Source organism: Streptomyces sp. ME19-01-6, assembly GCF_033793745.1.
In the GTDB taxonomy this organism is placed as follows: Bacteria; Actinomycetota; Actinomycetes; order Streptomycetales; family Streptomycetaceae; genus Streptomyces.
Genome location: NZ_JARAXF010000002.1, coordinates 400,387 through 724,238, shown reverse-complemented (window position 1 = coordinate 724,238; position 323,852 = coordinate 400,387). Strand labels below are relative to the sequence as shown.

211 protein-coding genes and 9 pseudogenes (1 of these 220 running past the window's edge) are annotated in these 323,852 nt (G+C 70.5%); 118 read left to right on the top strand and 102 right to left on the bottom strand.

Annotated elements, in window-relative coordinates:
• The 3 genes and pseudogenes from PV419_RS06615 to PV419_RS06605 all read right to left on the bottom strand — a co-directional run.
• A pseudogene (locus PV419_RS06615) lies at window positions 1-225 on the bottom strand (hypothetical protein); the annotation flags it as partial.
• Window positions 226-418: 193 nt separating this feature from the next.
• Window positions 419-952: a hypothetical protein gene (locus PV419_RS06610; protein ID WP_319686719.1), complete on the bottom strand. Its 534-nt coding sequence runs from the start codon at window positions 950-952 to the stop codon at window positions 419-421.
• Between the two features lie 108 nt (window positions 953-1,060).
• Window positions 1,061-1,348, bottom strand: a complete 288-nt coding sequence (locus PV419_RS06605; RefSeq protein ID WP_319686718.1) for a hypothetical protein — start codon at window positions 1,346-1,348, stop codon at window positions 1,061-1,063.
• 239 nt (window positions 1,349-1,587) lie between these two features.
• Here PV419_RS06605 and PV419_RS06600 point away from each other — a divergent pair, with 239 nt between their 5' ends.
• From PV419_RS06600 to PV419_RS06575, 5 genes and pseudogenes are all read left to right on the top strand, one after another.
• Window positions 1,588-4,509 carry an AfsR/SARP family transcriptional regulator gene (locus PV419_RS06600; protein ID WP_319686717.1) on the top strand — a complete coding sequence of 974 codons (2,922 nt, stop codon included), beginning with the start codon at window positions 1,588-1,590 and terminating at the stop codon, window positions 4,507-4,509.
• A 109-nt stretch (window positions 4,510-4,618) separates the two neighbouring features.
• Window positions 4,619-5,626 carry an isocyanide synthase family protein gene (locus PV419_RS06595; protein ID WP_319686716.1) on the top strand — a complete coding sequence of 336 codons (1,008 nt, stop codon included), beginning with the start codon at window positions 4,619-4,621 and terminating at the stop codon, window positions 5,624-5,626.
• On the top strand, window positions 5,616-6,479 hold the full coding sequence (locus tag PV419_RS06590) for a TauD/TfdA dioxygenase family protein (protein WP_319686715.1): 864 nt from the start codon (window positions 5,616-5,618) through the stop codon (window positions 6,477-6,479). The genes PV419_RS06595 and PV419_RS06590 overlap by 11 nt, the downstream gene beginning before the upstream one ends.
• Window positions 6,476-7,245, top strand: a pseudogene (locus tag PV419_RS06585) (4-hydroxyphenylacetate 3-hydroxylase N-terminal domain-containing protein); the annotation flags it as partial. The gene PV419_RS06590 and the pseudogene PV419_RS06585, both read left to right, overlap by 4 nt.
• 91 nt (window positions 7,246-7,336) lie before the next feature.
• Window positions 7,337-7,810: a 4-hydroxyphenylacetate 3-hydroxylase C-terminal domain-containing protein gene (locus PV419_RS06575; protein WP_319686713.1), complete on the top strand. Its 474-nt coding sequence runs from the start codon at window positions 7,337-7,339 to the stop codon at window positions 7,808-7,810.
• A 225-nt stretch (window positions 7,811-8,035) separates the two neighbouring features.
• Here PV419_RS06575 and PV419_RS06570 read toward each other — a convergent pair whose 3' ends face one another.
• The 9 genes from PV419_RS06570 to PV419_RS06535 all read right to left on the bottom strand — a co-directional run bounded on the left by PV419_RS06570 (window position 8,036) and on the right by PV419_RS06535 (window position 13,331).
• Window positions 8,036-8,356 carry a lipoyl protein ligase domain-containing protein gene (locus tag PV419_RS06570; RefSeq protein ID WP_415925245.1) on the bottom strand — a complete coding sequence of 107 codons (321 nt, stop codon included), beginning with the start codon at window positions 8,354-8,356 and terminating at the stop codon, window positions 8,036-8,038.
• A gap of 32 nt (window positions 8,357-8,388) precedes the next feature.
• Entirely contained in the window at window positions 8,389-8,490 is a 102-nt protein-coding gene (locus PV419_RS53190; RefSeq protein WP_415925244.1) for a lipoyl protein ligase domain-containing protein, read from the bottom strand.
• A gap of 117 nt (window positions 8,491-8,607) precedes the next feature.
• Complete coding sequence (locus tag PV419_RS06565; protein WP_319686753.1) at window positions 8,608-9,558, bottom strand: NAD(P)H-binding protein; 951 nt, start codon at window positions 9,556-9,558, stop codon at window positions 8,608-8,610.
• A gap of 146 nt (window positions 9,559-9,704) precedes the next feature.
• Complete coding sequence (locus tag PV419_RS06560) at window positions 9,705-10,592, bottom strand: alpha/beta hydrolase (RefSeq protein ID WP_319686711.1); 888 nt, start codon at window positions 10,590-10,592, stop codon at window positions 9,705-9,707.
• A complete protein-coding gene (locus PV419_RS06555; protein ID WP_319686710.1) occupies window positions 10,523-10,963 on the bottom strand; it encodes a CocE/NonD family hydrolase in 441 nt (146 codons plus the stop codon). Before PV419_RS06555 ends, PV419_RS06560 begins: the two co-directional genes overlap by 70 nt.
• Before the next feature lie 76 nt (window positions 10,964-11,039).
• The gene (locus PV419_RS06550; protein WP_319686709.1) at window positions 11,040-11,855 is read right to left on the bottom strand and encodes an oxidoreductase; all 816 of its coding nucleotides are present in this window, start codon (window positions 11,853-11,855) and stop codon (window positions 11,040-11,042) included.
• 355 nt (window positions 11,856-12,210) lie between these two features.
• Window positions 12,211-12,780, bottom strand: coding sequence for a TetR/AcrR family transcriptional regulator (locus tag PV419_RS06545; protein ID WP_319686708.1), 570 nt, complete (start codon window positions 12,778-12,780; stop codon window positions 12,211-12,213).
• Window positions 12,770-13,084 carry a hypothetical protein gene (locus tag PV419_RS06540; RefSeq protein WP_319686707.1) on the bottom strand — a complete coding sequence of 105 codons (315 nt, stop codon included), beginning with the start codon at window positions 13,082-13,084 and terminating at the stop codon, window positions 12,770-12,772. The genes PV419_RS06545 and PV419_RS06540 overlap by 11 nt, the downstream gene beginning before the upstream one ends.
• A 97-nt stretch (window positions 13,085-13,181) precedes the next feature.
• Window positions 13,182-13,331 carry a hypothetical protein gene (locus PV419_RS06535; RefSeq protein ID WP_319686706.1) on the bottom strand — a complete coding sequence of 50 codons (150 nt, stop codon included), beginning with the start codon at window positions 13,329-13,331 and terminating at the stop codon, window positions 13,182-13,184.
• Between the two features lie 14 nt (window positions 13,332-13,345).
• Between PV419_RS06535 and PV419_RS06530 the strand changes: the two genes are divergently transcribed.
• The 5 genes from PV419_RS06530 to PV419_RS06510 all read left to right on the top strand — a co-directional run bounded on the left by PV419_RS06530 (window position 13,346) and on the right by PV419_RS06510 (window position 17,507).
• Window positions 13,346-13,573, top strand: coding sequence for a hypothetical protein (locus PV419_RS06530; protein ID WP_319686705.1), 228 nt, complete (start codon window positions 13,346-13,348; stop codon window positions 13,571-13,573).
• A 283-nt stretch (window positions 13,574-13,856) separates the two neighbouring features.
• Window positions 13,857-14,006 carry an FAD-binding protein gene (locus PV419_RS53185; protein ID WP_415925235.1) on the top strand — a complete coding sequence of 50 codons (150 nt, stop codon included), beginning with the start codon at window positions 13,857-13,859 and terminating at the stop codon, window positions 14,004-14,006.
• Window positions 14,007-14,041: 35 nt separating this feature from the next.
• Entirely contained in the window at window positions 14,042-15,226 is a 1,185-nt protein-coding gene (locus PV419_RS06520) for a lycopene cyclase family protein (protein ID WP_415925234.1), read from the top strand.
• Window positions 15,223-15,954, top strand: a complete 732-nt coding sequence (locus PV419_RS06515; RefSeq protein ID WP_319686704.1) for a methyltransferase domain-containing protein — start codon at window positions 15,223-15,225, stop codon at window positions 15,952-15,954. Before PV419_RS06520 ends, PV419_RS06515 begins: the two co-directional genes overlap by 4 nt.
• Window positions 15,955-16,010: 56 nt before the next feature.
• Complete coding sequence (locus tag PV419_RS06510; RefSeq protein ID WP_319686751.1) at window positions 16,011-17,507, top strand: FAD-dependent oxidoreductase; 1,497 nt, start codon at window positions 16,011-16,013, stop codon at window positions 17,505-17,507.
• A gap of 55 nt (window positions 17,508-17,562) precedes the next feature.
• On the opposite strand, the gene PV419_RS06505 is transcribed toward PV419_RS06510, so the two are convergent.
• From PV419_RS06505 to crtI, 3 genes are read right to left on the bottom strand one after another with little or no spacing between them, the layout of a single operon-like run.
• Window positions 17,563-18,570: a DUF5914 domain-containing protein gene (locus PV419_RS06505; protein ID WP_319686703.1), complete on the bottom strand. Its 1,008-nt coding sequence runs from the start codon at window positions 18,568-18,570 to the stop codon at window positions 17,563-17,565.
• Window positions 18,567-19,562: a phytoene/squalene synthase family protein gene (locus tag PV419_RS06500; protein WP_319686702.1), complete on the bottom strand. Its 996-nt coding sequence runs from the start codon at window positions 19,560-19,562 to the stop codon at window positions 18,567-18,569. Before PV419_RS06500 ends, PV419_RS06505 begins: the two co-directional genes overlap by 4 nt.
• Window positions 19,549-21,120, bottom strand: coding sequence for a phytoene desaturase family protein (gene crtI, locus PV419_RS06495; protein WP_319686701.1), 1,572 nt, complete (start codon window positions 21,118-21,120; stop codon window positions 19,549-19,551). The genes PV419_RS06500 and crtI overlap by 14 nt, the downstream gene beginning before the upstream one ends.
• Before the next feature lie 356 nt (window positions 21,121-21,476).
• On the opposite strand from crtI, the gene PV419_RS06490 reads away from it, so the two are divergent.
• The 3 genes from PV419_RS06490 (at window position 21,477) to PV419_RS06480 (ending at window position 25,290) form a co-directional block, all read left to right on the top strand.
• Window positions 21,477-23,117, top strand: a complete 1,641-nt coding sequence (locus PV419_RS06490; protein WP_319686700.1) for an amino acid adenylation domain-containing protein — start codon at window positions 21,477-21,479, stop codon at window positions 23,115-23,117.
• Window positions 23,114-23,341, top strand: coding sequence for an acyl carrier protein (locus PV419_RS06485; protein WP_319686699.1), 228 nt, complete (start codon window positions 23,114-23,116; stop codon window positions 23,339-23,341). Before PV419_RS06490 ends, PV419_RS06485 begins: the two co-directional genes overlap by 4 nt.
• Window positions 23,342-23,403: 62 nt before the next feature.
• Entirely contained in the window at window positions 23,404-25,290 is a 1,887-nt protein-coding gene (locus PV419_RS06480) for a hypothetical protein (protein WP_319686698.1), read from the top strand.
• Here the strand turns inward: PV419_RS06480 and PV419_RS06475 are convergent.
• Window positions 25,245-25,751, bottom strand: a complete 507-nt coding sequence (locus tag PV419_RS06475; RefSeq protein ID WP_319686697.1) for a hypothetical protein — start codon at window positions 25,749-25,751, stop codon at window positions 25,245-25,247. The two genes, PV419_RS06480 and PV419_RS06475, sit on opposite strands and share 46 nt — an antisense overlap.
• Window positions 25,748-26,653 (bottom strand): transglutaminase domain-containing protein, encoded by a 906-nt coding sequence (locus PV419_RS06470; protein WP_319686696.1) that lies wholly within the window; start codon window positions 26,651-26,653, stop codon window positions 25,748-25,750. The genes PV419_RS06475 and PV419_RS06470 overlap by 4 nt, the downstream gene beginning before the upstream one ends.
• 706 nt (window positions 26,654-27,359) lie before the next feature.
• Here PV419_RS06470 and PV419_RS06465 point away from each other — a divergent pair.
• Window positions 27,360-27,569 carry a substrate-binding domain-containing protein gene (locus tag PV419_RS06465; protein WP_319686695.1) on the top strand — a complete coding sequence of 70 codons (210 nt, stop codon included), beginning with the start codon at window positions 27,360-27,362 and terminating at the stop codon, window positions 27,567-27,569.
• Between the two features lie 154 nt (window positions 27,570-27,723).
• Complete coding sequence (locus tag PV419_RS06460) at window positions 27,724-28,695, top strand: aldo/keto reductase (RefSeq protein ID WP_319686694.1); 972 nt, start codon at window positions 27,724-27,726, stop codon at window positions 28,693-28,695.
• A gap of 120 nt (window positions 28,696-28,815) precedes the next feature.
• Here the strand turns inward: PV419_RS06460 and PV419_RS06455 are convergent, their stop codons facing one another.
• From PV419_RS06455 to PV419_RS06445, 3 genes are all read right to left on the bottom strand, one after another.
• Window positions 28,816-29,994: an ABC transporter permease subunit gene (locus tag PV419_RS06455; protein WP_319686750.1), complete on the bottom strand. Its 1,179-nt coding sequence runs from the start codon at window positions 29,992-29,994 to the stop codon at window positions 28,816-28,818.
• Between the two features lie 68 nt (window positions 29,995-30,062).
• The gene (locus tag PV419_RS06450) at window positions 30,063-30,884 is read right to left on the bottom strand and encodes an ATP-binding cassette domain-containing protein (protein ID WP_319686693.1); all 822 of its coding nucleotides are present in this window, start codon (window positions 30,882-30,884) and stop codon (window positions 30,063-30,065) included.
• A 51-nt stretch (window positions 30,885-30,935) separates the two neighbouring features.
• Window positions 30,936-32,000 (bottom strand): sugar ABC transporter substrate-binding protein, encoded by a 1,065-nt coding sequence (locus tag PV419_RS06445; RefSeq protein WP_319686692.1) that lies wholly within the window; start codon window positions 31,998-32,000, stop codon window positions 30,936-30,938.
• 313 nt (window positions 32,001-32,313) lie between these two features.
• On the opposite strand from PV419_RS06445, the gene PV419_RS06440 reads away from it, so the two are divergent.
• Together PV419_RS06440 and PV419_RS06435 are read left to right on the top strand one after the other, a co-directional pair.
• Window positions 32,314-33,120, top strand: coding sequence for a DeoR/GlpR family DNA-binding transcription regulator (locus tag PV419_RS06440; RefSeq protein WP_319686691.1), 807 nt, complete (start codon window positions 32,314-32,316; stop codon window positions 33,118-33,120).
• 613 nt (window positions 33,121-33,733) lie between these two features.
• Window positions 33,734-34,414 (top strand): phosphatase PAP2 family protein, encoded by a 681-nt coding sequence (locus PV419_RS06435; protein WP_319686690.1) that lies wholly within the window; start codon window positions 33,734-33,736, stop codon window positions 34,412-34,414.
• Between the two features lie 42 nt (window positions 34,415-34,456).
• Here PV419_RS06435 and PV419_RS06430 read toward each other — a convergent pair whose 3' ends face one another.
• The 21 genes from PV419_RS06430 to PV419_RS06330 form a co-directional block, all read right to left on the bottom strand.
• On the bottom strand, window positions 34,457-35,791 hold the full coding sequence (locus tag PV419_RS06430; RefSeq protein WP_319686689.1) for a glutamate-1-semialdehyde 2,1-aminomutase: 1,335 nt from the start codon (window positions 35,789-35,791) through the stop codon (window positions 34,457-34,459).
• Between the two features lie 7 nt (window positions 35,792-35,798).
• Entirely contained in the window at window positions 35,799-36,350 is a 552-nt protein-coding gene (rfbC, locus tag PV419_RS06425) for a dTDP-4-dehydrorhamnose 3,5-epimerase (RefSeq protein ID WP_319686688.1), read from the bottom strand.
• On the bottom strand, window positions 36,347-37,624 hold the full coding sequence (locus tag PV419_RS06420) for a polysaccharide pyruvyl transferase family protein (protein WP_319686687.1): 1,278 nt from the start codon (window positions 37,622-37,624) through the stop codon (window positions 36,347-36,349). The genes rfbC and PV419_RS06420 overlap by 4 nt, the downstream gene beginning before the upstream one ends.
• The gene (locus PV419_RS06415) at window positions 37,621-38,568 is read right to left on the bottom strand and encodes a glycosyltransferase family 2 protein (protein ID WP_319686686.1); all 948 of its coding nucleotides are present in this window, start codon (window positions 38,566-38,568) and stop codon (window positions 37,621-37,623) included. The genes PV419_RS06420 and PV419_RS06415 overlap by 4 nt, the downstream gene beginning before the upstream one ends.
• Window positions 38,565-39,872 (bottom strand): hypothetical protein, encoded by a 1,308-nt coding sequence (locus tag PV419_RS06410; protein WP_319686685.1) that lies wholly within the window; start codon window positions 39,870-39,872, stop codon window positions 38,565-38,567. The genes PV419_RS06415 and PV419_RS06410 overlap by 4 nt, the downstream gene beginning before the upstream one ends.
• The gene (locus tag PV419_RS06405) at window positions 39,869-41,152 is read right to left on the bottom strand and encodes a DUF4910 domain-containing protein (RefSeq protein WP_319686684.1); all 1,284 of its coding nucleotides are present in this window, start codon (window positions 41,150-41,152) and stop codon (window positions 39,869-39,871) included. The genes PV419_RS06410 and PV419_RS06405 overlap by 4 nt, the downstream gene beginning before the upstream one ends.
• Window positions 41,140-42,165 carry an SDR family oxidoreductase gene (locus tag PV419_RS06400; protein ID WP_319686683.1) on the bottom strand — a complete coding sequence of 342 codons (1,026 nt, stop codon included), beginning with the start codon at window positions 42,163-42,165 and terminating at the stop codon, window positions 41,140-41,142. The genes PV419_RS06405 and PV419_RS06400 overlap by 13 nt, the downstream gene beginning before the upstream one ends.
• A 3-nt stretch (window positions 42,166-42,168) precedes the next feature.
• Window positions 42,169-42,816, bottom strand: coding sequence for a PIG-L deacetylase family protein (locus tag PV419_RS06395; RefSeq protein WP_319686682.1), 648 nt, complete (start codon window positions 42,814-42,816; stop codon window positions 42,169-42,171).
• Entirely contained in the window at window positions 42,813-43,607 is a 795-nt protein-coding gene (locus PV419_RS06390) for a glucose-1-phosphate cytidylyltransferase (protein ID WP_319686681.1), read from the bottom strand. The genes PV419_RS06395 and PV419_RS06390 overlap by 4 nt, the downstream gene beginning before the upstream one ends.
• A gap of 11 nt (window positions 43,608-43,618) precedes the next feature.
• A complete protein-coding gene (locus tag PV419_RS06385; RefSeq protein WP_319686680.1) occupies window positions 43,619-44,920 on the bottom strand; it encodes a class I SAM-dependent methyltransferase in 1,302 nt (433 codons plus the stop codon).
• The gene (locus PV419_RS06380; protein WP_319686679.1) at window positions 44,917-46,128 is read right to left on the bottom strand and encodes a glycosyltransferase; all 1,212 of its coding nucleotides are present in this window, start codon (window positions 46,126-46,128) and stop codon (window positions 44,917-44,919) included. Before PV419_RS06380 ends, PV419_RS06385 begins: the two co-directional genes overlap by 4 nt.
• A gap of 8 nt (window positions 46,129-46,136) precedes the next feature.
• Window positions 46,137-47,435 carry an O-antigen ligase domain-containing protein gene (locus PV419_RS06375; RefSeq protein WP_319686749.1) on the bottom strand — a complete coding sequence of 433 codons (1,299 nt, stop codon included), beginning with the start codon at window positions 47,433-47,435 and terminating at the stop codon, window positions 46,137-46,139.
• A 1-nt stretch (window position 47,436) separates the two neighbouring features.
• On the bottom strand, window positions 47,437-48,972 hold the full coding sequence (locus tag PV419_RS06370) for a right-handed parallel beta-helix repeat-containing protein (RefSeq protein ID WP_319686678.1): 1,536 nt from the start codon (window positions 48,970-48,972) through the stop codon (window positions 47,437-47,439).
• 8 nt (window positions 48,973-48,980) lie between these two features.
• The gene (locus PV419_RS06365; protein ID WP_319686677.1) at window positions 48,981-50,942 is read right to left on the bottom strand and encodes an alginate lyase family protein; all 1,962 of its coding nucleotides are present in this window, start codon (window positions 50,940-50,942) and stop codon (window positions 48,981-48,983) included.
• Window positions 50,939-53,158: a bi-domain-containing oxidoreductase gene (locus tag PV419_RS06360; RefSeq protein ID WP_319686676.1), complete on the bottom strand. Its 2,220-nt coding sequence runs from the start codon at window positions 53,156-53,158 to the stop codon at window positions 50,939-50,941. The genes PV419_RS06365 and PV419_RS06360 overlap by 4 nt, the downstream gene beginning before the upstream one ends.
• Before the next feature lie 17 nt (window positions 53,159-53,175).
• A complete protein-coding gene (asnB, locus tag PV419_RS06355) occupies window positions 53,176-55,110 on the bottom strand; it encodes an asparagine synthase (glutamine-hydrolyzing) (RefSeq protein ID WP_319686674.1) in 1,935 nt (644 codons plus the stop codon).
• A 3-nt stretch (window positions 55,111-55,113) separates the two neighbouring features.
• Window positions 55,114-56,634, bottom strand: coding sequence for a Wzz/FepE/Etk N-terminal domain-containing protein (locus PV419_RS06350; protein ID WP_319686673.1), 1,521 nt, complete (start codon window positions 56,632-56,634; stop codon window positions 55,114-55,116).
• Window positions 56,631-58,031 carry a Wzz/FepE/Etk N-terminal domain-containing protein gene (locus PV419_RS06345; protein ID WP_319686672.1) on the bottom strand — a complete coding sequence of 467 codons (1,401 nt, stop codon included), beginning with the start codon at window positions 58,029-58,031 and terminating at the stop codon, window positions 56,631-56,633. The genes PV419_RS06350 and PV419_RS06345 overlap by 4 nt, the downstream gene beginning before the upstream one ends.
• On the bottom strand, window positions 58,028-59,293 hold the full coding sequence (locus PV419_RS06340) for a glycosyltransferase family 4 protein (protein ID WP_319686671.1): 1,266 nt from the start codon (window positions 59,291-59,293) through the stop codon (window positions 58,028-58,030). Before PV419_RS06340 ends, PV419_RS06345 begins: the two co-directional genes overlap by 4 nt.
• Window positions 59,283-60,608, bottom strand: coding sequence for a nucleotide sugar dehydrogenase (locus PV419_RS06335; protein WP_319686670.1), 1,326 nt, complete (start codon window positions 60,606-60,608; stop codon window positions 59,283-59,285). Before PV419_RS06335 ends, PV419_RS06340 begins: the two co-directional genes overlap by 11 nt.
• A 71-nt stretch (window positions 60,609-60,679) precedes the next feature.
• On the bottom strand, window positions 60,680-62,134 hold the full coding sequence (locus PV419_RS06330; RefSeq protein ID WP_415925243.1) for a sugar transferase: 1,455 nt from the start codon (window positions 62,132-62,134) through the stop codon (window positions 60,680-60,682).
• A gap of 860 nt (window positions 62,135-62,994) precedes the next feature.
• On the opposite strand from PV419_RS06330, the gene PV419_RS06325 reads away from it, so the two are divergent.
• The 4 genes from PV419_RS06325 to PV419_RS06310 all read left to right on the top strand — a co-directional run bounded on the left by PV419_RS06325 (window position 62,995) and on the right by PV419_RS06310 (window position 66,670).
• Complete coding sequence (locus PV419_RS06325; RefSeq protein ID WP_319686668.1) at window positions 62,995-63,243, top strand: hypothetical protein; 249 nt, start codon at window positions 62,995-62,997, stop codon at window positions 63,241-63,243.
• Window positions 63,244-63,253: 10 nt separating this feature from the next.
• On the top strand, window positions 63,254-63,931 hold the full coding sequence (locus tag PV419_RS06320; protein ID WP_319686667.1) for a hypothetical protein: 678 nt from the start codon (window positions 63,254-63,256) through the stop codon (window positions 63,929-63,931).
• A gap of 140 nt (window positions 63,932-64,071) precedes the next feature.
• Window positions 64,072-66,201 carry an NACHT domain-containing protein gene (locus tag PV419_RS06315; RefSeq protein ID WP_319686666.1) on the top strand — a complete coding sequence of 710 codons (2,130 nt, stop codon included), beginning with the start codon at window positions 64,072-64,074 and terminating at the stop codon, window positions 66,199-66,201.
• Between the two features lie 178 nt (window positions 66,202-66,379).
• Entirely contained in the window at window positions 66,380-66,670 is a 291-nt protein-coding gene (locus PV419_RS06310) for a zinc-ribbon domain-containing protein (protein ID WP_319686665.1), read from the top strand.
• On the opposite strand, the pseudogene PV419_RS06305 reads toward PV419_RS06310, so the two are convergent.
• Window positions 66,628-66,998, bottom strand: a pseudogene (locus PV419_RS06305) (hypothetical protein); the annotation flags it as partial. The gene PV419_RS06310 and the pseudogene PV419_RS06305 overlap by 43 nt on opposite strands.
• A gap of 514 nt (window positions 66,999-67,512) precedes the next feature.
• Window positions 67,513-68,439, bottom strand: coding sequence for a LysR family transcriptional regulator (locus tag PV419_RS06300; RefSeq protein WP_319686664.1), 927 nt, complete (start codon window positions 68,437-68,439; stop codon window positions 67,513-67,515).
• A 125-nt stretch (window positions 68,440-68,564) separates the two neighbouring features.
• On the opposite strand from PV419_RS06300, the gene PV419_RS06295 reads away from it, so the two are divergent.
• Together PV419_RS06295 and PV419_RS06290 are read left to right on the top strand one after the other, a co-directional pair.
• Complete coding sequence (locus PV419_RS06295; RefSeq protein ID WP_319686663.1) at window positions 68,565-69,260, top strand: type 1 glutamine amidotransferase domain-containing protein; 696 nt, start codon at window positions 68,565-68,567, stop codon at window positions 69,258-69,260.
• A gap of 28 nt (window positions 69,261-69,288) precedes the next feature.
• Window positions 69,289-69,804: an SRPBCC domain-containing protein gene (locus PV419_RS06290; protein WP_319686662.1), complete on the top strand. Its 516-nt coding sequence runs from the start codon at window positions 69,289-69,291 to the stop codon at window positions 69,802-69,804.
• Between the two features lie 453 nt (window positions 69,805-70,257).
• Here the strand turns inward: PV419_RS06290 and PV419_RS06285 are convergent, their stop codons facing one another.
• Window positions 70,258-70,932 carry a class I SAM-dependent methyltransferase gene (locus tag PV419_RS06285; protein ID WP_319686661.1) on the bottom strand — a complete coding sequence of 225 codons (675 nt, stop codon included), beginning with the start codon at window positions 70,930-70,932 and terminating at the stop codon, window positions 70,258-70,260.
• 203 nt (window positions 70,933-71,135) lie between these two features.
• Window positions 71,136-71,711 (bottom strand): CGNR zinc finger domain-containing protein, encoded by a 576-nt coding sequence (locus tag PV419_RS06280; protein ID WP_319686660.1) that lies wholly within the window; start codon window positions 71,709-71,711, stop codon window positions 71,136-71,138.
• Window positions 71,712-71,793: 82 nt separating this feature from the next.
• Between PV419_RS06280 and PV419_RS06275 the strand changes: the two genes are divergently transcribed.
• A complete protein-coding gene (locus PV419_RS06275) occupies window positions 71,794-72,966 on the top strand; it encodes an epoxide hydrolase family protein (protein ID WP_319686659.1) in 1,173 nt (390 codons plus the stop codon).
• A gap of 164 nt (window positions 72,967-73,130) precedes the next feature.
• Here PV419_RS06275 and PV419_RS06270 read toward each other — a convergent pair whose 3' ends face one another.
• The 5 genes and pseudogenes from PV419_RS06270 to PV419_RS06255 all read right to left on the bottom strand — a co-directional run bounded on the left by PV419_RS06270 (window position 73,131) and on the right by PV419_RS06255 (window position 78,261).
• On the bottom strand, window positions 73,131-74,903 hold the full coding sequence (locus tag PV419_RS06270) for an acetyl/propionyl/methylcrotonyl-CoA carboxylase subunit alpha (RefSeq protein ID WP_319686748.1): 1,773 nt from the start codon (window positions 74,901-74,903) through the stop codon (window positions 73,131-73,133).
• A 220-nt stretch (window positions 74,904-75,123) separates the two neighbouring features.
• Window positions 75,124-75,333, bottom strand: coding sequence for an acyl-CoA carboxylase epsilon subunit (locus PV419_RS06265; RefSeq protein WP_319686658.1), 210 nt, complete (start codon window positions 75,331-75,333; stop codon window positions 75,124-75,126).
• A gap of 9 nt (window positions 75,334-75,342) precedes the next feature.
• Window positions 75,343-75,969 (bottom strand): carboxyl transferase domain-containing protein, encoded by a 627-nt coding sequence (locus PV419_RS53180; protein ID WP_415925242.1) that lies wholly within the window; start codon window positions 75,967-75,969, stop codon window positions 75,343-75,345.
• A 24-nt stretch (window positions 75,970-75,993) separates the two neighbouring features.
• Window positions 75,994-76,620, bottom strand: a pseudogene (locus PV419_RS53175) (carboxyl transferase domain-containing protein); the annotation flags it as partial.
• Between the two features lie 54 nt (window positions 76,621-76,674).
• Window positions 76,675-78,261: a methylmalonyl-CoA mutase gene (locus PV419_RS06255; protein ID WP_319686657.1), complete on the bottom strand. Its 1,587-nt coding sequence runs from the start codon at window positions 78,259-78,261 to the stop codon at window positions 76,675-76,677.
• A gap of 102 nt (window positions 78,262-78,363) precedes the next feature.
• Here PV419_RS06255 and PV419_RS06250 point away from each other — a divergent pair, with 102 nt between their 5' ends.
• Window positions 78,364-79,035 (top strand): TetR/AcrR family transcriptional regulator, encoded by a 672-nt coding sequence (locus PV419_RS06250; protein ID WP_319686656.1) that lies wholly within the window; start codon window positions 78,364-78,366, stop codon window positions 79,033-79,035.
• A 113-nt stretch (window positions 79,036-79,148) separates the two neighbouring features.
• Window positions 79,149-80,471, top strand: coding sequence for a cytochrome P450 (locus PV419_RS06245; protein ID WP_319686655.1), 1,323 nt, complete (start codon window positions 79,149-79,151; stop codon window positions 80,469-80,471).
• 36 nt (window positions 80,472-80,507) lie between these two features.
• On the opposite strand, the gene PV419_RS06240 is transcribed toward PV419_RS06245, so the two are convergent.
• From PV419_RS06240 to PV419_RS06225, 4 genes are all read right to left on the bottom strand, one after another.
• Window positions 80,508-81,164: an adenylate kinase gene (locus PV419_RS06240; protein WP_319686654.1), complete on the bottom strand. Its 657-nt coding sequence runs from the start codon at window positions 81,162-81,164 to the stop codon at window positions 80,508-80,510.
• A 323-nt stretch (window positions 81,165-81,487) separates the two neighbouring features.
• Window positions 81,488-82,450 carry an electron transfer flavoprotein subunit alpha/FixB family protein gene (locus PV419_RS06235; RefSeq protein ID WP_319686653.1) on the bottom strand — a complete coding sequence of 321 codons (963 nt, stop codon included), beginning with the start codon at window positions 82,448-82,450 and terminating at the stop codon, window positions 81,488-81,490.
• Between the two features lie 51 nt (window positions 82,451-82,501).
• Window positions 82,502-83,302 (bottom strand): electron transfer flavoprotein subunit beta/FixA family protein, encoded by an 801-nt coding sequence (locus tag PV419_RS06230; protein WP_319686652.1) that lies wholly within the window; start codon window positions 83,300-83,302, stop codon window positions 82,502-82,504.
• 398 nt (window positions 83,303-83,700) lie between these two features.
• Complete coding sequence (locus PV419_RS06225; protein WP_319686651.1) at window positions 83,701-87,363, bottom strand: LamG-like jellyroll fold domain-containing protein; 3,663 nt, start codon at window positions 87,361-87,363, stop codon at window positions 83,701-83,703.
• A 467-nt stretch (window positions 87,364-87,830) separates the two neighbouring features.
• Here PV419_RS06225 and PV419_RS06220 point away from each other — a divergent pair, with 467 nt between their 5' ends.
• The 5 genes from PV419_RS06220 (at window position 87,831) to PV419_RS06200 (ending at window position 93,948) form a co-directional block, all read left to right on the top strand.
• Window positions 87,831-88,877 carry a LacI family DNA-binding transcriptional regulator gene (locus tag PV419_RS06220; protein ID WP_319686650.1) on the top strand — a complete coding sequence of 349 codons (1,047 nt, stop codon included), beginning with the start codon at window positions 87,831-87,833 and terminating at the stop codon, window positions 88,875-88,877.
• 131 nt (window positions 88,878-89,008) lie between these two features.
• Window positions 89,009-90,250, top strand: coding sequence for a sugar ABC transporter substrate-binding protein (locus PV419_RS06215; protein ID WP_319686649.1), 1,242 nt, complete (start codon window positions 89,009-89,011; stop codon window positions 90,248-90,250).
• Between the two features lie 19 nt (window positions 90,251-90,269).
• Window positions 90,270-91,238 carry a sugar ABC transporter permease gene (locus tag PV419_RS06210; RefSeq protein WP_319686648.1) on the top strand — a complete coding sequence of 323 codons (969 nt, stop codon included), beginning with the start codon at window positions 90,270-90,272 and terminating at the stop codon, window positions 91,236-91,238.
• On the top strand, window positions 91,235-92,059 hold the full coding sequence (locus tag PV419_RS06205; RefSeq protein ID WP_319686646.1) for a carbohydrate ABC transporter permease: 825 nt from the start codon (window positions 91,235-91,237) through the stop codon (window positions 92,057-92,059). The genes PV419_RS06210 and PV419_RS06205 overlap by 4 nt, the downstream gene beginning before the upstream one ends.
• A gap of 131 nt (window positions 92,060-92,190) precedes the next feature.
• Window positions 92,191-93,948 carry an amylo-alpha-1,6-glucosidase gene (locus PV419_RS06200; protein WP_319686645.1) on the top strand — a complete coding sequence of 586 codons (1,758 nt, stop codon included), beginning with the start codon at window positions 92,191-92,193 and terminating at the stop codon, window positions 93,946-93,948.
• A 66-nt stretch (window positions 93,949-94,014) separates the two neighbouring features.
• Here PV419_RS06200 and PV419_RS06195 read toward each other — a convergent pair whose 3' ends face one another.
• The 3 genes from PV419_RS06195 to PV419_RS06185 all read right to left on the bottom strand — a co-directional run bounded on the left by PV419_RS06195 (window position 94,015) and on the right by PV419_RS06185 (window position 101,352).
• Window positions 94,015-97,428 carry a WD40 repeat domain-containing serine/threonine protein kinase gene (locus PV419_RS06195; protein WP_319686644.1) on the bottom strand — a complete coding sequence of 1,138 codons (3,414 nt, stop codon included), beginning with the start codon at window positions 97,426-97,428 and terminating at the stop codon, window positions 94,015-94,017.
• 64 nt (window positions 97,429-97,492) lie between these two features.
• Window positions 97,493-98,854: a protein kinase domain-containing protein gene (locus PV419_RS06190; protein WP_319686643.1), complete on the bottom strand. Its 1,362-nt coding sequence runs from the start codon at window positions 98,852-98,854 to the stop codon at window positions 97,493-97,495.
• Complete coding sequence (locus tag PV419_RS06185; RefSeq protein ID WP_319686747.1) at window positions 98,851-101,352, bottom strand: ATP-dependent Clp protease ATP-binding subunit; 2,502 nt, start codon at window positions 101,350-101,352, stop codon at window positions 98,851-98,853. Before PV419_RS06185 ends, PV419_RS06190 begins: the two co-directional genes overlap by 4 nt.
• Before the next feature lie 591 nt (window positions 101,353-101,943).
• Between PV419_RS06185 and PV419_RS06180 the strand changes: the two genes are divergently transcribed.
• The 10 genes from PV419_RS06180 to PV419_RS06135 all read left to right on the top strand — a co-directional run bounded on the left by PV419_RS06180 (window position 101,944) and on the right by PV419_RS06135 (window position 143,472).
• Window positions 101,944-102,207: a hypothetical protein gene (locus tag PV419_RS06180; RefSeq protein ID WP_319686642.1), complete on the top strand. Its 264-nt coding sequence runs from the start codon at window positions 101,944-101,946 to the stop codon at window positions 102,205-102,207.
• 310 nt (window positions 102,208-102,517) lie between these two features.
• A complete protein-coding gene (locus PV419_RS06175; RefSeq protein ID WP_319686641.1) occupies window positions 102,518-104,476 on the top strand; it encodes a BTAD domain-containing putative transcriptional regulator in 1,959 nt (652 codons plus the stop codon).
• A 598-nt stretch (window positions 104,477-105,074) separates the two neighbouring features.
• Window positions 105,075-105,284 (top strand): MbtH family protein, encoded by a 210-nt coding sequence (locus tag PV419_RS06170; protein ID WP_319686640.1) that lies wholly within the window; start codon window positions 105,075-105,077, stop codon window positions 105,282-105,284.
• Between the two features lie 20 nt (window positions 105,285-105,304).
• On the top strand, window positions 105,305-107,170 hold the full coding sequence (locus PV419_RS06165; protein WP_319686639.1) for a non-ribosomal peptide synthetase: 1,866 nt from the start codon (window positions 105,305-105,307) through the stop codon (window positions 107,168-107,170).
• Between the two features lie 4 nt (window positions 107,171-107,174).
• Complete coding sequence (locus PV419_RS06160; protein WP_319686637.1) at window positions 107,175-108,425, top strand: cytochrome P450; 1,251 nt, start codon at window positions 107,175-107,177, stop codon at window positions 108,423-108,425.
• A 40-nt stretch (window positions 108,426-108,465) separates the two neighbouring features.
• Window positions 108,466-122,619 carry a non-ribosomal peptide synthetase gene (locus tag PV419_RS06155; protein WP_319686636.1) on the top strand — a complete coding sequence of 4,718 codons (14,154 nt, stop codon included), beginning with the start codon at window positions 108,466-108,468 and terminating at the stop codon, window positions 122,617-122,619.
• Between the two features lie 214 nt (window positions 122,620-122,833).
• Window positions 122,834-123,589 carry a thioesterase II family protein gene (locus PV419_RS06150; RefSeq protein ID WP_319686635.1) on the top strand — a complete coding sequence of 252 codons (756 nt, stop codon included), beginning with the start codon at window positions 122,834-122,836 and terminating at the stop codon, window positions 123,587-123,589.
• Complete coding sequence (locus PV419_RS06145) at window positions 123,586-124,830, top strand: cytochrome P450 (protein WP_319686634.1); 1,245 nt, start codon at window positions 123,586-123,588, stop codon at window positions 124,828-124,830. Before PV419_RS06150 ends, PV419_RS06145 begins: the two co-directional genes overlap by 4 nt.
• Window positions 124,831-124,888: 58 nt before the next feature.
• Complete coding sequence (locus PV419_RS06140; RefSeq protein WP_319686633.1) at window positions 124,889-142,726, top strand: non-ribosomal peptide synthetase; 17,838 nt, start codon at window positions 124,889-124,891, stop codon at window positions 142,724-142,726.
• Complete coding sequence (locus PV419_RS06135; protein ID WP_319686632.1) at window positions 142,723-143,472, top strand: thioesterase II family protein; 750 nt, start codon at window positions 142,723-142,725, stop codon at window positions 143,470-143,472. The genes PV419_RS06140 and PV419_RS06135 overlap by 4 nt, the downstream gene beginning before the upstream one ends.
• A gap of 118 nt (window positions 143,473-143,590) precedes the next feature.
• Here the strand turns inward: PV419_RS06135 and PV419_RS06130 are convergent, their stop codons facing one another.
• Both PV419_RS06130 and PV419_RS06125 read right to left on the bottom strand, forming a co-directional pair.
• Window positions 143,591-143,749 (bottom strand): hypothetical protein, encoded by a 159-nt coding sequence (locus PV419_RS06130; RefSeq protein WP_319686631.1) that lies wholly within the window; start codon window positions 143,747-143,749, stop codon window positions 143,591-143,593.
• A gap of 53 nt (window positions 143,750-143,802) precedes the next feature.
• Window positions 143,803-144,484 (bottom strand): annotated as a pseudogene (locus tag PV419_RS06125) (LysR family transcriptional regulator).
• A gap of 104 nt (window positions 144,485-144,588) precedes the next feature.
• Here PV419_RS06125 and PV419_RS06120 point away from each other — a divergent pair.
• Complete coding sequence (locus PV419_RS06120) at window positions 144,589-145,278, top strand: SDR family NAD(P)-dependent oxidoreductase (protein ID WP_319686630.1); 690 nt, start codon at window positions 144,589-144,591, stop codon at window positions 145,276-145,278.
• A gap of 113 nt (window positions 145,279-145,391) precedes the next feature.
• Here PV419_RS06120 and PV419_RS06115 read toward each other — a convergent pair whose 3' ends face one another.
• The 3 genes from PV419_RS06115 to PV419_RS06105 all read right to left on the bottom strand — a co-directional run bounded on the left by PV419_RS06115 (window position 145,392) and on the right by PV419_RS06105 (window position 149,285).
• Window positions 145,392-147,035 (bottom strand): AMP-binding protein, encoded by a 1,644-nt coding sequence (locus PV419_RS06115; protein WP_319686629.1) that lies wholly within the window; start codon window positions 147,033-147,035, stop codon window positions 145,392-145,394.
• Between the two features lie 117 nt (window positions 147,036-147,152).
• Window positions 147,153-147,995, bottom strand: coding sequence for a helix-turn-helix transcriptional regulator (locus PV419_RS06110; protein WP_319686628.1), 843 nt, complete (start codon window positions 147,993-147,995; stop codon window positions 147,153-147,155).
• Between the two features lie 438 nt (window positions 147,996-148,433).
• Window positions 148,434-149,285 (bottom strand): winged helix-turn-helix domain-containing protein, encoded by an 852-nt coding sequence (locus PV419_RS06105; protein ID WP_319686627.1) that lies wholly within the window; start codon window positions 149,283-149,285, stop codon window positions 148,434-148,436.
• A 426-nt stretch (window positions 149,286-149,711) separates the two neighbouring features.
• Between PV419_RS06105 and PV419_RS06100 the strand changes: the two genes are divergently transcribed.
• From PV419_RS06100 to PV419_RS06080, 5 genes are all read left to right on the top strand, one after another.
• Complete coding sequence (locus PV419_RS06100) at window positions 149,712-150,452, top strand: MFS transporter (RefSeq protein ID WP_319686626.1); 741 nt, start codon at window positions 149,712-149,714, stop codon at window positions 150,450-150,452.
• A 382-nt stretch (window positions 150,453-150,834) separates the two neighbouring features.
• Window positions 150,835-151,791 carry a GlxA family transcriptional regulator gene (locus tag PV419_RS06095; protein ID WP_319686746.1) on the top strand — a complete coding sequence of 319 codons (957 nt, stop codon included), beginning with the start codon at window positions 150,835-150,837 and terminating at the stop codon, window positions 151,789-151,791.
• 105 nt (window positions 151,792-151,896) lie between these two features.
• Complete coding sequence (gene gap, locus PV419_RS06090) at window positions 151,897-152,898, top strand: type I glyceraldehyde-3-phosphate dehydrogenase (RefSeq protein WP_319686625.1); 1,002 nt, start codon at window positions 151,897-151,899, stop codon at window positions 152,896-152,898.
• A gap of 222 nt (window positions 152,899-153,120) precedes the next feature.
• On the top strand, window positions 153,121-153,759 hold the full coding sequence (locus tag PV419_RS06085; RefSeq protein WP_319686624.1) for an ATP-dependent Clp protease proteolytic subunit: 639 nt from the start codon (window positions 153,121-153,123) through the stop codon (window positions 153,757-153,759).
• A 1-nt stretch (window position 153,760) separates the two neighbouring features.
• Window positions 153,761-154,363, top strand: a complete 603-nt coding sequence (locus PV419_RS06080; protein ID WP_319686623.1) for an ATP-dependent Clp protease proteolytic subunit — start codon at window positions 153,761-153,763, stop codon at window positions 154,361-154,363.
• Window positions 154,364-154,442: 79 nt separating this feature from the next.
• Here the strand turns inward: PV419_RS06080 and PV419_RS06075 are convergent, their stop codons facing one another.
• From PV419_RS06075 to PV419_RS06055, 5 genes are all read right to left on the bottom strand, one after another.
• Window positions 154,443-154,874, bottom strand: coding sequence for a helix-turn-helix domain-containing protein (locus tag PV419_RS06075; protein ID WP_319686622.1), 432 nt, complete (start codon window positions 154,872-154,874; stop codon window positions 154,443-154,445).
• Between the two features lie 328 nt (window positions 154,875-155,202).
• Window positions 155,203-155,829: a hypothetical protein gene (locus PV419_RS06070; RefSeq protein WP_319686621.1), complete on the bottom strand. Its 627-nt coding sequence runs from the start codon at window positions 155,827-155,829 to the stop codon at window positions 155,203-155,205.
• Window positions 155,830-156,356: 527 nt separating this feature from the next.
• The gene (locus PV419_RS06065; RefSeq protein ID WP_319686620.1) at window positions 156,357-157,289 is read right to left on the bottom strand and encodes a methylenetetrahydrofolate reductase; all 933 of its coding nucleotides are present in this window, start codon (window positions 157,287-157,289) and stop codon (window positions 156,357-156,359) included.
• Between the two features lie 167 nt (window positions 157,290-157,456).
• A complete protein-coding gene (locus PV419_RS06060) occupies window positions 157,457-157,834 on the bottom strand; it encodes a hypothetical protein (RefSeq protein ID WP_319686619.1) in 378 nt (125 codons plus the stop codon).
• 13 nt (window positions 157,835-157,847) lie between these two features.
• On the bottom strand, window positions 157,848-158,132 hold the full coding sequence (locus PV419_RS06055) for a site-specific integrase (protein ID WP_319686745.1): 285 nt from the start codon (window positions 158,130-158,132) through the stop codon (window positions 157,848-157,850).
• 680 nt (window positions 158,133-158,812) lie between these two features.
• On the opposite strand from PV419_RS06055, the gene PV419_RS06050 reads away from it, so the two are divergent.
• Window positions 158,813-159,862, top strand: coding sequence for an alpha/beta hydrolase (locus PV419_RS06050; protein ID WP_319686618.1), 1,050 nt, complete (start codon window positions 158,813-158,815; stop codon window positions 159,860-159,862).
• On the opposite strand, the gene PV419_RS06045 is transcribed toward PV419_RS06050, so the two are convergent.
• Window positions 159,825-160,106 carry a hypothetical protein gene (locus PV419_RS06045; RefSeq protein WP_319686617.1) on the bottom strand — a complete coding sequence of 94 codons (282 nt, stop codon included), beginning with the start codon at window positions 160,104-160,106 and terminating at the stop codon, window positions 159,825-159,827. The genes PV419_RS06050 and PV419_RS06045 overlap by 38 nt on opposite strands.
• 101 nt (window positions 160,107-160,207) lie before the next feature.
• Window positions 160,208-163,147: a GH59 galactosidase gene (locus PV419_RS06040; RefSeq protein WP_319686616.1), complete on the bottom strand. Its 2,940-nt coding sequence runs from the start codon at window positions 163,145-163,147 to the stop codon at window positions 160,208-160,210.
• A 205-nt stretch (window positions 163,148-163,352) separates the two neighbouring features.
• Between PV419_RS06040 and PV419_RS06035 the strand changes: the two genes are divergently transcribed.
• Window positions 163,353-163,583, top strand: a complete 231-nt coding sequence (locus PV419_RS06035) for a hypothetical protein (protein WP_319686615.1) — start codon at window positions 163,353-163,355, stop codon at window positions 163,581-163,583.
• A 162-nt stretch (window positions 163,584-163,745) separates the two neighbouring features.
• Here the strand turns inward: PV419_RS06035 and PV419_RS06030 are convergent.
• Window positions 163,746-163,886: pseudogene (locus PV419_RS06030) on the bottom strand (DUF1772 domain-containing protein); the annotation flags it as partial.
• A gap of 14 nt (window positions 163,887-163,900) precedes the next feature.
• Between PV419_RS06030 and PV419_RS06025 the strand changes: the two are divergent.
• Window positions 163,901-164,183 (top strand): annotated as a pseudogene (locus PV419_RS06025) (helix-turn-helix domain-containing protein); the annotation flags it as partial.
• Window positions 164,184-164,675: 492 nt separating this feature from the next.
• Window positions 164,676-165,536 carry an alpha/beta hydrolase family protein gene (locus PV419_RS06020; protein WP_319686613.1) on the top strand — a complete coding sequence of 287 codons (861 nt, stop codon included), beginning with the start codon at window positions 164,676-164,678 and terminating at the stop codon, window positions 165,534-165,536.
• Window positions 165,537-165,704: 168 nt separating this feature from the next.
• Here the strand turns inward: PV419_RS06020 and PV419_RS06015 are convergent, their stop codons facing one another.
• From PV419_RS06015 to PV419_RS06000, 4 genes are all read right to left on the bottom strand, one after another.
• Window positions 165,705-166,091 (bottom strand): DUF6193 family natural product biosynthesis protein, encoded by a 387-nt coding sequence (locus PV419_RS06015; protein ID WP_319686612.1) that lies wholly within the window; start codon window positions 166,089-166,091, stop codon window positions 165,705-165,707.
• Between the two features lie 158 nt (window positions 166,092-166,249).
• Window positions 166,250-166,774 (bottom strand): hypothetical protein, encoded by a 525-nt coding sequence (locus tag PV419_RS06010; protein ID WP_319686611.1) that lies wholly within the window; start codon window positions 166,772-166,774, stop codon window positions 166,250-166,252.
• 613 nt (window positions 166,775-167,387) lie between these two features.
• A complete protein-coding gene (locus PV419_RS06005) occupies window positions 167,388-168,821 on the bottom strand; it encodes a HAMP domain-containing sensor histidine kinase (RefSeq protein ID WP_319686610.1) in 1,434 nt (477 codons plus the stop codon).
• The gene (locus tag PV419_RS06000) at window positions 168,818-169,507 is read right to left on the bottom strand and encodes a response regulator transcription factor (RefSeq protein ID WP_319686609.1); all 690 of its coding nucleotides are present in this window, start codon (window positions 169,505-169,507) and stop codon (window positions 168,818-168,820) included. Before PV419_RS06000 ends, PV419_RS06005 begins: the two co-directional genes overlap by 4 nt.
• 208 nt (window positions 169,508-169,715) lie before the next feature.
• Here PV419_RS06000 and PV419_RS05995 point away from each other — a divergent pair, with 208 nt between their 5' ends.
• The 6 genes from PV419_RS05995 to PV419_RS05970 all read left to right on the top strand — a co-directional run bounded on the left by PV419_RS05995 (window position 169,716) and on the right by PV419_RS05970 (window position 177,854).
• Window positions 169,716-170,999 carry a ferric reductase-like transmembrane domain-containing protein gene (locus PV419_RS05995; RefSeq protein WP_415925241.1) on the top strand — a complete coding sequence of 428 codons (1,284 nt, stop codon included), beginning with the start codon at window positions 169,716-169,718 and terminating at the stop codon, window positions 170,997-170,999.
• Window positions 171,000-171,018: 19 nt separating this feature from the next.
• Window positions 171,019-171,441: an FMN-binding protein gene (locus tag PV419_RS05990; protein WP_319686607.1), complete on the top strand. Its 423-nt coding sequence runs from the start codon at window positions 171,019-171,021 to the stop codon at window positions 171,439-171,441.
• Window position 171,442: 1 nt separating this feature from the next.
• On the top strand, window positions 171,443-172,177 hold the full coding sequence (locus PV419_RS05985; RefSeq protein WP_319686744.1) for an FAD:protein FMN transferase: 735 nt from the start codon (window positions 171,443-171,445) through the stop codon (window positions 172,175-172,177).
• A 310-nt stretch (window positions 172,178-172,487) separates the two neighbouring features.
• The gene (locus PV419_RS05980) at window positions 172,488-173,201 is read left to right on the top strand and encodes a GntR family transcriptional regulator (RefSeq protein WP_319686606.1); all 714 of its coding nucleotides are present in this window, start codon (window positions 172,488-172,490) and stop codon (window positions 173,199-173,201) included.
• Window positions 173,202-173,237: 36 nt separating this feature from the next.
• Window positions 173,238-174,404, top strand: coding sequence for an FAD-binding oxidoreductase (locus PV419_RS05975; RefSeq protein WP_319686605.1), 1,167 nt, complete (start codon window positions 173,238-173,240; stop codon window positions 174,402-174,404).
• 234 nt (window positions 174,405-174,638) lie between these two features.
• Window positions 174,639-177,854, top strand: a complete 3,216-nt coding sequence (locus PV419_RS05970) for an amino acid adenylation domain-containing protein (RefSeq protein ID WP_319686604.1) — start codon at window positions 174,639-174,641, stop codon at window positions 177,852-177,854.
• Window positions 177,855-178,328: 474 nt separating this feature from the next.
• On the opposite strand, the gene PV419_RS05965 is transcribed toward PV419_RS05970, so the two are convergent.
• Together PV419_RS05965 and PV419_RS05960 are read right to left on the bottom strand one after the other, a co-directional pair.
• Window positions 178,329-178,568 carry a hypothetical protein gene (locus PV419_RS05965; RefSeq protein WP_319686603.1) on the bottom strand — a complete coding sequence of 80 codons (240 nt, stop codon included), beginning with the start codon at window positions 178,566-178,568 and terminating at the stop codon, window positions 178,329-178,331.
• Between the two features lie 608 nt (window positions 178,569-179,176).
• Window positions 179,177-180,523, bottom strand: coding sequence for a helix-turn-helix domain-containing protein (locus PV419_RS05960; protein WP_415925233.1), 1,347 nt, complete (start codon window positions 180,521-180,523; stop codon window positions 179,177-179,179).
• Between the two features lie 158 nt (window positions 180,524-180,681).
• Here PV419_RS05960 and PV419_RS05955 point away from each other — a divergent pair, with 158 nt between their 5' ends.
• Together PV419_RS05955 and PV419_RS05950 are read left to right on the top strand one after the other, a co-directional pair.
• Window positions 180,682-181,392, top strand: a complete 711-nt coding sequence (locus PV419_RS05955; RefSeq protein ID WP_319686601.1) for a DUF4232 domain-containing protein — start codon at window positions 180,682-180,684, stop codon at window positions 181,390-181,392.
• 82 nt (window positions 181,393-181,474) lie between these two features.
• Window positions 181,475-182,152 carry a helix-turn-helix domain-containing protein gene (locus tag PV419_RS05950; RefSeq protein ID WP_319686600.1) on the top strand — a complete coding sequence of 226 codons (678 nt, stop codon included), beginning with the start codon at window positions 181,475-181,477 and terminating at the stop codon, window positions 182,150-182,152.
• Between the two features lie 33 nt (window positions 182,153-182,185).
• On the opposite strand, the gene PV419_RS05945 is transcribed toward PV419_RS05950, so the two are convergent.
• Window positions 182,186-185,506, bottom strand: a complete 3,321-nt coding sequence (locus tag PV419_RS05945) for a right-handed parallel beta-helix repeat-containing protein (protein ID WP_319686599.1) — start codon at window positions 185,504-185,506, stop codon at window positions 182,186-182,188.
• Between the two features lie 152 nt (window positions 185,507-185,658).
• On the opposite strand from PV419_RS05945, the gene PV419_RS05940 reads away from it, so the two are divergent.
• Window positions 185,659-186,921, top strand: coding sequence for a S8 family serine peptidase (locus PV419_RS05940; RefSeq protein WP_415925232.1), 1,263 nt, complete (start codon window positions 185,659-185,661; stop codon window positions 186,919-186,921).
• Window positions 186,922-187,053: 132 nt separating this feature from the next.
• Window positions 187,054-187,311 carry a hypothetical protein gene (locus tag PV419_RS05935; RefSeq protein ID WP_319686596.1) on the top strand — a complete coding sequence of 86 codons (258 nt, stop codon included), beginning with the start codon at window positions 187,054-187,056 and terminating at the stop codon, window positions 187,309-187,311.
• Window positions 187,312-187,649: 338 nt separating this feature from the next.
• On the opposite strand, the gene eccCa is transcribed toward PV419_RS05935, so the two are convergent.
• The gene (gene eccCa, locus PV419_RS05930; RefSeq protein ID WP_319686743.1) at window positions 187,650-191,621 is read right to left on the bottom strand and encodes a type VII secretion protein EccCa; all 3,972 of its coding nucleotides are present in this window, start codon (window positions 191,619-191,621) and stop codon (window positions 187,650-187,652) included.
• 380 nt (window positions 191,622-192,001) lie between these two features.
• Between eccCa and eccD the strand changes: the two genes are divergently transcribed.
• The 14 genes from eccD to PV419_RS05860 all read left to right on the top strand — a co-directional run bounded on the left by eccD (window position 192,002) and on the right by PV419_RS05860 (window position 246,985).
• Window positions 192,002-193,402 (top strand): type VII secretion integral membrane protein EccD, encoded by a 1,401-nt coding sequence (eccD, locus tag PV419_RS05925; RefSeq protein WP_319686595.1) that lies wholly within the window; start codon window positions 192,002-192,004, stop codon window positions 193,400-193,402.
• A 32-nt stretch (window positions 193,403-193,434) separates the two neighbouring features.
• Window positions 193,435-194,886 carry a type VII secretion protein EccB gene (eccB, locus tag PV419_RS05920; protein ID WP_319686594.1) on the top strand — a complete coding sequence of 484 codons (1,452 nt, stop codon included), beginning with the start codon at window positions 193,435-193,437 and terminating at the stop codon, window positions 194,884-194,886.
• A 53-nt stretch (window positions 194,887-194,939) separates the two neighbouring features.
• The gene (locus PV419_RS05915; RefSeq protein WP_319686593.1) at window positions 194,940-195,275 is read left to right on the top strand and encodes a hypothetical protein; all 336 of its coding nucleotides are present in this window, start codon (window positions 194,940-194,942) and stop codon (window positions 195,273-195,275) included.
• A gap of 87 nt (window positions 195,276-195,362) precedes the next feature.
• A complete protein-coding gene (locus PV419_RS05910) occupies window positions 195,363-195,680 on the top strand; it encodes a WXG100 family type VII secretion target (protein WP_319686592.1) in 318 nt (105 codons plus the stop codon).
• Between the two features lie 109 nt (window positions 195,681-195,789).
• Window positions 195,790-196,275 (top strand): type VII secretion system-associated protein, encoded by a 486-nt coding sequence (locus tag PV419_RS05905; protein ID WP_319686591.1) that lies wholly within the window; start codon window positions 195,790-195,792, stop codon window positions 196,273-196,275.
• 99 nt (window positions 196,276-196,374) lie between these two features.
• Window positions 196,375-200,112, top strand: a complete 3,738-nt coding sequence (locus PV419_RS05900; RefSeq protein ID WP_319686590.1) for an AAWKG family protein — start codon at window positions 196,375-196,377, stop codon at window positions 200,110-200,112.
• A gap of 91 nt (window positions 200,113-200,203) precedes the next feature.
• A complete protein-coding gene (locus PV419_RS05895; RefSeq protein WP_319686589.1) occupies window positions 200,204-200,683 on the top strand; it encodes a YbaB/EbfC family nucleoid-associated protein in 480 nt (159 codons plus the stop codon).
• Window positions 200,680-201,084 carry a hypothetical protein gene (locus PV419_RS05890; protein WP_319686588.1) on the top strand — a complete coding sequence of 135 codons (405 nt, stop codon included), beginning with the start codon at window positions 200,680-200,682 and terminating at the stop codon, window positions 201,082-201,084. The genes PV419_RS05895 and PV419_RS05890 overlap by 4 nt, the downstream gene beginning before the upstream one ends.
• Before the next feature lie 4 nt (window positions 201,085-201,088).
• Window positions 201,089-240,391 (top strand): lonely Cys domain-containing protein, encoded by a 39,303-nt coding sequence (locus PV419_RS05885; RefSeq protein WP_319686587.1) that lies wholly within the window; start codon window positions 201,089-201,091, stop codon window positions 240,389-240,391.
• A 397-nt stretch (window positions 240,392-240,788) separates the two neighbouring features.
• On the top strand, window positions 240,789-240,917 hold the full coding sequence (locus PV419_RS05880; RefSeq protein WP_319686586.1) for a hypothetical protein: 129 nt from the start codon (window positions 240,789-240,791) through the stop codon (window positions 240,915-240,917).
• 116 nt (window positions 240,918-241,033) lie between these two features.
• Entirely contained in the window at window positions 241,034-241,894 is an 861-nt protein-coding gene (locus PV419_RS05875; RefSeq protein WP_415925231.1) for a type VII secretion system-associated protein, read from the top strand.
• Window positions 241,891-242,433 (top strand): hypothetical protein, encoded by a 543-nt coding sequence (locus PV419_RS05870; protein WP_319686585.1) that lies wholly within the window; start codon window positions 241,891-241,893, stop codon window positions 242,431-242,433. Before PV419_RS05875 ends, PV419_RS05870 begins: the two co-directional genes overlap by 4 nt.
• Complete coding sequence (locus PV419_RS05865; protein WP_319686584.1) at window positions 242,430-245,612, top strand: hypothetical protein; 3,183 nt, start codon at window positions 242,430-242,432, stop codon at window positions 245,610-245,612. Before PV419_RS05870 ends, PV419_RS05865 begins: the two co-directional genes overlap by 4 nt.
• Before the next feature lie 47 nt (window positions 245,613-245,659).
• The gene (locus PV419_RS05860; RefSeq protein WP_319686583.1) at window positions 245,660-246,985 is read left to right on the top strand and encodes an RICIN domain-containing protein; all 1,326 of its coding nucleotides are present in this window, start codon (window positions 245,660-245,662) and stop codon (window positions 246,983-246,985) included.
• Window positions 246,986-247,290: 305 nt separating this feature from the next.
• Here PV419_RS05860 and PV419_RS05855 read toward each other — a convergent pair whose 3' ends face one another.
• The 9 genes from PV419_RS05855 to PV419_RS05815 all read right to left on the bottom strand — a co-directional run bounded on the left by PV419_RS05855 (window position 247,291) and on the right by PV419_RS05815 (window position 258,113).
• Entirely contained in the window at window positions 247,291-248,412 is a 1,122-nt protein-coding gene (locus tag PV419_RS05855) for a nucleotidyltransferase family protein (protein ID WP_319686582.1), read from the bottom strand.
• Window positions 248,403-249,140 carry a hypothetical protein gene (locus PV419_RS05850; protein ID WP_319686581.1) on the bottom strand — a complete coding sequence of 246 codons (738 nt, stop codon included), beginning with the start codon at window positions 249,138-249,140 and terminating at the stop codon, window positions 248,403-248,405. Before PV419_RS05850 ends, PV419_RS05855 begins: the two co-directional genes overlap by 10 nt.
• 328 nt (window positions 249,141-249,468) lie before the next feature.
• On the bottom strand, window positions 249,469-250,566 hold the full coding sequence (locus tag PV419_RS05845; protein ID WP_319686580.1) for a hypothetical protein: 1,098 nt from the start codon (window positions 250,564-250,566) through the stop codon (window positions 249,469-249,471).
• Window positions 250,566-251,066, bottom strand: a complete 501-nt coding sequence (locus PV419_RS05840; RefSeq protein ID WP_319686579.1) for an NUDIX hydrolase — start codon at window positions 251,064-251,066, stop codon at window positions 250,566-250,568. The genes PV419_RS05845 and PV419_RS05840 overlap by 1 nt, the downstream gene beginning before the upstream one ends.
• Window positions 251,066-251,671, bottom strand: a complete 606-nt coding sequence (locus tag PV419_RS05835) for a hypothetical protein (protein ID WP_319686578.1) — start codon at window positions 251,669-251,671, stop codon at window positions 251,066-251,068. Before PV419_RS05835 ends, PV419_RS05840 begins: the two co-directional genes overlap by 1 nt.
• Before the next feature lie 65 nt (window positions 251,672-251,736).
• Window positions 251,737-252,972: a radical SAM protein gene (locus tag PV419_RS05830; RefSeq protein ID WP_319686577.1), complete on the bottom strand. Its 1,236-nt coding sequence runs from the start codon at window positions 252,970-252,972 to the stop codon at window positions 251,737-251,739.
• A gap of 26 nt (window positions 252,973-252,998) precedes the next feature.
• Window positions 252,999-254,456, bottom strand: a complete 1,458-nt coding sequence (locus PV419_RS05825) for a condensation domain-containing protein (RefSeq protein WP_319686576.1) — start codon at window positions 254,454-254,456, stop codon at window positions 252,999-253,001.
• Between the two features lie 19 nt (window positions 254,457-254,475).
• Window positions 254,476-256,269 (bottom strand): ABC transporter ATP-binding protein, encoded by a 1,794-nt coding sequence (locus PV419_RS05820; protein ID WP_319686575.1) that lies wholly within the window; start codon window positions 256,267-256,269, stop codon window positions 254,476-254,478.
• Window positions 256,266-258,113 (bottom strand): ABC transporter ATP-binding protein, encoded by a 1,848-nt coding sequence (locus PV419_RS05815; RefSeq protein WP_319686574.1) that lies wholly within the window; start codon window positions 258,111-258,113, stop codon window positions 256,266-256,268. The genes PV419_RS05820 and PV419_RS05815 overlap by 4 nt, the downstream gene beginning before the upstream one ends.
• Before the next feature lie 478 nt (window positions 258,114-258,591).
• Between PV419_RS05815 and PV419_RS05810 the strand changes: the two genes are divergently transcribed.
• From PV419_RS05810 to PV419_RS05785, 6 genes are all read left to right on the top strand, one after another.
• Window positions 258,592-259,242, top strand: coding sequence for a class I SAM-dependent methyltransferase (locus tag PV419_RS05810; RefSeq protein ID WP_319686573.1), 651 nt, complete (start codon window positions 258,592-258,594; stop codon window positions 259,240-259,242).
• A 160-nt stretch (window positions 259,243-259,402) separates the two neighbouring features.
• Entirely contained in the window at window positions 259,403-260,914 is a 1,512-nt protein-coding gene (locus tag PV419_RS05805; RefSeq protein WP_319686741.1) for a class I adenylate-forming enzyme family protein, read from the top strand.
• Window positions 260,911-262,164 carry a type III PLP-dependent enzyme gene (locus PV419_RS05800; protein WP_319686572.1) on the top strand — a complete coding sequence of 418 codons (1,254 nt, stop codon included), beginning with the start codon at window positions 260,911-260,913 and terminating at the stop codon, window positions 262,162-262,164. The genes PV419_RS05805 and PV419_RS05800 overlap by 4 nt, the downstream gene beginning before the upstream one ends.
• Window positions 262,161-262,424 (top strand): phosphopantetheine-binding protein, encoded by a 264-nt coding sequence (locus tag PV419_RS05795; protein WP_319686571.1) that lies wholly within the window; start codon window positions 262,161-262,163, stop codon window positions 262,422-262,424. The genes PV419_RS05800 and PV419_RS05795 overlap by 4 nt, the downstream gene beginning before the upstream one ends.
• A 44-nt stretch (window positions 262,425-262,468) precedes the next feature.
• On the top strand, window positions 262,469-263,602 hold the full coding sequence (locus PV419_RS05790) for an acyl-CoA dehydrogenase family protein (protein WP_319686570.1): 1,134 nt from the start codon (window positions 262,469-262,471) through the stop codon (window positions 263,600-263,602).
• Between the two features lie 90 nt (window positions 263,603-263,692).
• Window positions 263,693-265,264: an amino acid adenylation domain-containing protein gene (locus tag PV419_RS05785; RefSeq protein WP_319686569.1), complete on the top strand. Its 1,572-nt coding sequence runs from the start codon at window positions 263,693-263,695 to the stop codon at window positions 265,262-265,264.
• Window positions 265,265-265,481: 217 nt separating this feature from the next.
• Here PV419_RS05785 and PV419_RS05780 read toward each other — a convergent pair whose 3' ends face one another.
• From PV419_RS05780 to PV419_RS05755, 6 genes are all read right to left on the bottom strand, one after another.
• Entirely contained in the window at window positions 265,482-266,486 is a 1,005-nt protein-coding gene (locus tag PV419_RS05780; protein ID WP_319686568.1) for a hypothetical protein, read from the bottom strand.
• Window positions 266,487-266,522: 36 nt separating this feature from the next.
• Window positions 266,523-267,809: a TRAP transporter large permease subunit gene (locus PV419_RS05775; protein WP_319686567.1), complete on the bottom strand. Its 1,287-nt coding sequence runs from the start codon at window positions 267,807-267,809 to the stop codon at window positions 266,523-266,525.
• Window positions 267,797-268,384, bottom strand: coding sequence for a hypothetical protein (locus PV419_RS05770; RefSeq protein ID WP_319686566.1), 588 nt, complete (start codon window positions 268,382-268,384; stop codon window positions 267,797-267,799). The genes PV419_RS05775 and PV419_RS05770 overlap by 13 nt, the downstream gene beginning before the upstream one ends.
• Window positions 268,381-270,513, bottom strand: coding sequence for a hydantoinase/oxoprolinase family protein (locus PV419_RS05765; protein ID WP_319686565.1), 2,133 nt, complete (start codon window positions 270,511-270,513; stop codon window positions 268,381-268,383). Before PV419_RS05765 ends, PV419_RS05770 begins: the two co-directional genes overlap by 4 nt.
• 70 nt (window positions 270,514-270,583) lie before the next feature.
• On the bottom strand, window positions 270,584-272,182 hold the full coding sequence (locus tag PV419_RS05760; RefSeq protein WP_319686564.1) for an FAD-dependent oxidoreductase: 1,599 nt from the start codon (window positions 272,180-272,182) through the stop codon (window positions 270,584-270,586).
• Between the two features lie 56 nt (window positions 272,183-272,238).
• Entirely contained in the window at window positions 272,239-273,345 is a 1,107-nt protein-coding gene (locus tag PV419_RS05755) for a LacI family DNA-binding transcriptional regulator (RefSeq protein ID WP_319686563.1), read from the bottom strand.
• A 674-nt stretch (window positions 273,346-274,019) separates the two neighbouring features.
• Between PV419_RS05755 and PV419_RS05750 the strand changes: the two genes are divergently transcribed.
• Window positions 274,020-275,228, top strand: coding sequence for a glycoside hydrolase family 30 beta sandwich domain-containing protein (locus tag PV419_RS05750; protein WP_319686562.1), 1,209 nt, complete (start codon window positions 274,020-274,022; stop codon window positions 275,226-275,228).
• A 1,014-nt stretch (window positions 275,229-276,242) separates the two neighbouring features.
• Here the strand turns inward: PV419_RS05750 and PV419_RS05745 are convergent.
• Together PV419_RS05745 and PV419_RS05740 are read right to left on the bottom strand one after the other, a co-directional pair.
• Window positions 276,243-276,917: a carbonic anhydrase gene (locus PV419_RS05745; protein ID WP_319686561.1), complete on the bottom strand. Its 675-nt coding sequence runs from the start codon at window positions 276,915-276,917 to the stop codon at window positions 276,243-276,245.
• A 96-nt stretch (window positions 276,918-277,013) separates the two neighbouring features.
• On the bottom strand, window positions 277,014-277,499 hold the full coding sequence (locus PV419_RS05740; RefSeq protein ID WP_319686560.1) for an Lrp/AsnC family transcriptional regulator: 486 nt from the start codon (window positions 277,497-277,499) through the stop codon (window positions 277,014-277,016).
• Between the two features lie 81 nt (window positions 277,500-277,580).
• Between PV419_RS05740 and PV419_RS05735 the strand changes: the two genes are divergently transcribed.
• The 5 genes from PV419_RS05735 to PV419_RS05715 all read left to right on the top strand — a co-directional run bounded on the left by PV419_RS05735 (window position 277,581) and on the right by PV419_RS05715 (window position 281,114).
• Window positions 277,581-277,997, top strand: coding sequence for a hypothetical protein (locus PV419_RS05735; RefSeq protein ID WP_319686559.1), 417 nt, complete (start codon window positions 277,581-277,583; stop codon window positions 277,995-277,997).
• Entirely contained in the window at window positions 277,961-278,827 is an 867-nt protein-coding gene (locus tag PV419_RS05730; RefSeq protein ID WP_319686558.1) for a MalY/PatB family protein, read from the top strand. The genes PV419_RS05735 and PV419_RS05730 overlap by 37 nt, the downstream gene beginning before the upstream one ends.
• A 27-nt stretch (window positions 278,828-278,854) precedes the next feature.
• The gene (locus PV419_RS05725; protein WP_319686557.1) at window positions 278,855-279,007 is read left to right on the top strand and encodes a hypothetical protein; all 153 of its coding nucleotides are present in this window, start codon (window positions 278,855-278,857) and stop codon (window positions 279,005-279,007) included.
• A 404-nt stretch (window positions 279,008-279,411) separates the two neighbouring features.
• Window positions 279,412-279,696: a hypothetical protein gene (locus tag PV419_RS05720; RefSeq protein WP_319686556.1), complete on the top strand. Its 285-nt coding sequence runs from the start codon at window positions 279,412-279,414 to the stop codon at window positions 279,694-279,696.
• Window positions 279,697-280,037: 341 nt separating this feature from the next.
• Window positions 280,038-281,114, top strand: coding sequence for a hypothetical protein (locus PV419_RS05715; protein ID WP_319686555.1), 1,077 nt, complete (start codon window positions 280,038-280,040; stop codon window positions 281,112-281,114).
• 629 nt (window positions 281,115-281,743) lie between these two features.
• Here the strand turns inward: PV419_RS05715 and PV419_RS05710 are convergent.
• Entirely contained in the window at window positions 281,744-282,007 is a 264-nt protein-coding gene (locus PV419_RS05710; RefSeq protein ID WP_319686554.1) for a hypothetical protein, read from the bottom strand.
• Window positions 282,008-282,128: 121 nt separating this feature from the next.
• Here PV419_RS05710 and hemB point away from each other — a divergent pair, with 121 nt between their 5' ends.
• Both hemB and PV419_RS05700 read left to right on the top strand, forming a co-directional pair.
• On the top strand, window positions 282,129-283,106 hold the full coding sequence (hemB, locus tag PV419_RS05705; RefSeq protein WP_319686553.1) for a porphobilinogen synthase: 978 nt from the start codon (window positions 282,129-282,131) through the stop codon (window positions 283,104-283,106).
• Window positions 283,107-283,155: 49 nt separating this feature from the next.
• Window positions 283,156-283,290, top strand: coding sequence for a hypothetical protein (locus PV419_RS05700; RefSeq protein ID WP_319686552.1), 135 nt, complete (start codon window positions 283,156-283,158; stop codon window positions 283,288-283,290).
• A 683-nt stretch (window positions 283,291-283,973) separates the two neighbouring features.
• Here the strand turns inward: PV419_RS05700 and PV419_RS05695 are convergent.
• Window positions 283,974-284,788: pseudogene (locus tag PV419_RS05695) on the bottom strand (amidohydrolase family protein).
• 352 nt (window positions 284,789-285,140) lie between these two features.
• Here PV419_RS05695 and PV419_RS05685 point away from each other — a divergent pair.
• The 6 genes and pseudogenes from PV419_RS05685 (at window position 285,141) to PV419_RS05660 (ending at window position 290,798) form a co-directional block, all read left to right on the top strand.
• A pseudogene (locus tag PV419_RS05685) lies at window positions 285,141-286,542 on the top strand (2-hydroxycarboxylate transporter family protein).
• Window positions 286,543-286,593: 51 nt separating this feature from the next.
• Window positions 286,594-287,673 (top strand): isocitrate/isopropylmalate dehydrogenase family protein, encoded by a 1,080-nt coding sequence (locus PV419_RS05680; RefSeq protein WP_319686549.1) that lies wholly within the window; start codon window positions 286,594-286,596, stop codon window positions 287,671-287,673.
• Complete coding sequence (locus PV419_RS05675; RefSeq protein WP_319686548.1) at window positions 287,670-288,989, top strand: aldehyde dehydrogenase family protein; 1,320 nt, start codon at window positions 287,670-287,672, stop codon at window positions 288,987-288,989. The genes PV419_RS05680 and PV419_RS05675 overlap by 4 nt, the downstream gene beginning before the upstream one ends.
• Window positions 288,990-289,007: 18 nt before the next feature.
• On the top strand, window positions 289,008-289,460 hold the full coding sequence (locus PV419_RS05670) for a cupin domain-containing protein (RefSeq protein ID WP_319686547.1): 453 nt from the start codon (window positions 289,008-289,010) through the stop codon (window positions 289,458-289,460).
• A gap of 37 nt (window positions 289,461-289,497) precedes the next feature.
• Window positions 289,498-289,794, top strand: a complete 297-nt coding sequence (locus tag PV419_RS05665) for an antibiotic biosynthesis monooxygenase family protein (RefSeq protein ID WP_319686546.1) — start codon at window positions 289,498-289,500, stop codon at window positions 289,792-289,794.
• A 62-nt stretch (window positions 289,795-289,856) separates the two neighbouring features.
• The gene (locus tag PV419_RS05660; protein WP_319686545.1) at window positions 289,857-290,798 is read left to right on the top strand and encodes a GntR family transcriptional regulator; all 942 of its coding nucleotides are present in this window, start codon (window positions 289,857-289,859) and stop codon (window positions 290,796-290,798) included.
• A gap of 2 nt (window positions 290,799-290,800) precedes the next feature.
• Here the strand turns inward: PV419_RS05660 and PV419_RS05655 are convergent, their stop codons facing one another.
• Window positions 290,801-291,736: an AfsR/SARP family transcriptional regulator gene (locus tag PV419_RS05655; protein WP_319686544.1), complete on the bottom strand. Its 936-nt coding sequence runs from the start codon at window positions 291,734-291,736 to the stop codon at window positions 290,801-290,803.
• A 153-nt stretch (window positions 291,737-291,889) separates the two neighbouring features.
• A complete protein-coding gene (locus PV419_RS05650; protein ID WP_319686543.1) occupies window positions 291,890-292,312 on the bottom strand; it encodes a hypothetical protein in 423 nt (140 codons plus the stop codon).
• Here PV419_RS05650 and PV419_RS05645 point away from each other — a divergent pair.
• The 21 genes from PV419_RS05645 (at window position 292,272) to PV419_RS05545 (ending at window position 316,869) form a co-directional block, all read left to right on the top strand.
• Window positions 292,272-292,850, top strand: a complete 579-nt coding sequence (locus tag PV419_RS05645; RefSeq protein ID WP_319686542.1) for a DUF4255 domain-containing protein — start codon at window positions 292,272-292,274, stop codon at window positions 292,848-292,850. The genes PV419_RS05650 and PV419_RS05645 overlap by 41 nt on opposite strands.
• Window positions 292,847-293,578: a carboxypeptidase-like regulatory domain-containing protein gene (locus tag PV419_RS05640; protein WP_319686541.1), complete on the top strand. Its 732-nt coding sequence runs from the start codon at window positions 292,847-292,849 to the stop codon at window positions 293,576-293,578. The genes PV419_RS05645 and PV419_RS05640 overlap by 4 nt, the downstream gene beginning before the upstream one ends.
• A 10-nt stretch (window positions 293,579-293,588) precedes the next feature.
• Entirely contained in the window at window positions 293,589-295,853 is a 2,265-nt protein-coding gene (locus PV419_RS05635) for a phage tail sheath C-terminal domain-containing protein (protein ID WP_319686540.1), read from the top strand.
• Window positions 295,854-295,873: 20 nt separating this feature from the next.
• Window positions 295,874-296,329, top strand: coding sequence for a phage tail protein (locus PV419_RS05630; protein ID WP_319686539.1), 456 nt, complete (start codon window positions 295,874-295,876; stop codon window positions 296,327-296,329).
• Between the two features lies 1 nt (window position 296,330).
• Window positions 296,331-297,824 carry a phage tail sheath family protein gene (locus PV419_RS05625; RefSeq protein ID WP_319686538.1) on the top strand — a complete coding sequence of 498 codons (1,494 nt, stop codon included), beginning with the start codon at window positions 296,331-296,333 and terminating at the stop codon, window positions 297,822-297,824.
• Window positions 297,821-298,339: a phage tail protein gene (locus PV419_RS05620; protein ID WP_319686537.1), complete on the top strand. Its 519-nt coding sequence runs from the start codon at window positions 297,821-297,823 to the stop codon at window positions 298,337-298,339. Before PV419_RS05625 ends, PV419_RS05620 begins: the two co-directional genes overlap by 4 nt.
• Window positions 298,340-298,344: 5 nt before the next feature.
• Window positions 298,345-298,527, top strand: a complete 183-nt coding sequence (locus PV419_RS05615) for a putative phage tail protein (protein ID WP_319686536.1) — start codon at window positions 298,345-298,347, stop codon at window positions 298,525-298,527.
• Window positions 298,528-298,639: 112 nt separating this feature from the next.
• Window positions 298,640-299,311: a CIS tube protein gene (locus PV419_RS05610; RefSeq protein ID WP_319686535.1), complete on the top strand. Its 672-nt coding sequence runs from the start codon at window positions 298,640-298,642 to the stop codon at window positions 299,309-299,311.
• 10 nt (window positions 299,312-299,321) lie between these two features.
• Window positions 299,322-300,503, top strand: a complete 1,182-nt coding sequence (locus PV419_RS05605) for a type IV secretion protein Rhs (RefSeq protein ID WP_319686534.1) — start codon at window positions 299,322-299,324, stop codon at window positions 300,501-300,503.
• A gap of 2 nt (window positions 300,504-300,505) precedes the next feature.
• Window positions 300,506-301,201 (top strand): phage baseplate assembly protein V, encoded by a 696-nt coding sequence (locus PV419_RS05600; RefSeq protein ID WP_319686533.1) that lies wholly within the window; start codon window positions 300,506-300,508, stop codon window positions 301,199-301,201.
• A complete protein-coding gene (locus PV419_RS05595) occupies window positions 301,198-301,611 on the top strand; it encodes a GPW/gp25 family protein (RefSeq protein WP_319686532.1) in 414 nt (137 codons plus the stop codon). The genes PV419_RS05600 and PV419_RS05595 overlap by 4 nt, the downstream gene beginning before the upstream one ends.
• Window positions 301,608-303,575, top strand: a complete 1,968-nt coding sequence (locus PV419_RS05590; protein WP_319686531.1) for a baseplate J/gp47 family protein — start codon at window positions 301,608-301,610, stop codon at window positions 303,573-303,575. Before PV419_RS05595 ends, PV419_RS05590 begins: the two co-directional genes overlap by 4 nt.
• Window positions 303,572-305,638 carry a putative baseplate assembly protein gene (locus tag PV419_RS05585; protein ID WP_319686530.1) on the top strand — a complete coding sequence of 689 codons (2,067 nt, stop codon included), beginning with the start codon at window positions 303,572-303,574 and terminating at the stop codon, window positions 305,636-305,638. Before PV419_RS05590 ends, PV419_RS05585 begins: the two co-directional genes overlap by 4 nt.
• Window positions 305,635-307,623 carry a phage tail protein gene (locus tag PV419_RS05580; protein WP_319686529.1) on the top strand — a complete coding sequence of 663 codons (1,989 nt, stop codon included), beginning with the start codon at window positions 305,635-305,637 and terminating at the stop codon, window positions 307,621-307,623. The genes PV419_RS05585 and PV419_RS05580 overlap by 4 nt, the downstream gene beginning before the upstream one ends.
• 12 nt (window positions 307,624-307,635) lie before the next feature.
• Window positions 307,636-308,898, top strand: a complete 1,263-nt coding sequence (locus tag PV419_RS05575; protein ID WP_319686528.1) for a hypothetical protein — start codon at window positions 307,636-307,638, stop codon at window positions 308,896-308,898.
• 2 nt (window positions 308,899-308,900) lie between these two features.
• Window positions 308,901-310,949, top strand: a complete 2,049-nt coding sequence (locus PV419_RS05570; protein ID WP_319686527.1) for a hypothetical protein — start codon at window positions 308,901-308,903, stop codon at window positions 310,947-310,949.
• Window positions 310,946-312,082, top strand: coding sequence for a hypothetical protein (locus PV419_RS05565; RefSeq protein WP_319686526.1), 1,137 nt, complete (start codon window positions 310,946-310,948; stop codon window positions 312,080-312,082). The genes PV419_RS05570 and PV419_RS05565 overlap by 4 nt, the downstream gene beginning before the upstream one ends.
• Before the next feature lie 2 nt (window positions 312,083-312,084).
• A complete protein-coding gene (locus PV419_RS05560; protein ID WP_319686525.1) occupies window positions 312,085-312,615 on the top strand; it encodes a hypothetical protein in 531 nt (176 codons plus the stop codon).
• On the top strand, window positions 312,612-314,456 hold the full coding sequence (locus PV419_RS05555) for a hypothetical protein (RefSeq protein ID WP_319686524.1): 1,845 nt from the start codon (window positions 312,612-312,614) through the stop codon (window positions 314,454-314,456). Before PV419_RS05560 ends, PV419_RS05555 begins: the two co-directional genes overlap by 4 nt.
• A 5-nt stretch (window positions 314,457-314,461) precedes the next feature.
• Window positions 314,462-316,564: an ATP-binding protein gene (locus tag PV419_RS05550; protein WP_319686523.1), complete on the top strand. Its 2,103-nt coding sequence runs from the start codon at window positions 314,462-314,464 to the stop codon at window positions 316,562-316,564.
• Window positions 316,565-316,569: 5 nt separating this feature from the next.
• Window positions 316,570-316,869 (top strand): hypothetical protein, encoded by a 300-nt coding sequence (locus tag PV419_RS05545; protein ID WP_319686522.1) that lies wholly within the window; start codon window positions 316,570-316,572, stop codon window positions 316,867-316,869.
• Window positions 316,870-316,898: 29 nt separating this feature from the next.
• Here the strand turns inward: PV419_RS05545 and PV419_RS05540 are convergent, their stop codons facing one another.
• From PV419_RS05540 to PV419_RS05530, 3 genes are all read right to left on the bottom strand, one after another.
• On the bottom strand, window positions 316,899-317,849 hold the full coding sequence (locus PV419_RS05540; protein ID WP_319686521.1) for a WD40 repeat domain-containing protein: 951 nt from the start codon (window positions 317,847-317,849) through the stop codon (window positions 316,899-316,901).
• Window positions 317,849-321,556: an HPC2 multi-domain protein gene (locus PV419_RS05535; protein ID WP_319686520.1), complete on the bottom strand. Its 3,708-nt coding sequence runs from the start codon at window positions 321,554-321,556 to the stop codon at window positions 317,849-317,851. Before PV419_RS05535 ends, PV419_RS05540 begins: the two co-directional genes overlap by 1 nt.
• Window positions 321,557-321,958: 402 nt before the next feature.
• On the bottom strand, window positions 321,959-322,462 hold the full coding sequence (locus tag PV419_RS05530) for a DUF5565 family protein (protein ID WP_319686519.1): 504 nt from the start codon (window positions 322,460-322,462) through the stop codon (window positions 321,959-321,961).
• Window positions 322,463-322,547: 85 nt separating this feature from the next.
• Between PV419_RS05530 and PV419_RS05525 the strand changes: the two genes are divergently transcribed.
• Both PV419_RS05525 and PV419_RS05520 read left to right on the top strand, forming a co-directional pair.
• Entirely contained in the window at window positions 322,548-323,510 is a 963-nt protein-coding gene (locus PV419_RS05525; RefSeq protein WP_319686518.1) for a cyclase family protein, read from the top strand.
• Between the two features lie 182 nt (window positions 323,511-323,692).
• On the top strand, window positions 323,693-323,852 hold the beginning of the coding sequence (locus PV419_RS05520) for a SpoIIE family protein phosphatase (protein WP_319686517.1). 2,576 nt of this gene lie beyond the right edge of the window; the window shows 160 of its 2,736 coding nt (coding positions 1-160); it begins with the start codon at window positions 323,693-323,695; its stop codon lies beyond the right edge, outside the window.

The window sequence follows — 323,852 nt, the reverse complement described above, 5'->3', positions numbered from 1 at the left end:
AACGGCGAGGTTCGCCATGACCCGCAGAAGGGCCTGCCGGTCCTGCGAGATCTCCTTCGCCAGATTCTCCAGGTCGTCGCCGCACGCCGAATCGCCGTGCTCTTTGACCAGGCGGCGGGCGAGCTCGGCACCGGCCGTCGCACCGGCCAGGTGATCATTGAGGTAGATGCCCAGTATTCTCTGCCGCGCCGGGCCATCGCGTGAGCCTCGTGCTGCCAGGTTCATGATCGCTCTCCGGGTTCTGGAACCTTTCGAGGCCACTGAGTGCCCCGGCTGTGTCAGTCAACTGCTGTTCCGCGGTCCGGTCCGGTTTCCCGCTGTCCGGATTACCGTGGTGGTGATCCTGTGGAGCTCAGAGTCAAGGGCGGCTGTCGACCGTGACGGAGCCGCCAGGTGTGACAGCGGGGTTCCCCAAGGCTCACCGGCCGTGGGCTTCCTTGCGCGGCAGGGGGCCGGCGTGGGGCCGGCGGCCGGGGCGGAGAGCGGCGTGGCGCTGTCCGGGGCCGGGGCCGTCCCGGGCCGCGAGGGCGTCGGCGACCGCTCCGGTGGCGAAGGCGTAGACGGCCTTGTGCAGGATGTCCACTACCAGCTCGGTGCGCGGCCACGTGTGGGGTGGGGCGCCGACCCCGGTGGCGTTCTCGAGGATCTGGTCGTTGGTGAGGCGGATTACGGCGAATTGCGCCGAGGCGGCCGGCCCCCGCAGTCCGGCGTGGGCCATGGCCGAGCGCACGATGCCGAGAAGGGCGGCCTGGCCGAAGTGCATGGCCCAGTTCACCGCCACCGGCTGCCTGCCGGGACGCTCGGGCATGGTGGTCAAACGCTGAAGGACACGCGCGGGAACGTGGGAGTCGGGCCGACCGGTGACGCTCTGCTCGATCTTCTCGCCGAGTGTCATCACGACGCCCCCGGCCGTACCGGCGGCCAGTCCCTGCCACAATGCGCGCGTGAACATGCCCTGACGAGTACCCGGCGCCGGCGCATCCACCCAGCCTGCCCCGCGGTGACAGCCAGATACGGCGCGTGATCAGCGCCCCTTTTCCACGGAGTGCTGGGGAACCGATCAGCTCGACGGCGCGATCCTGGACCGCGGCTTCGCCTCGCGGTACGCGTTCACCACGCCGGCCGCCCCCTTCCTTCCCTGGCGCAGCTGAAAACCGTCGAACCCTTTGCCCTGCGCGCGCCCGCGCGATGACGCCGCGGTGCCGCAGAGGGCTTCACGGGCGTCGGCCGGGTCGGGGCCGTGGCTACCCGCGAGCACGTCGAATGTGGCGGCGGTGCACGGCGACGAGCTCGAGGGCGGCCTCGGCAACGCGGACGCGCGGCGCGGCGACGTGTTCGCGGTGCTCAACGGCACAGGAGAGCAGTCGCGGCACGTCCGCGGCCCGGGTGTCGTCGAGCGGTCCCTGGCCCATGACTCTCACGTGCGCCGCAGCGCAGGGGTCTTTCCGTCGCCTTGGCTTCTCCCTCCTTGTTGTCATGATCACATCGTTCGTCGGGACTAGGCGGCCCGTTGCGGCGAAAGGCTGATCCCCGCGGGAAATGCTCCCCCGAAGAGACAGAGGGGTTGTCGCAGTGGAGTTACGCCGTGTGGAATTCAGGACACTGGGGCGCGTCGAAGCCATAGGCGTCAACGGCGAGCTTCCGCTCGGCGGGCCCAAGCCGCGCACCATCCTGGCAGCTCTCCTGTTGAGCGCGAACACCCCCGTCACCACGGACCGGCTCTGCGACATGCTGTGGGCCGGGAATCCACCGGCCTCCGCGCGCGCGAACGTGCGCAGTTACGCGGCTCGTCTGCGTTGCGCACTCAACGCGGCCTCGGAGGGTGACCGCCTCAGCCCTGGCCATCAGGGGTACCTCCTGCGGGTTCAGCAGGGCGAGCTGGATCTGTGGCTGTTCGACGAGCTGGTGGCGCGTGGCCGGGCGGCCATGGCCGACGGTGATCACGAGTCGGCGGCCGAAGAACTGCGCGCCGCACTGGACCTGTGGAGAGGTGCCGCCTTCGATGGCCTGGCGCATCACGACGCGCTGCACATAGAGGTGTCGAGGCTGGAGGAGTCCAGGTTCTCCGTCTTCGAGGACTACGCCGCAGCCCGCGTGGCCCTGGGCGAGTACGAGGAACTGGTCCCGGCGTTGCAGGCGCGGACAGCACTGCACCCGCTGCGCGAGCGGCTGTGGGTTCTGCTGATGACGGCTCAGCATTGCTGCGGACGGACGGGAGACGCACTGCGCTCCTACGCGCGGGCCCGTCGCGCGCTCCGGGACGAGCTCGGGCTCGACCCCGGAGCCGAACTACGGCAGTTGCACGAGGCCATCCTCGCGAGCGATCTCCCCCCGGACGTCCGATCGCCACCGGCTCCCGCTCGCCCGGGCGCGGGACCCCGCTTGGCGGGCGTGTGGCCGGTCTGTCAGTTGCCCACCGGAATACCGGACTTCGTCGGACGTGAGCAACTGCTCGCCCGCGCGGCCGCGCTGTTGGTCCCGTCGAACGCCAAAGGCTCGCCGACCGTGGTGCCGACGGTGATCCTGACCGGTCTGCCCGGCGTGGGCAAGACAGCTGCGGCCACCCACCTCGCCCACCGGCTCCGCGACACCTTTCCCGAGGGTCAGCTCTACGTTCAGCTGGACGGCCCTCGTGGAGCACACCGCACCTCCACCACCGTCCTCGCGGATCTGCTGCTCAGCATCGGGGTACCGGGATCGGCGATCCCCAGGGCCGAATCCCAGCGGGCCGCGCTGTTCCGGTCGAAGCTCGCGGGCCGCCGAGTGCTGGTCGTCCTGGACAACGTCCTGGACGCATCCCAGGTCCGACCCCTGCTGCCCGGGGGCGACGGCTGTGCGGTCCTGATCACCAGTCGGGCGCGGCTCACCGCCATTCCCGGCGCGCACCTGCTCGACGTGAAGCCGTTGGACGACACTGACGGGCGCACCTTGCTGGACCTCATCGTCGGCGCGCGGCGCTTCGCGACCGAACCCGAGGCGACCGAGCGCATCCTCGCCGACTGCGCGGGCCTCCCCCTGGCACTCAGGGTGGCCGGTGCCCGGCTCGTCGGGGCCCCGCACCGGCCAGTGCGCTGGCTGGCCGACCGGCTGGCCGACGAACAGCGCCGCCTGGGTGAGCTGCGCGCCGGAGACCTCGCGGTGCGCGCCTGTGTCACCACCGCGTATCACGGGCTGGCCCCGGACGCCGCCCGAATGTTCCGCGTACTCGGCCTTCTCCCCACAGGCGAGTTCCCGTCCTGGGCCCCTGCGGCCCTGATGTCCGGACAGACCGGGCACGAGGAGCCGGACGACCGCGTGGACGACATCCTCGACAGCCTTGTCCACGCCAATCTCGTATGGGCCGACCGCATCGACCCCGCGGGCCGACCGCGGTACCGCATGCACGATCTGCTGCGCGCCCACGCCGCGGAACGCGCCGCCGAAGAGGAGTCTTTGGCGCAGCAGCGGGAGATGGTCGCACACGTCCTGGACGGGTGGCTGCTCCGAGTCCGTGCTGCGGGGGAGAAGCTGGTCCGCGCGGGAGCGGACGCGCAGATCGCCTGGCTGGAGTACGAGCGCAGCGGCCTCGTGGCCACCGTGGAATGCGCCGCGCGTTCCGGGCACGGCGAGCGGGCGAGCGAACTCGCCGCAGCCTTGGACGACATATGCCACCTGCGCAACTGGTGGGACGACTGGGAGCGCATGGCGCAGGCGGTGCTTGCCCAGGCGTCGGCCGACGGCGATCGCAGACGCATCGCCATGGCCCAGGGCTCGCTGGCCCGCGCGGACGCCGGGCGCGGCCGGGCGGTGGAGGCGGTGCGCTGGTTCACGTCCGCCATCGAGCAGTCGGACGCGCTCGGGGAGCGACGTCAGGCCGCGTACCTCCGCGTCTACTACAGCTTCGCGATCGCTGACCGGGGCATGGCCGAGGAGGCCCGCACCGAGGCGTCCGCGGCCGTGTCCGCGCTGTGCGCACTGGACGACCTGCGCGGCGCGGTGCTGGCGCTGCGCAGTCTGGGTTCGGCGCTCATCTGCGGGCACCGCGAGGCCGAGGCGGAGCGGGTGCTGAAGAGAGCGCTCGAGGCGGCGGAGCGACTGGGACAGCCGTTGGCTCTCGCCGATGTCCTGCAGGCGTTGGCCGTCGCCGAGATCGCGCTCGGCCGGTACCGATCGGCAGCCCGCCACCTGGACCGGGCACTGCCCCATTACCGCGCGGTGGGGCACCGCCCTGGCGAGGCGTACGCCCTCATCACCATCGGGCGGTTGCGGCTCACCCAACGCCCGGGGGACCCGGGGCAGGCCGCCGAGGCGCTCGGCCCGCTGACGCAGGCCGCGAAAGTGTTCTCCGAGCTCGGCGAGGTCCGCGGCGAGGCGCTCACCGCCTACATGCGGGGCCGCGGGTACGCCACTCTCGGCGACCAGGGGCGCGCGCGAGGCTGCTTCGGTGCGGCGCTGACCGCGTTCAGCGCACTGCGCATGCCCGACTGGGAGAAGCGCACCCGGCACGAACTCGGCAACCTCGGCCGCTGACCCTGTCGGGACTGCCGAGGCCGGCCGTGCCGTACGGCACCACGTGGGCTTTGTGCGTTTCATGTGCGCCCGGTGTCCAGGGTGGAGGAAGTCCACGACAGGAGGCTCGGTGTACGAACTCGCCACGCTCGATACCGAACTGGCCGCCATCGAGGTGATCCGCGAAGTGCTGGTCCTCCAGCGCAGGCTCCGCGGAGGCGGTTGCACCGGCAGGGTCTGCCTGCGGTGCGTACGACACCACCGCGACGCGGTCGCAACGGCCATGGCACGCGGCCGGATGATCGACTTCCTGCTCCCGGCCTTTCCCACCAAGTCCCCCAACCGGGCCAAGGTCCTCGGGCCGCTGCCCGACCTGGCCGAGGAACTCGCGCTGAGGTTCCTCGAGTCGCTCTGCGAGCGCATCGCCGAGGTCTACCCGCCCGGTGCCCGCATCCGCATCTGCTCCGACGGACGGGTCTTCAACGACCTGATCGGGGTGAGCGACGACGACGTCACCCGCTATGCCCACGAGCTCCACCGCATGATCGACCGGATCGGCGCCGTCCACCTCGATCAATTCACCCTGGACGACGTCTATCCGGGCGCCGCCCACGCGCGGATGCGCGCCGAACTCACGGCCGGCCGCGGTCCGCACCCGGACGAACTGCGCGCCGAGGTGCGCCGGGGCGGCGACCTGGTGCACATGTACCGGGGCATCACCCGGTTCATGCTGGAGGACCTGTCCGTCCCCGGGTACACCGGCAGCCGCGCCGCCCTGCAGCGCCGCAGCCGTGGCCTGGCCTATGGCGTCATCGCCCGCAGCCGCGCCTGGGACGAGCTGCTGGCCGAGCTGTTCCCGGACGCCGTCCGCCTCTCGATCCATCCTCAGCCGTGCAGCACGCGGAAGATCGGACTCCTGCTCGCGGACACCCCCGACGTCTGGCTCACGCCCTGGCACAGCGCCGCCGTCGACACCGGCGACGGGCGCTTCACGCTGATGAAGCGTGCCGAGGCAGAGGCCGCGGGGGCCCGGCTTGTGACAGCCCACGGGCGTCCCAGCCACTTCGTGCTGCCCCGAACCCACGCCACCGCACCCGTACCCGCTTCCTCGACAGGAGCCCCCCGCCATGCCCGTTGACCAGGACCTGCTCGGCGACTCGCGTCTGACGATCAACGCCCTCGAACCCTTCGGGGTCGCCGTCCGCGCCCTCGACCGCGGCCGTCCGCTGACCGAGCTCCCCGTCGCGCCGCTGCGCGCCCTCGTCCGCGGGCACCGCCTGCTGCTGCTGCGCGACTTCGCGGCGTTCGCCGAGCCGGCCGAACTCTCCGCGTACGCCGAGCACTGGGGTGAGCCCGCCGTGTGGCCGTTCGGCACCGTGCTGGAACTGGTCCAACAGCACGACCCGGCCGACCACATCTTCGACCACCGCCACATGCCGATGCACTGGGACGGCATGTACCGGGACCACATCCCCGAGTTCCAGATATTCCAGTGTGTCCACGCGCCCGGCAAGGACAAGGGAGGCGAGACCACGTTCTCCGACACCGCAGCCGTGCTCGCCGACGCCGCACCGGCCACCCGCGCCCTGTGGTCCCGGGCCACCGGCACCTACCACCGGGAAATGGAGTACTACAACAGCACCACCGTCTCCCCGGTGGTGACGGCCCACCCGGTCAACGGCACGCCGGTCATCCGCTACAACGAGCCCACCGCCGAGGCCGGCGGCGGCTTCATCAACCACCCCGACCTGGAATTCTCCGGTCTCGCCGACGAGTCGGAGCTGGCCGAACTGCACCGCGGCCTGCGTGCCGCCCTCTACGACCCCGCCCACCTCTACGCACACAGCTGGCGGACCGGCGACCTGGTGGTGACCGACAACTACACCCTGCTGCACGGCCGTAACGCCTTCACCAGCGGCGCGCCCCGCCATCTGCGCCGCGTCCAGGTCCTCGGCGACCCGCCGCTGACCAACCCCGGGCTGGTCCGATGACGCGGCCGCGGACGACGACCAACGCCCTGATGACCGGGGACGAGTACCTGGAGAGCCTGCGCGACGGCCGCGCCGTCCATGTGGACGGCGAGCGGGTCAAGGACGTGACCAGGCACCCCGCGTTCCGCAACGCGGCCCGCTCGATCGCCCGGCTCTACGACGCCCTGCACGCCCCCGACACCGCCGGCGTGCTCACCGGCGTGGACCCGGACACCGGCATCCGCACCCACCGCTTCTTCAAGCCCAGCCGCTCCGCCTCCGACCTCGTCCAGGCCCGGGAGGCGATCGCCGCCTGGGCCCGGATGGGCTACGGCTTCCTCGGCCGCACCCCCGAGTACAAGGCGGCCTTCATGGCCGGACTCGGCGTCAGCGCGGACTACTACGGTCCGTTCGCCGCCAACGCCACCGCCTGGTACCAGAGGTTCCGAGCAAGGCGCTGCACCTCAACCACGTCATCATCAACCCACCGATCGACCGCAAGCGCGCCATCCACGACATGGGGGACGTCTTCGTGCACGCGGTGCGCGAGACGGACGCCGGGGTGGTGGTCAGCGGGGCGAAGATGCTTGCCACCGGCTCGGCGCTGACCAACGCCGGTTTCGTCGCGCCGGTCGGCTCGGCCCAGTTGGAGAAGGGCAAGGCGGAGCGCTTCGCTCTGGTCTTCTTCGTCCGGATGGACAACCCCGGTGTGCGGCTCATCTGCCGCACCCCGTACGAGCGGCGCGCCGCGAGCCCCTTCGACCACCCCCTCAGCAGCCGGTTCGACGAGAACGACAGCGTGCTGCTGCTGGACGAGGCACTGATTCCCTGGGAGGACGTGCTCGTCCATCGCGACATCGAGCGCGCCACCGGCTTCTATGCCGTCTCCGGCTTCCCCACCGGGCCCCGGCGGCACGGTCCTGCCGAGACTGGAACACGCATCGGCGATGCGGATGGCGGGCGCCCACATCTGGAACCGGGTGCACGAGCTCTTCGAGACCCTGCTCGGCGGCGCGCCCCTGGTCGTCCCTTCCAGCGTCCGCGACCTCGCCGACCCCGAACTGCGCCCGCTCATCGACCGCTACTACCGGGGCGCCGACTCGTCCGCGCTGGAGCGGATCAAGCTCTTCAAGCTGGTCTGGGACGCCATCGGAACCGAGTTCGGTGCCCGTCACGAGCTGTACGAGCGCAACTACTCCGGCAACGGCGAGCAGGTCCGGCTGGACGCGCTGCGCTGGGCCACCCGCCGCGGCAGCCTCGACCGTTACGAGGCCCTGGTCCAGGAGTGCCTGGACGACTACGACACCGACGGCTGGCGCCGGGGTCCCTGGCTCGGCCCCGAGCAGGACTGAGGAAGGAGCGGATCACAGGATCCGGTAGCGGAGCTTTGCGCGCGGTGGCGGACCTCCGGCAACTGCAGGGAGCCCTGTCCGTAGGGGGTGTCGGTGAGGAAGGGGCTCCGGAATGGATGCGCTCGCGGCGGACAATGCTGCAGGTGACTTCGGGCAGGCCGGGCAAATCGACAGGCCCGTGAGCTCGGCGACTCGGCGCCTTCGCGCAGTGAACCGTCCTGTTTCCTACCGTGGTGCCAGGTGCGTAGTGACCGCTCGTACGACCGCGTCGCGCACCTCGCTATGGGTTGGGGTCGGCAGGCCGCGTTCGGCGGCGAGTTCGGCCAGGGAGGTCATCCGGACGCCGGGCAGGGCACAGGCGGTGAAGGTGGTGTAGACGCCCAGGTCGGGGTCGATGTTGAGGGCGAAGCCGTGGCTGGAGACGCTTCCGCTGATGCGCATGCCGATCGAGCCGAGTTTGCGGTGATCGGGGGTCCACACGCCCACCAGGCTCTCCGACCCCGGCGGCGTCTCACGGCGGATCGCTGGGAAACCGAGGGTGCCCAGCGCGTCGATCAGCGCCCGCTCGACACGGCGGATCAGGCCACGGGGCCCAGCTCGCGCACGTTGAGCACGAGGTAGCCGATGAGCTGGCCGGGACCGTGGTAGGTGGCATGCCCGCCGCGGTCCGTCTGTACCAGGGCGATGGCTAGTCCACGTCGGGTAGTTGGTCGTTCGGCGTCCGGGCGGTGTACGTGATCACCGCAGGGTGCGTGAGCAGGAAGAGCCGGTTGGCCGCGAGGCCCTGTTTACGCTCCTCAACCCAGCGGACCATGTCCGCCTGCGCCGCCGCGTAGGGTATTTCGCCCAAGTCGACGCGTTCCAACCGCCAGTGTGAAGGTCTTTCCTCCGGCCGCCGGCTTGCGGATGCGCGGATGGTTCTCCAGCGCCCACCGCACGGTCTTTGGCGGGCGCCCGAGCAGCGTTTCCAGCTGGTCGGTGACGCCGCGGTACCCTCCGCCGCCGATCAGCCGGGTCAGGGTCTTCATGTGCTCCGCAGTGTGCGGATACTCAGCCAGAGCCGTGTCCACGTAGGTCTCGTTCCAGATTTCGACACCTTCGGGAATGTAGGTGACCGGGCGTCCCAGCACGGCCGCGAAGTCCTCCGCGAACCCGTGCATGTCCTTCATGTCCGGACCGTTGAGCTTGTAGGACTGCGAGATGTGCGGTGCCGGGTCGGCCAGGATCTTCGCGCACACCTCCGCCACGTCGTAACCCGCGACGGGCGCCAGCTGGTGGCGGCCGAAGGGCAGGCGCAGTTCGCCCTTGCTCAGCGGCTCCAGCGCCAGCCAGGTCATCAGGGGGTTCTCGACGAACATAGCCCCCCGGATGTTGACGGTCGGGAGGCCGGACCACTCCAGCACCCGCTCGGCGACCCAGTGGGCCCGCTGCTGCGGTGACCAGTTGGCGACGAGCCCGCCGAGCCAGGCACGCCGCTCTTCCTCCGGTGCGGTCATTTTGTCGAACGTCATGAATGACTGCTCGAACTCGGAGATGTTGACGAGGACCTCGATGTCGCGCTGGGCCCGCGCCGCCGCGGCCATCAGGCTGACGGCGTCGGTGTAGTACGGCGACAGGCTCATGCTGAAGTAGATGCGCCGGCAGCCCTTCAGCGCGGCTGTCACGTCGGCGATGTTGAGCAGGTCTCCGACGAAGACCTCGACCCCGGCCTGGCGCAGCGCGTCCGCTCGTTCGTCGTCCTGCCGCACGAACGCGCGCACCGGGTGCCCTGCTCAATCAGCATGTCGACCATCGTTCGGCTCACACCACCGATATGGCCGGCGGCTCCGGTGATCAGGATGGTGTTGCGCTCTTGCATGAAGGCGCCCTCTGTGTGATGGGGATGAGTCAGCCGTTACGGAAAGTTTGGGATGTGGTCGGCGACCGTCTTGGGCTGCTTCGGGCGCCTGGGGCGTCTATGCCATCGCTCGGCGCGGTGCCGGGCCAGGGCCTCGGTCGGACTCGTGGAGGTGTCCGTTCCCGCCCGGAGACGGTCGCTGAAGGCGAAGCCGTGCAGTTCGGTTGCCGCTTCCACGCGGGCCGGGGGCCCTGCTCCAGTCGGACGGTGCCGGCCAGGCGGATGCTGCGCAGTGTCATCGGGATGATGAGCTGTCGATGCGGGCGAGGAAGTCCCGAGCGCGGCGTTGACCTCCGCGGGGCGCTCCTGCTGCGTCCAGTGCCCGCACCCCGGCAGCACCACGGGACCGTGCAGCTGGGCGACGGCGCTCAGCGGGTTGCCCGGCCCGCCCTGACCGCGGAAGATCTCGCTCAGCGAGCTGCCCCCGTCCGGGCCGCGCAGCGAGGTGACCATGTCACGGTCTCCCACCACGTACAGCGCGGGGACGTCGATCCCGCGCCCCCGGAGAGCCGCGAGCAGTTCGTTGTTGCGTTCGATGTTCCGATACCAGTTGAAGGCTCCTGTGAGCGCCTGCTCGCCGTGCAGGGCGAAGTCCTCGGCGTACGCCTGGATGTCCTCCTCCGTAAGCCAGGCCGGGAGCGCGGGCGACTGCGGCATGGTGTCCAGGAGGCCCAGGCCGTCGGGTACGACCAGCGGGCGGGGCTCCCTGCCGAGCGGATTGTCGCCTGAGGCACCGGCCAGGAGGCGGCGGAAGGACTCCGGGATGTCGTTGGCGAACTCCGCGTCGGCGACTCCCGGCTGGTTGACATCACCGATCACGTTCCGCCAGTTGGTGCGCGTCCACGGGCCCATGGCCGGCGTGGCGGGCCGGTCGGCGCGGCGCATGGCGGTGAAGTTGTCAAGCGTGCCCTGGCAGCCCACTCGGCCTCCCGCCGGGACCGCTCATAGCCCAGCTCGGGAAGGTCGTGCCGGGCGGACGCGGGAAACCGCCCGGCCGGGAGCTTCCCGTAACCGCAGCCCGCCAGACCGTCAAAGTCCTGCACCAGCCCGGTGATGCCACCAACCCGTCCAGATCGGTAGCGGGTCGGTGCATCAGCGTATCTGTGCCCTGCGTGAGCGACCAGGGCACAGTAGCTGCCGCCGATCATGCTGACGGAGCCGTTCGAGCCGGGCAGGGCGGCGGCCCACCGTACGGTGTCGTAGCCGTCGCTCTCCTCGGCGCGGCACCGTGCCGTCACGCATCTTGGCCGGGACATCGGACTTGATCCGGGTCTGCGCCTGTCCCGCTCCCTGGGCGTGTGTTCTTGTGAGTGTGCTTGGGGCGGGCAGGCGTCAGCCGGCCAGCTGGTTGAGCTTGCGGATCTGCTTGTCGAAGACCCCGGCAGGAGCGATGCGGCGCAGGGTGCTGGCGCGTCCGGCCAGGGGGCCGGCGGTGTAGCGCAGCTTCGGCTTAGGGTCGGTCGCTGCCGCGACGATCACCTTGGCGACGGCGGCGGGGTCGTCGCCGTCCTTGATCGCTGCCTCCATCATGCGGTCGAAGGCGCGCCGCTGGTTCGCGTAGACCTGCAGGGGTGTGTCGGGTCGCGGGCTGTTGGCCTCGAATCCGGTGTTGGTGTAGGCGGGTTGGACGAGCAGCGCCCGGACACCGTGCTCGCGGACCTCGTGGTCCAGGGACTCCGTGTACCCCTCGATCGCATGCTTGGAGGCGGAGTAGACAGCCATGTAAGGCGAGGGGAGGAAGCCGACCACGGAGGAGAGGTTGATGATGCGTCCGCGTCCCTGGGCGCGCATGTGCGGCAGGACTTCCTTCACCATGCGCATCACGCCGAAGACGTTGACGTCGAAGACGACCTGGGCCTGCGCGAGGGAGTTCTCCTCGGCGGCACCCATCAAGCCCATACCGGCGTTGTTGACCAGGACGTCGATCCGCCCGAACCGGTCGACCACCTGCTGGACCACGGCGGTGACCGACGCGTCGCCGGCCACGTCGAGGTCGAGGAAGGTCGCACCGCCAAGCGGGGTGGCGCGAGAGGTGTCGCGGCTTGTTCCGACCACGTCGAACCCCGCTTCGACCAGCGCGAGCGCGGCTGCCTTTCCAATGCCGGATGACGCACCCGTCACGAGTGCAACCGGCCGTTGTGTGCTCATCATGGACTCCCGGACGCAACGGAGAAACCGATCGGTTTCCCTTACTGTAAACCGAGCGGTTTCCCGTGCGCAAGTTCGAGCATGCCCGGCGAACGACTTGGCCTATTCGGTGTCGCGGCGGCCGCAGATGAGCGTCGAGGAGGCGAGTGGCCACATCCGTCACTCGACACGGGGTGGCCGATCACTGGTTTCTGGGGAGGTCCAGGATGAGACGGTGCCCGGCAGGGAGTGCGGTCGTACCCAGCGCGGATCCCGCCGGTTGAGCGCGGCCGCGGAGCGGGAGGCCGTCAGCCAAGGGCACCTGGCGCGGGCCCGCTGGCGTCGATGACCGAGGCCTGGCTCCGTACGCGCCGCCTCAGCGCACGCCTGCCACATCGAGCAGGGTGACCACCGTGGGCGCGATGAGCCCTGGCAGCTTGTCGGCGCCGATCCCCGCGCGGGCGCTGGCGCCGTCGAAGACCAGGCTGAGCTGCCGGGCCAGCAGGTCGGGGTCGCTCGCGCCGCCCTGTTCGGCCTCGGCACGGAAGAAGCCCGTCAGGTTTCCCTTGACCCGGTGGGCCACCTGGCTTGCGGGGTGGCTCTGGTCCTTGAGCTCGATCTGCACGGCCAGGTACTGGCAGCCTCGGAACTCCGGCGCACCGGCCTGTCGTTCCACCTGCTCGAAGACGTGCAGGATCCGCTCGCGTGGTGGACGGCCATCGTCCGGCGCGGGCAGGAGTGTGGCCACGAAGGCGGAAGCGCGTTGCTCCAGGCTCGCTGCCAGCAGTTCGTCCTTGCTCTCGAACAGCTGGTACATGGACCGCTTCGACACCCCCGCCGCCTTGCACAGCGTCTCGATACCGATGCCGACGCCGTCTCGGTAGGTGAGCGTGGCCGCCGCCTCCAGCAGCCGTTCTCGGGGGCTTTGCTTCACTTCAGTGCTCATACCGTGAGGTTAACTCGATTCGGGCAAAATATAAACCGATCGGTTTCCCGAAAAGAGGCTCGGCGACGGCCTCGGGGGAAGGGCCGTCGAGCGCGTGGCGGGCCGGCAGCAGCGTCACGAACAGCGCGCACAGCGCGAACTCCAGACCCTTGATGGGTGCGGGCAGGGCGGCGCCGAGCGCGACGCCGAGGAGACCGCCACCGACCCAGTAGGTCTCGCAGGCGATCTGCATCGCCAGCAGGCGTCGCGCCGAGCGCTCCGCCTCGGGCAGCGAGGCGTTGACGGCGTACGCCTCATCGATCACCGCGTAGAGGCGTACGCCTTCGCCAGGGGGTTCTTGACCAGGTGAAGCGGAAACGAGAAGGCGTAGAAGGCATGGCGGAAGTTGACCACCAGTACCGTCACGCCACGGCTGCCAGCGGCGTGCTGGTGGCCATCATGCCCACCAGCAGCAGCTCCAGCGAGCCCGCGAACGCGGCCAGGGACAGCGCGGGGGCGATCCACCACAAAAGGCCAGCCTGGATGCGGCTGAGAATGTCGAGCTGGCCCACCGCGTCGGGCTGCCATGGCCGCCGTCGCGTCCCCGGTCGCCGTGGCCACCGCGATGGACGGCGGGCGCCCGCACGGCACCACGGTCAGCGGTGCCGGCCTCCCGCTCGGCAAGCCGACCCCGCAGGGACAGCAGGAGCTCTCCGAACTGCTGCGCGACCGGCTCGTCAGCCTGGGACGGCGCGTCCCAGGCCCCAGGAAGGCCCGGGTGAACGGCAGCGCCGACGAGCCCTCCGCCGGATAGACGCCCGTACGCGCGGGCGGCCGCGCGCACGGAACCCGAAGGCATCCACCCGGCCGTCCTGACGCTCGGCCCCGGCTGGTACGGGCAGACCGTGCCGGGCTGCGGCGGCCACCAGGGCCGGGAGGCCGTCGCGGTCGTGGAACCGATCGCGCCCGGGGGAGGTTATGTCGGTCGTCCGGCCGAGGCGGTTCCTGGCATTGGTGGATGGAACGTGATCAGCTGGACAGGCATGAGGACCCGCCCGACCTTTGATTGAACAGGTGATCGCATCGAAGGAGTGAGCATGACCGTTCCTCGCGGCGGGACAGGGGCACGGGACACTGTCGTGGTCGGTGCCGGTCCGGCCGGCCTGGCCTGCGCCCTGAACCCGAGCCGGGCCGGACGGCGGGTGGTTCTGCCGGAGACGCCCGTCGTCGAGCGGCGGGCCAGGTGAGCCGACGCGTCCCAGACCTCGTCGCCAGGTCGGAAGTGGTCATTGTGGGCGGCGGGGCGGCCGGGCTCAGCCTCGCGCACCGGCTGACGGAGACCGGCTCCACCACCGTGACCGTGGTGGAGCCCCCGGACGGCTCGTTGCGGCCGCCGGAGCGGACCTGGTGCTACTGGGACCGGGGCCCCGGCGACTTCGACGAAGTGGTCAGCGCGTCCTGGGCCCGGCTGCGCGTCCACGGCACCGACGGCAGCGAGGTCACCGTTGATCCGGCCCCGCTGCGCTACCGCATGCTGCGCTCCGCGCAGTTCGAGCGACTGATGTACTCCCGGCTGGCCCGTTCCACCGGTGGGCGTGTCCTGCGCGCGACGGCGGACGCGGTGCGGGACGTGGACGACGGGGCGGAAGTCGACTGCACGGCACCCGACGGCCGGGCGCTGGTGCTGCGCGCCCGCCATGTGTTCGACTCCCGTCCCCTGCGCGCCCTGCCGCCGGCCCGGACGCTGCTGCTGCAGCACTTCCGCGGCTGGTTCGTGCGCACGGCCGCGAGCCGGTTCGATCCCGCGGTCGCGGATCTGATGGACTTCCGGGTGCCGCAGCCGCGTCACGGGCTCGCCTTCGGCTACGTCCTCCCGCTGGCGCTGGACCGGGCTCTGGTCGAGTACACCGAGTTTTCCCGGACTCCGCTGACCACCGCGGCGTACGAGGCGGCGCTCGGCCACTACAGCCGCGCGATCCTGGCGCTCGGCGCGTTCACCGTGGAAGCGGCGGAACAGGGCGTCATCCCCATGACCGACGCGCGCTTCCCCCGGAAGGCCGGGGCGGCCGTGTTCCGCATCGGGGCCGCGGGCGGCGCCACACGCCCGGCGACCGGCTACACCTTCGCCGCCGTGCAGCGGCAGAGCAGAGTCATCGCCGCCGCTCTACGAGAGGGGCGCGGGATCGTGCCCCCGCCGCACGGGCGGCGGGCGCTGGCCATGGACGCGGTGGTGCTGCGGGCTCTGGACACCGGACGGATCGACGGCCCTGACTTCTTCACCGGCCTGTTCCGCCGTACGCCCCCGGAACGTCTGCTGCGCTTCCTCGACGGCGCCACCTCGCCCTGGGAGGAGTGGGGCATCGGACTGCGCACCCCCGTCGGCCCGATGCTCCGGACCGCCCTCGAACTCCCTTTTCTGCCCCGCCGCGCCCGCCCCGCCGCACCAATCGGAGAAAGCCGCTCATGACACTGTTGCGCGACCAGGATCTGGCACGCGCCTTCGACCACGCCTCGCACACCTACGACCGACTCACGGCCCTCAACCCCGGCTACCGCACCGATCTCCTCCGCTCGGCCCGCAGACTACGGCTGCCCGGAGACGGAGCAGGACTCCACGTGCTCGACCTGGGCTGCGGCACCGGCGCCTCGACTCGGGCCCTGCTGCGGGCCGCGCCCCGCGCTCGTATCACCGCCGTCGACGTTTCGCCCGGGATGCTGCGACGCGCGCTGGCCAAGCCGTGGCCCGCACATGTGCGCTTTCTGCGTCTGACGGCAGAAGAAGTGGCGACCGCCGGGGAGGGTCCCTTCGACGCGGTCTTCGGCGCCTACTTGTTCCGCAATGTCACCGACCTGGATCGGGTCCTCGCGGTCGTCCGGGCATTGCTGCGACCGGGCGGACGACTCGCCGTCCACGAGTACAGCCTCAGCGGCTCGGCCGTCCACCGCGCCCTGTGGACGGCCGTGTGCCACGGGGTGATCATTCCGGCGGGCACGCTCAGTGGTGACCGTGCCCTGTACCGCCACCTGTGGGCCAGCGTCCTCGCCTTCGACACCGCACCCGCGTTCACCGACCGCCTGACGCGTACGGGCTTCACGGAGGTGTGCGCCGCCCCCGTCGCCGGGTGGCAGACCGGCATCGCGCACACCTTCCTTGCCCGCAACGGGTCCGCCGCCGCAGGGGAGCACGCCCGGTGAGCGCCCGCCCGCACGGTAGCGCCCGGCGGGGCCGCGACCGCAAGGCCAAGGTCCTGATGCCCGAACCCGGCCGGGCCGGGTTCGACTCCAGGCACGCGCCGTCCGTCGCCGTGGCGGGCGGCGGCATCGCCGGTCTGGCGGCAGCCACCCTGCTGGCCGAACGCGGGGCCCGCGTGACCCTCTACGAACGGGAAGAATCACTCGGCGGCCGCCTCGCCGGCTGGCGCACTCGCCTGGCAGACGGATCCGAGACGACCATGAGCCGTGGTTTCCATGCCTTCTTCCGCCAGTACTACAACCTGCGCGGTCTGCTGCGGCGGACCGACCCCGCCCTCACGAGGCTCACTCCGCTCCCCGACTACCCCCTCCGGCACAGCGGCGGCCTGACGGACAGTTTTGCCCGTGTCCCGCGCACACCGCCGTTCAGCGCACTCGGTTTCGTCGCCCTGAGCCCCACCTTCGGCTGGCGGGACCTGGCCACCATGGACGCCCGGGCGGCGCTGCCGCTCCTTGATGTCCGAGTGCCCGAGGTCTACCAACGCTTCGACCAGGTCAGCGCGGTGCGTTTGCTGGAGCTCGTCCGCTTCCCCGAGGCCGCCCGCCACCTGGCGTTCGAGGTGTTCTCACGCAGCTTCTTCGCCGACCCGCGCGAACTGTCCGCAGCCGAACTGCTCCTGATGTTCCACATCTACTTCCTCGGCTCGGCCGAGGGCCTGCTCTTCGACGTACCGAACGAACCCTTTCCACAAGCCCTGTGGGAGCCGCTCGGCAACTACCTCCAGCGCCTCGGAGCGGTTGTCCGTACCGGCACTTTTGTGCACGAGGTCCACCCGTGCGACGGTGGGGGAGTCGTGCTGCGCACCGACACCGGCGCGGACCGGCACGAGGCGGCGGTGCTTGCCCTCGACACCGGGGGGCTGCGCCAGGTGGTCGCCGCGTCCCTGGGCCTGGGCACCGCCGCCTGGCGCGACGACATCGCCGCGCTGCGTACCGCCCCCCGGTTCCTCGTCTCCCGGCTCTGGACCGACCGGCCGGTCCGCGCCGATCGCCCCGGATTCCTCGGCACCAGCGGCTACGGCGGCCTGGACAACATCAGTGTCCTGGAACGCTACGAGGGCGAGGCCGCCCGCTGGGCCGCCCGGAACGGGGGCTCGGTGGTGGAACTGCACGCCTACGCCGTCGCCGCCGCCGCGGAACCGGAGAAGGTGCAGCGCATGCTCGTCGACCGGTTGCGCCAGGTGTATCCGGAGACACGAGAGGCGCGCATCGTCGACGCCCGGCACGAGTGGCACTCGGACTGCCCGCTCTTCCCGGTCGGCTCCCACCACCGGCGCCCCCCTGTGCGGACCCCCCACCCTTGGCTGACGCTGGCCGGTGATGCGATCCGCTGCGACCTCCCGGTGGCGCTGATGGAACGCGCCGCCACCACCGGATTCCTGGCGGCCGGCGCTCTGCTCGCCGCATGGGGCGTCCGGGGCCAGGTGCTGTGGACGGTCCCACGGACGGGCCGTTCGCCGGTGCTGCGGGCACTTGGCGCACTCGCGGGACGTTGATCCGAGCGCCCCGAGCCTCGGTGGACGGCCGGGCTCCGCGGCTCATCCTCGCTCGTCACCCCGGGAACCGTCCGGTGCTGCGCAGCGTCCAGCGTCGCTCGGCGTAGGCCAGGTCGTCGCGCCACAGGCGCCCGGCCGTGCGACGCATCAGCGGGCGCAGCACTGGGGCGGCGACCCGGGCCAGTTTGAAGCCGCGCCGGTTCGAGGTGGCGACGACCGCCTCGACCACGGTGGTCCGCGGCTGTTCGTCGGCCTCACCGGTGAGCGGTGTGGCATGGGTCTCCACCACGGACGTCGCTCCCTCGCCGTCGGTGATGCGCATGACGACCGTGCGCGGCTCCGGTGCGGTGAACTCCGCCCGGACCGGGACCACCAGACGCCCCGCCACGCGGAAGGAGACATCGACGACGAAGGCATCCTCCTCGTCACCCCGCGGCTCACGCGCCACCGTCAGGCCGATGAACGCGTACGGATGGAACCACGAGCCGTGCCACGGATCGAGACGGTTGGCGACCACGTCCTGCGGTTCGCACCGCCCCACCGCGGTGAAAACGGCGTCCACCCCGCTGCCCGTCGCGGGACGCACCGGCACCACGGGGCGTTCCGACGGTTCCTCGCCGCCGACCGTGTCCAGCCGCACCCACACCAGCACCCCGTCGTCGTGGACGGGATACGGCTCCCAGCCCCCGAAGGGCGTGCCGTCCAGGGCCAGTCCGTGCCAGTGGCACACCAGCGTGCCGCACACCACCCGGCTGTCGCGCAGGGGAGCACCGAGATGGGGGCAGGCGCCTGGACCCGCGTGCAGCTCACCGGTGTCCGAGCGCCACAGCACGACCTCGACACCGCCCACCGTCCTGCCGCACGGGTGCCCGCCGGCGGGCACCTCCCGGGAGGCAGCGACGACGAACCAGTTGCCGGAGGGCCGCGCCGAGGCCCGCTTGAGCGCGTCGGCAATCAGTGCCGGCCGTGCCTTTCGCCAGGTCGGTTCCTGCGCAGCCCAGTCCGGGCCGCGCCGCCGCCGCACCGGCGGTGACCAGCGGGCCCTGTCCGATCGATCGCTCACCGGCTGGGCCCTTTCCACTGGAGCGCCGCGCCGCCCTCCGCCGGGGCCGGACGCGCGACGCGGGCGCGCCACCGCGCGCCGATCACCCGCACGGCCCCGGCCGCGGCGGTGGCCGCACGCCGTCCGCGTGACACGGTGGCACGGTGATGCAGCACGCTGTAGCCGTGGTGCGCGATCGCGTCGAGAATGCTGCCGTACAGGGTGAACGCGGTGCGGATGCAGGGGCGCACCCGCGGGTCGAGCATGTCGATGCCCGGTTCCGCCGCACGGTATACGTCCCTGGTCATGGCTTCGGCGGAGACGAGCGCCGCGCGGATCCGCGGGTCGCGGTGCCCTGTGCGGCGGCTCCACTCCAGCAGCGGCCGGTCCACGTCATGGGCGGCGAGCAGGTCCGCCGGCAGGTAGACGCGGCCCCGGTCCAGGTCCTCACCCACGTCCCGCAGGAAGTTGGTGAGCTGGAACGCTACCCCGAGGGCCGCCGCATGCGGTGCCGCCTCCTCGCGGGCGACGACCGTGCCGAGCACCGGCAGTATCTGCAGACCGATCACCGCGGCCGAGCCGTGCATGTAGGAGCGCAGGTCGGCGTAGGTCGGATAGTCCGTGACGATCAGATCACTGCGCATCGAGGCCAGGAAGGCGGCGAACAGCGTGTGGTCGATGCCGTACCGCTCGGCGGTGTCGGCCACGGCCCTGACCACGGGCTCGTCCCCGCCGCCGGTGCGCAGCCCGTGCGCGAGGTCGCTCTCCAGGCGTCGCAGCAGCCGGTCGCGCTCGTCGGGTGTCCGGCGCCGGTCGAGGTCGTCCACGATGTCGTCCGCCCAGCGGGCGAAGCCGTACAGCGCGTGCACGGCCGAGCGGCGTTCCAGCGGCAGAAGACGGGTGGCCAGGAAGTATGTCTTGCCGTGGCGGGCGTTGAGCCGCCTGCACCGGGCGTAGTCGGCGCGCAGCGCGGGATCGGTGATCCCGGCGGCGTCCAGTTCACGACGGGTCATCGGCACCCGCCCACGTCGGGGCGTGGGAGGCATGAGCGCCGGCTGCGCTCGGCCGGGTGTGCGGGGCACGGTTCCCGATGCCGCCGGTGACTCGGGCGGCGGCGAGTTTGCCGCTGATGAGCACCGTTGGTACGCCGACGCCAGGGGTGGTCCCACAGCCGGCCAGCACGACGTTGTCCAGCCCGCGTACCAGGTTGCGCGGCCGGAACGGGCCGGTCTGGGCGAACGTGTGGGAGACCGAGAACGGGCTGCCCGCCGCGTGGCCCTGCGCCGTCCAGTCCAGTGGGGTCACCAGGAGCTCCTCCTGGACACTGTCCGCGAATCCGTCGAGGCCCCGGCGCTCCAGCTCGGCGACCAGGCTGTCGCGGTAGCGCGGGCCCAGGTGCCGCCAGGCGGGCGCGGAGGGGCCGACGACGGTGTTCGGGCAGGGGGCCAGGACGTAGTGGAGGTGGCCGCCTGGCGGCGCCAGGGCGGGGTCGTGCGTGGTCGGCCGGGTGATCAGCAGGGAAGGATCGCTCATCAGCGTTCCCGAGCGGGTCAGTTCGTCGAACGTGCGCTTCCATGCCGCGCCGAAGGAGAGCGTGTGATGGGCGAGGCCAGGCCAGGTGCGGTCGGTCCCGGCGTGCAGGATCACCGCGGACGGTGAGTGACGCAGCCGCACCGGGCGGCGGGGTGCTCGCCCCAGGAGCCGGTGTGCGGCGGACAGTTCACAGGTCAGCACCACCGCGTCGCACCGGATCCGCTCACCCGACGTCAGGCGTACGGCACGTACCCGGCCGGCCGAGCGCTCCAGCCCGCTCACCTCCGTGGACCACCGGAGGTCGGCACCGGCGCCGGCCGCCGCGTCGGCCATGGCACGGGGCAGCGCGTGCATCCCGCCCTTGGGAAACCAGACGCCGGCCACGGTGTCCATATAGGCGATCACGGCGTAGGCCGCGAGGGCCCGGGCGGGGGCTACTCCGGCGTACAGGGCCTGGAAGGAGAAGACCCGTCGCAGGCGGGTGTCGGAGAGGAAGCGGCCGATCTGGCGGTCCAGACGTCCGAAGCCGCCGAGCGCCGCCAGACATGCCAGATCCGGGTGCAGGAGCTGGAAGGGGGAGTCGAAGTTCGTGTCGATGAAGCGCCGCATCTGCGCCCGGTACAGCCGCTTCAGCCAGTTCCGCAGCCTGCGGTAGCCCACGGCCTCCGACGGTCCGGCGAATCGACGGACCTCCGCCTCCATCGCCTCGCTGTCGGTGTGGACGTCGAGCGAGGTCCCGTCCGCGAAGCATGCCCGGTAGGCCGGGTGCAGGGCCACCAGCTCGACGTGGCGGCCGAGGCTGTCACCGACGGCCGCGAACGCCTCGTCGGCCAGGTGCGGCATGGTCAGCACCGTGGGGCCGGTGTCCACCTGGTATCCGCCGACCTGTACGCGGCCGGCCCGGCCGCCCGGACCGGCGTCCCGTTCGACGACCGTGACCCGGCGGCCGGCGCCGACCAGGTGGAGGGCGCAGGCGAGGCCGGACAGCCCGGCGCCCACCACGACGACATGGTCGGTCGGCCCCGCCACCGTCCTCACGCGCCCTCCCCGGGGGGACCCGGGGCTACGCCTGACGCCCGTACGACCAGCGCGGCGAACGCCTGCCGCATGGCCGGCACTCCAAGCATCCGCAACCTCTTCTCACTCTCGGTCACTGCACACCGGTGCTCCAGCTGGCGGCCCGTGCGCGGATGTGTTGATCTCTGCCCGGCGTGGGGCCGGTCGGGGAACTTTTCACTCCACCGGCCCATCGGTTTGGATCTCATGGCGGTGCGTCACCGCGTGCGAGCTCTTGCCGGTCGAGGAGCGTCCAGTAGCCCGGAGTTGGGAACCGGGCCGACGCTGAACGGCCTGTACAGGCCGCGGCCGCGGTTCTATCGTTGAGGGTGTTCCCGGTGGGAACTGAGGAATGGGGGCTGGGAGCGGTGGACCGCCTGCACTCGGGTTTCCTGCGGTCCGCGGCCACGTACCCGGACCGTCCGGCGCTCGACCTCATGGGGCGCACCTGGACCTACGCCGAGCTGGACGGTCTCGCCCGCCACCGGGCGGCGGCGCTCGTGCGGGCGCTGGGGGGCCCACCGGGCCGGGTGGGAGTGTACGCGCCCCAGCACGGCCTTGCCGCCTACGCGGGGCTGTTGGCGGTCCTGTACGCGGGCGGCACGGTGGTTCCTCTCAACCCGGCCTTCCCGCTGAGCCGCACCCGTGCGATGGCCGAGGCCGCCGAGGTGGACGCGCTCGTCACCGACCGGCCGTCCCGTGTGGCGGACCTCGTCCCGGCACAGGGGCAGGACTGCCCGGTCATCGTCATCCGGGACGACGCACGGCCCGAGGCCGGGGCACCCGGCGACGGCAGCGGCCCGGAGAGCACGGACGGCCAGGACAGCGCGGTCATGGCGGGCACCTCGGACCAGCCGGCCTACCTGCTGTTCACGTCGGGGACCACGGGCGCGCCGAAGGGCGTCCCGATCAGCCACCGGAACATCGTCCACTTCCTGCGTCACAAGAGTGGCAGCTACGGCTTTTCCTCGGAGGACCGGTTCGCACAAGTCTTCAGCCTCACCTTCGACCTGGCCTTCTTCATGACGTTCACGGCCTGGCAGAGCGGCGGCTGCGTGGTGCCGCTGGAGACGATCCACCAGCTTTCGCCCGCGCGCGCCGTCCGGGACCGGAGGATCACCGTCTGGTGCTCCGTGCCATCCGTCCCGGCGCTGATGCTGCGCAAGCGCCTCCTGGTCCCCGGTAGCCTTCCCACGCTGCGCTGGAGCATCTTCTGCGGCGAACCACTTCCCCGCGAGAGCGCGGAGGCCTGGCAGCGCGCCGCTCCGCACTCGGTTGTGGAGAACATCTACGGGCCGTCGGAGACCACGGTCACCTGCCTGGCGCACCGCTGGGACTCCGCGCGGTCGCCGCAACGGTGCGTGCGCGGGTACGTGCCCATCGGCCGCCCGCACCCGGGGGTGCACATCATGCTGGCCGGCCCGGACGGCGAGCCGGCCGGGCCGGGCGAGGACGGCGAGTTGTGCGTGGCGGGCCCGCAGGTCTTCGCGGGCTACTGGCGCGACGAGAGGACCACCGCCGCCGCGCTCTTCGAGGCGCCGGACGCCTCGGGCGTCCGGCGCATCTGGTACCGGACGGGTGACCTGGCCCGCAGACTGGATGACGAGTACGCCTTCCTCGGTCGGCTGGACCATCAAGTGAAGATCAACGGTATGCGGGTCGAGCTCCAGGAGGTGGAGGCGCACCTGCGGGCGCTGGACGGCGTCGAGCAGAGCGCGGTGGTCGCCGTGCCCTGCGGCCCGCATGGCGACCTGCGACTGGTCGCGTTCGTCGTGGGCGACAGGCTGCCGCCGGACACCGTCCCCGGGCTCGCCGGAGCGCTGCGGGAACGGCTCCCGGCCTACATGGTTCCCCACCAGGTGCGCTCCCTGCCCGAGTTGCCGCTCAGCCCGCACGGCAAGGTCGACCGCATCACCCTGCGCGAGCGCGCCGCCACGGGCCAGACTCCCAAACCCACCGGCAGGAGGCCACCCGGATGACGCAGTCCCTGACCGCCCTCATCTCCGAGACGCTCGGCATCCCGCCGGAGAAGGTGACGGACGACCTCGGGTTCCAGCTGGCCCCGGAGTGGGACTCCGTCACCCACATCGAACTCATGCTGCGCTTGGAGGAGTTCCTGGGGGTGGAGATCGACGGCGAACGGGTGGTCGAACTGAGGACGGTCGGCGTGATCCGCGCGTTCGCCCGTGCGGTGGCACACTGACCGGCAGCGACGCCGCGGCGGCCCGGCCCCGCTCGTCGGCGGAGGACGGGGGCGCGGCCGCCGTGCGTTCGGGTCCCCTGACGGCTTCCCAGCAGGATCGGTGGCTCGCGCTCTACTGGCGGGAGAGCGCCGGAGGCCGCAAGGTGCGTACGTCCGTGCGGCCGGTGGACCCGCCGCTCCCGGTGACAGTGGTGACGGCCGCGCTGTCCCGGCTGGTGGACCGGCACGAGGTGCTGCGCACCACGTTCACGCTCGGTGAGGACGGCATGCCCGTGCAGGTGGTGCACCCGGCCGCGGGCTTTCCGGTCCCGTTCTCGGTGCGTGCCGCCCCGGCGTCGGACGCCCCGCCGCTCGGTGGCGCCCTCACCCGGGCACCGCTGTGGCACATGGAGCTGACGGCGCGCGACGGCCTCGTGAGCGCGCTGCGGGTGTGGTACAAGCACCTGGTCACGGACGGGGCCGGCCTGGACGAGTGGTACCGCCAGCTCTTCATGGTCTGCCGGGGCGAGGAACTGCCCGCGTCCGTCACCCAGCCGCTCGACCGGGCCGCGGGCAAGGCGTCCGGCACCCCCGCGGCGGCACGGGGAAACACCGACCCGGCCCTCGGCGTCCCCCAGTCGCTGGTCCCAGCAGGCCGCGGAGCCGGGCGGGAGCTGACCACGACCGTGGCGCTGCCCGGTGCCGAGGAGCAGGTCGACGAGGTGTGCCGGGCGGCGGGCGTTGCGCGTCCGGCTGTCCTGAAGTCCGTTCTGGGCTGGTTCTTCTGCCGGTACACCGGCCAGGATCGCGTGCTCTTCGCCGACGTGCTCGCGCCGCGCCGGGCCGGGGACCACGGCATCGACTGCGTGACGACGGTGGCGCCCGTGCTGTTCGTCCTTGACGAGGAGGCTGGGTTCGACGAGATGTGCCGGCGGGTGCAGGACGCGGCACTGCGTGTCCTGTGGGACCTCCGGGCGGGCGGCGCACCCGCGCGCGAGCTCCGCGCCCAAACCGTCGCGCGACGCCGTGTCGGCGGCTTCTCGCCCGTCTACTTCAACTTCCCACGGCGGTCGCCCCTCACCGGTCCCGGTGCCGGGCCGAAGGAGAGTACGCGATCGCGGGTGCGCGTACACACGGAGCGGACGAACATCCTCGACGACCCTCTGTCCCCGGTGTGCGAGGTGCACTTCGTCGGCCCGGAACTCATCCTGCGCGTCACTGCGGACACAAGCGTCCTGCCGGAGGACACGGCGGGCCGCGTCGGCGCTGCCGTCCTGCACCTCCTGGACACCATGACCGCCGCCCCGACAGCGCCCGTCCGCACGGCCGCCCTCCCGTTCCCGGCGCTGGTCTTCCCTTCTTCCGGCGTACGTCTGGCCGGCGCGAGCTGGGTGGACCAGCGCAGCCTCAGTGAGGCCGTGGCGTCGGCACCCGGCGCGGCCGCGTCGGAAGTCGAGCTGCGCGCAGGGACGGTGACGGCGAGGGTGCGGCTGCGGCCCGGGGCCACCGTCTTCGACGTGCACGAGCACGTCCTGGCACGGCTCCATGAGCGCCGCGACATCGTCGCCCCTGATTGCTGGTTCCCCCTCCCGGAGGGGCCGGACGACGACGGGCACGACCGTCCGGGCTGGGTGGCGAGGACGCCGCGGGACGGCTGGACCCCGGATGCCCACCGGCCGGTGCTGGCCCCGGTGACACCCGCGGAGATCGCCCTCGCTGAGGCTGTGCGGGTGACGCACGGGCACCCGGTGACGGACATGGCGCTGACTTACACCGAGGCAGGAGGCACCCAGTTGCGGGCCCCGGCCGTCGCCGAGGAGCTGCGGGCGCGCGGCTGGGTCGGACTGCGCCACGCACACGTCGCTTCACCGTGCACGTTGCGGACGGTGGCACGGGACCTGGCCGCCGCCACCGGGCGGCCGCCTCAGGCACCGTCCAGCCACCACAGCCGCAGGCCGGCCAGGATGTGATCACGACAGAGGGCACCGGTGCGGGGCCCGATGGTGGGCGGGAGGGTGTGCGCCCCGAACTCGGCCGTCCCGTGGTGCCTCCAGGCGAGCAGCGCAGTCGCCCCCCGCGGCGTGCCGTCCGTGCGGCCGACGACACTGAGCGCGACACGGGCGCCGGACTCCGGCCAGACGGTGGGCGAGCCGGGGTCCAGGAGGACCAGCCGGGGCGGGTACCGCGCCCCCGCGACCGCGCGGTAGGCAGGAACGGCGGCGTCACCGGTGGCGAGGACCGCTCCGGCGCTGCCGTCCGCGAGCGCGTCGACGGCTTCGGCCGGCAGCGCGGCGGCGCCGGGTCCTCCCGGTGTCCTCTCGGGAAGGACGAGCGTGAACTGCGGGGCGAGGTGCGGCCGCACGGCGTCCCACAGCTCGCGGCGACGGTCGTCCACGAGGACGAACACGCGCGGGCGGTCCGCCGGGCTCACGGCACCACCGCCGTCGCGAGTGACACTCCGCACTCCGCCCACGCGTGCGACACCAGCGGGCCTGAGGCGCCCAGGCGGTGGTACAGGCCGGCGGGAGACAGCGTGGGGGGCCAGCCCTCCTCGTCGCAGAGCCCGGTCCGGCGCAGGATCCGCGGCATCAGCGGGTCGACCTTGACCCAGCGGCCCGCCACACGGATCTCGGCCCAGGTGTGCGCCTGGGAGTACGGGGCTGCCACGACGAGCCCATAAGAGGTACGGGCTTCGAAGCCGCGCCCCCAGGCCGCCTCGACGAGGGCTGCGGCCAGCAGCGGGCAGGTACCGATCCGGGCCGTGCGCAGAAAGTCCACATCGTCGGCGAGGGTGAACGGCAAGGGGCAGAAGTCGACATCGGAGAAGTCCGCCACCAGCCCGCGCAGGGGCGACGGCACCGGGTAGGGCGCCTCGGCCGCCTCGGCGGCCAACCGCCCCACCTGGGCGGCGGTGCGCCGCTCCGCGGTGACGGTACGGCGTCCCCCGTCGGCCGCGAGCACCTCATAGCGGCACGGACCGCGGTGCGCGGGCGTGGGGCAGGTGGCCGACACCGTCACCTCGTAGCGGGTCGCGCCGTGGCGCAGCCGCGCCAGGGAATCCAGCCAGAATCCCATGGTGAAGCGGCGTACGGACTTCAGCCCGAGGTGGAGGGAGGCCGTCGCCAGGTCGTTCTCGTCGAACAGCGCGTCGGGATCCTCACCGAGGTGCGGCAGTCCCCTCGCGGCGAGCTCGCGGCACAGCTCCCTGTCGATGCCGTACGTACGCCGTGCGTTCTCGGCCGTCACGCTGAACCTGCGGTAGGCGTAAGGGATGCGCAGCAGCAGATCGACGACGAGCGCCGGGGTGGCCGGGGTGTCCATCAGCGCGGGCACGGGGGGCAATACCATTCCGAGCGCGTGAGGTTGTCATGGCGGAAAAGGCCGAATGAGAGTTCACGCTCGTCCAATGCACGTCTCCGCTCGCTCACCGTATCGGCGAAATGCAGGATTCGTTCATTTGCCGCGGCGCTCAAGAAATGCCTCACGGAATGAAGAAACCGTACGTCAGTCCAGTTTCGCGTATCAATGTAGGGGCGTTCTGGCAGCACTGTCAAGGCGTGTATTTCGCGCCGAACGCCCCTTTGCGCGGTGCCCTTCAGGAGATGCCGCATCTCTCTGGGAAACCCGGAAAACCGGCCTCCGTCACCAAGGCGGCCCCAACGATGGCCGCAGTTGCCGATTGCAGGGCCAGTCCACCCGGACGGAGCGCAATGCCGTCGAGGATTTCCGCCATCTCGTCGACCCGAAGATCACCGCAGCCCAACTCCCCGGAACGCCGGCGACCATGCGCCAAGGGCTGTGGCCTTCGGTGCCTATGTCCTGGAGCGGGGTGCGCTGTGCACACCGCCGCCCATGTCACGCGTGGTGATGTGGCGCATGCGCACTCTTGATTTCGCGGGTCACAAAGTGGGGAGGAGGTGTCGGCCGGCGCCACTGTCGGGGTCGACGGTGAAGATCAGGGCCTGCCCCAGCCGGACGACGGCCGGCATCTGCAGGCCGTCGCTCACCTGCGACCCCGGGCTGAGGGTATGGGGTGCCGGTGGCGGTGGTGATGTCCGGCAGCGTGCCCAACCGCGCCGGATACCTGGTCCCCGCCCTGACCACCGTCCGACAGGACTTCGCCCACCTCGGCAGGAGCGCCATCGAGCTGCTGCTGCGGATGCTGGGCGGGGAGCCGCCGCAGCGCCGGCGGCTCAGCCCACAGCTGGTCGTACGGCGCAGCACCGCCGTACCCCGTACGGACTCCTGAAGCACGTCACCGATTCGAAAGTTTCGCCCTCCTTCTTCGCTGTCGCCGTGGCCACCACCGTCTGTAGCGTCGGGCAGGCAAGTCGTGGTGCCGGCTGGCAGCACAGAAGAGCGGCCCCTCACCAGGGGCTTCATCCGGGGAGTACGAACAGCACATGCGTTATCGGGAACTCGGCCGCACCGGGCTGACCGTGTCGGAGATCGGCTACGGCGCCTGGGGGCTGGGCCAGGGGGCCTGGGTCGGCGCCGACGACGACTCCGGCGTACGCGCCCTGCATCGCGCTCTCGACCTGGGCGTCACCTTCATCGACACCGCACGGGCCTACGACCGCAGTGAGCGCGTCGTCGGCCGTGCGCTCAAGGAGCTTCCGGGCGGCGGGGACGGCGTGCACGTGGCGACGAAGGTCGGGCCGAAGGTGCCGGTCTCCCTGTCGCCCAGCGGACTCGACGTCATGGAGGCGTTCCCGGGCGCGCACCTGCGCGAGAGCCTGGAGACCAGCCTGCGCGAACTCGGCCGCGATCACGTCGACCTCCTTCAGCTGCACACCTGGGAGGACGAGTGGACCGGCCGCGGCGACTGGCTGGAGACGGTGGAGGTCCTCAAGCAGGAGGGCAAGATCAGGTCCTTCGGCATCTCCGTCAAGGACCACCAGCCCGAGAACGTGCTCACGGTGCTGCGCACCGGGGTTCTGGACACGGTCCAGGTCATCTACAACGTCTTCGAACAGGCCCCGTCCGATGGCCTGCTACCGGCCTGTGAGGAGTACGGCGTCGGCGTGATCGTCCGCGTCGCCCTCGACGAAGGTGCCCTCACCGGAGCGATCCGCAGGGGCGTCACCTTCCCCGAGGGCGACTGGCGCAACTGGTACTTCAGGGAGGACCGGCCCGCCCAGGTCGAGGAGCGCGTGGAGGCGATCCTCGCCGACCTGCGGATCGGTGCCGGCGCACTTCCGTCCGCCGCCCTGCGGTTCGCTCTCGCCGGGCAGGCGGTCTCCACCGTCATCGTCGGGATGCGGTCCCTGACGAACGTGGAGCGCAACGCGGCGATCGCCGACGCGCCACCACTGACCGCCCAGGAGCTCTCACAGCTGACCAGTCACCGCTGGCAGAAGAACTTCTACGGCTGATCCGGGGGCAGGTCGCGCGATGACCAGTCCGGACACCCAAGGGGGCGACGGCGATGCCGACGTTGAAGGCGGCGATGTCCATCGCGCCGCCCGGGTCGATGGACATCGCCGCCATCCGTTTCACCCCCGGCCGTGTGCCTGCCGCGACCGGCGGGCTACGGCATCCAGGCCTACGGCGATGAACAGGACCAAGCCGGTGATCACGAACCGGTAGGACGAGTCGAGGTTGAGCAGGGTGAGACCGCTGGAGATCGACTGGATGACGAGGATGCCGAGCAGGGCGGCGAAGGCCGAGCCGCGGCCGCCGAACAGGCTCGTGCCGCCGATCACCGCCGCGGCGATGGCGTTGAGGTTGACGTCTCCGCCGCCGGCGCTCTGGTTCGCCGCGGCGAGCCGCGATGCGGCCAGGACTCCGCCGAGCGCGGCCAGGCCAGAACAGATGACGAACACCGACGTGTACACGCGCCGCACGTTGATACCCGCCCTGCGGGCGGCCTCGGCATTGCCGCCGACCGCGTAGACGGCCCGCCCGTACTTGGTCCGGGTGAGCACATAGTTCAGCGCCAGCACCAGGGCGACGAAGAGGACGAACATCCAGGCGACGCCACGGGTGCGGCACAGGTAGGAGACCATGAACAGCAGTGCGGCCAGCAGCAGCAGCGACTTCGCGACGAGCCACTGCGGCGACTGCGCCGTAAGTCCCGCGCGGTGCCGCGTACGGGCGCGCACCCATCCGGCGGCGAAGAACCCGATCCCGGCCGCCACCGCCAGCGTGTAGGCCAGCCAGTCGGGGACGAACCACAGCTGGGCGAAGTTGACGAGGCTGGAGTCGAAGGGGAGGTTGATCGCGTTCTCGCCCTGCAACACCAGCAGTTGCACCCCGAGGAAGGCCAGCAGACCGGCCAGGGTGACCACGAAGCTGGGCACCCCGACGCGGTTGAACCCCTGGCCGTAGAGCCACCCGATCAGGCAGCCGGCGACCACGGCCGCGAGGACGGCCAACCAGGTCGGCTGCTCGAACCGGACCATCATGACAGCGGTGATCGCCCCCGACAGGCCGCTGACCGATCCCACGGAGAGGTCGATCTGGCCGACCAGCAGGACGCATACGATCCCCAGCGCCATGATGCCGATCGGAACCATGTCGAAGGACAGGTTCACCAGGTTGGTGCTGGACAGGAACGTGGGGTTCAGCACCTGGAAGATGGTCCAGATCACCACGATGCCCGCGATGACGGGCAGCGCGCCGAGGTCTCCGTCCCGGACCCGGCGCACTCCCGCCCGAACATGGTCGGCGATGTCCCGGGGGGTCGCGAGACGCTCGTCTCGCAGATCGGCGGGCGGCGCCACCCGATTGTCTGCAGTACTCACGGCTGTTCCTTCTCTTCCCGCTGGGCGAGCGTGTGACGGGCGGCCCGCCGTGACACCACGTTGTCGGCCGCGCCGGTGATCGCGGCGACGATCTCCTCGGACGAGACGTCCCTGGCGTCGAACACGCCGTTGTTGCGGCCCAGCCTGAGGACGGCGACACGGTCGGCTACCGCCCGGACGTCCTCCATGTTGTGGCTGATCATCACCACGCCGAGTCCGCTGGCCTTGAGCCGCTCGACCAGGTTCAGCACCTCGGCCGTCTGCGCGACGCCCAGGGCCGCCGTCGGTTCGTCGAGCAGGACGACCTTGGGGCTGCTGAGCAATGACCGCGCGATGGCGACCGTCTGCCGCTGGCCGCCCGAGAGGGCGGCCACCGGCACGTCGAGTGTCGGGATCTTCGCCGACAGCTCGCGCAGCAGTTCCCACGAGCGCTTCTCCATGGCGACCTCGTCCAGCATCCACGGCCGGAGTTCCTGGCCCAGGAACAGGTTCGCCTTGACGTCGAGGTTCTCGCACAGCGCCAGGTCCTGGAAGACCGTGGCTATCCCCATGGCGTGGGCCTCGGCGGGCGAGCCCAGAAAGACCTCGTCGCCGTGAAAGAAGATCTTCCCCGCGTCGGCCGCGTACACTCCGGAAAGGACTTTCACGAGCGTGGACTTGCCGGCCCCGTTGTCCCCGACGATGGCCACCACCTCGCCGGCCGCGACATCGAGGTCGATGTCGGTGAGCGCGGCGACCGCGCCGAAGTGCTTGCATATGCCCCGCAGCGACAACGCGGTGTCCGTGTTCTCGCGGGGAACCGCTGTGCCCGTACTCATGGCCCGCTCTCCTCCAAGGCGAAGACCGCTACTGGTCCAAGGCGAAGACCGCTACTGGATGCCCAGTCGGCGGCAGTCGGCGGCGTAGTGCCGGGTGCACACGTCCTTGGTCTTGAGCACTCCGTCGGGGCCGAAGATGACCTTCTTGAGGTTCTCCTGCGTCACGACGGTCGGCTGGAACAGCTGGGAAGGCGTGTCGAACAGCGTCGTGTCGGCCTTGGGCTTCTTCCCTTGCATGAGCTCGTAGGCGACGTTCGCGGCGGCCTCGGCGACGGTCTTGATCGGCTTGGAGATGGTGTTGTACTGGTCTCCTGCGATGATCCGCTGCACCGCCGCCAGCTCGGCGTCGTTGCCCGTGACCGGCGGGACCTGCACGTCCGCCGCCTTGAACGCGGCGATCGCGCCCCCACCGGTGCCGTCGTTGGCCGCCACCACGCCGGCGATCCGGCCCTTGTACTGTGCGATCTGGCCGCTCATCCACTGCTGTGCCTTCTCCGGCGACCACTTCGGCGCGTCGTACTCGGCAAGCAGATCGAACCCGCTGTCATCGACGGCCTTGTGGATGCCCTTCTTGATCAGCCCGGCGGCGGCGTCGGTGGGAGACCCGTTGACCTCGAGCAGGCCACCCTTGGACTTGGTCGCCTTCAGGTGATCGACCAGCGACTGCCCGATCGACGCGCCGATCGCCTCGTTGTCGAACGAGACGTAGAAGTCCGCCGGCTTCTTGACGATAGGTCGGTCGTAGGCGACCACCTTGACACCCTGGGACTGCGCCGTCCGCACGATCGTCGCCGCCGCGGTCGAGTCGACCGGGTCGAGGACTATCACCTTCGCGCCTTGGGTCACGGCGGAGTTCGCCTGCTGTTGCTGAAGCGAGGCGTCGCTGTTGGCATTCTGGTAGATCACCTCGCAGCCCGAACACAGCTCGGCCATACGCTTCTTGAACAGCGGAGCGTCGTACTGCTCGTAGCGGGTGGAGGCGAGGTCGGGCATCAGGAACGCGACCTTGCCCGTCGAGTTCTTCCCCTGGACGGCGTCGGTCGGTTCCTCAGCGCATGCGGTGAGGACACTCAGGGCGACGACGGCGATGAGAGCGCCCTTGGCCGGTCTCCTCATGTTCCACTCCTTGATCCGGGGCCGCGAACCGGTAGCTATGCCACAACGCACAAAGACGTAGCGCACAAGTAACGTGACGGTCATCGGAAGTGTCAACAGGCAGCCGGAAACGAACATGAGTTGCTGGTGATTCGATCACCTGAAGTGTTTGATTACCTTGAGTGGCTGAACAACGGCGTATCACACTTCCCAACGGGAATACAGGGCATGTCCGGCTGTCACTGCGTCTCTCCAGGTGGAAGTCCGGTAGCCGGTAGGTGGAGTCCGGAGCGCGCGAGGATGTTCTCTTCACATCGATCGAACAGGGGGCCTCATGGAGGCAAGCGAACACCCGGCCGCCGGCGATGGCGGACGGGGGCCGAGCGACAGGCGGGAGCGGATCAAGACACGCGTTGTCGACGAAGGCTTCGTCCGCATCGAGCAGCTCGCGGACGAGCTTGGCGTCACCCCGATGACCATCCGCCGCGACCTCGACTACCTACAGGGCAAGGGATGGCTCAGAAAGGTGCGTGGCGGGGCAACCGCACAGCCATCGACGGCATTTCACGGTGACGTCCGGCATCGCACCCAAGCCATGGTGGCGCAGAAGAGCGCGCTCGCGCGTGCCGCGCTGACCTTCGTCAAACCGGGTCAGTCCCTCGTCATCGACGACAGCACCTCCGCCCTTGCCCTCGTCGGTCTGCTCCCGCAGCGGGCACCGCTGACAGTCATCACCAACTTCGTGCCCGTCACCCAGCTTCTCGCCGGCAGCGCCGGAATCGATCTGATATCACTGGGCGGCTTGTACTACCCGGCCTACGACGCCTTTCTCGGTATTCGGACCGTCGACGCGGTCAGCACCCTGCACGCTGATGTTCTGTTCGCCTCCACGACCGCCATCACCCGCGGTCACTGCTACCACCAGTCCCAGGAGACAGTGGCGGTCAAGCGAGCCCTGATGGAGGCATGCGACCGTAGAGTCCTCCTGGTCGACCACACCAAGTTCCGACGACGTGGGCTGTACCAACTCGCGCCCGTCACCGCCTTCGACCTCGTCATCGTCGATGCCGACATCCCGGAGCCGGACCTCGACTCACTGCAGAGCAAAGGTGTGGAAGTCCTCGTTGCCCGACCGGACTGAAGTGCGTCGTGAGCGTTCGTTCGACAGGTGTGTCGGTGTTCCCGCTCAGCCATCCACGACGTATCACGATCGAGGTTTCGGCGACACTCCGTGGCTCCGGCACGGAAAAGCGGTGCAGAACCAAAATGCGCGGAGTGTTGCCACGCGGACTTTCCGACGGCGGTTTGCCGCGACCGCATGGTTGGTTAGGGTGGCAAGGAGAGACTGACACGACGGGGGGCTCGTTGGTGGGGAGTTGGCGCCAGCAGCAGTGGAAGGCCACGTCCTTGCTCGGTCCAGTCGTGCGCAGCCCGTACATCTGACGCTCCTGGCCATGTCGGCGGGCGGCAGCGGGCAGTTCTCGGGGGCGCGGCATCGCGGTGGCGGTGGGTGACATGGCGTCGGCCCGGACGGGAGGGGGAAGTGCATTGCATCTGCCGGACGGTCTGCGACGGTGTGCGGGCGTCCCACGGGGACCGGGACACAAAGCATTGCTGCGCATGGCAGACAATTCATGGCTGCCCACCGGTCGGATGAAGGGCCGCACCCTCACCCTGTCTCAAGGAGCCAAGATTCGGAACACCATCTACCGATCAGGGCAAACTACCGCAGGTCTACCGGGCGCGGTGGGCGTGTGACCGGCCGTCGGGCGCCCGCGGTGCTGCCCCCATCGCTGCGCGCGTGGCTCGGGCTGATCGCGGCCCTCGCCGCGCTGGTGGTCGTCGTGCTCGGGGCCCTGTACGCCGGCCACAGCCGGCCCGGCATGGTGGACGCGTGGATCCAGCGTGCGGTGGACGGTGTGCGGTCGCCGTGGCGGCACGTCGCTCTGGCCACGGACTTCTTGGGGGAGCCTGCCGGAGCGGCGACGCTGGTCGTGTCCGCCGTGACGGGCTGCCTGCTGCTTCGGCGTCCTCGCGCAGCGGTGCTCATCGTTGTCGGCGTCGGCATGGCCGTGGGGACGGCGACGCTGCTCAAGTCCCTGGTGGGCCGCACCATCCACGACGGGAACCTGTCCTACCCGAGCGGGCACACCGCCTTCCTCACCGCGCTCGCCCTTGTGATGGCGCTGCTCGCGACCGGCCGGCTCGGCCTCGGCAGGACGGCCGGCACGTCACTCGTGCTCGGCGCGGCGCTGGTTGCCGGCGCTGCCATGGGCTGGGCGCAGGTCGCCCTGGGCGCGCACTACCCGACCGACGTCCTCGGCGGCTGGTGCACCGCGCTGGCGGTGATCCCGGCGACCGCGTGGCTGATCGACCGGATGGCTGACCGGCTGGTCGATCGGATGGCCGACGCCGGTCGGCGGGAGCGTCGCTGACGTCACGTCACGTCACGTCACGTCACGTCACGTCATGTCACGTCACGCCAGGCGGCGGAATACGGGCTTCACCGGTCGTCCGGTCAGCCAGGGGGTGGGGTCAGCGGCGTCCAGTGCCTTCCGGTACACCGCACATGCCTGGGCCACCACGTCGACGGTGTGATCGATGTCGGCGTCGCTGAGCGCGCTGCTCACCACGAACGACGGGGCCAGCACCCCGCCCGCGAGGAGCCGGCGCAGGAAGAGGGTGCGGTACTGCTGCGACGGCTGCCGGTTCTCGTCGAGGGTGGCGAAGACCAGGTTGCTGGCCCGGCCACGGACGACGATGTGGTCGCCGACGCCCAGGCCGGCCGCGGCGTCGCGGACACCGGTGGCCAACCGCTCGCCGAGGGCGTGCAGCCGCGCGGTGACGCCCTCCTCGACATAGGTGGTCTGCACGGCCATCGCGGCTGCCAGGGAGTGCGTTTCCGCACCGTGCGTGGTGGACAGCAGGAACACCCGGTCGCCGGAGTGACGCAAGCCCCCCAGCTCCATCAGATCGCGGCGCCCGGCCAGCGCGGAGACGGCGAATCCGTTGCCCAGCGCCTTGCCGAACGTGGAGAGGTCGGGGACGACGCCGTACAGGCCCTGGGCGCCGGCCTCGGACCAGCGGAAGCCGGTGATCATCTCGTCGAAGATCAGTACGCAGCCGTGCCGGTCGGCCAGCTCGCGCAGGCCGGCGAGGTACCCGGGCGGAGGCTCGGTGTGGGTGGCGGGTTCGAGGATCAGGCAGGCGACCTCGTCCTGGTACCGGGTGAGCAGCTCCTCCGTGGCGGCCAGGTCCCCGTAAGGGAACGCCACGGTGAGCTCGCCGGTCGCCGCCGGAACACCGGCGGACATCGGCGTGGTGCCGATGAACCAGTCGTCGACGGAGAAGAACGGATGGTCGGCGCAGATGGCCACCCGCGGGCGCCCGGTGGCGGCGCGGGCGAGGCGCACCGCGGCGGTGGTGGCGTCGGAGCCGTTCTTCGCGAACTTCACCATCTCGGCGGTCGGCACCGTGGCCAGGAAGCGCTCCGCGGCCTCGACCTCCACGATGGAGGGCCGGACGAAGTTGCTGCCGCGGTCGAGTTCCCGCCGCACCGCCTCGATCACGCGGGGGTGGGCGTGGCCGAGGCTGACCGACCGCAAGCCGGAGCCGTACTCGATGTAGCGGTTGCCGTCGACGTCCCACACGTGGGCACCGCGGCCGTGGCTGATGACCGGGGCCAGGTTCTCGGGGTACTGGTCGTCGCCCTTGGCGTAGGTGTGCGCGCCCCCGGGGATCATGGCGTGCAACCGCTCGTTCGCCATCCGCGACCGGGGCAGGAGGAATTCTTCGGTGTCTTCGGTGTCCACGCTGACCTCAACTCTCTTTTTGCTGCAGGACCTCGGCGAGGCTCGGCGCCTTCCGGTCCCGCTGGGACATCGATGTGACCGGCAGTGGCCAGGGAATGGCGAGCTTTGGGTCGTCGAAGGCGATCGTCACGTCCTCGGCCGGATCGTGCGGGCGGTCGATCCGGTACGAGACGTCGGTGGTCTCCGTCAGCGCCTGGAAGCCGTGCGCGCACCCCGCCGGGATGTACAGGGTCATCTGCGTCTCGTCGGACAGCTCGAAGAAGGCCCGGTTGAGGTAGGTCGGCGAGTCCGTCCGCAGGTCCACGACGACGTCGAAGATCCTCCCGTACGAGCACCGCACCAGCTTGGCCTCGCCGGCGCCGGAGCGCAGGTGCAGGCCGCGCAGCACGCCCCGGACCGAGCGGGACAGGCTGTCCTGAACGAAGGCGTCGGGGTCCAGGCCCACCGAGCGGACCACGTCGGCGTCGAAGGTGCGGCAGAAGAAGCCGCGCTCGTCGGCGTACGGCGTCGGCTCGAACAGGTAGGCGCCGGCGATCGCCGGGACTTCGGTCGCCTTCATGGAGTCTCCCGCAGGGCGTGGGCGTGGGTGTGGTCGGTCGCCGGGAACAGGGCCGCGGTCAAGGCGGTGAACTGGTGCTCGAGACGCTGGGCGGCGACCAGGTTCCGCTCGGTGAGGGTCCGCCGCAGCTCCGCCGATCGCTGCTCCAGCGCCCGGAACTGTTCGAGCAGCCGGTCGGCGTCGACCTCGCGAGCCGGGTGGCAGTACGTGCCGAGGCCCATCCGGTCCATGAGCGCGTCGCTCTTCGCCGCATAGCCGACCGCGAGCGTCGGCGTGCCGACCTTCAGTGCGCAGATCAGGTTGTGGTATCGGGTCGCCACCACGGTGTCGGCAGCCGCCATCTCCTTCATCAGGTCGGTCAGTGAGGACGTCTCGGCAGCGGTGACCAGCGGCGAGTCCACCGCGTCGAGGATCGCGGCGACCACCGGCCGGTCGACCTGGTCGCCGGTGAGCAGCCGGACCGGCCTGCCGTCCTCGACCAGCGCGCGGACGAAGCGGATCGTCCCGTCGAGGTAGCGCCGGTGGATCTCCTCGGCCCGGGCGCGGTCGTCGTTGCCGCCGTGGAAGGCCATGACGCCGACGCAGACCGTGCCCGGCGGGCCCGAGGGCGCTTCCCCAAGCTCTCCGACAAGCTCCGAGTAGGGGATACCCCATTCCCGCGGCGTCGGCAGGGCGAACGCGAGATCCGGGTAGACCTCGTCGCGCGCGGTGTCCACGCCCATCGCCCGCATCGCGTCGCGGGACTGGGCGTCCCGGTACGACCGGTACGCGGCCAGCCGCGCCGACCAGCGCACCAGGGCCCGGGTCGGCCGGTTGCCGATCGCGGCGGCGCCGACGCTGACCAGCGCGACCCGGGTGCGAAACAGCCGGCCACTCGCGGAGAGCAGGAACAGCGAGTACGGGAAGCCCCACGGCCGCAGCGGCAGCGTGGCCTCCAGGACGCCCATGCCCGGCACGATCACCACGTCGTGCCGGCGCACCCAGGCGGCGGTGCGGAAGACGTCGACGAGTTTGCCCAGACCCTTCGCCGCGATCGCGCCCGCACGCGACGCGGTCCGGTACTCCCCGCGGTACCAGTGCAGCCGCGTCGCGGGGATCCCGAACCGGGTCGCCACGGCCTCGGGTCCGCCGCACAGCGCGTCCACGACCGCCTCAGGGTGCTCGGCGCGGAGGTACCCGAGCACGGCCTCGAGCGACCCGTCGTTCCCGAGGTTGCCGGAGCCGAGCAGGCCGAACACGCCGACGCGCACCGGCGTTTCGTTCGTGGGCTTCATGCCTGCCTCCCCTCGCGGCCGGCGACAAGGGCATCGACGGAGACGGTCAGCTTGGCCGGGTCGACCGGGGCGCGGTCCTCGACCCGCTCGCCGGCGCCCGGCCGGACCCGGCTGGCCATCCATGCGGCCAGGTGGCGGTAGCACGCGCGCCGGTCGGCCGGGGACAACGGCGCCCGCCGGATCGCCGCGACGAAGCCCCAGACGTACTCGGCGAGCAGCCGGGGCGTCGGGTGCAGCGGGCCTGCCCGGCGCGGGTCCAGGTTGACGCACCGGGAGCGCTTGCCGGGGTTCGCCCGCTCGGCGCGGGTGGGGTGGTCGCGGCGGAAGTACAGCAGCTCCGGCACCTGGTGGAAGGGCCCGTGCAGGCCGAGCTCGGCGACGAACGTGCGGTCCGCGTGGTGGTAGCTGTCCATCGGTTTCACCCGGCGCAGTACGTCGGCCCGGATCACCCCGTAGAAGTCGTCGCCGCCGGGCTCGAACAGCATGCTGCGGAAGCGCTCCGGCGGGTGCGGCGAGTCGGTGGCGAGCGTGTACTCGTACGGGACCTTCACCTGGCCGTCGCCGTCGATGACCGCCTGGTCGGCGTGCGCGAGGATCACGTCCGGCCGCTCGTCCAGCGCCTCCACGCAAGCCCGCAGCAGGTCCCGGCCGTAAAGGTCGTCGTGCGAGGCCCACTTGAACAGCTCGCCGCGGCACTCGGCGAACACACGGTTGTGGTTCGGTGTGGCGCCGATGTTCCTGGACAGCCGGATGTACCGGATCCGCGAGTCCTTCTCGGCGTACCGGCGGCAGATGTCCCGGGTCCCGTCGGTCGAGGAGTTGTCGGAGATGACCAGCTCGAAGTCCTCGTAGGTCTGGCCGAGCAGAGCGTCGAGCGACTCGGCCAGGTACTCCTCGCCGTTGTATACGGGCAGGCCGATGCTCAGCCTGGGTTGGGCGGTCATGAGGTCCTCACTTCGGGGATGGGGTGGTGGTGGTGCTCGCGCAGGGCGGACCGCAGTTGCAGCCACCACACGGCCGAGCCGCTGACGGTCGCGGCGGCGACGCCCCAGGCCGAGCCGACTGCGCCGGCCACGGCCGCCCCGCCGAGCCCGCCGCTGACATAGCAAGCGGAGGCGAACAGCTGGCAGCGCAGGCTGAGCCGGGCTGCGCCGAGCGCGCGCAGCCCGGCCGCCGCGCCGGTGCCGAGGCCGGCGCCTGCGACGCCGAGAGTGACCGGCATGATGAGCTGTGCGGCGGAGTGCCAGACGCCACCGAGCACGAGCTCGCCGAGCCGGTCCGGCATCAGCAGCAGCGCCCCGCCCCAGAGCAGCGCGCCGGCGGCCTGCCCGCCACCCAGCAGGAGGCAGAACGCGCGAAGGCGGTGCGGGGCCCGCCGCAGCACCCGTGCCGCCTCCGGGACGGTGACCAGGGAAAGGCCCATCAGCACGGCAAGGAACGGGCCGAGCAGGAGCTCGGCGCCCCGCACCGCACCCACCGAGCCGAGCCCGACGATCGCGCCCAGCCCGTACGCCCGCAGCTGGCTCGCGCCGCTGAGGCTGACGTTCTCGACCAGGTACCGGTAGCCGAGATCGCGCTGCTCGCGAAGCCACCCGCGCGCCCCGGTCACTCGGGGCCGGATGCCGGACTGGAGGTAGCCGTACCCCGCCGCCACCGTGGCGGACGCGCCCCAGGCGAGCAGATACGCGGCCACGCTGCCCACGCGGGCCGCCACGACCATGGCCGGGACGAGCGCGACGCCCCACACGACGTCGTTGACGAACGCCTTCCGCCCGGTGCCGGCGGCGAAGAACGAGAACCGCCAGGCGTCCTGCAGCAGCAGCCCCGGCAGCATGACGCCGAGGCAGGCGAACGCGGGCCCCACGCGGCCGCCGAGGGCCGGCCCGACCACCAGACACGCCGCGCCGATGGCTGCACCTACGCCGAGTGCGGTACCCGTCGACCGGGCCACCGCCCCGCGCCAGGACGCGTCCGACACGCCGCTGAAGCGCACCACGAGCGGATCGGTGGCCAGCCCGCGAGAGACGTTGAGCACCACCCCGTAGGTCACCCAGGCCAGGCTGAACACGCCGAACGCGGTCACCCCCAGCGAGCGGGCCACGTAGATGCCCAGCGCGAAGTTGGACATGCTGGAGGCCGCCTGGTCGGCCAGTCCCCAGGACAGCCGGCCGACGAGGGCCCGCTTGGCGGATCCGGCCGGTGGCGCCATTGTCTGCGGATTCTGCCCCTCGGTGGGCATCGGCGTCATGCCTTGATCAGCCCGGCGCCGTGCAGGGCGCCGGCCGCGGCGGCGACGGTGTCGAACGGCAGCCCGGACCGCTCGGCGACGTCCAGCAGACTGTGTTCGCCGTCGGAGAGGTTGAGCACCCAGAGCATGGCCATCTGGGCCTGCTTGGTGTCGCTGCGGCCGCCGAGCGCGTCGTACAACCCACGTCGGCCCAGCTGTGGTTCGCCGTAGGGGCTGAGGTTGACGTACCGCCGGTTGCGGTCGAGGACGGCGAATGCCTCTCGGCAGACGCCGAGCGTGTCCGCCATCGCCTGAGGGGAGACGAAGTCCAGATTGTCCGCCGAGGTGTGGTACTCGGGATAGCCCGCGTACGGGGTCCGGGTGAGCGAGCCCACGCCGAGATCGAACCCGGGCGAGCAGAACTGCCGTTCGTCATAGCCGTACGGAGTGAACTCGGTGACGCGGTGCGGGCGTTCGGAGGCGGCCAGCACGTGCCGCATCACCCGGTCGATCTCCGCGTCGCCGCGCCTGCTCCGCTTGTACGTCAGTTGACCCGAGTCGCCGGCGCAGGCCAGCACCAGCCCGTGCTTGACCCTGTCGATCCGCTCCGCGTTGCGGGCCAGCCAGGTGATCGCCCCGATGGTGCCGGGCGCGAATATGAACCGGTAGGTGTAGTACGGCGTCTGCTCGGCCAGCGCCCGGGCCAGGAAGGTCGCCACCGCGATGCCGGCCAGGTTGTCGTTGGCCAGCGACGGGTGGCAGACGTGGCAGGAGACGATCACCTCGTCCGCGACCTGCCCGGGAACCACGTGCTCGGCGTAAGTGAGGTGGCCATCGGCGAGCGTGGAGTCGACGCACACCTCGTACTCGCCGTCCGGCAGCGCGTCCAAGACCTCCTGGGCCAGGCAGAACCCCCATTCCGGCTTGTAGTAGCTGGTGCGGTACGGCACCCAACTCGGGTGTTCCGGCAGGGTGTGCAGGTGTCCGCGCAGCTCGGCCAGCGGCATGGTGGCCGACACCGGCACGCTGTAGCCGAGCACGTGCAGGCTGGACGCGGCGAAGTCGACGACCCGCTTGCCGGCGGCGTCGGCGATGTACGCGTCCCGGATGTTCCACTCCTGCGGCACCGTCCAGTCGAGTACCTGCGTCCCGGTCGGCACCTCGTGCACCTGCAGCGGAACGTACTCGCCGACGATCTCCAGGGTCGCGCGCACACCGTCGCCGGTGATGCTCCGGCACAGCGGGTACAACCGCTCCACCAGCGCGTACATCTCCTCGTCGGCCGCGGTCACCGGCGCCACCGCAGGGTGTCGTCGACCGCGCCTGCCTCGGACGCCGCGCGCAGCACGGCAAGGCGCGTGAAGCGCCGCTCGAAGTCCTCCTGGGTCAGCCCGTGTTTCCGGTAGGCGTCGGCGAGTTCGAGCGCGCCCTGTTTCACCGTCCACTCGCAGTCGAAGCCGGGCACCGCGGCGCGGAACCGGGAGAAGTCCACCCGGTACGACCGCGGATCGGCACCGTTCTCGCCGGTGATGACCACCCGCGCACCGGACACCGCCTCGGCGACCTGCTCGGCGATCTCGGCGACGGTGACGTTGTTGATCTCGCTGCCGATGTTGAACGCCCGGTCGTGCACCGCTTCCCGCGGCGCGGTCAGCGCGGCTGCGAAGGCCCGTGCGATGTCGGCGGCGTGCACCAGCGGGCGCCAGGGGGTGCCGTCGGAGAGCACAAGGACTTCGCCGGACAAAAGGGCGTGCCCCACCAGGTTGTTCAGCACGATGTCGGCGCGCAGCCGGGGCGAGTAGCCGAAGGCGGTGGCGTTGCGCATGTACACCGGGCTGAAGTCGCCGTCGGAGAGCGCGTGCAGGTCGTCCTCCACCCGCACCTTGGACTCCGCGTACGGCGTCACCGGGCGCAGCGGGGCGTCCTCGGCCACCAGGTCGTCCCCGCCGGCGGCGCCGTAGACCGAGCAGGTCGACGCGTACAGGAAGCGCCGCACTCCGGCGTCGCGGGCCAGCCGGGCGAGGCGTACGGACGCGTGGTGGTTGATGTCGTAGGTGAGCTCCGGCGCGAGCGATCCCAGCGGGTCGTTGGAGAGCGCGGCCAGGTGGATCACGGCGTCCACCCCGGCCAGGTGTTCGGCGGTGACGTCGCGCAGGTCGATGCGGTGCCCCCGCGGGTCAGCGGGCGTCGGGCCGAGGACGCAGTCGGCGAACAGGCCGGCGTCGAGGCCGACGACTTCGTGTCCGGCGGCCGTGAGGACCGGGGCCATGACGGTGCCCAGGTAGCCCTGGTGTCCGGTGAGCAGTACGCGCAAGGTTCAATCCCCCAGGTCGAGCGTGAGTTTGGTGACGGCGAACGCCTCGGCGTAGCGCGCGTGGCATTCGATGCCGCGGATCCGGGCGAGACCGAGGAAGGCCTCCCGGTCGTACCAGGGCCGGTGCCGCTGCGAGGGGTAGTGCTCCTGCAGCAGCCGCACCTTCTGTTCGGCGATCTCCGCGGACAGCGGCTGGTACGCCGCCGGACGGCCGAGATCGCCGTCCCACTTGGCGATCTCGTAGCCGAGGACCAGGTGGTCGCGGAATGCGGTGGGTATGAGCTGCGCCAGGCCGCGGTGGTCCTGGTGCGCGTCGTCGGTGCGCGGGGCCAGGATCAGATCCGGGTCGCTCTGCCCGCGCAGTTCCTCGACGGCGGCCTTGGCCTCGTCCCAGTGCACGGGCATCCGGCCGTCCGGCAGCTTGAGCACGGTCAGCCGCAGGTCGGCGCCCGGGCAGAAGGCGGCGAGCGCGGCCTTCTCCTCCTGCTCGCGTTCGCTGCCGCCGCCGGAGAGCACCAGGGCGTCGACCCGGAGACCCGGCCGCGCGAGGCACAGGGTCAGCAGCGTGCCGCCCGCGCCGATGGCGATGTCGTCGCAGTGCGCACCCACCGCGACGATCCGGTCCACGCGCCCGGCACCGAGGCGGATCACGCGCTCACCCCGGCGCTGTCCCGTTCCCACACGGCCCATGGGCGCTCGCCCCGCGCGTAGGCGGCGTCGAGCGCGGCCCGCTCCTTCACGGTGTCGGTCGGCTTCCAAAAGCCGCGGTGCTGGTGCGCCACCAGCCGTCCCCGCTTGGCCAGTTGGGCGCATCCGTCGGCGACCAGGTCCCCGTTCTCCGGTATGTGGTCGAAGACTTCCTGGCGGAGCACGAAGTAGCCGCCGTTCTCCCACAGCGGCAGTTCGCTCACCGCGGTGATGCCTCCCACCAGGCCGTCCTCGCCCAACTCCACACAGTGGAAAGAGGATTGCGGCGGCACCACCATCATCGACGCACCGGCGTCACGCTGTGCGAACCGGTCGATCATCTCCGGCAGCGGGGCGTCGGTGAGCACGTCGGCGTAGTTGGCGAGGAACATCTCGTCGCCGTCCAGGTGGTGCCGCACCCGGCGAAGGCGCTCCCCGATCGGCGACTCGATGCCGGTCTGCGCGAACGTGATCGTCCAGTCCGAGATGTCGGTGGAAAGAAGTTCGGTGTGCCCGCCCCGCAGCACGAAGTCGTTGGACGTCGTCTCCTCGTAGTTGAGGAAGAAGTCCTTGATGTGGTGCGCCCCGTATCCGAGGCACAGGATGAACTCCCGATGCCCGAAGTGCGCGTAGTAGCGCATGACATGCCAGATCAGCGGCCTGGGTCCCACCATCGCCATCGGCTTGGGCACATCGTCTGCGGCGCCGCTGCGCATCCGCATCCCGTAGCCGCCGCAGAACAGTACGACCTTCATGCTGTGCCCTTTCAAGACGCGACCTCGACAATGCTCAGTTCCGGGATGGGGAAGACCAGCCGGCCGCCCCAGTCGTGCACGAAGGACAGCTGCTCGACCAGCTCGGCCCGCAGGTTCCAGGGGAGGACGAGGACGTAGTCCGGTCTGTCGGCGGCTATCTGGTCGGGCGACAGGATCGGAATGCGGGTGCCCGGGGTGAACCTGCCGTGCTTGTAGGGGTTGCGGTCGACCGTGTACGCGAGCAGGTCGGGCCGGATGCCGCAGTGGTTGAGCAGGGTGTTGCCCTTGCCCGGGGCGCCGTAGCCGACGACCGTCTCGCCGCGCTCGGCCGCCTCGATGAGGAACTTCAGGAGGTCCCGGCGCACCTTGGCCACCCGGGCGGCGAACTCCGCGTACCCGGACAGCTCCTGCAGCCCGGCGGCCTTCTCCCGGGCCAGCACGTCGGCGACCCTTCCCCAAGCTCTCGGCTCCTCCCCCAGCCGTCGGCCGGGAGGTGCCTCCTGAGCAGGGGATACCCCATTCGTCGGCTCACCGGCCACCTCGGTCGGCCGGGCCCACAGCCGGATGGAGCCGCCGTGTGTGGGCAGCAGCTCGACGTCCACGAGCGCGAGTCCGCCGCTGGCCAGCGCCCGGGTCGCGGACGCGACCGTGTAGTACTGGAAGTGCTCGTGGTAGATCGTGTCGTACTGGTTCTCCTCGATCAGGGTCAGCAGGTGCTGCACCTCGATGGAGACCCAGCCGTCGTCGGCGACCAGGGCGCGCAGCCCCTGGGTGAACCCGACCACGTCGGGGATGTGCGCGTACACGTTGTTGGCCACGACCAGGTCCGCCGGGCCGTGCTCGGCGCGGACGTCCGAGCCGGTGGCCGGGTCCAGGAACGCCGTGAGCGTGGGCACGCCGGCGTCCCGCGCCGCGGCGCCGACGTTCACCGACGGCTCGATGCCGAGGCAGCGGATCCCGCGGTCCACCACGTGTTTCAGCAGGTACCCGTCGTTGCTCGCGACCTCGACCACGAAGGCGTCGGGGCCGAGACCCACCCGCTGTACGGCGTCGGCGACGAACGTGCGCGCGTGCTCGACCCAGGAGGTCGAGTAGGAGGAGAAGTACGCGTACTGCGTGAACGTCTCCTCCGGTGTGATCAGCGGAGGGATCTGCGCGAGCCAGCAGTCGGTGCAGACCCGCAGGTGCAGCGGGTACGCCGGTTCCGGCTTGTCCAATTGGTCCGCGGCGAGAAAACTCTCACACGGCGGGGTCGCCCCCAGATCGACGACGCTCGCCAGCGTCGCCGAGCCGCAGAGTCGGCATCGTGTCATCTACTGCCCCCCATTGATTCCGACCGACCCGCGATCGCGGTGCGGTACTCGTCCACCAGGCGCTCAAGGCCGACGGCCGGGCTGAAGCCCTGCTCGTAACGGCGCCGGGCCGCCTGGCCCATTTCCCGGTTGCGGTCCGGCTCCGCCGTGATCCGGCGCATGCAGGACGCCAGCGAGGCGGCCTCGCCCGGCCGGTGCAGCAGCCCGGTCACCCCTTCCTCGACGAGTTCGGCGAAGGCGCCGTGACCGGCGGCGACGGCCGGGACCCCCGCCGCCATCGCCTCCGCGACCACCAGGCCGAACGTCTCCAGGGACATCGAGGGAGCCACCACGGCGACCGACCGCGCGACGGCCTGCCGGCACTGAGCCGGGTCGTACAGGCCGACGTACCGCACGTCGTCCCGGCCCGCCGCCCAGGCGGTCACCTCGGGTCCCAGTGGCCCCGCGCCGGCGATCACGAGCGGCACACCCACACCGCCGTCCGCGGCGATCTCGTCCCACGCGGCCATGAGCAGCGGCACGCCCTTGGCCTCCGCGAGCCGGCCGAGAAAGAGCAGATGCTCGCCGGCGCCCGCTCGGCGGGCGCCCGGGTCGGGCACGAAGTTGTGCTTCACCGCCAGCCGCTCGGCCGGCATGCCGGACCGCACCAGGATGTCGCGCTGCGCCGCGGAGATGCAGAAGAACCGCTCCACGCCGGACCACCACCGCCGCCGGTTGACCGACAGACTGACCGCGAGCGGCACCGTCGCAAGGCGGGAGTTCCGGTAGCAGCCGTGCCGGACGGCGGGCAGCGACGCCGCCGACCCGACGCACTCGGTGCACGGCCGGCCGTCCCGATGCAGCGTGCCGGGCGGGCAGACCTGGGTGTAGTTGTGCAGCGTGGCGACGACGGGCACGCCGGCGTCGGCGCAGGCGGCAAGCACCGCGGGCGACAGGAGCGGGAAGACGTTGTGGACGTGCACCACGTCCGGCCGCTCGGTGCGGAGCCGGGCGGCGAGCTCCGCGCGGACCGCCGGGTTCCACGGCACGAGGAGCGGCACCGCGGCCTTGCCGAACAGGGACCGGGCGGCGATGTCGTCGCTGCGCCGCTCGAACACATCGACCCGGTGGCCGGCCGCGCGCAGCAGCCCCACCTCCTCATCGACGACCCTGTTCTCCCCGCTCGGCTGCGCCGAGGAGTAGCGGTTGTGCACCACGAGGACGTGCATGTTTGAGGTCACCTCCGATCCCGGGTCCAGCGCGGGAGATGTTGTCGGGGGAGTGCGGGCGTCGTCAGGGGCGTGGCCGCGGCAGGTGCCGCGAGCAGCGAGGCGGCCAGGGCCAGATGCAGCAGATACGGCGAGGCGTCGCCAAGCCCGGCCTCGGTGTACGACGAGATCGCGACGTAGCTGATCAGGAAGATCGCGCAGGCCCTCGGCAGCGATGGTGGGCGCAGCAACGCGACACCGCCCAGCACGACGATGATCGCCGCCACGAGGGCGACGCCGAGCAGACCCTGCTCGTTGTAAACGGCCAGCCAGCTGTTGTCGATCGGCAGCCCGCCGAACGACTTGTCGCCCAGGCCCGTGCCGAACACCTTCTCCCCGGTCGTCCGGGGCTCTGCCAGCAGGGCGTCCCAGACCTTGGCCCGACCGGTGAGATTGGAGAAGTTCTCCTTGCTCTGTCCGCGCATGAACCACGCCTGCAGCGCGGAGGCGAACGCCACCGCTGCCACCGTGGCGCACAGCACCGCCCAGGCGAAGAACCGGCGGGCGGCGGTGCTGGTCAGGATGAGCGAGCCGATCGCCAGCACCAGCCCGATGAGCAGGCCGAGCGTGGCCGTCCGGGTGTGGGTCATCGCGAGCAGGACGAGTGTCGGCACGATGACCAACGCCGCGCTGGCGCCGGTGGTCCTGCGGCCCAGCAGGAGCAGCACGGTGAGCCCGGTGATCACCGCGGCGTACTGTCCGATCTGCGGCGGGGTGAGCGGCCACAACGCGCCGACCAGCCGCCCGCCGTAGTACTCGGGCATGGCCGTGCCCGGTGAGATGGCCAGGCCGACGGCCACCGACCCGAGCGCCGCGAAGTACATCCGGATGTGGTGGCGGACGAACGTCAGGCTGCCGTCCCACCAGCGGCTGAGCAGCCACAGCGTGCCGACGAAGAGAGCCAGCCGGGTGCAGCGGAACAGCGCGCCGGGCCCGACTTCCAGGTGCACGCTGGAGATCACGCTCGGCACCAGCAGCAGGGTGAGCAGGAACACGAAGGCACCGGCCCGGATGCGCAGTTGGAGATTGAGCACGAGCGCCAGCGTGAACGCGGCGATCAGCGCGCCCATGGTGGCCATCTGGATGAGGGAGCGGGGCAGCGTGACGATGGTCTTCGCCCCGGCAGAGCCGAGCGTGTTGAGGCCCAGCAACGCCCAGACGATCCAGACGGCCTTCGGCGTGCCGGCAGGGTGTGGTTCGGCACCGGGCTGGGTGACCGCCGTATCCGGTCCGCCCGGCAGCCCACCGCGCATCGGGTCCCCGTCCATCTCAACCACCGGCCACTGGGTCGAAGGTGCTGCCCGCGTCCTGCTGGTACGGCATGACCTGCCACTGCCCGGAGTCGAGCTCCCGGCTCGGGTCCTCGGCGACGAAGCTCCACCGTCCGCGGTAGACGTTGTCGTGCCAGCGGTTGTGCTGCTTGTGGGTGATCGCCTCGGCCACCCGCTTGCCCTTGTACGGCGACCAGTCCGGATAGGTGCCGTAGTTGGCGAGCACCGCCATGCGGCCGCACTCCGCCGTGCACTTGACGACGGACGTGTCCAGCACGAAGCGGTTGCTGTGGATGTCCACCCGCTGGGTCTTCCACCGGCAGTCGGCGTAGAGCGGTGCGGTGGCGATCGCCGGCCGCGCGCAACGGGCGGTGTCCTTCACCAGCAACGTGCAGTAACCGGTCGAAGTGTTGGCCGAGCTGTTGCAGAACCGGTCGGCGTTTTCCCACAGGGTAATCCCGTTCCAGTTGTTCTCCAGCACGTTCCGGTAGATCTCGAGCTTGTCCGTGCGGGCCGGGATCCGTGGTTCGCCGCCGGCCTCGGACACGTAGACGGTCGCGTACGGGAAGTCGTCGCCGCGGGCGGCGTACTCGCGGCCCTCGACCCAGTTGTTCCGCCGGATCGTGTTGTTCCGGATGACCGCGTTGTAGCTGGTCTCGTACATCAGCGCGGCACCGTCGTTGGCCTCCAGCAGGTTGCCCTCGATGCGGAAGTCGTTGTTGTTGTTGTCCGCCCACAACCCGGCTCCGTGGTTGTCATGCACCCAGTTGCCGTGGATGTCGGCGCCGTTGACGGCCCAGAACTTGATGCCTCCGGTGCAGCCGCAGCCCGGCCGCTGCCGCTCCCAGTCGTCGGTGTTGTTGCCCACGATCTCGTTGTCCTCGACCACCAGGCCCCTGATGGAGTCGCCGGTCTTGTACGCGTTCATTCCGTACTGCCCGTTGTTGCGCAGACAGCTGGCGCGGACCTGCTGGCGGGCACCGGCCATCAGCCCCGCGCCGGAGTTGTACTGGATCTTCGCGTGCTCGATCACCCACGCGTCGGCCATGTCGTGGTTGACCACGCCCTCGTTGTTCGGCGCGACGAAACGCTGCACGGTCAGGTGGCTGATGGTGACGTCGCGGGCGGTACCGCCGAACGCGTACTGGTTGATCTTCCGGCCGTCGAGCACCGCGCCCGGCGCGCCGAGGTAGCGGTTCCCCTTCTTGGGCATGACCTGGGCGTAGCGGTCCGGCTCGAGCCTGTGCTTGCCCGGGCGAAGCCAGAACGTGGTGTTCGCAGGGCTGCTCTTGGTCTTCGCGGCCAGGTCACCGACCACCGCGGGGTCGACCGTCACCGCGCCCGCCGGCGCCTCCGCCGGCCCGGCCGCGGGCTTGGCGCACACCCGGGCCACGGATCGGGCCGTGGGCGTGGACGGCGCAGTGGTCGGCTCCGCTGCCGGGGCGTCCGGCGTGCTCTGACAGCCGGTCATTACCAGCAGGGCCAGCGTCAGCGGTGCCGCCGCCAACGCCCAGTGCCGCCTCTTGATCCCCACGCGCCCCCCTAGCCGCGGAACCTGAGGACGGTGGTGAAGCCCTCCGCGCCGTCGGCGACGCCGGTGCCGACCAGCGTGGTGGTGGGTTCCTTGCGCCCGAAGCCGGCGGAGTACCAGCCCAGCGGCGGGTCGGTCTCGCCGCGATGCGCCCGCCAGCTCAGCTGTCCGGGGAGGTCGAGCACCGCGGAGCGGTCCTCGCCGTCCCGGGTCCAGGTGAGCTGTGCCCGATGCCCCGACAGGTCCGTGGCGATCGCCGGGCCGAGGTGGAACGCCAGGCATACGCCCCGGCGCGGGCCGCGCACCTCGTCGACCACCCGCAGCTCCTGGCTCGCGGCCGTCAGCTCCACCCGACGGCGGTGCACGGAACGCTGGTAACCGTCGTGCTCGGCACACCAGCGGGCCACCCCCTTGGCGGAGGTGCCGGATGTGTCCGCGACCAGGACGCGGCTGTGGGCATGCCGGGTCCACAGGAACGGGCCGCCGGAGACGGACTGGTCACCGCCGTCCAGCTGCAGGGTGTTGTGGCCGAGGGTCGACCGGAAGTACTGCCGCCACTCGGGCTGCCCGTGGTAGCAGAACGTCCCCGGGTCGGCGAGCACGTCGACCCCGTCGTGCCGGACCTCCACGGACAGCGCGTCCGCGTGGGCATGCGCGGCGATGGACAGGAAGCCGTGCGGACCACCGTCGCAGCGGCACCAGATCTCCTCCGGGCCGCGCAGGATGGTAAGCCCTGCGTCGGCGAAGTGGGCCGGTCGGCTTGGAGGGCGGGTCACGGCCGGTTCAGTGGGCTTGATGAGCGCGGCCAGCAGCGGGGTGCGTACATCGGTACCGGTCACCGCCGGCCACCAGGCGAGCCGACCGAACACGGCGTCCCCGGTAGTCAGCAGCGAGGCCCAGCGGTCGGTGCCCGCGCCGTCCAGGACCAGACCGTGCCCGTCGTCGGCGTCCCCCTGGCGCGGCGGCCGCAGGTGGCTGTCCACGATGGCCGCGAGCGCGTCGGTCATCCGCAGCAGCACCAGCCGGATCGACGCGGGGACCGGCACGCCGGCGGCATCCGCCTCGGCCACCGCGGCCAGGCCGAGCTCCAGCACCAGTCCGTGATACTCGGTGGCCAGCTCATGGTTGAGGCCGGAGTCGAAGGTGTTGCTTCGCAGGTGCCGCTCCAGCGACCGCAGCGCGCCGGCTCGCCAACGCGCCGAGGAGGGGAACCACCCGAACGCGCAGGACGCTGCGAACTGCCCGGCGGCCTCGGCGATGACGTGGTTGTTCGCCGACGACCCCCGGCTGGGGAAGGCGGCCAGCCAGCGCTGGTGGTGCCAGATCTGGTTCAGCGCCACCGGGTTGTCCTCGAACAGCCCGGCCACCCCCGGCCAGCCGTCGAGCAGCCGGCGGATCCACACCCAGGACAGCAGCCGGATCCCCAGCTCGATGCCGCTGATCCAGTGCACCCCGCGCAGCGGCGCGTTGGCCGCCCACCACGACCGCAGGTGCTCGGCCACCCGCTCGGCGTACCGTTCGTTTCCCGTGATCGCGTAGGCGACGGCGAGCACGGTGAGGTACTGATGCCGGGACAGCTCCCAGATCTGCTTGATGTCCCCGACCGCGTCCTCGTTCCGGTACGGCACGTCGAAGGCGTAGCCCCACGGAGCCCGGCGCCCGGTCTTCGGGTCGCACCACCAGTCCGGGTCGACCAGGTCGTCACGCACCACCCCGAAGTATTCGGCGTGCCCGTACATCAGCCGGTCCGCCTCGGCGATGAGCCGTTTCGCGGCGTCCGGAGGTAGTGCGGCGATCGTCCCGGCGGGCAGGACCGCGGTGAACCGGGCGCCGGTCACGCTCGGGCAGTTCGGCCGCGCCGACCGCCACCGCCGCCTGCGCACCGCGTCGCCCACCCGGCCCGCGACCTCCTGCGGTCCCATCCGGGACAGCCGCCGCAGGTACCAGCCCGGACTCCCCGAGCTCACAGTCATCGCGCCCTCGCCAACGTCACCGGCGCACCGCCGGCCAGGCCGGCCTGCACGGCGAGAGTGGCCGCCGTGGTGGCGACCAGCGACTCCAGCGGCACCGGCATCGGCCCGCCGGTTCGCACGGCCTTGATGAACGCGGCCAGCTCGGCGGACTGGCCCTTGTCCCGGGCCTTGGGCAGCCGCGAACTGACCCACCGCTTGCGGCCGTACACACTGGCACGGACGAAGTCGTCGAGCCGCAGCGCGCGGCCTTCCGCAACCAGGTCCAGCGTCTCCTTGGGGAAGCCGGCCGGGCCGGTGGTGACGTAGCTGATGGTGGCGGTGGACCCGTCCGGGTAGCGCAGCACGACCTGAATGTCACCGCTGCCCTCGTTGCCGGACGTGGCGACCGCGTACACCGAGACCGGGTCGGCCTCGAGCAGCCAGCTCGCCGTGTCGATGAAGTGTCCGCCCTCGCCGGCGAACCGTGAGCCCTCGGTGCCCTGTCGGAGGTACCAGCTGCCGTGCTGGAGCCGGCCCGCGTTGACCAGATAGCGGAGGTTCGCCGGGCCGGTCCGGGCGCCGAACCGCTTCCTGGCCTCCTGCAGCAGCGGCGCGAACCGGCGGTTGAAGCCCACCTGTAGCCGGTCGTTGCCGGACTCCTCCACCGCCGCGAGCACGCCGGCCAGCTCGTCCTCGGTGAGCGCCAACGGCTTCTCCACGAACACGGTCTTGCCGGCCAGCAGTGCCCTTCGGGTCAGTTCGGCGTGCGAGCTGTGCCGGGTGACCACGAACACCGCGTCGATGGACGGGTCGCCGAGCACGGCGTCGAGATCGGTGGTCGCCTCGGCGAAGCCGAACTTCCGCTGCGCGTTGGCCGCGGACAGCGCCGTCGTGGTGACGACTGTCGACAACTCGACGCCGTCGCGCCGTGCCAGGTGCGGCAGCAGCATCGACGTCGCGTAGTTTCCCGCGCCGACGAACGCCAGCCGCACCGGCGCCTTGGCGGCCCGGGCCGGCGTGGGCACTGTGCCGCCGCGTCGCTTCACCGCGGGCACGGCCACCGCCGGGGCCCCCGCTCTCTCCGCTTCCGCGGCTTGGTCGGGATGGTCGGGGTGGACGGGGTACCGGAACAGCACGGCCACGGCCTTCAGGTCGCCGTCCTTCAGACGCTGGTACGTCTCGACGGCGTCATCGAAGTCGGCTATGTGGGAGACCAAAGGCTCCACGCCGACGCTGCCGCGGGCGAGGAGATCGAGGAAGCACGCCAGGTTGCGGCGTTCGGTCCAGCGCACGTAGCCGATCGGGTAGTCGCGCCCCTCGAGCTCGTACTCCGGGTCGTAGCGCCCGGGGCCGTAACTGCGGGAGAACCGGACGTCGAGTTCCTTCTCGTAGTAGGCGTTCCACGGCAGGTCCAGGCGGCACTTGCCGATGTCGACGACCCGGCCGCGGTCCCGGCAGAGCCGGGCGGCCAGCTCGACGGGCTGGTTGCTGCCGCCGCCGGCTGCCAGGTACACCTGGTCCACGCCGTGACCGCCGGTGAGCTCGGCGACGGAAGCCTCCACCGCCGCGGACTCGGGATCGCCGCACGCCGCGGCCCCCAGGCGCTCGGCGAGCTCGCAGCGCACCGGGTCGGGGTCGACCCCGACGACGCGGACTCCCGAGGCGGCAAGGAGCTGCACCACCAGCTGCCCGATCAGCCCGAGGCCGATGACCAGCGCCACTTCGCCAAGCCGTGACTCGCCTTGGCGGACGCCCTGCATCGCGATCGACCCGACGGTGCCGAACGCCGCGTGCCGTGGCGCGAGGCCGTCCGGCACCGGGGCGTAGAGGTTCTTCGGCACCCAGTTCAGCTCGGCGTGCAACGCGTGCTCGTTGCCGGCGCAGGCCACGAGGTCACCGACCTTCACGTCGTCGATGCCGGCGCCGACCTGCTCGACCACCCCGCACAGCGAGTAGCCCAGCGGCGTGTAGGAGTCGAGCTTGCCCATCACCTTGCGGTAGGTGGCGGGCACCCCGTTGGTGGCCACGCTCTGCATGACCTTGGCCACCTGGTCCGGCCGGGAGCGGGCCTTGCCCAGCATCGACATGCCGGCCTCGGACACCTTCATGAGCTCGGTCCCGGTGGAGATCAGCGAGTAGGCGCTGCGGACCAGCACACCGCCCGGCTTGCACCCCGGCACCGGCACGTCGAGCACCGCCAGCTCGCCGCTCTTGTAGTTCTGTACAACCTGTTTCACCCGAACTCCTCTGATTCCTAAGCCGTTAACCGAGTGCTCTGGCCGGACCCAGAGGTCGCGTCGCGATACCAGTACTCGAGGGTCAGCACATGCCACAGATGCTTGGAGAAGTCCCGCTGCCCGGCGGCGTCCTCGGCGACGAGCCGCGCCAGCGCGTCGCGGCGCAGGAACCCGGAGCGGACGAGCACGCCGTCGTTGACCACCTCGCGCACCAGCGGTGCCAGATCCCGGCTCATCCAGGCGCGCAGCGGGGCGCTGAACAGGCCCTTGGGCCGGTACACGATCTCCCGGGGCAGGATCGAGGTGGCCGCCTCCTTGAGGACGGCCTTGCCCTGCCGTCCGACGATCTTGCGATCGCCGGGCACGGCGAACGCAGCCTTGACCACCTCGACGTCCACGTACGGCACCCGCACCTCGGTCGACGCGGCCATGCTCGACCGGTCCGTGTAAGTGAGGTTCAGGCCCGGCAGGAACATCCGGGCGTCGCCCAGGCACATGCGGTTGACGAAGTCGTCGAGGTCGTTGTCCTGGTAGATGTCCGCGTGTTCGGTCAGCACGTCCTCGACGGTCCCGGCCAGGTCCGGATCGACCAGAGCGAGCAGCTCGTCCTGGTCGTACATGGTGTAGCTGCGCCGGAACGCGGTCTCCTCCGGCAGATCGGCGAAGGAGAGGAACCGCTTCGCGAAGCGCACCGACCGGTACCCCCGGCGGGACGTGGCGACCGGCAGCCGGTCCACGGCCCTGGACAGGCCGTGCCGCAGGGGCCGCGGGACGCGCTGGTAGCGCAGCGCAAGCAGGTTGGCCAGGTGCTTGCGGTACCCGGCGAACAGCTCGTCGGCGCCCATCCCCGAGAGCATCACCTTGACCCCGGCCTCCCGGGCGGCCGAGCAGATCAGGAACGTGTTGATCGCGGCGGGGTCGCCGATGGGCTCGTCCAGGTGGTACGTCATCTGCGGCAGCAGGTCGAGGACATTCGGAGCGATCTCGATCTCGTGCAGGTCGACGCCGAACCGCTCGGCCACCCGCCGGGCGTAGCGCAGGTCGTCCGGCATCGCCTCGAACTTGGCGTCCTCGGCGCGGAACCCGATCGTGTAAGCGGAGATCCCTGGTTGGTGGCGGGCCGCCAGCGCGGTCAGATAGCTGGAGTCGAGGCCGCCGGAGAGGAAGGTCGCCACGGGTACGTCGGAGAGCATGTGGCGCCGGGTCGACTCCTCGACGATGGCGGCCACGTCCGGCTGCTCGCCGCTTCGGGCTCGCTCCCGGCCCTCGGAGGCGACGTCCTTCAGGTGCCAGAACCGGCCGCGCTCCACCCGGCCGTCGGGCCGGCACCTCAGCCAGCTCCCCGGCGGCAACTTCTCCGCTTCGCGGAACGCGCACCGTGAGTCCGGCACCCAGTAGTACAGCAGCGAGGCCACCAGCGCCGCGTGGTCCACCTCCATCGACCCGCCGGTCGCGGCGGCGAGCGCCTTGAGTTCGGAGGCGAACACCAGGCCCGCACCGCGCCGGAGCAGGAACAGCGGCTTGATGCCGAGCTGGTCGCGGGCGAGCACCAGGTCACCGGTTCGCTCGTCGAAGATCCCGAACGCGAACATGCCGCGCAGCCGGGGCAGACAGTCCGTGCCCCAGCGCCGCCAGGCCTCAAGGAGCACCTCGGTGTCGGAGGTACCGCGGAAGCGCACCCCGGCGGCTGCCAGCTCGGCACGCAGCTCGGGCGCGTTGTACAGCTCGCCGTTGTACGTCAGGGCGAGGCCGCCCGAGACCATCGGCTGGGCGCCGGTCTCGGACAGGTCGATGATGGCCAGCCGACGGTGCCCGAGGTGCACTTCGCCGTCACCGACGGGGTGGCTGTACCGGCCCGCCCCGTCCGGACCGCGGTGGGCGAGGGTATCGGTGAGCCGGTCGGTCACGACCTTCCCGTCCGGCCATCGGTACGTGCCTGCGATGCCACACATGTCCTACCGCGCCTCCTGGTCGTTGTCCGGGACCCGTGCGGCCCACATGGGCAGCCGCTCCGTCTGCCGCCGGCCCTTCCCCTTCTGCCGGGCCGACCGCTCGCCATGGCCCCGCAGCGCGATGTGCAGCCCGTCCCACAACGTGCCGTCGGTCCGGTCACGCGGATCGGGGTCGATCAGCACCACACCGATCACCGGAATGTGCTGGTCCGCGAGCTGCCGCGCCACCGTGTGCAGCCATGCGGCGCTGCCGTATCCGGCACGCACGACGAGCGCGGTCTGGGTGCCGAGATACTGGAGGTCGGTCCACGCGGTGCCGGGCGCGACCGAGCCGACGCCGAGCCGGCGCCCCTGATCCGGCACGGCCGCGGCACGCTCGCCGCTGACCACGGTCGGGTCTCCTGGCTTCGGGCGGCGGCCTGCCAGCTGCGGGCCGGGCAGACCATCGACGACGACCACTGGCCCCTCCGCCGCCAGCGCCCTGGCGACGTCCAGGGCGATCTCGCTCGTGCTGCGCGCACAGCCCAGTTCCAGCAGCGACACCGGTTCCGCAAAGTCGCGCACGGTGCGGGCCAGGGTCCCGGTGAGCCTTGTCCGTGCCGCCCGGGTCCGTCGGCGCTGCCACAGCCTGCCCGACCGGCGGGGCAGCTCCGCGATGACCGAGGCGCCCAGGTTCGCCGCGATGTCCCGGCGCAACACGGGGCGGTCCGCCACCACCGTGCCGACCGCGGCCAGCGCGAGCCCGAGGACGAGCCCGAGGACGAGCCCGATCGCGGCGTTGGTGACCGCGGCCTTGGGCAGGGAGTTGCGCACCACGCGCGGGGCGTCCACGATCTGCGTGCCGGCGATGACCTTGGGCGTGCCGGTGCGCGCCTCCGCGGCGCGCTGGTCGAAATCGGCGATCCGCGAGTTGAGCTCGGCCCGGCGGGCGAAGAGCGACTCGATGCTCGCCGACGCTTTCGGGTCGCTCTCCGGCGATCGGCCACCGATCGCCTTGTTGACCTGGGCGAGCTCGTTTCGCATGCGGTCACGCTGGACGAGCAGGGCCTCGGCCTCGGCCTTCGCGGCTTCCCGCATTCGCCTCACATGGTCCGCGACGAACGCGTCGGCCAGCGCCTTGGCCCGGGCCACCGCTTCCGCGTCGCTGTCACCTGTCACAGTGATCTGCAGCAGGTTGTTGGTCAAGCCGGTACCCCGGTAGTCCCGCATGAAGTCTTCCGGTTTTTCCGGGGACTTGAGGGATCGCATGGCCTTGTCGGCGATCCGCGTGGTCCCCAGCAGCTCGACGTCGGTGCGGATCAGCGTTCCGGTGTCGTTCGGCTGGTCCTCCTGATGAGCGACCAGCACCTTGGTCACCGCGGTCGGCGGCGGTGGCATCAGGACCGCCACCGCCGCGCCGACCAGCAGTCCCAGCAGCGCCATGGCGCACCAGAGGCGGCGGCGCCTGCGCACCGCCACCACCAGCGCCTGCAGGTCAAGGAGCGGAGTGGCGGCCGACGGCTCCGCGGTCTCGCTCGTCGTCACACTGAACCTCCCGTCGCGGGGCCGCGCACCGCGAGAGCCAGAGTGGCCTCGTCCGGAGGACGGTCGGCAGGCCGTGTCGGACGGTCCCGGACCGTGCCGGCGACGACGATGCCGACGACCTCATGCCTGGCGTCCGCACACGCCTCGGCGATGCCGGCGAGCTCCTCCGCGGTCCAGCTGCCCGCGCTGAGGACGACCAGGGCACCGGACTCGGTGTCGCGGTCCGGCACGATCGGCCGGTCCACCGAAACCTCCACCACCCGCAGCATGGGGTATCCCCTGCTCGAAGAGGATGGGGAAGGATCGCTCTTGGCCTCGGCGACGAGCTGCCCGGCGGCCCGTCGGGCGATCTCGTCGCTGTCCGGTACGACAACCAGCAGCCGCCGGGGAGCCGGTAACTGGTCCCGGAGGCGAGCGCACACCCGCCGGTAGCGGAGCCGCCTGTCGGCCTCGTCGCCGGACCTCCGCGGGGTCGGTGTGTCCCACCGGGTGTCCACGCCAAAAAGTCGGCGGATCCGGGCCCTTGGGCCACCGTCTTCCGGCCGGTGCGCGCGCCCTTCATCAGGCACGTCGACGGTACCCAGCAGCGCCGAGCCCAGCGCCGCGGCGATCTCCGGTTCGGTCCGCGGTCGGCGATTCACCCGTGCCGCGGCGAGATGGCCGATGACCGCGAGCAGGAAGAACAGCAGCGCCCCCGCGACGATGAGCTGCATCCTCGTCGGCGGTGCCTCGCCGGTCGGCCGGGCCGCCGGCCCCATGACGACCATGCTGGCCTTGTTGGTCGCCGGGTCGGCCTCGTCCAGCTTCTTCATGGCCTCCTGCAGCGCCGTGCGCAGCTTCTCCAGCTCGGTGCGGGCCTGCACGCTCTCCACGGTCTTTCCCGGATCGGCCGCATTGGCCAGGTCGGTGATGCGGCGGTTGGTCTCCGCCACCTTCTGCCGCAGCGGCTCGGACCCCGTAGCCGCTTCGGGGTCGGTGCTGCCGCCTGCGATCCGCGCGGCGAATCTGACGAGTTCCTGGGCCACCTGGTCGGAGAGCTGCTGCGCGCGCTCCGGGGTGTCGGCTGTCCCCGAGATCTTGATGATGTTTCCGTCGGCTGCCTTGGCGCTCACGTGGTCCCGCAGCTCGGTGCCGCTGACGCCGGACCAGTGGAGAGCGGCGGCCGCGCGGTCGAGCACCGCGGAACTCGTCGCGATGTCCACCTGGGTGAGCAGCTCGCGCTCCTCCCACTGCCCCGGCAGCAGTATCGGTGCCGACGCGGTGTATCGCGGCGGGAACACCACCACCGAGGTGCCAAAGCCGACGAGTGCGCCCACGACGGCGAGGACGGTGAGAAGCCGCCACCGCCGACGGAGTATCCGCCCGATCGTGACGAGGCGGATCGTGTCATCGCTCAACGCCGCTGCCTCTTCCCTGTGCGGACTGGGCCGCCCGCCGACACCGGAGTGTGGTCACGGCACGCGGCGGCGTAGGCGGCGAGCAGCGACGCTTGCGAGTTCCGCCAGGAAAGCTGCCCGCTGATCCGCTCCTGGCCGATCTTGCCCATCCGGGCCCGTTTCTCCGGATCGTCCAGCAACCCCGCGATGAGCTCGGCGAATTTGGCCTCGTCGTTGGCGGGCGCGTAGACGGCGGCGTCACCGGCGGAGACGCGCGCCTCCTTCAGGTCGAACGAGACGATCGGCCGGCCCATCGCCATGTACTCCAGGACCTTGTTCATGGTCGACACGTCGTTGAGTGGATTGCGCGGGTCGGGGGAGAGGCACACGTCCGCGGTGGACAGGTAGCGCACCAGGTCGGCGTCCGGAATGCGCCCGGTGAACTGCACCTGCTCGGTGAGCCCGAGCCGCCGGGACAGCTCCACCATCGCGTCGAAGGCGTCGCCGGCGCCGACGAACACCGCGTGCCAGTCGGTCCGCCCGAGCTCGTCGCGCAGCTTCGCGAGGGCGCGCAAGGCGTAGTCGACGCCGTCCTGAGGGCCCATGACGCCGAGATAACACAGCAGATGTGGCTTGCCGCGCTTCAACTCCGGCTCCGCCGGGACCGGTTGGAACCGGTCGATCGCGGGAGCGCTGCGCACCACGAAGACGTCCTCCGACCGCCGACCGCCACGGCGCATCGCGACATCCCGGTAGCTCTCGTTCGTGGCGAGCACGACGTCCGCGGCCCGGTAGGTCAGCCGTTCCAGCGCGCACACGGCGCGGTGGAGCAGATCCTCGCCGCGGTCGAACCGGGAGAGGTACAGCTCGGGTACCAGGTCGTGCTGGTCGAAGACGAACCGCGCGCCGCGCCGCTTCAGCCACAGTGCCGGCAGGAACAGCAGGTCGGGCGGGTTGCAGGCGTGGACCACGTCGACCGGGCCGACCTTGCGGGCCAGCCGGGCCGTGTGCCACAACGCCGATCCGTACTCCCGCAGGTAGCCGGCCGGTCCTCCGGTGGCCGCGCGCAACGGGTAGCGGTGGATCCGCACCCCGTCGATCTCCGCCTCCGGCTCCGTATCCCGCTTTGTCCCCTGGGGACAGATGACGTGCACCGTCCAGCCCGCGTCGCGCAGCGTCGTGCACTCCTGCCACACCCGCCGGTCGAACGGCACCGACAGGTTCTCCACCAGGATCAGCGCGCGCCGGCCCGACCCGTCACCGCTGATTGCGTTACCAAGCAAGGCCCATGTACCCCGGTTCGGTCCGGCGCGCCTCGGCGTCGGGAAGGCGGATGAGGTCGACGATCACCGGGCCGTCCCCATGGGGCAGCGCCGACAGCACAGCCGGATCCCTGGTCCCGACCAGGCACACCTCGGCGTGCTCGAGCACCTCGTCGACGGAGTCCGCGAGCAGCTGCGCGAGATGCGGCAGCCGGCTCTCGATGTACTCGCGGTTCGCGCCGAGCAGCCGGGAGAGGCTCACGTTGGCGTCGTAGATCTTCAGGTCGTAACCCTTGCCGAAGAGCCTCTCCGCCAGCTCGACGAGCGGGCTCTCGCGGAGGTCGTCGGTGCCGGGTTTGAACGACAACCCGAACAGGCCCACCCGGCGCTTGCCGGTGCGCTCGACCAGCTCCACCGCGCGCTGCAGATGGTCGGAGTTGGAGGGCAGCACGTGGGCGAGGATGGGCACCGAGACGTCGGCCCGCTGCGCCGCGTGGACCAGGCTGCGCAGGTCCTTGGGCAGGCAGGAGCCACCGAAGGCGAAGCCGGGCCGCAGGTAGGCGGGGCTGATGTTCAGCTTGCGGTCGGCCAGGAACACGTCCATCACCTGGTGCGAGTCCACCCCGAGGGCCTGGCACACCGCGCCCAGCTCGTTCGCGAAGCCGATCTTGAGGCCGTGGAACGCGTTGTCCGCATACTTGATCGCCTCGGCCGTCGGGACCGGCACCCGGAACACCTCGCCGGGTAAGCCGTCATACAGCGCCATCACCGCGTCCCCGCTTGCCGGGTCGAGCTCGCCGATGACGGTCTTGGGCGGGTCGAAGAAGTCCCGCACGCTCGTGCCCTCGCGCAGGAACTCCGGGTTGACCGCGACCCCCAGGTCCACCCCGGCCGTGCCGCCGACGTACTTCTCCAGGATCGGTACCAGCAGGTTCAGGCAGGTGCCCGGGAGCATGGTGCTGCGGAACACGACGGTGTGCCGGCCCCCCTGCTTGGCCCCCTCGGTCAGCGCGGCACCGATCTGCTCGCTGACCCGCTCCAAGTACGTGGTGCACAGGCTGCCGTTGGGCTCCGACGGCGTGCCCACACAGACCAGCGACACCTCACTGCCCATGATCGCCTCGCGGACGTCGCCGGTAGCGCGTAACGCTCCGGTCCGCACGACCTCGGCGATGAGCTCGCCGATCCGCTCCTCGACCACCGGGGCCTTGCCGTCGTTGACCAGGTCGACCTTCACCTGGTTCACGTCCACCCCGATGACCTCGTGACCCATGCTGGCCAGGCACGCGGCCGACACGCAGCCCACGTAGCCGAGCCCGAAAACGCTGACTCTCATGACCCGTCTCTCCCCCCAGGCAGGCCGTTGTGGCCTGCGATCCGCGCGCCGGCCGGACGACCTCCGCGCAATCAGTAGGCCCCCTGCCCATGGAGCACCGCACGCAGCGTCTTCCACAAGATCACTGTGTCCAGGGCGAGCGACCAGTCCTCCACGTACCGCAGGTCAAGGCGGACCGCCTCCTCCCACGGCAGGTCGCTGCGTCCGCTGATCTGCCACAGGCCGGTGAGCCCGGGCTTGACCAGCAGCCGCCGCCGGATGTCCGGGCCGTACGCGGCGGACTCCTCCGGTAACGGAGGCCGCGGTCCGACGAGTGACATCGATCCGGTGAGCACGTTGAAAAGTTGCGGGAGCTCGTCGAGCGAGTACCGGCGCAGCACTGCTCCCACCCGGGTCACCCGCGGATCCCGGCGGAGCTTGAACAGCAGGCCGGCGCCCTCGTTTCGGTCGGCCAGCTCGGTACGTGCCCCGTGAGCCCCGGCGACCATGGTGCGGAACTTGAGAATGGTGAACTCGCGGCCGTCCTTGCCGACCCTGCGCTGGCGGTAGAACGCCCCACCCCGGCTGTCCACCAGCACGAGCAGCCCGACGAACACCATCAGCGGCGCGAACAGCATCAGCAGGATCGCTGCGCCCAACCGGTCGACGACCTCTTTGACCGCCCGGCGGCCCCCGGTGAAGGTCGGCATGCTCACCCGCAGCAGCGGGATCCCGAGCACCGCGTCGACGTGCAGCCGCGGGCCGGCCACCTCCATCAGCACGGGGGCCACGACCATCTCGGCGTCGCTGCCTTCGAGGTTCCAAGCCAGCCGCTGCAGCCGGTCCGGTGACCAGTGCGGGTCCGGTGTGACCGCGACGACACGGTAGCCGTCGCGGCGGACGTGGCCCGCGACGTCCGCCAGTCGGCCGACGACCGGCACGCCGTCCAGTTGGTCACCGTCGAGCCCGAGACCGTCCGTCGTGCACACCGCCTCCACCCGCCAGCCGAGGTGCGGGAACTTGCGGGTTCGGGTGATCAGGTCGTGCACGGTGGCCAGGCTCCCGGCAGCGAGCACCGGTCGCAGGCATCGTCCTTCCTGCCGCTGTCTGTGCAGCCAGAGGCGCAGCAGATACCGCGCGGTCATGGTGATGAGCGCGATCGCGGGGATCGCGACGAAGATCCAGAGCTTGATGTTGCGCGAGGTGAGGGCGATCCCGCCGAGCGCCAGTACGACGGTCGCCGCGAACAGTGAGCGTCCGAGCCGGCGGAATTCCTCGGCGCCCTGGCCGAGCACGGCCGGAGCCCACGACCGGCTCACCGCAAGCGCCGCCAGCACCAGCAGCTCGGTGCCGAATGCGAGAATTCCCCACTTCTCGTGCCAGTTGGCCGCGTCCCGGGCCCCGAAGAAGTTGCCGATCGCCGCCACCACGAAGGCGGTGGCCACGGTATCGCTGGTGATCACGGTACGGCGGTACCGCTGCTCCCAGTCGATCGTGGACTGGCTGATCGCCTCGTTCGCCAGACGCCCGCCCGCCGACGAATACAGGCTGAGTCTTCCCCCTTGCTGCACAGAACCCCCCCAGGTCCCAGTGGTTCGACGTGTTCGCCTAACACTGTTCCTCCCCCGCGGGAGGCCCCCGCCTCCCGCACTGTTCCTCCCCTCGGGAGGCCCCCGCCCCCCGGCGCATCACATCCCGGCTATGTCAGAGCTACGTGAACCAGACCCTCGAGGTGCGCGGGAACCCGTCGAAACCTTCGGTGCTCCCCGCACCCAAGGCCCCCTCTCGGGCTCCAAGGCTTGATCATCCCCACATCTGGCGCCGGGGACGTGCCTGCTGGCTTTCCGTAGCACCGGACCTATAGATCATTATTGGTCGCCTCGTGTCCGAACGGCTGAAGCACGGTCAATCTAGAGCATCGAGGCCACGTGTGTAGAGGGTGTGTGTGTTATTTGTGTTCAAAATTTGCGACTGGATCCACCGATCGGCGACCGTCTACGGGTGCCTTGACACCACCGCGCGCTCCAGCAGCTCTGCCCATCCCCCGGGCGCGGCTTCTACGCGGTAGTGATCCGCGAGCTGCGGCGGCCTTCTGCGGCGCCCGGTTCGGCAACAACTTCCCGCTGTTCGTGCACTACGGCGTGTCGCTGTGGGTGCCCGAGGCGGGCGGCGCGATCGACCCGGACAACCGGTCTCGAACGACGGCGGCGGTCCACTCGGCGATTTGTTCACTGGCGGGAGCTCGACAATGACGCCTGGCTCGCCGTGAACGAGACGACGGCTGGCCGGATGAGGACCTTCTCGTGCAGGCCGACTACGAGGTTCAGGTCACCGATCAACACTGGCTGGAGCATCTGCGGCCCGGCCTGAGCTGGGAGACCGGGTATGACCGGACCCGACCCGCCGGTTGCGCGCCGAGGATGCCCCGCACGTACCGGATCTCACGGAACCGGAGGCCGTCCTCACTCCGTTCGCCGACTCCGACTATTCCGACTACATCGTGGTGCCGGCCTTCTCCGACGACGGCCGCTTTCTCGCTGTCACCAGCGAGGACGGTGAACTGGCCGTTCTCGACGCCGACACTGAGGCCGACATGCCGGTGGAGCCGGGCCGCGTACGCTCGCGGCACCGGCCGCTTCCGGGTCGAGTACGGTGACGGCGGCCGGGTGGATTTCGTCTCTGGGAAGTCCTCGCCCGATCGCACGGTACGGCTCGGTGACGAATCCTCCGGCTGGGTCCAGGGCGTGGCATTCAGCGCGGACGAGACCCGGATGTTCGTAGCCCACGACTCGAAGGTGTACGTGATCGAGCCCGCCACCGGCAGGATCCTGGTCGCGATCACCGTGCCGGGCGACTGGCTGAACTCGCCGGCGGCGAGCCCGGACGGTGCGTACCTGGCCGTGGCGACGGAGGACTGGAACGATGAGCGGAAGTGCACACCCGACATCTACCGGGTCGCCGACCGTGAGCTCATCATGCGACGCCCGGCAAGGGATCGCTTGGGGGCCGGGATCCGTACCCAGGCCCTCGCCTGGTCCCCCGACGGCGCCCGGCTGGCGGCCATCGTCGAGAACGAGAAGGAGCACCGCTCGCTGGGGGGAACCTTTCCGGCTGTGACGGACGGCGCGAAGACCGCAGCCCGCCCGGCGTCGAGGTCCACCGCCGCCGCCCTGCAGGGCCCGGCCACGCTCCAGGTTTTCCGCGCCGCCTCCGGGGTGATCTCCCCAGGCACTGGCGCCGGATCCGTTGGTCGTCTCCGAGGGAGGCGGGTGACCAGTGACCAGAAAGAAACCCCCGCTTTGCCACGAACGGGGCCCAATCGCTTACGGAACGCGACATTATGACTACTGTGGAACGGGGAGAGCGCGGCCGAGGGCCGAAGCGCGTGGGCATGTGGTACCTGCTACTGCTTGTTCTGGGGGCAGTCGGGGCGGTGACACTGGCCCGGCACTTCGCGTTGGGCACAGCCGCAACAACGGCCGCCTTGCTGCCCACTCTGGGGCCCGCTTACCTGGCCTGGAAGGCATTTCAGCACGACCGGGCCGACGCAACCGCGCTGGATCTGGAGACGGCCGCCAACCAGCTGGCGCAAGCGGTGGCCAAGCAGTGGGACGACGAGGCCGCCGTCCGCCGGATGAACGACCCGTACCCGCTGCCGGTCGCTTGGCGCCCCGCTGACGCAGATCTGGTGGAGCCCTGGACCCTGCTGGCCGAGCTGGCCCGCGCCTGGCCCGGCGGCCCACCGGATGACCCGACCCACTGGCCCGCGGACGCTGCGGGTCTGGCGGGCGCTGATAGGCAGATCGGCGAGGTGTTCACTCAGCGGGTGCCCACCCGCCGCCTGGTGGTGCTTGGTGAGCCCGGCTCCGGCAAGACCATGCTGCTCATCCGCCTGCTCCAGGACCTGATCGAACAGCGAACAGACGGCGGGCCTGTGCCGGTGCTGTTCTCCCTCGCCTCCTGGAACCCCGTCCGCCAGCCCCTCCAGGACTGGCTGGCCGAGCAACTGCGGCGCAGCCACCCCGGTCTCCGCGCCCCCGCCCCTGCGACCGCGGCAGGGGCGGGGGCTGGGGGCGGCCAGGCCGATCTGGCCCGAGCACTGCTGGACGCCCGGCGAATCCTGCCGATCCTGGACGGCTTCGATGAACTCCCGTCCGCTGTGCATCAAATGGCCCTCGACGCTTTGAACCGGGCCTTGTTCGCGCGCCAGCCCGTGGTGGTGGCCAGCCGCGCCGCTCCCTACCGAGACGCCCTCACCCGGCCTGACAGCATGGTGCGGCTCAACGGCGCCGCCGGTATCCACCTGCTCCCACTCGCCCCGGAGCAGGTGGCCGCCTACCTGCGCCGTGATGCCGGCGGCCCACACACCCCCTCCGCCGCCCGATGGAACACCGTGACCACGCACCTGGGCACCGACACACCCGTCGGACAGGCCCTGAGCACACCCCTCGGCCTGTTCCTCGCCCGCACCATCTACAACCCCCGCCCTCACACCCGGCCAGGATCCGGCGCTGTCCCCCACCCGGACGAACTGTGCGACACCGCCGTCTTCCCCACCCGCGCCGCCCTCGACACCCACTTGTTCAACGCCTTTATCCCCGCCGCCTACACCCACCACCACCCCCATCCGCCCCGCTGGTCCGCACCCCAGGCCCACCGCGCCCTGGTACTCCTCGCCCGGCACCTGCATGCCCACCGCGGTGGCAACCCCGACCTGGCGTGGTGGGAACTCCACCATGCCCTCCCTCCTCACACTCCCCGCCGGACAGTCGGGCTCGCATTCGGGCTGGTGTCCGGGCTCGCGGTCGGGCTCGCCGTCAGGCCTGCGGTGGGACTCGCGGCCGGACTTGCGGTCGGTCTCGCAGCCCAGGGCATGTACCCGGGGGCGCCGAGCACCCAGCTGCGCTGGTCATCCAGCTCCCTCGCACGCAGGCTCGTTTCCGGGCTCGCCGTCGGGCTCGCGGCCGGATGCGCGGTCGGCCTCGCGGCCGGGCGCACGGCCGGACTCGTGTTCGGGATCGCAGGCGGACTCGTGCTCGGGCTTGAGGCCCGGAGCATGTACCCGGGGGCGCCGAGCACCCAGCTGCGCTGGTCATCCGACTTCCTCGCACGCAGGCTCGCGTTCGGGCTCACGGTCGGGCTCGTGGCCGGCCTCGTGGCCGGACCCGCAGTGGGGTTCGCGTTCGGACTCGCGGGCGCACTCGCGGGCGCACTCAAAGGAGAGAAGCCCGACCTGACCACCATGGTCGGTCCGACCACGCTGCTCACCCAGGATCGCCGAACCTTTCTCACCATCGGGCTCCTCTCCGGCCTCGTGGTCGCGCTCATGGTCGAGCTCGTGGTCAAGCTCGCGGTCGGTCTCGCAGGCGGACTGGCGTTCGGACTCGCGTTCGGGCTCGCGGCCGGGCTGGCGGAGACGGCAGCGTGGGTGTATTTCGCGGTGACCGCAGTCCATCTGGCAGTGCGACGCCGAGCCCCCTGGAATCTCATGGCGTTCCTTCGCGATGCGCACGAGCAGCGTGGTGTTCTGCGGCAGGTAGGGGCGGTGTACCAGTTCCGTCACCTCGACCTGCAACGCCACCTCGCCCAGCAGCCCTGGCCGCCCCCCACCTGACCGACCAGCATGGCTCCTGGAATGGCCTGGTCGCACTCATCGTCGGCAGGAAGGCCGTGATGGTGTGGGATTCTGCTGAGTGTGGGCACATCGACGTGCGCGAGACCGTGCTCCGTGACCGCACCTTGCCACTTGCCGGCACTGCGTCGGCAGCCACTGACCCGGGAGGACCAACAGCGTGATCATCTTTGGCACCAAGGGATACCTGTACCAGCTCGCGATACTGACGCTGGTCTGCGGCCATTGTGGAAATCCCTCCGCGCACACGCTCAGAAAGCGCGTCACGAAGTTCACCCTGTTCTTCGTGCCGCTGTTCCCGTTCTCTACGAAGTACGCCACGCAGTGCACCTTCTGCGGCGCGGAGCAGAAAGTGACCAAAGAGCAGGCGGAGCAGTTGCAGGCGCAGAGCGCGAGCGGCCACGACGGTCAGACGTACGGGCAACCGCAACAGCAGCCGTACCAGTCCTGAGGCCGCTGTCGTAGCTGGTGGACAAGGCCAGCGGGCGTAGCGTGTGACAAGTTTGCGGGCAGCCGTCCCCGGGAGGAGGTGGCGACGGCGAAGGTCAGTGCGACCCCGGCCGCGGAGTCGATGTACCGGGCGGTGTTGTCGGCGCCGGAGCCCGTCGCGGCCCGTTCCGGCGGCACGCTGTCCACGGCAAGGCGTGGCAGCGCGGCGTTGAGCAGGCCGGTCCGAGCCCGGCTACCACGAGGCCGGGCAGGAGACGCGGCCAGGAGCCCGCAGGCACCGCGCCGAGCATGGCGAGCGTGCCCGCTGCGGCCAGGACGAATCCCGGCGCCCGGTAGAGGGGGCTGCGTCCACTTCTGCTTCATGTCAGGGCGGCGAGCAGCGTAGGCTCCGGCCAGGCAGCCGGGCTTGGGACCGCCTTTGGCGGGCAGGTCGCCGGTCAGCAGTTCCTCGGCCAGCTCGTACCGCTTTTCCGCCGACCAGCTGCCCGCCGACGACGAGTTGAACAGCCCGGCCCCTCGCCGAGTCGGACGGCGGCCCGGGGCAGCAGAGCGGGCGCGGAGTCACACGGCCCTGACCTGCCAGTGGGCCGCTCCCGATCCAGGCCGGCTGATCGTCGCGCGCCACTTCGAATGCCAGTCCGCCTGGAACGCCCACTGCGAACAGGCGGTCGCCGAAGGCGTGCCGGCCGAGAGCCTGGCCCGCCTCGCGCGCGGCGAGATGGCGATGGGTCGTCCGCTCGGGCCGTACCGGAGAAAGCTGCCACCAGCCGACTTTGTTCCGGGTAGCGGAACAGAGTCGCGTGGTCGTGCCGTGAACCGCAGGCTTAGGTTTCGCCCGCTCGGCTACCAACTACGGGCAGCGCGCCTGAGGGTGTCGCGGACCCGGAGTACATGAGGGTTGGCCTCGGAGCCCGGACGCTGGACGAGGAACAAGGTGTTCAGCGGCGGTTCCTCCGGATCGTGGAGGAGAACGAGACGGCCGGAGTCGAGGTACTCCTGGCACAGCGAGCGGGGCAGCACGCTCACCCCGGCGCCCGAGTGCACAGCGGACAGGACCGCGTACAGGTTGGGCACGGTGACCGCGGCCCGGGTGGTGAGCTGTTTGCCCAAGACGGTCCGCCAATAGCGACGGACGATGGGCAGGTCCTCCGCGTAGGTGACCAGCGGCACCTCGCGCAGGTCGTCGGCCTGCGGTTGTGCGGTGACGCGCCCGGCCCACGTGGGGGAGGCGACCAGCAGATACTCCTCGTCGGCGAGCGGCACCGATTCCAGGGCGCGACCGCGGGGCCGCCGGGTGGCGATGACCAGGTCGTGGCGGCCCGCACGCATCTCTTCGAGGAGCGGTTCGGGCAGTCCCTGGGCGACGCGCAGTTGCACGCTGTCGGCGACGAGCGGGGCCAGGGCGGGCAGGACGCGCACGCACAGCAGCTCGGAGGGACCGGCCAGACGCACGGGGGCGGCCACCGTGTCGGCCTCCTCCAAGGCGGCCAGTGCGTCAAGCGGACCCGCGATCTGTCCGGCGAGTTCGTGCGCGTACGGGGTGGGATCCACGCCGCGTGGCAGTCGGGTGAACAGCTCGCGGCCGTTCTGCTGTTCGAGGGCGCGGATCTGGGCGGTCACCGTGGGCTGGGACAGCCCGAGCGCGGGTGCGGCGGCGGTGAAGGTTCCGGCACGGTAGACGGCGAGGAAGGTGCGCAGCAGATTCAGGTCGGCGTGCGCGGGAAGCTGCCTGCTGACGCCTGGCGCGGTGTCGGGCGCGCGGTTCTTCATGGCGTCCATTGTATCCACTTTTCGCATCGGAGTTCCGATAGCTGAAATCGGATCTCCTATTGGTAATCCGATGGCGACTGGGCCTAGTGTCGGAGAGGCACACCACGACCCCAGTAGGAGAGCACATGGCGAAGATCCTTTTCGTGATGACCGGCGCCGACCAGTGGACGCTGGCCGACGGCAGCGAGCACCGCACCGGCTTCTGGGCCGACGAGGCGGTCGTCCCCTACGAGGCGTTCAAGGCCGCGGGCCACGAGATCACCGTGGCCACCCCGGGCGGAGTGGTGCCGCCGGTGGACCCGGCCAGCCTCGACCCCGGCGCCAACGGTGGTGAGGAGAACGCCGCGGCGGTCCGGGCCGTGGTGGAGGGCGCCGCGGAGTTCCGCAACCCGGTGGCGCTGGCCGACGTACGGGTGGACGACTTCGACGCGGTCTACGTCCCCGGCGGCCACGGCCCGATGGAGGACCTGGCGGTCGACACCGACTCCGGCCGCGTCCTCGCCCGGGCCGTGGAGTCCGGTCTGCCGGTCGGCGTGGTGTGCCACGGCCCGGCCGCACTCCTCGCGGCGGTGAAGGAGGACGGCACCAACGCCTACGCCGGCTACCGCGTCACCGCCTTCACCAACGCCGAGGAGCAGTTGGCCGGCAGCGCGGAGAAGGCCGAGTGGCTGCTCCAGGACCGGCTGACCGAGGCGGGCCTGAAGGTCGAGGCGGGCGAGCCGTGGGCGCCCCACGTCGAGGTCGACCGCAACGTCGTCACCGGCCAGAACCCCGCCTCCTCCGGCCCGCTCGCGGCGGAACTGCTCAAGAAACTTTCTTGATGGCGTATTCGCAGATAGACCACCCCTCATGACCACGCGGAACGCGATCAACTGGCCCGAGAAGCACCTGCCCGGCACCGGAGACAACGTCGTCTCCAACGAGGTGATCGTCCAGGGCCTTGCGGCCGACCGGGTCCGGCACCACCTGACCGACACCTCCACGTGGGAGTCGTACGACGACAACGTCGCCGACATCTCCTTCCCGCAGGGCGGCGGTCCCGTACTGAAGGGCGACGTCCTCTTCAGCTTCGGCACCTTCGGCTTCCCGCCTCTCGATGCCCACGTCGTGGAGTTCCAGGCCCCCGCCGACGGCGTCCCCGGGCGCCTCTCCTGGACGGCGAAGCATGACGGCACACCGGAGGAGCAACTCGACTTCCTGCACGCCTGGTTGGTGGAGGACCTCCCCGGCGGCCGGGTCCGCATCCTCACCCAGGAGACGCAGATCGGCCCGGCCGCCGCGGAACTGGCCCAGCAGACCCCGAACCCGATGCTCAACGGCCACCAGGCCTGGCTCGACGGCCTGGTCCGCGCCGCCGCCAAGTAAGCCGTGTGGCAGCGGAACGGACACCGCACCCGGGCGAAGGCGGAGCCATTGGCCGGCGACGGGGCGCACATCGCCGTACGCCCGTTGGGGCGGTCGAGGGCGCGGATGTCGTGCTGACCATGTTTGTACGACGGTGCTGCCGCCCTTGATGCCATGCCGCAGCCGGCGTCGAGGCGATCGGTGACCTGGCCGCCTTTGCCCGCGAGCACGGGCTGGTCTTCTATGGACGCCCGCCTGATCGTCGAGGCCGGTGCGGCCAACGGCGTGCGCCTGGACGTGGCCGAGCGTACGGTGCGAGGCCGACCGGGTCGCTTGGGCGTGACAAGGCGGCATGACGGCGCTTGGCAAGGTCGAGATGCCGGCGCAGCCAGGAGCGCCCGATCGCTCGGAGCCAACCGTACTCGGGCACGGCCGCCAGTCCCGATACAGGCCTCCGACCAGGGCGGATGACATTTAGCGGGATCGCTTCAAGACAGCCGTCCCCTTTTCGTGATCAATGAATTCGGAGGACCAATCCGGATACTCGCGGCACCAGCGCTCGACTATGTGCAGCTCGTCTGGGCGACTCGCATCGTCCATAAATATCCGCACATCACTGTTTACCTTCGATTCAAGCATGGGGAGTGCTGGGTACCTTGAAAGTGGCTGCAAGAATCCTGGAGGCCCATCGACCACCACCATGTCGCACTTCTCAACATCTTCTATCTGCATCGGGTCGTACCAGTGCCATCGCTCTCCTTTGACTTCCACCTCAACCAGCGGGGCTATACGCACTTGTGCATATGTGCTCAGCTCTTGCTGCTTCAAGGTGGCAGCTGTCGCATCGCCGAAATTTTTATCATGATCAACCGAGACAATCTTCCCGGGGATTTCGAAATGGTGAAGCGCGTTTGCCATCCAGACTGTCGTGGCGCCGCTTCCTATGTCCAGAATGGAAAGCGGGCGTCGCTCCTGGATCTGTGAAACCAAGAATAGTAGGAAGTCGGGCGAGGCCGTCCATTTTGTGGGTTTGGGCATTGCGTACTTGACAGGAATGATTCCGTAGAGATTCGTCAGAGCCTCAACCTGCCTGAAACGGTTTTCCATAACCTGCCGAAGGTCAGTGATTTCCTTCAGGATGTCATCCATTGACGTCACTATTCATCCTTCATTCGTGGTAGTAATTGTGTGAGCGCCGCGGCGGGGTGGGGGGGCAAGGGGCGCAGGTTCACATCCTGTCGTCCCGACGGTGTGCGCTGAACCGCCGTCGGCGGTGAGTGCCGCGTGAGTGCATCCAATGCGACGGATGTGTCGCAGGCATGGGGCCCACTGGGATGTACCGAGGGTAACGATCACTCCGCTGATCTGGGGGTTTTGCGCTGGTTGGCAATGAAGCGCGCCTTCTTCTGGCGATTCCCGCACGTGTTCATGTCGCACCATTTGCGAGTGCGGCTTTGGCTGGTGTCGAAGAAGGCGGCTTGGCAGGTTGGTGATGCGCACAAGGCCAATTTTCCGTCTCGTTCGCCTGCGAGGATGCTGATCGCGTCGGCGGCGATCACGCTGAGGGCATCTTCCACGCAGGAAGCCGAGCTGAGCCGCCATTGCCGCTTGCCCTCGGCCGTCAGGATCGCCGCGGCCCGACCCTGAGTGCTGCAGTCATTGATGACTTGGACAGCAGACGCAGGGAGAGCGCCCTGGAACGCGGCCGCTGTCGCGGCGGCGTGAATCGACTCCCTCAGTTCCCGAGCGAGGTCGAGCTGGGCAGTGGTGCAGGAGTCCACAGCGAGACCGTTCACTGCCAGCCAGTCGATGAGTCGTTGCGGCGTGGGAATGCGCTCCACAGCGTTGCCGTGACGCTCCGACAGAGTCCCCGTGAAGCTGGTCGCTAGCACGGTGCCGAGGCGGAAGTCAGGGAACCCAGCACGCATGGAACCACCTTAGCAGGTTGCGGCGTGGCTCGGAGGCCTGCTAGAACCTTCTTAGCCGGTTCCACGATGGCCAGGAGGTCTCATGCCCCGTCCAGCCAGCGACGTGCAAACATTTGAAGCCCACGCAACTGACGCTGACCTCGACGATCTGCGCGCCCGACTAGCCGCGGCGCGACTACCGGAGGCCGAGACGGTCTATCGCGCCGCGCCCGACCCTCGCCGATGGGAACAGGGCGTTCCTCTCGCCGACCTCGTCGATGTCGTGAACTACTGGCGCACCGGGTACGACTGGCGGTCGTTCGAAGAGCGCCTCAACCGCATCGGCCAGTTCCGCACGACCATTGATGATCTGGGAATCCACTTCCTGCACCGCCGATCCGCACGCGCAGATGCCACTCCTCTGATCTTGACGCACGGCTGGCCAGGCAGCATTGCTGAGTTCATCGATGTAGTGGACGAGCTGGCAGATCCGAAAGACGCGGACGCGCCAGCGTTCCACGTCGTGGTCCCGTCGCTACCAGGCTTTGGTTTCAGCGACAAGCCGGCCACCACCGGGTGGGGAACCGAAAAGATCGCGGCCGCATGGGTGGAACTGATGGGAAGGCTCGGCTACAGCAAGTTCGCAGCCCACGGCGGCGACTGGGGAGGTGTTATCACCACAGTTCTCGGCGGCAGGTTCCCGGCGCACGTTCTCGGCATCCACACAACGTTCGCGGAGGCACCGCCCGGGTTGACAACGGACGGGCTGACGGTGGTCGAGCGCAAGTGGACCGAGGAAACCCGCGATTTCTGGCGCCACCGTGCGGCGTACGCGAAGCAACAGGCGACCCGCCCGCAGACCATCGGCTACTCGCTCGTCGACTCACCGGTCGGGCTTCTTGCCTGGATCCTCGACAAGTTCGCTGAGTGGTCAGACACCGAAGACAGCCCGTTCGAGACGATTTCCAGAGACAGGGTTCTTGACAACGTCACCCTGTATTGGCTGACGCGGACCGGCGCATCGTCGGCCCGCATTTACTACGAAAGCCACAACTCACTCGACCCGGAACTTCGGGTCGACGTCCCGTCGGCAATCAGCATGTATCCCCGCGACATCGAGAAGTGTCCGCGCCCCTGGGCACAGGAGCGGTACCGACAGATCGTCCGATGGAGGTCGCCCGGAACCGGGGGACATTTCCCGTCGCTGGAGGTTCCCGAGTATTTCGTCAAAGATCTGCAAGAAGGCCTCGCGGCAGTGCTGGCCGCTCATCGGTGAACGCGGCTCGACGACCCGGCACTCGATCACCGCCTGATCCGGCTCAAGGCGTTGCGGGGTTGTCTCGGAGCGCACTCACCGTCCGCGGCCACGGGGAGGACGAGAGGGCTCAGACCGGCGAGACGACGCCGGCCAGGTGCCGGCGGCGCATCACTCCTTGATCATCACTCCTTGATCTCGCAGATCGCGGCGCCGGACGTGATGGACGCGCCGACCTCGGCGGACAGGCCCTTGATGGTGCCGGGCTTGTGCGCGTTCAGTGGCTGTTCCATCTTCATCGCCTCGAGTACGACGACCAGGTCGCCCTCCTTGACCTCCTGGCCCTCCTCGACGGCGACCTTGACGATCGTGCCCTGCATCGGGGAGGCGAGGGTGTCACCCGAGGCGGCGGGGCCGGACTTCTTGGCCGCGCGGCGCTTGGGCCCCGCGCCCGCCGCGAGGCCGGTGCGGGCCGGCGACATGCCGAGGGAGGACGGGAGGGAGACCTCCAGGCGCTTGCCGCCGACCTCGACGACGACGGTCTCGCGACCCGGCTCCTCGTCGGTGTCCACGTCGGCGGGGGCCCCGAACGGCTTGATGTCGTTGACGAACTCGGTCTCGATCCAGCGGGTGTGGACCGTGAAGGGGGCCGCGCCGCCGGTCAACTCCGGTGCGAACGCCGGGTCCTTGACCACCGCGCGGTGGAAGGGGATCGCGGTCGCCATGCCCTCGACCTGGAACTCCTCCAGGGCGCGGGCAGCGCGCTGCAGGGCCTGCTCGCGGGTGGCGCCGGTGACGATCAGCTTGGCCAGCAGGGAGTCCCACGCCGGGCCGATGACCGAGCCGGACTCGACGCCCGCGTCCAGGCGGATGCCCGGGCCGGACGGGGGGTCGAAGCGGGTGACCGTGCCGGGGGCCGGGAGGAAGTTGCGGCCCGGGTCCTCGCCGTTGATGCGGAACTCGAACGAGTGGCCGCGCAGCGGCGGATCGTCGTAGCCGAGAGTCTCGCCGTCGGCGATGCGGAACATCTCGCGGACCAGGTCGATGCCGGCGACCTCCTCGGTGACCGGGTGCTCGACCTGGAGGCGGGTGTTGACCTCCAGGAAGGAGATCGTGCCATCGTTGCCGACGAGGAACTCCACCGTGCCGGCGCCGACGTAACCGGCCTCCTTCAGGATGGCCTTCGAGGAGGAGTACAGCTCGGCGACCTGCTCGTCGGACAGGAAGGGGGCCGGGGCCTCCTCGACCAGCTTCTGGTGGCGGCGCTGGAGGGAGCAGTCACGGGTGGAGACGACGATCACGTTGCCGTGCTGGTCGGCCAGGCACTGGGTCTCCACGTGCCGGGGCTTGTCGAGGTAGCGCTCGACGAAGCACTCGCCCCGGCCGAAGGCGGCGACGGCCTCACGGACGGCGGAGTCGTACAGCTCAGGGACCTCTTCCAGCGTCCGCGCCACCTTGAGACCACGCCCGCCACCACCGAACGCGGCCTTGATCGCGATCGGCAGCCCGTGCTCCTCGGCGAAGGCGATGACCTCGTCGGCGCCCGAGACCGGGTCGGGCGTACCGGCGACCAGCGGTGCGCCGGCGCGCTGGGCGATGTGGCGGGCGGCCACCTTGTCGCCCAGGTCGCGGATGGCCTGAGGGGGCGGGCCGATCCAGATCAGCCCGGCGTCCAGGACGGCTTGGGCGAAGTCGGCGTTCTCGGAGAGGAAGCCGTAGCCGGGGTGGACGGCGTCGGCGCCCGACTCCCGCGCCGCGTTCAGCACCTTCCCGATGTCGAGATAGCTGGTCCCAGGAGTGTCGCCGCCCAGGGCGAACGCCTCATCCGCGGTGCGGACATGCGACGCGTCGCGGTCCGGGTCGGCGTAGACGGCCACGCTCGCGATCCCGGCATCCCGGCACGCCCGGGCCACGCGGACTGCGATTTCGCCACGGTTGGCGATGAGCACCTTCGTCAGCATGCCGGCTCCATCATCTGGCTCGAAGTGGCCGTCAGCCGGTGCGCGGTTTCGGCCTTCGCTGCGCGATCGTGGCCGTCGAGTCCGGGCTTGGCGATCACCACACGGGCGCGCGGCGCCGGAGCGGCGCCGGAGCGCTCCGTGCGCTGTTGTGGGGCATTCATACTCTCTCCAGGAGTCAAGGGGTGTGCACGAGAGGTGAGCTGATGGGCCTGCTCGTTCAACGGGGCCAGTAAGAGCTGCGCCAGGTTGTCGGTCCCGGCGGTGTGAGGGTGCGGCGTGGGATGTCGCGCTTCTTGTCCGCCCATTCGCCCAGCTGCTCGGGTGCCGCGGGAGTCGGTGAAGCCGCTGCGGCGCGGGCTCGGATCACCGCCAGGGCGGCGGCCAGCTCCTCGGGGGTCGGGTTGCCCCGTACGACCTTGATCGTCACAGCGGCTCCTTACAGGGGGATGTTGCCGTGCTTCTTCGGAGGCAGGGACTCCCGCTTGGTGCGCAGCTGACGCAGGCCGCGGACGATGTGGCGTCGGGTGTCGGACGGCGTGATCACGGCGTCGATGTAGCCGCGCTCGGCCGCGACGTAGGGGTTGAGGAGGGTGTCCTCGTACTCCTGGATGAGCCGGGCCCGGGTGGCCTCGACGTCGTCGGCCTCCGCGAGGGTGCGGCGGTGCAGGATGTTGACCGCGCCCTGGGCGCCCATGACGGCGATCTGGGCGGTGGGCCAGGCGAGGTTGAGGTCGGCGCCGAGGTGCTTGGAGCCCATGACGTCGTAGGCGCCGCCGAAGGCCTTGCGGGTGATGACGGTGATCAGGGGGACGGTTGCCTCCGCGTACGCGTAGATCAGTTTCGCGCCGCGGCGGATGATGCCCTCGTGCTCCTGGCCGACGCCCGGGAGGAAGCCGGGAACATCGACGAAGGTCAGGACCGGGACGTTGAAGGCGTCGCAGGTGCGGACGGAGCGGGCCGCCTTTTCGGAGGCGTCGATGTCGAGGCAGCCGGCGAACTGCATGGGCTGGTTGGCGACGATGCCGACCGGGTGGCCCTCGACCCGTCCGAAGCCGGTGAGGATTGATGAACATGTGCGAGGTCTGGTCGACCATCACCGTGAAGTCGGTGATCGCGGGGGAGTAGACCGCGCCGCCCGCGCACGGGCCGACGACGAGTGAGATCTGGGGGATCACGCCCGAGGCGCGGGTGTTGCGGCGGAAGATCTCGCCGTACATGCCGAGGGCCATGACGCCCTCCTGGATACGGGCGCCGCCGGAGTCGTTGATGCCGACGACCGGACAGCCCGTCTTCAGCGCGAAGTCCATGACCTTGACGATCTTCTGCCCGTAGACCTCGCCCAGGGCGCCGCCGAAGACGGTGAAGTCCTGGGAGAACACCGCGACGGGCGGCCGTCGACCGTGCCGTGCCCGGTCACCACGCCGTCGCCGTACGGACGGTTCTTCTCGAGGCCGAAGTTGGTGGAGCGGTGGCGGGAGAACCCGTCGAACTCCATGAAGGAATCCTCGTCGAGGAGGAGCTCGATCCGCTCACGGGCCGTCAGCTTGCCCTTGGCGTGCTGCTTCTCCACCGCGCGATCGGAGCCGGCGTGCGTCGCCTCGTGGACGCGGTGCTGCAGATCCGCGAGCTTGCCCGCGGTCGTGCGGATGTCGATGTCGGACTGCTCTGTGGGCGCGGCGCTCACCCGCGGCAGGGGGGAGGAAGGAGGTGTCATGGAGTGCTCCAGAAGCGGTGGGCGACGGCTCCCGGACAGGGCCGCGCTCATGCGTCAGAAGGTGTCGTGGGGGACGTACGCGCCCCAGATGTCGCGCAGGGCGTGGGAGACCTCGCCGACCGTGGCGCGCAGCCCCAGGGCCTCGCGCATCGGGGGCAGGACATTGTCCTTGCCTTGCGCCGCGGCGCGCAGGGCGTCCAGGGCTCGTCCGACAGCGTCGTTGTCGCGTTCCCGGCGCAGTGCGGCGAGACGTTCGCACTGGTCGGTCTCGATCTGGGGGTCGACGCGCAGCGGCTCGTAGGCCTCCTCCTCGTCGAGGACGTACGTGTTGACCCCGACCACGGTCCGTTTCCGGCCGTCGATCTCCAGGGCGATCCGGTACGCGGACCTCTCGATCTCGGACTTCTGGAAGCCCTGCTCGATCGCCGCGACCGCGCCGCCGCGGTCTTCGACGGCCTGGATCAGCTCCATGGCCGCCGCTTCGAGGTCGTCGGTCATCGATTCCATGACGTACGACCCGGCGAAGGGGTCCACGGTCCGGGTCACGTCGGTCTCGTGGGCGATGACCTGTTGCGTGCGCAGGGCGAGCCGGGCCGCCTTCTGGGTGGGCAGGGCGATGGCTTCGTCGTAGGAGTTGGTGTGCAGGGACTGCGTTCCGCCGAGGACCGCGCCCAGGCCCTGGAGAGCGACGCGGACGAGGTTGACCTCCGGCTGCTGCGCCGTCAGCTGCACGCCGGCGGTCTGGGTGTGGAACCGCAGCATTTGCGACTTGGGGTTCCTGGCGCCGAATTCGTCGCGCATGATCCGGGCCCAGATGCGGCGGGCCGCGCGGAACTTCGCGATCTCCTCCAGCAGTGTGGTCCGGGCGACGAAGAAGAACGACAGGCGCGGCGCGAAGTCGTCCACGTCCAGGCCCGCGGCGATCGCGGTGCGCACGTACTCCTTGGCGTTGGCCAGGGTGAACGCGATCTCCTGCGCGGGTGTGGCTCCGGCCTCGGCCATGTGGTAGCCGGAGATGGAGATGGTGTTCCAGCGGGGCAGTTCTTTGTGGCAGTAGGCGAAGATGTCGCTGATCAGCCGCAGGGACTGCTTCGGCGGGAAGATGTAGGTGCCGCGGGCGATGTACTCCTTGAGCACGTCGTTCTGGATGGTGCCGGTCAGCTGGTCACCCGCGACGCCCTGTTCGGCCGCGACCAGTTGGTACAGCAGGAGCAGTGTCGACGCGGGAGCGTTGATCGTCATCGACGTCGACACCTTGTCCAGCGGTAGGCCCTGGAACAGTGTCCGCATGTCCTCGATCGAGTCGATCGCCACGCCGACCTTGCCCACCTCACCCTGGGCGATGGCCTCGTCCGAGTCGTAGCCCATCTGCGTCGGCAGGTCGAAGGCCACGCTCAGGCCACCGGTACCGGCGCCGACCAGTTCGTGGTAGCGCTCGTTGGACTCCTTCGCCGTGCCGAACCCGGCGTACTGCCGCATCGTCCACGGCCGGCCGGTGTACATCGACGGGTACACGCCCCGGGTGAACGGGAACCGGCCCGGCGCGCCCAGCTTGGCGTCCGCGTCGGAGTCCGACAGCGCCCGCCCGTCGTAAACCGGCTGGATCGGCAGACCGGACTCGCTCTGTGCAACGGAATCCACGCCGGGACCTCCCTTGGTACTCAATATCTATCAAACGGTACTCAGTCCCACCGCGTGAGGGCAAGTGGCCTCCGAGGGTGAGACGAGGAAGGATGTGCGCTCATGAGCAAGCCACCTGCGCGGATGCGACTCGCGGACGCCGCGTTCGCCCTCTTCGACGAGCGCGGATACGAGCAGACCACCGTCGATGACATCGCAGAACGGGCCGGACTGGGGCGTACGACGTTCTTCCGGCACTACCGGTCCAAGGAAGCGGTCATCTTCCCCGACCACGACCGGTTGCTGGAACTGATCAGGGACCGGCTGGCCACCTCCAGCCACAGCACCGCCCTGGTCGCCGTGTCCGACGCGGTCCGCCTGGTGCTGCTCCACTACATCGACGAAGGGGAACTCGCGCGGCGTCGGTACGCGCTCACCAGCAAGGTGGCTGCCCTGCGCGACCGGGAGATCGCCAGCGTGGCCCGGTACCAGCGACTGTTCCGTGAGTTCATCGCGGACTGGATGGGTGACCCCACGGAGTCGGCGTCACTGAGGGCCGAACTCATGGCGGCATCCGTGGTCGCGGCCCACAACCACGTGCTCCGCCGATGGCTACGAGGCGAGTCGTCCGACCCGGTCGCAGAGATCGACGAAGCGATGCGCGAGGTACTCGCGCTCTTTCCAGCCCCTGGTACCCCGCCGGAGACCGGCCACGGCACCACCGTCGTCGCGTTCCAGACCGGACAGGACATCGACGCCCTGCTCCCCGAGCTACGGCGTCTCGTCGAGGGCTAGCCGAGGCGATGGCCGCGGGGCCGTCAGGGTGGAGGATGGAATTCGACGCGTAACCGAGTGATGCGGCGCACATCCGGTCGGGGGCCACACCTGGTGCGTGTTAGCTTCCGGCGGTGACTTCCCCGGCGCTGGATGAATTCGCACCTGATACCGGAGCAGCCGGACGCGGTCCGGTGGTCGGCCCCGGATCTCCCGACAGCCGTGGTTCGCTGGACCTGCTCGACGTGTTCGGCGACCCTTTCGTCCACGACCCTTACCCCTGGCTGGATCGCCTGCGGTCCAAGTCTCCGGTGCATCACGACCCCGTCACCGGGTTGTGGTTGGTCAGTCGCCACCGGGAGGTGCGCCGGGTGTTGCTCGACCCTCACCTGTTCCTCCCGGACAACGCCCAAGTCGCCGTCACCCCGCTGCCCGTAGCTGTGCTGCGGGTCCTTGCCCGCGTCGGCTTCACCCTTCCGCCCGCGCTCGCCAACAACGGCACCGCGAGCCATTTCGGACTACGCCGAGTGGTCACCCGGTTCTTCAACGCACAGCGTGTCGCAGAGGCCGTACCGGTGATCGAGCGTATAGCCGATGAACTGCTCGATGAGGTGCGGTCGCAGGTCGACTCCGCCGGCGGCTGCGATCTCTTCATCTCATTCGCCCAGCTCCTCCCGTGCAGGGTGCTGATGGAACTCCTCGGCATCCGGGGCGTGGACCCAGCCACCCTGATCCGCTGGAGCGACGCCTCACTGGAGCTGTTCTGGGGCAGGCCCGCACTCGACCGGCAACTGGAGCTGGCGGAGCTCGTCGTGGCCTTCCACCAGTGGCTCACCACGACCGTGCGCAGCGGCGCGGCCCCGTCTGACTCCTTCATCGGGGCGCTGGCCCGCCACCGCCTACCCGACGGCGGGGTGCTGGACGTCGAGACAGCGGTTGCCGCGTGCTTCTTCGTCTTCATCGCCGGGCAGTCCACCACCGGGCAACTCATCGCCACCGTGCTGCGCAGAGCGTCGGCCGAGTCCGGCATGTGGCTGCGCGTGGCCGATGAAACGGGCCTCGCCGAGGCATGGGTGGAAGAGGTCCTGCGGCGCGAGCCGCCGGTGACCTCCTGGCGCCGAGTCACCGCGCAGGCCACTGAACTGGGCGGCGTACCGCTCCCCGCGGGCACGCAGTTGCTGCTGATGCTCATGGGCAGCGGTTCAGATCCGGAGGTCTTCCCCGACCCGGAACGGATGTGCCCCCACCGGCCGAACGTCCGCCACCACCTGGCATTCGGCGCCGGACGTCACCGCTGCCCAGGCGCGTCCTTGGCACGCACAGAGGCAGCCGTGGCCCTGCGGGCGGCAGCCCGCATCCTCCCGGACGTTCAACTGGCAGCAGAGGCCGGTGACCGACCGATGCTCCGGCTGTTGTCCTTCAGAGCACCTCTGAAGGTGGCGGTGGCACAACCATAGGCCGCACGGCGGCGCAGCCGAGGCCGTACGACGTGATCAATCGGCCGAGCCGCGCATGACGGCGGCGAGTGCCCTCTGGGTCACCTGCTCGACCTGGCCTGTGGCGTTCACCCGGGTCAGCAGTCCTTGGGTGGTGTACCAGTCGAGCAGGGGTACGGTCTGCTCGGTGTGGACGGTCAGGCGTTTGCGTACGGTCTCCTCCCGGTCGTCGTCGCGCCGTTGGAGGGTGCCACCGCAGCCGCCGCACGAGCTCGGCTTGCCACTGCCGACGTGGTCGGTGTGTTGTACGAGCCCGCACTCGCCGCAGACGCGTCGGGCGGTCAGGCGTCGTACGACGTCGTCGTCCGGCACGTCGAAAGCGAGCACGCGGTCCAGGTCAGCGCCCTGGGTCGCCAGGGTCTCGCGGAGCAGTTCGGCCTGGCGGACGGTGCGGGGGAAGCCGTCGAGGAGGAACCCGGAGTCGGTGTCGCTCTCGGCGAGGCGTTCGGCCGTCATTGTCGTCGTCACCTCGTCGGGTACGAGGGCGCCGGCGTCCATGTACTTCCGGGCTTCGCGGCCCAGGAGGGTCCCCTGGGCGACGTGGGTGCGGAACAGGTCGCCGGTGGAGATCGCCGGGATGGACAGGCGCTCGGCGAGCAGCCGGGCCTGGGTTCCCTTGCCTGCTCCGGGCGGGCCGATCAGGACGATGCGCATGGGTTCGTGCTCCCTGCTGGGGTGTGGACGGGACGGTGAAAGGGCGGACCGGGCCACGCGCTCGGGGATGGGGCACGCGACTCGGGGCAGCCGACACGGGGCCGGGGTGCTCCGGGGCCAGGCGGTACTCGACCGACACCACGACCGTGCTGCTGTCCGGCGCGCCCTCCGGCCCTGGGGCCTGGCGCTCCTCCGCCCTCGCCGTGCCGCCTGCGGTCAGGTCCTCCGGTTCCAGGCGCAGTCGGGCCACCGGACTTGTGCTCGGAGGCGATCGCCCAACGCCCCACTATGGCTCGTGGAGACTTGGCGAGGCGGCCAGGAGCTCAGCCCTTGCGGGTCTTGATCTCCTCGGTGAGCTGCGGGACGACGTTGAACAGGTCGCCGACGACGCCGAAGTCGACCAGGTCGAAGATCGGGGCCTCGGCGTCCTTGTTGACGGCCACGATCGTCTTCGAGGTCTGCATACCGGCACGGTGCTGGATGGCGCCGGAGATGCCGCTCGCGATGTACAGCTGCGGGGAGACGCTCTTGCCGGTCTGGCCGACCTGGTTGGTGTGCGGGTACCAGCCCGCGTCCACCGCGGCGCGGGAGGCACCGACGGCCGCGCCGAGGGAGTCGGCGAGGGCCTCGATGATCGCGAAGTTCTCCGTGCCGCCCACACCACGGCCACCGGAGACGACGATCGCGGCCTCGGTCAGCTCCGGGCGGCCGGTCGACTCACGGGCCGTGCGGCCGGTGACCTTCGTGCCGGTGGCCCCGGCGGAGAAGGTCACCGCGAGGGCCTCGACACTGCCTGCGGCCGGGGCGGCCTCGACTGCCGCGCTGTTGGCCTTGACGGTGATGACGGGGGTGCCCTTGGAGACGCGGGAGGCGGTGGTGAAGGACGCGGCGAACACCGACTGGGTGGCCACCGGGCCCTCGTCGCCGGCCTCGAGGTCGACGGCGTCGGTGATGATGCCGGAGCCGATGCGCAGCGCCAGACGGGCGGCGATCTCCTTGCCCTCGGCGGAGGACGGGATGAGCACGGCGGCCGGGGAGACGGCCGCGACGGCGGCCTGCAGGGCGTCCACCTTCGGTACGACGAGGTAGTCGGCGTACTCGGACGCGTCGTGGGTGAGGACCTTCACCGCGCCGTGCTCGGCGAGCGCGGCGGCGGTGTTCTCGGTACCCGAGCCGAGAGCGACGGCGACGGGCTCGCCGATGCGGCGGGCGAGGGCCAGCAGCTCGAGGGTGGGCTTGCGGACGGCACCGTCCACGTGGTCGACGTAGACGAGGACTTCAGCCATGGGACAGCAACTCCTAATGGTTCAGACGCACTTCTGGCCCGCGAGGCTGCATCAGATAAATTTGCGCTCCGCGAGAAAGGCGGCGAGCTGCTTGCCGCCGTCGCCCTCGTCCTTGACGATCGTGCCCGCCGTCCGGGCCGGACGCTCGGCCGCGGAGTCGACCTTGGTCCAGGCACCCTCCAGGCCGACCTCCTCGGCCTCGATGTCGAGGTCGGACAGGTCCCAGGAGGTCACCGGCTTCTTCTTGGCGGCCATGATCCCCTTGAAGGACGGATACCGCGCCTCACCCGACTGGTCGGTCACGGACACCACCGCCGGCAGCGAGGCCTCCAGCTGCTCGGAGGCGGCATCTCCGTCGCGGCGGCCCTTGACCGTGCCGTCCTCCACCGACACCTCGGACAGCAGGGTCACCTGCGGGACACCCAGCCGCTCGGCCAGCAGCGCCGGGACCACACCGGTGGTGCCGTCGGTGGAGGCCATGCCCGAGACCACCAGGTCGAAGCCGGCCTTCTCGATCGCCTTGGCCAACACCAGCGAGGTGCCGATCGCGTCCGTGCCGTGCAGGTCGTCGTCCTCGATGTGGATGGCCTTGTCGGCGCCCATGGACAACGCCTTGCGCAGCGCGTCCTTGGCGTCCTCCGGGCCCACCGTCAGCACGGTGATGTCCACGTCGTCGTCCCCGTCCTGCCGCCGGCTTTCGGAGATCTGAAGGGCCTGCTCGACCGCGTACTCGTCCAGCTCGGAGAGCAGACCGTCCACGTCGTCCCGGTCGACGGTCAGGTCATCGGCGAAATGCCGGTCGCCAGTGGCGTCGGGCACGTACTTCACAGTGACAACGATTCTCAAGCTCACCGCATGTCCCCTCGCAGTGGTCCAGTACTGCTCTCCGCTGGCGCCGGTCGGCCGGTCGGTACTCAGTGCACAAGTATGCATACTCAGTCCCGTTAATCCAGGTCCCGCCTCCTCAGGCATGGAACTGAGACCTTTACGACTGGGAGCGTAGCGACGGCGTCTCGTCTTCCGCCTCTGTGACGTTTCCGTGGCAGTCCAAGATTCACAGTCGTCGACCAGCCCGGCGCCCGGTTCGAACAGCACAGCGCCCGGGGCCGCCGACCATGGCGGACCCGGGCGCTGTGCCTTCGCGGCACCGACGGCTTGAGTGGACGCGCGCCTGCCGGACGGGGCGTGGAACGCGATGCGGCCGCTACCCGACCTCTGCGCGCGGCACATCGCCGCCGGTGATGATCACCTCATCGCACCTCCTGTGCGTACGGCGCGACGGTGATCCGGTCGATCAGCGGTGCGTAGCGGGAGCGGAGCAGCACCCCGGGGAAGGTGTCCGAGGCGTAGCTGGTGCCGTCGAAGTTCGGCAGTTCCTCGGAGCGGAAGGTGATGGTGTTCTGCCCCTTCTCGAGGTGGACCGGGACGGTCAGCTCCCAGAAGTTGTTCTGGTGGAAGCTGTGGGGGAAGGTCACGCGCCGCGACTCGCCGCCGCCCACGGTGATGTCGGCGTGGCGGGCGAGTGGGTCGGGGTTGTAGTGGGTGGCTGCGGACTGCTCGGGGTTGGAGTAGCGGATGCGCAGCGCGTTCAGGCCGGCCCGGTCGGCGTTCACGGTGAAGGTCGCGGTGTTGCCGTTGCCTGGGTCGCCGCCGATGCCGCTGATCGCCGTGCCGTCGGTTGCCAGGGAGAGCGGGGTGAGCGTGGCCGAGCCCGCGAGCTTGGCGTCCTGGGCCTCGTACGTGCGCGCCGTGAGCGTGCCCTCGGTGGGCGTGACCGTGAGGCGGTCGACGAGGGTGGCGGACGAGCCTCCGGTCAGTGTCACCTTGTTGATGCCGCCGGAGAGGGAGACCGCGACGCTGTGCCTGCCCTTGGACAGGCGCAGGACGTTGTGTCCGTTGACGGAGAGCCGGGCGTCCGCTCCGCCGAGGGTGTCGACCTTGAGGGTGGCCTCGCGGTCGGCGGGGGAGTAGACCCAGAAGGTGGCGGTCCCGTTCTTCGGGAGCTGGATCGCGCCTGAGCCGGTGGCGGGGGTTCCGGCCTGCTTGGGCAGGTCGTAGACGGGCCGTGCGCCGCCGCCCGGCCAGGCCAGTTCGCCTTCGTACACCTGGGTGGCGGCGGAAGGCCCGGGGAGGGAGAGGGTGAGGCGGTCGACGATGGCGTCGCCCTTGGTGGCGCGCTTGCCGTCGAGGCTCTTCGCGGCGAGCGTCAGGGTGTGCTTGCCCTTGGTGAGGCGGACCTTGGTGTCCGTGTGGTCCCACACCACCCACTTGTAGCCGAGCGGCAGGTACAGCTCCCGCTCGCCGTCCGCCTTGCCGTCCACGCGCAGGAAGACGTTGGTGGGTCCCTGCTCCTTCACCTTGTCGAAGGTGTTGAGGGAGTTGGCGAAGACGTCCAGGTCGTAGGTGCCGTCCTCGGGTACGTCCACGGTGAAGTCGAGCGTGACGTCCGAGCCGGTGCGCAGACCGCCCACGTCGTAGCCGCCGGAGGTGTAGAACTTCGACACGTCGCGCGGCGAGCCCTCCGGGCCGTTCTTCGAGTAGCCGGACCCGGTGTGGGCGGCGTCCTCCGCCTCGTACGAAGCCTGCCAGCGCACGGGCGTGGACTGCGTGTCCTTCGCCTTTCCGGCCGGACTGAGGACGATCTCGTACGCCGAGGACTCCTCCAGCTTCGGCAGCCCGCCCTCGCCGAAGTCGACGACGACCTTGCCGTCGTCACCGACCTTCAGGTTCGTCTCCGTGAGCAGCTTCGGGCCGGACGAGTCGCCCACCTGTCCGCTCCACTCGATCTCCCGCACCCAGGCGTGCACACGGTTCCCGAAGAGCTTCTTCGGGACATCGGCGAAGGTGATGTGGCCCTTGCCCGTGGACCCGCCGAAGAGCAGACGGGCCTGCCGCTTCTTCTCGTCCAGGGTGGCGACGCCCTGCATGGTGTAGTTCTCGCCGGGGAACGGCGGGGCCACTTTGACCGTGTGCCCGCTCATCGAGGCGTAGGTGTGCAGCAGCCACCACTGGCCGTTGGCGCGGTTCGACTGGACGGCGGAGTCGGAGAGGTTGCCGTCGATGTTCCAGTACGCGATGTCGGCGTCCACCTTGGACTCCTCGATCGCGGACACCCACTGGATCATCTGGCCGGGGACGGAGGTGTGGTAGTTGAAGGCGTACTCGTTGATGTTGATCGGAAGCTGGGTGCCCTCCTTGGCAGTGCCCTTGAACAGTTCCTTCTCCCACGTCCGGTACTTGGCGACGCTCTCGCGGACCGCCTCCGGGTGGCTCAGCTCGTGCCAGGTGATGACGTCCGGGAGGGTGCCGGCGGCCAGGGTGTGGGTGAGGAAGCCCTTCACCTGGTCGTACAGGACGCTGGTGTTGGGTCCGGCGATGCGGGCGCTGGGCATCTTGCCTTTGATGAGCTTGTAGACGTCGTCCCAGGCGGCGAAGTAGTCGTCCGGGTCGCTCAGCCAGCTGACCTTGTTGTAGCTCCACTCCCCGGTGCCGAACATGTTGCCCTCGGGCTCGTTGAACGGCACGAAGACGATGTTGTCCTGGTACTGCTTCGGCAGGTGCAGGACCTGGTCGACCTGCTTGGTGATCTTCTCCTTGTAGAGCTTGAGCTTCTCCTCGGGGGTGTCGCCCGGCCATTCGTACGGGAAGCCGCGGTGGATGTCGGTCATGTAGATGTACACGTCGCCGTCGGTGGAGTCGGCCAGCGGCTTGACCACCTCCAGAGCGTCGGCACCGGGGTGCTGTGGGCCGTCCTGCGCCTTCGTGGAGACCGTGCGCAGGCCCATGCCCTCGAGGAGGTTGTTGGTGGGGACGTCCGGTCCGTACACGCCGTAGAGGGTGCCGGAGGCGCCGCCGTGGAACGCGCCGGTGTCCGAGCCGAGGTCGACGGTGAGCTGCCCCTCGCGGACCACGGTGACGGTCGCCTCCACCGCGCGCCCGGCCGCCGTTCCGGCCACGGTGAATGTGCCCGGCCCAGCGTACTTGTCGGGCGCCACGGCGTCCCAGGTGATCGGCGTGTCGCGGTCGTATCCGTCGGAGAAGGAGGAGCGGACAGCGGCGGGGAGGGACGGGGCGGTCCCGGTCGCCGTACGGACCCCGAACGACGTCTTCGAGAGCGCCTGGAGGGTAGGCACCTTCCCGACCAGGTCCGCCACCTGCTCCGGGCTGAGCGCCGAGTGCCATACGGTGAAGTCGTCGATCGTGCCCTTGAGCAGCGGATCCGGGTAGAAGGACTTGCCGATGTAGCCGGCGGCCGTGGCCGAACCGTCCAACAGGTCGCTGGCCTTGATACCGGTCGCGGCAGAGGAGACCGCCACGCCGTCGAGGTAGGTGGTGAGCCGGCCGGCGGTGGTGTCGAGGGTGACGGTGATGGTCCGCCACTCGTCGGCGGGGAGCGGTGCGTAGCCGCGGACCTGAGTCTCCGCGCCCCCTCCGCCAGTGGTCACGGAGGTCTGCAGCAGCCCACTGTTGTTGGACGGGGTGGCGAAGAGGTACGTGGTGGTGTTGGTACCCAGATCGAAGATCCGCTGCCAGGACGACGTGTCGCCGCTCCACTTCACCCGGGCTGAGACCGTCAAGTTGCTGGCGTCACCGATCACTTCGCGGGGCAGGCGGACGTACGCGCCGGTGGAGGTGGGCGCCCCACCGGGCAGGGCGAGCGCCTTGCCCCCGCCCGTGCCGGTGACGGACTGGGCGGTGGAGCCGTTGACCAAACTCGCCGTCAGGCCGTTGCCGGAACTGTCGGTGATCTTGTCGGAGTCGAGGTCGTCCTGGTCGAAGGTGTAGCGGGCGGCGGGCTGGGGTGTCTCGGCCGCCTGTGCGGGGACGGCCGGTGCGGCCAGCAGGCCCGCGCCGAGAGCCAGCGCCACGGCGGCCGGTGCCCGGCGCCGGGCGGATCTGTCAGCGGATGGCATGGATTGCGTCCTCAATCCTTGAGTAGGCGGTTCCGGTCGGCCCACCTCGGTCGGCTGCTCGTCCACGAGGCGGCCCAGCGGGGCGAGTGCGAGGGTTGGGGTCAGTCGAATCGGTTCGATTTCCTGCGCCACAGGAACTTCTGCGATGACCGGGGTGGCAGCTCCTCTCCTCGGGGGTGCACGGAGCGTGCCCAGGGTTGCCGGAAGGATCGCTTCGTCGAACCGGTTCGCGAAGCTAGCACCGCGAAACCCGGCCAGCAATCCCCACGACGCATCCATGATTTCCAGCCTTTGGATGGATCGAGAAAGTGATGTCCAGGGTGTTGACAGGCGCTCGGGCGGTTCTTACCGTCGCTTCACGCGAACCGGTTCGACGGCCGGGGCGCCCCCTCCTCCCGTTCCACGCCCCCACAACCGGCGGGCGCTCCTCCTGGGAAGCGTCGAACCGGTTCGAGCAAGGAGTCGCCGTGAACATCGGTGAGATCGCCCGGCGGGCCGGTGTCTCGCGGAGCACCGTGTCCTACGCGCTGAGCGGTAAGCGCCCGGTGTCGGAGGACACGCGCCGGAAGATCCAGCAGGTCGTCGACGAGCTGGACTACCGGCCCAGCGCCAGCGCGCGCGCCCTGGCCAACGGGCGGACGAGCACCCTCGGCCTGGTCTTCCCGCCGGCCGGGAACCACTACACGGGGATGCAGCTGGACTTCATCGGGAGTGTGGTGGAGGCCGCCGCGGCCTACGACTACGACGTGCTGCTGTCGCCGAGCGGCGTGGACAGTGACCGGTCGTTCCAGCGGCTGCTGGGGGAGCGGCGGGTCGACGGGGCGATCCTGATGGAGATCAGACTGGAGGACGACCGGGTGGATCATCTGGCCGCTCTGGACTTCCCCTCCGTGACCATCGGCCGCACCGCCCGTCCTGAGGGTGTTTGGTGGGTCAGCCTGGACCACACCGCGCTGGTGGAGGCATGCGTCCACCACCTGGCGGATCTCGGTCACCGCCGGGTCGCCTTCGTCAACCGTCCCGAGCAGCTGCTGCGGTCCGGGTACGAGTCCGCGCACCGCGGCCTGGACGGTTTCACCAAGGCGGCGGCCGAGCGCGGACTGACCGTCCGGACGTACTGCTGCGGGGACGACGCCGCGGCGGGCCAGAGCTGCGTACAACGCATCCTGCACGACGATCCCGCCACCACGGCCCTGGTCACGCTGAACGAGGCCGCGCTGGGCGGCCTCTACCGGGGGCTCGCCCAGGCCGGCCGCCATGTACCGCGCGACTTCTCCGTCACCGGAGTGGTGGCCAGCCGCTGGGCGGAGACGGTGACCCCGCAGCTCACCGCGGCGGACGTGCCGGCGGCCGAGATGGGCCGGCTCGCCGTCGAGCTGCTGGCGGAGCGACTCGACCATCCCCACGCGCCGCCCCGGCACCATCTCCTCACACCGCCCATCTCCCTGCGGGCCAGCACCGGGCCCTCGGGAGCCACGCCCGCGGCGGACGCCGGGCCCGACACGACCCCCTGACCGCGCCCCACGATCACCTCCTCACGCCCACCGGACACGCGAACCGCTCAGCAGTGCCGTTCGTCGTGCCCGCACCCTCCTCGCCACCCCCAGCCCCCGGCACCCGCATCCCAAAAACAAAGGAACCGGCCATGAACAGCTCCTCCAGGCGGCGTCGCCTCACCGCCGCAGCCCTCACCGCCCTGGCCGTCGCGACCAGTGCCACCGCCTGCGGCTCGGGAGGCACCGGGACGAAAGCAGCTGACAGCGGCACCTACACCGTCTGGGACCCGTATCCCCAGTTCGACAAGGGCTCGACATGGGTGAAGCTGCTGGACGAGTGCGGTACCAAGGCCGGCGTGAAGATCAAGCGCACCGGCTTCGACACCAGCGACCTGGCGAACAAGTCGCTGCTGGCCGCGCAACAGGGCAACTCCCCGGACGTCCTCATCGTCGACAACCCGGTGGTGTCGACCCTGGCCGAGGCGGGCGTACTCACCACCACCGACGACAACAAGCTCGACACCTCGAAGGTGGATCCCAACCTGCTCGCGGCCGGCCAGTCGGGCGGCAAGACCTACGGCACCCCGATCGGCGCCAACACCCTCGCCCTCTACTACAACAAGAAGGTCCTGAAGAAGGCCGGGGTCGACATCGCCCAGGTCAAGGACTGGAAGTCGCTGACGGCGGCGCTTGAGAAGGTCAAGAAGGCGGGCAAGAAGGGCATCACGTTCTCGGCGATCGGCACCGAGGAAGGCAGCTTCCAGTTCCTGCCATGGTTCTGGGGCTCGGGTGCGAAGCTGACCGAGCTCGACTCCGCCCAAGCCGTTTCCGCCCTCTCCCTGTGGAAGGACTGGCTGAAGAACGGCTACGCCCCGAACTCGGTGCTCAACAACACCCAGACCACCAGCTGGCAGGAGTTCGCCACCGGCGACTACGCGTTCAGCGAGAACGGCACCTGGCAGCTCGCCAACGCCAAGAAGGCGGGCTTCGACTACGGTGTCCTGCCCATCCCCGGAGTCGACGGGGACAAAGCCGCGGCCCCGACAGGCGGCGAGTTCGTCACCATCCCGGTCCAGGACTCGACCGACCGCTACGCCACCACGCAGAAGCTCGCGACCTGCCTGACCAGCACCCAGAACCTGTACGACACCGACACCACCCTCTCCTACGTCGCCCCCACCTCCGAGGTCCAGGACAAGCAGGTGGCGGCCAACCCCGAGCTCAAGCCGTGGGTGGACGCGGTCAAGGCCGCCCGGGGCCGCACCAGCGACGACCTGGGCACCAAGTACCCGAGGATTTCGGAGCAGCTGTGGAAGGCCATGCAGTCCGCCCTGAGCGGCTTGAAGTCCCCGAAGGACGCGCTGAGCGCCGCTCAGTCCGCCGTCAAGTGACGCACACCAGGGCCTTTTGATGAGTCACACGACGCAAGTGCCGCATCGTCGGCCCGTGCCCGACCACAGGGCGGTCCCCACCACACCGCCCCGGACACGGCGCCGCCCCAGCTCCCAGCAGTGGGCCGCCTGGGCCTTCCTCACCCCGGTCACCCTCTACCTCGTCCTCTTCTACGCCTATCCGCTGTACCGCAACCTCGACCTCAGCCTGCGGAACTACACCGTCCGCTCCTTCGTCCAGGGCAACGCACCCTTCACCGGCCTGGCCAACTACCGCACCGTCTTCGACGACCCGACCTTCGCCCCCGCCCTGTTCCACACCGTGGTGTTCACCGCCGTGTGCCTGGTCTTCCAGTACGCCATCGGCCTGGCCCTCGCGGTCTTCTTCCACCAGCACTTCCGGCTCTCGGCCACCCTGCGCGCCCTGTTCCTGGTGCCCTGGCTGCTGCCGCTGATCGTGTCGGCCTCCACTTGGTCATGGATGCTCAACAGCGACTCCGGTGTCGTGAACGCCGCGCTGCACGCCGTCGGCATCGACCCGGTGAACTGGCTGACGTCACCGTCCTGGTCGCTCACCTCGGTGATCATCGCGAACATCTGGATCGGCGTCCCGTTCAACCTGGTCGTGCTCCACAGCGGCCTGCAGTCCATCCCGGCCGGCCTGTACGAGGCCGCCGCCCTCGACGGGGCGGGCGCCTGGCGCCGGTTCTGGAGCATCACCTTCCCGCTGCTGCGCCCGGTGTCCGCGATCACCCTGCTGCTGGGGCTGGTCTACACGCTCAAGGTCTTCGACATCATCTGGATCATGACCAAGGGAGGCCCAGCGGAATCATCCACGACCTTCGCCACCTGGTCCTACCAGCTCGGCTTCGGCAACCTGCTGCCCGCCTTCGGCCCGGGTGCGGCCGTCGGCAACCTGCTCGTGGTCGCCGCCCTGGTCTTCGGCCTGGTCTACGTCCGCGTCCAGAGAAAGCAGGCGCTGACATGATGCGAAGCTCCAAGCGCACGTGGGGAAAGACGACGATCGGCCTCCTGCTGACCGGGATCATGCTCTTCCCGGTCTACTGGATGCTGAACGTGTCCTTCACCCGCGACCAGGACATGCGCAAGAGTCCACCGGACCTGTTCCCCGTCCACGGCACGCTGGCCGGCTACCGCAGGGTCCTCGACGAGCAGTTGCCCTACCTCGGCACCAGCCTCGTCATCGGCCTGGGCACCGTCGTACTGACCGTGGCCCTGTCGGCGCCCGCCGGCTACGCGCTGGCCAAGCTGCGCCCGCGCGGCGGCGGCGTACTGAGCTTCCTTCTCCTGGCCGCCCAGATGATCCCCGGCATCATCATGGCGATGGGCTTCTACGCCATCTACCTCCAGCTCGGCCTCCTCCAGTCCGTGCCCGGTCTGATCGTCGCCGACTCCACCCTGGCCGTCCCCTTCGGGGTGCTCATCTTCACCGCGTTCATGTCCGGCATCCCCGGCGAACTGCTCCAGGCCGCGAAGACCGACGGCGCCGGACCGGCGCGCACCTTCTGGTCGATCGTCCTGCCGATGAGCCGCAACGCCGTCGTCACGGTGTCCCTGTTCGCCTTCCTGTGGTCCTGGTCCGACTTCGTCTTCGCCAGCACCCTCGCGGGAGGCGGCACACACAAGCCGATCACCCTCGGCATCTACCACTACATCGGCAACAACAACCAGGAGTGGAACGCCATCATGGCCACCGCCGTCGTGGCCTCGCTGCCCGCCGCGGTCATCCTCGTCCTCGCCCAGCGGTACGTCGCCGCCGGCGTGACCGCCGGCGCCGTCAAGGACTGACCTTCCCCGGCAATCTGTCCCCCGCCCGTCGGGAGGCTCCCGCCGGTACGCCGCACACCATCGACCGGTACGCCGCCACAGCCGTCCGGCATGCCGCCGACCCGCCACCGCTGAAGAAACGAGTAACGCTCATGACCGCCGCCCCCTCCGGCCCGGCCTTCTCCGTCCACGATATTCCGTTCAGTGTGCACGGATCCTGGTTCGGCATCTCGCCCGTAGTGGCGCAGAAGACCTATGCCGACGACCTCCACCTGGTTTCGCACCAGAACGGTATGCACCCCGTGCTGCGGTTCGTCCCCCTCGATGCCGGGACGGGCGCCCGCGCCGAGACCCGCGTCGAGGCGACACCGGGACTGCTCAGCTGGATCAGCGAGGGCGCGCGTATCGACCTCGCCTACGAGTCACCGGACACCATACGGCTGCGCGGTGAGGGGCTCGGCCTGCGTATCTGTGCCGCCGAGCAGACCCTGACCCCCTTCACCGGCGCCTACTTCTTCCGTGACCCGGTGGACGGGGCGTACGTCTTCACCTCGTACGAGACCGGCCGCCGCTACCGGATCACCACACTGTCCGCCGGCGCGGTCGGTGTGTTCGGCGCCCAGGACCTCGGCAGCGCGGATCGCGGTCTGGCCATCGCGGCGGAGAACGGCGGGGTCTGGGAGGCCGCTGTCGAGGAACTGGACAGCGCACGCCGCCCCTACACCGCGCGGACGTCCTTCGAGCAGGTCGTGGCCGCCGCACAGAACGCCTTCGCGGCCTTCACCGACACGATCGCCCCGTGGCGCTCGGCCGACACCCCGGCCGCCGAACTGGCGGCCTACGTCCTGTGGTCCGCGACGGTGAACCCCGCGGGCTTCGTCACCCGGCCTGCCGTGCTGATGTCCAAGCACTGGATGGACAAGGTCTGGAGCTGGGACCACTGCTTCAACGCTCTGGCAATGGCCTCCGGACTGCCCGCGGCGGCCTGGGACCAGTTCTGCCTGCCCTTCGACCACCAGGACGAGAGCGGAGCCCTGCCCGACTCCGTCTGCCACTCCGAGATCCTCTACAACTACGTCAAACCCCCCATCCACGGCTGGGCTCTGGGCCACCTGCGCCGACGCCTGCCCGAACCGCTCGACCCGGCGGAGCTGGCCCGGACGTACGACCGGCTGGCACGCTGGACCGAGTTCTGGCTCACCGCGCGACGAGCGCCCGGCAGCGCCCTTCCCCACTACCAGCACGGCAATGACAGCGGCTGGGACAACGCCACGACCTTCGACCCGGAACGAGTGGTCGCCACCGCCGACCTCGCCGGATTCCTGGTCCTCCAACTGCGCGAACTCGCCGGCCTGGCCGAAGAGCTGGGGCGGCCGGACGACGCCCGCCGGTGGACGCGGACCGCGGACGCGACTTTGGCCGCGATGCTCGGCCACCTGTGGAAGGGGGACCACTTCGTCGCCCGCGGAGCGCACAGCGGGGACACCTGGAGCAGCTCCAGCCTGCTGGACCTGATGCCGATCGCGCTGGGCGAGCACCTGCCGCAGCACGTCGCCGCCGCGCTGGCCGACCGCATCGAGGCGCACCTGACGCCGTACGGGCTCGCGACCGAACTGCCCAGCTCGCCGCACTACCTCTCCGACGGCTACTGGCGCGGCCCCGTCTGGGCCCCCGCCGTCGTCCTCATCGAGGACGGCCTGCGCCGCAGCGGTCACCAGAACCTCGCGGACGAGATCAGCGCCCGCTTCCGGACCCTGTGCGAGACCCACGGCTTCGCGGAGAACTTCGACGCCCTCACCGGAACCGGCCTGCGTGACCGCGCCTACACCTGGACCGCCAGCGGCTACCTGCTCCTCGCCGAAGCCCACGCACTCCGGCACGCCACGCCCGCCCCGCGGACGGGCGGATGAAGAACCCCTGTCCGTACCCCATCCAACGGTAAGCACACCGGGAGGATCCCGCGGCGACCGACCGCCTCACCCAGGCCGGTGCCCCGCGGCCGACGCCGGGCCTTGCGGATGATCACCGACGGACAGCTCCCAGTCGAGCTCCCACACCCGTACCGTCCCGTCGAAGTCCCCGGAGAGCACATGACGCCCGTCGGGCGTCGGCGTGACCGCCGCGATTCCCTGTCCCTTCACGTCGAGGCGCAGCGCGCCCTGCCCGGTGTGGGCGTCCCAGATCTCGACGCCGCCCGACTTGTCGCACACCACGAAGGGGCTGTGGGCGATGAGGCGGGCGCCGGACGACGTGTAGGTCGCGAAGGTCCCCAGGCAGGCGCCGGTCGTGGTGTCCCACAGGCGAACGGTGCGCTCCCGGTGGTCGCCGCCGGACAGGGCGTGCCGGCCGTCGGGGCTCAGCCACACCGACATCACCGCACGGGCGTGGCCGGTCATGGTGCGCAGGCAGCGGCCGCTGTCGAGGTCCCACAGGCGGACCGCCTTGTCGTCACCGCCCGAGACGGCGAGGCGGCCATCGGCGGACGTCCCCACCGCGTTGATGGACAGGTCGAAGCCCTCCAGGGCGCGCACCTGCCGGTCCGCCTCCAGGTCCCACAGCCGCAACTGGCGGCCACGGCCGCCGATCAGGGCGTGCCGGCCGTCCGGCAGGAGACGGATCGCGGAGCCGTACGCGTCCGGGTCGAGCTCGCGCAGGCAGGCGCCGTCGGTGACGTCCCACAGGCGGGCCCTGCGGTCGCGGCCCAGGGACAGCAGGCGTTGTCCGTCCGGGCTGAGGCTGATCTCCTCCACCAGGTGGGCGTGACCCTCCAATATGCCGGTGCAGGCCCCGCTTTCGAGGTCCCACAGCCGAATCGTGCGGTCGGCGCCGGCGGACGCGGCGAGCCTGCCGTCGGCGGACAGGTCGAGCCGGGTGACGTAGGCGGTGTGCCCGGTCAGTTCGCGGGCGAGCCAGCCCGAGCGCGGCCTCACCCGGGTGGCCCGCCGATGCAGGCGCCACCAGCCGGCGAGTACGTGGGGCGCGCGCTCGTAGCCCGGGGTCGAGCGGGCCCGTGTGAGCCGGTCCAGGGCGCGCGGCAAGTCGCCGGCGGCCAGGGCCTGGTCGGCCTCGCCGACCAGGGCGTCGACCTGCCCGCCGAGGGCGTTCAGCTCGGTGGGCGGGAGCGGGCGGCTGAGCTGGGGCGGCGCGGTGTAGCGGCCGGGCAGCTCCCAGGAGGTCACTGTGTTGTCCTGCGCGGCGGAGACGCCGTGGCATCCATCGGGGGAGAGCCATACCCGGCTGACCGTTCCGCGGTGCCCGCGGAAGGTGCGCACGCAGCGGCCCGTGGTCAGGTCCCAGTAGCGCACGGCGAAGTCCTGCGCGCCGGACAGCGCGTAGCGGCCGTCCGCGCTCATGGCCAGGGATTCGACACCGTGCAGCGGTGCCTTGAGCGTGCGCAGGCACGTGCCGGACTCCAGGTCCCACAGGTGGATCGAGCGGCTGTGCCCGCTCAGCGCCCGCCTGCCGTCGGCGCTGATCCACAGCGACCTCACGAATGAGCGGTCCCCGCCGCGCAGTTGGCGCGAGGTGCCGTCGGCGAGATCCACCAGATGCAGGGTGCCGCTGGTTCCGCCCGCCAGGGCGTGGCGGCCGTCCGGGCTGACTTCGACCGCGTACATGGGCTCGTCCGTCCGGCCCGACGGGTTGGAGGTCTTCAGCGTGCCCCCGGTCATGTCCAGCCCGACCACCGCTCCCTCGGGCGTGCCGCACACCACGGCCCGTCCGCCGGGTGTCAGGCGTACGTCCGTCAGCCCGGTCCCGCCCCGGGGGGTGGGGGCGATCCGGGTCTCGTAGCGGCAGGTGCCGTCGGCCAGGTTCCAGAACCGCAGGGCGTGGTCCGCGCCGAAGGACACCGCGGTCCGCCCGTCCCGGCTCAGGTCCACCGAGCGCACCGGCCCGTCGTGCGCGCGGATCGTGCGCACGCAGGCCCCGCTCGACAACTCCCACAGTCGTACGCTGCCGTCCCAGCTGCCGGTGAGCGCCGCCGCCCCGTCCTGGCCGAGGCGGATCCGGATCACCTTGCCGACCCGGTCCCGTTCGGTCATACGGGCGAAGGGGAAGGTCTGCCAGGGCACTTCGCGTGTGCTGAGGTCCCGCGCGTCGGTCACCCGGCCCGCCGTGATGGTGTGCAGGGCCCGGCCGACGTCCGGGTCGCCGGGCTGCTCGTCCTCGAGCTCTTCGAGCAGAGCGCGGGCCGCGGTCACGTCACCGCGCTCCAGCTGGACTTGGGCCAGAAGGTAGCGGGCGGTGGATGCGTCGGTGGGGGAGCTGCCGTCCGCGGTCTCGTGCGCCGCTTCCAGGGCGGCGACCAGCTGCTCGTCAGTGAGCTCGCCGCTCCGCCAGCGCAGCAGACCCGCGTTGTACGTGGCCGCCGGATGATGCGGATCGGCGGCCGCGGCCTGCGCGAACGCGGCCTCGGCCTCCGGGGCCCGGCCCAGGTCGAGCAGGGACAGGGCGCGGTTGTTGAGTTCGTCGGCGCGCAGTTCGGCGGCGACCGGCGCCGGGCGCGGATACGGTGCGCCGGTCAACTGCTCGTACAGGCCCGAGAGGCCGCCCGCCACCTCGGCCATCGAGCCGGGCCGGTCGGCGGGCTCCATGGCCAGGCAGCGGGCGAGCAGGTCGGCGACCGGGCCCGGCAGCGGGACCGCGCACTCGCCGTCCTCGCGCAGCCCGGCGAGAGACTCCCCGGCGATCGGCCCCGCGGCCCAGGTGATCTCGCCGACGAACATCTCGAGGACCGACACGGCGAGGCTGAAGATGTCGCTGCGCCGCCCGACCGGCCGCCCCATCGCCTGCTCCGGGGACGCATAGGCCGGGGTCAGGCCCCCGTTGGTGACCAGGAGGCTCGCCCCCGGCGCGACGCTCGGCGTGGCCCCCGGCAGGCCGGCCCCGGCGCGGGCCAGCCCGAAGTCGGTGACCTTGGCGATGCCGTCGCCGACCAGGATGTTGGCGGGCTTCACATCCTGGTGCACCAGGCCCTTGCCATGCGCGTGTTCCAGGCCGCGCGCGGCCTGCACGGCGAGGTCGAGAACGCGGGCCAGGACCGCGAGCGGTCCGCCTTCGTACAGGCGCCGGTCCACGATCCAGTCGCGCAGGCTGCCCCCGTCGACGTACTCCGCGAATACCCGCGGCACACCGTCCAGCGTGCGGACGTAGAAGCAGCCGCAGACATGCGGATGCAGCCCCAGCGACACCCACGCCTCGGCCTCGGCGACGAACCGCGCCCGGCCGGCCGCGCCCTGGAATACGTCGGCGCGTGGGCTCTTGACGGCCAGATCGGTGTCCCAGCGCAGGTGCCGTACCCGGTGGACCAGGCCCATCGCGCCCTGCTCGTGCACGCGGGTGACCTCGTACCGGCCGTCGATCACCTCACCGATCCGCCACTGTCTCACAGTCCCGCCCTCTCTCCGCTACGTCGTTCATGTACGCCGCTACGTCGCCCGCGGCACGGCCCGGTCAGCCGGCGTGCGGCAGCAGGGCGCGACGCAGCTCGTCCGCGCTCTGGAAGCCGATGGCGGGCCGCTCGGTCAGGGCCCGGTCGATGACCTCGGCCAGCCGCCGCTCGATGAGTGGGTCGCGTTGCCGGATCGGCACGGCCGGCGACTGCAGGACGGTCTGCCACGGGTCCTTGTCGCGCGGGAAGTCCCGCGGCGTGTGGCCGGTCAGCGCGTGGTAGAGACAGGCGGCGAGCGCCCACACGTCCACGGCCGGTGCGGCCTTCTTGAAGTTGATGACCTGCTGGCGGGGCATGAAGTGCGGTTTGCCCGCGGTTGCTCCGGTACGGGTCAGGCCGCTGAGACCGGCCCGGTCGAAGGCTTTGGCGATGCCGAAGTCGGCGACCTTGGCCGTCGTGGAGCCGTCGAGGTTCTCCTGCAGCAGGACGTTGGACGGGGTCAGATCGCGGTGCACCACGCTCTTGCCGTGGGCGTGGTCCAGGCCTTCGAGGACCTGTACGGCGATACGGACGGCCTGCGCCGCGGGCAGCCGGCCGTGCCGCTGCCGGAGCAGCTGGTCCAGGCTGCCGCCGGTGCAGAACTCGGTGGTGAAGTAGAAGGTGCCGTCGGCGAAGCCCGAGTCGTACAGGGCGGCGATGTTCGGGTGCCGCAGGGCCCCGGTGAGCTCCGCCTCGCGCAGAAAGCGCACCCGTGCGTCGGCGTCGGCCGCGACCTTCGGCAGCATGACCTTCAGCGCCACCTGCTCGCCGCTCGACCCGCGCCGGGCCAGATACACGGCGCCCATCCCGCCCCGGCCCAACTCCCGCAGCAACTCGTAACCGGCGATCGGGGCCAGGTCGGGGCGCCCGCTCCGGGCCAGGTCGAGCAGCAGCCGGGCCACAGCGGACGGCTCCGACCGGCAGCCGGAGCACAGGAATTCGCCGGACCGGCCGGACATCTCGGACCCCGCTTCACGCCCGCACTTCGCGCAGTGCGCGAGCCTCAGCGTGCGCGGTGCGCTGATCCCGACGCGGAACACCGTGTTTCCGAGCCGGATCTCGTCGCCGTCGCCCAGGTCGTGCTCGGGGTACTGGACGGCCGCGCCCTCCTCGGGCGTCTGGCCCTTCTCCCGCTGGCCGATCTTCCGGCCGTTGACGAAGGTGCCGTTCATGCTGCCGAAGTCGCGGATGCGGATGTCCGGTGGATTGATGTCCAGGAGACAGTGGTGCCGGGAGACCGTGCGGTGGTGCTCGTCGTTGGGCAGGCGCGGCGAACAGTCCGTGCTGCGGCCGAGCACACAGGTGGTGCGCTCGTCGAACACGTACCGCGCCGGATCGAGCCGGCCCTTGACGAGGGACAGGGTGACGGTGGCCGGGGGCGTCATCGTGCGGTGTCCTGCCTTTCCGGGCGGGGGTCGGTGCCGGAGCCGGGTCCGGATGGGCCGGCGGAACCAGGTTCGGTGCCGGTGAAGTGGAGGGCTCCATCGACGGTGTCGATCCGGACCGCCGCGCCGTCGCCGAACCGTCCGGCCAGCAGGGCGCGCCCCAACGGCTGGACGAGCAGCCGCTCGACTGCCTGCTCCAGCGCGCGGGCACCCGAGCGTGCCCCCGCGGCGCGGGCGAGCAGCAGGTCGTACGCGCCCTCGGTGGGCTCGATCGTGATGCTCCGGTCGGCGAGCCGGGCCCGGACCCGGTCGAGCACCTTGTCCAGGATCCGGCGCAGCGCCGCCTCGTCGAGCGGCTCGAAGACCACGACCTGCCCGATGCGGCCGAGGAGTTCGGGCCGCAGCTCCCGGGCGAGCGCGGCGTGGATCCGCTCGGCCGCCGACTGCCCGGCCGCGGCGGGGGAGTCGGGGCGCTCCGGCGGGGCGAAGCCGAGCAGCCGGCGGGGCCCCGAGGCCTCGGCGTCCTGCCGTGCGCCGAGGTTGGAGGTGAGGATGACGATCGACTCGGTGAAGGAGACCTGCCGCCCGCGTGCGTCGGTGAGCCGGCCCTCGTCGAAGATCTGCAGAAAGATGTCCAGGACCTCCGGGTGCGCCTTCTCCACCTCGTCGAAGAGGACCACGCTGTGCGGATGGTCCCGCAGCGGCCCGCTGAGCTGGCCCTCGCGGTCGTGCCCGAGGTAGCCGGGTGGCGCGCCGAGCAGCCGGGACACGGAGTGGCGCTCCTGGTACTCGGACATGTCGATACGGATCAGGCGCCGTTCGTCGTCGAAGAGGAACTCCGCGAGGGCCTTGGCCAGTTCGGTCTTGCCCGTGCCGGTCGGCCCGGCGAACAGGAACACCCCGACGGGCCGCCGTGGATCCCCGAGGCCGGACCGTGCGGTGCGCACCGCGTCGGCGACCACGCGCACGGCATGGTCCTGGCCGGTGACGCGGCGGCGCAGCCCCTCCTCCATGCCGAGCAGCCGCTCCGCCTCGCCCGCCGTGATCCGCTCGATCGGCAGCCGGGCACGCGCGGCCACGGCGGCGGCGATGTCGCCGGGCCGCACCCGGACGGGGCCGCGCGGTACCGGGCCGGGACTGAGGGTGGCGATGCGGGCGGCCGCGCACGCCTGGTCGAGCATGTCGATCGCCTTGTCGGGCAGCCGCAGTTCGGGCAGATGCCGCACGGTCAGGTCGACGGCCGCCTCCGGTACGTCCGCGTCGATCTCCACCCCGTGGTGCGTGGCCATCGACTCGCGCAGCTTCTCCAGGATCGCCACGGCCTCGTCCCGGCCGGGCTCGTCGACCCAGACCACCTCGAAGCGGCGCTGCAGCGCCGGATCCGACTCGATGGAGCGCCGGTACTCACCCGGGGTCGTCGCCCCGAGGCACCTCACGTCACCGCGTGCCAAGGCGGGTTTGAGGATGTTCGCCGCATCGCTGGCGCCCTTGCCGCCCGCGCCGAGCACGGTGTGCACCTCGTCGATGAAGAGAATCAGCTCCGGCGCCTGCCGGGCCTCCTTCAGTACCGCTTGGAGGCGCTCCTCGAACTCTCCCCGGTACGCGGCCCCGGCGAGCAGCGCCGCCATGGACAGCTCCACCACCCGGGCCCCGGCCAGCTCGGCGGGCGCCCCCGGCTCGGTCAGTCGGGCGGCCAGGCCCTCCACGATGTTGGTCTTGCCGACCCCCGCATGCCCGACCAGGACCGCGTTGGCCTTGCGCTGCCGGACGAGGACGCGGGCCAGAGTGCGCAACTCCGCGTGTCGGCCGATCAGTTGCGGCAACGTGCCCAAGCGGGCGAGTCCGGTCAGGTCGCGGCCGTACTTGTCGAGGACGGGCGTCGGATGCGGAGCGCGGCGGAGGGCCTCGGCGGGCGGCTTGGGGGCGGGGTCCGGCCGGGGCGCTTCGGCCGGCCGGTCGGGCTCGGGGTCGGGCCGGGGCGCTTCGTGGTCACGTACGACCGCGGCGGCCCGCCCCTGATCGCTGGGGAAGAACGCGGCCCGCGCATCCTCGACCTCCAGCTCCCGCAACACCCGGGCCGCCGTCGGCAGCGGCAGCTCGAGCACCGCCCGCAGCAGATCGACCGCCCGGGCCGTCCCGCCCCCGGCCAGCTCCCCGGCCCTGGTGAACACCCACCGCGCCGTCCGGCTGCGCCGCGGCACGGCGGGCGGGGGCGACGGGGCGTCGACGGTGAGCGCGGCGCGCAGCCGACGCCGGAAGGTCTGGGGGTCCACCTTGGCGAGGGCGAACCGGTGCCGCAGGGCCCGGGCGCTCGCCTCGACCGCGTCGCGGCGTGCCAGGGTCAGGCTGCTGGCGCCGAGCACCTCCCGCAGGTCCTCGCGGCACAGCTTGGCCAGGCCCAACAGCAGGTGCTCCGGCTCCACGTGAGGTGCACGCCCGGCGCGGGCCTCGATCCGGGCCAGGCCCAGGGCGAGGGCCACGCTGTCGCTGTACGGCATGATCACGCGCTCTCCTCGACAGCCGGCTGCCGGCCTGTACTCATCAAGGGCCTTCTTTTCAAGGGCCTTCCTCAGCGGCCGGTTCGCAGCCCCGTCCTGATCACGCGCCTTCCCCGGCGGCCGGTTCCCGGCCCGTCCTGATCATGCGCCAACGCCCGCGGCCAGTTCCCAGTCCAGCTCCCACAGGCGCAGGGTGCCGTCCGCGCTCCCGGGCAGCAGATACCGGCCGTCCGGGCTGAGCGCGATGTCCTCGCAGGCGTCCGTCCCCGCTCAGACAGGCGGAACTCACCCAGCGTCCGTGCTCGATGAGCACGGACGACCCACCTCCGGACAGATCCCACACCCGTACGTCGCTTCGACCTCGTCGCCGGACACCGCCCGCTGACCGTCCGAGCTGAAGCACACCGACTCGGAGCCGCCGTTCGCCCCGAAGCCCGGCGGATCGCCCGGGCGACATGGTCGCCCCAGGTGTTCAGCGTGCTCAGGCGCGCCCCATCCGGCAGGGACCACGCCCCGAACCTGCCGATGCCGTGCGAGGCGACCCGCTGCCCGTGGGCGCTCAGGGCGACCCCGTCCACCAGACGCTCCTGGATGTCGGGCAGCCGGACGCCTTCGGCGAGGTCCCACAGCACGATCGGCCCGTCGCTGAAACCGGCCGCCGCGGTGGCGCCGTCCGCGGTCATCGCCACCGACGTGCGGGCGGCCGCTCATCGTCAGGTACACCTCGAGGGCCGCGCCGGCAGCGTGCCCGGGCATCCAGGTCACCCCGCCGCTGAACATCTCGAGACGTACCCCTGGATCGCCTTCCCCTGGCTTCCCGGCGACGCCGAACTGGACGACGCCCTGGCCGAGTGACGCCCCTCTGCGTGGTCCTCGAGAAGCGCGCGTTCCTGTGGCGGGCCGTCGACCAGGGCGGACCCTGGGCGTCCTGAAGAAGCGCCGGACAGTACCGGAGTCCCCGTATTTCCGGCCCTGCCGTCATTGCGTGACCGCACTCTGCTGCCGGGTTGAGTCCGGCAAGGTGACAACTCCGCCGATGGAGTTCGTCGGTCGTTGTGTTCGACTGCGTAATCTTCGTGCTGGAGCATGGAGTTCGGCTGAAGAGAAGAGAATTCTGGATTACAGCATATGGTGAGCGCGTGAGTGCCGTGCGAAGGAGCGCGCCGTGAAGTTCTACGTTCTGGGGTCCTTGAGAGTGTCGAGCGGGGAAGGGCCGCCGAAAACGCTGGCCGGAAGGAAAGACAGAGCGTTTCTGGCGGAACTGCTGGCTCATGCGGGACGAGTGGTGTCGATCGATCACATCGTCGAGGCGACGTCGTCTGGTCATGCGCCGGTCAATCGAGTCAATGCGGTGCATGTCAGGGTTTCGCGCCTCAGGTCGCTTTTCCGGTCCATGGCCGATCCGGAAGCGGCCAGGGCGGTGATATCGACTGAGCCGGGCGCCTACCGGCTGACACCCGGCGAAGTGGACGCCGATGAGTTCGAGAAGTTACTGGCGGCCAGTATGCGGGAGCGCGAGAAGGGCTTCCTGGAGGGGGCGGCGGTCATGCTCGACCGCGCGCTGTCGCTCTGGGAAGGGGAGGCGTTCACCGATGTGACCGCGGGCGACTGCGTCGCCGCGGAAGTCGACCGGCTGACCGAATTGCGACTTGTCGCCTTCGAGCAGCAGGCCGAGGTGATGCTGGCCATGGGGGCGCCTGCCCAGGCGGTGAGCGGACTCAAGCTGCTCGTCGAGCGGTACCCGCTACGCGAGACTCTGCACGGTCACCTCATGACGGCCCTCCACCTGTCGGGTCGCTCGGCCGAGGCCCTGGCGGTCTACGCCGCTCTGCGGTCGAACCTCGCCGAAGAGCTCGGTGCCGAGCCGACTCCCGAACTGCGGCGCCTGCACCAGACCCTGCTGGCGCGGAGCGCCACGGACGGCCCGCCGTCCGTGTGGCCCGCGCCCCCGGCGGCACCGGCCGCATGGGCGTACCCGGCCCAGCTTCCGCATGGGGTCGTCGATTTCGTGCCATACGAGGCCACGGACGTGCTGGCCCACGCGTTGACGGCGGGTGACCGGACCACCTCGGCCGTCACCGCGATCACCGGCCAGGGCGGAGCGGGGAAGACGACCGCCGCCGTTCACCTGGCGCATCGTCTTCGTTCCGCGTTTCCGGACGGTCAGCTCTACGTCGATCTCGGGGGCAGCACCGAACATCCCATGGATCCCGCAGCGGCACTCGCCCAGATGCTGCTGGCGATGGATTACCCGGCGTCGGCGCTGCCCGAGGGCCTCGGGGCGCGGGCAGCCTGCTTCCGTGACAGCCTCAAGGGGCGGCGTGTCCTGACGGTGCTCGATGACGCCGCCGACGAGGTACAGCTGCGGCACCTGCTGCCGGGCAATGTGGAAAGTGGCGTCATCGTCACCGCCAGGGCACGGCTGACCTGCATTCCCTTCACTTCCCAGGTCGAGCACAACGATATGAGCAGGCACCAGGCCATCCGGCTCTTCAGGCGCATCGTGGGCGCCGAGAGGGTGGACCGGGAGCCGGCGGCGGCCCGCGAAGTGGCCCGCCGTTGCTGCCATCTGCCGCTCGCGCTGCGCATCGCCGGGGCCAGGCTCGCGGCCAGGCCGCACTGGAGCGTCGGGGATCTGGCCCTCAGGTTGGCCGATGAGCACAGGGTGCTGGAGGAACTCACCTGCGACTCATTGAGCGTGCGGTCCTGTTTCGTCCCCGGCTACCACCGCCTGACCCAGGACGAGCGGCGCCTTTTCCGCATACTCGGACTGTCCGGTGTCAGGGTCTTTTCCACGTCCGGGGACAGGGCGCTGCTGAGCCTGCCCGTGCCGGATGTCGTGGAAGCGCTGGAACGACTGGTGGACCATCGGCTGCTCAGGGTCGTCCGCAAGGACGGCCACGGGGCTCCGCCGCTGTTCCGGCTGCCCGGCCTGGCGGCCGCCTACGCCAGGGAGCAGGCGGAGGCGGAGGCGTCGGACGCCGAATGGGCGGCAGCGCGGGACTTGCGCCGCCGTGAAGGCTGGGAAACCAGAAATTGGGGTGTGAGAGATCGGGAGGGCCGGGGACGAGGGCGCCTTGCCGTTAGCCTCGCGCTTTCATGTAACAGGCTGTCCGGCTGTTGATCGCGTAAGCAGAAAATGCCTCTGACCAGCGAGAAGGATTGCTGAGGGCCTTGTCCCCCGTACCAGTTGGAGGCACTTTCCAGGTGACCGTCTCCCGGCTGGCCGACCGGCTTGCCGACGGCAGCAGGCGTGCCCTCGCGGGCCTGCGCTCGGCCCGCGCTGAAGCCCGCGAGCACGTCTGGCGGTTGGCCGGAGACCGGGCGTCGGAGGCAAATCAGGCCTAACGAACACCTTTTGATGATGCCCGGGAGTGTGTATTCGCATCGACGCAGTAAGTAGTAAACGGAGCGAGGTTGGTGCTGAGTTCTGATGCAGCGGTCGAATGTGGCCATTTTGGCACCTTGCTCTGCACGTGCAACGAAACGGCTGATCCGCCCTCGTTGACCGGTCATAACGGCCAGATCTCGTCACGAAGGGCGCTCGCTGCTCCGGTGGCCGGCCTTGCGGACCGTGCGGCCGTGAAAGCGAAATGAAACCGGAACTGCAGCCGCGGCTGCCACGATGTCTGCCCAAAGCGGATCCGAGGTGGCGCCGGCCGTTCGCAACCGGGCGGGGTCGCCTCGTTCGGTAATGCGGAAGATCGACAGGTGACGAGGCGATGAGTAATCCTTTTGAAGACGAAAACGGCACATTCTTCGTGCTCGTCAACGACGAGGGGCAGCACTCGCTGTGGCCGTCCTTCGCCGAGATCCCGGACGGGTGGCGGACCGTTCACGGTGCGGAGTCGCGTCAGTCCTGCATCAACTATGTCGAGGAACACTGGACCGATATGCGCCCGAAGAGCCTCATCGAGGCTCAGGGAGCGTAAATCAGGACAACTGGAGTGAGATGAGTCCGCAGGGGACGCAGACGGGGGACGGATTCGCGGCGGATGGGGCGGCGGGCACCATCCACGGCAGGTTCACCGCACAAGCGGCGCTGACGCCTACGCGTATCGCGGTCAGTGCGGAGGACGGGGAACTCACCTACGGCGAGCTGGAACGCAGGTCCGATCGCCTGGCGACACGTCTACGGGCCATGGGCGTCCGCCGGCAGGGCAGGGTCGGACTGAGCGTACGACGCTCGACGGACCTGGCGGTGAGCCTGCTGGCCGTCCTGAAGGCGGGGGCGGCGTATGTCGCTCTCGACCCGCGGCAACCCCCTGGGCGCCGGGAGCTGACCCTGCGGAACGCCGGCGTCCAAGTGCTGCTCGCCGACTCCCGATCGCCCGACGCCGAAGCGCCGGGCGTTACGACACTCCGTGTGGACACCGGATCGGACACGGACCGCGACCAGTTGGACGCCGGGCCGGTGAGCGGTGCGGAGGCTGACGACCTCGCGTACATCGTCTACACGTCGGGCTCCACGGGCGCACCGAAGGGCGTGGCGGTGACGCACCGCGGCGTGCTGCGCCTCGTGGCGGACCCCGTGTGTGCCTCCGCGCTGCCCGACGACCGTTTTCTGCAATTCGCCCCCGTCGCGTTCGACGCCTCCACACTGGAGATCTGGGCGCCGCTGTTGAACGGTGCGCGACTCGTCTTCTTCCCCGGCACCGATCCCTCGCTCGCCCAGCTCGCCGATTTCGTGCGGGACGAGGGAATCACCTGCCTGTGGCTGACCGCCGGGCTGTTCCACCAGATCGCCGACACACAGCTGGAGAAGCTGAAGGGAGTGCGCCGCCTTGTGGTGGGTGGCGACGTGGTGCTGCCGAAGTACGTCAACCGAGTCCTGGCCGAACTGCCCCAGGTGCGGGTGGTGAACGGGTACGGACCGACGGAGAACACCACGTTCACCTGCTGTCATCAGGTGACGGCACCGATAGGCGAAGGGGCCGTACCGATCGGACGCCCGGTCACGGGCACGCGGATCCGGGTACTCGACGCCGGACTGCGACCGGTGGGGGTGGGGGAGCCCGGTGAGCTCTACGCGGTCGGTGCGGGGCTGGCCCGGGGATACGCGGATCGACCGGGCGTGACCGCCGCGCACTTCGTGGCCGACCCCTGGAGCGAGGAGCCGGGCGGGCGCATGTACCGAACGGGAGATCTTGTGCGGGTCGGCGCGGACGGAGTCCTCGAGTTCCTCGGGCGAACCGACCATGAGGTCAAGGTCAGCGGGTTCCGCGTCGACCTCGCCCAGGTGGAGGCCGCGGTTCTGGAACAGGACGGAGTGAAGGACGCGGCCGTGGTGGCGCCGCGCGGCTCCGACGGGACGCGGCGGGTGGTCTGCTACGTGGTACCCGAGCAGGGGCGACCGCCGTCCACGCTGGGATTGCGAAGGCGACTCGAAGAGATCCTGCCCGCTTATGCCGCGCCGAGCGGCTACCGCATGGTCAACGAGCTGCCGCTCACCGTGAACGGCAAGGTCGACCGGGGCGATCTGGAGAGCAGGGACGTGCGCCGACGCCCCGACGTGTTTGCGGACTACGCCGCCCCGGAAACGTGGCTCGAACGTGCGATCGCGGCGATGTGGGCGGACCTGCTGGGCCTTTCCGATGTCGGCGTCGATGACGACTTCATCCAACTCGGCGGATATTCGCTCCTCAGCATGAAGATCTCCGCCGACCTCGAGAGCGAGTACGGCGTCACCGTCACTCCTCGCGACTTCTACACGTATCCCACGGTCAGAGGAGTCGCGCGGCTGATCGAGGAACGGAGAGGGACCCCCGGCGAGCCGGTGGCGACTCGGTCGGTCGGCCTGAACGACGGAAAGGGATAGCGCCATGGCAGGAGAGCAGCAGGGCGGCGATGGACCACAGCTTGCCGAGATCCTCTCGTCCCCGCGGCGTGACGAGGCCTATGGACGGCTCCTCGAGGGGCCACCGGTCGTCGAGGGCCGGCACATGGCCGACATCCCGGTCTGGCTGGTGACCGGTTATGACGAGATCGTGGCGGTCCTGACCGACCCGCGCTTCAGCAACGACCTGAGTGACAGTGGGCTCACCGGCGCCTTCATGAGCCTTCCGGAGGACCTGCGCCCGTACTTCACCGCCACCCTGGCGGCCTATGACCCGCCGGACCACACCCGGCTGCGCAAAGTCGTCTCCCGGGAGTTCACCACGCGCCGGGTGCTCCGGTTCCGCCCGCGGATCGAGGCGATCACCGGCGAACTACTCGATGACCTCGCCCGGCTCGCCGACATCGATGGGCTTGTGGACCTCGTCGAACACTTCGCCCACCAGCTCCCCATACGCGTGATCGGCGAGCTGCTCGGAGTGCCCGCGGGCGACCAGCACCGCTGGCGGAGCCTGGCCGAGGGCCTGACCGCCGGGGACCCCGGGCGTGGTGTGACCAGCGCCCGGGGCCTGGTCGACTACATGTCCCAACTGGTCACGACGAGGAGGAAAGCAGAGGACGGCGACGACCTGCTGTCCCGGCTCATCCACGTTCAGGAGGAGGACGGCGACCGGCTCAGCGACGAGGAACTGGTCGCGCTGTCCTTGAGCATCCTGCTCGCCGGGCACCGCACCACCGCCGCGTTGATCAGGACGGGAGCCCTTCTGCTGCTGTCCGCGCCGGAACGCTTCGAGGCCCTGCGCAACGCCCCCGAGCGCATCGCGGCCGCGGTCGAGGAGATCCTGCGCCGCTACGGCCCGGCGGAGATAGGGACCCTGCGCGTCTGCCGCGAGCCGGTACGCCTCGGGGGTGTGCTCATCCCTCGCGGGGCCCTGGTCCAGGTGGTTTTCGCCAGCGCCAACCGCGACCCACGTCGCTTCTCCGGCGCCGAAGAGCTCGACCTCACCCGCGCGGACAACGCGCACCTCGGGTTCGGCCACGGCATCCACTACTGCCTGGGCGCGGCGTTGGCCCGCGCGGTGGGCGAGATCGCGTTCGGCCGCCTCGTCGGCATGACTCCCAGGCTGTGCCTGGCGACGCCGGCGGAGGAACTCAGCCTCACTCCGGGCCTGTCGCCGGGTGAGAAGGCGCTGCCCGTGAGGTTCGTACAGCGGGCGGACGACCCCGCCCCTCGCTGACCGGAACCCGAACTCGCTCTGTTGTTGACCACGCACCACCTTGGGGACAGCGTTGCCTGACGAGCTGAAGCAAACACCGGACGACCGCTGGGCGTTGTCCCCAACACAGACAGGCATGTGGCGTGCCTGGGAGATCGACCCCGACCGCTCCGTCTTCCGCGGTGGGGAGTACCTCGAGATCCACGGTCCGGTGGATCCGGATCTCTTCGAAGCCGCGCTCCAGCAGGCCGTCCGGGAGGCGGACACCCTGCACGTCCGCTTCGGCGTGGACGACGGGGAACCGTGGCAGGCCATCGGCGCGGCGCCCACGTGGTCGATGGAGTTCGTGGACGTCAGCGGTGAATCCGAGCCGCGGGCGGCCGCGGAGAAGCTGATGCGACGCGAACTGTCGGTGGCCCTCGACCTGTTCAGGGACCCCCTCTTCGGCCATGTGCTCGTCCGAGTCGCCGACGACCGGTACTTCTGGTTCCACCACGCACACCACCTGGTGATGGACGGGGCGGCCGCGATCCTGATCGTCCACCGTGTGGCCGAGCTCTACACCGCACTCGTGGCGGGCCGGCCGTTCAGCGAGAGCCCGTTCGGCTCGGTGCGGGCCCTGTTCGACGAGGACGTCACCTACCGCGGGTCGACGCAGTACACCGAGGACGCGCGGTACTGGCGTGCGCGGTTCGCCGACAATCCCCGGCCCGCTGGGCTGTCCACCCGTACGGCCGCGGGACCTGCCCGGCCGCTGCGCCACATCGGGCATCTGTCGCCCCGTGCCGGCCGGGCGGTCCGCGCGGCGCTCGACAAAACCGGCGCGCGCTTGTCCCGCCTGGCCATCGCGGCGATGGCGGCGTATGTCCACCGGCTGACGGGCGCTCCGGACGTGATCCTGTCCATGGCGGTCACCGGCCGCACCACTCCCGCCGCCCGGGCGACACCGGCCATGCGGACCAACGTCCTTCCGCTGCGCCTGACCGTACGGCCTGGCATGAGGGCCGGTGAACTCCTCGCGCACACGGCGGACTCCGTCCGAGAACTGCTGGCACACCAGCGGTACTGGGGGGAGGAGGTCGGCCGGGAACTGGGCAGGCCGGTGGGGTTCGGACCCTCGGTCAACGTATGGCCGTTCAACTCCGGCCCGACTTTCGGCGGATTCCGGACGACCAGGCACAACATGTCCATCCGGCACGTCGAGGACCTGCTGCTGTCGGTGTACGACGGGTCCGACGGCAACCCTCTGCGTATCGACCTCGACGGCAACGCCGCCCAGTACGACCCCGAAGAGCTGCGCGGCCACCACAGCCACTTCCTCGTCTTCCTGGAAAACCTGGCGATATCGCTGGCCGGCGGCGACTCTCCCGTCGGGGGCATCGACCTCCTCGGGCCCGCCCGCCGCCACCAGGTCCTCGACCGGTGGAACGATTCCGCTCGGGACGTGCCCGCCGACCACCTCGCCGCCCTCTTCGAGGCCAGGGCACGGAAGACCCCGGACGCGATCGCCGTGCGCCACAGCACGTCCACGCTGACGTACGGTGAGCTGAACGAGCGCGCCAACCGCCTGGCACACCGCCTGATCGCCAGGGGCATCGGACCCGAGCAGGTGGTGGCGCTGGCACTGCACCGCTCCCCGGAACTGATCGTGGCGATGCTGGCCACCCTGAAGGCCGGGGCGGCCTATCTGCCGGTCGACCCGCAGTACCCGGCCCAGCGCGTCGCGTTCATCCTCGACGACGCACGGCCTGCCTGCCTGCTGACCACCGAGGAGATCCGGCCGGAACTCCCCGGCCACCGGATCCCCGAACTCCTCCTCGGCGCCACCGACGTCCCGGCCGACGGGGCCCATCACCCGACGACCGACCCCACCGACGCGGACCGGGCCCGCCCGCTCTCCCCCCAAAACCTCGCCTACGTCATCTACACCTCCGGGTCGACCGGCACGCCGAAGGCCGTCATGGTGACCCACGTGGGCGTGCCCAGCCTGGCGTCCCTGCGGCAGCAGCTCAGCATGGACAGCACATCCCAGGTGTTGCAGTTCCTCTCCCCGAGCTTCGACGGGATGTTCTGGGAGGTCTTCATCACGCTACTGGCCGGAGCCACCGTCTCGATGGCGCCGCCCGGTCGCGAACTGGCCGGCTCCCGGCTCGGGGAGCTGGTGCGTGAGCGGGGCATCACCCATGTCGCGCTGCCGCCCTCCATGCTCGCCGAACTGCCCGCGGGCTCGCTGCCCCCGGCCACCACACTCGTGGTGGCCGGTGAGGCATGCCCCCCTGAGCTCGTCCAGCGGTGGTCGTCGGACCGCCTGATGCTCAACTCGTACGGGCCCAGCGAGATGACCGTCTGCGCCACGCTCAGCGACCCCCTGCACGGCCGGATCACCCCGCCGATCGGCAAGCCCATCGCCAACGCCCGGGTGTACGTGCTCGACGCCGCCCTGCAGCCGGTGCCGCCGGGCGCCAGCGGAGAGCTGTACCTGGCAGGGCCCGGCACGGCGCGCGGCTACCTCGGCCGGCCCGGCATGACCGCCGACCGGTTCCTCGCCGACCCCTTCGGAGACCCCGGTGCGCGGATGTACCGCACGGGCGACCTGGCCCGGTGGCGACAGGACGGGCATCTCGAATTCGCCGGGCGCGCCGACCGACAGGTCAAACTGCGCGGGTTCCGGATCGAACTCGACGAGATCGAGACCGCGATCGCCCGGCTGGACACCATCGCGCAGGCAGCCGTCGCGGTGCGCACGGCCCCCTCCGGCCTGGAGCGGTTGGTGGCGTACGCGGTGCCCGCCCCCGGCGCGGTGGCCGAACCGGACGCGGTACGCCGCGCCGTCGCCGACGCCCTGCCGGCGTACATGGTGCCGTCCGAGGTCATGACGCTGGACGCCCTGCCGCGGACGCCCAATGGCAAGCTCGACCGCGACGCACTGCCCGCCCCGGAGCCGAAGCGCGCCCCCGCTTCCAGGACGCCCCGCAACCGCCGGGAGGAAGTGCTCTGCGGGCTGTTCGCCGACGTTCTCGGCGTGCCCGAAGCCGGCGTCGACGACGACTTCTTCGCCCTCGGCGGCCACTCGCTGCTCGCCGCCCGGCTGGTCACCGCCATCCGCGCCGAGCTGGGGGAGGAGGTGCGGGTCGCGACGGTGTTCGACATGCCGACCCCCGCCGCCCTGGCCGCGTGCCTGAGCGCCGACGGGCCGGCCCCGGCCCGGCTCGGTGCCCTGCCGCACGACGGACCGGTCCCGCTCTCCGCCGGGCAGCAACAGCTGTGGCTCCAGCACCGGCTGGAGGGGCCGAGCGCCACCTACAACACCCCCCTGGCCCTGAGGCTGTCGGGCGAGCTCGACACCGAAGCCCTCCGCGCCGCCCTGGCCGACGTGACGGGCCGCCACCAGACGCTGCGCACCGTCATCCGCGAGACCGACGGCACCCCTTACCAGCTCGTCCTGGACCCGGCCGCCGGACGCCCCGAACTGACCGTCGTGCACGCCGCGGGCCCGCAGGTGCCGACGCAGCTGGGCCAAGCCGTCCGATACCCCTTCGACCTGGCGGTCGAAGCCCCCCTACGTGCCACCCTGTTCGTGCTCGGCCCGACCGAGCACATCTTCCTGCTGCTGCCGCACCACATCGCCTGCGACGCGCTCTCGCTGCGCCCCCTGGCCAGGGACCTGGCCACGGCGTACGAGGCACGGCGCGGGGGCCGCGCCCCGGCGTGGCGGCCGCTGTCGGCCTCGTACACCGACTACACGCTCTGGCAACGAAACCGGCTGGGGAGCGGCCACGAACCCGACAGCCTTCTGGCCCGGAATCTCGCGTACTGGACCACCGTGCTCGCCGGCCTCCCCGACAGCATCGACCTGCCCATCGACCATCAACGGCCCGTGGTGGCCACCCATCGCGGCGCCACCGTGCCCGTACGGATCGACCCGTCGACCCACCAAGCGCTGTCGCGGCTGGCCAACGAGGCCAGGGTCAGCGTCTTCATGGTGGTGCAGGCCGCCCTCGCCGCTCTGCTCACCGCCATGGGCGCGGGCACCGACATTCCCATCGGAAGCCCCGTCGCGGGCCGCGACGAGCAGGCGCTCGACGATCTCGTCGGATACTTCGTCAACACAGTGGTGCTGCGGACCGACACCTCTGGGGACCCGACGTTCCGCGAACTGCTGGACCGGGTGCGCGCCACCGACCTCGCCGCGTACGACCACCAGGACGTGCCCTTCGAACGGGTGGTGGAAGCACTCGCGCCCAACCGCTCCCTGGCCCGGCAGTCCCTGTTCCAGGTCATGCTGGCCTTCCAGAGCGGAGTGGAGCGCGACTTCGCCCTGCCGGGTCTGGCCACCGCCGAAGAACCCGTGGACCTCAAGGCCGCCAAATTCGACCTGTCGCTGAATCTGAGCGAGTCGCGCACCGCCGACGGGGAGCCGCAGGGCATCGGCGGCGTGCTGAACTACAGCACGGACCTGTTCACCCCGCACACCGCCGAGTCGCTGGTGGTGCGTCTGGAGCGGGTCCTGGCCGCCGCGGCGGCCGACGCCGGACGGCGGCTGAGCGCGCTGGACGTGCTCCTTCCCGAGGAGCACGCCGCACTCTCGCGATGGGCCCCGGCCACCCCGGAGCCCACGGCGACGCTCGACGAGCTGTTCACCGAGCGGGTGCGTCGCGCCCCCGGCGCCACGGCGCTCCGCGCGGGCGAGGTGACGGTGACGTACGCGGAGCTGAACGCGCGGGCCAATCGGCTGGCCCGCTGGCTGATCGAGCGTGGCGCCGGCCCGGAGCGGTCCGTCGCGGTCAGCCTGCCGCGCTCGGCGGACCTCGTGGTCGCCGTCCTGGCCGTGGTCAAGACCGGCGCCGCGTACCTGCCGATCGACCCGGAGAACCCCGCCGAACGCACCGCGTACACGATCGCCGACGCCAAGCCGTGCTGGGTGCTCGACCGACTGCCCGACGACCTCGCGTCCCGGCCGGATCACGACGTGACCGACGCGGACCGCGTCGCGCCACTACTGCCCGCCCACCCCGCGTACATCATCTACACCTCCGGCTCCACCGGTCAGCCCAAGGGCGTGACGGTGCCGCACCGCAACGTCCTTCACCTCTTCGACGCCACCGCCGGGCGATTCGGGTTCGGGCCAGGCGACGTGTGGACGCTGTTCCACTCGTGTGCGTTCGACTTCTCGGTCTGGGAGCTGTGGGGAGCCCTGTTGCACGGCGGCCGACTGGTGGTCGTCCCGTTCGAGACCTCGCGGTCGCCCGAGGACTTCCTCGCGCTGGTGGCGGCCGAAGGGGTGACCGTGCTCAATCAGACCCCCTCGGCCTTCTACCAGTTCATCACGGCAGACACCGGGCACCCACAGCTCAGCGCCGCGCTGCGGCTGCGCCATGTGATCTTCGGTGGCGAGGCGCTCGACGTCGCCCGGCTGCGCCCGTGGTACGAGCGCCACGCGGACGACGCTCCGACGCTGGTCAACATGTACGGCATCACCGAGACCACCGTGCACGTCACCCACCTCGCCCTCGACCGGCGCGCGGCCGCCGCGGGCCAAGGCAGCCCCCTCGGTACGCCCCTTCCCCACCTGCGCGGCCACGTTCTCGACACACGGCTGCGTCCGGTCCCCTCCGGCGTGACCGGCGAGCTCTACGTGGCGGGCGCCGGCCTGGCACGCGGATACACCGGCCGGCCGGGCCTCACCGCCGGCCGGTTCGTGGCGGATCCCTTCGGCGCGCCGGGAGCGCGCATGTACCGCACGGGAGATCTGGTGCGCAGGCGCCCCGGCGGCGCTCTGGAATTCGTCGGCCGGGCCGACGACCAGGTGAAGGTGCGCGGCTTCAGGATCGAGCTGGGCGAGGTCGAGTCCGCGTTGGCCGGCCATCCCCGGGTCGCCCAGGCGGCCGTGACCGTACGGGAGGACCGGCCCGGGGGCCGGCGGTTGGTCGCCTACGCCGTGCCCGTGGCCGGGGACGCGGTGTCCCCCGACGAGTTGCGCGCCTTTCTCGGCCGGTGGCTCCCGGCCCACATGGTGCCCGCCGCGATCGTCGGCCTGGACGCGCTGCCGCTGACGGTGAACGGCAAGCTCGACCGACGGGCGCTGCCCGCACCCGAACCGCGGACCGCGGGGCACGGCCGAGCGCCGCGCACACCCCACGAGGCGCTGCTGTGCGGGCTCTTCGCGGAGGTCCTCGGCGTGCCCGAGGTCGGCGTCGAGGACGATTTCTTCCACCTGGGCGGACACTCGCTGCTGGCCACCCGGCTGGTCGGCCGGGTGCGCGCGGAGGTGGGCCGGGACCTGCCCCTGCACGCCCTCTTCGAGGCACCGACCGTCGTCCGGCTGGCCCGGTGGCTCGACGGGGCGCGGTCCGTGCGGCCCGCTCTCCTTCTCCGGGAGCTGCCCGCGCGGGTGCCGCTGTCGTACGCCCAGCGCGGACTGTGGTTCCTCAGCCGGCTGGACGGGCCGTCGGCGGCCTACACCGTGCCGCTCGTCCTGCGGCTGTCCGGAACCCTGGATGTGGCCGCGCTCGGTGCCGCCCTGCGCGATGTAGTACAGCGTCACGAGATCCTGCGCACCGTCTTCCGCGACGAGGACGGCGAGCCGTACCAGGAGACCTGCCCCGTCACCGCGATCGGACTGCCCGTCGTCGACGTCGCGGACGGCGAGCTCGCGGCCTCGCTCGACGCACATCTCCGGCAGAGCTTCGACCTCGCCACCGAACCACCGCTGCGCGCCCGGCTGTTCGCCCTTCCGGGCGGCGACCACGTGCTGGCGCTGGCGCTGCACCACATCGCCGCCGATGGCTGGTCGGTCGCGGTCCTCGGACGGGACCTGGCCACCGCGTACGCCGCGCGCGCCGGCGGCCGCGCGCCGTCCTGGCCGCCGCCGCCCGTCCGGTACGCCGACTACACCCTGTGGCAACAGGAACTGCTCGGCGACCCCGGCGACGCGGACAGCGAGATCGCCCGGCAGACCGCCTACTGGGACGAGGCCCTGGCCGGGGCCCCGGGGGTGCTGCGGCTGCCGACGGACCGGCCACGCCCGGCCGTGGCGAGCCATCGCGGGGCGTCGTTCACCTTCGACATCGACGCCGACGCGCACCGCGCGTTGACCGAGCTGGCGCGGGCCCGCCGGGTCACCCCCTTCATGGTCGTCCAGGCAGCGCTCGCCGCGCTGCTCACCCGGCTCGGCGCCGGAGGGGACATCCCGATCGGCAGCCCCGTCGCGGGACGCTCCGACGAGGCGTTGGACGATGTGGTGGGGTGCTTCGTCAACACGCTCGTGCTCCGTACGGACACCACGGGCGATCCGAGCTTCGCCGAGTTGCTGGACCGGGTGCGGGCGACCAGCCTCGCCGCCTACGCCCACCAGGACGTGCCGTTCGAGCACCTCGTCGAACGGCTCAACCCGACCCGGTCCCTCGCGGCCCACCCGCTGTTCCAGGTCATGCTGGCCTTCCAGAGCACTCCGCCCGGGCGCTTCGACCTCGCGGGGCTGACCACGCGGCAGCAGTACCTCGACACCGGCGTGGCCAAGTTCGACCTCTCCTTCGCGTTCCGCGAGCGCCACGAGGAGGGCCCCCAGGGCATCCGTGGCGCAGTGGAGTACGCGACCGACCTGTTCGACCGGGGGACCGTCGAGCGGCTCGTGGACCGGCTGTTGCGTTTCCTCAAGGCCGTGACCGCCGACCCGGCGAGGCCCATCGGCAGCGTCGAGGTGATGAGCGCGGCCGAGGCGCGGACGGTCCTGGAGGAGTGGAACGACACCGCGCGCGCGACGCCCGCACTCACCCTGCCCGAGCTGTTCTCCCGGCAGGCGGCGCGCACCCCCGACAGGACCGCGGTCGCCCACGGCGACCTGGCACTGTCCTACGCCCGGCTGGACGCCCGGGTGAATCGCCTGGCGCGCTTCCTGGCAGAGCGCGGTGCGGGGCCCGAGCGTTTCGTCGCGGTGCTGCTGCCCAGGTCGGCCGACCTGGTCATGGCCCTGCTGGCCGTCGCCCGCGCCGGTGCGGCCTTCGTGCCGATGGACCCCGACCAGCCCGCCGAGCGCATCGCGTTCACCGCCCGGGACGCCGGCGCCGTCTTCGGCATCACCACCACCCGGCTCGTCCGGGAAGGCGGCCTGCCCGGGGACATCCCCTGGATCGAGCTGGACGACGAGGACACCGTCGAGGCCGTTGCCGCGCACCCGGACACCGCGCCGCTCGCGGTGCCCGAGCCCCGCACATCCGCCTACGCCATCTACACATCAGGATCGACCGGCCGCCCCAAGGGCGTGGTCGTCGAACACCGCTCCCTCGCCGACTACCTCGCCTGGGCGGGCCACGCGTACCCCGGTGCCGGCGGCTCCGGTCTGCTGCACTCGCCGGTCTCCTTCGACCTCACCCTCACGGCGCTGTTCCTGCCGCTGACCGTCGGCGGCAGCGTCTGCGTGGCGGATCTGGACGATGCGGCCCCCCTCGGGCACCGGGTCACCTTCTGCAAGGTCACCCCCAGCCACCTTCCGCTGCTCGCCGCGCTGCCCGACGCCTACGCGCCCACGACGGACCTGGTCATCGGTGGCGAACAACTGCTGGGCGAGGCCCTGGAGGAGGTGCGGCGCCGCCATCCGGGCCTGACGGTGGTCAACGAGTACGGGCCCACCGAAGCCACCGTCGGCGCCGTGGCCCACACCGCCGGCCCGCGCGAGGAGCTCCCCGGCGGCCCCGTGCCCGTCGGCCGGCCCGCCTGGAACACCGAGGCCTACGTACTCGACGAGCGGCTGCGCCCGGTTCCGCCCGGCGTCGTCGGCGAGCTCTACCTCGCGGGCCTCGGCCTGGCGCGCGGCTACCGCGGCAGGCCAGGCGCGACCGCGGAACGGTTCGTCGCGAACCCCTTCGCCTCCCCGGCGAAGTCCACCGGCAGCGCGCGCATGTACCGCACCGGAGACCTGGCCCGTTGGCGGCCCGACGGCGAACTGGAGTACATCGGCCGTTCCGACCAGCAGATCAAGATCCGCGGCCACCGGGTGGAACTCGGCGAGATCGAAGCCCGGATCACCGCCCACCCCCAGGTCGACTCGGCCACGGTCACCACGCACGATCTCTCGCCGGGGGACCGGCGTCTGGTCGCGTACGTCGTGCCCGCCGCACCGGACGCCCTCGACCCGGCCGACCTGCGCGAAGCCCTCGGCCGAGATCTGCCCGCGTACATGCTGCCGACGGCCTTCGTCACCCTGGACGCGCTGCCGATCACCCCGAACGGCAAGGTGGACCGCCGGGCGCTGCCCGACCCGCGGTTCGCCCCGGCCGCTCCGTCGCGGGCGCCGCGCGACGCCCGCGACGGCACCTTGTGCGCGCTGTTCGCCGAGGTGCTGAGTGTCCCAGAGGTCGGCATCGACGACGACTTCTTCCAACTGGGCGGCCACTCGCTGCTGGCCACCCGGATGGTCAGCCGGATCCGTTCGGCCCTGGGCGTGGACCTGCCCATCCGCGCCCTCTTCGAGGCACCCACCGTGGCGCGGCTCACCCACCTGCTCGACGCCGGACACGGCAGGCCCGACGCCCATCCCGCCCTGGAACCGGCCGAGCGGCCGGAGGAGATACCGCTGTCCTACGCGCAGCGCCGACTGTGGTTCCTCAACCGCCTCGAAGACGGCGCCGCCACCTACAACATTCCGCTCGCCCTGCGGGTGACAGGCCCACTGGACCGCCACGCGCTGACCGCCGCGCTGTACGACGTGATCGACCGGCACGAATCCCTGCGCACCGTCTTCCCCGAACGCCTCGGGGTCCCGCGGCAGATGATCCTGGACGTGGAGTCGGCCTGGCAGGGGCTGGCGGAGGTCGTGTGCGGTGAGAGCGAACTGCCTCGTGCGCTGGCCGACGCCGCGCGCCACGCCTTCGATCTCACCGCCGAACCTCCGCTGCGCGCCAGTCTGTTCGTCCTCGGACCCGAGGACCACGTGTTGATGGTGCTGCTGCATCACATCGCGGGCGACGGCTGGTCGATGGCTCCCCTCACCAGGGACCTCGCCCACGCCTACGCGGCCCGCAGGTCCGGTGCCGCCCCCGAGTGGCAACCGCTCCCCGTGCAGTACGCGGACTACAGCCTCTGGCAGCGCCGGTTCCTCGGCGACGAGCAGGACCCCGCGAGCGCGCTCAGCAGCCAGCTCGACTTCTGGCTGCGCGCGCTCGACGGCCTTCCGGACCAGCTGCAGCTGCCCGCCGACCGGCCGCGCCCGGCGACCGCCGGCCTGCACGGCGGCACTGTTCCGCTGGAGCTGCCCGCCCGGCAGCACAGGGCGCTGCTGCGGGTGGCCCACGAACACCGGGCCAGCCTCTTCATGGTCGTCCAGGCCGCCCTGGCCGCGCTGCTGAGCAGGCTCGGCGCGGGCAGCGACATTCCCATCGGCAGCCCGATCGCGGGCCGCACCGACGTGGCGCTCGACGACGTCGTCGGTTATTTCAGCAACACCCTGGTGTTGCGCGCGGACACCAGCGGTGATCCGCGCATGAGCGATCTGATCGGGCGGGTACGCGAGGTGAACCTGGCCGCGCACGCCCACCAGGACCTCCCGTTCGAGCACCTCGTCGACGCCGTCAAACCCGCCCGCTCACTGGCCCGGCACCCGCTGTTCCAGGTGATGCTGATCTTCCAGAACACGCCGCCCGCCGACCCCGCGCTGGCGGGGCTGACCACCACGCGACAGCACGTGGACACCGGCGTCGCCAAGTTCGACCTGTCGTTCGGCATGGCCGAGCGGTACACCGCCGACGGCGCCCCCGACGGGCTGACGGGCGTGCTGGAGTACGCGGCGGACCTGTTCGACGAGGCGACCGCCAAGACCCTCGCGGCCCGGCTCGCGCGTGTCCTGGCCGCTGTGGCCGAAGACCCCGGGCAGACCGTCGGGCAACTGGAGCTGCTGGCCGCCGAGGAACGGGACACGCTTGTGCGGCGGTGGAACGACACCGCGGCCGAACCCCTCGAAGCCACGCTGCCCGCGCTCTTCGAGGCCCAGGTGGCCCGCACCCCGCACACGATCGCTGTCCGTGGCGACGACCTCGAACTCGACTTCGCCGAGCTCAACTCCCGTGCCAACCGGCTGGCGCGGCACCTGGTCGGCATGGGCGTCGGCACCGAGGACCTGGTCGCCCTCGCGCTGCCCCGCACGCCCGACCTCCTCGTCGCCGTCTGGGCCGTGCTGAAGGCGGGCGCCGGCTACGTGCCACTCGACCCCGCATACCCGGCTCAGCGCCTCGACATGATGGTGCGCGATGCGGCCCCGGTCTGCGCCATCACGGTCGCCGCCGCGTCCGCGCTGCCCGACGGACCGCAGCTGCTCGTCCTCGACGACGAGGCGACCGTACGGGCCCTCGGCGACCTGGCGGACGGCGATCTCACCGACGCTGACCGGGTGCGTCCCCTCGCCCCCGCCCACGCCGCCTACGCCATCTTCACGTCGGGTTCCACCGGCCGTCCCAAGGCCGTCGTGGTGCCCCAGCGCAACGTCGTGGACCTGGTGGCATGGGCCCACCGCGACATCGGCACCGCCACCCTGCGCACCACCGCCGCCACCACCTCGCTCAACTTCGACGTGTCCGTCTTCGAGGTCTTCGCGCCCCTGTTGTGCGGCGGCTGCGTGGAACTGGCCCGCGACGCACCCGCGCTGGCCGAGCGCGGCGGCTGGAGGGGGGGAACACTCAGCACCGTCCCCTCCGCCATGGCCGCCCTGCTGGCGGATCCGGACGTCCCCGCCGGCGGCGTACGCCCGCGCGCCCTGCTGTACGCCGGGGAAGCCCTGCCCGCCGCCCTCGTCCAGGACACCCGCGCCGCGCTCCCCGACTGCCGGATCCTCAACGTCTACGGGCCGACCGAGGCCACCGTCTACGCCCTGTTCGCCGATGCCGACCCGGGGGAGCGCACCGCCCCGCCCATCGGCCGGCCGCTGCGCAACACCCGGGCGTACGTGCTGGACGACGGCCTGCGCCCGATGCCCCCCGGGACCGTCGGCGAGCTCTACCTCGCGGGCGAGCCCCGGCTCGCCCGCGGTTACCACCGCCGGCCCGCGCTGACCGCCGAACGCTTCGTCGCGGACCCGTTCGGGCATCTGTTCGGTGCGCCCGGGTCGCGCATGTACCGTACCGGCGACCTCGCCCGCTGGCGTGCGGACGGGCGGATGGAGTTCGTGGGCCGCGCCGACGACCAGGCGAAGATCCGGGGCTTCAGGGTCGAACCCGGCGAGGCCGAAGCGGTCCTCGCCGACCACCCGGATATCGCGCGGGCCGTGGTCCTGGTGCGTGACGACGGCCCGACGGACCGGCAGCTCGTCGCGTATCTCGTGCCGATGCCCGGCCGTCAGGTGGACTGGCCGGAGATACGCCGGTTCGCCGCCCGGCGGCTGCCCGACTACCTGCTGCCCGCACGGGCCGTGGCGCTGGAGGCCCTGCCGCTGTCCGCGAACGGCAAGGTCGACCGGCGGGCCCTGCCCGCGCCGGACCCCGTGACCTCGGGCAGCCGCGGTGCCCGGACCGAGCACGAGAAGGTCCTGTGCGGCATCATCGCCGAGCTGCTGCGGCTGCCCGACGTGGCAGCCGACGCGAACTTCTTCGACATCGGCGGGGACAGCATCGTCTCCATCCAGCTGGTGAGCCGGGCCCGTGCGCAGGGCCTGCTGCTCACCCCGCGCGATGTCTTCGAGCGGCAGACCGTCGCCGAGCTCGCCCTCGTGGCGCGCACCGCGCCCTCGCACGCCGCGGAGCAACCCGCCGGAGGCGGTGTGGGAGCGGTGCCCCTGACACCGATCATGCACTGGCTGAGGGAACTCGGCGGCCCGGCGGACGGCTTCAACCAGTCGGTGCTGGTACAGGTGCCACTCACGGCATCCGACCGGCGGCCGGCCATGGCGCTCCAGGCGGTCCTCGACCACCACGACGCGCTGCGGATGCGGATGAGCCACACCACCGGTGCTCCCTGGCAGCTGGAGGTCCGGCCACCGGGCTCGGTACGGGCGGCGGAACAACTGCGCCAGGTCGATGTCACCGGCCTCGACGAACCCGGACTCGCCCGGCGGATCACGGCAGAGGGCGAGCTGGCACGGCTCCGGCTGTCGCCGTCGAAGGGCGTGATGACCCAGGCGGTCCTCTTCCACGCCGGACCCGACCGGCCGGCCCGACTGCTTCTCGTCGCGCACCATCTCGTCGTCGACGGCGTCTCCTGGCGCATTCTGCTGTCCGACCTGGCCACCGCCTGGGAACACCTGGCGAGTGGACGTACTCCCGAACTGCCGCCCGTCGGAACGCCGTTCAGGCGCTGGGCACACTCCCTGACCGAGTTCGCCGCCGAGCCCGCGCGGCTCGGCGAGCTCGCCCACTGGGAAGGGGTGCTGAGCCGGCCGGACGTACCGCTGGGCACCCGGCCGCTGGACGCTCGCCGGGACACCGCGGGCACCGCCCGCCGGCTGCGCGTGACGCTGCCGGTCCACCGGACCGAGCCGCTGCTCACCCGGGTGCCGGCGGTGGTGTACGGGAAGGTCAACGATGTGCTGCTCACCGGCCTCGCCCTGGCGGTGAGCACATGGCTGCGCCGACGCGGCCACCACGGCGCCGACACGGTCGTGGACCTGGAGAGCCATGGCAGACAGGAGATGGCCGGAAGCGATCTCGCACGCACGGTCGGCTGGTTCACCAGCATGTATCCGGTCCGCCTCGATCCGGGCGCCGTGGACCCCGCCGAGCTGCGCGACGGCGGCCCCGCCGTCGGCCGGGCGCTGAAGCGGATCAAGGAACAGCTGAGGCTGGTGCCGGACGACGGCATCGGCTACGGACTGCTGCGCCATCTGCACCCGGAGGGCCGCGCCCGGCTCGGCGCGCTGCCCCGGCCGCAGATGGGCTTCAACTATCTGGGACGCGTCGTGGCCGCCGCCGACGAGGACTGGTCGTTCGTCTCCACCGGTGGGCCGGTCGTGGCCGCGGCGGACCCCGAGCAGCCGCTGCCGCACCTGGTGGAACTCGCGGCGACCTGCCTGGACGGCTCGGACGGTCCCGAGCTCGCGGCCACCTGGACCTGGGCGCCCGGATGCCTGTCCGAACAGGACGTACGCGAGCTCGCCGACCTCTGGTTCGCCTCCCTCGACGCCCTGGTGGCGTATGCCGAGGGGCAGGTGACGGGCAGCCGTTCACCGTCCGATCTGCCACTGGTGTCGCTGAGCCAGAGCGAGATCGACGACCTCGAGGCGGAGTGGGGGCTGTGATGCCCCCACCCTCCGGGAGGCACCTGGCCGACGCCGGTCAGGCCCGTGGTGGACGCGTTCACCAGGACGGCCAGGTGCCGGGAAGGCAGATGACAGCGAAACGAAACCGAAAGCGAAGACGTGATTGTCACCATGCCTGCCAGGCAGATGTGAGGTGCCGTGGGGCGGGGTCGCCGACCCTGCCCGAAGGTTTCGAAAGCCCTGACGGGGGACCATGTCATCGTTCATCACCGGCCGTGTGCAGGGGCAGTGGCTGCTTCGCCGTCCCAACGCCGTCGCGGCGTGCCGAATCTTTTGTTTCCCCTACTCCGGGGTGGGAGCGTCCATGTACGCGCGCTGGCCGGAGTGGGCCGGACCCGCGGAAGTGTGTCCGGTACAGCCGCCGGGCCGGGAGAACCGGCTCACCGAACCTCATTACGGCACGTTCGAGACACTCGCCGAGCAGTTGATCCCCGAGCTCGAGCCCTATCTGGACCGGCCGTTCGCGTTCTTCGGGCACTGCAGTTCCGCGCTCGCCGGTTTCGCCGTGGCCACCCGCCTGGCCGAGGCCGGCCTGCCGACGCCGAGCCGGCTCTTCGTTTCCTCGCAGGTGGCGCCGCACGAGCCGCCCTACGGCCGGTTCCTCGCCATGAACGATGACGAGCTCACCGCCGAACTCGCCGGCCTGACCCGGTCCATGGGCGGGGATCCGGTTCCCGGACTGCTCGACCTTTGGCTCTCGGTCATGAAAGCCGACATCGCCGCCCACAAGGCCTACCAGATCCCCGAGCCGTCGCGGCTGGCCGCCGGTGTTTCCGTGATCGGTTGGGACCAGGACCAGGAGGTGCCACCGGAACTGATGGCGGGCTGGCGTGGGTACTCCGACGACGTCCGGTTCATCACCCTCCGGGGCTCACATCACACGTTCCTGGACGCACCACTTGCGTTGACCGCGGAGCTGGCTCACGACATGCGACAGGTCGCGCAATGAGGTTGTCACCAGGCGATCTGGGCGAGACGGTGGACCTGGACCGCGTCGACCTGTGGGACCCGCGGCTGTACAGCGACGGCGACCCGCATGCGGTCTGGCGTGCGCTGCGGGCAAAGGACCCCGTGCACATGCAGGAACTGGCGGACGGCAGACGTTTTTGGTCGGTCGTGCGCTACGCGGACGTGTGCCGGGTGCTACGGGATCACGCATTCTTCACCTCCGAGCGGGGAACGCTGCTCAGCGCGCTGGACGTCGGTGACCCGGCGGGCGGAAAGATGATGGCGGCCACCGATCCGCCACGCCACACCGCGCTGCGGGAATCGCTCAACCGGGTGCTGTCGGCCCGGGCCGTCGAGGCCCGGCGCGATGTTCTGCTGCAGCCGGTCGACCGGCTGCTGGAACCCCTGCTGGCCGGGCGGAGCACCGACCTCGCCACGGCCGCCATGGACTTCCCGATGGACTTCATCGGCACCTTCATGGGCTTGCCCGCGGACGACTGGCCGCGGCTGGCGAAGCTGACCACGATGGCGATCGCACCGCACGACCAGGACTTCCAGGAGGGGAGCAGCCAACTCACGTTGGTCACCGCGCATCACGAGCTGTTCGAGTACTTCTCGCGCCAGCTCTCCGCCCGTGGCGGGACCCCGACGGACGATCTCATCGGCCACCTGATGAGGACGCGGATCGACGGGCGACCGCTGGACCACGAGACCATCGTCTACAACTGCTACAGCCTCATCCTCGGTGCGAACGTGACCACGCCCCACACCATCACCGGCCTGGTACAGGCGCTGATGGACAACCCGGCCGCCCATCGGAAGGCCGCCGCGGACCCCTCCCTGGTGGCCGGGTGCATCGAAGAGGGACTGCGCTGGTCGTCACCCGCCAGCCACTTCATGCGCTACGCCACCCAGGACGTCGAGCTGAGCGGGCACCGGATCGAGGCAGGCTCCGCGCTGGCCGCGTGGCTGGGTTCGGCCAACCGGGACGAAGATGTCTTCGCCGATCCCTACGTGTTCGACATCGAACGCAGGCCCAACCGGCACGTCGCGTTCGGCTTCGGGCCGCACTACTGCGTCGGGGGCGCGCTGGCCCGCATCTCCCTGCGGATGCTGTTCGAACGGATCTTCGCGCGGATCGAGCGGTTCGAGCCTGCCGGCGAGGTCCGGCACCTGGCGTCCAACTTCGTGGCGGGGGTCAAGTCGATGCCAGTGCGAGCCGTGCTCCGGCCCCGGCCGTAGCGCTCGCGATCCACCGGGACGCAACCGGATCACCTGCTCGAAGAAAATGGAGTTTCCGATGAAACGTGCCGGGGTCGCCGACGTCATGCCGCTGTCGCCCTTGCAGGAAGGCATGCTGTTCCACGCTCAGCTCGACACCGGGCAGGCCGACCCCTACGTGGTGCAGCTCGTCCTGGGGCTCGACGGTCCGGTCCGGGCCGACGGGCTGCGCCACGCGGCGGAGCGGATCCTCACCCGGCACCAGAACCTGCGGGCCGGGTTCTTCAGCCAGCGCGAGGGCACACCCATCCAGGTCGTGCCGCGCCGGGTGGACGTGGCGTGGCAGGAGCACGACCTGAGCGGACTGCCGCTCCCGGAGCGGGAGGCCGAGTTGGCCCGGCTGCTGCGGGCCGACCGGGACACCGGATTCGACCTGACCCGGCCGCCGCTGATCCGATTCGCCCTGGTGCGCCTCGCGCCCGCCGTACACCGCTTCGTGGTGACCAACCACCACATCCTCCTCGACGGCTGGTCCGGGCCGCTGATGGTGCGCGAGCTGTTCTCCGTGTACGCCGCCGGTGGCGAGGACGGCCACCTGCCCGCGGTCACGCCCTACCGCGAGTATCTGCGGTGGCTGTCCGAACGGGACCGCGACGCGGCCCTCCGGGTGTGGGGCCAGGTGCTGGCCGAGGTGGACGAAGGGACCCTCGTCGCCGCGAACCCGGGCCCGGCCGACGCCGAGCCGCCGCGCCATGAGCACATCACCGTGGAGTTGCCCGAGCTGCTCACCGAGTCGCTGCGGGAGAGAGCGAAGGCGCTGCGTATCACCGTCAGTACGGCGGTGCACACGGCGTGGGCCCTGCTGCTCGCCCGGCTGACCGGCCGGGACGACCTCGTCTTCGGCAGTGTCGTCTCCGGGCGGCCCCCGACGTTGCCCGGGGTCGAGACCATGGTCGGCCTGCTGATCAACACCGTGCCGGTGCGCGTCCGGCTGGACCCGGCCGAGTCGCTGGGGGAGCTGGCCGCGCGGGTCCAGCGCGAACAGTCGGCGCTCGCCGACCACCAGTATCTGGACCTGGCCGAGCTGAACCGGCTGGCAGGCGTCACCGAACTGTTCGACACGGCGGTGGTGTTCGAGAACTACCCGGTCGACCGGGGCGGGGTCCAGGCCGCGCTGGACGGCGTGCGGGTCTCGGTCGAGCACGCGGAAGACGCCATGCACTACCCACTGGGCCTGGGCGCCGCCCTGCGCGGGACCACGCTGCAGCTGAGGGTGATGCACCGCACCGACGTTGTCGACGCCGAGCGGGCCGGGCGGATCGCCGACTGGCTGGTCGCGCTGCTGGGCGAGCTGGCCACCCGGCCGGAGCGCGGTGTCGCCCGCACCGACATGCTGGGCGAGGCCGAGGCGGCCGAGGCGCAGGCCCACACCCGCGGCCCCGACGAGGACCTCCCGGCCACCGATCTGCCGAGCCTGATCGAGGCACAGGCCGCCCGCACCCCGAACGCCGTCGCGGTGGTGTCCGAGGACACCACCCTGACCTATGCCGAACTCGACGCCTGGGCAAACCGGTTCGCCGGGCACCTCGTCGAACGCGGCGCCGGGCCGGAGCGCACGGTGGCCGTGGCCCTGCCCCGCTCGGCCGAACTGGTGGTGGCGCTGTACGCGGTGCACAAGGCCGGAGCCGCCTATCTGCCGGTCGACCCCGGATACCCGGCGGAACGCGTCGAGTTCATGCTGGCCGACGCGAGGCCCGTGGTCGTCCTCGACGACCCCTCCCAGGTCCATGTGGCGCAGGGACCAAACACCGCCCCGCCCAGGACCCTGGGGCCGGACAGCCCGGCCTACGTCATCCACACCTCGGGCTCCACCGGCAGGCCCAAGGGCGTGGTGATCGGCCATACCGCGATCGTCAACCGGCTGCTGTGGATGCAGGACACCTACCGGCTCGGCGCGGACGACCGGGTGCTGCAGAAGACACCGTCGAGCTTCGACGTGTCGGTGTGGGAGTTCTTCTGGCCGCTGATCACCGGTGCCGCGCTGGTGCTCGCGCGTCCGGAGGGCCACAAGGACCCCCGTTACCTCGCCGAGCTGATCCAGCGGCACCGGATCACCACGGCTCACTTCGTCCCCTCGATGCTGCAGATGTTCCTGGAGGAACCGGCCGCGGCAGGGTGCGCCTCGCTGCGGCTGGTCGTGTGCAGCGGTGAGGCACTGCCCACGGAACTGGCCGGGTCCTTCCGGCGGCTCCTGGGCGCCGAGCTGGCCAACTTCTACGGCCCCACCGAAACGGCCGTGGACGTGACCTCCTGGCCGGTGCGGGACGACGCGGTGCCGATCGGCCGGCCCGGATGGAACACCCAGGCGCATGTGCTCGACCCGTATCTGCGGCCCGCGCTGCCCGGCGTAGCAGGCGAGCTCTACCTGGCGGGCGCGCAACTCGCCCGCGGCTACCTCGGGCGGCCCGGACTCACCGCGGAGCGGTTCGTCGCCAACCCCTGGGCGCCGGGCGAGCGGATGTACCGCACCGGCGACCTCGTCCGCAGGACGGCGGACGGGGTGCTGGAATTCCTCGGCCGGACCGATGACCAGGTCAAGGTCAGGGGCTTCCGGGTGGAACTTGGCGAAATCGAGGCGGTCCTGACGCGGGCCCCCGGCGTGCGCCGGGCCGTGGTGGTGGCGCACGGCCCAGAACTCGCCGCCTATCTGCTCGCCGGGTCCGACCTGGACACCTCGGCGGTCCGTGAACTCGCCGCCTCGGCGCTGCCCGAGTACATGGTGCCCTCGTCCTTCACGACGCTGGAGGAGATCCCCGTCGGGCCGAGCGGCAAGGCCGACCGCCGGGCGCTGCCCGCGCCGCGCCGCCCCCACGGCACCGGACGGCGGGCCCGCAACCCGCGCGAGTCGATCCTCAGCGACCTGTTCGCGGAGGTGCTGGGGCTGGCCGAGACCGGGATCGACGACGACTTCTTCGCCATCGGCGGACACTCGCTGCTCGCCACCCGGCTGGTCAACCGGATCCGCGCCACGTTCGGTGTCGAGGTCGCCCTCCGGCAGGTCTTCGAGACGCCGACCGTGGCGGGCCTGGCGGCCGCCCTGGACGCCGACGCTGCCGCGAGGCCGGCCCTGCGCCCCCTGCCGCGGCCCGAGCGCATCCCCCTGTCGTTCGCCCAGCGCCGGCTGTGGTTCATCAACCAGCTCGAGGGGCAGAGCCCGACGTACAACATCCCCATCGTGCTGAGCCTCACCGGCCGGCCGGACGCCGACGCGCTGCGGGCCGCCCTGGCCGATGTGGTGCGGCGGCACGAGAGCCTGCGCACGGTCTTCCCGGCCGAGGACGGCGTACCGCACCAGGTGGTGCTGGACCCCGACGCCGTCGGACCACGGCTCACCGTGGCCGACGTCGATCCCGGCGAGCTCGACGACGCGGTGCGCGCGGCCGTGGGCCACGGATTCGACCTGACCACGGAACCGCCGCTGCGCGCCTGGCTGTTCAGCTCGCGCGCAAGTACCAAGGACCACGTGCTGGTCCTGCTGGTCCACCACATCGCCGGTGACGGATCTTCGTGGCACCCGCTGCTGAGCGACCTCGGCGCGGCCTACGGCGCCCGGCGCGGCGGCGGGCGGCCCGACTGGGCGCCCCTGCCCGTGCAGTACGCCGACTACGCGCTGTGGCAGCACCGGATGCTCGGCGACGACCAGGACACCGACAGCCTCATCGCCCGGCAGCTGCGGTTCTGGACCAGCGCGCTCGACGGTGTCCCGGCCGAACTCGATCTGCCGGCCGACCGGCCACGGCCCGCGGTGGCCAGCTATCGCGGCGGCACGGTCGACTTCACGCTGGACGCGGAGCTGCACGCCGAACTCGCCGACCTGTCCCGGACCGGCCGGGCCACACTGTTCATGGTGGTGCAGGCAGCCTTCGCAGCCCTGCTGACCCGGCTGGGCGCGGGCACCGACATCCCGCTGGGCACACCCATCGCCGGCCGGACGGACAACGCGCTCGACCGGCTTGTCGGGTTCTTCGTCAACACGCTGGTGCTGCGTACCGACACCTCGGGCAACCCCACCTTCCGTGAGCTCCTCGCCCGGGTCCGTGCCACGGACCTCGACGCCTACGCGCACCAGGACGTGGCCTTCGAACACCTGGTGGAGATGGTCAACCCGGCGCGTTCCCTGTCGGGCAACGCCCTGTTCCAGGTGATGTTCGCCCTGCAGAACGTCGACAGCGTGACGGTCGATCTGCCCGGGCTGACCGTCACTCCCTATCCGGTGCAGGCCCGCAACGCCAAGTTCGACCTGTTCGTCAGCATGGCCGAGCGGCGCACCGCCTCGGGCGCGCCCGACGGGCTGTACGGCACGTTCGAGTACGCCACCGATCTGTTCGACCGGGGCACCGCGGAACGGCTGGTCGACTGGTACCGCGACTTCCTGCGGGCCGTCGTGCGCGATCCGGCGACACCGATCGAACAGGTCGACTTCCTCGCCCCGGCCGAGCGGCGGGAACTGCTGGTGACCCGCAACGAGACCGGTCGGCCGCTGCCCTCCCACTGGCTGCACGAACGCTTTCAGCGACAGGCCGCGGCCACCCCGGACGCCCTCGCGGTGCGGTGCGGCCGTGACGAGACGACCTACGGCCGGCTCAATGCCCGCGCCAACCGCCTCGCCCGCGAGCTGATCTCCCGCGGGGTCGGGCCGGAACAGGTGGTCGCCCTGGCCGTGCCGCGCTCGGTCGACATGGTCGTCGCGCTGCTCGCCGTGCAGAAGGCCGGCGCGGTGTACCTCCCCATGGACCCCACGCATCCCGCGGAGCGGCTGGGGTTCCTGATCCGCGACGCCCGACCGGTCCTCCTGATCACGACCGCGGGCATCGCCCCGAAGCTGTCCGCGGCCGGTACGCCGACGCTGGCGCTCGGCGAGGAAGCGACCGAACGCGCCCTGTCCGGACATGACGCCACCGGCCCGGACGACGGGGACCGCACGGCGCCGATCCTGCCCGACAACGCCGCGTACATCCTCTACACCTCCGGCTCCACCGGACACCCCAAGGGCGTGCTGATCTCCTACCGGAGCATCGTCAACAACCTGACCGGGTTCGCCGCGCGGTTCCCGATGGGGCCTCGGGACCGCACCCTGGCGATCGCGACTGTCGCGTTCGACATCGTCGCGGTCGATGTCTATCTGCCCCTGCTGCACGGCGGAAGCGTGGTCATCGCCGAGCCGGAGATCATCCGCAACCCGGTCGCGCTCGCCGAACTCGCCGTGCGCAGCGGCGCCACCGTCCTCCAGGCCACGCCCTCGCTCTACCGCACGCTGCTGGCCAACGCGCCGGAAGGGCTGCGCGGGATGCGGCTGCTGGTCGGCGGCGAGGCGTTGTCCGCCGATCTCGCCGAGCGGATGCGGTCGGTGGCCGGCGAGGTCGTCAACCTCTACGGCCCCACCGAGACCACCGTGTGGAGCACCCTCGCCGAGGTCGATCCGTCCAGGACGGCCGCCGACGGCCCGCCCCCGGTGGGCAGCCAGACCCAGAACGTGCGCATGTACGTGCTGGACGCCAACCTGCGGCCGGTGCCGGTAGGGGTGACCGGCGAGCTCTACATCGCCGGCACAGGCCTGGGCCGGGGTTACCTCGAGCGCCGGGCGCTGACCGCGGAACGGTTCGTGGCCAACCCCTTCGAGGAGCCCGGCAGCCGGATGTACCGCACCGGTGACCTGGTGCGGTGGCGCCGGGCGGGCGGGCTCCACTTCGTCGGCCGGGCCGACGACCAGGTCAAGGTGCGCGGTTTCCGCATCGAACTCGGCGAGGTCGAGGCCGCGCTGTCCCGCCAGGACGACGTCGTGGAGGCCACCGTCCTGGTGGACGAGGGGAGCGACGGCGAGCGCCGGCTCGTCGGCTATGTCGTACCGGGCGCCGCGTGGTCCGCGGGCCGGGACGAGCGGGAGGAGGACGAACAGGTCGGCTCCTGGCGCGAACTCTACGACTCGCTCTATGCCGACCAGGTCGCCGACGGTGGCTTCTGGGAGGACTTCACCGTCTGGCAGAGCAGCTACGACGGCCGGCACCTCCCCCTGGACGAGATGACCCAGTGGCGCTCGGCAGCCGTCGACCAGGTGCTGCGGCTCGGCCCCCGGCGCGTGCTGGAGATCGGCGTCGGCAACGGCCTGCTGCTGTCCCGACTGGCGCCGCACTGCGAGGCGTACTGGGGGACCGACTTCTCCCCGTCGGTGATCACGGCCCTGGGGGAGCGGCTGCGCACGCGCGGAGAGCACCGGCCGGGCATCGAGCTCAGGGTCCAGGCCGCCGACGACATCGGCGGCCTGCCCCGCGACTTTTTCGACACCATCGTGCTCAACTCGGTGGTCCAGTACTTCCCGCACGCCGGCTACCTCACCGATGTGCTGCGCAAGTGCCTGGATCTGCTGGTCCCCGGTGGGTCCGTGGTCCTCGGCGACATCCGCAACCTGCGCCTGCTGCGCTGCCTGCAGACGGCGGTCGCCGCCCAGCGGCTCACCGACGACTCGGACACCGGCTCGCTCCGCGCACTGGTGGAACAGAAGGCGGCCGCCGAGGAGGAACTGCTGCTGGCGCCCGACTTCTTCGTGGCGCTGGCCCGCTCCTGGGACGACATCGCCGGGGTGGACATCAGGCTCAAGCGGGGCCGGTTCGACAACGAGCTGTCGCGCTACCGCTACGAGGTGGTGCTCACGAAGGCCCCCTTCGCCCCCGCACCGGTCGATCACCTTCCCGAACTGGTCTGGGCGGACCTGGCCCCCACCGCCGAACCGGCCGAGGCGCTGGCCGAGGCGCTGCGCGGCGCACCGGGCGGCCTCAGGGTGAGCGGCATACCCAACGCCAGGCTGCTCGCCGAGTACGAGGCCATGCGTGAGCTGCGGCGCGGAAGCGGCGCCGCCCGGGTCCTGGCCGCACTTCGCGCCGAGGGTACCGGCGTGGGCCCCGAAGACCTCCACGACCTGGGCGCCCGCCACGGTTTCCAGGTGGTCACCACCTGGTCCGGGCCGGGCCGGGACGACTGCTTCGACGCGGTCTTCCTGTCGGCGGACACCGACGCCGCCACCGTGTGGGCCTACACGGCCGACACCAGCGGGGACACCTTGCAGGAACACGCCAACAGCCCGGCGCGCACCCGCCGCCTGCGGGCGTTCAACGACGGACTGCGGGCTGGGTTGCGCCGGTGGCTGCCCGACTACATGATCCCGGCAGCCTTCGTCGTGCTCGACGAACTCCCCCTGAACACCAACGGAAAGCTGGACCGGCGGGCCCTTCCGAAGCCCGACTTCGCGGTGCTGTCGTCCGGACGCCCGCCGCGTACGCCCCGGGAGCATGTGCTGTGCGAGCTGTTCGCCGAGGTGCTCGGGGTACCCAAGGTGACCATCGACGACAACTTCTTCGCGCTCGGTGGCCACTCCCTGCTGGCCACCAGGCTGGTCAGCAGGATCAGAACGGTCGCCGGCATCGAGATCCCGATCCGCCGGGTCTTCGAGGGCGCCACCGTCGCGGCCCTGTCCGAGCGGCTGGACACCGGGACATCGGCCCGCCCGCCGCTGGTGCCGGCGAAGCGGCCACCACGGATTCCGCTGTCGTTCGCCCAGCTGCGCCTGTGGTTCCTCAACCGTTTCGAGACCTCCTCGCCGAGCTACAACCTGCCGATGGTGCTGCGGCTGCGCGGAGATCTGGACCGCGCGGCCCTGCACGCCGCGCTCGGCGACCTGGTGGACCGGCACGAGACGCTGCGCACGGTGTTCTCCGAGCAGGACGGCGAGCCGTCCCAGGTCGTCCTGGCGGCTGAGCGAGCGCTGCCCGCGCTCCCGGTGGTCACCACCGTCCCGGACGCGCTGCCCGCTGCCCTGGTCGAAGCCGGCCGGGTGCCCTTCGACCTCACGGCCGACCTGCCCTTGCGCGCCACACTGTTCGACCTGGGCGGCGACGAGCACGTGCTGCTGCTGGTCCTGCACCACATCGCCGGGGACGGCTGGTCGGTCGGACCGCTCGCCCGCGACCTGGCCGCGGCCTACCGGGCCCGGCTACGGGACGAGGCGCCCGACTGGCCCGACCTGCCCGTGCAGTACGCCGACTACGCCCTGTGGCAGCGCGAGGTGCTGGGCAGCCCCGAGGACCCGGACAGCCCGGTCTCCCGGCAGCTCGCATACTGGCGCCGCGCGCTCGCCGCCGCTCCGGCCGAGACCCCGCTGCCCGTCGACCGGCCGAGGTCGCAGAGCGCCACACCGGCGGGTGAGCGCCTGTCCTTCGAATGGGAGGCCGAGCTGCACGCCCGGCTGCTGGACGTCGCGGGCGCCCGCCGGGCCAGCCTGTTCATGGTGGTGCAGAGCGCCGTCGCCGCCCTGCTCACCCGGCTCGGCGGCGGCACCGACATCCTGCTGGGCAGCGCGATCGCCGGGCGGACCGACACCGCGGTGGAGGACCTGATCGGGTTCTTCGTCAACACCCAGGTGCTGCGCGTGGACACCTCCGGCGACCCGGAGTTCGGCGAGCTGCTCGACCGGACCCGGCAGGCCGGCCTGGCCGCCTACGACAACCAGGACCTGCCGTTCGAACACCTCGTCGAGGAGCTCAACCCGCAGCGCTCCCTCACCCGCCACCCGCTGTTCCAGGTCATGCTGGTGCTCCAGAACGCCCCCCGGGCCGAGATCTCCCTGCCGGGCGTGCGGATCACCGGCGAACCGCTGGACGTGGGCGCGGTCAACTTCGACCTAGGATTCAACCTCGCCGAACGCGACCCGGTCGCAGGCCGCCCCGCGGGCGTGGCAGGCACGGTGGAGTACCGCTCGGACCTGTTCGACCGGGTCACCGTGGAAAGGATCGTCGACCGGCTGCGGCGGCTGCTGGAGGCGGTCGCGGCCGACCCGACGGCGCGGATCGCAACCGTCGACCTGACCACCGGAGACGCGCTCGACCGCCACCTCACCGGGGTGCCGGCCGACCGGGAGGTCAACCTGGCCCGGATCGAAGAGGTCCTGGCCGAGCACGACGGCGTCCAGCAGGTCGCCGCCGTGCTGCGGCACGGCGCGAGCCCCCAGGAGCGGTCCGTTGCGGTGCACGTCCTCGCCGAGGGGGACACCACGCCGGACATCGGCCGGCTGCGCGCATTCGCCGACCAGTGGCTGCCGGAACATCTCGTCCCGGCCGAGTACACCGTCGTGGCCTCTCCGGCCGTACGGCCGTCCGCCCCGCCCGCCGCGGACCCGACGCCGCCGGCCACGCCGCGCCAGGAAGTCCTGTGCGGTCTGTTCTCCGAGGTGCTCGAGCGGCCGTCCGTGGGCGCGGACGAGGACTTCTTCGTGCTCGGCGGCCATTCCCTGCTGGCCGTCCGGCTGATCAGCCGGGTGCGCGAGACGCTCGGTGTGGAGCTGCCGATCCGACGGCTCTTCGAGGCCCCGACAGTGCGCGGCCTCGACGCGTCGTTCGACCAGGAGGCGTCCGCGCGCTCCCGCGTCACGCCGATGGCCCGGCCGGAGCGCATTCCCCTGTCGTTCGCCCAGCAGCGGCTGTGGGTGCTCGACCAGATGGAAGGCCCGTCCGCCACCTACAACATTCCGTTCGCGCTGCGACTGAGCGGCCCGCTGGACGAGCCGGCCCTGCAGGCCGCACTCCGCGACATACTGGACCGGCACGAAGTGCTGCGCACCGCCTTCGGCAGCGACGACGGCGTGCCCTACCAGCGCATCCGACCGGCCGACGACATCTGGCCGGGCATGGCCGTCCACGACGTGGCGTCCGGTGAGCTCGCCACCGAGCTCGCCATGGCCTCCGCGCACCCCTTCGACCTTGCCCAGGAACCCCCGCTGCGCGCCCGGCTGTTCCGGCTCGCACCCGACGACCACGTACTCTCCCTCGTCCTGCACCACATCGCAGGCGACGGCGCGTCCCTCGGACCGCTCGCCGCGGACCTGTCCACCGCCTACACCGCCCGGCTGGGGTCCGCCGCACCCGAGTGGCAGCCACTGCCCGTGCAGTACGCGGACTACACGCTGTGGCAGCGGCGCGAACTCGGGGACGAGCACGACCCCGGCAGCCTGATCGCCCAGCAGATCCGGTACTGGACCGAGACGCTGGCCGGACTGCCCGACGAACTCCCGCTGCCCGCCGACCGTCCGCGCCCGGCGCTCGCCGGCCACCAGGGTGAACTGGTCGAGTACACCGTCTCCGCGGACACCCACCGGTCGCTCGCCGAGCTCGCCGAACGCCACGGCGCGACGCTGTTCATGGTGGTGCACGCGGCACTCGCCGCGGTGCTCACCCGGCACGGCGCCGGAACGGACGTCCCGATCGGCACGCCGGTGGCCGGGCGTACCGACAGCGCGCTGGAGCCGCTGATCGGCTTCTTCGCCAACACTCTGGTGCTGCGCACCGACACCAGCGGCGATCCGGACTTCGCCACCCTGCTGGACCGGGTCCGGCGGGCCGACCTGGCCGCGTACTCCCACCAGGACGTGCCCTTCGAGCGACTCGTCGACACCCTCGGTGTCGAACGCTCGCTGGCACGCAATCCGCTGGTGCAGGTCATGCTGGCGTTCGGTCAGCACCGCGACACCGCACTGCGCCTCGACGGGGTGCGCGTGAGCACCCATCCCACCGGTCACACCGCGGCCAAGTACGACCTCGCCGTCAACGTCGCCGAGCGCCGTGGCCCGGACGGAGAGCGCCTGGGCCTCGCCGGAGCGCTGGAGATCGCCACCGATCTGTTCGACCGCCGTACCGGGGAGGAACTGGCCGCGCGGCTGGTGCGCTTCCTGGACCAGGTGGCCGCCGATCCCCGTCAGCGGGTGGGCGCGGTGCGACTCGAGCCGGCCACCGACCGGTTCCCCTGGAACGACACGGAGCGTCCGGTACCCCTCGAGCACGCGCTGGCCGCCTTCGAGCGGCAGGTCCCGCACCGACCGGACCATGACGCGGTCGTGTGCGGAAAGGACCGGATCACCTACCGGGAGCTCAACGAGCGCGCCAACCGGCTGGCCCACCGGCTCATCGCGCGGGGCATCGGCGCCGAGCAGATCGTCGCACTGCAGCTACCGCAGTCCATCGACCTGATCGTCGCCCTGCTGGCGGTGCTGAAGTCCGGTGCCGCCTACATGCCGGTGGACCCCGACTATCCGGCCGAGCGGGTACGGCTGCTGTACGACCGGGCCGCTCCCGCACTCGTCCTGGCGGGCGGCTCCGCGGCTCCGGCGGCGGCACCGGTCCTGGACCCCACGGAGAGCCTGCCGGACCTCCCGTCGCACGACCCCACCGACACCGACCGGCTGCACCCGTGGTCGCCCGACCACCCCGCCTACCTGATCCACACCTCGGGTTCGACCGGCACGCCACGCGGTGTCCTGGTGACCCACCGCGGCCTGCCGAGTCTCGCGCTCGGTCTCGCCGAGGCGTATCAGGTCCGGCCCGAAAGCCGGGTCCTGGAGTTCGCCTCGCCGGGCTTCGACGTGGCCACCGGAGACATCCTCTTCACCCTGTCCTCCGGCGCCACCGTGGTGCTGCCGGGCACCGACCGGATCACCGCGGCGGCCAACCTGGCCGACCTGGTGGCGCAGCACGGTGTCACCCACGCGACGCTCACTCCGACCGTCACGGCCCGCATCCGCCCGGGCGCGCTGCCGGCCGGCTTCGTCCTCGCCCTGGGCAGCGAGACGGTGCCGGGCTCCCTCGTCCACCGGTGGGCCTCCTCCTGCCGGGTCCTGAACGTCTACGGCCCGACCGAGTGCACCGTTGCCGCGACCATCACCGGGGCGCTGACCGGTGACGGTCCGCCGCCCCTGGGCGGACCGCTCGTGGGCACCAAGGCGTATGTGCTCGACCCCGCGCTGCACCCGGTACTGCCCGGCATGGCCGGTGAGCTCTACCTGTCCGGCCGCGGACTGGCCCGGGGCTATCGCGGTGAACCGTCCGTGACCGCCGGCCGGTTCGTCGCCGACCCCTTCGGCGAACCAGGCGCCCGGATGTACCGCACGGGTGACCTGGTCCGCCGGCGCAGGGACGGCGGGCTCGAGTTCATCGGGCGGGCCGACGGCCAGGTGAAGATCAGAGGCCACCGGGTGGAACTGGGCGAGCTCGAACAGGTCCTCACCGGCCATCCCGCGGTGCGCGCCGCCGCGGCGGCGACCTACTTCACCCCGGCCGGGGCCCGGCTGGCCGCGTACGTGGTGGCCGAGCCCGACGGTGTGGACGTCCCGGCGCTCCGAGCCTGGCTCGCCGAGCGGGTCCCGGACCACTTGGTGCCGTCCGCCTTCGTGCCGCTGCCGAGCCTGCCCTTCACCGCCCACGGCAAGGTGGACCGGGCGAGCCTGCCGGCCCCCGCCGCCACGGCGGCCTCGGGGTCGGGGCGCGCCCCGGTCACCGAATCCGAACGCATCCTGTGCGATCTGCTGGCCGACCTGCTGGGCTCGCCCGCTGTCCCGGCCGACGGCCACTTCTTCGAACTGGGCGGCGACAGCATCCTGGCCATCCAACTGGTCTCCCGGGCCGGCCGGGCCGGGCTCTCGCTGAAACCGGGCGATGTGTTCGAGCACCCGGTGATCGCGGAACTCGCCGCGGTGGGGACCGCGAGCCGGCCCGCCGCACAGCGGGTGACCGATCGCGGGGTGGGTCCGGTGCCGCTGACGCCGATCATGCACTGGCTGCGCGAGCTCGGCGAGGACATCGCGGGTTTCCACCAGTCCGTGGTCGTTCCGGTGCCGCCCGAGCTCGACCAGGGACAGGTCACGGCCGCGCTGCAGACCATCCTCGATCACCACGACGCGTTGCGGATGCGCCTGTCCCGTGACCCCGAAGTGGGACTGTGGGCGCTGGACATCCGGGAACCGGGTGCCGTGGACGCACGGGACGTGATCGTCAGGGTCGACGCGGCCGGTCTGTCCGGCGACGAACTGCGCGAACTGGCGGCCGGCTCGGTGGCCGGCGCCCGGGACCGCCTGGACCCCGACGCCGGTGTCATGCTGCGTGCGGTGTGGCTGGCGGGCGAAGCCGGCGCACCGGGCCTGCTGGCGCTCACCGCGCACCACCTGGTCGTGGACGCGGTGTCCTGGCAGATCCTGAGCGGCGACCTGGAGCAGGCCTTCGCCGGTCTGGTGGCGGGCCGGCCGGTCGAGCCGGCCCCGGTCGGCACGTCCTTCAGGCGCTGGGCGGAATGGCTCGTCGCCGCTGCCGCGGACCGTACGCGGCTCGCCCAGGTCCGGTACTGGACGGACGTACTGCGGACCCCCGACCCGCTGCTGGGCGACCGGGCGCCCGATCCCGATGAGGACACCGTCGCCACCACCCGGGCGATCCAGCGGACGGCGCCGGGTGAGACGACGGTTCCGCTGCTCACCGAGACCCCCGCGGCGTTCCACGGCCGGGTGCACGACGTGTTGCTCACCGCGGTGGCCCTGGCCGTCGACGAGTGGCGGACGCGTCGGGGCATCCCGGCGACGAGCGCGGTCCTGCTCGATGTGGAGGGGCATGGCCGGGCGGAGCAGGACGGCCTCGATCTCACCCGGACCGTCGGTTGGTTCACCACGCTGCACCCGGTGGCTCTCGACCCGGGGGCGCAGGACTGGGCGGACGTCCGTCGCGGTGCCTCCGGGGTGGGCACGGCCGTGAAACGGGTCAAGGAGCAGTTGCGGTCCGTTCCCGACGCCGGGCTCGGCTTCGGCCTTCTGCGCCACCTCAATCCCCAGAGCATGCCGCTGCTGGCGCGGGCGGGCGCACCGCAGATCTGTGTCAACTACCTCGGCAGGATCGCCGGCACGGCCGGATCCGCCCCCGCGGCGACGCCGGCCCGCGAAGCGGCGACGCGGGCCGCGGCACACACCATCGCGCTCGACATCCTGGTCGCGGACACACCGCAGGGGCCACGGTTGCTCGCGAACTGGACGTGGCCGACGGGCTTGCTGGCCGAGCGGGACGTCGCGGAGTTGGCCGACCTGTGGTTCGAAGCCCTTGCAGGCATCGTCCGGCATGCGCGCGGCGCGACCGCCACCCGGACCCCCTCGGACTTCCCCCTCGTCGAACTCGACCAGCGGCAGCTGGACTGGATCGAGGAGAGGTGGCCGGCGCCGGCAGACGTCCTGCCGGTCGCGCCCCTGCAGGAGGGCCTGCTCTTCCACGCGCTGCTGGACGGGCCCGACCGCGAACCCGACGATCCGTATGTGGTGCAGACCGTCCTCACCGTGCCCGGCGACCTTGATCCGGAGGCGCTGCGCCGGGCGGTGGAGACGGTCGTCGACCGCCATGACGCCCTGCGTGCGGCGTTCGTCCAGCCACCGGACGGCCCTCCGGTTCAGGTGATCCCCAGTGAGGTCCCCGTCCCCTGGCGCCAGTGCGCGGTGGCCGATCAGGCGGCACTGGCCGCGCTGGCCGAAGCGGAACGACGCGCGGGCTTCGACCCGGCAGAACCACCCCTGATCCGGTTCCTGCTGGTGCGGCTCGCCGACGGGGACCACCGCCTGATCGTGACCAACCACCACATCCTGCTGGACGGCTGGTCGCTGCCGCTGCTCCTGCGCGAGGTCTTCACCGGCTACCGGGCCGACCCGAAGGACGGCCCGCCGCCCGCCGTGACGCCCTTGCGGGAATTCGCGTCGTGGCTGGCCGGGCAGGACCGCGAGGCGGCGGAGCGCAGCTGGCGGGCCGCCCTGTCAGAGGTGGACAGCTGCCGAGTGGCCCCGGGCGAGGGCCGGACCGAGGGCCCGCGGCAGGAGCTGCGGCGGCAGTTGCCCGAACGGGTCGCGACCCTGGTACGGGAACGGGCCCGGAGCCTGGGCGTGACGACGAGCACCCTGGTGCATGTGGCGTGGGGACTGGTGCTCGGCCGGCTCACCGGGCGGCGGGACGTCGTGTTCGGCAGCGTGGTGTCGGGGAGGCAACCGGCCGTCCCGGGCATGGAAACGATGATCGGCTGCTTCATCAACACCGTCCCGGTCCGGCTGTGCCCGCGCCCGGCCGAGAGCGTGGCGCAGCTGCTGCGCCGGGTCCAGGCCGAGCAGGCGGCCCTCGGCGAAGCACACCACCTCGGGCTCGCCGCCGTGCACCGGCTGGTGGGCGTCGCCGAACTGTTCGACACCGCGGTGGCGTTCGAGAACTACCCGGTCGGCGAGGACGCGGTCCGGGTGGGAGCGGCCGAGGCTCCGGTCCGGCTGGAGCAGGCCAGGGATGGGCTGCACTATCCGCTCGGCCTGGTCGCTGCCGCCACCCACGACAGGATGGGGCTACGGCTGGTTCACCGCGCGGACCTGATCCCCCCGGCTCGAGCGGAACAGATCATGACCTGGGTCTGCGACGCGCTGGAGTCGATGGCGGCCGATCCCGACCAGTCTGTTGAACGGGTCGCCGGCTACCAGGACCACAGTCACGACCTGATCCCCGCTCCAGCCGTGATCGCACCGGATCGCGACCCGATCGCCGTGTTCACCGAGCATGTGTCCAAGAACCCGGACGCCCCTGCTGTGGTCGGCCACGGGCGGACCGTCTCCTACGCGCAGCTCGACGCGTGGTCCGACCGGCTGGCACAGGCACTCGTCGCGGCGGGGGTCGGCGTCGAATCCGCCGTGGCCCTGCTGCTCGACCGCTCGCCCGGGATGATTGCCGCCCTGCTCGGTGTGCTGAAGGCGGGCGCCGCGTATGTGCCGCTCGACCGGCGGTTCCCAGCGGCGCGGATACGGACCGTCATCGCCGAGTCCGGAGCCGCTCTGCTGCTGTCCGACGGTGAAAGGGCGGCAGAGTTCGGGATTCCGATCCTCGACCCGGGCGCGGTCCCCCCGCCCGGCGGCATCGACATCCCGCCCGTGCCATCGCCGCGGACCCTGGCCTACATCATGTACACGTCCGGCTCCACCGGGCGCCCCAAGGGTGTGGCCGTGTCTCGGCGGGAGATCGCCTGGCTTGCCGGCGAGGACAGCTTTCGCACACCGCGACGAGTGCTCGTGCACAGCCCCCTGGCCTTCGACGCGTCCACCTTGGAGATCTGGACCACCCTGCTGGGCGGCGGCACTCTGGTGCTCGCACCACCCGGTGACCTGGACATGGCCACCATCACGCGCGTCATTCACGACGAGCGGGTGACCTGGGCCTGGTTGACCGCCGGGCTGTTCCGCATGCTCGCCGAGGACGAGCCCTCGTGCTTCGCCGGAATGCGCGAGGTGTGGACCGGGGGCGATGTCGTTCCGCCCGCGACCGCGCGGGATGTCCTGCGTCGACATCCCCATCTGTCCCTGGTGAACGGATACGGCCTGACCGAGACCACGGTGTTCGCCACAGCCCACCGGATGCGCGCCGCCGACGCCGTCGGCGAGGCCGTCCCCATCGGACTGCCGTTGCCCGGCGCCCGAATCCACCTGCTGGACGACGCCTTGCGACCGGTACCCGAGGGAACCGTCGGGGAGGTATACGTCGCGGGCGAGGGAGTCGGCCGGGGTTATGCGGCACAGCCGGCTCTCACCGCGACGCGGTACATCGCCGATCCGGGCGGCTCCGGCGGGCGCGCGTACCGCACCGGCGACCTGGCGCGGCTCGGCTCGGACGGTGCGCTCGAGTTCGTCGGCCGAGCCGACGCACAGGTCAAGATCCGAGGGTTCCGGGTCGAGCCGGGCGAAGTCGAGTCGGCTCTGGGCACACATCCCGCAGTGGCACACTGCGTCGTGGTGGTCTCGGGTTCGGACGCGGCAGGCCCGCGTTTGGCTGCCCATGTCGTCCCGTCCGCCGGCCACCACCCCAACGCCGCCGAATTGATCCGATTCGCCGAGACTCTGCTCCCGGCGTATCTCGTCCCGGCAGTCGTCATGGTCCGTGACTCCCTGCCGGTGACAGCCAACGGCAAGGTCGACCGAGCCGCCCTCCACACCGTGACCCCTGCCCACCCCTCCCACGTCGCGCCGGCCAACCGCGTCGAAGAGGTCCTGTGCGAGCTGTACCGCGAGGTGCTGGGGGTGCCCGAGATCGGCACCCGCGACGACTTCTTCGACCTGGGCGGCGACTCACTGCTCGCGATGCGGCTGATCGGCCGGATCCGGCGCCGGCTCGGCGGGCAGCCGACCATCAGGGACCTGTTCCTCACCCCCACGGTCGCTGGATTCGCCGCCCGGCACGTCCTGGGCGGCCAGGTCACGCAGGACGCGGCGTTCGATGTGGTGCTGCCACTGCGCGCCACCGGAGGGGCGGCACCCGTGTTCTGCTTCCCCCCGGCGAGCGGGCTCGGCTGGCGGTACGCGGGCTTGATCCGGGAGCTGCCGCCCACCGTTCCGGTCCACGCGTTGCAGGCCACCGGCTACAGCGACGAGGGCCCGCTGCCGCAATCCGTGACCGAGATCGCCGCGGACTACCTGGCCAGGATCCAGAAGGTCGCGCCGGGCCCGTACCGGCTTGTCGGCTGGTCCTTCGGCGGGCTCGTCGCGCATGCCGTCGCCACGATGCTGCGTGAATCGGGTGAGGAAGTGGAGCTGTTGGCCGTGCTGGACACGGCACCTGCGGCTGGGCTGGTGGCCCAATTGCCCGATCAGGCGACGATCATGCGTTCGCTGGTGGAGACCGTCGGCGGCCTGCCCGACGAGTTGCCGGACGGACTGACGGCGGAGCAGGCGGAAGCGCTGCTGCGTGAGCACGACAACCCGATGGTCGCCCTGCTGGGGGAGCGGTCCCGGAGGCTGGTGCAGGTCGCCCGGAACTTCGCCGAACTGTTCACATCGCATACTCCGGGCATCTTCGACGGCGACATGCTGCTCCTTCCCGCCGTTCGCGGCCACGCCGAGGGGACCCCGATCGCGGACCGCTGGCGGCCCCACGTCACGGGCACGATCAGCACACATCCGATCGACTGCGAACACCATCAGATGCTTGACCGGGCACCACTGCACCGGATCGGCCGAGTCCTGCGGGCGGTTCTCGACAGCGACGGAGCCCCCGAATGACCGCGCGCCCGACGCCCCCGCACCTGGTGCTGGGCGCGGCCGACGCTCCGCGCCGCGCAGTGCTTCTGCACTACGCGGGCGGGTCGGCCACCTCGATGCTGCCGCTGGCCCGCGCCCTGCCGGACACCTGTGCCGTGGTCCTCCTCGAACTCCACGACCGTACAAATCCGGCCAACACCTTCGCCGAAGCGGTGGCCCGGCTCAGGCCGGGGTTCGAGGAACTGCTCGACCGGCCGACCGTCGTCTTCGGCCACAGTATGGGGGCGCTGATGGCCCACGCGCTCGTCGAGACCCTGCCGAACGACCGCCGGCGGCGGGTGACCGCGCTCGTGCTGTCCGGATCCCGCTCGCCCGCGACGACGAGAGAACTCGCGACGTTTCCGCCGGCGGCGTTCACCACCCGCTCGCGGGCGGAGCTGACCCACGACATGGACCGGTACGGCGGCTGCCCGCCCGAGGTGTTCACCCAACCCCGGCTGCTGGACCTCGCGGTGACCGCCCTCGGCCACGACATGCAGCTGATCGACACCTACCCCGGACAGGCCGGCCACGGCGGCCGACACACCGATGCGGCGTACCACGTCTGGTACGGCGCGGATGACGACGAGGCGTCCGCACACGAAGCCCGGTTGTGGGCACAGGACTTACCGCGATCGCCAAATCTGCGGGCCTTCCCCGGAGGCCACTTCTACCTGCTGGAGCACGCGGAAGCCGGTCATGCGCTGCGCCGCCTCGTCGACGCATGACCGGCCCGGCGCCGGGCGGGAGGTCCCGTACCGCGCCGGTGCCCTCACGCTGACAAGTCGGGCCGCCGACATGCCGCATGACCTGGGTGGATGGAGTGTGCGACAGACACGGACCTGATCACAGGAAGATGGAGTTGTTGCCGCAGGTGAGGTAACGGCCGTACCCGAACAGTTCCTCAAGATCGTCATTCGGGTCGATATCGCCATCGGCCGCGAGCCCGGAACACCAGGTCCAGGAACGCGCGGATCGGCCCGGCGACGTCGACGCGTTGGCCAACAGCGGCGGGCTTGCCCTGGCGTGTCTCGGGCTCGATAGCGGGCCACGAGCTTTCAGAGACGTGTCGCGGTATGGACGAGGCCAGCAACGGCTCGTGACCGGCTATGCGGTGGCCATGCGATGACCGTCGTGACCGTGGGCGCGTCCAGAACCGGCACGGCGGCGAGATCTTCGCGCAGATGGGCTCGGCACGACTCCGGCGCGATCCAGCAAGCGCGGTCGAGCGCGATCAGCTGGAGCAACTGCGCATGGTCCCGAACCTGCGGGCCGGGGCCATCCGGGTACGTACCGTCTCGGCGGGGCCAGCGTGGCATCGGCAGGCCGGGCAGCTCGGTGACTTCGGCCGTCTGCACGTGTGTCCGGCTGGTGAGGGGATGTCCGGCCGGCAGAATCACGACCTGTCTCCGTGCAGAGCTCTTCGCTGGACGCGCCGGCTTTCGCGGCCAGGACGACGCCGGCGCGGCCGGTCGCGGCGAGGGCAGCGCGGCGGGTGCGACGCTCGGCGGCCTCTACCGCGTCCAGCGCCGCCCGGGCCTCTCGCAGGAGCACCCGCCCGGCATCGGTCAGGGTGACCGCACGGCTGGTGCGTTCCAGCAGCGCCGCCCCAAGGCGCCGTTCGAGCTGGCGGACCGCCCGCGACAGCGGGGGTTGCGCGATCCCGAGCCGCTGCGCGGCCCTTCCGAAATGCAGCTCCTCGGCGACGGCGACGAAGTACCGCAACTCCCGCGCCTCCATGCCGTCATGGTATTCGACCCCCCGGGGATCGATACCCGTGCGGTATCGCTGCCCACCCCAATCGGTGTTGGCCGGCTCCCGCCGGCCCCGACAGGATTGGCCGTATGAGTGAACAGACGATTGCGCTGGTGACCGGCGCGAACAAGGGCATCGGGTACGAGATCGCGGCCGGCCTGGGCGCCCTCGGCTTAAGGGTCGGGGTCGGCGCCCGGAACGAGGAGCGGCGCGAGGCCGCTGTGGCGAAGCTGCGGGCGGCCGGCATCGACGCGTTCGGCGTACCGCTCGACGTGACCGACGACGCGAGCGTGGCCGCCGCCGCCGGGCTGATGGAGGAGCGCGCCGGACGCCTCGACGTGCTCGTCAACAACGCCGGGATCACCGGCAGCGCGCCACAGATGCCCACCACGGTCGACCCCGCGACAGTGCAGGCGGCCGTGGAGACCAACGTGATCGGCGTCATCCGCGTCACCAACGTGATGCTGCCGTTGCTGCGGCGCTCGGCGTCGCCGCGGATCGTGAACATGTCCAGCAGCGTCGGCTCACTCACCCTGCAGACCACCCCCGACGCCGAAACTGGCCCGATCGCCGTCGCTTACGCGCCGTCGAAGACGTTCCTCAACGCCGTCACCGTGCAGTACGCCAGGGAGCTGCGCGACACGAACATCCTGATCAACGCCGCCTGCCCCGGCTACTGCGCGACCGACCTCAACGGTTTCCGCGGCGTCCGCCCCCCGAAACAGGACTTCGTAACCGGCGCGTCCGGCCGGATCGGCTCCGCCGACGGTGCACGGTGACGGCGACCACGGCTTCGTCGCGAGCCTGGTCGCAGGGGTTCGTGTGGGCGATGACCGTGGCCGGTATGGGCGGGCCCCCACCAGCACACCTCAACAAGATCGTGTCACGAGCTCTAAGCATGTTTGGCGGCGGCCGCGTTTTCCAGTCCCAACAAGGGAATCGCCCGCTGTCGCATTTCGACCTTGCGGATTTTGCCGGTGACGGTCATCGGGAATTCGTCGACGATGTGGACGTAGCGGGGGATTTTGTAGTGGGCGAGTTTGCCGGTGCAGAACTCGCGCAGGGATTCGGTGGTCAGCGCGGTGGCGCCCTCCCGCATCCGGACCCACGCCATCAGCTCCTCGCCGTAGCGCTCGTCGGGAACGCCGATGACCTGGGCATCGAGGATGTCGGGATGGGTGTAGAGGAATTCCTCGATCTCACGCGGATAGATGTTCTCCCCGCCGCGGATCACCATGTCCTTGATCCGCCCAGTGATGTTGAGATACCCCTCGCTATCCATCACCGCCAAATCCCCGGTGTGCATCCACCGCGCCCGGTCGATCGCCTCCGCCGTTTTATCGGGCTGTTCCCAGTACCCGAGCATCACCGAATAGCCGCGCGTGCACAGCTCCCCCGGCACACCGCGCGGCACGGTCAGCCCGGTCTCCGGGTCGACCACCTTGACTTCCAGGTGCGGTCCAACCCGTCCGACCGTGGACACCCGCCGCTCGATGCTGTCGTCCGCGCGGGTCTGGGTGGACACCGGCGAGGTCTCGGTCATCCCGTAGCAAATCGACACCTCCGCCATCCCCATCCGCTCGATGACCAGCTTCATCACCTCCACCGGACACGGCGAACCGGCCATGATCCCCGTTCGCAGACTCGACAAGTCAAAGCTCTCGAAATCCGGGTGCGCCAGCTCCGCGATGAACATCGTCGGCACCCCGTACAACGAGGTGCACCCCTCGTTCGCCACCGCCTCGAGCGTGGCCTTGGGCTCGAACGACGGCGCCGGGATCACCATGCACGCCCCATGCGAGGTGGCCGCCAGATTCCCCATCACCATCCCGAAACAGTGATAGAACGGCACCGGGATACACACCCGGTCCGCCTCCGTGTAATGGCACAATTCGCCGACGAAAAACCCGTTGTTCAAAATGTTGTGGTGCGACAGGGTCGCACCCTTCGGAAACCCCGTCGTCCCCGACGTGTACTGAATATTGATCGGATCATCCGCGGACAGCTGGATCTCCGACAGCGGCGCCGGATCGGCGTTGCGGCCGGTCTCCATCAGCCTGTTCCACCCGTCGCTGCCGAGAAGCACGACCTCTCGCAGCGCCCGGCAACGCGGCCGGACCTCCTCGATCATTCCCGAGTAGTCCGACGTCTTGACATGCGCCGCGGCGATGAGAACGCTGATCCCCGCCTGATTCAGCACAAACTCCAACTCGTGCGAGCGGTACGCCGGATTGACGTTCACCAGAATCGCGCCGATCTTCGCCGTCGCGTACTGCGTGAACGTCCACTCCGCACAGTTCGGGGCCCAGATCCCGACCCGATCACCCTTGCGCACCCCCATCCCGCGCAGCCCGAGCGCGAGCGCGGTCACCTCCGCGGCCAACTCGGTGTAGGTCCAGCGGCGGCCGGTGAACCGGTCCACCAGCGCGTCGCGCTCCCCGAACGCCTGCACGGTTCGATCGAAATTGGCCCCGATCGTGTCACCCAACAGCGGCACCTCGGAGACACCCGAAGAGTAACTCGGCACAGCAACCATGCGTTCATCCTCCCCACGCCTGTGACCAGCGAATACCTCCATAAGGAGGTAGCCGCTGGGAGCGTGCCCTGTTAACGGGCAATCGGCAGGTGATCGTGACGGTGAGGTCGGTCGTTTCTAGGGCAGGATGCCGAGCTTGCGCGCCTGGCCCACGGTGGCGACGCGGTTCGCGGTGCCCAGCTTGCGCATCGCCGACTGAAGGTAGGCCTTGACAGTGGTGGGCAGCAGATGCAGCCGGTCGGCCACCTCGCGATTGGTGTAGCCTGCGGCGACCTGCACGAGCACGTCGATCTCACGCGGCGACAGCGGGGACTTCGCCTGCTGGGCCAGGGGTGCGCATAGTCCACGGCTGAGCGTTTCGAGCCGCGCGCGGACAGCCGGATCAGCCACCTGCTGGGCGATCACGTCGATCTCGGCCTGTGCCTCGCGCAGACGCTGCTCAAGTTTGTGCACCGCCACAGGGCGGGTCGCGGGCTGCTCGCGTTCGCGTTGCTGTTCCGCCAGCCTCCGCTCGACCTCCTCAGCGACCTCCGCGTCGCGCGCGACTGCGGTGACCGTCCGGACGGCGCTGTCGAGGACGCGCCCGCCGACGACACCAGGCCGGCGCAGCCCGCCGTAGACGACGGCACGGGTGGTGCGCCCGACCACGACCGGAATCGCGAACACCGCACACAACCGCTCAGCCTCCACCGCCCGGTCGTACTGATGAGTGATGCCACCGGCCTTGTGGTAGTCCCGCACCGCCACCGGACGGCGCAGGCTCATCGCCTTGCCGCCCAACCCCAGTCCCTCACGAATGAGCAGATTGTTCAGCGCAGGAGTCTCGGTTCCGCTGGTCTGGTTGATCGCGAACGCGTGCACCCCCGTGCCAACCGCGCCACCGAAGGCGAGATCGACCCCAGTCGCGTCACGCAGCCGCGACACCAGCTTGTCGACCGGCAGTAGCGGCATCGGCGTCATCGCAGACACCTCCTCGTGTCTGGAGTGTTTGTTTCCGGCTCACAGCACCTTGCCGGAAGCGCAGCACGTCGGAGCCGTGGAGCTCGAGCTCCCGGACAGCATGTATCTTCGTCGCAGATACGTGATAATCGGTTTTCCGTTGGTGCGGTAGTGCCTGACACCGTCCACTTCGAACCACGGACTCCGCGGCTGGTGGCGGCGGCGACCTGATGACCAAGTCGGCGCAGTTCGCCTTGGGCCAGGCCGGCAGCGTCCCCGGGGTGACCAGTCGATGCTGCCAACTCGGCGAGTTTGGATTCTCCGCGCTCTTCGGCGCAATCCCCGTTGCCGAGGACGCCGGCAACCACCGCAACGGACAGGACAGTGCCATTCGCGATACCTGGCTCCACCGCTCGGGGCCGGTCCGGGGAATCGAACCGTAGGGGAGCGACGGGGTTCTCAGCCGCGTTCGAGAAGGGCGACCCCGAGGTCGCTGGCCGCGTAGTTGACCTCGCGCCGGTAGCGGTGGCTGGTCACCAGGCCGGCCTCCCGCAGGACCGTGAGGTGCTGGGAGACCGCGCCCAAGCTCAGGCCGGTGCGGGCGGCCAGCTGGGTCGTGGTGGCCGGCGAGCTGGTGTAGGTCAGCAGCTGGGCCCGGCTGCGGCCCAGGAGCCGGGCCAGGCTGTCGCCGGTCGGGTCCCGGCGCTCCCACAGGGTGCCGACGGCGCGGGTGGGGTAGACCAGGGCGGGCTGGGCCGGGCCGTCCTCGGTGAGGAAGTGGCAGCGGACCGCGAACGCCGTGGGTGCCAGGGTGATCCCGGCGCCGCCCAGACCGGGGGCGGACTCGGGCAGGTCCGGCGAGAGCAGGGTGTCCCCGGACCAGGTCAGTTGCGGGTTCAGGCCGGCGAAGACCTGCCGGATGCCGTCCTCCGCCAACTGCCTGGTCCGGTAGGCGATGTCCGCCTCCAGCACCGCACGGATCCGCGGCCAGTACGGCTGGACCGCGGCCCCCCACCAAGCCCGTACCGCGTCCGCGAGCCCGGGAGCCGGGGACAGGAAGGCCAGTTCCTCCTCGATCTCGGCGAGCGGGCAGCGCGGCGGTGGCGTGCGGGCCAGCGACTTCAGGGGCGCGGTCCGCTCGGCCAGATCCGCGTCCCGCAGCAGGGTCAACGCCGAGCGGATCCACGGCAGATGGACCACGTGCAGGCCCGGGTCAAGGGCCGCCTGGTAGCTGGCGACCGTCTCCCACAGCGGTGACATCGCGAACCTGACGTTGGCGATGTCGTCCACGCCGAACCGCACCGCACCCATGCCGCGTCTCCCCCGCCGGTCGCCGATGTTTTCGCCCAGACTAAAACAATGGCGGCCGCGGCACCACGCTGGTGATCCTTCCCATCATGGCGCCTTCCCGGTTGCCCGGCTTCAAGCCGTCCCGCTCCAGCCTCTTCTTCCACCCCGACTTCCGCAGATTCTGGACCGCGGACTCGGTCAGCCAGGCCGGTGCCGCCGTGACGCTCGTCGCCCTTCCGCTGGTGGCCATCGGTCCGCTGGACGCCACGCCGTTCGAGACGGGTCTGCTGGTCGTCTTCGACTACCTGGCCTTCCTGGGTCATCGGCCTGCCCGTCGGCGCCTGGGGGGACCGCGTCCGCCGCCGTCCGGTGATGATCGCCTGCGTCCTGGCCCGGGCCGTCCTGCTGGGCTCGATCCCGGTCGCGTACTGACTGGACGCCCTGACGATGGGCCAGCTGTACGTCGCCGCCTTCGGCATTTCGGTGTGCACCGTCTTTTTCGATGTGGCCTACCAGAGCTATCTGCCGCATCTCGTCGAGGACGACCAGCTGCTGGAGGCCAACGTCAAGCTGGAGGCCACCCGCAACATCGCCCAGGTCGGCGGGCCGGGCCTGGGCGGTGTGCTGGTCGGGGCGCTGACGGCGCCGGTTGCGATCGTCGTCGACGCGGTCGGCTTCGTGGCCTCGGCGCTCTTCCTGTCGCGGATCCGCAGCAGCGAGACCAAACCCGAGGTCCACCCCGAGGCGAGCCTGCGGTCCGAGATCGCCGAGGGCCTGCGGTTCGTCTTCAACAACCCGCTGCTGCGGGCGATCACCCTGACCGCCGCGATCTCCAACCTGGCCGCCGTGATCGGCGCGTCGATGCTGCTGGTGCTGCTCAACGGCGAGTTGGGGCTGTCGCCGTTCCTGTGTGGTCTGGTCTTCACCGCGGAGGCGGTGGGCGGCCTGCTCGGCAGCCTGCTCACCACAAGGATCGCCGCCCGGCTCGGGCAGGGCCCCGCGATGTTCCTGTCGGTGACCGTGAGCGGCCTGTTGTGGATGCTGGCGCTGCCGATGTTCCAGTCCGACTGGCGGTTCGCGGTCGGTGTCGCGCTCCAAGGCCTCGGCTCTCGCCGCTGCGCACGATGCGCGAACTGCCCGGCAGGCCCACGGATGTGGACGCCGAGGCTCCGGCTGTCGCCTCCGTGACAGGTTGCTGACCGCTGTGGGGGCACAGCACCGGGTTCTCTGTACTCCACCAGCCCCACGTCGTGTGCGGAGGGAGAAATCGGCAATGCCCCGTCGGAGCCCAGCCTGACCTGCTGCGTCCGGCGCTGGAGCGGCCGGAGTCATCTCGCCGGAGGACTGCATCGATGAGCTGCTTGGCGAGGACGAGGAGCTGTTGCCTGTCGAAGAGAAGCGCCGGGTGTCGAAAGTCGCCGGCGAGCGTGCTCAGAAATCCGACAGGCGCCCCAAGGGCCGCGGCATCGGTCACGTCCACGGACGTGACCCAGACGACGGACGACACGGGGCCAGCGGCATGGAACGGCGAAGACGACGCCGTACCGGACGACCTCGTACCCTGATTCCCGTGTCGTCTTCCCGCCTGCGTCGAGTCGCCGTCCTTGTGCTCGAGGGTGCGAAGCCGCTCGATGTGGGCATTCCCGCACAGGTGTTCACGACCCGCGCCAGCATGCCGTACGAGGTGCGGGTGTGCGGTGCGGCACCCGGGCTCGTGACCGGCGGTGACGGTCTGGCGTACCACGTCGCCCATGGCCTCGACGCGCTCGCGTGGGCCGACATCATCTTCGTCCCCGGCTACCGCTTCCCGGACCGCGACGACCCGCCACACGCCGTCGTCGATGCGCTGATCGCCGCACACGACCGGGGTGCACGGCTCGCTGCCATCTCGACGGGCGCCTTCGCGCTCGCCGCCACGGGCCTGCTCGACGGCAAGCGCGCCACGACGCACTGGCACTACACGCGGGCGCTCACGGCGAAGCATCCGCTCGTCCGGGTCGACGAAAACGTTCTGTTCGTCGACGAGGGCAGCGTACTGACGTCGGCCGGCGCCGCCTCGGGCATCGACCTGTGCCTGCACATCCTGCGAGGTGACCTCGGCGTGGCCGCGTCGAACCATACTGCCCGGCGCCTGGTCGCGGCCCCCTACCGCAGCGGCGGCCAGGCGCAGTACGTGCCGCGCAGCGTGCCCGAGCCGCTCGGTGAACGGTTCGCCGCCACCCGCGAATGGGCCCTGCACCGGCTCGACGAACCCCTCAGCCTCGAAGCCCTCGCCCGGCACGCGGCGGTCTCGCCGCGCACGTTCTCACGGCGCTTCGTCGAGGACACCGGGTACACGCCGATGCAATGGGTCATGCGCGCCCGTATCGACCTGGCCCGTGAGCTGCTCGAGCGTTCGGAGCGCAGTGTCGAGCAGATCGCGAACGACGTCGGTCTCGGTACCGGCGCGAATCTGCGCATGCACTTCCAGCACATCCTCGGTACCACGCCGAGCGAGTACCGGCGGACCTTCACCCGGGGCGAGTAACCGCCGCCCGGTCTGGCGCGATCCTTGCGAACCATGGCGCTCACGCCACAGTCACGGCCGGATCCCGCACGCGAGGCTGGTGGCGAACCGAAGGGACACCCACTCATGACTCGCATCGCCGTCAACGGTTTCGGCCGCATCGGACGAAACGTGCTGCGCGCTTTGCTCGAACGCGACAGCGACCTCGAGATCGTCGCTGTCAACGACCTCACCGAGCCGGCCACACTCGCCCGGCTGCTCGCCTACGACACGACGGCCGGACGGCTCGGCCGTCCGGTGACCGCCGACGGCGACACCCTCGTCGTCGACGGCCGCCGCATCACGGTGCTCGCCGAGCGCGAACCGGCGCAACTGCCGTGGGCCGAGCTCGGCGTCGACATCGTGCTGGAGGCGACCGGCCGCTTCACGTCCGCCAAGGCCGCCCGGGCCCACCTCGACGCGGGTGCGAAGAAGGTGCTCGTCAGCGCGCCCTCGGACGGCGCCGACGTCACGCTTGCATACGGGGTCAACACCGACGCGTACGACCCGGCCGTGCACACGATCGTCTCGAACGCCTCGTGCACGACTAACGCGCTCGCGCCGCTTGCCGCGGTCCTCGACGAACTCGCCGGCATCGAGCACGGCTTCATGACCACCGTGCACGCCTACACACAGGAGCAGAACCTGCAGGACGGCCCGCACCGCGACGCCCGCCGCGCCCGCGCCGCCGCCGTCAACATCGTGCCGACCACGACGGGCGCCGCCAAGGCCATTGGCCTCGTGCTGCCCAATCTCGACGGCAAACTGTCGGGCGACTCGATCCGCGTACCGGTGCCGGTCGGCTCGATCGTCGAACTCAACACCACCGTTGCCCGCGACGTGACCCGCGACGACGTGCTGGCCGCATACCGTGCCGCCGCGGCGGAGGGGCCGCTCGTCGGCATCCTCGAGTACTCCGACGACCCGCTCGTGTCGTCCGACATCACCGGCAATCCCGCCTCGTCGATCTTCGACTCGGCCCTCACCCGCGTCGATGGCCGCCACGTCAAGGTGGTCGCCTGGTACGACAACGAGTGGGGCTTCTCCAACCGCGTGATCGACACGCTGGAACTCCTCGCCACACGCTGACCGTCTCCGGGGCCGGTCCCAGCGCGGGTCGAGGGTCGGCCCTGCGCCCCTCGTGACGCTGCGCCGGCTGACCGGCGGGCGTTCTTCCGGCAGCTGCGCGAGAAGGGCTGAGCCGTCATCTCTGCCCGTGGCGAATCTGCGGTGGGCAGAGAAACCGCGTCCGGGGACCTCCCGAGGTCAAGAGTGGAGTCGACGGGATTCCTGCCTCGACAAGGAGACCAGATGACTCCACTCACCACTCTCCCGCCCCGCGCGGAGGAGGGCGACACACCGCCCAGCCGCTTCGACGACCATCTCGCGGCACAACTGCTCGCCCAGCGGATCGTCCTCCTCGGCACACAGGTCGACGACGTGTCGGCCAACCGGGTGTGCGCGCAGTTGTTGCTGCTGTCGGCGGAGGACCCGCGCACCGACATCAGCCTGTACATCAACAGCCCCGGCGGGTCGGTCACCGCGGGTCTCGCCATCTACGACACCCTGCGGCTCATCCCGAACGACGTCTCGACGCTGGCGATGGGGTTCGCCGCCAGTATGGGCCAGTTCCTGCTCACCGTGGGGGCGCCCGGCAAGCGGTTCGCGCTGCCGAACGCGCGGATCATGATGCACCAGCCCTCAGCGGGCATCGGCGGCACCGCCGCGGACATCGAGATCCAGGCGGAGAACCTCCAGTTCACCAAGAAGGCCGTCGAGCGGATCACCGCCGAGCACACCGGGCAGAGCGAGGAGACGATCGCGCGGGACGGCGACCGGGACCGCTGGTTCACGGCCGAGCAGGCCAGGGAGTACGGGATCGTGGACCGGGTGGTGGAGTCGCTCGCCGACATCCGCCCGGCCGCGTCGCGCCGACGGATGGGGTTGTGACATGGGGTCGTACACGGTTCCCTACGTCATCGAGCGGACCGCACAGGGTGAGCGGTCCTACGACGTCTTCAGCCGGCTGCTGAACGAGCGGATCATCTTCCTCGGCACCGAGATCGACGACGGGGTCGCCAATGTGGTCATCGCGCAACTCCTGCATCTGGAGTCGGCGAACCCGGAGCTCGAGATCTCGATCTATCTCAACTCGCCCGGTGGATCGTTCACTTCGCTGATGGCGATCTACGACACGATGACGTTCGTGCAGGCGCCGATCTCCACGTTCTGCGTCGGTCAGGCGGCGTCGACGGCGGCGGTGCTGCTGGCCGGCGGGGATCCCGGGCGACGGTTCGTGCTCCAGCACGCGCGGGTGCTGCTCGGCCAGCCGGCCAGCGACGGCCGGCAGGGGACGGTCTCCGACCTCAGCCTCGCGGCCAAGGAGATGGCCCGCATCCGCTCGCAGGTGGAGGAGGTCCTGTCCCGGCACACACACCACGACGTGGCGACGCTGCGCGCGGACATGGACCGGGACAAGGTGCTCACCGCCGAGGAGGCCGTCGCCTACGGGCTCGCCGACGAGGTGCTGTGCCGACGGCTCGCGTTCGTCTGACCCCGCGCGGCCGTGGCCGAAGGCCGACGAGCCGGCCGGTACGGCGGTGGTGCGCCCCGCCGTACCGGCCGTCGTTCGGTCAGGCGGCGAGGCAGAGGCCGTCGTACTGCGCCGTGGGCGACGTGCGGCCCCGGCCCACCCGGCTCCGGGCGTACCGGACCAGCTCGTCCTGGGCGAGCGAGAGCAGGTCGGAAAGGCCGAGCCCGAGGGCCTGGGCGGCGGCCGCGAGCACCTCGGAGGAGGCCTCCTTGCGGCCGCGCTCGAGCTCCGACAGGTACGGCATCGAGATCCGGGCCGCCTCCGCGACGTCCTTCAGCGTGCGCTCCTGGGCGAGCCGCTCGCGCCGCAGCACATCGCCGACGACGTCGCGCCACAGGGGTTCCCTCGGCGCGGGTGTCTGTGGGGCTCCCGCCGGTCGCTGCGGGGCGCGGGTCGTCCCACCGGAACCGGGGGGCGAGGTCTGCGGGCGCAGGGGGATGACGCGGGCTTCGTTCGGCGCATGAGTGCTCACCCCTTCAGCCTAGGGATCCGGGTCGCGGGGGGAAGGGAGCGGCGTTCTGCCCTGGGTGAAGCCGCGCGGGCGGACTGGGGGATGGCTGGACGGGGCGCGCCGGGGGAGCCGGGGCAGACGCGGGTCTCGTCCTGGTCCTCAGCACACCGGCTCGGCTCAACGAACCGGCCGGCAGCATCAACGACCGCGACACCGCCGTTAAGCCGTTCACCAGGTGGGTCGAGGGGTTGAGCGTTCCAAGTCCGGGAACCGAGCACGGCGCAAACGGCGCCGGACGCGCAGCGGAAGACCGGTGTCCGGCTCCAGGGGGCACTCCTGCCTCCGGCCCTCAGCCGCTGGTCCCCTCGGTCATACCGGCCGGGTCCTGGGGCGCGCCGTCGCCGGTCTTCGGCAGATCGCCGCGCTCGGTGCCGACCTGCCCGCCGCTGTCGCCCGCGCCCTCCGGCAGGACATCGGCCAGCTCCCCGTCGTCGGCCTGATGGACGCCTTCCGCGGCCTTGCGGAGGGTGTCGCGGGTGACGCTCTCCCGGTCGGCGCGCAGCCGGATGACTCGTCCGCCGTCCTCGCGCACATACTCATGGACGGACTTCGAGGCGAGGTACCAGCTCTCGCCGTCCCGCTCGCACGTCTGCTTCTCGCCCCCGGCCTGGTCGAGGCCGGACTTCGCGCAGTCGCCGGGGTCGTTCCTGCGCTCGTCCACCCGTAGTTCGATCGTCCCGCCGCCGGGCTTGGTGTAGGCGCCTCCCAACCCGTGGTCGCCGATCACGCTCACGGACTGCGACGCGAGGGTGTAGCCGGGTACGTCGGTCACGTACACCATCTCCGGCTCGGTGCCCAGCGCCCGGGCCCGGGACTCCAGTTCGGAGCGGTCCACCGTCTCCTCCCCGCACGCCGACAGCGTCACCGCCAGCGGCAGTAGAAGCAGCGGCAGGGCTCTTCGTAGATACGTCGTCATGTGCCCATCATCCCGTCCCGCGCGGACGAATACGGCTTCGTGCAGCACGGAAAGGGCGGGACATGACATCCGGACGACGCGACTTTGGAACGACGCTGATCAGAACGAACCTGGCGCTGTCGCATCGGTGGCGGGAGAGACGAGAGCGGACACCGGTGTCCGGGCGCAAGGTGGCGGTGCGGGGCGTGCCGAACCGCCCGTTGGCGCGGCGGATCCGACTACACGCGCTGCGCGACGGCCGGGACCCGGTCGGTGTCGGCGCGGCGATCGGTGACCTGGTCGCCGCCCATGCCTGGGACATCCCGACAGCCGGCGGCACGGTGCTCCAGCTTCTCTGCACCTTACGACGGCCCGTCCCACCCACCAACATCGGAGGACCCGCTGACAGACGATCAAGGCTAGTGATCACGGCCGTCTGCCAGCCGAATCACACCTCCTCGCTCTCAAACGAGCCCTCTCACCCGCGACTTCAGGATGGAAAGTTCTCACTGATGCAGGCGACGACCGCTTGCCGACCTGACGATGATTCAGCCCAGCAGGTCGCGAATTTCCCGGACGAGGTCGATGGAGGCGTCGATCTCCAGTTTGCGGTTGGTGAGGCTCTCGACGTTGATCCCGAAAGGCAGGCCGAGGCGGCGGCAGTACGCGATCAGGGCCCGGGCGTTGAGGAGGCACTGCTCGTACGACGCGGCGAGGGGGTCGCCGCGGGTGATCTCGGCCTGCAGCCATCGCGGGACCTCGATGCCGAGCCAGGTCATGAACTCCAGGGTCTTCACCGACCCGCACGGGGCCAGGGTCAGCACCACCGGCTTCGGGTCCAGGCCCTGGTCGCGGCAGATGTGGGTGTAGTCGGAGAGCAGGTTGCGGGTGTGGTCCAGGTCGTAGCAGACCTGGGAGACGAAGAACTCGCAGCCGGCGTCCTGCTTGTGCAGCATGCGTGCGTGCTCCGTCCCCGAGGCGGCGTGCCGTTCGGCGATGACCACGCCGCCCATCCGCGGCGGGAGGGAGAGCCCGGCATGCCGGCGGTAGGCCTCGGGAAGGCTCGTCCGGACCACCTGGCGCCGGGAGGCCGCGCCGACCAGGACGGTCAGCACCCTTTCGCGGTCGGCCTGCGACCACCAGCGGTCCAGCTGGTCGCCGGTGTACTTGCCCACGGCGCGGTAGACGATCACCGGGCCGGCCCAGTCGGCGAGGTGGCCGTCGAGGAAGTGGGCCGGGTCCATCATCGGCATGAACGGGAACGGTCGCGGGGCCTCGGTCCGGTCTGTCTCGGCGTCCACGTCGTAGAGGATGAGCCCGTCGACCTGCACCGACCGGAGCCGGGTCAGGGTCGCGGCGGCGACGGCGTCGGCCTGCTCGGGGGTGGTGGTCTGGCGTGGCGGGGTCAGGCCGAAGAGCAGGACGCCGTCACGGGTGCGGTCCATGAGCTCGGCGGCCGTCACGGTCTCGGGGGAAGCCATTCGTGCATGATGTCATCCTACTCACGGCGGGAACCGCACCCGGCCTTCGGGCGCGGAGGACCCGGTTCGCCGGGCGGCGCCGGCAGGCGCGGGGCAGGCTCAACCGTCCGCCGCCGGAGTGACAAGCCGATCCGGCTCTCTGCACCAACGTCGACGACAACTCAGCCTTACTTCCTGGGCCAGGACTTCTGCTGTGGCATCAGCGGGAGCCCGAGGTCGGTCGGACCGGTGCGTTCGAAGCGGCGGGTTTGTTCGCGCTTGCCGCGTAGGAAGGTGAGAGTCAAATCGATTCCTTCGATCTCGCCCTGCCGGTTGATGCTGAGCATCGGGCAGCGAATGCACGCGTGCTCGTGGGTGCACGGGGTGCCGTAAGGACGTCCGCAAGATCCGAGTTCCACCCTGCGTTTGTCGAAGTGCTCCTGAATTTCCTGCCACTCCTGAGGGGTGGGTTCGCGGTATTCACTCGCCGGACGGTCGGCCCTACGACGAGCAAGGAACTGCTGGTACTGGGTGATGACATCTTCTGCAAAGACCGCGACACGCATGCTGTGGCCCACCTTATTGCCCGCCACCGAACACCACCTCAGTATCGCCAGCCGAGTAGTTCTGCGTCCACGTCGTCGGTTCAGGTGGCCGGTTGTAATACTCGGCGAGTTTGTCGACCAGGTCATCCAGTCCCACCACGGTGTAGAGGGCCGTGGTGCTGATATGGGCATGCCGCAGAATCGACTGAACTTCCACCAGCGTGAGCTTCGGGTCTCGGGCCATCCTGGTCGCCGCGGTATGCCGTGCGTCGTGAAGGGTCCAGTTCATGCCGAGGTGGTCGGTCGCTCGCTGGAGGATACGACGGGCCGCCCAATACGTCAGGGGCCGCTCCTCGCCCCGCCGCGTGCGCCAGACCGCCCCGCCGTCCTTGGGCAGCCCTGCCTCGTCAAGGTAGGCGGCCGCGGCTGCCGAGGCGGGACCCTTTGCCGCAGGCGGCCGCGCCGGTGCCGAACAGGTTGTTCGTCCGGGGAACGGTGAGCCAGAACGGAGCGGCGTGCCGGGTTCTCCGGCACGGGATTGATCACCGGTCCACGCCCATGATGCAGGTGAAAAGCATAGAAATCGTGAAGTACCGACAGGTTATGAGCGATCGTCGCAGGCGCGTAGCCGGCACGCAGCGTTGGCTTCCCCGTCGTCGGGTTCACCGTTTTAGGCCGGTGTGCATCCTTCCGGCGCATGCGCTGAGGATTGCGGGCCGATCGCAGCCATCCCACCAGGACGGCCGCCTCCGCTTCAGTGGCTTGCTCCCATCCGACGTCCACAGCCCACCGGACCCGGTACCACCGCAGCAGGTCGTACGCGTAACTCCGGCAGGTCAACGGGCTCACATCACCGAGCATCCGGTCCAGCAAATAGGCGCTGACCGGTGCGATTTCCTGAGCGGCGCCGTCTACGACAATCCACGGGAGCGACGGGCTGTCCGTCGTGTTCACCGCTCCAATCTGAGGCAGCCTCACACGGCCGTCCATCACGTCCCGGTGCATCCGAGAAGCCTCGTACATGAGCATGGAGCGATCTTCGACGTCGCCCTCGCCCAAGTCGACTCGATCCGCCAGATAGTGCAGTCAACAGACCAGTGGCCGGCCATCGCGCCGGGCCTGGCTGTGCACGTCGTCGCGGTCGCTTTTGACGCGGGCAGCGGGCGGCTGGAAACCCGGTCGCCTGCCGCGCTGATTTCGCTGACAGCCCAACCGATTCCTGGCACGCGCCCGCAAAACTACCGTGGACGCATGCACTCACCGATCACAGGAACGGCCGCCGGCGTGCCGTTCACCGCATTGCCACCGGCCGGCGACGGTGCCGCGCCGTTGATCGTCACCTGGCACATGCTGGACGCGCCGAGGTCGAACGCCGCGTTCGCTGCCGCGTTGCCGATGAACGACCTGCCCGCGTGGCGGGTGCATCTCGGTATGCCGATGTGTGGGGAGCGCATGGTCAACGGCAGCACGGAAGCCATCGGGGAGCGGTTCCGCAAGGACCCACTGATGTCCGTTCTGTTCCCGTTCGTCCGACAGGCGACCGAGGAGTTCCCGGCCGCGCTGGCGTCGATCCGTGCGCAGCTGCCGGTCGATGACGGCCCGATCGGCGTGCTCGGCGGCTCGCTGGGCGGAGCCGTCGCGCTGCGGATCATCGCGGACACCGAGATACCGGTCTTCGCCGGCGCCGTCGTGAACGGCGCCATCCGGATGCGGTCCGTCGTGGACCTGTTCCCCGGCGACTACCCGTATGACGCCGAGTCCGAGAAAGCCGTCGACAGCCTGGACTTCGTCGCCAAGTCGGGCGTCCTCGCCGGCCGCTCGCCGCTGTTGGTTGTCAGCGGCGAGCTGGATCACCCGGCGCTGCGTGCCGACGCGTTCCAGCTCGTCGACGCAGTGGGGGAACGGTCCGAACTGCTGTCGATCCCTGGGCTGGCGCATCCGCTCGCCGACGAGCCCGGCATCGAGCCCGCGCCGCAGCTGCCACCGGCCCGCGAGGTGGACGCCGGTCTGATCACGTGGTTCCGACGCCACCTCGCGGATGCGGGCTGATGATGTGTTTGTGCAGATGGGCGGGGCGGATGCGGGGCGAATACATGCGCCAGAACGGACCGGGCAGCGGCTGCTGCGTCTCGGTCACTCCGTCGGCACCGTTGTTCGGCAGGCACACGAGCGACGAGATGCCCAGCGAACCCGCCCTGATCACCGCTTCGTTGTGCGTGTCCGTGCGCGCCGGACCGATGCGGTTCACGACGTCGGCAGCGGCCTGCGTCGCCCCGTGGCGACGTGCCGGCACTCGGCGCTCGCCGCGGGGGCGGAGCACGGCGCCCCCGGCCAGGGCGCAAGGCCTGGGCGCTCTCCCGTGGTCGGGAGAGCGCCCGTGACGCCGAGGGCCTGCTACTGCGCGGTGGCGTCCGTGCGCACCAGCCGGTCGTAGGCCTTGCCGAGCCTGTTCGTGATCTGCTCGACGCCGGTGATGTCGAGGCCCTTCTGCCCGGCCACGGCGGCCTTCGCAGCCGAGTAGGCGGACTCGAACAGAGCCCACGAGTCGGGCGTGTAGTCGGCCTGTGCCGGACTGCCGATCCCACCCAGGCGGCTTTGGAGCGGTGTCGTGTCCACAGTGCCGTCCACGTCACCGGAGATGGCGTTGAACGCGTCGAGAACGATCTTTCCGGAGGTGAGGACGAACTTCGCGGTGTGCGCGCCGTCGGGCAGGCCGCGGAGCGTGTACGTCGCGAGGCGTTTGTCGGTGGCGGCGGTCTTCGCGTCCCTTGCGATCAGCTTGCCGTCGATGTAGACGTCGAGTACGGCGCTGCCGTCGTTGCCGCCGATGACGTCGATGCCCGTGCCGGTGAACGGGACGGTGAACGACGCGCCGGCAGCCGTGCTCGTCGACGTCGATCGGTACCAGTCCATAGCGTCGCCGAATGAGGCCTTCCTGTTCCAGGCGCCGTCGTACGTGACCGAACTGTCCATGTTGTCGATCTGGGTGTCGGCGTAGGGCGTGTACCCGTCGATCTTCTCGACCTTCAGGTTGTCGAACGCCGTCTTGTAGAAGTCGGTGCCGAGCTTGACGCGGCCTTCGGTCTCCGGGGTCGGATCCTGGTACGTGGAGACGGCTTTCCCGTCGATGGAGGCTGTGATCGTCGCGCCCTTCGCCTCGATGGCGAGGCGGTAGGTGTCGGATGCCGTGACCGTGCCCGTCTTGATCGCCGTGCCGTATTCGTAGAACGTCCAGGTGCCGTTCGGGCGGATACGCACGTTGTAGGCGGCATCGCTGATCGCCATGCCCTTTTGCTGGCGGACGCCCAGCGCGGCGAGTCCGCCGGCCGGGTCCGGGAACGAGACGTCGACCGTGGCCCTGTAGTTCTCCCAGCGGAAGTCGCCGACCGTCGTGTTCGGCGTGTTCCGGTTCCAGGAGTGGGTGTCCTTCATGGACTGGTCCATGTACTGGTACAGCACGTTGTTGCCGCTCGCGTCCTTGCCGACCTCCCAGGCGCCGGTCTGGTCGACCATGTAGCGCGGCTGGTTGCCACGCGACGTCAGGTAGGGCTGGGACGTCTTGCGCGCTCCGTTGCCCGTCCCGACCTGTACCTTGCCTTCCTCCTCGTACCCGAAGTCGTCGGCGTACAGGACGTTGTCGCGGGTGTTGTGCTTCTTGCCGGTCGCGTCGGTGTCGAGCACCGTACGGTCCCAGGACTTGGGCAGCCGTTGCTTCGTCGCCTGGTCGCGGCTCTTGTCGAGCGTCGTCAGGGTCACGATCGACCTCGGCTTGACCGTGTAGGTGTAGTAGCCGTCGCCACCGGGCCGGATCTCGTCGACGAGGTGCTTGAAGTTCGCGTCGTAGGCCTGCCCCGCGTCCGCTCCGCGTGTCTCCCAGATCTCCATGGTCGGATCGCCGAGTCGCATGTTCTCGGCTTTGATTCGGTAGGTCTTGGACTGGTCGCTGTCGTTGACGACGATCGTCGAGAAGTCCTTTTTGCGGGGATCGGCGAGCGTCATGTAGCTCGGGGCCCCGTTCGAGCCGTCGACGTTTTCGGTGCCGGCGGCCCCGCTGTAACTGGCTTCCGGCACGGTGCGCCAGATGCCCGCGGTGTTCGTGTCGTTCTCCCAGCCGGTCTTCGCGAACTGGGTGAACTGCTGCATCACATAGAGGGCCGCGTCGTAGTGGAGATAGCCCGACCACGGGTCGCGCGCGCTGACGAGTTCCTTGTGGCTGTACTGCGCACCTTCGTAGAAGGACCCGATCGCCGGCTGGAAGATGTAGTGCGTCCTCTTCGAGTTCGCGTAGCTCTTGACGATGCGGTTCGCGAGGTCAAGGGTGCTTTGGACGCCGCCGATACCGGTGCTCGCCCCGCTCGGACCTTCGGTGTTGTTGACGCGGTAGTCGGTATAGCCGAACGAGGCGGTTCCCTCGCTGTACCAGACCTCCTTGTCCTCGTTGTACTTGTTCTCGCCGGTCGCCAGCTTGGTGTACGGCAGGTACGTGTCGCTGTCCGCGGCCCCCTCGCGCCGGTCGTCGGTGGTGTAGTGGTAGCCCACCGCGTCGACGATGCCGAAGAGTTCCTTATCGCTGAGCAGTGACGGTCCGATGTTGAGCGTGTTGTTCTCGTCGGAGGCGATGATCTTGATGTGGTGATAGGCCTTCTCGGTCTTCTCCTGCTTTTCCGCCGGGATGTCGTAGCGCGGATTTGAGAAGTCCGTGTCGGTCACCATCGCGTTCTTGTACCACTTGATGAAGGCCTCGTCCGGATCCCGCGTCTCGTTCTTGTCCGGGTCGATGTAGTCGACCATGTATCCGTACTTCTCATAGGCGTCGAGGATCGTCTCCTTGTACCACTTGTACATGTCGTCGGTGCCCGTGCCCTTGTCCCATTCGTTCTGGACCCATTCGGGCATCTCCCAGCGGAGAATCGAGACCTTGAGGTTCGAGTTGACCGTCTTGGCGTCGGCGGCCAGCTGAAAGCCCGGGGTGCGGGACGCGTCAGCGAGTTCGTCCGGTGTGCGCATGGTCGCCGGATCGGAGCCGGTCGACGTGTTCGTGTCCGATCCCATCTCGATCTTGACATGGTTGATCAAGGGGTTCTTCCCGCCGAACAGAACCCTGATGAGCTGCCAGTACCGGTTGGGATGCTCCGCCTTGTAGTCCATCAGCAGGTTGCTCGTGCTGTTGCAGCTGAGCAGGCCGAGGCCCTTGTAGGTCATGCCGTTCACGTTGTCGCCGCGAACGTCGTCCCCGTTGACCACGACCTCCACGGGATTATCCGCGGTGTAGGCGGAAGGTGCACTGATTACTCCCGCCGCCAGGGCCATGGTGGTCGCCGCGGCAAGCGACATCCATCCGAGTCTTCGCTGCGTACCCATCCCGCTTCGACTCCTTCTTGGGACCAAGGGGTTCGATATACCGAATGATGTTCCTGATTCCGGGGGGACCGTAGGTGGCAAGCGCTTTCTACGTCAATCCCCCTGCAGCTTCTCTTCTTCTCACGGGGCGGGGACGGGGGCTCCTGAATCACGTGATGTTCCGCCGCACAGGGGCTCGGTGTTCCTCGTATTTCGTTACTACGGCCGGGAGTCGACCCGGCTTCGTCGGCTGATGGTCCCCGCGATGCTGCTGTCGGCGCTGGGCAACATCGGCATCAACTACATCGCGCCGCTGGTCGTCGCGAAGGTCGTCGCCGACATCGCCGACGACTCCCGTGTCACCGTCGGCTCGACGCTGTCGTACGTCCTGATCGGAGGCGCGCACACTAGGGCGCGTATCGGGTCGTGATCAATGAGCGGGTTCTCCCCTCGCGCTGATCTTCGATCCGGTAGATCGTCTTGCATGACACGTGCGCAACTGGCTGACGTGGAGCGGTAGTTCATTGAGCCGTACCTGCCGATCGGCGAGTATGGCCCGTACCGGTGCGGCTGCGGCAGCAGTTCGAGGGGGTGCTGTGACGACGAGGCCGATGCCGTGGTGGTGCCATCTGGTGATGGCCCAGACCGCGACGAGGACGAGCGAGCCGATGTACCGGACCGGCATCACGGCGCCGAGCATCCTGCCCCCGTGGGCGCGGCCGAGTTGGCCACTGCTAGGAGCGAATCATCTCGGTACAGGAACGCAAGGAGCGTGAACGGGCGGTCCGCGAACGGTTCATCGTGGCGACGGCCCGTGAACTCGCCGAGCAGCAGGGCTGGGACGCGGTCACCACCCGTCGGCTCGCCGAGTGCATCGAGTACAGCCAGCCCGTCCTCTCCAGCCACTTCAGCGGCAAACGCGAGATCATCGGCGCCGTCGCCCTCGATGGCGCCGCCGAGATGGCCGCGGCCGTGCGGGGCGCGGCCTCCGCCGCGGACGGCCCGGCGCGGCCGGGTCACCGCCCTCGCGGCCGGCGATCGAGGGCCCGATCACTGCATACGAGAAGCCATCCGCAATCCCTGATTGCATCCGGCCCCACAGCTCAACGCCGAAACCAGCAGCGCACCACGCCCACGTGGTGATGGACCTTCTGGTCACCGACACCTAGCACCACTCCGCCCCGAGTGCCGTGCCCGCCCAGGCGGGGTACGGCACTCAGCGGCCCGCACCTGCGTCGCGGGCCGCCACGCCCAACTTTTCTTCCGGGAGACCTTGTGTCGTACGACGTGTTCATCGACTCCTTCGGCGCTCGCTGGCAAGACCCGCCACCCCCGCGCTACTGCGTCGCCGTCCTCGCCGTCTTCTCTGCACCGAGGCGACTGCCGGGGGTGCCCGGTGTGAGGGGTCCTGGGGCTCGGTCCTGTTGAGGGGCAGGCGGGCTGTAGGTGAGGTGCGGTGTATGCGCAGCTTCAGTCTCCCTACGATGTCGCTGTGACAATTTCTCGGGGGGTAGAACTGCAAATGGAGCAGCCGTACATACGTGTCCTGTACGACACTTCCCGCCGGGATCTCCGCGAGCCGGACCGTCCGCGTCCCGTCCGGCTCTACCTGTGGGAGCCGCGGCGTCCGGTGGCCGTCCCCGCTCCGCTGGTTGTCGTCTCGCACGGCACCGGGGGCTCCGGGGGCGACATGGAGTGGCTGGTCGGCCCGCTGACCGAGGCAGGGTTCCGGGTGGCCGCTGTCGACCACCACGGCAACAACTTCGTCGACGGGTATGAGGCAGAAGGCTTTTGCTTCATCTGGGAGCGGCCCCGGGACATTTCGTTCGCCCTTGACGCCCTGGCGGGTGAGCAGCCGTTGGGATCGGTTGGCGCCGCCGGCTTCTCGCTCGGCGGCTACACCGCGGCGGCGCTGGCCGGAGCGCGGCTGGACCCGCAGGTGCTGCAGGCCGTCGTGGCGGGGCATGTGCCCTTGCCGACGGTTCCGGAGTTCCCCGGACTGCAGGAGGAACTGCGGAAGATGGTGTCGGAGGCGTCGCAGGACGAACTGCATGCTGTGATGAGCGTGGCTGGGGCGGACATGTCCGACCCGCGGGTGCGTGCGGTCTTCCAAGTGGCCCCGAGCGACGGAATGTCTGTGACGCCGGAGAGTCTGCGAGCCGTGCGCGTGCCGGTGGAGATCCGGTGGGGCGGGGCCGACACGATCATGCCGTTCGACGCCCACGCGAAGCCGTACCTGAAGCACATCCCCACCGCGGGCGGCTGCTCGGTCGGCCCCGACGTCCGTCACGAGGGCTTCATCGGGCCGGACCCGGCTGACCCGACCGCTCGCGTCCGGGTCGGAGAAGAGGCGGTCGCCTTCTTCCTGCGGCACCTCGGCTGACGCCCGCGCTGACGAAGGCAGTGCATCAGGCCGCCCTTGTGGTGTCCGCGTTGCTGATCACTCAGTTGTGAGTCGGCTGTGAGGAACAGAGGGCATGCCCAGGTTCACCGGAGGCAGCTGCTGCGACCGGTGGACCCTGGGATCGTTTGGAGCGCAGGAACGTCAGGGTCAGCTCGATGCCTTCGACCTCGCCCTTCCAGCCCTGGGCGGTCCGACGACGGTCAGGCGCGGGCGGGTGGTGGTCGAAAAGCGCAGCGCCCAGTAGCTCGCGAACGAGTAAAGGGCGCGCAGCGTCGGCTCGGCCTGTGCCGCCTCGATCAAGGCTTGGTACGTCTCCTGCCAGACGTACTCCAGTTCACCCGCCTCCTGGCGCATGCTCTGCCACTCGGATTCCGTCAGGCGCGCGGGATCGAGGTCGGGCACCTCGAATCGTCCGGTCAGGTGCACGAACGGTGCCGCCCGGCGGATGTCGTTCAGGGCCGCCCCGTCGTGCCACGCCCGGGCGGCCCGGGCGACCTCCGCCAGGTCGTCCGTCCTGCCATCGATGAGGGGCATGCTCTGGAACGGTTTTGTGCCGCGGATCGACCACTGCCGTTCGTGCAACTTGCTGGTGTGCGGTGGTGGGTCACTCCGGGACAGTGGGGTGATGCACCCCAGATGATCGAAATCCTTTTCGCCCGCCGGCTCGCGCGGCGCGCCGCCCGGCGGAACGGTCAGGCGGCGCGGCAGAGCACCGCGAGGTTGGCCGGGGCCGAGGTGCGGGCCATGGTCGCGTGCACGGGACGGGCGGTACGGACGGTGGCCGCGGCCTGCGAGCGGTTCTGTGCGAAGACGACGAGGCGCAGCGCCGCGTACCGCGCGACACCGGCGAGTGCGGAGGCGGACAGGTAGACGACCTGCTCGAGCATCCGACCGGGCGCGGCCACCAGCTGCTGCAGGACAAGCATCGCTACGCAGGTCACCGCGTACGCGGCCGCCGCAGACCCGGCCGATTGCGCATGCTGGCGCCAGGTCGCGCGCCCGCCTGCGCCGAAGGTGAAGCGGGCGTGCAGCTCGGTGGCGAGGAGCGTGGAGACCCCGGTGATCAGGGCGTTGGCCAGGACCCAGGGAATCCAGGAGGCGAGGGCTGCCACGGCGAAGCTGGAGGCGAGCCCCACTCCGCCGCCGCAGAGCACGAAGCGGGCGAAGGCGGTGAAGGCGCCGGGGGCCGTCTGCTGCTGGCTCTGCACTGTCTCCATGATCCGACCCCTTTGATCGCTCACTCTGCGAAACGCGCGCCCCTCGGCTTATGACGCCAAGGGTGCATTGCGATGGCATCATCATGGCACATGAATGGCGCCACTAGGGGCCAGTTATGGCGCTACCTCTGTCGCGTATGACGCCACGGCGCGCAAGAAGCGGCGAATGTGCAGTCAGTGACTCAGCGCAACGTGAGTGCGCGCCGGGAGCGCGGCAGATGCCGTGGCTTCTTCGTGACTCGACGGACGGCGGAGGCCCTGGCCCGGGTGGGGACGGTGGTCGCCATAAGGCTCATCGCTCTCGCGGTTGCCGGGGCTGACGAGAACCAGGCCGACTGGCTGCAGACCGGGGTATGTGACGCGCTCGTGGGACCGGATGGTGTGCTGGGCGTCGCGGCGGCCTGCGGGAAGCTCGCCGGGGATCCGGAAGAAGCTGTCCGTCGGGGCGCCGCAGATATTTCGGCGTGGACAGACGACACAAGGTGTTGATATGAGTGGAGGATGCCGCCGAGGCGATCGCGGTTCTCCTTCGCCAGACGCAGCACCAGCACCCGGACGCACCAAGGCCAGCCCGCGCAGCACCTCACGTGGCAGCCTGTGCAGGTATCGGGCGTCAGCCCGTCCAGGCCGAGGGGATGCTGAAGGTGAAGACCGTCGAGCCCGGTTCACTGGTCAGGTCGAGGGTGCCGCCGTGTGCCCGCACCAGCGACCGCGCGACGGCCAGGCCCAGGCCGCTGCCGCCGCGGCTGCGGGCCTTGTCGACCCGGTAGAAGCGGTCGAAGACCCGCTCCTTGTCGGCGGCCGGAATGCCGGGGCCGGAGTCGGTGACCCGTACCACCGCCGCGCCGGACCGCGACTCCACCTCCACGCACACCTTCGTACCCGCCGGGGTGTGCACGGCGGCGTTGCTGAGCAGATTGTCCAGCACCTGGCGGATGCGCAGGGGGTCCAGCCGTATCCGCAGCGGGGCAGGGCCGGCCGTCACGGTCAGCGGGTGGTCGGGGCGGCCCGCGCGAAACGCGTCCGCTGCCTGGAACACCAGCTCCACCAGGTCCGCGTCCTCCAGCCGCAACGGAGTCTCCACCTCGGCGGCATCCAGGCGGGCGAGCAGCAGCAGGTCATCCAGCAGCACGCTCATCCGGGCGGCCTCCGTGCGCAGCCGCGCCAGGTGCTTGTCCCGTTCCTCCGGCGTGTTCGCCGCCGCGTACTGGAACAGATCCGCGTAGCCGCGTACAGACATCAAGGGTGTGCGCAGCTCGTGCGAGGCGTCCGCGATGAACCGGCGCAACCGCTGCTCGGCCTCCGTACGGACGGCGAGCGAGTCGTCGATGTGTTCCAGCATGGTGTTGAACGCCGTGCGCAGTTCCTCAACTTCCGGACCCCCGTTCCTGCCGTCGGCGCGCACCGGCAGCCGCGCGGCCGAGTCGGTCAGGTCGTGCGAGGTGATGTCATGGGCCGTGTGCGCCATGTCGCTGAGCGGCTTCAGACCGCGCCGCAGCATCGCCCGGCCGATCGCCACGAGCGACAGCAGCGCGAGAGCGAAGGCCACGACCTGGACCGTGATCAGCTGTCGTACGGTGTCCCGGATCTCCGCCATGGGCGCCGCGGTGACCAGAACCACTCCGGGTTCGACCTCGCAGGCGCGCAGCCGGTACGTGCCCTCCCCTTCGAGGTGCGCGGTGCGCAGGACGTCCCTGGCCCCCGAGTCCGCTTGCGCCTCGGCCACGGCGGCGAGCTCTGTCGCGTCCGCCGGCACATCGCTGGGCTCGCGGAGTACGGCCGTCCCGCCCGAGACCTCGTACACCGCGGTGTACCAGCGATAGTACGGCTTGCCCTCTACCGTGCCGTGTGCCGCCGCGTCCTTGGTCTGGGTGACCTGGACGAGCTTCATCTGGTCGCTCAGCTGGCGTTCCAGGTAATCCCGCATGTACGTCGTCAGCGCCGTGCCGACGACGGCGAACACGACCAGCGACAGCACGCCCAGGCCCAGGGCCAGCCGGGTGCCCAGACGCAGCCTGCGGTACGTCTGCCTGAGGCGTCTGATCACTCGGCGGCCTGCCGTATCACGTACCCGACGCCCCGTACGGTGTGGATCAGCGGCGGGCCGGTGTCCTCGAGCTTGCGGCGCAGCCGGCTCACGACCAACTCCACGACGTTGGAGCGGCCTCCGAAGCCGTACTCCCAGACGTGGTCGAGGATCTGGGCCTTGGTCAGCACGGTCGGCGACTTGCGCAACAGATAGCGCAGCACCTCGTATTCGGTCGGGGTCAGCGTGAGCAGCCGGTCGCCGCGCCGCACCTCATGGGTGTCCTCGTCCATGGTCAGGTCCGCCACCCGGAGCACGGATCGCTGGAAGCCGGGCCCGGCGCTGCGCCGCAGCACCGTCCGCAGCCGTGCCATGAGCTCTTCCACCGCGAACGGCTTGACCAGGTAGTCGTCTCCGCCCCGGGTGAGGCCCGCCACCCGGTCGGCGACACCGTCCCGCGCGGTGAGGAACACGACCGGCACCATCGTGCCCGACCGGCGCAGCCCGTCCAGCACACCGAACCCGTCCAGGCCGGGGAGCATCAGGTCCAGCACCACGATGTCCGGGTGGAGCTCGGCCGCCCGGCTCAGCGCCTCCTCACCGGAGTACGCGGTGACCGCCTCCCAGCCCTCATAGCGGGCGACCGTCGCGACCAGGTCGGCGATGGAGGGATCGTCGTCCACCACGAGGAGTCGTACTTTTTCCACGCGCTCATACTGCTTCACCCGACCGCCGATGCGACACCGGCCGGCCCTCCGGAGCCGTATCGATAAGGACTTGAAAGCAGAAGGACAGGAAAACGACAGCTCCCGCCAGCGAAGCTCGGTGTCCCAGGACCCGATCGAGGAGTTTCCGGCCGTGACGACTGTCCGGACAACCGTCCCCCCGCCTCCCGCGGCGATTCGCCCCAAGGTGGTGGCCCGCACCGGCCTGTACGCCCTGCTGGCCCTGAACGCGGCCGTGGTGACCGTGTTCTACTTCCAAGCCGGGTTCGGCTCGAACGCCCTCATCCTGCTGGGGCGGCTGGCCGGACTGTACGGCGCGCTCCTGATGGCGTTCCAGCTGCTGCTCGTGGCCCGGTTGCCGTGGCTCGACCGTCGGATCGGCATGGACCGTCTGACCTCCTGGCACCGCTGGGTCGGCTTCTCCGTCCTGTGGCTGCTGGTGGCGCACGCCACCTTCATCACCTTCGGCTACGCCGAGTACTCGTCGCTGGACCCGGTGAGCCAGCTGGTGGACCTCGCCGAGACCGTCGAGGGCGTGCTGCGCGCGACCGTCGCGCTGGCGCTGATCATCGTGGTGGGCGTGGTCTCGGCCCGCTTCGCCCGGCGTCGGCTGGCCTACGAGACGTGGCACTTCATCCACCTGTACACCTACCTCGCGGTGGTGCTGGCATTCACGCACCAGGTGGCGGTGGGTACGACGTTCACCATGTCGTCCACGGCGAAGACGTACTGGTACGCCGTCTGGGGCGTGGCCCTCACCTCGGTGTTCGTGGGTCGGCTGGTACTTCCGCTGTGGCGCAACCTGCGGCATCGGCTGCGCGTCTCGGCGGTCGTCCCCGAGTCCGACAACGTCGTCTCGGTCTACATCACGGGCCGCGACCTGGACCGGCTGCCCGCGCGGGCCGGCCAGTTCTTCCTGTGGCGCTTCCTGACCCGGGACCGCTGGTGGCAGGCCAACCCGTTCTCGCTGTCGGCGGCACCCGACGGCACGCGGCTCCGGCTGACCGCGAAGACCGCCGGAGACGGCACCGCCGCCCTGCGCCACCTCAAGGTGGGCACGCGCGTGTTCGCCGAGGGCCCGTACGGCGCCTTCACCACCTTGCACCGCACCCGGCCGGACGCCCTGCTCATCGCCGGCGGTGTCGGCATCACCCCGGTCCGGGCCCTGCTGGAGGAACTGCACGGCCACGCGGTGCTTATCTACCGGGTCGCGGCCGACCGGGACGCGGTCCTCTACGACGAGCTGCGGGAGCTCGCCCACGCCAGGGGCGCCGAGCTGCACCTGATCACCGGGCCCGCCACCCCGGACCGGCTGGCCTCGCGCGAACTCGCGTCGCTCGTACCGGACGTGGCCGACCGCGACGTCTATGTCTGCGGACCGCCCGGTATGACCACCGCCGTCCTGCGCACCCTGGGCGACCTGGGGGTACCCAAGCCGCAGATCCACTTCGAACGCTTCAGCCTGGCTGGATGAGGGAAACGAGGAAGACACAGTGAAGCGAGCACTGCCTGTCCTGGCCCTGACCGTCCTCGGCCTGATCCCGCTGTGGCGCTACGAGCCGTCGAGCGGCACGACGGCCGAGGCCGCCGAGCCCGCCCCGTCGCCCTCGTCGTCCTCCTCGTCCTCGGTCTCGCCGTCCGCTTCGGCCGCCGGCCCACAGGTCGTTCAGGGCTCCACCGTCAACACCGAGAAGGGCGCCGTGCAGGTGGAGGTGGTCTTCGAGAGCGACAAGATCACGGCCGTACGGATGCTGCAGGCGCCGGACCACCCGCAGACCAAGTCCTCGGTGCCGAAGCTGATCGAAGAGACGCTCGAGGCGCAGAGCGCCGACATCGACACGGTGTCCGGCGCCACGATCACCAGCGACGGTTACATCCAGTCGCTGCAGGCCGCCATCGATGCGAAGGGACCCTGAGGTGCGCCGCCTCGAGCACATCATGGGGTTCCCGATCTCGGTACGGATCGACGACGAGAACGCCGTCACCGAGGACACCGACCCGGCGTTCGCGTGGCTGCGGGAGGTCGACGCGCGGTTCAGCCCCTTCCGCCAGAACAGCGAGGTGTCGCGCCTGGGCCGGGGCGAGCTCGCACCCCACGAGCTCAGCGCGGACCTGGCCGAGATCCTCGACCTGTGCGAGGAGTACCGGGTCGCGACGGACGGGGCGTTCGAGGTGCGGCTGCCCGGCCGTGGCCTCGACCCGTGCGCGGTGGTGAAGGGCTGGGCGGTACAGCGGGCCGCGGACCTGCTGACAGCGGCGGGCGCGGCGAGGTTCTGCCTCAACGCCGGCGGTGACGTGGTCGCGGCCGACGGTCCGTGGCGGGTGGGCGTACGCCATCCCGAGCGGGCCGACCGGCTGTGCACGGTGCTGGAGATCACCGACGGCGCGGTGGCGACCTCCGCGCGCTACGAACGGGGCGACCACATCCTCGACGGGCGCACCGGTCGTCCGGCGACCGCGCTGCTCAGCGTGACCGTCGTGGCACCGTCCCTGACCGAGGCGGACGCGACCGCGACGGCGGCGTTCGCGATGGGCGCGGAAGGGATCGAGTGGGCCGCCGATCGGGAAGGCTGCGAGGTGTTCGCGGTGGACGCCGACCGCAGGGTCTTCCGCACCCCGGGGCTCCCCGTCACCGCTGCTCCTCGGAGCTGAAGCCACTATTGACCGGACAATTGACTGATTGTACGGTCTAGTTGGGCGAGGGTTGCTCACCGCGCAGATCAGGCGGGAGACCGATATGACGCATCAGGCAGGGGCCGGCCCGCTGGTACTCGAACTCCCGGCTGAAACAGATCCCTCGCGTCCGCGCGGCCGTCAGCTCGGCTCCGGGTCACCCGCGGCCCGGCCCGGAAACCGCGCAGGGCGGGTCGGGAACAGGGCGCCGCCCCCAAGGCATGGACGCGGAGGAACTGGCTGGTCAGCCCGTTTCACCCGGTCAATTGACTGAATGTACGGTCTCATCATGGCCGTGCCACTGTACGTACAGATCAGGCGAGAGATCGAAGCGAAGATCCGGGCCGGGGACCTGCCCCCTGGTGCGCGACTGCCGACGGAGATGGACCTCTCCACCCAGTACGGCGTCAGTCGGGCCACGGCTCAACGGGTCCTCAACGACCTGGCCGAGGCGGGACTGGCGATCCGTCGGCGGCGCCACGGAACGTTTGTCGCGGATGTGATGCGGCAGATCAATCTGCTCAGCTTCGTCACCCCCGTGGCAGCCGCGAAGGGCACACCGGGCAGGCATGAAGTCGTTTCCGCGCGGATCGTCAGGGCCGCCGACGCCATCCTGACGCTCCCTGGTGTCTCAGCCGATACGGCCGTGGTGGAACTGGTTCGCCGCAAGCTGGACGTACGTGAGGAGCCACAGTCTGTCGAGCGGCACGTCGTTCTCTTCGCAGCTGCTCCCGATCTGCTGAACGAGAACCTCGAAGACCTCGTCACCCTGCCGTATTTGCAGCGCAGAGGAGTACCGATCGACGCGATCCGGCTCTACCTCGACCCGGTGACCCTCGACGAGCACGACGCCACATTGCTGCGCAGCGAGATCGGAACGCCTGCGCTGATGAGGCGCAGGGAGTTGCGTGCCGACGACGGAAGCACCGTCGAGGTGGTCACGACCCTCGTTCGTCCGGGAACCGCCGAGTTCTTCCTGGAGCTTCCCGTTCCCGCCATGTGAGCAGCGTGCCGCTGCCGGAAAGGAAGTGCACGAACAATGAAGGTCATCATTATCGGGGCCGGCGTGTTAGGGGTAAGCGTCGCGAGGCAGCTTGCCATGGCCGGCGAGGACGTTCTCCTGCTGGATCAGGGGGGAGCGGGCACCGGTACGACCGCAACCACTTTCGCCTGGATCAACTCGTACCGAAGGCTTGATCCCGACTACCACCGGCTGGGCCTCGCGGGGATGGAGGAGCACGCCAGGCTCACTGAGCAGCTGCGTGGCGCGCCGTCGTATTTTCCCAGCGGGGCGCTGCAGTGGGCGGACTCCTCAAGCGAGCAATGGCTCGCCGGCAACGTGGAACGACTGCGGTCCCTCGGCTACCCCGCACACTTCGTAACGCCTGACGCGGCAACGCGGATCGCAGGCGACCTCCGGATCCCGGCGACCATCACGTCCCTCGCACATTTCCCCAGTGAGGGATACGTGCTGCCGGACCTCTTCGTGGGGAACTTGCTGGCGGACGCCGAGCGGCACGGAGCCACGTGCGCGACCGGACACGTCGTGGCCATCGAGGACACGCTTCATCGAGTGTCCGTCACCCTGGCCGGAGGCGAAGTCCTCACCCCTGATCGAGTCGTCCTGGCAGCAGGCCGTTGGACACAACGGCTGGCTGCCCAGGCCGGGATCGACGTTCCCATGGTGACCGACATCGGTCGCGGATCGCGGACCGTCGGTCTGCTCGGCTACGCCAGGTCCCCTGAACTCGACCTGCGCTGTGTGATCCACACCCCTGGCCTCAACCTCCGACCCTCGGCGGGAGGGCAAGCCGTCCTGCAGGCTCTCGATCTGAACGCGCACGTCGATCCGGCAGACCCTCCGTCGGCGGACGGGGCCATCGCGCGCACCCTCGCGCGGCGGTTCTCCGCACTGCTGCCCGCCCCGAGCCAACAACCGCAGATCGACCTGCGCATCGGTTTCCGATCACTGCCCGTGGACGGGCACACCATCGCCGGCTACACGTCCGGGCAGTCCCGTGTCTACTGCCTCGTCTCGCACAGCGGGATCACCTTGGCGCCGATTCTGGGACGCCTGGTCGCGACCGAGATCGCCACCGATCAGGAGCAGGACCTCCTCCGGGCTTTCCGGCCCACACGATTCATCGGCGTACGGCGCTCGGACATCGAGGCGGTACAACACGCCACCACTCTCGGCGAGCAGTAGCCGGCAGCCCTCGGGTGGTGCCCCCGGCTCACACCGCCCGCGGCTCCCGCGCACCTTGCGGGGCCGCCACTGCCGTAAAGAGCCCCGACGCCTCCGCGCCGCAAAGGGAGGAGGACACTGACCGTGCAAGCGGACCGCCGCCCGGTGGCCCACCGGCTCACCAACAGGAGAGCGTGACATGACCGTCACCTGGCCACGCTCACCCTGACCCTGACGCGCCGCTTCACCGCTCCCATGCCGGTGTGGCGCATCCCGTTGCTCGACGGCGGTGCCTACCTGCTGGTTCTGCTGCTGTGGGGCGGCCTCTCCGCATGGCGGGACGGAGCCGCCGTGCCGGTCGACGACGCGTTCGTCACGGCGAACTTCGCCCTGCTCGGCCCCGACGCGACGCACAATGTCCCCATGGTCACCCGGATCCAGGGGCCGGTGGACCGGGAGGCGCTGACAGCGGCGCTGGCCGACCTCACGGCACGGCACGAGGCCCTGCGCACGCTCTACGCCGAACGCGACGGTGTGCCCGTTCAGATCGTCATCCCCGCCGATCAGGCCCGGCCGCGGCCGCGGTTCACCGACAGCACAGCCGATCAGGCCGAGCACGCCATCGCCCGAGCCTGTGCCCATGCCATCGACCTGTCCACCGACCTTCCCCTGCACGCCGAACTCATCACCACCGGCCCACAGGACTCCACCCTCGTCCTGACCGTCCACCACATCGCCATCGACGCCTGGTCCATGAGCCCGCTGACCGCCGATCTGGCCCGTGCTTACGCCGCCCGCACGCGGGGTGAGGCTCCCGACTGGGAGCCACTGCCGGTCCAGTACGCGGACTACGCGCTCTGGTACGAGGACACGCTTGGGGACACCGCTGATCCGGCCGGTGTGCAGAGCCGCCAGCTCGACTACTGGCGGGCGGCCCTGGCCGGCCTGCCCGAGGAGCTGACGCTGCCGGCCGACCGGCCCCGCCCGGCCCGCGCCTCCCGCCGAGGCGGCCAGGTCGAACTGCCGATCGACCAGGCACTGGACCAGCGGCTGCGACAACTGGCCCGGACCCACCGGGTCACCCCCTTCATGGTGGCCCAGGCCGCCCTGGCCGCCCTCTTCACCCAACTGGGCGCCGGCACCGACATCCCGCTGGGCACCGTCGTCGCGGCACGCCCCGACCACACCCTGCACGACCTCGTCGGCTATTTCCTCAACACCCTGGTCCTGCGCACCGACACCAGCGGCGACCCCGCCTTCTCCGATCTGCTCGCCCGGGTCCGCGCGACCGATCTGGCCGCCTTCGAACACCAGCAGCTTCCCTTCGACCGCCTCGTGGAAGAACTCCAGCCGACTCGCTCCTCGTCACGCAATCCCCTCTTCCAGACGGCACTCGTCTGGACCGACGCCACCAGCGCCACCCTCGAGCTGCCCGGCCTTCGCTGCGAGCCCGGCCCGGCGCCCCTGGACGTCGCCAAGTTCGACCTCGAATTCGAGTTCAGCGAGCACCCCGGCTCCGGGCTCAGGCTCGGCGTCGGATACGCGGAGGACCTCTACGCCCCCGCGACCGCGCTCAGCCTGGGCCGGCGGCTGATCCAGCTGCTGGAGCAGGCAACGGCCGCCCCCGACGCCCGGCTCAGCGCCTTCCAGGTGCTCCTCCCCGACGAGCGGGCGCGGATCCTCGCCGAGTGGGGCCGTGGCACCGAGGTCGAGCAGGCGACCATCCCCGACCTGTTCCAGGAGCAGGTGCGGCAGCGACCGGGCGCCATCGCCGTCGAGAACGGCGACAAGGAGCTCACCTACGCCGAGCTGAGCGCGAGCGTCAACCGGCTGGCACGCCATCTGATCGAGCGCGGAGTAGGTCCCGAGGTCCCCGTCGCCGTGTCGGCGGAGCGCGGCCCCGACCTCCTGGTCGCCATGCTGGCAGTGCTCACCGCGGGCGGGGTGTACCTGCCGATCGACCCGGCGTATCCGTCGGCGCGCGTGGCCTTCATGCTGGCGGACACCACGGCCACGATGGCGCTGGTGGACGACCCCGGGCGCCTCGGCGGTGCGGACGTCGAAACCACCGTGCTGGGCGGCCTCGACCTGGCGGGCTTCCCCGCCACCGAGGTGAGCGACGACGACCGTCTCGGTCCGCTGCATATCGCCTGCACGGCGTACGTGATCTACACCTCCGGTTCCACGGGGGTGCCCAAGGGCGTCGCGGTCCCGCACACCGGGATCACCCGGCTGCTCAGCACCCACACATCTGCCTTGGGAGTCAGCCCTCAGAGCGTGGTGCTGCAACTGGCCTCGATCGGCTTCGACGCGTCCGTGTGGGAGATCGTCATGGCCCTGCTCACCGGTGCCAGGCTCCGGTTCAGCCGGCCCGAGGCACTCGCCGAGGCCGGGCACGGCAGTACGCCCGCTCACGGCGCGACGCACGTGCTGATCCCGCCGGCGCTGCTGTCCGCGCTGCCCTCGGCCGCCGTGCCGGCCGGAACGACGATCGTCACCGGGGCCGAGACGGTACCGCAGACGTTGGCCGACCTCTGGTCCGCCGACCACCCGTTGTTCAATCTCTACGGGCCGACCGAGGTCACCGTGGGATCCACCGGCACGTTCCTGGCCCCGGGCCACTCCGTCACCATCGGCGGCCCCTTCGCCGGCACCCAGGCATACGTCCTGGACGGTGTCCTGCGGCCGGTGCCGCCCGGAGTGGTCGGCGAGCTGTATCTCGCGGGCCCGGGCGTGACCCGGGGATACGTCGGCCGCGCGGGACTCACGGCCACCCGCTTCGTCGCGTGCCCGTTCGGCAGAGCGGGGGAGCGGATGTACCGGACCGGTGACCTGGTCCGCTGGACGGCCGACGGCAACCTGCTCTTCCTGGGCCGGACCGACGACCAGGTCAAGCTCCGCGGCTTCCGGATCGAGCCGGGGGAGATCGAAGCCACCCTGACGGCCCTGCCCGGAGTACGGCATGCCGTGGTGACACTGCGCGAGGACCGGCCCGGCGACAAACGACTCGTCGCCTACGTGACTTCGGACACCGGCGCCGCACTGGACACGGCCGCGCTCGTCGACCGGCTCGCCGAGCGCCTGCCCAAGTACATGGTGCCCTCGGCCTTCGTACAGCTCGCGGCACTGCCTCTGACCATCAACGCCAAGCTGGACCGTGCCGCGCTGCCCGCCCCCGCCCATACGGCCGCCTCGACGTCGCAACTCCCCCGAAGCGCCCGGGAAGAAGCCCTGTGCAAGCTCTTCGCCGACGTCCTGGGGGTACCCGGCGTCAGCCGGAACGACAGTTTCTTCGAGTTGGGCGGACACTCACTGCTCGCCATGCGCCTGGTCAACCGCGTCCGTGCGGAGTTTGGGACCGGCCTTGACCTGCAGACCCTCTTCGAGGCCCCCACAGTCGCCGAACTGACCCCTCACCTGGACAACGTACGACGCGCTCGCCCGGCACTCCGCCCCAGGGACAGATCCTGACCTTCCCCTGCGCGGGCGGCCGACGCGGTCCGCACGATGGTCGATCGGTGGCGGCCGCCGAGGACGGTCAGGCGCCGATCGGCGAGGACCCGTACGACCTGGTGCTGGAAGAACCGGTGTTCCGCGGCCCGCAGGGCGGCGCCTTGACGCGCCACAACTGCAGGAGGGTCTGGATGCCGGCCATTCAGGCCGCGGATATCGCTAGGAAGGGTCAAGACGTGGCTGAAACGCCAGAGCGCGCTCTCTTTCACACAGGAGGACTTCGATGGCTGCGGGCCGACGGTAGAGCGCGTGGGTGAAGGCAGAAGAGACCAGAACGCGCGAAGGGGCGGTGCACGAACCGATACGGTTGTGCACCGCCCCTTCGCACGCCGTGCTCATGAGGCCGCGATATTCCGCACAATGAGTTCCTCAACGCGCTCCAAACCGGCCTCCTTCGCATCGACCCGCTTCAGGTCTGATGGGTACCGCCGCTCAGGTCGTGTAGTAGAAGGCGTAGCCGTCCTTGGTCAGCTCACAGTTGAACGTGGTGATCGCGCCCTTCTGGGCCAGAGTGTTCCCCACGGTCAGGCACTTGCCCAGGCTGCTGTACACGGTCCCCTGGTACGGCAGGAGCGGGCTGGCCGAGGCCGTCCCGGCGCCGAACATGGACAGGCCCACGGCCGCTGCTATGGTGCCGACGACAAGCGTGGCCTTACGGGAAACGGGGTTCACTTTCTCTCCACTCTTTTCGGTGTCTGAGGTGAGGTATTCCGGAATTCTCGCGAGATCGCCCGTCGGGTGGAAACCCAAAGGCCGAAATTGCCCGACGAAGCCGTCACCATTTGAACGGATCACAGTCGAACACTCGGGGGAGTTGGAGATTAGCAGGACTGACTTGTCATTAGGTGACATAATCCATGCAACTCTGTTTGCCTGCCCGCCGAAGGGAAATGACAGTACGGCGGCGGCTGGGCCGGCCGCTCGGTTCGACCCGAGCCGCCCACGTCGCGGCGCTGTACGATCGGGTCGTTCGCATTGACCCGGAATTTGCCGTTCGCCCGGAAGTGCTCGGAGGCGCACCTGTGGCAACGGCGGAGAACGATTGGCAGGCAGGTGAGCACGACCGCCCAGTTTTTGGACACAGAATCACACCGGTACCAGTGAGAAGACCGCAGCGGAAAGGAGCACGGCGCACATGTGCGACGCGCGACGGATCAGCGCTTGGGGAGTCTCACTTGGTGTACACCGGTGCGCCCTTGACAGGGTGACTGTGGGCGATAGCACGGTAACGGCGCACGGGAGTGCGGTTCCACTGATCTTCGGGCGGGTGGACGGACTGCCTAGCCTCCCCGCTTGACCCACTCGCTGCTGCCCGGCTGGTAGTTGTATCCGGGGCGGCGGGCGCTGGTGCGGAACGAGGTGCCGTTGTTGTCGATGTGCACCGTGCCGTGGCGGTCGCCGCTGGACCAGTCCAGGGCGAGTTCCCAGCGGACATCGTGCGCGTTGGTTCGGGCGGTGACGTAGAAGACCTCCGGATCGGACTCGCTGACCTTGTAAGGGAAGTCGCGCTGGCCGTCCTTGAGGGTGACGTGGGGGTTGCCGTTGTCGAGGTCGATGTCGAACGACTCGTTCTTGACGGCGGCGCCGCCGCCGGGGCAGAGGACGCCCATCGAGTAGTCGTTCCAGGCGAGCGGGGCGCCCTTCGTGACGATGCGTACATGCAGCGCCTCCAGGACGACCGTGTCCTTCCCGGTGCCCTGTACGGAGAGGGCGACGCGCTGGTCCCCCGAGGGGACCGCGCCGTACGCGCGCGCCCAGCCGGGCGCGTCCTGCTCGACGGCGGGCGGGCCGACCTGTTCGGGCTCGCTGTCGACGAGAAAGTGCTGGTTGCACGGGTTTTTGTAGACGTAGGGCCGGGTGGTGACCTTGACGGGTACGGCCTCGGCGCGCTCGGTGGTGACCCCGCCGGTGTGCTCGGCGGACTTCGACGCCGAGGGTTTGCCGTTCTTCGCGGGCTGGGAGGGGGCAGAGGATCTTGAGGCGGGCGGGCTTGTGGCGTCCGCCGGGAGGGTGACGGAGGACACGGTGGTGTCCCCGGCGGGGGTCAGGTTGTCGTCCTCTCCGAAGAGCGGCAGATTCGCGATGAGCGCGGTTCCCACTGCGGAGACCGTGGCGACGGAGGCGATGAGCGCGATGCGGCGCCGACGTGCGGGGGCGGGCGGCACGGCGCCGCTGACGTTTGGTTCGTCACTCTTGCCTGGCTCGCGGGGTTCGCTGCCGGTGGATGCCGAGGCCATTCTCTCCGGTCCCGCCCCGCCCGGCCCCGTTCCCGCCGGCTCTGTTCCCTCCGGACCAGACCTCCTGCGTGCCCGCGCCGCATCCGCCAGAATCCACCTCCGGTGCAGCTCGACCTGCTCCTCGCGAGTCGCCCGGCACACCCGGGCGAGCCGCTCGATCGGCGCGTAGTCGGTCGGCACCGCACTGCCGATGCAGTAACGGTGCAGCGTCGACGTGCTCATGCCCAGCCGCTTGGCAAGTGCCCCGTAGCTCAGCCCCGAGCGTTCCTTGAGCCCCCGCAGCAGCTCCGCGAACGCTTCCGCGTCCTCGGTGGGCCGGGTCGCTCCCGTGGCCCCTATCGACCCTGGCACTGTTCCTCCCCATGTCCCCGGTGGTCTGCCGCGTCCCATTCCCGCATCCCAGGCTCCTTGAATCTCTCCTGGTCAAGGCCCGTTTTACCGTCCCAGCGTATCCAATTGTCTGTCCTTCGTAGCGGCTGGGATGGATCACCTCACACACTCCGGTCATCCAAGCACCCCCCACTGCACCACAGAAGGGCACCACCCACATGTCCAGAGTCCGGGACACCCGCACCCGCCTGCTGACCGCCACCGCGGCCGTCGCGGTCGCCGCTCTCTCCCTGACCGCGTGCAACGCCGGATCGGGCGAGTCCGACGAGGGCTCGCCGGCAGGTGGTTCCTCGACCGCATCGTCCTCCGGCTCGTCCTCCGCCAAGGGGGCGAAGTCCGGCGGCGTCGGTTCGGGGCAGGACGGGGCCGCGCCAGCGGGAAAGGGTTCGGCGGTGGGAGGGAACGGCAGGACCGGCACCGGCGACTCCGGCGCGAGTGGCAACAAGGCCATCGCCTGCGAAGGTTCCAACACCAAGACGGTCGCGGCTCCCGTGAACAAGCCCGTGAACCACATGCTGCTCACGGTCATCAACACCGGCAACGTCCCTTGCCACCTCTACGGTTACCCGGCCGCCCGGTTCGGCGAGGCCCAGTCGGTGCCGCCGGTCAACTGGGACTCCAAGCCGCAGGCCGTTGTCACGCTTGCCCCGGGCGAGCCCGGCTACGCCGCCGTGAACCTGTCGGCCACCGACGGCAGCGGCAAGAAAGGCCACACCGTGAAATCCCTCACCGTCGCCTTCCAGGACCGCACCGGAGAGGACACCTCCTCGGTCGCCCACCCGTCTCTGCCCGTCGAGGGCATCTACGTCGACGATTCCCTCTGCGTCACGTACTGGCAGCAGTCGATGGGCGACGCCCTCAGCTGGTAACACCACCGCCGGCCGCGCACCGCCGCGCATCGGCTCATGTGGTCACGTCATGCCGCTTACGGACAGAGAAGGAGAAGGGCTGATGAATACCATGGCGACGGAGAATCGCCCTGCGGGAGGGATGAGCGAGCGGCGGCGTACGCGGCTGCGGCTGGAGATCTCCCGGGAGGCGGCGCGCCTGTTCTGGAAGCAGGGCGTGGCCGCGACCAGCGGCGACCAGATCGCCGATGCGGTGGGGTTGTCCACACGCACCATCTGGCGGCACTTCCGCAGTAAGGAAGCGTGCGCGGAGCCGATCGTCATGCAGGGCGTCGTCACCTTGATGAGCGTGCTGCGCAACTGGCCGAAGGACAGTTCCCTCGAAGACCACCTTGCGGGGGAACTGGTCCGGCTCCAGTACGAGACGCGGCCGGTCGATCCGGCCGACGAGATGCTGGCGATGAAGATGATCCGGCTCGCCGACACCGAACCGGCGCTGCGCACCGCCTGGCTGATGGCCTGTGACGAGACCGAACAGCAGATGCGCGTGATCATCGGCGACCGGCTGGGGCGCCCGGCCGGTGATCTGGAGGTGCGGCTGCACGCCGCGGCCACCGCCGCGGTGGTGCGGGTGCTGGACGAGCAGATCGGCGTCGCCTTCCTTGCCGGCGCCGGCGGCGCCGGCGCCACGGAACTGATCGACGTGAAGGCCGCCGCCTGGCGGTTCGCCCACGCGATCCGCGCGGCCACCGGCGGGGCCGTCGGCGACCCCATCGCCTGACCACACGGTCGCCCAGGGGCGCGGCCAGTTGCTTCAGCCCGCCGGTTGCCGCGTGTCCGCCGGGAGGTCCTCCGGCAGCAGCAGCCGCAGGTCGTCCAGGCCCGGTGCGGCCATCGGGCCGATCCGCCGGGCCTGCCGCGTCATCATCGCCTCCAGGATCTGGCGGGCCGTACGGGCGTTGCCGAACGAGCGGTCGCGCGGCAGCCCGGCCACGTACTGGAGCAGCGCCTCGACCGTCTCGGGCGCGCAGTCGTAGCCGGAGGCCGTGGCGTGGCGGCTCATGATCTCGACCAGTTCGTCCGTGGAGTAGTGCTCGAAGTCCACGGTGCGGGAGAAGCGCGAGGCCAGGCCCGGGTTGGAGGCGAGGAAGCGGGCCATCTCCTCGGTGTAGCCCGCGGCGATGACGACGACCTCGTCGCGGTGGTCCTCCATGAGCTTCAGCAGCGTGTCGACGGCCTCGCGGCCGAAGTCGGAGCCGGCGCCCTCGGGGGTGAGGGTGTACGCCTCGTCGATGAACAGCACGCCGCCCAGGGCGCGTTCGAAGACCTCCTTGGTGAGCTGCGCGGTGTGGCCCACGTAGCGGCCGACCAGGTCGGCGCGGGCCACCTCCACCAGCTGGCCGGTGGTCAGCACGCCCAGGGAGAGCAGCAGGTCGGCGTAGAGCCGGGCCACGGTGGTCTTGCCGGTGCCGGGCGGGCCCGAGAAGACCAGGTGGTGGCTGATTTTCGGGGTGGGCAGGCCGGCGGCCTGCCGCTGCCTGGTGGCCGACAGCAGGTTGACCAGGTCGGTGACCTCGTGCTTGACGGCCTGCAGGCCGATCATGGCGTCGAGGTCGGCGAGCAGTTCCTCGGAGCTGCGGCCGCCGTCCGCGCCCGCCGCGGCCGCCGACGCGTCCGCGATGTCCTCGGGCAGCAGCAGGGAGAGGTCGGCCTCGGCGGGGTTGGCCATGGAGCCGAGCCGGAACGCCTGCCGGTCGATCATCTCCTCGAAGACCTGGCGGGCCGCGCGGCCGTTGCCGAACGTGGCGTCGCGCGGCATCCGCTCGTAGTGCCGGGCGAGAGCGTCCAGGGTGCTCGGGGCCAGCTCGTAGCGGTGCGCCGCGCACATGCTCTCGGTGATGGTCACCAGCTCCTCCACCGAGTAGTTGGCGAAGTCGATGGTGCGGGTGAAGCGGGAGGCCATGCCCGGGTTGGAGGCGAGGAACGAGCCCATCTCGTCGGTGTATCCGGCGGCGATGACGACGACCTCGTCGCGGTGGTCCTCCATCAGCTTCAGCAGCGTGTCGATGGCCTCCTTGCCGAAGTCGGCACCGGAGCCCTTGCCGTCGGACAGCAGCGTGTACGCCTCGTCGATGAACAGCACGCCGTCGAGCGCCTCGTTGAACGCCTCGGTGGTCTTGATGGCCGTACCGCCGATGACCTGGGCGACCAGATCGGCGCGGGAGACCTCCACCAGATGCCCGGAGCGCAGCACGCCGAGTTCGGCGAGGATGCCGCCGTAGAGCCGGGCCACGGTGGTCTTGCCGGTTCCGGGCGGGCCGGAGAAGACCAGATGGCGGCTCATCGGCGGGACGGGCATGCCGAGGCTGGCCCGGCGCTGCGCGAGCTGGTTGAGGTTGACCAGAGTGCGCACCTGATGCTTGACGTCGGCGAGGCCGATCAGCGACTCCAGCTCCGCCAGCGGGCCTTCGGGTTTCTTCTCGCCGGGGCGGGCGGCGGCCTTGCCCTCCTGGGCCAGGTCCCCGGCGGTTTCGCCCCAGGCGTCGGGGGTGACGTTCCCGCTGCTGTTCAGGCCCTGGACGGTGAGGCGCTCGGTCGCGCGGGTCTGCTTCAGGCCCGCGCCGCGGTTGTCGCGTACGGCGCAGTCGGTGAGGGTGACCTGCTCGGAGCTGTCGACGCGGATGCCGTCGCCGACGCAGCCGCTGATCTGGCAGGCGTCGAGCGTGGCCCGGCCGCCGTTGGCGACGAGCACGCCGTGCGCCCCGGACTCGGTCACCTGGGTGCGGGTGGCGGAGAGTTCGGCGCCGCTCTCCACGTGGAGCCCCGCGGCGGTGCCCGCGTGGATCTGGCAGTCCCGCACGGTGGAGCGGCCGCCTATGCCGATCCAGACGGCGGCCTGGACCGTCGAGCGCAGCACGGTGCCAGTGATCTCGGGGGCGCCGCCGTTGACCGCGCGGATGCCCGCCCCTTGGGGGCGCTCGACCGTACAGTCCTCCAGGCGCCCGCGGCCGTCCTCGATGACCTCCACGCCGTGGCCGCCGGGCGTGAGGAGGCGGGCGTTGCGCAGCAGGGGGTTGGCCCCGGTGCGTATGGAGACCGCGACGCCGGCCGCGTCCACCACCTCCAGGCGGTCGAACTCGGCCGAGGCGTCCTCGGACAGCAGGACGGCCGCAGTCGCGTCGGCACAGTCGCGCACCATGGTGTCGGAGAGCAGCGGGGCGCTGGAGCCGACGACGCGAATCGCGGAGGAGGCCGCGGCGTCGAACGCGCAGTCCTGGAACGTGCCCCGGGAACGCTCGGTGACCGCGAGGCCGTTGCCCTTGGTACGCGCGGTACCGCAGCGCAGCAGCTCCGGGTCGGCGCCCTGGGCGAGCACGATGCCGGGTCCTGTGGTGTCGCTGACGATGACCTCTTCCAGCACCGGCCGGGCGGCGCTGGTGATGTAGACGCCGACGGAGGTGTCGTGCACGTGGGTGCGCGCCACGTGCGTGGCGCACCGGCCCTCCAGGGCGATGGCGGGTTTCTCGGTGCCGGAGATGTCGCAGCCCTCGACCCGACCCTGTGCCTCGCCGCCTGCGAGCAGGCCGTTTCCCTTGGCGTCGCGCATCCGGCAGCCGCGCACGGTGGTGCGGGCCTGCTCGCTGAGGACGACGGCGGAGGTGCCCAGGTGCTCGATCAGGCAGTCGTCGATGACGCTGCCGGTGGGGGCGGTGTCCACGACGCCCGCGCCCTTGGGGTTGGAGACCCGGCAGCCGCGCATGGCCAGTGAGCCGTTCTCGCGGGCGAGGAGCGCCGTCCAGCCGGAGCCGACGACGGTGCAGCCGTCCATGGCGACCTGGCCGCGCGGCGCGTCCACCACCGGCAGGTCCTCGCTGCCGCCGCGCAGCGTCAGGTCGGTGAGCATCACGGCGTCCGCGACGAGCACCACGGCGGTGCCGCGCGGCGGGCAGATCTCCACGCTGCCGCGGTCGCCGTCGGCGACGATGGTGAGCCGGGTCCTGACGGTGAGGTTCTCGCGGTAGCGGCCGGGCTTGACGCGGATGACCGCTCCCGTACGCGCCTTCGCCAGGGCCTCGCCGATCGTCCGGAAGTTCTCCGTCTGGTCCGGGCCGACCGTGAGCAACTGCCGTGACACGCAGGGACCTCCTTGTTGTGGTGCCTGGGCCGACTTCCCGGCCAGACAGAACGAGCTATCCAGGTAAACCGAACTATCAAGTTGAACAACTTTATATGGGTAAATCGACCACCTTGCGGTAAGTCGTCCCCGGGCCACGTAGCATGCGAGCCATGCGACGTGCTCTTTCTCACCGTCATCCGGTGGCGCGGGCGGTCGCCGCCGCCGCGCTGGCCACCACTCCACTCGCCACCGCGGTCACCCCCGCAGCCGCGGACCCGGGCTCGGGCTCGGTGGAACTGCCCGCCGTCGCCTCCGCGCTGGCGTCCGACGACCCGTGCGCGAAGGCGTCCGGCAAGAAGGCCGAGGACGCCACCTGGTCCCGGTCCACGCTCGGCCTCGGCCGGGCCTGGGAGCTGTCCCAGGGCGCCGGGGTGACCGTCGCCGTGGTCGACTCCGGCGTCGGTACCGACATCCCGGCGCTGTCCGGCCGGGTCACCGCAGTCGGCGACGCGGGCGAGGACTGCGTGGGCCACGGCAGTTTCGCCGCGGGCCTGATCGCGGCGGCGCCCGGCAAGGGTGTGGGTGTGGCCGGAGTTGCGCCCAAGGCGCGGATCCTGGCGGTGCGCGGGACGCAGACGCGCGGCGAGACCACCGCCGCGACCCTCGCGGCGGGCATCCGCGCCGCGGCCGCCGAGGGCGCCGACGTCATCTACGTCGGGCGGGTGCTGGCGACGGGGAAGGCCGAGCTGACCAAGGCCGTGGCGTACGCGGCCGAGCACGACGCGCTGGTGGTCGCGCCGGTCGGCCCGGACTTCCTCCCCAGGGACCGGAACACGGGCCAGACGGTCGAGCCCGCGCCCTGGTACTGGCCCGCGGCCGCGCCCGGCGTGCTCTCGGTCATCGACTACGGCCCGGACGGCAAGCGCCCCGACAGCGCGCCTGCGCTGGACGGCGCGGACCTGGCGGCGCCGGGTGACGCGGTGGTCAGCGTCGGGCCCAAGGGCTCGGGCCACTACATCGGTTCGGGCTCCTCGCTCGCCGCGGCGCATGTCGCGGGCGCGGCGGCGCTGGTGCGGGCCCGGTACCCGGAGATGTCCGCGGCCGAGGTCGCACGGCAGCTCACAGTGGCCGCGTATCCGTCGGACACGCCACGGGTGGACCCGTACGCGGCGGTGAGCTCGCTGCTCACCGACAAGCAGGGCGCCACCCCGAAGCCGGCGGCCGCGCATGTCCCTGCGGCCGCCTCCCCCCAGCCGCGCCATCGCGCCCTGATCATCGCGGGCGCGGGCGGCGGTCTGCTGCTGCTGGTGGCGGCGGGGGCCGTGGTGATCCCCCGAGGCCGGGCCCGGCGCTGGCGCCCGGGAGGCGCGCGGGACCAGGAGGCCATGGTGCCCGCAGTGCCCACGGAGCCCGCGGAGACCGGGGGTTCCTGAGGACCGCTCCGCGACGGCCGGTTCCGGTTGGGGGGTTGCGCGGGAACCGGACGTCCGTATGCTTCCCCACAACATCGCCCGTAGGCGGTGATGTTGTGACATTTGGTGACACCAATGGGAAGCAGGCGAAACATGCTGAAGAAGAAGTGGCGCTCTCGTGCCGTCGCCGGTCTCGCGCTCGGTGCCGCTGTGGTAGCCATCCCGCTGACCGCGGGCTCCGCTTCCGCCGACAGCGCCAGCCCCAGGTGGCGCTACTACGCCAGCTACACCTCGGAGGTGAGGTGCCAGACGGCCGGGAACACACTGGCCCAGCAGGGCAAGATCACCGCTTTCCAGTGCAACGCGAGGATTGTCAACGGTGCACGGCATGCCCAGCTGTTCGTGCGCTAGCTGACCCCGCTCAGCGGAGGTCCGCTCCTTCACGAAGCGCCGGTGTCCCCCGGACCCCCGTCCGGGGGACACCGGCGCTTCTTCGCCCGTGTGCCCGCGCCGGGCGTCCTGCGGCGCCAGGTGACGTGGTGTCATCTGGTGACCGCCGGGTCCGTGCGGCCCCTGTGCCCGTTCCTCCGGAATTCCAGACCGTTTCGGGCGGGCCCTCGCTCGCATTCGGTCAGCCTCCGCGGTAATCCCGGCAGCCGCCCCGCCCGTATATTCCGGGCGGGTGGCCGCGACCTTGCGGAAAGGTGAACAACCCCGGGGGGAGCGGGCCGTTTTCCCGCATCCGCGCGTCATGTGGCCGGCCCGTCGTCCACGAGCGCCGTCTGCATCTGCGTCGTTTTGTGACGGGCGATGCGCGTGGCCCGCCCCGCCGCCAGCACCCGGCCCTTGATGTTGCCGAAGAGGTAGCCCTCCGCCGGCGGGCAGGACAGCAGCAGACCGGGCGTGTTGACCTCCAGCATCCGCCGCAGTAGGCGGTCGTTCAGGCCGCGCGAGGCGCCCGCCGCGGCGCGGGCCACGACCAGGTGCAGCCCGACCTCGTAGCCGAGCGCGAGGTGTGGCAGCAGCGGCTCGAACGGCGCGTTCATCGAGTCGCCGCCCACCATGTCGTAGTCGTCGACCAGGATGAACAGCCGCGGGCCCGTCCACCAGTCGCACAGCTTCATCCGGCCCGGCGCGATGTCCGGGCCCGGCACCCGCTCCTTGACCGCCGGGGCCGCCCCGCCGATCATGTCGCGCAGCGCGTCGACGGAGACCGCGTGGCCGAGGCGGTACTCGTCGGGGATGGCCTCCACCAGGGTGCGGCGGTAGTCCACGACCATGATCCGCGCCTCGGCGGGCGTATACCGTTCCATGATCGCCTTGGCCGTCAGCCGCAGCATGTTGGTCTTGCCGCTCTCGGTGTCGCCGACGACGACCATGTGCGGGGTCTCGCTGAAGTCGTGCCACACCGTGGACAGTTCGCTCTCCTCCAGGCCGATCGGCATCCGCAGGTCGCCCTCGGGCGGCGGGAGCTGGGAGACCGGCAGCTTGGTCGGCAACATCCGCACCTGCGGGGCCCGCGGTCCCGGCCAGCTCTCCTTGACCGCCGCGACCAGGCCGGCGACCCCGTCCGCGAGGTCCTCCGCGCTCTCCACGCCGTCGATGCGGGGCAGCGCGGAGAGGTAGTGCAGCATGCCGTCCCGGGTCAGACCGCGGCCGGGCAGCCGCGGCACGGTGGCCGCGCGGCGGCTGTTGATCTCGGAGTCCATCGAGTCGCCCATTCGCAGCTCCAGATGGGTGCCGGCCTGGTCGCGCACGCCCGCGGACAACTCCACCCAACGGGCGGTGGTGACGATCAGGTGGATGCCGTAGTTGAGGCCGCGGGCGGCCATCGAGTTGAACGTCTGGATGTGCTGGTCGAAGTCCTGCCGCACCGTCGACCAGCCGTCGATGACCAGGAACACGTCCCCGTAGGGCTGGTCCGCGAACTCCCCGGCGGCCCGGCGGCGCCGGAAGGTGGCCATGGAGTCGATGCCGTGGTCGAGGAAGTACCGCTCGCGCGCGGCCAGCAGCGAGTTGACCTCCGCGATCGTCCGGCCCACCCGCTCCGTGTCCAGCCGCGCCGCCACCCCGGCCGTGTGCGGCAGCTGCGCCAGGCCCGCCAGCGCGCCGCCGCCGAAGTCCAGGCAGAAGAACGACACCTCGCGCGGGGAGTGGGTGAGCGCGAGCGCGGTGAGGATGGTGCGTACCAGGGTGGACTTGCCGCTCTGCGGACCGCCCGCGATGGCCACGTGCCCGCCGACGCCCGACAGGTCGATCGTCAGCAGGTCCCGCAGCTGCTCGAAGGGCTTGTCCACGATGCCGATCGGGACGGTCAGCCGCCCCCGCCCCGGCCAGCCGACGGTGGTCAGCCCCAGGTCGGGGTCGGGGGTGAGCGGCGGCAGCACCTGGTCGAGGGTCGCGGGCAGGTCCAGCGGCGGCAGCCACACCTGGTGGGCGGGCGGCCCGGCGGTGAGCAGCCGCTCCACCGCGACGGACAGCAGCGTGTCCCCCGTCTCCTCCAACTCCTCCTCGGGCTCCGGCTCGGGCAGGTCGGGCACCTGGCGCGGCACCACATAACCGGAGGTCCACGGCATGGTCTGGCTGGCCACCCGGGCCTGGTTCGCGCCGGCCCGCCGCTCCTGGTACGGGCCGGAGACGTACGCCGCGCGGAACCGGGTCAGCGCCTCCACACCGGACTTCAGATAGCCGCTGCCGGGCCGCGGCGGCAGCTGGTAGGCGTCGGGCACGCCGAGCACGCCGCGGCTCTCCATGGCGGAGAACGTGCGCAGCCCGACGCGGTACGACAGGTGGCTCTCCAGCTGGTGCATCCGGCCCTCGTCGAGCCGCTGCGAGGCGAGCAGCAGATGTACGCCCAGGCTCCGCCCGAGACGCCCGATCATCACGAACAGGTCCATGAACTCGCGGTGCGCGGCGAGCAGTTCGCTGAACTCGTCAACGACGATGAACAGGCTGGGCAGCGGCGTCAGCGGGGTGCCGGACGCCCGTGCCTTCTCGTAGTCCAGCGCGGAGGTGTAGTTGCCCGCCGCCCGCAGCAGCTCCTGCCGCCGCATCAGCTCGCCGTGCAGCGCGTCCTGCATCCGGGAGACCAGCGCCGCCTCGCCCGCCAGGTTGGTGATCACCGCCGAGGTGTGCGGCAGCTCGTCCAGGCCGAGGAAGGTCGCGCCGCCCTTGAAGTCGACCAGGACGAAGTTGAGCGTTTCGGAGGAGTTGGTCAGCGCGAGCGCCAGCACCAGGGTGCGCAGCAGCTCGCTCTTGCCGGAGCCGGTGGCGCCGATCAGCATGCCGTGCGGCCCCGTACCGCCCTGGGCGGACTCCTTGATGTCCAGCTCCAGCGGGGTGCCGTCGGCGCACACCGCGATCGGCACCCGCAGCCGGGCGGAGCCGGTGTTGCGCTGCCACAGGGTGGCCGGGTCGTGCCGGCGCAGGTCGCTGATCCCCAGCAGGGTGGTCAACTCCACGTTCGACGCCAGCGGTTCGGCGACCTCGCTGCCCATACCCATCCGGTACGGGGCGATCCGCTTGGCCAGCGCGGTGGCGCCCCTCGGTCCGAACCGGTCGGGGCGGCCGAGCCGGGTGGGCTGCTCCTTGCGCTCCCGGTCGGTACGGACCAGCGTGAAGTCCTGCCCGGACACCTCGAAGCGGAGTGTGACCCGGCCGGGCCGCCAGGTCAGCGCGCCGCTCAGGTCCAGCACGACGGCGTTGCGGAAGCCCGGCCCGTCCAGCCGGTGCCCGCCGGGGACGCTGCCGCCGTCCACCACGATCACGGTGAACGGCTCCTCGCGCCCGGCCGTCGCGTCCGGGTCGAAGCCCGGCCGCTCCATGAACTCGGCGCCGAGCAGGTCCTCCAGCTCGTTGAAGGCCGAGACACACATGCGGGCCGGGCCCGCGCCGTCGCTCTCCTGGGGGTGGAGACTGTGCGGCAGCCACTTCGTCCATTCCCAGTCCGCCCGCCGCTCGTCGGACACGCACAGCGCCACCCACACGTCGTCGGGGGCGTGGAAGGTCACCAACTGGGCGATCACGGCGCGGGCGACGGAACGTATCCGCTCCTCGTCGCCGCGGAACAGCACCCGCGCCCAGGACCGCAGGTAGATGGCGATGGGCTGGTCGGGCACGGTGGAGTACGCCCGGATGAAGCTGCGCAGGGCGTGCGCGGCCAGCGGCTCCAGGTCCTCCACCGGCGTGGTGGCCTTCGGCGTCAGCCGCAGGCCGAGCTTCTGCTCGCCGACGGCCACCCGGACCTCGCCGAAGTCCTCGTCCTGCGGGCGGCGTTCCCACAGCCGGGTGGTGCCCGCCAGCGCCCACAGGGCCGCGGGCTCCGGGTGTCGCCAGGCCAGCGCCTTCTTCTGGTCGGCGACCGCGGTGCGCACCTTGCGCCGGATCTGTGTGAGATAGCGCAGGTAGTCGCGGCGCTCGCCCTTGAGACGCTGCTTGCGCTCACTGATCTTGCGCATCATCTGGCCGAGCATCATGGCGGCGGAGGCCAGCACCATCATGCCGACGGCCAGGTACATGAAGTGGCTTCCGGACGCCCGGCTCATGCCCGGCCGCATGAACATCAGCATCATCGACACCGACATCAGCGCCATGGGCAGATACGTCCACACGGCGGAGCTGTCGGGCACCTCCTCGGGCAGCGTGGGCGGCTCCTGGAGGTTCAGCTCGCCCTCGGGCATGTCCGGGCCGCGGCGGCGGGCCGGCCTGCGGAACAGGACCACACTCAACGAACGGTCTCCTTACGGGCGGTGCGCGGACGAAACCATGGCCTATTGAAATGCAGGTCCAGCCTTTTTCGCCACCACGAGAGCTTACGCCCGGAGTTTCAGTGTCATTTCTTCAATGAACTCCAGTGTCATTCTGTCATTTAGTGACACGCTGTCCTTCGGTCTCTTTACTTGTGTACCCCATGGAAGGTGTGTACTTTGCCGAAAGGTAAGTGCATTGCCCAGGTGTGCGGACGGAATCATGGCCTATTGAAATGCAGGTCCAGCCCGTTTTGCCGCCGAGAGAGCTTCCGGCCGGAGTTTCAGTGTCATTCTGTCATTTCGCGACACGATGTCCTTCGGTGGAATACCCCGGAGGAGCGTGAGCCAGCCAGATGACTGACACCCAGGTTGCCGGCCTGTGCCGCCTGACCGTCCGCGCGCCCGCCAAGAGCGTCGATCTGGCGGTGCCCTCCGACGTCCCCGTGGCCGATTTGCTGCCCGCCGTCCTCGGCTACGGCGGCGAGGACCTCGGCGAGACCGGCATCGACCACGGCGGCTGGGTGCTGCAGCGCCTCGGCGCCGGGCCGATGGACGAGGAGCGCACCCTCGACTCCTACGATCTGTCCGACGGCGAGACGCTCTACCTCCGGCCGCGCACCGAGGCGCTGCCCGAGGCCCACCTCGACGACCTCGTGGCCGGCATCTCCGACACCATGCGGTCCCGCCCCTACGGTTGGACCCCCGAGGCGAGCCGACGGCTGCTGCTCGGCCTCGCGGTGACCGTGCTCACCGCCGGGCTGGTGGTGCTCGCCCTGCCCGGCGGCTCCGTAGGGGTGCGCGCCCTGTGCGCCGCGGTGACCGGACTGCTGCTGGTCGCGGGCGCGGGGTCGGCGAGCCGCGCGGTCGGCGACGCCGGAGCGGGCGCCACGCTCGGTTTCATGGCCGCGCCCTACCTGGCGTTCGCCGGATGGCTGCTGCCCGGCGGCGACCTCACCGGGGCGCACGCCAACGAGGTGGTGGGCTCACGGCTGTTGGCGTCCTGCGTGGCGGGCGCGGGCGGCGCGATCGTCGTCCTCGCCGCGGTGGCCGCGTACGCCGCGCTCTTCCTCGGCACCGGTGTGGTCGCGGCGTTCGGCGCGATCACCGGGACCCTCATGATCACCGCGGACCTGGCGCCGCACCATGTCGCCGGGATCATCGCCCTGGCGGCGGTGGTGCTCGGCGCGTTCGTCCCCTCGCTGTCCTTCCGGATGTCGGGGCTGAAGGTGCCACCGCTGCCGACCAACGCCCAGCAGCTCCAGGAGGGCATCGAACCGCACCCGACCGCGGCGGTCGCCGGCCGCACGGCGCTCGCGGACGGCTGGATGAGTTCGCTGTACGGGGCGGTCGGCGCCACCTGCGCCGCCTGCCTCGGGGCGCTCGCCTGGTACGCCAACCTCCCCTCGGTGCTCACGGTGGTGGCGCTGTCGCTGCTGCTGATGCTGCACGCGCGGGGGCTGGGCAACACCTGGCAGCGGCTCTCGCTGACCCTCCCCGGCGTGGGCGGGCTGCTGCTGCTGATCCTCGTCGGCGCGGAGTCGTACGCACCGGACCGCCGGCCGCTGGTGGTCGCCGGACTGCTCGGTCTCACGGCGGTCATCGCCATCGTCTCCTGGACGGTACCGGGGCGGCGCCTCGTCCCGTACTGGGGACGGGCGGCCGAGATCCTGCACTACCTGATGGCGCTCAGCCTGCTGCCCCTGGTCCTGTGGGCGCTCGGCGTCTACAGCGCCCTGCGCGGGCTGATGGCGTGAGCGAGACGGACCGAGACGGAAGGGAGTGACCGGTGCAGACGAAGCGGGATCAGGTCCAGGCGCACATGTTCGTCATGGGGCGGCTGACGTCCGCCATGCTGCGCGCGGATCCCGACGCCCCGGAGAGCCCGCAGGGCAGGACCAACCGGGCCGTGACCATCAGCGTCCTCATCGGGATCCTGCTCTGCGCCGGATCGTTCGTCTTCGGCCTGCTCAAGCCCGGCACGAAGAGTTCCTGGCGGGACCCGGGCACGCTGGTCATCAACAAGGAGACCGGTACCCGCTACCTGTACCTGGGCGGACGGCTGCGCCCGGTACGCAACCACACCTCGGCGCGGCTGCTCGCGGGTGACCAGATGAAGGTCATGACCATCGGGAGCAAGTCGCTGCGCGGCACCCCGCACGGCGCGCCGGTCGGCATCAGCGGCGCCCCCGACGAGCCGCCGGGCAACGACAACCTGACCGGCGACCCGTGGCAGGTGTGCTCCGGCAACACCAGCGGAGCGACCGGCACCACGGTGGCCGTGGGCGCCAAGGCCGACGGCGCGGGGCTGAAGTCCGGGCAGGGGCTGCTGGTGAGCGGGCCCGACAAGGACGACTACCTGGTGTGGCAGGGCCGCAGGCTGCGGCTCGACCAGAAGGCCAACGCTGCCGAGGCGCTCGGCTACGGCTCCACCAAGCCGGTGCCGGTTTCGGCCGCGTTCCTCAACTCCCTGCCCGCCGGCCCGGATCTGGCCCCGCCGGCCGTGCCGGGCCGCGGCGGGCAGGGGCCGGAACTGGGCGGGCTCCGGACCCGGGTCGGCCAGGTCTTCAAGGTCGCCGCGCCGGGTGGCACCGCTCGCTACTACCTGCTGCGCAAGGAGGGTCTTGCCCCGCTGACCGCCACCGGCGCGGCGTTGGTCCTCGGTGATCCGGACACCCGGCAGAAGGCGTACGCGGGCGGGGCGGTATCGCCCGCGAGCCTGGGCGCCGACGCGCTGAGCGGCCATCTGGCCCCGGACACGCCGGAGGTGGAGACGGGGAAGCGGCAGCCGGCGACCCCGCCGGAGCCGGTGGACCTCGGTGCCGGACAGACACCGTGTGTCGGGTTGGAGTCCGGGAGCGACGGCACCCGGGTGAGCGTGGCCCTGATCCGCGACGTGGATCTCGGCCCGACCACGCAGGCTCCGCCGGAGGGGCTGGTCCCGGCGTGTGTGACGGTCAACCGGATCACGGTGCGGCCGGGCGGAGGCGCACTGGTGCATGTGCTGGGCGCGGGCGGCGGCGAGGTCGGCAACACGCTTTATCTGGTGACGGACACCGGAATGAAATACCGGCTGCCCACCGCCGATTCCCTGAAGGCGCTGGGATACAGCGAGGGCGAGGCACAAGCACTTCCGTCCTCACTGCTGGCCATGCTGCCAACCGGCCCGGATTTGACTCCACAGGCGGCGAGCATGGGGCGGAGTAAATCCACGGCGCCGCAGTGTGAGACGGAGAACTGACCGGCCGCCAGTGCACCGTGCCTGGTGGCGAACAACAGCCGAAGGGATATCTCATGCCAGGACTGACGAGGTCAGAAGAGGGCGCAACCCGCAACGGAATCTCTGCCACGGAAGAGGCGTTCGGCAACATCCAGGTCTGCCGCCAGGACGTCGAGAACACGAAGCTCAACGTGGGCGGTGCCTACGGAGGCAGCGACGGTAAGCAGTACCAGGACCTGTTGCAGCAGTGGGACGACCAGGCCGAGGTCATCTCGAAGAACCTCATGGACGTCATCGACACGCTGAACGAGACGCTCCGGTCGAACAACCTGACGCAGGGTTCGCAGAAGGACGCCGTCGACCAGGAGTACACCCAGGCGAAGTCGATTTTCGACGCGCTGCACGGCTGAGCTGAACCCCGGTAACGGACACCCGGTTCCGTTCCGTCCCGCATCCCCTGTATCCCCTCGCACTGAAAAGAGGTACGTGCTGTGCCAATGGACTTCTCCGACGGGCACATCTACGTCGACTTCAAGGGCACCGACAACGCAGCTGAGGACATGCGTCTGCAGACTCAGAACATCGAGAAGATTCTCAACCAGCTCGAAACGGAGCTGCAGAAGTTCATCAGCAGCTGGGAAGGTGAAGACCAGGAGGTCTACGTCCGTAAGCAGGCGGCGTGGCACCGGGCCGTCGAGAAAATGAAGGAGCTCCTCAGGAGCCACGCTGGACTGCTCGACGACATCGGCGACAACTACCGGACCAACCAGCGCAACCTCACGTCCAGTTGGGAAAACGTGAAGATCGGCCGCTGAGGCCGGGTGCGGTACGGGCGACTGCCTGCGCGTTGCCACACGTGGGCGGTCGCCCGTTTCGGCACAGGACATCCGCGGAGAGCAACGGCGGACGAGAAGGGGTAGTGAGATGGCCGAACCGATCCAGCTGGACAAGGCGTGGATGGAGCACTTCATCAACGTCGATGTGCATGACTTCCAGGCGGAGCTGAAGAAGATCCTCAAGGACAAGGGGGATATTCCCGCGCTGGGCAGCCTCAAGTCGGAGAATCCGCATGACTGGAAGGGCGCGGACATCCCCTCGGGGACGAAGCTTCCCCTCACGATCGGCGCCATGACCGAAGAGGAGGAGCTGACCAACGGGTCGCACATACACAAGACCCTGAAGCAACTCATCGACCAGATCCTAGGGATGATCGAGGATCAGCAGAAGCTCTTCGACGACATCGAAGACAATCTGCGGGAAACCATGGATACGCTGCTGAAGACGCAGGGTGACAACCTGGGCAAGATCGACGGCGAGAAGATCCTCGACCCCCTTGAAGACGTGGACGACGACCTGGCCTCCGAAGGGTCCGGCTCCGGCGGGGGCGATGGAAAGGACGACAAGAAATGACGGTGAAGAACCATGGCGCCGAGTGAGCCGTAGTCGTCCCGGCTGAGCACCGCAGTACCCCACACCCCCTCGTTTCTCCCGCCCGATGGAGGCGCCGCCGTGCCGTTTTCCAACGCCAGTGATTATTGGCAGAAGGCGATCTATTTCTTCACCGGTTACGATGCGCCACACATCGACAAGTTGTTCTCCGAGTGGGTGGGCAACGATGACATCCCGCTGATGAAGGTGGAAATCACCAAGCAGAAGCACGTCACCTACGTCGATGCGGATGACCTTCAGTGGAGGGTCGATAACGCGGGTCGCAACGTGACCAACACGGACTTCGTGATCCCCTTCTACAAGACGGGGAACGAGGAGGAGTCCGGCGAAGAGGCCTCGGGAGACACGATCACCTATTACAAGGCCCGATTCACGCTCTTGGGTAACCACAACGGCAAGGACAGGCCCTCCGGCGGTGTGTACGAGGGGGGTGAGCACAAGGCCAGGTACGACAACGACTTCAAGAAGTCGGACGAAGGGACCACGTGGGACACCGGCCCGCATACGCAGTACTCCTATGGAACGGGCCGGGCCCTTGAGGCCGTGCTCGACAACGAGGGTGGTACGCGTGGGTTCGAGTGGAACGGAATCGACGTGCCCGCAGAACGTGTCGTCGATCTCGCGTCATTCGGCAGGGCGGCGGACGCCTTCGACCGCGTCGCCCAGTTCTACGTCGACCGCCAGGCGGAACTGGCGGAATGGCACAAGCGGGTCGGGATGCAGGAGAACAAGGCGTGGAAGGGCACGGCGGCCGGCGTCTTCTGGGATCTCATCCACAAGCTGAACAAGCGGTACGAGGACTACGCCGAGGACCTGCGCAACGGTGCGATGTTTTCCGTACCGGGCGATGCCATCCGGATCGCAGGTGACGAGTTCCGGAAAGCGGCCCGGAAACTCCAGCAGGAGTGGGCCGCCTGGGAAGCAAGGGACGGTAACCCGCTGAGCTTCCTCTCCGACCTGCTGTCGGAGATCGTGGACCACGTATGGGACACCAACATCTCGAACATCACGTACAAAGTGCATACCGTTGCCAGGGGCGGAACGAGAACCACCTATCACGCCACCGAACATTTCCGCCAGGATGCCATCGACAAAAAGGGTCACAACTATGGACCGCTGAGCAGTTTGGAGACCTGGAAGGCGGTCGGCGCGGCGGCGATCGAGCGGTGGAAGGACTCCGTCAAGGAAAACCTGATCGACAACGCCGACATCGCGCTCAAGACGGTGCACGACGCGTGGAGCCCCTCGGTCTTCGACGTCGGCACCGTCAAGACGTCGAGCGGCGACAGCCTGTCCCAGGATTACGAGAAGGACAAGGCCGACAAGGAGAAGGAGGAAGCGGAGGAGAAGGAGGAGAAGTATCGGAAGGAGCAGGAGGAGAAGGAGGAGAAGTACCGGAAGGAGCAGGAAGAGAAGGAGAAGAAGGCCAAGGCGGAGGCGGACGCGTATCGGAAGGAGCAGGAGGAGAAGGAGGAGAAGTACCGGAAGGAGCAGGAAGACAAGGAGAAGAAGGCTGAGGCCGAGGCTGACCGGAAGGAGAAGGACCAGGAGAAGAAGCAGGCCGAGGCCGAGGCCAAGCAGGAGAAGTACCTGAAGGAACAGGAGGCCAAGCAGGCCGCGGCGAAGGAGGAGCAGGGACAGAAGGAGAAGGAGGCGGAGCAGGAGCAGGCGGCGAAGGAGAAGGAGCAGGAGCAGAAGCAGGCCCAGGCGGAGAAGGAACAGGAACAGAAGCAGAAGGAGCAGGAAGCCAAGCAGGAACAGAAGGAGCAGGAGGCCAAGCAGGAGCAGGAGCAGGCGAAGAAGGAGGCCGAGGCCAAGCAGGCGGAGCAGGAGAAGAAGCAGGAACAGGCGGAGAAGGAGCAGGAGCAGAAGCAGGCCGAGGCTGAGAAGGAGCAGGAGCAGGCGAAGAAGGAGGCCGAGGCCAAGCAGGCGGAGCAGGAGAAGAAGCAGGAGGAGTACCAGCGACAGCAACAGCAGTTCCAACTTGGCCAAGTGGCTCAGCAGAAGGCCGAGCAGGATCGGGCGAAGAAGAAGCAGGAGCAGGAGCAGCAGGAGCAGGAGCAGAAGCAGGCCCAGGCGGAGAAGGAACAGGAACAGAAGCAGGAACAGGCGGAGAAGGAGCAGGAGCAGAAGCAGGCCGAGGCTGAGAAGGAGCAGGAGCAGGCGAAGAAGGAGGCCGAGGCCAAGCAGGCGGAGCAGGAGAAGAAGCAGGAACAGGAGCAGAGGGAGGCCAAGCAGGAGCAGAAGGAGAAGGAGGCCGAGGCCAAGCAAGCGGAACAGGAGCAGAAGCAGGAGCAGTACCAGAAGGAGCAGGAGCAGAAGCAGGCCCAGGCTGAGAAGGAGCAGGAGCAGAAGGAGAAGGAGGCGGAGCAGGAGCAGGAGCAGGCGAAGAAGGAGGCCGAGGCCAAGCAGGCAGAGCAGGAGAAGAAGCAGGAACAGGAGCAGAGGGAGGCCGAGAAAGAGCAGGAGCAGGCGAAGAAGGAGGCCGAGTCCGACCAGAGGGAGCAGCGGAAGAAGCAGGAGGAGTACCAGCAGCGGCAACAGCAGTACCAGGAGGAGCAGCAGCAGCGGCAGGAGCAGCAACAGGAGGAGCAGCAGAAGAAGCAGGAGGAGTACCAGCAGCGGCAGCAGGAATACCAGGACAAGCAGTACCAGCAGCAGGAACAACAGCAGCAACGGCAGTACCAGCAGGAGCAGCAGCGGTACCAGCAGGAACAGCAGCAGTATCAGCAGCAGCAGGAGCACAACCAGCAGCAGCAAGAGCAGTACCAGAAGCAGCAGGATCAGGCGCTCAACCGCATTGGCGGCGCGCTGAACGGCGATAACTTGCCGCCGTTGTCGCACGACCCGATCACGGGGCCGGTGAACGGCGATGACTCACTGCACAACCCCGGTGGGAGCGAGTCGCACATCGACTCCCACGGCCGGGTGGTCACGCAGTACCCGGACGGCCACACCACCACGATCGATCCCGACACCCAGACTTCCAGCATCACCACGCCGGACGGCCACACGCGCTCCGGCCCGCTCAATGTCGATAACGTCCTCAACAACCCCGACGGCAGCAGTTCGCACATCGATCCGCAGGGGCAGATCGTCACGGAGTACCCGGACGGCAGCACGTCCACGATCGATCCGCACACCGGCGCCACCTCGATCACCGACCCGGACGGCAAGTCGATCACGGGGCACCTGAACGGAAGCGGCAACTCACTCCCGGACTTCCAGCACCAGACCCCCGGATTCAACTTCGGCAATATCGGAGGCAACGGCGGGGGCGGCAACTCCCATTCGCTGTACGACCCGTCCTCGTACGAGGAGGAGTTGTGGGACAAGGACCCGTACCAGTCGCCCGGTGAACAGAACGGCAACGGCAACGGCAACAACCAGGCGGCGGCCAACCTCGGCAACCAGAACCAGCCCGGGGCGCCGGGGGGCGGCGGCATGCCCCTCAACCCCGGAACGATGCCCGGACGCGGTGGTGGTGGCGCCGGCGGTGGCGAGGGCGGCCCCACCGAGCGGGTCCGCAACGTGATCGACAGCGACGACGTGGTCAGCAACCGCCGGGCGGCGCCCAGGCCCGGCCGGCCCGGCGGCGGACTCCTCGACGAGCGAGAGAACGTGATCACCAGTGGCGGCACCCCGTTCATGCCGCCGATGGGCGGCGCGGGCGGAGCCGGGGCGCCCGGCCAGGTGGCGACCCAGACCGACGACCGCGAGCGCGAGTCGTGGGTGCCGGAGGACGAGGACGTGTGGGGCAGCGACGAGGGCGGCTCGCCGGCCGTGATCGGCCGATGAGCCCCCGCCGCGCCGTCGTTCCGGAAAACCGCGCAGCCAAACCGATCAGCCTGACCAGTCCGACCAGTCCGACCAGTCCGAGGAGCACACGTTGAGCGAGTTGAACGATTCGTACGCGGAGCGCGTCCATCAGGCCAGGGCGCACCTCGAAGCCACGAAGGCCGCCATCGCCCGTGCCGAGCAGGAGCTCGCGGCCAACAAGGTGAAGGCCCGTTCGCGGGACCGTGCGGTCGAGGTCACCATCGGCCCGCAGGGAGAGCTGGCCGGGCTGACGTTCGTGGACAACAAGTACCTGAACATGACCGGACCGCAACTGGCCGCCTCGGTTCTTGAGGCGGCCGAGCGGGGGCGTCAGCAGGTCACCCAGCGGGTGATGGACACCTTCCGCCCGCTGTTGGCGGCGAACCCCGATGTCCCGGGGTCCCGGGACATCGGCATCGACTGGGACCGGCTCTTCGACTTCGGGTCGGCGTTCGAGGGCGGTGGGCGAGCGGGTGGCGGCAGGCCGTCCAGCGACGGGTTGCGCGACGAGATCCACGAGGACCCGGATGTCCCCGGAGGAAAGCCATGAGCGACGACACCTATGACATGGATCTGGGCAGGATACGGGGAGCGCTCGACGGCCTGGGCGGTGTGGAGAACCAGTTCATGGCGCTCAAGGGGGAGTACCTGGGCGACCATGAGAGGTACAGGGGCTGGAACGGCGACAAAGACGCACCGGACGACTACTACACGAAGACCGAGCCCGACGACGAGAAGACGGTGCGGACGCTCACCGAAGCGATCGAGGGTCTCGGGTTGGCGGTATCGGCGCTGAGAGCCGGACTGTTGGAGAGTCTCGGCAGCGTCAAGGCCGTTCAGGCCGACGTGAGCGAGTTGATCGAGCAGCAGAAACGTATCGCTGACCCCGACAGCGGCGACGACTCCAGCTACGAGTCCGGCGAGGACGAGCAGTCCGGCGGAAAGCACTGACTCCATGCGGGAGATCAACTTCAGCCCCAAGGAACGGTACTGGATCCTGGTCCTCATCGGTGAAAAGCCGATCGGCGCCAGGGAGAACCTGGCGTGGGACAGCCAGGACCAGTATCCCGATCTCGCCGACAAGCTGACTGCGGCCCTGGACAACCTCCGGGACTCCTTGGGGGATGTCGCCCGCGCGTTTCCGAAGCAGGTCGGGGACGCGATCAACAAGGCCATGGGGCCACTGCTCGACTCCAGCGGATCGGACGGCATCGGGGACCTGCTCAACCGACTCCGGATGGACCTGCCCAATGAGCGGGCCAACCAGTCGATCAAGATCCAGCAGGCGAAGTGGGAGATCATCGCCGAGATCACGATGATGCTCATCGAGCTGGCCGCGCTTTCGGCGATGTCCTTCTTCACCGGCGGTCTTTCGCTGTCCACGGCCGCACTGGTGAGGGCGCGGGCGGCGCTCGGCATTCTGATGGCGATGCAGCGCTTGCTCAACTTCTTCCCCATCGCGGGGGCCCTGCTGGAGGCGGTCCAGGAGATGATCCAGGCCCTCGCGGTCAACCTGGCGCAGCTCGTCATCAATCCCCCGGCACGCAGGCCGAAGGGCATCGACGGGAGCAACCTCCGGGACAGCTTCTTCGGCGGCTTCATGACCGGTCTCTTCATCGACGTCTTCCGGGGCGCGGCGAACTACTTCAAGAAGGGCATTTCGGACTTCTTCAAGAAGAATTTCGACAAGGACATCTTCGACAAGTTCGACGGAGACTTCGGGAACACGTTCAAGGACATCGACTTCAACTCACCGCATCTTGATCGCATCTTCAAGAACCCCGGCGGGTTCAATCCCTACACGATCAAGAACATGGCCTACGACTTCCCGGCGACGTTTGTCACCCACGGTCTGGGCGAGGGCTTCGGCGAGGTGGTCTCCCAGGGGATACTCCACGGCAACTGGGCGTTCAAGTGGGAGACGTTCGTCTTCTCCGGCACCAGCGGCATGGCGGACATGGGCGCGGGGTACGCGCTGGAGTCCGGCGCCGGCTGGCTGCACGGCAAGGCATTCCCCAACGGGAACATCTTCACCGACTTCATCAACAAGAGCTATGCGATAGCTGATCTCCGGGACGGGGCGGGGAGCGATTCCCCAGGCGATTCCGATTCCGGCTCCGACGCGCCCCCGGACATCCCGAAGTCCGCCCTCCCCATCACGTCGTCCTCGGATATCCCCGACTACGGGGACAGCTGCTCGATGTACGAGGGCATCAGCTCGTTGTACGAGGACAACGGCTCGCTGCCCGGCGACAACAGCTCGTTCACGCCCGGCGGCCGCGACTCCGACACCTACTCCGTGGACTCGTACGGCTCCTCCGACTCCTCCAACTCCTCGGACACCTCCGTCTTCGACGACGCCGCGTCCATCAACTCCGCCGGTTCCTTCGACTCCATCAACTCCATTGGTTCGGACCGCGCCACGGCCCCCGCCCCCTCGCCCTCCCCTCTCCCCTTCCCGGGGTACAACTCTTCGTCGTCGAATGTGCCCCACGCAAACTTCACGGCTGACAAGGGTTTCCAGGCCACCCCGCAGTACCCGCCGCTGAACCAGCCCGGCTCCGTTGGGAGAAACCTGCCGCCGACGGGCTCCTACTCCACGGGGTCCGGTCTCTCGACGCCCGGGGACGTCGAGGACTTCAAGGGGAACAAGGAGTTCCAGACGGTCCCCGATGGTCCGCCGAACACCTCGGGTTCCCCGGCCACCTCTAACTTCCCGGCCACCTCTGACTTCCCGGCCACCTCTGACTTCCCGGCCACCTCTGACTTCCCGGGAACCTCTGGCTTCCCGAACACCTCTGACTTCCCGAACACCTCGGGCCTGCGGAACTCGTCGAGTCTGCCGGGCACCTCGGGTCTCCCGGACTCGTCGAGCGTCCCGGCGCCGCCGGCGACGCGTACCCCCACGGTCTCCAACCCGGACACGGCGTTCGACGGGGCTCCCGGCGAGAACAGCGAGAGCACCCCCGCAGACCAGAACACCCCCGCAAACCGGAGCGCGGGCACGGCCCTGCCCCCCGTCACTCACAGTGGCGGGCAGACCCCGGCCACCACTCCGCACTCGCCCTCGTCCGGGCAGCACTCCGGCTCCGGCACCCCCCAGTCGGGACAGGGACCCCGCACCGAGGGGGAGCAGCAACCGCGTCCGGACACCGAGACGTCCGGCGGCCCGTCGGACGACTTCGCCATCGACGCGGACACCGACACGGCCGTCACCCCCGACACCGACGCCGACACCCGGCCCGACACGGACCCCGCCGACCGGGGCAAGGCACCGGCCACCCCGGCGCTCCCGGACCAGGAGGAGGTCGTCCGCGCCCGGAGGGACTACGAGGACGCGCTGGACTCCTTCACCTCGGCCGCGACCGAGGTGGACACCATCGGCGAGCGGCTGGACACGGGGGTCGGCACCAGCGCCGACACCGCGGCGCACCAGGACGCCGGGCACCGGGCCGAGCAGGCGCGGGGGCGGATGCTCGACGCGGCGGCGCGGCTGCGGGGCCTCGGCGTCGACCCGCACGGCGACCCGTACACCCCGGGCCAGGAGGGCACCGAGGGCGACGAGAGGTCGCGGCAGGTGCCCGTCGTCCACCGCGACGACGCGCAGCGCCAGTGGATCGCCCAGCAGGTCATCCCGGACGACCTGCCGGAGAACCCGCCTCTGCTCGACCCGGACGACGAGGTGGACATCGCCGAGCTGAACGCCGCGGGCGTCACACCAGGACCCAGGCAGCAGACCGCCGCGGTCCTCGGCGTGGACCGGTTCCCGGTGCACGACAGCGATCTGGCCCCGGTGGACCACGTCAAGGTCCAGATGGTGCGGTCCGGTCCCTGGCCTGCCCCGCTCGACGAAACCGCGGCCAACGCCACCCGGCGCATCTGGCAGTCGGCGTACGCGGACTTCGCGGGCGCGATACCGGACGACGGACCGGAGCGGCTGGCCGTCGGCCGCGCCTGGGACAAGGCCGTCTCCCTGGTGCTGCCGCCGGCGTCGACCCCTCTCCTGGCGGACTCCCGCCACGCCGAGGCCACGTACCGCGACGCGGTACGGCAGATCGCCGACCACCTGCTGAGGCACGGGCTGGACGCGCCGTCGGGCCTCGCGCTCGCCGATACGCTCCGGAAGAACCTCGGCCAGATCCCCCTCGTCCGCAGCGGCGCCACGACGCCCACCGAGTCGCAGGCCCAGGTCACCGCCATTGACCCGCTCCCGCCGACGCCGACCGCCACCACGTCCACCGACCTCCCGGCCGACCCGGCGCCTACCCCGGCCCGGCCCACCGCCACCTCGACGGCCGGACGGGGCGGGAACGCCGGGTCGGCCGCCGCACCCGGAGGCGCGAGCCCGCAGGCGCCGCGGACGACCGTCGAGTTCGTTGCGCCCCTCGCACCGGCGACGCCCGGCGAACCCGTGCGCACCGCGGCCGGGGTGTGGGCCGCGCCGCACGGCGACACCTTGGTCACCAACGCGGGGAAGAAAAAGAAGGCCGCGGGGTCGAAGGGCAAGCAGGCCGCGGCCCCGGCCGGGGAAGCCGCCTCCGCCTCCGCCACCGCCGGGATGGCTTCCCTCACGCTGTCGGAGCGGGAAGGCACGGAGCACACTTGGGGCCCTGCCGAGTCGGTGCTGCCGGTGTCGGCCCGGATCAATTTCGCGGAGGGCGCGGAGAAGCCCAGCAACAACCAGCGGGCCCGCATCCGGGAGCTCGTCGGGCGCGCCATCGAGGCGGGGGAGCGGAACGCCCTCGCGGGTCTCCCGGGGCCGCGCCTGGTGGTGACCGGCTACGACGACAGCGGCCAGGCGTCCGGGGCCGGGGCCGCCGGGCGGCGGGCCGCGGCGGTCGCGGAGGCGTACCGCGCCGGGCTGGAGCGGCCGGGCGCGGCGGGCACGTTCACCGTCGCGGCGTCCGGCCGGAAGCCGGGGGAGGTTTCCGGGGAGGGCGACGCCCGGCAGGTGGTGGTCGAGTTCGAGCTGCCGTCCGGGACGGCCGCGGTGCGGCGGCTGGACGAGCTGCGCCGTACGGACCCGGAGCTGGAGGACGGCCCGTTCGACCTGGTTCCGCTGGCGCGGAAGATCCTGCACCTGGACCCGGCCGCGCCCGTGGACGCGGCGGTGCGCGACGAGCTGTACGCGCTGGTGGACGAGGCGATGGCCGAGGGGCGGGACAAGAGCCTCGCGGCTCTCGGCGCGTTCCACCTCGTCCGGCGGGGCGATGTGCTGTCCGGGCGGACCCTGCTGTTCTCCCCCGACGACGGTTCGGTGGTGGGCCGCACCTTCAGGGACCGGCAGACACCGCCGCCCGCCACGCCCGGCCCCGACCAGTCCGGCAGCAACCGTCCGTACCTCGTGGACGCGGACGGCGGGCCGGACCACATCGTGGTGTCGTGGCCGGACGGTTCGACCCGTCGGGTGCCGGGCGACGAGGTCACCGAACTGCTCGCCATGGACGAAGAGCTGGCCAAGCGGGGCCCCCAGGCCGTGGTGACGCTGGTGGTGCCGCACGCGGGTGACGGCGGCCTGGAGATGCCCCGGGGCATCTCCGCCGGCATCGGCCGGGGGCTGCTGGTGCACAGCGGCACACCCCTGCTGATCTACAACCCGAACACCAAGCGGTACAACGTCCCCTCGGCGGACCAGCGGGCGCAGGGGATACCGCGGGGCAGATGGATCTCCATCAGCCCCGACGACCTGGGTCCGGACGGCGCGTGGGCCAAGGCGGGGAACGGGTTCATCGTTCTGGCCGACGGTTCGAGGCTGATGGACCGGGACGTCAAGAGCGTCACCCTCACCACGCCGGGGACCAATCGGCCAGGTGGCCGGGCCGTCTTGACCGACGCCGATGTGGTCGAGCGAGAGGTGAACTTCGGCAACCTCCAGAACCTGCAGTTCGCCCACTACGACCCGGTCACCAAGCAGGCGCTCGGCCCTGCGGAGAAGACGCCGTGGTACGGGCGGAACGCCTATCACTTCATCCTGCACGGTCTCCCGGGCTTCTTCTTCGCGGTGGACGCGACGGCCGACGATGGGCACGGCGAGGGGAAGGCCGCCGCCGGTGACCAGGTCGGCGGCTACTTGAAGCGCCGCCCGAGTGTGCGGGCGCTCCCCAAGGGCACTCCGATCGTGGCCCATTCGTGCTGGGCCAACGCGGCCTACGACGGCAGCCTTCCCGTCGCCGTACACGATGGCGTCGAGACGCCTTTCGTGCCCAACCCGTTGACGACCATCTCCCAGGCGCAGAAGGCGGCCAACGAGCTCGGAGAAGACCACCCGCTGATCGTCCCCAACCGGGTGCACGGCTTCTCGGTGACACAGGGCTTCGCCGGCATCTTTGCCTCGGTCCGGGGCGAGCAGGGGGCGTGGTCGGAGCTGCGGGCGGAGCCCGAGCCGGAGGTGCTGGACCGGCTCGCGCGGGTGGCCTTCGGCATACCGGACTCCGCCCCGGTGCCGGAGGCCGACCGGGACAACACCCTGCTGCTGGTACGGGCCCTGCGCGAGGTATTCGGCCACGAGGTCGAGAACGGCAGGGACGACCCGTCGGGGGAGTACCAGAAGCTCCTGCGCGGGATCGGGGCGCTGGAGGTCATGCGCCGCGACGATCCGGGGCTGGCGGAGGCGGGTCCGTTCAGCCTGGACCTGCTGGACTTCGTGGTGCGGGCCCACCTCGAACAGCGGGGGACACCGAAGCCGAGGCCGGCCGCCTTCGCCGACTCCACCGAACTGCGCAGCGCCGTCCGGCAGGTACTGGGCGAGGCGCGTGGCCGTCTCCAGGGCGCGCCAGGCCCGGTCGCCCTGCGCGACTTCGTCCCGCTCACCGTCCTCGACCAGACCGCGGCCATGATGGGGCTGCTCCCCCCGCAGAGCCTCGGCGCCATGGGGCTGAAGGCCCTCCCCGCTCCGGGACAGCCCTCCCGGTCGCTGGTGTTCTGGGCGCTCGCCAAGGCGGGGCCGGCGCTCATGAACCACCCGGACCCGGATGCCCTGGCGGCCAGGATCCTGCACGTGGAGGGCGCGCCGTCCAACCCGGACGCGATGCGGCAGATGGCCCTGTGGCTGATGGCGGGGGCCGCGCTGATCGGCGTCGACGTGTACGACCCGGTCGCCCTGGCCGCGCACCACCTCAGGCGGAGCGGGCTGTTGTCCCCGGCCACGGCCGTCATCTCGCCCGCCGGACAGACGACGGGCCTCAACCTGACGGGCAAGCCCCTCAGCGGCCCGCTGAACACGGACGTCTACCGGGTGTCGCCCGACGGTACGACCGGAAGCGGCGAGAGCCGCACCACCCAGGGCCCCAAGTTCGTGCTGATGGTCGACGGCGACCAGGACCACGCCGAGATCCCCTGGCGCGGCGGCACCACCCGCAAGGTGCCGTACGAGGAGATCGTCGCGCTGGTCGCGCAGGCCCTGCGCACCACCCCGCTCACCGTGCCCATCGCCCTGGTCGGACCGGGCACGGGCCCCGGGGGCACCAGGATGGCGGAGGCCCTGGCCGCCCGGGAGGGGACCGCCAGGACGGTGCTGACGCCCGCCCACCCCGCCACGGTGGTGGCCGACAGCGCGGCGAAGCAGCACGTGATCGTGGTGACGGCGGACCCGGCGCAGTCGAGTGCCGCGGACGACTGGGGACGTACCGAGCCTCCGGCGCTGACCACGGGGCATGCCCCCATGTCGGTCATCACGCAGAGCCCGCCCCCCTCCACCGAGGCGACCGAACCCGCGGGGATTCCGTCGGACACCGATGCGTACCCCATCGGGCTGTCCCAGCCCGGGCCGCAGCGGCACCCGGTCCTCACGCCGAAGCCCTTGTCGCACATCGCGGAGGCGCCGACGGCCAAGGGCTTCACCGGCAAGCATCCGGCCGGGGCGGCGGGGCCCCCAGCGGCCGGTGGCGAGGCCGCCCTTCCGCGGCCGGACACCACGCAGCCCGTACTCGACGCCGACTTCGTTTTCGACACGGACACCGACACCGACACGGACACCGACACCGACTCCCTCTTCGCCTCGGCCTTCGGGCTCGACGAGGTGCCGTCGGCCGAGCCGGAGCCGCAGCCGAGACCGCAGGCCCCCATCCGGCCGGGGGCGCGGGCATCGTCCGGACAGGCGATGCCCGGAGTGGGTCAGGTCACCCTGCCGGTGCACACCGCGCCGGTGGGGAGCCCGGCCAACAAGTTCTGGTCCCACGCCCCCCGGCTGACGGAGGTGTCCTTCGAGCCGGCGGACACCGACCTGTCAGAGGCCGCCCAGGAGTCACTGGAGGAACTGGCCGAACGGGTGGCCCGGGACGGGCTGCGCAGCCGCAAACACGACCTCCCGCTGCCCTTCGTGATCCTGACCGGGTACGGCGAGGGAACGGACGCGGAGGCGCAGGCCGAAGGAGAAGCCCGCGCCACCAACGCGTACGTGGAGTTCCTGGCGAGTCTGGACATCGAGCTGAGCCGCCGCCAAAAAAGCCTTCCCGCCGATGAGCAGCTCACGGCCAATGACTTCACCATCGACTACCGCGGTTCCGACGGGGACGTCGGGCAGCCCGCGGGCGGCGACGCGGAAGCACTGCGCCGCCGGGTGACGGTCGAGGTCGTCTCGCCCATGACGCTGCTGAACGACCTGCGCAAGGCCGATCCCGACCTGCGGAACGCGCCGCCGGACATGGACGGTCTGGTCCGCCGCATCCTGCACCGCCCCGACGGCGCCCCCGTGGGCCTGGGCGAACGCGAACGGTTCGCCGGGCTGGTCCACGACGCGTACCAGGACGGATGGGCGGACAGCCTGGGGGCGCTGGGCGCGTACCACGCCTTCGTGAAGGGATTGATCTCCAGGCAGCGGGCCCGTCACTTCACGGTGAACGGCCAGCGCGTCGCGGGTCTCAACTGGAGCCCGTCGGCAGAGGTCGTCGGACTGGACGTCAGCGGGGTCGACATCCTGCGGGAACGTCCCGGTGGCGGGTTCGACAAGGTCGGCGGGGGGCCGGCCCCGTGGGGACCGGGCTGGTTCCCGTACACCGTGGTGGCCGAGGGCGGCCACGACCGCGTGACGGCGAGGTGGCCGGACGGTACGGCACGCGACCTGACCCCCGACGAGTTCGTCGAACTGGTCGCGGCCGACCTGGACGGAGCACCTCCGGGCATCCCGATCGTGCTGGTCATCCCCCAGGGCGGGGACCGGGGGCTGGACCTGCCGCGGAAGCTGGCGGACCGGACGGGCAAGACGGTGTGGGCGCACAGCGGACATCCCACGCTCTACGAGACCGGGCCGCAGACGTACGGCATCGGCGTGATCCACCGGGACGGCCGCATCCAGGGCGACTGGATCCCCAGCCGGCCCGGCACGGCGCCCGACGCGAGGGCGGACGATCCGAGCTGGTGGCGCAAGGTGGTCAACAGGACCCTCGTGGGGCTCACGGGCCTGAGCTTCGGGCGCACCGCGCTCCGTCCGGAGGAGGTCGCCGAGAAGGGGATGGAGGGGGAACAGCGTCATCTCGCCGCGATGAAGCACTACGCCCACTACAACTCCGCTGTGGGGAGGTTCGTCAGCGGTCTGCTCCCGCTGCCGCGCCCGGGCAAGCCGGGTACCAGGCGGTACTACTTCGACGCGCACGGCGGGCCCGGCTACATCAGCCTCCCCCTGGAGGACGGCGGGGTGGTCCGCGCCTGGAACGAAGAGGGTGCGCGGTACATCGCGCGCCGCAGGAGCGTGCAGGAGCTCGACAAGGACGACTGGATCGAGCTGGTGGTCTGCTACGCCGGTTCGCCCCGGGACAGGGGCGTGGACGGCTCCCGTGTCAACCTCGGCGAAAGCTTCCCCGGCTCCTTCGTGCCCGACCCGCTCGCGGACGTCGCCATGGGGCAGCACGTCGCGAACGAGACCCGGAAGAAGGTCAATTGCAGCACCCTCACCGATGCCACGGAGACCTACCTGGGTCAATACATCCGGGCCTTGGACAGCGACGCCCGGGGGCGGCGCGGTTCGTACCAGCAGTACTTCCCCGAGCCCGACGCCGAGGAGCTGGACCGCCGGGCGCGGGAGATCGGGTACCACACGGGCCCGGGACCGGCCCCCGCCGTGGCCAGGGTGGCGACGCTGCGGCTGGTGCGGGCGCTGCGGCTGACGCTGGGCAAGGAGATCGACGACGACCTGCGGATCGACCGGGACCCGGAGTACGCGGAGCTGCTGCGCGGTGCCGCCGCGCTGGACCGGATGTGGCGCCTCGACGCGCGGTTCGGGGACGCCGGCCCGTTCACGCTGGACTTCTTCGAGCGGGTCGTCGCGGCGACGCTTCCCGCGGGCACACCCCCGCGTCAGGACGACTACCGGAACGTGCTCAAGCGGGCGGCCGCCGCCCCTGCCGGGACGACGGCGGCCACGTTCGTGACGCTGCCCTCGTCGCTGGACGACGCGGCACACTGGCTCGACACCGCGAACGTCGTCGACGCGGCCGTCCGGGCCCTGCGCCTGGGCGGCCCCGGCGACGTGGGCAGGCGTGAGTGGTCCCGGATGTTCTGGGCGCGGGTCAAGATGGAGGAGGCGTGGGGCGGCTCCGACCTCGAAAGGATCACGGCCCGACTGTACGACCTCCCCCCGTCCGCCCAGGTGACCGACCGGCAGCGCGAGTTCACCCAGGACCTCGTCACGAGGGCGTTCGCCGGCGGGCTCGACGGAGCCGACGCGGACGTGATGGTCGCCTACCTCCTCGACAGGAACGGCGCGGTGTCGAAGACCACCGCCCTGTCCCCGCCCGGCGATCCGGACGAGGTGATCGGACGGGACTTCCTGGGGTCCCTGAACGGGACGGCCCCGGACCTGTCGAAGATCCAGACCCCGTCGGGGCCGGTGGACGCCCCGTGGGCCGGGAAGTACCGGACGGGCCAGGACAAGCCCGTGCCGTACACGGTGCACGCCAAGACCGACCCGAACGCCCCGGGCCGGGTGCTCGTCACCTTCGAGTCCGTCACCGGCCGCCCCCTCACCAGGAGCCTGTCGCCCCAGGAGTTCGCCGAGCTGCTGGCCCGTGACGAAGACCTGTTGGCGGAGGACCTGAGGACTCCGGTCCTGCTGGACATCCAGGGACTCGTCGCCCACGCCCCCGGCCTGACCGGGGTCCTGGCCCAGCGCCTCGGCCGGCGGATCTGGGTGATCGGGGAGCCGCGCCCCACGGATCCCGTCGAGCCGCAGAACCCGGAGTCCGCCCCCTCCCCGGTGCGCCGCCCGGCTCCCCGCGCCGACAAGGCGCGGGTACCGGTGAGCGATCACACCACGGGGGAGGTGTCCGCGGCTCCCGTGCCGGACGCCGCGAGCCCGCGGCCGCGGACCTTGCGGTCGTCCGGGCCGGCGGTGCCGGGGCCGCCCGGAGGGTCCTCGTTCTCGCTGCCCGTGCACACCGCGCCGGTGGCCGGTCCGGGCGCCACCGCCCCCCTCGCGCCGCCGAAGGCCGTGCGGCTGCCGTTCGCGGCGGGCTCCACCGAGCTGTCCGTTCAGGCCGGGTCCGCCATCGCGTCCGCGGCCGACGCCCTGGCCAGGTCCGCGTGGCACAACTGGCGCCGGGGCCGGCCGATCCCCGCGGTGACCATCAGCGGGTACGGCGAGGGGGCGGGCCCGGACGCGGCTGATGAGGCGCTGGAGGAGGGCGAGCAGCGCACGGGCGCCGTGCACAACGAGTTCCTGGCCGCCCTGGACAGCGCGCTCACCCGCCTCCAGACCGGCGTCGCCCAGGGCACCCGTCGTCTTCGGGCGGACGACTTCGACATCGTCGGGCGCTCCCGCGGTCAGGACCTCGAACCGTCCGTCACGCCCCCCGCCCCGGACGCGCGTCGGCAGGTGACGCTGGAATTCGTCGACCCGCTGACGGCGCTGGACGCCGTGCGGAGGACCGACGCCGACCTCCGGCACGCCCCGCTGGACGTCGATGTCATGGCCCGTCGCCTCCTGCACCTGCCCGCGAGCGCCGCGGTGGACGATGCCGTACGCCAGGAGCTGTACGACCTGGTCATCGACGCGAGCCGGGACGGCTGGGGGACCGGCCTGGGGGCCCTGGGCGCGTACCACCTGGACCAGCAGGGTGTGCTCGACGGGAACCGGGACCGCTACCTCAAGGTGGGTGGCATACGGGTGCCGGGCGTCAACTGGGGCAAGGACAAGGTCCTCGACCTGGACGACACGGACACGATCGAGATCCTGCGGAGTGACGGCAACGGCGCCCTCCAGGTGATCGGCACGAAGGACGCCCCGTGGAAGGGCGGCCCGACGCCGTTCGTCGTGGTGGCCTCGGGCCGGCACGACATGGTGCGGGTGACGCTGCCGGACGACACCACCCAGGACCTGACCGTCGACGAGTTCGTGGAACTGATCGCGAACGATCCGGAGCTGTCCGGGCTGCCCCTCGACGCGCCGATCGTGCTGGCCGTTCCGCACGCCGGTGACCGGGGACTCGATCTGCCACGGCTGCTGGCCGACCGGACGGGCCGGATGGTGTGGTCGCACAGCGGTCTCGCCACGGCGGACGCCCCCCACATCGGGGTCCTCCACAAGGCCGACGCGATCCAGGGCGACTGGATCCCCAGCCCACCCGGAATGGCACCGGACCGGGACCCGAACGCCCCGGCCTGGTGGCGCAAGGTGATCACCCGGACCCTCATGAGCCGCATCACGGGGCAGCGGACGGGCCGTGAGGCGCTGCGCCCCGACGAGGTCGTCCGTGACCGTCGGGAAAGGCTCCACGACGCACTCGACTCGATCAAGGCGGTCGCTCACTGGAATCCGGCCACCGGCCGCTACTCGAAGCCGCTTCGCCTGGTACGGCCGGGCAAGCCGGGCGCGAAGCGGCAGCACTGGGTGATGCACGGTGGCTCGGGTTTCCTGGTGTTCCCGCTGGAGGACGGCACCGTCTACCGTGCTTACGGCGCCGAGGGGGCCCGGTACCTCGCGCACCGCAAGAGCAGCCAGGCGCTCGACGAGGACGACTGGAACGAGCTGCTGATCTGCTGGGCCGGTTCGCCCGCGGACCGCGCCGTGCCGTCCGGCTTCGGAGCCTTGGGCCGCTCCTACCCCGGCCCCTTCGTCCCCGATCCGCTCGCGGACGTCCCCATGGGACAGCACGTCGCGAACGAGACCCGGCACAAGACGAACGCCCTCATCCGCCTGGACGGGGTGGGGCTGTACCAGAACATGCCCTTCCGGATCCTGGCCACCGATCGCCAGGGGCGGCGGCAATGGTTCCAGCAGTTCTACCCCGAGCCCGACGCCGCCGAGCTGGACCGCCGGGTGCGCGAGGCCGGGTACTACACCGGCCCCCAGCCCCCGCCCTGGGCGCGGGAGCACACGCTGCGCCTCGTGCGGGCGCTGAAGCTGACGCTGGGGAACGACGTCGACGACGGCGTGCGGGTGGGGCAGGACCCGGAGTACGCGGAGCTGCTGCGCGGTGCCGCCGCGCTGGACCGGATGCGGATGAAGGAGCCGCAGCTCCGCGGCACGGGTCCGTTCACGCTGGACCTCTTCCGGCGGATCGTCGAGGCGCGGCTTCCCGCGGGGTGGACACAGGCGCGTCAGGCCGACTACCGGGACGTGCTGAAGGCGGCGGCCGCCGCCCCCGACGGTACGAAGCTGAGCGACTTCGTGACACTGCCGTCGTCGGTGGTCCGGGCGGCCGAGTGGAAAGCCACGGTGGACCTGTCCGAGGTGGCCACCAAGGCCCTGCGCATGGACGGCTCCACCACGCCCTACGAGGCCGAGTGGTCCCGGATGTTCTGGGCGCGGGTCAAGACGTACGAGGCGCTGGACACGTCCGTGAACCTCGACGAGCTGACCGCCCAGCTGTACGACCTGCCCTCCGCCGGCCAGGTGGACGACGCGGGGCGCGACTTCACCCGGGAGCTGATGACCACGGCGTACGCGATCGGGCTCGACGGGTCCGATCCCGCCGTGCTGTACGCGTACCACCTCGACACCCTCGGCGCTGTGGCCGATCCGACGGCCCTGCACGCGCCCGGCACCCCGAACGAGGTGTCCGGACGCGACTACCGGCCCGGACCGAAGGACGCCTTCCCGGATCTGTCGAAGATCCGGACGCCGTCCGGGGTGCGGGCCGCGCCGTGGGCGGGGAAGGACACGAGGACGAACACGGCCAGGCCGGAGCCCTATGTGGTGCGGGCCACGGTGGATCCGAAGACCCCGGGCCGCCTGCTCGTGTCCTTCGGAACCGTCACCAGGAGTCTGACCCCCCGGCAGTTCACCGAGCTGCTGGACCGCGACCGCTCCCTGCTCGGCAGGGACCTGGCGGTTCCGCTCCTGCTGGACATCGCCGAGTTCGACCGCCACTTCCCCGGGCTGGCGCGGGACATGGCCCAGCAGTTCGGCCGGGAGATCTGGACCACTTCGGCCGTCCCGAGCCAGACGGTGCCCCAGGGCGCGCAGCGCCCGGTGCTGACCCTGAACCCGCCGGCCCAGGCCGGTGGGTCCTCGGCGGCCGTGGAATGGACCTCCACGAAGCCGGTCGACCCGCAGAACCCGACCAACACGTCCCGCCCCGTGCCGGCCCCGCCTCCCCTGGCGGCGTCGGAGGCGGTGCCGGCTCCGGCGGGGCGTGCGTTCACGGTGCGGTTCGATTCGGGGTCGACCATGGTGTCCGAGGACGATGTGGCGGACATCGAGGATCTGGCGCGTGAGGTGGCGTCTTCGGCACTGGCGGACTGGCGGGCGGGGCGGCCGTTGCCGTCGGGTGTGGTCACCGGCTTCGGCGAGGGTCCGGCGGTGCGGGCGCGGGAGATGGGGCAGGAGCGGGCCGAGACGGTTCTCGCGTGGTTCGAGGACTCCTTGGACGAGGTGCTGGCCGGGCTTCAGCGGGGGGTGCCGGAGGCCAACCGGCTCACCGCGGCGCACTTCCGGTTCACCGCCCGCAGCCGTGGCGAGGGCGTGGCGTCCGGTGACGCGGACCCGGAGGTGCTGCGGCAGACGACGATCGAACTGACCGAGCCGACGGGGCCGTTCACGACCTCCGAGCCGGACACCGTGCCGGGCCTCTTCGATTCCGAGTTCGACACCGGGTTCGACACCGACGCCGATTCCGACACCGGGTTCGACGCCGAGTTCGACACCGACGCCGATTCCGACACCGATTCCGACACCGGGTTCGACGCCGAGTTCGACACCGACACCGAGCCCGACTCCGACACCGAGTCGTCCGTCGCCCCCGACGGCGTACCGGTCGCCAAGCCCCGGCCGCAGCCCGCTTCGGTGGTCCGGGCGGCGCCCGGGGCGCCGATGCCCGGGCTGCGGCCGGCGACCCCGCCGCCGGTGCACGTCGCCCCGGTCACACCCCCGGCCGCCGCGCCCGGCCCCGTGCCCCTCACGCGGGTGCACTTCGCCCCGGGGTCGGCCACGCTGTCCGAGGACGCCGGGACGGCGCTGAGGGACCTGGCCGACCAGGTGGCCCGGATCGGTCTCGACCACCACGGCCGGGGCGTCGCCAAGCCCGGCGCGATCATCCTCGGCTACGGCGAGGGCACGGCGCAGGACGCGGACGCCGAGGCACTGCGGCGCGCGGCCGCCGTGTACGAGCGGTTCACGGACGACCTGAACCGCGCGCTGGAACGCTTCCAGGCGAACGTCCCCGTGGACAGCCGGATCACGGCGGACGACTTCCACATCGTCTGGCGCGGGCGCGGTTCGGACGTGGGGGAGACCGGCACCACTCCGGACGCGGACGTGGCGGCGGCGCGCCGTCAGGTGACGATCGAGTCGGCCGACCCGGCCGCGACGCTGAACGAACTCCGCCTCGCCGACCCGGACCTGGTGAACGACCCGCTGGACGGCGACGTCATCGCCCGCCGTATCCTCCATCTCCCCCCGGACGCTCCGGTGGACGCGAACGTGCGCGAGCGGCTGCACGCGCTGATCACCGACGCCGCCGCGGACGGCTGGGCGACCAGCCTGGCGGCGCTGGGCGCGTACCACGTCTTCCAGCAAGGCGTGATCGCCCCGAACCGGGACCGCTACCTGACGGTGGGCGGCACCCGTGTCCCGGGCCTCAACTGGGCCGACGAGAAGGTCGCCGAGGTGATGACCGACTCGTTCGACATCATCGAGCAGCGGCCGGACGGCAGCTCCGAGGTGGCCGACACCCCCGACGCCGAGTGGCTCGGCGGGCCGAGGCCCTATGTCGTGGCGGCCGAGGGCACCCACGAGAAGGTCGTCGTGCCGTGGCCGGACGGCACGACCCGCGACCTGACCGCCGGGGAGTTCATCGAGCTGGTCGCGCGCGACCTGGAGCGGGAGGGCCTGCCGAAGGACCACCCCATCGTGCTGGCCGTCCCCTTCGCCGGCGACCAGGGGCTTGATCTGCCGAGGCTGCTGGCCGAGCGGACCGGCAGAACGGTGTGGGCACACTCCGGCCATGTGCTCGCCAGCAGCGAGCAGGGCCTGATGTCCCTCGGCGTGTTCCACGAGAGCGGCCGTCACCAGGGCGACTGGATCCCCAGCCCGCCCGGTATGGCGCCCGACCGCGGCCCCGGCCTCCCGGAGTGGTACCGCAAGGTGCTGACGCGGACCATCATGGACGTGCGGTCGAAGCGGCAGGCCGGCCGCTCCGGCCTGCCGGACGATGAGGTCGTGCGGCTGGGTACGGAGGACGATCAGCGTCACTTCGGCACGATGACGCACTACGTCCACCTCAACGGCGTCACGGGCGAGGTCGTGTCCGGGAAGATCCCGCTGCCGTATCTGGGTGGGAGGTACACCTGGGACGGACACGGCGAGTTGGGCTGGATGGCGTTCCAGCTCGCGGACGGCACGACCCACTACGCCTACGGCGCCGAGGGGCCCCGGTACCTCGCGCACCGCAAGAGCGTGCAGAACCTCGACGAGGACGACTGGATCCACATGGAGTCGTGCTGGAGCGGCTCTCCCGTGGACCGTGCCGTTCCGGGCATCGGGAACCCGGACACCGTCTTCCCCGGGGCGCTGCACGCACTGTCCACCGCCTTCGTCCCCGATCCGCTCGCCGACATCTCCGTCGCACAGCACACGGCGAACGAGACCCGGCACAAGGTCAGCGCCACCTTCGGGCCGGTCGGCGTCCTGTTCCACGACGGCGAATACGTCATCACGGTCTACACCGACCCGCAGGGGCGGCTCGGCGCGATCGTCACGTTCTACCCCGAGCCCGACACAGCCGAGCTGGACCGCCGCGCCCGCGTGGCCGGATACCACACGGGCCCGGGGGAGGTGCCCGAGGAGGCCGGGCAGCAGACGCTGCGTCTGGTGCGGGCGCTGAAGCTGACGCTGGGGAACGACATCGACGACCGCGTCCAGGTGGAGCAGGACGCGGAGTACGCGGAACTGCTGCGCGGGGCCGCCGCGCTGGACCGGATGTGGCGGGACGACCCGCGGTCCGACGACGCGGGCCCCTTCACGCTGGACCTCCTCCAGCGGATCGTCGCCGCCCGTCTCCCCGCGGGGCAAACCGAGGCCCGCCACGACGACTACCGCGCGGTGCTCACCGCCGCGGCGGCCGCGCCCGACGGTACGCCCCTGACCGCCTTCGCCCCGAGGCTGACCGGGGCGCTGGACGAGGCGGCCGCCTGGTGGAGCAGTGTGGACCCGGCCGTGGCCACCGCCGCCGCCCTGGCCCTGGACGACCCGCAGCAGGTGGGAACCGCCGAGCTGTCCCGGGTGTTCTGGGCCCGGGTCAAGATGTACGAGGCCCTGGCCGCTCCCGGCATGGACATCGACCGGATCACCGCCCAGGTCTTCGGCGTGACGCCCGACGACGACCTGCGCGATGCCACCCGGTGGCTGATGGCCGCGCTGTACGCGATCGGGCGCGACGGGGGCGACCTCGTCACGGTGAGGGCGGGCTACCTGGAGAGCCTGGGCGCTCTGTCGGACGCCACCGCCGTGTCCACCCCCGGCAAGCCGGGGGACCCGCCGCAACTGGCGTCCGGACGCCACTTCGTGGACGCGCCGAAGACCGCGGACCTGGACCTGTCGAAGGTCTGGACGCCCGGCGGTCTCGTGGACGCGCCGTGGGCGGGGCCCGGCCGGCCGGCCCCGTACGTGGTGCGGGCCTCGGTGGACTGGAACAACCCGGGTCGCCTCGCGCTGTTCCTCAACGGCTCGGATGTGAGCGTGTCGGAGGCCGAGTTCGTCGAGCTGCTGGCACGCGACCGTCACCTGCTCGTCACGCCACAGAACACCGCCGTCCTCCTGGAGATCTCGCAGCTCGACCGGCACTTCCCCGGCCTGGCGCAACGGCTCGCCCAGCGGATCGGCCATCCGGTCCACTCGACCTCCCTGCCCGTGGACCGGATCACGCCTCCCGCGGCCCAGGGCTCCCAGACGCCTGTGATCGCCCTGATCCCGTCTCCGAGCGGCCCGGCCCCCACGGCCGCGGACTTCCGCGAGACCGAACCCATCACCCCGAACCCGCCGGTCGACACCCCGCGCCCGGTGCCGGCCCCGCTGCCCCGCAGCGCCGGCCGGATCATGCCGTCGCCCTGGGCGCCGATGCCGGCGCTGCCCCCGGCGCTCCGGTCCGCCCTGGCGCGGGCGTCGGCCGCCCGGCCGCCGGCGCCGGGCCCGCGCCTGTCCGCGGGCCGGATCGCGGAGCTGGCCGCCCGGATCGACTCGGACCAGGTGCACACCATGCCCGTCGGCGATCCGCCCGCCGCACCGGCCCCGGCGACGCCGACCGGCAGGTTTGCTCCCGTAGCCCCGCCCGCCGCCTCTTCCCCCGGGCCGTCCGTGCTGCCGCGGTCCACCCCGGTGGCGTTCGACGGGCAGTCCGCCGAGGTGTCCGCCGACCAGGAGGCGGAGATCGAGCGGCTGGCGGCCCGGGTGGCCGAGACCGGCCTGCGGAACAAGCGGGCGAAGCTGGCCGAGACCCCGATCCGCATCACCGGACACGGCAGCGGAGCGGACCAGCGGCTCGCCCGCTCGCGGGCCGACGCGGTGGCCGCGGTGTTCCGGCGCCACCTCGACCGGGCGCTGACCGCGCTCGGCGCGGCCGGAGCGAACCTGTCCGCAGGCGGCTTCACCCTCCACGTGACGACCGACGGCACCACGTCACCGGATCCGGCGCCCGCCTCGGTGACGATCGGCATCACCGCCGACCGGCACTCGGCGACGGCACTGCGCCTGGACGAGCTGCGGCAGGCCGAACCCGGTCTACGGGACGGCCCGTTCCGGCCGGCCGCCCTGGCCAGGCGCGTCCTGGGCCTGGCCGACGCCACCCCGGTCACCGACGCACTTCGCGCGGACCTGTACGCGGTGACCGACGCGGCGATGCGGGACGGCCGGGCGGGCAGCCTGGCGGAGGTGGCGGCGTACCGCGCCGAGAAGGACGCGGAACGCTACGCGGACCACCGCTTCACCACGGGCGGCACCCGGGTCCCGGGCCTGAACTGGACGGGCCTGCCCGACGGCGAGCTGTACGCGGACACCATCGGCCTCCTGGAGGAGCGGCCGGGCGACACCCCCCGGATCCTCGACTCGAAGGTCCCCAGGTGGCTGGGCGGCCCCACGCCGTACCTGCTGGCGGCCACCATGGTCGGCGACCGGGTGACGATCCCGGCGCTGGGCAGCACGACGCGGACCGTGAGCGCCGAGCGGTTCGTGGCGGAGGTCCTGAAGGACCAGGAACTGGCGGGCCTCCCCGCGGACGCGCCCATCGTGCTGGCCATGCCGTTCGCCGGCGACGGCGAACAGTACCTGGCGCGGCTGCTGGCGGAGCGGACGGGCCGCACCGTATGGGCGCACAGCGGCGACGCGCGGCTGATGACCACGCCGGACGGCCGGCTGGCCGTCGCGGTCTTCACCGCTTCCGGGCGCCCGGTGGGCTCCTGGTTCCCCGTCCCGCCCGGCATGCTGCCCGACGCGGACGACACGGACGACGCGGACGACGGGAGCGACGAGGACTGGCACGAGGACGTGCTGTCCTCCCCGCTGGCGAGCGCGGCGACGGGCCTGCAGATCGGCCGCGCCTCCTACTCGCCCGACCATCTGGCTATACGGGAGGAGGACTTCCGCCACCTCGACCAGGTGACGAAGTACGTGCACGCCAACTTCGCCACCGGCACCATCTCCGAGACGTTCCCCCTGGAACCGGCCGCCCGGGGGAAGCTGAAGGCGTTCTTCGCCGCTCACGGCAGGGCGGGCTACACGTCCTTCGCCCTGGACGACGGGGAAAAGCACACGGCGTGGGGCGACGCGGGCGCCAAGTGGCTCAAGAAGCGCAGGAGTTTCACCGGCCTCCTGAAGGACAAGAAGGAGGACTGGCTCGCCCTGGTGATGTGCCAGGCGGGTTCCCCGAAGGACAGCGCTGTCCCGTCCCGTCGCGGCTACGGCAACGCCGGCGCGTTCGTGCCCAACCCGCTCAGGGACGTCGCCCAGGGCCAGCACTACGCGAACGAGATGCGGAACAAGACGAGCGCCACGACCGTCAGCTCAGGCGTCTTTTTCCACAACGGCGAGTACGTCCATGGCCTGGTGACCGACCCGCAGGGGCGCTGGGGGTCGTACGCGGAGTTCTTCCCGGAGCCGGAGACCGACGAGTTGGACCGCCGGGCGCGCGCCATCGGGCTGCACAGCGGCCCCGGGCCGGTGTCCGAGGAGGCGCGGCAGCGGACGCTGGAGCTGGTGCGGGCCCTGAAGCTGACGCTCGGGAACGAGGTCGACGACGACGTCCGGATCGAGCAGGACCCCGGCTACGCGGAACTGCTGCGGGGGGCGGCTGCGCTGGAGCGGATGTGGCGGGAGGATCCGCGTTTCCGGCAGGCGGGCCCGTTCACCCTGGAGTTCTTCCAGCGGGTCGCCGCCGCGAAGCTCTCCCTGGGGCAGGCCGGGCCGAGCCGAGCGGACTACCGCGCGGTGCTCGCCCAGGCCCTCGGCAGCGGCCCCGGCACGTCACTGGGCGACTTCGTGACGCTGCCGCCGGCCGTGGACCGGGCCGTCGCCTGGCTGGGCGGCCCGGACGTGACGCGGGAGATCGCGGACGTCCTCCAGCTCTCCGGCCCGGACGAGGTGGGCGAGGACGAACGCTCGCGGATGTTCTGGGCGCGGGTCAAGGCGCACGAGGCGCTGGGCGCGCTCGACGCCGCCGGCCTGGACGCGTACACCGCGGGGGTGCTGCACCTGGACCCGTCCGAGGTGGACGACGCGCGGCGGGACCAGGCGCGGGACCTGACGGCCGCGGCGTACGGGGTCGGCCGCGACGGGGCCGACCCGGCCCAGGTGGGCGCCTACCACCTGGAGACCGAACAGGCCCTGTCCGCCGCCACGGCCATGCCCCCGGTCACGGCCGGCGGCCCGGCGGCCGGGCGCCATCTGCTGGCCACGCCGCGGGGGGACACCGCCGTGGACCTGTCGAAGGTCCACACCCCCGGCGGCCCGGTGGACGCGCCATGGCACGGGAAGACCGCGGACGGGAGCGACCGGCCGCACCCGTACGTGGTCCGCGCCGAGCTGGACCGCAACGACCCGAGCCACCTCTTCGTGTCGTACGCCGGGGTGACCCGGCGGGTGCCGGCCGCGGAGTTCCTCGAACTGGTGGCGGGCGACCCGGAGCTGCTGACCCTCGACCAGGCCGTCCCCGTCTTCCTGGCCGTCTCCGAACTGGACCGGCTCGCCCCCGGCCTGGCGCAGGACCTGGCCCAGCGCATCGGCCGGGAGACCTACTCCACCGAGTTCCCCGTCGGGAAGCACACGGCCGCCGGGGCGGCGCACCCGGTGTTCTCCCTGCACCCCTCACCCGCCACCGGGGCCACCCCCACCGCCGGGGACATCCGGGTGTCCGCTCCCCGCGCGCTGGACCCGGTGAGCATGCCGGGGCCGGTGCCGCCCCCGCCGCTCGACGCCGACGCCCCCGGCTCCTCGCGCGGCGACCGCCGCGCACCCGCCCCGACCCTGGAACTGGACGCCCCGGTGCCCGGGTTGGACGACCCGCTGCCCGACCTCGGCGGCCGGGTGCCGGGCCTCGACGATCCGCTGCCCGACCTCACCACCGCCCTCACCGAGGTCCGGCCGCCCTCACCGCCCCCGCCCCCGCCGTCGCCGCCCTCGACGCTCGGGCCCACCCCGCCGCCCGGCCAGAACCCCCGGCCGTGGCCGGCCGGGCGGCAGATCGACGAGGAGCTGGAGGTGCGCCGCCGGCCGCGCATCGACAGGGACATGCTGCCGCCGCCGCAGGTGCACCGGCCCAGCAAGTTCACCGACGACAGCCGGATGCCGGGCTATGTCGACGGCTTCCTGGCGTTCCCCGGCGACGAGTCCGACGACACCGCCATGCCCATCGCCTTCGGACAGAGCGACGTCTACCTCCGCGGCTGGGAGCGGATCGTGGAGCACATCGACGCCGAGCTGGAGGCGGAGGGCGCGGAGACGGCCTCGGGCGAGGAGCCGTCGCGGCGCCACCGGGTGCGTGGCGGCGGTATCGACGAGTCCGTCTTCGACCGGGTGCAGCGCGCGATGCGCGAGCGCCCGCAGACCTTCGTCGGGGAGGGCCGCGAGTTCGTGTACCGCGCGGAGTCCGGGCGGCTGCGCAGGATGCACATCAGGGTCCGCAACTACGGGGAGTGGACCAAGTTCACCGACGGCACCTCCCCCGTCAAGGTCGACAACGCGTCCCGCGCGCAGGCCAGCATCGGCGGTTCGAAGACGGTCGGCCAGACCCGCCAGCTCGCCCCGACCGTGCCGCTGGGGCCGCAGTCGACGGTCTTCTCCGCGTTCGGCCGGATTCGCCTCTGGCTGCGCCGCATCCGCGAGGTCAACTACTCCATGCAGGACCAGGTCCTGAACGTGGGGGAGACCCGCGGGTGGGACACCTCGCACTCGTACCTGGACGACGCGTACGTCGAGGTGCGCATCACCGACGCCGAAACGCCGCGCCCGGCCAAGCGGGGAGTCCTGGGCACCCGCTGGCGGGCGAAGCCGGCCACCGCGGCGGCCCCGGACGTGGAGTTCGCGTTCGGTGTGCGCCACGGGCTGGGGGCGCGGCTGCCGGAGGCCGTGACCAAGGACCCCAAGCTCCGCCGGACCCCGAGGACGCTGGAGCTGGGGCCCGAGTCCGACTACCGGCTCGTCATCACCGAGGACTTCGGGCCCGTCGCGCGGATCCGCGACTGGGCGGTGGACCGGATCGGCGCCGAACCGGACTCCTCGGCCTACCGGGAGCTGGACCGGTTCATCTCCTCCCGGAACTTCCACCAGCTCGCCGGGCGAATGGCCCGGGGCTCGGTTACGGGCAAGCCACTGTTCGCCGACGACAAGAAGCGCACCCCGCTGGGCGCTTTCGTCATCGAGCGAGTGGTCCCGGGGCGGGCCGTGCTGGCCTCGGAGACGGACAAGGCGGAGCTGCGGGATTCGGCCTTCCTGACGGTGCAGAACATCCGGAAGCAGACCAAGGCGATCGCCAAGGACTTCTCCCTCGTCCTCGGACCCACCTTCAATCTGCCGACGTTCGGCCTCCAGAACGTCATCTCCGACTGGATGAACCGGGTCAAGCCCCGGATCCAGGTCGGCCCCAGCGCGCACATCGGGCACACCCGGGGCCGCTCGGCGATGACCGGCGGCTCGGGCGCCGTCCGCTCGGTCGGCCGGGCCAAGAACGTCACCACCGACCTGTACCGGGTCGAGAAGACCGTCTGGATCCGCAAGACCGGAGACGCGCACGCGACGCCGTTCACCACCTGGAGCCTGGACCGGATGACGCGCACCGAGGCGCGCCGCCTGGCCGGCATGGAGGACGAGAACACCTTCGGCGCCACCGAGCCGTACGCCCCCGCCTACCTCACCGAGAACCACCCGCCGACCCTCGGCATGGCCCGGCCGGTGCAGTTCCTCTACGCCAACGGCCGCTACAGCCGCAAGTTCGCGGCGGCCACCGAGGGCGAGGACACCTCCTCCGGGACCACGCCCCCGCCCGTCTCCGAAACCGACAGCGGGACCGGGACCGGCACCGTGCCCGCGATCGAGCCCGGCCCGGCCACCGAGGCGGGCCCGGAGGTCACCTTCGCCGAGCGCAACCGGCTCGACTCGTTCACCCGGCAGGTGCTGACCGCCGTCTCCCGCAAGTACCCGACGATGGTCGCCACGCTCGAGGAGCTCGGCGACCCGGGCGACAAGAGGTGGCGCAACCACGCGCACTACCAGATGGTGCTGCACAACACGCTGACCGTCATCAACGCGCTCTCGCACCACAGCATGGCCGGCAACCTGGAGGCGATGAGCCGGACCGGCATCCGGATCGGCCTGGTGAGCCCCGGCCGGTTCACCCGCGGTTACTACCACATCTGGATCGACGCGGAGCTGACCAACCGCACCTATGTGTCCCCCACGGACACCATCCTGCGCCACAGCGCGCCCGGCGCCACGGTCCTGGGCGAGAGCCAGTACGGGGTGCAGGGAGCCGAGTTCGGCTTCGAGGCGCTGGCGTCGATGCGGGACACCGCCGTCGACGAGATCGGGTTCCCCAGCCACGCCATGACCGGGCAGCTCGGCTACCAGGCGGCCGGGCAGACGCGCGACGAGTCCAACTACGGCGCGACCGCCACGTTCGACCAGATGTCGATCAGCACCAAGCCGGGCAACCTGTACTCCTACGACCTGACCCTCACCATGAGCACCGGCGGCTACTGGCGGTTCCGGAGCCTGCTGCGCGGCCTGGTCAGCTTCGGCATTCTCGGCACCTCCCTCTTCGTCCGCGGCCCCAAGGGCCGGGGGGACATCATCGGCGGCGACGCCGAGGTCCCGGCCGTCCGGGGCAAGGTGCTGCTGAGCATCCCGTCCGAGCACTCCCCGAAGACCGACCCGCACGCGCCGGGCGCCGACAACCCGTACCTGGACCCGAACCCGGTCACCCGCGCCCCGATGACCCGCGACGAGGCCAGGAAGCTGCTCGACGCCTCCACCGAGGACGGCCGGCAACCCGGGCCGCTCGAAGGGGTGCCCCACCAGACCCTCTCGGTGGTGGCCGACAAGACCTCCCCGGGAATCGTCGACCGGGTGCTGGCCAAGGCGTCCCACAACAAGTGGCAGCTGACCCGGGTCGGCGCCCCCGCGCACGACGCCGCCGTACGCCCGGAGCAGCCGCAGTTCCTGACGGCCAACGTCGACCAGAACGCGAGCGCGACCGGATCGCGCACCACGGGCCTGTTCGGCAAGGGGCCCTACATCGACTGGCTGGCCACCGTCGTGCACCGGATGCGGGTCACCAACCTGCGCGCGCTGACCCGGCCGCAGCCGATGGAGACCGAGATGACGGTCGGCGGCAGCAACAGGATGTCGGGGGCGCAGAGCAAGTCCTTCACCCAGTCGGCCGGTCTGACCGCCGTCTACGGCCACTCCCACCAGCAGGGTTCGCCCGTCACCGGCAACTACGGCATGGTCTGGAAGCCGTGGTGGCGCACCCGGGGCTCCAGCGGAACCATCACCCGCACGGTCACCTCGGACATCAACCGGGTCGACCAGGGCCACCAGGTGCTCACCACCGGCGACGCCGAGCACGAGGTGGCCGCCGAGATGCGCTCCTCCGGCGTGCTCTCGCCGCTGGGCGCGGTGGTGCGCAGGCTGCGTGACTGGGCCGGGGAGCGGCAGGTCATCAAGGGCGGCTGGCTGGGCCACCTGCCCGAGCGTGCCGCCCACCGGCTCGGCCTCATCCGGGGCGACGACCTCGGCGGTGGCCCGACGTACACCCGCCGGGACTGGCTCCAGCCGCGGTGGTTCCGCAAGGCGCCGTTCGCCACGTACCCGGTCGACTCCGTGGACACCTCCAAGGTGGTGGAGGGGTTCGAGCGGCAACTGGACGACCTGGCCATCGACGACGAGAGCCGGGAGGCCATCCACCGGCTGACCTCGGCCCGGGTCACCCGCGCGCTGCGCCGGGAGATGATGGGCACGGGCTCGGCGGTGACCGCGAGGATCGGCGGTCCCGGCTGGAAGCAGATCCGGATCGGCGGGCGGAACGTACGCATCCGGGCGCAGCTCGAACCCGTGGGGGAGCCGCGTTTCGTCCAGTTGTGGCCGCGCACCGAGCTGGAGGACCACCGGTGGGCGGTGGAGACCTACAGCGACGGCTTCTCCAGCGGCCGGGGCAGCGACGCCGGAACACAGGTCAACGAGGGCGTCCACACCGGCGATACCGATGTGCCGACGGCGGGCCCGTCGATGGCCGAGACCGGCTCCAACCGGCAGAACGTCTCCGCGACCGACACCCGCGTCCGGGGCCGGGTGTGGTCCTCGTACACCAGCGAACCGCACGCCGAGTACGCCACCCGCTACCGGCTGCGCATCACCATGGAGATGGGCCGGAAGCGGGGGGACGAGCCCAGGCACCCGGAGACCCGGCGGATCGAGCACAGCGGTGACGTCGGCATCCAGCGCGAGATCGTCCCGCTCAGCCTGATGCGGCCGGACGCCCGGGGCTCCGCCCCGGCGAAGGGACCGGACCCGCTGGCCCCGCCGGAGATCGGCGACGAGCCGACCGCGGTGAACGTGCTCACCGGGGAGGACTCCCCGCTGGAGAAGATCAACGACGTGACCGGTATCCTCGACTCCTGGCGCGCCATCACCCTGCCCGACGGGACGCAGGGCCCGTTCGTCCCGCCCGGGAACGGCTTCCACGTCCGCAACGTCATCGGTGCCGAGAACATCCTCGCGGCCAGCACCATCGCGCTGGCCAAGGCCTACGACAACCGGCTCGCCACCACCTCGGGCCGGCTCACCGGGGAGGAGCTGGAGCGGGTCCTGCGCACCGCGCGGATCACCCCGCTGACCGCCGAGGGGACCGGCTCCGCGCAGGTGCTGGAGGACTCCCTCGGCTCCGGGGCGCTGTCCGCGTTCTTCGAACACGCCTCAGGCCACAGGGGTTACGCGACCGCCGGCCTGGTCGAGAACGCCCTCGCCGACCGCTCCGAGGGAACGCTGCGGGTGTTCTCCCGGCCCGACTTCGCCGGTGCGCGGTTGATGGCGGTGGCCGACGGCGCCCGGATGGAGTCCGCCACCCGGATCACCCAGAGCGACAACGTGGCCGCCTCCCAGGGCGGCGACCACAACACCGTCCTCGGCGCCGCGCCCGCCCTGAAGTCGGACACCACCGGCTCGGCGAACCCGGGCGCCTCCGGCACCGGCGCCGACACCTCCGACAGCGACGGCCGGGTGATCGCGGGCGATCAGGCCCGCCAGGTGACCATCAAGCCCAACACGGGCCGGGTGTTCGCGTTCGCCATCCCCACCGCCTGGCTGAGCGTGGCCGACGTCCGCCGGCAGTTCAAGGAACTCCCGGCCAGCCGCTGGATCCGCGAGCACCTGCTGGGCTCGCTCGGCGGCGTCAGGCCGGGCCGGCAGACCGTCGAGTCGCAGACCCACGTGCTGGCCTGGGTGCGCGAGGACGTCGCCCGCCAGCTCGGGCTGATCACCGACGACAACTTCCCCGAGACCGTCGCCAAGGCATGGGACAAGGTCAAGGACGCGGCCAAGACATGGGCCGACGAGGACGCCAAGTACTGGGAGCTGCGCCGCGACCTCCCCGATCTGCGGGAGGCCGTCGAGGCCGCCCGGGTGGCCCGCTCGGTGGCCCGCCGGCAGCGCCGGGAGGACCAGGCCGCGGCGAGGGCGGAGTTCGCGGCGGCGCGGCAGGACCTCGTGGCAGCGGCGGCCGCCGCCGACGCCGCGCTCATCCAGGACCCCGGGGACTTCCCGGCCCCGGTGGGCGACGAGCTGCGGTCGGCGACGGAACTGGCCGAGGGGGCGCGGCAGACCCTCCAGGACGCCCTGCTGACCGACCTGACGGACGACACCACGCCCGCGCGGCGCGCCGCCGCCGAGGCCCGGCTGGACAGCGCCCGGCAGGCGCTGTCCGAGGCGGAGGACCTGGTCGGCTCCATCCGGCGCAGGGAGCGGGACCGGATGGCGGCGGAGGCGCAGCGGTCCTTCGAGCGCCGGACGGCCGCGGCCGACGAGCGCGTGGCAGGCGCGCGGGACGCGGCCCACGCGGCGGCCCAGGCGTTCCGGGCGGCCGAGCGCGCCGTGGAGACGCGTATCGCGGCGGTGCGGAGCCAGGAGCGCAAGGCCGAGAACGCGGCGGACGCCCTGCACCACCTGCGCGCCCAGACCGACCGGCTCACCCGCTGGCACCGGCTGCCCGAGGACCCGCCCAGCGGCGAGGAGGGCGCCGTCCCGACCCGCGCCGGGCTGCCCGAGCCCAAGGTGACGGACTGGGAGCCGGGGAAGACCGAGCGGACCGAGAACCCGGCCAGGCACTCCGACAAGCCGAAGCTGGTGCGGGCGCCGAAGCTGGACTCCATCACGGAGGAGCCGTCGGCGGAGCCGAAGCCGAAGCCGGCGCCGAAGCCGCCGTCGGGGCTGGACCTCATCGCCGAGGAGACGCCCGAGGACCTGACCGAGGAACTGTCCGAGGACCTGCCCGAGGGCAAGGCCCCGGCGCCGGACACCTCCGACCCGGGGAGCACCCGGGACGACACCGGCACCGACAGGTCCGACGGGTCCGACACGGGGACGGACCGGCGGCATGACACCCCGGACACGATGTTCCGGGAGGAGCCCGAGACCTCCGGCACGCCGCCGCGGTACACCGAGGTGACCGCGCTCCGCGACGGCACGCCCGCGCTGAAGTCCCCGGAGGGGACCACCCACCGGCTGCTGGACGTCCCCCAGGACAACTCCTTCTACCGCGCCTTCCAGCGCGCGCTGCCCGCTGCCCGCACCGGTGCCGACGGCGCCCCGCTCGACGCCGCCGGGCTGCGGAACGTACTCGCGGACGCGGTGGAGGGGCTGCCGGACGACTCGCCGCTGCTGGCGTACTTCTCCCCGGACGAGACGGACACCTTCACCTCCGCCGAACTGGACGCCGCGGCCCTGGACCTGGGCACCGACACCCCGCAGCGCCGGGAGTTCGACGTCCTCGGAGTGATCCCGCACTCGGCCGGCGACCGCCCCGGCCCCGAGCGGCGCTACCAGCCGCTGAGCCCCGCCCAGCGCCGCGGCCTCGCCGCCGGTCAGCTGCGGCGCGCCGCGAACGCCGCGAACGACACCGGCTGGGACCACAGCGCCGCCGACCTGCTCCCCGCGCTCGCCGCCCGGACGTACGGGGTGGGCGTGCGCGTCGTCCGCGAGGACGGCACCTACCAGGACTTCTCGCCCCACCCCGACCGCCCGCTGCCTCCCGGGGCCGAGCGCGTCGTGCTGTACGTGGCCGACCGGCACTTCCGCGCCGTGGAAGCGGCCGCCGTGGCCGAGGGCCCGCCCCCGCCGCCGAAGCCCCAGCCCCCGGTGGACGACTCCCTGCTGACCGCCCACGCCACCCGCCCGTGGACGTGGGAGGGCCTGGAAGACGAGACCTACGCGGAGCAGCCCAAGTTCGACGCGGCCACCGACGTCCATACCCTGACCGACCCCGACGGCTACACCTACGACCTGGTCACGCCCCTGGCCGGGGACGGGAACCTGTTCTACTCCGCGATCGCCGTCGCCCTGGGGGCGGCCCCCACGGGCGGCCGCGGGTTCGAGGTGATCGACGACCTGACCGAGCTGATGGACACGGTGCCGCTGCCGCGGACGGCCCGCCTCGACCCCCGGGCCACGTTCACCGAGGACGAGCTGTACGAGGCCGGGTTCCGCCCGATGGACCCCGTGCGGCGCCGGGAGTTCCGGCGCGGCGGCGGCCGGCTGCCCGAGTCGTGGCCGACGCCGCCCGACTGGGTGCGGGACGGCCTGATCCGCGCCCACCTGCGGAGCTCCCGCCGCTGGAGCCGGGGGACGGCCCTGCTCGCCGCCGAGTTGGTGGCGAAGCACATGAACCTGCACGTGACCTACGTGCACGAGAACGGCACGATCGACACCTTCGGCACGGCGTCCGCCGACGTGGACAACGCCATCGTCCTGTACGAGCGCGGCGGCGACTTCCTCGCGGCGTTGCCCCGCGGCGCCCGTAACCCGCGCGGCCCCTGGAACTTCAGCACCACCAAGCCGGCCCCGCCCCCGCCCCCGCCCGCCCGGCTGGCCCCGCCGCCGCCCTCCCGGCCCGCGCCGCCCCCGCCGGTGGTCGACCTGCCCCCGGTCGGACCGCCCGGCGGCAAGGGCGTGCCGAAGCCCCCGCCGACCCGCCCGGGACGGCGGCGGCCCGTCAACGACATCCTGCATTTCGGCCTGGGCACGCCCCCACCCGGCACCGGGAGGCCCGACACCGAAGGCCGGTCGCTGGTCCGTCCCGGCGACCTGCGGGAGGCCCTGGACCGGCTGGACACGCTGCGGGCGGACGTCCCCGAACTCGGCGACGGCCCGCTGGACATGGACGCGCTCGCCCGCCACGTACTGCTGCTGGACCCCGACACGCCCGTGACCGAGGCGCACCGGGGCGAGTTGCTGCGCATCACGCTGGCCCCCGAGATGGCCGACGCGCGCAGCCTCGCGGTGCTGGCCGGGTTCGGCCTGGCGGAGCGCGGGGCGACCGTCGTCCGGGACTTCGGATACGACGTGGACGCCCTCGCCGCCCGCGTCCTGCACCTGGACGCCCCCGACCCGGCCCGGCGCCGGGAGCTGGTGCGGCTGCTGGAACGGGCCACCGACGTCGGGATCGACGCGAGCCGGAGCGCGCGACTGGCCACGTTCCACCTGGCGACCGGGGGCCTGTTCACGCCGGAGCGGGTCATCCGCCGCTTCGACGGCGCGGCGATGGGCCGCGACGGCGACCAGCCCCTCCCCGCCCTGGACCTGGACCTGAGCCAGGTCACCCTGGTCGGGGCCGGGCCCGACGGCAGGCTCACCTTCGACACCACCGAAACGGCGCCCTGGGACCGGCCGGAGGGCCCGGCCCCCTGGGTGGTCCGGCTCAACGGCCCGCTGGGCGAGGGGCTGCTGTCCGGGCGGGTCCCCGTGGAGGACATCGCCCACCTGCTCCACATCGACCCCGAACGCCGCGCGGGCGGCGAGATCGTCCTGCTGCTCCCGCGCACCGACCCCGCCACGGCGGGGCCCGCCGTCGAAAAGCTGCTGGACGCGGTCACGCGGAGCACGGGCGTGAAGGTGCACACCGCCTACGGCATGGCGGACTTCTACACCGACGAGGACGGCCGGACCACCATCGCCCTGGGCCCCGACCGGCACAGGCGGCAGCGCACCGCCGCCGACTTCGTCTCCGCCGGCCCGAGCGCCGGCGTCACGACCACCACCGGCGTCACCCCCCGCCCGGCGACCGGCCGCAAGCGGCCCCGTCCGCGGGCCGGGGCCAAGCGGCACGCCCGTCCGCTCGGAGCGGCGCCGCCCTCCGCCAAGCGGCCGCGCAGGGTGCCGCCGGCCACGATGCCCGAGGCCCCGCCGCAGTTGCTGAAGGGGCCGGCACCGGAGGAGACCCCGCCGGACGGGACGCTGCTGAGGGAGACCCCGCCGGACGGGACGACGCCCAAGGGCCCGACGCTGCCCGAGGGGACACCGCCGGAGGGGACACGGCCCAAGGCGCCGCCACCGCCGCCCATCATGACGTCGCCGGTGGGCGGCACCCCGGGCTGGGCCCGGGGGCGGCCGCTGCCGGTGCCCGGGGACGGCTTCTGCCTGCTGCACGCGTTCCTGGCGAGCGGCCCGCTGCTCGTCCGCGACGCCCTGCCCGGCCTGGCCGCGGACGGCCGGTCCACCGCCGACCGGGACGCGTACGCCTGGCTGTCGGACCCCGCCCGGGTCCGGGCCGACCTGTCGCGCGCCGCCGCGCCCGGCCCCTCGGACCGCCATGTCCTCGACACCATGCGACGGTTCGTCGCGGACCGCCTGACCGCGAGCCGGGGACGGCTGCCGGTCGAGATCGTCCACCAGTACCGCAACTCGGTGCCCGGCGGACTGGCCGCGGCCGTGGACCGGATGGACGAGGTCGCGCTGGTGACCCGGCTGACCGAGCTGGGCGTCCCCGTACCGGACCAGAGCCGGTTCCCGAGCAGGGGGCAACTGCGCGGGGAGATGGGCGACCTGGTCCTCCGGCACACCCCGCTGGACGACAAGGAGCTGTCCGGCCTGCGCGCGGCGGTCCTGGACTGGGACAACAGCTGGAACTCCGACATCGGCGACATATTCCCCCACCTGCTGGCCCACGCCTTCGACGTACGGATCGACATCGCCTCGTCCCACAGCCGGGCCGACGGGCGGCCGGGCCTGCGCGGCATGCGGCGCGGCATCGGTCCCGCGAGCGCCGCATGGGAGATCGAGCTCTTCCACAGCAGAGTGGTCGACGCGAGCGGGCGCCCCATGGGAGGGGACCACTACGAGGGCAGCACCGCGGCCCCCCGGTTCGCCTCCACCACGGCCCCCGCCGGCCGCACCACCGCCGGACCGCCCACCGGCCCCGGCACCTCCACCGGCGATCCGGCCACCGGACCCGGCCCCACCTACAGCGGGCGCCCCGCGGCCGGCGGGACCGCACCCGGCGGCCCCGCACCCCGACAGGCGCACAGGCCCGGACCGGGCAGGGTGGACCGGTACCGGCCCGGGACCCACCGGACCGGGCCGTGGGCGGGCTCCCGGGGACGGGCCCGAGGCCGGTGGCAGCGGCCCGACCGCGCCGTCGGCAGCCCCTCCTCGCCGGGCCGCACGGTCTGGCTCACGCCCGGTGAACCGGCCGCCCGGACCCGGCTCAACCAGCTCCGGTCGGCCGACCCCGAGCTGCGCCACGGCCCGCTGGACATGGACCGGCTCGCCCGCCGCGTACTGCTGCTCACCCCCGACGAGCGGGTGACCGGCGACCGGCGCGCCGAGCTGATCCGGCTGGCGTCCTCGCCCGAGGCCCGGAACGTGACGAGCCTGGCGGGCCTGAGCGCGCTGTACCTCGTGGACCGGGGCGTGTTCGACGACCGCTTCCGCGTCACCGACACCCGGGGCCGTCCGCGGGGGATCAACTGGACCGGGAGCCCTATCCCCGCCGGCCTGGATCCGAGCACCACCGCGGTGATGGTCCGCCGGGACGGGGGGAGCACCGTCGGCGACGTCCGGCCGGCGCTGTGGGCCTCCGGGCCGGGCCGTCCCGACCCCTATTTCCTCGCCACCTCGGGCGAGGACCGGATTCTGGTACGGGGCCGCGCGGGATTCGCGCGCCATGTGCCGTTCGAGGTGTTCAACGAGCTGATGGCGCTCGACCCGGTCCTGGCCGCCCTCCCGTGGGACGTCACGGTGGCCCTGATGATCCCCGGCCTCGGCCGGATCGTCGCCCGGCCCCGGGCGTTCGCCACCCGGCACAACCGCAACGTGGTGTCCACCAGCGGCTTCCTGACCGTCATGGACCTTCCGGGCCGGGCGGATCACCGGGTGCTGGGCCTGCTGGACGAGGAGGGGCGGCCCCGGGGCGACTTCTTCATGTCCCATCCCGGGCCGGTGGCCCCGGGCCCGGGGACGGACGACTGGGTGCGGGACGCGGACACCTTCCCCCTCCCCGACGCCGACGGCTGGGTGACGGGCTTCGTCTCGGTCGACCTCGGAGCCGACGACGACGGGGGCCGGACTCGGCTGCTGGGCGCCGCGCGGGTGCCGACGGCGACCTCGTTGGTGAGCTACAACGCCCAGCTCCATGCGTATGGCGCGAAGCGGGACGTGCCCTGGCCGCTCGGCACGACCGTCTACGAGGCCCTGCACGGCCTCCCGGGCGTCGTTTCCTGGATCACGCGGGACGGGCGCCGTGACATGAGCGGCCGTGACCACGCCCGTGCCGTGGTCCGCTGGTTCTCCCTGGCCCAGGTGTCGCCGCGCCGCTCGCAGGCGCTGCTGATCTGCTTCTCCGCCGCGCGGCCGGGCGTCGGCGGCGTCGTCGGACACGGAATGTACGACGGCCCGCTGCCGTTCGTCCCCGACCCGCTCGCGGTGGTGGCCGTCGGACAGGACGTGGCCAACGAGACCGGGGCGACGGCGTACGGCTCCCTGTACCGCGTTGCCACGCCGACGCTGGCGGACGGCACCCTGGCCGTAGCCCTGTTCACCAACGCCCGCGGGGAGGGCGACCGTCTGGTGAAGTTCCCGCCGGAGCCGGAGGACACCGCGCTCGACGAGCGGGCCCGGACGGCCGGGCTGCACCACGGCCCCGGCCCCGCGTCCGAGGCGACGCGCGACCGGGCGCTGCGGCTGGTGCGCGCGCTGCGCGAGGCATTCGACGACCCGGACGTGGACCTCCGGCCGGACTATCCGGACCTGCTCAGGGGTCTCGGCGCGCTGGACCGCATGCGCGAGCGCGATCCGGACCTCGACCGCGACGGCATCCGCGAGTTCACCCTGGACCTGCTGCACCGGGTGGTGCGCCGGTTCCCGCCGGGCCGGCCCGGCACGCGGCCCGGTGGCGCCGAGCACATCCAGGAGGTGCTGGCCTGGGCCGACGCCGCGTGGCAGGCCAGGCCCGGGCGCCCGCTCGGCGGCTTCGCCGCGCTGCCGCACGTGACCACCGCGCTGAACCGGCTGCCCGCGGCGGGCACCCCGGCCGCCGAGGCCATGGCCCGGGAGGTACTGGGCCTCGGGGCCGGGCAGCCGGTGGGCGAGGCGGAGCTGTCCTGGCTGCTGTGGACCGAGGTCAGGCTGCTGGAGCTGCTGGACAACATCGTCGACGGCGGGGAGTTCGCCGCCGGCGTGCTGCACCTCGACCGCCCCGACCCGGCGCGGTTCGACGAGGCGGTCGCGCTGGCGCGCAAGGCGCTGGCCGTGGGCCGTTTCTCGTTGCCCGAGCTGGCCGCCTACCACCTGGAGAGCGGGGGCGCCCTGTCCGACCGTACGCTCGGGAGGAGCACCGCGGGCGCGATCAACGGCCGCGACCTGAGCCACGGCTCGGCCGGGCTGGACGGCGACTTCGACGCCAGTGTCATCATCCTCATGGACTACGCGCCCGACGGCTCGCTCGTCGAGGTCGGCACGGCCCCGGCCCCCTGGTACGCACCGGGCAGCCCGGCCCCGTTCCAGTACGTCTTCGACGGCGGCTTCCTGGGCGCGCCGGTGCCGCGGCAGGAGTTCGGCGAACTGGTCTTCCGCGACGCCATGCTGCACGGCGCGCCCAGGAAGGCCGACATCCTCATGGTGGCGGACGGCGCCCGGCCCCCGGCCGGGGCACCCCTCGCCGGGACGCTCGCCGGGGAGGGCGCGCGGAACTCGGGCCGCGGAGTCTGGGCCACCTCTGGCCGGACCGGGATTTACCGCCGGCCGGGATCCCGGACATACACCGTGTACATGGCGCCGGACGCGTCGGGGCGCCGGCCCCAGCCGTCCGACTGGGACCTCATCAGGCCGGGCGATCTCACGCCGCCGACCTCGGGGCCCGCCTGGGCGCTGCCGCCCGCGGGCGGCCCCGTGGCCACCTACGGGATCGGCCGCGCGGCGCCGCACGCCGTGGAGCCCGCCGACACTCCGGCCGCGCCGCCCGGGGACGCCGACGGCGCCACCGCCACGCCGCCCCCGGACGACGGCCGCCAGGACGCCGACACCCTCGCGCTCGCCTGGGACGAGCACACCCGGGCGCTGGAAGCCCTCGCCGAGGCAGCGGACGCCGCCACGGAGGCCGCCACGGCCGCTGGTACGGACACCACCACGGACACCGCCGGGCGGCTGGAGGACGCCCTGGCGCGGCTCGAGGACGCCGTGGCCCGGCTGTACGGCCTCGGCGTCCCGCCGGCCGAGCTGGCCGCCGCCACCACGCCCCGGGACACCGCCGCGGTCCCGACTCCGGCCCTGGGCGAGGACCTGCGGGGGTGGCTCGCCGGCCAGGTGACGGCCGAGGACCTGAGCCAGGGCGCGCCGCGCCTGGACCCGGACGAGTCCGTGACCCTCGCCGAACTGCGGGCCGCAGGCACTGAGCTGACGCCCGCTCTGGAGATCCAAGCCACACTGGGCGGCGACCGCCTCCAGGCAAGGCGCCTGACCCCGCAGGACCAGGCGCGGCTGCTGCTGCACCGGCCCGGCCCGGGGCCGGACGGGCTCGACACGGTCGCGGCCGAGGTGTCGCGGCGACTGTGGCGATCGGCGTACGCGGAGTTCGCGAAGGCCGCCGCGGCGCGCGAGGGCGCGGCCCCGGCGGAGAGCGCGGCCCCGCACGACGACGCGCGACTGCAGGACGGCACCGGGGCGCAGGACGGGCCCGAGGCGCAAGACGGCGCGGCGCTGGATGCCGCTCGGGCCTGGGAGCTCGCCGCCTTCCTGGTGCTGCCCCTTCCGCCGTACGCGGCGCAGGCCGACGTCCGCTACGCCAGGGACGCGTTCCGCGAGGCGGTACGGAACGTCGCCGAGCACCTGCTCGCCCACGGGCCGAACGCCCGGTCGGCCGGGGAACTGGCCGACACGCTGCGGCGGGAGCTGGGTCTGCGGCCCCGGTGGACCGAGGCCGCCGCGCCCGCCCCGCCTCCCCGGCCGGTGGTGTCGGCGGCCTCGGCGTCGTTGGACGGGGAGGCGTGGGACGCCGACCTGCTGGACTTCGAGACATCGGCGGAGTCGGACTCCGACGACGACATGCCGGACGCCTTGGACGACTCGGCGTCCGAGTCCTCCGACTCGGAGGACAGCCTGTTCTCGGACGACGCCCGCTCGTCCGGAACCGAGGACAGCGACTCCGATTCCGATTCCGACTCCGACTCCGATGCGGATTCCGACCGCTCCGCGTCGGCCTCGAATCCCGTTTCCCGTACCGCGCTGCCGCCGACGGCCGGGGTGGGGTTCGTGCGGGGATCGACCGCGCTGCCCGACGCGGACAGGGCGAACGTGCGCAAGCTGGCCCGTCGCCTCGCCCTGGCCGGGTTGCGGAACCACCGGGCCGGGGCACCCCTGCCGGAAGTCCTCATCGTCGGCTTCGGCAACGACGTACGGTCCAACGCCGAGCTGCCGGCCCGGCAGGAGATGGCCCGGGAGCGCGGTGCGCGGCGCGCCCAGGCCGTGTACGCGCACCTGACGCAGGAGCTGGCCGTCGCGCTGGCCACCCTCCAGCGGGACCTGCCGGCGGATCAGTCGCGCCTGGGCCCGCACGACTTCGAGCTGCGGAAGTACGGCCTCCCCGAAGTCCCCCCCAACAAGAGGGTCGCCCAGTTCCCCCGGCCCACGCTGATCCGGATCACCACCGAACCCCGCGCGGACGCGGCGGAGACCCTGGACCGGCTGCGCCGCCGGGAAAAGGGCATGCGCCACGGACCGATGGACGTGTCCGCACTCGCCAGGCACATCCTCCACCTGCCCCCGGGCACGGTCGTCGACCAGGGCGTCCGGGACGAGCTGTTCGACCTGGTGCTGGAGGCGGACAAGGCGGGCCGGGCGACCGGCCTGGCGGCGCTGGGCGCGTTCCACGCCCAGCGGCGCGGCGTACTGGACGACCGCCACCGGTTCACCGACGCTGACAGACCGGGGGAACCCGCGGGCGTGAACTGGACGGGCTCGGGCGCCGCGGAGCTGGACACCTCCGCCGTCGATCTGGTCGAGAAGGACAAACAGGGCACGGCCACCGCCGAGTGGGTGGACGACCAGCCGTGGGACTGGGACGAACCCGCCTATGTCGTGGCCGCGGCGGGGGACCCGCGCAAGATCGTGGTGCCGTGGCCGGACCGCACCACTCGGGACCTGGGGATCGACGAGTTCGCCGAGCTGATGGCGCACGACCCGGGGCTGTCGAAGCTGCCGAAGGACGTGCCGATCGTGCTGGCCGTCCCGTATGCGGGTCGCGGCCTGCTGTTCCTGGCGCGCCGGCTCGCGTTCCGCACCGGCCGCCTGGTGTACGCGCACAGCGGCGATGTGGGGCTCGTTGTCGAGCAGGGGAAGCCGGCGAAGCTCCAGGTGGTCCATCACAAGGGGAATCCCGAGGGCGACTGGGTGCCCAATCCTCCCGACCTGGACCCCGGTTCCCCCGACGACGTGCCCGCCTGGCACCATGACGTGCAGACCTGGCCCATGGTCAGCAACCGGACCAGGAAGCAGTTCGGACGCGTCATGTTCACCCCCGCCGAACTGGCCGGCTTCCGTGAGGCATTCTTCCGCCGCATCGACGAGGTGACGTCGTTCGTCCACTTCAACCCCGCCACGGGCGACTACTCCACAAGCTTCACGCCGGCGGACCCGGACGAGGCCGCCCCGGCGGTCTACCAGGGCGGCCACGGATATGCGGGGGGCATCGCGGTCCCGATGTGGGACGGCAGCACGCGGATGCTGAACAGTCCCGAGACGCAGCGATGGGCCCGCGCGCGGCGGAACAGCCTGTCCGTCATCCCCGCGGATTACTGGGCCGACCTGGAGATCTGCTGGGCGGGTTCGCCCAGGAACACCCGGATACCCCTCGGCGACAACGCCGGTACGGGTTTCCCCGGGCCGTTCGTCGCCGACCCGCTGGAGAACGTGCCCGTCGGTCAGCTCTACGCCAACGGGCTGCGGCGCAAGGTGCGCTGCACCGTCCGGATAGCGGGGCTCACGAAGCTCGGGCCGCGGAACCGCCGCGTCTACTTGCGCACGATGCTCACCGATCCCCAGGGGCGGCGGTCCGAGCGTGCGAAGTTCTTCCCCGAGCCGCGGGCCGCCGAGCTGAAGCGCCGGGCGCGGGCGATCGGTTTCGGCGGCCCGGACGGAAGGGTGTCCGGACCGCAGCGGCACCGGACGCTGCGGCTGGTGCGAGCGCTGAAGCTGGCGCTGGGCAACGAGGTGGACGACGCCGTGCGCGTCAAGAAGGATCCCGAGTACGCCAGGCTGCTGCGCGGGGCCGCCGCGCTGGACCGGATGTGGCACGCCGACGGGCGGTTCGACGCCTCGGGCCCGTTCACGATGGAGCTGTTCCACCGGATCGTCGCGGCGAAGCTCCCCGCCGGTCAGACGGAGCCGCGCCGGGCGGACTACCGCGCGGTGCTCCTGGAAGCGGCGAACGCGGCCGACGGCACGCGCCTGAGCGACTTCGTGACGCTGTCGCCGGCCGTGGACGCGGCCAGTTCCTGGAAGGGCGCCCTGTCGGCAGCGGCCTGGGACGGCGTCGTCGGGCCGATGCTGGGGGTCGGCGCCGCCGACGTGGAGGACGGCCATCGCTCCCGGGCGTTCTGGGCCCAGGTCAAGGCCCATGAACTGCTCTATCGCCCCGGTCTCGACGTCGACGGGCTCGCCCGGAAGGCCCTCCACCTGGAGGCGACCGACCCGGTGGACGCCGCGCGCCGGGAGGAGCTGTGGCGGCTGGTCGCCAAGGCGTACGCGCGTGGCCGCGACGCCGCCGATTTCCATGTGCTGGCCGCGTTCCACCTGGAGGCGGCCGAGCCCTTCTCCCGGGCCTGCCGGCTGAAGGACCCGCTGCTGGACGGGCAGAACGCCGGGAACGACTGGTCCACCGGGACGAGGATCGCCCGACTGGACACCTCCAGGATCCAGACGCCCGACGGCCTCGAGGACGCCCCGTGGACCGGCCAGGACGACGCCGGCGACGAGCGGGCCGTGCCCTTCGTGGTGCGGGCGTCCTACGACCCGTCGGACCCGGACGCCCTGCGCCTGCGCTTCCGCGGCAACAAACCGGTCTTCCGGGTGCCGTTCGAGGAATTCGTGGAGCTGATGGCCTACCATCCCAAACTCGTGGACCGGCGCCTCAACGGCGTCCTGGTGCTGGACATCCCCGGCCTCTACGACACCCGCCTCGCGGACATGCTGACCGAGCGGCTGGGCCGCCCCACCACGGTCACGAGCGGCACCACGGGGATCGCCCACCCCGGCGGGGCGCAGTACCCGGTCCTGTCCCTGTCCCCCTCGCCGCTGGATGCGAAGCCGACGGCGGCGAGCTGGGTCGTCAGGGAACCGGTCGAACCCGCCACCCCCACGAACGCCCCGCTCCCGGTGCCACCCGTGCTCAGCGGCGCGCTCGTGGGCCCCGGCAGCACCCCGGCCCGCCCGTCCCCGGAGGTCTACGACGCCCCGGCCGACCTCGCGGAACAGGGCATCGACGACTGGCGGGCGCTGCGCCCCGAGGAGTTCGGCGACCGGCTCGCCGAAGGGTTCGCCGAGCAGGACGCGCGGGCCCAGGTATGGCTGGACGCGGGCGAGGTCACGGCCGACACCCGGCGTACGCTGAACGCCGTACGCCAGGCGCTGCGGAACGGCGCCACTCCCGACGAGGCCCTGAACACCCAGGGGGGCACGCTCCCCGCCGACCTCCGGCTCGCTCTGGACGCGGCGGCCCGCGCCACCGACCGGGCGCGGCGCCCCGTCGAACTCGTCCTGCGCACCATCGGCGGCCCGGTCCACCTGCTCCTCACCCCCGGCCCGCCGCACGGCTCGGCCTCCGAGACGCCGGTGCCGTCGGCCGAGGTGACCGAGGGGGTGCCGTAGATCGTGGTGACGCCCCCGCAGAACAAGCCGACGCCGGACCGTACGGCCGGCACCAGCCTGGTCACCCTCGCCATGGCCTGCCCGGTGCTGACCCGTCGCCGGCTGGAAGGAGCGGCGAACCGTCTGACGGCGACCATTCCGGCGGGCTCGATGTCGGTACAGAGGTGCCTGATGCTGGTGGCCGCTCTCCGCGACGCGCTGTATCCGGGCGGGGTGTGCATCGCGGGCACGGTCGACGACTCGGCGACCCTCGCGGGGCCTGCGGCAGGCGGTCGGGGTGTACTTCGCCGTGTCCGGGCCCGAGCCGCCACAGGCCACCGATCCGTACGCGCCGGCCCCGTCCACCGCCCCGTAAACCCCTCAGCCGGTGGACGGGAGAGTGCCCGCGCATGTGATCATGCGGGTACCCGATCTCCTCGATGGCTTGTCCGAGGACCGGGAATTGGTGTTCCTCAGCTCCTCCGCCCAGGTGGCCCAGCTCGTACCGGTGAGCGAGTTGCGGGTGAGCCGGGTGGGACGGGCGTGACGCGCCTCGGGGGACGGAGCGGGCACACCGGGCAACCCCGCAGGGGTGCGCCCACATCATCGACCATGCCGAGCATTGCCAGCAGTGAGCCAGTCGGCCCAGTAAGCGAGGACAGCATGAGCGACAAGGGCGCTTCCGCCGCGATCACCCCATCCGAATCGGCCGAACCGTCGGCCGATTTCGCGGAGTTCGAGCCGGCAGCCGATTCCCCGGCACCTGGGACGTCCCCCGACGGCACGGTGCCCGGGGCGTCCGACGACACCGAAGTTCCGGAGCCGCCGGAGGAGTTCGTCAAGGCCGCCAAACTGGCGCCGAACCACTGGCTGTATCTGACCGACCCCGCGTGGCAGGGCGAAGGCCCGCCACCGGACTGGGCCGTGGTGGGCCAGTGGCGCTCCGACGACGACGGCGAGATCGTGGAGTGGCAGGACAACGAGAGCTACCAGCCCTCCCCGGAAGCGCTCGGCTGGCCCGAGCCCGAGGACGACGTGGACGCCGCCATCCAGCTTGCCACCACCGGCTACGGTCCGGCGGAGGATGTCACCGCCGCGCTGGCCAGGGCGGAGGTCGCGGTGCTGGTGACGGCGAACGGCGAACCGGTGAGCGCGTCGGCGCCGGACGGCACGGCGGTGGTCCCCCTCTACACCTCGCCCCGCTATCTGCACGCGGCCGGACGTCTGGGGTTCGAGCGGGTGCGGGTGCCCGCGTTCCTGGAGCGGCTTCCGGAGGGGCACAGCCTGTGCATCAACAGCTCCGCCCCGGTCAGCATGGTGATGACCACGGACGGTCTGGCGGACATCATGGCCGCCGCGGCCGAGGCGCCCGCGGAGGAGGCCGGGGCGGAGGAGTCCCAGGTCGAGTGGCCGACGACGGTGGCCCGCGAGGGCACCGCACCGGGGGGCGGTACTGCGGCGCCCCGCAGCAAGCGCGTCACCGACGTACAGCTGCCGGACTCCGGCGAGGGCGAGAGCCGTTGACCGAGGCGGACGACACCGCCAAGCGCCGCCGGAAGGCTTCGCCGGCCAGTCCTGTGGTGCGCCGGTCGGTCACCCTGGCCGAGTCGGTGGGCGAGTTGTCAGGGCCGCTCGCCCAGCAAGAGAACAGTGCGACAGCAAGCGAGGACACGATGAGTGAGTACAACGGCGAGGCCACCACCCCGGCCACCACTGCCGCCACGGTTGACCCCGCGCCGCCCGAGTTCGCGGTGGTCGGCCAGTGGCGCTCCGACGACGACGGCGAGGTCGTCGAATGGCAGGCCAACGAGGACTGCGTGCCATCGCCGGGCGCGCGGGAGAGGCCCGGGCCCACCGACGATGTGGACCGCGTCATCCAGCTCGCCGTCACCGGCTACGGCCCGGCGGTGGTCCCGATCTACACCTCGCCGCGCTACCTCCACCGGACCGGCACGCTGGCGTTCGAGCAGACGGATGGGGTCGAACGGGCGGAAGCGGTTCAGGCCGAAGCCACATCGGCCGGTGCCCGCGAAGAACGAGGAGAACGAGGAGGACAGGCGTGAGCCGTTCCGGGGGCGCCAGAGCGCGCTGGTTCAGCGGGCGCGGCGCCCGAGCCCGTACCGGGCCCGCCACCGACGCCGCGCCGTCCGCGCCCGTCACCACGCTGGACACGCTGGAGCGTTCCGAGGGCGGCGGCCACGGGCGTGGCGGGGCGCTGCTCGTCGAGGAGTACGACGGCGTCATGCTGCTCCGCTCTCCCGCGGACGACACACTGTCCGCCTCCGACGTCGCTGACTTGGTCCGGGCCCTGTCCGCCGACCCGGGGCACACCGTGACGGTGGTCGCCGGGGCCGACGCGTCGTCGGCCCGTGAGCTGTGGCCGCGGCTCGGCGGGGTGCTCGACTCGCTCCGCTCGGACGGCGTCGGAGTGGTCCGGCTCGTCCTGTCGGCCGCGGGCGACGACCGGCCGGACGAGCCCGCCGTGGCCCGCCGGATCGCCGACGCCTGGGAGATCGAGGTGATCGCCCCCGATGGCGTCGCCCTCGTGGTGCCCGGCGGCGGTCTGTTCGTACCGGAGCGGCGCCCGGGCCGGGTCGGCGAGCGCGGTGTTGGCGAGCGCGGCGGATGGTGGCGCTTCGCGCCGGGGGCGGAACCGGTGCGGATCGGCTCGCGCCAGCCGGCCCCCGCGTGGCAGCCCGCGGTCGAGCACCTGCCGGTCGGCACCTCCGGCGGATACGCCGTCGAGCAGATCCCGGCGGGCGTGCTGGTCCGGTCCCGGGACGCGATCCCGCCCCACCCCGACGACCTCTGCTACGCCGTACCGGCCGACCTGCGCGGCCCCACCGTGCTGCTGGGCGCGCCACACGACGAGGACGTCCCGGCGGGCGACCTCACCGAACTCCTCACCGCCCTCCCCGAGGCCGTCAGGCCCCGCGTCCGGCTCGCCCCCGGCGGCCCCCGGGACATCCTGCGCACCAGCCAGTCGGTCGCCGACTCGCTCGGCGTCGAACTCGTCGTCCGCACCGGCATGCCGCTGATGTCCTACGGCATTCCGGCCGAGCCCGGCACGGTGCGGTCCGTGCTCGTCGGCGCCGATGGCGCGCCTCGCTGGCAGCCGTTCGTGGACACCGTGGTGTGCGCCCCGGCGCGCGAGGGCGAGGCCGCCCCGAGCCCCCGCCTGTCGCGCTGGAGCCCGCCCGTTCCGGGCCGCGGCAGCGCGGAACACGGCGCCATACGCCTCTCCGCACAGTGGCGGGTCACGGTCACCCGGGCGGGCCTGTGGATCACCGACGCCGAGAGCGAGCCGCCACCGGCCACCGCCCGCGCGGTGGACCCCGAAGGACCGGCGATCGAACTGGGCCATCCCGGGCAGCCGATCGACGCGACGCTGTACCCCGTGCTGGCCAAACTGCTCGGCGGACTCGGCGCCGACGTGTGCGGCCGGGCCAAACTGTTCGTGCTCGGTACGTGCGCGGACGGCGGCCGCGAACTGCGCCGCACAGCCGCGGAACACGGCCTGCGGACGCTCCGCTTCGGGGCCGGCCTCGCGCCCGCCAGGCCCGAGGCGCGGCGCCCGGCCCCGGCCGAGTCCGCCCCGGCCGCGGAGGCGGACCCTGCCGCGGTGAAGACGGATGTCGCGGCGGTGGAAGCGGACCAGCCGATCACGGAGCTGGAGCACGCGGCCGCAGGCGCTGAGGCGGAGGCGGAGCCCGAGCCGGACCACGAGCGCGATCCGATGTCCCTGGCAATGCGCCCGGAAGCCACGCTGCAGGAAGCCACCGAGGATCCGCGCCCCGTGCTCCCACCGACGCGACCGTCGATGGTCAGCACGGCTCCGGCCCCGGCCGCGCGCGACACCTCCGCCGCGCCCGGCGAGCCTGCCGCGTCCGCCACATCCGGGGCAGGGGCACGGCCCGGGCCGGAGTCCTCCAGGCCGCGAACGGGCGGCCCGGGCCCGAGCAGGCCGCCGGGCGCCGGCCGCGCACGGGACCCCGAGCGGCCCGAACCCCCGGCACCAAGACGCCCCTTGCGGACGGGGAGCGGCACGCCCCCACCCCCGATGGAGCCGGACCAGCGGAGCCAGCCGCTGCCCCCGATGGGACTGGACGCGATGCTGGACCTGCTCCGGTCGCAGAGCCCGTCCGACGGTGCCGGAGACGGGGGCAGTGCTCCGTCGGCATCTCCCCTGACCCGTCGGCCCACCCAACCGGGTACCCCGCTGTCGCGCCCCTCCCAGGGCCAGGCCCCCCAGGCGACGCAGAACACCCCCGCGACCCCGGCCACGCGGACCCCGCAGGCGAGCCCGGAGTCCTCGGAGCCACCGGCGCTTGCCGAGCCCCCGGCCCCCGGGCCCCCGGCCGCTCGTACGCCGTCCGTGCCCCTCCGGCCGTTGCCGCCGGTTCCGTTCCTGCCGGGGCATGTCAGTACGGAGGCCGAGCGGACCGCCTTCCGGGCGCTCGCAGACGCGGTGTGGGAGCGGCACAGCGCCGCGGTCACCCGCGCCCTCACCCGGATGCCCGCGCTGCGCGGGGCGGAACAGGAGACGGCGCGCGTCGACTTGATCGCGCTCCACATGTACCTGGACACCTCGTACGACCCCGATGCCCCTGATGCCCCGGACACCCCGGCGGCGCGGCTGAGCCATGCCGCGCTCGCGCGCGGCATGCGTACGGGCGACGAACGGCTGCTGCCGTACGCCGCCTGTGTGGCTTCCGCGCTGCGGCGCCTGCCGTCGTACCGGGGCCTGGCGTGCCGCCGTAGCCACGAGGCGCACGGCGGGCTGGTCCCCGGGACCCTGCTGCGCGACCCGGGGCCGGTGGGTGCGCTGCCGCTGGGGGCCGGGGCGCCGCGCCCTGCCGGCGCGCAGTACGCCATCTGGTCGGTCACCGGGCGCCGCACGCGTCAGCTGACCGGCCGCCCGGGCTCCGCTTCCGGCGGGGACGAGGTCCTCTTCGCTCCCGGGACGCTGCTACGGGTGCTCGATGTCCGCGAGACCGACGGCGCACCACTGGTGCTGCTGCGAGAAGTACCCGCCACCGCGTCCTCCCCGTCCGCCGCCGGGGCCGTACCGCAGGACGCGCGGCTCGATGACCACGACCGCGCCGCCCTCGGCCGGCTGGACGAGGCGCTGCGCCACCATCCCGTCGCATCGGGGCCCCTCCCATGGCCGGAGAGGTGCGAAGGACCGCTGGGGGAGGGCGGGGATCGCGCCGCCCGACCTCGGCCCGGCGTCGGCCGATGACCGGTCGCCCGCCACGCATGGATAACACGAACAGATAAAGGAGCATGATGCCGAGTCAGGAACCCACGCCCCCCAAGGGGCCCGTGGTGCGCCGCGCCGTCACCTTGCCGGGCACCGCCGGTACGCCGGATCCCTCCGCGCTGACACCGCTGGGTACGGAGAGCACGGAGACCGGCGCGACCGATCCGGTCGGCAAGGCGAGCGCCGCAGGCGCCGTGGCCGAAGCGGCCACCGCCGAGCAGCCGAAGGTCTCGCCGAACGAGTCCACGTCGGCTGGTGAGTCCGCTGAGTCCGTGACGCCGGGCGCGGCCGAGGCCACCGCGGCGTCCGCCGGGGCCACGGCGGCGTCCGAGGTCGGCGCGCCGGACATTCCGGCGGCCCCGGACGTACCGCCCGCCGAGGCGGACGGCCACGCGGACGGCCACGGATCCGCCGATGCCATGACGTCGACCGTGGGTGATTACCCCCCGGGCGCCGACACCGGGGTCAACGAGGAGGACGAGCCCCCCTCGGGTCGTCCCACCAAGGCACTGCTCGCCGCCGCCGCCATCGCGGGCGCGCTGCTGATATCCCTGCCGTTCCTGGCCTTCGGAGCCGATGACGACGATCACAAGACCGAGGCGGCGCCCGAACCCACCTCGGGCATGACGGTCCCGAAGAGCGAGGAGAAGGGCCCCGGTAGGTACGCCGCCCAGTCGCCCGCCCCGTCCCCCACCAAGAAGAGCGAGTCCCCTTCACCGGAGACCAAGCCCCGGCCCGAGCCGAGCAGCGAGCAGCCGAAGTCCCGGCCTGAGCCTGAGCCCGAGCCGAGCAGCGAGCAGCCGAAGTCCCGGGCAAAGAAGGTGGTGCCGGCCAGCAAGCCCTATTTGCTCGCCCCGGAGCAGCGTACGAACTTCCAGCTCAAGAACGTCACGACCGGCCGGTGCGCGGACCTGCCCGGCATGGGCAAGGGCAAGCTCGACGGCGCGGTCCTGCAGCACGACTGCCTGAACGACTGGGACGCGGACAATCAGGTCTGGGACTTCGTCCTGGCACAGAAGGGCAAGGGACCCCAGGGCCGCAATCTCGTCGTGATCAAGAACAGGAAGAGCGGCCTGTGCCTGGACCTGCCCGGCCGCGGCAGCCAGCCGAGCAGGACCGGGCTCAACCAGACCTACTGCAACCGCACACTCCAGGACAACCAACTGTGGTGGGTCGAGAACCGGGGCGGCAACCGGACGTTCTGGATCCACAACTACGCCAGCGATCAGCGGTGCCTGGAGGTCTGGGGCGAGAAGCCCGACTTCAGCGGCAACGACGCGCGTCTGGGCATCTATACGTGCTCTCCCACGGACGACCACGAGTGGCGGCTGATGTCCAAGGGCCAGTCATGACGGCCACGCGTCGCCCCTGACGCCGACGCACCACGACGCATCAGGAGGGGCTCTGATCCACCGACGCCCCCGCGGGCACGCCACGCGCCCGCAGGGGCGTCATCAGCGAGTACAGACATGCGGCATGACGTGCAGCGGCGACTTCTCAAGCCCCACACCAGTAGACGCTCACGCACCTCGTGTTGCGGATTGGCTGTCAGCTGTACACGCAGGACCTTCGGCATGGCAGCCGCCTCCCTGCCCACCTCATCCCCGATCCGCAGCCGCCCCGGATGATCACCGCCGTCGTACGAACAGGATCAGATTCACGTGACGGGTATGCCGCCACCGCCCTCCACCACTGAGGACCGGTCAGGACCAAAGGCCCGTTCCACCATGCCGGATCGCCAACTGTGGACACTCCCTTCCATATGTCCATATTCGTCCAAGTAAGACAAGTCACCCTCGGGGCGAAGCTCCTCCACGAGCCACGCAGGTACGACGTCCGGGTAGAACTTTGCCGTGTGAGCGATGGCGTAGTAGACGTTGCGCACCATCTCGTAATGTCTGGCGCGCTCGACGAAAGTGGCAAGCGTGTCCTGATCAGCGAGCCTGACAGCGCTGGCGACATCGATGAACTTGGACAAAGCGATATCTCGCCCTGCCGCGATGTAGAAGCTTGAATCAGCCTCCTTGTAGAGGTGCTGACACAGGTCGAGGAGTTCATCGGCTGGGCTCAGAGCGAAGGCATCCACGCCACAGGAAACTGTGGGCACAGCGCGGGCAAGGAAGTCCTCTGACCCAGCGGCGCGGCGCTCGCGCTCGGGGAGAACGGAGAGGCAGAGATCGACGAGGAATGCCTCAACTCCGGGGACGGACGTAGCCTTGATGAAAGGAAGAGCGTTGTTGATGTGCAGTCCCCAGAAAGCCTGAGTGGAGCGCTGGTACGACCTTACCTCCCCATCCACAGCAAGCAGTCCTTGCTTGTAGCCCTGCTCGAGAAGCACCGTGGACACCTCCCGGGCCCCACTCGGGGTTACCAGCAGGTCAAAATCATTGGTTCGACGGGCGCCAGGGTCAGGGAAGAGACGCTCGCACAGCAATGGCCCTTTCCTGATGGCATAGGTAATGCCTGCCTCGTTCAACGCCGTTAAGATTCGCCCGAACTCTGCACCAAGCTCCTCATTGCGTCGGCGGTTACCCTCGAAGACACAGGTCAATACCCAATGGTTGGGTATGAGTTCAACATCACCAGAGACGGATCGGTAGAGTCGAAATTTCTTGACATTGAAGCCGATCAGCGGCAGTGTCCGGTGCCGAACGGCCTGGTTGGTGATCCAATCCCAGTCGATGTCACCTCGACGTTTCAGCAGCACCTTCCGCAACTGCTCGGCGCCGTCTCGGCACATCCACGGGTCACTCAGGGCGATAAGGAGATCTATGTCCATTCCACGCTCTTCTCAGTCGCGTTTTCCGGGCTGGAAACAGCACTGCCCAGTTCCAGGGGAGCGGAGACATCCGGCAAGTACTCGCGCATGATGTCAGCCCACAGTCTGTATCGAACTTGACGGGCCGTTGCCGTTCCGTCATATGGTGGATATACGACCTGCGGGGTCCAGCCTGTAGGAACCTCAGCAGGAAAGCGATGCAGCGACTGGTCGACCTCGAACGCGTTTGTTGGATCTACGCCGTTCACCATCAGCGCACGGAAAAGTGTGAATAGCTCCGGGTCGAAATTGAGACCATGCGATACCAGGGACCCGAAGTGTTTGAGACTTGAGACCACAATGACTGGAAGGTTGGCCAGAAGCGCTGGCATCCGATTAGCAAGATCGATTTCAGGTGCGTGTTGGCTCAAACTGCCGGCCCCCTCAACAACCACGTACGTGTTCCGGGATCGCAAAACCTCCAATCCCTCAAATATCGCCTGGCGGCAGGCGGAGAAAGCCTCGGAGCTCATCGCGCCGAAATCGACATGATCCTTGCCGAGCAGAGAGACAGATCCCCTCGGAAGCCCCTTGACGAAGAGTTCTCCAGTGGCGCCGCTCGGATTCGGGATGACTGCAACTGGGTTGTATACCCAATCCCATTCGACACCCGCTGCCGAACAGTGGTGATACACCCCATGTCTCCACGGTTCCGGGTGATCACAGCTTGGATCACCAGTGTCGGTCACGGTCACAGCTTTGAAGGGCTCCACCGTATGGCCCCAGTCACGCCACAGTTTGAGCACTCCGACCGAGTAACAAGATTTCCCGGCCCCAGCGCCACTACCGAGGAAGGTGAGCCCCCTCATCCGCCGGCCGCCGTGTCAGTACGTGGAGCAGGGGCGCTGACCATAAGGTTCCTGAGCCTTTCATAGGCGAGGGCCGACTCCCACCCCACCGGATCCAGAGCTTGAACGCCAGCGTTGTCCCGGTCGCATTCTTGTGAAGCTCCCTCGGCCCACAACATCTGGCGCCCCCCTCCCTGCCACTTTACGGTGTCGTCTTTCGCACCTGGCTTCAGCCGAAGCAAACCACGCCTACCTCCCCGTCGCTCACACATCTGATGCGCTTGCCCCAAATTTCTGCCACTTCACCTGCCCCGGCCACTGAAATATAGCGAAATACGTTTCTCAGAGTTCCGGCCGGAGGCAACAGCCGCTGGTCATGCGAGAGGTGAAAACCTGAATCCGTATCCACAATGACGGGGGCGTTCCTCCAGAATGACATGGGAAAATCACTCCAACCTCGGGCGCGATCGGAGTCCGTCCAGCTCACAATCTGTGACGAAGTCTGCGAGGTTGCGGGAAGTAATACCCCGGTAGTGTCGAAATCTCCCCACACAAATCTCGTCCGGTGCCAGGCGTGTTCCTGCAAAGACTTTACGATGAGGGTTGCATCAGGGTTCATCGGCAAGTCGTCTGGAACTGGCCTCAGCTGAATCACGACGAGCTGCGCGTCCAACCAGAACCCCTCGATGTCAAGATCGAATCCGACCGTTTCGTAAAGGGCAGAACCGATCACCAGCACAGATTCAATCGCGCTGTTCTCTCTGTCTCGCACTGAGAAGTCCACTGGGCCAGTCGACTCATCGTGATATGCGCCGTCGACTGTTTGGTTCACTAGGCGAGCGCCGCGGGGACGGCGCATCTCCACCGTTGTTCCCGAGCTGCGGGCGTAGCAATGCACCAACCCAATGAAGTCGGGTAGCACAATCATCTCCTGCAGTATCAGGGCGATAGTGCCCTGCGGTGCACTGGCCAGGAGATGAGCCGCTGAGGGGCGATCAAATTTCCCGGAGAGGACCTCCTCATATTGGTATCTCAGGCCCGTGCTGTTCACCCCTCTCCGGCTCTGCGCCGAAAAGGCTTCCTGTAACCCCGAGTAGCGCAGGGCTATACCGGACGCGAACCTCCTGGCCGTGGTTTGTACTTCTGCCACCAATTCTTCAGGAGACAGATCGAAGGGGATGAGTCGGTAGCGAGGTGTACGTATCGGTAGCTCAGTCGCGGCAGCTATTTCTGCGAGATGCAGTCCGAGCGCGACCCCACCTCGCTGAAAGAAGATGTCCTGAGCTACGTTGGAGAGCCGCCGCGCGGCGACGAGTTCGCCAGCCATCAACGAATGATTCCGCTCACGTCTTCTCCTGCTCTCTGTTGACGGCCATTACTCTGCACGTACGCATAGTAGGGACGCCCTGCGCCATTGAGATGGTCAGTGATCGGTTCCGACATGCTGGGCCACGGAAGTGCGGACAGATACTCCAGAGCCAGAGAAACCGGGAGGAACTTGCACGCGATTACTTCGCCGGCCGGGTCACAGCTCCATAGTGCATCGGTGTCAGCATGCCACTGCGCCACCTCGAATACTGTCGCAATGACGACCCATTCCAGATCTTGTGAGCGAATCTCTGTGACATGGGCGATCCGCCCGATGTCCGTAATACGCATACCTGTTTCTTCGGTCACCTCGCGCAGCAGCCCCTGAACCGCTGTCTCATGGGGTTCGACAACCCCTCCTGGGAGGCTCCAGTACTGTCGGCCATCGCTCTTCTGCTCAACGAGGAGGATGTCATCTCCTGAGCGAATGATCCCGGCTGCGACCCGTGTCACTTCCATCAGTCACGCGCCAAAGTCGGTGCCGGCGTGCCAGTAAAGTCTATGACTGACCGCGATGTCTTACGACTCCACAATATGGTGACCGCCTCCGTGCCCAGCATTCCGCAGAGTATCGTCGCTGCCGGCAGAATGTCGGCGCAGTAGACTGCCAGAGCCAGGGGGCCTGCGTAGTAGCGCAGGCGCAACCGCAAGAACTTCTGCAGTCTCACCCGTGCCGCATATTTTTCCTTCAGCCATGTATTGGCATAGCCACTTGCAGTGAGCCATGCGAACAGAGCGAGGAAACCGCCGAGATGAACATTTCCTCGGTCCGCTGCAAAAAGCCCCGTGGCGCACATCGTCACCCCTGCGACCGCATGGTTGAAGTGGTCGAGTTTTCGCCGGAGGAACCAGTAAAGAACAGTGGCCAGCCATACTGCTGCCACCGCAGGGTCGATGGCGATCAAGAGGGCCCCTGTCAGCGCCCAGAGCAGTCCGGACAGTTCGCTGGCTCTGGGAAACGATGTCAGTCCGTCGTCATTGAACAAGTCAGATGTCTTGCTGACGACCCCTGTGACGAGTGACAGGGCCGAGACCAGCACCAATTCAGTGGAGAGGAACATCATGCAGACTCCTTGACCGGCCGGCGCAGGAAGCGCTCCTGGATGGCGAATCCGAACCGCGGCGAGCATCATCCAGATTGTGGGCCGCTGCGTCCTGATTGTTCCGACGCGGCGAATGCGGCCGCGAACGCATCGTTGTAAACATGATTGGAAATCGTGGAGACGTTGAAGAGAACCCCCGTCCTGTTGGATGGGACCAGTCCCGACGCGGCAACCAGCCTTCCGTACTCTCGGTGAAAATCAATGGCAGCCGCCTCGTCGATCGAAATTCTTCCCATCGAGTTCTTCCCGGTCGTGTGATAGATCGTGAAGAGCGGAAGTATTCCGGCGTCAAGGAGAGCCTCAACCGCGTCGAGGCAAATTGCGTTCTCCTTCCCGAAATCGATGGGCTTCCCTGAGTGCTCCCAACTCTGCACACCGTAGACCAGGTTGGTATAAACATGGCCATTTCCAAACGTGTCACGAGCGTATTCGAGGGCTTCCATCAGGCGTTTGCGACCATATTTTGCTTTACCCGGGGCAAGTTTCGTGAACTGGTCTTCCCGGAAAAACTCCAGATTGTATGCCACTCCGTCCAGACCTTGACGGTGCATGTACTCCATACGTTCATGAGACTCAGGCGCCATGAGGCTGCCGAATCGGTACACCGGACGACTCGAATCGAATCCCACGCGGCCCAGAATGTCTCCGTAAACGGTGGCCGTTCGGTCGTTCTTCTTTAGATTTCCGGCCGTGATGACAAGGTGCTTGGCATCGTCGTCAGCAAGTGCCGCTCTGAGCCCTTCTGAGATCACGTCCACAGACTTGCGCATGCTGGGATACGAGCCCACTTCGCGATAGCTGGGCTCGATCTCGCAGAACCGGCATTCATCACGCTCTGCGAAGTAAGCGCAATAGTTGTTGGGGATAACCCCCAGCGCGTCGAGTCCCAGCATTTGTACAACCTGGGACACCACTACTCCGGTACCGAGTTTTCGTGAGTAAAAATTCGGCCTCGGAGCAAGTGCTACCGGTATTTCGCCAATAGACGGGCCCGTGAGGGTGGGTTGCCCCCCTCGGTCGATCAGCTTCCAGGGGGAGGCGCGTCGGTATCTGACGTTGACCACAGTTTTCTGACCGACTCCGGCTTCCGGAGAGAGGACGATTTCCTGCGGGTACGAGAAGACAGGGACTTCTCCGCTGTCATGCTGATATAGATGCTCTGTACGCTCTTTCCATGTGCCCGGAACGTTGATCTGTGCATTCACGCCGTTTATCAGCAGGCGTGTCTTGATCTCAAGAAGTTCGTCGAATGACATCTGCATTCCAGACTCCTCGCCTATTTACGCCTTCACCGGTCATTCACGGGGCGTTGGAACACGGCGTTGCGCACCGTTCCCTGCAATGCTCGGACAGCGACATCTCCGGGACTGGTCGCAGCCGCTATCAATATGTCCTCAAAGGCGTGGAGAAGACACAGTAGATCATCCTCGTCATAGGATTCCGAGTCCGTTCCGAGTGTGATGGAGGCTTCCGCGTCAATCCGCCAGACGTCAAACTTGAGAGTGCTGTCAGGCCAGCTCGGTTTTCCGTGCGCAGGACGATAACGGCTACGCGCCCGTAAGGCCGCCGCCTCCTGCGGGTACAACCATTCTGGTTGCTTCACTGCGCTTTCCTGCTGCGCCACTTTCGTGCTGTCGCGGTCGCTTCCGGTGCCGCCGATCTGAATGCTGACCCTGAAGGGCATGTGCAGCCGGGAGCCGCGTTCTTCTTCTATTTTCCTGCGAGATGCCTCAAGCCGATCCGGATCATAATGACCATGGCGGTACACGAGTGCAGAGGAGGCGGCCACCTGTCGGCAGAGAGAGCCGAACGAGTCAGCCGTCAGATCAATCGACAATGGTGTCGTCTGGAACAAGTTGACGACAGTGTCTCGGAATTCACCATACCGGTTCGAGACGGGCATACGAGCCGTGAACACCCGCCTGCCATGGTGCTGGCCGACTACGATCCCGTACGCACTCAGAATGACAGTGGCCATACTCACCCCGTGGCGGTGAGCGAGTACCCGAGCGGAATGCGCCGCCGCTGTGGAATCAAGTATCCACTGACGGTAAAGGGGACCACTGGTCGGTAATTTTTCCTCATCTGTACATACCGGAATCTGCCGCATGCATTCCCTGTGATAGACATCGGCCCGCAGTGCATTGCGCTGTTGTGTCGGGCTCATCTCCCATTCAGCGATCTGCCGAGGTTGCGTCGGGATCGGCAGGTGCTCGGACTCATCTGCGCAAAAGTGCCGGATTTCGGCACACACGATCGCCAGAGCTGCACCGTCTGCCGAGGCGTGATGAATGGCCATGGCAAAGCATCGGATGTGGCCGCCCACGGTCAGTGCGGCACATCTGAGTGGCAAATCGTCCTGAGCGAAGGGTTCAACGGCCAGTATGTGCGCGAGCTCACTGCAGGCCCAGTCGAGATCAGCATCTTCGGAGCTGTACTCGTCCACGAGCAGGGAGCCGTCACCTACGACTGACTGGCGCCAGCCTCGTTCGCCTCCTGGAAGATAGTGCGTACGCAGCGCATCGTGCCGGCCCACGACAACACTGACCGAACGGAGGAAGTCGGCGAGCGAGGGAAAACCCTTCGCCTCATCGAATTTGGACCAGGTCCGAGCGGCTCCACTGGCAAATTGGCCCTGCCCATTCGAATGCATCATTTTAAGAACTTGCTGCTGCGCCCAGGTGACATCATGGTGGCCTGCTGGATATCTGGAGAATGGCACCGCATGTGAGGCTACTTTCTGCATCGTGCACTCCCGCCTGATTTCAAGGAGACGCGTACGCATTGGCTTGCAGACTGTAAAGCGCTGCGTAGCGTCCGCCGCGTGCCATGAGATCGTCATGGCTTCCGGATTCAATGAGCTTTCCGTCATCTAATACGAGTATCAAGTCGGCGCCCGTGACTGTGGAAAAGCGGTGGGAGACGATCACTGTGACTGCTCCGGTTTTGGCTCCGATGGCTCGGGCATGAGCGATGTGGCGTTGGAATATCTCGTGTTCGCTGGGAGCGTCGAGTGAGGCAGTCGGTTCATCCAGGATGAGCAGCAGCGGATCCTGACGCATTGCTGCTCGGGCGAGTGCTGTCTTCTGCCACTGCCCCTCGGAGAGGTCTACTCCGCCAAGGTCCGTGCCCAGTTGGGTATCCATTCCCTGTGGGAGTCGGCTGACCAGGTCCTCAGCGTCGGCATCTCTCACTGCTCGGGTGATCCGGCCGAGGGCGTCCATGTGCCGCACGTCGCCGAGTCCCACCGTCTCGGAGAAGAGAGCTCGAAATCGCCCGAAGTCCTGGTACACGGCGCTGCAGCGGGAGCGCCATGCCTGCGTCTCAAGGCCGGCGAGATCGACGCCGTCAACCCTGATACTGCCGCTGTCCCAGCGATAGAACTTGCCGAGAAGTTTGGCCAAAGTACTCTTCCCTGAACCATGCGTGCCGACCACCGCGACGACCGAGCCTGCAGGCAGGTGAACGGTGATGCCGTCCAGAGCAGGTCGATCCGTTCCTGGGTAGGTGAACGCAACGTGCTCCAACGAGATGCCGTCGACCATCCGGTCCGGAACCTCCGAGGAACCGGAGTCCTGGACGCGGGCGTCGGCGGCGTAGTCACGCAGCCAGAGGAAGGGCTCTACAAGACGGCCCGTGGCCGCCGCCTCGGTGACGCGGCCGACGGCCTCTTGGACAGATCGCTGCAATGTGGTGGCTACCGTCACCGCCATGACGAGATCCCCTGGTGTGCCGTGCCCGGAGGTTACGTCCACAGCCACGGCCAACAGCCCACCGACGAAGCCGGCGGTGAACAGTGCCCATCCGCACAACTTCCAGCATGCCGCCGTCACCTGCGCATTCCATCGAACGCGTGCACATTCGTCCCAGACGGCTGCTTGACGGTCGGCCAACTCCCTGCCACAGTTGGCAGCTTTCACTTCTTTCCCGGTGTTGGCGCGTGTGACGATCTCGAACAGTTGGCGTTGCAGTCGGAACAGTTCCGCGGTGCGGAGTTCGGCGGCGGTGATCGCACGTCTCCCCTTGTGGTCGAACCACAAGGGAGCGGCGGCGAAGAGCACAAGGGTCAGCAACCCAGGTGCGACGGTCCCCAGCAGAGACAGCGAGACCGCGAGTTGAGCGACAGTGAACGCGGCGCCGATGCCCGTCCACATGCCGTGCATCAGCCCCCAGGCGGAGTCGCGGACCACCGTCAACCGGTCGAGATAGGCGGCGCGTTCCAGATGCTCGAGCCCTTCCAGAGCGCCGATCTCGCCATAGATGTGTGTCTGCAAATCTGTGAGCCCCACTCGCTCGACGCACAGGATCTGCAGAGTGCGGGTCGCACTGTTGAGAACTGCTGAAACTCCATAGGACACGGCAAGTCCGACTGCCGCGGTGGCGGCTGCGGCAGCGGTGCTGTGTGTGATGGCGTCCACCGTGGCACGCAGACACATCGCGACGGCTGCCAATGCCCCGATTGACAGCGTGTACAGAGCGAGAAGGCCGGCTGTCAGTCCGGGGACGCGGCGCCAGGACAGTCGCAGCAGTTCACCACCGAGCCTCAGGTAGCGGCTCATCGCAGCTCACCCTCTTCGACGCGATCCTCGTAGCCAAGGCGGTAGCGTTCAGCTTGGAGAGCGAACATTTCCGCGTAGGCGCCGCCCCGTTCCATCAGCTCCTCGTGTGTGCCCACTTCGGCAATTCGACCTTTGTCGAGGAGGAGGATCCGATCGGCCCGCCGGATCGTGGACAGACGGTGAGAGATCAGCACGACACTCACCGCGCCCCGTTGCTGCGCGAGGCCCTCGAAGACCTCCAGTTCGGTCTGCACGTCAAGATGCGCGGTGGGCTCGTCGAGGACGAGGAGTCGAGCCCCAGCTCGGGTGGAGTAGAGAGCACGGGCGCGAACCACCTGCTGCCACTGTCCGCCGGACAGGTCGACGCCCCGGCTGCGTGACCGGGCCAAAGGCGTATCCCACCCCAGTGGCAGTCGGTCGACGATGTCACCGATTCCGGCCTCGGCAGCCACCTCGTCCAGCGTGCGTTGGTCGCCAGTGCCCCTGTCGCTCCCGAGGGTGATGTTGTCACGGAGGGACAGCGGATAGCGGACGAAGTCCTGGAAGACCACGGCCACGGTTCGCCTCCATGCCACCGGCGCCATGGCCGAGATGTCGGTTCCGTCGGCAGTGATCCTTCCGCTGGTGGGAGCGTACAATCCCGCCAGGAGCTTGATCACGGTGGACTTTCCCGCACCGTTCAGACCTACCAGGGCGAGAAGCTCCCCTGGCCGTATCTCGAAGTCGACATTGTCCAGCACTCGCCGTTGAGTCCCGGGGTATATAAAGGAAAGCTTTTCGAACCGGACGAGTGGTGGACCCGCTCCATCATCGGCAGCAACCGTCACGTCGTCGCTGCCAGGGGCATCGGTGGTGGAGTCTCCGGAGTTGCCGGCCAGAGCCTCGCGAAGCTCGCTGAAGGCGTTCATCGCAGCCAGCGAGCCTTGCATGGTGCGCGGATCCAGGATGAGGGTCGCCTGGTAGACGGACCACGCGGCCGTGAGCGCCGAAACCGCAGTCGCAAGGGATGTTGTTCCAGTGGCCGCACTGTGGGCGACCAGGGGCAGGCCGACCGCCAAGGGCACTGTGACCAGTACGAATTGAATCCATTCACGGCGCAGCAGTTGCATCTGCGCCGACCAGATGGGGGAAAACATCCTGAGGATGTGGTCCTGGATTCTCTGGACCACCCACTCTCCGAGGCCGAACGTCCGTAGGTCCTTTCCCTCGCCAGGAGAGATCACGGCCTGCTGCCATACATCGGCGTACCTGCCATGGCGGGACTGGGCCCGCCACTGGTATGTGAAAGCCCGGGCCAGTCGACCTCTTATCACTGTATTCGCCAGCGCAGGTAAGAGGACCAGTGGTACCAGCCACCAGGAATACTGGGCCAGCACGGCGACGGAGGATGTGACCCCCAAAGCTGCGGCGATCAACCGGAGTTGCTCGAGTGCGCCCTGAGCCGGTGTGCGCTCCGTCCAGCTCCGAATATCGGCGCGTGCGGACTCGATCAGACTCTGGACATGGGGATCTTCCAGGGTATCGATGGTGGGAGTGTCGAGTATCAGACGTAATATCGCCGAACGGTGAGCACCGTCAATCCTGGCCCGTGCCAAGAAGCTGAGGAGCTGACTCACGACCGCTGCCGAGTAACCGGCCAACAAGAGCACTGCGAACATGGCGAGAGCGGGAGCCACGTCACTCATGCCGGAGGACGCATCCGCGGCCTCGGCAATCAGATGGGCCACGGTGAGTGCTGTGGCGGCAGGAACCAGCGCGTCGACCAAGAGCGCCAGGACCAGCGTAGTGATCAGCATCCCACCCGCGGCTCTCAGCGCGCCTAAGAGTTGGCGACGTTCATTCACAGCTCTCCTCGAGATTTTCGAAGCGCGGCCGGCTCTCCTGTCTGGGCGGGAGAACCGCACATATCGGGGCGCCAGGAGTCAGGATCTGAACCGCACGCCATGCAGGGCTCGATACCTCGGTCACGTCGCCGCTCCCCTGGTTGTGAAGAAGTAGAAGAGGCGCGGTTGGTGAGTCGTCGAAGCGCTTCAACGCTGCATTGTTGCGACATGGAAGCCCCGACGTCAACGCTTTCACGCAACCTCATCAATCAGTGACTGTTTATCCTGGAAATTCCCATTTCGCTCGGTGCTGTCAAGGGTGTTGACAGTAGATGAAAGCGCGTTCTACGGTGCTCGGAAATTCGCTTGCGGTGCATATTGACTGCCGAAGGCGGCACGGAGTGTTTTATTGGTCGATTCGTCCACTTTACCTTTGAGGCCTCGATGATCTATTGGTCCCGAGCCTGATCATCCATGTTTTTGACGATTTGGAGCAGACATGGAAGAAGTTCATTTGGTCCGCTGGTTCGATGCGATTCGTGATTTCACGAAGGAGTTGTGGGACTATGTGATGGACAGCGGCACGTCGATTTCTGAGCTGTCTGCAAGTGTTCCTGAAATGGCGCACCTCATGCATCTTGTCGAAACCTTTGACGTCCGCAACGTCATCGAGGTCGGGTTCAATATCGGCTTCTCCAGTCATGCTTTCCTCTCTGCCTCCGACGGGGTCCACGTGGTGTCATTTGACGTGCCGGAGAACAGGGCCGCACTGGCCGGCAAGGAGTTCATTGATCAACGCTTCCCCGGACGCCATCAATTGATCATGGAAGATTCTCGTACTGCCTTGCCCAAGTACATCGCGGAACATGGACATTCACTGTTCGACTTTGCCTTCGTCGACGGCGGCCACGACTATGATGTAGCTAAATCCGACATCGACCACTGCGGAGTGCTGTGTCGCTCGGGGAGCCTGATCGTCGTTGACGATCTCACTCCGTGGGTCCCTTGGGGCGTCGGCCCTACCCGCGCGTGGACCGAGGCGCTGGAGGCCGGAAGTATCAAACAGGAGGAGATCTACCGGGACGGCTTCCTGGCCGGCCGCATTGAAGGACCGGCCGATCGCGTCTGGGCTCAGGGACGCGTCAAGTAGGAGATGCGCGGCCGACGACTCCGATCTCAGGGTCTCCGACCTCGATCTTCGCCATTGCTTCGCCAAATTACCTGAGAGGGAAAGAGGCCCACGCGTGACTGCCCCCGCATCAGGAGAGTACGACTTCGCTGCCTCCTCAGCCCTGTTGGTACACGAGTTGATGGCTCGTGCGACTGGGGAACAGCCGGACTCTGTAGCGGTTCGTGACGAGGCCATTGTATGGACTTACGGCGATCTCGACCGGTTCAGCCGGTCAGTCTGTGCCTGGCTGCAGCTCCAGGGCGTTCGGCGAGGAGACCGTGTGATGGTGTGCCTGCCCAATTCGTGCCCCACGGTCGGTGTGTTGTACGGGGTCATCCGGTATGGAGCAGTGTTCGTTCCGGTGAGTCCTGAGGCGAAGCCCTACCAGCTCAAAGAGCTGGTAGCGGACTGCGAACCGGCCCTGATCATCCGTGAGATGCCGGAGACTCTCACTACGGACAGCCGCCAGATTGACGTCGAGCGGCTTCTCGCGGAGTTACCGGCCCCGCTGCCCCCCGCCGACGCGGATCGGGTGCAAGCCGCTGACGTGGCCCTACTCATGTATACGTCTGGGTCCACGTCCCGGCCCAAGGCTGTTGTCTGTCGGCATGAGCAGGTCGCCTTCGCCGTAGCGGCCATCGCCAGTCGGCTGGCGTACCGCCGAGACGATGTCGTTTACTGCCGCCTTCCGTTCTCCTTCGATTACGGTCTGTATCAGGTATTCCTCTGTGCTCGGGCAGGCGCTGCCTTGGCGGTAACCGGCCGCCAGCCGGAACCCGCTGTACTGAAGTTCGCCGCGGCCTATGGGGCGACTGTCCTTCCGGTGGTCCCAACACTCGCGATGCTGCTGCTCAAGCTCGCCGGCCGCCGAGGCGACAGACCTCCCGTGCGGTTGATAACCAACACCGGTGCTGAGCTGACCGAAGGTTCGGCTGACGAACTGAGGTCCGTGTTCCCCGGGGCAGCAGTCGTTTTCATGTACGGAATGACGGAGTGCAAACGCATCACCATCGCCGACCCTGACGAGGGTCCGCATGCCCGCGGGACTGTCGGCCGTGCATTGCCCGGCACTCGTATCGACATCGTGTCAGATGCCGGGGTCGTGCAGCCACCGGGACAGCCTGGCCAGATCGTGGTACGCGGTCCACACCTCATGGACGGTTACTGGCGTGCTCCGCAGGCCACCGCAGCACGCTATCGCGCGCATCCGCTCACGGGTGAACGGGCCTTGTTCACGGGGGATTTCGGGGTGGTGGACTCCGCCGGACGGTTGGCGTTTCTCGGCCGCAACGACGAGATCTTCAAGCGGCGGGGCATGCGGACCAGTACGACCGAGATCGAGGCGGCGGCCCTCGACGTTCCGGGGGTTACGCAAGCCGCTGCTGCGCCTCCTGGAGCGGACGGCGTGCTGCGCATCTGGGTCGTCTCCCGGGACAGTGGTGCCGATGTTCTGCAAGGCCTGTACGAGCGACTGGAGCCTGCCAAAGTTCCGGACCATTGCCGGGTGCTGGACCAACTGCCGCTGACGGTGCACGGGAAGGTGGACAAACAGCGGCTACGACAGATGGAGCGGAACCCGCTGAGGGCCCGGTCGGCGGCTGATGCTGCCGACACCACGGAGGCAGCAGGAACGACGGGAACTACAGCGTGATCGAGTATGCGGACCGTTACGGTACCCCGCTGTATGTGTATCAACTGGAGAAAGTGCGGGAGGCGGCGGAGACGCTTCGGCAGAGCCTCCCCGAGCCTTGTCAGCTCTATTATTCACTCAAGGCGAACCCGCACCCACAGATCGCTGATCAACTCGCGACTCTAGGAGTGCGGGCGGAGGTCAGTTCGTCGGGCGAGCTGCGAGCGGCCACGGCGAATGGGCAATCCGCGGCCGACATCCTCTACACGGGTCCTGGCAAGACACTCAGCGATATGCGTATGGCGATCCGGGCCGGGGTCCGCCGGTTCTCGGTGGAGTCCATGGCCGAGCGAAGCACGCTCGCCAATGCGGCGACGGACGAGGCCGAGGACGTAGATTACTTGGTACGAATCAATACTCCTGGCGTAGCCGCAGAGGGCGCCGGTCTGCGGATGACAGGCGTCCCGTCACAGTTCGGCATCGACCTCGACCAGGCGTGCGCCCTCCCGGAACTGTTTCGGCGCACGAATCGGCTGCGTCCCTTAGGGCTGCACTTCTTCCCTGCCACGAACGTCGCGGACCCTACGGTGCTGGCCCGTGAGTTCGAGCTCAGTGTGGAGACGGCGGCCGTCGTTCGGTCGAAGACCGGATTCGTACCTTCGTTGATCGATCTCGGAGGCGGTTTCGGCGCGCCCTTCGCTCGACCGGGAGACTTGCCGAACTACTCCGACCTACGAGGGAATCTGGAGGCGACTCTCGACAGGTGGTTTCCCGGTTGGCGAACCGGCAGTCCAGTTATTGCCTTCGAGTCAGGGCGTCATCTGGTGGGTGCCTGCGGCACTTTGCTGACGACAGTGCTGGACGTCAAGAGTAGCGGTGGCCGCACATACGCGGTCCTCGATGCGGGGACGCATGTTCTTGGCGGCATGTCCGGACTCGGAAGAATCATGGCACCCGCAGCACTTCCCTACTCCGCCTCCGGGGAGGACGTGGAAGAGGGCAAGGGCTCCGACGCAGCCGAGGACCCCACCACGCTTGTAGGCCCCCTTTGTACCCCCCTCGACGTACTCAATCGGTCGGCCTTGCTCGGACCGCTGAAGGCGGGAGACGTGCTGCGGATTCCCAACACGGGTGCTTACGGCCTGACCGCCAGCCTGCTGGCTTTTTTGAGTCGTCCTCCGACGACGGAGGTGGTGGTGGACGGTGCTGATGAGGTGCATGTCCGTCGACTGGAAGTAACTGCGACACAACTGAAGGGTGTGGAGAGATGACGGCCCCTTGGAATGAGTCTTTTGAAGCAATCCTGCGTTCCCTGCTGCGGGGGTTGTCAGATGACGCGCCCTTGCAGCCAGAGCAAAACCTGGCTGCGGTCGGGCTGGACTCCATGGCCAGCGTAGAGCTGCTACTGGAATTGGAAAAGACCTTTGCCATAGAGGTCCCCGACGAATTGCTCCAGCCGGCTACCTTTGCCACTGCCGGGGCCTTGTGGCAGGCGGTCTCCGGACTGCGCGCGGCGGAGCCGCAGGCATGACGCCCGCTTGCGAGCCCGCCCGCGCTGACGACATCCCGTCGTACGTGACGGAGACACTGCGAAAGCATGCGGCTCAAGCCGATGAGCATGCTGCCTTCCCGGTCCAGAGTATGGAAGCAGTACGCGCGTCGGGGCTGCTCGGCTTCCTGGTGCCGACCGAATACGGCGGTCTGGGAGGGGACTTGCGCGGGCTGGTGCGGACGGCCCAGCAACTGGCCGGGGCCTGCCTGAACACGGCGACCATATGGGCGATGCACTGCCAGCAGACGGACGCTATTGTGCGCTTCGGCAGGCGCGAACTCCAGGAAGACGTACTTCCCTCGATAGCACGCGGGGACACTTATCTTGCATCGGTCACCACTGAGGCGGTAAAGGGGTGGGAGTTTGTCACGGCCCAGTCACCCGTGGCCCTCGGCCCGGCCGGTCTCCATGTGGACCGCCGGGCACCCGTCGTCTCGGGCGGAGCTCATGCCGACGGCTTTCTGGTGACGCTGCGGGCGTCCGAGGACGCCCCTGTCCACGAAGTGTCCCTGGTGTACGTAGGGCGCAAACAGGCGCATATCGAGTCGACCGGAGAATGGAACACCCTGGGCATGCGAGGCATGGAGAATGTCTCGCTCAGATTGACGGGAACCGTACCAGAAAGCAATCTGATCGGCGGGCCGGGCGGCTTCCGCCGAGTAGCGGCCGACAGCGCAATCCCGCTTGCTCATCTGGGTCTGTCCGCGTGTTGGCTGGGTGCGGCCCGACATGCCTTCGCCGAACTTGTCCGCCATCTCCGTCGCCCTCGCCGTGACAGCGGCCCCGAACTCACCTCAGATCTGGTGAGGGAGCGCCTTGCCAGAATTCGCCTTGACCTTGAACTCGTCCACGGGTATCTCCAACGGGTGACCGAAGAGGTGGCCGACGTTCGTGACGGAAAACGTGACCTGCGTGGCGAGGTACTGCAGATCCACTTGAACTCGTTGAAACTTGCCGCCTCGGACCTCTCATTTCGTGCAGTGGACCGGATGGTCGAGTTGGCCGGGATGTCCACGGGATATTCGGCGAGTAGTCCGATTCCACTTGAACGGTGCCTGAGGGATCTGCGGTCGGCGAGTCTCAACTATTCCAACGACCGGTTGTGGACGGCAAACGGAGCGCTGACACTGTGGGACCGTTCGGTAAGTCTTGCCTGATCAAGTGGGTGATCTGCGTGCAGGGTCGAACGGGTCGGTGGGCGATTTGAGGCGGCGACCAGCGCCCGCCGAGTGCGGAATGGGGAGAGCGTGACCAAGGAGCAGTCTGGACTGTCTGATGCGGTCGTTGAGCCTCGCCTGGAGGACTTGGTACGGCAGAGTGCGCACCGCGCTCCGGATCGCGAGGCCTTGCGGATCGGTGCTCATCGTGTGTCTTACCGGGAGTTGATTTCTACGGCTGATCGCTGGGCCAGTGTCCTGCGGTCAGCTCATTCTGCGGGTGAGCCTCGACGCATCGCCGTCCTTGCTGACAGGACGTTCACCGGATATGTGGGGATTCTGGCGTGCATGTGCGCTGGTGCGGCGGTATATCCAATCGCGCCCGACCTCCCGGTGGCCCGACTCTCCGAGCTGTTGCGAGACCACCCGATGGACGCTCTGCTGACGGACACGGTGTGCGCCGCAAAGGTGAAGGAGCTGTCCGAGAACGACATCGACGCTCTCCCGACGGTCTTCGCACCTGAGGTAAGCGATTCTGTGTGGAGCGATTCGGACGTGACGCTCCTCGCCAAGGTCGACGCCACTGATCTCCCTGCACGTCAGAACGCCGGCGATGTCGCATACGTACTTTTCACGTCGGGCTCGACTGGGCGTCCCAAAGGCGTACCTATCAGGCATGCGAATGCCTGTCACTTCATTGCCGGCGTCATGTCACGCTATGAGTTCACGGAGAAAGACGTCTTCAGCCAGACCTTCGGCCTGACTTTCGACCTGGCCTTCTTTGACCTGTTCGCTGCATGGGCCAGCGGCGGCACCGTGGTACACACCCATCCGGCGGCGCTGGCTCGTTTGCCGCAATTCGTAGAACGCGAGGGGATCACCGTCTGGTTCTCCGTACCTGGAACGGTCTCTGCGCTCCGGCGCTCCGGCGGACTGCCGGAGGGATCCTTGCCTTCGCTGAGGTGGAGCCTGTTCTGTGGTGAAGCGCTGCTTCACCAGGATGCAGCCGCCTGGCAGATGGCCGCAGCGAACGCGACCCTGGAAAACCTTTACGGCCCCACAGAGCTCACCATTGCCTGCACCGCTTACCGTTGGGCACCGTCGAATCCCGTTGCCGCAGCGCATGGCGTCGTGCCCATCGGAGAATTATTTCCTGGCCATGATGCCGTGCTCCTCGACGAGACCGGCGAACTGGATCCCCACGAGGGGGAGCTGTGCGTCACTGGTCCGCAGATGTTCTCGGGCTACCTACAAGCAGAGGATGACGTGGGACGTTTCCTCCGCAGGGACGGCCGCTGCTGGTATCGCACCGGCGATCTCGTACGCCGAAGCGGCGGGGCAGGCTTCCTCTATCTGGGCAGAACAGACCACCAGATCAAGGTCCGGGGCTACCGCATCGAACCAGGTGAGATCGAACAGCGCCTTCGCGTCGTGCCAGGTGTCGAGGAGGCTGTGGTGCTTGCAGTGGGGGCGGCGGCCGACCGCCGTCTGGTTGCCTTCTGCGGTGGTAACGCATTGGACGCCCCTCAGATCGACAAACGGCTCCGTGAAGAACTACCGCCGTACCTGATCCCTAGCCAGTACATATTGCTCAGCCAACTACCCGTGACCGATCGGGGAAAGGTCGACCGTCGGGCGCTTGTGGCCATGGCCCTGGCGTAGCAAGAAAGAGCTTCAGAGAATGCGGGGCGTCACCTTGTCGCAACTGTTGAGGCGCGCTCGGACCGGGCGACCACCGACCAGGTCGGCGCACCGTGACGGGTGCTCCCCTTCACGAGTACGTGATCTCCCGACGGGACAGATGTGTTGGGGCACGTCGATGCTGTGCGCTGTCCGGCGGACCTGGCGGGACAGCGCACAGTCATGAGGTGGGTCCGGGCTATCCCCGTGCCACCGCGATCGAGCCCTTGAGCCGTTCCCCCGCCTCGAAGACCATGTAGGGCACTCCGCCGTCGGTGCCGAACGCCGGCGCCGCCGCCCTGCCGTTCTCGGGTGCCCCCGAGTGAGAGTTGTAGAAGACGCCCAGATGGCGGCGGAGCGAGAAGTCCGCGCCCACCTCGGTGATCATGATGTCGCCGCCGCTCTCCTTGTCCTTGTTGTAGACCACGTACGCGGAACCGTTGCGCGTGAGCAGGTGGGGTCCGCCGACGTTCACCGCGCCGACGTCCGAGTGGCGCACCAGCGGGGTCTGGTCGAAGGTCCAGTTCCGACCGTCGGCGGACCAACCCCAACAGATGTCACGGTGGTTGGTGGTGTTGTTGAGCATGAACAGCATCACGTACCGGGCTCCGCGCGACGGCAGGTCGTGCCGGAAGACCCTGGCGTACGACGTCTCCTTGGTGCCCGACGGCATCATCGACGTGGACAGGACGACCTTGTCGTACGTGAAGTGGACGCCGTCCCGGGAACGGGCGAGCCGTGTCGTGGTGTTCTCGCCATGGAAGTACAGCCAGAACTCCTTGACGTCCTCCTTCCACAGCACATGCGGCGAGGAGACGTGAGTGACCGAGTAGTGCGGGTCCCACTTGTTCGACACGATCGGATTCGCCGGGTACTCCGTGAACGGGCCCTCCAGCGAGTCCCCGTAGGCGAGGCAGATGCCGCCGGGCGCGTCGTGGGGCGCGTAGTAGAGGTAGTAACGGCCGAGCGGCGACGTCAACTTGTCGTAGACGCCGCGCACGGTCGGGAAGATGATCTCGCCTGTCGGGTTGTACTTCAGCTGCGACGGCTTCAGCAGGGTCCGTACGTAGGTGTAGTTCGGGAAGCCTCCGGGCGCGGCCGACGCGGACTGTGTCGACAGGCTGCCCAGGGTGAGCGCGGCACCGGTGGCGGCGGTCGCGCGCAGGAACATACGACGGTCCGGGCCGGACTGCGGCTCTTGCATGATCGGCTCCTGAAGTTGGTTGCTCTCGGAAGGACGTCACAGTTGGGTCGCGGCGGTGACGCACAGGCCCCCGAGCGCCACGGCCCACACGTACGGCAGCGTCCGCACCATCACCTGTTGCGGTGAGACGCCCGCGTACTGGGCGCTCCACACCGTCTGGGTGCTGGTCGGGTCGGCGACGCCGAAGACCTGGTTGTACGAGGTGGCCATACCGAGGACGGCGGTGGCCGGGTAGATACCGGTGGCGATGAGGACGCCCGCGATGCCGGCGCCGAGGCCGAACACGTTCAGCGGGCCGCGGTACAGGCACAGCGGCACCAGGAGCGTGAAGACCATTACGAACAGCACCGTGTTCTGCGGGCTGACCGCCTTGACCAGCGGTTCCAGTGCGTCGACGGCGCCGGGCAGCTTCACCGCGGCGAGCAGGATGCCGATCGCCACGAACAGCGTGAGCGGAGCCGCCGCCACCTCGAAGCCGCGGTACAGAGTGCGCAGCAGGCGGCGGTTCATCTCGCGCGGCCGCGTGGTCGTCACCAGCGCGTACAACACCCCCGCCAGCAGTGAGGGGATGATGGCCAGTTCGAAGCCGAGGGCCAGGACGAGTGGCACCACCGGCGTGAGGAGCGCGTACCACGGCGCGTCCCCGAGCTGCTGTCGGCGGCTGCGTGGCTTCGACTCTCCGCGCACCGAGGTGAGCGACCACGTGTGCTCCACGCCCCGCCGCCGCGACTCCACCAGGACGTACGCGACCGCCGCCACCAGCGCGAACGGGAACAGCTTCACCATGAAGCCGCGCACGGTGTCCACGGGCAGTTCCAGCGCCGTGGAGAAGAACTGCCAGATCGGCAGCTCGAACGGGATACCCACCGCGATGCCCATCAGGATCGTGCCGGCGGCCGTCACCTTCGGGATGCCCACCGCGATCATGGCCGGGATCCCGATGAGCCCGGCGAGCATCGCCGCGGGCGCGGACCCCGTCACCGTGCCCACGAGGGCCGACACCGCGAGGACACCGAGCGCCACGAACGTCGGCCGGTCGCCGCCGAATTCGACGATCTTGCGGACCAGGGTGCCCGCGATGCCGGTCTCTTCCAGGAGCTTGCCGAGCCACGAACCGATCAGGATCGCGATCATCGTGGCCGCCAGCGCGGTCGCGCCCTCCTGGAGCACCGTGTCGAACACGCTGTTCTTTCCGGTCAGCGGCGCGCCCGCGGCGAACGCGATCGCCACGGCGAGCAGCACCAATGCGAACGCGGTGGGCAGCTTGCGGGTGAGCATGGCGGCGACGCCCGCCGCCATGAGGAGCAGAATCACGACACCCATCGATCACTTCTCGCTTTCGGACACCTCTGGTCTTCGGAACATGCGGCGGCCAGCGCCTCGGTGAGCAGCAGGGGGCTGCGGCCCAGGCCGCAGGCGGCGCGGGCGTAGGCGTGTGCGGCGAGTTCGTCGGCGCCCGCGACGTGCGCGTACAGCCGGCGGCGCCCGAGCCGCAGCGCGGTGTGACCGAGCGCCCGCTTGAACTCGGCCCGGACGTGCGCGTGATGGAGCCAGGCATGCGCCTGCTCGTGGGCGAGGGCCGCGGCCAGCACCGACCCCGCGGGGAACCAGTGTCGCCAGCCGCGCTCGACGATGAGCCGTTCGGCGCGGTCGACCGTGTCGACGTACACCTCGACCACCGGCGGCCGCGACCGGTACCGGGCCAGCAGCCCGGCGGCGAGCCCGCCGTCCCGCTCGACCACTTCGACCGGCGCCGGTTCGGGGGCCATGCGGCGTCCGAACTCCTCGGCCGCCTCGGCCCATCGGCGCAGAACCAGGGGGTCGCGACCCTCGTGCGTGGGCGTCCCCGCGAGAAGCCGCACGGCCAGGTCCAGGTCGTGGTCGTGGTCGCCGCTCATGCGCGGGACTCCACGACCACGACCACCGGCTCGTCGGCCGCGCGCGCACGCAACTCGCTGCGGGCCAGCGCGAGCAGGGCCCCGGGTTCGAGCACACCGGACAGATCCGCGATCCGGCCGCCCACCAGCAGGCGCACAGCGGGCGCCCGCACCCCGCCGTCGCCGTACGAGGTGGCGTCCCGCACCAGCGAGGCGAGCGCCTCGCCGGCCGCGCCCACGGTCGTCGTGTGCACTCGCGCGTCGGACACCCCGAGCCGCACCACCCCGTCCGCATCCACGACCCGCACCGGCCGCCGCGATGCCCGCAGCCGGCGCCGCACCTCCGTGCCGTACACCGTGTACGCGTCCGTGCCGGCCAGGATCTCCACTTGCGTCTCCTGCGCCTTGAGGCTGACGGCGGCCGTGCGCAGCCGCTCGGCGTCATCGGCGCGGTGCGCCCGGTCCTGTGTGCGCAGTTCGGTCGCGCCGGTGGCGACGGCCCGTACGGTGCTGGTCTGCGGGTCGACCGTCACCTCGACCTCGACGCCGTCGGCCGCGGCGCCCTGCGCGACGACCGCGCGCTCGGCCTCGGCACGCACGGCGAGGATCTGCTCCTGGGTGGCGCCGGGGATGATCCGCTCGACTTGCTCGCGGACCAGCGCGAGCGCCACGCCGATCGGGCTGATGACCTCATTGTGGCGGGCGATGCGTCCTTCCAGACCGGCTGCCCGGGCCAGGTGCGGGGTCACGGCCGCCGCTCCGCCGCCCCCGCCCACCAGGACGGCGGTCTCCCGGTCGAGCCGGTAGTCGCGGATCATCGCGTCCACGACCGTCCTCACCGATGCGGTCCCCGTGTCCAGCACGGCCCGCGCCGCGCCCGCCACGTCCATGCCGAGCATGGCGGCCGGCTGGGCGAGCGCCGCCCGCGCCACCTCCGGGTCGCAGCGCGCGAAGTCGCCCTCGGGGACCCGGCCGAGCGCGTTCGCCGCGCACGTCATCGTCACGGCGAACCGGCCGCCCGCCGCGTCCAGGACCATATAGTCGTCGGGGTCGCCGTCCATCGGCCGCACCGTGGTGACCTTCGCGTCCCGCAACTCGTCGAGCGAGGCGAAACAGGCATAGGGAAGCCCGGCGATATGCGCGCTGCGTGGACCGACGCCCGTGACCTTCCCGCCAAAGACACGCACCATCGACCCGCCACCGACGCCGACGGTGCGCACATCCAGGGCGCTCAGGTACGACGCCTTGCCGAGGATCGTCGCGTGCCGCACCGCCACCTTGCCACGTCGCACCACGCTGATGTCCGTCGACGTGCCACCCGTCTCCAGGAACACTCCCTCGCTGATCCGCTCCTGCATCAGCGAGCCCGCCACACCCGCCGCCGGCCCTGACAGGACCGTCAGCAGCGGGCGGCGCCGCATCTCCTCCAGCGACATGACACCGCCGTCGCACCGCATCACCATCAGCGGTGCCGCGACCCCGGCCTTCGTGATGGAGGAGTCGACGAGATCGGCCGTGGCCAGCATGCGCGGCAGGATCGCCGCGTTCACCACGGCGGTACGGGTCCGCTTGTGCAGCCCGTACAGTGACGTGATCTCGTGTGCCGCCGCGACCGGCAGCCCCGTGGGCCGCGCCGCGTCGAGCACGGCCTGTTCCCCTTCGGGCCGGTCCACCCCGAACGGCTCGGTGGCGACGAGGACCTGAGCACCCTGCTCCTGTACGCGGGTCACGGCGGCCCGCACCGCATCGCTGTCGGACGGGTCCGCCACATGCTCGTACACCAGCGGAAGCCGCTTGCCCGGGGCGAGTTCGAGCTTCCCGAACGCGGCGAGGCGCCGGGTGAGCACGGCACCCGCCCCCGTGCCTATCCCGATGAGCCCGACCTTCGCCACATCGCCTTCCAGGAGCGCGTTCGTGGCCTGGGTCGTGCCGTGTGCCAGGAAGGTGACCTCGGCCGGAGTGCGCCCGACCTGTTCGAGGAGATGGTCGAGCGCCTGGACGATGCCGTGCGCGACACCGTCCTCATGGTGGTGGCTGGTGGGCACTTTCACCTGGCCCACCAGTTCGAGTGTTGCGGCATCGACGGCCACGGCATCCGTGAACGTGCCGCCCACGTCGATACCCACGCGGACGCGACGGTCAGGGGGCATGTCAGGCACCTCCTTGTGCGTTGACGTACGTATGGCCCTGAAGGCGGCCGGTGTTGCTGAACGGGGCCGGTCAGTAACCGCGGACGTCGGGCCAGCGCCTTTGCACGCCCGCCCGGTCCAGCACCCGCCCGAACTCCACGAACCGCTTGTCCTCCGCCTGCACCTGGTGCGGCTCCACGCCCTCGGCCAGGCAGTGCGCGGCAAGCGCGCCCGCGACCTCGCCGACGTTCCATTCCACGGGGTGCAGGCGGTAGCAGCCGTTGGTGATGTGCGTCGTGCCGATGTTCTTGCCGGCGGGCAGCAGGTTCCGCACCCGTCGCGGCACCAACGCGCCCAGAGGAATCTCGAACGGCACCGACCCGATGTCGATGTAGGTGTCGCCGCCGGTCGAGGGGTGCAGATCGATGCGGTAGCCCCCGACGCCGACCGAGTCCCGGTAATGCTTGGTGCCGTACGGTCCCACGACGTCGATGGCGACGTCCTGCTCGACGACGGTCGTCACCGCCTTGATGCGCCGCGACTCGCGTACGTAGGCCGCCTTGGCGAGTCCATCCGCCGTGCCCGTCACATCGGGGCGGATGCGCAGCCCGGGGAACCCGGTGCCGCCGTCCGCCCGCGGCGCCTCGCTCTGCAGCCAGTACAGGACGGACAGCGACAACTGCCTTGCCTCGCACAGTGCTTCGGCCTGCCGGCCGATGTAGGGCTTCAACCAGTAGTCGTTCAACGGCCAGTTGACCAGCGTGATGTCCGAGTCGAAGGCCCCGGGCCGATGCAGCTTGCGTGCCAGGATCCGGCGGAACCCCCACAGCTCCTTGTCCCCGGCGTCCGCGCTCTGGTCCGCGCTGACGGCCAGTGGGTCCAGTTCGGGGTTGGGCACGAACGAGCGAGGGACAGGCTCCAGGGTCCGCGGATCGGGAGCCTCGAACCCGAGCAGCGGCCCCGGCCAGAAGTCGGGGCGGTACGCGCGCCAGAAGTCATAAGTCCCGGGCCGGTCGATCGTGTGGTCCTCGCCCTCGTGGTGCGAGAGCGCGAAGCACACCGTGATGCCTTGTTGGTTGTCGGGCCGCGCTTGGGTGGGGGCGTGCGGCTCTTCGAACTCGGCATGCGCCTCGGCCCCGCTCGCGTGCTCCACACCGGACAGCTCGAGCAGCTCACCGGTCTCGGTGGCGTCGATGACGTAGGGTGCGGCGAAGGTGCGCAAGGTGCCGCTGCGCAGGTCCCGTACGGTGACGGCCGTGACGGCATCGTTGTCGTGCTCGGCGGAGACGGCCCGGTGCTCGGTCAGGACGGTCAGCGACCCGGAGGCCCGGTGCGGCGCGAGCATGGCCTCCAGGACCGCGAGCGCGACGCGCGGCTCGTGGCACAGTTTGCTGACGCGCCCGGCGCCCGGGTTGAGCTCTGTGAGCCCGAGCGCTTCGCCCCGCAGCGGATACCACTGCCGGTAGTAGGCCCGGATGCCTTCGCGCAAGGCCCGGTACGTCGCCGTCGTGCCGAACTGTTCCACCCACGGGTGCTCGTCCGGCGGCACGGCCTGCGCCGTCAACTGTCCGCCGATCCAGTCGGTCTCCTCGGTCATCACGACGCGTCGGCCCGCTCGGCAGGCGGCGAGTGCGGCGGCGACCCCGCCGAGGCCGCCACCGACGATCAGGATGTCTGGCTGGGGTACCACAGGGCTCCTTGTGATCGCGCCTGAACTTCGTTCTTCCGTTGCCCTGGAGCCGGTCGCTACCGTGGCTGGATGGGCGGGCCCGCTGTCTCTCCGGCGCGGAACTCGCAGGCCACCAACGGCTCCCGTGCCTCCTCGCCCGCCACGAGCGCGGCGAGCAGCCGGACGGCCGCGGCGCCGAGCCGGTGCCGGGGGATGTCGAACCCCATCGGCACGGGCCGGGCAGCGAGGTCGGCGGGCGGGCTCCCGAGCAGCCCCAGCGAGACATCGCCCGGACAGGTGAGTCCGGCCTCCCGGACGGCGCCGGTCAGCGCCCGCCACGCCGCCCCCGTGTCCGTCTCCTCGGCCACGAACGCGGTCACCCCGTCCGCGACCAGGGCCCGCACCCGCTGCGCCGTCAGCTCACGCGCCGGATCGGTGCAGCGCAGCACCGCGCCGGGCCCGCCTGCGATGCCCGCAGCCGCCAGGCCGTCCAGGAAACCCCGCTGACGGTCCGTGGACGGGGGCGCGTCGTCGTCCTCCCGTACGAGCGTGATCCGTCGGTGTCCCGACTCCGCCAGATGAACGACGACTTCACGGCTGGCGCTGACATAGTCGGCGCCGACCCAGGCCAGCCCTTCCAGTTCCTCGCGGCGGCCCAGATGCACCACCGGAAACCCGTCGGCGACGAGCCGCTTCAGTTCGGCGCGCGGCACGTGCCGGCCGAGGAAGAGGCACCCGTCGGCCAGCCGGACCCGGCTCAGCGCCTCCGGTTCGACGGCGCCCGCGCCACCGGTGCTCGACCCCGTGAACAGCACCAGGTCGTAGCCCTGGGCGGCCGCCTCCTGCTCCACACCCACCAGGAACGGGTAGTACGAGTGCTGTACGTCTGTCGGGAAAGTGGCGGTGAAGCTGAAGACGCCGAGCAGGTTGTTGCGGGCCGCCGCCAGCCGCCGGGCCGCCGGGTCCGGCACATAGCCGAGACTGCGGGCCGCGTCGAGGACGCGCTGACGGGTCTCCTCGGAGATCGCCGCCGCTTTGCCGTCGCCGCGCGCCGACAGGACCAATGACACCGTCGCCTGGGACACTCCGGCGAGCCCGGCCACCTCGGCCTGCCGCGGCCGTGACGTACGGCTCGCGGACGCCGGGTTCCGTCCCGGTTTCGCCCGCTTCTTCGGCTGATCCACCCCTGACGTCCCCTCGCTCACCGCTCCGTTAATGCGCATTACTAATGCGCATGAACGCACTCTGGCGTGACCCTCACTCCCCGTCAAGAGCCAGAAGCGGAGCCATTCCCGCGGGACGCGAGCCCCTGTGCCGCTCGACTCGGCAGTGGCGTGTTTGCCGTCGGCATGCGGGAGCAGTGGCCGCACCCTGCGGACGCAGTGGTGAGCCGTCAGGGCGGCAGAAGACCAGAAGCCCTCCAGTGGCGTGCCCTCCGGCTGGCCTTGGTCTGGGGTGGCCGAGGATTGCCGGTGGAACAGTCAGCAGCTTCCGGGGCACCTTGTAGATGGGGAAACCCATGACTGGCGGGTTGACGGTGGCGAGTTGCGCCGTTAACTTGCCCATGACCCGGCATATTGGACACTGGTCGATTTTCGAACCTCCTTTGTTGTGGGTGCACTCCCCAGGGCAGCTCTTCCGTCTGGTCCCGCCATGAAGGAAATTCGCGGAAATTGCGTAATGAGATCGCTCCCAAGTTCGGAACGGCATCGACACAAAAGAAGAAACAGCATCCATGGCAGGACATCCAGGAGGCGAGGAATGCATGATGTTACATCGGAATGACTCTGCGTCCAGGGGACCGGATTTCCCAAGTCGGAGGTCTGTTCTGGCGACGATCAGTGCCCTGCCGGTCCTCGTGGCCGCGACGCCGGCCGTGGGAGCATCCGCAGCGGCGGCTGCCAATGTGATCGTCAACCCGTCGGCGGAGCGGCAGACGATCCGGGGCTTCGGTGGCATGAACCACACGGTCTGGATCAACGATCTGACACCGGCCCAGAGGGACACGGCATTCGGCAACGGCGAGGGGCAGCTTGGGTTCTCCGTGCTGAGAATCCCCGTTCACGAGAACCGGGCGGACTGGAGCCGCGAGGTGGCCACGGCGAGGCGTGCGATCGAGCACGGGGCGGCCGTCATCGCGTCGCCGTGGAATCCCCCCGCTCAGATGGTCGAGACCTTCGTCCACGGCAGTCAGTCCAACGCGAAGCGGCTCCGGTACGACATGTATGGCGCTTATGCGCAGCACCTGAACGACTTCTGCAGGTTCATGAAGGACAACGGGGTGAACCTGTACGCTATTTCGGTACAGAACGAGCCCGATTACGCACATGACTGGACGTGGTGGACACCGAACGAGATGATTCGGTTCCTGCGGGAGAACGCCGGTTCGATCAGCACCAAGGTCATCGCGCCGGAGTCCTTCCAGTATGTGAAGAGCTTCTCGGACCCGATTCTCAACGACCCGGCAGCGCTCGCCAACCTGGACATTCTCGGGGCTCACCTCTACGGCACGCCGTACCAGAACTTTCCCTACCCCCTCTTCAAGCAAAAAGGCAGGGGTAAAGAACTCTGGATGACCGAGGTCTACTATCCCAACAGCAGCGATTCGGCGGACCTCTGGCCCCAAGCGCTCGACGTAGGGGAACACATCCACCGTGCCCTGGTGGATGCCGAGTTCCAGGCGTACGTGTGGTGGTACATCCGGCGTAGCTACGGCCCCATGAGGGAAGACGGGCAAATCAGCAAGCGCGGCGCCACCATGGCGCACTTCTCGAAGTTCGTCCGCCCAGGATATGTGCGGATCGATGCGACCTCGAATCCCCAGTCGAACCTTTACGTCTCGGCGTACAAGGGCGGTGACTCCAAGGTGGCCGTCATCGCCATCAACAAGGGGGCCTCGCCGGTGAGTCAGTCGTTCACCCTGGTAAACAACACCTCGTCCAGCGTGTCGTCCTGGTTGACCGACGCAACCAGGAACCTCGCGCCCCGGGGTGCGATTAACGTGTCAAACGGCTCCTTCACGGGCGAACTTCCCGCTCGAAGCGTGACGACCTTCGTGACCGGGTGAGGCAGACCACCGTCATCCGGTGGACCGGGCACTCCCAGGGTGTGAGCGCCGTATCCGGCTCTGTAGTGCCGGAGTGAGCCAGTTCGCGCCGGAGGGTCTTCCTGAGCGGGTGGGGGGGATTGCATGATCGCCGCATTGCGCTGGGCGAGCCGGTGGAGTTCGCTGGGTTGAGTGCAGATGAGGCAGTGGCCGTACTGGAACCCGATCAGGGCGTCGGCGACACCGGTGACCGAGCTGCGGCGGCGCTTGTCCGTGAGCTTCAGTGTCGCCCGGTCCACCGAGACTCCCTGGCATCCCTCCGGCGGCGGTTGCCCGCGCGGTGGCCTTCGCCATCGAGCAGCCCGGCGACGTCGACTCTATTCGACGGTTCGTCGTCGGTAGTGGCTGCGTCGGGGTTGCCGGGGCGGAGTCTGAGGTGCGTCGCATGCGAGGATGCCGACGTGATCGAAATACGCTCGCTGCGCCCCGCTGATCGCGCCGCCTGGGAAGTGTTGGCGCGCGGCTACAAGAATGGCGTGTCGCTCTTGTCTACGGCCACGATCGGGTACGCACCCACGTGGGCGCCGCCTGTACTGCGTTCAGGCCGACGCAGCCGGCACCCATGACGGCCACCGACTGTCCCGCATGGACCTTCGCACCGAAGGCGACGCCTCCGAACCCGGCCTACGGCGCAGCTGACCAACGCTGCCGCCTCGTCACTCACAAGCGACGCCGTGGTCGCCGGGCGCGCCCCGCGTGACCGACGAGCCGACCGACTCGACCACCCCCGCGCCTTCGTGGCCGAGGGCATCCGCGACTGCCGGCAACGCGGCACCGGGTGCCACGGCGCGTCGGGGCGAGTGGGGCGCGCGTCGGTGGTGAGCTGGAGCGCGGGTACCGGTGGCTTCCCGGGAACGGGGCCGAGGTAGTGCGGTGCGCCGTCGATCCGCTTGCGGAGGCGGAGCAGGAGGGTGGCGCAGAGCAGGCCGGTGCCGTCGCCGGTCAGGTCGGCTTCGGCGGGCTGGGGCGGATGATTCATCGGCTGTTCGCAGGCGGGGCGGTGTCGGGGTGGCGGGCCGGTTCCGAGGGCAGGTCCAGGCCGCGGGAGGTGACCGGCCGGGCGCTGCCGTCGGCCAGCCGATAGGACAGGCCCACGACCGCGGTGCGTCCGGAGGCGACCTGGTCGGCCAGTTCCCGGGAGCGGTCCATGATGAAGTCGACGGTGTGCCGGACGTGTGTGGCGATGAAGCCGTCGTCCTCGCTCACGCCGGCGGCGTGAGCGGCCAGCACACTGGGCGTCACACGCTCTATCACGTCTCTTAGGTACCCGCGGGGGGTCGTACCGTCTGCCACGGCGGCGCGGGTCGCTGCGACCGCACCGCAGGCGTCGTGGCCGAGGATCACGACCAGCGGGCAGCCCAGCACGCTCACCCCGTATTCGATGCTGCCCAGGACCTCCGGTCCCGCCGCGTGCCCTGCGGTGCGGACGACGAACAGGTCTCCCAGCCCTTGGTCGAAGATGATCTCGGCGGCCAGCCGGGAGTCGGAGCAGCCGAGCAGCACGGCGAACGGGCGCTGGGCGGAGGCCAGGTCGGCGCGGCGGGCGGCGTCCTGGTTGGGGTGCTGGGGGGTGCCGGCGGCGAAGCGGTGGTTGCCGGCCAGGAGCAGGTCGAAGGCTTCGCGCGGGGTGGAAGGGGCGGCGTCACTCATGGCCGCAGGCTACGACCGGGTCCAGCTCGCCGACGCGCGGGGGTCGGCTTGATACCGGTGCGGTGCGCGTTGCGTCGGCGGAGCTGTCGGCCGCGTTCAGGCAGTGGAACCCGGCGCCGTCACCTCGCGCGGCGGTCGCCCCGGCAAGGGCCGGGGGTGGACGGCTTGCTTCATCACGATGGTCGAGTTGAGGCCGCGGACCCCTGGCAGATGGATGAGCACGGACTCGTAGAGGTGCTGGTAGGACGGCAGGTCGGCGCTGACCACGCGGACCAGGTAGTCCGGTTCGCCGAACAGCCTCTGCGCCTCGACGACCTCGGGGATGTCGGCGAGTGCCGCGTCGAACTCGGTCACCGCATCGGGTCGGCTGAGCGTGGCGAAGAGCAGGACCTCGAACCCGTATCCCAGGGCCGCGGCATCGACGACGGCGCGGTAGCCGCAGATGATCCCGGCCGTCTCCAGTTCACGGACGCGTCGCTGGCACCTGGAGACGCTGAGCCGGACCTTCTCGGCCAGATCGGTGAGCGTGATCCGCCCCTCAGACTGGAGAATGGCAACTATTTTACGATCTGTGGAATCCATGAGCAAGATTCTAAGGAATACAAGCCTTTTCTTGGCAAAATTCACGAACATTTTGCCCGTCGTCATGGCTAGCATCCAGCCATGGCAACCCACACCACCCCCGGTGACCAGGCACGACTGGACGTCGCCGGGAAAACCACGGGATCGGTCTTCGACACCGTCGTGGACCGCAAGAACTTCAACTCCATGAAATGGGCCTACGCCCATCAGCTACTGGCGGCCGACGAGGCCGCGGCCGACCCGCTGCCGATGTGGGTCGCCGATACCGACTTCAAGGCCCCCCAGGCCGTGATCGATGCGCTCCACCAGGCCGTGGACCACGGCGCTTTCGGGTATCCCGGCGGCGCGACCGACAGCTACCTCGATGCCGTGACCGGCTGGCAGGCCCGGCGGTTCGGCTGGGAGGTGCCGCGGGAGTGGGTGCTGCAGACCGCGGGCATCATCACCACGCTCAGACCGCGGTGCAGGCATTCTCCGCGCCGGGCGATTCGGTCCTGATCCAGCCGCCCGTCTACGCGCACTTCCACAACGACGTCCTGCGGGGCGGCCGCCACCTCGCGTTCGCCCCGCTGGAGCGGACCGACGACGGCTACCGGTTCGACGCCCGGACGTTCGAGGCCGCCATCCGGCCCGACACCAAACTGTTCATCCTCAGCCACCCCCACAACCCCACCGGGAACGTCTGGACCGAGGACGAGCTGAGGGCCATGGGAGAGATCTGCGCCCGGCACGGCGTCCTGGTCGTCTCCGACGAGGTCCACCAGGACCTCATCATCAACCCGGACAAGAAGCACATCCCGTTCGCCTCGCTCGGCGGGGAGTTCGCGCGGAACAGCATCACCTGCACGGCCCCCAGCAAGACCTTCAACCTCCCCGGCCTGCAGAGCGCCAACGTCTTCGTCCCCAACCGCAGGCTGCGCGAGGAGCTGGCCCGCCAGTACGAGCGCAACCTGTTCCCGCTGGTCAACGTGGCGGGCATGGTTGCCGCCGAAGCCGTCTACGCGCACGGTGAGCCGTGGCTGGAGGAACTGCTCACCTATCTGCGCGGCAACCACGCGCACTTCGCGCGGGCGGTCCACAGTGCCACCTCGAAGGTGCGCGTGCTGCCGGCCGACTCCCTCTACCTGGCGTGGATGGACTGCCGTGACCTCGGGATGAGTGCCGAGTCCCTGGACAAGTTCATGCTCACCAAGGCGCGCCTGTGGCTGGACAAGGGACAGAAGTTCGGGATCGAGGGCCACGGCTACATGCGGGTGAATCTGGGCTGCCCCCGCTCCACGGTCGACGAAGCCGCACGGCGGCTGATCACGGCCGTCGAGGGTCTGTGAACACAGCGCACCACAGGAGGACACCGCATGACATCCGCCATCGAGATCCGTCTGAAGAAACGTGGCGTGCCGCTGCCGCAGGCGGCCCGGTCTGTCGCGAACTACCTGCCGTACAGGCGGTCGGACAACCTGCTGCGCACTTCCGGGCAGCTGCCGCTGCAGTGCGCCACTCGCATGTGACCGGTCGCGGGCTGCCCGCACGGATTCGCACCGCCGTGCGCGACCAAAGGTGAAGCCGCCCGCCCTGCCGGGCCGACCGCTCTCTCCACGCCCGCGGCTCTCCGGCCCGGAGTGCAGGGCGCCACGGACACCGCGATGAACGTCGTCGTGGCAGTGGGCGCCGGCCTGGCCGGGCCCCTCATGGAATCATGGCCCCGGCGAGGCCCGCTCCGACAAGGTCAACCGCTGGAAGCGCCGGCCCGGGCCATGGCTCGGGTCCCGGCCGCTGCGCCGGGCCTGCCCGGTATGCGCCGCCGACCCCGGGCGCGGGCGGACCCTGGGCTGGCGGCTGCCGCTGATGACTGGCTGCGTCGAGCACGGCTGGAGGAACCGCTGGCCACCCGATCAGTACCACCGATGAGGGCATGGGCCGCATCACCTTCCTGCTGCTGGCCCTCTTCGCCGAGATGGAACGCACCTTCACCGCCGAACGCGCCGCGCACGCCCGCGCTGTCGCCGAAGCCGCAGGCCGCCGCATCGGCCGCCCCGTCGCCCACCCCGCCGACAAGATCGAGTACGCCAGACTCCCCAAGCAGCAGGGCGCCAGCCTCGGGCAGATCGCCGCGAAGACCGGAATCCCCAAGACCTCGCTTCCCGGCTACCTCGCGGAGACAACCTCCGCCGCCGCACCGTCCGGAGACGCACAATGACCCTGGCTCCTGGCGAACACCCCCGCCGTCTGGCGGGTTTCTGGGTAACGGGCGTGTCGCCTTCACGGTCGCGCCATGATCCCCCTTGCGCTGGTTCGCCGGCAGGAGGGACAGGAATGTTGGAAACGGGGGAGGCGCAGCAGCGCGAGACCAGCTTCTCGGGGGCCGTTACCGGTTGGTGCGGCAGCTCGGTGAGGGGCATGGGGCAAGTTTGAACATGAACTCGTGATGTCGGGTGGCGCAAGCCTTGGTTCCCTGCCAACACCGTGGCTGGGTTGGTGGGCGTTGACGCCGGTTGAGGTGGCGCTGGACTGTCGGTGGCTGGTGGCAGGATCACCGGCATGGTTTTCGTACGTACGACTCCGCCGCGGCCTGTTGAGGTGACCGCGGTCTTTCCTGAGCTGGCTCCGTTGGCGCGTCCTGCGATCCGGCTGCATCCCCGCCCGGGATCGCCTTCGGTCAGGGACAGCTCGGTCGGGGGGCCGCTGCTGTGGCCGGCCGAGGAACCGTGGCCGCACTGTGAAGACTCGCACCTGCACGGTGACAGTGGGTTCCGCCAGTCGCCCGCAGAAGTGCGGCTCGACAGGCGCAGGCTGGCCCGGCTGTATAAGGACCCCCATGGTCCCGAGCTCACGACCGAGGAAGAGGCGATCAAGGAACGGAACGCCGAAGCGCGCAGAAAGCGATTCGACGCCAGCCCGCCGTGGCCTGCAGAGTGCCCGGTCCCCATGTTGCCCGTGGCCCAGCTGTATCTGCGGGACGTACCCCTGCTGCGGCCGCCCGGACAGGCCGATCTGCTCCAGGTCCTCTGGTGTCCCTACGACCACGATCCGGATTGGAAGCCCGCGACTGCAGTGTTCTGGCGGTCCGCCGCCTCGGTCGTTGATGTCCTCACCACACCACCGGAACCGTATGAGGCGAACTACCCAGGTTATGTGCCGGAGCCGTGTCTGCTGGCACCAGAAGCAATCACCGAGTACCCCAACAGCCTCGATTTGAGCCCGGAGATGCGGCTGGCGGTGGGGGACTGGAGCAGATGGCAGGCAGCCGGCGTGGGCGTGGACAGCTCGTATGCGGACTATCCGCAGGAGTTCTATGACGGCAATCTGGCTGACGCTCCCGGCTGGAAGGTCGGGGGCTGGCCGCCATGGGGCCGCACCGACCCGTACCGCCGATACTGCACTGTCTGCGACGCTCAGATGGCCCCGCTGCTGACCATCGCGTCCTTCGAATGGGACGGTGGTGAGCTACGCGGCTGGGCGCCGTACGAGGACCAAGCCGCCGCCTACGCCGCCAGTCATCGTGCCGGCCAGTCACCCGCGCAGCCGACGAAGGTGGAAGTAGGCAGCACGGACAACATGCAGCTCTACGTTTGCCCGACCTCTCCCGAGCATCCACACACCGACCTGATCCAATGAACTGTCGGGCCTTCACACACCCTTCCGTGGGGCCTCCCCTGGTGCCGTACTTCCAAGCAGTAGGCCAGGACGGCGACGCGATGAGTGTGCCGTCGGTGATCAAGAGCTGATCGTCAGTCCTGTCTCGATAAGGCAGCCGTCTATGAGGTGGTTGCGGTGCTGGCTGAAGGCGCACTACTGGGCTACGACGGTCCACTCGACGGACTGCTGGGCACGGAAAGCTGGAAGGGACCCCAAGGTGGGAGCATCAGTATTGGGGGTACAAGGACGACATCGACGGATCGCCGGAGCAGATACCCGGGCCGCCTTCAAAAGGATGGCCAACGGCCTCAGCGGCTCCTGCTGACCCCAACAGGGCCGGTATGTCCGGCCTCGGGGATCAACCGAACCGTCGTTGACGCTGAGATTGATCTTGATGGGCTGGTGGCCCCGATCGCCGGGCAGGGATCGGGGCCGTCGACGTTAAGGGCCGGTGGCGTCGTTCTCTTCTCCTCGGCCTCGTCGAGCTCGGGTCGGCGACCGAACGGCCCAAGGTTCGCCGGGCTGTTCAGGGTGCTGATCCATAGCTCGTCGGACGGTGTGAGTCCGGGCGTCCGCGCTTCCGTCCGGCGAAACTGGGGACATGAGCATCAGAAGCGAGCATCCGTCAGCGCCGAACAAATGTATGCAGCGTTGGTCGTCCTGGCGGCTGAGCCGGTGGCGGATCGGATCGACTGGCCGGCGTCGAGCGCTGCCCGCGCGGCGGCGAGTTGGTTGACGGCGAGCTTGCGGGGACGACCAGGCGGCTTGCCCTTGGCCTGGGCGACCTCGCGGGCGTGCGCGGCGCGTTCGCGCATGAACACCCGCTCCATGTGCGCGAACAACGCCAACAAGGCGACGGTGAGTTCGCCCATCGGCGAGTCGTCGGTGGTGTCGATCGGGATCGGGGCCTGCAATTCTTGATCCCAACTCCCTGCTCGCGCACCACCGACGCGGTCGTAGGCTGGAAGACAGTCGATCTCAAGGAGGACATCGGTGTTTCCGGAACAGCGCCCGCGACGGCTTCGGGGTACCCCTGCCCTGCGGCGACTGGTCGCCGAGACCAGCCTGGAGCCGCGTCAGCTGGTGCTGCCGATGTTCGTCAAGGAAGGCGCCGCCGAGCCGACCCCGATCACCTCGATGCCCGGCGTCGTTCAGCACACCCGTGACTCGTTGCGCAAAGCGGTCGTCGAAGCCGTGGAAGCGGGTATCGGTGGCGTGATGCTTTTCGGGATTCCGGTTGAGTACGACGCGGACGGGACCGGCGGCCTCGACCCGGATGGCGTGCTGAACGCGGCGCTGCGCGATGTGCGGGCCGAGGTAGGGGACGGCACGGTGATCATGTCCGACGTGTGCATCGACGAGTTCACCGACCATGGTCACTGCGGGGTGCTCGATGAGCACGGCCAGGTGGACAACGACCGCACGCTGCGGATCTACGGTGAGATGGCCGTGGCTCAGATCGAAGCCGGGGCGCATGTCGTCGGGTCGAGCGGCATGATGGACGGCCAGGTGGCCGCGATCCGTGCCGCGCTGGACCGGGCGGGTCATCCCGAAGCGGCCGTGCTCGCCTACGCGGTCAAGTACGCGTCCGCCTTCTATGGACCGTTCCGCGAGGCGGTCGACTCGCAGCTCATCGGCGACCGCAAGACCTACCAGCAGGATCCGGCCAATGCGCGTGAAGCGTTGCGGGAGGCCAGGCTGGACCTGGACGAGGGCGCCGACATGGTCATGGTGAAGCCAGCCATGGCGTATCTGGACATCGTCCGAGCGGTGAAGGACATCGCGGACGTGCCCGTGGCCGCATACCAGGTCTCCGGCGAGTACGCGATGATCGAGGCCGCGGCGGCCAACGGCTGGATCGACCGGGACCGCGCGGTGCTGGAGACGCTCACCGGGATTCGCCGCGCGGGCGCCGACATCGTGCTCACCTATTGGGCAGTGGAGGCGGCCGGGTGGCTGAACCAGCGCTGAGCTAGGACACCACACCGCAGCCCCCACGGGCGGTCGTCCGGTCCAGGTGGTGGACGCCAACATGTCCGGCGCGATCATGGTGTCGTTGCTGTTCGCCGCGATCGCACTGGCGGTGTACGTGGGCCGCGAAGGTGGCGTTGGCGATCTCGACCGCGATCTGCCGCGCCGCCTCGGGGGGAGGTAGCGGCGGCGGGCGTAGCGGATCTCGTCCTCGGTGTGGCCGTGTTCCCCGGGGGCGACCGCGCGGATGTAGCGGAGGAGAAGGTAGGCGTCGTCGCCGGTGTCTTTGATACGAGTTCTGGGTCGGGTGGGATTCTTGCCGAGCCGTGCGGCGCGTCCGCAGCGCCGGCCCCAGTCCTCCGTGACCACGCCGACGAGTTCCTGCGGGGCTGGCGGGCGAGTTCCTCCAGGGCGGCGCGCATCGCCTCGGTCCAGGAGCGTGTCGGCTCGGCCGTCTTCGGCCAGGCGCTCGCGGAAGTCGGTCAGAACACTGTGGTGGAAGCCGGGCTCGTCCAGCTCCACGGGCCAGGGCGTATGTGGAGTCGATGCGGCAGCGCACGCCCTCGGCGGCCTGCCGGTCGGACAGTTCCATGAGGAACCGCAGAACGCAAACTGTGGCCAGCCGCGCCGGCGATAGGCCCGGCTTGCCGTCCCTCGGACACCACTCGACGAAGTCCTCGTCGCTCCACAGCCCGTCCAGGTGGTCCCGGATGGCCATGGCGGTGGTGCCGTGGGGATTGCTGGCGCGGGTAACACGGGCAGTCAGCTCCGGGATCTCGCGGGCGCGGACTGTGAGGCGACTCGTGGGGGAGTGAGGTGATCGGCGCTTCGGCGTCACGGCGGCGGCCGTTGGCTACGGCTGTGGGGTCACCATCCGTAGAGCGCCGCCGGATTGTCGACGAGGACTTGTCGCAGGTGAGACGGATCGAGTTGCTCGGAGAAGCGGGTCAGTGAGAGACCGTCGTCGACGGGGAGGAACGGCTGGACGCGGTCGGGGTGACGGGTGGCGGGGGAGCCGCCGGTGTGTGGCCAGTCGGAGCCCCACAGGGCCCGGTCGGCGCGGGTGTCGAGGAGGGCCGCCAGGACCGGCCGGAGACCGGTATGGCTTCCGCCGGCGGTGGCGCGGTAGGGCGCTGACAGCTTCACCCACACGCGCCCCGTCTCCAGCAGCCGCCGCGTCCGCGCCAGGGTCTCAGCACCCGTGTCGGCGGCGGGCTTGATGCCGGCGAAGTGGCCGAGCACCACCGGGACAGGGAGGCGGGGGAGGAGGTCGTCGACGGCCATCAGGGCGGCGGCATCGAGGTGTAGGTCCAGGTGCCAGCCGCGGGTGACGATCATCCGGGCCGTGGCGAGGATGCGCTCGCGCGCCCGGTCCAGGTCGTTGGACACGTGCGCGCCGAGGTTGGCACGTCCGCGCACGCCGGCCCGGTCCATCGCGCGCAGTTCCTCCGGATCGGCGCCGGGGCTGATCACCGCGATGCCGCGTGCCGACGCGCCGAGGTGCCCAGGCCGTCCAGGAGACGGGTGTTGTCGGTGGCGTACGGGCTGGGCTGGACCAGGACGGTTCGGCTGAGGCCGAGATGCCGGTGGAGGGCGCGCAGGTCGGCGGGCAGCGCGTCGGGCGGGAGATAGCCGCGGTCGGCCGCGTACGGGTAGCGGCCGGCGGGGCCGAAGACGTGCACATGAGTGTCGCAGGCGTTGTCCGGAAGGGCCGGTCCGGGGCCGTATCGGGTGTCGAGGACCTGGACGGTGCGGGGTTCGGGCGGTGGTGCGGACACGCTCGCTCCTCACGTGAGCTGGGGGGACGGTCGGCGCTGGGCCGCGGTGGGACGGTACTCCCGGCTCTCTTTTGGTACAACACTCTTCCAAAAAACCGAGTGACGTGGTTAATGTATCCGCAGCGGTGACGTGCCGGGGCGCGGCGCGGTCACTGCCCGCTTCGGCGATCACTCGCCATGGACGGTCCGGGACAGCCGCCCCGCTCGTCCGCGACAGACCGCCTCCTCTCCCCTTGAGCCGCCGTAAGGACGCCCTATGTCCGACCTCACAAGTTCCGCGCCATCCACCGAACACGTGCCACCGGGCGCGCGTGCCGCGGACGAGCGGGATTCCGCCGACGCCGCGTCGGACCACCGCACCCCGGGTCTGTGGCACCGGTGCATGGACCTCGACGTCGGCATCGTGCCGCTGCCGGTGTTCGCCGTGCTCGCGGCGCTGATCATCGCCCTCGCCGCCACGCACCACCTCACCGGTGAACTCGCCGTGGTCATCGGGATCATGGCGGTCTTCGCCTTCGCGCCGGCCGAGATCGGCAGGCGGCTTCCCCTACTGCGTGCCATCGGTGGAGCCGCGATCTTCGTGACGCTCGTGCCCTCCTACCTGGCCTATCAAGGGTTGATCCCGGCCGCCGCCGTGGAGTCGATCGGGGGGTTCTTCACCGACACCAAGGTGTTGAGCCTCTTCATCGCCTTCGTGATCGTCGGCAGCATTGAGCATGGACCGCACCGTGCTGATCCGTGGTTTCGCCAGGATCTTCGTGCCGCTCCTGGCGGGCGGCGTGGTCGCGCCGGCGGTCGGGTCCGGCGTGGGTACGGCCACCGGACTCGGCCTCAAGCACACGATCTTCTTCGTCGTCGTACCGATCATGGCCGGGGGTGTCGGCGAGGGCGCGATCCCGCTGACCATCGGCTACGCCGGCGTCCTCGGCGCCACGCAGGGCGAGCTGCTCGCCCGTGTGCTGCCCGCCATCTTCGTCGGCAACCTCACCGCCATCCTGCTCGCCGGGCTGCTGAGCTGCGTGTGCCGCCGTCGTCCCGACCTGACCGGCGACGGGCGCCTGGACGCCGGCGAGGGGCCCGATCTGCCCGAGGCCGCCGAGACCGGCCGGAGTGAGCGCTCGGCGGTGACCGTGCAGCAGGTCGCGGCTGCGGGCATCACCGCCGTCACCCTGTACCTGGCCGGCGTGCTCGCCTTCAGCCTGTTCGACTGGCCGGCCCCGGTGGTCATACTGGTGCTCGCGGTGGTCCTCAAGCTTGCCCACGGAGTCACCCCGCGCCTCCAGCGGGGCTCGCGGTTCGTCTGAGACTTCTGCTTGGCCGCCATGGTCTTCCCGATGCTGTTCACTTTCAGCGCCACACAGACCCCGTGGCAGACCCTGATCAAGGGCTTCTCCCCGGCGCAGCTGGTGACCTGCGTGATGACGGTGTGCGCCCTGGTCGGCACCGGATTCCTCGTCGCCCGCCGGGTCGGACTCCACCCCGCCGAGACCGCCCTCGTCACGGCCACCCACAGCGGCATGGGCGGCGCGGGGGACATCGCCATCCTGACCGCGGCCGACCGGATGCGGCTGATGCCGTTCGCCCAGATCGCCACCCGCATCGGCGGCGGCGTCACCGTGGCCCTGGCCCTCGTGGCCGCCCGCATCGTCGGCCTGTGACCGGTCCGCTCCCGTTCACCCACGCATTCACCCACGCATGAAAGGCACTCCGTGAACATCCTGGTCCTGCCCGGCGACGGCATCGGTCCCGAGATCACCGCGGCCACCCTCGACGTGCTCGGCACCGCCGAGAAGAAGCTCGGCCTGAACCTGACGTACGAGACCCACGACATCGGCTTCGCCTCCCTCGCCGCATCGGGGTCTACCCTGCCGGACGCCGTACTGGAACGCGTCCCGCGGGCCGACGGCGTGCTGCTCGGCCCCGTCTCGCACCTCGACTACCCGCCGCGGGCCGAGGGCGGCATCAACCCCTCGGCCGAACTGCGCACGGCCTTCAAGCTCTACGCCAACATCCGCCCCTGCCGCTCCCACCCCGACCTGAGCATCCTGCGCGACCCGATGGACCTGGTCATCGTCCGGGAGAACACCGAGGGCTTCTACTCGGACCGCAACATGTTCGCGGGCGCCGGCGAGTTCATGCCCGACGAGGACCAGGCGTTCTCGCTGCGCAAGGTCACCGCCAAGGCCAGCAGCCGCGTCGCCCGGACCGCGTTCGAACTGGCCCGCAGCCGCCGCAAGAAGGTCACCGCCGTCCACAAGGCCAATGTGGTCAAGCTGTCGGACGGGCTGTTCCTGCGCGAGGTGCGCAAGGTGGCCGCCGAGTTCCCCGACATCGAACTCGAAGAGCTGATCGTGGACGCCACCGCCGCACTGCTGATCCGCAGCCCGCGGCGGTTCGACGTCATCGTCACCACCAACATGTTCGGCGACATCCTGTCCGACGAGGCGTCCGAGCTGTCCGGCAGCCTTGGCCTCGGCGGTTCCGTCAACGCCTCCGAGACCCTGTGCGTGGCCCAGGCTCAGCACGGATCCGCCCCCGACATCGCCGGCCAGGGCGTCGCCAACCCCACCTCCCTGATTCTGTCCGCCGCGATGCTGCTGGACTGGCGCGGCCGGCGCGACGGCGACGACCGGCTCCAGCGGGCCGCCGCCCTGATCACCGGCGCGGTCGGCACCGTGCTGGACAACCCCGCCACCCGCACCCGCGACATCGGCGGCAACCTCGGCACCGCCGACTTCGCCGCCGAGATCTGCCGCACCCTCGAGCACACCGGAGAGACCTCCTGGTGATCATTTCCAGCAACCCGGCCACCGGCACCCAACTCGCCCGCTACGCCCCGCAGTCGCCCCAGGAGGTCGACGGCATCCTTGACGCGACGGCCTCGGCGCAGGCGGTCTGGCGCCGGCGCGCCATCACCGACCGCACCCCCCTGCTGCGGGAGATGGCACGCGTCCTGCGCGAGGGCAGCGATGGCTACGCCGCACTGATCACCGCCGAGATGGGCAAGCCGATCACCGAGGCGCGCGCGGAGATCGAGAAATGTGCCATGACCTGCGAGTACCACGCCGACCACGCCCCGGCCCAGCTCGCGGACCGGCCCGTGGCCTCCCACGCCGCCGAGAGCGCCGTCGTGTACGACCCGCTGGGCGTGGTCCTCGCGGTGATGCCGTGGAACTACCCCTTCTGGCAGTTCTTCCGGTTCGCCGCCCCTGCCCTGGCCGCGGGCGACGGCACCCTGCTCAAACACGCCAACAACGTGCCGCAGTGCGCCCTCGCCGTCGAGGAGGTCGTCCGCAAGGCGGGCGCCCCCGAGGGTTTGTGCCGGACCCTGCTGATCGAGGTCGACCAGGTGGCCGGGCTCATCGCCGACCCGCGCGTCGCGGCGGTCACCCTCACCGGCTCCACCGAGGTCGGCGCGATCGTCGCCGCCCAGGCCGCGGCCGTACTGAAGAAGCAGGTCCTCGAACTCGGCGGCTCCGATCCGTTCGTCGTCCTCGCCGACGCCGACCTCGCCCAGGCCGCCGCCACCGCGGTCAGGGCCCGGTACATCAACGTCGGCCAGTCCTGCGTCAACGCCAAGCGGTTCATCGTCGAGGAGGCCGTGGCCGACGAGTTCGTGGCGGCGTTCACCGCCGCGGCGGCGGCCCTGAAGGTCGGCGACCCGACCGACCCGGACACCGCCATCGGCCCCATGGCCCGTGCCAACCTCCGCGAGACCCTGCACGACCAGGTCCGGCGTACCCTCGACGCCGGCGCCGTCCTCGCCCTCGGCGGCGAGGTCCCCGACGGTCCGGGCTGCTACTACCCGCCCACCGTCCTCGACCACGTCCGCCCCGGCATGGCCGCCTTCGACGAGGAGACCTTCGGCCCCGTCGCGGCCATCACCCGCGTCGCCGACGCCGACGAGGCGATCGCCCTGGCCAACCAGACCGAGTACGGCCTCGGCGCCGCCCTGTGGACGAGCGACCTCGACCGCGCCCGCCGGCTCACCCGCCTCCTCGACGCCGGCGCCGTCTTCGTCAACGGCATGGTCGCCTCCGACCCGCGCCTGCCCTTCGGCGGCATCAAGAAGTCCGGCTACCCGCCTGAACGCCCCCTCTCATAGCCGCGCACGGAGAACCCTGTGAACTGCCCCACCGACGAGCCCTGCTTCGCCTCCTTCCCGCCCGCCGTGCTCCGGCCCGCCGAGCTGACCGCCTTCAGCCGCGGCGGCGGCGCCCGCACCATCCCCCTGGTCACCCGGGCCGTCGGCGCCGAGGTCTTCCTCACCGGCCAGACCCTCTTCGAGGGCGGCGCCGGGATAGCCCTGCACACCCACAACTGCCCGGAGAGCGTGACCATTCTCGAAGGCGACGCCATAGTGGAGATCGACGGAACCGAACACCACCTGACCCGCTTCGACACCACCTACGTCGCCGCCGGCACCCCCCACCGCTTCCGCAACGCCTCCGCCACCGAGCCCATGCGGATCCTGTGGATCTACGCCTCCGTCGACGCCACCCGCACCCTTGTCGAGACGGGTGTCACCGCGCGGGTCGACGCCGAGCACGCCAAGGCCGCCGAGACCCGAGACTGACACCACGACGACCCGAGAGCGGGAAAGAGACACCACCATGATCACCGAGATCGCCGAGATCGAGATCCACCCGTGCCAGGAAAAGGAGTTCGAGGAGGCCGTCGCCAAGGCCCTGCCCCTCTTCCTGGCGGCCGACGGCTGCGATGGAGTCGACCTGCACCGCAGTGTCGAACACCCCTCGCGCTACCGGCTGATGGTCCGGTGGGAGACGGTCGAGCACCACACCGTCACCTTCCGCGCCTCCGAGGGCTTCGCCCGCTGGAGGGAACTGGCCGGACCGCATTTCGCGGCTCCGCCGCAGGTCGAACACGTATACTCCGTCCTCGCACCATGACGTCGGCGGCCGGGATCGCAACCGGTCCCGGCCGGCCCCGGCCCCCGCGGAGGCACCAGACGATGAACGCGCCCTCGGCTCAGAACGGGACGTCCCCGTCCGGACAAGGGGCGACACAGGGACCCACCCCGCTCACCCGCCGGACGGCCGCACGCATCGTGGAGCACATCGCGGCGAGTGGATTGGCCGCCGGCACCCGCCTGGTCGAACGGACCCTCGCCGACCAGCTGAAGGTCTCCCGTTCGCCGGTCCGCCAGGCCCTGCGCCTGCTGGCGGACGACGGTGTGGTGGCCCCGGCCGAACGCGGCGGCTACACCGTCGCCCTCACTGGACCGGCGCTCACCGAGGCGTCCCCGCTCCCGCCGGGTGAGGACGACGCCGAAGACGTCTACCTGCGGATCGCGGCCGACCGCCTCGACGGCCGGCTGCCCGACCGGGTCACCGAGAACGCCCTGGCCCGTCGCTACGGCCTCATGCCCGGACAGCTCGCCCACGTCCTGCGCCGCATCGCCGTGGAGGGCTGGATCGAACGGCTTCCCGGATACGGCTGGGAGTTCCAGCCCATGCTCACCTCGATGGAGTCCTACCAGGACAGCTACCGCTTCCGGCTGACCATCGAACCCGCCGCCATCCTCGAACCCGGTTTCGTCCTCGACCGCGAGGCCCTCGAAACGGTCCGCGCCCAGCAACAGCGCCTGGTGGACGGAGAGATCCGCACCATCGGCAACGCCCAGTTGTACGACCTCAACAGCCGCTTCCACGAGGTCGTCATGGCGTGCAGCCGCAACTCCTTCTTCATCGACTCCCTGCGCCGCGTCGACCGCCTGCGCCGCCTCATCGAGTACCGGCGTTCTCTCCAACGCGATCGTGCCATGATCCGTTGCGTCGAACATGTGCAACTCGCCGACCTTCTCCTGGCCGGCAAACGCGCCGAGGCGTCGGCCTACTTGCGTGAGCACCTGTCGTCCGTCGGTCAGGAGAAGACGGGCCGACCGGGCCCTTGAGATCAGGTGGCGCCCCGGGACCCGGCTCCCCTTTGAGGGGCACCGGCTGATTGAGGCCGCCAAGGCATGGGAGGTCCGGCTCCGGCGCGTCTGGATCTCGGGAGGGGGTGCGGCTCGGCCTGGGAAATCGTCACGCGCTCGGTTTCGTCCGTGTCTTCCCTCGGGACATCACTCACCAGGTGGCGGACGCCCCGACGCGCCGGAGCCTTGGGGGTGCCCGCCTCGGTGTGAGGTGACACCAGGTTTCTCAGCGTCGGGGAGGGCTCCAGGCCCAGCTCGTCGAGCAGGACGCGACGGCATTGTTCGTATTGCAGCAGTGCCGCGCCTCTGTTGCCGGCGGCGAGATGTGCGTTCATGAGTACGCGATGAGCGCTTTCCCGCAGGGGTTCCGCGCGGACGGCGGCGAGCCCGGCGGCGACGGCTTCGCCGTGGCGGCCCGCCGCGGTCAGCCGTTCGGTCATCGCCTCCAGGGCGTACAGCCTGAGTTCGTGGTATTGCTCCTGCTCGATCAGCACCCACTCGTTCTCCGACCACTCGGGTAACAGGTCGGCCGAGAGGTCCGCCCGCGTCTGCGCGGTGAGGATGTCGTCGCACGCGTGCGACATGTCGAGCAGCCGGTGTGCGCGCCTCGCCGCCGTGTGGAGGTCCACGTCGATGTGCTTGGAGATCGCCAATTCCTGCGTGGACGCGTCGATGACCTGATGTCCTGTTCGCGTCGCGCGCCACAAGGACGACCTGAGGTTGGCATTCGCGCGGGAGGCCGTGACGTCCGGCCACAGCATTCCGGCCACGTAGGTCCGGGTGCGCGGCATGTCCTGCAGGGCGAGGAACGCGAGGAGGCGTTGGGCGCTGGAAGAAATCGGAACGCGCTTGTGATCGACCGACAGCGCGAAGCCTTTCAGCAGTCTCAACGTGATGACATGGCCTTCTGCGCTCATCGGCCCCCCGGGGCGATATTGGCTTCAGCGACCCATCCCATGCCGACCATCGGGATGCCCGGGAGCCATGTTACGAGCAATTCATGATCGTGTATCCGGCCTTTCGTGAAACGACGTTATATGGCCGGTCATCACCCGAACGTCGCGGCAACGTCACCTCTCCGGCTCGAGTAACTGGTCGAGCCATGCCTGCACCGCGGTGAGCACGTCGTCGACCGCGCTCACCGCGGTGGGTGGCGCCTGGTGCCGGCCGCCCGTCCGCACGATGCGCGCACGGAAGCCGTCCGGCCTGTCGCCTTCCACCCACACCCGGAGGATCAGAACGCCGGTCCGATCTGAGGGGATTTCCATAAACGGAAAATATGCCCTGCCCGTGTCACCTCGGCGTTGTCGGCGCGTGTCCGGCCACGTCATCGCCGGCTGCGGAAACGGGCTGGTGACGCTCGTGTGATGCGCGAATCGCGGTCCGGCCACGCCGGGACCGGCATGCTCCCCGTGCTCGCTGTCGAGCGCGGAGCCGGGGAGGGGGATGCGAATGGGTGACTTCGGCGTCATCGCCGACGTCTCGACGGTCATCGTGGAGACCTTGACCCAGGCCCTGCGCGGGCTCAGCCAGGTGGAACCGCCGATCGCGGAACTCAACGATCTCTCCGAGACGGTACAGACGCCGCCGCCGAAACTCACGGTGTTCCTCTACGAGATCGCCGAGGACCCGACATCACGCAACCGGCCGCCGGTGCGCTCCCAGCCGCCCGACCCACCGACCACCCGCAAGCCGCCGATGGCTCTGCTGCTGCGGTACCTGATCACACCCTGGGGCGGCGACCAGGCGACCCAGCACCGGATGCTGGGACGAGCCCTGCAGACGTTCTACGACGACGCGATCCTGGACGGCGCGCGGCTGTCCGGCGGCCTGGCGGCGAGCACCGACTCGCTGCACCTCAGCCTGACTCCGCTCACCTTGGACCAGAAGTCCTGGGTCTGGTACGCGATCCAGAAGCCGTACCGGCTGTCGCTGAACTACGAGGTCCGCGTGGTCAACCTGGACTCCGCCGCCGAGACGGCTGTCCGCCCGGTGCACAGCCGGGTCATCGGCGGGGCGGCGATGCCATGAGCCGCTTCCTGCCGCTGGAACGGTCGGCGCTTCACAGCCCGGCCTGGTTCATACCGTTCGACGACTACGCCCGGCGGGTGCGCAGCGCCGGGGTGGCGGTCCAGCTGGACCGGTACGACGACGGCGACGGCGACTGGCTGCCGCTGGACGACGTGGCGGTGCGCACACCCAGCGCCGCCCTCGCCTATCCGGGTCTTGGCAGGTGCGCCGAGCCGTGGGCGGCCCGGCCACGGCGCCACCGGGCCCGCTTCACGGCCGTCGGCTACCAGCCGCTGTACCCGGCCGACGGTCAGCCCTTCTCGGCCGGTCTGGTGGGCGTCGAGTTCCTGGTGTACCCGCATGACGACACCCACCCGCCGGCGGTGGTGCCCGAGCCGCGCCTGGTCCGGCTGCTGCCGAGCGTCTCCTTCCCCTACCCGCCGGGCCTGCGCACGGTGCACGGCGCCGTGGTGGACGCGGCCACGGGGGCGCCCATCGCCAATGTGCTGGTGGAGGCCCGGGGGCAGACCAGCCGGGACCTGACGCCATGGCATGAGCGCACCCTGTCCGACGCCGCGGGCGCCTTCCGGCTGGCCCTGCGGTGGGAGGGCGAGAAGGCCGACGAGCACGCCGTCGAGGAGACGTTCCGCCTGCAGGCCACCGAACGGCCCGGCCGGTCCGGATCGCTGGTCGTGCGGCTGCCCCAGGACACCGAGCGCCGGCACGTCATAGAGATCCGCGAGCAGTGAGGAGCCGTCCATGGCGGAGTATCTGAGCCCCGGGGTCTACATCGAGGAGATCGATGCGGGCCCACGGCCGATCGCGGGGGTGAGCACCAGTACGGCCGGGATGGCCGGGGTCACCGTGCGCGGTCCGTACACCGGCAAGCCCAAACTGGTCACCAACTTCCTGGAGTTCCAGAACACGTTCGGCGGGTTCCTCCGCGAGCCGGACTCCCTGATCCGGGACACCTGGGCCAACGATCCGGCGGAAGGCGGCCGCTGGTGGCTGTTCCCGCTGGCGGTCAAGGGCTTCTTCGACAACGGCGGTCAGCGGCTGTACGTCAAGCGGGTCGCCAGCAGGCAGGCGACGCCGGCCTCGGGAGTGCTGGGCCACGGTCTGGTGAGCCCGGTCGCCCGTGACGCCGCCAAGGGCGCGACCCGCCTGGAACTCGGCCATCTGATCGGGTTCGCCGGCGTCGGACAGCAGATCCAGATCTTCCGCGGCGACGACCAGCAGGTGATCCACACGGCCGGTATCGCCGCCTACGACGCGACCGCCCACCGGCTCGAACTGGACGCCGCGCTGACCGCGGAGGTCAGGACGGGCCGCGGCGACTATGCGCAGATCGGGACGCGCAGCGCGGAACAGACACTGGAGTTCACCGCCGTCAGCCCCGGCTCGTGGGGCGGCGCGGTCCAGGTGCGGATCCAGCCGGTGGCCTCGGCCGCGCTGCCGGTGCTGCCGGATCCGCAGGAGGGCGCGCTGTTCGTCACGCAGCTGGCCGCGGACGCCGCCGCGGACAGCGAGACGGTCGAGGTCGCCGCGAGGACCGGGCTCGACCCCGACGACCTGCCGGCCGACGTCTGGGTGCAGATCGGCTCCGGCCGGTTCAAGGTCCAGGTGAGCCAGCCCGCGGACGGGAAGGTCACGCTGACCCTGCCGTCCGGCGCGACGCATGAGGCGTGGCGCAGGGGGCTGCTGGTGCGCCGGGTGCGCCGGGGCAACACCTCGGCGGGGCCGACGCTGCGGGTCGGCGGAGCGAGCCGGCTGTACGAGGGCGCCGTCGTCCAGCTCGACGACGGCACCAACCTGACCATCCGCACCGTGGCGGCGATCACCGCGGACGTCGTCACGCTCGACGGGAACGTACCCGGGACGTTGTTCGAAACCGATCGGCTGCACCTGGTCGAGGCGCAGGTCGACGCCCGGTTCACCGACCCGTCAGGGGCCGTGGTGACGGAGACGCACCGCAACCTCCGGCTCACCGGCGAGGCGCCGGCGAATCTGGTGACCACCCTGGCGGACCGCTCGCAGCTGGTGCGGGCGACGGCTCTGTCCGGCCTGTCCACCGACCCCACGAAGTTCCCCGTGCCCGCGGTCGGGTCCTGGCTGACGCTGGCGGACGGGGACGACGCCTACGGGAGCCTGACCGTGGCCGACTTCGTCGGCGAGGACGGCGGCAGCGGCAAGCGCACCGGCATCGCCGCCCTGGAGGACATCGACGAGGTGGCCGTCTGCGCGGTGCCGGGGGTGTGGTCCGGGACGGTCGAATCGGCCCTGGTCACCCACTGCGAGCTGCTCAGGGACCGGTTCGCGATCCTCGATCCGCAGGACGGCCTGGACAACGAGGGCATCCAGGCGTTCCGTGAGCCGTTCGACACCAAGTACGCGGCGCTCTACCACCCATGGCTGGTCACCCGCGACCCGTCTACCAACCGCGACGTCGAGGTGCCGCCCTCCGGCCACATGGCCGGGATCTACGCGCGCGTGGACGTGGAGCGGGGGGTGCACAAGGCGCCGGCCAACGCCGTCATCCGGGGCATCCGGCTCACCGACGGCATCGCCCAGGACATCACCAAGCGGCATCAGGACCTGCTCAACCCCAAGGGCATCAACGCGCTGCGGTTCTTTCCCGGGATGGGCCACCGGGTATGGGGCGCCCGCACGCTCTCCTCGGACAGCTCGTGGAAGTACGTCAATGTCCGGCGGCTGTTCCTCTACCTGGAGGAGTCGATCGACGAGGGCACCCAGTGGGTGGTGTTCGAACCGAACGACGAGGCGCTGTGGGCCCTGGTCCGCCAGACGGTCACCAACTTCCTCACCACGGTCTGGCGCAGCGGCGCGCTCGCCGGCACGACCCCCGACGAGGCGTTCTTCGTCGCCTGCGACCGCACCACGATGACCGAGGACGATCTGGCCAACGGCCGGCTCATCTGCGTCATCGGTGTCGCGCCGGTCTTCCCGGCGGAGTTCGTGATCTTCCGGATCCAGCAGAAGACCCGCGAGACCCAACTCGCCTGAGCGCCCGAGGAGAGGCCACCATGCCGCCCGTTACCAGGGACGATCCGTACGCGTCCTACAACTTCCAGATCATCGTGACCAACGTCAGCGACGACGGGGTCGCGGTGAGCGGGTCCTTCACCGAGGTGAGCGGGCTGGAGCTGGAGGTTCCGCCGATCGAGTACCGCACCGGGAGCGAGGACATCACCGTCCGCAAGATCCCGGGGCTGAAGAAGTTCACCAACCTCACCTTCAAGCGCGGCATCACCGGCCACGTCGGTTTCTGGAACTGGGTGGTCGAAGCGCTCAACGGCAAGGTACGGCGAACCTCCGGCTCGATCGTGCTGCTGGACGAGAACCGCAATGAGGCGATGCGCTGGAACTTCGACCGCGGCTGGCCGACCAAGTACACCGGCCCGACGCTGAGCGCCACCAAGAACGAGATCGCCATGGAGACACTCGTCCTGGCGGTCGAGAAGCTGGAGATCGACGTCTGACATGGCCAAAGAAGCGCTCCCCGGGGTGTCCCTGACGTATCGGCCACGCGGCTCCGACACGGAGCCGCTGCGCACGGACGTGGCGGCGTTCCTGGGCCGGCTCCGCCGGGGCCCGGTCGGCGCCCCGGTGCGCGTGGAGAGCTGGAACGACGTCGTGGGCGCCTTCGGACCGCCGGACGGCGCCTTCGCCACCCCGTACGCGCTGCGCGGTTTCTTCGAGAACGGCGGCCGCTGCGCCTGGGTGCTCCGCGTGTCCGGGCCGGCCACCACGGCCCGGACCCGGTGGACGGCCGGCCCGCTGAGCGGCCTGGCCGCCACGTGCTACCAGGTGGTCGCCACCAGCCCCGGAGCCTGGGCCAACGGCGGGCGCGTCGCCATCCGCTACCAGGCCAGCACGGTCGCGGGGCCGCCCACCGTGGGCGTACGGGTCATGATGCCCGGCGAGGCGCCCGAGATTTTCCCCGGGCTGCCGCTCGCCGACGTGGCCGACCGGCTGACCGGATCCCGCTACATCCGGTTGGTCCTGGACGGGCCGCCACCGCCGCCGGGGCGGCCCGGCCCGATCTCGAGGTCCTGGGACCTGACGCTCGCGGGTGGCGCCGACGCGGCGCCCACCCGCGACGAGTACGCGGACGCCGTGACCGTACAGGCCGAACTGCCGGAACCGGCGCTGGTGGCGCTGCCGGACCTCGGAGCGGACCTGTCCGGCACCACGCACACCGAGGTGGTGCTCGAACTGCTGCGGAGCATCGAGCCGTTGCACGACCGCCTGGCCGTCCTGGACGTACCGCCCCGGCTGTCCTCCGTGGACGAGGCGGTCGACTGGGTGGGCTCCCTGGCGGCCACGGGCGACAGCCGGCTGCTCGGCTGCGCCGCCGTCTACCACCCGCCGCTGCGCACCCCCGACGGGCAGGACGTGCGGACCGTCCCGGCGTCCGGCCACGTCGTGGGCGTGATCGCCCGCCTCGACGGCGAGCGCGGGGCGCACCACACGCCCGCGAACGCCGTGATCCTGGAGGCGGTCGACCTGGCGGCCGAGTACCCCGAACCGCAGCAGGTCCGGCTGTTCGACGCGGGTCTCGACCTGATCCGCTGCACCCGCGGGCGGGGGCTGATGGTGTGGGGCGGGCGCACCCTGTCCGCCGACCCCGGCACCCGCTACATCGCGCACCGCCGGCTGACGCACCTGCTGGTGCGCGCGATCCGGCGGGTGGCGAGCCCGCTGGTGTTCGACGTCAACTCGCCCGAGCTGCGGCTGACATTGGTGCGGGCGCTGACCTCCGTGCTCCTGTCGGCCTTCCGGGCCGGGACGCTCGCCGGCGACCGGCCCGAGCAGGCGTTCCGGGTGGTGTGCGACGACACCAACAACCCGCCCGAGCAGGACCCGGGGCAGCTGGTCTGCGAGATCGAGGTCGCCCCAGCCGTGCCCATGGAGTTCATCCGGCTGCGTCTCGTACTCGGCCAGGACCGAGGTCTGGAGGTGATCGAGGCATGACCCTGGATCCATTGCCCAAATACCGCTTCCTGGTCACCCTCGACCCCGGCGACGCGTATCTGCCGCCCGCGCAGGCGCTGCTGCTGCCGCTGGCCGCGTCCGGCGCGTTCCAGGAGGTCACCGGGCTCGGCGCGCAGCTGGAGGTGACGAGCTACCCGGAGGGCGGCCGCAACGATTCGGTCCACCAACTGCCGCTGCGCCACTCGTGGAACCGGATCACGCTCAAGCGCGGGGTGGTGCGCGACCCGGGGCTGTGGGCCTGGTACCAGGCCGGGCTCGCCGACTCGCTGGGCGCCCGCCGCGACGGCGCGGTGATCGTGCTCGGCCCGGACGGGGTGCCCGGCGCGGCGTGGGCCTTCCACGGGGGGCTCGCCGCCAAGTGGAGCGGCCCGGACCTGCACGGGGAGCAGAACGCGATCGCCATCGAGTCGCTGGAGATCGCGCATGAGGGACTGACGAAGGTTCTGCAGGACGCCGCGGCGAACGCCTTGTCGCGCCAGATCCAAGGGAGGTGACCGACGTGCCGAAGGTGACCATTCACCATCTCGAGGTCCGGTTCCAGGTGGACGGCGACGACGGTGCCGTGTTCACCCGCCTGTTCAACAAGCACATCCAGGCATGGGCGAAGTTGTACGAGGACCAGTGCGCCCGCGCCAGGCACACCGAGACGGAACGCCGCTTCGGTGACCAGGAGGCGCTGTGAGCGTCGCACGCGCGGCCGCCGGGCCGCAGGTGGGCGAGGAACCGCGCTGTCGCCGCGCGGGCGGAGAAGGGGGTGCCCCCGGACGGAGTCTGGGAGAGAACGAGGAGGCGCCATGAGTGTGACGCCCGTGTCCTTCGCGCGCCAGGGCGCCGCCCGGGCCCGACTGGAGATCATCCGGCCGGTGATCGCCGACGAGCGGCAGCGGCGGATCCCGCTGCGGTTCAACCCCACCGACTACAAGCTGAGCAAGAGCAACACGTTCGCGGAGATCACCATCCCCGGCCTGGAGACCCCGCCCCTGCAGTACGTCCGGGGCGGCACGGAGACCTTGACGGTCCAGGCGCTGGTGGACACCTCCGACACCCTGGAGAACGTACGGAAGACCTACGTCAACGCGGTGCGCAACCTGCTGCGGCCCGACGCCCGCGAACACGCGCCGCCGGTCGTCCGGTTCGTCTGGGACGAGGAGGTCTTCACCGGGGTCGTGGAGAAGCTGGACGTCAACTACCAGCTGTTCCGGCCGGACGGCGTGCCGCTGCGGGCCATGCTGGACCTCTCGCTCAAGGAGTTCCGCACGGCCGCCGCGCAGGTCGCCGAGACACCGCGCTCCTCGCCGACGGTGGAGAAGAGCTACGTGGTGCGCCGCGGCGACACGCTCAGCTCCATCTCCGCCGCGCTGTACCGGCGGCCCGACGCCTGGCGGGAGCTGGCGCGCGCCAACGGCATCAGCGACCCGCGGGACCTGCGGCCGGGCCGGGTGCTGACCGTGCCCCGGCTGGCGTGAGGAGCGCGCGATGAGCACCCCCGTACCCGAGGTCGCGTCGCCCGACCGGTACGCGCCGGAGTTCGAGGTGCGCATCGAGGGTCTGGAGATGGACCCGTCCACCAAGAACGACATCATCGACATCAAGGTGAACCGGGACCTCGACGAGATGTCCGGCTTCGACCTCACCCTGAACAACTGGGACGACGTGGGCCTGCGGTTCAAGCACAGCGATTCGCCGCGCTTCCGGCTCGGCGGCCGGGTCTCGGTCCGGCTGGGCTACGCCGACAGGCTGCTCACCGTGGCCACCGGGACCATCTCCACGCTCAGCCCGAAGTTCACCGAGGGGGCCTCGCCCACCGTCCAGGTCAGCGGCGTGGACGGGCTGCTGCGGCTCAAGGACCGCAAGCCCACCGAGAACGAGACCAAGATCTACCGCAATCTGCCCGACTGGCGCATCGCCGAACAGATCGCCCAGCGCAACCATCTGCGCATCGAGGTCACCAGGGAAGGGCCCACGCACGACCTGGTGGTGCAGAAGAACCAGGACGACGCGACGTTCCTGCTGGAGCGGGCCAAGCGGCTCGACTTCGACTGCTACATCCTGCCGGACCCGAAGGACGGCGAGGACACGCTGTACTTCATCAAGCCGACCGACGGCCGCGACGGCCGCCCGATCCGGGTGTACCGGCTGGCGTACGCACCGGGGCTGAGCACCGGCCCCACCAACCAGCCCGAGGGGCTGGTCCCCAACCTGATGGAGTTCACTCCGACGCTGACGGTGTCCCAGCAGGTCAGCAAGGTCACCGTGCGCGGCTGGGACCCCCGTACGAAACAGCCGATCGCGTTCACCGCGACCGCCGAGAACCTGCCGGCCGGGCAGAACACGGCCGACGGGCAGAGCGGGCCGCAGGTCGCCGAGTCCACCCTGCAGGGCCGCCAGGAGGTCATGGTCGACGCGCCGGTCGGCAGCGACCAGGAGGCCCGTGAACTGGCGATCAGCTTGTTGCGCGAGCGCGCCTACGAGTTCATCACCGCGACCGGGAAGGTGGCCGGCCTGCCCGAGCTGCGGCCCGGCGACAACCTGGAGATCTACGGCCTCGGCCGCCGCTTCTCGGGCACGTACTTCGTCAAACGGGTCGAGCACACCCTCAACACCAGTGGTTTCTTCACCCAGTTCACCGCACGGCGGATTCACCAGGGGGACCAGTGACCATGAGGGGCACGCCTCGCGCCCGCTCCACCGACAAGCGCTACTACGGCGTCGTCGAAGCGCTCGTCGTGGAGAACGAGGGCGACGACGAAGGCCAGGTCAAGCTGAAGTTCCCGTGGTTCGACGACACCACGGTCACCGATTGGGTGCGCGTCAGCCAGCTGTACGCGGGCAACGGCTACGGCTCGGTGTTCGTCCCCGAGAAGGGCGACGAGGTGCTCGTCGCCTTCGTCCACGGGGACATGCGGTACCCCATCGTCCTGGGCGGCCTCTACAACGGCGAGGACAAGCCGCCGACCGCACGCACCGATGGCCGCGACCAGAAGATCATCCGGACCCGGCACGGCCACGAAGTGCTCCTTGACGACACCCAGTCCAAGGCCGCCGTACGGATCAAGTCCGCCGCCGGACACGTGGTGGAGCTCGACGACCAGGGCAAGGCGATCCGGATCACCGCGGCCGAGGGCGGCAGCGTCACCGTGACCGCGCAGGGGGAGATCACCCTCAAGGCGCCCAAGGTGACGGTCGATTCCCCCTCCATCGACCTCGGTGGCGGCGCCACCGAACCGCTCGTACTCGGCAACGCGCTGCTTCAGGCGTTCAACACGCACACCCACCCCTCCGCCGCCGGGCCGACCGGCCCGCCGGCCCCGCCGCTCACCCCCGCCGTGCTGGCCAAGAAGGCGAGGACGGCATGAGCGAGGAGTTCCTCGGGACCGGCTGGCGGTTCCCGATCCTGCCCGACGCGTCCGGGCGGCTCGGGTACGCCGTCGGCGAGGAGAGCATCGAGCACTGTCTGCGGGCGCTGCTGCTCACCGGCACCGGCGAGCGGGTCATGAGACCCGAACTGGGCACCCGCGCACACGAGCTGGTGTTCGCGCCCGGCAGCGTGCAGAACCTGCGCGACCTGGAGCAGTCGATCGCCGTCGCCGTCCGTGACCACGAGCCGCGGGTGGAACTGGAAGAGGTCCGCGCGGAGGCCGATCCGGCCGACGAGTCGCGGATCACCGTCTCGGTCGTCTACCGCGTCCGGCGCAGCAACACCAAGGCCAACCTGGTGTTCCCGTTCTACACCGGCCTCACGGGCCTCACCGGGAGCACATCATGACCCTGCCCGCGCCGAAGCTGGACGACCTCACCTGGGCCGACATGATGGCGGCCATCCGCCGGCGGATCCCCGCCGAGTCGGACGGCACCTGGACGCTGCACGCGCCCGTCGACCCCGGTGTCACCCTCCTCGAACTCTTCGCCCACCTCCTCGAACAACGGCTGTACTGGCTCGACCAGGTGCCGGACGCGCTCGTGGTCGCCGTGCTGCGGCTGCTCGGCCTCGAACCCCCGCGCCCCGCCCGCCCCGCCGCCACCGTGCTGCGCGTCGCCGCCCGGCAGGAGGGCACCGCCGTGCCGGTCGTCCCCGCCGGGACGGCGCTGACCCGGGACCCCACGGGGCAGGTCGTCTTCACCCTCGACGACGACGTGGCCGTCCTCCCGCTCGCCGAGGCCGGTGAGGTCGCCGTGTGGACCGACCGGGACCGTACGGCGGACCTGCGGGCCCGCCGCGGCGTCCCCCTGCTGGCGAGCGACGGCGCCCCGGCACAGGTCCGGTTCACCCTGCCGCTCACCGGAGCGCACCCCGCGCCCGGCCCGATCGGCCTGCTCGTCGAACTGGACGCGCCCGCCGCGTCCGCGCCCTCGTGGCTGCCCGGGGCGGTCGCCGATGTACCGCCTCCCGCGGAGCTGACCTGGTCCTGGTTCCGGCCGGGCACGGACGTCTCCGGCGGGTTCGGGAAATTCGAGAAAGTAGAGGACGGCACCGCCGGGCTGAGGCGGTCCGGGATCGTCCGGCTGCACCCCCCGGCCGGCTGGACCACTCAGGACACCGGGCTCCTGGTGTCGACCCCGGCCGCCACGTACGCGGCCCCGCCCCGCCTCCGCCAGCTCGCCGTCAACGTCTCCGCCGCGCACCACCTCAGGCGCCGCACCGCGCCCGTGGCCGACCTCCAGGAGCAGATCGGCGCGTGGCTCAGGCTGCCCGGCCAGCATCTCGTCCTGCCGGACGCCGCCGACCGCCTCCTGGAGGCGACTGTGCACCTGGCGGGTCAGGAGTGGCAGCCGGTACCCGACTTCACCTTCGGCGCGCCGGCCGACCGGATCTTCGTGCTCGACCGGGCGGAGGGCGCGGTGGTGTTCGGCGACGGACTCACCGGGCGCGTCCCCCGCCCGGACCCGGACGTGCGGGTCGCGTACGTGACCGGCGGCGGCCGAGGCGGCAACGGCGGCATGACCGGCAACTGGCTTCCGGCCGCGGACCTCCCGGCCCCGTCGGGAGCGGTCTCGGCCGCCAACCTCGTACGGGCCGAAGGCGGCGCGGACCCGGAGTCGATCACCGAGGCGCGCCGGCGGGCGGCCGCGTCCCTGGGGGAGGTGACCCGCGCGGTCACCGCGGACGACTTCGTCACCCTGGCCCGTACGACACCGGGCGTCGCCGTCGCCCGCGCGTACCCGTCCCTCGGCGAGCACCCCGGCTTCCCGTGCTCCACGGTCCCCGGCGCGGTGACCGTCCACCTCGTCCCGGCGGCGCCCCGGGACGACCTCGACCGCGAGGACTTCGTCGCCGCGCCGCGCCCCGACCCGGGCATGCTGTGCGCGGTCGCCGCCCGCCTGGAGGCGGCGCGGCTGCTCACCTCCGAGGTCTTCGTCCGGGCGCCCCGCTACCGCGAGGTGACGCTGCGGGTCGACCTGTCGGGCGACCCGGCCGACCGCGGCCGCGTGTCCACCGTGCTCACCGCGGCGCTGCGCCGCTTCCTCGACCCGCTCGTGGGCGGTGAGGAGCAGGACGGCTGGCCGTTCGGACAGCCGCTGCGGCCCTCGGCCCTGCTGCGGGCCGCGCAGCGGGCGCTGGGGGACCTCGCGGACGTCGCCGCGGTGGCGATCGGCCTCGAGGGGGCGGACTCGGACGGGGCCGGCGAGGAATGCGACGAGGTGCCGCTCGGCGCCGGGGAACTTCCCGTCCTGCGGACGCTCCACACCCGGATCGTGCCCGCCGTCGAACCGGGGGAGGGGCTGGCATGACCGGCGACGTGTGGTGGGAGAAGGACGCCCGGGAACGGGAGAGGGCGGACGGGCGGATCGTGCCCGGTCCCGGACCGACCGGTGTCCAGCCTGAACTGGTCGACGCGACCCGTGAGGCGGTCCGCGCCGACGTACGCGGCCGGATCGCGGGCTACACCCCGGACTGGACCGACCCCGACCGCCAGGACGCCGGCGTCGCGCTCGTCCGCCTCTTCGGCACCCAGGTCGAACCCGTACTCGGCCGCGTCAACCGGCTGCCGGAGAAGGCGCTGGCCGAACACCTGGCGACGGCGGGCGTGCGACGCCGCCCGGCCGGCGCGGCGGCAGCGCTGCTGGAGTTCACCGTGAACCCGCCGGACGGCGCCTCCGTGCTCGTCCCGGCCGGGTTCCAGAGCGCGGCGCAGGTCCCGGCGGGGCAGGTCGTCTACGAGACGGACCAGGATCTGTACGCCACCCCGGCCACCGTCGGCGACCTCGCCGTCCAGGAGGCCGGAACGCTGGAGACCCTGTCGCTGGGGCCGTCCGGCCCCAGCCGCCCCTTCGCGCCCTTCGGCGCGGACCCGGAGCCCGGCAACGGGCTGTGGATCGGGCTCGCCGGGCCGGCCGGCCCCTACCCGCGGCTGTCGCTGGGCTTCGTGGTCGTCGCCGCGCCCCCCGCGCCCGCGGCCTCCGGCGGGACGGCGCCCCTGCCGCTGCCGCCCGCACCGCTGCTCCGCTGGGACGTGCTGGACGGCACCCGGCTCGTCCCCGCCGAGCTGATGCGGGACTCCACGGCCGGGCTCAGCGCCAGCGGGACCGTCGAGCTGAGGGTCCCGCGCTCCTGGCAGCCGGGCAGTCCGCCCGGTACCCGGCCCCGGCCCCGGCTGCGCTGGCTGCGCCTGCGGATCGCGCACGGCGCCTTCACCGGACCGGCGCCGGTGCTGTCCGGACTGCGGCTGAACGTGGTCGCCGCCACCGCCGCCCGCACCATCCGAAACGAGCCGCTGCAGCCCGTCCAGGACCCCGCGGCGACCGGTCGGCGCCGCATGAAGCTCAGTCAGGCGCCCATCCTCGCCGGAACGGTGGTCATCGAGGTCGACGACGACACGGGCGGCGACGTGTTCGGCACCACGGCCGGAACCTCGTCCCGGTGGCGTGAGGTGGAGAGCCTGGCCGGGTACGGCGCCGACGACCGGGTGTTCACCGTGGACCACGAAAGCGGCGAAGTGACCTTCGGCGACGGCGTCAACGGCGCGGCCGTCCCACCCGGCTTCCGCAACGTCCGCGCCGTGCGCTACCGCGTGGGCGGCGGCAGCGCCGGCGCCGTACGGGCGGGTGCCGTGGGCGGCGTGGTGACCGCGCTGCCGTTCGTCACCGGCGTCAACAACCCCTTCCCGGCCTCCGGCGGCACGGACGCCGAGCCCGACGCCGACGCCATGCGCCGCGGCGTCGGTGAACTGCGGGCCCGCGGGCGGGCGGTGGCCCCGGCCGACTACGGCCTGCTCGCCACCCGTGCGCCCGGTGCGTCGGTGGCCCGCGCCCGGGGCGTGCCCGGCCTGCACCCCGACTTCGCCGGGGTGCCGATCCCCGGCGTCGTGGGAGTCCTCGTCGTGCCTTCGGTGCCGCCGGCGTCGTCGGGCGACGACACCGGCGAACCGCCGGTCCCCACCGCCGCGACCCTACGGGCCGTCGCCGACTTCCTGTCGCGCGAAGCCGCCCCCGCCGGGGTCACGGTGGTCGCCGCCCCCGCGCCGTACCGACGCGTCGGAGTGGAGTCCTGGGTCACGCTGGACCCGGACCTCGACCGGGCCGACGTCCTGGCCCGGGCCGGTGACGCGGTGCGCACCTACCTGGATCCGCTGCGCGGCGGGGAGGACGGCGCGGGCTGGCCGTTCGGCGGCGCGCTGCGCCACACGGCGCTGGTCCGACGGCTCCTGGCGGTCGACGGGGTGCTGGCCGTCACCCGGCTCTCGCTCACCGTCGACGGAGTGCGCCACCCGCCCTGCACCGACCACGCCCTCCCGCCCCACACCCTCGTCTGGCCGGAGCGCCCGCTGCTGATCCCGGTAGGAGACCAGCCATGACGTGCACACCACACCCCGCGACCTTCCGGCTCCTCGACACTTACGTCGGCTGGGACGAGTCCACCGGCGGCGGCGAGCCGGGCACCGACGGCACCGACGGCATCGTCGGCTTCGACGACCCGGCCGGCCTCCGGCTCGCCTACCGCGGCACCGCGCCGGAAGGCCCCACCAGGGCCGAACTGCTGCCGTGGTTCCCCGATCCGCGCCTCGCGCCGGGGTGCGGGCCCTGCGCCTGGTACCTGCTCGTCCCGGGCGAGCGGCGGCTGCTGCGCCGCGACGTCTGCAGCGGCGCCTTCACCCCCCTCTGGCCGCCCGGCTGCGACCCCGGCCTGCTGCGCGAGCCGGTCTCCGTCGCCGCGCGCGGCCACCGGCTGGCCGTGGTGGAGTCCGACCGGGTCCTGGTGTGGCGTCACGAGGGCGGGCAACTCGCCGGTGTGATCCGGGCCGAGCGGCCGCGGTGGGCCGCCGCGGCCGCCGACGATGAGGTCCTGGTGGCCTGTCAGGGCAGCACGGACCTGCGGCGGTTCGACTCGACGGGCGGCTTCCGCGGCGTGCTGCGCACCGGCGCGCGCGGTGAGGTCATCGGCCTGCGCACCGGACCGGAACGAAGCGTATGGCTGCTCACCGATGACGGCGGGCGGCTCAGGATCCACCGGGGCGGTCACCGCCGCCCCTTCCGTACCGTCAGCGTGGACGAACTGGCCGCGGTCCTGCCGCCGTCCGCGCTCACCTCGGCTGACGAGGACGGGTTCTGCCTGAGCGAGAAGGGCCCCGACGGCCTCGAGACCACCTGCTTCACCTGGCAGGGCCTGCCCCGCAATCCCGCGCCGCCGGCCACCGACGCCTACCTGACCAGCGGGTCGTACGTCACCGCCCTGATCGACAGCGGCATCTCGCGGTGCCGCTGGCACCGCGTACGCGTGGACGCCGAGGTGCCCGCCGGGACGGCGGCCGCCGTCGAGATCGTGGTGAGCGAGGACGGCCGGTACGAGGAGAGCGACTGGCAGGCGTCGGCCCCCGGTATCACGGACTTCCTCGTCGACCAGCCGCCCGGCCGCTTCCTGCGGCTGCGGCTGCGGCTGTCGGGCGACGGCGGTACGACTCCGGTCGTCCGCCGGATCCGGCTGGACTTCCCCCGGGCCACCAGCGCGGACCTGCTGCCGCCCGCGTTCCGCCAGGACCCCGCGGCCGACGACTTCACCGAGCGCTTCCTGTCGCTGTTCGACGCCACGCTCGATCAGCTCGACCGGGTGATCGAGCGGTATCCGGCGCTCCTCGACCCCGCAGGCGTCCCGGACCGGGTGCTGCCGTGGCTGGCCGGTCTGCTGGGCCTGTCGTTCGAGGCGGGCTGGGACGCCGCCACCCGGCGCGCGCTGCTGGCCGCGGCCCCGGAGCTGTACCGGCGCCGGGGCACGCCGTGGGCGTTGCGGGAGGCGGTGCGCGTCGTGTTCGGGGTGGCCCCGGTCCTCGACGAGCTGGCGACGGACCGCCGCTGGGCGCATCTGCGCGAGGCCCTCGGCGGCTCCGGAAGGGGGCCCGCTCAGGCCCAAGGGCTCGGCGCCGTACGGCTGTTCGGCCGGTCGGCGAGCCGGTTCCGGGTCGGCGGCTCGGCGCTGGGCGCGGCGCCACTGCGCGCGTTCGGCGCGCCGGACAGCGACCCGTTCACCGCGCACGCGCACCGGTTCCGGGTGCTCCTGCCCGCCGGATCGGCGGACGGGACGGCGCTGCGGCGGCTGGTGGAGCGGCAGGCGCCCGCGCACACGGTGGGGTCGGTACGGACCGGCGGCGCGGGGTTCGTGGTCGGTTCGCGGTCCACGGTCGGCGTGGACACGGCGTTCGTCCCGCTGCCGGCGCCCGTACTGGGCGGGGCGCACCCCGTGCGGCTGAACCGCGACGGGGTGCTGAGGCCGGGACCGAGAGGGTTGCGCCGAGGAGTGGGCGTCGGAGTCGTCTCCGCCGTCGGTGTGCATACGCGAGTGTCGTGAGAGGACGGGGCGATGACGGAGCCAGGGACATCAAGGACAGGGGAGTTCGACGCGCCACCGCTGCGTCGGCTGCGGTACTTCCACGGCCAGATGCTGGGCGCGCGGGACTTCCAGCGTGAACAGGAGTATTACCGCGAGAAGTTGAGACTGCGCATGCGCAGTCTTCTCGGCTACGGCGTGGTGTGCGGCCTGCACGTGGAACCGGTGCCGCGGGACGAGGACGACTGCCCGCCGGATTCCGCCGGGGAGTCCGCGCAGCCCGAGGAGAGCGTGGAAGAGGGCGGTGCCGAGCCGGAGCGCACCCGGCGCAGGGCCAAGGTGAAGATCACTCCCGGTCTCGCCGTGGACTGCGACGGCAATGAGGTCGTGGTGCGCGGCGGCTGCGTGATCGACTTGTGGAAGGCGCTGCCCGCGCACGAGCGGGACACCGACACCGTCTGGGTCGGCATCGAGTACGCCGAGCGGCCCGTCGAGCCCACCCGCGCCGTCTACAACGACGCCTGCGCGGACACCTCCGACTGCGAGTTCGGCTGGACGGAGGAGTGCCACAGGGTACGGGTCACCGGGTGCGAGCCGCCGGTGGACGAGCGCTGTGACACGTGCTGCACCCCTTGCGGGCACAAGGTGCTGTGGCTGGCCAGGATCGACTGCGTGGACTGGCACGAGCCGGTGCGCCGCCACCAGATCCACATGAACGTACGCCGCCCGTTCGGCCGCCACCTGCCCACGGTGATCACCGGTATCAACTGGATCCACGGACACACCTACACCATCGACGAGGCCAAGGCCCTCCTCGGCACCCAGGACGAGGACGGCGGGCTCGTGGTGCGGTTCTCCGCCGGCGTACGGTCCGACACGCTGCGGCCCGGTGTGGTGGAGCTGCAGGTGATCGAGGGCGGCAGCGGCCGCAACGCCTCCACCTGGTACATGGGCGGCGCGTTCGCCGAACCGGACGCCGAACCGGACCCCGGAACAGACGGTGCATGCGACGAGTTCACCCGGCAGTTCCGCTACCGCCAGACCACGCGCGAGACGCTGCAGGACGGCGACCGCGTACTGATCACCGTCCGTGCCGCGTTCATCCTCGACCGCTGCTGCCGCCCGGTCGACGGCACCCATGTCGGCGGACGGGTACCGACCATCGACGCCGAGGCGACCCCGTCGGCGGCGCACGGCGGCTGCGACCTCCCGCCCTCGGGCATCGGTCCCTGGACGTCCGGCACCGGTGCGGGCGGGGACGTCTTCGAGAGCTGGTTCTTCGTGAAGGAGCGCTGATCATGCGAACAGACTGCGGATGCGGCTGCGGGGGCGACGCCACCCGGACCTCCGCCTTCGTACGTCCCCGCTTCTTCGCCGGGCAACTGCTGACCGAGGACGATCTCAGCCTGCTGGTCGAGTACACGACGGCGAAGCGCAGACTGCACAACCGGTCCCTGTACGGCCCGGGAGTCATCTGCGGCCTCGGCGTCACCTGCGACCCGTGCGGCGGCGGAACCGTGGCGGTCCACCCCGGACACGCGCTGGACTGCGGCGGAAACGACATCGTGGTGCGCTGCACCGAACGGGTCGACGTACGGGCACTGGTGCGGGAGGGGCGCGTCAGCGCCCTCGGCGTGGACTGCGGGGAAAACTGTGCCGACGACGACAACGACGCCGACGGCGGCGGGCGCCGCTACGGGCTCTACGTGCGCTACCAGGAGCTCCCCGTCGAGCCGGTGGCACCGTACGCCACGGAGGAGCCCTGCCCCTCACCGGGATGCGTATCCTCCAGGATCCAGGAGGGGTTCAGCTTCGTCGTCAGGCGCGACGACTTCGAGGACCACCGCCACAACCCCGGCACCCGGCTCCTCGCGAACCTCGGCGACCTCGCGCGGGCCGACCGGGCCCGCACCCGCGACCGGCGGCTCGCGCACTACGCCGACGCCCTCCTCGTCGCGTCCCTCGGCACCGGCCGGGCCTTCCGCTTCGACGCCGCCGACGCGCAGCGGTACGCCACCGCCTTCGCGTGGCTGCGCCAGAACGCGGGCGGCGAGGGGGCGCCGCCCCCGCCGACGGCCCGTGAGACGACCGAACACGTACGCGCGCTGGCCGCCGCCGTCGCGCGGTTCGACACCTACGACCCGGCCGGGCAGGACCGGCTCAGGAAGGACTACCCGGACCTCGCCACCGTGCGGGAGGCCCGCGGCGTCCTGGGCACGGCGTGCGAGCGGCTCAGGGGCGCCGACGTGGAAGCGGCGTGGCCCGACCCGCTGCGCCGCACGATTGCCCAGGCCGTCGTCACCGAGACCGCGGCCCGGGTCGTACCGGAGGGGGGCGACCCGGACGCGCCGCTGGAAGTGCGCATGCTGGCCCAGGGCACGCCGCTCGGCCACGCGTTGCGGGTGGAGTTCCGCGCGGACATCGCCCTGATCAGGGAGTGGCTGCTGGGCCGGCTGGAGCAGGCCGCCGACCTCGCCGACTGCGCGCTGCGCGCGGACGTCGCCGCCGTTGACGTACCGCCGCTGCTGCCGCCCCCGCCGCCGGACAGCACCGAGAAGACGACCATCGCCGAGGTGCAGCAGATCGCGGAAACGGCCGCCGCCCTGGGCACCGCGGTGCGCCGGTTCCTGACCGACGCGGGGTGCGCCACGCTGAATCCGCCGTGCGGCGACTGCACCGACACCGACGTCCTGCTCGCACATCTGGAGCTGGACGGCTGCGATGTCGTACGGGTCTGCTCCGCCACCCGGGAGCAGGTGCTCCCGGGCGGATCGGCGTACGGCGAGTGGCTGCCCAAGCTCTACCGGCTGCGGGAGCTCGCCGAGCGCGTGTGCTGCCAACCGGTGCCGCGGTACCAGAAGCCGACGCTCCCGTCCGAGGGTCCGGTGGCACGCCCGTACGCCGAGGGACTGCTCGGCGACTGGCCGCGCACCGGGGACCTGGAGGAGATGCTGTCCCTGCTGCTGACTCCCGCACCCGGCGAGACGCCGCCCAAGGAACTGCACGAACAGGTCTACACGACCCCCAGCGAAGTCACCGACAGCATGCGGGAACTCGCCCGGCTCAGGACGCAAGTCGCCGATCTCACCGCTGCTGTGGAGGGGCTGCGCGGCCAATTGGGCAGCGCCCGGACGCAGGTGAGCCACCTGGAGGAGCAAGTGCCGGAACGGCTCGGGCCCCGCCTCGCGGAGCTCGAAGGCGCGTCGGAGCAGGCAGCGGGCCAGGCGCCGGATCAAGCGCCGGATCAAGCACCGGATCAAGCACCGGACCATGCTGACGAGCCCGCCAGGCCGCCGGCCAAGCGCGCCCGGTCGCCCCGTACCCGAAAGTCCGGTGAGACGCCATGACGGGCCCGCTGCGCCCCGCCTTCCACGAGGGCCAGGTACTGGCCGCCGCGGACCTGTCGGCCACAGTGGAGTACGCGCGCGGCCGGGCCGCCCGGCACGCGCGGCACCTGCACGAGTGGGGCGTCGTCGAAGGGCTCGGCCTCGTCACCGAGCCCCGCACCGACCCTCTGACGGGCGTCCGCCATGTCGAGGTGAGCGTCTCGGCCGGGATCGCCGTCGACGGGACCGGCCGCGAGGTGGTCGTCACCGAGCCGGTCGTACTGCGCGAGAGCGACTTCGAAGAGGTCAACGGCGCGGACCAGCCGAGGGACGACCCCTACCCGGTCTTCCTCACTTCCGCCGACCGGGAACCGGCCCAACCCCCCGGGCCGGTCTCCTGCTCCGGGAACGCCACGAAGACCCGCGTGGAGGAGTCGCACCAGATCCTTTTCGGGCGCCTCGGCGACGAACGGCTGGTCGCGGAGCAGAGACCGCCCGCGATCGGCGATCCACCGGCCGATCCGCCCGCCCGCTGGCTCATCCTGCTGGGCTACGTCCGATGGGCGGACGGCCACTTCAGCGGCGTCGAGACCACGGCGCGCGGGGTCGCGGTGCGCTTCGCGGGCGTGCGCGCGGACACCGTCTCGGCCGCATCGGGCGCGCTGACCCTGCGAACGGACCTCGAGGCCCAGGAGGGCAAGCCCGCGCTCGTGCTGTCCGGCGGCGAGCAGCCGAGCCTGATCTTCGGCCTCTACCAGGGCAGTGGCGCGGTCACCCCGCTGATGACCGTGGCCGCCAACGGCAACCTCGCGATCGAGGGCAGCTTCAGCGGCCGGATGTCGGCCGGCAGCACACTGGTGGCCTCCGGGACGGCCACCGACGGGATGCTGCTGCCACTGCCGTCCGGCATCACCCCGGAACAGGTCGCCGACGGCCGGGTGGTGATCCACGTCCATCTGACCCCGCGCACACCACCCTTGGCGGACGCGACGCTGTACAGCCCGGTGGAGGCCACCGTGGACGGCGACCGGCGGGTCCGCTGCCGGGTGCGCCTGTACAACCCCCTGGTGACCCCGGCCAAGGTCGTCGAACAGCCCGGGACGGTCGACTTCCTCGCCGTGGCGACGGTCGCGGCAACGAACGGCGGTGGCTGACGATGGCTCTTTCCGTGGTGTACGCGGTCGCCACCGGCCACGTCGTGGGCGCGCTGGCCCTGACCGGCGCCGGTGCCCCGGCCGATGTGGCCGCGCTCGTCGGACGCGCGCTGCCGTTGCGCGTCTCCCTGGGCGGAGGCCGTATCGCGACCCTTCCGCTGGGCGTCAGGGACCTCGCCGTGGCGCCCGTGGACGACGAACCGGACGCCCTCACCGATCCGCTGGCCTTCGGTGTCGAGGTGACGTCCGACGGCAAACCCAAACCGGCGCTGGTGCGCCTCGCGTCGTGGACCGACGGCATCGCGCTGGCCAAGGACGGGCTCACCATCACCGTGAAGGTCGCCGCGGCCGGCCCCACCCCCGTCGTCGCCCTGGTCTCCGACGAGCAGGACACCCATGTGCTGGCCGGGGAGATCCCGGCCCAGCAGACCCAGGTGAAACTGCCGGTGACCCTCGTCGCGGACAGCGTGCACGGTGTGCTGGTGCTCGCCGCCGGCTGGGCGGGCCACCTGGAGATGGAGAAAGTGACGTGAGCGCGCCCACCGCGCCGACCGCCGACGAGACCGGTGACATCACGGTGCACCGGTGCACCGTGACGGTGGTCCGGCGCGGTGGGTGGAGCTGGGGACCCGAGCCACGCGACCTGATCCGACAGGTGGTCGACGCCCTGCCGGCGTTGCTGGAGGACCACTTCGCCGAGCGGCTGTCGGCCGACGGGCCGGACGTGGAGATCACCGAGCCGCTGACCGTCACCATCCGGCCGGGCCGCCCCGGAGGGACCGGGCGGCCCGCGGGCGGCGGGCCGCCCGTCGAGGTGCACTTCGCGCCAGTACCGGTGGTGGAGCTGCCCGTCGACGCGCCCGGCGGCGACAGCGCCGGCGCCGTGCCGTTCGAGGAGTCCTTCGCAAAGGCGCCGGACCCGTGGACCGTCCCGAGCGCCGCCGCGCTCTTCGCCGAACTCGCCGAGCGCGGCGAACTGGACGCCCTGCTGGCGCTGGTGCCGGACGAGTCGGTGCGGGCGTACCTGCTCGCCCTGCTCGGCGTCGACGACACGGCGGCGGCACGGCTGCTCGCCGAACTCGTCGGGCGCGCCCTCGCGGCGGCCCCTCCTCCCGCCGGCCCGCGCGGCGAGGCCGCCCGGCCCGGGGCCGCCGAGGCGCTGCCCGAGCGTCTGCGCGCCGCGGTCGCGGGCGTCGACGCGGCGGACCTGCCCCGGGTGCTCGCCGGCTTCCTGGCGTCGGCGGACCGCGAGGAGGCGGTACGGCTGGCGCGGTCGTCGGCGGGCCCGTACGACCGGGCCGCCGAGGAGCGACCCGGGGCGGCGAGCGGCACCGCCCTGGTACGCACCCCCGACGAGGTGCGTACCCACGATGAGGTACGGGTGCGCTCCGCGCTGCCCTTCCTGCTCGCCGGGCCACTGGCACGCATCGGGTACCTCGACGCGATCGGCCCTGCCCTGGCAGGCGTCGAACTGGCCGAGGAAGCACCGCTGTTCGCGGCGGCACTGGCGTACAACGTGCTGGGCGTGACCGCACGGGGCTGGCGCCGCGCCGACGGGGACGGCGAGGCCGCGGCCGCCTTCGCCGGCCTCCACCCACCCGTCGCCGAGGAACGGCTGGCCGCCTTCGCCCGCCAGGCGCGCCCCGCGCTCCCGGTCCTCGACGGCGTCCTGGCGCTGTCCGTGTGCCGCGGCCACGACCCCGCCGATCCGCTCCTGATCACGGGGACCGCGCAAGCCGACGGGGGGTTGCTCCTCGTCGACGCCCAGGGAATGTTCCCGATCGCCTGGGCCGCGGAGGCCGCCGGGCTGCTGCCGCACTGGCAGGCGTGCGGGCGGCCGTCCGTGCTGCTCTGCGACGGCCCCCTGCCTCCCGGCACCCTGCGCGAACTCGCCTCGGCGGGCGTACCGTTCCTCACCGGCGTACGGCCGCTGCGCCGCGATCCGGTGACGCGGCTGCCCTGGCGCACACCGCTGTGGACCGCCGCGGGCACGACACCGGACACGCGGCTCGCCGCCGCGCTGCCCGCCCACGCCGAGCGGCTCGCGGACCTGGTGACCGCCCTGGTCACCGAGCGCCGGGCGGTGCCGCTCGCACCGGACGGCGGCCTGGAGCGCACCGTCACCCTGGCCGCGGCGCTCGGCCTGTCCACCATCGCCTGGACGCTCTGGCGCGACCGCGAGACACCGGATCCACTGCTGGTCCTGAGCCGCTTCGCCGACCTGGAGGCCACGGTGCGATACGAAACCGCGGCCGTCCGGGTACGCGTCCCGATGGGACGGCGCCACGCGGATCTCCTGCGCGGCGGCCTGCTCGCCGATGTACCCGACGTGGTCTGGCTGGGCGGCCGGACCCTGACCTTCTCGGCCGGGTGAGGCGTATGGGCGAACCGGCACGGGAACACCTGAGGATGCGGCTGGCCGAGGTGCACCGGGCGCTGCGCACCGCCGTCGAGCGCCAGGCCCGGCTCGCCGCCCGGCTCACCCGGCCGGACCTCACGCCGTACTGCGTGACCGACGAACAGGTCGAGGTGCTGCTCGGCGAGGTGCACGCTTTCACCGACACCATGGCCGAGCCGTACGTACCCCGACCGACGGAGCCGGAAGCCGAACGGGAGCTGAGGCGGCGCGCGGCCGCCGAGGGCACCACCCTGCCACTGGACGCCCTCGCCACCCGCTTCGGCCTGACCCGCGCGGAACAGGACGCGCTGCTCCTGGCCGCCGCGCCCGAACTGGACCGCGGCTACGAGCGGATCTACGCCTACATCGTGGACAACCTGAACCGGCGGCTGCCGAGCGTGGAACTGCTGGTGGGTGTTGGCGCGGACAGCGCGGCGGCCCGCCTCGCCCTGCGCCGCTCCCTCGGCCCGGCGGGGCCGCTGCGTCGGTACGGTCTGCTGCGCGCGCACGGCGAGTCCGCGGTCGAGCTCGCCCAGGAACTGGTCCTCGGCCCCGGGGTGCTGGACTTCCTGCTGGGCTGGGGCGGCGACGTCGGACTGCTCGGCCACGACCCCGGCGAGGTCGCGCCGCCGGAGCCGCGCGTGCTGTCCCCGTACCTGTCCTCGGAGCGACTCACCCGGCTGGGCCGTGCGCTCGGCTCCGGCGACATCGACCTGGCCGGGCTGTGGGGCTGCCCGCCCGACGGCCAGCTCGATGCCGTCCAGGCGCTGGCCCGGGCAGCGGGAGCACCGCTGCGGACCCTGACCGACGACCCCGAGGCCGACCTGCGGACGGCCGCCGTGCTGGGCGCGGTGCTGTGGATCCCCACCGACGATCTGCACGGGGAGCCGCAGCGGCCGCACGCCGACGCGGTGTCCGCCGCGCTGCTGCGCTCGCGCGTGCCGGTGTGCCTGACCGGCCTGAAGCCCTGGCGTCCGGCGGGCCTGCTCGCCGCGCGCGGGTACGCCGAACTCACCGTTCCGGTACCGGGGTTCACCGACCGTCGGGCGATGTGGTCGGCCGCGCTCCCGGACCTGAACGGAACCCTCCTCGAAGACCTCGCCGTCCGGTACCGGATGAGCGGCGGCGAACTGCGCGCCGTGGCCTCGGTCGCGGACGCCGGAGCACGCCTGGCAGGCAACGGACACCCGGAGCCGGTCGCCGACCACGTCGAACCCGCCATCGCCACCGTCACCCGCGGACGCAGCGGCAGCGCCGTCCACTCGATCGTGCCCCGGCGCACCGTCGACGACCTGGTCCTGCCCGACGTCCAGTTCCGCCAGATCCTGGAAATCGCGTCGGCCTTCCGCGCCTGGCCCCGGATCGCCGAGAGCTGGGGCTTCGCCCGCCGCTCGGGGCACGGCGGGGTCAAGGCACTCTTCACCGGAGAGCCCGGAACCGGCAAGACCATGTCCGCCGAGATCGTCACCGGCATGCTCGGCCTGGAACTGCTCAAGGTGGACCTCGCCCAGGTCGTCTCCAAATGGGTCGGCGAGACGGAGAAGAACATGGAGATCGCCTTCCGGCAGGCCGAGGAGAGCCACGCGGTGCTGCTCTTCGACGAGGCCGACGCCCTGTTCGGAAAGCGCGGCGAGGTGAAGCACGGCACCGACCGGTACGCCAACCTGGAAGTCGGCTACCTGCTGCAACGCCTGGAAGCCAGCGACGGCCTGGTGATCCTGACCAGCAATCTGAAGGACAACATCGACCCCGCCTTCACCCGGCGCTTCCACTTCGTCGTCCACTTCCCCCGCCCGGCCGCCGCCGAACGCCGCAGACTGTGGCGCATCGCCTTCCCCGAGGAGGCCCCGCTCGCGCCCGACGTGGACCTGGACGCCCTGGCCCGCCTGGACATGACCGGCGCCGCCATCACCGCGGCCGCCCGTACCGCCGCCCTCGCCGCGGCGGACAGCGGTGGCGCTACGATTGCCATGCGCCACGTCGTCCGCGGCGTGGCCCGCCAATTCCAGCGCGAGGCCCGCCTCCTCCGCCCGACCGAACTCGGCCCGCACGCCCATCTGCTCGACGACGGAACCCCGGGGTGACACCGATGCTGCCCACCGAACCCCCGCTCTCCCTGCACCGGCTCGTGGCCCCGGTCCCACCGGCCCGCGCCCAGGAGACGGCGACGGCCACCCGCCAGGTGCCGGCTCCGGCTCCGGTGCCCGTGAGTAACGCGACGGTGGCCCAGGCGGTGCGTCATCCGGCGCCGATGGGCCCCATGGTCCTTGCGGGTCATGATCAAATGGGCAACGCGGCGGTGGCGAAAGCGGCGTTGCACATGGCGCCGACCGCATCACCGCCGCTGGTGATCGTGGCACCGAAGGACAAGTCCGCTCGTGCGCTCTGACACCGGGCGGCCTCGCGCCGAAGCCGGCATCAGCCGACCGGCCACGCCAACAGCTTGCCGTCGTCCCCGCCGCTGAGCAGCAGCGAGCCGTCCGGGGCGAAGGCGAGCGCCTGCACGCGCCCCAGGTGCTGCTGCTGGGAGTCGAGCAGCTCGCCGTCGGACAGTCGGTAGAGGTCGATATATCCGGACAGCATGCCCATCGCGCAGTGCTCGCCATCCGGGTGCAAGGCGATGGACCAGTAGTCATGGGCATGCTCGCCGAAGAGGTCCGGCAGATGGGGCTCGATGTCCCCGGAACGCCAGATGACCGTGCTGTTGGCGTACGCATCGACCGCCACGAGGTACTCCCCGCCGGGGCTGAACCCGAGCCAGCGCAACCGCTCCGGCGCTCCGGACAGCGTGGCCAAGGGGTCCGCGTCCGGCAGCGTGTCGGCTCCGGCCAGCGGGTATACGAGGATGGTGGGTTCCCCGGAACCTCCCACCGCGAACGCCTGCTGGTCCGGCCGGAAGGCGATCTGTGGGGCCAGGCTCGAATGGCTCGGCTCCCGTGGAGCCGAAGGCTGCTGACGCCAGATGATTCTGCCCGAGGCGAGGTCCTGAATCCGGGTTTCGGTGCCACTGCTGGCAAGCAGCCCACCGGCCAGTGCCGCCCACATTACTGCCCCGTCAACCGGCGTGGTCCGCGCGCCTCCTGCTGTATCCATGACAACCAGTTGCTGGGTGCTCATGCCGGCCACGGCCAGCAGACCTTGCTCCGAGCGAGCCAGGACGTTGCACGTGTCCCGGTCGGGGGCGAGCGGGCAGGGCTCCGGCCCGGGAAGCGGAGACAGGCCGGGCAAGCTCCACCGGCTCAGCGCTGGATGCTCGTCTGTGGCCACTTGGCCCACGACCACATCCCTGCTGTCCGGACTGATCGCGACACAGGTGACCAGTGACGGGTTGGTGAGGGCCACCGGGGTGGGCGGGACGGTGAGCTTCATCAGACGATCGGCCTCTCGTGCTCGTCAAGGAGGGGGCGGCCGTCGATCCGCTTGGCGTTGGGAATCCCGCCGTCCGCGAGCTCGCTGGTGAACGATTTGCCAAGATCGCGCTGTTCATGGTAGTGATGCCCGCCCGCCTGGAGGCTGGCGTTCTTGGAACGGGTGATGAGCCGCCAGTTCGACTCGTTGACCGTGTGTCCCCGGCGCTCTGCGTCGTCCGACTTATACCCGGCTTCTTTCCAGTGCTGGGCCAGGGCGCGTTTGTGGTCGACATCGTATCGAGTCTTCGTGACATGGTTGACCGTGAGCTTTCCGTCGTCGAACAAGTCGAGCGCGTCGTCAGGCAACTGGTACAGCTTGTCGAGCTGGACCAGCTTGGCCCGGGAGGCCGGCGTCTGCCCCGAAGCCAGGGCCGTCCGCACAGTATCCACGACGGTCTTCTTCTCCTTCGTGCGCCAAGCAGAGGACTTTGACTTCCACTGGCTCTTCAGGACATAGAGTCGAGTGCGGACGTCGTAACCGCGCGGCAGACGGCGGGTGTCCGATTCCCGCACCTGGACGAACTGCTGCATGCTCTTGAGCTTGCTCAGCTCTCTGATCTGAGCGGCAAGGAGCTCTTCGATGGGTTGGTAAAGCCTCTGCTCCTTCTCGGCGAGCCATTGCTTGCTGAGCGCCTCGGCCTCCGCCGCGGTCTTGATCTTGCCCTTCGCTTTCCGCTTCTCCACGCGTTTCTTGACGTCCTTCTCAGCCGCCGCCTTGCTCGAAAGCCATTTCTTTTCCGCTGTGGACATCCGCGTGAGCTGGCTCTTGACGCCGGAGATGGCCGACAGTGCCTTCGACTTCTCGGGCTCGGGCAGGCTTTTCGCTTCGGCCTCCACCTTCGTCATCACAAGCCGGATCTCACCGGCGAACGCACTTGCGATGGTGATCTTCAAGCCGGAGCCGGAGGGATGGGCGGTAAGGGTGTGCCGCTCCCCGGAAGCCATGGCGAAGGGTTTTGCGATGGTCTTTCCGGTGATCTTCTGAGCGATCCAGCTGAAGACGGCCGCCGTCTTTTCTTTGACCTTGGCCCATGCTTTTTTGCTCTTGTCCTTGACCTTGGCCAACGCTTTGCCGCTCTTGTCCTTGGCCTTGGACCACGCCTTACTGTTCTTGATCTTGGCCCAGAGCTTCTTCACCAGGCCGACGATCTTGTCGATCACCCAGTCCACCGCTCGGTTCACCGGCTTGGAGAGGGCCTGGACGATCTGCTTGACCTTGGAGGCGATGCCGCCCACGCCCAGGATCGCGGCCAGGACGCCCAGCAGGACCGGGATGGAGCGGGCCAGGGCGCGTTCGATCAGGCCCGGGACGCCGCCGCTGCCGCCCCTCGCGATCGAGATGACCGCGTCCAGCACGGTGTTCACGAACTCGAAGATCTGGCGCGCCTGGGTGACGATGAAGCGCACGATGTCGATGATCAGCTTCACCGCCCGGACGAACGCGGACGCCGGGTTGAGCAACGAGATCACCCACATGATCCCGGCCTGGATGATCGTGGGCGTCACATAAGCGATGACCTTGTCGAGCAGTTCCTTCTTCAGGTCGCCCACGCGCGTCTTGAGGTCCTCCCACATCCCCGCGACGCCCCGCTTGCGGACCTCCGCGACCAGCGGCACCGCGGTTTCGGCCGCCGCGATCGCCGGTTCCATCTTCGGAACCTTGCGGACGATCCGGGCGCGGATGTTCTGCCAGGTCAGCCCGAGCAGGGAGGCGAGCATCTTCAGGACGCCCTGCGCGTCGAACTTCGACGGCAGCTCGATGCCCGCCTCGGCCGTCTTGCCCAACAGCCAGGACATGATGCCCTGCTGCAGGTGGCGGCCGATGTTCGCCAGGAACTGCCGCAGGCCGGCGCCGACGGCCGAGACCAGGTTGCGCAGGAAGCCGATCGGATCCTTGAGGATCAGCATGACCGCCGACGCGGCCTTGGCCAGGACCGACAGCAGCAGCCGCTTCAGCTCCAGGATGGTGTTGATGACGGACTTGACCGCGTCCACGGCCTTGGCCACGAGGCCCTTGTTCTTCTCCTTCTCCGCGGCGATCTCGTCGTCGACGGACTTGAGCGCGTCGGTGTACTTGGTGGCCAGCGTGTCGACGAGCTGCGTGCCCTTGTCGTCCACGGACTGGGTGAGTTCGTCGAACTTGTCGGTGAACTCGGCGGCCGCCTGCTGTCCGATGGACCGCAGGTCGGCCGGGAGTTTGCGCACCGCGGCCTGCAGTTCGGTCCGGCCCTGTGCGATGCGGCGCTTCGCCCGGTTCAGCTCGCCGCCGATGGTGTCGGCGACATCGGAGATCACCTGCCGCATCCGGCGGACGTAGTTGTCGCGGGCCTCCTCGAAGATCTTGTCGGCTTCGGCGGGCAGCCCGGCGAACAGGTCCCGGACCCAGCGCCCCTTGCCGATCACGCCCGAGTACCGCCGGTCCTTGTACTCCTCCATCTTCCGCTTGTGTTCGGCGGTGAACGCGTCCCGCGCCGCCTTCTCATCCCTGCCGAACTGGTCGTCGACGAGCTTGTCGAGGCCGTCGAGGATCGCCTCGACGTCCTTCTTCATGGTGTCGAAGACACCTTGCAGGATCGCCGTGACCTGGGCCCGCTTCTCCTCGTCCCGGCCCTTGGCGCCGGCCTTGCCCCCACCGACCTGCTGCCCGGTCCGCACCCGCTGGGCGCCTATCGCGCCCATCGCGGCGGCGCCGAGCCGCTGCGCCTGTGCGGTGGCGGCGCGCAGCTCCTTCTTCTCGTGCCCGCGCACCTGGCCGGGGGCCGCAGCGGAGTGCTGCTCGGCGGCCTTCTTCTCACCCAAGGCGTTGTTGAAGCTGGGCTCGTTGGACTTCTTCAGCTGTGTCTCGGTGACCTGCGTGTCCGCCATCTGCTGGTCGACCCGTGCGGGACCCGCGGACATGTCCGTGGCCGACGGCGGCAGCTTGTCCGGGACGGCGTTCGCCGAATTCGGGGCGGCGGGTGTTCCAGGCGGCCGGTCGGCGGCCAGCGGTACGACCTCCTTGGGCACGGCCGCGGAGGTGTCCGGCGGTGCCGCGGTCGTCGTGGCGATCTGCTCGGCCGAGTCCGTCTTGCCCTCGCCGACCTTGCCCTGCACCTCGGCCCGCACCTCGTCGGCCTTGCCGGAGTCGGCGAACTTGTCCGCCTCGTCCAGGTTCTTCGGCGCCTTCTCGGCGATCGCCTTCTCGACCGCCCTGATGAACGCGTCCTTGTCGAACTCCTTCGGCTGGGACTCGTTCATCTTCTCGGCGTTGGCGGTCTTGCCCTGCGCCTCTTCGTCGTCCTTGGGCGGCAGGGCCGCGTCCTGCGCCGCCGCCGCTTCCGTCCTCGGGGGCGGATGCGAGCTCGCGACCGATCGTTTCTTGCGCTGCACGTCCTTCTTCAGCGTCGCGAACTTCGGATCCGCGCCCGGGCCCGGACGTGCCTTCACATCCGGCGCGGCGCCGGAGGCCGCGGCCGCGGGCGCCGCCTCCACGGTGTCCGCCGGTGCCGGTGCCGGTGCCGGTGCCGACGTCTGTTCCGCCGCAGGCGGTTGCCGAGGGTCGGGTTCCGTACGGCGAGCCGCCGCGACCGCGCCGTTGCCCACCATGTCCTGCCCGGCGGGCGCCATTCGGGCCGACAACGGCGGAAGCGGCGCCGTCCCGCGCCCGCCGGCCAGAGCGGCCGTCACCGCCGCGTTGGACGGAGGGAAGTGGGGTTGCGCGGGGCCGCGTACTTCTGGCCGGTCTTGCGTGGGGACAGGTGCCGTCTTCGTCGCCCTTGGCCGCAGCGCGAGAGCCTTTGGCGGTGGCATCGGACGGAACCCTCCCACGGCATGTCGGTGCCGACAGGAACTCGGTGTCCTGTCGACACCCTCGATGAAGGGTGGCAGCACGGGCGTGACGAGACCGTCACCCCCGTGTTCCTGAACCGTCTCGCCCGGAGCGCGGCGCTCAGGCTGTGTGGCCCTCGATCACCAGGCCCGGACCGGCTGACAGCCTGTGGGTGCCGGAAATCAGGCACCCACAGGCAGCCGAGGAAAGGCCCCGAAACCGTCGCGCCGGATTCGGGGCCTACCGCGTGTCCGCGGTCGTCAGGCGGTGTGCCGCGGGAAGTCGCGGCCTTGAGCTTGGCCAATACGGCCGTCGGGATGGTGCCACACCACGCCCTCCAAGCCGCGCGGGGCCAGTGTGGTGGCGAACAGGTCGCGGAGGGTGTCGAACGAGAGCGTGCCGGGCATGTCGATCACGGCGGCATGCTCGTGCCGGACGAGCCGGTGGTGGTCGGCCTTCTCCGGGTTCCCGTTGATCTTCGGGCCGATCAGCTCGTACGTGCCGGGGGACAGGCCTTCGAGCGGCAGCCGGTCCAATGCCTTGGTGTGCCACTTGGTGAACGCGGACTGGGCGATGGGCTCCCAGCCCACGGTCCTGCCGGTCGTCTCGTCGAAGGAGACGGTGACGTAGCCGTCCGGGCCGGCCCTTCTTGACCTCGCGGCGGGCCCACCAGGAGCCGGCTTCGTCGAGCATGACGCAGGTGCCGTCGTACTTGCGGGTGGCCCGGCCCTCCCCGTCATCGGCGGCGGGACGGCGCTCGGCACCCGCTTCCTTGGCCGACGCGTGTGCGAAGCTGGATTTCTGGTCACGAGGACGACGCTCTCCCGCGCCAGGGAACGGTGAGTGCAGATGACCTCCAGCTATGTTCCGGATCCAGGGCCGATCGGCACCGGCAACGGTCCTGCCGTCTCCCGTCCCGAGTTCGACGCCCTCTTCGAGTCGGTTCGCACGTGGGGTCGCTGGGCCCCGGCCGATCGCGGTGCCTGGAACCATGTGACCGCGGACCGCGTGCGGCGGGCCGCGGCCGGGGTGCGGTCCGGGACGGTCGTCCCGATGGCGCTGCCCTGGAACACCCGGCCCGGCCCGGACAACCGTAAGCCCGCCCTGCACCACATGACCGATCTCGGAGACGTGGAGAGCCCGGAGCCCTCCACTCACAAGGACTTCATCGCCGTCGACTACCACGGCAAGGGGGTAACCCACCTCGACGCGCTGTGCCACATCGCCTACCGGGGGCAGCTCTACGACGGCCGGACGGCACGCGAGGTCGTCGATGCCGCGGGCGCCCGTTTCGGCGCGGTCTCGGCGCTCGGGCCGCTCGTCACGCGGGGTGTGCTCCTCGATCTGCCCGCCGTCCTCGGCGTCGGCTGGCTGGAGCCGGGACAGGCGGTGCACGCCAGGGACATCGTCGCGGCGGAGGAGGCGCTCGATGTGGCGATCGGCGAGGGGGACGCGGTGCTGCTGCGTTCCGGCCACGTCCGCCGCCGCGGGGAACTCGGCCCCTGGGACGCCGACAGGGCGAGCGCGGGCTTCCACGTGGACGCCGTACCGCTGCTGGCCGAGCGCGGCATCGCGCTGCTCGGCGGAGACGGCGACAGCGATGTGCGGCCCTCGCCCGTGGACGGTGTGCACTCGCCGGTCCACGCTCTGGCCGTGGCCGCGATGGGGGTGCCGCTGCTGGACAACCTCGACCTGGAAGCGCTCTCCGCCGCGGCCGCCGAGGCGGGACGGTATGAGTTCCTGCTCGTCGTGGCGCCGCTGAACGTCCCGGGCGGGACGGGCTCGCCCGTCAACCCGGTCGCGGTCCTCTGACCAGCGATCCCGCTCGGTCGAGGTGAATGCGGAGCCTTGCGAACCGTGACTCACGTCAATAATGTCCGTATCCTCGTCAATGCCAGATATTTCCTAAGTGCGGATTATTCAACGTGCAAGTGAGGCGGAGCGTGAGTCGGTCCGGCGGTGAACCGATACCAGCGGGCCGTGCGGCAGGCGGCATGGGACCCGCTCGTTTCCGTGAGCGGTTTCTGCAGGGGGAGCCGGTCGAGGCGGGGGTACGAACGCCGATCCTGAGTTCCTGGCAGCGCTGCCGGTCTCTGGGGCTGTCGCCGGACCAGTCCGACCTTCCCTTCCGGGAGGACATCGACCCGGACGACC

Coding starts and splice junctions, on each gene's coding strand:
- gap (WP_319686625.1), top strand. CDS start 151,897: ATGACTCGCATCGCCGTCAACGGTTTCGGCCGCATCGGACGAAACGTG.
- PV419_RS05910 (WP_319686592.1), top strand. CDS start 195,363: ATGGACTTCTCCGACGGGCACATCTACGTCGACTTCAAGGGCACCGAC.
- PV419_RS06070 (WP_319686621.1), bottom strand. CDS start 155,829: ATGACGACGTATCTACGAAGAGCCCTGCCGCTGCTTCTACTGCCGCTG.
- PV419_RS06420 (WP_319686687.1), bottom strand. CDS start 37,624: ATGAAGCCCACGAACGAAACGCCGGTGCGCGTCGGCGTGTTCGGCCTG.
- PV419_RS06530 (WP_319686705.1), top strand. CDS start 13,346: ATGGCCGCCGTCGCGTCCCCGGTCGCCGTGGCCACCGCGATGGACGGC.
- PV419_RS06450 (WP_319686693.1), bottom strand. CDS start 30,884: ATGAGTACGGGCACAGCGGTTCCCCGCGAGAACACGGACACCGCGTTG.
- PV419_RS06250 (WP_319686656.1), top strand. CDS start 78,364: ATGAGCAAGCCACCTGCGCGGATGCGACTCGCGGACGCCGCGTTCGCC.
- PV419_RS05740 (WP_319686560.1), bottom strand. CDS start 277,499: ATGGATTCCACAGATCGTAAAATAGTTGCCATTCTCCAGTCTGAGGGG.
- PV419_RS06275 (WP_319686659.1), top strand. CDS start 71,794: ATGCCCCGTCCAGCCAGCGACGTGCAAACATTTGAAGCCCACGCAACT.
- PV419_RS06240 (WP_319686654.1), bottom strand. CDS start 81,164: ATGCGCATCGTCCTGATCGGCCCGCCCGGAGCAGGCAAGGGAACCCAG.
- PV419_RS05780 (WP_319686568.1), bottom strand. CDS start 266,486: ATGCAAGAGCCGCAGTCCGGCCCGGACCGTCGTATGTTCCTGCGCGCG.
- PV419_RS53185 (WP_415925235.1), top strand. CDS start 13,857: ATGACCGTTCCTCGCGGCGGGACAGGGGCACGGGACACTGTCGTGGTC.
- PV419_RS06485 (WP_319686699.1), top strand. CDS start 23,114: ATGACGCAGTCCCTGACCGCCCTCATCTCCGAGACGCTCGGCATCCCG.
- PV419_RS05655 (WP_319686544.1), bottom strand. CDS start 291,736: ATGAGCGCAGAAGGCCATGTCATCACGTTGAGACTGCTGAAAGGCTTC.
- PV419_RS05860 (WP_319686583.1), top strand. CDS start 245,660: ATGCCGAGTCAGGAACCCACGCCCCCCAAGGGGCCCGTGGTGCGCCGC.
- PV419_RS05635 (WP_319686540.1), top strand. CDS start 293,589: ATGGCGGAGTATCTGAGCCCCGGGGTCTACATCGAGGAGATCGATGCG.
- PV419_RS06170 (WP_319686640.1), top strand. CDS start 105,075: ATGAGTAATCCTTTTGAAGACGAAAACGGCACATTCTTCGTGCTCGTC.
- PV419_RS06015 (WP_319686612.1), bottom strand. CDS start 166,091: ATGCCCCTCATCGATGGCAGGACGGACGACCTGGCGGAGGTCGCCCGG.
- PV419_RS05580 (WP_319686529.1), top strand. CDS start 305,635: ATGACGTGCACACCACACCCCGCGACCTTCCGGCTCCTCGACACTTAC.
- PV419_RS06445 (WP_319686692.1), bottom strand. CDS start 32,000: ATGAGGAGACCGGCCAAGGGCGCTCTCATCGCCGTCGTCGCCCTGAGT.
- PV419_RS05955 (WP_319686601.1), top strand. CDS start 180,682: ATGTCCAGAGTCCGGGACACCCGCACCCGCCTGCTGACCGCCACCGCG.
- PV419_RS06160 (WP_319686637.1), top strand. CDS start 107,175: ATGGCAGGAGAGCAGCAGGGCGGCGATGGACCACAGCTTGCCGAGATC.
- PV419_RS06020 (WP_319686613.1), top strand. CDS start 164,676: ATGGAGCAGCCGTACATACGTGTCCTGTACGACACTTCCCGCCGGGAT.
- PV419_RS06200 (WP_319686645.1), top strand. CDS start 92,191: ATGACCGCCGCCCCCTCCGGCCCGGCCTTCTCCGTCCACGATATTCCG.
- PV419_RS06440 (WP_319686691.1), top strand. CDS start 32,314: ATGGAGGCAAGCGAACACCCGGCCGCCGGCGATGGCGGACGGGGGCCG.
- rfbC (WP_319686688.1), bottom strand. CDS start 36,350: ATGAAGGCGACCGAAGTCCCGGCGATCGCCGGCGCCTACCTGTTCGAG.
- PV419_RS06110 (WP_319686628.1), bottom strand. CDS start 147,995: ATGACGCCGATGCCGCTACTGCCGGTCGACAAGCTGGTGTCGCGGCTG.
- PV419_RS05775 (WP_319686567.1), bottom strand. CDS start 267,809: ATGGGTGTCGTGATTCTGCTCCTCATGGCGGCGGGCGTCGCCGCCATG.
- PV419_RS05880 (WP_319686586.1), top strand. CDS start 240,789: ATGCGGGTACCCGATCTCCTCGATGGCTTGTCCGAGGACCGGGAATTG.
- PV419_RS06235 (WP_319686653.1), bottom strand. CDS start 82,450: ATGGCTGAAGTCCTCGTCTACGTCGACCACGTGGACGGTGCCGTCCGC.
- PV419_RS05560 (WP_319686525.1), top strand. CDS start 312,085: ATGGCTCTTTCCGTGGTGTACGCGGTCGCCACCGGCCACGTCGTGGGC.
- PV419_RS05725 (WP_319686557.1), top strand. CDS start 278,855: ATGACATCCGCCATCGAGATCCGTCTGAAGAAACGTGGCGTGCCGCTG.
- PV419_RS05585 (WP_319686530.1), top strand. CDS start 303,572: ATGACCGGCGACGTGTGGTGGGAGAAGGACGCCCGGGAACGGGAGAGG.
- PV419_RS06135 (WP_319686632.1), top strand. CDS start 142,723: ATGACCGCGCGCCCGACGCCCCCGCACCTGGTGCTGGGCGCGGCCGAC.
- PV419_RS05940 (WP_415925232.1), top strand. CDS start 185,659: ATGCGACGTGCTCTTTCTCACCGTCATCCGGTGGCGCGGGCGGTCGCC.
- PV419_RS05665 (WP_319686546.1), top strand. CDS start 289,498: ATGATCACCGAGATCGCCGAGATCGAGATCCACCCGTGCCAGGAAAAG.
- PV419_RS06575 (WP_319686713.1), top strand. CDS start 7,337: ATGCCGTCTCCGGCTTCCCCACCGGGCCCCGGCGGCACGGTCCTGCCG.
- PV419_RS06085 (WP_319686624.1), top strand. CDS start 153,121: ATGACTCCACTCACCACTCTCCCGCCCCGCGCGGAGGAGGGCGACACA.
- PV419_RS06300 (WP_319686664.1), bottom strand. CDS start 68,439: ATGAAGAACCGCGCGCCCGACACCGCGCCAGGCGTCAGCAGGCAGCTT.
- PV419_RS06225 (WP_319686651.1), bottom strand. CDS start 87,363: ATGCCATCCGCTGACAGATCCGCCCGGCGCCGGGCACCGGCCGCCGTG.
- PV419_RS06010 (WP_319686611.1), bottom strand. CDS start 166,774: ATGGAGACAGTGCAGAGCCAGCAGCAGACGGCCCCCGGCGCCTTCACC.
- PV419_RS05570 (WP_319686527.1), top strand. CDS start 308,901: ATGCGAACAGACTGCGGATGCGGCTGCGGGGGCGACGCCACCCGGACC.
- PV419_RS05710 (WP_319686554.1), bottom strand. CDS start 282,007: ATGGGCGAACTCACCGTCGCCTTGTTGGCGTTGTTCGCGCACATGGAG.
- PV419_RS05565 (WP_319686526.1), top strand. CDS start 310,946: ATGACGGGCCCGCTGCGCCCCGCCTTCCACGAGGGCCAGGTACTGGCC.
- PV419_RS05745 (WP_319686561.1), bottom strand. CDS start 276,917: ATGAGTGACGCCGCCCCTTCCACCCCGCGCGAAGCCTTCGACCTGCTC.
- PV419_RS05825 (WP_319686576.1), bottom strand. CDS start 254,456: ATGCAGAAAGTAGCCTCACATGCGGTGCCATTCTCCAGATATCCAGCA.
- PV419_RS06460 (WP_319686694.1), top strand. CDS start 27,724: ATGCGTTATCGGGAACTCGGCCGCACCGGGCTGACCGTGTCGGAGATC.
- PV419_RS06140 (WP_319686633.1), top strand. CDS start 124,889: ATGAAACGTGCCGGGGTCGCCGACGTCATGCCGCTGTCGCCCTTGCAG.
- PV419_RS06040 (WP_319686616.1), bottom strand. CDS start 163,147: ATGTCGCTTGCCGCGGCGACCACCATGGCCCTGGCGGCGGGAGTAATC.
- PV419_RS06210 (WP_319686648.1), top strand. CDS start 90,270: ATGAGTCACACGACGCAAGTGCCGCATCGTCGGCCCGTGCCCGACCAC.
- PV419_RS05855 (WP_319686582.1), bottom strand. CDS start 248,412: ATGGACATAGATCTCCTTATCGCCCTGAGTGACCCGTGGATGTGCCGA.
- PV419_RS05795 (WP_319686571.1), top strand. CDS start 262,161: ATGACGGCCCCTTGGAATGAGTCTTTTGAAGCAATCCTGCGTTCCCTG.
- PV419_RS05550 (WP_319686523.1), top strand. CDS start 314,462: ATGGGCGAACCGGCACGGGAACACCTGAGGATGCGGCTGGCCGAGGTG.
- PV419_RS06060 (WP_319686619.1), bottom strand. CDS start 157,834: ATGCGTGTCGCGGTCTTTGCAGAAGATGTCATCACCCAGTACCAGCAG.
- PV419_RS06100 (WP_319686626.1), top strand. CDS start 149,712: ATGGGCCAGCTGTACGTCGCCGCCTTCGGCATTTCGGTGTGCACCGTC.
- PV419_RS06080 (WP_319686623.1), top strand. CDS start 153,761: ATGGGGTCGTACACGGTTCCCTACGTCATCGAGCGGACCGCACAGGGT.
- PV419_RS05595 (WP_319686532.1), top strand. CDS start 301,198: ATGAGCGAGGAGTTCCTCGGGACCGGCTGGCGGTTCCCGATCCTGCCC.
- PV419_RS05625 (WP_319686538.1), top strand. CDS start 296,331: ATGGCCAAAGAAGCGCTCCCCGGGGTGTCCCTGACGTATCGGCCACGC.
- PV419_RS05630 (WP_319686539.1), top strand. CDS start 295,874: ATGCCGCCCGTTACCAGGGACGATCCGTACGCGTCCTACAACTTCCAG.
- PV419_RS05765 (WP_319686565.1), bottom strand. CDS start 270,513: ATGCCCCCTGACCGTCGCGTCCGCGTGGGTATCGACGTGGGCGGCACG.
- PV419_RS05540 (WP_319686521.1), bottom strand. CDS start 317,849: ATGAAGCTCACCGTCCCGCCCACCCCGGTGGCCCTCACCAACCCGTCA.
- PV419_RS05830 (WP_319686577.1), bottom strand. CDS start 252,972: ATGCAGATGTCATTCGACGAACTTCTTGAGATCAAGACACGCCTGCTG.
- PV419_RS06560 (WP_319686711.1), bottom strand. CDS start 10,592: ATGCGCCGCGCCGACCGGCCCGCCACGCCGGCCATGGGCCCGTGGACG.
- PV419_RS05620 (WP_319686537.1), top strand. CDS start 297,821: ATGACCCTGGATCCATTGCCCAAATACCGCTTCCTGGTCACCCTCGAC.
- PV419_RS06390 (WP_319686681.1), bottom strand. CDS start 43,607: ATGAAGGTCGTACTGTTCTGCGGCGGCTACGGGATGCGGATGCGCAGC.
- asnB (WP_319686674.1), bottom strand. CDS start 55,110: ATGTGTGGCATCGCAGGCACGTACCGATGGCCGGACGGGAAGGTCGTG.
- PV419_RS05715 (WP_319686555.1), top strand. CDS start 280,038: ATGGTTTTCGTACGTACGACTCCGCCGCGGCCTGTTGAGGTGACCGCG.
- PV419_RS05525 (WP_319686518.1), top strand. CDS start 322,548: ATGACCTCCAGCTATGTTCCGGATCCAGGGCCGATCGGCACCGGCAAC.
- PV419_RS06145 (WP_319686634.1), top strand. CDS start 123,586: ATGAGGTTGTCACCAGGCGATCTGGGCGAGACGGTGGACCTGGACCGC.
- PV419_RS06410 (WP_319686685.1), bottom strand. CDS start 39,872: ATGACGCCGATGCCCACCGAGGGGCAGAATCCGCAGACAATGGCGCCA.
- PV419_RS06590 (WP_319686715.1), top strand. CDS start 5,616: ATGCCCGTTGACCAGGACCTGCTCGGCGACTCGCGTCTGACGATCAAC.
- PV419_RS06065 (WP_319686620.1), bottom strand. CDS start 157,289: ATGGCTTCCCCCGAGACCGTGACGGCCGCCGAGCTCATGGACCGCACC.
- PV419_RS05975 (WP_319686605.1), top strand. CDS start 173,238: ATGAAGGTCATCATTATCGGGGCCGGCGTGTTAGGGGTAAGCGTCGCG.
- PV419_RS05575 (WP_319686528.1), top strand. CDS start 307,636: ATGACGGAGCCAGGGACATCAAGGACAGGGGAGTTCGACGCGCCACCG.
- PV419_RS05660 (WP_319686545.1), top strand. CDS start 289,857: ATGAACGCGCCCTCGGCTCAGAACGGGACGTCCCCGTCCGGACAAGGG.
- PV419_RS06190 (WP_319686643.1), bottom strand. CDS start 98,854: ATGACGCCCCCGGCCACCGTCACCCTGTCCCTCGTCAAGGGCCGGCTC.
- eccD (WP_319686595.1), top strand. CDS start 192,002: ATGACTGACACCCAGGTTGCCGGCCTGTGCCGCCTGACCGTCCGCGCG.
- PV419_RS06115 (WP_319686629.1), bottom strand. CDS start 147,035: ATGGTTGCTGTGCCGAGTTACTCTTCGGGTGTCTCCGAGGTGCCGCTG.
- PV419_RS06285 (WP_319686661.1), bottom strand. CDS start 70,932: ATGGATGACATCCTGAAGGAAATCACTGACCTTCGGCAGGTTATGGAA.
- PV419_RS05600 (WP_319686533.1), top strand. CDS start 300,506: ATGAGGGGCACGCCTCGCGCCCGCTCCACCGACAAGCGCTACTACGGC.
- PV419_RS05645 (WP_319686542.1), top strand. CDS start 292,272: ATGGGTGACTTCGGCGTCATCGCCGACGTCTCGACGGTCATCGTGGAG.
- PV419_RS05590 (WP_319686531.1), top strand. CDS start 301,608: ATGACCCTGCCCGCGCCGAAGCTGGACGACCTCACCTGGGCCGACATG.
- PV419_RS06295 (WP_319686663.1), top strand. CDS start 68,565: ATGGCGAAGATCCTTTTCGTGATGACCGGCGCCGACCAGTGGACGCTG.
- PV419_RS05950 (WP_319686600.1), top strand. CDS start 181,475: ATGAATACCATGGCGACGGAGAATCGCCCTGCGGGAGGGATGAGCGAG.
- PV419_RS06515 (WP_319686704.1), top strand. CDS start 15,223: ATGACACTGTTGCGCGACCAGGATCTGGCACGCGCCTTCGACCACGCC.
- PV419_RS05820 (WP_319686575.1), bottom strand. CDS start 256,269: ATGAGCCGCTACCTGAGGCTCGGTGGTGAACTGCTGCGACTGTCCTGG.
- PV419_RS05810 (WP_319686573.1), top strand. CDS start 258,592: ATGGAAGAAGTTCATTTGGTCCGCTGGTTCGATGCGATTCGTGATTTC.
- PV419_RS06165 (WP_319686639.1), top strand. CDS start 105,305: ATGAGTCCGCAGGGGACGCAGACGGGGGACGGATTCGCGGCGGATGGG.
- PV419_RS05840 (WP_319686579.1), bottom strand. CDS start 251,066: ATGGAAGTGACACGGGTCGCAGCCGGGATCATTCGCTCAGGAGATGAC.
- PV419_RS05885 (WP_319686587.1), top strand. CDS start 201,089: ATGCGGGAGATCAACTTCAGCCCCAAGGAACGGTACTGGATCCTGGTC.
- PV419_RS06610 (WP_319686719.1), bottom strand. CDS start 952: ATGTTCACGCGCGCATTGTGGCAGGGACTGGCCGCCGGTACGGCCGGG.
- PV419_RS06180 (WP_319686642.1), top strand. CDS start 101,944: ATGTCGGGCAGCCGGACGCCTTCGGCGAGGTCCCACAGCACGATCGGC.
- PV419_RS06205 (WP_319686646.1), top strand. CDS start 91,235: ATGATGCGAAGCTCCAAGCGCACGTGGGGAAAGACGACGATCGGCCTC.
- PV419_RS06185 (WP_319686747.1), bottom strand. CDS start 101,352: ATGCCGTACAGCGACAGCGTGGCCCTCGCCCTGGGCCTGGCCCGGATC.
- PV419_RS05650 (WP_319686543.1), bottom strand. CDS start 292,312: ATGACCGTCGAGACGTCGGCGATGACGCCGAAGTCACCCATTCGCATC.
- PV419_RS05605 (WP_319686534.1), top strand. CDS start 299,322: ATGAGCACCCCCGTACCCGAGGTCGCGTCGCCCGACCGGTACGCGCCG.
- PV419_RS05770 (WP_319686566.1), bottom strand. CDS start 268,384: ATGAGCGGCGACCACGACCACGACCTGGACCTGGCCGTGCGGCTTCTC.
- PV419_RS06105 (WP_319686627.1), bottom strand. CDS start 149,285: ATGGGTGCGGTGCGGTTCGGCGTGGACGACATCGCCAACGTCAGGTTC.
- PV419_RS06550 (WP_319686709.1), bottom strand. CDS start 11,855: ATGAGCACACAACGGCCGGTTGCACTCGTGACGGGTGCGTCATCCGGC.
- PV419_RS06365 (WP_319686677.1), bottom strand. CDS start 50,942: ATGACTGTGAGCTCGGGGAGTCCGGGCTGGTACCTGCGGCGGCTGTCC.
- PV419_RS06335 (WP_319686670.1), bottom strand. CDS start 60,608: ATGAGAGTCAGCGTTTTCGGGCTCGGCTACGTGGGCTGCGTGTCGGCC.
- PV419_RS05905 (WP_319686591.1), top strand. CDS start 195,790: ATGGCCGAACCGATCCAGCTGGACAAGGCGTGGATGGAGCACTTCATC.
- PV419_RS05835 (WP_319686578.1), bottom strand. CDS start 251,671: ATGATGTTCCTCTCCACTGAATTGGTGCTGGTCTCGGCCCTGTCACTC.
- PV419_RS06290 (WP_319686662.1), top strand. CDS start 69,289: ATGACCACGCGGAACGCGATCAACTGGCCCGAGAAGCACCTGCCCGGC.
- PV419_RS06380 (WP_319686679.1), bottom strand. CDS start 46,128: ATGCACGTCCTCGTGGTGCACAACCGCTACTCCTCGGCGCAGCCGAGC.
- PV419_RS05980 (WP_319686606.1), top strand. CDS start 172,488: ATGGCCGTGCCACTGTACGTACAGATCAGGCGAGAGATCGAAGCGAAG.
- PV419_RS05640 (WP_319686541.1), top strand. CDS start 292,847: ATGAGCCGCTTCCTGCCGCTGGAACGGTCGGCGCTTCACAGCCCGGCC.
- PV419_RS06415 (WP_319686686.1), bottom strand. CDS start 38,568: ATGACCGCCCAACCCAGGCTGAGCATCGGCCTGCCCGTATACAACGGC.
- PV419_RS06555 (WP_319686710.1), bottom strand. CDS start 10,963: ATGTCCCGGCCAAGATGCGTGACGGCACGGTGCCGCGCCGAGGAGAGC.
- PV419_RS06150 (WP_319686635.1), top strand. CDS start 122,834: ATGTCATCGTTCATCACCGGCCGTGTGCAGGGGCAGTGGCTGCTTCGC.
- PV419_RS05545 (WP_319686522.1), top strand. CDS start 316,570: ATGCTGCCCACCGAACCCCCGCTCTCCCTGCACCGGCTCGTGGCCCCG.
- PV419_RS06510 (WP_319686751.1), top strand. CDS start 16,011: ATGCCCGAACCCGGCCGGGCCGGGTTCGACTCCAGGCACGCGCCGTCC.
- PV419_RS05875 (WP_415925231.1), top strand. CDS start 241,034: ATGAGCGACAAGGGCGCTTCCGCCGCGATCACCCCATCCGAATCGGCC.
- PV419_RS05960 (WP_415925233.1), bottom strand. CDS start 180,523: ATGGGACGCGGCAGACCACCGGGGACATGGGGAGGAACAGTGCCAGGG.
- PV419_RS06500 (WP_319686702.1), bottom strand. CDS start 19,562: ATGACCCGTCGTGAACTGGACGCCGCCGGGATCACCGATCCCGCGCTG.
- PV419_RS06375 (WP_319686749.1), bottom strand. CDS start 47,435: ATGGACGGGGACCCGATGCGCGGTGGGCTGCCGGGCGGACCGGATACG.
- PV419_RS05720 (WP_319686556.1), top strand. CDS start 279,412: ATGGGCCGCATCACCTTCCTGCTGCTGGCCCTCTTCGCCGAGATGGAA.
- PV419_RS06120 (WP_319686630.1), top strand. CDS start 144,589: ATGAGTGAACAGACGATTGCGCTGGTGACCGGCGCGAACAAGGGCATC.
- PV419_RS05890 (WP_319686588.1), top strand. CDS start 200,680: ATGAGCGACGACACCTATGACATGGATCTGGGCAGGATACGGGGAGCG.
- PV419_RS06215 (WP_319686649.1), top strand. CDS start 89,009: ATGAACAGCTCCTCCAGGCGGCGTCGCCTCACCGCCGCAGCCCTCACC.
- PV419_RS06385 (WP_319686680.1), bottom strand. CDS start 44,920: ATGACACGATGCCGACTCTGCGGCTCGGCGACGCTGGCGAGCGTCGTC.
- PV419_RS06280 (WP_319686660.1), bottom strand. CDS start 71,711: ATGCGTGCTGGGTTCCCTGACTTCCGCCTCGGCACCGTGCTAGCGACC.
- PV419_RS05935 (WP_319686596.1), top strand. CDS start 187,054: ATGCTGAAGAAGAAGTGGCGCTCTCGTGCCGTCGCCGGTCTCGCGCTC.
- PV419_RS05915 (WP_319686593.1), top strand. CDS start 194,940: ATGCCAGGACTGACGAGGTCAGAAGAGGGCGCAACCCGCAACGGAATC.
- PV419_RS05845 (WP_319686580.1), bottom strand. CDS start 250,566: ATGGCTGGCGAACTCGTCGCCGCGCGGCGGCTCTCCAACGTAGCTCAG.
- PV419_RS05805 (WP_319686741.1), top strand. CDS start 259,403: ATGGCTCGTGCGACTGGGGAACAGCCGGACTCTGTAGCGGTTCGTGAC.
- PV419_RS05970 (WP_319686604.1), top strand. CDS start 174,639: ATGCCGGTGTGGCGCATCCCGTTGCTCGACGGCGGTGCCTACCTGCTG.
- PV419_RS06545 (WP_319686708.1), bottom strand. CDS start 12,780: ATGAGCACTGAAGTGAAGCAAAGCCCCCGAGAACGGCTGCTGGAGGCG.
- PV419_RS05610 (WP_319686535.1), top strand. CDS start 298,640: ATGAGTGTGACGCCCGTGTCCTTCGCGCGCCAGGGCGCCGCCCGGGCC.
- PV419_RS05735 (WP_319686559.1), top strand. CDS start 277,581: ATGGCAACCCACACCACCCCCGGTGACCAGGCACGACTGGACGTCGCC.